Genomic DNA, 461,373 nt, shown 5'->3' with positions numbered 1-461,373 from the left:
AGAAGGCCTGCAAGTTGAAAATGCAGTCCATATGCCATCGCCGCGCCGATTCTCGAACCGTGAGCTGGCGCATGTTGAAAGGCATTTTGATGATTATCCATTGCAAAAAATCGAAACAGAAGGACATGTCCACCTGATTGAAGCAGCCAGCCGACGGGCGGAAGTTCATGCAATGGCCCGTTCAATCCGGGAACAGGTGCGAAATGGCATGCGCTATAAGGATATAGCTGTGCTATATCGCCAGCCGGAAGTTTATGATGAATTGATCAATACGATTTTCCCTCAATACGAATTGCCTTATTTCATCAGCCAGAAAAAATCCATGCTTCACCATCCGTTGATTGAGTTCTGCCGTTCCGTGCTTGAAGCGGTGCAGTCAAATTACTCTTATGAACCGGTCTTCCGCGCCATTAAAACAGATCTTTTCTTTCCGCAAGGAAGTGTGGGGAAATGGCGGGAACGCAGTGATGTTCTGGAAAACTTCGTAATAGCGAACGGAATTTACGGAGAACGCTGGTTTGATGAAAAACGCTGGTTCTATAAAAAGTATCGGGGATTGGAATTCCACACCGGAATCCAGACCGATGAAGAACTGGCGTTTCAGACAGAACTCCATGCAGTTCGTGATATGGTCCGCGAACCTTTGGCGATGCTGAAGGAGAAATTGGATGGCTGTTCAACAGGCAGGGAAATGGCAGAAGTTTTATTTCTTTTCGTCGAAGATATGGAGATCTATGATAAAATACTCGATTTGAAAGAACGTGAAGAATCGGAACACCGATTACTCGCTGCTGCGGAACATGAGCAGGCGTGGAAACAGTGGATAGAAGTATTGGATCAATTTGTGTTGATGTTCGGTGACAAGGAACTCGAATTGGCTTCGGCTGTTAAAATTCTTGATGAAGGGTTTGAAACATTGGAATTTTCACGAATTCCTCCGTCACTTGATGAAATTACTGTTTCAACAATTGATTTGGCGAGATTGATGGATATTAAATCGGTGTTTGTAATCGGCGTCAATGACGGCGTATTGCCGAAGCGGATTGAGCAGGAAGGCCTTCTCACGGATACAGACCGCGAGTGGTTTTCAAAAATCGGCTTTGAGCTTGCTCCAAGCACAAAAACAAAGCTTCTTGATGAGACTTTCATGGCATATCGCGCCTTCACTTCCGCTTCTGATTTTCTGACGGTATCATATCCGATTGCTGACGAGGAAGGGAAAGCGTTGCTGCCTTCAACGTATATTCAAAAGTTTATCGATATGCTTGGCGCCAGCCTGACGCCGGCCGTGGTGGATCCTGAGGAACTGGAGCAGGCAGACCATTTAAGTTATATTTCACACCCCCGTGCAGCACTGGCTTATCTCTCATCGCAAATCCGCAGTGGCTCGCTGACGCCGGAATGGCAAGCTGTGCTTTCTTATTATCAGGAAGATCCGTTCTGGTCATCAGTGGTTGAACGGATTATGGAGCCGGCGAAACCGAATATAGCCGATCAGCTCCGGGAAGAAATTGCTGAACCGTTATATGGATCACCTATTTCATCAAGTGTGTCTCGGGTTGAAACTTTTTACGGCTGTCCGTATGCGCATTTTGCAGCTTACGGACTGCGTCTTGAAGAGCGCAGCCAGTATAAATTGGCGCCGCCAGCTATGGGAGACCTTTTCCATGCTGCCATTAAATGGATTTCAGATGAAGTCAGCAGACTGGACGTTTCCTGGTCTTCACTCAGCAATAAAGACTGCCGGGAGCTGGCGAAACAGGCAATGGATCAATTGTCCCCTTATTTCGTTAATCACATTCTGATCAGTTCACACCGCTATCGTTATATTCAGCATAAACTCGAAGCGATCATCAGGCAGACAGCCTTTATGCTCAGCAAACACGCCAAGGTCACCGGGTTTACGCCCGTTGCTTTGGAAGTCGGCTTCGGGACAAAAGAAACGATTCCGCCGCTTGATGTTCCTTTGAGACGAGGCCGCAAGATGAATATCCGTGGCAGGATTGACCGTATCGATTCTACAGATATTAACGGCAAACCTTATATCCGTGTAGTTGATTATAAATCTTCCAGGCAAGGCCTGGACCTTGGGGAAGTTTACCACGGCATAGCGCTGCAGACATTTACGTATCTTGATGTCGCTTTAACGCATTCCGACCGTTGGTTGGGAGAACAGGCTGAACCGGCAGGAGTGCTGTATTTCCATATGCATAACCCGATGCTTAAATCGACGAAATTGATGACTGCAGAAGAAGTGGAAGAAGAAATGGCACGGTCGTTTAAAATGAACGGACTGGTCGTTGAAGATGAAGAAGTCATTAAAGCGATGGACAGTGAAATTGATGGCTATTCGAACGTCATACCTGTGCGCATGAATAAGAATGGAAGCATTTCAAAATCCCAATCCCGTACTGTCAGCAAAGAAGATATGAATATCATCCGCCGATTTGTGCGGAATAAACACCAGGATGCAGGCAACGGCATTTTAGATGGGGTTACTTCTATTACTCCTTATAAAGTAAAAGATGATACACCTTGCCAATTCTGTTCCTATCGGTCGATTTGCCAATTTGACCCGTCGGACCCGGAACAGACATACCGAAAACTGCCTTCTTTGTCATCAGATAAGGCAGTTGAACTGATTCGAAAGGAGACTGGCGAACATGATTCCGATAAAACCGAATGATGCTACGTGGACAGATGAACAGTGGCAGGCAATTTGGGCTAAAGGGCAGGATATGCTGGTCTCAGCAGCAGCCGGTTCAGGCAAGACCGCTGTTTTAATCAATCGAATGATTGAAAAGGTGCTTGATGAAAACGAGCCCATTTCTGTCGACGAACTGCTGGTAGTGACTTTTACCAATGCTTCTGCTGCTGAGATGCGCCATCGGATGTCAAAAGCTTTGGAAAAAGCAGTGGCTGAAAATCCCGAATCGAAACATTTGAGGCAGCAATTGCGTTTGATCAATAAAGCCCAGATTTCGACATTGCATTCATTTTGTCTGTCTGTAGTAAAACAATACGCTTATCTCCTTGAAATAGATCCGGGCTTCCGTATTGCTGGGGATACAGAAGCTGCACTTCTTCGGGACGATGTGCTCGAGGCGGTGCTCGAAACCGCGTACGAAGGCGAAAAAGCGGATGCGGTTTACCGTCTTGCTGACAGCTTCACTTCAGATCGCAGCGACCAGGCGATGGAAGTGCTGGTCAGCAAACTATATGATTATTCAAGAGTTCATCCAAATCCTGGATATTGGCTTCAGCAAGTGCCGGCACTTTACAATGTGCCTGACGAAGTCTCGATTGATGACTTGCCATTTATCGGAGATTTGAAAATGACGATCCGCCATGCTTTTGAAGAAGCGCTGCAGTTAACAAGGGACGGGCATGATATCGCCCTGGAGCCGGACGGTCCGGCAATATTAGCGGATACTTTTCAAATGGATGCAGAATTGATCAAAGCAGCAATAGATGCACTTGATCGATCATGGAACAGCATTTACGAATTATCACAGAACTTCGTTTGGCCAAAAGCAGGGAGCGTCAAGAAGGATTCATGTGATCCTTTACTTGCAGATGAAGCAAAAGCGCTGCGCAATGAAGCGAAGAAAATAGTGAAAGGAATTACGGATGCCTATTTTATCCGGAAGCCATCCAGATTATTGGATGAAATGCGTGAAATGGCTCCATTGATGCAGACATTGGTGGAGTTGACCAATAATTTTGCGGAACAATACAAAGCACTTAAAGTGGACCGGGCAATCGTGGACTTTTCGGATTTGGAGCATTATGCACTCGAAATTCTAAGTGAGGACGGCGAGCCTTCTGCGATTGCTAAAGAATACCGCAGCCGTTTCAAGGAAATTCTTGTTGATGAATACCAGGATACGAATATGCTGCAGGAAACGATATTGGGCCTCGTCAAATCCGGCGAAGAAACCGATGGCAATCTGTTTATGGTTGGAGATGTAAAACAGTCGATCTACAGGTTCCGTTTGGCAGAGCCAATGCTGTTTTTGGGGAAATATGGCCGTTTTACAAAAGATGCGGAAGGTACAGGCATGAGCATTGATCTCAACGCCAACTTCCGAAGCCGAAAAGAGATTCTCGACGGCACGAATTACATCTTTTCACAAATAATGGGGGAGCGGGTCGGTGAAATTGAATATGATGAAGCTGCCGCGTTGAAACATAAAGCTCCATATCCTGAAAAAGATATACCGATCGAACTGGCATTGATCCATGAACCGGAGATGGAAGAAGAACAATCGGAAGAAACGGAAGACTTGTCGAAATCCCAATGGGAAGCCAGATATATCGCTGGGAAAATTCATGAATTGATGGAACAGGAAACATATGTGCATGACCCATGGACAAACGAAAAGCGCCAACTGGAATATCGGGACATCGTTGTGCTTATGCGGTCGATGACTTGGTCAGGTGATTTTGATGACGAATTTAAAATGGCCGGTATACCGTTGTATACGGAATTGGCCGGTGGTTATTTTGATGCTCTGGAAGTGATGATCATGATGAATACACTGCGCGTCATTGATAATCCCTACCAGGATGTGCCACTCGTTTCCATGCTGCGTGCGCCGTTTATCGGATTGCGCGAAAACGAACTGGCTGAAATAAGGCTGGCTGCTCCGCAGGCGACATTTTATGATGCCGTAAAAACATTCATCCGGGGCGGCACGGGAATCGACCGGAAAGCTGCAGAGAAATTGCAGCGTTTTATGCTGCAACTGGAAGATTGGCGAAATCTTGCCCGTCGCGGTTCTCTTACAGAACTGATATGGCAGGTATACCTGGATACGAATTATTACGAGATGGTCGGCTCCATGTCAAACGGCAAACAGCGGCAGGCTAACCTTCGCGCACTGCATGACCGCGCCCTGGAGTATGAAAAAACTTCTTTCCGTGGCCTATTCCGCTTCCTGCGTTTTATCGATCGTATGAGAGAACGGGGAGATGATCTGGGAACAGCCCGTTCGCTAAGCGAGAAAGAAAATGTCGTCAGGCTGATGACGGTCCATAAATCGAAAGGACTTGAATTCCCTGTTGTCTTTTTTGCGGGAACCGGAAGATCCTTCAATGAAATGGATTTCCGAAAATCCTATATGTTCGATCAGGATTATGGCCTGGCTGTAAAAGCGGTCAATCCTGATACACGGGTCGAATACACTTCTTTGCCGTTTCTTGCAGTGAAGGAAAGAAAGCAGCTGCAGATGAAAGCGGAAGAAATGAGAGTACTCTATGTAGCGATGACCCGTGCCAAAGAGCGTTTGTTCCTGACAGCATCTGTCAAAGATCCGGAATCTCTTTTTGAACGCTGGAAGACAGCGGCACCGGATGTCCGGCTGCCTGATTTCGTCCGGTCCCGTGCCAAGGGCTATCTGGATTGGATCGGTCCTGCGATTGCACGCCATCCGGATGCAGAAGAATTGATGAATCGGTCAGGGCTTTTGCTGCCGCATCATTCCAAGTTTCAAGTGGAATTGATCGAAAGCCAATCGCTCCTGCCCGCTCCGTTGGTGTTAGAGGAGTTAGCGCCGTTGCAAGGTGAGATGCAGGATCTTGAAACTGAAATTAAAAACAGATTTGATTACCGATATCCACATCAGCAATCTGTCGAGAAACGGTCGAAACAATCGGTCTCCGAAATGAAGCGCTTGCAGATGCTGCGGCGCCTTGATGAACCGGAATCGTTCATCCAAAGTATCGGACCATCCAAGCGGACACTTCATAACCGGCCGGATTTCCTGCAGGAAAAACGTTTGGCAGCTGCTGACATCGGAACGGCAGTCCACTCGCTTATGCAGCATATTCCACTGGATAGACAGTTGTCAGCCGCAGAAATAAAAGAACAAATCGACACGTTGGTTGGTATGGAGATTCTGTCGCCGGAAGAAGGCAAAGCAATAAGAGTTCAGGAAATTGCAGCCTTCTATTCAAGTGAAACTGCGCACCGCCTGTTAAATGCCAAACAAATTAAACGGGAAGTTCCCTTTACCTATGCCAAAGAAGATGCGGAAGGCGATTATCAGATCATCCAGGGGATTGTCGATTGCCTTTTTGAAGAGGAAGATGGCTGGGTGCTGCTGGACTATAAAACCGACCGGCTGTATCAGATAGATGACATAGAAACAGAAATGTCAGCCCGCTACGAAGTCCAATTGTCGGTTTATACTGAAGCAGTAGAAGCTATTTTAAAGGTTTCAATTAAAGAAAAGCTGCTGTACTTGTTTTCAGCAGAAAAAGAGGTAACAGTCTAGGGGGATTTTTGTGAAATTACAACCGGTTGCTTTGGATGAACGGGTGGAAGCGATTGATTTGATGAGGGGATTTGCCTTGTTAGGCATCCTGCTTATCAATATGCTTGCTTTCCATTCGCCGCTTTACTATATAGACCCTTATACGTGGTTTGACGCTCCTGGTGATCCGCAAACTTTTACGTTTCTTGATATTTTTATCCAGGCAAGCTTTTATCCGTTATTTGCCATGCTTTTCGGCTATGGGTTAGGAATACAATTTTTGAGAGCGGAAGCAAGAAAAAAAGCTTTTGCTCCACTGGCTGTAAAACGCTTGGCAGTGCTATTGGTTTTCGGGATTCTGCATGCATTCCTTATCTGGTATGGGGACATCCTGATTACGTATGCGATTATGGGCTTTTTGCTCATCGGAATGATGCGACTTGAGTCAAAATGGTTATTGTGGCTGGGCATCATCATTTATGTGATTCCGCAGACTTTATTGCTTATTGTAATGTTTGCTGCTGTGGCACTGGATTCTAGTTTTTATGTCGGTATCCAGGAAGTGCAGAATTCGATTGCAGCATATGGCGGAGGGTCCTTTGCAGAGATTTTCAGACAGCGTTTTGATGACTGGATGTATGGGAATAACCCATTGAATTATATCATTCTGGTCGTCACTATCCTGCCATTTACCATGGTGGGGGCAGCTGTAGCCAAATGGCGGTTGATCGAACGCACAAAAGAATTGAAGAAAGTTTGGCTGGGTCTTGCAGCAGGAGGATTTTTAGCAGGGCTTTTGCTGAAACTTGCACCTTATATCTTTGAAACTAATATTGCGATGACTTATTTGCAGGAGATTTTCGGAGGGCCGTTGCTTGCAGTAAGTTATGCTGCTGTTATAACGCTTATTGTCCAGAATGCCAATGTGGCCAGGCTGCTTCGCCCATTGTCCAAAGTGGGCAGAATGTCATTGACTACTTACATCACACAGTCCATCATAGCAACAACAATCTTTTATTCGTATGGCTTGGGCCTATATGGACAGGTCAGCCTTTTGACCGGAACTTTGATGGCGCTCGGCATCTTCGCGGTTCAAATGATATTTGCTGAAATCTGGTTGACGAAGTTCAGCCAGGGGCCGCTGGAAATGATATGGCGAAAGATTACGTATGGATTAAATTTTGAAAAAAGCAACAAATCCAATAATTAATGTGTATAATTAATGGAACCAAAGAAAAGGAGTGTTTACTAAATGAAGCTGTTATCATTTCGCTATGAAGGAAAAGAAGCGTTTGGACCGAAAGTGAAAAAAGAAGAAGCCGTTTGGGACGTTTTAAAAATCCAGAATGAATTAGGGGTTCTTCCGTTTTTTCCGGCACAGCTGATTGAAGGATTATCACAGGGAGTAGAATTTGTTGAGCAAATCCGCAAACTGGCGGATGCTGCAGCCCATTCGGAAAATCCCGATGATTACAAACACTCTTTTTCGGATATCGAGTGGCTGGCACCAGTTCCAAGAACTCCGAAAAATGTAATTTGCATTGGAAGAAATTATTCTGAACATGCCAAAGAAATGGGCGGGGATGCGCCTGTAGATCTTGTCGTCTTTACAAAATCCCCTGCATCGATTACTGGCGATGACGCCACAGTACCGGTTCACAGCGAGCTGACAGATTCCTTTGATTATGAAGGAGAGCTTGCAGTTATAATTGGGAAAGGGGGCAGTTCCATTCCGAAACGGATGGCTTATGACCATGTTTTCGGATATACGATTGCCAACGATCTGACAGCACGCGATCTTCAGTCAAAACACCAGCAGTATTTTCTTGGTAAAAGCCTAGAGAAATCTTGTCCAATGGGCCCATACATCGTAACGAAAGATGAAATCCCTCAGGCACAGAACCTGTCGATTGTCACAAAAGTAAACGAAGAAATACGCCAAAACGGCAATACAAAAGATATGATTCGCCGAGTGGACGACCTTATCTCGGAAATTTCCAAATATACACCGCTTGAACCGGGAGATGTAATTTTAACTGGTACTCCAGCTGGTGTAGGAAAAGGATTCAACCCGCCAAAATTCCTGAAAGCCGGAGATACGGTAAAAGTATCGATCGAATCGATTGGCACTCTCGTCACACATTTGTCATAGTACCTGCCTGCTACCTGGATAGTAAGTTATGGTAGACTGGAATAGAACTATATCAAAAGAGGTGACGATTTGGAATTTTTAACTGACACTACGCATTTACACATCACGACTTGGGTCATTGCAATTCTGCTGTTTGTAATAGCGGCATTTATGGCTCCTGAAAGCAAAGGCCGCAAGATTATCCATATGGTGCTGCGCTTATTCTACATTCTGGTCATCATTACCGGATTGACGCTGTTTATCGCCCATTCTTCGTATGATGCCATGCAGTACGGACTCAAGTTCCTGTTCGGTTTACTGACCATCGGTATGATGGAGATGGTATTGGTCCGCGGCAAGAAAGGAAAATCCGTGACTTTGTTCTGGATCCTGTTTGCAGTATTCCTAGTTATAACAATGTTCTACGGCTTTAAATTGCCGATCGGCTTTAATTTCCTGGCTTAATAATGAAAAAAGTGGATGTCCTCGGGGCATCCTTTTTTTATGGCTGTTTTTGCCTTTGTATTCACAGTTTAGACGAAACTGGCAGGAGGTTAGAGGCTTTAATCCATCTTTAAATAGCAGGCAGGTCTGGAGTTTGTTAAAATAGACCGAGTGGTAAGCAATAAACCCTCATTGAAGGAGGATACAGGATTGAAAGCAAAATGGATTTCCGGCATCTTGAGTGCGATGCTGCTGCTGAGCTTGGCCGCTCCTGCATCAGCTGATGAAACAAGAGAGCTGAAAGATGAAAGTATATACGATGTTCTGGTTGACCGATATTTCAATAAGCTGGTTTCTAATGATTACGATGTAATTGCTACAGATCAGTCGGCATTCAATGGCGGTGATTTTGCAGGACTGACAAGTGAAATTTTGCATATTAAAGAGATGGGCTTTACGGTGTTATCGATAGGGCCGGTTTTTGCTTCAGCTACATATGATGGCAAGGAAGTAGTGGATTATACTCAATTTGAGCGGCATTTTGGGACAGAAGAAGAATTCACTGAATTAGTGGAAACTGTCCATGATAATGATATGAAGTTGATGATCGATATCCCGACACAGCAGATAAGCAGCCAGCATTTCTGGGTAATCGATAATCCTGAGTGGTTCACTGAAAATGAAGACGGGACTTTCGCTTTGGATACAGCAAATCCTGTTGCTCAGGACGCTTTGATCGAAGTCGTCAGCGGCTTTATCCAACAATATGAAATAGATGGATTAAGGCTCCAGGAAACAGAAAAATTGGACCCTGCCTTTATCGATCGTTTCTCACAAGAAATTAAGGAAATACGTGATATTTACCTGATCAGTGACGCAGAAATGGAACCGGTTGAGGGCCTTGATGCAGTTGTGTTGCCTGGGGTAGAGGAAACGCTGCGAAGCAGTTATAAGAACTTTGACCAGGATACATCCGGTCTGCCCGAGCTGATGGAAAATGCCGAAGGGAAATTGATTCAGGCTGATTCCCTGCGAAGTTCACGCGTCACCTCGGATATTGTCAGTGCACAAGGGTTTCCTCCGACCCGCATGCGTTTATTGTTTACGCAATTACTGACAATGCCTGGAATTCCGGTAGTCCAGTATGGCTCGGAAGTTGCCATGAATGGGGAAACCTTGCCCGAGTCCCACCAATTGCTGAATATGGCCGTTGAAAAGGAATTAATCGATCATATCAACAATTTGAATTCCCTGCGCAACTCTTCAGAAGCATTGCGCACAGGTGATTTGGAAGTTCTTCATGAAGAGGATGGCTGGCTGATTTACAAAAGGTCAAACGATGAGGAAACATGGATCGTTGCCATCAATAACTCTTCAAGCACCAGAAATTTCTCATTGTCCGTTGAAGAAATTGGAAGTGACAAGCAGCTGCAGGGATTGTTTGAAAATGACATTGTCCGACAGGAAGCGAATGGCGATTACAAAATTACGCTTGACCGCGAAATTGCCGAGACTTTCCATGTCATTGACGAACGTGGATTCAATAAAGCCTATATAGCAGCTTTGATAATTCTTTATGTTGTCTTCATGATTTTCCTTTGGGTTGTATGGAGAAAAGGGCGTCAGCGTAAAGCTGATGAAGCCGCCAAATCACAAAACGAAAATAGACAGTGATTAAAATTAGATATATTAAAAACGGCAAAGAATATATCCTATTCTTTGCCGTTTTTATGTCTTTATTTTTTATCTGCTTTATAGCCTGCCATGTTCACCGGGTCCTTTGGTGAAGAATAAGGCGGGGCATAGCACAGTTCAAGCGCCTGAAGGTCATCGACAGTAAGGCCTGCATACATCGCAGTTGCAATGACATCAATGCGCTTATCAACGCCTTTTGTACCAAGGCACTGTGCGCCAAAGATTTCTCTGGTATTTGGATCATAATGTATTTTCAGTTTCAGTTTACCGTGATCCGGATAGTAACCGGCATTCGAATTGCCGTTATGGATCAAGGAAACCGAAGGGATTTCAAGCTCACGCAATTTATTTTCATTCAAACCGGTCATTGCAGCAGTCAAGTTGAAAATCTTCACTATAGAGGTTCCAAGAAGGCCTTTTTTGGCAATCGGTTCGCCGATTATATGCTTAGCGACGATATAAGCCTGGCGGTGTGCAGGCCAGGCAAGCGGGACCCGTTTCGGTTCTCCGGTGACAAGGTCGAAATTCTCCGAAGCATCACCAATGGCATAAATATCCGGGTCATTGGTCTGCATATAGTCATTGGTGACGATACCGCCTGTTTCTCCGATTTCCAGTTCTGCATCTTTTGCCAGGCTGACATTGGGTGCCAATCCGACGCTCATGATGATGAAATCTGTTTCCAGCACACCACCGTTCGACAGCGTTTGTGAACGTCCATCGATTTCTGTGATATATGCATTGGTCTGCAAGTGGACTTCGTTCAACAATAATTCTTTTTCAATTTCCCGGGATATGTCTTCATCCAGGATCGACATGATGTAATCTGATTTGTGGACCAAATGTACATCAATGCCGAGTTCTTTTATATTTTCAGCCATTTCAAGGCCAATAAACCCGCCACCCGATATAGTGCAGCTTTGGGGATTGTGCGATTCGATATATTGCTTAATGGCCAGCATGTCGTTGTAGCTCCGCAAGCTGAAGATATCAGCCGTATCACTGCCTTTTATCGCTGGGACCACAGCAGTCCCTCCAGGAGAAAGAATCAGTTTGTCATAACTTTCGAGAAACTCTTCACCAGACATAAGGTTTTTTACCTGGATATTTTTCTTTTCGCGGTCAATGCCCATCACTTCATGTCTCAGATAGACTTCGATATTCCTTTTTTCCTTGAATTGCTCAGGGTCCGCCATTAGCAGGGTTTCTTCATCTTCAATGACTTCACCGATGGCATAAGGGGTACCGCAGGCAGCATAAGACATGACAGAATCGCGGTCAAATATCTTAATAACAGCATCTTTGTTATAAAAACGCAGCTGTCCAGCCGCTGTGGCTCCGCCGCCAACTGCTCCAACGATAAGAATCTTTTCCATTGCAAGGCACCTCTTCAGGAATTTAATTTATTTTGAAAGAATACCGCAAGGGTACCTGGTCCTGTGTGGGCCGCGATAACCGAACCTATCATATATATTTCTACGCTTTTTGGATGGAATTGCTCTTCGATCGCTTCTTTCATCAAATTGGCGAATTCTTCATCGTCTCCGTGGCTGATGGAGATGATTTGTTTTTCGAGCTGTTCACCGCGTTCTTCCATTAATTCCACAATCCGTTTAATGACTTTTTTCCGGCCGCGCAATTTTTCAATCGGCACCAGTTTCCCATTTTCCACGTGCAGCAATGGCTTGATGTTCAATAGACCGCCGACAAAAGCGCTGCCTTTTGAGATACGGCCGCCTTTTGCCATGTAATCGAGGTCTTCAACTGTGAACAGGGACTCTGTATGTTCAGCCATAAAACGGACGCGTTCAATGATTTCTTTCAAGGGATGCCCTTGTGAACGAAGTTTAACCGCTTCTTTAACAAGCATTCCGTATCCGAGGGAAGCCAGCTTTGAATCCAGCACTGTGAGCTTCAAATCCGGATACTCTTCACGAATTTGCTCAGATGCCATCATGGCGGTTCCATAAGTACCCGACAACTCGGAAGAGAAGGCGATGTAAAATCCTTCTTCACCGTCTTTAGCCAATTGCTCAAAGGCATTCAACATTTCATCCGGTGACACCTGCGACGTTTTTGGCCGAATATCATTACGGATTGCATCAAAAACTTTCAGCGAATGGATGGTCCGGATATCTTCGAACTCTTCATTGCCGATATGGACGCGGAGCGGAAATAATTCCACATTTTCTTTCTCAAAAAACTCTTTTGGCAAATCTGATGCACTGTCTGCGAATAATCTCATTCCAATCCCCCATTTCTTATTTTAAATGTAAGCGGTCAATCAATAATTCTGCTATTCCATCTTCATTATTGCTCAAAGTGATTTCGTTGGCTATATTTTTTAATGGTGCAATGGCATTTCCCATCGCTACACCGACTCCTGCAAAGTCGATCATCTCGAGATCGTTGTCTTCATCGCCGAAAGCAATGATGTTTTCTTTTGCAATGCCCAGTGATTTGGAAACCTGGTCAAGGCCCACAGCTTTGCTGAGGCCGCTTTTCACAATTTCGATAACGTGCCACGGGGCACCCCATCTCCTGTGGTCAATAACTTCAGCATGCACCTGATTCAAGTGGTCATGAATCTCACCAACTTTTTCGAAAGGCGCATGGATTAGCATCGATGTAGGGTCGACTTTCAAGTAACTACGCAAATCTCCTGTTGTGATATAAGGATTTCCGAACTTAAAGATATCCATCAGCTTCTCATCGTGATGATGGACATAGACATCATCCAATACTTCGGCGACAATATTATGGAAATTAAAATCATGCATCGACTCTACCACTTCGTGGACTATTTCCAAACCAATCGGTGTATGGAATCTTCCCCAGCTGTTATCGAGTGGGTGATGAACAAACGCGCCATTAAAATTGACGATTGGGGTTTTCAAGCCCAATTCTTTATAATACGGTTCACTGGAACGATAAGGGCGGCCGGTTGCAATCATTACTTGATGGCCCTGTTCCATCGCTTTGGCCAGCGTTTTTTTTGTTTTTTCGGAAATGACTTTTTGATCTGTCAATAAAGTTCCGTCCAAGTCGAGAACGATCAAATGCTGTTTCATGTAAAACGGCTCCTTTCTATATATATACAGTTTAGCGATAATGAGAAGGGTTAGTCAAAAAATCTTGAGTTCAAGCAATTCAATAAATTTGTAAATAGATACGTATTATATGAAAAAAAGGTCGAATATTGGTAGGATTAAACAAAAAGGAGGTAAGCGGCAAGTGAAAATTATTCAGGAAATATGGGAAGGCATTCCGTTGCTGCATGTCACTCCGGACGATGCTGCAGAGAAAGAGCTTCCAACGGTCATTTTTTTACATGGCCATATGAGTGCAAAAGAACATAATCTCCATTATGCTTACCAGCTGGCGGATAAAGGCATCCGTGTTTTATTGCCTGATGCCCATCTTCATGGCGAAAGGGAAGAAGGCCAGGATGCAATTCAGCTGAGTTTAAGGTTTTGGGAAATTGTTTTGACTTCTATAGAAGAAGTAGGGCTGATACATAAAATTGCGAAAGAAAAACAATTGGTGGAAGGAGAACCTGCTTTGGCAGGGACTTCTATGGGAGGGATTACAACTCTCGGGGCTTTGACAGTATATCCATGGATACCGGCAGCTGCTATTATGATGGGAGCAGCAAATTATGTCGAGCTGGCAAAAGCACAGATGTCCCAATTTGAATCACGCGGTTTCGCTTTGCCGATTACGGAAGAAGAGCGCGCCAATATGCTCGGGACACTTGGACAGTTCGATGGAACGAAAAAAATGGCTGCTTTCAAAGAGCGCCCGTTGTTTTTCTGGCACGGGGAACAGGATGTAATCGTTCCATTCGGGCCGACCTATGATTTTTATAAAAAATTAAAGCTGTCTTACGGTGAAGCGGAAGACAGGTTGCAATTTCTGCGTGAAAAAGAGACAGGCCATGCAGTAAGCCGTCCTGGAATGCTTGCGGCGACTGAATGGCTGGCCGAACATATAAAGGCATAAGCTTGTCGATTTCATTCTATCCTGAAATTTGTTAAGATGGGTTTAATAGAAAAAGGAGGGATTGTCATGGATCAAGAGATGAAAGACAGCATGATGGGAGCACTCGAAACTGTAATCGACCCGGAACTGGGTGTTGATATCGTAAATTTGGGCCTTGTATATGATGTTGAGTTATCAGAAGACGGATTTGCAGTGGTCACAATGACTTTAACTTCAATGGGTTGTCCAATGGGACCTCAAATTGTTCAAATGGTCAAACAAGCTTTGTATGAATTGCCGGAAGTTGAAGAAGTCGATGTAAAAATCGTCTGGCAGCCGGTATGGGGCAAAGAACATATGTCAAGATACGCGAAAATGGCGCTTGGCGTAAGATAAGCAGTACAGAAACCTTTTCGGAATAGTCTATTCCGGAGAGGTTTTTTTATGGGTGCAGAAAGTTGCATACCTGCAGGGAATTTCCTATAATATAATTAGTCAAAGAAGGTCAAATTATTTAAAGGGGGATTAATATGGTTCAATTTGCTGCTAATAATGAAGAACAAAAGTCGCCTTTGGAACAATTCGGACGCAATATGGTGGAACAGGCACAATCCGGAAAAGCGGACCCGGTCATCGGCCGGGACGGGGAAATCCGCAATGTAATCCGCATCCTGTCCCGTAAAACGAAAAATAATCCGGTCTTAATCGGAGAACCAGGTGTTGGCAAAACAGCAATTGTCGAAGGTTTGGCGCAAAGGATCGTCAGGAATGATGTTCCTGAAGGCTTAAAGGACCGTGTTATATATGAACTCGACATGAGTTCGCTGATAGCAGGAGCCAAATATCGCGGAGAATTCGAGGAACGGCTGAAAGCGGTGTTGAAGCAAGTCAAAGACAGCGACGGACAAATCATTTTATTTATTGATGAAATCCATACAATCGTGGGTGCAGGTAAAACTGAAGGTGCAATGGATGCCGGCAATATGCTGAAGCCGATGCTTGCCCGTGGAGAGTTATATTGCATAGGCGCCACAACACTTGATGAATACCGCATGAACATCGAAAAAGATCCCGCTCTCGAAAGACGCTTCCAGCAGGTGTTGGTACGTGAACCATCTGTCGAAGATACGGTTTCGATTTTGCGCGGATTAAAAGAACGGTTTGAGCTGCACCATGCCGTACGCATCCATGATCGTGCGATTGTTGCAGCGGCTGCGATGTCGGATCGTTATATCACCGAGCGTTTCCTGCCGGACAAAGCGATTGACTTGATCGATGAAGCTTGTGCGATGATACGCACAGAAATCGATTCAATGCCGCAGGAACTTGACCAGGTGACTCGCCGGCTGATGCAATTGGAAATTGAAGAACAGGCTTTGATGAAAGAAAAAGACGCCGCGAGCAAAACGCGTTTGGAAACGCTGCGCGAAGAAATCAAGGAATTAAAAGATTCATCATCCGACATGAAAAATCAGTGGACAGAAGAAAAAGAATCACTGCAAAAAATTCAGGAAAAACGGGAGCAGCTTGATCAATTGCGGCGCAAGCTGGAAGAAGCCGAAAATAATTATGATTTAAATGCTGCGGCTGTACTGCGGCACGGACAGATTCCGGAACTTGAAAAAGAGTTGGCTGTTCTTGAAGCTGATTTGGCTGCAGGAGGTGCTGAAAGACTCCTGCGTGAAGAAGTGACGGAAGAAGAGATCGCTGGCATCGTTGCCCGCTGGACAGGAATCCCGGTTACGAAACTCGTGGAAGGTGAGCGCGAAAAACTGCTGCGTCTGGATGAAACGCTTAAAGAAAGAGTCATCGGCCAGGACAAAGCGGTTGCGCTTGTGACCGAAGCGGTTTGGCGAGCACGTGCAGGGATAAAAGACGAAAGAAAACCGATTGGTTCGTTTATATTCCTCGGTCCGACCGGAGTCGGAAAAACCGAATTGGCCAAGTCTCTGGCGGCGAACCTGTTTGACTCGGAAGACCATTTCATCCGAATCGATATGTCGGAATACATGGAGAAACACAGCGTATCCCGTTTAGTCGGGGCTCCTCCGGGATATATCGGTTATGAAGAAGGCGGACAATTGACAGAAGCGGTCAGAAGAAACCCTTATTCAGTTGTACTGCTGGATGAAATCGAAAAAGCGCATCCCGATGTTGCGAATATTCTTTTGCAGATTCTGGATGATGGACGCATTACGGACAGCCAGGGGCGTCTTGTCAATTTCGCGAATACAGTAGTCATTATGACCTCGAATATTGGATCTTCCCATATTCAAGCCAACGACGAGGAACATGAAATTGAGGATATCGTCATGATGGAGCTGCGTAAACATTTCAAGCCCGAGCTTTTGAACCGAATAGATGACATTGTAATTTTCCATGCACTGGACAACAGCCATTTCTATCACATTGCCAAGAAAATGATAAACGAACTGGCTGAGCGGCTGCAGCAGCAGGAAATTGCACTCGAAGTTGATGATTCAGTCATCAATTACGTTTTGGAGGCAGGCACTGATCCGTTATTCGGAGCAAGACCGCTGAAAAGATTTATTCAGCGTGAAATTGAAACAAAAATCGCCCGTGAATTGATCAAAGGCGATATTATGCCGCATACCACACTCTTCTTGGAGATGGGCGAAGACAATGAAATGAAAATAACTAAAAAAGAAGCGTAGGCCATGTCGGCCTGCGCTTCTTTTTTTATTAGTGCTTTTCTGGAGCTGGTGATTCAGGAATGATTGAACCAATGATGAAAATTAGCACGGAAACAACAAGTGACATGTAGATTCCGGGCATAAAGTTAAAGTCTACGTTCTGAACAGCACTGACAACGTAGTTTAGTGTTGTGATCAATAAAGCCGACCAGAATAAAGTTCCGATAAATTGCATCTGTTTCACCTCTGCATAAAATGTCTAGCTTAATAATAGCATAGCTTCCGCTTTCCAGAAAGAAAGTTTCTTCATTCTTAAAAGATTTTGTCTGAATTATGTCGGTAACTTGAAAAAGCTGAAACAATGACGTATTATTAATACCAGGTACTAAACATTCAGAGCAAGTTGAAATGAGGGAATTAAAATGAATGCTGGCATATTAGGAATTGGCCGTTGTTTACCTGAAACGAAATTAACGAATTTCGAATTGGAGCAGCGTATGGATACGTCTGACGAATGGATCCGCACAATGACAGGAATTGAAGAGCGCCGTATTGCCGGAGACGAGCAGGATACATCCCATATGGCTCGGGAAGCCGCACAAAAGGCCATAGATGATGCTGGAATCGATCCAACAGAAATCGGTCTGATACTGGTGGCGACTGTTACCGGTGATCAGCCATTTCCTTCCATGTCGTGTGTAATTCAGCAGGAAATCGGGGCAGTCAATGCAGCGGCAATGGATCTATCAGCAGCATGCGCCGGATTTATGTACGGTGTAGTTACAGCTAAACAATTCATCGATTCAGATGTTTATAAATATGTACTTGTGGTTGGAGTGGAAAAACTTTCTAAAATCACAAATTGGGAAGACCGTAACACAGCCGTTCTTTTCGGAGATGGTGCCGGAGCAGTAGTCATCGGTAAAGTCTCTGAAGGCAGGGGCATCCTGTCGTTTGAGCTTGGTGCTGATGGAAGCGGCGGCAAACATTTGTATCAGGACGATTACCTCGTCATGAACGGACGGGAAGTATTCAAATTCGCTGTGCGCCAAATGGGCGAATCAGCAGTAAATGTTATCGAAAAAGCTGGTCTAGATAAAGAAGATGTCGATTTTTTAATACCACATCAGGCCAATATCCGAATCATGGAAGCCTCGAGACAGCGTTTGGAATTGCCTGTTGAAAAAATGTCTAAAACGATCCATAAATATGGTAATACCTCAGCGGCTTCCATCCCGATTTCACTTGTTGAAGATGTTGAAGAGGGAAGAATTAAAGATGATGATGTGATAGTGATGGTCGGATTTGGTGGAGGATTGACTTGGGGAGCCATTGCGATGCGATGGGGCAAATAATCAGGAATGCGAAAGGACAGATCAGAATGGCGAATCGTCGCGTAGTTATAACGGGAATTGGAGCGGTTACACCGCTTGGCAATAATATTGAAACAACGTGGGAAGCTATAAAAGAAGGCAAGTCAGGTGTCGGTCCGTTGACTCGGCTGAATCCTGACGATTACAGCGCCAAAATTGCTGCTGAAGTAAAAGATTTTTCTATAGAAGATTACATCGAGAAAAAAGAAGCCAGAAAAATGGATCGCTTTACACATTATGCGCTTGCAGCGTCCATAATGGCGATGAAGGATTCCGGTATGGAACTCGATGAAAAAACGGCATTGCGCACGGGTGTCTGGATTGGTTCAGGCATCGGCGGTATGGAAACTATTGAAAATCAGATGAACGTTTTAAATACAAGAGGCGTACGCCGGATCAGCCCATTTTTGATTCCGATGATTATTCCGGACATGGCTTCCGGACAAGTGTCGATCTATTTTGGTGCAAAAGGCATCAATTCCTGTTCGGTGACAGCCTGTGCTTCCGGAACCAACTCGATTGGAGACGCGTTCCGTGTAATACAGCGCGGTGATGCGGATGCAATGATATCAGGCGGAGCAGAAGCGCCGATCACACAATTATCAGTTGCCGGTTTCACAGCCAATACAGCATTGACGACAAATACGGATATCAATACAGCTTCACGGCCGTTTGATAAAAACCGTGATGGTTTTGTCGTTGGTGAAGGAGCCGGTATCGTGATTTTGGAAGAATACGAACAGGCGAAAGCGCGCGGAGCGAAAATCTATGCTGAAATCGTCGGTTACGGTTCGACGGGCGACGCCCACCATATAACTGCACCAGCGCCGGGCGGAGAAGGCGCGGCCCGTGCGATGGATCAAGCTTTAGCTGATGGCGGTGTCGAAAAAACGTCAATCGGTTACATTAATGCACACGGGACAAGCACACCTTATAATGATTTGTTTGAAACAATGGCGGTAAAAACGGTATTTGGCGAACATGCCTATACACTCGGCATGAGTTCGACAAAATCGATGACTGGCCATTTACTTGGTGCAGCCGGAGGAATAGAAGCCATTTTCACAGCTTTGGCGCTGAAAGAAGGCATCATGCCACCGACGATAAATTATGATACTCCAGATGAAGAATGCGATTTGGACTATGTTCCAAATGAAGCCAGAAAAGCGGACTTTACTTATGCCATGAGTAACTCATTAGGATTTGGCGGACATAACGCATCATTGGTATTTAAGAAATATGAATAGTTATATGTAGCCCTGCAATTTATTGCAGGGCATTTTTTTGTACCTTTTTACTGCTTTCCAACAAATAAATAAATTTGTCAAAGTCAGTGCTTACAAGGAAATATTCCCTTTTCTGATTTTTAATTGACAAAAAATTTTTTAAATTACAAAAAAGAGATTGCTTATGTAATGTTTTTGTAATAAACTTTATAAAAGTTGAATTAACAGAAAAAAAAGAATTTTGAGGTGTTCGCATGTCAGCTAAAAATACATCATTCACACAGACACCACTTTTGCAGGTTGAGAACCTTCAAACCGGCTTTAAGATTGATGGCGACTTCTTTAATGCTGTTGAAGGAGTATCGTTTGAAGTTAAACGCAAGCAAATAGTCGGTGTTGTGGGAGAGTCGGGTTGCGGAAAAAGCGTAATGTCACTGTCGATCATGCAACTATTGCCAACTGGAATCGGAAAAATCCGCGGTGGCGAAGTGAAATTTGAAGGAGAGAACATTTCCAAACTATCTGATAAAAAAATGAACAATATACGCGGAAAAGACATATCGATGATCTTTCAGGAACCGATGACTTCCTTGAACCCGGTTTTCACTATCGGCTATCAAATAGAAGAAGTCATCCTGAACCATGAAAAAATATCGAAAAAAGAAGCCCGCCTCCGTTCAGTGTCCTTGCTGAAAAGTGTAGGCATACCCCGTGCGGATAAAATTGTCGATGAATATCCTCACCAATTATCAGGTGGAATGAGACAGCGGGTTATGATCGCAATGGCCATTGCCTGCCAGCCGAAACTTCTGATTGCAGATGAACCGACAACCGCACTCGATGTAACGGTACAGGCCCAGATTCTTGATTTACTGAAAGGCATACAGGAAGCGAATGACATGGCAATTATTTTAATCACTCACGATTTGGGTGTCGTTGCCGAAATCTGTGATGAAGTCCTGGTCATGTATGCAGGGAAAATTGTGGAAAAAGCTACAGTTGATGAACTGTTTAATAACCCGAAACATCCTTATACGGACCTGTTGATGAAGGCCATTCCGAGAATGGATGAAGATGTTGAAGTTCTGGCAACGATTGATGGCCTGGTGCCTTCAGTAATGAACATGCCTGAAGTTGGCTGCCGCTTCGCGAACCGCTGCCCATCAGCAATGCCCGAATGTTTGACAGTGACTCCTAGACTCGGAGAAGTAGCTGCGCACCATGAAGCGGCGTGTCTGCTATATGACGAGAGCTGGCCAGAAGGCACAAAACCTTATAGAGAAGGAGCGTCCATGGCATGACAACTAGAGACTTTATACAAGACAGAATCGACAGCCTCGAGAATCGGGACGTGCTTCTCGAAGTCCAGAATCTTAAAACCTATTATCCAGTAAGAGGCGGTTTTTTTAAAAGGACCATTGGGCATGTAAAAGCAGTGGATGATGTTTCATTCACCATCCGTAAAGGCGAGACACTCGGTCTTGTTGGTGAATCCGGATGCGGCAAGTCGACAACCGGAAGAACAATTCTCCGGCTGCTGAAACCGACAGACGGCCAAATACTTTTTGAAGGAAAAGAAATCACAAAAATTTCGGGGGCGAAGCTTCAAAAGGCCCGCCGTGATTTCCAGATGGTTTTCCAGGATCCATATGCTTCTCTCAATCCGACGCAGATGGTCGGCGACATAATCGCTGAACCGATTCTCAATTATGAGAAGCGCAACAAGAAAGAGTTGGAGCAGGAAATTAAATCTTTATTATCCAAGGTTGGACTGCCGGAAGCGGCATATTATAAATACGCCCATGAATTTTCAGGCGGCCAGCGTCAACGCATCGGTATAGCCCGGGCACTCGCGTTGAATCCAAAATTGATTGTGGCAGATGAGCCGGTTTCGGCACTGGATGTTTCTGTTCAGTCGCAAGTTTTGAATCTGCTTAAGGAATTGCAGATTGAATTCGATCTCACTTACTTGTTTATCGCGCATGATCTCAGCGTCGTAAAACATATGAGCGATCGAATTGGTGTTATGTATTTGGGCAATCTCGTCGAGGTTGCTTCAAATAGAGATTTATACAAGGAGCCGCTGCATCCTTATACACAAGCCCTGATTTCTGCGATCCCCGAACCAAACACGGCGATCAAGAAAGAACGGATTGTGCTTGAAGGAGATGTTCCAAGTCCGCAAAATCCGCCAACCGGCTGCCCGTTCCATACGCGCTGCCCGATGGCAATGGAAGTCTGTTCGAAAGAAAAGCCTCCATTGAAAGAAGTGCGTCCTGGCCATCATGTTGCCTGCGTCTTGTATTGATCAAAAAAAACAGTAGGGGGAAAATCATGAAAAAGAACAAATCGTTATTATGGCTTTTCGCTTTGATTCTTGTCCTGTCTGCGTTCCTTGCAGCATGCGGCGGAGATGATAGCGGGTCGTCCTCGGATGATGCAGACAAAAAAGAAGAGACAGAAACAGAAACAGAAGCAGAAGGCACTACTGAAGGAGAGCCTCAAGCAGGCGGAACTTTGGTGTACGGTATTGACGCTCCACCAGAAGGATTATTCTCATCTGCTTTTTACGGTATCGCAACGGATTTTGAAGTAATTGATCTATACGATGAGCCATTAATTACTTATAACGAAAACCTGGAACCAATTCCTAACGTAGCTTCGTGGGAAACTGAAGACAATAAGGTCTTTACTTTCACATTCAAAGAAGGCGTTAAATGGCATAACGGCGAAGAACTAACAGTTAATGACTGGTTATTCGCACTAGAAACAATTGCAAACAAAGATTATGATGGTCCGCGTTACACGAACGTTCAAACAATTGAAGGAGCAGAAGCTTTCCGCAACGGTGAAGCTGACACTATTTCAGGGATTGAAGTTGTAAGTGATTATGAAATTAAAATCACTTTCGACCAAGCGCGTGTAAACAACTTAACAAACCTTTGGGTATATGCACTTCCTGAATCAGTAATGGGCGACGTGCCAGTTGCTGAAATGTCAGGATCTGAATGGGTTCGTTCCACTCCAATTGGAATTGGGCCATTTAAAATTGAAAATATTGTAGCTGGTGAATCTGTAGAACTTTCTAAAAATGAAGATTACTGGAACGGCGACGTCAACTTGGACAAAATTGTAGTCCGCGTTATCGACAACTCTTCTGTTGTTGGTGCATTGCAAAATGGCGATGTTGACATGCTTTCCCTTCAGCCGGTCTCTGGGCCAGAAGTAGAACCATTGGAAAATGTTGAAATCATTACTTACCCTGGACTGTCTTACTATTATGTAGGATTTAAACTTGGTAAATTTGACAACGATTCTCAAACGATCGTAGAAGAAAACCCTAAATATCAGGACAAGCAGCTTCGCCAGGCGATGATGTATGCACTGAACCGTCAAGAGTGGGTTGATGCATTCTTCTTCGGCTATGCAAACGTAGTAAACGCTCCAGTACCAAGCTCTCACTGGAATGCTGCTGATAACAGCGAATTGAATACTTATGAATACGATCCTGAAAAAGCGAAAACTTTGCTTGATGAAGCGGGTTATGTAGACCAAAACGGAGATGGTTTCCGTGAAGATCCAAATGGTGACGAGTTTATCGTTAAATTCTCACATTATGCTACTGGAAACCCTACATTCGAGTCACGCGCACAAGCAATCACTCAATATTTTGAGGAAGTAGGACTTCAATCAGAACTTGAAATGGTAGAAGTTAACTTGTACTATGACATGATCGAAAAAGATGATCCAGCAATCGAAACATTCTTTGGCGGCTGGGGAACTGGAGCAGATCCGGATCCTTCAGGTCTATGGAAAGCAGATCAGCTTTGGAACTACCCTCGTTACAACAATCCTGAAGCCGACAAATTGCTTGACGACGCTCTTGACATTGAAGTCGTTGGCACAGATCAGGCAAAACGTGCTGAACTGTATATTGAATGGCAGAAGATTGTAAACGAAGATTTGCCAATGCTTTATATCGCTGAACTTGAAGAAATTGTTGCTTTGAACAATCGTGTAGGCGGAGTTGAATATGACGTATCTGGTCAAAACAACCCTGCTGAATGGTTTGTAACAGAATAATACAGGTAAGAAACCTTCAACGATGGGCTGGCATTAGCTAGCTCATCGTTGAAAAATTATATGAAGCTCTTATGCACGGTAAGGGACGTTTGAAAGAAAATAACTCTTACCGTGCCGGAGAGCGGCAACAGAGAACTTTACAGACAAGGAGAGTATAAATGCTTAAATATACGATTAAAAGATTGCTCGGAACGATTCCTATGCTCATCCTTATTTCCATCGTAGTATTTTCATTGGCAAAATTAATGCCGGGGGATTCCCTGAGCGGAGAAATTGATCCATTGAATACAAATCCGGAATATATCGAGGAAATGAGAGAAAAACTGGGTTACAACGAACCGCTGCCAGTGCAGTATTTTAATTGGATTACTGGCTTTGTGCAGGGGGATTTCGGTAAATCGACAAAATATAAAACAGATGTCTTTGATATTATTATGGAAAAAGTTCCGAATACCTTGTTGCTGGGTGTCATATCTCTTATCATCACGTATATCCTGGCTTTTTCAATGGGGATGTATTCAGGCAGGAGGCCCTATACCATCGGGGATAATGCCATTGCGGGCATAAACTATATCATGCTTGCGATTCCGTCTTTCGTAGCTGCTGTAGTTGCCATTTATTTCTTTTCTTTCCATTTAAACTGGTTTCCATTTGGCGGATCGGTGGACATTCTAATTGAAAAAGGCAGTTTTGAATACTATTTAAGTAAATTACATCATGTTCTCTTACCGGCACTAGTTCTTGGTGCGATGGGAACAGCTTCTTATACGCAGTTTCTGCGCAACGATATTATTGAGAATTCACGGAAAGATTTCGTTCGTACAGCTCGCGCAAAAGGAACGCCAATAAGAAAAATTTATAATGTACATATTTTAAGAAATTCCATCATTCCTTTAGTGACATTTTTAGGGTTTGATTTTGCTGCATTGATCGGCGGAGCGATTATCACTGAATCAATTTTTACATATCCGGGAATCGGTATGCTGTTTCTTGATTCGGTGACCAGCAGGGATTACCCGACATTGATGGCTCTCACTATGCTTTTGTCATTCCTGACATTAGCCGGAAATTTAATAGCAGATTTATTATACGGCGTCGTGGATCCACGAATCCGCCTGGATTGAGGAGGAAGCAGAATGGCATCATCAACAACTTTAACTCAGCAAAAGAAGCCGGAACGAAGCTTGTCTCCCTGGCAGATTGCTAGAAAAAAGTTTTTAAAGAACAAATTGGCAATGATCAGTTCGGTGTTCATCATTATAGTAACTTTGCTGTCCATTGCAGCACCTTTTTTGGCTCAGTATTTATCGCCGCTGCCGGATATTGCAAAAGTGAATATCGGATCGATGAATATACCACCCAACAGTGAGCATATTCTTGGGACGGATAAAAGCGGCAGAGATGTATTGACTCGTCTGTTTTACGGCGGAAGGATCTCTCTGTTGGTCGGTTTCAGTGCAACATTGATGGTAATTGTTTTAGGAACTATTGTTGGCTCTATTGCAGGTTTCTTTGGAGGACTTGTTGACAATATCCTGATGCGGTTTACTGATTTAGTATTGACGTTCCCTTTTTTAGTATTTGTTATTGTCTTAAACACAATACTCTACGGCATAGTTGATGGGTTATGGGTTTTGATCATAGTCATCGGAATATTGAGCTGGGGAGGGGTAGCCCGCCTGGTACGGAGTAAAGTGCTCGCTGAAAAGGAAAATGAATACATTATGGCCGCTCTGTCCATTGGCTGTTCACCGTTCAAAGTAATTGTGAAACATTTATTGCCTAACGTCGCTTCGACGATTATTGTTCAGGCAACATTGATTTTTGCAAGCATGATCGTGGTTGAATCGGCATTAAGCTATCTCGGTTTCGGAGTGCCGCAAGCAACTCCAAGTTGGGGAATCATGTTATCCTCAGCTAACGAACCGGATGTGCTGCAAGGCAAGCCATGGATCTGGATGCCGCCAGCACTAATTCTGACATTGACGATTCTTTCTATAAACTTTATAGGAGAAGGATTGAAGGATGCATTGAATCCTAAATCCTTGAGATAAAAAAAGTTCCGCACAATTTAATGTGCGGAACTTTTTTGTGCTTTGATAAAATGGGAAAGTGCTTGGGAAGGGGAGCCTTCTTGTCCAGACTCCAGCGGCCCAGCTCTTCGGGTCATAAGCCACTTTGGCTATACGGCTGAAAAGACGCCGCTTCACCAAATCGTCTTATGCCTTTCAGAGCTTAACGGGCGCAGTCGCTTTTCGTGATTTTCTGCCAAGACCCATTGCGTTTTCCATTTTCTTAAGTGTTTTATTCGCAAGGTGTGCTGCTTTCTCTGCGCCTTCGTCAAGAATATGGTCCAGTTCATCTGACTCCACTAGTTGTGCGTAGCGTTCCTGGATAGGTGCCAGGTGATCAGTAACGGCTCTGGCTACAGAAGCTTTAAAGTCACCGTAACCGGCTCCGTCATACTTGGCCGTAAGTTCTTCTATTGATGCGCCGGTCAGGGCTGCTTCAATCGTAAGAAGATTTGAAACGCCAGGCTTGTTGACCGGGTCGAAACTTACGATACCCTCAGAATCCGTTACGGCACTTTTGATTTTTTTCTCGATTGTTTTCAAATCATCCAGCAATGTGATGATGGATTTCTTGTTGGTATCCGATTTACTCATTTTTTTAGTTGGATCCTGCAGTGACATGATTCGCGCGCCGTGTTTCGGAATCCGGATTTCCGGGATGGTCAGAACATCGTTGTATTTTTTATTGAAACGTTCCGCCAGATCCCGTGTCAATTCAATGTGTTGTTTCTGATCATCGCCGACTGGAACAATATTGGTTTGATACAGGAGAATATCCGCAGCCATCAGTGGAGGATAGGTAAGCAGTCCTGCAGAGACCGAAACATTCTTTAATGACTTATCTTTATACTGTGTCATCCGCTCGAGTTCACCGATCGTAGCGATGCACTGAAGCATCCAACCGGCCTGAGCGTGTGCAGGCACTTCCGATTGAATAAACAATGTAACCTTTTCTGGATCAATCCCTACAGCAAGATAAAGTGCAGCAAGAGCTTTGATATTCTTCCGCAGCTCAAGCCGGTCCTGCGGCATTGTTATTGCGTGCTGATCAACGATGCAAAAGATGCAATCATATTCGTCCTGAAGCTCTGTAAATTGTTTGAAAGCTCCGATGTAATTTCCGAGTGTTACTGTTCCGGTAGGCTGGACGCCTGAAAAAATTCTGTTCATCCCTAATTCCTCCTCAAAATAAAAAAACACAGCAAGCATCCCTGCAAAGGGACGAAGCTGTGTTTCCGTGGTACCACCCTAGTTGCCGTTTCCGGCCACTCTTCTTCATAACGTGAAGATAACGGAGCGGGCTACTGTCAATTTCACCTGCTCAGCTCGAAAGCCCATTCAATGCATTCCTACATCTGTTTTCACCAGCCACAGACTCTCTATTATAGAAGGAAACGCATTTACTCTTCTTTCTCAACGCTTAATATATTGTTCTTATTATAGTATAAGCAAGAAATGATTTGCAATATTATAATTCGTATACTAGCAAGGAAATGCTCATCATCAGAATTGTAACTATCCCGATTATAAGCAGCGGAGCAGCTGAAAAGGGAATAACTTCGGATGGGAGACGCATTTCCTCATCTTCCATTGTACTTTTTCGCCGATAAAATTTCCTCATGCTCATTGTAAAAATATCGAAGGCCCCTGTTTGGACAACAAAGATCCAAGCACCAAAGAAAACTAGAATTCCGCCATAAACAAATGATGTATTGATGTAGGACAAAAGAGATAAGTCTTCTGGACGAATAAAGATGGTCAGGAAGATTATCGCTTGAACTATTAAAATCCATATAAGTGTTTTTTTCAATTTTGCACTCTCCTCTAGATGATTGTAGTAGGAAAAGGAAAAAAAATCAAAAAGAATCTCTAGGAATTTCTGATAAGAAAACGCTTACAAACGTAATATTCAAGCGATTTTTTCTGTAATAAATGTCACACTATTATTATAATGACCGATAAAATATAAAAAAAAGCCTGTACAAGGTTAAAAGAATATGTATAATTAACAGTGTACCAATTTTTCAGAAAATTTAAGGGGGTCACCTAAGTGAAGAACAGCAAGCTATTTTGGCTACTTGGCCTAGTTCTTGTTCTCAGCATCTTCCTAGCTGCATGTGGCGGCGGAGAAGAAACTGACGGCGGAACTGAAACACCAGATTCATCAGAAACAGATACTAGCAATACTGATGATGGCGGAGATGACGCAGCATCTACAGAAGGCGGCGAGCCTGACGCAGAACAAGTATTAAACCTAGTTGAAGGTGCAGAAATTCCATCAATGGACTCAGCAATCGCTGAAGATTCTGTAGCATTCAACATTTTGAACAACGTAAACGAAGGTCTTTTCCGTTTGAATGAAGAAAACGTTGCTGAACCTGCTTTAGCAGAAGGCGAGCCTGAAGTTTCTGAAGACGGCTTGACTTACACGTTTAAATTGCGTGACGCTAACTGGTCGGACGGTACACCGATTACAGCACAAGATTTCGAATTTGCATGGAAACGCGCGCTAGACCCTGAAGTAGGATCACCTTATGGTCCATACATGATGGCTGGCACTATCAAAGGCGCTACTGAAGTATCAGAAGGCGGAGATCCATCAGAACTTGGTGTTGTTGCAGAAGACGAAAAAACTCTAGTGGTTACACTTGAGCGTCCAACTCCATACTTCATGTCTTTGATGGCTTTCGGAACTTTCTATCCACAGAACGAAGCATTCGTTACTGATAAAGGTGACGACTACGCTTCTAACTCTGATAACTTGCTTTACAACGGTCCATTCATGCTTACAAACTGGGATGGTACTGGCTTGACTTGGACTATGGAGAAAAACCCTGAGTACTGGGATGCTGAAACAGTTCAACTTGAAACTATCAACGTTGACGTTGTTAAAGAAACATCTACAGCTCTAAACCTTTACCAGTCTGGCGAGAAAGACCGTGCTGGACTATCTGGTGAATTCGCAATGCAATATGCTGACGATCCAGAAGTTGTAAAAGAACTTGAACCAACTTTGTTCTACCTTAAATTTAACCAAGAACGCAATGGTGAAGAAACACCACTTGCAAACGTAAACATCCGTAAAGCAATTTCTATGGCTTTCAACAAGCAAGATCTAGTTGACGTAGTATTGGCTAACGGTTCACTTCCAGCTAATTACCTTGTGCCTACTGAGTTTACATTCTCAGAAGATGGTGAAGATTTCCGTGAAATCAACGGTGACTTGACTGGCTTTGATGCAGCACAAGCTCAAGAATTCTGGGCTACTGGCCTTGAAGAAATCGGCGAAACAGAAGTAACTCTTGAACTACTTGGCGGCGACAGCGAATTGGCTGGTAAAATGGACGCTTACTTGAAAGAACAGCTTGAAACAAACCTTGAAGGTTTGACTGTAAACTTGAAAGCTGTACCTTTTAACGTACGTCTTGAATTAGACGAAGCTCAGGATTATGACATCCAAAACGCTGGATGGGGCCCTGACTATCAGGATCCAATGACTTTCGTAGATCTATTTGTTACTGGAGCTTCACACAACTTGATGTCTTATTCTAACGAAGAATTCGACAGCTTGGTTGAACAGGCTAAAGGCGAACTAGCTCAAGATCCTGCAGCTCGCTGGGAAGCTATGGCTGAAGCTGAAAGAATCCTGATTGAAGAAGATGCTGCTATCGCACCGATTTACCAACGTGCTACAATGGCTCTTCAAAAACCATATGTACAAAACATCATCTCTCACCCATTTGGCGGAGATTACAGCTACAAATGGGCTTACATTTCAGGCAAAGAATAATTTAATCTGAAGCCACGGTTTTAAAACCAAATAGAAGGAGAGTATATCGCTACTTAAGCTTGATATACTCTCTTTTCTAATGTAGGAAAGTTCACCGAAAATTAACCCTTTTCTGCTAAATTTGAAAAAAATAAGTTTTTGTTTCCATACATAAACAGAGCTTATATAATAGAAGTATTCTATTTCGGAGGTGCAACATGGCAAGATATATTGGTAAACGGATAATATATATGGTGATTACATTGGCATTGATTGCCACATTCACTTTTTTCTTGATGAAGATACTACCAGGTTCCCCTATCGCTTCCGCAGATAAATTATCTCCAGAACAAAGGGCAGTCGTAGAAGCAAGGTATGGTCTGAACGATCCCCTTCCAGTTCAATACTTTAATTACATGTTTGGCCTAGTACAAGGTGATCTTGGAGTTTCAATAAACCAATTTAAAGGCGCGAACGTAACTGATGTTATATTGAGCCGTATGGGTCCATCTGCACAAATTGGATTCCAGGGAATGGTTTTGGGAACAGTATTGGGCATTTTACTGGGAATGATTGCAGCATTGAGGCAAAATTCCTGGGTTGACTATTCAAGTACGGTTGTCGCAATCATCGGAATTTCAATTCCATCGTTTGTATTCGCTTCCATGCTTCAATATTTCTTGGGGTTGAAACTGGGATGGTTCCCTGTGGCCTTATGGAAAGACGGATTTATGTCCAGCGTACTTCCTTCGATTGCATTAGCTATGTTCCCACTCGCTACAGCAGCACGGTTCATCAGAACTGAAATGATTGAAGTCTTGGGATCGGATTACATTACGCTTGCTAAAGCTAAAGGCGCAAGCGGTTCTGAAATTGCATTCAAACATGCATTCCGGAATGCATTGATTCCTTTGATTACGGTCCTTGGGCCAATGGCTGTCGGTATTTTGACAGGTTCACTGGTTGTAGAACAAATTTTCGCGATTCCAGGAATCGGTGAACAATTCGTTAAGTCAATTATGGTGAATGACTTCTCAATTATCATGGGAACTACGATTTTCTTCTCGGTATTCCTGATTCTAGTAATTCTAATTGTCGATATTATGTACGGTATTATAGATCCTCGTATCCGTCTTTCAGGAGGTAAGAGTTAATGACTCAAAACTATGATAAATTGCCTCAAGGGTCTTTTGACAGAATAGAAAGAGATACCCAGCAGGCTGAACGCATCTCAAAACCAAGTGTCAGCTTTTGGCAGGACGCATGGCGCAGACTTAAAAAGAACAAAGGTGCCATTTTCAGTCTTATCCTGTTCGGATTGATTGTTTTCATGGCATTGCTTGGGCCGGTTATCAGCCCTTATTCACCAAATTCACAAACGATCACACACGCAAACCTGCCGCCTAAAATTCCGGTAATTGAAAATCTGGGTATTTTTGATGGCGTTGGTACACTTGGCGGTAAAGAAGTGGATTTATACGAAATGAAGAATGTTGAACAGAACTATTGGTTCGGTACTGATGGTCTTGGGCGCGATATGTTCTCGCGTGTTTGGAAAGGTACTCAGGTATCACTGTTCATCGCATTTGCCGCAGCGGCAATTGATATGTTGATCGGTGTAATTTATGGCGGTATCTCTGGTTACTTCGGCGGACGAGTCGATGACATCATGCAGCGTATCGTTGAGATTTTGACAGGTATTCCAAACCTTGTTGTTGTAATTCTATTCATCATGATCATGGATCCAGGTATATTGGCCATTATCATCGCACTGACCATAACCGGTTGGACCGGTATGTCGCGGGTTGTCCGTGGACAGGTGCTTAAATACAAAACACAGGAATTCGTTTTGGCTGCCCGTACATTGGGTGCCACTGACGGACGTATTATCTGGAAGCATTTAATGCCTAACGTATTAGGTGTTATCATCATCAACACAATGTTCACGATTCCTGGAGCTATTTTCTTTGAAGCTTTCTTAAGCTTCATCGGATTGGGGCTGCAGGCACCGGATGCTTCACTTGGAACACTCATTAACGACGGTTATAAATTAATCCAGTATCAGCCGCATATCTTGGCGATCCCGGCATTCGTATTGAGTTTGATCATGATCGCATTCAACTTGATCGGTGATGGATTGCGTGATGCCCTCGATCCTAAGATGAAAGATTAAGGAGGAAAGCCGAAGATGGAGAAAATTCTACAAGTTAAAGACCTCGAACTTTCCTTTAACACTTTTGGCGGGGAAGTAAAAGCTATACGGGGTGTAAATTTTGATTTATACAAAGGTGAAACTCTGGCAATCGTGGGGGAGTCGGGTTCAGGTAAATCTGTTACCACAAAATCCATCATGCGTTTATTGCCTGAGAGTTCAGCTGAGTTTAAAAATGGAGAGATTTTATTCGGTGGAAGAGACCTGACTAAACTGTCCGATAAAGAAATGCAGAAAATCCGCGGGAAAGATATTTCGATGATTTTCCAAGATCCGATGACATCGTTGAATCCAACGATGCCAATCGGCCGCCAAATTACAGAACCATTGCTGAAGCACCAAAAAATCAGCAAAACTGAAGCCCGCAAAGTGGCTATCGATTTGCTGCGCCTTGTAGGCATGCCAAAACCGGAATTGCGGATGAAGCAATATCCTCACCAATTCTCCGGTGGACAGCGCCAGCGTATTGTTATCGCGATTTCACTTGCTTGTAATCCGCAGATTCTGATTGCAGATGAGCCGACGACGGCACTTGATGTTACAATTCAGGCTCAAATTCTTGAGTTGATGAAAGACCTTCAGAAAAAAATTGATACTTCGATCATCTTCATCACACACGACCTTGGGGTTGTTGCCAATGTTGCGGATCGTGTAGCAGTAATGTATGGAGGCAAGATCGTTGAAATTGGAACTGTAGATGAAATATTCTACAACCCTCAGCATCCTTATACATGGGGACTATTAAGTTCAATGCCATCTTTAGACACTGAAGATGCAAAATTATATGCTATCCCAGGAACGCCGCCTGATCTTTTGGATCCTCCGAAAGGGGACGCATTTGCTCTGCGCAGTGAATATGCGATGAAGATTGATATGGAAATGGATCCTCCATTCTTTAAAATCTCAGATACTCATATGGCTGCGACTTGGCTGTTGCACCCGGATGCACCGCAAGTTGAGCCTCCGTTGAGTGTTATCGAAAGAATGAAAAAGTTCCCTGGTAGCCGTTATTATGAAGGGAGCGCAAATTGATGGCTGAGAAATTACTAGAAATCAGAAACTTAAAACAGCATTTCAATGTTGGTAAAGCCAATGAAGTGAAAGCAGTCGATGGCATCTCGTTCGACATTTACAAAGGTGAAACTTTAGGTCTTGTTGGAGAGTCTGGCTGCGGGAAATCCACTACCGGACGTTCTATTATCCGTTTATACGATGCAACTGATGGAGAAGTATTGTATGAAGGTGAAAATGTCCACGGCAAGAAATCAAAAAAAGATCTGAAGAAATTCAACCGCAAGATGCAGATGATTTTCCAGGATCCATATGCTTCATTGAACCAACGGATGAAAGTCATGGATATTATCGCAGAAGGCATTGATATCCATGGATTGGCCAAAAATTCAAAAGAACGCGAGCAAATGGTTTTCGACCTGCTGGAAACTGTTGGACTGAATAAAGAACACGCAAACCGTTATCCACACGAATTCTCAGGTGGACAAAGACAGCGTTTGGGAATTGCCCGTGCACTTGCGGTAGATCCTGATTTCATCATTGCCGATGAGCCGATTTCCGCATTGGACGTTTCAATCCAGGCGCAGGTCGTCAACCTGTTGAAAGATTTGCAGAAAGAAAAAGGGCTTACTTACTTGTTTATCGCCCATGACCTTTCAATGGTCAAATATATATCTGACCGCATCGCTGTTATGTACTTCGGTAAAATGGTGGAACTTGCACCAGCTGAAGATCTTTATAACAATCCAATGCACCCTTACACGCAATCATTGCTTTCAGCGATACCGCTTCCAGATCCGAACTACGAGCGCAATCGCGTGCGTAAATCCTACGATCCGGCTTCCCATAATTACACGGAAGGCGAAGATGTCCGTATGAGAGAAATCACTCCTGGACATTTTGTGGATTGTTCTGAACGTGAATTTGAAGCTTTGAAAGCTGGTTCTTTAAAAGTGTAAAAATTTTAGCAATGCCACATCGTGGTATTGCTATTTTTTTGTTTCAATTTGTCAAAATGATGATAAAATGGAATGAGAAAGACAACTGAGAGGATGTTAAGGTGAATATGAAAAAAATAAAATTAGCAGCAGCAACCGCTTTATTATTCAGTGGACTAGCTACGGCACCGGCTATGGCAGCAGATGAGAAAGCACAAGACTTCACAACACGTACATACAGTGCAATTGAAATAAATTCGGAAGTTCTGTCCAGCTCACAGTTATTCAAATACAACTCGGGTCTTACATTTGAATACCCAGACGCAGTCCGTGGAATATTCGTTACAGGACATTCCGCTGGGGGAGCGCGTTTTGACAGCCTGATTGATTTGGTCGGTTCAACTGATTTGAATGCAATGGTCATTGATGTTAAAGAAGATTTCGGTTATCTGACTTATGTACCTGAAGAAGGTTCCCAGATAGCTGAATATGAAATTGGCCAACCTTATATCAAAGATCCTCGAGCAATGCTTGAGCGTTTAGAACAAGAGGAAATCTATCCAATAGCGCGTGTGGTGGTATTTAAGGATTCAGCGCTGGCAGAAAACAAGCCAGAGTGGTCGTTCCAGGAGGGCGGTCAGGTATGGAAGAACCGCAGAGGGGAAGCTTTCGTCAATCCTTATATGAAAGAAGTATGGGATTATAATGTGGACATCGCCATTGAAGCTGCAAAATTGGGCTTCAAGGAAATCCAATTCGACTATGTCCGTTTCCCTGAAGGCTTTGAGAACCGTGCAGATACATTGCAGTATTCTAAAGGTGAGTACGGGGGCGACGAGTATGATGGAGTACAAAGCCGTGTTGCTGCAGTCACAGATTTTGTAGCCTATGCTCATGAACAATTAAAACCTTATGATGTAGAAGTTTCCGTCGACATCTTCGGTTATTCTGCGACTTTGCCTGAAGCACCAGGGATTGGCCAGAACTTCTCTAAAATCTCTGAAAACGTTGATGTTATCTCTTCTATGATTTATCCAAGTCACTGGACTTCGTATTTTGGAATTGCAAAACCGGATCTGGAACCATATAAATTAGTGGCTGAATATGCAAAAGTGGAAAACGCAAAATTGGGCGAGCTTGAGAACCCGCCGGTTTCACGTCCATGGCTGCAGGATTTCACTGCGTCTTATCTTGGGGCAGGGAATTACCTGAACTACGGAAAAGCTGAAGTTGAAGCCCAGATCAAGGCGCTGAACGATAACGGCATAGAAGAATTTCTTCTCTGGAATGCAGGCAATACGTATTCTCCGGGCGTAGATTATACCCCAAACAATTAATTGATGAAAAGAGGCTGATTTTTTTAAATCAGCTTCTTTTTTATGAAACTTTTTATTGTTTGAATCGTACTATTAAGTGTAGGATTTATTTTCAAAAAGAAACTTCTAATTGAGAATAAAAAAAATAATATTTTGGGTTTAACTGTTAAAAGAAGCGGGTAAAATTATAATGTAGCAGTTTATGATAAAGTAGAATTATAGCGATTATGTGACAAGTATTATGCATTTCCTATATTAATTTGTGATTTCTATATTCAATTTAAGTGAGTTATTGTATAATGAATGTAAAGCTTCTAAATTATATTCATTCTAATTTAGTAAGATATAAATGGAATTCCCCGAATCCGAAAGGAAGTGTTCAATTATGATGGTAACGCTATTTACTTCCCCAAGTTGCACATCTTGCCGAAAAGCAAAAGCATGGTTGGAAGAGCATGATATTCCATATACAGAACGCAACATATTTTCTGAACCTCTTACAATCAGTGAAATTAAAGAGATTTTACGAATGACAGAAGATGGAACAGATGAAATTATCTCAACACGTTCGAAAATTTTTCAGAAATTGAACGTCGATGTTGAAAGTCTTCCACTTCAGAGATTATATGAGTTAATCCAGGAACACCCTGGCCTGTTGCGCCGGCCGATCATCATGGACGAAAAAAGACTGCAAGTCGGTTATAACGAAGATGAAATCCGCCGGTTCCTCCCTCGTAAAGTGAGAGCATATCAATTGCTTGAAGCTCAACGAATGGTGAACTGAAAATAAGCTAAAAGCTGTCCGGCCTTTATGTCAATTCATAATGGATCTTTGGACAGCTTTTCTGTATTTAAATCAGTTATATATCTTGCAATTTTTGTTTAATTGGCATAAACTCTAAAATAATTATCCGCCGCCTGACTTATGGATATAGGCATTAACTTTCTCATACAGTTCAAAACGCGATATAATAAAGAAAGCAACACCGCACGGCTTATGAGGAAGATCCTCTTGGTCCAATTCGAAAGGAGAGGTGTAAAATGGAAATAGAACGCATTAATGATAACACAGTTAAATTTTACATTTCCTATCTCGACGTTGAAGAACGTGGGTTCAGCCGTGATGAAATATGGTTCAACAGAGATAAAAGTGAAGAACTTTTTTGGGAAATGATGGATGAAGTCAATGAAGAAGCCGATTTTGTTATGGAAGGTCCGCTATGGATTCAAGTCCAGGCAATGGACAAAGGACTGGAAGTTACAGTTACACGTGCCCAACTGACTAAAGACGGCCAAAAGCTCGATATGCCGGATGATATAGAAGAACGCCGCAGAATGTTTTCAAATGAGGACGGTGCATCAGCTGCTACAGAATTTGATGAATTCGAACCTGTTTTCAACGAACCGGATACCAAAAATCTTGAATACAGTTATGTAGTTACTGAAGTTGATGAATTGATTCCATTGTCACGCCGTTTGCAATATGTACCAATCGAAACGGCTTTATACCATTTTGAAGGCAAGTATTTCCTTCATGTCAGCTTTGACGAAATCCTGCATTCAGATGATGATATCAAAGACCATATCAGTGTCTTTACAGAATATCTTCAAGGTTCTCCTGTAACGATTCATCGTCTTGAAGAATACGGTAAGGAAATTTTCAAAAAAGATGCATTAGCTAACGTACTGCATTATTTCGGCTAATAAAAACTTATAAACCTATATAAAGCCCGAAAGAAAAAGCATTACTTTTTCTTTCGGGCTCTTTTATATGGTTTGTTGAAATCTGTCTGCGCTCTCTTTAATTAATTTGAATATTGTTTATATTCAGTCTTAATTCTATAATTGAGAAAAGGAGCGTGACAGACATATTAGTCGCTAAAACAGCTGAACAAAACCTGATCTATTTAACGGAGGAGCTTAACCGACAAGACTTGCTCATCTTGAGAAAGCTTCATAAGTTTTACTGTCCCGATTGTGGAAGCAGCGTGCTCCTGAAAATTGGTGATATTAAAATTCCTCACTTTGCCCATAAGTCTCTATCAGTTTGCGGTTCCAGCGAACAGGAATCTTCCTTGCACCTTCAGGGCAAGATTTTGCTTCAACAATTTTTCATCACTAAAGGCATTCCAGTGGAAATTGAATCGTATTTACCGGACATCCGGCAAAGGGCCGATGTATTTGTTGCTCGGCATACTGTGATTGAATATCAATGCAGCCCCATATCCGCAACAGACATAGTGAGACGGTCTGCTGCATACTCAAGGCATGGACTTGAATTCATCTGGATTGCAGGAAGCAAAGAAACTATGGAAAACAGAATCCAGATACTCAGAATCAGGGAATATCAGCGAGAGATGCTGTTGAATCATAATCACTCAAATTATTTAATGCTTTTAAATCCTGAAGTAAAGCAATTTCAATATTTTTCGAACCTATTCCATATCAGTGGCAGCAAATGGGCCGGAAAAGTTGTGACTTTGCCATTGGACAGGCAGACTCATCCGTTTGCGAAACCCAAACCTCTTTCTAAAAAAGATTTCGATTCCATCTGCACAATTTTTGTAAACGCACGCGCCAGTTTCGTCCAGTCCCAGTACTTCGCCAAAAGAAGATATCAGAATCCGTTCTGGCTTCTTTGCTACGAACTTCAATTGGATATGCGAAATCTCCCTGACTCGATCGGTGTGCCTATTTCAGGAGCCGATTGCATTGCAGGCCATGTGGTTATATGGCAATTGAAAATGCTCCGTGCATACCGCCAGGGAATTCCAAATGAAAAAGTAATTTCTTCCGGTATTATCAAGATTCAGGGTGCCTCAGATGCAAGGAAAGCAGAGGCGGTTCTAAACGACTATGCAGATTTTCTGAAAGAAGTGGAAGATGCAGAAGGCGATCAGTTAAAGCAAATAGATGCATTATATGATATCTATTGCAAAAGCGTACGAAAATTGAGAAAATAAGATGTAGTTCGACTCCCGAAAGAGAAGGACGAAGGAGGAAAATAAATGGCTAATAAAATATTGAAACGTGAAGAAGTACCAGTTGAATTAACCTGGAAGCTGGAAGACATATTTCCGACAGACGAAGCATGGGAAAGTGAGTTTAAAGAAGTTGCTGCACTCGCTGAAAAAGCAGGTTCATACGAAGGGAAATTGAAAGGGGGAGCAGAATCCCTGTTTGAAGTTTTGACTTATAAGGACGAATTGTCGGAACGTTTGAGAAGATTATATACATATTCTCATATGCGCTACGATCAGGATACGACCAATTCGAAATATCAGGCAATGGATAGCCGAATTAAGGCATTGTACGCAAAGATTGCGGCAGGCTTGTCATTCTTGACCCCGGAAATCCTTGAGCTCGATGAAGAAACTTTAAATGGATATGTGGAAGAACATAAAGGGCTCAAACTTTATAAGCATGCCCTGGAAGAATTGAACGCCATGCGTCCGCATGTTTTGCCGGCTGAGCAGGAATCACTGCTTGCTCAATTATCTGAAGTTGGCAGCGCATCTTCCGAAACATTTGGCATGCTGAATAACGCAGATTTGGAGTTTCCAGAGATTAAAGATGAAGACGGGGAAACGGTCCAGATTACACATGGCAACTATATCCGCTTCTTGGAAAGCAAAGACCGCCGTGTCCGTGAAGATGCCTTTAAAGCGGTTTACGCAACGTATGGCAAGTTCCTTAATACTTTTGCGTCAACATTAGCCGGAACTGTGAAACGTGATAACGTGAACGCACGAGTACGTAAATATGATTCAGCACGGCATGCAGCTTTAGCGGATGACCATATTCCGGAAAGTGTCTATGATAATCTTGTGGAAACCGTAAACAATAATTTGCATTTATTGCATCGCTATGCGGCTCTGCGCAAAGAAGTACTTGGCATCGATAAGGTCCATATGTGGGATATGCACACGCCGCTTGTTAAAGAAGTGAAGATGGAAATCCCTTATGAAAAAGCGACAGACATCATGCTGAAAGGTTTGTCTGCACTTGGGGAGGAATATACAGGGATTGTCGCTGAAGGCATACAGAACAGATGGGTAGACGTTCTGGAGAATAAAGGGAAGCGGAGCGGAGCTTATTCATCAGGCGCTTATGGAACAAATCCCTATATCCTGATGAACTGGCAGGATAATGTCGATAACCTTTTCACTTTGGCCCATGAATTCGGCCACAGCGTACACAGTCACTATACGCGCGCGTCACAGCCTTACGTCTATGGTGATTATTCTATTTTCGTCGCTGAAGTTGCTTCTACTACAAATGAGGCTTTGCTGAACGAATATATGGTGAAAGCAACGGAAGATGATCAGGAGCGTATTTACTTGCTTAACCACTGGCTTGATGGTTTCCGCGGTACCGTATTCCGCCAGACAATGTTTGCGGAATTTGAGCATACTATCCACAAAATGGATCAGGAAGGCGAAGCTTTGACAGCTGACCGCCTGACGGAAGTTTATTATGAATTGAATAAAAAATATTTTGGCGAAGATGTGGCAGTGGATGAAGAGATTGGTATGGAGTGGGCAAGAATTCCTCACTTCTACTATAATTACTATGTCTTCCAATATGCTACGGGCTTTAGTGCCGCCACAGCATTAAGCAAAGGTATTCTGGAAGAAGGGCAGCCGGCTGTCGATCGTTTCATCAATGAATTCCTGAAAGCTGGAAGCTCGGATTACCCGATTGAAGTCCTCAAAAAAGCAGGTGTCGATATGACTTCTTCATCTCCAGTAGAAGAGGCATGCAAAGTTTTTGAGGAAAAATTAATTGAACTGGAGAAGTTATTGCTTAAAAAATAATATTGTTTACGAGAGGCTCTTTCATAAGGGGTCTCTCTTTTTTTCGTTATTTTGATATAATTAAATAAATCTCATTCTACTTACTAATATGACAAATTTGTGAATTAGTTTGTGAATTATTGCATAAACAATTATTCCGTGATAAAGTTAAGTTGTGAAATAAATCACATACAAACATACACCCCTTTGTTTGAGCGTGAACATTTCTCCCATCCCCTTTGTGTAATGAAAAACGCCTGCCGGACGTGGCAGGCGTTTTTCTATAGTTACAAAAAAATAAGCACGGCGCCAATTGGCGCCGTGCTTATTTTATTTTCCATAAAGTTTCATCGGGCAGGCTGATGCGTTCAACTTTTTGCTGGAGCATCTGTTTTTTCATTTCCCGCTCTGCTGTTTCATGCGAAATGTTATATATAGAAGCGATTTCTTTTGTCGCAATCGTTGTGTATTTAGTAAAAAGTTGTTCGAGCGGCGGTGGCGCCTGTCGGTTCAATGTGTCGCTGCCAAGCATTTCCTGAAGAATAGTCAGATAAGTATCATATGAATGCAGTCCAGAAATTTTTACACCCTCATCTTCAATACATTCATTGAAAAAGACGATGCTCGGAACTTCCGTGATTTCCATCTCTCTAGTAATCTGCAGGTCGCATTGGAAAGCTTTTGCAGTATGGACGGAGTGGAAATCTTTTTTGAATTCTTCCTGATCGAGATTTGCTTCTTCAGCAATTTCCAATAGCACCTTATAGGAAGATACATCTTGCGTATTCAGGAAAAGCTGTTCCTGTAATTTATGCAGGAATTGATTGCCTGCACGTTTACCCTGCAATTCCGCTGCTTTGACTGCGACTGACGCCAGCACCGGATGGGTAAGGCTGTCGGTGGCAATCGAAGAGGTTTTTTGCTGGCTGTTTAAATTGAATAATTTCGTGCTGAGCACTACACGCATTGAAAAATAATGGCCATATTCGATCTGGAGCTTCCTCATGACGGATTGGAGTTCCCAGCATTCCGTATTGAGGGGATCTAAGAAAACATACAATTCCATAGGCTTTACAGGGTTCGGGTTGTCGTAGATCTCTTTCGCCAAGTCGAGGTTATTCAAACCATTTCCTCCTCACTGTCGGGCTCATTGACCATATGGTGAGCAGTCAAGACCAGCCGATTATAGAAGGTTTCACGGAATTTCCCGGTTAATCCGATTTCGTCCATTGCTTCGTTCATACATTCAAGCCAGGCCTGTGCCCGCTCTGGTGTAATGGGAAAAGGATTGTGCCTTGCTTTAAGTCTGGGATGTCCATGTTCTTCTGAATATATATTGGGACCGCCAAGGTATTGTGTCATAAATTGCTTTTGCTTTCTGGCGGTTTCTGTTAAGTCATCAGGAAATATGGGCTTAAGCTTTGGATGCATAGCAACGCGTGCATAAAATGCGTCCACTAATTGAGACAGTCGTTCCGCGCCGATTTCATCGTACGGAAGTATAGGTTTTCCAGTCATCATAATGTCTCCTTTGCTGTAGCTGTAAATTCATTCTAACAACGGAACAGTATTTTCTCAAATAAATCGATTAACCAATTTACATAAATTGGTATAAGAATGTTTTGATTGAATAATTTTATCTTATTATTAGTCCTTTTTTGACGCTTTCATGAAGCGGGCTATTTTTTTGTCTGTCTTACGGGAAGGGATATTGTATTCCGTCAGCAGGTCCTGAAACTTCTGTTTGCCTTCATTAAAATCTTCCACTTCATACTCCAGCTCGAAGTCTTCCATGCCATGATACTCGGAATGATCGAGCACCAACAAACCATTCCTGTAAGGAAATTCAATGCGATGGGTAGCCAGGCTGCCCAGTATATCAAGGTTTTCAGGAGGGACGCCCATTTCTTTTAAGGCATCCGCAACTTCTTCAGCAGCGAAATTACGCTTTTCAAGGATGTCTTCGGCCTGCTGTTGATCAAGGGTATCGGTAATCTCGTAATTACCATTTTCAGCCGGCACTTTCAGAGTACATTCATAGGCTTCACCTTTTTGCCGTATACGAAGCGCAGACTTTTGGCCGCGTAATTTAAAATCCGCTGTATCAAAATAATGATTGATTTGGGTATGTGCGTCAGTTGGGTTATATCCGAAGGAATCCAGCAGTTTTATGTATTCTTCCTGAGTCAATAAATTCTTGAACTCTATCTCAAGTTCTTTAGTCATCTTCAGCACCTCACTTGATTTTATTATGGGATAATTCCAGTCAAACTGCAACGAATGACAGTGCTGTGTTAAAATATCACTATACAAGGTGAAGTAAAAAGCCGATATTGCGCAAAACAGCTTCGCTTGCCGGGGACTCGCGCTGAACTAACTCGGGTCTTCGCCCGAGTGGATTTCAGCACTTCGCTTGCTCCCCAAGGCGTCTTCGCTGTTTTGCTCCATATCTAGAAGTGGACCACAGCACAGGCGCGTCGCCGGACTGGGCGAAGCAATAAGACGAGTGTACTTCTCGGCTTATTGCGGGAGCCTTGTCCAAAGCGCCGAAGCGGATTGTACAAAATAATGTGATTAAAAAAATGGAAAAGATGTGTGCACACGGAAGCGGGGGACCGGTTATGGGACAATGGGATCGATTTTTAGCGCCTTATAAACAGGCAGTCGATGAACTCAAGATAAAGTTTAAAGGCATGCGGAGACTATATGAAACGGATAATATCAACTCGCCTATCGAGTTTGTAACAGGCCGGGTTAAACCGATTGCCAGTATTTATGACAAGTCGCTCGAAAAAGGCATACCGTTTGAGCCGTCCGATGAGCTTGCGAGGGAACTGCAGGATATTGCCGGGCTGCGGATGATGTGCCAATTTGTCGGAGATATTGAAACGGTTGTCGACTTACTCAGGAACCGCAACGATCTTCGCATTGTCGAGGAAAAGGATTATATTTCACGGGAAAAGCAAAGCGGCTACCGGTCGTATCACGTGATTGTCGAGTACCCCGTTCAAACCATCAACGGGGAACAATTGATATTGGCTGAAATACAGATCAGGACTTTGGCAATGAATTTTTGGGCATCCATCGAGCATTCATTGAATTATAAATACAAGGGAGTTTTTCCGGACGAAATAAAGCTGAGGCTGCAGCGTGCAGCAGAAGCGGCGTTTCAACTTGATGAAGAAATGTCGCAAATCCGTGATGAAATCCAGGAAGCACAGGCTTATTTCACGGAATTTAAAGATTCGCCAAGAACACATTTTCCCGGGGACCAAGAAGGAGGCAGAACAAAGAGATGAAATATTTCATAATGTCGAGAAGTGATGATTTATCAAATGAATTAATGGACAAAGCACGTGCGTATTTGACTGACTTCGGAATGGAGTGGAATGAGGAGCAGCCGGATATTGTCTTGTCAATAGGCGGCGACGGCACAATGCTGCATGCCTTCCATAAATACTCGGACCAATTGTCGTCAGTAGCGTTTGTCGGAATACATACAGGGCATCTCGGCTTTTACGCTGACTGGAAACCGATTGAAATTGAAAAATTGGTGCTTTCGATTGCCAAAAAAGAATACGAAGTCATCGAATATCCGTTGCTCGAGACAAGTATCCATTACCGCAATAAAGAAGAACCTGCGGTATATCTGGCGATGAATGAATCGACTGTAAAGTCACCGGATGTAACGCTGGTTATGGATGTGCTTTTGAATGAGAGCCATTTTGAACGGTTCCGTGGAGACGGCCTATGCATGTCGACGCCTTCAGGAAGCACAGCCTATAACAAAGCACTTGGTGGTGCAATCATCCACCCATCACTTGAAGCGATGCAATTGACTGAAATGGCTTCCATCAATAACCGGGTTTTCCGGACGGTCGGTTCTCCGCTCGTGCTGCCGTCGCATCATCGTTGTGCGCTTCGTCCGGTAAAAGCGCCGGACTTTATGGTGACGGTCGACCATCTTCAATTACTTCATAAAGATGTGCGTTCGATCGAATACAAAGTGGCTGACCAAAAAGTAAGATTTGCACGATTCCGTCCGTTCCCATTCTGGAGACGGGTCCATGATTCCTTTATCGACAGCGAGGAAGCTCGATGAAACCATTTGAATTGAAATATGTTGCCGGTGAAAAAGGCCTGCTTCGTGAAGCTTTGCATAATTGGGGCATTTCGAAGCGGACGCTTGCTTCTGTAAAATATGGCGGCGGACAGATATTGGTCAACGGCAATGAAGTGACGGTCAGGCATCCCTTGGAATCTGGAGATGCGGTGACCGTTGTTTTTCCGTTGGAAGAGCTTGGAAAAGGACTGCAGGCAGAGAGTGGTGACTTGAAGATAGTCTTCGAAGACGACTCTCTTCTTATTGTAGACAAGCCGCCTTTGCAAAATACCATCCCTTCCCGCGAACATCCTTCCGGAAGCCTGGCGAATATAGTGGCCAAACATTTTGAAGACAATGAAATTCCAGCGACTTTGCATATTGCAACGAGGTTGGACCGTGACACCAGCGGACTTGTCTGTATTGCAAAAAATCGCCATATCCATCATATGCTGTCAATACAGCAGCAGGAGAAAAAAATGTCGCGTCGCTATGAGGCTTTGGCCCACGGAAAAATAGATCAAAAACGATTTACGATTACTGCACCGATAGGAAGAAAGAATTCCAGTATCATCGAAAGGGAAGTACGTGCCGATGGGCAGTTCGCAGAAACTGAAGTCAAATTGCTGAAAGCCTACCCGGAATTCAGCCATATCCAACTGAAACTGAACACCGGACGAACCCATCAAATACGTGTACACCTCGCTCACATCAATCATCCACTTGTTGGAGATGACTTATACGGCGGAACAAGGAACTTAATCAGCCGCCAGGCTCTTCATTGCCGCGAATTGGAACTGGTCCATCCGGTCACAGGCGAAGGCCTCCTGTTTGAATCGCCAAACCGAGAAGATATGGCTGCGCTCATCAGATGAAACGGTGAAAGCGTTCAGGTTGGTAAGGTTGCTTTGATGGGACGGAAACCAGTTCTTTTTCTGGAAAACGGAATGCAGTCAACGTGCCGCCGAAAACACATCCTGTGTCGATATTGGCGGTTCTGTTGATAATATATGGCTCTTCGGTAGGCGTGTGGCCATAAACGATCCACGGTTCGCCTTTATAGGATTTCGCCCAATCCCGGCGAACTGGACGGCCATCTGCATGGAACTTCCCGGTGATATCTCCATATAGGGTGAACACCCTAATGTTTTTGCTCATGGGTTCGCCGATCATGCCCTGTTTCAATCCGGCATGCGCTACGATCAAATCATCACGCAGCACCAGATATTGAGGCAATTCTTCGTAAAAGCGGATATAGCGTTTGCGGAACTTTTGCTGCTCTTTTTTGGGCAGCGCTTGCCATTCGGCAATTGTGATTTCCAGACCATGCGCCAGTTGAACGGAATTCCCTTTCATGAAACGGTAGAGTTTATTGCAATGATTGCCCGGGGCATATAGAAGGGTGCCTTTGTCCTGTCTTGTGAACAATAATTCCAATACCTTGAGCGAATAGGGGCCTCTGTCCATAGCATCCCCAACGAATGCGGGAAGCCTGCCTTCAGGATGGATATGAATTCCGTTTTCAAAGGTATAGCCCAGTTTTTCAAGCAATTCCATCAACTCATCAAAACAACCATGGATGTCGCCAATAATGTCATATTTCATAAAAACACCTCATTATTAAAAATTTCACTATACATAATTATAGTGTAACGTATAGACTACTAAAGCGGAGTGTCGCAAATTCGAAAGGAGGGAGCCATGATGCTGGAAGAACAAACAGTACGTGATGAAGAATTGAATGAAGAAATGCTGATGCAGTTGCTGGAAGAAGGGGAATTGGAGCAATTCAGGGAAGAATTCCTTTCCCACCATCCATATGACCAAGCGGGCTTTTATGAAAAGGCGGAACTTGAAACCCGCCAAAAGCTTTACGAGTATCTCTCTCCTAAGGAAATGGCGGATATTTTCGAGGCAATCGAATTGGATGATGATGAATACGAAAATCTCTTTAAAGAAATGAATTCCATGTATGCCGCAGATCTTCTGTCCTTTATGTACCGGGATGATGCGGTAGACGTTTTGAATAATCTTACCAAAGACCAGGTGGCAAGCTACCTCACCATTATGCCCAAAGATTCAGCCAGGGAAATCAAAGACCTGCTGCATTATGAAGAATATACAGCAGGTTCTATAATGACCACTGAATTTGTCGCAATACCGAAGAATTCCACCGTGCGGTCTGCGATGAATATTTTGCGGAACGCCGCACCGGATGCAGAAACCATCTATTATGTCTTTGTCATAGATGAAGCGAAACGGCTTGCAGGGATTGTTACCTTGCGCGACCTCATCATCGCTGAGGAAGACACCTTGATAGAATCGATCATGAATGACCGGGTAGTAAGTGTTTCGGTCGGTGAAGACCAGGAAGAAGTAGCACGCATGATCAAGGATTATGATTTCCTGGCGATGCCGGTTGTGGACTTTCAGAATCACCTCCTCGGCATCATTACGGTCGATGATATTATCGATGTACTGGATGAGGAAGCTTCTGATGACTATTCCAAACTGGCAGCTGTTTCCGATATGGATAATTTCGACAGAGGCCCATTCAGCGCTGCGAAAAAAAGGCTCCCTTGGCTGATCCTTTTGACTTTCCTTGGTATGCTTACCGCAAACCTGATGGGAATGTTTGAATCCACTTTGGATCAAGTGGCTCTGCTGGCCGTATTTATTCCGCTTATTGCCGGAATGGCAGGGAATAGCGGTACACAGGCACTGGCTGTTGCGGTGCGCGGGATTGCAACTGGAGATATAGAAGAAGAAAGCAAGATGAAGCTGCTGTTCCGTGAAGCAGGCACCGGTTTGATCACTGGTCTTGTCTGCGGTGTGGTGGTCGTTGGTTTGGTGTATTTCTGGAAAGGGGAATTACTGATCGGATTATTGGTCGGAACTGCTGTGGCAGGTTCCATTTTCGTCGCCACTCTCGCGGGATCTTTCATCCCTTTATTGATACACCGCTTGAAAATTGATCCAGCCGTTGCATCGGGTCCATTTATCACTACGCTGAATGACATTATTTCAATCTTAATATACTTGGGGCTGGCAACAACATTCCTGAGCAACCTTTAGAAAAGTGCAAATTGCACTTTTCTTTTTTATGATGTAATATTAGTACCAGGTAATAAACAGAAATCAGGAGGAATGACAATGTCTATATCATTAAAAGACAAAACGTATGTAATCATGGGAGTGGCCAATAAACGCAGTATCGCTTGGGGGATTGCCCGTTCGCTGGACCAGGCAGGCGCCAACTTGATCTTTACATACGCCGGGGAACGTTTTGAAAAATCCGTCCGTGACTTGGTTGCGACTCTCGAAGGCGAACATGATCTAATTCTTCCATGTGACGTTACAAGTGACGAAGATGTTGAAAAATGTTTTGGCACTATCAAGGAACAAGCCGGTAAAATCGATGGGCTGGCGCATTGCATCGCTTTCGCAAAGACAGAAGAATTATCTGGAGATTTTTCAGAAACTTCCCGGGAAGGTTATTTGCTTGCACAAAATATCAGTTCCTACTCACTTACCATCATTTCAAAATATGCTAAACCGTTAATGACTGAAGGAGGCAGCATTGTCGCCCTTACGTATATCGGCGGGGAGCGGGTACTGCCTAATTACAACGTAATGGGTGTGGCAAAAGCCGCCCTTGAAATGTCCGTCCGTTATTTGGCAGCGGATCTTGGCAAGCACAATATTCGTGTCAACGCCATCTCGTCAGGCCCTATCCGTACTTTGTCATCCAAAGGAGTCAGCGATTTCAACTCGATTTTGCATGAAATTGAAGAAAAAGCTCCGCTGCACCGCAATACGACTCCTGAAGAAGTCGGCGATACAGCTGTATTCCTGTTCAGCGAAATGTCACGCGGCATTACCGGTGAGACAATCCATGTGGACAGCGGCTATCACGTTCTGTAATTCTGCAGGATTGAAAAAAGAAATCGGTTTCTGAATGAAATAAAAAATCCAGCCCTTATTTAAAAGGGGCTGGATTTTTTTAAGTGGAGAAAAGTTTTAATTTTGTATATTTGCAATTACTCTGTAAGAGCGTATAGCTGTCCAGACTCCAGCGGCCCAGCTCTTCGGGTCATAAGCCACTTTGGCTATGCGGCTGAAAAGACGCCGCTCCGCCAAATCGTCTTATGCCTTTCAGAGCTTAACGGGCGCTTGCGCTTTTCGTTGTCCAGACTCCAGCGGCCCATCCCCTCGAGTCGCTTCGGGCTTGGCTGCAATGGCAAAGAACGCCATTACTTCCAAGCCCTCCAGCGCTTGTCGGGGCTAAACGGGCGCTGTCGCTTTTCTTTTAAGCATGCAGGTTCTTCTCCATCGTTCTGTGCGGGATTCCTGCGTCGAGGAATTCCGGAGAAGTTACGGTGTAATTCAATTTTTCATAGAATGGAATGGCGTATGACTGTGAGTTGAGTTTCAGGCTCGACATTCCAACGGAGCGTGCATGTTTTTCCATCGCATCCATCATCAGAACACCAACATGCTGTCCTCGGAATTCGGGCAATACAGAAACCCGTTCGACTTTTCCGATGCCATTTTCAATTTCACGGATACGTCCTGCAGCAATCGGCTGTTGGAGGTTATATCCAACGAAATGAGTGGCATCATCGTCATACTCGTCCATTTCAATATGCAGAGGCACTTGCTGCTCGTCTACAAAAACTTTGCGCCGGATTTCAAAGGCCTGTTCTTTTTGGAGTTCGCTTTCAGCGATTTTGACTTTCTGCAATTATTATTCAGCTCCAGTCAGACGGAATGTGTCATAGACTGTCCACGAACCATCTTCAAGTTTATATAGGAGGTGGATACGGTCGATTGTTTCTTCATGGTCGATGCCCGCCATTTTTAATTGGCCAAAGATATCCGAATGCTCGGAGTCAGACAATTTTTGGGCAATAGTAATATGCGGAACGAATGAATAATCCGGCATGCCGCCGAAGAAATCGGAATGCAGATCTTCATGCAAAGCCAACAATTCTTCATTCGGTTCTACTTTAAAGTAAAGCGTGTTTGTAACCGGTGAAAAAGAACTGACGCGAGTTGCGTGAAGCTTGAAAGGCTTTTGGCGTTTAGCGATTTTCGCCATTTCTTCCACGACTTCTTTGATTTCTGTGCCATCCGCTTCAAACGGTTCCTTCAAAGTGATGTGAGGTGTAATCAACTCATAATGAGGATCATAGCGTTTGCGGTAAGAATTGGCGAGATCCTGTAATTCTTTTGACGGAAATGCTGCAACACCATATTTCATAAATATGCCTCCTCTAAAATATATATCTTAACTTATTACAGTATAACAAAAGAAAGCTGGAAATTGCGAATTCGATTTACACGCCGAAGTTTTGCAACAATGCCCGCTTTAAATCAGGCTGCCAGTATTTCCAGGTGTGTTCACCATCCAATTCTTCATAAAATACAGGGAAAGATTTCTCTTTCATCAATTGATGGAGTTCCCGGTTCGGCTCCAGGAAATCGGCTGTTTCACCATTTGTCAATTTGACTGCTGTTTCTTCTTTTCCGATTACATGGTAGACAGTGAAAGCGTTGGCCGAATTGAAGTTGGATACTGCTTCCAATATTTCAGGCCCTACTTTTGGCGATTGGAGAATGACGCGTCCGAAAATGTTCGGATATTTCAATGCAGCCATAAGGCTGACAGTTGCAGCGAGGGAATCGCCAATCAATGTACGGCCCATGCCGACTTGATAAGTTGGATACTTCTCATCCAGGAAAGGTACGAGTTCGTGCGCCAGGAATCGCAGATAGGCAGCGTGCTGTTCACCGGCCGGTTCGTATTTTCTATTCCGGTCATCAACGTTCTTATACGGCACACCTACAAAAATGATATTTTCGATTTCGCGGTTTTCCAGTAATTCATCGACGACTCTAGGCACTCTTCCCAATTGGAAATAATCCTTTCCATCTGAAGCGATAACCAGGCTATATTTGTATAAAGGTGAATAATTATAAGGGAGATAGACTAATAATTGCATGTCTTCCTGTAGCTCTTCACTGAAAATAGTGATATCTTCTACATTTCCTCTGTTCATGATGAAGCCTCCTTGCTGGTTTTTGTATAAAAATTGTATCATATTCGGGCTGCAAGGTATAATGAGGGAGCAAGCATCAAATACAGAGAGGGGTTTTTGATATGGCAGGAATGGATGGCGGAAAATTTCGTGTACATTCAGACGAAGTGACGAAAGCGGCACATGAAGCGCTGGAAAGACGCGGGGTCTCAATTGAAGAAATTGCTAAAATTGTATTTGAAATGCAGGAACCATTTAATGAAGGGTTGCAATTATCACATTGCATAGAATCGGTGGAAAGCGTTTTACTGAAAAGGGAAATGCAGCATGCGCTTCTTGTAGGTGTGGAATTGGATGAATTGGCGGAGCAGGGAAAACTTTCAAAACCGCTGCAGCAAATCGTCGATACGGACGAAGGGCTTTTTGGCGTCGATGAAATGATTGGCCTTGGTGCAGTGCTGACGTATGGCAGTATTGCCGTAACGACTTTCGGGCACCTCGACCGCAATAAAATCGGAGTCATTCGTGAGCTCGATACAAAAGTAGGCGGACAAGTCCATACATTCCTCGATGATCTGGTATCAAGTATTGCAGCCTGTGCAAGTGCAAGAATTGCCCATCGGCAGCGCGACCTCGAGGAAAAAGGTAAAGGTTTCAAAGATATTTCACCTGAGGAAACAGCTCCTGAAACACATGTAGAAGGCGCAGACACATAATAAGAAGTTCAGTATACCTGTGAAAACGGTTGCGGAATCTGAATTTCGTTGACACTTGAACATAAAGTCATGGTATTATGAGGATAGAAACATGTAAAAATTATAACAAGGGGAGGTCAAATTATGGTAAACAAGAAATTTGGTTTATTCGCAGGAATTGCTTTGGCTGGTTCAGTATTTCTTGCTGGATGCGGCGATGACTCTGCAGACACTGATTCAGGAAGCGGCGGAGAAGGCGGCGGTTCATCAGATCCGGAATTCATCAGTATTTTGACTGGCGGAACAACGGGAACTTATTATCCGCTTGGCGGAGCAATGGCTCAAATTATTGAAGATGAAACAGGCATTGATACAACTGCTGAAGTTTCACAGGCATCTGCAGCAAACATGACGTCACTTGCTGATGGCACAGGAGAAATTGCATTCGTTCAAACGGATACAGCTTTCTATGCTTCTGAAGGTACGAATATGTTTGACGGCGAAGTAATCGATTCTGTTTCTGCAATCGGAGCTTTGTATCCTGAAACTATCCAGTTGGTAACGACTGCGAATTCAGGAATCACTTCTTTCGATGACCTTGCAGGAAAATCGATTTCTGTTGGGGCGCCTGGATCAGGTACTTACATCAACGCTGAGCAATTGCTTGAAATCCATGGCATGACAATGGATGATATCGATGCACAGAACCTTGACTTCGGTGAATCACAGGAAAGCCTTCAATCAGGCCAAATCGATGCTGCGTTCATTACAGCAGGTACACCGACTGGAGCTGTTGAAAGTTTGAGTGCAACTTCCGATGTAGTCATCGTGCCAGTTGCTGAAGACAAAGCGAACGAATTGATCGAAAAATATCCTTATTACGCACATGACACTGTACCAGAAGGCGTTTATGGTTTGACTGAAGATGTTCCGACTGTATCAGTATTGGCTATGCTCGTAGCACAAAACGACTTGTCTGAAGATACCGTTTACAACGTTACAAAAGCGATCTATGAAAACACGGATCAAATCCAGCACGCAAAGGCTGATTTCATCAAATCTGAAACTGCTCTTGAGGGTATCGGCATCGATATCCACCCTGGCGCACAAAGATACTTTGATGAAGTGAACGAATAAGATATTGTTAAATAATTGACGGTAAAGCGCAAGCTTTATCGTCGTTATTTATTTACACACACCGGAGGAGAATGAACTATGCGAATAGATTCCAAGCAGCGTTTTCTTCTGATTCTGGTTGTCCTCATCTTAATCAGCTCCGCATCCATATTCATCCCACTAAAACGAAGTATCACATTCATCAATAACGAGTCAGAAAGCCTCGCAGCTTATTCGCTATTGACTCAGCCCCGTTTTCAGATAAAATATACACATTCCATCCATTTATCCGAAGTTATAGAAAGTTTTGAGGTTCTTCCTGATAACACTTTGAAAATGACTGAACTTGAATATGAGGATTTTAATATTGGAATGCCTTCCAATGCAGGAGAAGGGGAAGTATTTGTCGAAAAAGACGGTAAGTATTTTATTAAAAATATGGATAGGCGAATACCGGAATTCAGCATACTGATCGGTGATGTCGATGCCGGTCTATCTTTGATCAAAGACGGAAAAGAATACGATTTGAAAAAGACACTCGTCAGAGGAAAGACGTATACGTTCCGTATTCAGCGGCTGTCATTTTTCCAGCAATTAAAAGGAGTGAATATTGATGACCAATAAATTACCGCCGGATGAAAGAGAAGAAAAGAAATTGCCTCCGGAAGATGATACATACATCTCAGCAGAAAAGCAGAAAGAAATACTGCAGAAATATGACCCAGAATCGAATACGCGTGATTTGTCCGGCATAATGAAGCATGTTGTGTTTTATGGCTTGCTGGCATTTGCGTTATTCCAATTATATACAGCGATTTTCGGTCAATATACAGCTTATATACAGCGTTCCATTCACTTAGGGTTCGCACTTTCCTTGATCTTTATCCTGTTTCCTGCACGCAAACGCAAAGGAATCCGCCATAAGGTTGCCTGGTATGATTACATTCTTGCGTTATTGTCTGTCGGGGTCGGTGCTTATTGGCCGATTATGTATGAAGACCTGGTTTTCCGTATCGGGCGGGTTACAGAACTCGACTTTATCGTCGGTGTCCTGGCTGTTCTGCTGGTGCTTGAAGCCACGCGAAGAGCTGTTGGTATGCCGATTACGGTCATTTCAGCATTATTCCTCACATATGCATTTTTCGGTCCATATTTCCCAGGATTCCTGCGGCACAGAGGACAGGATTTGGATTCGCTGATTCAATTAATGTTCTATACGACAGACGGGATTCTCGGAACTCCGATCGGAGTTTCGGCAACATTCATCTTTACGTTCCTGCTCTTCGGCTCCTTCCTGGTTAAAACTGGGGTAGGCCAATACTTCAATGACCTGGCTGTATCTCTCGCCGGTAATTTAACAGGGGGACCCGCGAAAGTGGCCATCTTCTCCAGTGCATTGCAGGGGACGATTTCAGGAAGCTCAGTAGCCAACGTTGTAACTTCCGGATCCTATACGATTCCGATGATGAAAAAATTGGGATATAAAAAGGAATTTGCCGGCGGGGTTGAAGCGGCAGCTTCGACAGGCGGGCAATTGATGCCGCCGATCATGGGTGCTGCAGCCTTCCTGATGGTTGAATTTATCGGAGGCGTCACTTATTGGGAGATTGCCAAAGCGGCTGCGATTCCTGCGCTTCTCTACTTCACAGGTGTTTGGATCATGACACATTTTGAAGCGAAACGGATTGGCTTGAAAGGCTTATCGAAAGAAGAGATGCCGGACCGCAAAGAAGTGTTGAAGAAAATCTATTTGCTGACACCGATATTTGCCATCATCATTTTCCTGTTGATCGGTATTCCGACAATGCAGGCTGCATTATGGGGCATTGTTTTGACAATCGTTGTCAGTTCATTTGATAAAGAAACACGTTTGAATTTTAAAGATATGATCCATGCACTGGTTGATGGTGCGCGGACAGCGCTGGCTGTTGCAGCTGCCACGGCCGCTGCAGGGATAATCGTCGGAGTTGTCGTCAAGACCGGCCTGGGCTTAAGTCTTGCCAACGGTCTGGTCTCTGCGTCTGGCGGAAACGTCCTGCTGACATTATTCTTCACCATGCTTGCAGCCATCGTTCTTGGGATGGGCTCGCCGACAACGGCAAACTATGTTATTACATCTACAATCGCAGCACCGGCAATCATTACATTGCTGATGCTTGAATATCCTGAAGGGGCAGCGACACCGTTAGTTGTAGCTCTATCTGCCCATTTATTCGTATTCTATTTCGGTATCATTGCCGATATAACGCCACCGGTTGCACTTGCTGCATTTGCTGCAGCCGGTATATCAGGCGGAGAACCGATCAAAACAGGTTTCAATGCTGCCAAACTGGCCATTGCCGCGTTTATCATTCCTTACATGTTCGTATTGTCCCCATCCTTGCTGATGATCGATACGACGTGGCCTGAACTGATATGGGTGCTGATAACCGCCATTTCCGGAATGATTGCAATCGGTGCCGGATTAATCGGTTACTGGTATCGCAAGCTGTATTGGTTTGAACGGATCATCACATTCGCGACAGGCCTTGCACTGATTTATCCGGAAGGTTTATCCGATACAATCGGCGCAGCACTCTTTATCGTATTGTTCGCTATTCAATGGTTGGCACGCGATAAAAAAGCACCGAAAACAACTGAAGCATAAAACGACCCCCGGAAATCTCTCTATAAGAGATTTCCGGGGGTTATTTTCTAGAAAAAATTACAATAAAAAAACCGGCACCCGAAGGTGACGGTTTTTTTCAAGCAGATTCTGTTCCTAAAATCTGCTGCGGGTTTGGCACCCAATGATTCCTACTGGGCTCGAACCAGCGACCTCTACCCTGTCAAGGTAGCGCTCTCCCAGCTGAGCTAAGGAATCGCAATTACAAGGACATTTTTAATTATAGCGCGCCCTTGGAAAAAGTCAATACTCCTACCAGTAAATTATATTTTAAAATAATAGATTTGTACTTTTAATTTTAATCAAGGAAGATGCTCCAGTCATTTTCCGTTTTTCCGTTGAGGATACTCCAGCATTCGATTGCGGTCACTGTGGCAGTGAAAGGCTGAAATTCCATTGAAAGGCGGGAGAAAAGTGGACCCCAGAACTGAGCAGCTGTACCATTTACGACAGTGGTGTGGGGAACCCATTGATCCGGTTCGTATAAAGCGACTGAGTCGTTAAATTCACGTGTTGCCAGCCTAATGGACTGGTGGAGATTGGTTAAAGCTTCTGTATGGGTCGGCGCAAGAAAGAAAGTGCCCTTTTGTTTGAAGAAACCTAGTGAGGAAAAATTGATCATCAGCTGGTTAGTTTTCTTTGCACAAGGCTGGATGGCCTTCTTCAAATCGACCGGATTGGTTTGTATAAAGGATTGCAAAGTAAGATGAGGCGGCAGCGATGTAACCTTTTTCAAACTGCCTGCATTAATCTGTGTCTGCAACTCTTCAATTTTTGCAGAAGATTGGTAATCAAAGCGAAGAACGATAGTCTGCATGGTTATTCTCCTTTTCTACTGGCCGGCGCTTCGAAATCCATGGTCTCGTGCTTCTTGTTCTGAACAGAACCATTCTTCCGGATTTGTTTGCTCATAGGAAGAGCTGCCAGGCATGTGATAGATTTTATCGCCTTTCCTGTTGATGTTTCCTTTGATGCCGCATTCATCTGTAGAGATTTCACCATCTGTTTTTTCATTTTCTGCAACTGCGTTGCTGTCAAAGCCTCGTTCTGTGGCATATTTTTCATATTCCCATACCCCGCGTTCCTGCTCTTTGGCTGATAGTTCAGCTTCTTCAAAATCCTCGAGATAACGCGTGTTCGGCGGGAAAACATAGGCTACACGGGCATATCCTGATTCCAGGAGTTGCTGCTGCACGCTTTCACCATCAGCATAAATATATGCCAAAAGCCGTCCGTAATCATCCAATCGATCACCAACATCGAATTCGATTGTAACATCACCAGACTCAATCAAGCGCCGATTTTCTGCTGTCGCTTCTTTTCCGAGGGGCTGTTCACCGAGACGGGGATGATTGGTTTCAGGTGTATCTACCAGCAAATACCTGACAGTCGTCTCTTTACCCTCGTAAAGTATACGTATGGTGTCGCCATCTATGACAGAAAGGACTTCCACCGGTATCTGGCTGCTGCTACCACCGGTATCATTGGAATCGGACAAGCCACATCCTGCTAAAAGGACGATAAATAGTAAAGCGGTAATTTTTTTCATTAGGATATCGCCTCTTTCGTTAACTCATAGTATTTTAGGAAAACGAGGCATGCAATAAGGTTTGATTGTCCCTATCCATTTTATATCGGTATTGACGGTGAAGTACAGAACAGCGGTAAACAGCAAAACGCCTTTCTCAATAAAATCATTGAAAAAGGCGTTTTTATGTAGGCTTCCGACGGGATACGAAGGGTCCATTCACTTACAGCTGGGACTCCATTTCCTGGTTAGGCTGTGCATAATAAAGAAATGATTCTTCCTCAAAGTCTTCAAGTTTTTCCTTATTCAATCCGATTTCCAATTCTCCGCTGAATACAGGTTCCCACCAATTTGTATTTTCTTTCATCATTAACTTCCTCCTTTAATAATAGCTGGTTTAATTGTTTGACTATTCCATACCCTTAAAGGGTACACTAATAAACAGATAGACTGAAAATAAGCCTTTTGGCCTTAGAGAGAGGGATTTCATGATTTCGATTGGAATTATCGGCGCCGGAATAGTAGGCGAGCGGATTATTAAGCAAATCCAACAGGAAGATGGAGTGGAAATCGTAGCAGTTTTCGATGAAAATTCCGAGCGGCTGCAAAAATTGAAGCAAACGTACGGTGTACCATTGGCCTCCAGCCTCGACGAAATTCTTTACTCCAAAGCGGATTGGGTTTATATTGGAACCCCGCCGGCTTCGCATGCGGCTATAGCAAAAAAAGCTGCCGACGCTGGATTGAATGTTTTGAGCGAAAAACCATTGGCCCACAATGCTCAAGCAGGTGAACAGATGGTAGAGGCAGTGACTGAAAATCGTGTCAGCTCTGCCATGCATTTTCCGTTGATGTACAGCCCGGCTGTGCATGAGATGGCCAAGCGAGCGAAAAATGGCAGTATCGGTGATGTTGTTCGAATTGAATTGCAGACCTTCTTTCCTGAATGGCCGAGGGCATGGCAACAGACGCCCTGGATTGGTTCAAGATTAGAAGGGGGCTTTATCAGGGAAGTTTTCCCGCATTATCTGCAATTGATCCAGCGGATTTTTGGTGATATTTCATTGAAGGATCACCAAATCAGCTACCCGGAACAACCGGAACTTTGTGAAACCGGCCTCCTTGCCCACGGTCTGGTGAACGGCAAAACGCCGTTATTATTAACCGGCTTGAGCGGAGTGGGCCAACAGGAATTACTGCAATTTAAAATCTATGGCACCAAAGGCGTTCTGACGCTGGAAAATTGGTCTCAGCTTTACGTGGCCGAAATACAGCAGGAACGTATTCAATTGACAGATTTTGAAAAAGTGCCAGGATTATTTGAAGAAATGAAAGCGATGTCTACAGCCCTCGTTCCTTTTGAGGAAGGCTTGGCCATCCAGCGTTATATTGATCAACTTGTGAAGAATTGATACGAGGAGGAAATTCGATGAACTTTACTGCTAATGATGTAGAACGCATGATACAGGAACAACGCAATTTTTATTACACAGGAGCGACCCGCTCCGCGGATTTCCGAAAAGCGCAATTGGAGAATTTAAAACAGGCCATTCTGGCAAATGAAGAAATTATTACACAGGCATTAGAGCATGATTTAGGAAAAGGTGAATTCGAAGCTTATGCAACGGAAATCGGATTTGTACTCGACAGCATCGGAAATATGCAGAAGAATCTCGACGAATGGATGGAACCTGAAAAAGTGAAAACGCCTCTTCATCTTCAGCCGTCGAAGAGCTTTGTCATCCGCGAGCCTTACGGTTCCGTTCTGATTATTGGGCCATTCAATTATCCGTTCCAATTGGTGATGGAGCCATTGATCGGTTCGATTATCGGAGGCAACTGCTCAATCGTTAAACCTTCAGAAACAACGCCTCACGTAGCACGCGCGATCCGCATCGTGCTCGAAGAAGCATTCCCATCTTATTATGTGCGTGTTGTGGAAGGGGAACGCGAAGAAGTGACTGCTTTAATCCATGCTTCATTTGATTATATTTTCTTCACTGGCAGTGTCAAAGTCGGAAAAGTTGTCATGAAAGCCGCTTCGGAAAGACTGACTCCGATTACTTTGGAGCTTGGCGGCAAAAGTCCGGCGATAGTTGACCAGACTGCGGATATCGATTTGGCGGCCAAGCGGATTGCCTGGGGCAAATTGATGAATACAGGCCAAACCTGTGTCGCACCGGATTATGTCTGCGTCCATGAATCCGTAAAAGATGAATTCATGAAGAAACTGACAAAAGCCATCAGCGGTTTTTACGGAAAAAATGCGCAGTCAAGCCCGGATTACGGCCGAATCGTTTCTACTTCACACTTTGACAGACTTGCTGAGCTGATCGAAGCGGAATCCGGAAATATCATATACGGCGGCAAAACAGACCGTTCCAATCGCTATATCGAGCCAACAGTGCTTGATAATATCAGCTGGGACAGCCCATCAATGGAAGATGAAATTTTTGGGCCGATTCTGCCAATCATCACTTATCAGGACCTGCCGCTGCTGTTGAGACAGATCCGCCAGCTGCCGAAGCCGCTGTCAGCATATATGTTCTCGGAAAATGAACGCGCCATCAATTTCTTCCTTGAAGAATTGCCTTTCGGCGGTGGCTGCATCAATGACACCGTGTCTCACGTAGGAAGCGCATACTTGCCATTTGGCGGTGTTGGTCCTTCAGGGATGAACTCATACCACGGGAAAACGAGTTTCGAAAACTTTACCCATGCAAAATCGATTTTGAAAAAGTCGACAAAAATTTCTACCAACGTCCTATTCCCGCCTTACAAGAATAAAGCTAAGTACATCAGAGGAGTATTGAAATAAGCGGCCTGCGGGTCGCTTTTTTCTTTTTATTACTGCTAATATAAATTCAAGAGGTGATTGGAATGGCCGATCGGATTTTAATAGTTGAAGACGAGAAAAATATTGCCAGGGTTCTGGAACTGGAACTGAAGTACGAAGGTTATGAAACCGGAGTGGCACATTCAGGATCGGAAGGGTTGATAAAATTCAGGGAGCAGGAATGGGATCTCGTGCTGCTGGATTTGATGCTGCCCGAAATTCACGGATTGGATGTATTGAAGAGAATACGATCATCGGATGAGAAGTTGCCGGTGATTTTATTGACGGCAAAAAATGATGTGAAAGATAAAGTTGCGGGGCTCGATCTTGGGGCAAATGATTATGTCACAAAACCCTTTGAAATTGAAGAGTTGCTGGCGAGGATCCGGGCCAATCTCCGCACAAACGGCAACGGCAATTCCGAAACACATCGTTTCCAGAAACTTGAAATGGATGAAATATCGAGGGCTGTCAGCAGGAATGGCCGTGAAATTGAACTTACACCTCGTGAATTCGAATTATTATTATTTCTGATGAAGCATCCGAAACAGGTGCTGACCCGTGAGCAGGTGTTGAATGCGGTCTGGGGTTACGATTATTATGGCGACACCAATGTTATTGACGTTTATATCCGTTATTTGCGTAAAAAAGTGGATGCCGGCGAGAACACGACTTATATCCAGACTGTTCGAGGTGTCGGCTACGTATTAAAGGAGCAGCCAAATGAAACTGCGAAATAGGATTCATCTTTATTCGACATTGCTGATGCTGGTGATTTTGGTTGTTCTCACCGTAGTCATCTATTATTCATTCAGTTCGCTCGCTTATTCGACCGAAGTCGATGAACTCGATTCTGTCAGTGAAGCTTTGCGTTCAACTTTCACCGCCAATGAAACCGTTAATCCATCGGATATTTTACGGGCCTATATGCCTGTATCCGGTTTGGTAAAAGTAACCGACCAAGAGGGGCAGTCGCTTGAGACAGTCCAGTCGCCGGACATAACAACTCAATTTCCTGTTGAATCCGGGGAAGATTCAGGGACGATGATGGTTGATGGCGAACGCTTCGCTTATACAACAGCTCCGCTCATATGGTCTGACGGTACTACGCAGAACTGCTGATTGCAAAATCACTCCGTGAAGTTTCAGATAATCTGGAGACATTGCGATTGGTATTAGCGGCGGCTGTGCTGCTTGCGATGATTCCAGTAATCATTTCTGGAGCGGTGCTGGCCGGTGTAGTAACCAAGCCGATTGCTGCATTAACTGAAACGATGAAAAATATTCAGCAAAGCGGAAACTTTCAAAAGCTGCCGGTCGCTGAACAATCCAATGATGAATTGAAACAGATGGGGCTTACCTTTAATGACATGATGGCTTTATTGGAAGAGAATTATTCGAAACAGGAAGAGTTTGTTTCAAATGCTTCCCACGAGTTAAAAACGCCGCTGACCATTATCGGCAGCTACGCCAGGCTATTGGAACGGCAGGGATTGGATGACGAAGCCGTAGCAAAAGAAAGTATAACCGCCATTCGCGCAGAGACTGACAGAATGAAAGAAATGATTGAACAGCTGCTGCTGATTGCCCGCAGAAATGAGACTGCGCCGGAGTTTGAAAAAGTGGAGTTGGGGACATTCATGGAAGAAACTATTGCGGCTTTTAACCAATCGTATGACCGTGAATTCATACTGAAAGTGGAAAGTGAACCGTTTATTGTTCTGACCGACGCTGTGAAATTTAAGCAATTACTCTATATCCTTCTTGATAATGCCCGTAAATACAGTTCGGACCGCATTGAAATAATTGCCAAAATGGATGAAACAGCTATGGTCCAAATAAGAGATTATGGAGACGGCATTCCGAAAGAGTCCCTTCCTTACGTGTTTGACCGTTTCTACCGAGTCGATAAGGCCCGCGCAAGAGAAACGGGAGGATTTGGCCTCGGATTGTCGCTGGCTGCCCATTTAGCTGAACTGCTGAAATTAAAACTGGAAATTGAAAGCATCGAGCAACTTGGTACAACAGTTTCCGTCATTTTCTCATCAGATTTTAATGTTCCTGAAATAAAATCGAAACAGGAGGGATCATGATGAAAAAATGGATAGCAGTGATAGCAGTTTCAGTCATTCTGGGAATAGCCATTGTTTTCTTCCTGTTTAATTCCGCAGACAGTGAAAAGCGGCTGAATGAAGCAGAAGCTTCCGCAAAAGTCATAGAACTCTATGGCGGAACAGCAAATGAGACAGCTATCGAAGGAAATGAAATTATCGTAGAGTTTCATACAGATGAAGGAATATACGAGGCTATAGTCGACCGGGAGTCCGGCCAGGTGGCTGCAATTGAGTTGATTGAAAAAACAGGTCCATCAAAAACCCTGACAGATAAACAAGCGGAAGAAATAGCGCTCAAGGAAGTCCAGGGGGAGACTGAAGAAATCAACTATGTAAAAGAACAAAATGAGTATGAAGTAAAAATAATCGGTGAAACTGAAGCATCGATTGTTTCCCTGTCAGCGGAAACCGGTGAAATCAATAAAATCTCAAAAGAGGAAATCGGACAATCGGCTCCGGATCAGTCTCAAGCCGAAACTCCAACGGAACCCGAACGCATCATAACCAGGGATGAGGCTGTAATGATAGCAAAGGAGACATTGGAAGGCGAAGTACAGGAAGTGGAATTTACCGAAACACAGGACGGCGGCTATTATCTCGTTGAAATCGAAAACGAGGCAACAGAACAGGAAGCCACTATACAGATTCACGCCATCCGCGGGGACACACTCTCTGTAGACTGGGATGACTAACTATAGATAAGTGACGGCAACCGTTCGGCTCTGACAATGAGAAAATCTTCATCGACTTCTCGTCAAATTCTCATATTACCTTAAGCATACGCTCAGAACCGGCGGATATGGTAAAGGTATAACAAATTGAGGAGGAGCAGAACATGAAAAAACTTATTTTAATCCCAGCAACTGCAGGCGTATTGGCGTTTGGAGGAATCGTCCTTGCAAATACGGATTCAGTTACCGGGCCGAACACAGCAAATAACAATTCAGAGGACACAAACAACACTTCAACAGGAGAGATGATCGGATTTGAGAAAGCTTCATCAATTGCTCTTGCCCTTTCCGACGGGCAAGTAACAGATATTGAATTGAGCGATGACGACGGCAGAAAGCAATATGAAGTGGAGATTCGGGACAAGGATCATGAATATGATTATGAGATCGATGCATTCACAGGTGATGTACTTGAGCAGGACCGTGACCGTCTCGACGATGACGACGACCGGGAAATGAACCAGGGCGGCGTCGATGGAACTCAAGCTGCACCAGAAGATTTGATTGCCGCTGAGGAGGCATTTGAAATTGCCTTGCAACAATCGAACGGCGGTACAATTGTGGAACTTGATCTGGATGATGATGACAGCGTAAAACATTATGATGTGGAAGTTGTAAACGGAGATAAGGAATTCGAACTTGAAATTAACGCAGAAGATGGAGAAGTCCTCAAATTCGAGCAGGATGAGAATGATGATGACGATTGGGTAGACAACGACGACAATGACCGGGATGAGGATTGATTATACTGGGACAAAAATAAAAAGGAGCCAGCTGGCTCCTTTTTATTTTATAGGCAATATCACTTCAGCAGTCGTACCTTTTCCAGCTTCGCTTGATATATTTAAAGCCCCTCCATGTTCCTGAATGATTTTCTGTGAGATAAGGAGACCAAGCCCTGTACCGTTTTCTTTAGTAGTGTAAAACGGTTCAAAAATTCTATTCAAGCTTTCTGATGAAATTCCATAGCCGCTGTCGGCAATCATAATGGATATCATTTTATCAGAAGAAAGAGCTACAGAAAGTTTAATGGATCCACCGGGTTCTATGGCTTCTGCAGCATTTTTGAAAAGATTGATGAACACCTGCTTCAACGAGTGCTCTTCGCCGCTAAGAATATAATCCTGATCATCATTCCATTTTTCTTTATAGATTATGCCTTTCAAATTGAATTCGGAGCTGAATAACAATGTGATATTGTCAATCAGTCTGCGTAAACTGAATTCTTTTACGGACGGGGCTTGTGGTTTCGCCAGCACCAGGAATTCACTGATGATTAAATTGATCCTTTCCAGTTCTGAGTGTATTAGCTCGGTATATTGCGGATAAGGATGCTTGGGATCCTGCTGAATCAGCTGGATAAAACCGGAAATGACAGTCATGGGGTTTCTTATTTCATGCGCAACGCCCGCTGCAATTTCACCTGCAAGCTTCAACTTTTCACTTTGTAAAATCAGTTGCTCGGATTCTTTCTGATAGGTGATATCCCGTGAGATTACGGAAGTCGCTATCACTTTTCCATGCTTGTCAAAGATAGGCGACAAAGTGATTTGGGCATGGAATTTTGTGCCGTCTTTTTTCATATCGACGGTATCCAGCAAAGTGAAACTTTTACCTTTCAGCAATTCAAGTGCCTGGAGATCTGCAATTTCCTCTTTTTCTTCCGGGTAGGGATTAATTTTCTTGCCGTAGGAATCTTCAGCCGACCAGCCGTATAATTCTTCGAATGCAGGGTTGATGGCAATCACGCGGTTGTTGGTATCAAATACGGCCATAGCATCTTTGGCTGTTTCGAAAAATAATTGCAAATAGCCTTCGCGGGAAATGAGCGCTTCCTCCATAGACTTGTTTCGATCCTGCAATTGATGCCATAAACGGCTAAAATAGAAGGTATGGAAGAAAGTCAGCAGCATGACAATGGTTAAAAAAGTAAGTATGGAAAGATGATTGTATTGATAGCTCGGTGTTCTTTCCAACAGTCCGAAAAATAATATCAGTACCAGCACTTCAAGAATTGTAGCTGCTGTGAGAACCGACATTGACTTAAGCTCATTTGATAAAGCGGCAACCATTAAGGGAATAGCAAAGTAAACGAGTGTCACAGCTGACAAGGATTCTATGTTCAAAATGAAGAGATATAAATTCATTGCGTATAGGAGCAACGATCGGAGTGTGTTTTCCGACAAGCGCTCTCTGGCAAGAAAAAGAGTAGAATAGATAAGCAGGCCGGTTAAGGGTGCATAAACGGCAGCATTGAAACTGAATAGGATATTCAATAGAATATGCAAAACACTGGCAAAGCCATAAATATGAAGGAATAATAAGTTTTTCTGGCGGCTTGCGTTTAATTGTTTCATCTTACACCTCAGGTTTCACGTGGATTCATTAATAATACTACAGTCGGGACTGTGCGAAAACGCCTGATTTTGATATGATTAATCTATTAAGGGGGCGTCATGTATGACATATCAATGGAATTCGAAAGAAACGATTGGACTTTTGGGTGAATTGACAGGTATTCCGAGTCCTTCAGGCTACACAATGGAAATAATGAAAAAGATAGAAAAAATGATGGACAGCTGGAACGTCGATTATACTACAACTCATAAAGGCGGCGTCATCGCCACAATCAAAGGCGAGAATGACGACCGCCATAGATTATTGACTGCGCATGTGGATACGCTTGGTGCGATGGTAAAGGAAATAAAACCTTCCGGCCGGTTAAAATTATCCCTGGTTGGCGGATTTAAATTCAATGCAATTGAAGGAGAAAATTGTTTGATACATATGGCTTCAGGGAAAACCGTGAGCGGCACGATCCTGCTTCATCAGACGACGGTCCATGTCTATAAAGATGCTGGGACAGCGGAACGAAATGCTGATAATATGGAAGTTAGGATTGATGAAAAAGCGTTTTCGGAAGATGCAGTTAGGGAACTTGGTATTGAGGTGGGCGATTTTGTATCTTTTGATCCAAGATTCACTGCTACAGAATCAGGATTTGTAAAGAGCCGTCATTTAGACGATAAGGCTAGTACGGCTTTACTGCTCCAAATAGTGAAGCATTTCAGTTCCGCTGCTGAAAAACTGCCATACACAACCCATTTCTACATTTCAAATAACGAGGAAATCGGTTATGGCGGCAACTCGAATATACCAGCACAAACAGAAGAATATATTGCCGTGGATATGGGAGCGATTGGAGATGGCCAATCTTCTGATGAATATACGGTTTCAATTTGCGCCAAGGATTCAAGCGGCCCATATCATTATGGTTTAACCCGTCATTTAGTGGATTTGGCCAAAAAGAATGACATAGATTATAAATTGGATATTTATCCGTATTATGGTTCAGACGCATCAGCGGCGATCAGTGCGGGTTATGATGTAAAACACGCATTATTCGGTCCCGGGATAGAAGCTTCACATTCCTATGAGCGGACCCATACAGATTCACTGAAAGCCTCGGCTGCATTGCTTTATGCTTATGTAATGTCACCGTTGGTTTCCTGATTAGGAGGATTTTCATGAATAGCAAGGAGTTACTCGAAAATATTCCTTATAAACTGATTTCAGGCGTGCTGCCTGAAAAAATAGAATATATCACAATGGATTCCAGGGATGCAGTCCCTGGGTCACTATTCGTCTGCATAGAAGGCTATACGGTAGATGGACATGACTTCGCAGAACAGGCGACAAAATGCGGTGCCACACTTATCCTTTCTGAAAAACCGGTTGAAGTTGAAGGGCCGGCTGTGCTGATAGTTGAGGACACGGTTCGTGCATTGGGGCAGTTAGCTTCGAAGTTCTACAATTATCCTTCCAAAGATATTCAGATGATTGGTGTAACCGGAACAAACGGGAAAACCAGTGTTGCCGGAATGCTCCATTCAATGCTGATGAAGTTGGGGGAGAAATCGGCTCTGACAGGAACAATCGGTTTTAATCTCAACGGGGAAATGCATCCTTCCGCTAATACAACGAGCGATGCCCTGACAACTCAAAAAATGATAGCGCAGGCAAAAGAGGCCGGTTGTTCCCATATGACGATGGAAGTTTCTTCGCATGGCCTCGTGCTGGGACGTTTGGCCGGAGTCGAGTTCAATACGGCCATTTTCACGAATCTGACACACGATCACCTGGATTTCCACGGAACGATGGAAGAATATGGCCATGCCAAAGGATTGCTGTTCGCACAACTTGGCCAAGACCTCCGTGAAAAGAAACGTGCTGTCCTGAACGCAGACGATCCTTGGTCGGAACAATTTGCAAAAATGACTTCTCATCCGATCTTCACTTACGGCTTGGAAAAAGATGCCCAATTTAAAGCGGATGAAATTTCCATGGATCAGCACGGGACAACCTTCAGGCTGAGATGCCCTGAAGGGAAATATCAGGTATCAATGAAATTATTGGGGCACTTTAACGTTTCCAACGCATTGGCAGCTATTACTGCTTTATATGCGGAAGGCTTTAAATTGAGTGCTGTTCTTGAAGCCTTGGCGGCAATCGATCCTGTAGAGGGACGGATGCAGAAAGTGGCAGTCGATGCACCTGTCACTGTTTTCATCGATTATGCCCATACACCTGATGCCATTGAAAAAGCTTTGGCTGCAGTGGCTGGTTTTAAAAAGAATAAAATCATTTTCCTCGTCGGCACCGGAGGCAACCGGGATAAATCGAAAAGGCCGAATATGGCTAAGAAAGCATCTGTTGCCGATTACGTAGTATTGACAACGGATGATCCAAGAGATGAGTCGTATGACAGCATTCTGAAAGATTTGGAAATTGGAATGGCACACCCGAACTATGCCTGCATCGGCGACCGGGAAGAAGCAGTCAAACATGCAGTTCAGCAATCGGAACCGGGGGATATCATCATCCTCGCCGGAAAAGGGCATGAAGATTATCAAATTATTGGAGCGACAAAATATCCACATAGCGACAAAGAAATTGCGAAGATGGAAGCGTTGAAAAAATATAGCTGAAAAGAGGCCGACAGCGGCTTCTTTTTTTGTGGTATAGGTTATTATTTCTTGTTTTTTCACATTTCCTTCTCTAATATGAAGAGAGTAGATTAAAGGAGCGTAAAACATGTCAGCCCAAATTAAAAATGAAATTGAAAATAGAAGAACCTTCGCCATCATTTCCCACCCGGATGCCGGGAAAACGACTTTGACCGAAAAGCTTTTGCTGTTCGGTGGAGCTATTCGTGATGCAGGTACAGTCAAAGGGAAAAAGAGCGGGAAATTTGCTACATCTGACTGGATGGAAATCGAAAAACAACGGGGAATTTCCGTTACGTCATCTGTCATGCAGTTTGACTACGATGGCAACCGCGTCAATATTCTTGATACACCGGGTCACCAGGATTTCAGTGAAGACACCTACCGCACATTAATGGCGGTGGACAGCGCTGTCATGATCATCGACGTCGCAAAAGGTATTGAAGCACAGACAGTTAAATTGTTTAAAGTTTGTAAAATGCGCGGCATTCCGATTTTTACTTTTATCAACAAAATGGACCGCCAAGGGAAAGAACCTTTGGAATTGATGGAAGAACTGGAAGAAGTATTGGGAATCCAGTCTTACGCGATGAATTGGCCAATCGGCATGGGGAAAGAATTCCATGGTATTTATGACCGGTTCAACAAACGGGTCGAACCTTTCCGCAGCGAAGGCGACAGATTTTTGCCAATCGATGAAGACGGCGAACTGGCAGTTGACCATGATATGAAAAATTCATCATATTATACGCAGGCTATGGAAGATATTCAATTACTCGATGAAGCCGGCAACGAGTTTTCATATGACCGTGTGAAAAGAGGAGAATTGACACCTGTTTTCTTCGGCAGTGCGCTTGCCAACTTCGGTGTTCAGACGTTTTTGGAGACCTATCTTCAATTCGCTCCTTCACCGCAACCGCGAATGACGCAGGAAGAAGATATTATCGATCCGGTGGAAACACCGTTTTCAGGTTTCGTCTTTAAAATCCAAGCCAATATGAACCCTGCTCATCGCGACCGCATTGCTTTTGTCCGCATTGTGTCAGGGAAATTTGAAAAAGGAATGAATGTTACCTTAGCTCGGACCGGAAAGTCATTCCGTCTTTCACAGACTACACAATTTTTGGCTGATGACCGGGAAATGGTTGCTGAAGCAGTTGCGGGAGATATTATCGGTCTGCATGATGTTGGAAATTACCAAATTGGTGATACGATTACTAGCGGTAAGAAATTTCAATTCGAAAGCCTTCCTCAGTTTACACCTGAATTATTTGTTAAAGTGACCGCAAAAAACGTCATGAAACAAAAGCATTTTCATAAAGGAATCCTTCAGCTTGTGCAGGAAGGTGCTATCCAATATTATAAAACTCTTCATATGGAAGAAGTCATTCTTGGTGCTGTAGGCCAATTGCAGTTTGAGGTTTTCGAACACCGCATGAAAAATGAGTACAATGTGGAAGTTCGGATGGAGCCGATCGGTTCCAAAATTGCCCGTTGGATCGAAAACGAAGAAGACGTTAAAGAGTCCATGTCCAGCAGTCGTTCAATGCTGGTGAAAGACCGTTTTGATAACTATGTATTCCTGTTCGAAAATGAATTTGCCACACGCTGGTTCCAGGACAAAAATCCGGGAATCCGGCTGTACAGCTTATTATAAAAAGTAACGTTACCGCAAAGAACCTATCCATCTAACCAAAAAGAAATTTCAGAACCTGCCAAAAGGCAGGTTTTTTTTGTGAATCAAATAAGAATATCCTGTTCACATTTTACTTATATCCAAATTCATTCCAAAGGTTTAAGTTTGCGGTGGCAGGCAGTTTTTCTTATGATAAAAGAACGAAGTAACAGAGAGGGTTTGACACGATGAAACTAAGTGATTTCTCGATAAGAAGACCGGTTTTGACTACTGTCACCATGCTATTGGTCATTATATTGGGTGCAGTATCATTTCTAAGAATTCCGGTGACCTTAATACCTGAATTGAATCCACCGATAGGGGTGGTTGTAACCAGCTACAGCGGAGCAAGTCCGACAGAAGTCAATGAAAAAGTGACAAAGCCGCTGGAGGCGAATCTGTCGACACTGCCTGGCATCGAATCGATTCAGTCTACTTCCCAGGAAGGTTCGAATTTCATTCTTCTGGAGTTTGACTGGTCCACCGATATTGATGATGTGCAAAGCGACATTTTGCAGCGCATCGACCAAACATTCTTGCCAGATGATGCAGGAACGCCTCAATTCCTTAAGTTCGACCCTTCGCAATTCCCGATTTTGCAATTATCATTGCGGGCAACCGAATCAGATGTTGATATCAGAATTCTTGCGGAAGAGTTGGAGACTGAATTGCTGCAGACAGAAGGTGTGGCAAACGTAAATATTTCCGGAACTTTAATAGAAGATGTATTAATTTCATTGGATCAGGAATTGCTGGAAGAGAATGGACTGCAGCAATCGGATATTGTGCAGGTCATACAGGGAAGCAATGTTTCCATGCCTGGTGAACCGATTGAAAGTGAAGACGGCCGCAATCTGACAACGCGGATTATCAGCACGCTGTCAAGCTCTGAAGAAATAGCTGATCTTGTTGTAACAGTGGATCCCCTTAACGGTGACAATCTGACAATCGGCGACGTTGCAGATGTCTCACTGGCTGAACGCGATCGCAACAGCGAAACACGGGCCAATCAGGAGCCCGCTGTTCTTCTCGCGGCTCTTCAGGAATCTGGAGCGAATACGGCGGATGTTTCGACGGCTTTCCAGGAACGCCTGGATGAACTGTTGGAAGAAGAGCGGTTTAGCGCGGTAGAAGCCGATATTCTTTTTGACCAGGGAGATTATGTAAAACTTGCCGTCGGAAATATCGGGCAGACTTTAATCTTTGGCGGTATTTTTGCGATGCTTGTACTGTTTTTCTTCTTGCGTGGAGTTAAGAGCCCGGTTATTATCGGTATCGCTATTCCATACTCCGTCATCGTTACGTTTGTTTTAATGTATTTTGCTGATTTTGCATTAAATATTATGACACTCGGCGCATTGGCGCTTGGCATCGGGATGCTAGTCGATAATGCCATTGTCGTCATAGAAAATATTGAACGGCATCTGGCAATGGGCAAGCCTTCGAAAAAGGCGGCAGCTGACGGAGCGAGGGAAGTGGCTGGAGCCATAACCGCTTCCACCTTGACTACTGTTGCCGTATTTGTACCGGTAATTTTCATTTCTGGGCTGATAGGTGAGATATTCTTTGAGTTTGCCCTAACGATTTCATTCAGTTTGTTTGCATCATTGGCGGTAGCATTGACTGTCATTCCGATGCTCGCTTCCAGAATGCTGAAAAAACCGAAAGGCAATATGGAAGCGAGGAAACGAAGATCAAAAGGGCTCAAGAATTTTGAACGTACCATCAAATGGGCATTACGCCACCGCATACTTGTATTATTGATTACTTTAATGTTTCTTGTCATTGGGGCGTTTGGCGTTTCCCAAGTAGGCACTGAATTCTTGCCGGCTACGGATGAAGGGTTCGTCAGTGTTTCAGTCGAACTTGAAAACGGCGCATCGAGAACTGCAACAGATGAAGTGGTTACAATAATCGAAGAAGAGCTGGAAGCAGAAGAAGATGTGGATGTGTATGTGAGCCTTGTAGGAACTACCCAGCAAGGGCAGGCGCAAGGTTCCTCGGAGGCCAATGTAGCCGAAATTTATATCAAGCTGGTTCCGTTGGATGATCGTGAACGCTCCGTATTTGAATTTGTTGACGACGTCCAACCTGATGTTCTTGAAAAAGTGGGTGATCGTGCCGAAGTCGGATTTAATCTTCAAACGGCGGCAGGTTCCACACCGAATACATTGTCTTTCACTGTAACGGACACAGATCCTGTCAGACTTGATGAAGCTGTGGAAAGAATCAGCGAATCACTGAGCAGTTTGTCTTCTGTTACCGAATTGACAAATGACCGTGATGAAACGATCGATGAAATTCAGATGACGATTGACCGCGAAGCTGCCACTGAATACGGCATGGCTCCTGCTCAGATTGCTCAGGCAGTGAATAATATTACCCGTGGGGTACAGGCGATCCAGTTGATAAATGAGCAGGATGAAGTTATTGCCGTGTTTGTGGAAATTGAAGAGGAAGACCGTAACAGTTATGAGAAACTGCAGGAACTGAGTCTCCGGACGCCATCCGGTACTTTTGTTGAATTGCAGGAACTTGCGGAAATCGAAATTGCACAGGGACCGGTAAGCATACAGCGTGTCGATCAGGCAGGAAGTGTGTCGTTCACATTGCAGCACCAGTCGGATGTCACCATGGGTGATATGTCTAATGACGTGGATGCAGCGCTTGAGGATCTGAATCTCGACGACGGAACCATGATTACCTTTGGCGGAGACCGGGAACTGTTCGATAACGCCATCAATGACATGATTATGGCTGTACTATTGGCAGTTGTTCTTGTCTATATGGTTATGGCGGCTCAATTTGAATCGTTCAAATATCCATTCGTTATCATGTTCACTGTGCCGCTCATGGTAATCGGTGTTGCAATTGCCTTGTTTGTGACTCAGACACCAATCAGTATTACCGCTGTCATAGGGATACTGGTACTGGTCGGAATCGTCGTAAATAACGGGATTGTGCTTGTGGACTATATTAATAAACGCAAAGAAAGTGGAATGGAGTCTTACGATGCCATTATCACATCGGTGAGGGATAGAATGCGTCCAATACTAATGACTGCATTGACTACAATTCTCGGGTTGGCGCCGCTTGCCGTCGGTATCGGAGAGGGTACGGAAATCAACCAGCCGATGGGGATAGCTGTAATTGGCGGTTTAATCAGTTCCACATTCCTTACTTTATATGTAGTGCCGATTGTCTATAGTCTTTTTGATAAAGAAACAAGATTGATGAATAAAAAGTGAGCTAAGAGTCAGCCGAATGAGGTACAGCCGACTCTTTGCGATGAAGCTAGCGCAGCGATGCAGGAGCGAATGTTCCTGCAAGCGGCTTGCTTTTTATTTTTGCGTTTTTTATTGGAATATTTAGTATAATTGGAAGTGGAGATATAAGTGGACTCCATTAACGGGAACCGAGAGCCGCTTTTAAGTTACCAATCATATCACTAGGGGGAATTGAATTGACAGAAGCAGTGTTTACAGGATTTCCGGGTTTTATAGCGAGCCAGCTTATCCGCAAATCGATTGAGCAGAATCCGGAATTAGGAATCACAGCGATCATATTGGAATCAGAGCGTGAAAAGGCGGAAAAGGAAGCTTTGCGCATTCAGGAAGAGACAGGATGCAGAGCCCTGCGCATTATGGAGGGCGATATTACAAAACAGGGGCTTGGACTTGCGGCAGAAGATCAAACCTTTCTGGAAAATAAAAAGATCATCTTTTGGCATCTTGCCGCAATTTATGATTTGGCCGTGCCGCGTGATTTGGCTTGGAAAGTGAATGTGGAAGGGACAAAGTCAGTGAATGAATTTGTTTCCAGTCTTCCAGGCCTAGAGCGATATATGTACTTCAGTACAGCTTACGTTGCAGGTAACCGTGAAGGGATCCTGCGGGAAGATGAACTGATCCGACCGGAAAAGTTTAAGAATTTTTATGAGGAAACAAAGTTTGAAGCGGAAGTGCTGGTCGAAGATATGAAAAAAGAATATCCGGTCACTATTATCCGCCCGGGAATTGTACGCGGCCATTCCAAAACTGGTGAGACTATCAAATTTGATGGACCGTATTTTTTTCTGAATATGATTGACCGGATCCGAAAAATGCCGATCATACCGTATGTCGGAAAATCGTCCTCCTATATTAATGTTGTTCCAATCGACTATATACTTGAAGCTTCTGCTTATTTGAGTGTATTGGCTGCCGCTGAGGGTGAGACGGTCCATTTGACAGATCCTAACCCGCATCCGGTAGAGGAAGTTTATCGTTCCATGGTATTTCATCTTGCTGGAAAAACTCCGAAAGGGCGGCTGCCGAAAAAAATGGCTGTTATCGGATTGAAAAATAAACCTGTGAGAAAATTGCTCGGAGTTGAAATGGAAACATTGGATTATATGGATTGGCCAGCTTCTTTTGATACATCGAGAGCAGAGAAACTCCTAAAAGGAAGCGGAATTCAATGTGCAGATTTCCTGGAAACCATGCCGGAAATGGTGGCTTTTTATAAATTACATAAAAATGACAAAAAATTTCATATTCCAATCCAGTAGGATATTTACATTCAAAAAAATGGTGCTATACTCAAATTACAACTAAATTTACTTTGACAGATGTCAAAGGGGAGTAGCTGTAGGGAAACCTATTTCACAGTCGTCAGTACATGGTTAACAGCCATCGGTTGTGATAGCGATTTTAATTGCTTAGCGAGACCTTTGCCTTTTTTCAGGTGAAGGTCTTTTTTGCTGGCAAAAAACAGGAGGAAGAAAAGATGGATAGTGCAATATTATTGGAGTATGCCTGGGTCCTGCTGGTCCTGATCGGTCTGGAAGGCTTACTTGCTGCGGATAACGCAGTGGTAATGGCGGTAATGGTAAAACATTTACCGAAAGCGCAACAAAAGAAAGCCTTGTTCTATGGTTTGGCGGGAGCATTTGTTTTCCGTTTCGCCGCATTATTCATGATTACGTTATTGGTGAATATCTGGCAAATCCAAGCATTAGGTGCCGCCTATTTATTGTTTATATCATTTAAGCATATCTACGATCAGCGAAAAGGGCAGGAACACTCCATTGAACCCGAGGCGACAAAAGGTTCAGGTTTCTGGATGACGGTTCTGAAAATCGAAATGGCTGATATTGCATTTGCAATCGATTCGATGCTTGCTGCAGTAGCACTGGCTGTAACATTGCCGCATCTGAATGTATTTGGCCTTGAAGACATCGGAGGCATAAACTCGGGACAATTCGCTGTCATGCTCGCCGGTGGTTTAATCGGTGTTATCATCATGCGTTTTGCTGCACATAAATTCGTTCAATTGCTGGAAAAATATCCTCAATTGGAAACAGCTGCATTTGTTGTAGTCGGCTGGGTCGGCGTGAAGTTGCTCGTGATGACTTTGTCACACGAAAAGCTTGGCATTTTGCCACATGACTTCCCGCATTCAACACCATGGACAATTACATTCTGGATCGTCCTGGTAGGAATTGTTGTAGTTGGCGCGCTTGTCGGTTTGAAAAAGAATAAAGAAGCTGAAAACAACTGAGATATTAAAAGAGGGCATCTTCGAGAGAAGACGCCCTCTTTTTCTTTGGAATAAATTGAGGTTTTATAGTTTAGACCCCCATAAATTGGGTACTCCTGACGAATCATTATTATAGAAGGAATTGTTCATTCTTTTCAATTTTTCCAATTCTCGTTACAATCAATAGTAATGAGAAAGTATGAAAAGAGGTGAACCGCATGCTGCTGTCAGTATTGGCTGGTTATTTTGGCCGCGGTGATAAAAATAATGCTGAAATATTGGCAGTTCAAGCCCAAAATGGAGACAAGCAGGCAATGGAAGATTTGCTGGTGTCATATTCGCCATTTATGAAAAAAACGGCAGGGCAAGTTTGCAAGAGGTTCATCAATGACCACGATGAAGAGTTCAGTATTGCACTCTCAGCTTTCCATGAAGCGGTTAACGGCTTCAATCAGGAAAAGAATGCATCTTTTTTGACGTTTGCACACATGGTCATCAGAAGAAGAGTTATTGATTTCATTCGCAAAGAAGCCGGCAGGAAAGAGTTTGTGCATGATTTTCAAGGATTATCTGAAGCAGAGGATTTTCACAGCGGCATTGATACTTCAGCTTCGATACAAGATTTTTCGGAGCATCAGCAAGCAGCTGTTCGCCGGGAAGAGATTGCTGAATATGAAAAATTGCTTTCCGGTTACGGAATGTCTTTCCAGGATCTGGTGAAAGTGTCGCCTTCCCATGAAGACGCCAGGACGACAGCGATACAGATTGCACAATTGGTTACAGAAACAGAAGAATATAAGCAGTATCTGCTTCAAAAAAAGAAATTGCCGGTTAAAGAGATAGAGCAACTGGTGCAGGTATCGCGAAAAACGATCGAGCGCAATAGAAAATACATAATTGCGGTCGCTTTATTGTTGATGAGTGATTTGCATTATTTAAAGGACTATCTAAAGGGGCGGTTGCGTTGATGAGAATGCAAAAAGGACTGTGTATCGAATTCAATGAAGAGTTTTCCGTTTTTATGGGGGAAAACGGGGAGTTTGTCCAAGGCCGGCCCGCAGGGAAAATAGCTGTGGGTGAAGAAGGTTTATTCTACCCTGTACAGCTTGCTTCAACGAATAAGCATAAAACCAGGAAACCGTTTTGGGCGCCTGTTACCGCTGCTTTGGCAGTCGCTGTTTTGTTCCTGTCTGTACTGTTGCCAAGACAGGAAGCGTTTGCTTATGTCCAGATTCAGGTCAATCCGGGAATAGAGCTGGGAATTGATAAGGAATATGAAGTTGTATCCGTCAGGGAATTAAACGATGATGGGCGTGAATTGATAGGAGAACTTGGAGAATGGGAACATCATCCGCTCGAAGAGGTGCTTGATGAAGTGATTGCCTTGTCAATGAAGTCGACTACTGATGAAATCGTTATTACAACTGTGGCAGACGACGAAGATGAAGTCGCTGATGAGGCGGTCGTAGATTCTGTTATGGCAATTTCCGCTAAAGCGATGGCCAAAAATGTTACAGTCAAGCTGAAGGAAGCTTCGAAAAAGCAATGGAGAACTTCAGTGGAAAAAAGTGTGCCAGTCGGACAATTGATCAATAACTCACAAAATCTGAAGAATGACAAAGCTGAAGACAAGCCCGCAAAAGAAAAAAACGGCCAACTCCCTAACGTAAAAGAAAATCAACCTGCTAGTGATAAACAGATAAAAAAAGAATTAAAATCAGCTGAGAAAGCTGAGAAGAAAGAAGAACAAGTTAAAGTTAAAGAAGAAAAAGAAAAAGAAAAAGAAAAAGAAAAAGAAAAAGAAAAAGAAAAAGCTGACGCCCAAGTTAAAAATAGCCCTTCTGGAAAAGAAAAAGAAGTACCACCGGGCCAGGAAAAACGCAAAGAAACACCAGCTGCTGAAAAAGGGAATCCTAATCCTCCAGGACAGGAGAAGCGCTATGAAGCTCCCGGCCAAATTAAAAAAGAAACCAATACTAAAACAGATGGAGCTCCTGTAAAAAAAGAAGTTAAAGAGGCTCCCGGCCAGCAAAAAAAGAAGGATAACAAAGGGGACGACAAAGGAAAATCTTCAAAAGCGCAGGATAATAAAGAAAAATCAAAACCGGCAGTTTCCGGACAGCAAGATTCAAAAGTGAAAACTAATTCTGCACAGCCGAATGGTACATTGAACCAGCCAAAGAATGACACTAAAAAGAAAAATAAGAAAGAGTGAAATCCTGACAGCAGAAAGTACTTTTCTGCTGTTTTTTGAATGCATAAAAGGGGAATTTCGGATTTCCCTTTCTTTTTTCAAATAGTTTACTTAGAATAGGTAGATAACCGAAGTCGAAAGGATTTCCAGCATATGAATAAATCGTTCCAAAAAATTCGTAATCTAACACCAGCACAGGCAATTGCCGCTTATTATTTTGCCGCAATCGCCATGTCTTTCCTTTTACTGAGGCTTCCAGGGGTTCATCAGGATGGAGTCAGCATTCCTTTGATCGATACACTCTTTACCGCCATAAGTGCCGTTAGTGTCACAGGCCTGACAGTAATTAATATTTCGGAGACATACACAGTCTTTGGCATTGTGCTGCTGATGATTATACTTCAGCTGGGAGGCATCGGCATCATGTCGATCGGAACTTTCTTCTGGCTATTGGTAGGAAAGCGGATCGGTCTCCGCGAGCGCCAATTGATCATGGTTGACCATAACCAATTGAGCATGGCTGGGGTGGTCAAGCTGATTCGCAACATCATCTCGATTCTGCTATTGATCGAACTGATTGGTGCAATTATCCTTACGCTTTATTTCATGCAATTTTACGATACGTTTGGAGAAGCTTTGCTGCAGGGCGTTTTTGCATCAGTCACCGCAACGACAAATGGTGGATTTGATATTACCGGTGCATCGCTTGTGCCATATTTCAATGATTATTTTGTCCAGGTGATCAATATGATGCTTATCATACTCGGAGCAATCGGTTTCCCGGTATTGATTGAGCTGAAGGAATTTTTGTCGAATAAAGATAAAAATTTCCGATTTTCCTTATTTACAAAAATCACTGTCAGCACGTTTGGTATTCTGCTGGCAGTTGGGACGTTAGGGATACTGGCTCTTGAATCCTTCAGAGCATTCAAGGATTTGTCGTGGCATGAAAGCTTGTTTGCAGCAATTTTCCACTCGGTATCCTCAAGGTCCGGTGGGCTGGTAACTTTTGATATCACCCAATTTGATGAGGCTACAAATGTATTCATGAGTGTCCTGATGTTCATCGGAGCTTCACCAAGTTCTGCCGGTGGTGGTATTCGGACAACCACCCTGGCCATCGCCATCTTGTTCCTGATTAACTTTGCGAGAGGCAAGAATACGATTCAAATCTTCAAAAGGGAAATTCAGTTGATTGATGTATTCCGTTCGTATGCAGTGATTATCCTTGCTGTATTTATGGTCATTGTTTCCACAATGATTTTGTTCATCACTGAACCGGAAGCATCGGCAATTGAAATTATTTTTGAGATAACGAGTGCATTCGGAACTTGTGGAATGTCTCTTGGTATTACAGATGATCTTTCTTCTTTCGGTAAGTTGACGATTATGGTATTGATGTTCATAGGACGAGTCGGGCTAATTTCCTTCCTGTTTACAATCGGAGGCAAAACCGATCCGACCAAATTCCATTATCCGAAGGAACGTGTCATTATTGGTTAATATTTAAGGTGAAACACTGGAGATGCCATTTTCTTGGAAAAAGGCTATAATCTAATTTATAGCGTTTAATAAGTGGAAAAGAGTGGATAGTATGAATGAAGAAATACAAAGATCTTTAAAATTATTTATTGTCATGTCACGAGCACATAAAGCAATTTCCGAACAGGCCAATCAGTTTTTTCAAGCCAATGGGGTAAATCCTACAGAATTTGCCGTTATGGAATTGCTTTACCATAAAGGAAAACAGCCTCTTCAGAAAATCGGCGGAAAAATACTGCTTGCGAGTGGTTCAATTACGTATGTAATTGATAAATTGGAAAAACGCGGGTATATTACCCGGGTTAACTGCCCGACAGATCGTCGGGTTACCTATGCCGAAATTTCCGAAGAAGGAAAAGAATTTATGGCACGCATTTTTCCGGAACATGAAAAACATCTTCATGATTTAACAGATGCGTTGTCACCGGAAGAAAAAGACACAGCTATCGAATTGATGAAGAAATTGGGGCTTTCCATTAAAGATTTGTCCTATTGATTGAAAAAACCGGCTATCCTGAAATTCCAGGATAGCCGGTTTTCTTTTGCTTATAACTAATTTGCAGCGTCTATCGAGGTAAAACAATTGCTCGTTATTCAGCAGTAATCGTTTTGCCCATATTAAGGAATTCTTCTGTAACTCCAGCGTCGGTAAGATCAAAGATTGTAAGTTTAACGATCAAACCTTCTTTTTCAAAGACTGCACCAGTAACTTTACCGTTTTCTGTAGGGATTTCATAAACAGCTGAACTTTTGAATTCAGCTTCTTCAAAAGCCGGTAACTCTGTCAGCTCGGCACCTTCGTTCGCAGCTTTCAAAGTTTGTTGGATGGAATCGTTGGCGAATGCGAAATCCGCTTCTTCGGGTTTGAAAGTCTCAACACGCATAAACAATTCGTCATTTTCAGATGAAAAGATCACGTCTTTGTTGGGCTCTTCAGCAGTCAGTTCGTAACCTGGCAATAAATAAAATTCGTATGATTGCGATTCACTGACAGTCAATGTGCCTTCAGTTGCAACAGAGTTTTCCTGTGCTGGCTCTGCGCTCTCTTCGGCAGGTTCTTCTGTGGCTTCTTCCTGATCAGCACTTTCAGCTTCAGTGCTTTCTTCCGGTGCAGTTTCTTCTGAAGTTGCGGTTTCGTTTTCATTTTGTACAGTTTCAGTGGCTGTGTCCTGAGTGGTGTTTTCAGATGTTTCGTCCGACCCGCAGGCAGCCATTAAACCACTAAGTGCCAATACAGATGCTGCAAAAAATAATTTTTTATTCATATTAAATTCACTCCCTTTATAAAGTAGACGCATGAAAATGGAAATCGTTTCATTATTATTTAAAAATAAGTAAATATTTTTTTGTTTACCAAAGCTTCGAAAGAAATATATCTCTTTCCAGTCTCCCGAGCTGAACAGGCACTTCCGCTTTTCTAACTGTCCAGACTCCAGCGCCCAGCCCCTCGAGTCGCTTCAGCATTACCGTTAATGGCAAAGAAGGCCATTACAATTTATAACTACTTATTGCTGCTCCTGCATCGCTGCGCGCTTCGTCGCAAATAGATGGCTCAAATTACCTTTGAGCCATCTATTGCTTGTCGGGGCTAAACGGGCGCTTCCGCTTTTCTAACACTGTCCAGACTCCAGCGCCTAGCTCTTCGGGTCATAAGCCACTCTGGCTGTGCGGCTGAAAACACGCCGCTTCGCCAGATCGTCTAAAACCATATTGCTCCTGTCTCTGCATCGCTATCGCTAGCTTCGAGACATGAAAATGCGTTGCATCGCTGCGCTAGCTTCGTCGCAAAGAGATGGACCAAATTCCATTTGTTCCATCTCTTGCCTGTCAGAGCTCAACAGGCACTTCCGCTTTTCTTTTCAAAAAGGAAAAACAATAAAAATTAACAGCATTAATATTAGATGGGCGATGATAAGTGCGGGCATGCTTTTTTTCTTTTCGTAGAGATAACCGAGCACTAAGCCGACCGCCGTTCCTGCGAAAATGCCCGGCCAGAAATCCGCCAGCCATAAGGTCAGGCCAAAAAGAACCGATGCGACCGGAATAGCTATAGAAGCAGGTACATATTGCTTGAGTTGCTGCTGAACAAATCCCCGCCAAAATAATTCCTCGCCCGGCACAACAATGAACATCAATAGTAACAGATGCCAGACCGAAGCCGGAGTAAAAATTGCTAGGAAATCAGCGGTGGAAGAAGCTGATCCGACACCCAGCATTTGCAGCAGATGGTAGCCTGCAAACAGTATAAGATACATGGCAATAGCTGCAGCAATGCCGTAAGCAAAGGATTTCCAGGTCCGCATTTCTTCCTGGATTTCACCAAACAGAACGGCGGCTGACATCAATATCAATAACGCAAAAGTATACATATACCAAAAAATAGAGATGTCCTTAAACGCCAGATTGTATAATCCATAAGCGATCGGGAGCATGTATAAAAGTTTGTGTTTCATTAAAAAGCGCAGCATAAAATATCCTCCTAAAATGTAAAAGACAAGTTTTGCCGTTTTATGGTAAAACAATCACTGTCTGAAAACTATGCTTGTTGTATAATAAATGGAAGAGGGCTGCCGGCTAACGGCAAACTCTTTGTCCGTTAAGTATTATAACAGACTTGAAGCGCTGGAAATATTGGAAAAGGAGAATTAAAAAATGACAGATTACAATGAATTGTTAGACCAGTTAAAATCAGGTGAAATCGAATCTTTAACTGTTGAAAAAGAGGATTTCCTCGACTTCCGTACGGTATTGATCGCCAGGGAAGATTTCAAGCATTTCCGCGGAGAAGCTTTTCACCATGGAAAAACAATCTATAAATATACGCAGGAACCAAGTAAATAAAAAACATACATAATTCAAAGGGGTGCGTTAAATGGGGAAGTTAAACGAAGTGAAAGAGCATTTGAATCATTTGGTTGTAGGCCGCGAAAAAGAAATCGACTTTATGTTGATTGCATTGATCCAACAAGGCCATGTATTGCTTGAAAGCGTTCCGGGATCAGGAAAAACATGGATGGCAAAAGCTTTTGCCGGATCCTTCAGCGGCATGTTCCGCCGGCTTCAGTTTACGCCGGATGTGTTGCCGTCAGACGTGACGGGCATCAGGTTCTTCAATCCAAAGAATCAGGAGTTCGAGCTTCGCCCCGGCGCAGTAATGGCAAATATTTTACTGGCTGACGAAATTAACCGGGCCACCCCGCGGACGCAGTCAAGCTTGCTTGAATCCATGGAAGAAAAACAGGCGACAATCGATGGCGAGACTTTACAGCTGCCACAGCCGTTCATGGTCATTGCTACACAAAATCCGGTTGAATCCCAGCAAGGGACTTTTCCATTACCGGCTGCACAATTGGACCGTTTTCTGTTCAGACTGGAAATCGGCTATCCCGATTACGATGAAGAAATGTCGATCATCCGCAACTTCCGGGATAACGTCTCCCATAAAAAGGAGATAATGAGCATTGCATCAGTTGATGATGTGGCGGCTTGGTCCAAGAGTGCAAGTGAAGTCAGTGTCCACGAAGATATCGAAAAATATATCCTGAATTTGGTGCGCGCAACCCGTGAACATCCATCAATCGAACTTGGTCTCAGTTCCCGTGCAGCGCTCGCACTGGTCCACGCTGCCCAAGGAAAAGCTTATTTGGATGGCCGCGATTTTGTAACACCTGATGACGTCAAGTACATACTTGAACCAGTAGCTGTCCATCGTCTTCTGTTAACGGTCGAAGGAATGCTGGTCCAGGATCCAGAGACATTGCTCAAAGAGATTTCCTCTTCAGTGGCATCCCCGGTTGAGGCTTATTGACATGAACTGGATCCGCCATGATTACGGAATAAAAAACACTAAAATGGCTCTCGGCTTCACTGTCGTTCTATTCATTATGTCTATGGTGTTTCTTCAATTTACAGCTGCCGCGATTACGGCATTCATCGGCTTTATTGTAGCGCTGCAATTAGCATATTTTTCAAGACTGGGAGATAAACTCGTTTTTAAGAATCCAAAAATCCGAAAAAGAGTTTTGAATGGCGGAGATTCGCATTGGGAGCTGTCCTTTGAAAATAAAGGCTTGCCTGTTTGGGGTGCTAACCTGAAAATCTGGTTTATTGACACAGTTATACCAGTTGGCCAGGAAGCGGGCAGTTATACGGAGCTTGTTGAGCTTGATGTCCCTTTTACAGTGGGATATAAAGAGACGATGGTTTTAAAAGTGCCGGTTACAGGGAATCGCCGAGGCTTATCCCGCATCAAGAAAATGGAATTATCGATTCCTCATCCGTTCGGACAGGGAAGCCTGATGCTCGAATACGGTGGAATGATTCTGCAAGAACATCTTGTTTATCCGAAACTGCGCAAATATCAATTCCGCTATGCGCCGTCAAAACAAAAACCGGGGCAATTCAACTTGCGGCATTCGCTGTTTGAAGATCCCTTCCAGCCGATCGGCACACGGGATTACGTCTCGACAGACCAATTCAATCAGATTCACTGGAAGGCAAGTGCCAGAATGCAGACTTATCAGACGAAGGTCTACAACCATGTGGCGAATGAAGCGATGTTTTTTGTACTGAATGTCGCTGACCGCTATGCGACGATATCGAATCTGGAAGAAAGAATCGAAGAATTGGCCTCGTATATTGAAAACTGCTTCAGTGAAGGTGTGCCTTATGCCATAGCAATCAACGTCCGGTCCGCCGGCAAGATTCCTTATCTCTATTTGGCTTCCGGTGAAGGGAGCAGGCAAAGACAGCACGCACTTGAACTGCTGTCGGTGATTTCGAAAAATAATTCGACAATGCCTTTTGCTTCGATGATTGCCCACTTGGACCTTCATACGGAATTGCCTTATACGACTTACCTTATGACAGACAACCTTGAAAGCGTCAAAAAATATATACCGAAGTGGAGCAGAAAAACAGAATTGAAGATTCTGCGCACAAGCGAAGGGCGGGTGATTGCATGACTGCCAGATTTTCTTCGGTCACCGCGTATATTCAGGATGCTTTCCTCCTCTCATTTGTATTTCTGTTTATCGACGCCGGAGCCAGATTTCCTTTGGTTTTAATCTGGCTGGGGTTAGTGCTGGCATCAGCATTGACAGCCGCAGCCGTCAGCTGGCGGAAGCCTTACAATCCGGCACCTGTTCTGATTGCAGCCGGCCTGGTAATGGCGTTATCTGTGTTTGCCGGGGTGACGGTCGGTACGTTCATCGTTTTAACAATTATTTCTTTATACCGCCTGCATGCCAGATTTTCTGAGATAGAAGATAAAAGCAGCGGAGAAAGTCCTTTCATAATAATGTATTTGGTGATATTCACCATTGCATTGATTTTGAGTATCTTCAACCCGCTGGGCAGTTCACAGCTTCTGTTGTTTCCAGTTGCAGCAGCAGCCATTATTTTCTACACCGTATCACGTTTGCTTTACCGGTATTTTGCCGCTAGGCAGGAAGGCGCGAAATTCTGGCAGGCACTTGCCGGTTCAGCCGGCATTATCGCCATTTCCGGCGCAGTGGCATTCGTTGTTTATTTACTGGCTGATGAAGCGCGGCAACTGGCCGGGACGATTTTCGGGGGCATACTGGCAGTGGTCTTATGGCCATTTGCAGGCGTGTTAAATTGGCTGGTGAATATTGTGAACGGACTTTCCAACGAAGAAGAGATGCAGGATAATCTGAGCAATATGGAACAACAAGCGGAACAGACGGAGGATATCCCTTATTCACAGGGTGCGATGGAATTCGATTATACAATCATTGCAGGAATAGGTATTGTCCTTGCGGTGATTATCGGGATTCTGCTGATCCGGAAGATAAAACCGGATCTAGCCAATCAAAAAGAGGAATCTATTGCTGAAGTCATCCGTTTTTCTGAAGTTGCCGATAAAACCCAAGAACCAAAACCGGCCAGAGGGTACGATCTAGTCGATATCCATGAAATCCGGAAAGCATTCAGGGAGTTTGAAACACAGGCAACCGAAGCTGAAAAGGGCCGCATGGAACATGAAACGGTCAGGGAATGGGCTCAACGTGAGGAATTGCCGTTTACGGAATTCTTTTTTAAAACTTATGATAAGGTACGATACAGCGACGGATTAATAGCCGCCAGTGAAGCGTCTCCTTTCGTTGAAGAACTGGAAAAAATAAATAAAAATTTTTTTAGGGAAAATGTTTAAAGCCATATTTATCTGGGCATACTATTAAAGAACACAGCAACATTCTCATTTCCCCCTTTTGTGGTCGGTCCTTAACTGGATCGGCTTCTTTTTTTGGATTTTTTTTTTGTCCAGACTCCCACGGCCCAATCCCTCGAGTCGCTTCGGATTTGTCCTTCATGGCAAAAAACGCCATGCAGGTCAAACCCTCCAGCGCTTGTCGGGACTTAACTGGCGCGGTCGCTTTTCTATTGTCCAGACTCCCGCGGCCCAGCTCTTCGGGTCATAAGCCAGCCCAGCTGCCATGGCTAAGGCCACTCTGCTGTTCTGTCTTATGCCTTTCAGAGCTTAACGGTCGCTGTCGCTTTTCTAGTGTCCAGACTCCTACGGCCCAGCTCTTCGGGTCATAAGCCACTTTGGCTGTGCGGCTGAAATGATGCCGCTTCGCCAAATCGTCTAAAACCATATTGCTCCTGCATCGCTACGCTAGCTTCGTCGCAAAGAGATGGACCAAATTCCATTTGTTCCATCTCTTGCCTGTCAGAGCTTAACGGGCGTAGTCGCATTTCTTTTCTAAATAGTGAATATACAGAAGATTTTTGCTAAACTGAAGATAGATTGAAAAAGGAGGATACATATGAAGATTGGATTTATCGGGACAGGAGTTATGGGAAATAGCCTGGTCAAGCATCTTCTTGAAGAGGGGCACGAAGTTTCAATCTATACGCGGACTTCTTCAAAGGCCCAGAATTTACTGGAAGCGGGAGCAAAATGGCAAGATTCCCCTAAATTGGTTGCTGCAGATTCGGAAGTTATTTTTACAATGGTGGGATATCCTTCAGACGTGGAAGAAATCTATTTTGGTGATGAAGGAATCATTAACAACGCCAAAGAAGGAACCGTGCTGGTCGATATGACCACATCCAAGCCCGAACTTGCAAGGGACATTTTCAAGGCAGCTCTGCAAAAGGGTCTAGCAGCTTTGGACGCGCCTGTTTCAGGCGGTGATATTGGGGCAAGAAATGGTTTATTGTCCATTATGGTCGGCGGAGAAAAAAGTACATTTAAACAAGTTCAGCCATTACTGGATCTATTCGGTGGAAATATTGTCTATCAGGGATCGGCGGGGTCAGGACAGCATACTAAAATGTGCAATCAGATCATCATCGCTTCAAATATGATGGGTGTGAGCGAATCATTGATTTATGCGTTGAAAGCCGGACTGGATCCTGAAACTGTATTGCTGTCGATTTCATCCGGAGCTGCAGGTTCCTGGTCGCTGTCGAATCTGGCACCGAAAATGATTTCGCGCAACTTTGAACCTGGTTTCTATATCAAACATTTCATAAAAGATATGCGAATTGCGACAGAAGAAGCGGAAGCCATGGGACTTGAACTTCCCGCGCTCCAGCTCTCACTCAGACTGTTTGAAAGTTTGTCGGAAAAAGGATACCAGGATAAGGGGACGCAGGCATTGATCGTACAGTATGAAGACAGCAATTATAAAGAGCCGAAGACAATTTAGTCCCGGCTCTCTGTGTCAGTCGAAATATGATTTTTTAGGTGAATAGAATCTGTTCATTTCCCGGGGCTGATAGGCCTTTCCCGGATTGGAAACGCTTGTTTCTTTTTTTACAGGCTGCAGGCCGGTCAATTCACTCAGGATTTCTTTGGCTGAACGAAGATTCATCCTGCTTGCCGGGTTTCGGTAAGATTCATCAAGGTGGCCGAGATGGTCGAGATTCTCAAAGTCTTCTTTTTTCGGCAGCATGTGAAAATAATAATCTCCACACTTTACGAGGACAGAAGATTGCTGTTGGCTTTTACGGGGGTTTTTACTGAAGTGCAGCCCTATTTTCTGAGCGCGGTCCTGAAGAATCATTTTATTTAATGCTTCTTTTTTTAAGGCATATAAATAATGATTGTCTGAAGCGGTCTTTGCGTGCCTGTTGACAGTGAATATTGCCTGAGCAATTTCAGTATCCATTCTGGAGTTAGACATAGGCTCATTCCTTTCATCGGGTTTTTATTCATAAAACATCTTCATTATATCAAAATTTTCTTGCAATGTGTATAACAAGTATCAGGAATATTGGTTCATTTAAGGAAATAGGCGTAATTCGGCAAAATTACATACAAAAATCAAAGAAGGACAAAAGGAGGAATTTGGGATGTTTCAAGATCAAACAATTATCGTGACGGGCGGATCAAGTGGGATGGGGTACCATATGGCGGAAAAGTTCGCTTCCGAAGGAGCGAATGTGATAATTACAGGGAGAGACATGGAAAAACTTAATGAAGCTGTTAAAAACATGGCAGACTCTAAAGGTACAGTAGAAGTTTTTCAAATGGATGTCCGTGAACCTGAGCATGCAAAAGCCATGGTTAAATTTGCCCATGAAAAATTTGGCCGAATTGACGGCCTTGTGAATAATGCTGCTGGAAACTTCATTGTACATGCTGAAAAACTATCGCCGAACGGCTGGAAGTCGGTTGTTGATATTGTATTGAATGGAACATTTTTCTGTTCACATGCCGTCGGAAATTATTGGATTGAAAACGGTACGAAAGGCAATATCCTGAACATGCTTGCTACGTATGCCTGGAATGCCGGAGCTGGAGTAGCACACTCAGCTGCCGCAAAAGCAGGGGTCATGTCATTGACCCGCACTCTTGCTGTGGAATGGGGAACACAATTCGGAATTCGCGTAAACGGCATTGCACCGGGTCCGATTGAACGAACTGGCGGAGCAGACAAGTTGTGGGAATCGGAAAAAGCGGCGAAGCGCACAATTGAATCGATTCCACTTGGCCGTTTGGGCAAGCCGGAAGAAATAGCAGAATTAGCTGCTTTTATCATGTCAGATAAAGCTTCATACATGAACGGGGAAATCGTGACCCTGGACGGTGGGCAATGGCTGAACAAATTTCCTTTTTAAGTAAATAATACTCTCTTTTAAATAGTTTCAAATTTAGTGATGTGTTATGATGTACTCGGAGTGATTAGCATCAATATATGATGCAAAAGGAGTAGAGCGCATGATTTCATTACCTAGCAAAGACTTTCTTGAAACTCAAATAGAAGACTATATTATTTCCTCAGAAAAGGTTGCACACGTCCAGTTGGGCAATAGTGCTGAACACGCATTGCTTGTTTTAACGAAAACGGGTTATTCGGCGATTCCGGTATTGGATATGAAATACCGTTTTCAAGGGTTGATCAATACACAGCGGATTACAGAATCCATCCTAGGGCTCGACCATATTGAATATGAAAAATTGCCGGAGATAAAAGTCCAGGATATTATGCAGACGGATATCACTTTGATAAAAATAACTGAACGCTTTCAAAAAGCACTTGATCTTTTAATTGACCAAAACTTCCTTTGTGTAGTCGATGATGAAGGAATGTTCATGGGCATTCTGACTAGGCGCGTCGTGTTGAAACAATTAAAAAAGCAGATTTACCAGATCCGAAATAATCACTGAATGAAAGGCCTCGTGGGAAGAGGCCTTTTTTGTTGTGTAGTTTGAAAAGAGGGCCTTATCTTATGAAGACGACAAATCGTCCACTCGTGCTGGCTTCTGTCATGCTGGCGATGTTCGTAGGTGCAGTAGAGGCGACTATTGTGGCCACTGCCATGCCAAGCATTGCAGCAGATTTAGGTGGATTTTCAAAATACAGCTGGGTCTTTTCAGCATATCTTCTGATGAATACTGTGACCGTTCTTATCTATGGAAAACTTTCCGACATCTTTGGCCGTAAACCGATTTTCGCTTTTGGCATCATATTATTCCTTGTCGGTTCATTGATGTGCGGCCTTGCCAATTCGATGGATCAATTGATCATTTACCGTCTGATACAGGGAATGGGAGCTGGAGCAGTCTTGCCGATTGCTACGACAATTGTGGGAGATATCTATTCAGCTGAAGAGCGGGCTAAAATACAGGGATACCTTTCAAGCGTCTGGGGCATTTCCGCGGTTTCCGGGCCTGCTATTGGCGGAATCCTGGTGGCTACTGTCGGTTGGGAATACGTATTTTGGGTAAATATCCCGCTTGGAATTCTGGCACTCGCCGGAGTACTTCTTTTTTTGAAGGAACCGAAGAAAAGCGGGAAACCATCCATCGATTATGCCGGTGCTGTGCTTCTGACAATCGGCTTGGTAAGCTTGTTATACTTATTGGTTGAAGGTGGGGTCGGCTTCGACTGGATTTCAGCTTCGACAGGAATTCTTATTGCAGTCGCAGTGACCGCAATTACCTTATTCGTTTATGTTGAACGAAAAGTGAAAGACCCGATCATGCCTTTTGAAATATGGAAAAATAAAACCATTCTTTATGCCAATCTTGTTTCCCTCACTACAGGCATCATTTTAATCTCTGTTTCGAGTTATCTGCCGACCTACGTCACAGGGGTCATGGAACAGCCTGCTGCAATTGCCGGTTTTACGTTGACTGCCATGTCGATCGGGTGGCCAATTGCTGCAACTTTATCCGGGAGATTGCTGATCAGATTCGGATACTTCCGGACTTCGCTTGCCGGTGGAATGTTCCTGGTGGCAGGAGCTGCCTTATTCGTTCTTATGCGTCCTGAAGCAGGACCGTGGTGGGCGGCTTTATCAAGTTTTGTCATCGGCATCGGAATGGGGTTGACAAGCACTGCTTTCATCGTTTCGATTCAAAGTGCTGTCACTTATGAAAAACGCGGCGTTGCGACCGCATCAAACATGTTTATGCGGAACCTTGGCAGCACTATTGGGGTAGCACTTCTGGGTACAGTTCTCAACACATCGCTTTTGAAGTATTTCTCAAACAGCGAAGAAGGTTACGACCTCGATTCCATCAATACGCTTCTGACTGTGGAAAGCAGGGAAGGGATGCCCGCTGAAACATTGCGTTATTTACAGGAAGGATTGTCAATGGCATTGCAGAATGTTTATGCAGTGATGGCTGTTTTTGCTGTCATCAGTTTACTGCTGATTTTTGGCCTGCCGCGGGATAAAGGAGTGAAGAAAAATGTCCAATGAAGAAATGATTATAAAAATCCTGGCTGAAGAAGGAAATATGAGAAAAGCCTCTGAACGGCTCTTTCTTTCCCAGCCCGCTTTGTCCCAAAGGCTGCAATCCATTGAAAAAGAATGGGGCCAGCAATTATTCATCCGCTCACAAAAAGGGCTGACGCCGACGCCGGCAGGAGAATTGGTCATTAATTATGCAAATGAGATGCTGCAGCGCAAAGAAGAAGTTTTCGAAGTGCTTCATACGCTGACGTCAAAAGTGCATGGCACATTGAAAATAGCCTGTGCTTCCATCATCGGCCAAAATTGGCTGCCAAAAGTGCTGAAGGATTTTGTAACTTTATATCCCCAGGCTAAAATCCAGCTGATCACGGGATGGAGTTCAGAAATTACAAGAGCTTTGTATGAAGGGGAAGCCCACATTGGAATAGTGAGGGGACATACGGATTGGAAAGGGAAGAAGATTCATTTGTTCCGGGATACCTTGTACCTGGTTGATAAAGAAATTGATTCATTGGAGCAGGTGATGGAAACTGAACGGCCTTTCATCCAATTTAAAAGCGATTCCAATTATTACGAAGAAATTCAGCAATGGTGGCAAAAACACTTTGCTTCCAATCCCAAAAGGCAAATTACAGTGGATCAAATAGAAACTTGCAAACAAATGGCAGTCAATGGCATCGGTTACGCAATTCTCCCAGCCATAACTTTAAATGGAACAGAAGATGTCCATACAGTTGCTTTGGCAAGCAACGCAGAAGAGCTCGAGTTGACCAGGGATACCTGGCTCATCGGTTATGATTCGGCATTTGAATTGCGACAAGTATCTGCTTTTGTTGAAATTGTGCAAAAACATGCCGCTTTATTAGACTAGAGTAATGAAATCTCTTCCTGTTTCCGTTATAATTACACCATCAACTATAGAAAGAGGTTTTAATTGATGAAACAAATGGATGCAAATGAAATTATTTCGTACATACAGAATGCAAAGAAATCAACACCTGTAAAAGTTTATGTAAAAGGTGAAGGCGTTGCCTCATTGAATTTCGGAGAGTCTGCAAAAGTTTTCGGCGAAGGTGCTCATGCCACCGTATTCGGCGAATGGTCAGATATTGAAAAAGCATTAAAAGAAAACGAAGCTGCAATTGAAGACCACGTAGTAGAAAATGATCGCCGCAATTCAGCGATTCCGATGCTGGATCTGAAAAACATCAACAGCCGCATCGAACCTGGCGCATTTATCCGTGAAAATGTGGAAATCGGAAATAATTGCATCATCATGATGGGCGCAGTCATCAATATCGGGTCGGTAATCGGCGACGGTACGATGATTGATATGGGCGTAATCATGGGCGGCCGTGCTACTGTCGGCAAGAATTGCCACATCGGCGCAGGCGCAGTGCTTGCAGGCGTAATTGAACCGGCTTCTGCAACTCCGGTTATTGTTGAAGACAATGTAATGATCGGCGCTAACGCTGTAGTTCTGGAAGGCGTTCGTATCGGACAAGGAGCAGTTGTTGCCGCTGGAGCGATCGTTATCGAAGATGTACCGGAAAATTCAGTAGTGGGCGGCACACCGGCTCGTGTACTGAAATTGATGGATGAAAAAACACGCTCGAAAACGGAAATCAAACAAGAACTTCGTCAATTATAAGGGGCGAGATATGAACCTTATACAAATCAGAAGAGATTTGCATAGAATACCGGAAATCGGTTTCCGCGAATTTAAAACGCAGCAATATCTGCTCGAACAGATTCGCTCGCTGCCGCAGGATAGAATGGAAATTGCAGAATGGCAAACGGGCATCGCTGTAAAAGTAAGCGGTTTGGATGCGAACAAGCTAATCGCTTGGCGCACTGACATCGATGGCTTGCCGATAGAAGAAAATACCGGACTTGCTTTCAGTTCAGAGCATACAGGTTATATGCATGCCTGCGGACACGATGTTCATATGGCCAATGCGGTCGGATTGCTCGACCGTCTTATAGAAAATCCGATAAAACAGGATGTGCTATTGCTTTTTCAACCGGCTGAAGAAGGGCCGGGAGGTGCTTTGCCGTTCAGAAACTGGCTGAAAAGCGAGCGGCCGGATTTATGGCCTGACGAAATTTATGCCATGCACGTGGCTCCGGAACTGCCTGTCGGCACGGTTTCAACAAAACCCGGCATGCTGTTTGCCAATACGTCGGAACTGTTCATTGATTTGCACGGAAAAGGTGGCCATGCTGCATTTCCCCATTTCACCGATGATATGGCAGTGGCAGGAGCTTCACTTTTAATGCAGCTTCAGACGATTGTCAGCCGCAGCATCGATCCAATGGATTCAGCGGTTTTGACGGTCGGCAAGTTTACAGCGGGCACCGTCCAGAATATTATTGCTGAAAATGCCCGCTTGGAAGGCACCATCAGGACTTTGAATAATACTTCCATGATGAAAATGAAAGAGCGCATAGAAGCAATCTGTAAAGCGGTTGAAACAGGTTATAATTGCCGTATATCGATAGATTACGGAGCTTCCTACAGGGAAGTTGATAACGACGCGCAATTGGCTGAACATTTTCTGGAGTTTGCCTCATCGGCCGATGGCATCACAGCTGTCCGCGCAGATGCCGCAATGACCGGAGAAGATTTTGGCTATTTCACTGAACAGATACCAGGATTGATGTTCTGGGCTGGTGTTAACTCGGAATTCGGACTTCATCATTCAAAAATAAATCCCGATGAAAAGATCCTGGATTTCATGCCTGGCTTTATCCATCGTTATTTCAGTGAGCTATAGAAAGCGGACAGCACTTTGCTGTCCGTTTTTATTTTTAACTAAAGGAACTATTTTACAGTTGGAGCGTACTAATTAGTAGAGAGAAAAGGGGGGACGATATGAAAAGATCAATATCATTTGCATTCATACTTTTTTCAGCCTGGCTGCTGTTTAATATTTCACCGGTACAGACTTCGGCAGAAGCTGATATCACAATTGATGCGGAAGCCGGTTTCCAAAATAAGGTGAAGTACAACAGGGGGCTGCCTTTACAAATTACCGCTTCCAATAATGGTACGGCATTTTCAGGAGACCTGGTCATCGATTATTCCGAAAGCTATAACATTGGGGCAGGACTTTCGGTGCCACTCGAACTGGCCGCAGGAGAAACCAAAACATTCAATCTGTCGCTGCCTGGGATGATGGATAACAGTTACACAGGAGGAATCACGAACCAAACAATCTATGTATATGAAGGCGGCTGGGAAAAAGGGGACGCCATCGATTTTCAGGGAAGTAAAACCCTGCGCCCGAATTATTTTGTGCCAGAGACTCCTTTTATCGCAACATTGACTGAAAACGCTGATCGTTTACGCGGTTTGGGGGGGATTTTGCCGGTGAGCGGTGCAAGTGCACAAGTTTTCCATTTTAATATGGAGGGTGAAAATTCTCTGCCTTCTGATCCGCTTGCATGGGATACACTGGATTACCTGGTGATTGATGAATTCCCCTACAGTGATCTTCCAGTTGAAACGCAGCAGGCCGCTATGGCGTGGCTTGAGCAGGGAGGGAAAGTCCTTGTAGGCGCTGACAGCAATTTGGCTGCTGCCACAGGAAATCTGTCTGACTTGCTGCCGATGCAGCTTAATTCTTCAGAAGAGATGGCCGTTTTAGAACTTGAGAACCCAATTTCAGTTTACCAGGCTGATGTCGGGGAAGACGCCCAAGTGGTACTTGAAGAACAAGGCCGGGTTTTGGCTGTGAAAAGAACGGTCGGAGCGGGTACGATTATTCAAACCGCTTTTTCACTCGGCGACGAGCCCGTTATTTCTCAGGAAGGATACGAAGAATTGCTGGTGAATTTATTTGAAGCAGATCAGATATCTTCTGCATATCAGCAGGATCAGTCGATTAAAGAGAGAATATCGTATGAAATCGGAATGGTTAATGAATTGTTTGAAAGTTTTGCTGTATCCAAAACGGCAATGTTCCTGATTATTCTTTTGTATATCATCATTGTTGTTCCAGTGCTTTATATTTTTCTTATTAAAAAAGACAAACGGGAATATGCATGGCTGGCAATTCCCTTAATAGCTGTACTTGCCTCTATCGGGATTTTTGCCGCAGGTGCCAAAGACAGGATAGCCAATCCCCAAATCCAGCAAACCGGTTTTTTTGAAGTGGATGGAGATGGCGGACTGAATGGTTATTATATGAACACCTTATTATCGAACCGCAGCGGCGATTATCGTTTTACTGCTCCTGCGAACACGACGATGACTGCTACCACCGGGGACCAGTTCTCAGCAAGCAATGCACATCAAAATGCGATACTGGAAAAAGGGGCAGCAGGCTCCACATTGACTGTAAGAGATATGCGCTATTGGTCAATGGCTTCAGTAATAGGAGAATCCTATATCAGCGGAAGTGGCCAATTTGATATTCAACTGGCAATGGAAAATGGAAACCTGACAGGCACAGTACGAAATTCATTCCCGTTTTCTGTCAAGGACGCCGCAATCTGGACCGGTACCAGGCTGATAACGTTGGGGGATTTCAATCCTGATGAAGAAAAGCAGATTGCTGAAGCTGTCCAGTCAGACTTGCTGCAGCCAATATCGCCTATTGCCCAATACCAGGTGCCTCAAACGATTGGCAGCGGCGGTGAAGAGGAATTAATTGAAGCGAGAAAACAAAGTGCATTGGCAATGTCATACGAACATCTTGGAAGAGACGCGACAACTCCTTATTTAATCGCTTATGCGGATGCGGCAATCGCACCTGTAGCGTTGGAGAAGCAGGAAGCGAATGTGTCGGCAGTCCATTTGCTTGCACAAAGTTTTGAACCGAGCATGAACTTTGATGGGGAAGTTGCCATCAGTTCTGATAATTTGAGGATTGATGTGCAACCACAAAGTGCTATGGGACATGTCGAGAAGTATCCTGATAATCCCCATTTTTATGGCTTAGAACCTGGAGAATATCGAGTTCTGTATGAATTGCCGTCTGCATTGACGGAAAAGGAGACTGAATGGTCCCGTTTTGAAACACAATCAGCTTCAACAGATGTGGAGTTTTCAATCTTACGGACAGATACTGGCGAATATGAACCTTTGGCTGCCGGGTCAAATGATTTATCCGGAAACAGTGGGAATTATATTTCCGATGGGGGAAATATTGAAATCCGAATCACTAAAAATGAAATGACCGGCTATTCGGAAATCACTATACCCAAAATCGAACTGGAAGGAGTGGTTGACCAATGATCGAAATTAAGGGATTGACGAAAAAATACGGATCCTTCTATGCGTTGAAAGATTTGAATCTGACAATAGAAGAAGGAACGGTCTTCGGTTTTGTCGGTGCCAACGGAGCAGGCAAATCCACAACCTTTTCAATATTGGCGACACTCCTCCAGCCGACTTCCGGAGAAGCCTGGATAAATGGCATCAGCATTTCACAAAGTCCGCATGAAGTGAGGAAGCAGATTGGTTATATGCCGGACTTCTTTGGTGTATATGACCAACTAAAGACAGATGAATATCTTGATTTCTACGGGGCGAGCTATGGTTTGGATGCCCAGCAAAGAGCTGTATTGATTCCTAAACTACTTGATCTGGTTAACCTTTCCAATAAACGGAACGACTATGTCGATTTGCTGTCAAGAGGGATGAAACAGCGGCTTTGTCTTGCCAGGGCTTTGATCCATGACCCGAAAGTTTTGATACTCGATGAACCTGCCTCAGGACTGGATCCTCGTGCAAGAGTCGAAATGAGGGAGATTTTGAGAGAGTTGAAAGCAATGGGCAAAACGATTTTGATTTCTTCCCATATACTGCCGGAGCTGGCTGAAATGTGTGACACACTGGGCGTAATCGACTCGGGAGAATTAATCGCGCATGGATCGGTTCAGAGCATTCAGGAAAAACTGCAGAGCGAAAAAGTTATAAGCGTGAAATTGACAGGAAGTTTTGCTGATGCGGTCCGTTTTTTCGAGAATGATCCCCTGGTTTCCCAAATTACTGAAATTCGCGAACGCGGTATTCTTCAATTCCTCTATAAAGGCACAGAAGAGGATCAGTTGGCTTTACTGAGAAAAGCGATTACCGTTGGCATGCCAGTATTGGCATTCTCTGAAGAAGAAACGGACCTTGAAGATGTCTTTATGGAAATTACGAAAGGAGCTGGCACGTTATGAAGGAGCTCCTCGCCAATCCTGTCCTGGTAAAGGAAATAAAATTGCGTTTTCGGAATATGAAAAGTTTTACAGGGCTTTTCTTTTATCTGCTGATCATGGGAATCTTCGTCTTCGGTTTTATTAACCTGACAAGTTCAATCTCCGGCAGCGGATTTTTCCGGCCGGAAGAAAGTTTTATGCTGTTCAGTATGCTGAGTTATATCCAATTGGGTTTAATCCTTTTCATCACGCCGGGACTTACCGCCGGAAGCGTCAGCAGCGAACGCGAAAAACAGACCTTGAACATCCTTCTGACAACTGCACAAAGCAGTTTCCAGATCATATTCGGAAAATTGCTGTCTTCCATCGCATTCTTGTTGCTGCTGCTTGTGTCGGGGTTGCCAATCTACAGTATGGTATTTTTATATGGAGGCGTATCCCCGAGCCAGATTGCAATCATTTTTCTGTTCTATTTCTTAACATTATTGGTCATCGGCGGTTTAGGTGTCATGTATTCAACGCTGACCCGCCGAACAATCGTATCAATGATTGTTACCTATGGCACGATGATTTTCCTGACAGCGGTTACGGGATTTTTTCTGATCTTGTCTGTTTCCCTATCATCAGCTGCCATGGGGACCGGGGTTTCCCCGCTCAGTTACTTTTGGGCAAGCATCAATCCTGCAGTGGTTCTGTTGACTTTGCTTGAACCAGGATTCAATGACGAAGTCGGTCAAATGACGGGAATACCGCTGCCGTTATGGGTGAGTTATACGATTTTCTACATGTTAATCTTTGTAGGATCGATATGGCTTTCGGTAAGTAAATTACGGGTGAATATGAATAAATACAGATAAGGAGGATGCGTTATGGACAGCCAAAAGATCAAATTGTTTATCAAAAAGGCTAATCGGCGCCTGAAGCTCCAATATATAGTAAGAATTCTTCAAATCGCTTTGTGTTTGGGTCTGGCTGCGGCATTGTTGATTATGATAATTGCCCGGCTGTCCGTAATTCCTTATTATGAATTTTATTCATATATAGCAGCTGCTCTTACCATACTTATCATGGTGCTGCTGACTATTCCGAAAATACCACGCCGTCAGCAGGCAATCAGTGAGTTGGACCAATTTACTCCGCATAACCAATTGCTTACTTTGAGCCAAATACCGGTTGGCAACCGGTTGGCGGATGATTTGGCAAACCGGACCGAAAAGGATATCCATCTCAGTTATCAATTATTCAAAAAAGAGAAAAATGAATGGTTTTCACCAAAATGGCTCCTTACAGCTGTTGGCCTAATGATTTTACTCGCACTTTCAGGATTATTTCCAGCTTCAGCCCAGCTCGAAGCGAAAGATCATGAGCAGGAGCAGGAGTTAGTGGAAGAGATGATTGAAAAGGTGGAAAAGCAAAAAGAACTGGCAGATTTACCTGACGTAAAAAAAGAACTCGAAAGCCTTGAGGAAAAGTTAAATGACAGCGAAACACCTGAACAGGCTCTGCGCGAATTGGTGAAAAAGCAGAAAGAACTGGCTTTGAAACAGCGGGAGAAAGAACGGGAAGGCACTGAGCAGGCAAGCGAAGAAGCGGAAGACCTGGGAGAAGCATCTCAACATTTGGCCCAGCAAGCAGGGGATACGCAAACTGCTCTCAGTGAAATGGGAAAACCGGTGTCGTTTGATCTGCAGCAGTCAATTGCGGCGAATGACCGTTCAGAACCGGAAGAAAGCGCTGGATCAGAAGATGGCACGAGTGGTGAATCCGGAAGCGAAGGTTCAGCGTCCAATGACAAAACGGATGGCGAACAAGCTGGCGGAGACAACGGTGAAAATACGGGAGCTTCAAGTGAAGGAGAAACTGCGGGGCAAGCTGGGAGCGGGAATGGAACCGAGGGCGATGGAGCGGCACAAGAAAGTGAAGGTTCAGAAGAATCTGCAGCAGGCGGTGACGAAGGTACTGGCGGAGGACAGAGCGGCGGTGAAGGCACCGGCGCGACTCCCAGCCAAGGAGCGGGTACAGGCCAAGGCAGCAGGGAAATGCTGAGTATACCTTCAAGAATCGGCGGCAGCGGTGAAACAACCGTCGATGACGGGGAATTATCAGAAGGAGAAGCTGGGTCCTTTGAAGAAGGAGCTGTTGACGCAGAGCGCGGGACCATCCGCCCTTATCGTGAAGTGGTGGGGTCTTACAGCGATTCCTATTTTTCCAGTGCCAATCGCATGAAATTGCCGCCGGACCTACAAAATATAGTGGAACAATATTTTTCATCAATTGACAGCAAATAATTGAAAGCAGGGATAATGATGACAGTGACAGCGGAACAATTTACGGAAATGAGCTTGAAACTTCAGCAGGTCAGAAATGAAATCGGCCGCTTTATTGTGGGCCAGGAAGAAGCTGTCGAGTTTTCGCTTTATTCCATCCTTTCCGATGGCCACGCATTGCTTGAAGGCTTGCCTGGCCTCGGCAAAACGATGCTGATCCGCACAATAGCGGAAGTGCTGGATCTGTCGTTTTCAAGAATCCAATTCACTCCTGATTTGATGCCATCTGATATTACCGGTACCAGTTTAATTGAAAGAGACGCTGCTGGTAAACAACAATTCACTTTTCGCGAAGGACCGATTTTCAGCCAGATGGTGCTGGCTGACGAAATAAACCGGGCTACACCGAAAACGCAAAGTGCCTTATTGGAAGCGATGGGGGAAAAAACCGTCACCGTCCTTGGCGACACCAAAAACATGGCACGGCCGTTTTTCGTTCTGGCAACCCAGAATCCCATTGAGATGGAAGGAACTTATCCGCTGCCCGAAGCCCAGATGGACCGTTTTTTATGCAAAATAAAAATTCCGTCCCCTTCCCGTGAAGAACTGGCTGAAATTGTGCGGCGGACAACGGGCACCGAGGAAATATTGTTAGTGAAACAAATGGGCACAAGCGATCTGCTGGCAGCTCAGCAGCTTGCCAAAGAAGTGCTGATAGCTGATGATATTCTGCTGGTTGCTGTCGATATTATCCAAAGCACTGATCCTTTGCAGACAGAAATAGAAGACATTATCCGATTTGTGCAATATGGCAGCGGACCACGCGGCCTGCAAAGTTTAATCAGGACTGCAAAAGCGCGTGCATTGACTGAAGGGCGGTATCACGTTTCAATCGGTGATTTGAAATATGTCGCAAAACCGGTGTTGCGTCATCGGCTGCTGCTGAATTATGAAGGAGAGGCCGACGGGGCGGATATCGATTTATTGATCGACCAGGTGCTGGAAGCTGCCGGACGAGGGAGAAGCAGATGAATTTCCTTCAATTGCCTGAACACTGGGTTTCCGGCCTTGGACGTTACTCGATTGGCACCAAATCGAAAATAAGAGGGCATCACAAAGGATCAAGCCGCTCACGGCGTTTTGGTTCGTCAATGGATTTTTCCGATTTCCGGGAATACCATCCAGGCGATGACGTCCGCCATATTGATTGGAATGTCTTTGCCAGAACGGAAAGAGTTTATATCAAAAGGTTTCTGGACGAACAGGAAATGCGTGTCCACATCATGGTCGATGGTTCAAAGTCGATGAAAGGCAAATGGCTATTTACAAAACAGCTGGCTTTTTCACTGGGATCCATTGTGTTATTGAATGATGATAAATTGACTCTTTCGATTGGACAAGGCACAAATCCGCCGCTGAAAAGAAAAGGAAAGTCGGCCCAGAAATTATTCAACCACTTCATCATGTCCCTTCCGGTAGCTGATGAAAAAAGATTTGCGGAAGTTGCGGACTTTCAGCCGGCGCAAGGATCAACTGTGTTGTTCGTCTTGTCGGATGCTTTGGAAACACTGGATGAGTGGCAGCGGTTTTTCAGCAGAGCAGTTAAATATTCAAAAGATGTCCGTTTTATGCATGTATCCGATCAACAGGAACGACAGCCATTGTTCGCGGGAGATCTGCGTTTGATCGATGATGAAAGTTCAGATGCCTTCAATGTTACGATGTCTTCGCAAACTGCTGAGAATTATAACCGGAAGCGGCTTGAACACATTGATGGCCTGCAGGCTTTATGCCGCAGATACGGCGTCCAGTATATGCCGGTCCATGTGGAAGATGGTATCCAGCATGTATTTCTACATCAATTGCTTAAACAAAAATGGATCAGGTGAGGTGAAAGGGAATGGGGATATCAAACTGGGGGCTGATCTGGACAATTGTTATGCCCATTGCTCTCATCATTTATTATCTGTACCGCAAAAAGTATAAGGACCAGCAAGTTTCTTCTATACTTTATTGGCAGCAAGTGATGAAAAAGATGCAGGCATCGCCCTACCTGAAAAAATTGCAGCATCATGCATTATTCTATCTGCAGCTGGCAGCCCTTTTACTGCTTGTGCTGGCACTTCTTAATCCGTATTTAAAATCAGACAGTCTCGATGGAGGGGAATTCATCTTCATCATCGATACCTCTGCTTCAATGCTGGCAGGTTCTCCAAGCCAGCTGGAACAGCAAAAAGAGCGGATGAAAGAGTTGGCCGCCCAAGCGGAAGGAAAACCGGTGACAATCATTAATGCCGGCAGTACGCCTGAAATTCTTGTCAGGAAAGAAGAGTCGGGGCGTAAGTTGCAGCAGGAAATTGATGAGATTGCTGTAAGTTATGAATCGTCCCAACTGGAAAAAACGATTCTCTTCGCTGAAACCTTGACTGACAATGACTCTACCGTTATTCATATTTTCACGGATTCTCTTGACCGCACCATTCTGGCCAATAAAACCGGGACAGCATATGAAATCCATGCGAATACAGAAAAGCCGGCCAATGTTTCGATTCGCCAATTCGGTGTGGCAGAAGGGAATGGGGAAGACCGTGCAATCGTAAAGGTTGTCAATGACAGTGAAGAGGCTATGGCAGGAACCCTTGAACTAACTGATGGAGATTATGAAGCACGCGCAGAAATTGAGCTGGCATCCGGAGAGGAGAAGCTGGTGCCTTTTGAAAATTTGCCGAACGCTGAATTATGGCAGGCAAATCTGAACGTTAATGATGATTACATATTGGATAATCGGGCATTCGCCTATATCAATCGCCCCGCTGGCACCGTCATTATTGATAATACATTGCACGGCTTGGTGTCAAGAGGCGTGGAATCACTTGGAATCCGGGTGAATGCCGCATCACCGGACCAGCTCGGAAATTTTGCAGGGTTACCGCTTATCACCAACCAAAGCAGTCTGCTTGGCGGAGAGGCGCCAATCCTTTTGATTGGCCGGAATGATGAATCTTCTTTTGAAGCAACAGGACAAATCGACACTGCTGATCACCCCTTGTTTGCTTTTGCTCCTATGGAGGATGTTTATATCGCTGAAATCTATCCCGGTTTTGAAGGTTATGAAACACTTGCGGCTATCGGCGGCGAACCGCTCATTCAACTATCGCCTGAAGGGGATATTATTGTACTGGCCGATATACAGGCCACCGACTGGCCATTGAATCCGTCCTTTCCTTTATTTCTGTGGAGCGCTATCAATGAATTATCGGGAAGCGAAAATTACCTTGGAACTTTTTCGCCGAATGAACAGCGGGCCGTCACTTTGACCTCTGCTGCTGGTGAATGGGAAATCTTCAAGGAAGAAGAATATCAGTTTTCATATATTGAAGGACAAAGCAGTTTTCGGGCGCCCGCAGAACCGGGGATCTACCGTGCGGTGAGTGATGGTGAAACGAAAAATTTCATAGTTCAATTGAACACTGAAGAAAAGATATTAACTGCTGGACAAAGTTTCACAGCAGGAAACGCGGCAGAAACAGAAGCCACAACACAGCGTTCTGTCATCCCACTGCTTCTGCTGTTGATTTTACTGCTTCTGCTGGCTGAATGGGAGGTGTACCGGCGTGGAACTTCGTATCGATGAACCCCTATGGCTGTTGCTGGTCATTCCTGCAGCAATCTATTTGTTCATGACAGGGTGGAAACAATATAACAAAGCTTCATCCCTTTTTCGCACTTCGTTCGTGCTCAGACTGCTGAGTATCTTCTTTTTAATCGTCGCCCTTGCTTCGCCGGCCATTCATCAGCCGATTGAAGAAGAACAAATCGTCTTCCTATGGGACCGTTCGGCGTCGATGGCACAAGCGGGAAATGGCATAGCGGAACAGCTGAATCAGGTATTGGCTGAAAAAGAAAATCATCAAAGGGTGGGGGTATATACATTTGCAGAGGATTTTCAGTCCCTGCTGCCCTTGTCATCCGACACGGCGGAATTGCCAGGCGACAGGCCCGCTAATGAGGAAGATCATACCGACATAGCACAGGCGCTTGAATTGGCAGCCAACAGCGGTGAACAGGAAATTGCTACACGAGTTATTCTGCTGAGCGACGGTAACGAAACCACAGCCTCCGCCTTGGAAAGTCTCGACCGTATCGATGTTGAAAGAGTGACAATCGATGTTTTTCCGATTGAGGCTCCTTCCGGAAATGAAGCTGCATTAACAGAATTTCAAACACCGGCACAGGCATTTTCTGGGGAAGAGCTGAATTTTTCGATGATCATCGAAGCAGACCAGCAAAGTGAAGGAGAGCTTATCCTGTCTGCCAACGACGCTGAAATTGAACGGATTCCAGTGAATTTGGAAGAAGGCAGGAACATCCTGTCCTACAGCTATGAAGCACAAAGTGAAGGATTGCTGAAATTTGAAGCTTCCATTGAGATAGAAGGGGACGAATTTCTGCAGAACAATCAATTGACGAGTCTGACCGAAGTCGAAGGGCCCCCGGAGTTATTGATTGTCAGCAACGAAGGCGCAAGTCCGATTACGGGTTTATTGGATAATGAAAATCTGAACCTGGAGGAAATTTCACCCTCTGGTCTGCCGCAAAATTTATCTTCAATTCTGGCTTATGATGGTATCATTTTCGATAATGTCCCGGGCACCCAAGTCGGTGAACAAACAATGGCTGTCATCGAACAGGCAGTCAAAGAATTCGGAATGGGTTTTATGATGGTCGGGGGAGACCAAAGTTTCGGGCTTGGCGGCTATTTTAAAACGCCGATAGAAAATCTGTTGCCGGTGGAAATGGAAGTCAAAGGCAAACATGAGCTGCCTTCTCTGGGGCTCGTGATTGTGATGGACCGTTCGGGCAGTATGGCCGGGCAAAAGATGGAACTGGCCAAGGAAGCAGCTGCACGGTCAGTTGAACTGCTGAGGGAAGATGATGTTGTCGGCGTCATCGCCTTTGACGACAAGCCGTGGCAAATTGTGCCGACAGAGAAGCTGGAGGATCGACAGCAGGCAATCGACGACATTCTGACGGTGGCTCCTGGAGGCGGCACGGAAATCTATTCTTCATTGGCAGAAGCATATGGCCAATTAGAGGAACTGGATCTTCAGCGTAAACATATCATTCTGCTGACGGACGGCCAGTCGGCAACGCAAAATGATTATGCGAGCCTCATAGATGGAGGAGTGGAAAATAATATCACACTATCCACAGTTGCAGTCGGACAGGATGCTGACAGGGCGTTGCTCGAATCTCTTGCAGAGACCGGCAGCGGACGGTTTTACGACGTAACGGACGCTACGACGATTCCTGCCATACTGTCGCGTGAAACCATCATGATGTCGCGCACATATATTGTGGATGAACCTTTTTATCCGATTATTTACGACAGTGCATGGAGTCCGCTGTTCGAGGATGGAATTCCACAATTGAACAGCTATATAGCGACTACCGCAAAAGATACGGCAAGGATAGTGGCAGAAAGCGAACAGAAAGATCCGGTACTGGCAGAGTGGAATTACGGGCTGGGGAAAACGGTAGCTTTCACTTCAGGAAGCGGAGCGTGGAGCGGTGATTTCCAAAGCTGGAGCAATTGGCCGTCATTTTGGAACCGCAGCGTTTCTCAGATTCTGCCATCTTTCACAGAAGCACCTTTTTCAGTCAGCCGAAAGCAACAGGGGTTATATACAATCGAAGACCCGTCACAGTCCTCTGCAATTCTGAATGTCACGGTAATTGATGAAGCGGGAGAAGAGATCCCGGTCCAGACAGAGCCGGTCGCACCCGGAGTGATTGACGTCCACATGGAGGAAGAGCCCGGACTGGTATTTTTCAGTGTTTCGAACGAATCCGGTGCAGCCTACAGAACAGGACTTACGATTCCATATGGTGAGGAATACCGCAGTGAAGCTGCGGATATGGACCTTTTGACCGCAATTGCCGAAAGAAGCGGAGGCCAGGTACTGGACACCCTGGATGATGCTTTAAGGGATATACCCTATAGCAGCTCTTCCATGCAAAACATTACAATCCCACTTATACTGCTGGCAATGCTGCTGTTTTTTGCGGATATCACAATTCGCCGATTCGGATTGAGAATGCCTGCGATTCCGAAAAAAACTGCGGCACAACCGCAAACTGAAAAAAATGAAGGCATTGAACAATTATTGAAAGCGAAACAACGGAATAAAAAATAAAACCCTGTCCGCAATTTGTCGACAGGGTTTTATCTGTTTCATACTAGAAATTTGGATTTCAACCTTTTCCTGCTGGCGCAACTGAACGTGTTTCCTGCAGCAGCTGCTGCTTTCTGGAAGACCAGCTGGAAGCGATGAAGAAGCAGATCAGCAGGATGGCAGTTCCCACAATATAAGGGAATATCATATTGATGTCGAAAAGGATGCCGGCTAATGCAGGACCAATCATATTGCCAAGGCTCATATAAGCATTGTTCATACCAGCCGCATAACCCTGCTCATCACCAGCCAGTTTGGAAATAAGCGTATTGATCGCCGGACGGAGCAGAGACGCTGCGGTAAAGAATACGGCTGAAACAAGCAAAATGGTCCAGAAAGTATCGACGAACAGGATACCGATCATGGCTGCTGCCGATACGATAAGGTTCACCAGAATCACTTTCATTTCACCATAGCGCTTGAACAGGCGGTCAATGACGAAAGTCTGGATGATCACGCCAACAAAACCACCGACCGTGATGAGAATCGAAATTTCCTTTGGCGTAAAACCGTGCTCTTTATCGACATATAAAGCAATGGTCGACTGGAAATTCGATAAACCGAAAGCAAAGATGAACATGACGATCAACATGACGAAATAGGGCATATAGACAGAGCGTCTCATTTGCTGCCAGAGATTCTCTTTTTTATTCTCCATCTGTTGGATGGTTGGAGCGACATCCGGCAGAGCGATATAAGACATGATGGCGGCTAAAGTAGCAACCAGCGCCGCAATATAGAACGGGAATTCCAGGCTGACTTCTGCAAGGAATCCACCAAAACCGGGTCCGATCATGAATCCTAGTGACATGGAAGCACCAAGCAGTCCCATCCCTTTGCCCCGTTCTTCATACGTCGTAATATCGGCAACAAAAGCCATCATCGGCGGAATCAGGAATGCAGCCCCAAGGCCACTGAAGAATCTGGCCAGGTATAAAACCCAAAGCTCGGTAGCCAAACCGAAAACAAGCTGGGACATACCAAAAACAACGAGGCCAAAAATAATTAATTTTTTTCTTCCGTATTTATCGGATAATTGGCCGGAAAGCGGGGAGAATAGGAATTGGGCGAAAGCGAAAGTGGCGATCAACGTTCCAAGCACCTGTCCAGCAACTCCGAACGTATCCAGATAAGCGGGCATGATCGGAATGATGAGGCCAATGCCGCTCATGGCTATAAACATATTGAACATGAGGATATATAATGCGAATTTATTTGATCTAACTGCCATAGGGCGTCCTTCTTTCATCTATTACTTCGTGTGACTAAATTTCGCTGCATTAACTTTGTTACTATACCCCATTTCAATAAAAAATAACAGGCAATGATACCGGCAAAAAGTATTTTTGCCGGTATCATTTGCGACGAAGCTAGCGAAGCGATGCAGGAGCAAGGGGTTAGAAGGTATCTAAAGGGTAAAGAAAAATTTTGTCCCTTTACATGAGATTAAAAAAATGAGCAGGCAAAAAGTATTTTTGCCGGTATCATTTGCGACGAAGCTAGCGAAGCGATGCAGGGACAGAGACAGGAGCAAGGGGTTAGAAGGTATCTAAAGGGTAAAGAAATTTTATATCCCTTTACATGAGATTAAAAAAATGAGCCGGGCAAAATACTTTCGCCCGGCTCATTTCCTGTTATTTTTCCATATCCATTTTAAATTCCAAAAACAATTCATTATAAACGCCAAGCATTTCAAGACCTAGATTTTCGTAGACTTCCAGCCGCTCACGCATTTCTTCTGTTGGGTAGAAGCGTTCATCACCTGTAACTTCAGGATCCATTAATTCCAGAGCTGCCTGGTTCGGAGTGGAATAGCCTACGTAATCGGCGTTTTGTGCGGCCACTTCTGCATCCAGCATAAAGTTGATGAATTCATGTGCACCATCTACATTGTCGGCAGTTTTCGGAATGATCATATTATCAAACCATAAATTTGAACCTTCTTCGGGTACGGAGTAATCGATATTTTCATTGATCCACATCATATCTGCAGCTTGCCCGGACCAAGTGAGAGCAACAGCAGCTTCTTCGCGCCGCATCATCTCGACAATTTCATCTCCGATAATCGCTTTTACATTCGGGCCCAGCGTTTTCAGTTTATCAGTTGCTTCACGCAATTCACCCATATCAGTCGAGTTCAGTGAATAGCCGAGGCTGTTCAGTCCCATGCCGATTACTTCCCGGGCAGAATCCACCAGGATCACTTCCTGTTCAAGCGTTGGATCCCAGAGGTCATCCCAAGTCTCGAATGTCTGTCCTTCGAGCAGGGAAGGGTTGAAGGCGATACCTACTGTTCCCCAGAAGTAAGGGATGGAATATTCATTGCCTGGATCGAATGGCAGATCCAGAAAATAAGGATCGATATTTTCCAGATTGGTGATTTTATTCAGATCTATCGGGTGGAGCAGATCTGATTCTTTCATCTTTTCGATTGCGTATTCAGAAGGCATGGCAACGTCATAAGTGGTGCCGTCTTGTTCAATCTTGGTCATCATCGCTTCATTTGAATCGAATGTTTCGTAAATGACCGTGATGCCGGTTTCCTCTTCAAATTGGCTTACGAGTTCAGGGTCGATGTATTCTCCCCAGTTATAAACGTTAATGGTACCGCCGCCTCCAGCAGAAGAGGTATCTTCAAGCAATGAAACAACGTACATCAAAACACCTGAAATGACAATAATCGCCAGACTTGCGCGTATAAGATCTTTCATGGTCAGTTGCCCCCTCCTGGTGGTCGGATGGTCAGCCGGGTCCGATTATTAAAGAAGTAATAGCCGAGCACAAGTCCAAGGGTCACAAGGAAGATCAAAGCGGAAAGCGCATTGATGGTCAGTGTGATGCCGGCCCGGGCCATCGAATAAATTTCAACGGATAATGTGGCAAATCCGTTGCCGGTTACAAAGAAAGTGACGGCAAAGTCATCCAATGAATAGGTCAGCGCCAAAAAGAAACCTGCAAAAATGCCGGGTTTGATATACGGCAGAATAACGCGCGTCAAAATATCCCTTTTCGAAGCGCCGAGGTCAGTCGCGGCATCTATCAGCGAGTCGCTCATTTCCATCAGCTTCGGCAGCACCATAATTACGACAATCGGAATACTGAAGGCGATATGGGAAATCAATACAGATGCGAAACCGAGTTTGATGCCAATCATTGTGAACAGAATCAGGAACGAAGCACCAATGATGACGTCAGGACTGACGATCAGAATCGTATTTAATGATAAAACGGCATTGCGCATTTTGCGGTTGCGGATAAAGACAATGCCGATTGCGCCCAGGACGCCAATCGCAGTAGAAATCAGTGCAGAAAGCAATGCAATTATGACAGTGTTCAGCACGATGATGATAAGCCGTGTGTCATTGAATACGGCTGCATAATGTTCAAGCGTGAAACCTTCGAAACTCGACATCGTGCCGCCGCTGTTGAATGAATAGAAAATCAGATAGAATATCGGTGCGTAAAGGATGATAAAGACAACGGCCAAATAAATTCGTGCTGTCTTACTTAATTTTTCCATTGATGGTACCTCCTTTTTCACCGGTGACCATCATGACGATAATCATGAACAGAATCAGGAAAACAGCTATAGTCGAGCCCATGCCCCAGTTTTGGGTCACAAGGAATTGCTGTTCAATCGCTGTACCGAGTGTTATGACTTTATTGCCAGCGATAAGCCGCGTGATAACGAACAGCGACAGGGCAGGGATAAAGACAACCTGGATACCAGCCTTAACCCCATTGATGGCCAATGGAAAGATAACACGGGTGAAAGTCGTCCAGGACGAGGCACCAAGATCACGCGAAGCATCGATCAAGGCCGGATTGATGCGATCCAGTGAATTGAATATCGGCAGCACCATGAACGGTATGAAAATATAAACCGATACAAAGATGAAACTGAAATCTGTAAACAGTATCTGCAGCCGTTCAGAGCCGATTGCAGCCAATAGATTATTGGCAGGGCCGTATAAGCCAAAGATTCCGATGAAAGCATAAGCCTTCAATAGGAGGTTGATCCACGAAGGGATAATGATCATTAACAGCCATAATTGTTTATGTTTCGTCTTGGTCAACCAATAGGCAGTCGGGTATGCCACCAAAAGGGAGATTAAAGTAATCAGGAAAGCATACCAGAAAGAACTTAAAGTCAGCCGCAGGTATACGGATGAGAAGAAGTTCCGGTAATTATCGAGTGTCAGATTACCTGCTATATCGAAAAATGAAAAATAAAGGACCAGAGCGATAGGGGCTATGACAAACAGCACAATCCATAAGTAATATGGAATAAGGTAAAAAGGATTGGTCCGATTACTTTTCATAGCCTGCTGCTCCATAAGCTTCAAGTCTGGCATCAAAAGCCTCTTCAGATTCATTCAATCTCATGACATGGATGGCTTCCGGCTCAAAATCCAAACCGATTTTAGATCCAACATCCACTTTTTTTGTGGAGTGAACAAGCCATTCGTTGCCCACTTCATCAATTGTGGCGATTTCGTAATGGACGCCGCGGAATAATTGGCTGTTCACAGTCACAGTAATTTTTCCTCTATGAAGGCGTGTGATATGCAAATCTTCGGGACGAATGACAATTTCCACTTTTTCATTCTTATCAAAGCCCTGGTCGACGCATTCAAATTCCTGGTTGGCAAAACGCACACGGTAGTCATCGATCATAACGGCATCGACGATATTCGATTCCCCGATAAAATCTGCAACAAATCGGTTGATGGGTTCATCATAAATGTCCATGGGTGTACCACTCTGTTGGATTTCACCGGCATTCATGACAAAGATCTCATCAGACATGGCAAGTGCTTCTTCCTGGTCGTGGGTGACAAACACAAAAGTTTTACCAAGGCGCTGCTGAAGTTCACGAAGTTCGTATTGCATTTCTGTCCGCAATTTCAGGTCCAGGGCAGAAAGCGGCTCATCCAGCAGAATGACTTCCGGATCGTTGACGATTGCACGGGCGATGGCTACGCGCTGGCGTTGGCCGCCTGACATTTCATCGATGTTCCGTTTCTCGTAGCCGTGAAGATTAACGAATTCAAGTGCTTCATGGACCCGTTGATCGATTTCTGCTTTTTTCAGTTTTTTGACGCGGAGGCCGAATGCCACATTTTCAAAAACATTAAGATGCGGGAAAAGGGCATAATCCTGAAACACTGTATTTACCTGGCGTTCATTGGCAGGGAAGTCATTGACGATTTCGCCTTCAATATAGATATCGCCTTTTGTGGGCTTTATAAAACCGGCGATTAAGCGCAGGATGGTCGTCTTGCCGCATCCAGATGGACCGAGAAGTGTATAGAATTTGCCGCGCTGCAACTCAAAGCTGACATTATTCAATACATTTCCTGCACCTTCATATGTTTGTGTAACGTTATCGAATCGTATAATTGAACTTCCTGACATTTTACTACCTCCTGTTTATATATATGAGTGGGTGGCACTGATGATCATTTCACATTTGCCTTTCCCGGCATTCGATAATTGATGGTGCTGTGAAGCTTCGTAATAGATGGAATCACCAGCAACGGCTATATATTCTTCATCGCCAAGAACAAGCCGGACTTTGCCTTCAAGAATATAGATGAAGGTTTCCGCTTGGGACGGTTCGAATTTTTTATATTGTCCTTCCTCGAACAAGGTCAGATAAATCGGCTCCATTTCCTTCTTATAGGAAGTAGGGATAAGCCAGTCGACTTCATAACCGGATTCCTCATCTTTATAGACACGATGGTCCTTTGAAGAATAGATCACCTGCGGAGAGGCGGCATCCTCAAAAAACTCCTTCGGTGTTGTACCCAATACTTCCAATAACGTGAAAAATGTTTCGATGGAAGGGGAGTTCATATCCCGTTCCAGCTGGGAAATGAACCCTTTGCTCAAATCCGTTCGTTCTCCTAATTCTTCCTGGGTCAATCCATTTTTCAAACGCAGACTTTTAATTTTTGAACCAATATTCATTCGGGCTCCTCCCTTATTTGGGCAGTTATGAATGTTTATGTATAGCAAACTTCGAGTTATTAAAGTTTAGTAATAATATACTTACAGTTTACTATTGTGGCTGAAAGTAATGCAAACACTTTATGTGAAATTAATGCGAAAATAAATTAAATTAATTGGTTCGAATCTATTGCAATGTTCTATGTGAATTTACTATTATAGAGAAAGTGCAAAAAGATTATTTTATTATAATGTAAACATCAGTTATAAATAGGACTATCTCGTTCGCCGAAAATAGCCTGTCCACTAATTTAGGAGTGACCAAAATGAATGACAAAATGAATTTTTTCCTGGATCCGAAACATCGGGCAGTGCAAAAATCATCAATAATGAACTATAAACAAGATCAGCAAGGACTTTACCTCGTAGCCAACAAGAAAGTCATCAATTGGATGGAAGTACATACATACTGCCACCACTGCTTGTCACCTTTGACATTCGATGACGAATTTGATGCAAGCTATTGCGCAAGCTGCAATGAATGGCGAGAAGAAGCCTGCAGTGATATTGACTGTGAATACTGTGAAAACCGGCCGAAAAGACCGTTGGACCCCCGCCGTTAAGCGGGGTTTTTTTGTGGTTTAGCGAAGCGGAAATTGTATGGTAAACTATAGCTATGGCAACTATTTGGAGGATGGATATGAAAAAGGAATTTGTAGTGATCGGGCTGGGAAGATTCGGAGGCAGCATCGTCCGGGAATTGATCGAACAGGATGCTGACGTTATGGCAATCGATAAAGATACGGAGAGAGTGGATGAATTTGCGAGCATCGCGACACAGGCGGTAGTTGCTGATACGACTGATGAGTCTGTTCTGAAATCACTTGGTATCCGTAATTTTGAACATGTTATCGTCGCCATTGGCGAGAATATTCAAGCCAGTATTTTAACAACTCTGATGCTGAAGGAAATTGGCGTCAAAAAAATAACCGTAAAAGCACAGAATGATTATCACGCGAAAGTGCTTGATAAGATAGGCGCCGATAAAGTAGTGCATCCGGAGCGGGATATGGGAATCCGTATTGCGCATAATATGCTTTCGAATAACGTTTTGGACTATCTTGAACTGTCAGATGAGCATTCGATCATGGAAGTGAAGGCCAATGAAAGATTGGCCGGCTTTACACTGATCGGACTGGATATCCGTGCAAATTACGGTATTAACATCGTGGCCATCAAACGGGGCAAGGATATCATTGTTTCGCCTCAGGCGGATATGGAGATCCAATTGCAGGATATTCTGATCATCATCGGGTCAGATGCAGATATCAACCGTTTTGAGAAGAAGATGTTGAATTAGTATTTTCATATAAACGAGAAAAAAGGAGGTCCCGTATCGGGACCTCCTTTTTAAATAACTATTAAAGGAATAGAGAAAACCGATATTGCGCAAAACAGCTTCGCTTTCCAAAACCCGTGCTCCTGCATCGCTGCGCTGCTTCGTCGCAAAGACTGGTCCTCGCAAGCATCGGCCAATGTCTTTCCTGCGGGAAACAGAGTGAGTCTGAGACCCTGCAGGGAAGGTTTGAACGAATAGCATTCGGTCGGACCTTTGCGACGAAGCGCAAAGTGCGCTGCAGGAGCATCGGTTTTCGAAGCGACTGAGGAGGCTCAGACCCGCTCCCCGCGGAAAGCATCCTTCTAGAACGAAATGATTACAGAAGTTGAAGTTTTTTTGCCAGTATAAAAAGGAGGTCCCATATCGGGACCTCCTTTTTAATGTCTTCTTAGACTTCCATTATTACAGGAAGAATCATTGGACGGCGTTTTGTTTTTTCGTACAGGTATGGTCCAAGAACATCTGAAATGTCATTCTTCAGTTCAGGCCAATCTGTATCTTTGCCGTGGATTTTCTTTTTAAGGTGGCGGTTCAGCATTTGCTGGGCTTCATAAATCATCGTTCCGGATTCTCTCATATAGACGAAACCGCGGGAGATGATGTCCGGGCCGGATACCATTTTATTATTTTTCATGTCGACGCTGACTACTACAATGACCAATCCTTCTTCGGAAAGTACACGGCGGTCGCGAAGAACGATATTGCCGATGTCGCCAATGCCGCTGCCGTCGATATAGACGTCTCCGGAAGGGATGCGTCCTGCAACCGAAGCTTCATCAGCTCCAAGAGCCAGGACATCACCATTTTCCATGATGAATGTATTTTCAGGCGGAACGTCACAATCTATAGCCAATTGTGCGTGCTGCTTCTGCATACGGTATTCACCGTGGATCGGCATGAAGTATTTCGGTTTGATCAATCGCAGCATCAACATATTCTCGGGTTGTGAACCATGTCCAGAGGTATGGACGTTATTCAATGAACCATGGATTACATTGGCGCCAGCACGGAACAATAGATTGATTGTTCGGTTGACGCTGCTCGTATTCCCCGGAATTGGAGAAGAAGAAAAGACGACTGTATCATTTGGCTGAATATGGATTTGGCGGTGTGTGCCGCTGGCAATACGTGAGAGTGCAGCCATTGGTTCGCCTTGTGAGCCTGTGCAGAGAATAAGCGCTTCATTTGCCGGCAGGCGGTTTAACGTCTGGGTATCGATGAAGGCATCTTCCGGCGCATTGATATAACCGAGTTCCCGGCCGATTGTCATGGCATTTTCCATGCTGCGTCCGAAAACCGCAATTTTACGGCCTTGTGCAACAGCTTCATCGGTAACTTGTTGAAGTCGGTAGATATTTGAGGCAAAAGTTGCGAAAATTAGACGACCTTCAACTTTGCGCATAATATCCTTGATCGTTTCGCCGACTTTACGTTCAGACATAGTGAAATCCGGGAGTTCAGCATTCGTGCTGTCGGATAATAAGCAAAGAACGCCTTCACTGCCGATTTGTGCCATTTTTAACAGGTTAGCCGGTTCCCCGACTGGTGTGAAATCAAATTTGAAATCTCCTGTATGGACGATATTGCCTGGCGGCGTTTTCACAACAACACCAAAAGCATCTGGAATACTGTGGGTTACACTGAAAAAGCTCACCGATGTTTTACGGAATTTGATAACGTCGTCTTCACCGATTTCGATTAATTTAGTTTGGCGAAGAAGGCCGTGCTCTTCCAGTTTTTTGCGCAGCAGTCCTAATGCAAGCTTGCCGCCGTATACGGGGATATTAATTTTCTTTAATAGATAAGCTACGCCGCCGATATGGTCTTCATGGCCATGCGTGATGAAAAGGCCTTTGATCTTATCAGCATTTTTTACTAAATAAGTGTAATCCGGAATAACATAATCGATTCCGAGCAAATCGTCTTCCGGGAATTTGATGCCGGCATCAATCAGGATGATTTCATCCTGGAATTGGACACCGTACGTATTTTTACCGATTTCGCCCAGTCCGCCGAGCGCGAAAACGGCTGTCTGATCATTCTTAACGAACTTCATGATCAGTCGATACTCTCAACTTCGTAGTTTTGGCTGCCTTGTTCATATTCAAGATGGCTGCCTTCGAGCAATTGAACAAGCTCGATATTATAATTGCGGTCTTTCAGGTGATTTCTCACTTCACGCTCGGATGAAGCTTCAACATAGAGGCTCTTGGTATTTTCGCGAACTGGCACCTCATTGCGGTTCTCTTGGTAATAAACTTTAAAAATCATAGTTTGCTCTCCTTTTTCCACGTTCAAAATAAATTCACTTTCTTTATATTATCATGTCATTGTTTTAAAATAAAGAATAGCCCTTCTTTTTTAAGAAGAAGGGCCATAATCGCTATGCTATTTTCTTTTTGTTCATGATACCATTAAGCCTTCTGAGTAGTTTTCTTTTCAAACGCTTCAGCATGGCTGCTCACTCCTTATGTAAATAATACTGTAAATTCTGACAAATGTAAAGAAATGAAATGACCGGCGGACACCGCCAGGCAATGGATTGGAGACTGAAATTATGGGAAAATTATTATTGCTGGATATTGATGGAACTTTATTGAATTCAAAAAAGGAATTGCCGGATTCAGCTTTTGAGGCTCTTCAAAAAGCGCGGGCAAACGGCCATGAACTGGCGATTGCCACTGGCCGCGCACCTTTTATGATTACCAGCATATTGGAGAAATTGAATATCGATACATTCATCACATTTAACGGCCAGTATATCGTCCACAGTGGTAAAGTGATACATACTGAGGCGCTGGACCCTGCAATGCTTGAAGAAGTTGTACACTTTGCCGAGGAAAGAGACCATCCGCTGGTTTTCATGAACAGCCAAAAAATGATTTCTTCCATTGATTACCATCCTGATATCGACGAAAGCCTGAAAAGTTTAAAATTTCCTCATCCAGTGACGGAACGGAATTTTCACCTGGACAATGATATCTATCAATCGCTCGTTTTTTGTACAAAAGAAGAAGAAGCCCAATATCATGAAAATTTCAAAGATTTCCAGTTTGTGCGGTGGCACCGGGTCTCTTGCGACATTCTTCCAAAAGGCGGGTCGAAGGCAAGCGGCATAAAAAAACTGATTGCCGGCACCGGACATTCCATTGAAGATACGATCGCTTTTGGTGATGGCCTTAATGATCTGCAGATGATGCAAGTGGCAGGATACAGTGTTGCGATGGATAACGGGCATCCGGAAACGAAAGGAGTCGCTTCCTACATTACAGAACATGTGGATGAAGATGGATTGGCAAAAGCATTTGCCCATCTCGGCTTAATATAATTTCACACAAAAGGCTGGCGGATAAATTCCGCCAGCCTGTTTTTTATTATTCTTCTATATCCCGAGAGATGGCTATAGCATTTTCTATTTCAGCGAATGGATTGTCCGGATTGATATGGTCAAAGAACATAACGCCGTTCAAATGATCCAATTCATGCTGGAATGCAATTGCCGGCAGCCCTTTAAGACGCATTTTATATTCTTTGCCTTCAAGATCGCTGGCTTTGACGGTTATTCTCGCATAACGCGGGACATAGCCGGGAATAAATCGGTCGACAGACAAGCAGCCTTCTCCTGAAGCCAAGTATGCTTTTTCGACGGAATGGCTCACAATTTTCGGATTGATGGCAATGATGCTCAGATTTTCACCGGAATCTTCATCAAAATGAATGGCAAAAATCCGTTTGGCCACATTTACTTGTGGTGCAGCTATTCCGACACCGGGGCGAAGGTCATATTTTTCAATCATTTCTTCGTCCTGGCTGTTAACAACATATTCCATCAATTCTTCTGCCAATTTTTTATCCTCAGCGGAAAGCGGGAACTTCACTTCTTCTGCCCGCTGGCGAAGAGTGGGATGTCCTTCACGTACGATGTCTTTCATTAAAATCACTTAACTCAATCCTTTCAATCAACTTTCATATGCCTATCAGTATAACGCACTGCTAGTATTCCGTGAAAGAAAAATTGCTTACATTAGCAGTTGTATTTTTTTGAGCATCATAATATAGTTAAGTCATGTTATAAGGAGGGTTTCGATTGAAAAGATACATATTGGCAACAGGAATATCAAGTGCGTTACTTTTAAGTGCGTGTTCAGGTCCTTCGACAGAAGAGCAGCTGGATTCAGTGCTGAAAGAAACATTTGAAGCAGAGAGTGATTATCGCGATACTCAAAGTGAAATGGAGAAACTTGAAGCTGCAGAGCAGGAGAAATTCGAGTCCATCATGGCTTTGACCCAGGAGCAGCAGGAAGATGTCAGAGCAAATGCTGAAGAAGCCCTTGCTTCTGTGGAACAGCGCCTCGAACTGCTGGAGACTGAAAAAGCATCAATGGATTCAGCTGAAGAAGCCTTCCAGGAAATTGATACTGTGATTGAAGAGACAGAAGACGAAGAACTGAAAAGCGATCTGACAGCTTTGAAAACTAAAATGCATGAACGTTTCGATGCCCATGAACAATTTGTCACAGCATATGAAGAATTAGCAGCTGAGCAAAAAGAACTTTATGAAATGCTGTCGAACGAAGAAACTGAACTGCAGGTTCTCCAAGAGAAGACTGTAACAGTAAATGACAAGAACAAAGAAGTCCAAAACGCTGTTACAGCATTCAACGAGCAAACTGAACAGTTCAATGAAATGAAAAATAACCTTATTGAAAAAATGAATGCAGACAACGAATAAAGCGGCCTTGGGGCCGCTTTTTTCTGTGCTATAAAAGATGGAACAAAAGAATCTGTTATATAGTACAGAGGGTAAGGGGCTTATGGTACAGATTTTGTGGTTATGAATATTCTGCGTATTTTAGATGCTTGCTGTATAAAGGTTCCTCATGATTGACCGTGCAAATCAAGTAACGTATACTGAATAGGAATATGCGCTTGTATTACTAAAAAATGTTAAGTATTTTAATACAGATTAAAAGGAGAGTTGCTTTTATGGCTGCGAAAAAATCACAGCAGTTCGATCCAGTGAAGACACTGGCAGAAATCGAAGAAAAGTTTGAGATGTTCCAGATTCTGAATGAAGAAGGCGAAATCGTTAATGAAGAAGCGAATCCGAATCTGTCGGATGAAGATTTGCAGGAATTGATGAGAAGAATGGTATATACCCGTATTTTAGACCAGCGATCCATTTCCCTTAACCGTCAGGGAAGACTCGGGTTTTACGCGCCGACTGCAGGGCAGGAAGCATCGCAGATCGCTTCCCACTTTGCATTGAAAAAAGAAGATTTCATTTTGCCGGGATACCGTGATGTCCCTCAATTGATCTGGCACGGATGGCCGCTTGAACAGGCATTCCTATTCTCCCGCGGACATTTCATGGGGAACCAGATGCCTGAAGGCTTGAATGTATTGCCGCCGCAAATCATTATCGGTGCCCAGTATATCCAGGCTACCGGGGTAGCGTTAGGTATGCAGAAACGCAAAAAAGATGCTGTAGCCATCACTTACACGGGTGAAGGCGGTTCTTCACAGGGTGATTTCTATGAAGGCATCAACTTCGCCGGATCTTTCCGTGCGCCGGCTATTTTCATTGTCCAAAACAATCAGTATGCAATCTCCACGCCTCGTGAAGTCCAGACTGCTGCTAAAACTGTTGCACAAAAAGCAGTAGCGGCCGGTATTCCGGGAATTTTCGTTGATGGAATGGATCCGCTTGCTGTTTATGCAGTGACTCGCGATGCCCGTGAGCGCGCGATAAAAGGGGATGGACCGACGTTGATCGAAACATTCTGCTATCGTTATGGCCCGCACACAATGGCTGGGGACGATCCTACCCGCTACCGTACTTCGGATATTGACAGCGAGTGGGAAAAGAAAGATCCTCTTGTGCGCTTCCGCAAATATCTTGAAAGCAAAAACTTGTGGAGTGAAGAGAAGGAAAACGAAGTAATGGAACAGGCTAAAGAAGAAATCAAAGCAGCGATTAAAAAAGCTGATGCAGCTCCGAAGCAGAAAGTGACTGACTTGCTCGGTATCATGTATGAAGAAATGCCTTTCAATGTAAAAGAGCAGATGGATATTTATAAAGCAAAGGAGTCGAAGTAAGCCATGGCACAGTTAACAATGATCCAAGCTATTACTGAAGCTCTGAAAACAGAGCTGAAAAATGATGAAAATGTTCTTGTTTTTGGCGAGGACGTCGGAAATAACGGTGGTGTATTCCGTGCGACTGAAGGTCTGCAAAAAGAATTCGGTGAAGATCGCGTCTTCGATACACCTTTAGCGGAATCAGGAATAGGGGGTCTGGCAATCGGTTTGGCTTTACAGGGCTACCGTCCAGTTCCCGAAATTCAGTTTTTCGGATTCGTGTTTGAAGTGATGGATTCCATCAGTGGCCAAATGGCACGCATGCGTTATCGCAGCGGCGGAAGCCAACATGCACCTGTAACAATCCGCTCGCCTTTCGGCGGCGGTGTACACACACCTGAAATGCATGCTGATTCGCTTGAAGGGCTGATGGCAGCATCACCAGGCCTGAAAGTTGTAATTCCATCAAACCCTTATGATGCGAAAGGCTTGCTCCTTTCTGCAATACGTGACAATGACCCGGTTATTTTCCTAGAGCACATGAAGTTATATCGTTCATTCCGCCAGGAAGTTCCAGAAGAAGAATACACAATTCCTCTAGGGAAAGCAGACGTAAAGCGTGAAGGAACAGATCTTTCAATCATCACTTATGGAGCAATGGTGCAGGAAAGCATCAAAGCTGCCGAAGAGCTTGAAAAAGAAAACTATTCTGTAGAAGTTATCGATTTGCGGACAATCCAGCCACTTGATATTGAAACAATTATTGCATCTGTAGAGAAAACAGGTCGTGCAATGGTTGTTCAAGAAGCTCAAAAGCAGGCCGGTATTGCTGCAAACGTTGTTGCAGAAATCACAGATCGCGCAATTTTAAGCCTTGATGCGCCTGTTCTGCGTGTAACAGCTCCAGATACTGTATTTGCATTCTCGCAGGCAGAGGAAGTTTGGCTTCCTAATGCGAAGGATATAGTAGAAACAGCGAAAAAAGTGCTTACTTTTTAAATAGATAGAGAAGAAAGGGTGAAACTGATGGCTTATGAATTTCGTTTGCCGGATATCGGAGAAGGTATCCATGAAGGTGAAATCGTAAAATGGTTCGTCAAAGCCGGCGACAAGATCGAAGAAGATGATGTACTAGTAGAAGTCCAAAACGATAAAGCAGTCGTTGAAATTCCATCACCGGTTTCCGGTACAGTTGAAGAAGTACTGGTGGAAGAAGGAACAGTGGCAGTAGTCGGTGACGTACTGGTACGCATTGATTCTCCGGATGAAGATGGCGGAGAAGCCGAAACAGAAAAACAGGAAACAGCCCCTGAAGTGGAAGAAGAAACAGAAGAGCAAGTTCAGGCAGGCACAGCTGAATCCGGCCAGGATGTTGAGAAGGAGCCTGCACAAGAGCAGAAACCTGAAGGTGACACTGGCGCCGGCAAACAGCCGCAGGCAGACGCAGAAGCGGATACTGATCCAAATGCACGGATCATCGCTATGCCGTCGGTCCGCAAATTTGCACGTGATAAAGATGTGGACATCAAGAAAGTCAATGGTTCCGGAACTAACGGCCGGATCATGAAAGAAGATGTGGAAGCATTCCTAAGCGGAGACCAAAAAGCTGCTGAACCTGCTAAAGAAGCGGCAGCAGAAAAAACTGCTCCAACTGAAGAAGCAGCGCCTAAAGCCGAAGAAGCTGCGGCAACATCTGCAGTTCCTGAAGGTGAATTCCCAGAAACCCGTGAAAAAATGTCCGGAATGCGCAAAGCTATTGCAAAAGCAATGGTTCACTCGAAACACACAGCTCCACATGTTGCTTTGATGGATGAAGTGGATGTAACGGAACTTGTTGCACACCGCAAAAAATTCAAGGACATTGCTGCTGAAAAAGAGATTAAATTGACTTATCTTCCATACGTAGTAAAAGCGCTGGTCAGCACATTGCGTGAATTCCCGGCACTTAATACATCGTTTGATGATGAAACAAGCGAAGTGATCCAGAAGCATTATTACAATATCGGAATTGCAGCTGACACCGAAAAAGGCTTGCTGGTTCCTGTTATTAAAAATGCAGACCGCAAATCGGTATTTGCGATTTCTGATGAAATCAACACCCTTGCAACCAAAGCGCGCGAAGGGAAATTGACTTCAGCAGAGATGAAAGGTGCATCATGCTCAATCACCAATATCGGCTCAGCTGGCGGCCAGTGGTTCACACCGGTCATCAACCATCCGGAGGTGGCGATTCTTGGAATCGGCCGCATCGCAGAAAAGCCTGTAGTTAAAAATGGTGAAATTGTAGCTGCTCCTGTGTTAGCATTATCATTGAGCTTCGATCACCGAATGATCGACGGAGCGACAGCGCAACATGCGTTGAACCACATCAAACGTTTGTTAAGTGAACCAGAATTACTATTAATGGAGGCGTAAAATTATGGTAGTAGGAGATTTCCCAATCGAAACAGATACGCTCGTCATCGGCTCAGGCCCTGGCGGATATGTAGCAGCAATCCGTGCAGCGCAAACTGGCCAAAAAGTTACAATCGTTGAAAAAGAATATATCGGCGGCGTTTGTCTGAATGTCGGATGTATTCCTTCTAAAGCGATGATCTCTGTAGGTCACCGTTTTGAAGAAGCAAAACACTCAGAAGATATGGGTGTAATTGCCAATGAAGTAACACTTAACTTTGAAAAAGCACAAGCTTTCAAAGATGGTGTAGTTAAGAAATTGACTGGTGGCGTTGAGTCTTTATTGAAAGGCAATAAAGTTGAGATTGTCCGTGGTGAAGCTTATTTCGTTGATGAAAACACTGTAAAAGTGATGGATGATAAATCTTCGCAAACTTATAAATTCAAAAATGCGATCATCGCTACAGGTTCTCGTCCAGTTGAAATTCCAACATTCAAATTTTCAAAACGTGTGATTAACTCCACTGGTGCTCTATCTCTTACTGAACTTCCAGGTAAGCTTGTAGTTATCGGCGGCGGTTATATCGGTACTGAGCTTGGAACTGCTTATGCAAACATGGGCTCAGAAGTAACAATTCTTGAAGGCGCACCTGATATCCTTGCTGGATTCGAAAAACAGATGACAGCCATCGTTAAAAAAGGATTGAAGAAAAAAGGCGTTGAAGTTATCACGAAAGCGTCTGCAAAAGGCGTTGAAGAAACAGATAACGGCGTAACTGTAACTTATGAGGCAGGCGGAGAAGAAAAAACCGTCGAAGCTGATTATGTATTAGTAACAGTTGGCCGTCGTCCGAACACAGATGAAATGGGTCTTGAAGAGCTTAACCTTAAAATGGGCGAGCGCGGACTGATTGAAGTCGACAAACAATGCCGTACAAGCATTTCAAACATCTACGCTATCGGTGATGTAGTGCCTGGCCTTCAATTGGCACATAAAGCTTCGTATGAAGGCAAAATTGCTGCAGAAGCGATTGCCGGTGAAAAATCAGAAGTTGATTACCTGGCTATTCCAGCTGTATGCTTTACTGATCCGGAACTTGCGAGTGTCGGTTTGTCTGAAGAACAGGCAAAAGAAGAAGGGTTCGAAGCTGCGGCTGCGAAATTCCCATTCGGTGCCAACGGCCGTGCTCTTTCCTTGAATTCGGCTGATGGTTTTGTAAAACTTGTGTCACGTAAATCTGACGGCTTGCTGTTGGGTGCTCAAATCGTGGGCGCTGGCGCATCGGATATGATTGCTGAATTAGGTTTGGCAATTGAAGCAGGTATGACTGTGGAAGATATTGCTATGACTATCCATGCTCACCCAACATTGGCTGAGATTACGATGGAAGCAGCAGAAGTTGCTCTTGGCACACCAATCCACATTATCAAATAAAATCTGCAAAAAAGTCGAACACTCCTCAAGCTGGCATTTTCTTTGTCGGATGAGGAGTGTTTTTTTATGATTTGTTTTGGTAAGACTTGTAGAAATGTGGTAATATTATGTGCGAAAGGGCTAAGGTGATACTAAAGATGATACATGCAAAATGGATGCTAATGGCAGCAGGATTGGCTCTTTTGACCGCTTGTTCAAGCGGCGAAGACAACCCGGCTGCGACTGATACAAATAATGAGACTGAAGAAACAACTTCTGAAACGACCTCGGAAACAAAAGAGGAATCCAGCAAGGACTCTGCTGAAGAAGATGCTGAAGCAGAAGTTACCGAAGAAGAGGATGCAGAAGAAACAGCGGCAGAAGAGGAACCGGCACAAGCTGAACCACTTTACCGTGTGAATCCTGCCAACTCTGCAGTCGAACCGATTGCAGGCGCAAATCCGCAGGCAGTTTTGATCACCATTGATGATGCACCTGATAAGCAAGGTGTAGCAATGGCAGAAACACTGAAGGAATTGAATGTACCAGCAATCTTTTTTGTGAACGGCCACTTCATTGATACAGAAGAAGAAGAAGAAAACCTGAAGAAAATTCATGATATGGGATTTGCCATTGGCAATCATACATATTCACATCCAAACTTGAAAACAATTCCTGAAGATCAGCAGCGCGAAGAAATAGTTTCATTGAATGATCGAATTGAGGAAATTATCGGTGAACGCCCAGAATTCTTCCGTGCGCCTCATGGCGTCAACACCGATTTCAGCAGAGCTTTGGTGGAAGAAGAAGGAATGGTTCTGATGAACTGGACTTTCGGCTATGACTGGGAGAAACAGTATATGGATGCTACGGCATTGGCTGATATTATGGTGAACACCGAATTTATGCGCGATGGCGCAAATCTTCTTATGCACGACCGCGTCTGGACGGCTGAAGCTTTGCCGGCAATCGTTCAAGGCTTGGAAGATAAAGGCTATGAATTTATCGACCCAGATACAATTGAAGGTGTAGAATAACAAAAATCCGGAAGTGCAGAGTTCTGCACTTCCGGATTTTTTTAATGGACAAGAAAGTATAACTTTTTTAGTATGAAGATTCTTAGGGAAAAGTGTTTCCGTGTCCAGACTCCGGCGACCCAGCCCCTCGAGTCGCTTCAGCCTTACCGTTAATGGCAAAGAACGCCATTATCGTCAAGGCTTCCAGCGCTTTTCGGGGCTAAACGGGCGCTTGCGCTTTTCTTTAGTCCAGACTCCGGCGACCCAGCTCTTCGAGTCATAAGCCAGCTCAAGTCTAGACTCCAACGGCCAACTCCTCGGACTTAAGCTGTTCTTCCTGTGCGGCAAAGAACGCCGCTTCGAAAGCTCATCTTAAGCCTGTCGGAGCTGAACGGCCGTTTCCGCTTTTCAAGTCTGCGTGGCCAAAGCCACTACGCTGATCCGTCTTATGCTTTTCAGAGCTAAACCGGTGCCGTCGCTTTTCGGGGCTAAACTGGCGCTTGCGCTTTTCTTTATCTGATTGCGAGCTGTTCTTTAATAACACGCAGCATTTTTAATGTATCGTCTTCAGGTCCCTGGACGGGCAGGCCTGCTTCAACGTTCATATGGATATATTCAATATTTTCCTGTGTAATGATTTCCCCCGGAATGAAAATAGGAATGCCGGGTGGATACACCATTATAAATTCTGCGGAAATGCGCCCCACGGCATCATCAATCTTCACAACTTCTGTAGTTGCGTAGAAAGCGTCGCGCGGTGTCATGGCCAGTCTAGGGATATCCGGCAACAGGACTGTCGGTTCTATGACTGCAGCTTCATTGTCATAAGCTTCGCTCATACGCTGCAGCGCGTTCACAAGCAAATTCAATTCTTTGCGGGTATCACCGATGGTGACAAGGCAAAGAATATTGTAGAGGTCGGAAAGCTCAATCTCGATGTTGGCATTCTCCCGCAGCCATTCTTCAGCCTGATGCCCGGTGATGCCGAGATTTTTCACGCTTATCAATAGTTTCGTTGGATCCATATCATACGTTGCAGAAGTCTTCAGCAATTCTTTCCCAACACAATGAAGGTGCGCAATTTTATTGATTCGCTTGCGTGCATCATTTGCCAGGCGGATAGCCTGATCAATCAGATCGGCTCCGTGAATCGCCAATTGTCTTCTGGCCGTATCCAAAGAAGCAAGTATTGGATAGGATGTGGACGTAGTTGTAAGCATCGACAAAGTCGATTGCACCCGTTTCGCTGAAACCAATCCTTCACGGACATTCAAGACAGAGCTTTGTGTCATGGAACCACCGAGTTTATGGACTGATGTCGCTGCCATATCGGCACCTGCCGCCATAGCCGAAACAGGGAGACCCTTATGGAAATGGATATGGACACCGTGTGCTTCATCAACCAACACAGGAATTTCGCGGCCATGTGCTATGTCGACGATGCGTTTCAAGTCAGCTGCCACACCAAAATAGGTTGGGTTAATGACCAGGACAGCCTTTGCATCGGGATATTCATTCAGCGCCTTTTCTACGGCTTCGGCTGATATCCCATGGGAAATGCCAAGCTCGGGATCGACTTCAGGATGGATGAATATCGGAACTGCTCCTGCAAAAACGATGGCCGACATAATTGATTTGTGGACGTTGCGGGGAACGAGAATTTTGTCATTCGGACCTACAACACTAAGAATCATGGTCATGATGGCACCGCTTGTACCTTGAACAGAGAAAAATGTATGGTCAGCCCCAAATGCCTGTGCAGCCAACTCCTGCGCTTTTTTAATCGCGCCTTTCGGTGAATGCAGGTCGTCAAGGGGTGCAATGTTGATCAGATCTATGGAAAGAATATTGTCGCCGACAAATTCGCGGAATGCGGGATCGACGCCCTGCCCTTTTTTATGGCCAGGAATATGGAATTGTATCGGATGCCGGTTACGGTGCTTCAGTAAAGCATCGAATAATGGAGTTTCTAATTGTGACAATGGATTACCACCTCGCTTATAAAAATGAAAACAAAATGAATTATAGCATGTAGATGCAAGCTATTCTATAAAAATAAAAGGATTTTGCATATCAATATCGAATACAGGATATGCAGAAAGAAAGGAGTGGCAATATGCAATTCTCTACCCGCATAACAGATTTACTAGGTATTCAGATACCGATTATACAAGGAGGCCTCGCTTATTTGGCATACGCGGATTTGGCCGCTGCCGTTTCCAACGCCGGCGGGCTTGGCCAAATAACAGCAATGAGCCTAAGTTCCCCTGACAAATTAAGAGAAGAAATTCAGAAAGTAAGAAAGCTGACTGATAAACCGTTTGGAGTCAATTTCGCCATTGGGGAGCATGGCAGGAAATTTGCCCATATGCTGGATGTAGCGATAGAAGAAAATGTGCCGGTTGTTTCCATGACAGGAGGAAATCCGACACCGATCTTCGAACAGCTGGAGGGCACTTCAATCCGGAAGCTGGTTCTTGTAGCCGCCCGTAAACAGGCTTTAAAAGCTGAAAAATTGGGAGCAGATGCAGTAATGGTAGTGGGCCACGAAGGAGGAGGTCATTTAGGCCGGGACGATATCGGCACGATGGTATTAATACCTCAAGTTGTCGATGCAGTGTCGATTCCGGTCATAGCGTCCGGCGGTATTGGCGATGGTCGTGGATTAATGGCGGCCTTAGCACTTGGAGCCGAAGGCGTAGAGATGGGAACCCGTTTTATCGCGACCAAAGAATGCGTCCATGCGTCAGAAGCCTATAAAAACTCTTTGATCAACAGTACTGAAAACGATACCGTTATTATTAAACGAAGTATCGGTGCCCCGGCCAGGACCCTTAAAAACAGCTGGACTGATAAAATTCTTGAAATTGAACACGAGACCCCGACATATGACTCGCTGAAGGATTATATCAGCGGTGAAGCGAATAAACGGTTTATTTATGATGGCCAAAATGAACGCGGATTTGGTTGGGCAGGACAGGTGACAGGTATGATACATGACGTGCCGACTGTAGAGGAATTATTTGATAGAATGATGGATGAGTCTGAAGTGATTCGCCGTAAATGGGCAGCGTTTGAGTAAAGGAGGAGAGAAGGAATGGATTATTCATATCCTTTTTCAATTGATTGGAGCACAGAAGAGATCGTGGATGTAGTAATATTTTTTGAAGGAATCGAAATGGCTTATGAAAAAGGGATCAGCCGAGAGGAAATGATGGCGAGATACCGAAAATTCAAGCAAGTGGTTCCCGCTATTTCAGAGGAAAAAACCTACTTCAAGGAATTTGAAGAGGAAAGCGGCTATGCCAGTTTTCCTGTCATCAAAGAACTGAAAGCATCGGCAATTGGTCCGATGATCAAAATGAGCAGATAATTTAAAAACCGCAGCGGACATTTTGTCGCTGCGGTTTTCTGTTTCTTCTATTATTTATTCAGCATGGTGTTGTAAACCGGCAGCAATTCGTCAAACGTCTTTTCGACAAGCTCGTCAAATTGGGATTTGCTCAAGGCATCGGCTTCTTCACGCTGCAGGTGACGGCCAATTACAAATTCCCCTTTTTTTACGTCGCGCAGGCGCTGAAGAAGCTTGTTCACTCCTTCATCTCCCAATTCCGCAATTGACGAGGCCTCCGGTTTCATATGGTCGCCGGATACAACCATATCTTCAGCCAGGTTTCCGATTACATCAGAATTCAGCAGGCGTTCCGCCATAGCGGTTTTTCCGTTTGCTTCATAGATTACAGCAAGGATGATGAATACGTGGCTTTCCCAAAGTCCGATCTGGAAATGGGGAACAGCTTTATATCCGCGTTTATTGGGAGCGAAGGCTACCCAGCTGTCATTTGGGGGATTTACAGTACGGCGCATATGCTTCGCTACATGCGGGTGAAATTCTTCGCCGGTTTTACCGGAGAAATAAGCTGAATACTGCTCGCCGAGTTCCTCGAACTTCGGACGGACTTTTTCGATAAGGGCTGACATTCTGGCTTCCAGGCCAGGAGTTTCGAATACTTTGAAATGTTTTTCGTTCCAATAAGACATACGGTGAATTTCCTCCTTAATGATGCACATAAAAAACATTTTACAGGACTTTTAGAAAAAATTATAGAAAGACGTTTTTGATTCTGTGCAATCGGGTAAAAGATTGATAACTACCTTAATTTTTCGGAATTATTGGAATCAAAAAGGGGAAGGGGTGCTAAAGATGAAACAGATGATCCAAATAATCCGTAAAGCAGACGTCGAAAAAGAATATATCCACGTATTGAAGCTTGAATTAGATTATGAGCTTGCTTCCCTATTTGATGCAATGCAGCAAGATGATAATCGTGAAATTGATAAGAGCAAAAAACGGCTTCAGGAAATTCACGTGGAACTGGAGGCACTTCATGCGCTTTAATATCATCCATTTATAAAGGCACCTGCTGAAGTATGACAGTAGGTGCCTTTTGACGTTATAATGGTGGAAACGGAGGAGGCTTTTTTATGGATTTGCACGCAATGGACCGGTACATCAAGTCACTTATCAAAGAAGCAGGGCATAAAATACGGAACTCTTTCCTGTCTGATATTTCAATTGAGTCAAAATCTGATGCAAATGATCTTGTTACTAATATCGATAAAGAAATAGAGCAATTTTTCATTTCCCGCATCAATCGCGATTTTCCGGGTCACCGGATTTTCGGAGAAGAAGGTTTTGGTGATCGTATTGAGGATCAGAACGGGGTGATCTGGTTGCTTGATCCAATTGACGGAACGATGAATTTTGTCCATCAGAAACGCAATTTCGCCATTTCGCTAGGCATTTATGAAGATGGCGTCGGCAAATTGGGCTACATATACGATGTGGTAAATGACGATCTTTACCATGGAGTGCAGGGAGGAGGAGCCTATTACAATGATGAGAGGCTCAGACCCTTGGGGATCACAACTATAGAAGAGTCGATTCTTGCTATGAACGCAACTTGGGCTGTGCCAAACCGCCACTTTGACCATAACGGAACATTAAAGTTGATCCAGGATGTCCGTGGCATCAGGTCATATGGTTCTGCAGCACTGGAGTTGGCATATTTGGCAAGTGGACGGATTGATGCCTATATCTCCATGAGGCTGTCGCCGTGGGACATTGCCGGAGGAATGGTGATTGCAAGGGAAGTTGGAGCAATCGCGACCAACTTTAGAGGGGAACCCGGAAATCTGCTGGAGCAGGACACATTTCTTGTAGCCAACCCTTCGATCCATTCCCGGATACTTAAAGATTATATTCGTCAAAAATAAAAAAAGGATGCATCTCTGCATCCTTTTAATTTTCTTCAATAATGGGATTGAAATTATTGAAGACTTAACATAAAAATGTTATTTTTTTTGTTAAGCATAATATTTATATCTGAACTACATTAAACCGGCTTCAATCATTGCACGCTTTTTCTTGAAACCCATAACCATAATTGCACCTAGTAATAGTATCGCCAGAAAAATCATCGGGAAACTGCGGAACGCTACTGCAACGCCGATTCCGACCATAGCCAACAATGCAGCAAACGAGTAGAGAACGAAGATCCATTTTACATTTTTCATTAATTTTCCTCCTGCTAGTGGATGTGGAAATAAAATCTTAGGGTTTTTTCCCTATATGTGCTATACTAGCACAGTTATAGACATGAAAAAAGAATATTGGAGTGAAATTATGACTAACTTACGTAACGACCTAAGAAACATTGCTATAATTGCCCACGTTGACCATGGTAAAACAACTTTAGTGGATCAACTTCTGCAGCAATCTGGAATTTTCCGTTCAAATGAACATATGGATGAACGAGCTATGGACTCAAATGATATCGAGAGAGAACGCGGAATTACAATTCTGGCAAAAAACACTGCGATTCAATATAAAGACGCTAAAATCAACATTTTGGATACTCCAGGCCACGCCGATTTCGGTGGAGAAGTGGAACGTATCATGAAAATGGTTGATGGTGTTTTATTAGTAGTGGACGCTTATGAAGGCTGTATGCCGCAAACACGTTTCGTGTTGAAAAAAGCACTTGAGCAAAACTTGAAACCAATCGTAGTAGTAAACAAAATCGACCGTGATTTCGCGCGCCCTGAAGAAGTAGTTGACGAAGTCATCGAATTATTCATTGAACTTGAAGCTAATGATGAACAATTGGAGTTCCCGGTTATTTTTGCATCAGCTATGAATGGTACTGCAAGTCTTTCTCCAGATCCTTCGGATCAAGAAGAGACAATGCAGGTTCTTTACGATTCAATTCTGGATAACGTCCCTGCTCCAATCGATAACAGAGATGAGCCACTTCAGTTCCAGGTAGCACTTCTTGACTACAATGACTATGTTGGACGTATCGGTATCGGCCGTGTATTCCGCGGAACAATCGAAGTCGGACAATCAGTAGCATTGATGAAACTTGACGGTTCAGTGAAGAATTTCCGTGTAACAAAAATCCATGGTTTCATGGGTCTTAAACGGATTGAAATCCAAAAAGCTGAAGCAGGCGACTTGATCGCTATTTCAGGTATGGAAGATATCAACGTTGGAGAAACCGTATGTCCTCAGGACCATCAGGAAGCTTTGCCGATTCTCCGCATTGATGAACCGACTCTTCAAATGACTTTCCTTGTTAACAACAGCCCATTTGCAGGTAAAGAAGGTAAATTCATTACATCAAGAAAAATTCAGGAACGTTTAGATGCTCAATTGGAAACAGATGTTTCTTTGCGTGTAGATCCGACAGATTCACCTGACGCTTGGGTTGTATCAGGACGCGGAGAGTTGCATTTGTCGATCCTTATCGAGAACATGCGCCGTGAAGGATTTGAAATCCAGGTTTCAAAACCGGAAGTTATCGTACGTATGATAGATGGCGTACGCTGCGAACCGGTTGAACGTGTGCAAGTGGATGTACCTGAAGAATATACAGGTGCTATCATTGAATCACTTGGTGAACGTAAAGGTGAAATGCTGGATATGGTCAATAACGGAAATGGACAGGTCCGTTTGGTATTTAACGTACCAGCACGTGGCTTGATCGGTTATACAACTGAATTCCTGACACAGACTCGCGGATACGGAATCATCAACCACACATTCGACAGCTATCAGCCAGTAGCTTCAGGCCGCGTAGGCGGACGCCGTCAAGGTGTATTGGTATCCATGGAACGCGGTAAAGTTTCGACTTACGGCCTAATGGGAATCGAAGATCGCGGAACTGCATTTGTTGAAGTTGGTGCTGAAATTTATGAAGGCATGATCGTCGGCGAACACAACCGCGACAGTGATTTGACTGTTAACATCGTTAAGATCAAAGCTGCAACAAACATCCGTTCAGCGAATAAAGATCAGACAACGACTATGAAGAAAGCACGTCTGATGAGCCTTGAAGAAGCACTTGAGTACTTGAATGACGATGAGTACTGTGAAATCACGCCACAAACAATCCGTTTGCGCAAGAAAATTCTTGATAAAAACGAACGTGAGCGTATGGCGAAGAAGAAAAAAGTGGCCATCGAAGAATAATAGAATGGAAGGATGTATAATCCGTGGACGATCAATCGTTTGTCTATGACAGTATGTATCCGGTAGCCCGAGTGCTATATCAGAATTTGCCAAACTTCGAAGTGGCTGGGTACGCATTATTTGCGGTAATCCTTCTTTTGTCGGCTTTGGTTTATAAACTGGGTTTTGCTAAAAGGCTGCCGCTCGGAAAAAACATCGTAATTGGTCTTTTCCTGGCAGCCGGCAGTCTGGGGCTAACATTTTTAGCTTTCTTTCTACCGGTTGTCGAGGGCTTGGTCATTGCCGCGCTTATCCTGATTCTTTATAAAATCCGCTTATGGCGCGAAAAACGCGAAAACGCTGCATCTCATTGAGATGCAGCGTTTTTTCTTTCAAATGTTTTATAAAGTATAGGCAGCAGCAAGGAATATGCCAGGTGGCCGAATACCCAATAAGTAATAGCTTCCCAGTCAGTGAGCCCGGGAACCTGATCGGTGATCGCCAACGATGATAATAGGAAATAGAGAACGTAAGTTGGCGAACAAAGAACCAGGCTTAGAACGGTCAATTGCCCGAATGTATAGGGACGGCGTTTGGCGAAATAGACATAGACGATGCCAATGACAACAGAAACAGCTGTATGAAATAAAAATTCAGTCATCTCAGACCATTCCACTTTGCCGATAACAGGGATAAAATCGACATTCAGCAATAATAAATATACATTAACGCCAGTTACTGCTTGTATCCATTTAAATAACAATCCCAGAATCAGTCCGCTCCAAAAGCCGATCCAAACACCTTTCAGGAACTTCATCAAAAGTCTTCCTCAATTTTTCTTGAACTGCGGTAAAAATGAAATTTCCCGGTTGCCAGCCGTTCTTTCGTCCGCTGCTCGATCCGCTGATGGCAATTGTTGCACATATGGGTATGGATTGGACGGTTTCTAAGGCGTTTTGCCTCAAGCGTGTCATCCACCAGTTCTTCGATGGTGTCACACATTACACATTTAACACGCATGCTGTTTCACTCCTATTCTACCCGGATGGCTGTAATATTTGTTATCGGATTGTCCAGATTGCTTCCATCAGGCAGAAGGACATGGACGGGTCCATCTTCACGGAGCGGTTTGCCTTCCTGGCTGAATTTCAGGACCAATTTTTTTGAATCCTCAAGTGGAAAACTGAAGTCGCCATTAGCTGTTTCAAAAACGACCGTCTTGGCAGTTTCATACGGTTCAGCATTTTCAATGAAAGGTCTAAACAGAATGCCGAATGTGCCGGTAAGCATATCCTTTTTCTCCTGCTTTTTATATTTCTTTTCAGAATTCAAAGTAGGAGGGACTGTTGCGCCTTCCATGATTTCGCGTGACCAGTGTTCACCCATTCCGCGTTTGTATTCTTCCAGTTCATCGCGTTCGATTCGTTCCTCTGTAAAATATTTCTCAAGATCCAATTTTCGATCATCAAAAATCCATACTGTCGGATCAAGAGTCAGTTTAAATTTCACTTCGCCCTTAAATTGAATAATAAATTCCATTAGTAAAACCCTCCATCTAGATAATCACTCTTCTATCAGTATACCTGTCTTTGTCAAGTTCCTAAAGTGATTGCTTCCAACGAAGAGGAGGCTTGCAATTTCGTTGTTTAAAAGATACACTTTAAACAGGTTGAACAGAAGAAATTTCAGTAAATGGGGGAGTCCTCATGGAGCATACAGAAGAACAAACTTATCAGCATAAAGCATTGGACCTCCTTAAAGCCGATGCGCTGAAAATAGAGCAATTGATTAAAGTCCAAATGGACAATCTGACTTTGCCGTCATGCCCGTTATATGAAGAAGTCCTTGATACGCAAATGTTTGGTCTTTCGCGTGAAATTGATTTCGCAGTAAAACTTGGTTTGATCGAAAAGGAAGACGGGAAAAATTTAATGGATACGCTCGAAAAGAAATTATCTATCCTTCATGAAGCGTATACGAATAAATAAAGCAAACTCAAACGATTTTTGTTTGAGTTTTTTTACTAACATAAAATATAAATGAGGTTTGAATATGAAACAGTACATAAAGCGGTACGCCGCTAATTTTGATTATCCTCTGCTTTTTACCTATCTCGCGTTAACCCTCTTCGGCTTGGTCATGATTTACAGTGCAAGCATGGCCTGGTCCGTCTATAGGTATGGCTGGGAGCCAAACCACTTCTTCAATCAGCAGGTTATAAATTTAGCGCTTGCTTTGCCGGCCTTTGTGCTCGGTGCCATTTTCCCTTATAAGCATTTCAGCAAGAAATGGGTGATGATGTCGATTCTCTTTGTCGTTTTCAGCGGCCTGATTCTGGTGCATTTCATCGGTTATGCAGGCGGTGGGGCACAAAGTTGGATTTACATCGGTTTTGCCAGCATCCAGCCTTCGGAAATTGCGAAAGTAGGGTTAATCTTTTATCTGTCTGGTGTATTTTCAAATAAATATAAAAAAGGGACCATCAATCAATTGAATGAATCAATTATTCCACCGGTTATCGTTCTGGCATTTGCATTGTTCCTTGTTTTTCGTGAACCGGACATTGGTTCGATGGGAATCATTGCATTGGTAGGGCTCAGTGTCATGGCTGCCAGCGGAATTCGGTTTGGTATGTTCCTCAAGTTGGCGGGGATTGTAGCAGCGGCTGCTGCCATTTTCATTGTTCCTTTTCTAATTTTTGCGCAGGATATGATTTTGACGGAAAAAAGGCTTGGCCGTCTTGAAGCATTTTTAAATCCCTTTGTGGATGAACTGGGTTTTGGCATGCAAATCGTCAATGGTTATCTGGCTATTGGATCTGGTGGGATCAGTGGTTTGGGGCTGGGACAGTCAATCCAGAAATTAGGGTATCTGCCGGAACCCCATACGGATTTTATCATGTCCATTGTAGCTGAAGAGCTTGGTATCCTGGGAGTGCTCTTTGTAATCGGGGGTCTTGGGTTTATTGTATTAAAAGGACTGTCGATTGCTATGACCACGAAAGATCCTTTGGCGCGTATGCTGTCAGCGGGTATAGCGAGCATGATTGGCATACAGACTTTCGTCAATCTGGGTGGATTATCTGGGCTTATTCCTTTAACAGGGGTCACCCTTCCATTTATAAGTTATGGCGGAACTTCCGTAATTTTGTTATCGTTAGGTATGGGAGTATTAATGAATGTCTCCATGTTCCACAAATATGAAAAAACAAAAAAATAAAAGGGTGTGCTGCATTGTGAAAAAGATCAATAAGATTTTGGTGGCAAACCGCGGAGAAATCGCTATTAGGGTTTTCCGCGCCTGTACAGAACTGAAAATTCCAACAGTTGCAATTTATTCACAAGAAGACAGCGGTTCATATCATCGTTATAAAGCAGACGAATCGTATTTGGTAGGAAAAGGAAAGAAACCGATTGACGCGTACCTGGATATTGAAGACATCATCCGTATCGCAAAAGACACGGATACTGATGCAATCCATCCTGGCTACGGTTTTTTATCCGAGAATGTTCATTTTGCCCGCAGATGTGAAGAGGAAGGCGTCCTGTTTATCGGACCAACTTCAGCGCATCTGGATATGTTCGGCGATAAAGTGAAAGCGCGTTCACAAGCGATTGCTGCTGGAATCCCGGTAATCCCCGGAACTGATGGACCAGTGGAATCTCTTCAGGAAGTGGAAGAATTCGCTAAGACAGCCGGCTTCCCGTTAATGATCAAAGCGTCTCTTGGAGGCGGCGGCCGCGGTATGCGGATTGTCCGTAAAGAGGAAGAACTGGCATCAGCGTATGAAAGAGCGAAGTCTGAAGCAAAAGCGGCTTTCGGTTCAGATGAAATGTATGTAGAAAAATTTGTTGAAAAACCGAAGCATATCGAAGTCCAAATTCTGGGTGACCAATACGGCAATATCGTACACCTTTATGAACGCGACTGCTCGATTCAGCGCCGCCACCAAAAAGTGGTGGAGATAGCACCTTCAAATTCAATCAGCAACGAACTGCGCAATGAAATCTGTGAAGCAGCAGTGAAGCTGATGAAAAATATTGATTACATAAATGCAGGGACAGTCGAATTCCTTGTATCAAATGATGAATTCTACTTCATAGAAGTAAACCCGCGTATTCAAGTGGAGCATACCATTACGGAAATGATTACCGGAATTGATATCGTCCATTCCCAAATCCATATCGCTAGGGGACATGACCTTCATGGAGATGTGATTTCCATTCCTTCACAGGATAAAATTCCGTTATTCGGTTTTGCAATCCAATCACGCGTTACAACGGAAGATCCGGTCAATGACTTTATGCCGGATGCGGGAAGATTGATGGTATATCGTTCGGGTGGCGGTTTCGGTGTTCGTCTGGATACCGGTAATGCCTTCCAGGGAGCAGTAATTTCCCCATATTATGACTCTCTATTGGTGAAATTATCGACTTGGGCGCTGACGTTCAAGGAAGCGGCTGGCAAGATGGACCGCAACTTACAGGAATTCCGGATCCGCGGTATAAAAACAAATATTCCATTTTTGGAGAATGTAGTTAAGCACCCGAGTTTTATCAAAGGTGATTTTGATACAAGTTTTATCGATTCAACGCCGGAGCTGTTTTTGTTCCCAGTCCGACAAGACCGTGGAACCAAGCTTTTGAGCTATATCGGCAATGTTACGGTTAATGGATTCCCGGGAATTGAAAAGAAAAAGAAACCAATCCACGCAGCGCCGAGAAAACCGGAAATTGATTTGAGCACAACTTTACCTCCAGGTACCAAGCAGATTTTTGATGAAAGAGGAGCTGACGGGCTGGCTAAGTGGATACACGAGCAGGAAGATGTCCTTCTAACGGATACGACTTTCAGGGATGCCCACCAGTCTTTATTGGCAACGCGCGTTCGTTCGTATGATATGTTTGCTGTGGCAAAAGAGACGGCACACTTGCAGAAAGATCTGTTTTCAATGGAGATGTGGGGAGGGGCGACATTTGATGTCTCTTACCGTTTCCTGAAAGAAGATCCTTGGCAGCGTTTGATCAAATTGCGTGAACAGATGCCGAATGTCTTGTTCCAGATGCTTTTCCGCGGAGCGAATGCAGTAGGTTATAAAAACTATCCGGATAATGTAATCCGTGATTTTGTTCGTAAATCCGGAGAAGCGGGAATAGATGTTTTCCGTATTTTTGACAGCCTTAACTGGATCAAAGGCATGGAAGTGGCCATCGATGAGGTAAGGCAGAGCGGCAAAATTGCAGAAGCGGCAATTTGCTACACAGGAGATATACTGGATCCGAGCCGTGATAAATACACCGTCCAATATTATAAGGATATGGCAAAAGAGCTGGAAGCTTCAGGCGCACATATTCTGGCCATTAAAGATATGGCTGGTCTACTCAAACCGGAAGCGGCTTACCGTCTGGTGTCCGAACTGAAAGATACGGTATCGATGCCGATCCACCTCCATACACATGATACGAGCGGCAACGGTATTTATATGTATTCGAAAGCCATCCAGGCAGGGGTCGATATCGTCGATACTGCACTTGGTTCCATGGCAGGGCTTACTTCACAGCCAAGCTCGAATTCCCTGTATTACGCGATGAACGGAAGCGGCCGTGAAGTCCGGATGGATATTCAGGCTCAAGAAAAACTTTCGCATTACTGGGAAGATGTCCGTAAATACTACAGTGATTTCGAAAGCGGTATGAACAGTCCACATTCAGAAATCTACGTCCACGAAATGCCAGGCGGCCAATACAGCAATCTGCAGCAGCAAGCGAAAGCGGTTGGACTTGGGATGCGCTGGGAAAATGTTAAGGAAATGTATTCCCGAGTCAACATGCTGTTCGGTGATGTTGTAAAAGTGACACCTTCATCGAAAGTCGTAGGAGATATGGCGCTGTTCATGGTACAGAATGATCTGGATGAGGAAACGGTCATCACTCGCGGTGAAACAATCGATTTCCCTGAGTCGGTCATCGAATTCTTCGAAGGTTATATCGGACAGCCGCATGGCGGATTCCCTGAAGAATTGCAAAAAGTGATTTTGAAAGAGCGCAAACCGATTACGGTTCGCCCTGGAGAGTTGCTCGAGCCGGCTGATTTTGAAGAAATCAGCAAAACGTTGTATGAAAAATTGGATCGTCCGGTTACAAGCCATGAAGTTCTGGCATATGCATTGTATCCTAAAGTTTTCGATGAATATTCATTAACCAATAAAACATTCGGCGACGTTTCGGTTCTCGACACACTGACTTTCCTCTATGGAATGAGGCTTGGGGAAGAAATTGAAGTCGAAATCCAAAAAGGGAAGACCTTGATGATCAGGTTGGTGTCAATTGGGGAACCGCAAAAAGACGGCACCCGCTCGATTTACTTCGAGTTGAATGGCCAGCCGCGTGAAGTAAGCATCACGGATATGACAGTGGAAACCGACAGTGCTGCGAAACCGAAGGCTGATCCGACGCAGGAAAGCCATATTGCAGCAACAATGCCGGGAACTGTGTTGAAAGTCGTTGCAGAGAAAGGCGCTAAAGTAAAACGCGGCGACCACATGCTTGTAACAGAAGCCATGAAAATGGAAACGACAGTGCAAGCTCCTTTTGATGGAACAATTACAGAAATCCATGTGAATGCCGCAGACGGTATTTCCACTGGAGACTTATTGATTGAAATGGAAAGAAATTAAAAAAACAGCTGGCGCAAATTTGCGCCAGCTGTTTTTTATGGTTAAAAAGTATAACTTTTTTTAATAAGAAGGTTCTTAAAAAGAGTGTTGCACTGTCCAGACTTCAGCGCCCAGATTCTCGGGTCATAAGCCACTCTTGTCTAGTCTCCAGTGCCTAGCTCTTCGGGACGTAAGCCGAAACAGCTATGCGGCAAAGATCGCCGCTCCGCTGTTTCGGCTTACGCTTGTCAGAGCTGAACAGGCCCTTTCGCTTTTCGAGGCTGTGCGGCTGAAAACACACCGCTTCGCCAGAGTGGCTTATGCCTTTCGAATCTATACAGGCGCTTGCGCTTTTCTTAAGATTTCGTATAACTTCGTGAAACAAGAAGTACCATATAACACAAAAGCCCGAATAATAAAGTGATGAAAAGGGAATGCAATAAAGCAACAGCAAGATTTAATTTTGTCAGCACAACCAGCATTCCGGTCGTAGCTTGCATCATTACAATTGTGAAAGCGATGATCCAGCCCCAGTAAATTGCCCGTTGGTCTTTATAATGCTTGATTGCGTGCCACATGATGACGCCAATCCAGATGACGATCAAACCGGCTGCGACGCGATGCCCCATTTGCACCCATTCATACATATTGGAAGGAAGTGCAAAAGAATCGTTGCGGCACAACGGCCAATCAGAACATATCAAGCTGGAGTTCGTATGCCGTACGAGCGCACCGGTGTAAATGACGATATAAGAATATAAAGTTACGCCGATTGTGTGAAACTTCATTGTTCTGCCGATCTTCAATTTTTCTGTGTCGAATTTCCGGTCCACTTCAAAAACGAGAAGCGTCAGCAATAACACAGATGCAAATGAAATGAGGGAGATGCCGAAATGCAAGGCGAGGATAAAATCACCTTGGCCCCATAGAACCTGCGCGGCTCCGATCAATGCTTGAAGAACAAGGAAGAAAACAGAAGTGATAGCCAAGAATTTCGTCTCGCGGATATGGCCGAACTTTCTCCAGGCCCATATTGCGAGAATCAGGATGAAGAAACTGACAGCTCCTGTAACCAGGCGATGGGAAAATTCAATCAGCACTTCTGCCGTTATGACATCGGGTATCAATTGGCCATTACATCCAGGCCAGTGACGGCCGCAACCCATTCCGCTTTCAGTTTTGGTGACGAGCGCACCGCCTAACAGAATAAGAAGCATTCCGACCGATGCTGCCACTGCGAACCATTTTATATATTTATTTTGCTGCAAGAATGCCACCTACTTTTTCTATATGGAAATACATTTATCCGTCCATAACCTGCATACTCGATAATAGCGAAAGTCGGCCTAAAATACAACGGAAAATCAGCAATAGCGGAAACTTTCGATATTTGGACATATAACTCTGAGCCTTCACAAACTGTTCAAAAACTATTATTTTTCATTATTAAAAATAGCACTGCAGTGATGTATGATAGGGTGAGTGCAATTTGAGGCTAACTCACTATATTCATAGCTTTTATCGGTAAATTTCAGTTATATGTAGAAAAACGGCTGGAATTTAGATATAGTTATGGTTAGCGGACTATGCTTACAACTTTGAAAGGAGGAGGTTAAATGTCAAACGGCCGGTCTTTGTCTGCGCAAGCACACGGGACACCTGAAACAACCACCTTTGTCCAGGACTTTTTGGCACTTATAAAAATCGGGATTGTCAATTCAAACCTGATTACAGTTTTCACTGGGCTGTGGCTGGCGTTTCAGTTTTCTGGCAGGCATTTTCTACAGCATTTGGACATCCTCGTCTACACCTTGGTCGGATCAGCATTGATCATAGCAGGTTCTGCTGCCATGAATAATTACATTGATACAGATATCGATCCGTTGATGGCGAGCAAAAAAGCACGGCCAACGGTAACAGGAAGATTTAAACCATCTGCTGTTTTGGCACTCGCTGTTTCTTTCATAGTTCTAGGCGAAATCTTTTTGTTTTCCGCTTCTGTTTCAGCAGGTGTTCTGGGAATAGCAGGCGTTCTTGCTTACGTGGTCCTGTATTCCATGTGGTCCAAGAGAAGGCACGTCAGCAATACGATTGTTGGCAGTATCTCGGGAGCAATCCCGCCGCTTATCGGATGGGCCGCAGTAGAACCGACATTGGGTGCCGGTGCCTGGGCATTGTTCCTGATTATGTTCATTTGGCAGCCGCCGCATTTTTACGCGCTTGCCATGAAACGGACGGAAGAGTACCGGGCTGCAAATATCCCGATGCTGCCGGTGGTGAAAGGCTTCCACCGGACAAAAAAATCTATGCTGGCATGGGTTTTGATGCTGTTTCCACTACCATTCCTTTTACCGGAATTGGGAATCGGCTTCTTCATCTTAGCAACACTTTTGAATCTCGGCTGGCTGTTCCTCGCTATCCGCGGCTTTAAAGTGGAAGATGATCTGAAATGGGCGAAGAGTATGTTCATCTATTCATTGAATTACATGACGATTTTATTCGTTGCGATGATCATATTTGCTGTTTTCGTCTGATTTCCTATACTTAAAAACTTTTAAATGAGAGAGGGGTAAGAAAAGCTATGATGAAAGGACTTACTAACTGGCGTCTTTTCGCATTGATGACAGCATTGCTCGTCTTTCTGTCGGGCTGTGGACGTGAAGAGATTTCAACTCTGATCCCTGCTGGCAAGGTTGCGCAGGACCAATTCAACCTACTGATTTTATCTACTATTGTTATGACTTTCATAATTTTAGTTGTATCAGTCATCTATGTATTGGCTATCGTTAAGTTCCGCCGTTCAAAACTTGGGGATGATATGATTCCTGAACAAGTTGAAGGTAGTGCGAAACTTGAATTTATCTGGACAGCAGTGCCGATCGTATTGCTCTTGATCCTTGCTGTTCCAACAGTCTATTCAACATTTGATTTGGCTGATGTTACTGCTATGGATTCTGTAAACGAAGAAGGCGAACAGAATAACCTCACTGTCAACGTTACAGCTAAATTGTATTGGTGGGAATTTGAATATCCTGAACAAGAAGTCGTAACTGCACAGGAATTGGTTGTTCCGACTGATGAACGTGTTTACTTCAATTTAATCTCTGCTGATATCAAACACTCCTTCTGGATTCCTTCAGTCGGCGGTAAGCTTGATGTTAACCCGGAAAACGTCAACAAATTCTATCTGGAATTCGATAAGGAATCTTCGGAACTCGAAGATGGCGTATTCTACGGCAAATGTGCCGAGCTTTGCGGCCCTTCACACGCGTTGATGGATTTTAAAGTTAAGTCTGTTGACCGCGAAGAATTTGACCAATGGATCGCGGCAATGCAGGAAGAACCTGAACCTGCAGCTGACGCACTTGCTCAAGAAGGTGAAGAAACATTCGCAAACAGCTGTATCGGATGTCACGCTGTTTCTGGCAGTGGCAGTGCAGGAGCGGTAGGGCCAAACCTTGCAACATTCGGTGACCGCAACCGCGTAGCCGGATTTATGGAACATAATGAAGAAAACTTGAAAAAATGGATTCAAGATCCACAGGAATATAAACCAGGAAACTTGATGCCTGACGGTGAAACTAACAACGGTGGAGAACCATTCTCCGAACAGGAATTGGATGCGCTTGCTGCATACCTGATGAGCCTGTCTGTTGAAGAGTAATAGCGTCAGAGTGTAAAAAGGGAGGTATACAGTGTGAGTTCTTTAGCTCAAAAAAAGGGATTCGGCGCATTTATATGGGATTATCTTACAACAGTAGACCATAAGAAAATCGCTATCCTCTATCTAATCTCAGGCGGCTTTTTCTTCCTTGTAGGTGGACTGGAAGCTATGATGATCCGGATCCAGCTGATGAAGGCAGGAAATGATTTTCTAAGTGCTGGATTATACAACGAAATTATAACAATGCACGGTACTACCATGATTTTCTTGGCAGCAATGCCGTTATTATTGGCGTTTATGAACGCCGTTATGCCTCTGCAAATCGGAGCGCGTGACGTAGCTTTCCCATTCTTGAACTCTTTGGGATTCTGGCTTTTCTTCTTTGGGGGAATCTTCCTGAACCTTTCATGGTTCATGGGCGGTGCACCTGATGCCGGCTGGACAAACTACGCATCACTCGCTTTGGCTTCAGAAGGGCACGGAATTGATTTTTACTCTCTAGGACTGACAATTTCCGGTTTCGGTACATTGATCGCGGGGATTAACTTCCTTGTAACAATTATCAATATGCGTGCGCCGGGTATGACTTATATGAGAATGCCATTGTTCACTTGGACGACTTTTGTCGCTTCAGCGTTGATCCTCTTGGCTTTCCCGCCACTTACTATCGGATTGTTCTTCATGGTATTTGACCGTTTGTTCGATGCGAATTTCTTCGTTGTTGAAATGGGCGGTAACACGATCATCTGGGAGCACTTATTCTGGATATTCGGTCACCCGGAAGTTTACATCCTCATATTGCCGGCATTCGGTATCTTCTCTGAAATCTTTGCGATTTTCTCGAGAAAACGCTTGTTCGGTTACACAGCTTTAGTATTTGCAACTATCCTTATCGGTTTCTACGGATTCATGGTTTGGGCTCACCACATGTTTACGGTCGGCCTTGGACCAACTGCCAACGCAGTTTTCGCTTTGGCGACAATGATCATCGCAGTTCCAACCGGTATCAAGATATTTAACTGGCTCCTTACAATCTGGGGAGGAAGCATTTCATTTACCGTACCTATGATTTATGCGGTGGCTTTCATTCCTTCGTTCGTTGCTGGTGGTGTTACTGGTGTTATGCAAGCCATGGCGCCGCTCGATTACCAATTGCACGATTCTTACTTTATCGTCGCTCACTTCCATTATGTAATTGTTGGTGGAGTAGTATTGGGTATTCTGGCAGGTACGCATTTGTACTGGCCAAAAATGTTCGGAACAATGTTGAGCGAAAAACTTGGGATGATCACATTCTGGTTCTTCTTCATCGGCTTCCACCTGACATTCTTCATCCAGCATTTCCTTGGATTAATGGGTATGCCACGCCGAGTTTACACATTCGGCGCTGACCAAGGCTGGGACCTGTTCAATATGATCAGCTCCGTCGGTGCTTTGTTCATGGCAATCGGTGTGCTTGTATTGCTGGTGAACGTAGTATTGACTCAAGTTAAAAATGTTCGTGTCGGCAATGACCCGTGGGGCGATGGCCGTACACTTGAATGGGCAATTCCTTCACCACCGCCATTCTACAACTTTGCTCAGACTCCATTGGTCCGCGGTTTGGATACTTACTGGATCGAAAAAATGGAAGGCAATAAAGAAGGTATGGTCTACGCGGAGCCACTTGGCGACGTTCACATGCCGAACGGTTCAATCATTCCATTAATCATGTCATTCGGGATGTTCGTTGCAGCATTTGGAGCACTTTACTTCCTTGATGATACAAAACCTTGGGCACTTGCTGTATTGATTATCGGTCTTGGAATCACTTTCGGTTCGATGCTTGTCCGTTCATTGAAAGATGATCTAGGCTTCCACATCACGAAAGAAGAATTGATCGAAGACGCTAAGAGAGGAGGCAACACCGATGGACTTAAATAAGAGATATACCGCTCAATCCTGGCCGGATCATCCAGAAACGGCGACATTGGAAGGTAAAAACAAGTTCGTCGGATTCTGGTTGCTTCTGGCTGCTGAAACTGTAACTTTCGCGTCTCTTTTCGCCACTTATCTGGCTTTGAAAGACAGAGGACCGGATGCTTCTGAATTTACAGCTGCAGGATTATTCGAACTTCCACTGGTTTTTGCGATGACAATGATTCTATTGACATCATCTTTAACAAGTGTGTACGCAATGCATCATATGAAAAACCATAACTTTAAAGCCATGCAGGCTTGGTTAGGCATAACCGTTTTGCTTGGACTTACATTCCTTGGTTTGGAAATCTATGAGTTTAATCATTATGTCCACCTTGGTTTCGGCTTTACCACCAGCGCTTTCAGTTCCGCGTTCTTCACCCTTGTGGGAACTCACGGTGCTCACGTATTGTTCGGGCTTAGCTGGTTTATCGCGTTGATGGTCCGTAACTCAAAACGCGGATTGAATATGTATAACGCACCTAAATTCTACCTTGCAGCATTATACTGGCATTTCATCGACGTAGTATGGGTATTCATCTTTACTGTAGTCTATTTGATGGGAGTGATCGGTTAATATGGCACACGATACACCTGAAAAAATCAGATCACACGCTGAGCACGAATATTTAAAGAAAAAGAGATCCACTGAAATGCGTCACCAGCTAACGTCGTTTGCAATCATGATTTTCCTTACATTGATTGCATTCACGATGGTGGCAGCTGGATTCTCGGCTTACCTGATCGTTCCGATTATCTTGTTATTGGCTGCAGTTCAAGTAGTACTTCAGCTATATCATTTCATGCACTTAAGCAATAAAGGCCACGGAACAGTTGCATTCTTCATGTTCAGTGGAATGTTTGTTGCCTTCATTACGGTCCTGGCGCTTGTCACTATCGTTTGGTGGTAAACAGCATTAGTAAATCCCCCTTCACTTTAATGTGAAGGGGGATTTTTTTGCTGAATATAAGGGACATTCCAAGTGTGAAGAAACAAATTGAGTAAACAGAGTAACTTTAAAATAGAAAGCGTACAGGAAATGTCATGATTCGTTCATTGATATACGGGGGCTTCCGCTATATAATGGGGGTACTTGAGGAAAAGGAGGTATGTTAGGCATGCCAATCAGTATTTTCGGATTTCAGGCTTTATGGAGTCCGTTTTACTTAGGGATCCTCGTCTTGATTACTCTCTTCTATTTTTTAATCACTACCAAATGGAGAGGTAAGTTTAAGGACAGTGTACCTTTAAAACAAAGAGAAGCGCTGCTGTTCGTCTCAGGAATGGCCTTGTTATATATTATTAAAGGATCGCCAGTCGATCTATTGGGACACATTACATTTACGATGCATATGGTTCAGATGGCATTCCTTTTGCTGCTGGCACCCCCTTTATTGATAATGGGGATACCAACTTGGCTTTGGAGATGGTTCATCGATCTTCCGGTTATTAGACCTTTGTTCATGTTCTTCACTAAGCCGATGCTGGCGCTGATCTTGTTCGGATTGTTTTTCTCAGTCTATCATTTGCCGCTCGTGTTCGATTTCGTTAAACAGGATATGATGCTTCATGCAGTGGTCAGCAGTCTATTATTCATTTTCGCGATGTTCTACTGGTGGCCGGTGGTCAATAATCTTGAAGGAATGCATAAATTCCATGGTTTGAAAAAACTCGGGTTTCTGTTTGGATTAAGTGTGCTGATGACGCCTGCGTGTGCACTGATTATTTTCAGCAGCTCACCGTTTTATGCGACTTATACAGATGCAGACGCCTGGCTCCAGGCGATGGCCCTTTGTGTGCCAGTCGGAACTTTATCACAGCTGAATTTGTCCGGCCCTGAATTGTTTACTTCAATGAGTTTGATTGAAGACCAGCGGACTGGCGGGATTACGATGAAAATTCTTCAGGAATTGGTTTTTACCGTTTTCATTTGGCTGGTGTTTTATGAATGGCTTCGCAATGAAAACGACAATGCAGACGAAATTACTGCAAAAGTATTGCAGGACCGAAAAGAGATGGCTTATCACCGACATAATGGGTAAAGCAAAAAAGGGGATTAAATGAGATGGATTTACCGCTATTGCCAACTATCAGTACATTCTTTATCGTTTTAAGCGCTATTTTGGTAGCGATCGGCTGGAACTTGATCCGGCAACGTAAAATCGAAGCCCATAAAAAGGTGATGATTGCAGCAGGTGCTTCAGCTCTGACATTCTTCATCATTTATGCTTCACGAACTATTTTTGTCGGTAACACCGCTTTTGGTGGACCGGAAGAATATAAAATCTTCTACACAATCTTCCTGATATTCCATATCACCCTCGCAACAACCGGTGGTGTTATGGGACTCATCACCATTTGGTGGGGATATAAGAACCGTTTGGATAAACACCGTAAAATCGGGCCTTATACAAGCGTAATCTGGTTCTTTACAGCAATCACAGGTGTGATGGTTTATCTTCTATTATATGTTATCTATAAAGGCGGACCGACTACTTCCGTCATTAAAGCAATTCTTGGTGGAGAATAAAAAAGCGAAGGCGCCCGTTAAGCCCTGTAAGGCAAGAGATGAACCAAATGGAATTTGGGACATCTCTTTGCGACGAAGCTAGCGCAGCGATGCAACGCACTTTCATGTCTCGAAGCTAGCGTCAGCGATGCAGAGACAGGAGCAATAAAGGGTTAGACAGAACAGCATAGTGGCGTTTTTTGCCACGGCAGCTGAGTTGGCTTATGACCCGAAGAGCTGGGCCGCTGGAGTCTGGACACTAGAAAAGGAGAACCTCAATGGGTTCTCCTTTTTTAGGCTTTCGAGAAACTTCAACTTCTTCAAACATTTCGCTGCCTCTTTTTTTATGTCTTGAAGCCAGCACAGCGATGCAGGAGCGCATCTTTGCCCTTCGCCGCCTGCTGCTACATGTTATATCTGTAGAAGCAGATGAATAGCTTTTTCAGAAAACCAAACTAGTTAGATTACTTCTTTATAGAAAGCGATTCTAAGATATGGAGCAAAACAGCGAGACTCCCAAGGGAGTAGAAACAGAGTTGGCTGTCCAACTCTGTTTCGAGCGAAGTGCTGAGATCCACTCGGGCGAAGGGGACCGAGACCGAGTTAGCTCAGTGCAAGCCCCAAGGAAAGCGAAGCTGTTTTGCGCAATATCGATTATTTATCTTTATCTTTTTCTCAACAAGCTGGAAAAGGAGAACCTCAATGGGTTCTCCTTTTTCTATGGAAATATTTTATTGTTATACCTTAAAGTCTATTTTAATGATGCCTGCTTCACGGGCTGATGTGAACAGAATGACGATCAGCGGTCCGATAAAGAATCCAAGGAAGCCGATCAACTGTAAACCGATAAACATGGCGATCAATGTGGCAAGTGGAGACAGGCCAATGTGGGATCCCATAACTTTCGGTTCGACGGTCCGGCGAATGATCAACAGCACGAGTGCCAGCACAGCCAATTGAGTGCCTTGGACTACATCGCCAGTAATGAATTCATAGATGAACCACGGTGTCAGAACGATAATAGAGCCAAGAATCGGGATAAAATCTATGATCCATATGATAAGGGACATGACAATCGCCACTTCAGGTGCTATAAACAGCAAAGCTACCAACGAAACAAGGAAGATTATTACACTGACTAGAAACTGGGCTTTCAGGAAGCCAAAAATGACATTGTTCAAGCGTGCAGCCATAAACTGTACTTTTTCAGCTGTTGTATCTTTCAATCTGCTGAACAGGATGCGTTTCAGGTCGTCGAGGTCCAGCATGAACAGGAACAGTGCAATCAGGAAAACAATAAAACTGACGAGGAAAGATGGAATGCCAGTTAAAAGATTGGTGACTGTGTCATAGTTGACGATGGTCAGTATCCAGTCGCGAATTCCTTCAAGAAAAAGGGCCAATTCTGTTTCAAATGAATTGACGACTTCAACTGGAAATTCTTCAGATGAGCGCAGGAAGAAGTCCTGCATTTCTTCCCAGATAGAAGACAGGCTGTTGATGTATTCCGGCATATTTTGTGAAACCTGGATCAGTTTGCCTATCAGGTATGTAACGGTCCAATAGAGAAATAAAGAGACCAGCAGCAGGAATACGATAAAGGCAGTAATTACAGCAGATTTCCTCTGCCATTTGAAGCGCTGCTGGATAAAGGCGACAAATGGTTCCAGGAAAATGGCCGTCAGTAAAGCCAAGATAAGCGGTATGGCAATTGGAATTATGTATATTGAAAATAAAATTAATAACGAAATAACAAGTACTGCGGTTAAAATCTTTTTATTCCACCATTTTGCCACGATAAACCTCCCAAAAACATTATATTGTAATTATATCAACCTCATTAAAAAATGAAAACTTTTTAAAAAAATCCGCAGTTCAATGTTGAACTGCGGTTTTTTCCAGTGTGCATCACGGCCCTTAAACAGGCGTGGCCACTTTTCTAGACTTGGATTTCAAATGCTTTTAATTCGGATTTAATGGTCGCTAAAATATCAGCGCAAGTTTTCAGAAGGTGCTCTGGAAAATGCTCATCTTCGCCGTATTCAACTCCGAATGGATAATAGTATTTGCCGATAACAGGTTTCATGACCTTAACGGTTGCATCGCCTGCATCAATATCGCCATCAACTGCATAAGCGAATACGCGCAAGTAATAGCGTCCTTCACGAACATCGAATTTACGGTCGAATGTTACACGCTCATAATCCCATTGCCCTTCTTTAGTCATACCGTGTTTGCCCATAATATGCTGGAGCAAATTGAAATCTACCAGAATGTCCTCAAGTCCTGTATTTTCAAAATACATAGGATCTCCTCCTCTATCTCAAAACTGACTCAATGCTCCTTTAATAATAGATGAAATTCGCGCTTGTTGCAATGGCTAGATTGTGTCAGTATAGAGGCGGCTGTTATAATTGATGAAAATAGCAGGAGAGGGTGGAAGACGGTTGAAGAATTTATTGCGTATCATGATATTTCTGTCAATCATCCTCATTACATTTTTTTACTTTGACTCGTCGATAAATGAGAATGACATATTGGAAGCTCCACAAAAAGCAGATCCGCTGCCCGCGCAGGAAATTATTGAAAATCCATTAGCGATAGAACGTCCAGGGGAGGGGATATCCGTTTATATCGGAGAATCTTCAGAGGAATGGGTTGATGATTACGGACAGCCGGCAAGGATTGAGCCATCAGCATTTGGCTATGAATGGTGGATTTATAACCAATCCTATTCCAACTATAAAATGGTCGGTGTCAAAGACCAGAAAGTAGTACAGGTTTACACGGCAGGAACTGCGACGGACGCAGCGCCTTACAGCATTGGACAAACAATTGAGGATTTGTACCGTTTTACAATCATTGAAGATGAAGTGACCGTAAAATACGGCACGAATATTTATACGTTCAGCCTTAGTGCCGAAGACCGTGAAACCCGGCTGCTGGTAAGTTTTGAAGATATTTACGCGCAATTGTATATTGATGAAGAAGACGGGATGCTTGAGGCGGTTCGGTTCATGGACGCAGAAACGCTTATCCGCCATCAGCCTTACGATATGATGTATGTCGGGAATTTACTGGTTCCAATCACTCCTTCATCCGCTCTTCAGGCATCCATTGATAAAGCAAACGCCAAACAGGTTGTTGACCTGACAAATGTCTACCGCCTGCATCATCAGCAAAAACCGTTGATTGTCAACGCGGCCGTCACAATGCTTGCTGAAAAGCATAGCCGCAATGTAGCCCGCCAGAATTTCTCGTCGGAGGAAATTGAGGTTGAAAGCCTGCAAGAAAGACTCGAAAATTCCAGAATCGTCTATGAACAGGCTGCAGAAAATACCGCTTCACAGTATTATGATGCTGCTGAAGCGGTCCATGGCTGGATCAACTCAGAAGATCATAGAGATACATTATATTCGAGCCAGTTCAATCAGATTGGAGTAGGCGTTTTCGGCAAGTACTATACCCAAAGCTTTTTAAAGCAGGAGCCGACAAAAGCGGAAAAACAATAGATCCCATTAAGGCTTGGGAACGATGAAGAATGAACCGGTGGATGTGGCGATATGCTTTCCGCCGGTTTCGTATATATTTCCTTCAATGACCATCGTATGGCGGCCTTGACGGATAATTTCAGCTTCCGCAGTGATGGTTTCTTCAGTGGCGACCGTCAGGTAATGGATGGCCAGATTCGTCGTTACTGCGCCGAAACCTTCCGGGCATTTGCTGTTGGCCAGGGTACCCATCGCTGTATCGAGAAGAACCGCTAAGATTCCGCCGTGGGGGATGTCAATATTATTATGGATAAATGGTGTATTCGGTATGCTGACACTCCAGCTGTCGTCTTTCTGCTGTCTTTGCATGCCAAGTGCAGCACTTAAATATGTAGTGAATTCGCCTGACTGTTTCTTTTCCAGGTTGTCGAGAAACTGGGAAAGGATCTGAATATCCTCAGGAGTACCGTTATCTACGGTTCTTTTAAATTGGTCAAGTAAATCCTTCATGCTGACAACCCTTTCTTTGTGTATTAAAATATTAGTATGTTTGATATAATTGAACCGTAGAGGAGGTAATAGATGTGATCATGACCTACGAATGGGTTCAAATTGCTGACTCTGCCGAAGAGTTAAGTAGAATGATACTACAATCTGAGCAGGCTGAGCAATATCGACAAGCTTACCATGCTGTTTACGATAATAAAGAGCTGGCGGATGAAATCACCGCTTTCGCACGTTTAAAAGAATTATATGAAGAGGTGCAGCGTTTCGGGAAATATCATCCGGATTATAAGGATGTCATGAAACGGATCCGTGTAGACAAGCGGAAATTGGATCTCAACGAGAAAGTCGCTGAATTGCGGCTGGCTGAAAATGAATTGCAGGACCTGATCGATCAGGTAAGCTTCATTATTGGCCGTTCAGTTTCCGAGGCGGTAAAAATACCATCAAGCAATCCGTTCTTTTCCTCAGACTCCTCATGCGGAGGAAGCTGTGGCACAGGCGGCGGCTGTTCCTGTTCAGCATAAGAAAAGCGCAAGCGCCCGTTAAGCTCTGAAAGGCATAAGACGATCTGGCGAAGCGGCGTCTTTCCAGCCGCACAGTCAGAGTGGCTTATGACCCGAAGAGCTGGGCCGCTGGAGTCTGGACAAAAACCCACTCCTCGAAAGCCATTGGTAACTTAAGAATTCTATCCTTTCTTAACCATAAAAACCGGCGAGAAAAAGCATTGCTTTTTCTCGCCGGTTTTTTCTTTTGTTGAGTAATATCATTCGGTTTCTTTAATGATTTCAACTGCCAAATCAGGGCGGTCAGTGATGATTCCTTTTGCTCCAGCGTCGATTAACGCGCGCATCGCTTCAGGATCGTTGATCGTCCAGTAATGGACCGGTATATTCAATTCACCCAAAAACGCGATAAATCGGGGGGATACCAGGTTGAACACAGAAGAGCGGATCGGAATCTGCAGCATGTCTGCACGAGGTTTATACAGATGGCCGAATTGGCTGTTGAATGCTGCATAGGCTTTTTTGATTTCGTTTTCTCCGGCTCCGACTGCTACGCGGTTTTGTGCGTACAGGTTGAAACGGTCAATCTGTTCATCGTAAAAACTTGTTACGCCAACGCGGTCTTCTGCCCCTGCAGATTCTATCAGGCGCCACAGTTTCGATGGCATAAGGCTGCCTTCATAAGTTTCGGGTGAATCTTTCATATCGATGTTGATATACATTTCCGGAAATTCTTCCAGCAATTCGCGTAGAGTGACAACTTTTTCGTTCGCTCCGCGATACGAATTTTCTCCTTCAAGGTCTTCGAAATGGTAGCCAAGATCAAATGTACGAAGTTTTTCGAGAGTCAAATCCGATACTTTACCGGCTCCATCCGTTGTGCGATCAACGAATTCGTCGTGGAAAACGATCAGTTCTTCATCGCTGGTAAGGCGAATATCGATTTCAAAACCGTCTACGCCGAACGATGCAGCTTTCTTGAATGCCGCCATCGTATTTTCCGGCGCTAACAGGGAACCACCGCGATGAGCAAGAATCATCGGGCGATCGTATTCAAGTGCAACTTTTTTAGGGCGTGGCTGAGCTGTAACCAAAGCTTTTGAACCTGCCCAGGCCGCTGCGCCGACTGCTACTGCAGCTATGCCTATTTTCGTCTTTTTACCCATGGCTATGTAATACCCCCTCATAATAGTGACGCTAGATTCATTATATCGAATTCTGAAAAGCAATGTCAGTTAATATGCTGCAATGGCTGAAAGTTCCAGTAATGGCGGTTGCGGCTTTTTTCTTTCCTATGGTATTCTAGAAGTTAAGAAAAGAGGGATGGCTATGCGTGATCGCCAGGGACTTATTGTCTATGTGCATCATTTGAAACAGGCAAAATCATTGCGTAAATATGGACATGTTCATTTCATTTCACGGAAATTGAAATATGTCGTTTTATATATGGACCAGGAAGTAATTGAATCCACGAAAGCAAAACTGCTGAAGTTGCCTTATGTCAAACAAGTGCTCGAATCCCAGCGGCCTTTCGTCAAAACCGAATATGAAAACGCTAAACCCGACAAAGCAAAGGAATACGATTATAAAATCGGCCTTTGATCATTGCATCGGCGGGATATAGTGATTCAGCCGCAGGACTGATATAAGATGGCTGAAGTAAAATTGGCGGTCGGCATAGACCCTGGAGTGCTTAACATCCATATGGATGGGCAGGCCACCAAGTTCTTTCACCGTTTCTTCAAATAAATCAAGGCGTTTTGAATTTTCGGGAATTCCTTCCCGGCAAATATAAATTGGCATAAAATTGCCTTGTTCTGCAGGTTTGAATGCAGCTGCTACAGACAACACGGGTTTTCCATCCATATCTTTTGTGATGAATACAAAACCGTGCATAAAACGGCTGCGGTTGGTCATCATCAACTCACGGAGTTCGTATATATCTCCGTAACCTTCTCCAAGCTCGATAAAACGCTGGATCATTTTAACACGTCCTTTCCAGTACCCATTCTACCATTTACAAGGTGGATTGCATCAATAATTTCATTAACTGGGAGGCAGAAACATGCGCGTAGTTGCAGGCAAGGCCAAAGGGCTGCCTTTAAAGGCGGTTCCAGGCAATACAACAAGACCTACTACAGATAAAGTAAAAGAATCGGTTTTTAATATGATCGGCCCATTTTTTGATGGAGGCAATGCACTGGATTTATTTGCGGGAAGCGGAGGCCTTGGCATTGAAGCGTTGAGCCGGGGAATCGAAAAGGCTGTATTTATCGATAAAGACAGCAAAGCCATAGAAACCATCCGGGCAAATCTTGAAAAAACTCGACTTATCCAGCAGGCGGAAGTTTATCGCAACGATGCAAAGCGGGCGATCAAGATATTAAAGAAAAATGATTTCCAGGCCAGGCTGCTGTTTTTGGATCCGCCGTACCATATAACGGAGTCTTACGGCCTGATGGATTTTGCAGCAGAGACTGGTATTCTCACGGAAGATTCAATCGTTGTCTGCGAGCATGAAAAAGGGGTTGAACTTGCAAACCGGACCAAGTACTTTGAGCGTTTTAAAAATGAGAATTACGGCGGCATCGCCATTTCAATTTATCGCTATATAGGGGAAGAGGGAGAAATTATTGAGTAAGGTTGCTGTAGTACCGGGAAGTTTTGATCCTATTACAATGGGGCATTTGGATATCATTAAAAGAGCATCGAAGATTTTCGATGAAGTAAAAGTCGTTGTCATGAATAATTCTTCAAAAAATCCACTCTTTAATGTAGAAGAAAGAATTGCGCTTATCGCTGAAGTGACAAGTGCCATTCCGAATGTAACGGTGGATTCCTTTGGCGGCTTATTGATCGATTATGCAGTGGAAGTCAAAGCCAATGCTATTATCCGGGGGCTCCGGGCAGTATCGGATTTCGAATACGAAATGCAGATAACATCGATGAACCGTTTTTTGAATGAAGACATCGAAACATTATTTATGGTATCGAACAATCAATACTCATTCCTCAGCTCGAGCATTGTTAAGGAAGTTGCCAAATACAGCGGCAATATTTCCGGATTGGTACCTGAAGCTGTTGAAAAAGCCTTGAAGAAAAAATTCGATTAAGTCACGGTTCTCGTGGCTTTTTTGTTATTCTTTTTTGAATAGAGAGGGTTAGCCGATGAAAAACAAACGAACGGTCTTTTATTTAATTGTAATCGCAGCAGCTGTCTTTATTTCCTTTTACCGGATGGACAGTTACATAACGCGTCCGGGAAGCGCCTATGAATTGTCGCCGCTTGTAGAAGTCGAAAACGGCGATGAAGATGACGAGGGAAGTTTCAGTTTAATGACGGTATCGATGCTGAATGCCACTCCTGCGCTCTATGTGTATGCGCAATTCCAGGAAGGCTATAAAGTGCTGCAGCCCGAGCAGGTGCGCAGTCCGCATGAATCTGAAGAGGAATATAATATCCGCCAGCTGAAATTGATGTCGGATTCACAGGTTAACGCATTGAAAGCGGCATTTGAAACTGCCGATATGCCTTATGAAGTCGAAACGGCAGGTGTTTTCGTTTTGAACGTCCTGGAAGGCGGAGCGGCTGATGATATTCTGAAACCGGGTGACCGGGTACTGTCAATAGACGGCAATAATTTTGAAAGTCAGCAGGACTTTATCGATTATCTGGCTGAAAAACAAGTCGGGGACACTGTGGAACTGGTGATTGAACGGAATGACAGGGAAGTAATCGAAACCATTACTTTGGCGCCGCTGCCGACTGATCCTGAGCGTGCTGGACTTGGAATTTCATTTGTCGAAGATAAAACGATTATCACCGATCCAAAAGTTTCTATTGATTCCGAGGAAATTGGAGGCCCTTCAGCCGGCCTGATGTTCACTCTGGAGATCATCAACCAGCTGCTTGAGGAAGATATCACCCAAGGTTATGATGTAGCCGGTACAGGAACCATGGAAAGCGAAGGAGAAGTGGGGCGCATCGGTGGAATTGACCAGAAAGTGATTGCAGCTGACAATGGAGGCATGGAAATATTCTTTGCGCCGGATGATGAGCTCGCAGCAGATGGTGAAAGCAATTATGACGTGGCTGTAGAAACTGCAGAAGAAATCGGCACAGATATGGAAATCGTGCCGGTTAAAACGCTGCAGGATGCACTTGACTATCTGGAACAGCTTCAACCGAAATAAATCGGCGGTGTTGTAAATTCTTTTTTTAGATTACTGCTGCCAAGACCCAGCAGATATAGGCTGCTGGCTTGAATATCAATTTTGCCCATTCTGTTGTCCGCCAAATCGGCGGCGCGGCTGATAATGGGCAGGCTGATATTCTTTTTTTGTGCATTCAGATACTGGCGGCCGGCCTGTGTCATGCCGAGCAATCGCAAATAAGACGGCTGCTTGAAGGATTTCAGCATCTCCCAGGTAAAGCCGGTGAAAATGTGAGTCAGCATCCGCTGAATGCGGGTTCTGGTGAAACGTTTGGATTTAATCCGGCCGATAAAAGCTTCGAAATCCTGTTCTTTTCGTGCAGCTTCATAGATAAGGTGTTCGATGCCTTCTGTCACTTCCGCAAATTGGCGGAGATTTTCGGGTTTCTCCCTTAAAATAGTGAAACGCAACATTGGGTAGAATGTTTCCCAGCTGCCAAAGCGCCCATACTCTTTTGCAAAGTTTTGAAGTGCTTCGATTGAATAAGCAGGCAGGTAAGCGGAAAGTTCCTCAAGAGAGCCGCCTTCGAAAAAGGCTTTCCGGATTCCTGTCGCACTGGCAATCGATAACCCTTCAGTAATGGGGTCGTGGTAATTTGCGCCAATTCGCTGGACAGTCAACGGCTGCATGGAAGATGATATTCGCTCTGCCGCTTCTATGTAATGGTAGCCCAGAATATTATTGGGCTTTGTAAGGTCGGCAAAGCCTTCCTGCCCGCCTGTAACTTCCTGGTAGGCCTCATTCATCGCTTTAGGGTAACTGATGCCTGACTGGACAGCTTCGTGGATCCTTTGCTGGTAAGCAAGGTTTTCTTTATTAAGCAGTTGCCGCGATTTCAGGAAAGGTTCGATGGCTCCCTGTTCGCTTCCGAAACAAAAAGCTTCACAGCCGATGGCCTCGAGCAGCGTAATGGAGCCTCTCGCAAAATCAGAAGCTTGGGCAGTTGCGTAGACATAAGGCAATTCGATGACAAGGTCGACGCCATTTGCCAGAGCCATTTCCGTACGTCTCCATTTATCCGCGAATGCCGGTTCGCCGCGCTGGAGAAATTGGCCGCTCATTACGGCAACGAGAATGTCGGCACCAGCACTTTCTTTTGCACTTCTCGCATGATGGAGATGGCCATTATGAAACGGGTTATATTCGACTACAATGCCTGCTGCTTTCATTCGATCAGCTCCTTTGGTAAACTTAAGTATAAGTATAACGATGTAAGGAATTGTGTGACAAGATTTTTTCTTGACATCTTTTTCTGCTCATTATATAATCAACTTTGTTGTCTTGAGGTGATTACTTATGAAAATAGCGATTCAACAGCTTCAAAAGCATCGCAGAGACGGGATGAAGATCGACCAGATGGTCAATCTTGATGAAGTGAAAAAACGCAATAGCGATATTCGTGATATTTCACCCATCCACGTCACAGGACATTGCACAATTGGTTCGCAACAACTCACGTGCCAGCTTCAACTCAAAGGCATGCTCATATTGCCTTGCGCACGAACTTGGGAAGATGTCGAGTTTCCTGTAGATATTGAATCGGTTGAAATCTTTGATTGGTCGGAACACGGCCTAGGGGATACAGACGATAATGTTCACGCGGTCGATACGGAAACGATTGATTTCCAGCCGGTCCTCGAAGAACTTATCCTTCTGGAAATACCGATGCAGGTCTTCAAGGAAGATGCCGATCAAGCCGTTATTAAAGGCGGCGAAGAATGGTCTTATTCGACAGACGAAGAAGTTCAGGCGGAGAAAGAAGAAGCACAACCAAAACCGGATCCAAGACTTGCTGATTTAGCAAAGTATTTCGATCAGTCAGATGAATAGAATCACTGTAAGGAGGTGTCACCAATGGCTGTACCGTTCAGAAGAACGTCCAAAACCGTTAAAAGAAAACGCCGTACGCATTTCAAATTGTCCGTGCCGGGCATGGTAACTTGCCCAAGCTGTGGCGAATCGAAATTGGCTCACCACGTCTGCAAAGCATGTGGATCATACAAAGGGAAAGAAGTTGTAGCAAGCAAATAAAACAGTATTTGCTGCTAAAAGGCTATTGAGAGGCCATGGCTCTCGATAGCCTTTTTCTCTGTACATATCTAATTATTCGAATTGGAAAAAATTTAAATATACCGCTTCGTCGCTTTGGACAAGCCTCCCGTAATAAGCCGAGAAGATCACTCGTCTTATTACTCCGGCCAGTCCTGGAGCGCGCCTTCGCTGGTAAGCTCTCTAGAGATATGGAGTAAAACAGCGGAGACGGGCATAACCTCCTGCATTAGCTCATCCTAATAATCGTGTTCTTGCATCGCTGCAAAGACTTAACCTCGAATGCTTCGGCTAATGTCTTCGGAGCTGTTTTGCGGAATATCGGTTATCTATAAGTAATTAACTCAACTTACATACTCACACTCACGAGGTGAATCAGAATGGCCTATAAAATCGAAACAGCCGAAGGTATTATGACATTTACAATCGACCGGCCGGAAATCCGCAATGCAATAAACGCGGAAGTGATGGAAGGTTTGGAAGAATTGATTGAACGGGCATCAACAGAGTTGCCGCGTCTGGTCATCATTACAGCTGCCGGTGAAAAAGCATTCTGCTCCGGAGGAGATTTGTCGGTTTTTCACGCTTTGGAGACAGAAGAACAAGCCTATCCCATGCTTAAACGGATGGGCGACGTGCTATACAAGATCAAGACATTGCCAGTGCCTGTCGCGGCTCTTGTCAACGGAACAGCAGTCGGAGGAGGTTGTGAAATAGCAACAGCCTGCGATTACCGGCTCGTCCGAGGTCATGTGAAAGCTGGCTTTATCCAAGGCACACTGGCGATCACCAGCGGCTGGGGAGGCGGAACCTATCTTTTTGAAGCGCTTCAGCATGACCGTGCTTTGAAGATGCTCAGCGAGGCCCGCCTTTATACGGCAGAAGAACTGCTGGAAAACGGCTGGGCAACTGCCATTATCCGGGAAGACGGAGATATAGAAGATTTTATCGCGTCATTCCGCAATGTACTTCCTGAAGTGCATCGCGCCTATAAGGAAATGGCGGTCAGAAACTGGCGCGCATCGAACCTTAAGGAACGTGTGGAAGCTGAAATCCGTCGCTGTGCCCAGTTATGGGCAAGCACAGCCCATCATGAAGCTGTAGCGAGATTCCTCGAAAAATCCAAAAAGTAACACTGACCGAACCTGCTGCTTACTGAGTGGCAGGTTTTTATTTGTTTAATTTTAACAATAATAAATTAAGCTGTTACTGATATATGAGGATGTTCGATGCCCGTATATTCAGAAATTTTTTCAGCCAATAGTTGAAATCGCTTACAAACTTCATATATGCTATAGAAGGGAGAAAACATAGGGGGTATTTCAAATATGAAAAAAATCCTGATTGCGAACCGGGGAGAAATTGCACGACGCATTATTCGTACATGCGAACGCCTCGGTATCGAAACGATTGCTATCCATTCTGAGGCAGATGGGGATCTGCCTTATGTAAGTGAAGCAACGGAAGCTGTGCTGATCGGTCCGAATCCGGTGGTGCAGTCATATTTACAGGCAGAAAAAATCATTGAAACGGCTAAAAAACATAATGCGGATGCAATTCATCCAGGTTATGGCCTATTATCCGAAAACGCTGGATTTGCCCGCAAAGTTCAGGAAGCTGGATTGATCTTTATCGGTCCGGACAGCGGCATCATTGATATGATGGGAGACAAAATCGAATCCCGCCGTGCGATGATCAAAGCTGGAGTTCCAGTTGTTCCTGGAACGGAAGAAGGCGTAGCTTCACTTGATGAAGCAATTGAAGAAGCAAGTAAAATCGGCTACCCGTTGATGCTGAAAGCAAGCGGAGGCGGAGGCGGCATCGGAATGGTGCGCTGTGAAAGTGAGCAAGCGCTCAGTCAGCAATTTGATTCCGTCAAAAACCGTGCAAAAGCTTATTTTGGCAACGATGTAGTGTATCTGGAGAAATTCATTTCGGATGCCCGCCATATCGAAGTCCAGATATTCGGGGATTCTCATGGCAATATCGTTCATTTATACGAACGCAATTGTTCCGTGCAGCGCCGCAACCAAAAAGTGATTGAAGAGTCACCATCGCCTCATCTTCCGCAGGATGTGCGCGAACGATTGTGTGAAGCCGCAATCCGTGCGGGTGAAGCGGTAGGTTACAGCAATGCCGGAACAGTCGAATTCATCGTCGATCAGTCTAATGAGTTTTACTTCCTTGAGATGAATACTCGTTTGCAGGTGGAGCATCCGGTTACGGAAGAAGTGACAGGACTTGACCTGGTTGAATGGCAGATTGATGTGGCAAGAGGCGGCAAGCTGCCGGCTCAGGATGAGATTACTACAAAAGGCCATGCAATCGAATACCGCATTTATGCGGAAGATCCAAAAACCTTCTTCCCATCACCGGGCAAGCTGGAGAAAATCGAGTGGGGCGAAGGTGCCCGAATTGAAACCGGCTATGAACAAGGAAATGCCGTCACACCATTTTATGACCCGATGATTTCTAAAGTGATTATCACTGGGACAGACCGGATGGATGCATTATCGAAATCACAGAAATTTTTTAATCATGCTACAATTGATGGGGTAAAAACGAATATTCCCTTATTTAAGGAATTCATCGAATCACAGGAATTCATCTCAGGGGAATACGCGACAGCTGTATTGCCACAATGGATGGAAAAATCGAAGGAGGAAAAAACAGTATGAAAGAATTAAAAGCGACAATGGCAGGTACAGTATTAAATGTTTTAGTAGGAGAAGGCGACGCAGTAACAGCTGGCCAGGCAATTTTGACAATCGAATCCATGAAAATGGAAATTCCTGTTGAAGCCGAGTTTGCAGGATCTGTTGAAAAAGTGAATGTGGAAGTGGGCGGCTTCGTCAACGAAGGCGACACATTAGTAACATTAGCGGAATAATCGTGTTCTACCAGCAAAGGGGGCAGGCAAAATGACTAAAACTACTGAAACAACGGGGTATAATGAACGTCTTGAAGAAAAGCTGGCAAAAATATTTGCTGGCGGATTGCCGAAATACCATGAAAAGATGAAAGAAAGCAATAAACTTTTCGTCCGTGATCGTTTGAAATTACTATTCGATGATGAAAATTATGCTGAAGATGGCCGTTTCGCCAATGTGGAAGCTGAAGGCCTTCCGGCTGATGGCGTTGTAACCGCAATCGGTAAAGTCAACGGTCAGACGGTTTGCGTCATGGCAAACGATTCTACGGTAAAAGCGGGGTCATGGGGTTCCCGCACAGTAGAGAAAATCATCCGCATCCAGGAAACAGCTGAAAAAATGCAGGTTCCGATGCTGTATTTGGTCGACTCTGCAGGAGCGCGCATTACCGATCAATTGGATATGTTCCCAAACCGCAGAGGAGCAGGTAAAATTTTCCACAATCAAGTAAGAATGTCCGGCATGGTGCCGCAGGTTTGCTTATTGTTCGGACCTTCGGCTGCAGGCGGAGCCTACATACCGGCCTTCTGTGACATCGTCATTATGGTCGAAGGAAACGCTTCGATGTATCTTGGTTCTCCGCGTATGGCTGAAAAAGTCATCGGTGAAAAAGTGACGCTTGAAGAAATGGGTGGAGCCCGCATGCATTGCACAGTCAGCGGTGTAGGCGACGTCCTTGTTTCTTCCGAAGAAGAAGCGATTTCAGAAGCCCGCCGTTATTTGACGAACTTCCCTGCAAATTTCGCGATTAAACCTGAAAAGATTGAAGCGAAAGCTGCAAAAGCTGGCCGTACGCTGGAAGCGATTATTCCTGAAAACCAGAATGCGCCTTTTGATATGTATGAATTGATCGATCAACTGATCGATGAAGGTTCATTCTTCGATATCAAAAAACTTTTCGCACCGGAATTGATTACAGGGCTTGCCCGCATTGACGGTCAGGTTGTCGGCATTCTGGCCAACCAGCCGAAAGTGAAGGGCGGCGTATTATTCGGTGATTCAGCGGATAAAGGAGCGAAATTCATCAACCTTTGTGATGCGTTCTCTATTCCTCTTTTATTCCTTGCTGATGTGCCCGGCTTCATGATCGGAACAAAAGTCGAACGTGCGGGGATTATCCGTCACGGCGCTAAATTTATCGCTGCAATGAGTTCGGCTACTGTGCCGAAGATTTCCGTTATCGTCCGTAAGGCTTACGGAGCAGGCTTGTATGCAATGGCTGGCCCGGCATTTGAACCGGATGTCTGTATCGCATTGCCTACAGCACAGATTGCCGTAATGGGACCTGAAGCTGCGGTCAACGCGGTTTATTCGAATAAAATCGAAGCGATTGAAGATCCGAAAGAACGCTTGAAATATGTTCAGGAAAAACATCAGGAATACAAAGAAGAGATCGACATCTACCGTTTGGCTTCCGAACTCATCGTCGATGAAATCGTAGCTCCATCCGATCTCCGCCAAGTGCTGGCGCAAAGACTGTCGATTTATGAAACAAAAGATTTACCTATGCCTTATCGAAAACACGCAATCACTCCTGTATAATGGAGTATATGAAAGTGAAGTCTGCCATATAGGCAGGCTTCTTTTTAAAAAGGACAGATTTCGCTGGTGGGGGGACAATCATGAATTTTGCTGTTATAGGGGCAGGGGCAGTGGGGATGCTCACAGCTTCGCTGTTGAAAGAGGCAGGGTGCAGTGTGCAATTGATTACGAGGAGACCTGAACAGGCAGAAAAGATCAATGCTAACGGCATCAAGAGGGATGGGGAAGTTCATTTTGTCGAGGCATCCTCGGAATGGGACCGTATACCTCCCAATGCCTTCATATTGGTAGCGGTAAAATACAGCCATTTGCCGGATATCATCAAAAAGCTTAAAAGTTGTTGTTTGGATAATCCGCTTGTCTTCATGCAAAACGGCATGATGCACATTGAACTGATCAGAAATTTGCCGCAACAGAATATTGCCGCCGGTATTGTGGAACATGGCGCATTGAAAATATCCGAAACAGAAGTCAGGCATACCGGCAAGGGCATATTCAAGTTCGCCTTATTAAGCGGAGATGAAAAACGTTTCCTTCCTTTACTCAATATAAATGGAGTAAAAGCCGAATGGCATAAAGATGCTGACCAAATGCTGTTCCGAAAAGTATTGCTGAACACGATGATTAATCCTCTTACGGCCCTTTTATCTTTAAAGAACGGGGAATTACTGAGTAATCCCCATGCCTACGAATTGCTGAAGAATGTTTATACTGAATTATATTCAGCGTTTCCGGAAATCGAAACACTGCTGCCCTTTGAGCAGGTTACAGCTTTATGTGCCTCGACAGCTGAAAATACTTCTTCAATGCTAGCCGATAAACTTGCTGGCCGCCAATTGGAAGTAGACACCATTCTGTTGTATACCATCAGGCGTTCTCCCTATGCCTTGCCAATTTTACAGACATTCTATCATTTATTGAAGGCGGCTGAAAAAGAGTGATGACTTTCCTCCATACAATTGGTGCAATTTTCATCTTTGCCCCGTTTCTTGCATTTATAATGTTTGTGTTGCTCAGCCGCAAAAAGTTGAAAAGAAGGTCGATCGGCTTTTCTGCTGATTTGACCACATTTTTGCTGTTCATCTCTGTTCCGGTTTCAGTCGAATCGTTATGGGGACTGGAAATTTCATTCGCTGTAGCTGTAACAGCAATACTTATCGCTATTTTTTTGCTGGTAATCGAGTGGAAGAAGTCAAAGGAAATTGAAGTGCTGAAGTATATCAGAAAGACCTGGCGATTGTATTTTCTCTTGCTGTCAGTAAGCTACATCCTTATATGGGCAACAGGTTTGGCATTGACGGTCATCAGTTTCGCCTGATGCAAGCGTCGATGTCTTTTATTATAATAAGAAAGTTTAACTATTATAGTATGTGGATTTCTAGGAGATGGTGTTTCTATGTCCAGACTCCAGCGGCCCAGCTCTTCGGGTCATAAGCCACTTTGGCTGTGCGGCTGATATTTCCACTGCTGGTTCACTTGAACTTATGGTGCTCCTGCATCGCTGCGCTAGCTTCGTCGCAAAGAGTCGGTCGAACTCCCTTCGCCCAACTCTTAGCTGAACGGGCGCTTGCGCTTTTCTTTTTATCAGGCTGATTTTTTTTCAAGCACTGCTGTGTCTGATATAGTAGGTGGTATGTAATGGAAAAGGGGATTCGCAAGATGAAATTAATGGAGCAATTTGTACCACCTTCAAGCAGCTTAATGAATGATTACATAAACGGTGAAGAAGATCTGAGCCGTTATTTTTCTTATAAACCGGACCTGGCTTCATTTGAAAGCAGACAACAGACGCTTCGGGAGCATCATGTTGATCGTCGCCAGCTTAGTTCTGTTATCCGCAATTATATGGAACCTTATGGAATTTCCGAAAAGGCTGAACAGAACCTGCAGGAATTCCAGGAAGGAGCATCTGTGGTTATAACCGGTCAGCAGGCGGGCTTGTTGACTGGACCGCTGTATACGATACACAAAGCAATTTCCACGATTGTACTTGCAAAGCAGGCAAAAGAACAGTTGAACACCAACGTGGTGCCGGTTTTCTGGATTGCCGGCGAAGACCATGATTTGGCTGAAGTCAGCCACTTATATCGTGAAATTAACGGCCGGGTTGAAAAGCTGAATTTTCCCCATATGGAGTATGGCAAGAAAACAGCTTCCACGGCTCTATTGAATAAAGAGAAAATCAATGATTTCCTGAAAGAATATTTCAGGAGCCTGCCAGAGACGGCGCATTCGAAAGAGTTACAGGAGTTAGTGTTTGGTTTCCTCGAAACAACGGAAACGTATACTGAATTCTTTTCTTCGTTGCTGAATTACTTCTTTAATGAAGAAGGCCTTCTGCTTATCGATGCAGCCAATCCTGCATTGAGAACATATGAATCGGAATATTTTAAACGCCTTATCAGTTTATCTCCAGCCATTGCAAAAGAAGTTTACGACACAGAGCAGGAGCTGGTAGCTGCAGGTTATACCGCCCCCTTGGAGGCTGAAGAAGATGCCGCCCATATTTTTATCACAGTCAAAGGTGAACGCATCCTGCTGAAGCGTGAAGGCGATGATTTTACCGGCAATAATGGCAAAGTCCGCTTCAGTAAAGAAGAGTTGTTAAAAATTGCAGAACAGGAGCCTGAAGTGCTCAGCAATAATGTGGTGACACGCCCATTGATGCAGGAGATGGTTTTCCCGGTTCTTGCATTCGTCGGGGGCCCAGGGGAAATCGCTTATTGGAGCTTGTTTAAAAAAGCATTTGAAATTCTTGGAATGGAAATGCCGGTCATTATGCCGCGTCTGGGAATGACACTGGTCAACCGAAAAGTGCAGATGCTCCTGGAGAAATACGGTTTGGATTTTGAAGATGTGGTAATCGAACGGAAGAGCCAGGTATTAAAAGCAGATCTGCTCGATGCTGTCAGGGAAAAAGACGCTGAGAACTTGATAGATGAGCTGGAAGCCAAGATTCAGGATGATTACAGTTTGATTAAGAAGAAAATTGCAGATGTCAGCAATGGATTGGCCCCACTCGTTGAAAAAAATCTGCAGTTTCATTTGAAGCAACTCGATTTCCTCAAGACTAAACTGGAGGATGAAGTGATTTTGCAAAATAGTGTTCAGTTCGGACATTTTGATCTGATTGAAAACGAACTGCTGCCGAACGGCTCGTTGCAGGAAAGAATTTATAATCCATTCCCTTATTTGAACGAGTATGGTTTGGACCTTGTTGGCCAACTTTTAAGCCAGAATTTCAAATATGACAAAAATCACAAGATTATATACTTTTAAAGCGAAAAAGTCTGCTGCGGCAGGCTTTTTTTCGTCTCAAGAAGCATATTTGAGATTTTAATTTGTAACATTCATGAAATATTTCAAAAACAAGTGGTGGGAAGTGGGGGATTGTGGTACATTAATTACAATAAGTGGGGTGAAGGGTATGTTCATGGGCGAATATCAACATAGCGTTGATTCAAAGGGACGTTTAATCGTGCCTGCTAAATTTCGTGAACTGCTTGGTGAGAATTTTGTCATCACCAGGGGCCTGGACCAATGCTTATTTGGTTACACAATGGATGAGTGGCAGAAGATTGAAGAGAAATTGAAAGAACTTCCTGTCACGAAAAAAGACGCACGGGCATTCACCCGGTTCTTTTTCTCGGGGGCCACAGAAGTGGAACTCGATAAACAAGGGCGCGTCAATATCCCCTCAACTTTGGTATCATACGCAAAATTGGAAAAGGAATGCATCATTCTGGGTGTCTCCAATCGATTCGAAATTTGGGCAAAAGACTCTTGGGAAGAATACTTTGCAGAATCTGAAGACTCATTTAACGACATCGCAGAAAACCTGGTGGATTTCGACTTTTAAATTAGAAACGGAGGGAATGGATTGTTCAACCACACCACGGTTTTACTCCATGAGACTGTCGATGGACTGAACATTCGTCCTGACGGCATATATGTGGATTGCACTCTTGGAGGTGCAGGACACAGCGAGTATTTGGTCCAACAGCTTTCCGATGAAGGCCATCTCTTCTGTTTCGATCAGGATGAAACAGCACTTGAGCACGCTAAGGAAAAGCTGAAAGATTATGTACATAGAATCACTTTTATACACGCAAACTTCAAGGATATCAAAATTGAACTTGAAGAGCGGGGAATCGAAAAAGTCGACGGCATCCTTTACGACCTCGGCGTTTCATCTCCGCAACTGGATACGCCCGAACGCGGATTCAGCTATCATAATGACGCTCCGCTCGACATGCGGATGGATCAAAGCGCTTCACTAAGTGCCTACGAAGTAGTAAATGACTGGTCTTTTGAAGATTTGGTCCGCATATTCTACCGGTACGGAGAAGAGAAATTCTCCAAACAAATTGCGCGTAAAATCGAAGCTGCCAGAAACAAGGCGCCAATCGAGACTACCGGCCAGCTAGTGGAATGCATAAAAGACGGTATTCCGGCGTTTGCCCGAAGAACAGGCGGCCATCCGGCCAAACGTATATTCCAGGCAATCCGTATTGCGGTCAATGACGAACTTGGAGCTGCTGAAACTTCCTTGCAGGATGCCATCACTTTATTGGCGCCAAAAGGGCGTATAAGCGTCATTACCTTCCATTCACTGGAGGATCGATTATGTAAGACGATTTTCAAGGAAGCATCATCGCTTCCTGAATTGCCGCCGAACTTCCCTGTTATACCATCAGGCCAGGAGCCTGTACTGAAGCTGATCACTCGAAAACCGATCCTCGCTTCAGAAGAGGAATTGGAACATAACAACCGGTCACGGTCAGCGAAGCTAAGAATCGCAGAAAAAATCAGAGATTAAGGACGTGTTTTTATGGCGTTGAATGCAAGAAAAGAAACCTATATCCAACAGCCGGCCGTTCCTCACATTCCGAACCAACAGCCGGTCAGAAAAAAAGGCCTGATCACAAAAGGCGAAAAAGTATTATATCTATCTTTCCTGGCTGTATTCGTTTTGTGCGCATTGCTGGTTCTTCAAAATCAAGCCACGATTCAGGCGACCACCCATGAAATTCAAACAATTGAAAATGATATTAGTGAAATCCAGAAACAAAATACGGATTTGACAGTGCAAGTAAGTGAACTTTCTACATATGAGCGCGTTTGGGCAAAAGCGAAAGAGCTTGGGCTAAAATTGGATGAGCGAAATGTAAAGGTAGTGCCTGGACAATGAAGAAGAAGTTTCGATTTCAATGGGGAGCCTTTCTGCTGTTTTTAGTTTTCGCAGGGCTCTTTTTCCTTTTATTGGCAAGAATTGTCACTATTCAGGCGACTGGTCAGGTCGAAGGTCAGGAGTTGGCTGCTAAAGCGGCAGCCAAATATAGCCAGGAAGAAGTGCTCACTGCGGAACGGGGGAAAATACTCGACCGCAGCGGGGAAATTATTGCAGAAGATACGCTGTCTTATAAACTTGTTGCTGTATTGGACGAGACGGCTACCCAAAAAGCCAGCGATCCACGCCATGTGACGGATATCGGAAAAACAGCCGATATCCTCTCGGAATATATTGAAACACCCAGAGAAAAAATTTATGAAACATTGATGCAAGGCCAGGAAGCGGGCCGGTACCAGGTTGAATTCGGGTCCGCAGGCCGTGAAATAAGCCATACCCAAATGCTCGAAATGAAAGAAGAGGGATTGCCGGGCATCCTGTTTATCCAAAACCTGAAGCGTTTATATCCCAACGGAATATTCGCTTCCCACTTAATCGGCTTTGCTATGAAAGAAGAGCTGGAAAATGGCGACATGGTAACAAAAGGGAAAATGGGCCTCGAATTGATTTATGATGATATACTGACCGGCGAAAACGGCAAGGTGGAATTCGACACTGATAAATGGGGCTTTTTGCTTCCGAATAGTGAATCAGCAGTTACGCCGGCAGTGGACGGTTCCGATATTAAACTGACTTTGGATAAGACATTGGAGAATTTTTTGGAAGATGCAATGTCATCGGTGCAGGAAGAATATGACCCTAAACGGATGATCGCTTTGATCGCCAATCCGAAAACGGGTGAAATCCTGGCGATGTCCCAACGGCCTTCATTCAATCCGAATACACGTGAAGGCCTGTCAGAGAACTGGCTCAACGAGAGTATCCAATTGACTATTGAACCTGGTTCACCGATGAAAATGTTCACATTGGCAGCAGCGGTCGAAGAGGGTAAATGGAATCCGAACGCTACTTATCAATCTGGTTCCTATCAATTCGGCAACACAACCATTGGTGACCATAATGGAAGAAAAGGTTGGGGAACCATCAGTTATTTGGAAGGTTTCCAGCGTTCGTCCAACGTTTCCATGGCTTATCTGCTTGAACGCATCGGACCGGATACTTTTATGAATTATGTCGACGCATTCGGTTTCGGCAAAAAAACAGGCATCGATCTTCCTGGCGAAGCACCTGGGAAAATCCTTGATGAACGGGAGATCAATAAACTAACATTGACTTTCGGCCAGGGATCCACCGTTACGCCAATCCAAATGATTCAGGCGACGACGGCTTTTGCCAATGACGGTGTCATGATGAAACCTTATATAATAGACGAAATAAAAAATCCGGATACGGGTGAAGTCACTCTCAAAGGTGAACCCGAGCAGGCAGGCCAGCCGATTTCAGCTGAAACAGCGAAAATTGTCCGTGATGTTATGGCTTCTACGGTAACCGCTGAAGATGGTTCCGGTAAACGGTTCGCTTTACAGGATTACACCGTCGCAGGCAAAACAGGCACCGCCCAAATCCCTGGTGATGATGGCCGCTATATGACCGGAAAAGACAATTACCTTTTCTCATTTGTGGGCATGGCGCCAGCTGAAGATCCTGAACTGGTTATGTATGTCGGTGTTCAGCAGCCAAATATGGACGTGACTGAACATGGCTCACAACCTGTCGCAGAAATATTCACATCTGTTATGGAAAACGGTTTGAAGTATTTAAATATTGAACCGGAAGATATCGAAGAAACGCCAGTCGTGGAAATCGGTGATTATTCCGGCAAGACATCTGATGAAGTTGCCGCGGAATTAGGTTCCAAAGATATTAAAATTATCACAACCGGCAGTGCTGGAGAAATCAGTGGGCAATACCCGGAAAAAGGGGAGATGCTGCTGGCTGGTGGAACGGTGATTCTGCAAACAGCAGGAGATCCCGTATTACCGGATTTCAAAGGCTGGTCCAAACGGGAATTGCTTGCTTTCCAAGCTCTCAGCGGATTATCATTGGAAATTGTGGGGCAGGGTTACGCGGTGAACCAAAGCCTTTCAGCAGGAGCAACACTTACTGCAGGGGAACCCGTTGTCGTACGTCTTCAGACACCTGAAGATTCCTATAAAGTTCAAATGACAGACGGACCGGAAGGCATACCGGCAGAAGATGCCGAAGAAATAATTACAGAAGATACATCTGAATAGGAAGATGTTTAAAGGAGAAAACTAATGGACGTTTATTTATTACTCGGATTTGGAATTGCTTTATTGCTTACTGCTGGATTGATGCCGGTTTTCATTCCGTTGCTTCAACGGATGAAATTCGGGCAAAGCATCCGCGAAGAAGGCCCGGAATCACATATGAAGAAAACGGGCACACCGACAATGGGGGGGCTGGTTTTCCTCATTGCCATCATTCTGACGGCGTTTGGCACAGCCTTCTTTACGGATTTACTGACGGTGGAGTTGATGATTCTGCTGCTGGTATTGTTCGGATATGGATTGATCGGATTCCTGGATGACTTTATCAAAGTTGTGCTTAAACGGAATCTGGGTCTTACTTCACTGCAAAAGCTCATCGCTCAGATCCTTATAGCTGTCGTATCATTCCTGCTATTGGGTATGGTTGAGTTTGACACAGGATTGGTAATCCCATTCACATCTATTTCAATTGAGTTATCGGGGCTTTATGTACTGTTTATCGTTTTTTGGCTCGTCGGTTTCTCGAATGCAGTCAATTTGACAGATGGCCTTGACGGTTTGGTGGCAGGTACAGCTTCAATCGCTTTTGCTGCTTTTGGGGTTTTGGCTATCAGACAGGACGAAGGCGCAATAGCATTGTTCACTTTTATCGTTGCAGGCGCATTGATCGGTTTCCTTATTTTCAATAAATACCCGGCTAAAGTCTTTATGGGTGATACAGGATCCCTTGCACTGGGCGGCGCACTGGCAATGGTATCAATTCTTTTGAAACAGGAATTGCTGCTTTTGCTGATCGGGTTGGTATTTGTAATTGAAACGGCTTCAGTCATACTGCAGGTCGGCAGCTTCAAATTAAGAAAAAAACGGATATTCAAAATGAGTCCGATCCATCACCATTTCGAATTGAGCGGATGGTCTGAATGGAAAGTCGTATCGGTATTTTGGCTGGTGGGATTGATTGCCGCTGTAATTGCAGTTGTTTTGGAGGTAATGTAAATGAGAGATTTAGCACAGGTGCATCAAAAAAAAGTATTGGTTCTTGGATTGGCAAAAAGCGGTTTTACAGCTGCCCGGCTTTTACATAAACTCGGTGCCTTTGTAACAGTAAATGACGCCAAGCCGTTTGAAGAGAATCCCGAAGCGCAGGAATTATTGAATCTGGGTGTAACGGTCATTTGCGGCCGACATCCTGAGGATTTGCTTGAAGAAGGATTTGAGCTTCTTGTAAAAAACCCGGGCATTCCTTATTCGAATCCTATGATTCAAGCAGCACAGGAAAAAGGCATCCCGGTTTGGACGGAAATAGAGTTGGCCTATAAAATCAGTGAAGCTCCGTTTATCGGAATCACCGGGTCGAACGGCAAAACGACAACGACAACCTTATTGTTCCATATGCTGAATCAGGATGAGAAAAAACCGCTGATTGCCGGGAATATCGGAACAGTGGCAAGCGGGGTCGCAGAACATGCCGAGTCCGATAATGTCATCGTTACTGAATTATCGTCGTTTCAGTTAAAAGGCACGGAAACATTCCGGCCGCGCATCGCTATCATAACGAACCTTTATGAAGCCCATCTTGATTACCACGGCACTATAGAGGATTACGAAGCATCCAAGATGAAATTGACCCAAAACCAGACAGTTGAAGATTATTTCATCTATAATGCCGATCAGCCGCACCTTGCAGCTTATGCACAAAAATGCAAAGCCCAGCTTATACCTTTTACCTTAAAGGGCAAGACTGAAGACAGCATCAGCGCAGATGATGAGTACATCTACTGGCAAGGAGAAAAATTGATTGACCGTTCCAAAATTATGCTGGGCGGCCAGCATAACCTTGAAAATATTTTGGCTGCAGCGGCAGCGGCACTTCTTTGGGGAGGAACGGAAGAAACTATTATCCGTGTACTTTCGTCCTTTACAGGAGTCAAACACCGTTCACAATTCGTCGTTAACTGGAAAGGCCGTAAATTTTACAATGATTCAAAAGCAACCAACGCCCTCGCTACGAAAAGTGCATTGGAAGCGTTCCCTGGAAATATCGTATTATTAGCCGGCGGACTCGAGCGCAACCATTCACTTGAAGAGCTAAGACCATATATGAACAGGGTAAAAGCCCTGGTGACATTCGGTGAAACTTCCGACAGGTTCGGGGATTTCGCAGCCGACTGTGGAGTAGGGGAAGTGGAAAAAGTATCGGATATGCTCAGCGCTGTCGAAAAAGCCGTCAGCCATTCATCAGACGGTGATACGATTCTTTTATCTCCGGCATGTGCAAGCTGGGATCAATATGAAAACTTCGAAATTCGCGGAGATGCTTTCATCGAAGCTGTGAGAAAAGTAACAGAAGCGGACGAATAAGCATAGAAAAGCGGAAACGCCCGCTCAGCTCTGGAAGACATGAGACATCCAGATAATAAAGAAAGGAGCAGCAGTTATGGAGAAAGTGATTGATATAGAAGAACGCATCCCCACGCTTCGTGAGCGTCGGCGAAAAAGAACCAATCGCAAATTCCTCGCATTGCTGTTCATTTTTCTGATTATATTGGCTGTCCTTATCTATAGCCAGACAAAGTACAGTAAAATCCAATCCATTACAGTCGATGGGGAAAATTTATATGCAGAAGCTGAGTATGTCAAAGCGAGCCAGTTGGCTATTGGCGATTCAATGTGGTCTTTCAATACTGAGGAAGTAGAGGAAGCCGTCGCGAAGCTTGACTGGGTACATGAAGCGTCTGCAGATAAAAATTGGCTGACAGGTGTGGAAATTACAGTAGATGAATACCCGGCAATCGGTTATCTGGAAAAAGAAACAGGTTACCAGAAGTTGTTGTCGAACGGCTACGCAGTGGAACTGCCGGTCGATAAAGTAGATGGCCCGGTTTTCACCAATTTCGAAAATCCTGAAACACGGGGGGAACTGTCTGCGCAATTGGAGCAGCTCGATCCGGAAGTTTCAAACATGCTTTCACAGCTCATTTTGACTGAAGGCGAAACGGCGTCCGCCAATGTTACTTTATATATGACAGATGGCAATGAAATTCGGGCGAAGTTGAATACTTTGGCAGAAAAACTGGATTACTATCCATCTTTGATAGCACAATTGGAAGATGGCCAAAAAGGCGTCTTCGATATGGAAGTAGGCATTACTTTCCGTTCCTTTGATGACCTCTACGGTCCGCCGAAGGAGGTTGGGGAAGATGAAGAAACCGAACAACCGTAAACGGGGGAAGGTCAGCAAGTCGATTGTCTTCTCCATCGTATTTCTGGTTCTGGGTTTTATTCTCGCTTATTCCTACAGCCTTTCGCAGTCAGATGACGGCAGTGATAATTTCATAGCGAATTCGCAATTCGAAAAAGAAGAAAGTTTTCGGGAAGAACTGATCGAACAGCAGGAGCGCAATAAAACCTTGCGTGAAGAAATGCTTGCCAAGCAAGAAGCGCTCCAGGAATTTGAAAGCGCATTTTCTGCTGGCCAGGAAGATTACAGTGAAATTGCCGCAGAGGCAGAAAAGCTTCGACGCTATGTCGGTTTGATGCCTGTCGAAGGCGAAGGGCTGAAAGTTGTACTTGAAGACGGGGAATATGGCTCGCAAGCGGTTAATCCGAATGAGTATATTGTCCACGAAAGCCACGTATTCCAAGTGATTCATGAAATGTACATTTCCGGTGCGGAAGCGGTCGCAATAAACGGGCAAAGGATCCATTCGAATTCGACCATTATTTGCACCGGTCCGGTCATAGAAGTGGATGGCATTCAACATCCAGCACCTTTCACGATTGAAGCAATTGGCAAACCCGATGTCCTCGCTGCTTCTCTTGAGCTGCCTGGCGGAGTTCTCGATCAGCTGGTCAATGACAATGTTGTCGTTACCGTGGCTGAGGGGTTGGAAATAACGATGCCTGCCCTGTTATCGGAATCATGATTGAGGGGGGAGTTGCATGAAAAAGAAAGTCGTTTCCCGGTTCACGATGATATTGTTTGTCATCGGCCTGATGACCGCCATCCAGTTTAATACGATTAACGAACCTGATTCACGGGATACACGGGATGTATGGGAAATCAGACAGGAACTTTCAAGGGAAAAGCAGCTTCACTCTGAGTTATTATCAGAAATCGGTACGCTGGATGAAACCTTGGCAAAATACGAAGAAGCTTCGAATGACAGTCCTGAACAGGCCTTAAAAGAAACCGTACAAGAGCTGCAGCAAGAAGCGGGGTTGACCGAAATTACAGGACCAGGCCTCCAGGTGAATATCGAACCTTCACAGGAAGCAATAGTAACGGGCCAGAACATTGAACAGATCTCACCTGCTCTGCTGATCCGATTTGTCAACGAGATAAACAGGTTCAAGGGAATCGATTTATCTATTGATGGCAAACGAATTATTAACACAACCCCCATCCGCGATATAAATGGAAGGACAACCATCAATGGCAAACCGATTGGAACTCCACCTGTTGAAGTGAAAATAGCCGCGGGTTCAATGGAAAATGCAGAAAAACTTTATAATTATTTAAAAGCATCTCCGATTCTTGATAATTTCTATATTGATAATCTTTCAGTCGATGTAATGCAGCCCCAGGAAGAAATCACTGTTGAAGCATACAGTGAAGAGCTTAAGCTTGAACATTTAGAAGCGGCGGAGGAGGAATAGCGATGTGGCTTTCAATTTTAGGGCTGATTCTCGGAGTGTCGCTTGGCCTCCTGACAGATATCCGAATTCCACCGGAATATGCCAATTACCTGTCAATCGCAGTTCTTGCCGCTTTGGATACCCTCTTCGGAGGAATAAGAGCGCATCTGCAGCAAGTTTACGATGATAAAGTATTTGTTTCAGGGTTTTTCTTCAATATCCTGCTGGCAGCCGGGCTGGCATTTCTCGGAGTCCATCTGGGAGTCGATCTATACCTTGCAGCAATCTTTGCTTTCGGGGTCAGATTATTTCAAAACATCGCAGTTATCCGGCGCATATTGATAAGTAAATGGTCAGATAAAAAGGAAGTTCGGGAATCAGTTTGAATTTTCTGATGAAAAGAAAAATTATTGCATCAAATTACTTAGACAAGGTGTATAATTTACAATAGAATAAGAATAATTGGGATAAAATAAGGAGGTGCCACGAATTGAGCCAATCAGAATTATATGTAAGTTTAGATATCGGGTCATCGTCGGTTAAAGTATTAATCGGAGAAATGGCAAATAAATCGTTGCACGTCATCGGTGTCGGCAATGTGAAATCAAATGGTATAAAAAAAGGTGCTATCGTTGATATAGATGCGACTGTGCAATCCATTAAGAAAGCAGTTGACCAAGCTGAACGGATGATCGGCAAATCTATTCATGAAGTAGTTTTAGGTATTCCGGCCAATAAGATGATGCTGCAGCCTGTTAAAGGTGTAGTCGCAGTAAACAGTGAGAACCGTGAAATAACAGATGATGATATGGATCGTGTACTCGAAGCGGCACAAGTTATGTCCATTCCACCAGAGCGGGAATTGGTAAATATAATTCCTGAGCAATATATCGTAGACCATTTGGATGAAATTAAAGATCCACGGGGTATGATTGGGATTCGTCTTGAGATGGATGGTACAATGGTGACGACATCCAAAACAATATTACATAATGTTCTTCGCTGTGTGGAAAGAGCCGGTCTGCAAATCCGGGATATCTATCCTCAACCGCTGGCGGCTGGATATTATGCACTTACAGAGGATGAGAAAAATCATGGTACAGCCTGTATTGATATAGGCGGAGGATCAACTTCGATAGCCATTTTCCAGGACGGCCATTTGACGGCGTCAACGGTCATACCTGTCGGAGGCGACCATGTAACAAAAGATTTATCCATTGTCCTTAAAACACCGACTGATCAAGCAGAAAAGATCAAACTGGAATACGGACATGCTTTCTATGATAATGCTTCTGAAGATGAATTGTTCGAAGTTCCTGTAATCGGATCGGATACGAAAGAACAATACAGCCAAAAATACATATCTGAAATAATCGGAGTTCGCCTGGAAGAACTTTTCGAATTGATTTTAGATGAGTTTTACCGCCTTGGTGTACAGGACCTTCCAGGAGGTGTCGTTTTAACAGGTGGCATGGCCAAGCTAGAAGGCCTTCCTGAATTGGCGCGCAACATCCTTCAGACGCGTGTCCGGTTATTCACTCCGGAATATATCGGGGTAAGAGAACCACAGTACACGACTTCTGTAGGCCTTATCCAATATGCTTATATGGATGATGTGTTCTATGGTCGTATTGGCAGCGGTGCGGCTCTCGGTAATCCTCAAAAAGTCGAACAGGAACCCAAACCGCAAAAACAAAGACAGCAGAAACAGCCAAAAGAAAATGGCGAAGGTGTCGTAACAAAAGCCAAAAAAATGTTTGATAGATTTTTTGAGTAGGAAAAGCGGAAGCGCCCGCTAAGCTCTGAAAGGCATAAGGCGGGTCAGCGAAGCGGCTTTGGCCGCGCAGCTGAGATGACTTATGACCCGAAGAGCTGGGCCGCTGAAGTCCGGACAATGAAAAGCGACAGGCTATTTCAGAAATTGAAGCAGCCAAACAGCTTAATTTAAAAACGCATACTTTCTTGAACGTAAAAAAACATTGCATCATGCTTAGTCACAGAGCAGAGCAATTTTAGGAGGAAAAAGAATGTTGGAATTTGATACAACAGTTGATGCTATGGCAGTAATTAAAGTTATCGGTGTCGGCGGTGGCGGGAATAACGCAGTAAACCGCATGATCGAACACGGAGTAAAAGGTGTCGAGTTTATCGCAGTTAACACGGATGCTCAGGCATTGAACCTTTCAAGAGCTGAAGTTCGCCTTCAAATCGGCGGCAAGCTGACTCGCGGACTTGGTGCAGGGGCCAACCCGGAAGTCGGCAAAAAAGCGGCGGAAGAAAGCAAGGAACAAATTGAAGAAGCATTGCGCGGAGCCGATATGGTATTCGTAACTGCAGGTATGGGTGGCGGAACCGGTACCGGTGCAGCACCGGTAATTGCAGGAATCGCCAAAGAACTTGGAGCTTTGACTGTCGGGGTCGTTACTCGTCCATTTACATTCGAAGGCCGCAAACGTTCAACGCAGGCAATCGGAGGAATTGGCCAGATGAAAGAATCGGTCGATACATTGATCGTTATTCCAAACGACCGCCTTCTTGAAATTGTTGATAAAAATACTCCTATGCTTGAAGCATTCAGAGAAGCGGATAATGTTCTTCGCCAGGGTGTTCAGGGTATTTCAGACTTGATCGCTGTCCCAGGACTTATCAACCTTGACTTTGCAGACGTTAAAACGATCATGTCGAATAAAGGTTCAGCTTTAATGGGAATCGGAGTTTCTTCAGGGGAAAACCGTGCTTCAGAAGCTGCAAAAAAAGCTGTCTCAAGTCCATTGCTTGAAGTTTCAGTTGACGGTGCTAAAGGTGTACTTATGAATATCACTGGTGGATCGAACTTGAGCCTTTATGAAGTTCAGGAAGCTGCGGATATCGTTGCTTCAGCATCTGACGAAGATGTGAACATGATTTTCGGTTCTGTAATCAATGATAATTTAAAAGATGAAATCATCGTTACGGTTATCGCAACAGGATTCAACGAAGAACAACTTCAGCCAAGAACACCAAGAGGTTCAGGTTTGAATACGAGCCGTGTCCAATCGATTCAGCAGCAGCAAGCTCCACAGCCGACGTTGCGTGAAGCGCGTCGCGAGGACCAACGGCGTGAAGAGCAGGCGCCGGTTTATCAGCAGGAGCCTGTACGCCAGGAAAAACCTCAGGATGATGCACTCGATATTCCTACATTCCTGCGCAACAGACAAAAACGACGTTAATCCAGACAGCTGCCGATTCGGCAGCTGTTTTTTTAGAGTAAGAAAGTTTAACCCTTATAGTATGGAGATTATTAGGAGGTATTGTTACCATGTCCAGACTCCAGCGCCCAGCCCCTCGAGTAGCTTCAGCCTCGCCGTCAATGGCAAAGAACGCCAAGTAATTTATTGAGCTATTGGGCTGCTCCTGCATCGCTGCGCTGCTTCGTCGCAAATAGATGGCTCAAACTACCTTTGAGCCATCTATTGCTTGTCGGGGCTAAACGGGCGCTTGCGCTTTTCTTAGCTTAGTGCAATTGATAAATAACCTCATACTTGGTACAATTAACTGAACATCCAGGAAAAGTTGTGAATATATGAAACCCATTAAACCAGTATATGAAAATATAAAAAATGAGTTGGATTCCATCAGGGAAGGAATCAATCTTATTGCTGTCACAAAACAAGTCGGTGTCGAACGGACTAAAGAAGCGGTGGAAGCCGGAATTGAACATCTGGGAGAAAACCGTCCGGAAGGCCTTTTGAAGAAGTTCGAAGCGATTCAGGATGGAGCCAAATGGCATTTCATCGGAAATCTTCAAAGCCGGAAGGTAAAAGACATTATCAACCATATCGATTATCTGCATTCCCTGGATCGGTTAAGTTTGGCAAAAGAAATCCAAAAACGTGCTGATCGTGTCATTGATTGTTTTGTTCAGGTGAATGTGTCTAAAGAAGAAAGTAAAAGCGGGATTCTTCCTGAAGAAACACTCGATTTCATCAAAACATTGGAACAATATGATAAAATTAATATAATAGGGTTAATGACTATGGCTCCTAATGTTGAAGATGAAGAAGTATTGAGAAAAGTATTCCAGGATTTGAAGGCTTTACAGCTGGATGTCGCTGAAAGAGAATGGCCGCATGCCCCGTGTACAGAAACCTCAATGGGCATGTCAAATGATTATTTGATAGCAGCGCAGGAAGGGGCGACTTTTGTTCGCATCGGGACTGCATTAATAGGTTCAGAAAGTGAGGCAGAGTGATGAGCATTAAAAATTCATTCAAGAATTTCTTTTATCTAGAGGAATATGAAGAAGATCAGCCGCAGCAGCAAACCCAGCAGGCTCCCCGGTATGAAAAGCAGTCTGCCAGTCCTGAAATCCGCAAGTCACCTAAAGAGCGCCGCCAGAAAGCTACGGAGGCAAGCGTTCCCAACCTTGTGAGCCTTCAGACGGCCGCTTCGAAATCATCCAAAGTGCATTTGGCGGAACCGCGTGTTTATGCAGAGGCGCAGGATATAGCGGAGCATTTGAAGAGCAAACGTGCTGTAGTCGTGAATCTGCAGCGCATTGAGAAAAGCCAGGGACTTCGTATCATCGATTTTCTGAGTGGCACAGTTTATGCACTTGGTGGCGATATCCAGCGGATCGGAACGGATATTTTCCTTTGTGTGCCAGATACAGTTGAGGTTGATGGGGCCATTTCCGATTTCTATTACGATGAAGAACAATAAAAGAGGTGCATAATTAACTGATGGCATATATTGAACTGTTTATTTTAACTGCTGTAAATATCTACTTTTATCTAATAATTGCCAGTGTTCTGATGAGCTGGATTCCAAGTATTAAAGAATCCCGTGTCGGACAATTCATCACAAGTTTGACTGATCCCTATCTGGATATTTTCAGAAAGTTCATCCCGCCGCTTGGCATGATTGACATTTCACCTATCATCGCCATTTACACATTGCTATTAGCGAGCAGAGGGATTTCAGTATTATTCGGAATGCTTTAACCATAACCTCACGTAAAGTGGGGTTTTTTTCTTGATAAAACATTAATCCGGAAAGGAGCAGCCATATGGACTCCATATTTCAGCATTTCAGAAAAGAAGAACAGCAATTCATCGAGCAGGTTTCCGGCTGGATGAATGAAGTCGAAGACCGCTATACACCTAAACTGACGGACTTTCTGGATCCCCGTGAAAGATTCATCGTAAAATCGGTGCTTGGGTCGAACGAGATCCAGATGGAATCTCGCGGTTTGTTTCCGGATGCAGAGCGGCAGCGGGTTTTATTGTACCCATCGTATTACGAACCAACCGAAGAAGATTTTAATATCACTGTCTTCGAATTAAAATATCCGGTGAAATTTGTCACGCTGCGTCACCCGGATATCTTGGGATCACTGATGTCTGTCGGACTCGACCGCAGCAAATTCGGTGACATCCGGATTGACGGGGAAAGAATCCAATTTGCAGTGGCGGATGAAGTGAGTTTGTATCTGAAAACCAATTTTGTCTCAGCGGCAAAAGTGAAAGTGCAATTGATCGAAGTGGACGATGTTGCCGAGATGATCACCGCTACGGAAGAATGGCATGAAGAATCCCATACAGTCAGTTCGATGCGGCTCGATACGGTGATGAGTTCCGTCTATAACATTTCGCGCCAAAAAGCTGCTGCTTTGATTCACGGCGGCAAAGTGAAAGTGAATTGGACGGTGCAGGAACAACCGTCGTTTGAATTGCATGAGTCGGATATGATTTCGTCTAGAGGCTTCGGCCGGATCAAGGTCCTGATGATTGAAGGAAGAACGAAGAAAGACAAAGTAAGGCTGCAGATCGGACGTTTGGAACAACGGAAATAGCCCGCGCATGGAATATAAAAAATTATACTGATATTTCATGCAATGGGCGGTATAATGGAAAGTAACAAACATAATTTAAGGAGAGTGCACTGAATGCCATTGTCCCCGTTGGATATACATAATAAAGAATTCAGCAAGGCGTTTCGCGGATACCAGGAAGATGAAGTGAACGAATTCCTGGATCAGATCATAAAGGATTACGAAATCCTGCTGAAAGATAAAAAAGATCTTGAAGAACGCTTGAAACAGACTGACGAACGTGTCGGCCATTTCACGACAATCGAAGGAACTTTGCAGAAATCGATTGTTATCGCACAGGAGGCAGCGGAAGAAGTTCGCCGCAATTCGCAAAAAGAAGCGAAGCTCATCGTCCGCGAAGCAGAAAAGAATGCAGACCGCATCGTCAACGAGTCATTGACAAAAGCACGACGCATCGCGATGGAAATCGAAGAGTTGAAGAAACAGTCAAAAGTTTTCCGCAACCGTTTCAAAATGATTGTGGAAGCGCAGCTTGACCTGATCGATACAGACGATTGGGAATCATTGATGGAATATGACGTCGATACGACGACACTTGATAAACTGGAAGACAACAACGAAGACTACCGTCCTTGACTAAGGAAGCAACACTCTTTATAATTACGGCATACTAGAAACAGCAATTATATGATCCAATGCGTTGACGGAGACAGTAAGCATAGTCGATTCAGGAAAGCGAACCGGGGACAGTGGAAGCCCGGTGCTGAAAACTATGAAGAAAATCACTCCTGAGCAGAACCGGGGAAATCCAGTAACCGGTTCCGTTTCACCACGATACGGTGTTCGAGTGGCAGTTTTTATAAAACTGCAACAAGGGTGGTACCGCGAGTCTGGCTTCTCGTCCCTTTCCAGGGATGAGGGGCTTTTTATTATGCTTACAGGAGGAATATTGATGGATTACAAAGACACATTATTGATGCCGAAAACAGATTTTCCGATGCGCGGCAATTTGCCGAACCGGGAACCCGAAATGCAAGCTAAGTGGGAAGAGATGGAAATTTATAGAAAAGTTCAGGAACGGACGAAAGATCTGCCGTTCTTCGTACTCCATGATGGACCGCCATACGCCAATGGCGACTTGCATATGGGCCATGCACTGAACAAAGTGCTGAAAGACATGATTGTCCGTTCACGTTCAATGATGGGCTTTAACGCACCTTACGTGCCGGGCTGGGACACACACGGTCTGCCGATCGAACAGGCTTTGACCAATAAAGGCGTTAACCGCAAAGAAATGACATTGGCGGAATTCCGCAAGTTATGTGAAGAATACGCTTATGAGCAAATCGACAGCCAGCGCAGCCAGTTCAAACGCATTGGTGTACGCGGCGACTGGGAAAATCCATATGTCACATTAAAACCTTCCTATGAAGCACGTCAAATTGAAGTATTTGGTGCAATGGCGAATAAAGGCTATATCTATAAAGGCCTGAAACCGGTTTACTGGTCTCCTTCAAGTGAATCATCACTTGCGGAAGCTGAAATCGAATATCACGATAAAAAATCTCCATCCATCTATGTTTCATTCGCGGTGACGGACGGTAAAGGCGTTCTTGCTGAAGGAACGAAATTGATCATCTGGACAACAACTCCATGGACGATTCCCGCAAACCTCGGAATCACGGTCCATGAGAAATTGGATTATGTGGAAGTGGAAGCTAAAGGATCTCTTTACGTGATTGCACGTGAATTATTGGATGAAGTAGCTTCTGAACTGGGCTGGGAAGATCATAAAGTCGTGCGCGAAATGAAAGGTGCGGAACTTGAAAATATTCTTACGAAGCATCCTTTATATGACCGTACATCGCTTGTTATGCTCGGAGACCATGTTACTGTCGATTCAGGGACAGGCTGCGTTCATACTGCACCTGGCCACGGGGAAGATGACTTTTTGGTCGGTAAAAAATATGGCCTTGATGTTCTTTGCCCGGTTGACGAAAAAGGGGTCTTTACAGAAGAAGCTCCAGGATTCGAAGGCCAGTTCTACGACAAAGCCAATAAAGCGATCACAGAAGCATTGGACGCTGCAGGAGCTTTAGAAGCTTTGACGTTCATCACGCACTCGTATCCGCATGACTGGCGCACGAAAAAGCCTGTTATCTACCGTGCAACTGCACAATGGTTCGTCTCGATTGATGCATTCCGCGATAATATCCTGAAAGCGATCAATGAAACGACGTTCACACCTGCTTGGGGCGAAACGCGCCTGTTCAATATGCTGCGCGACCGCGGTGACTGGAATATTTCACGTCAACGCGTTTGGGGAGTGCCGATTCCGGTCTTCTATGCCGAAAATGGCGACCCGATCATCACAGAAGAAACGATTGCCCATATTGCAGACCTGTTCCGCGAACATGGATCGAATGTATGGTTCGAACGCCCGGCTGCAGAACTATTGCCGTCAGGTTTCGAACATCCGAGCAGCCCGAACGGCATCTTCACAAAAGAATTGGATATCATGGACGTTTGGTTCGATTCTGGATCATCCCATCAGGCAGTGCTGGATGAGCGCGACGATCTTCAATACCCGGCAGATCTTTATCTTGAAGGCTCTGACCAATACCGCGGCTGGTTCAACTCTTCTTTGACAACAAGTGTAGCGATCAACGGAATCGCTCCTTATAAAGGCGTATTGAGCCACGGCTTTACTCTCGATGGCAACGGCCGCAAAATGAGTAAGTCTCTCGGCAACGTCATCGTTCCTGCAAAAGTGATGAACCAAATGGGTGCTGACATTCTTCGCCTATGGGTTGCGTCCGTTGACTATACGGCTGATGTTCGCGTATCCGATGAGAACTTCAAACAAGTTTCAGAAGTATACCGTAAAATCCGCAACACGCTGAAATTCCTTCACGGAAATCTTGCTGATTTCAATGAAAAAGAAAATCGCGTCGCATACGAAGACATGCGTGAGATGGATCAGTATATGGCAATGAAACTTCAGAAAATGATTGAGACAGCCCGTAAAGGTTATGAAAACTACGAGTTTGCGACAATCTACAATGCTTTGAACAATTATTGCGCGAACGATTTAAGTTCATTCTATCTGGATGTTGCAAAAGATGTCGTTTATATCGAAGCGGCAGACCATCCGCATCGCCGCGCAATGCAGACGGTCATGTTCGATTCATTGATGGCGATCCTGAAATTGGCTTCTCCAATCATTCCGCATACTGCTGATGAAATGTGGTCGTATCTTGGATTTGTAGAGGAAGACAGTGTCCAATTGACGGATTTCCCGGAAGTTGTGGAAAACAGCAGCTTCAAAGATCTTGAAGTGAAATGGGAGAAATTCATGGATGTCCGCGATGATGTCCTGAAAGCATTAGAAGAAGCGCGTGCAGCGAAGACAATCGGTAAATCGCTGGAAGCGAAAGTCACGGTTTACGGTTCAGAAGAAACGAAAAATCTTCTGGCGTCTGTCGATGACAACGTAGCGCAGCTGTTGATCGTGTCCAATTATGAATTTGGCGGGTCGCCTGACAATGCGCCGGCTGATGCTCTTGTCTTGAACAACGTAACTGTAGCAGTTGAAAAATCACAGGGTGAAAAATGTGAACGCTGCTGGACAATCTCTGACAAAATCGGTCAAAGCGAAGCTCATCCGACACTATGCCCGAGATGTGCGGATGTTGTGGAGAAACATTATAGTTAATTGGAATTAAACCGATATTCCGGAAAACAGCTTGCTTCTTAAAAGCCGTGCTCCTGCATCGCTGCGCTGCTTCGTCGCAAAGAGTTGCCCTCGCAGGCGTCGGTCAACTCTTCGCTGTTTTGCTCCATATCTCTAGAGACTTCTCTCAGCGCCGGCGCGCCTATGGAGCAGGCGAATGCCGACGGAGCAAAGACGAGTGCTCTTCTCGGCTTATTGCGGGAGCCAAGGTGAGCCATACGAAGATGGCCCTCCTTTGCGACGAGCTTGCGCAGGAGCATAATCTTTGCACTGTCCTAAGCGCCGAAGCGGTATTTCCAAAGTTATTTGTATTAACAAATATAATTAATTGTTGAGGCCTGGAGAACCGGAAAGCCGGCTCTCCAGGCCTTCACTTTTTTGTGGCGGATTGTGTTAAAATAGAATGACAGATGATTTGACGGGGGAAACATATGTTTATTTATTATGCAATTGCAGCGGTAATTATAGCAGCAGACCAATTCACGAAATGGCTGGTCCTGCAGAACATGGAAATCGGGGAAAGAATTCCCGTCATTGAGCCTTATCTCGGCTGGCTGTCGCATCGCAACAGAGGAGCGGCATGGGGGATGCTTGAAGGACAGATGTGGCTTTTTGCCATCATTACAATTGCAGTGATTGTGGGAATTCTCTATTATTTCCATAAACACGCCAAAGGGCAGCCGCTGTTTCAGCTGAGCCTGATGGTTATCCTCGGCGGAGCAATCGGAAATTTCATCGACAGAATGCTCCGTGGCGAAGTCGTCGATTTTGTGGATGTACTGATTCCAGTCATCAATTACGACTTTCCGATTTTTAATATTGCTGACGCTGCACTGACAATCGGGGTTATCCTGATGATCATATTCGTGATCTATGACGAAAAACAAGAAAAGAAAAAGGTGTCTTAATGGAAGATTTAACTATACAAGTAACAGAAGAAATGGCGGGCCAACGAATCGATAAAGCAGTTTCTGCTATGGACGAAGACTGGTCGCGTTCACAGATTGCCAATTGGGTAAAAGATGGGGCAGTCCGGGTCAATGGTGAAATAGTCAAACCGAATTATAAAGTGCGTCTTGAAGACGTCATCATCGCTACACCACCGGTTCTTGAAGAATTGGATGTTGTACCGGAAGATTTGGATCTTGAAATCGTTTATGAAGATGCCGATGTACTCGTCGTCAATAAACCGAAAGGCATGGTCGTCCATCCGGCACCAGGCCATTCACACGGCACGCTGGTCAACGGTCTTATGCACCATTGCACTGACTTGTCCGGCATCAACGGAATTGTCCGTCCAGGCATCGTCCACCGGATCGATAAAGATACATCCGGTTTGCTGATGGTCGCAAAAAATGACGCGTCGCATACTTCACTGGTCAATCAATTGGTCAGAAAAAGTGTGACCCGTAAATATATTGCGCTGGTACATGGCCATATTCCACATGACAAAGGAACAATCGAAGCACCGATTGCACGCGATCCGAAAGAACGACAAAACATGTCGGTCGTGGATAAAGGCAAGCATGCGGTTACGCATTTCCGCGTTCTGGAACGTTTCGGTGATTTTACATTGGTCGAATGCCGTCTTGAAACAGGGCGCACGCACCAGATCCGTGTCCATATGAAATATATCGGCTATCCGTTAGTCGGAGATCCGAAATACGGACCGAAGAAAACAATGGATATCGGCGGCCAGGCGCTTCACGCGGAAGTGATCGGTTTCGATCATCCGAAAACGGGAGAATACATGGAATACTCGGCAGAAATGCCTGAGGAATTTGCAGAACTTCTGGAATCTCTTCGAAAGAAGGATTGACAAAACCTGAAGTTGTTCTTTATACTTGAAAAAACCAATCGAATAACAACACCTTTAAAAACAGTCCAGAGAGGCTGAGAAGGTATTTACGCAAGCCGGAAGTCTGTCTTCCGTGCTGGAATTTTCTGCGCATATAACCTCCTGCCCTCTGGCAGGAGGTTTTTTATTTGCCCAAAAGGAGTGATAGAAATGGTAGAAAAAGCAGATATTTTGGACGAGCAGGCAATGGCAAGAGCCATCACCCGGATCGCCCATGAGATTATCGAACGCAATAAAGGAATCGACGATATCATCCTCGTCGGCATCAAAACAAGAGGCGCATTCATCGCCAAGCGGCTTGCAGAAAAAGTGGAAAAGATTGAAGGCAAGGCGATTAAAACAGGTGAGCTTGATATCACTTTGTACCGGGACGACCTGAGCGTCAAAAATACAAACAATGAACCTTTGGTCCAGCAAGTTGATATTAACCACAGCATTGAAGGGCAGAAAGTGGTGCTGATCGACGACGTGCTTTATACGGGCCGGACAGTTCGGGCCGCAATGGATGCGGTCATGGACCTCGGCAGACCGGCACAAATTCAATTGGCGGTGCTGATTGACCGGGGACACCGGGAGCTTCCGATCCGCTCGGATTATGTCGGAAAGAACATACCGACTTCAAGCAGCGAACGCATCGTAGTCGAGATGAAAGAAAGCGACGGCAAAGACCGCGTAGCAATACACGAATAGTAGAGAGAGACGGGGGAGAAAGACTTGAGCGAAGCAGTACTCGATATTCAGGATAAACCAAAAACCGGCCAGTGGATTTCACTGAGCCTGCAGCATATGTTCGCCATGTTCGGCGCAACGATTCTTGTCCCGCAGCTGGTCGGCTTGAGCCCGGCAATTGCGCTGTTAACAAGCGGCATCGCGACCATCATTTTTGTTCTGATCACCCAATTTAAAGTACCGGCTTATCTGGGTTCATCATTCGCCTTTATCGTGCCGATACAGGTTGCAACCGAATCTGGGGGCATCGGCTCAGCAATGATCGGCGCCATGTTCGTTTCCGCTGTGTACGCACTCGTATCGCTGATCATCTGGAAAACCGGTTACCTCTGGCTGATGAAAATTTTACCGCCAATCGTAGTCGGACCGGTCATCATCGTTATTGGGTTGGCTTTGGCGGGGACTGCGGTGGATATGGCAATGACCATTCCTGCAGCAAACAATACTTCGGAATACAGCCTGCTGCACTTTTCAGCAGCAATTGTCACTTTGCTGACTGCAATCATCTGTACGATTTACTTTAAGAACATTATCTCCCTGATGCCTATCCTGATCGGTCTGCTTGCAGGTTATGCCTACTCGGCAGCAATTGGCATCATTGATTTTACAAGAATCGGGGAAGCAAGCTGGTTTGCGGTGCCGGACTTTTTGATACCCGGTGTGGATTATTCTTTCCAGGTCACACCGACATTACTGTTCATTATGGTGCCGATTGCCATCGTAACGATATCGGAACACATCGGCCACCAATTGGTGCTTGGCAAAATTGTAGACCGGAATTACATAAAAGACCCGGGGCTTCACCGCTCGATACTGGGCGACGGCATCGGAACATTTATTTCTTCATTAATCGGCGGACCGCCGAAAACGACATACGGTGAAAATATCGGTGTCCTGGCCATTACCCGCGTATTCAGCGTTTACGTCATCGTTGGAGCGGCCGTCTTCGCCATCGTCTTTTCCTTCGCCGGAAAATTGATGGCGGCCATTGAAACGATTCCGACTGCTGTGCTTGGCGGAATTTCGATCCTGCTGTTCGGGATCATCGCTTCATCGGGTTTGCGGATGCTGGTGGACAACAACATCGACTTCGGCAATAAACGCAATCTGGTCATTTCATCGGTCATCCTGGTTATCGGGATTGGCGGGGCAAGACTGGAATTCAGCGAAACCTTCGTTATCGAAGGTATGGCGCTGGCGGCTATCATCGGAGTGATCCTGAACCTGGTGCTGCCGGGACTGGATAAAGAAGAACTTGACGACGGAACTGAATAAACACCTTTTAATGAATGTCCAGAGAGGCATGGAAAGGGTTGAATGATAAGGGCGAAGTATGCCCTTGTTTCCTCACACCTTCCTGCTCTCAGGAGGGTGTTTTTTTATGGAAGGAGACATTGGAATGCCGAATTTATTGACCATGAACACCTTGAGGAATGAAACCATACTGAACTTGATCGAACGGGCCGCTGCTTTTGAAAACGGTGAGCAACTGGAGCTTGGCGGGACAATCTCCAATCTGTTTTTTGAACCGAGCACCCGCACCAAAATGAGTTTTGAAATGGCGGAGCATAAATTGGGTATTAAAGCATTGCCGTTTGAAACAGGATTTTCCAGTGTCCTGAAAGGAGAAACGCTATACGATACGGTAAAAACTTTGGAAGCAATTGGTGTGGATGCGATTGTCGTCCGCCACAGCGAAGAAGAATATTATCGTCAGCTTGAAGGAATCAAGCTGGCAGTCATCAACGGCGGCGACGGCTCTGGACAGCATCCGACACAATCGCTTCTCGACTTGTATACGATTTGGCAGGAATTCGGTCGATTTGAAGGGATACACGTAACGATTTCTGGAGATATCGCACATAGCCGTGTCGCGAAATCCAATGCCGCAGCTCTTGCCCAGTTGGGTGCTAAAGTGAAATTTGTCTGTCCCCCGGAATGGAGTGGCGATTTTGAAAGCTCGGAACGGCTAGAAGATTATATAGAAACAACTGACGTTGTCATGATGCTGCGGGTTCAGCACGAACGCCACGCAGACAGTGAACTGCTGCGGGTTCAGCACAAACGCCACGCAATCAGTGAGCTGCTGACGAAAGATCAATATCATGAGAGATACGGCCTAACCGTCGAACTCGAAAAGAAAATGAAGGATGCCGCAATCATTATGCATCCGGCTCCGATCAACCGCGGCGTTGAAATTGCTGACAGCCTGGTTGAATGTGAACGCTCACGAATTTTCAAACAAATGGCAAACGGAGTATTTATCCGAATGGCAGTTCTTGAATACGCAATGAAAGGGAGAGATTGAGATATGAATTTATTCATTAAAAATGTAAACATGCTGCAGGACGGGGAATTAACTCCGGTAAACATTCGCGTCGCTGAAGGAAAGATCCAGGAAATCGGAGCGGAACTAACCGTACAGGGAGAAGAAGAAATTGACGGCAAAGGCCGGATGGTCGCACCAGGATTCGTTGATGTCCATGTTCATTTGCGTGAACCGGGCGGCGAACAGAAGGAAACGATCGAAAGCGGGACGAAATCGGCGGCAAAAGGCGGCTACACGACAATATGCGCAATGCCGAATACGCGTCCGGTGCCGGACACGAAAGAAAACCTCCAGCACGTCAACGGGCTGATCGAAAAGAATGTGCACATCCGGGTTTTGCCGTATGCCTCCATCACGATACGGGAAGCAGGAAAAGAACGGACCAATCTAAAAGAACTGAAAGAAAACGGCGCCTTCGCATTCACAGATGACGGAGTCGGGATTCAGGAAGCGGGCATGATGTTTGAAGCGATGAAAGAGGCGGCAGCCATCGACATGCCGATTGTTGCCCATTGTGAAGATAATAGCCTGATCTACGGCGGTGTTATGCATGACGGCAAGCGTAGCCGAGAACTGGACTTGAAAGGCATCCCGGCAATCGCAGAATCGGTTCACATCGCACGCGACATTCTGCTGGCGGAAGCGGCAGGCGCACATTACCATATCTGCCACGTCTCCACAAAAGAATCGGTCCGTGAGATACGAGACGCAAAACGGGCTGGTATCAAAGTGACGGCAGAAGTGACGCCGCATCACCTCTTGCTGACGGAAGACGATATTCCGGGAGATGACGCCAACTACAAGATGAATCCGCCGCTGCGCGCTAAAGAAGATTATGAAGCGTTGCACGAAGGATTGCTTGACGGCACACTCGATTTTATTGCTACGGATCATGCACCTCACACGGCGGAAGAAAAAGCGAACGGAATGGACAAGGCACCGTTTGGCATCGTCGGATTTGAAACAGCGTTTCCGCTGCTTTACACAAATTTTGTCGAGACCGGAAAATGGACGCTTGAGCAATTGATCGACTGGATGACACGGAAACCGGCGGAAGTCTTCGGCTTGCCATACGGCACGATGGAAAAAGGGCAGGCAGCTGATCTTGTGCTGATCGACCTCGAAAAAGAACAGGCAATCGATGTTGAACAATTTTTATCAAAAGGGAAGAACACACCATTTGGCGGTTGGAATTGCAAAGCTTGGCCGGCAATGACCATATTCGGCGGTAAAATCGTTTGGCAGGAGGAGGCTCATCAATGAAACGTTATTTGATCTTGGAAGATGGCACGGTATTTGAAGGTACAGCATTCGGGAGCGACGATGCATCGATCGGGGAAATCGTCTTTAACACAAGCATGACAGGTTATCAGGAAATATTATCGGATCCTTCTTACTGCGGACAGATTGTCACGATGACTTATCCGCTGATTGGCAATTACGGCATCAACAGCGACGACTTCGAATCGATCGAACCGGCAGTCAAAGGAATGGTCGTGCGCGAACTGGCGGAGTTTCCATCGAATTTCAGAAGCAAATCGACGCTTTGTGAGCTGTTCAAAATGAAAGGCATCCCAGGAATATCGGGAATCGATACACGGAAACTGACGCGTCTCATCCGCTCAAAAGGTTCTATCAAAGGCATTCTGACAGCAGCTGGAGAAGAAGTGGATGTTGAGGAAGTCGTAAGCAAGCTTAAATTGACGCCTCTCCAGACGGACCAGGTCGCTCAAGTGTCGACAGCCCGCCCTTATCCAAGCCCGGGCCGCGGCAAACGCGTTGTACTGATCGATTACGGGATGAAACACGGCATTCTGCGCGAACTCAATAACCGCGATTGTGATGTCATCGTCGTTCCTTATAATACAAGCTCACAGGAAATTTTAGCCTGGGGACCGGACGGCGTCATGCTGTCGAACGGACCGGGAGACCCGAAAGACGTCGAAGAATGCGTCCAAGTGGTGGGAGAATTGATCGGCCAAGTACCGCTTTTCGGAATCTGCCTTGGCCACCAATTATTCGCACGTGCGTGTGGAGCGGATACATTCAAACTGAAATTCGGCCACCGCGGCGGCAACCATCCGGTACGCAACCTGGAAACAGGCAAAATTGAAATCACTTCCCAGAACCACGGCTACGCAGTGGATGAAGATACACTTCAAGGCACTCGTTTGAAAGTGACACACCAAGCATTGAACGACGGCACGAATGAAGGGCTGTCCCATTTGGATCACCCGGCTTTCACCGTCCAATACCATCCGGAATCATCACCAGGACCGGAAGATTCCAATTACCTGTTTGACAGTTTTATTGAAATGATGAGTGCAAATCGAAAGGAGCAGCAATATGCCTAAAAGACAAGACATCCAAAGTATCCTCGTAATCGGGTCCGGTCCGATCGTTATCGGACAAGCTGCTGAATTTGACTATGCCGGCACACAGGCGTGTCTGGCCCTTAAAGAAGAAGGCTACCGCGTCATCCTGATCAACTCGAATCCGGCGACCATCATGACGGACACGGAAATTGCCGATAAAGTGTATATCGAACCGATCACCTTGGAATTTGTCAGCCGCATACTGCGCAAAGAACGTCCGGACGCAGTACTTGCAACGCTTGGAGGCCAAACAGGTCTTAATATGGCGATTGAACTGGATGAATCCGGAATCCTCGATGAACTCGGAATCGAAATTCTCGGTACGAAACTGGAAGCAATCCACAAAGCGGAAGACCGTGATCTGTTCCGTACGTTGATGAATGAACTGGGAGAGCCGGTACCAGATTCCGATATTATCCATAATTTAGATGAAGCGAAAGCTTTCGTCGAACGCATCGGATACCCGGTAATCGTACGTCCTGCATTCACAATGGGTGGAACAGGCGGCGGCATCTGCCACAACGACGAACAATTGAAAGAAATTGTCTCAAGCGGCTTGAAATACAGCCCGGTGACACAATGTCTACTCGAAAAATCAATCGCCGGCTTCAAGGAAATCGAATATGAAGTGATGCGCGATGCCAACGACACAGCCATTGTAGTCTGCAATATGGAAAACATTGACCCGGTCGGCATTCACACAGGAGATTCCATTGTTACAGCACCGAGCCAGACACTGTCTGACCGCGAATACCAGATGCTGCGCAATGTATCGCTGAAAATCATCCGCGCCCTTAAAATCGAAGGTGGCTGCAACGTTCAGTTGGCGCTCGATCCTGACAGCTTTAATTACTTCATCATCGAAGTGAATCCGCGTGTCAGCCGGTCATCGGCTCTCGCATCAAAAGCGACGGGCTATCCGATCGCCAAACTGGCGGCGAAGATTGCTGTCGGTCTACATTTGGATGAAATGATGAATCCGGTGACGGGCCGCACATACGCTGCATTTGAACCGGCACTCGATTATGTCGTAACTAAAATCCCGCGCTGGCCGTTTGATAAGTTCGAAGCGGCAAAACGCAACCTTGGTACGCAAATGAAAGCAACTGGAGAAGTTATGGCTATGGGACGCACTTTTGAGGAGTCAATCCTGAAAGCGGTCCGCTCACTCGAGACAGGCCAATTCCATCTCGACTTGAAAAATGCAGATGCCATGAGCGATGAATGGATTGAAAAACGGATCCGCCGGGCAGGCGATGAGCGCTTATTCTTTATCGGCGAAGCACTCCGCCGCGGTGTGACGATCGAAACACTTCACGACTGGAGCCAAATCGATTTGTTTTTCCTGATGAAGTTCCAGAACATCGTTCAGTACGAACAGGTGCTGGCAGAAAATCCATATGATTTCGATACGGCAAAAAAGGCGAAACGCATGGGCTTTGCAGATCGCACCATTGCGAAACTGTGGAACACAACAGAACAGCAGGTCTATAACTGGCGCAAGGAACAAAAATTGATGCCTGTCTACAAAATGGTCGATACATGTGCGGCGGAATTCGAATCGGAAACGCCTTATTTCTACGGCACATTCGAAGACGAAAACGAATCCATCCGCACCGACAAGGAAAGCGTCATCGTGCTGGGTTCAGGTCCCATCCGCATCGGGCAGGGAGTGGAATTCGATTACGCGACAGTGCATTCCGTCTGGGCCATCAAAGAAGCGGGCTACGAGGCGATCATCATCAATAACAACCCGGAAACGGTCAGTACGGATTTCTCAATCTCCGACAAACTGTATTTCGAACCTTTGACGATAGAAGATGTCATGCACATCGTCGACCTTGAACAGCCAAAAGGCGTCGTGGTGCAATTTGGCGGACAGACGGCCATCAACCTGGCTGAAAAGCTGGAACAGAACGGCGTCAAAATTCTCGGGACGACGCTTGAAGACACAGACCGCTCGGAAAACCGCAATAAATTCGAAGCGGCATTAAATGAAATCGGTATCCCTCAGCCATTGGGCAAAACGGCGGTATCGAAAGAAGAAGCGGTAGTCATCGCCAATAACATCGGCTACCCGGTATTGGTACGGCCATCATACGTACTCGGCGGCCGGGCGATGGAAATCGTCTACAACGAAAATGATTTGAATCATTATATGGAGCATGCCGTTGAAGCGAGCCCGGAGCATCCGGTGTTGGTCGACCGCTATCTGACGGGTATTGAAGTCGAAGTGGATGCCATTTCAGACGGTGAAAATGTGCTGATACCAGGGATCATGGAGCATATCGAACGCGCAGGCGTCCATTCGGGTGATTCGATCGCGGTTTATCCGACACAAAACATTTCACAGGAACTGCTGGATACAGTGGTGGATTACACAACAAGACTGGCAAAAGGCTTCAATATTGTCGGCTTGCTGAATATCCAATACGTTATTTCTAAAGGTGATGTGTTCGTCATCGAAGTCAATCCGCGTTCAAGCCGGACAGTGCCGTTCATGAGCAAAATTATGTCAATCCCGATGGCCAATATCGCCACCAAAGCCATTCTCGGGCAAAGCATCATCGACCAGGGTTATACACCAGGACTGGCGCCTCGCGTAAATGGTGTCTTTGTAAAAGTTCCGGTCTTTTCATTTGCGAAGCTGCGCCGGGTGGACATTACTTTAGGGCCTGAAATGAAATCGACGGGTGAAGTCATGGGCAAGGATACAACGCTGGAAAAAGCGCTGTATAAAGGATTGGCGGCAGCCGGAATGGAAGTCAAAGACCACGGCACAGTGCTGTTGACGGTCGCGGATAAAGATAAAACGGAAGCGGTCGGACTCGCCAAGCGCTTCAAATCGATCGGCTACCAGATCATGGCAACCGGCGGAACAGCGGCGGCATTCGAAGAAGCAGGAATTGCGGTTGCACCGATCGGCAAAATCGGGGCTGAAGGCAGAACCTTGCTCGACGTTATCCAGTCCGGAGACGCACAGATTGTCATCAACACGCTGACCAAAGGCAAACAGCCGGAACGCGACGGATTCCGTATTCGCCGGGAATCAGTGGAAAACGGCATTCCGTGTCTGACTTCACTTGATACAGCGGCAGCGATGCTGCGAGTTATCGAATCGATGACATTTTCTGCAGAAGAGATGGGGGCGGGCAGATGATCAAACAAGAACGGATGAAAGTGGTTGCCCAGCAATCAATTGCCCGGCATATTTTCGAACTGACGGTAGAAGGCGGTTTGGTCGATGAAATGGCTGAACCGGGGCAATTTGTCCACGTCCGTGTGGCTGACAGCTTTGAGCCATTGCTGCGCCGGCCGATTTCAGTCGCTTCCATCGATAAGGAAAACAACCGATTCACGATGATTTACCGGGCAGAAGGACGGGGCACACAAATCCTGGCTGACAAGAAAGCCGGGGACGAAATTGATGTGCTGGGCCCGCTCGGCCATGGTTTCCCAGTGGAACAGGCAGAGAAAAAAGCCTTTTTGATCGGCGGCGGCATCGGTGTGCCCCCTCTCTACGAACTGGCCAAGCAATTGAACAGCCGGGGAATCGAGACCGTTCATATTTTGGGCTTTGAAAGCAAACAGGCGATCTTCTATGAAGAACAATTCAAAGCACTGGGTGACACTCATATAGCAACAGTTGACGGTTCGCATGGCACTGAAGGATTTGTAACACATATCCTGAACGAATTGCCACATGATTTCGATACGTATTTCAGCTGTGGACCAACCGCCATGCTCGAAGCGGTGCAATGGGCATATCCGCAGAAGAAAGGATTTCTTTCCTATGAACAGCGGATGGGCTGCGGCATCGGCGCGTGTTTTGCCTGTGTCTGCCGGACAACAAAATCAGAAACGGATTATATCAAAGTCTGCTCGGACGGACCTGTATTTCCAGCGGGAGTGGTGATTTCATGATTGATATGTCAGTAAAGATTCCTGGACTCGAATTAAAGAATCCGATCATGCCGGCATCCGGCTGCTTCGGTTTCGGCAAAGAATACGCCCAGCTATATGACCTATCCCAGCTCGGCGCCATTATGATCAAAGCGACAACCGTCGAAACGCGTCTAGGAAATCCGACGCCGCGTGTAGCGGAAACTTCTTCCGGGATGCTGAATGCCATCGGGCTTCAAAACCCAGGACTGGAAGGCGTCTATCATTCCGAACTGCCTTGGCTGGAACAATTCGATGTGCCGATCATCGCCAATGTAGCGGGCACGACGACAGAGGATTACGTGGAAGTGGCGCGTGAAATTTCAAATGCTCCGAATGTCCATGCACTTGAAATCAACATTTCCTGCCCGAATGTGAAAAAAGGCGGCATCACCTTCGGTACAGATCCTGCGGTCGCGAGAGAATTGACTAGAGCCGTGAAAGAAGTTTCATCCGTTCCGGTCTACATCAAATTATCGCCGAATGTGACGGACATCGTATCGATTGCGAAAGCAGTCGAAGAAGGCGGAGCAGACGGCATCACGATGATCAACACGCTGCTCGGGATGCGCCTTGACCCGAAAACCGGGCGTCCGGTCATTGCCAATATCACCGGCGGCTTGTCAGGTCCTGCCATCAAACCGGTGGCTTTACGAATGGTCTACGAAGTCAGCAAGCAAACGAATTTACCGATCATCGGCATGGGCGGCGTCACGGACGTGGATGACGTCATCGATTTCCTGTCGGCCGGCGCAAGTGCGGTAGCAGTTGGAACAGCCAATTTCGTCAACCCGTTTGTATGCCCGGAAATCATCGGCAAATTGCCGGAGCGGCTGCATGAACTAGGATACGATTCTGTAGAGGAACTTATCGGAAGGAGCCACCGTCTATGAGAAATGAAAGACCAATCATCGCTTTGGATTTTGCAACAAAAGAACAGGTATTGGAATTTTTAAAAGGGTTTGATGGAAGTCTGTTCTTGAAAGTCGGTATGGAATTGTTCTATCAGGAAGGACCGGAGCTCGTACGTGAAATCAACCGGCTCGGACACGATATCTTCCTGGATTTAAAACTGCACGACATTCCGAATACCGTGGAATCCGCCATGCGCGGAATCGCTAAATTGAATGTTGCCATGGTCAATGTCCATGCGGCAGGAGGTCTTGAAATGATGCGGGCAGCCAAACGAGGACTCAAAGGCAGTGATACGCAATTGATCGCTGTGACGCAATTGACGTCAACCAGTGAAGAAGGGATGCAAAAAGAGCAATTGATCCCGGTGAGCCTGGAAGAATCCGTTGTTCATTATGCAAGGTTGGCAGATGATGCAGGACTGGACGGAGTAGTGTGCTCTGTACATGAAGCGGAAGCGATTGGCGACGCATGTGGTGAAGAATTCCTGCGTGTAACGCCGGGTATTCGCCCGTCACAAGTTTCTGCAGACGATCAAAAAAGAGTAGCAACGCCAGCAGAAGCTAGCAGACAAGGTTCTACACATATCGTAGTAGGACGTGCCATCACGAAAGCGTCAAATCCGAAAGACAGTTACCAGCAAATACGAGCGGAATGGAGTGGTCAATGATGAAGAGGGAAACTGCCAAACATTTATTGGACATCGGCGCAGTCGAATTGCGTCCACAAGACCCTTTCACATGGGCATCTGGCATTAAATCTCCGATTTACTGTGACAACCGCCTGACAATGTCTTATCCGAAAGTGCGTAAGGAAATTGCCAAAGGGCTGGCTGCCAAGATCAAGGAATTCTACCCGCAATGCGAAATCGTAGCAGGCACGGCAACGGCCGGCATTCCACACGCGGCATGGGTCAGTGACCTGTTGGAGCTGCCGATGGTTTATGTAAGATCCAAACCGAAAGAACACGGCCAAGGCAATATGGTCGAAGGCAAAGTGGAACCCGGCAAAAAAGTTGTTGTGGTAGAAGATCTAATTTCTAAAGGTGGCTCGGTGATTCAAGCTGCACAGGGATTGCAGCAGGCAGGTTTCGAAGTGCTCGGCATCGTCGCTATTTTTACATACGATTTACCGCAATCCGTCGAAGCAATCGAAGCGGCAGGATTCACATTCCACACGCTCACCGACTTCCCGGCACTTGTCGAACAAGCGGCAAGTACAGGAGCAATCGAGCAGGCGGATCTGCCTATGCTGCGTGAATGGCATGAAGGATTAAAGGCAGGAACATTGAAGGGCTGACCATGTGGTCGGCTTTTTCTTTTTGGCGAGAGTTTTGTGGTGAATAGCAAAGACCTGAATTTATTAGTAATTAAAAGCACATTTTTTGTTCGTAAATGTCTGTGATGTGTGGCGAACGTTCGTAAAGTGTTTTGTTATTTTTACGAACGTTATTTCAGTGCATTATCGGCTGTTTTCAAAGTGTTCGTAAATGTGTACTTTTACGAACGGTTTTATTAACAAAATTATCTAGCTATTATATTTAGTTCTAAGTATATTTAATTTAAGAATGTTAACCCTAATAAAAGAAGATAACTGAGGAGAACTTATGGAGAAAAGTAAACTTCGCGTAAGAAACGACGATAATGGACCAACAGTGTTAATCGGCAAATATAATGTACAAGAATCGGTCCAGTACATCCAAACATACCAGATCAAAAGTGTAGAAATTACTTATTACTATGTAGAATCACAAATCGATTTCTTGAGTGAATGCACTGCCATTGAATCTTTATCGCTTCAAGGTGCGAATGTAAAGAATTTGAGCGGCCTATATCACTTGAAGGCTCTTAAAACTTTGGCAATCGATGATGTTGTGCCTTCCTCGACAATCGATTTTAGCCAATTGACCACTTTGGAAGAGATTTACGGCACACTGCCGCCTAAGGCAGCAGCAATCGGCAGCCTGATCAACTTGAAGAAAGTGCAGATCTGGGACTATAAACCAAAAGCGAAAAACCTGAAAGAATTCTCAGACATGAAATCTCTTATAGACCTCGAGCTCATCAACTCCAATATCATTTCTTTGGAGGGTATTCAAGGATTGAAGAAGTTGAATCGGCTAGCACTGTTCAGAATGAGAACCCTAACGGACATTGAAGCGGTCCAGCATCTGTCGGGAAATTTGACGGATCTCGAAATAGAATCGGCGAAAAACATACAAGACTTTTCGCCAATCGGAAAAGTCGGGTCGCTCGAACATTTAGGTTTAAATAACTGTGGAACGATTCCCTCTATCGGATTCATTAAGCAACTTCCTCACTTGAGAAGTATGAGGTTTTTGGATTCCACTGTCTTAGATGGAGATGTCTCCCCTAGTATCGAGCTGGAACACGTTTATTTTACGAACAAAAAACATTATTCTCATCGCCTGAAAGATGGGCCAAGGCTCAATGATCGTCCCACTTTTATAGAAAGAACCCTATCGGAAGAAACTGAATCGGTTTTACAAAACTACAATCAGGAGGAACAGCCCTTGCCTACGCAAGAGTGGAGAATGAGGATGGAAGATGGAGATGATGAGTTTACCCTAGAGAGTATAGCAGAAACGGAAACTGTGCTCCAAGATTTTCTGGCAACACTATCCCATCTTCAAGCGCCGTCTGAAAAGAAAATCATAAAAAAAGTGAAGGAAGTGGTCCTCCGTTTAAATGTACTGAATGAAAAATATGATTTTTTCATTGAGACACTTGAGCGAGAGGAACTGCATGATTTTATCATGGAAAAAGCGCAGCAAGCGGGGTTGAAGACAGATGAAGACATCACTGAAGAATGGCGGGAATGGTAAGAAGGTTTTGCAAGATGTTTATGGGCTAAGATATAGAACAAATAAAAGGCGCTATTTTAGCGAAAGTGAATGTAAATTAAGTGCAGTTAAGTTACATTCGATAAGCGATTGATAAAGGTGGAGAAGAATGTATAAGGAAAACAAAAACTTCGCAGAGAGAGCTTTAAAACAGTTGCTTATTGGAAGTCAACTTGATGGTTTTCGGTTTGGGATTGGTCCAGGGGCAGTACGCGTCTGTTTTTCCCATTATTCTGAGCAAGACCCGGACGTGTTATGGTTGACCATCGAAGTAAGGAAAATCGCGACTATTATAAACAAAGAGCGATTAACTACCATATCTAAAGAAACCGTAGAAGAACTTGACGATGAAGAATCGTTTCAATTGTTACTGAGATACCGGAGAGAAAAAGTGAAAGATGTTTGGCTTGGAGACGAATCACCACATTTGTATATTTCGTTTGAGTCCGGAAAAGTGTTATATGTAAATGGGCATGATAAAAATTATGAATGCTGGCAACTTGGAGACATGCATGGATACGGGGATGGCGACTGGCTAATTGTAGCGGTTCCAAGTAATGAAATCGCAACATGGAGTCCAGAAGAGTTTAAATAAAATTAGCTAGAAATAGAAATAGAAATAGAAATAGAAATAGAAATAGAAAATGAATGTAACTTATTGTGAATTAAGTTACATTCAATGAAAGAAACAAGACGGTACTAGAACGAATTAGCACAGGTTAGGGGGCTAGTTATGGAAGAATATATAATTGTAAAAAGTATCATTGATGACTGGGATCCGATTGGTTTATTGGATCTTGGGTGCCCAGAGGACGAATACGACCCTGAAATCAGAGATATTGTAGCGCTCTTGCCTCATGTGAAATCCGTTGATGAACTTGCATTAAGAATCAGGCAAGTTTTTATAAAATGGTTTGAGGAATTTTTATTAATCGAAAAACGCTATCCGATAGCTTTGAAAATATGGGAGACTACTAAAAAAACATAGGTTCCTTTTTTAGTGCGTCTGAATGTAACTTATTAGCAAGTAAGTTACATTCAAAACCCATAGAAATTAGACGGCATCAACTAACGAACTTATTAATGAGGGGGAATGATCACATGAATATCAAGAAAATCATGGAGGCAGTACTAAAAACGGTGGATGATAACAATCAACGATTGTTAATTCAACATAACGGTCATCTTACTAAAGCGATTAGCACAGCCAATACTCCTGCAGAAGAAGACGATATTGCTCTATTCGAAAGGCAGCTTGGGCATCGATTGCCGAAAGACTATCGTTCCTTTCTGTTGGAATACAATGGAGCGCATATCTATTAAATGATTTTGGATTATGGAGTAAATGGGGGAGGCGGATTGCAAGTTTTTTCTGTTCAGGAACTGAAAGAGAATATGGATAACATGGATGTGTATCCTGGTTTCTTGCCAATCGGGAGCATGTATGACCACTACTTGGCCATCAGTCTGGAAACGGTAGAGAATTCCAATTATCTTTATCGACTTGATAACGATGATGGGCCTCAAGCTTTGAACATTAATTTCTACCTATTTTTTGATCGCTTTGTGGTGTCCCAAGGGGCTGCATTCTGGGAATGGCCAATTTACAATGCGGCTAGTCGCTATTGTTTGGAAGGGGACTGATTATTCATCTTTGCTTTTCCTTTTAGAAATTATTGGTTTACATATCCCCAAGTCATCAGAATCTATACAAATAGAAAGAGAACGAAGAGATAGTTGATTGAATCGGTTGGGACAATTATAAGATAGAAGCCCATTTAAGCAACTCAAAGGAGGCAGGATGCTTATGAACAACATAAACGCCCAAGAGTTATGAAGTTATCTGTTAAACAAAGTAATATTTTTGTTTTAGTGCTTTCCACTTTTGCCTTTATCTACTCTATTGCAGATATTATCTACCAAATACAGTCAGATTTTCCTCTAAATCCAACCTAATTGTTGGTGTTTTTTTACAGTCTTATAATTATTATCTTTGTAATAAAGGATTGGAATAAATACGAATAATATATAAAATGCCTTTCTGTTACTAATCGGAAGGGCATTCTAGTATTTCTTGACGATTATTGAAATTGTTTTGAACAGAAAAAAACTGACTTGTTAAGAATTATTATTTCATGTAGTACTTTACAAGGGGTGTATGTACTTACTTTAAAAGGATTGGGTTTACATATCTAAACTTATCGATAGTGAAGAGGATTTTAATGGCAAAAATAAAAAAGAAATGGATACCACGCGGCATCCATTTCCTTTTTTAACTAATGAGCACTGTTCTTTTTATTCTTCTCTTTTTTAACTAATGAGCACTGTTCTTTTTATTCTTCTCTTTTTTATAAATATCGGTTAAAGATATTCTCGCCAAAATTCATAAAGTTCCCGCAATGTTTCCTTCTTGGTTTCGTCCTTTAAAACTTCAAGGGTTAAAGTATATATCAATTGCCGAGGCTCCAATTCAAATGAAGCGTCTTTTAGTATAACAATAGGACGATTAACATGCACTAGTGATTTAGGTTTTGTTACAAATCCCCATTCTAATTCAGGGAATTCTTTTAGAAAAACTTCGCCAAAATATATCCCAATATCGTTAATTAGACTGTGGGTTGATAAAGTAAATTCATATGGATTCTCTAAATATGCTTCTTGCACCCATTCTGGCAGCTGGGCAAGTTCTTTGGCTATTTGCTCATAAGATTTCGGCTCTGCCTCTACCAGTGGAATAAACCATTCCCATAAAGCTATCAACGATTCAGGAGAACCGTCTAAAGGTAATGCATCATTTTCGCTGCTCCACGCATACAATGCTTTCAATTGACTGAGCCGATCAGGTATCTGGCTGACAAACCAATCGAAATGTTGTTGCGCTTCTTTCTTGGTCATGACTTCAAATTCGCTGATTTCAAATGGTGGTTCCATTGCATAGTAGTCCATCTTATGACTCCTTTCACATCGTTAAGCGTCGTTAGCTCCATTTATCTTATCATCTTAAACAGTTTACAAGCTTACATATCGCTACTTATAGGAAAGTAAGGAACTTATAAGCTTCTTTCTCTTTTTGTGTCTGCATAAGTGTACTTTTACGAACAGTTACCTCTTTGTGATTTCCGAGGATTTTCTGTTTTTGATGATAATACAGGTTCGTATAATTTGGGCATCGGTTGTATTAATTCTTGCCGTGCAGATGTAGTGTCATAATCGGGGTAGTGCGCTTCTATCAGTGTTAGCGTTTCAGCTAACAAATCACGAAGTTGTTCAACAGCAATTTCCGGTGTTTCCTTATACATATTTTGAAGACGAATTTCGATTTTTTCGGGTCTTAAAGATAACTCATTTAACCGTTTGTAAATCCACTTATAGGTGGGGAAGTATGACTTATTTAAAGCGAGTAGGATAATAAAAAGGCTGCATTGAATATTACTTAGCATATTATAGAAAACGGTCGGATTTTCACGTTTTGATTCTAAGAGAATGTGCCGTAGATGAAAGTGGGGTAAATATTCTTTGAAAAAGCGTTCGGTAAGCCCGGGGGGATATTTTTCTACTCGATCTTTCCAGGACTTAATAAATTCTCTGCCATGCATTGGAACGCAAAAGCGCATCGTATCTACAATATTGCTGGCATCTAAATCGGTGCTACCCTCATCTACTACGATCGCAATATTTGCTTCTTCAACAGAAGCGGTTTTATGCCACATATCAACTTGAAAACCATTAATGATCAAAGCGTTGTGATAGGCAAAATGGGTTTTAGGATATCGATGTTCAGCTTTCAAGAGGGTGGAGATATCTTGCTTAATAATATTACTTGGCTCTTTGTCCCAGTATAGAAAAAGTTCCAAGTCGGAATAGCCATCGGCATAGTTTCGTGCTGCCGAACCACCTACAACAATAGCGCGAACTTCGGGGTATAGTGCTAACTTTTTTGTAAGTATTTTGGCAATTTCTAATCGCCATCGTGTATGTGTATTCAAAACTATATTCCTCCTTAACGTTGTTTTTAATACGGGAGTTCTCAATGTTGTCCATATACAAAAGCATTAAATGGACTCTTGATAATTGCTTTTTATTCTGCTTTCACTTTTCTTATCTTTAGCCAAATATAATCTTCTCTTAGGTATGATATAGTGAAAAATAAGATATGAGTATCAGTAAGAATAGGGAGAGACTATTGATTATTGCTGTTGGAGGTGAGCTAGGTGGCACCAAACGATTTGATTGAAACAAGTCCAACTTATGTTAAAGGATTTATAATAGAACTTGATAGGGGAAATCCATTTCCTAAGATTATGAATAATAGGGAAACTGCCATGGACCTCCTATTAGTGACGGAAGGAAATGGACAATTTATAATCGGTGAAAAAAAGCATAAAGCATCTCCTGGAACACTTCTAATCAATCAGAGTGGCTTATTGGGAAAAGCGGAAATTGACTCAACGTGCAGGTTCAAAGCGCTTTATTTACGTTTTTCATCTTTAAAATTGAAAGGATTGCCTGAAAACCACTTAATAGGAGTGGGGGAAACCCCTGTTTTAAATATCGGCCAAGGATTTACAGATTATGAGCAGCTCATTCTTCAATTGATTTTTGAATGGGAAGGGAAACTTCCTGAAGCAGGGATCTTCTCAGAGGCCTATCTTTCATTACTTATTGGAAAGCTCGTGAGAAAGCTCTATCATAACCGCATAGAGACAAAAAAGAGATCTTCTTCTGCGGAGGAAGCGATTTTAGTCGTAAAACAATTAATTGAGGAAAAATACCAAGAGAGTTGGACATTGGAGTCCTTAGGGGAAAGGGTATTTCTTAGTTCTTCTCATTTATGTCGTCAGTTCAAAAGAAAAGTAGGATGGACACCGGGCCAATACCTGATCCGTTGCCGTATGGAAGCAGCCAAAAAAATTTTGACGCACTCGAATGCAACGATGGGAGAAATTGCCGATCAAGTCGGTTATAAAAGCGAAACACATTTTCATCAGGTTTTCAAAAAACACACAAAAATAACTCCTGGACATTATCGGGAAATTCAGAGAAGCCAAATCAGTAACTTATAAAAAAACAGGGAGAGAGAAGACTAAATATAATTAGTTAACATATCATGAGGTTATCAGAAGTGAATCTACAGGAAGAAAAATTAATTTCAAGAAGCGAAGAGTAAAAGGAGAAGGCTAAGAGCGAAATATATTCGCTAAATAGCCTTTCCCTTTTAGTTTCCTGTCTAATCCAGCAATCTTTAGGGATTTAAAGCAGTAATGAAAGCTGAGTAACTATAAAAAAGCTATATATTCATACAGAACTCGAATCTTCACAAATTCTTCAATTTTATAATTAATACTGGTATGTATGGAAGCAGGGGAAAAAAGAAGCTTAAAAAGCCATTTGGCTTTTTCATTCGCTCTAGCCACTCTACTGATAACAGGAACAATAGAATATCCTAACGATGGATAAGGGTAGTTTTGGTTAATATTTTTTTAAAAGAATGAATTCAAGACAAACATTTCATTGAAAAGCGAATCTATTGGAGAAGAAAACATAGATACCAACAATTGAAGTATATAATGCGGGAACATATTAAAAGGAGGTTCCAAAATGGATGAATCCAAAAGTGGAAGCCAGCAAAGAATTACTCTTGGCATTACCGGAATGACCTGTGCGGCTTGCTCTAACCGTGTGGAAAAAAACCTATCTAAAGTAAATGGCGTTAAGAGTGCAACTGTCAATCCCGCTAACGAAAAGGCTACAGTCGTATTCGATGAATCCAAAACCAGTGTTGACGAATTGATTAATCGCGTCGAAAAAACCGGTTATGGCGTCATTGAAGAACGTATCGAACTTTCGCTCAGCGGAATGACCTGTGCTGCCTGTGCCACCCGGATTGAAAAAGTACTCAGCAAAACGAATGGTGTCATTCAAGCGAATGTTAATCTGGCAAGCGAAAAAGCGACCGTTAAGTACATCAGTGGAAAAACGGATGTGGATACACTCATCGACAGAGTGAAGAAAACCGGATATGATGCAAAGCCAGCGGTGAAGGAAAATGCAGAAGCAGAAATGGCCGTTAAGGAACAGCAGTATAAAAAGCAGCGAAGCGCCTTTATTATTGGAGCGTTCATTTCGATTCCATTTCTGATTGCCATGATTGGCGAATTCACTGGAAATCATGCACTGATGATGCCGGGCTGGCTTCAGTTCCTTTTGGCTACTATAGTGCAGTTCACTATTGGTTGGCGCTTTATTCGCGGAGCTTATAACTCCTTGCGCGGCGGAAGTGCCAATATGGATGTCCTAGTGGCTTTAGGGACAATGGCGGCTTATTTATATAGCACTGCTTTGTTGTTGATTGGTGCAGAAAGCGGATTCTATTTTGAAGCTTCCGTTATCATCATTACGTTAATTATCCTTGGGAAAGTACTGGAAGCCCGTGCGAAAGGGCAAACATCAGAAGCCTTGAAAAAACTCATGGGGTTGCAAGCGAAAACAGCGCATGTAATCCGGAATGGCGAGACAGTGGATGTTCAGGTGGAAGATGTGGAGTCCGGCGACCTGTTGCTGATAAAAGCAGGAGAAAAAATACCGGTCGACGGAGAAATCGTCGAAGGCCAGACATCCGTGGATGAGTCCATGCTGACCGGTGAAAGTCTGCCTGTTGAAAAAGAGCAGGGCGATATGTTGATTGGAGCGACTATCAACAAGCATGGATCTGTCAAGATGAAAGCAACAAAAGTAGGGAAGGATACGGCACTGTCCCAAATCATCCGGATGGTGGAAGAAGCCCAAGGTTCGAAAGCGCCAATCCAAGATCTGGCTGATAAGATTTCTAGTGTTTTTGTGCCCATTGTTATCGTTATCGCTGCGCTGACATTTTTAATTACCTTCTATTTTGTCGGTTTCTCAGCGGCTCTAGTCAGTGCAGTTGCAGTACTGGTAATCGCTTGCCCTTGTGCGTTGGGGCTCGCTACTCCGACGGCAATTATGGTGGGTACTGGAAAAGGGGCCGAGCATGGCGTTCTAATTAAAGGCGCAGAGCATTTGCAGTTAATTCGAAATGTGGATGCCATCGTACTCGACAAAACCGGAACCATTACAAATGGGGAACCGGAAGTGACAGATGTGATGGCATTTGGAATAGACAACGATGAACTGCTCCGGTTGGTTGCCAGTGCAGAAACTGGCTCTGAACATCCCCTTGGACAGTCCATTATCCAGAAAGCAAAAGAAAAGAAAATTCAGCTTAGTGATGCGATGAATTTTGAGGCGGTACCAGGGCATGGCATTTATGCAAGCATTGACGGCAAAAGGTTGGCAGTAGGCAACAAGAAACTGATGGAACGTGAAAAAGTGTTGCTTGAACCATACCAAATTGAAATTGAAGCATTGGAGGAAAAAGGAAAAACGGTTATGATGGCAGCAAAAGACGGGAGTCTTCTCGGATATGTCGCAGTGGCAGATACAGTGAAGAAAACATCAAGGCAGGCAATCCGTGAATTGAAAGAGCAGGGTATCGAAGTGGTCATGATGACTGGTGATAACGAGCGGACCGCCCAAGCCATTGCAACAGAAGTCGGTGTTGATCGGGTGCTGGCAGAAATATTGCCTGAAGGCAAAGCGGAGCAAGTGGAGAAGTTAAAACGGGAAGGCAAGAAAGTAGCGATGGTAGGTGATGGTATTAATGACGCTCCAGCACTTGCGACCGCTGACGTCGGCATTGCCATTGGAACCGGAACGGATGTTGCCATCGAAGCCGCAGATATCACGCTCATGAGCGGTGACTTGCTTGCTATTGTCGAGACCATCCAGCTGTCGCAGGCGACGATGCGAAAAATCAAACAGAATTTCGCTTGGGCGTTCGGGTATAACATCCTTCTGATTCCTGTTGCAGCCTTTGGTTTATTGAATCCGATTTTGGCGGGTGCCGCCATGGCGTTCAGCTCAGTGTCCGTTGTCACAAACACGTTATTCTTGAAACAGTGGAAGCCGCGCCATTAAATGAAAGAATTTCGTTCCTGTTTTGGAAAGAGGTGAAACTTAATGGAACAGACAACGCTGAAGATTGAAGGCATGACTTGTGACCATTGCAAAAAAGCAGTGGATGAGGAATTGCGGAACTTGCAGGGCGTCCAGGAGGTAAAAGTAGACGAGGCAAAAGGGATTGCAGACGTAACTTACAACAATTCAGAAGTCACTGCTGACAGTATGAAAGAAGCAGTCGAAGTACAGTAGTATGACGTCAAGTGAAGAAGAAGGGCTATCTCTTCAGGTCGGCAGTTGTTGCTGACTGGTGGGATAGCCTTTTCTTTTTAATCATTTATTGTAGAAGTTTATTAATTCATGCTTTAAACTTTCTATCCTGCCTTAGCTTCAATGGGAGACAGTATCAGAAATTTGTATGAAGTTTAAAATAAGATTTATACTTCATACTTTCTACAAACTTTTCCCTTAAAATAAAGAAGTCAAAAATGTAAATAAGTTGGTGAGTTCCATTGTATGAATTTTTAAGTCAGATGAGCAATACCATGATGCAGCCTTTTATCACTCTTTCAAATAGTTTTATGAGTACCCCTCTTCTGTTTGCTTTTTTACTCGGAATCGTAGGAGCCATGGCACCTTGTCAGTTTACGGGAAACATTGGTGCGATTACCCTTTATGGGAATAAGTCGCTTCAAAAAGAAACAGCCTGGGTTGAAGTTTTCTTTTTTGCATTAGGAAAGATTACAGTGTTTACTGGACTGGGGCTGCTGGTATGGACGTTAGGGAATGAATTTGAGTCCAGGCTCACCATGTACTTCCCCTGGTTCAGAAAAGTGGTAGGGCCATTATTTATCGTTGTCGGCATTTTTATGCTGGGGATTTTTAAGGTGAAAGGAACTTTCATCTTCCTGGAAGTACCAAAGAAGTTTTTTAAAAAGGGGAAAATGGGATCCTTTCTACTCGGTGTCAGCTTTTCGTTAGGATTTTGTCCGACGATGTTTGTGCTGTTCTTTGTGACATTAATGCCTGTTGTTCTTTCCACATCCTACGGAGCGGTGTTGCCGAGCTTGTTCGCCATCGGGACTTCCATTCCCTTGTTCATTGCCATTTTTTTAATTTGGTATTTTGGAGCTGGTGGAGCTGTGATGAAAAATGGCAGAAAACTGGGCTGGTATATGCAAAAAGGTTCCGGAGTAATTTTAATAATGTTAGGTGTACTGGACACCATTACTTACTGGAGCATCTGAGTCTTATAAATTTTTGTTAAATCTCAGGAATAAAGTAAGTAGGATGATTTAACGGACTAGGAGGGGGCAGTATATGCATCGGATTTTAGCGACAATAGATCCCATTGCGTTTTCACTGGGACCAATCGATGTTCGCTGGTACGGCGTCATTATAGCAACAGGAATTATCATTGCTTTTTTGGTGGGTCAGCGGGAGATGCTCAAAAAAGGGTTCCATCCCGATTTTTTGACCGATCTGCTGATTTGGGCAGTGCCGCTGGCAATCATTGGAGCGCGGATTTATTATGTGGCATTCGAGTGGGAGCAGTACCGAGCCAATCCGGCAGGCATCATAGCCATTTGGAATGGCGGAATCGCCATTCATGGAGCATTGATCGCTTCTGTCATCGTCGCTTATGTCTTTACCCAAAAGCGCAACACGTCATTTCTCAAAGTGGCGGATATTCTGGCGCCGAGCATTTTAATCGGCCAGGCAATTGGCCGCTGGGGTAATTTTATCAATCAGGAGGCGCATGGCGGAGAAGTTTCACGTGTATTTCTGGAAAACTTGTTCCTTCCCGATTGGATTATTAACCAGATGTACATAGCCGGCGCATATTACCATCCGACGTTTTTGTATGAATCGCTGTGGAGCTTAGCAGGCATTATTATATTATTGCTGTTGCGCAAGATCAATCTGGTTCGCGGTGAACTATTTTTCTTCTACATGATTTGGTATTCTGCCGGAAGGTTTTTCATTGAAGCAATGAGGACTGACAGCCTGTATGTAATCGGGGAATTGCGCGCAGCACAGCTGGTTTCTGTGGTGGCAATTATACTGGCGCTCGGGTTGCTTATTTACAGACGCGTCGAGCTAAAAAAACCAGCGCATTATGAGGACATGTAGAAAGAAGTGAAAAAGATAGTGAAAATAATCGGGATATTGTTCAGCGTTCTGCTAGTGTTGTTTTTGAATCCGATAAAAAGCGTCGTAGCGCATAATGGCTTTGATGAAGCAACTGAAGCAGCCAATATAGTTTCACAATGGAACCTTTGGATGGTAGTGGCATTGATTGTCATCTTAATGGTTTATGTTTATCAATTCAAAACGGAAGAAGATTTTATCAAAAAGTTTGCTTTTTTCTTTTCGGCTTTAGTGGTGCTGTATGTGTCACTCGGAAGCCCGTTGCATGTACTGGGAGACCATTATTTGTTCAGCGCCCATATGCTGGAGCAATCGCTGATATACACGCTCTTGCCGCCCTTATTATTGCTGGGTCTTCCGAAGCGATTAATTGCACCTATAATCCGAGTCGGTTTACGGACTAAAATATTGAGTTTCTTGAAACGTCCGCTGATTCCATTGCTACTGTTTAATGTATTGTTTTCATTTTATCATCTTCCCCTCATATTTAACTTAGTTGTAGGGAATAGTATGCTGCATAATTTAATGCACCTTATTCTAACGGTGACAGCTTTCTTTATGTGGATTCCGCTTATCCCTATGGTAAAAGAATTGGATAAATTGTCTGAAATCCATAAAATCGGATACATTTTCGCGGCAGGAATGCTGCTGACACCGGCCTGCGCCCTTATCATTTTTTCAGACCAATCGTTTTATACGGTATACTCAGATGCTCCACAGCTGTTTGCTTCTCTTCCGCCGCTGGAAGATCAGAGGACCGGTGGTATTGTCATGAAAATTGTCCAGGAGATTGTATACAGTACAGTGATCGGTTATATTTTCTTTAAATGGGCACGGAAAGAAAAAGTGGATGAAATTGATGCATTGCCGAGTAATTTTACTGTTGGGGGAGTGAATCAATGAGGAAAAAAAAAGAAGCGTTAGCGAAAGAGGGAGTCAACGATTATCTGAGAGAACCTATTAAGATTAAGCGTGCTGGGGCAGAGAAGGTTCGCATGTTTCAGCGTTTGGATGAAGAACAATGAAATGGAACAGCATTGTAGTTAAATTAGGTTCCAGCATATTGCTACTCGTGTTGGTAATTTTATTGCCGCTTGGTTTTGTAGTGAACCAAATTTTCTCCGGCTTTTATTTCAGCAAGGTACAAGAAGAAGTAGAAGAAACATCGGACCGCTATGCAAATTCAATCGACTCACTGGGTGAGCAGCAGCTGGAATTGTTCGAGTTGCTTGCCTCAGTAACAGAACAAGAAATTATTATTGTTGATGAACAAGGAATAGTCGTTGCGAATTCAGGTATTCCAAGTTTGCCGGTAGGAGAAGGTATCCGTTCTGCAGACCTTGCAGTTATGGGAAATAATGCTGATATTCGAAGTGAATATTATGATGACATTACTAACAGACGTTATCTTCAAGTTGGAAAGCCTATTTACTCTGACGAGGAGCAGCTAATCGGTGGAATTTTTGTTTTGGCTTCTGTCGAAGACTTGTATCAGTCGTTGGAGTTAGTTAAAAGAGCGATAATCCTAGCCGGAATAGGGGCAGTTTTCTTGGCGTTCGGTTTTACCTACATTTTATCGCGTAAATTATCCAGTCCTCTTCTGGAAATGGAGAAAGCGACTCGGAAAATAGCTGCAGGCGATTTGAATACAAGAGTCTCGCGCAGTTCAATGGATGAAATCGGTACGCTGGCCGCAGCTATAAATGATTTGGCGATCGAACTTCATCGGTATCGTTCCAATCGACGGGAATTTTTAGCTAATATATCGCATGAGTTGCAAACGCCAATTACGTATCTGGAAGGTTATACAAACGCATTAAGGAATCACCTTTATGAAACTGAAGAAGAAAAAGAACAGTACCTGCAAATCATCCAACTGGAAGCGGGAAGGATGTCGAATCTGGTCTCGGATTTATTTGAACTATCAAAAATGGAAGATGGAAAGATAGCGTTGGTCTTCGAAGAAGTGGATTTGGTGGAAGTGATAGAAAATGCGCTTCTCAAGACGAAAATGAACGCACAAGCGAAAGGGCTTCAATTGGAGTTTAATCAACCATATGACTTCCCAAGTATAAAGGCTGATGGATTAAGAATGGAGCAAATCATCAGCAATCTAATTGAAAATGCGATCCGCTATACAGAAAGTGGCTTCATCAAAGTGAAACTCTCCAGTGACTCTGCTGAGGTGAGAGTAGTTGTTGAAGACACGGGGATTGGCATCCCTCAAGAAGACATTCCATTTTTGTTTGAACGTTTTTATCGGGTAGAAAAATCAAGGTCGAGGGAGTTCGGGGGGACAGGACTTGGATTGGCGATTGTCAAACAGCTTGTCGAACTGCAGGGAGGAGCCATTACAGTGGAAAGCCGGATTGGAAAGGGCACATGTTTTGAACTTGCTTTCCCAATCATAAGGAGGGAATCTCCATGAGAAGGATTGAGGTTTTTTTAGCCATTTTGTTGGTTGTTATTGGAATACTATGCTTAACGATGTCTGGAACATTGATGCTGGAAACTGGAATGACGGTTTTCTTAACAACATTTTTCCAAGTATGTTTATGGATGGGCATTCCCTTAATACTGACAGGGATAATTTATTGGCGTTATTCAAGAAAGAGGAGGTAACTAAATGAAGAAGTTGATATTTGTGCTCCTGATAGCACTTTTGGCAGGAAGTATCGCCGCGTGCTCGGGGGAAGAAGAAGTTATGGATAATGAGGCAATTAAAGAAGTGGCTGAAGACCATTCAGAGAAAGAGAAGCCAAACGAAGGAGGGACTACAACCGCCGAAGAAAACACACCAGAACTGAGCGATATTGAACTGATGCACATACATGGGCTTGGGTTCTCTGGAGACGGCGCCGGGTTATATGTCCCTTCCCATGATGGATTGAAAGTGTTCGAAAATGGTCTCTGGGATGAAGCGTCAGCTGAGCCGCATGATTACATGGGCTTTGTCATGGTTGATGATGGGTTTTACAGCAGTGGCCATCCAGGCCCAGGTTCTTCACTGAAAAATCCATTCGGGGTGGTAAAAACAACTGATATGGGAAAAACTTTGGAGATGTTGGATTTGTATCAGGAAGTGGATTTTCACGGAATGGCAGTCGGCTATAAATCGCATGCCATTTATGTGATTAATCCACAGGCGAATTCAAGAATGGATGACATTGGTTTATATTATTCCACCGATGATACAGAGACTTGGACGAAAAGTGAGATGACGGGCTTGCAAGGCCCGATATTTTCAATAGCCGTTCACCCGACGGATGATGCAACTGTCGCTTTGGGGACAAGCGAAGGAGTCTTTCTGTCAAACGATTTTGGAGAGACCTTTGAATCAGTATCAGACTCTCCCACTACAGCAGTCACTTTTTCTGCAGCAGGTGATTTAGTTGCAGGGAGTGTTTCTAGTGAAGTGACTTTAACAATATTCGATAGCGAAACAAACGAGCCACAACTCATTTCAATCCCTGAATTGAATGAAGAAAACTCAATCGGCTATATCGCGGTTAACCCACAGGACGATGACCAAATCACATTTACAGCAGTTGAAAAAGATATGTATATGACCAAAGATTCCGGCGACAACTGGATCCAGATAGCTGAAAAAGGGACAGGCATTAACTTAGAAACAGGTACAAAACAGTAGTTTTTCTTAGCTGCTGTGAAAAAAGAAAATTTCAAGTTTAATCGAAAGCTGCAGGAAGTGGTAACCGCAATTAGGTTGCCATTTTTTTCTGGAACTGTTCCAACGTATTAACTTTAAATTTAGGAGTGTCAGGATTTGAGTGATAAAAAACGATCCATTATAAAAACAAGTCTCTTAGTCGGGTTTGCCGCCGTTATAATCTACGTGCTTTTCACCAATCTCTCAGACATCAAAAAGAGCGGAGAAGCCCTTTCCATTGGAGACGATGCTCCCGATTTTCAACTTATTAATCTTGAAGGAGAAACTGTAAAGTTGAGCGATTACAGGGGCCAGGGAGTATTGTTGAATTTTTGGGCCACATATTGCCCCCCGTGCAAAAAGGAAATGCCATACATGCAAAATCAATATGAACTGTTTAAAGAAAAAGGGGTGACAATTTTAGCGGTAGATGTGGCAGAGCCACAACCAGTAGTCGAAAAGTTTGTAGGGGAATACGGATTGACTTTTCCTGTCTTGCTTGATCTGAACCAAGAAACGACGGATTTATACGATGTAGCGGCAATTCCCGTCAGTTTTCTGATAGACGAAAACGGAAAAGTGGTGGACCGGCTCTCTGCCAGTTTAACGGAATCCCAAATAGCTGACTATATGGAACAGATAATGCCGGAATATGAAATTGATAAAACTTTTATTAATCAATAAGTATAAAGACGTAAGGAGATGATTGTTGTGTGGTTTGTCCATAAATTTATTATTTTATTCGTTACTGTGCTCTTGATGCACGCTGCTTCTCCGCCAATCACGGGTCTTGCTCATTCCACTATGGAAGAGACCTTTCCATCGGAAGGGGAAAGACTAACTGAGGGTCCTTCAACGCTGGAATTTTGGTTTCAGGATCCTGTTGTCCTGCACGCTGAATCTATCCAGTTAAAGAGTCAAACTGGAACTGAAATTAAATTAGAGGATACACAAATTGATCCTGATGATAAGACGCATCTTATCAGTAACTTGATTGATGAATTACCGCCTGGCAGTTATGCGGCCAAGATAAGTGTCATCGCTTTGGATGGCGATGTATTGGAAGAGAACCTGAATTTCCAAGTAGTTGAAAAAGAAAAAACAAAGCACCAGCCGGATTTCAAAATTATTCGAAATTACCCTGAAGATGGAGAAATTACAGATGGTTCTCCCCAGAAATTGGATCTTTGGTTCAATCAGCCCGCTAATATAACCGCTATTGGGGTTTTTGATGACAGGCAACAATCGATCAGTATCAAAGAACCTGTTATAGATCCTAACGATCCCAATCATGTAGTTATCGAGTTCAACGAAGTACTGCCGAAAGGATCCTATCAAGTCACCTGGTATGCTCGGCCCGCGGCATCAGATGATATAAGCCTCCCAGATACCATTGATGTGTTTTATTTTGCGGTCGATGAATTTACTGCAATCCAACAGCCGAGCGAAGGTGAGCCAGTCGGGTCTGCCTGGTTTGCCAGTATGGGATTAAAACAAACGGGATACTGGTTGTTTTTCATCGGTATTATGGCTTTATTTGGCTTAGCGTTTTTTCAGAATGTCATACATAGAGAACCCATTTTGCTGAAACGGAGTACACTTTCTTTTTTCCTGCTGTTTTTTGTGTTCACTGGGGTGATTCTCGTTCTTGTCGCTCAAAAAAGCGAATTGGATAGCCTGTCATTCATTCAGTTTCTTTCGCTGAAATTTGTTTGGATTCCGCTATTGCAGCTTGGTTTATTGCTGCTTGGCATCTTCTTAACAAAAGGGAGACTGCTGTTCTTTGCAGCTGCGCTGTTGCTGATTCCCTTGATAACCGGTCATGCGGCATATCCTCGGTACGGCGGCTACCTTTCATTGTTTATGAATGCGCTGCATTTACTGGCGGCATCCATTTGGGTTGGCGGGTTACTGGCAATACTGACCTTTCCTAAGAAAGAAGAGATGAAGAAATTTTTACGAAGCACGCTGCCGGCTTTCTCGAATTGGGCATTCGGCAGTTTAACGGTCATTATTGTAACCGGGTTATATATAACAATGAAATATGTTCCTTCTTATACATTTGAGAGCTTCTGGAAAAGTGAGTGGGGGAAAGCAATCGTTTTGAAAATGGTGCTAACCTTGGCTGTTTTGCTGATTGGATTATTCCAAAGGAGATTAATCAAACAAGTAACAGAAAAAGCTTTGTCTAAAGTGGTCAACCTTGTACGGATTGAGATAATCTATGCGGCCTTGCTTTTGCTGTTTGCGTCTGTGTTGGTGGTTTCAACCCCGGGCTCAGCTGAACAAGGCGTCTATCCTTCAACAGTAGAAAAAGAAGACATCGAGTTGGATGTCAATTTCTCCCCTTTGAAGTTAGGGTTAAATGTTTTAACGATGGAGTTTGAGGGCGAAAAAGTTGAAGACGTGCAAGTAACGTTATTCATGCCGCCGAATTACCAGGTGAACTACAAAGCATTCAAAGTTGAAGAAGGTGTGTTTAAACTCACCGGCAATCTGCTTCATGGAGCTGGAACAATGGATATGACTGTGAAGGCAGAAACGTCGCAAGGTGAAGAAGTGGAATTTGCTTTTCGAGTCGTTATACCGGGAGAAATGAGGTTTAATGAATAGCGGTTTAAATGAACACAAAAAAATCCGGAAAACTAACTAAGAAAGGTGGGGCGAGAATGGGTGATGTAAATTTACTATTAGCTTTTGCGGCTGGGGTGTTATCTTTTGTATCCCCCTGCTGCCTGCCTCTGTATCCTGCGTTTTTGTCCTATATAACTGGAATGTCTGTTGATGAATTACAGAACGGCAAAGGGATACTGAGAAAACGGGCATTGCTGCATACCACTTTCTTTCTGCTTGGGTTCTCCCTTATCTTTATTGCTCTTGGTTTCTCAACTTCATTATTCGGGAACTTGTTCAGTTATTATGGTGATCTGATTCGACAGATGGGAGCCATCTTAATCGTCTTGCTGGGGCTGGTCATACTGGGAGTTTTCAAACCCCAATTCCTGATGCAGGAAAAAAGAATGACGTTTAAAGACCGGCCAAGCGGCTACTTTGGCTCAAGTGTTATTGGTATTGCCTTTGCCGCCGGATGGACACCATGTACCGGCCCTATTTTAGCAGGTGTTATTGCGTTGGGAGTTTCAAATCCGAACCAGGCGTTGGTCTACATGATTGCCTATATCCTCGGTTTCTCAATTCCTTTTTTCTTTATGTCTTTTTTTATCGGAAGGATGAAGTGGGTAAAGACATATAGCGGACTCATTATGAAGATGGGCGGAGTTACGATGATTATCATGGGGATATTCCTCTATTTTGACTGGATGACAAAGATGATTTCTTTCCTTTCTAACAATTTCTTTAATGGCTTCACCGGGTTATGAATAATTGAGCCACATAGTTTTGGCTCCCTTCATTGAAATGAAAAGAATCGGCATCGAAAAACTTCACAGTAACTACAAATATTAAAGATAAAGTTAGAATAAGCAGTCAAAAAGTGAGGGCTTAAAATGAAAAACAAAATTTTAATAGTCGATGATGAATTTAATATGAGAAATCTTGTGAAGATATATTTATCCAAAGAGCACTTCGAGGTGGATGAGGCCAGAGGGGGCCATGATGCCATACAGATGGCCAGGCAAAACTCTTACGACTTACTGATATTGGATATTATGCTGCCGGATATTGATGGATGGGAAGTTTGTTCAGCTGTGCGTCAGACAAAGCAAATGCCGATTCTGATGTTAACCGCCCGGAACGATGTGCAGGACCGGGTCCGCGGATTAAATCTTGGAGCCGATGATTATCTGGTTAAACCGTTCGCCCCAGAAGAACTGGTGGCCCGTGTCAATGCGCTGCTCCGCCGTGAAAACGTGAAAAAAAAAGAGACTCAAGGCTTTCCGTTAACTTTTGAAGACTTGCTTATCGATAGTGAAAGCAGAGAAGTAAAAGTGAAGGAAGTCGCCGTCGAGTTGACACCGAAAGAGTTCGACATTCTTTATATGGTCGCAAACCAGCCCAAAAGAGTTTTCACCCGGGACATTTTATTGGATACCATTTGGGAACAGGAAGATTTTCGCGACCTGCGAACGATTGATACTCATGTGAAAAATGTAAGGGAAAAACTTCGGAAAGCTGGATTGACTTATAACCCCATCAAAACAGTGTGGGGTGTTGGTTATAAATTTAATATACAGGATTGAACAGAAAGGAATTTATAGAAATGTTGATCGAGAATAAATTTCATAATGATTGGAGGGAGTTAAGTTGATGTCAATGATGGGTGGAGGCATGATTCTGAGCATGGTTTTTTGGATTATTGCAGTGAGTTTAATCATCTATGGAATCGTATTATTTACCATGAAGCAGGCCACAAAGAAAGATATTTCTTCAGCAGGTGAAAAGCGGGAAGATTCTTCATTGGAAATCCTCAGTGAAAGATTTGTGCGAGGAGAAATAGACGAACAGGAATTTGAAGAAAGAAAAGCATTTTTACAAAATAAACGGTAATACTTCAATATCTTCACAAATTCAACAAATTTATTGTCTATACTCTAATTGTTCAGTAATAACAAAAGGAGGGAAGAAATGCATCTTAAAAAAACGTCTTTTATCTTGTCGTTTGCTTTTTCCGCCTTGTTAGTAGCAGGGACAACCGGATTCGCCAGTGGATCTGATAGCGATAAAACCAATAGTATGATGAATGCCAATGAAAATGGAATGATGAAAATGATGGCTAATGGCAATAAGTCACATATGATGAGTGCAATGAATTCAGCTGAAGCACAGGACATGATGTATACCTGTGCAAGTTTTTTAAAAACTAACGAGGATGCAAAAGAAGCTGAATAATATCACTCTCGAATAAGGTCTCTGAATGAGACCTTATTTTAATCTCTAAAAAGGAGCTAAGACTAGATGGCCAAGAAAAAGAAAAACCGACTTTTTATGAGGACAGCCATTTTACTTATTATGATAGGGGCTGTTACTTTTACGATTTACAACGGAGTAACTAAGGAAAAAAGTGAATTGCTGCAGGTAGGAGATAAGGCACCTGATTTTGCGCTGACAGATTTGAATGGCGAACGGCAACAGCTGTCTGATTACAAGGGACAAGGGGTGTTCGTGAACTTTTGGGGAACCTGGTGCAAGCCGTGTGAAAAAGAGTTTCCTTTGATGGAAAAGCAGTATCAAGTATACAAAGAAAAAGGAGTGCAGATACTTGCTGTTAACATCGCCCAGTCAGATTATGAAGTGGAACAATATGCCGAACGGAAAAATCTAACATTCCCGATTGTTATCGACAAAAACAAAAGTGTTATGGAAGCTTACAACATTCGGCCACTGCCGACGACCATTCTCGTCAATCCAGATGGGGAAATCGAGAAAATCGTTACAGGTGAGATGTCTGAGGAGGACATTCGAAGCTACATGGAACAGATTAAGCCGGCAGAGTTTTAGATGATATTATAATGTTGATGGATAGACTATTATCACAAAATCCCTTGGAAAAAAGCCTGTTTGACACGAATTTTGCTTATAACACTATTATTGTAAAACTTAGGATTTTTTATTAACAGTAAACATTATGGAGAGCAATCGTAGTAATTATTCTGTTAGCTAAACTGATACAAAGGGAAGAGCAGTGCAAATCAGCACTGCTCTTCCTCTTTTGTCTATATAAGTGTATTTATTTTCTAACTTTAATAATCATCGTGACGGGAAACTTTTGCCGATTTTGAATTTATAGAAAGCGAACATCCACAGCTTTCTAGCGTATACCCCTAATCTCTCTGTGCTCTTTGTTATAATGGAAGAAACTTCTTGATTAGGAGTGAGCGTGTGAAGAGAATACTGGTGATTATGGCTGTAACAGGATACTTCTTGGCTGCAGGGTGTTCGCCACAGGAGTCTGCTGCACCTCCCGCTCTGCTTTCGGCTGAAGAGGGGCGGTACTCGTTCCTGTTCATTTTTGAGGAGTCCACTCCAATAGAAGAGACAAGTACCTATACAAACGAAGTTCTCGATAAGGCAATGAAGAAAGATTTGCTGTATGGCTCAACCATTACGACGCAAGCTGAGAAATTTGGACTTGAAGTGGAATCTTATCCGGTCATTGTCATCATGGATTCGAGAGAAATCGTCTTAAAAGCTTACAGCGAAAAAGAGGCCCTTGCTTTCCTGGAAGAGCAGTAAGCAAACACGGGAACTGTTACCAAAAGAAATGGGAGAAATGTCTTCAAACCGTTTAGTGTTCATTTATTCAAAGGGAGGGATGGTAGTATCAAAAAATTAAAAGTTATTTTGATTTTAATGATATTGACGCTGGTAACAGGTTGTATGGGCAACGATGATCATGAAACCCATGTAAGTAGAGGGGAAACCGATAATTGGCAGGTAACGATTCAAACCACTTTCTCCAATGATTCTGGAAAAGAAGAGGTCCATACCGAAGGCGGTTTGGAGTTCAAGCAAGATTACTCGCCTAAGGAGGTCCAGTACAAAATCACTTATCCCTCTGGTGAATCGGGTGGTTCCATGCGAAGAGGCAAGAAAATCAACATACAATCTGCAGGAGGCAGTCGTTCCAATTTCGCGGAAAGTGATATTGAAAAGTTTGCGGATGAAATGACCTTTTACGTTTCTTGGGAAAATGAGGAAGGGAATGTAATAGAGGAAACAATCCCTTTGGAATAACGTAACATATACCATTCAGCAGAATTGAAATTTCGTTAAAAACTTCCTTAGTACTGAAAGTTGCACCGTATTTTTTGAAAGTAATAGAAAGAAAGTATTGAAAAAGAAGAAGTTGAAGTTGGCTGAGCACCAGCTGATACTTCTCCTTTTTTATCTGACTAGCTCTCCTTTTATGAATGCTTTTTCTATTTTATGCGTAAGTATTCTCATTCACATATATAAGTGAGAAACAGAAAAAAGGAGTTCAAGTAAGTTCGGCGAAGTAAGTAGTAATGGATATATCTGGTTATCAAGCCAATCAAAAAGCAACCGAAGTATGCTTGCATTTAAATTTTATAATTAGGAGACATCTCTGAAAGGAGAATTCGGGAATGAAAAAAGCACTGTTGGTAATGGCATTCATTATGCTCATGGTTACCTTTATACTTTCAGTTCAAGGAGAACAAATTACTTCAACTGCCTCCATGCTGGTGGTGAATGAAAAAGGCCATACCAACAACTATGATGAGTATTGGATAAAAGCTTATGATCCTAACAATCAAACAAAAGACGAAGCATTCAAGATTATAGTCGAGGAAGAAATGATATGGGAATTGATTGAGGAAAAGAAAGAGTACTTTTCTTCCTACCAAAAAGAAGGGAATCAGCCATGGATTTTAGAACAAATCGAGCATCCGGATCCGGCTACAACGGCAAAATGAATAGCGCTATTTGTCTTTAGTTTCTAGATAAAAAATGATATTTGAAACTGTTAACTTAAAAGCATTAGTCTGCAGCTGTTCAACTATCAGGTTGGGGAAATCGGTTTTTATCAACTTCTTTCTTCTAACGCTTCAGTAGAACTTCATGCTATAGCGGACAGTCTATAAGAAACGATTTGTTGGTAGAGAAAAGACCGTGTATTTCTAGGTTTGGAGGATATTAAAAAACATGTCTTACTAGCTTAACTGAACTATTACTGAGTAAGGGAGATGAATGTTATATGGGACCCAAAAAAGAGTCTACTGAAACAAGAGAGCGTTTAAGACAAAAAGAATTGAAAAAGAACCCTGCCGGTTTTTTGCGCGATGAAATTGATAGAGGAATGGGGATGGGGAATTTAAGTGAAGTAGCTGGAGACATGGGCTGGAAAGGGACAGGTCTTTTCATTTTAGTGCTGTTTTTTGGATACGTTATATACCAGCTCGTTTTTGGTTAATAGAAGGCGTTGTCGTAAATCCAACATGTCTCATGCAACTGAATTTGAGTGAAAGTTCGCTGGTTAATACCGAATGAACAAGAGCTAGACAAGGGTTAACAATAAATAGAAAGAAAAGGGGTGGCGGAATGGAGAATTCTTTGAAATCCATTTCTGTTTTTTCCGTTCTTCTGTTGCTGATTGGAGGTTGCACCTTTGCGCCATATACGTTTCAGAATACGGTAGTTGGCACAATCGAAGAGATTGAAATAGAGGAAAAGTTTTTTATGGAGGATGAATTTTTAGTTATTGAAGAAGAAAATCGTCAGCCAGATAATAGTTTGTATACGATTCCGGTAAGCGACAGTGAGGCATATGACGTGGGACAAAAAGTAAAAGTTGATATTTATTCAAATACAGAGGCTGATGTATGGGATCTTGATCATATGAAATTCGAAATCGAAGTGATGGACGAGTAGGGAATATATAAATCTGTCACTTCCAAACAAACATTGACCGGCATTAGCCTGATGTGCTACCGAACACATACTAGCCAATTAGCTACATAGCGGAAACTCTATCTTTAAAGGGACACTACCTTCTTAATTTTTTGTGACTGTCTTGGCAAAGGAGGAAGAAATATGATGGTCGTCCTTATTTCTCTTATAGTTGGTATGACAGGTATTCTAATCGCTGCAAATTTAAAAGGAAAGCCATTAGTAGATGAAAACCGTTATGGTACTGAATTTAGTGAAACAGCCGAAGAAAAGAGAAGGAGAATAAAAGTTGGGCTAGTGTGCGGTCTTATCAGCACAATTTCATTGGGCATTGCTGTTTACTTGCTTTTCGTTTTATCAATTTAGTATGGCAATTAGGGAAGTGAGTTACAATAAATGATAGAAATGGCATTTCCATTTGTGAAACTATAATAAGGAAAAAGCTATGGAATTCAATACTAGGAGTTGAAAAACCCAGTGTATCAAAAAGTAACTGTTGAACATGTAGAAGAAATTGATAAGGATTTATGTTTTTCTCTTATTAATTTCGATACGGCATACTACTGTAATTTTGATGATAGAGTTGACGTTAGAGCATTATTAAAACAGATAAAATGCGATAATCTAGTAATTGGAATAGAAACACATAATTTTTTCCTGGAAAGTCTAAATTCAGTTATTGCTAGTTCTCATTACAGGATTAGAAAAATCAATAGCAGAGTGTCGTATATTGAGATTTACGTGAAGAAAGAGGAGGCGGTTGAAAATCAAGCATTGCTAGCTTTTTTAATGATGGTTGCGGAGACCAACGATTTTGTCTTTATTGCAATAGATCCATATATAGGGATAGATCTATATGATATGAAAAACAGAAAATTACAAGTGAATACAAAATGGGCGAACATTTTTATAGTTTATAATTACGACGCGGATAGCTTAATAATATTTAAATAAGCTTTTTTTAAAGTTTAAAATCTTGAGGTTATCGGAAGAATAAAGGAAGACTGAATGCAAGGTTATAAGCATCCAGTCTTCCTTTATTTATGGAGATAATTTTTGAAAAATATCCTGTATTTATTGAATTACACAATAAATTTCGTGAACCAGGCAATGTATCTTGCCCCGGGTAAAAAGAATAATTGAGCAAGTAAAGTACCCAGTAATCTGGAAGCAATCATCATTACAGCGATGCTTTTAAGATTCAGGTAACTGCCGCGGCGATTGAGGACATCATCGGCTAACACAGAGATTTTCGGATCGACGAAAACAATGAGGAGGATAGTGGCCAATCCATTGATTAGACCAGAAGCCATGATAGCTGTAGCAGCTCTTTCGGGAACGATGATGGCTGCATAAAGCGCAGAAAGAACGCCGATTGTATAAACGGCGGTAATGATCATATTGATAAAAAATAACTGAACGGGAATATCTTTTAAACGGAATCCCTTTAAGTAAGACAGCTTTGGCAGGTGAATATGTCCGATTCCTCTTCTTAAATAGCCTAGACTCAATCCTTTTTTGACCAGTCCAGGTATAGATCCTCTTTCGGTCGATAGGTGAATGATTGCACGCGAAAAGATAGAGATGAAAGTCGGGAGCAAAAGGATTCCTAAAATCGTTCCAATCGTAGAAGAACCGATGATAATCCGGTATTGTGCTTCGACGAATTCAAATGTATTCGTCTCTGGAGCAGAGTCAATTAAACTTCCGGTAAATGGCTGCTGCATCATATTTGCCAAACGGGAAACCATTACCATGACATTGAACAAGGAAAGAGCAGATGCCAGCAGGCGTACCCTTACTCCAGATAAGCGAACGGCATAGGCCAATGTTTCGATGGAGTGGATGATCAGAACGAATAAAGCAATCATAATTAATTTCTCTGTAAAAAGTTCCAAAAGAAAACCTACTTTTATTTTTATCCTTATATTACCATAGTCATATAGTTTAAAAATGAAAAGTGGAAATATTGATTGCTAAATTGAAATTTTAGTTGATGTTTGGTATTTCAAGGAAAGAATTTTTTTAGAAGACTGTCTTAATAACACTTGAGGGGTTATCGGAAGGAATGAATCGGAACTTTGGTTTCTTTCCTTCCTTTTGTTCGTATAAGTGTACTTCTACAAGTGGTGGTATTTAATTAACAATATTTAGAAAGAACTGGATAAATTTCGAGAGAGATGATACGCTTACTTTAGATATTCCAAAAAAACTGAATATAAAAACACTAGGGGAGTCTTTTAAGACTGAGATGGAGAAATCCGGACCCTTTGAACCTGATCTAGTTGAAACTAGCGTAGGGAAGTGGTTGCTATGTATTTTATCTATTCCTAAAATATAACCTAAACCACTCCATCGCTGGAGTGGTTTTTTTATTTGGTAAGTATTTTTTTATGCACTAGAGAAGGATTGAAGGAGAACATATATGAAAACTAAAAAGTTGCATATTATATCAACAGGAAAACAAAAGCCGGAACAATTAGCAGAGATTATCGGTGTGATTCATCCTTACATCGATTTCATACATCTTCGCGAGAAAACGAAAAGAGCAAAAGAAGTATATGAAATGGTGGAGCTATTAGCGGACAAAAAAGTTCCCCTTTCAAAAATAATGATTAATGACAGGGTGGATGTTGCCTGCGCTTCGAATGTAAAAGGAGTTCAATTAGCCTATCATTCATTGCCTGTTGAAATTGTAAAACGAGAATTTATGGATTTGACAGTTGGTTGTTCTGTCCATTCCATCGAGGAAGCACAAATTGCCGAGCAACAAGGTGCTGATTATGTGATTTTCGGCCATGTATATTCAACTCAATCAAAACCAGGACTGATTCCGAAAGGGATAGAACAGTTATGGTCCGTTTCTGAATCAGTTTCTATCCCAGTTATTGCGATTGGGGGAATAACACCGACAAATAGTAGGGAAGTTATCGAAGCGGGAGCACAAGGAGTCGCTGTAATGTCGGGCATATTGGAAGCGGAAGACCCTTTGGAGGCGGTAAAGCAATACCGTAGTTATTTATCTGAATAATATTTTGCTTGCAACGGTTAAGGGGGATTTTTAATGAATAAAACTTATGATGCCATTGTAATCGGTGGCGGAGTCAATGGCGGGGCGATAGCTTTTAATTTGGCGAAAAGAGGGATGAAGGTTTTGCTGTTGGAAAAAGACCGGCTTGCAAGTAAAGCATCTGGAGCGGCAGCTGGAATGTTGGCCGCACAAGCGGAGTTGGACGGAGAAGGGGCGTTTTTTCAATTAGCCAGAATTAGCAGGGGAATGTTTAGCAACTTAGCAGATGAACTGAAAATGAACAGTGGAATTGATATTGAACTTGTGAATAAGGGGGTGCTAAGACTTTCCTTAACTGACTGGGAACAGCAGGAGCACCGTCGGATCATTGAAGTCCACAAACAGAACGGGGAATTGGCCGAGTTACTTACAGGTGAAGAAGCAAGAGAAAGAGAGGCGGCATTGTCTTGTGAGGTGATGGGAGCCATGTACCTTGAAAAAGATGGCCAAGTAGCAGCTCCTCAGCTGACTTTAGGATTTTTAAGATCTGCATCAGCACTTGGATCCGAAATTAAAGAATATGTAGAAGTTCATTCTTTTTATTTCTCAAACGGGAAAATTACCGGTGTCTCTACGAATGAAGGCGATTTTATGAGTGCCAATGTTGTAGTAACAGGGGGAGCTTGGAGCGAAAAGCTGCTAAGAAAGACGGGGTTACAGCTTGAAACCTATCCAGTGAAAGGTGAATGTTTTTCTGTGCTTGCCGAGTCCCCTTTGTTGACCAGCACCATTTTCTCGCACAGCTGCTATCTTGTTCCTAAAAAAGGCGGAAGAATCATTGTAGGAGCAACCGTTATACCGCATACATTCAATCAGCAAGTCACTGTAGAGGGAATTTCTTTATTGATGGAAAATGCAAAAAAACTGGTGCCTTCTATAGTTCAAGCCGAGTGGGAAGGAGCTTGGACAGGGATTAGGCCTCAAACTGCCGATGGCTTGCCTTATTTAGGCGAACATCCTGAGTATAAAGGTTTATTTATAGCGACAGGTCATTATAGAAATGGTATTTTACTGTCGCCGATAACCGGAGAGGTGATGGCAGATTTGGTTGAAGGGAAAACTCCTTCAATTGATATATCCGCTTTTCGTGTCGATCGATCAATCAAAAAACTAATCCAATAATGAGGTGAAGAAAATGGAATTGACGGTTAATGGAAATCAAATACAAGTACCCAACACAGTGAAAACAGTAGCTGGACTGCTGCAGCATTTTAAATTGCACCATAAAGTAGTCATTGTTGAAAGAAATGCTGAAATATTAGAACAGGCGAAGCATACAGAAACCTTGATTTTTGATAAGGATAAAATCGAATTAGTACATTTTGTAGGAGGCGGATGAATATGTTACAAATTGGAAATAACGAATTCTCATCAAGATTGTTATTGGGTACTGGTAAATATCCGGATTTTGATATACAAAAAGAAGCGGTAGATGTGTCCGCCACAGAGATTCTGACATTCTCAGTCCGACGAATGAATATATTTGAAGCCAGCCAGCCGAATTTTCTGGAAAAATTGAATGTTTCAAAGTACACCTTACTTCCGAATACAGCCGGTGCCAAGACTGCCAAAGAAGCGGTCCGTATTGCAAAACTGGCTAAAGCATCAGGTCTTTGTGACATGGTTAAAGTGGAAGTGATCGGTTGCCAAAAAACGTTGCTGCCGGACCCGGTTGAAACGTTAAAAGCATCAGAAGAGCTCTTAAAAGAAGGGTTTACTGTCCTGCCGTATACATCAGACGATGTTCTGCTGGCGAGACGCCTCGAAGAATTAGGCTGCCACGCCATAATGCCCGGCGCATCTCCCATTGGCTCTGGCCAGGGAATCATCAATCCATTAAATCTTTCTTTTATCATTGAACAGACGAGTGTCCCTGTTATTGTCGATGCCGGAATTGGAACTCCTTCTGACGCTGCTATTGCAATGGAAATGGGAGCGGCTGGCGTCTTGTTGAATACAGCAGTATCAGGAGCGAAAGATCCCGTGAAAATGGCAAATGCTATGAGACTTGCGATTGAAGCAGGAAGGCTGGGTTTTGAAGCAGGACGAATTTCGAAAAAACGGTATGCCACTGCCAGCAGTCCGGGTGAAGGGGTGAGCATCAGTTGAATGGACGTTACTCACGGCAGGAGCTCTTTGCACCGATAGGGACAGAAGGACAAGCGAAATTGAGGAACAAGCATGTTTTAATCATCGGTGCTGGTGCATTGGGAACTGGCAGTGCCGAAATGCTGGTTCGGGCAGGTATAGGTAAAATAAGCATCGCGGACCGGGATTATGTAGAGTGGAGCAACCTTCAGCGCCAGCAGCTTTATACCGAAGAGGAAGCGGAACAGCGAACCCCAAAAGCAATAGCGGCTAAAAAACGGTTAAAGGCCATTAATTCTGAAGTAGAAATTAGCTGTCATGTCATGGATGTCTCGGTTGAAGAATTGGAACGGCTTGTGGAGAATGTCGATTTGATTCTCGATGCAAGCGATAATTTTGATATCCGGATGATCATCAATGACATTTCTCAAAAACATCGGATTCCTTGGATTTACAGTGCATGTGTTGGAAGTTATGGCATCAGTTATACGATTATTCCAGGTGAAACACCATGTCTGAATTGCCTGCTTGAGAATGTGCCAATGGGAGGTGTTACATGTGATACCGTTGGAATCATCAGCCCAGCTGTCCAAATGGTTATATCTTTTCAAATGTCAGAGGCGTTAAAGATTTTAGTCGAGGATTCACTTCATTTAAGAAATAAGCTAGTCTCATTCGATCTCTGGAAAAACCACCATTCATCTATTAACGTCGACAAGATTAAAAAAGCGGATTGCCCTTCTTGCGGAACGGACCGTTCTTATCCTTATCTTTCTTTCTCAAAACAAACAAAAACTGCTGTTTTATGCGGAAGGGATACGGTTCAGATTAGTCCTTCCCAACCGATGGAAAGAGACTTGGAAAGCTTGGATAAGGCTTTGTCCAGACAGCAAGGAAAGGTTTTACGTAATCCATACCTGCTATCTTTCTCGACTGCGGAACATCGCCTTGTCATTTTTAAGGATGGCCGTGTTTTAATTCATGGAACGAAAAGCATTTCTGAAGCAAAAACTTTATACCACCGTTATTTAGGTTAATATGCCTTTATCGTAATGTTTAAATTTGCGTATATATTTAATACTTTACTATTTAAGTTTTAGGAAGACTAAAAATTAGGAGTGGTCACTATGAAGAGAACAGTATTGGTAACAGGGAGCAGTAGAGGTTTAGGAGCCTCTATTGTAAAAACGTTGGCACAACAAGGGTTTAAAGTGGTTATAAACTATTATAAGAGCGAAAGTGCCGCTGAAGAGCTTGTTTCTGAGCTAGGTAAAGAGAATGCTATTGCAATTCGAGCTGATGTCACAAATCGTAAAGAAGTTGATGCCATGGTAAAGAAAGCAACGGAATATTTTGGTCAAATAGATGTTGTAGTTAACAACGCATTGGTAGACTTCAAATTCGATCCAAACAAACAGAAATCCTTTACAGACCTTAATTGGGAAGATTATCAAAAACAGCTAGATGGTACTTTGAAAGCAGCATTTAATATAGTTCAAAGCGTTATGCCGCAATTTATGGAACGACAAAATGGAAGTATTATCAGCATCGGAACCAATTTATACCAAAATCCGGTAGTGCCGTACCATGAATATACAACAGCTAAAGCTGGATTAATTGGTTTTACACGTAATATCGCTTCTGAACTGGGACAATACGGCATCAAAGCAAATGTAGTTTCAGGTGGCTTATTAAAAACGACGGATGCCAGTTCTGTAACAACCCCTGAAGTATTCGATTTAATTGCTCAATCAACGCCATTGAAAAAAGTAACGACTCCGGAAGATGTAGCTAATATGGTCGCTTATTTATCTTCAGAAAATGCTGACGGTATTACAGGACAGAATATTACAGTCGATGGCGGTTTGACAATGAACTAATGACTTCATTTGCAATAGATAGTTTTTATTAAAAAAGACTATTGAAACAGTCAATCATGAATTAGGGAGTGACGCAGCAAATGAAAGCAGTTCAAAGGAAGCAGCTCCACTTAGGGGTTTTGTTGTATGGATGCGGACATCATCAGGCCGCCTGGTTAATGCCTGATTCTAGCGTTGAATGCATTGGAGAAATTTCTTACTACCAATCCTTGGCACAGCTAGCTGAAACGGGTTATTTTGACGCTGTATTCTTTGCCGATAATCAATCATTTCTCGCTAATACCCCAACTGAAATGCCAGCTTTTTGGCTAGATCCATTGGTCAATTTAACCGCTATTTCGCAAGTGACAAATTATGTAGGACTAGTTTCAACTATCTCAAGCACTTTTTCAAATCCCTTCACAGCTTCACGACAACTATTAAGCCTGGACCACATTACCAAGGGCCGTGTTGGATGGAACCTCGTTACTTCGATGAAGGATGAGGAAGCATTGAATCATAGCATGAGCGAACTGCCTCCACGCGATGAACGGTATGAGAAGGCTGATGAATTTGCTGCATTAATGCATAAGCTATTTCTCTCCTGGGACAGCACCGAGGTGCTGAATAATCGGGAAGATGGACAGCTGATCAATCCTGTAAACATAAGGCCCTTTAACCATATCGGTAGCTATTTTAAAGTGAAGGGTCCTTCAACAACACCCAAAAGTCCGCAAGGAAGACCAGTCGCCATGCAAGCAGGGGCATCTAAACAAGGGATAGCTTTGGCCGCAAAATATGCAGATGCAGTCTATTCAGTGTCGTGGAATTTAAATCAAGCAATAAAGTACCGCAAAAAGTTAGATGAACAGCTTAAGCAAAACGGATCCTGTAATCGACATATTAAAGTATTTCCCGGCTTGGTCACTTATGTAGGAACTACTCATGAAGAAGCTCTTGCCAAAAAATCCGCTTTAGATGAGAAGTTGCCTATAGAAACGGCTTTAAAGCAGTTGAGTTTCTTTCTTCAACAAGATTGTACTAATTGGGAAATCAATCAGATAGTACCTTCATTGCCACCAGTAGAAGAATTTACAGGTCCAGTTGGGCGGTATGAAACAATACTGGAAATCATCAATGATACTCAACCCACAGTAAAAGAACTGTTGGGATATCTTAATGCAGGTGGGGGTCATTTTACGCTGATCGGCACTCCCGAAGAAATAGTGGACAGGATGGAGGCTTGGCTTGAAGCGGGTGTGGCTGACGGATTTAATCTTATGCCTCCTACATTACCTGGCAGTTTAGAAGATTTTGTTGAACTAATTGTGCCTGAAATGCAAAAAAGAGAGATTTTTAGAAAACGATATACAGAATCTACTTTACGCGGGCATTTAGGATTAAAATAATGAATTTGTTTAAAGTGACTGAACTAGAGAGAGAAATCGCTTAAAAAGGGCCAAGGCCAGGGCATCGGATGAAACAGCCTTTGCTGTAAAATGAAAAAAGTGGAAAAAGGTGCTTGGCAAACGGCATCTTTAAATACCATTCACTGCATTTTTTATTTGCTAAGACAATTTTTTAATGAGGAAATTGGTTTACATATCATAAGGTTGTCAGAAGAGAAGAAGCTCAAATATGAGTTTCTTTTTTTGTTTGGGCAATTGTACTTTTACGAAAGCTTTAATAGTTAATTATTGTTAACAACAAAATACGTTCTTTTATTATATCGTATGTTACGATATAATTATCACATGAGATGTAATAGAAGGGGTGCAACTGATGAGCAGTAATGTAAAAAGATTAAATGAGTATTGGACGGATATTTATTTTCACATGCATTACCCGCATAAAGAAAAGATTTCCCACCAAGTGATTCGTATTCTGCAGCTTGTCGAGAAAAAAGAAGAAGTCGGAGTAAATGAAGTGGCAACTTATCTTCAAATTTCTCATAATACAGCTTCCGAACATGTGAAACGAATGGTAGAGAAAAACCTTCTATTTAAAGAAAGGGATTTGCTGGATGAAAGAAGAGTTCTGTTGCACCTAACACAGCCGGGAAAAGAAGTGTTGCATCGAAATACAAGCCTAGACGAAGAGAAATTGGAACAAGTCATGAATCAGTTAGCGGACAAGGAAAGAGCAGTTGTAGAACAGGCTTTCAAACTATTAAGTGAGCAGGCCAAAACATGTTTGTAATAATGAAGATCATTGCTTCAGCAATTGTAATAGCTATTGTAACTGAAATTTCCAGAAGATTTCCGTCATATGGAGGAATCGTGGCAGCTCTGCCACTGGTGAGTTTGCTAAGCATCATCTGGCTTTACGTTCAAGGGGAGCAAGCTGCCACTTTAAGTAAGTTTGCTTTAGGCGTATTATGGGGATTTCCAGCAACTGCTGTCTTATTAATTATCGTTTATATCGCACTGCAAAATTCCGTTCATCTTTTTCTTTCCATTGCCTTAGGTGGATGTGGCTGGCTGCTGTTTTTAGTTCTTCAAAATTTTTTATTAGACTATGCTAGAGATATTTTCAGCTAATGGATTTAATCTGCTGCACCTTAAAGAAGTAGGGTAGTTGCTCTGCGAGTAGATAAAAACCAGACCTATGGATGAAACAATTTAGTCTGATTTGAGCGTATAGTTACATTAAATAAAGATAAGGGAGATGGAATTGATAACATCATCAGTTTCTATGGCCTTACTCCCAAGGGGGAAACGTTCCAATAAAAAGTTCATATTTGTTTTCTGATTACCAGATTGACACTTTGGCCAGCATTCCCGTGCCGCCTACCGTAAATAAATGTTTCATTTAAATCATTCCTTTGCTGAGTGAAATGAGGTTCTCTCATATAATTTTATTTTCTGATGAAACTGCTAGAAAGGATTGAATAGATGAAAACTTTATTGGAAGCGTCTAATTGTTTATTGTTATCTACCGATCAAAAGAAGTCGGAAGGTCTTTGGCGGAACGATCCCTGCTATAAATTCCTGTTTTCGCTGAAAGGCTCCATGAACTACCAGAGCAGCCGAAACGCTTTTTCGTTAACGGAAAATGAGTTTATAGTGTTCAATCCCCATGAAGAACATCGTCAGCTTGCTGTAGAAGATCATAAATTCTTGGTTGAACTGGATGTGGCTTTTCTCAACGAAGCAACTGCCGCCATTTCGAGCATTCAAGAAGATTTTTTCTTTGCACAAACGACGCAAAAAAATGCGCTTGTAGCGCAATGGGTTCATTTTGTTCAGCAATACTCGCTATTGGAAGGAGAAGCTGGGAGCCAGTCTTCTGAAGTTTTCTTGGAGCACAGCTTTGCCCAACTCAGTCTATTGTTGGCTAAGTCCGCTATTGGAACACATACTTCTGACTTGATTACGGACCCATTTCATGCGGTGCAGCCTGCCCTTGTTCAAGTGATGGCATCTTTAAAAGACGATTATCAACATGCCTGGACCTTAGAAGAAATGGCGGCCCTGCTGGGTGTCAGCAAATTTCAATTCGCTCATCTGTTTAAGGAAAAGATCGGTGTTTCCCCGTATTCCTGGCTTCAGCTCTACCGGTTGGTCCGAAGCCAGGAACTGCTTTTGCATACAGAGCGAACCATTACGGATATCGCCTATAGATGCGGCTTTTCTTCCGTTGGGGTTTACAATCAATTATTTAAACGCCTCTACGGATTTCCGCCGAGCTTTTTCCGTGAGCGTTATTCGAATTAAATAAAAGAAAGCGCAAACGACCATCATGCTGCCACAGAAGACAAAGATTGCCCTGATTTCGATAAAAGAAGCGAGCGCGCCAAACAACATGAGGGAAATGACATTGGATCCATAGAGAAGGAATGCATTAAAACTGAATGCCCTGCCCAGCTTTTGAGCTGGAACCAATGTCTGAATCAAGTAAACACGGGAAAGACTGGAGATCGGCAAGCCGGCTGCCGCAATCAGTACACCCAGAAAGTAAAAAGGCAGGTGGGTGGCGAACCCTAATACTAAGATGCCCATTCCCCATACAACAGAGCCAGCCAAATAAAGGCTGAACGTCAGTTTTTTAAAGAAGAACGGAATGATCACATTGATGAGGATGACCCCAATGCCATACCATCCCAATAAGAGAGTGTAAAATTCTTCTCCTTGGCCCGGGTAATGTTGCAGAAGAAGCAAGAGCAAACCGATTTGCCATACCCAGGTGTTGAAAAAGACCATCAGAAACGTCACCAGAAACAATCTTTTTATTGTTCCTTCATCTTTTACCCACAGAAAGAACGCCACAATGGACTGGAAAACTCCTTCTTTTTTGTTTTCTAATGCATGCTCCTCGCTCAGCGGTTCAGTCCAATGGATTTTTAAGATGAAAAGCACGCTCAGCATATACGTCAGCGCATCAATTGAATAAAAATGGATGGTTTGCCCGGCACTCAACATACTGATACTGAAAATAGGAGTAAGTACCTGAACACCTCTTGTCACCGTATCAAGGAGACTATTGACCGTCGTTCGATCATCAACGGGGGTGACGAGGGGCAAAACGGCACGGTATGCAGGGTTATAAAAGCAACCCAGACTCTGAATTACGAAACTGACAATTAGTAAATGCCAGAAAGCTAACATTTCAAATTGATAGAAGACAACCAGGGAGAGAATTATGGGAACGCGAATAAGATCGATCCATAACAGCAGCCTTTTTTTCTGCACACGGTCCGCAACCGCACCACCAATTAATCCGAACAACAAGTAAGGGGCCGCCTGTGAAATGGCAATCACCGTAGTCAGGCCAGCTGATTGCGTCAAATCATAGGAGATAAAAAGAAAGGCCAACCCTGCGAGGACATTTCCCAGCTGTGAAATGCCAGCGCCTGCCAAGTAATAGAGAACATTTTTATTTTTTAATACATTTCGATACATCGTAACCACCTCATGTACAGGTTACGCCGCATTTTTGGAAGCATCTATATGAATCTTGCTGTTATCACTAACAAGATTCAATCGGTTGGTTATCATAGATAATTTTAGCAGTTTGATTGGTTTTAAGTTTGAATTTTCATATAAGGGACTATCAGAAGTACAAGTACTCAAAAATACATAAATATAGAAAAAGGGAGAGGATACTTTGATAAGTACCTCTTCCTTTTGGTATTGGTTGTATATCTCAGAAAATGCGGGGAGTAACGCTTACTTTTAGTCTACATTCTTGATAACTTTAGAGCGCAAAAGATAAATAGCGGCGATTGCAAAAATTAGTATACCGCACAGCAACATGACATCGGAAATGGAGAACTGCATGACGAGAGCCAGCGATACAAACGCGTAAGACAGGGGAACGAGCCCATTGGAAGATGCGTTGACCAAACTCATTACGCGACCAATTTTATTGGAATCGGACTGTGCCTGGATTGTGGAAATAAGTGAGACATTGATAAAAGAAGAAAGAATGCCCATCAGTGAAAGCAAAAGAATCCCTTGCCATAGAAAACCAATTTGACCCAGGAAAGTTAAACAAATCCCCAATATACCAATCATCACCAACATGGTTAATCCGCGTTTTTTTTGTAAATTCAAAATACCTACCAGAATGGCGCCGGCCAGCATCCCTCCTTGATAAGAACTTTGCAGGAAACTTAAATCCAACACTTCTCCTTTAAGAACACTGTCCACCAGCAACGGAATTCCCATTAGCAACGGACCGAAAAAGAAGAAGTTGATGATGATTAAGATCAGAAGCATGTTCTTTAGAAAGGGCATCCCCCATACATAGGATAATCCTTCCTTTAGCTCCGATTTCGTAGAAGATTTGGTAACAGCTGCAGCTCTATTTTCCTCTTTGATGAGCGCAGAGAACAAAAATGTCAGCAATAAGAAGCCGGCAATCACTGCAAACAGTAAACTGAACGAGCCGAATGAAAGAATCCAGCCGCCCAGCATCGGACCGGAAAAAAGCGCGATTTGGTTAGAACTTTGAATAAAGGAATTCGACCGGGGAAGAACCTCTTTCGCTACGACCGATGGCAGGAGCGAGGTATTTGCCGGAGAGAAAAAAGCATCAACGATGCCGAAACACAGGGCAAAAAGTATGAGTGGCCAAAGGTCGAGCAAGCTGAGCTGCAACAGGAAGATCATGCCGAGTACCAAAAGGCAGCGAACCAAGCTGGAGATCAGCATGATGCGTGACCGCCGGAATCGGTCTGCCCAAACCCCGCCAATCGTCATAAACAGGACCCTCGGCACCATCGTCACCATCATGACGATACCCAAGGCGCTCTCTTTCTCCAATACGGTGATGACGTACCACTGTTCTGCAAACAAATACGTCGATAAGGCGAGAAAAGAAGCAGTACTGGAAAGCCAGAGAAAAATAAACGAACGGTTGTTAAACAAGCTTGGAACAGACTTTTCCTGCACAGACGCTTCTGCTACTTGGTCAATTACCATGGGAGTTCTCCTTTCACCAGCCTACTTCTCCTTCTTGAACAGCAGCTCTTCGATCTGGAAGGCAGTAGTCATCAGGTAATAATGTTGTTTAGCAGATTCATCGTCCTCTTCTTTCAGCATATCCAAGAGTTCCCTGTATTTTCGGGTGAACTCTACGAACTTTTTCTCGCTTACAGTAAATTCGGTTTGAAGCGACAGGTTCTTCCATTCTTCTACATTAGAGGTGTGGAGTTCAAATGATTCATCAGGAGCCGTGAGCACTCGTGTTTTTGCTCGATCGATGACTTCCAGGTACGATTGGCGGGTGGCTTCTTTGGACTCGACATAGGTAAGCAGATGATCTGCCGGAATAAACCCTCTGGCGACGGCCTGATAGAATTTCAGGATATTTCCCCCTCGTTCTTCTTTTCGGACCAGCTGAATAATGCCGTACTTCTCTAACTCCCTTAGATGATAGAGGACTTTGGCTCGCGAAAGATTGAGTTCCTGGGCAAGCATCTGCCCGGTATGAGGTTGTTCCACCAGGTGAATCAGCATTTTAGTGCGCAGCGGATCACTGATGACTTTCAATTGTTCGTACGTTTCGAGAATGAAGATTGATTGTTGATTCATTAGTAAAACTCCTTTCTTAACCGGTTAACTTTTATTAACCTGATTATATACATAGCTGCTTTCAAAGTGCAACTTTTCTGACAGTAGAAATTGGAACTCCAGAATATTTTATATAAAAGTATTCTTACGTGGAATCATTAGAATAGAGGAAGCTCATAAGTGAACTTCCTCTATTTGTAGCAGGGAAATGTATGTTAGGAATGACTTCTTTTATGCATTATCACAGTTAATTCTAAGTTAACTTAAACATGAGTCAGATTATGGCTTTTTTTCTGTATTTATTTGGCTTCAAAAAGACCGGCAGACTTCGTAATGGCGATAAAACCCTTATTGTCTTTCTTTTTTTGTTCAAGATGCATCTTGAATTCTTCTAATGTCTTGCCTGTAAGCTGATTTTTCAAGTCGGTATGAGTGGAAAGCAGGTAGTCGACAATCGGCTGAACCGTTGGAACTTTTAATCCATCCGAAAATAGTTTTAATTCGACCGTTGAGAAATAAGAAGCCAGTTGCTCAGCTCCATTTTCCAGGCCGAACTTTTTGGCGTGGAATGCAGCAGAAGAATAAACGAGATTCGAATCGAACTCGCTGACCAATTCGCCAAATTCTTTAAGGTGGGTTTTTCCAATAGTAGCAGCGTACAGTTTGCCGCCTGGTTTTAATACCCTTCGTATTTCTTGTAGAGCCTGGCTTCTATCCGGAACATGATAGAGCATATAATGAGCTATAACTATGTCAAAACTATCGTCTGGATAAGGGATGTTTTCGACGTTGATTTGTTTATATTGAAAGTGGGGCAAACTTTTTAATTTCTTTTCTGCGTCGGCAATCATACCGGAAGAAAAATCAGAAAGGGTGACCTGCCAATGTGGGGGGATACGGGTTTCATTTTTTGCCCAAAACGTTCCATCGCCACAACCCAACTCCAATATCGTGCTCTCTTTTTCAATTTCATACTGGTCAAAAAGCCATAAAAACCAATCGTTCTTATTTGTACTGTAGTAATCATGAATCTTGATGCGTGCGCCTAAGTTGGTAGCGTCCTGATACTGATCGATTAACTTTTCCAAAGCTTTGCCCCTTTCATTTTAAGGAAAAGACAAAAGGCTGAATTTGGAGCCCTTTGTCTTTAAAACATTCTATGCGAATGATGACAGGAGAGAAGAACTCTTTTCTGTCATCAGTTTTTTATACAGACAAAAATCATTTCGCTGCTGGAAGTTTTTAAAGGTTCTTTTTTCCATGAACTATAAGTCTTAAGTATCGAAAAACCATTTTGTGTAAGTAACCTCACCATTTCAAGAGGAAATACATAGCGAAGTGAAATACTGTCTTGCTCTATTGATCCCTTTCCAGGTCCATCGAGTATTTCTCGTGATGAAGTACAATGCAAAATTTGAGTTAGCGGATGATAAGTTTCTTTAGTTTTTTCACGAATTTTTCTGTTGCGTTGGTCTTGGTATATCCGTGTGGATTCATCCACTTCCGCGAGTTCATTTAAAATAGGGAATCTCGTGTTGAAAATAAAAACGCCATTTACTTCCAGGTGATTATGAACTGATTGTAATAATTGATTTTGTGATTCATTCGTCAGAAAGTGCTGAAATGAATTACCAGTCATATACATTAAGGAAACAAGTACATTGAGTGATAGTTTTGTACAATCTTGTAAAATCCATTCCACGGATAGAGAATCATTCATAGTTTTTCCTCTGGCGTGGTTCAGCATTCCTTCATGAAGATCCACGCCGATTAGTTTGTAGCCTTTCTGAGCTAAAGGAATAGTTGCTCTTCCAGTTCCACATCCTAAATCGACCACTGTGCCTTTTTGTTTATTAGCCCACTCAGCAAGGAATGGCACATCGTTTAAATAATTTTGATATTCTAAATCATATTGTTCGGGATCATTATATTTCTCGAAGTTACTTTTAAAAATATCTATTTTAAGTAGGTTCAATATTCTTCCGCCTTTTCTTTATTTATCTTAAATCTTACTATGTATACTTTCAAATAAGCTCAAAACATTTGGTGAGTTCTGATTTTCATTGATTTCCTCAATCAAATACGGTTTCCTTTGTCGGGTTTCGTTCAAATTCAAAAAGCAGACTAAGCTGTGAATCGATATTTCGATTCAATGATAATTCCGGCAATCCATTTTCCGGAAAGAATTCAACTGCCTTTGTCTCTATGCCGGTTTTAGCTGCACCACCTACAATTTCACATTGAATGAAAAGCTTATAATAGTGAAATGGCTGGGGCGGATGCGGGTGCTTATTCATGTCGAGCAGGGCAAGTACTTTTGTTGGAACAACAACATAGCCGGATTCTTCTTGGATTTCTTTGGCGATATTTTCACCAGGAGATAGGCCGATGTCACAAAACCCTCCGGGCAAGGATCATTTATTATCGCTATTTTCACAAACCATCAAGATTTTCCCTCTCTGGAATACCGCCCCTCGCACATCCATTTTAGGCGTCTGGTAACCTTTTTCATTTGCAAATAATTCTTTGATTTTTTGCATTTCAGCGCCTGTATGTTCTTCCATGATTTCCACACTGATTTTCCGCAATTCTTCAAAACGTTCCAGATCAAAAGCATCTTTGGAAAACGTCAGTCCGGATTGGGAAAGTGATTGAATTCGCTTGGCCCAGTCTAACCATTTAAGACTCATGTTTAACCTCTGTCTGCAATGCCACCATGAATTCGGAAACTGTTTTATACGAAATATTTGGAGCAGCTGCAAACGCTAAGGTTTGATAGTCAGGCAGCCAGTGCACACCGACTGTAAATACACCCGCTTGGATTCCGGCTTGTATATCGGCATCGCTGTCTCCGACGAACATGGCTTCCTGAGGGCTAGCCTCCAATAAAGCTAAAGCTTTAAACACACCTTCTGGATCAGGTTTCGGATGGTTGACATCACCCCCAATTATGATGGCATCGAAGAAATGCTCCATTTGAAGGACTTTTAATGAGATATCCAGGCTTCTTCTGGCTTTTCCGGTGACAATTCCCAGTTTGAGTCCTTGCTCTTTTAAGTACAGCAGCAACTCATGAATTTCGTGGTTGTGCCCGACTAATTGGGTATGTTGTTCCAGGTATTTCGCATAATACAGTTCAATGGCTTCTTCTGTATCGGCATGCAGCAGGTTCTTCCGGATGATTCCGGTTTCCGATGGGCCAAACATGGAGCGGATTTCTGTGGAAGAAAGTTCGCGCTGGTCGAATTCCCTGAAAACATGTTGGAAAGCATAGTCGCAGACCGGCAATGTTTTTTCCAATGTGCCATCAAAATCAAAAATAATCATTTTTATTGTAACCACCAACCTTCAAGTATTGATAATCAAAGATAAAGTAGAGACTTATTTCCACTATATTGAATTATCTGCTTTTATTTATACTATATGTATCCTCCTGATTTTTCCAGTGGATATTATTTCTTACAACTTTTAGAAAAATATTGAATATTGAATTGACAATTTTTGTGTATTAACCATATAATACATTATATAGTGTATGAACTACTTAATACATACACATTTACATCAAAAGATGTATAGGAGTTGTTTCGATGGATAGGAATAATAATCGTGATCCGGTATATTTACAGATCATCCGCTACTTTAAAGAGAAAATTGCAATCGGTGAATTGCAGCCGGGAGAAGAAGTACCATCCAGACGCGAGTTGGCTCACAGGATGAAAGTGAATCCAAACACAGTACAACGGGCTTATAAAGAAATGGAGCAGCAAGGGTTGATTTATACAGAACGCAATCATCCCAGCAAAATTACTACAGATATAAATGCGTTAGGCAAAGTGAGAGATGAGTTGATCGTTGAAGCTGTCGATAATTTTGTTTTATCTGTTCGTTCCATTAATGTGCCTGTTGAGGAATTGCTTGAATTAGTCAGGGCAAAGTATATAGTTCAGGACGATGAGGAGGTAAAAGCATGATTGAAGTGATTGAGGTTGAAAAGAGTTATGGGCGAAAAAAAATATTGAAAGGAATTTCTTTTACAGCGAAAAAAGGGGAAATCACTTGTTTAATTGGTATGAATGGAGTCGGAAAGACAACGGTTTTAAATGCCATTATGGCCCTAACGCCTATCAATAAAGGAAAGATTTTAATAGATGGGTCACCATTGGATAAAACGGGACTCGAAAAAATAACCTTTATTCCTGACACCATTACAATGCTTCCCAAAATGACAATAGCAGAAGCTATGGAGTTTATGAATGATTTTTATACATACTGGAACCAGGAACGTGCCAATGAGTTATTAGGTTTTTTTAGATTGAATAGGAAGGACCGAATCTCAAGTTTGTCTAAAGGAAATGCTGCAAAGGTTAATCTAATGCTTGGTTTGGCACTTGATGTGGATTATGTATTAATGGACGAACCCTTTTCAGGCATCGATATGTTCAGTAGAGAAGAGATAACAAATGTTTTCACGAGTCATTTGATTGAAAATCGCGCTGTTATCATTACAACCCACGAGGTGGGGGATATTGAACATTTAATCGACAAGGTTGTCCTGCTGGATGATGGATTGGTCACAAAGGAATTCAGCGCGGAAGAAGCTCGTGAAAACGAAGGGAAGTCTGTCATTGATGTGATGAGAGAGGTGTACCAATAATGAAAAATTATTTGAAGCTCGTTAATTTTGAATTTAACCGTATTGCAAAACTGTTTGCAGTTTTACTGGGAATAACATTCGTTATGCAGATGATCGGAGTAATTGTGAAATCCAGGCAGTATCTAAATATAGTAAACGAGAATATTTTTGAAGCAATGATGTCCAAAACCCAGTTTCTGGAACAAGTCGGTCAACTAAGTTTTATAGACATAGCTAGAAGTATATGGTTTACTGCGCCAATCGCAATCTGCGCTGCTGGAATCGGATTCTATATTTTCCTTATTTGGTACAGGGATTGGATTGGGAAAAACACTTTTGCTTATCGGCTGTTAATGCTTCCAACAAGCAGGTTGAATATCTTTTATGCCAAGATCACTACAATCTTAATGATGATAATTGGTCTGGTCGCTTTTCAACTTATCTTAATTCCAATCGAAATGTCCATTATGAAAGCAATGGTGCCAGATGAATTCCGAAACGATTTGAATGTAAAAGAATTAGTGGTCAGTTTGCCTCAACTAAACCTCATGATTGGCAGCAGCATCGGTGAATTTTTCTTGTATTATGGTTCTGGATTTTTGGTTGTTTCCATTCTGTTCACATCGATTATTTTAGAAAGATCTTTTGGGTGGAAAGGTATTGTGGCAGGCGTTTCCTATAGTGCCCTCGCAATAGCGGTATGGTTATTGCCACTGTTTTTACATGAGTTTGTTTTAAACGGCTTTTTCTATCCAATGGAGTTATTAATCCTTGAAATCATTATGGGTTTGATCGTTCTCACAGCATCAATTTGGTTCAGCAGATTCTTATTAATGAAAAAGATTACGGTATAAGGAGTGAATATAATGAAGAAATACTGGAAATCAATTGCGGTCATCATCGGTATCATTCTTAGCATCGGAACTTTCTATGTAAATTCTGCTATATCAGCAGAACACTATCCGGTGTTAACTGTTCAAACAGTAAATGGAGATGTAGAAGAAATGGAATCATTGATTATTGAGGGAGCTTATAGAAATCTTTCATCTATGAATTACTTGGGAACGGACTTAAAAATAACAGCACAAGGATCTTCATATAATAGTCCGTCTTTGTTAGATCGGGTGACAGGATATTATCCAACTGTAATTAAGGAATTAAAAGAAGCAAATCGCTCCTTCATGAGAGGGAAGAGTTTAGCGGCAAACCAATATTTTGAAGACAATCAGTTTCTTGCTTATGCAAATATTGATCAAAAAATAAGTTCGCTTGGATCGAGCAAGTTCAACTTTGAAATATCAGTGTTAAACAAAGCAGATGATGAAGTGAATTCATTCACACTGAAAGTGCCAGTGGAAGATGGGTTGGATCATGTTTTCCTTGAAGATGTGCAATTAGTAAAGGATAAAATCTATCTCATTACTCAAAATATGACGATAAAAAATGATGACTTTAATGATGAAAAGCGTGTCTATGAGATTGATAGAATTAGTCAAAAATTAACCAACCAAGAAGCTCTATTAAAGTTTACTCAGTGGAAAGAAAGTTTACATACCCATATACAGTTAGTGGAAGGCAGCCCAACAGCGGCGACTGAACATATTATTATGGTAAAAACAGAAGATACAGTGATGGAGGATACAGAATCCACTAGAGTAACAGACTCAAAGCAGGAAATCATATCTTATAATCTGGCATCAAAAGTAACTGAAACAATAAATATACCAGGACTGAATTTAGAGGAAAACCAACTTAGCTTCGTTAAAGGCTCAACGATTTATTTTACAAGAGTTGAAGAGCAAGAACTGATAGTAACTCCTTATCAGTTAGGAGCAAATCAAGTTGAACAGGATTATAGAATCCAACTTCGTTCAACAATAGATAATGAACATATCGAGTCTCCAATAATAAGCGTTGAAGAAGATAAACTTTATGTAGTCAGCCGTCAAATCGATTCGAATTTTAACGGGGACGTTGCAGTTGTAGACATAAAAACGGGAGAGCCGCTCTTTGAAGGTCAAATTACATTGGGAAATTCATCTGAAGAACACGGGGATTTCGAAATATATATGCATGAAATATCTGTAAAGCAATGATGCGTTGGATATTGTTCGGGTAGCGGCGTGCAGTGTCAGCAGAAATCCTAATCAGTAAAAAGAACATATTTGTCTAAAACGAAAAGGCAGGTGCAGCTTGAATATGAATAAGGATAATTTACAAACAAGCAGCACTCTGTCTATTGAAGAGGAGTTGCTGACGAAGGAAAAGCGGTATAAGCTCTTAAGACTGATGAGTGAATTAGGCGTATTAGACCGCGATGTTTTGGTGATGAAGTTCATTCAGGGGAATACGAATGAAGAGATAGCCATAAAAACAGGAATGGTACAAGGAACAGTTGAGGATCGAGTATATCAAGCTTTAAGGAAATTGAGTCTAACATAATAACAATAAGAAGGAGAAAAGAAGTGGGAAATTCAGCTTCTTTTCTTCCTTTTGGTTTGTAAAATATAATTTAGTAAACTCCTTAAGTTAATTAAGAGTCCATCGGAATTACTTCTTTCATTAAAATTAGTGAATGGTAAAATAAGTATATAAAAGATAGAAGGAGATTCTTATAATAGAAGAACTTATTACATATGAAAGTGGGTTACAAGTCGGCATTCGCTCATGGGGAAGCGAAAACACAACAACGCTTCTATTTTTGCACGGGCTTGGCAGTTCAGCAGCCAGTTTTGCTGAAATTGCGACTTTATTAAGTGAAAGATACAGAATCTTAGCGGTTGATTTGCCAGGTCACGGTGAATCAACATTTACACAAGGGGAAAAGTTCTTCTCGGTAGAGTCTTTAGCCATGTGGGTTTTGTCAGTATTGGCGAAATGCAATACAAAGGATATCCATGTTGTTGGCCACTCTATCGGCGGAAATATAGGGTTGGCTATCGCCAAGATGCAACCCATAAAATCATTGATACTCTTGGATGGCGGTTACATTCGATCATGCAGCATTCCGGGTAATTCACTTGAAAAAGAAGTGCAAATGGCAGAACAGCATTGTGAAAGCTATGTTTTTGATTCGTGGAAACAATTCGAAACTGAATTAATTGATGGAGGATTGTCTCAGTCGTTAGTGGAGTTAGCAAAATTGAGCATGAAAGACGAAAACAATCAAGTTAAGTTGAAAATGGCAAGCGACATTGCTGGGAATTATGTGAGACAACATTTTTATGAGCCCAGTGATGCAACTTTAACAGATGTCAATGCGCCGGTTTTGTTGCTGAGAAGTACTTTACCTAAAGAGTTTAATGCACTTCGTGAAAAGGAAGCCGCTAGATTAAGTCATTTTGTAAGTTTAACCGTTGAAAAAGTGGAAGACACCACACATGATATTTATTGGGGACGTCCGGATGTTGTGGCTAGTCAAATCATTCAGTGGATTGAAAAGTAGAGCATGCAACTTTTAATTTCAGCTACGTTGTTTTAATTTCTTAGGAAATTAGTTTTTATGCAGAATTTAACCAGATAATTAGGGAAGTGGGTAGATCATGAATTGGAATAAGCTTAATGATCAGATAGACATTGAAAATTTCATGGAACTTTTCGGCGGATTTCATGACAGTTGCCTAAAAGAACTTTATATGTGGAACGAGAATTCAGTCGACGAAAACTTCTCTATGAGTATGTCAATCCATTTGGATACCTGTGTCCGTGTCTTATTTCAGAGGCAGGCCCCTGAACATTCAGCCATTGAGTTGCTCTTTAAAGGCATTACCCAGTTTCATATAATTCCTCGTGCGGAAGGCCAAGATTCCATCATTTATGGATCGAAGCTCATGTTCAAAGAAGGACTATTCTATTGGGCAGAGGATGAAGAGTGGCAGATCGATCAACCGTTTCTTCGCCCAAGAAGCTGGATTTCCGCTAAAGAGCTTTTCTGGCGTGATGTCAGTTCGTGGATGGGGCAAGAACAACGATATGGAGTACTTGAAGAGAAAGACAGTCAGTAAATATTCATAGTCGCGTATGTAACTTATTGTTAATTAAATTACATTCAAAAGTTTGAAACTACTAAGATATTAGGGGAAAGTAATTATCTGCATTTTTCACGGAAATAAGTTACATTCTAATTGCTGTTCCCTTGCTGTTATAAGTGGATTTCTGTGGTGGATCAGTTATATATCACCAATACTCGTAAAGGTTTTAACTTTCATTCCAAAGAATAAAAATTGTCTTAAGAAATTAGTATTGCATCAATATACTTGAAATCTAAGGAGGAAATTATGGAAGCATTCATTTTTGATATGGACGGCACACTTTTTCAAACCGATAGGATTTTAAAATTAGCACTTGATGATACATTTGATCGGTTAAGAAATTTGCATCTCTGGGATACCGTTACTCCGATTGAAAAATACCGAGAAATTATGGGCATTCCGTTACCGGAAGTCTGGCAGCAGTTGCTTCCTAATCATTCACTTGAAGTACGTGATGACGCAAATGACTACTTCCACGAACGATTAATCCACAACATCGAAAGTGGAAATGGAGCATTATATCCGAATGTGGAGGAAGTATTCCTGCACCTGAAAAAGGAGGGGCATAACATCTATATTGCAAGCAATGGCTTAACGGATTATCTGTCTGCAATAGTGGCATTCTATGGGCTGGATCGATGGGTTACAGAAACCTTCAGTATTCAGCAGATTTCCACATTGGATAAAGGGGAGTTGATTGGAACGATCATTCGAAAGTATGATATCAAGAATGGAGCGGTCATCGGCGACCGGTTATCCGATATCAATGCAGCAAAAATGAATAAGCTAACGGCTGTTGGCTGTAGATTCGATTTCGCTCAGGAAGAGGAATTGTCTCAAGCAGATTTTGTGATTGAAAATTTATTTGAAATAATTCCTTTATCACCCAAATTGAGTAGTAACCAATTTAAAGGGACGATCTGAAAAAAATCACAGAATGATAGATTGCACGTCTGTTTTTAGCAGGAAGTTTAAATATTAGCTGGTTATCTTGTTATCGGTAGTGCTGGTTTCTCTTATAGCAAAACAAAAGAGGAGAAGAGAGCATTTACACCAATCTTCTTTTTTTGTTTATAAGAGTATACTTTTACGAAATCTTTATTTAGAAAAGGTGTTACTCGAAATTCTATCTTCTTATTAGTAAGTCATGGAAATGAGAACTTCACTTTTCATAAATCGATATTTACTGAATCCAAAAAAGCCTTCCGCATCATTTTTAATTTTTTCCTCTGTCATATTCGTTCATCTATACATTTGGAGGTCCACAAATTAAGTAATATCGATAACAACACCATAGTGGTCACTAGGCAGTATACGTGCTTTTGTTACTGGCGAATTTCCAAACACTTCTAGACTATTTAAGGATGGCAGATTTAAACTTTCACGTTTTTTCATTAAAACCCAATCATATCTCAACTGTGTTTTTAAATTAGTATTATCTTTCAAATGGGGATTATTATCATAATCCAATGTAGCTTGAGCTTTAATCTTATTTTTCTTCTCATTAAGAATTGCTGTATCCAACCACATACTATTTCTTAGATATCTATGTATGTTCGAGTCAGGTTTATCATTAAAATCCCCACAAAGAATTTCATATGGTCTGGCATTTTCGGCAATCCAAGTGTTTACAGAGATGACTTGCTCTTCTCTTATTTCAGGTGATTTCCAATTCAAATGGACATTAGTGATCCCATAATCATAATTGTTGTATGTAAAAGCAACTCTAATAGCACAGTAATTTGATTCCCTTGTCTCTTTGTACCAAATTGCATCTATATCAGAAACGGGAATTTTACTTAGAAAAGCCAGACCTTCATTCGGTGAATCCGGATATTCTTTAAAAATACAGAATGGGTATCCTGTGTTAGCGGCTATAAAGTGTGCAACACTTAAACTTCCTTCTTCGTCAAAAAAAGACCTTACTTCCTGTAAAGCAATAATATCAGGATTCACTTTTTTTATTTCCTCGCAGATAGCCATTAACCTATCTGTCCACCTAGTTTGCTTATTCCATATATTAAATGTTGCTATTCTCATTATTTTCCCTCACCTTATTAAAGAAAATTACTTGTACAATTTAATTTAAATAATGTAAAAATATCTCCTCCTAATTTAAAAAGTTAAAACATATTATTAATCTTCGAGATCTGAATTCATAATCCACTGTTCACCAATCGGTCCCATTTTCCTTTTTCCTGTATCTCGGAAACCGGTTTTTAAATATAGCTGTTGAGCGGCTGTATTTTTATGGTTAACAGCCAATACAACTTCATTACAGTTTGGAAATTCGTCTCGAACGAATTTACTTACTAATAACATCGCTTTTTTTGCATAACCATTTCCTTGTTCCTTTTGGTTAATTGATAACGACGTCAGCAGCATGGCTTTGGGATTGTTCGAATAGTCTTTTACTCTGTCTGTTGAATTCAAAAGAAAGAATCCTACTGGCTCCTTATCACGGAGTATCACAATCCGATGTTGTCCTTCTATTACTTCTATAAAATTGGTCGGTAAAGCAGTGAATTGTATTTGGTCTTTAGAAAGTACAAAAGTATTTAATATGTCCATATATTTATCCGAAAAATGTTCTAATTTAAGGTCGATGCTTTGCTTCATTTAGTATCCCTCCTACTCTTAAGCTACGGTAGATCTAATTGTTTGTAAACTCTGTGTAATTTTAAATTAGTTTGAATCTATATATAAACAAAGCGTCTAAACAATAATGAGTTTTGTAATTTTTTTTAATCGAACATAAATGAATTTTAAAGTAATTAAAGCCCGAATTAAAAATGGCTCTCAACAAATATATAGTATACTTGTGAATATTCAGTTTTTAAACTAAGGAAATTAAAGGATGGGTTATAAAGTGAAAGTTTTAATCGCGCAACCCAAGCGGGAAAGTACATTGGAATCATTGAAAAAGGTAATCAGTATACGGCCGAATGTGGATATTATCCTATTCCCTGAAGGGTACTTTTCATCCGATAAAATTGAAAGTGTTTCCCAATTAGCTAAGGACTTAAATGTATATATTGTTTGTGGATACAAGGACCAAGAAAGTAAGGACAGAGCAATTATTATTAATCCGTTTGGCAAAGTCATATTAGAAAGAGCAAAAACTCCGGAAGGTGAAAGTTTATACGTTCCGTCAAAGGTAGAAGATGGGGGACGGAAATTCGGATTTGTGCTATGCAGAGAAATTTTTCAAGGGATAAATGGAATGGGACAAGAACAAGTCGATATTATTTTTAATCCTATTGGAGTAGGAATGTTTAGTGAAGAGCAGTTCACTCAGTGGACTGGCGAAGCAAGAAAGTTAGCCGTCGAACAACAAACCATAGTAGTTGGTGTTAGCCATGCTGACGGTTCCTACAGAGATTGTGGATTTTCAATACCGATTGCATACTGTTTCGACAAGAATGGAAAAGACCTATTGATATTAAAAAATGACACAAGAAGCATTATCATTGATACGGAATCCCATTCTGCAGAATTCGTAAAATACGCCCCTGTTTTCTGAAATAGTCTGATGTGCAAAATCTAAGTTTGAGCCTAATAAGGCCAGAATTTTTAGCGATGAAAGTTAAGGTTTTAAGGAGTGGGAGAATTGATAACCTATGCAGGAACATTAGAAATAGAAACCGATCGTTTAATTTTGAGGAAAATGGATCATGAAGATACACAAAGTATCTTTGACCACTGGCTTTCAGATGAACGTGTTTCTGATAATAGAGTCAGTGCAGCTCATAAATCTATGTCAGAAACTGCTGAGAGAGTAGTAAGGATTATCAAAGGATATTATAAAAATGATTTCTGTTATTGGGGAATTGAATTGAAAAGCACTAAGGAATTAATAGGCGAAATCGATTTATATGACTTTGACAATTCCACAGGAAATTGTGAAGTGAGTTATTCCTTAGGGTATCGCTGGTGGAACCAAGGATACGGTACTGAGGCTTTGAGAGCGGTAGTGGATTTTGGTTTTAGCCACATGAATGTTCATAAAATTTCTGCAGCCCATAATACCGATAATCCTGCTTCAGGAAGAATCATGAGCAAAGTTGGAATGCAGCAAGAAGGCATCATTAGGGACAAAATACGGAATTCAAAGAATCAATATAAGGACTGTGCGGTTTGGGGGATTCTCCAAGAAGATTATCAAAAGAATAACTTATAATTTTAGCGATATTCAAAGTTTTGATATAGAGATTAATTTACATATCATAAGATTATGGGCAGTTTCTAATATTTTATAAAATTTTAAAACCAGCAACCTCTATACTAAGGTTACTGGTTTTACTTTAGGAAAACTTCCTCAATCCTTTTATGGATTATTGGGAATTAATGTTAATTTCTATATAGTGAGTGTTGAAGGTAATAATTCCTTCATCAGTTAGAGTCGTGTGCATTTGATGCTATTACTATATGCAAAATAATAATAACATTGGAGGATGGATATGGAATATGTGATGGGGCTTTATGAAGGACCTTTTAACTCAATTAAATCGGGAAGAAAAACGGTAGAAGTGCGGTTATATGATCAAAAGAGAAGAAATTTAAGAAATGGAGATACCGTTGAGTTTACAAAGTTGCCTGAGCAAAACGAAAAAGTTCGTGTAGAGATACAGGCATTAAAAAGGTATTCCTCGTTCAGGGAAATGTATGAAGATATTCCAGCTGAACAATTTGATGCTGTGGGTAGAGAGATTGAAGAAAGAGTGGAAACCATACATAAGATTTATTCTTCAGATTTAGAAAAAAAATGGGGTACTTTGGCGATTGTAATGAGGCTGGTCTAATTGATTTTAGATGTAACTTAAGTGCAGTTAAGTTACATTCAGCAATGACAAAATACGAGGTGAAGATGTTGTCGTTCAAAGGTATTAATCATTTTTTGTTTTCTGTTTCAGACTTAGAGAAATCTATTAAGTTTTATCAGGAAGTATTTGATGCGAAGTTGTTAGTAAAAGGAAAAAATACTGCTTATTTCGATTTAGGAGGGCTTTGGGTTGCTCTTAATTTAGAAAAAGATATTCCACGCCATGAAATCACTCTTTCCTACACACACGTAGCTTTCTCAATCGAAGAGGAAATGTTTGATGAGATACATGAGAAACTCGAGAGTTTACATGTGAACATACTTTCAGGACGGCCAAGAGATAAAAAAGATAAAAAATCCATTTATTTTACTGATCCAGATGGTCATAAATTTGAATTCCATACAGGAGAGCTGCATGACCGGTTGAATTACTATAAAAAAGATAAAAAACATATGGAATTCTTTGAGTGAGAGAAGTTTCCTTTGTAAGTAAACAACTACCGGTAGTCATTTACTTAGATTTGAATGTAAAATAATAGAATTAAGCTACATTCAGATTCAATAAAAAAAGAGAGAGATTATTTTTAGGGAGGTAGAAAAGTGGAGTTAATTTTTATTCGCCACGCGCAAGGCGAACATACATTAAATTTACCGGAAAGTCTTCATTTGACTAATCCTTCGTTGAGCATCCAAGGGAGGATACAGGCGCAAAAGTTAAGGTCTACTCTTCCATTGACTTCTGAAGACGTTTTAATTGTCAGTCCGACTTTAAGAACCCTGCAAACTGCTTCAATTTGGAGCGATACCGTGGATTGCGATAAATTGGTGCATCCTTTGGTATCTCCCCGTATTTTTCCTCCCCGACTAGCTGCTAAGACATTATCATGTGATGAATTGCTTGATCTAGAAAGACTTCAAATTGAATTCCCAACCTTTGTTCCTGAGCCAAATCTTGCTTCTTCTTTGTGGTCAACAGGCATCAATCTCTTAGCTGAAATTGATTTAACCTGCTGGCTGAAGAGTTCATTGATTTTTGCTGGAGCCTGCAACGCGATAGAATTTATATTGTCACACATGATGGAACCATAACATCTTATCGACAAAAGATTTCAGGCCAGCAGCTTACGAGAGAAGATTTTTTGCAAGAGACTGGGTGGGTTCAATTGGTGATAGAGTGATTTACATATCATGAGTTATCGGTTTCTGGCTGTTTGGGATTAAGAAGTTCTTTCAAACGTTCCAACCGCAGCCAACGCGGAAGAAATTGCCGCATTTCATCATCGTTATAGCCAACCTGAAGTTTTGTACCATCATGGATGATCGGCAAATGAAGTACTTTGGGATTGTTTATGATGATTTCATAGAGTTGTGGCAACGATAGACTATTGAGATCAATCTTTAGCTTTTTGACGATATTCGTTTTTTTAGAAATGATTTCCTCGGTTCCTTCATTTGTCAGCGACAGGATTTCTTGGATTTCTTCTATAGTGATAAGGGTGGTCGAAAGGTTTTTTTCTTCAAATGGAATTCCATAATCAGTTAACCACTGTATCGCTTTCCTGCATGAATTATTACTGCTGATGGTAAATAGCTTCGCTTTCATTTTTTCACATCCCTTTCATTCTATCTCGCCAGTACGCATTTTCTGAACCGCTTCTGGAGGAAATAACAGTCGGCAAAAAGCTTTCGCAAATTGCTGGTAATCCACTTCTTTCCCTTGGCTGATCCGATCCCTCAATTTTTCAAGCAGTGATTCCAAACACCAAATCAATGTTTCTCTGTCAAGATCAGGCCAAAGTAATTCCTTTTCATCCAAGAATGTTAAATGGGAAAGGAATTTTTCCCGGATTTTAGATTTAGCTTCGTTCATTACCTCTGCTAATTCGGCATCTTTCATTAATAATTCGGGCATTAGTTTTTGCAGATGTTCTTTATTTATTTTGTGAAAATGTAATGCTAATCGTCCTGCGAGCACTTTTTCAGGATCACCGCTTTTCCATTCCAGTTCCAAAGGCATCAAGGTATCCATTTGCTCCTCTATCAATGACATCAGCAATTGGCGTTTGTCTGAAAAATACCGATAAAATGTTCCTGTTGAAACCTGCGCATGCGCAGCAATTTCTTTTGCAGTGGTTTGTTCAAATCCCTGAAGGATGAATAACTCACGGCCACTTTGAATCAAAGCCTCTTTCTTGAGTTTTGAACGCATTTGTTTTGGAGAGCTTGGGTAGATACCCACTAAGTTATCATGGGACATTTTCTCACCTCATGATTAAAGATAGCATAAAATAATAAAAAACATGAACTATGGTTCATGTTTTTGGTTGAATTTTTTAAAGAGCAGTCACATAACTGACAAATAGTGGCAAGGTCAGATGGAATTGAATGGAAGTCTACTTTATGAAGTTTGCAGATAATTCTTTAATTTAATGGTTGAAATTAGAACTTGGGTATATTGATTAAAAGGAGGACGCTAAAATGAAAATCTCTCCTAATTCTTTTGAGAAAGTAATTTTATGAATTCTGCGGTTGTATGAACTAGTCGATTTGGGGAGATTCTTTAAATTTTTTGATTAAGGCATCGATGGCCAATCCATAAAGCAGCGCTAAAAGAAAATGGAGGATCATGAGAAAGATGACCGAGTTCATATCTTCTGGCAAGAAGGATTGAATATAGCCGAATAAAGGATCTATCACTGTAAAAACAAGCGATTTCGCCGGCTGTGCAACCAGTTCAAACAATATCAGCAAAAAACTGAAAAACGGCAGCCAAAAAGCGAATTTTGAAAATAGCTTCATGCTCTTCCTCCTCCAATAACTCATTTATGGATTAATACTTGGAAATTTTTAAAGCAGAGGACATCTGAGAAGCACTTAATTATAGCATTAGAAGATGTGGGCAAAAGAAGAATTTCCTTAAGAAAAACCATTTGTATGAGAGGAGTCATAATAGTACAAAACCAAGTAAAGATGAAGAAAGTTGTCAGAAAAAGCTATTTTCTATTGGAATTTATTGTTAATATTAAAGGAAGAATATTATAAACCTATCAAGGGGATGTTTTATTGATTTTAAAGACAGAGACATTCGATTTAACAGGAGAAACAGAGAGAGTAGTTATCAGGCTATTAAAGAAACAGGATTATGCGGAATGGTTGAACGGATATACTGGACGCTTGGAAGCTCAGCATAAGCATGATCCAGGTAATTTGGACATGGAGGAATGTACGGAGGAATGGTTTAAAGAACTAGTACGTAAACACCAGGAATTAGCAAGAAATGATATTGCTCATGTGTTCGGTGTTTTCCGAAAAGGGGATGGAAAGCATATAGGGATGGTTGATTTTTCGACATTGGCCAGAAATGAATTTCAATGGGGGAGGATTGGATACACGATCCATAATCAGTTTTGGAACAGAGGCTACGGCAAAGAAGCGGTGAAAAAAGCGTTGTATATGGCTTTTGAAGGTCTAGGGTTTCACCGTATTGAAGCGCACATCAACTTGGATAATATTCCTTCAACGAAATTGGCAGAGAGTGCTGGAATGAAATTTGAGTGCAAGAGGGAAGGGTTCCTTTTTGAAGACGGGAAGTGGACCGATCACTTGGTTTATTATGCGACAGGAACTAACTTCAGGTTTTCTGATCTTTAAATTTTATAGAGGAATATTGCCAGTAAGTTTCTAGGAGTTTTTTAGAAATCTTATAGCAGGTATTTAAAATAGGAGGCGGACTTATGAAAACGTTTGGTGAACGTGATTTTAAATTGAATTATTGGAAGAGAACCGGAGCGTATGCTGTTATACAAAATGACCAACAGCAATTTTTATGTGTCAAAGATTTGGATGGTCTTTTATTTTTAGTGGGAGGTGGGGTTGATGAAGGTGAATCTCCTGAAAGTGCCTTACTAAGAGAGAGTATAGAAGAAACAGGCCATGAAATTCAAATCGTTAAGAGCATAGGCAATGCTGAAAGACATTGGGTTTCATCAAAATATCCGAATGATTCTCAGCATAATATCGGATTTTTATATGCAGCGGAACTTTTGGAGAAGGTTGCTGAACCAGTTGAAAAAGAAATAATGTGCTGGGTTGATTACAATGAGTTGGAAAAGAATCTTTTGCATGAGCATCATTTGTACTTAATAAAGCAGCATTTGAATATTTTATAAACAGTTGCCATAAAGTTTTATACATACAAGGTTCAAAAGAAGATTGCTATAAAAAATATTCGGAAATTAATACTTAGAAAAGTTTGAGTGATTATAGAAATACAGAGGGAGTTAGGGGGATTACATGTTAATCGGTTTATTGCAAAACATCGCTATTTTCTATTATTGGACATGGTTTATATGGCCATTTGTTTTTATTTTTTCATTAGTTTATGCAATCACTTCATTAGTGAAAGATGATGCAGCATCAATGAAACCGATCCTGATTGCTTCTGTTTCATTGTTAATAATTGTGGCCGGAATCACTGGACCTGCATTGGAATAAATCTTTTAGTACATTCTGTTGCAAGAATCAGGTCCATCACATTATGAAGGAGAAGTCCGATGCTTACATACAATATGCATTTCGAGATAACAACCTATAGTGATTCAGTTAGTGGTATGCATTACGCTGAAGACTATTCGTTTTGGAATCCGCTAATCGAATATTTTCTGAGTGGAATGGATGCTTTCGAAATCCACTGCTGGGAAGACGAACAGGCTGTAGTTGATGAAATTATCAATGAACTAAGTAGCGCTGAATGCAGAAAAGAAGGAAAGGTTATAATCGTGAAAGGAGAGCTGACTGACAAAGCGAAGAACTTTCTCCTTGCCAATCCGTTAAATGATGCTGGACAATTAAAATGGTTTTCGGTCTTTCTCCACCGCAACGGGAATATTTTGTTTTCCTCTGAGCATTATGGAACCGAGTTTACGGGGAGCGGCTTAAACGTCGAACAAAAAGAATTTGTTATAAGAACACTTCCGGAAGATATCAGTGTTTTGGAATGGTAGTTGAAAAAAGGTCCATGTATATCGAAAATTTCGTTCTAGATTTTCCTTATCTATTACTTTTACTTAGGCAATTAACAAATACAAATTCAACTTATATCCTAAATCATGTAACTTCTTGTCAACAAGCCTGTCTAATGAAAGTAAAGGGGGAAGCACAATGAATAAATTTCTCAAACTAATAATTTTTGCTGTATTGATTTTAGCCATATTAATTATTGAGCCCTTTCGAATGGAACCGCCCACTCCAGAAGTAACAGTGAATGGGAAAGAGATTCCGACTACGCAAGGTTCGTATTGCTGGCATGGAATCATAATCTCTCAATGTGTCGATTTCATTCATACGACTCCTTTAGACATGGCAAAAGAACATAATCCTACTTTAGTTTCTCGACAAGAGAAAATCGGAATTGATTTTCACAAGGAACCTCTTTCTGGAACATAGGAAATAGAGCAATGGATTGATGAAAACAATATTAAAGAAATCGAACTTTTAAATGATTCCATTTCAACGCCGCAAGAAAAAGGCACCTATGTTTATCTTATAAGGGCACTTTGGAAAGAAGGGGACGGCAATTATGCTTTCTCGGTAGTTGTTGAATGATTACAGTTACTGCTATTATCAGTGCTTAGAAATTCTATGCTTTATAGAATACAATCAGCCTTATTCTGTTGGTTTTCGAATTGAAGAAGGTTACAATTATAAATAATGATTGATTATTCTGTCTAATTTCAGGAGGTGGAGGAATGCCGCATTGTCCAAACTGTAACCAGAAATGGAATTTGAAAAAAACACTTAAAGCCCATGGGGAGCATAATCTAGGGAATGCATGCCCGAACTGTAAGGAAGTTCAGTATGTCTCCAGAAAAACAAAACGGTTACAGGGTTTTATTACAATGGGGTATATAATCATTACATTTCTGGCATGGAGAGAATTTGAATTAGCTGCTGTTCCTTTCTTTACCGTCGCCATATTGACAATCGTGCTCGGAATATTCATTCTCATTTCTGCAACTGAGCTATCTCAAGAAGTGGAATCGGGTTGGTAACTAACAGAAGACAGGAAAAATTTTAGAAAACATAAATGAAGGAGGGGCAGCTGATCTTAGCTGTCCCTCCTTCAAACATAAAGACTATCCTAATTGATTCCTTTCCTTTAATCTGGCGAAATTTGGAGATTCCAAGTCAGTCGCCTGTTGAATGCTTTTAACTTCCTCATTTTTACTGACTGCAGGAACCTGCTTGTTCTCGGCCATTCCCTCGGCCATTGTGTTGAAGCAATATATCAGCAGCATGAAGACAAAAATTGGTGGGAGGATCATCCAGAATTGCTGTGTCAGAAACGCCTCTCTGGAAATAGCAATCATTCCGGATAACTCGTATATTTCCGGAATGAGTCGGGGAGAATCTACTTGAGCTTTTGCACCGCCAACGAAAATCGATAAAATACCCAAATGTATAAACATTTGAAGCACCTGCACGACATGCTGTGTCCAGTTCAGCACAAGCTTTGGCCACAGCTGTGGATTGATGTGCTTAATCAAAATCCATATCAGAGAACCTCCCATCAAGACTGAACTCTGCACATAATCTTTCTTCAGCGTTTCGTTCATTTCATTGCCGATCGAACTCATAGTAATCGGCAGCACAATTAATGCCATAATCAGTACTTGGATAGCGAGACGCTCGGTTAAAGTGGTGGTCCATTCACCATGGCCGATGAGTATCGGCACGAGCAGTACATAGACCAGCAGACTTAATGGCAGAAAATGCATTCCATCGGCAATTGACGTCACGGCTTTTCTGAATTTATTGTTCAAATAAAAGACATAGATGAAGCCGAATACATAACCTGCAACGACGCGGACCGTTGCAATAATGAGCGTAATAGCGATGGTATATTTGATGCCCACAAGCAATTGCTGAAAAATCGAATAACCATAAGGATCCGTACCGAATGGAAGTTCGGAAGAAGGAGGATGCGGTGCACCGCTTAGCATGCCGCCATCATCTGCATATAAGTACTGCGTTTGCCCAACCTGGTCATCGAAAAAGAGATAGTAGCCGACACTGATAGAAAAGAGTCCCAGAACAATTAAAAAAGGAATAGTGATTTTCAAGCGTTTACCGAAAAAAGATAGGAATCTTCGTATTGGATTCAAAACTTCTTTTCTCCTGAAAAGCCTGGAAATGAGAGAACGCAACTGAATAACATCCAATATGGATAAATTAAACTTACCGAATATAGCATTTCTTTCAGTTCCTTCTTTATTAATCAAAAGTTCAGCAAGACTATAAAATAGAAAAAACGGAGTAAAAACAGTCACGAGTATAAATGTGATTCCTATGGGTGAAAAATCGCTTCTTAGATAGTAAAGGATTCCGTTTATACCAAACAGGTGCTCAATGATGAGCAAAGAGGAGATGGTGAGCCATACAATGGACTTGGATTGAAAGAACAAGCTCTTTAAAACATTGGAGGTGCAATGTTTCAGTAATATCTCTGCGTTGCCTAGTCCCTTGGCTTTAGCCAGGTCAAAATATGGTCTTTTCCATTCAGCCTCAAACAGCAAAATAAAGAGCTTGAAAAACAATAGGGTTGGCAACACCGACAAGCAAAGGATCGGAGCCAAGTAGACCAACGCATCTCCTAAGCTGTAGAAATTTAGAACTAGTAAGCCGGTTACCGCGTAGAATTGGACAACCGCGATTTGAATCAGGAATATGTATGAAAAATCCGGGAACGACTCCAACACTTTTGTAGTTTGCAGAAGGAGTGGTTTTGCGTGTCCTTTCGACAGCATGGCCATGACGGCCAGGATAAATGACAGCAAAAGTGCAAGAAGAAGCGAAGCTATCAAAATTGGCATCGAATATAGATAAGGACCGGTAAAATAGTCGGAAAATGACACGTCAATTGTATCGAATGTGCCCGGGACGCGGTAATTGAGCTGCCAAGCTGCAGGATTCAACAATTCTTTCAGCACTTGCCAGCACGTCAGGAAAAAGAGCCGGAAGTCGAATAATTGACCAGGTGTAAAAAGAATAGGGGCACAGCTGATCAACAGGATTCCGAGTAAACCAAGCAAGTACTTTAAAGGCAGAAGCAAGAGATTTTTCAAGAAGAGCCCTCCTTTCGGTGAATGGTTTTTAAACAGCTGTGATTATCCGATGAAATATTCCCTGTAAAAAAAGAGCGTCAAAATAAGTGCAAACAGAAAGTAAGCAAGAGAACCGAAAAAGATAAATGAAGTGCGTGCTGCTTTATTCATGAATGGCATTCGAATGCCGGTTTCGCCCCGCGTTTCCATATCTGACTGCCGCATATAAGGACTGGTTCCTCCTGTGAAACTATGAGCAAAACCAACGCAGACCACGCCTAATGGAATGGAGACATCGGCAAAATTCAAGTCGAACAGGATCGAGATCAATAAATTTAAAATGCCAAGCACCTGGAAAGTTAAAGTGAAAATAATTGCTTGCTTCATCTTATTTCCTCCTAAGGTAATAAATTTTTATTTCCGAAACAAAGAGGAGGCTATAGATGATGGCTGAAATTAGAAAAGCCTTCTTAAGTGTATACGATGGAGGATACTGATAGTTTCAACTATTTGGAAAATAGAAGGGCTGCTGATATTCTCATTAAATTCAAAACATAGATTAAGATTCTAGAGTGTAGCTCCCATTCCGTGAAAGAATATTATAAAAGCTGAAGTCGATTTAAAAATAAGATCGAACTAGTATCAAAACTTTATTCAGTAAGCACATATTGAATGTGAAAATAGTGTAATATGTTTTCTTAAGGAAATAGTAAGTAATTCTATTATCCGTTACAGAGTCCAAGGTCTAAGTTATTTATTAATGAGTTGCTGCACTGATTTGAGCAGTTTAGTAAATAACAATCGGACGGGACAATAATAAAGCCGGTTTTCAATCACTGTACATAGGAGGATCAGAAAATGATTCATAAATTCACTAAGAGAGCCAATATGATGAAACCCTCGGATATGCGAATCATCTTAACAGCTGCAGAACAACCAGATTTAATTTCTTTCGCTGGCGGTCTTCCTGCTCCTGAACTTTTCCCTATTGAGGCACTGAAGAAAGCAAGTGAAGCTGTTCTTACTGAAGACGGACCAGTTTCTCTTCAATACAGCCCGACTGAGGGGTATAGCCCTCTCCGCCGTAAAACTTTGGAGCGGATGGAGGCAATCGGAATACAGGCAAATTTAAATCAAGTTATGATTACGTCAGGTTCCCAGCAGGCGATTGATCTGACCGGACGCCTGCTTCTTGATGAGGGCGATACGGTCATATGTGAAAGCCCGACTTATTTAGCGGCGCTTAACGTTTTCAACATATGCAACGCTAATATCGTAGACGTCGAAATGGATGAAAACGGTATGCTCATGGAAGCGTTGGAACAACAGCTCCAAGAGAATCCTGATGCGAAATTTATCTATACTATTCCAGATTTCCAAAACCCGACAGGCCGTACACTTAGTTTGGAAAGAAGAAAAAGGATGCTTGAGCTTGCTCAACAATATGACGTACTTATTTTGGAAGATAACCCGTATGGCGCCATCCGCTTTTCCGGTACTCAAATTCCACCGATCAAGCATTTTGATACAGAAGGCCGCGTCATTTACATGAGCTCTTTTTCTAAAATATTCGCGCCTGGACTTCGGCTTGGCTGGATTTGTGCCGATGAATTGATAATCGAAAAATATATGGCATTCAAGGAATCTGCGGATATGCATTCTGATGGTTTCGCGCAAAGGATTACTTCGAAGTATATGGAACAAAATGATATTGACGCCCATATCGAAAAAATCAACGCCACTTATCATGATAGATGTCACGTAATGTATGAATGTGTAAATCAGTACTTTCCTGAAGCGGTTTCCTGTGTGAAACCGGAAGGCGGACTATTTGTTTGGGTAGAACTTCCGGATACTATAAATGCCAGGAAAATTTCAATATCCTGCCTTGAAAAAGGTGTGGCTGTGCTTCCCGGAGATGCCTTTTTCGCAACCGACTCACAAAGTAATGCGCTCCGCTTAAACTTTTCAAACGCTTCTGAAGACCGGATCATCGAAGGCATGAAGCGCATCGGCGAAGTACTTCATCAGGAAATAAGAACTGAAGCTGCGGTGAAGTAATCCGTTTAATGCTTTTGGTTTAAAGTTGTATAATATAAAAAAATGATAAAAAGTATTTTAGATTAAATAATCAATTCTAATTGATTTGAAGTCGTTAATTTTTCAACAGGGAATATATAGGAAGAGTAGTGCAGCCTGATTACCGCTACTCTTCCTTTTTCTGTGCAAGCAAGTTCTGCTGAGGCCTATGTAAAAGTCACAGTAGATTCTACTGATTCAATTAACTAAACGAATTCCCATTCGATTTTCAGCACTGCTTTTTGTAGTGTTAAAGAGGTTTATAAGATTTATACTATAATAAAATCCAGCATAAGTTTTGCCGTGAGGTATTTATTGAGCAGTTTTAATATACATAAATTGCAACTCTTTAAGGGTAGCCTGGAACACGATATACCAAGTACCTATAACAAAAATTGTTATCACCCAAAAAGCCGCAAAGCAGCTGCATTATATAAAGAAGAAAGGAGGACGCCCATTTGAAAAATAAATTAATTTTTGTATTTCTCATCGTAACAACGACAAGTTTAATGGGGTCTTCCTTTGCAGTAGGAAAAATTGGTTTGTCTTATTTTTCCCCTTTGCTGCTTGTTGGTCTGCGTTTTACTTTGGCTGGCATTTTAATGGCAGCTTTCATCTTATTGTTTAAAAGAACACATCCAAAGAGTTTAGCGGACTGGCTTCGGATGGCCACCATAGGGGCTGTACAGACAGCGGGAGTGATGGGAGCCATCTTCCTGAGTTTGCGTACAATTACTGCAGGTGAATCTGCAATTTTGACGTTTACAAACCCTTTGCTTGTGGTCATTTTCGGCACATTGCTGATGGGTATCCATTACCGGCTGGTTCAATGGGGAGGAGTTCTGATTGGCTTTGCAGGTGTTTTTATTACGATGGGAAGCCATTTGAATCTGGAGGCAGGAACTCTTTTAGGATTTATCAGTGCGATATCGTGGGCGATCGGCACATTGCTGATTAAGAAATGGGGCGTATTATTCGATACGTGGGTATTAACGGCTTATCAGATGCTATTCGGCGGTTTGATTTTGCTGGCAGGCAGTGCATTGCTGGAAGATCCTCTGCTGGTGATTAATGCGACATCAATATCCATCCTGTTATGGCTTTCGATTCCCGCATCCATCGTTCAATTTGCCATCTGGTTCTTCCTGCTGGAAAAAGAACACCCGGGAAAAGTCAGTGCATTTTTGTTTCTTGCCCCATTTTTCGGTGTAATATCAGGCTGGCTGTTGCTGGATGAACAAGTGGGGTGGTCATTGGCAATCGGAGGGGCGCTAATTTTCTCAGGCATTTTCCTGGTGAACTGGCCCGAAAAACCAGCAAAACAAGCACTGCCAGAAAAAGTTCTGCCCTAGAGGAAAGTGGGGAAGTTAGGGTATGACAACTTAAATGCAGAGAACTTAATTGCAGTAGCCTGACCAAGTAAACCTGAATAGTATGCAAGTTATTTAAGCTAAACTATTAGATGAAGATAATTGTAAGGGAACAGGTTAGGATAGGAGGCTCTTTTATGAAAAGAATTATACTGGGGATCGCAATTTTTGTTTTTATAACCGGATTATTCATGCTGCAAAATAATCTGGAAATTGCTATGAATGTGACCGGAATAATAGGGCTCTGCGGCATCTTAATCGGCGGTTTCTTAAAAACGGGTTTCATCAGCTCCTCTGCGCCAGTGCTGGGAAATTTAGCCGTTATAAAATTAGATAACACGATTAATGCATCGAACACTATATTACTGATCGCTTTACCTAGTTTTATCGGGTCCGTCTTGTTGTATTTTATAATTTAATGATATTAATAAATGATTAACTAGTGAACCGGAAACTCAGCAATTAAGTTTCTGGTTTTTTCTGAACTTAATATTATTTATATGGGTTGTCAATTAGTGTGTGAATTTTTGAATGATGAATTTGTGACTAACCAGTAATCTTCGCTTGGCGAGTAATGCCAGGAAGGAAATCGAAGAATATTTATAGAATGTATTTCGTATTGTTTCGATTTCTTGGCTGACTCCGGTTCTTCATTTATATAAAAGGGGTGATTAAGCGTGGTCATTAAAGTTTGTTTGAACGGAGGACGGACCAAACGGGGGCATGCTGGAATCCCCGTTACGCTCGATGAGATAATAGGCGACATTCATACACTGAGAAAGCTTGGAGTGGAGCATTTTCATGTGCATTTAAGGGACAACGAGGGAATGGAGACATTCGAAAACCATCTGCTCGCACCGCAAATGCGGGTTTTGAAGCAACGCTTTCCGGATATAAAAATCGGCTTAAGTTCGAATTTGTTCAACGGGATGACTCCGGAGAGGCGGTATAAGAATATCAGGGGCTGGGAATTCCGGCCGGATTATATTTCAGTGAATCTCTCAGAGCCGGGAAGCATCGAACTTTGGAATTTGCTGAAGAATAAAGGGATAAAACCGGAAGCGGGGATATGGAGTCTCAACGACGCCGAAATTTTTGTGAAGAATAATCTGGATCAATTTTGCGAACGAGTGCTGATTGAGATGTTCTTCGAAGAAAGAGAGGAAGCAATTCGCCAAGCCAACCAGATCAGCACATTTATAGCCGAGCATAATCATTCATTGGAGCAGGTACATCACGGAGAAGGGATAAATACGTGGGCGGTAATTGATAATGCTCTGGCCAAAAATTGCGGGGTGCGAATCGGTTTGGAGGATACATTGGTTTTAAGGAGTGGGATAAGGGCATCGGGAAATGGCGAATTATACAGGGAGCTAATGATGGGGTTATCTGCATTATAAATTCTTCCAAATATTAAATTTGGATTCCCGAAACCCATTCAGAACAGAAAATGAAATCAGCAATATTTTCATGTATGATGAGGAGAGAAGCAGTCACTCAGCAGAAAGGATGATTCCAATGGCAGTTACGCAACAGCAACTCAACGATTGGCAGCAGAAGTACCCTTTATTATCCGATGTGATGGATTTTCGGCCGGTGTTATGGCTGAATCCGAATGATACAAAGAGTTCGGATCTCGGGCAACTGGCCGTAACGAAAGAGGATATGCAGGGAGCGGAGGAGCTGTGGCAGCGGTTTGCGCCTTTTTTGGCGATAGCGTTTCCTGAAACGGCAGAAGCTGGAGGAATCATCGAGTCACCATTGAAAGAAATTTCCTCTACTAAAAATATTATAGAAACCACTTACAGTACAAAAATTCCCGGCAGATTGCTTCTGAAATGTGACAATGAACTGGCGGTCGCGGGGTCGATCAAAGCACGCGGCGGCTTTTATGAAGTGCTGCATCATGCGGAACAATTGGCGATGGAGAATGGCATAATCACTAAGGGTGATGATTACAGAAAGTTTGCATCCAAGGAATTTAAGGATTTCTTCAGCCAATATTCAATCGGCGTGGGTTCTACAGGCAATTTAGGGCTCAGCATCGGAATTATCAGTGCGGAGCTCGGTTTTTCCGTTTCAGTTTATATGTCGGCTGATGCGAAAGCGTGGAAGAAGGACTTGCTGCGGTCAAAAGGCGCAATTGTCCATGAATTTGAAGGCGATTTCGGCGAAGCCATTCTGGAGGGCCGTCAACAGACAAAAGAGAACCCAATGGCATATTTTGTCGATGATGAAAACTCGAAGCATCTGTTCCTTGGCTACAGCACTGCAGCTTTCCGGCTAAAAAAACAATTGGATGATCTGGGTATAACTATTGATGCGGAACATCCTCTGGTCGTTTATTTGCCATGCGGTGTTGGCGGGTCGCCGGGTGGCATCACGTTCGGGCTCAAGCAGATTTATGGGGATGCCGTCCATTGTTTCTTTGTGGAACCAACGCATTCGCCGTCCGTCCTGATCGGTTTGATGACGGGTGAGAAGGAAAAAGTATGCGTCCAGGATTTCGGAATCGATAATTTGACCGAAGGCGACGGTCTTGCAGTTGGCAGGCCATCGAGTTTCGCTTCGTCAATCAGTGAAAAATTGATCAGCGGCATTTACACTCTTGAAGACGAGGAATTGTACCGGCTATTGGCGATTCTTGCTGACGGCGATGACATTTTTGTCGAGCCATCTGCGGCATCGTCTTTACTCGGACCGGTTAAATTGAGCCAAGAGGAATATCTGTCTGCACGCGGAGTGGACCCCGATAAGGCTGTGCACATTGCGTGGTCAACCGGAGGCGCTTTGGTGCCTGAGGAAAACATGCAGACAATGTACCAAAGAGGCAAGAATTTACGCGAATAAAAGATTTGTTTTTTTAAGCAAAAAGGAGTCGGAATGATGCAGAAATGTGCAGAATGCAACGAACCTTTCAAATGGAATCAGCTTTATAAATCATTATGGTTCGCTTTTCAGCCAGTACGGTGCCGGAATTGTGGAACAGTGCATAAAGTTGCGAGTGCTTCCCGGCTGTTGACGGTTTTATTGCTGCTGATGCCCATGATTTATATTTCGATTATTATGCAGAATCTTGGATTACTGGAGGTTATTTTGCCGATAGCAGCTGTAATTGTTCTGGTTTCATTGGGCTTGCCATTTCTCCTCAAATACGAAAAAGTCTCAACAAACATTGACACAAATTATGGAAATCGGTAAGATAATAAAAATACATTAAATTCTGGGAAGATAAGAGTAGGGATATGGAGTGTCCAAGCGAGCCGGGGATGGTGGAAGCCTGGTGGCCGAAGTATTCCGAACCGCATATCTGAGAAACCGCCTGAACTCGAGTAGGGCAGGTCGGCTGGCGCCGTTATCGCTTTAAGCAGGTCCGTTTACCGGGCAATCAGAGTGGTACCGCGGGAATCCCGTCTCTAATTTACATTAGAGACGGGATTTTTCTATTTTACCGGAAAAATGGAGGAGTATAATGATGGATTATAACAAGTTATTTGCCGAGGAAATTGTGAAAAATCTGGATGGCACCATGTCTTTGGAAAGCATAATGGGTTTAGTGGAAAAACCGAAGTTTGATGGCCAGGGCGATTTGGCATTTCCCTGTTTTTCATTGGCGAAGAGCCAAGGCAAGGCACCGCATTTAATTGCCGGCGAGCTGGCGGAGCGAATAAAGCATCCTGTCTTCGAGAAAGTAGCTGCCGCAGGACCATATGTGAATTGCTACCTTAAGAAATCTGTCGTCAGCAAAGATACCTTACAGACGATACTGGAAGAAAGGGCAGCGTATGGCGTGAGCGATTTAGGACAAGGCAGAAATATCACCATCGACTTTTCATCTCCCAATATTGCCAAACCTTTTTCGATGGGACATCTGAGATCCACAGTCATTGGGAATTCATTGGCGAAAATCGTTGAAAAGGTGGGATATATAGCAGTTGGGATCAATCATTTGGGAGATTGGGGCACGCAGTTCGGAAAGTTGATCGTCGCGTATCAGAAATGGGGCGATGAAGCGGCAGTGAAGGATAATGCTATACCGGAATTATTGGCGCTGTATGTCAAATTTCACGAGGAAGCCAAGGATGACCCCGGCCTGGAAGACGATGCCAGAAAGTGGTTTTGGCAACTGGAGAATGGCGATTTGGAAGCGGAAGAATTATGGACATGGTTTAAAGATGAATCGCTGAAGGAATTCAGCAAAATTTATGAATTGCTGGAAGTGGATTTCGACTCGTATGCCGGGGAAGCCTTCTATAACGATAAGATGGCTGCGACCATCGAATTGCTGAAGTCGAAGGAATTGCTTACGGAGTCCCAAGGCGCAGAAGTGGTTGATTTGACCGAAGAAGGGCTGCCGCCTTTTCTGATCAGGAAAAGTGACGGCGCAACGCTTTACGGTACACGGGATTTGACGGCGGCTCTATATAGAAAAGAAAATTATCATTTTGCAAAATCGCTGTACGTGGTCGGGCAGGAACAGACGCTGCATTTCAGGCAATTGAAATTGGTGCTGAAAAAGATGGGATATGACTGGTCGGATGATATGGCACACATTCCATTCGGATTCATATTGAAAGACGGGAAAAAGATGTCGACCCGTAAAGGGAAAGTGGTTTTATTGGACCAGGTGTTAAAAGACGTGATTGAATTGGCGGAAAAAAATATCGAAGAGCGGAATCCGGCACTGGCGAATAAAGCGGAAACCGCACGAATGGTGGGCGTCGGTGCAGTGATTTTTCATGATTTGAAGACGGAACGGCAGAATAATGTCGAGTTTTCACTGGAAGCAATGCTGCGTTTTGAAGGTACTACGGGTCCCTATGTGCAGTATACCCATGCCAGAGCCTGCTCGATTTTGCGGAAATCGGGTATGACGGCGGAAGAGATTACGGCTGTGGGACTGGACGACAGCTACAGTTGGGAAGTCATCAAAGACCTGATTGCATTTCCGGAGATGATTCAAAAAAGCTTTGAGCAAAGCGAACCATCGGTCATAGCCAGGTATGCGATTGAATTGGCGCAGGATTTCAATAAATACTATAGCCACGTGAAAGTATTGGAAGATGATGAACATCTGGAGGGAAGACTGGCTTTGGTTTTCTCCGTTACTGTGGTGCTGAAGGAAAGCCTCCGTTTGCTCGGAATCCATGCACCGGACGAAATGTAAAATTTCCCGGCTCTTGCAGGACACTTTCGCTTTCCCTCGAATACTATAGACAATAGAGGAAAATGAAAGGAGAAAACCATGGCGATCCAATCCAATCATATTTTTATTAATTTACCAGTAAAAGACCTGAACAGATCAATGCAGTTTTTCGGTGATATCGGATTTGAATTCAACGAACAGATGACGGACAAAAACGCTGCGTGCATGATAGTCGGCCGCAATATATATGTAATGCTGCTGGTTGAAGATTATTTCAAAAGCTTCACTGGCAAAGCGTTATCCGACTCAGCCGCCAGCACGGAGGTAATCGTCTCCATCACAGCGGACAGCCGGGCGGGCGTGGATGAAATCGTAAATAACGCGTTAGCGGCAGGCGCTTCCGCATCCAACGATAAAATGGACAACGAATTCATGTACGGCTGGAGTTTCGAAGACATCGACGGACATTTATGGGAAGTCATGTATATGCCGGAGAGTGACGAGGATAGTGATGACGATTTTTATGGGTGAGAGTTGTTGAGCGGGTTGAAGTGTGGTGATTTTATAGGTAGCGCGGATCCAATATTTAACAGAAAAGTTCTCTATTTCACGGTGGTGAAATAGAGGGTTTTTTTGTGTGGGTTTTTATTGCTGAAATTAAGGAATCGACGATAAACGCTTGATAATCGACGATAAACCTAAAAAAATCGACGATAAACTATCGGAAATCGACGATAAACTCCGGAAAATCGACGATAAATTGATAGGAGTCTTAAAAATTTTGATTCAGAAATTATTAATGGGAAATATTGAGATTTAGCCAGAACCTTTATTCACTCATAGTAGTCTATTGAAAGAGCCAAATCCAATATTTTACAGAAAAATTTTTCTGTATGACGAGGGTGATATAGAGAACTTTTTTCATTGTATTTTAATTGCTGATTTTAAAAAATCGCCGATAAACGTTGAAAAATCGCCGATAAACATAAAAAAATCGCCGATAAAGCTTCAAAAATCGCCGATAAACACGAGAAAATCGCTGATAAAATTTAAATGTCTCTTGCAGAGACCAGCACTAAAATAATTATGGAAATTATAGGTGCATAAACGCATTTTTTATTCAAATCAAAACCTACTTCAACACAACCACAGCATTTCACAAGAAAAGAATTCCACAAAAAAGAGGCTGCCGCGAATTCACGCGACCGCCTCTTTATTCTATAAATAATCCGCATAACGCTTCTCGAGGTAATTCTGCAGCACAGTCATGACCGAACAGATTGCCCAGTAGATCAATGCCACCAGTATCAGCAGCGTCAGCAAGTCGTATTCGCGAGCTCCGACTGTCCGTGCTTTCTGGAAAATTTCCGGTACGGTAATCATTGCTGCGAGCGACGACGCTTTGATCAGATCCAGGTAGACGTTGGATAACGGCGGCACGGCAATCCGCACAGATTGCGGAAGGATGATGCGCCGCATCGTCTGCCAGTAAGTGAGCCCGAGCGCAGTGGAAGATTCCCATTGGCCTTTATCGACTGAAGCGAGTGATGACCGGAATACTTCCGCGATATAAGCGGCACTGTTGATGCTGAAGCCGATCAAGGCTGCTTGTACCGCTGTAAATTCAATGCCGATGACGGGCAATGCAAAATACAGAAGGAATAAAATCACGAGTATCGGCACGCCGCGCATAAAGGAAATGTAAAGTCTCGCCGGATATTGCATGAGCTTGACCGGAGATGTCCGGGCAAGCGAGAGGAAAAATCCGATGATTAATCCGCATAGCATGCTGACGACCGAAATGAGTAATGTATACCATATGCCTTCAAGTACATAGGGGAGGGATTCGATCGCTAAAACTGGATCGAACAACAATCCCCATTCAATTTCATTCATCGAACCCCTCCGTTTGTTTCAACTTGTTTCTTAGTGTCCAGACTCCAGCGTCCTAGCTTTTTGGGTCATAAGCCGGCCTAGCTATGCGGCAAAGAACGCCGCTCCGCTATTACGCCTTATGCTTTTCAGAGCTAAGCGGCCGTTTCCAATTCTCTATTCCTCAATATCAGGCTCAACCGATACATCTGCACCGCCGAAGAATTCTTCGGAAATTTCAGTGATGGTTCCGTCTTCAAGCATTTCATCCAAAACGCGGTTGACGTTTTCAGCTAGTTCTTCGTTGTCTTTATTCATGACAAGGCCAACTTCAGATGGAGCGTATTTGATGTCCGGGTGGATTGTGATATTGAGTTCCGGGAATGCAGCTACACCGAAAGTTGAAAGGTAATAGTCGTTCAGGATGACGTCTGTGCGGCCGATTGAAACGTCGCGCAAGTAGACTTCGTTTGATGCGTTGTCATAAGTCACTTCTTCAGCACCGTAACTGCGGGCAATTTCCATGTAGATGGAAGTGGAAGCACCTGCCGCTTTTTTGCCTTCAAGATCTTCCAGTGAAGAAATTCCTGATAGATCGTCTTCACGGACAACTGCTGTGCCGTATGAATATTTCACAGGAGTCGAGAAGATGAACTCTTCAGCGCGGTCTTCTGTAATTTCAATGTCATTGGCTGCGATATCGACTTGGCCAGTCTGCACACTTGTCAGCATTTCATCAAAGCCCATTTCCTTGAATTCGATATCAAGTTCGAGGCGTTCAGCCACTTCACGCGCAACTTCCACTTCGAATCCGGTAAGTTCATCAGATTCTTCGTCGCGGAATGATGTTGCCAATAAAGTTCCGGAAGTCGCAACAGTCAATGTGCCTTCTTCCTGAATTTCATCCCATGCAGTCTTTTCTTCCGTTGCAGTATCTTCATCTCCGCCGCATGCAGCTAAAACCAGCGCTGAAGCTGCCAATAGTGCCGGGGCAAAGAACATCTTTTTCATTTTCACCATAAAATTTACCTCCTTGTATTATAGTCCTTTAAAAACATAGCATTAAGCGTGTAAGAGGGCAATAACATAGAGACTGAATTTTAAAACACAGAATATTCCTGCAATTTAAAGTAAATAATAGTCTTATGTAAACAAGAAACAGCCGTCTCCAAAATGCTGACGGCTGTTTCCAAGAATCATTTTTTCAGTTTGATGACGAGTTCTTCATCCGGTGTGACGAAAACCGTTTTTTGTTCGAAGTAGATGACGAATCCCGGTTTTGCGCCGTTCGGCTTTTTCACTTGCCGAACTTCTGTGTAGTCTACGGGTACCGATGATGATTCCCGCGCTTTGCTGAAATAGGCAGCAATCGTTGCAGCTTCAAGAATGGTTTCTTCGTCCGGTTCCGAATCGTGGATGATGACATGTGAACCTGGAATGTCCTTTGTATGCAGCCAAGTATCGGATTTGGAAGCCACTTTGAAGGTGACGTAATCGTTCTGCTTATTGTTTTTGCCTACCGATATTGGAATGCCGGTGCTTGAAACGTAAGGCTCAACGGAAGGTTTGGTCGGTTTTTTCTTCTTCTTCGATTTCTGTGCCTTCATATATCCCTGTTCGGCAAGCTCTTCGCGGATTTCTTCGATATCGGAAATTCCGGCTTGCTGCACTTGTGACATTAAAGTTTCGAAATAAGCGATATCATCTTCGGTTTTTTCGATTTGTTCCTGGGTCTTGACCAAAGCGGTTTTGGCTTTCTGATAACGCGAATAAAACTTCTGAGAGTTTTCAATAGGCGTCTTCCGCGGGTCGAGAGGAATCAAAACTTTTTCTTCATTGTAATAATTGTCCACTTCGATTTCTTTCATGCCTTTTTGGATGCGGTGGAGATTGGCCATGATCAGTTCACCGTTCAATTGGAGAAGGTCGCGTTTTTCTGCCTGATCTTGCTCTTTTTTCAATTTCTTCAATTTAAGTTTCAGTTTTGAAATTTCGTTCTGCAGCCAGCGCTCAAGATCGCCTGCCTGCTGTTTGACGCGGTCGCGCTCGGCTTTAGCATAATACATACGGTCAAGCAATTCACCGAGGTTAGGAAAGCTGAGACCCTGGGCATCCAAATGTTCCAGAGGAGTCGCCGAGAAGAAGCTTTTGCTGTCCTGCTCGACATAATAGCCGACAGGATTTTCTTGGCTGAAATCTTCAAGAAATTTTTCAGCGGCCGATTCCTTGTCGGCGGCCGTTGTCAATCGGTGATGCAATTCACGCGCAGTCAGCGGAGAAAAACCGGCATACTGCTGTACCAATTCCTTTTCATCCAGATCGATGAGTGCGTCCGAATTGGTAAACGGATGCTTTTTGTCTTGGGACGGCGGGAAGATATAAGGCTGTCCGGGCAAAATTGTACGGAATGAGTTGACGCTCGGCGGTAGATGCTTGAGGCTGTCGAGAATCATCATTCGTTCCGAGTCGACCAGGATGACATTTGAGTGCCTCCCCATCATCTCGACATGGAGTTCCCGTTCGATGTCGTCACCGATTTCATTTTTCGCCTTGATTCTCAAAATGATAAGCCGGTCCATTCCGTGCTGGGAAATTTCTGTGATGACGCCGCCTTCAATATGCTTGCGGAGAAGCATGCAGAACATCGGGGGTTCAGAAGGGTTCGTGTTCGCTTGTTTACTTAAATGAATCCGGGAATACGAAGGGTGGATCGAAATCAATAATTTATGGTTGCTTCCTTGTGAGCGGATGTGGAGCAGCAGTTCAAGCTGATTGGGCTGATGAACTTTTGAAATTCTTCCGCTGACCAGCTGTTGCAGTTCACTGGTCATCGCTTTTGTAAATAATCCATCAAATGCCATGAAAATCCCTCTTTCAAATCGTTTTGTTCCATCTTATCATTTCTGGCGTGTATTATGATATAATAAGACAGTTAGTTACAAAACGAAGAATATAGACCGGATGTAATGGCGGTGGTTAAGGTGGTTAATGAAATGAGAAAACAACGCGGACTGCTGATCGTGTTATCAGGGCCTTCCGGGGTCGGCAAAGGCACAGTCAGAAAAGAGCTGTTCTCACAGCCGGATACGAATTATGAATACTCCATATCGATGACGACGCGGTCGCCCCGTGAAGGCGAAGTGGATGAAGTCGATTACTTTTTCAAGACGCGCAATGAATTCGAGGAATTGATCGAACAGGGTCAGTTGCTTGAATATGCAGAGTTTGTCGGAAATTATTACGGCACGCCGCTCGAATATGTCAATAAGATGCGGGACGCGGGCCGTGATGTGTTCCTTGAAATCGAAGTGCAGGGAGCTGCGCAGGTGCGGGACAAAGTGCCGGATGGCCTGTTCATCTTTTTGGCCCCGCCAAGTCTTTCCGAACTTGAGGAACGGCTGGTCGGCCGGGGAACTGAATCCGATGAAGTGATTGCTTCGCGGCTCAGAGCGGCAAGACAGGAACTGGAGATGATGAATCTCTATGATTATGTGGTTGAAAACGATGAAGTGGAAAATGCCTGTGACCGCATCAACGCCATTATTATTGCTGAACACTGCAAGCGCGAACGTGTAGAAAAAAGATACTTTGATATGCTAAAGGAGAATGCATGATGTTATACCCATCCGTTGATAAATTAAAAAGCCGTATCGATTCGAAATACTCTTTGGTGGCTCTCGCTTCCAAACGGGCACGCCAATTGCACGAAAATGGCGATGATAAACTTTCAAAATACACATCCGCTAAACCGGTAGGAAAAGCGCTTGAAGAAATTGCAGAAGGTGTTTTGACGCAAGTGCGCCAGGACGAAGCTGCTATCTATGAAGACGAAATTTAACCATTAATCACAACCTACGACTCCCAGAGCAAATTTGTTCTTTGGGAGTTTGTTGTTTAGAAAGGGTGTTTGCGTTGTTGGCAAATCGAAGGATTTTATTGTGCGTGAGCGGCGGGATCGCTGTTTATAAAGCGGTTGCACTTGTCAGTAAACTATCTCAGGCTGGAGCGGACGTAAAAGTCATCATGACAGAGTCGGCGCGCCAATTTGTTCGGCCGTTGACTTTCCAGGTCATGTCCCGAAACGATGTCTTTTATGATACGTTCGATGAAAAGGATTCTTCTGTCATTGCCCATATCGATCTGGCTGATTGGGCGGACCTCGTTATTGTAGCTCCCGCGACTGCCAATGTCATCGGCAAGCTGGCGAACGGCATCGGGGATGATATGGTGACAACCACGTTGCTGGCGGCAACTGCTCCGATCTGGATTGCACCGGCGATGAATGTCCATATGTATGACCATCCGGCAGTTAAGCGGAATATCCAGCAGCTTCATGACGATGGCATCCGCTTTATCGAACCGTCGGAAGGTTTCCTTGCCTGTGGTTATGTAGGCAAAGGGCGTCTCGAAGAACCTGAAAAGATTACGGAATTGGTAAATGGTTTTTTCAGCCGTGAAATGCTTTTGAAAGGCAAGAAAGTTGTAGTGACAGCGGGACCAACCCGGGAACGCATCGATCCCGTCCGCTTTCTGACGAACTTTTCGAGCGGCAAAATGGGATATGCCATGGCGCAGGCAGCAGCTGAACTTGGAGCTGAAACGATCCTGATCAGCGGTCCGGTTTCATTGCCGGCACCGTCAGGCGTCAAACGCATTTTTGTTGAAAGTGCTGAAGACATGCTGCAGGCGGTAAAAACGGAATTTGCCGATTCAAATTTTGTCATCAAAACAGCTGCAGTCGCCGATTACCGGCCGAAAACCCTGCACGGGCAAAAGATGAAGAAGCAGGATGGTGACGCTTCGCTGGAACTCGAGCGCACAGCGGACATCCTCCATTACCTGGGTACTGAGAAAGGCAAACAGGTCTTGATCGGCTTTGCTGCTGAAACGAATGACGTAAGCCGTTATGCGAAAAGTAAGCTTGAACGCAAAAATGCCGATTATATCATTGCCAACGATGTGACCGAGTCACAGGCAGGATTTGAGTCGGATACCAATAAAGTGACGATTTATGGAAAAGGGGATTTCGAACAATCTTTCGAACTTCTTCCGAAACAGGAGTTGGCACGCCAATTGCTGAAGCTGATTGTTGAAAGGGAAATGCGAAATGATCGCTGAAATTATTGTTGATGTTGCTGCACATCCGATTGACCGGCCATTTGACTATTTGATTCCTGAAAAACTGGAAGCATTGGCAGAACCGGGCATGCGGGTGAAAGTGCCTTTTGGGAACAGAAAAGTGCTTGGGTTCATCACCAATATTAAAGAGAAATCCGATTTTGACCCAGGACGCATGAAACCCATCCATGAATTGATGGACGTCGTTCCGGTTCTGAATACAGAATTGCTGGAAATGGCCGCCTGGATGAAGGAACAGACCGTTTGTTTTGAAATTGATGCATTGCAGGTCATGGTACCTGCCGCATTGCGGGCGAAGTATGAAAAACGCTTTGTGCTGACAAGCGGATTGGAGGAGATTGATCCGCGTCTTCACCCATATTTCGGCAATAAACCTTTCATACGAAGCCAGGAAGCTGAAGATGTATTCGGGTTGATCAAAAAAGAATTGGATAAAGGCACAATCATTGCAGACACCAATATTCAACAGCAGACCGCTGTTAAAAAAGTGCGCATGATCCACGTTTCAGATTCTGTTGAAAAACTCGAATCCATAGATATCCGCGGCAATGCCAAGCAGCAGCTGAAGTTGATGGATTTCATGAAAGAGAATCCGGGACTTTCCATTGAGTCTTCCGAACTTCAAAAAATAGCTGGCGTTACGTTGCCGACGATCTACAGTCTGGCTGAAAAAGGCGCAGCAGATTTATCGAATGTGGAAACGTATCGGGATCCGAAAATGCTGACGGAAATAGAGAAAAAAGATAATTTGGTGCTTACTGAAGCGCAGCAGAAGGCTTTCGACGCCATCGATAAGTCGCTGAATACACCAAGAACGTTTCTTTTACACGGTATAACCGGAAGCGGCAAGACGGAAATTTACCTGCAGACCATTGACAAGGTGTTGAAGGAAGGGAAAGAAGCAATCATGCTGGTTCCCGAGATTTCATTGACACCGCAAATGACTTTGCGCTTTAAGGAACGATTCGGTGATATGGTCGCTGTTCTCCACAGCGGCTTGTCTGCCGGTGAAAAATACGATGAATGGCGCAAAATCCAGCGCGGCGAAGTGAAAGTGGCAGTCGGTGCGAGATCGGCGATTTTCGCGCCGTTTGAAAATCTTGGATTGATCATTCTCGATGAAGAGCATGAATCGAGCTATAAGCAGGATGACTCTCCTCGCTATCATGCACGCGATCTGGCAATTTGGCGCGGGGAGTATCATAGTTGTCCGGTCATATTAGGCAGTGCGACGCCTTCGCTGGAATCCTATGCACGCGCGCAAAAAGGGGTTTACGAATTGCTTGTGCTGGAAAAACGCGCAAGAAATCAACCCTTGCCTGCTGTTCACATCGTCGATATGCGGGAAGAGCTGAGAACCGGCAACCGGTCGATGTTCTCGATTCAATTGGCGGATGCAATCCGGGATCGATTGGCGAAGAAGGAACAAACGGTTTTATTCCTGAATAAACGGGGCTATTCTTCGTTTGTTCTGTGCCGTGATTGCGGTACCGTCATGCAATGCCCGAATTGTGATATTTCATTGACCTATCACCGGTCGAGCGAAACGATGAAATGCCATTATTGCGGATATGATGAACGGGTGCCGCACACTTGTCCGGAATGTGAAAGTGAGCATATCCGTTTCTTTGGAACAGGTACACAGAAAGTGGAAGAAGAATTGGCGAAGCTCGTACCGGAAGCAAGAGTCTTGCGGATGGATGTTGATACGACGCGCAATAAAGGCGCACATGAAAAAATCCTCAATTCCTTTGGGGAAGGGAAAGCCGACATTCTGCTGGGCACACAAATGATTGCCAAAGGCCTGGATTTCCCGAACATTACATTGGTTGGTGTGCTGTCCGCTGATACGACTTTGCATCTGCCGGATTTCCGTGCAGCCGAAAAAACGTATCAATTGCTGACGCAGGTCAGCGGGCGTGCAGGGCGTGACGTATTGCCGGGAACCGTTTTTGTACAATCCTATACGCCTGAACATTACGCAATCACCCTTGCGAAAGACCAATTATATGAACCGTTCTACGATCAGGAGATGGCGATGCGGCGTGCAAGCGGATATCCGCCTTATTATTATGTCGTGAATATCCAGTTTACCCATGAAGATTTGATGACAGTGGCGGAATATGCCGGGCAGACGGTTGAATATTTACGAAAACAATTGTCGGAAGGGACGATCATCATCGGGCCTTCCGCCTCGCTGATCGCCCGCGTCAACAATAGATATAGATATCAATGTTTGATAAAATACAAAAAAGAACCGAAACTGACCGAAGTGATGCAGCAATTGATCAAAATCTATCGTTCTGATTGGCTGAAAAAAGGTGCCACATTGGCAATCGATATGAATCCGACTTCGGTGATGTAAAAGAAAAGAGGAACTGAAAATGGCTATACGACCTATCGTAAAACACCCAAGCGATGTGCTTGAAAAATCTTGTGCTCCTGTAACGACTTTTGACAAAAATCTGGCCGTTCTATTGGATGATATGTACGAAACGATGATCGAAGCGGATGGCGTTGGAATCGCGGCTCCCCAGGTAGGGACTGCGGTGCGCGCTGCCATCGTCGATTTCCGTGAAGGACAGGATCCGATCGAAATGATCAACCCGGAACTCGTACTATATGAAGGGTCTGATACGGATATCGAAGGATGCTTGAGTTTCCCGGGTGTATTCGGTGAAGTGGAACGATATGACCATATTAAGATAAAAGCGCAGGAACGGGATGGTTCATGGTATGAACTTGAAGCGGAAGGCTATGAAGCCCGCGCAATTCTGCACGAAATGGATCATCTGGACGGCGTTTTATTCACCAGCAAAATCACGAAATATGTGACTCAGGAAGAACTGGATGAAATGATCCGTTTGCAGGAAGAAGAGGAGGAAGAGGTTTGACCAAAATCGTGTTTATGGGAACCCCGGCTTTTTCCGTTCCGATTCTCCGCATGCTGGTTGAAGAAGGATACAACGTCATTTCTGTGGTGACACAACCGGATCGCCCCGTTGGCCGCAAGAAAGTACTGACGCCGACGCCTGTTAAAGAAGAGGCGCTGCGCCTTGGGCTGCCGGTTTACCAGCCGCAAAAACTGAAAAATCCGGAAGAACTGCAAGCCGTATTGGATCTGGAAGCAGATTTAGTGGTAACCGCGGCGTTCGGGCAAATTCTGCCATCTGAAATATTGGAAACACCGAAACTCGGTGCGATTAATGTACACGCTTCTTTATTGCCTGCATATCGCGGAGGCGCACCGATCCATCAGGCGATTATCGATGGACAGAAAGAAACAGGCGTCACCATCATGTATATGGTGGACCGGCTGGATGCGGGAGATATCATTTCCCAGACAGCTGTGCCGATTGAAAAACACGATCATACCGGCAGCATGTTCGATAAACTCAGCGCAGCTGGAACGGAATTGTTGAAAGAGACTTTGCCTTCTATTATAGATGGAACGAACGAGCGCATTCCGCAGGACGAATCGCTCGTCACATTTGCACGCAATATCTCACGTGAGCAGGAGCGGATTGACTGGAACCGGTCAGCTGAAGAGATCTACAACCAGGTGCGCGGGCTTCACCCGTGGCCGGTTGCCTATACAAGTTTTAAACAGGACAATATGAAAATCTGGTGGTCCGAAATAGCTGATGAATCCAAAAAGGGGACACCGGGCAAAGTGGTCAGACTGACTGAAGACGCCATCCATGTCCAGACAGGCAAGGGAATTCTGGCCATTACGGAATTGCAGCCGGCAGGCAAAAAACGGATGTCGGCTAAAGACTATTTAACCGGACCTAAAATTCAGGCAGGAGATTTATTTGAATGAAAAATAAAAAATTGCACGGCAATGTCCGCGACGCTGCATTTTCGATTCTTTGGGCAGTTGAAAACAAGCAAGCCTACAGCAACCTTCTTTTGCATCAAACAATTGAAAGTTACGGGATTTCAGCAAAAAACCGCGGCTTGCTGACAGAAATCACTTATGGCACATTGCAGCATCAGATGACGTTGGATTATTATCTGGAACCTTATTTAAAAGGCAAAGTCGAGCCCTGGGTCAAAACCTTATTGCGGATGTCGCTGTATCAGATCGTTTACCTGGACCGCATCCCTTCGCATGCTGTCGTCCATGAAGCGGTGGAAATCGCCAAACGGCGGGGACACGGAGGAGTCGCTTCTTTAGTGAACGGAGTTCTGCGGTCCGTACAGCGTTCAGGTGTCCGGTCATTTAATGCGATTGCCGATCCGATCGAGAAAATTTCTATAGAAACGAGCCATCCGGCGTGGATGATCAAGCGCTGGTCCGAACAATTCGGGTTGGAAAAGACGCGTGAAATGGCTTTGGAAAACAATAAAATCCCATCACAGACAGTTCGGGTGAATACCGTCCGCGCAACAGTGGAGGAAGCAATTGAAATGCTTGAATCCGAAGGGCTCGAAGCGGTTCCAAGCAAAATTATTCCTGAATGCCTCGTGATAACAGGCGGCCAGCCCGCCAGAACAGCCACTTTTGAAAAAGGCTTCATCACGATTCAGGATGAAAGTTCAATGCTGCCTTCTTATGCATTGCAGCTTGAACCGGGTATGAAAGTCTTGGATATGTGTGCTGCACCGGGGGGGAAATCAACTCATATCGCTGAAAAGCTGAACAATAAAGGCAGCCTTTACTCGATGGACCTCCATCCGCATAAAGTGAAATTGATCAAGGAATCCGCCGACCGTCTGGGCCATACCGTTATAGAAACGGAAGTGGGAGATGGCAAAAAGAGTGTTGAGCGTTTTGGCAAAGAGCAATTCGACCGTGTCCTAGTGGATGCACCTTGCAGCGGACTCGGCGTCATCAAACGGAAACCCGATATTAAATATACAAAAAAAGAAGAGGATTTCAGCAGGTTGCAGGAAATCCAGATTGAATTGCTGGATCAGGCTGCGCAATTGCTGAAGCCGGACGGCATATTGGTTTACAGTACATGCACAGTTGATAATATGGAAAACCGCGGCACTGCCGAAAGATTTCTGAAGGAGCATACGGATATGGAAAAAATCCAGGTTTCATTGCCTGAAGCTCTTGGCATTAAACATAGTGGCTTTGTGCAGGTATTTCCTCAGGATTTCGGAAGCGATGGATTTTTCATCGCCGCTTTCCGGAAAACTGCTGCCGTTGAATGATCAGCAAACCGAATTGACTTGGGATGAGGTGTAGAAATTGTTGTTTCAATATGTCATGGAAAGTGATACAGGAAAAAAGCGGGAAGTGAATGAGGACCGTGTGGCGGTCCTCAAAAGGCCTGATGGGCTGATGCTTGCTCTGGTGGCAGATGGAATGGGCGGCCATAATGCCGGCGACGTCGCCAGTGAAATGACAGTGGCTGCGTTGAGTGAACTGTTCATGGATGCGGACAGCGAAGAATTTGAGTCAGCATCCAGCAAGAAAAAGTGGCTCGATGAAAAGATACGCTTCATTAACAGCGAAGTTTACAATTACGCCGGAGACCATCCTGAATGCAAGGGAATGGGAACGACGCTGATTGCTGCATTGATTGAAAACAGTTTCTGCATCATTTGCCATATAGGCGACAGCCGTGTTTATACGTTTAACGGCAAAGCCGAGCAGGTTACCCGGGACCATTCCTATGTCAATGTGCTGGTTGATAATGGTGAAATCAGTGAAGAAGAAGCCGAAGACCATCCGAAAAAGAATTGGATTGTGCGTGCGCTTGGTACAGAGGCAGGTATTGAAGGGGAGATGATCGAGCTGGAAATCAGCGATTCTTCCTATCTGCTGATCTGTTCTGACGGATTGAGCAATAAAGTCTCGAAAGAAGAAATTGCAGAAATTGTCGGTTCCCATTCAGCTTTGTCCCAAAAAGGGAAAGACCTGGTTGATCTCGCCAATGATAAGGGAGGAGAAGACAATATTTCGTTTGTTCTTCTTGCCTCGAAAGCTGGGGAGGTGTAAGTATGTTAATCGGCAGAAATATTAATGGCCGTTATAAGATAAAGGAATTGATCGGCGGAGGCGGCATGTCGAATGTCTATTTGGCCCATGATATGATTTTGGACCGGGACATCGCCATCAAAATGCTGCGCTACGATTTTTCAAATGAAGAAGAACTCCGCAGAAGGTTCCAACGGGAAGCTTTGTCTACCACAAGCCTTGCCCATCCGAACATCGTAAATATTTTTGATGTCGGAGAAGACGGGGCAATCCCTTATCTGGTTATGGAATATGTACCGGGGAAAACTTTAAAAGAATACATAATCGAACATTCACCGATTGCGCCTGAACGCGCAGTGAAGATTATGAAACAATTGGCGTCCGCTTTGGCGCATGCCCATCATAACCAAATTGTCCATCGCGATATAAAACCTCAAAACATCTTGATGGACGAAGAAGGCAATGTGAAGATTTCCGATTTCGGTATTGCGATGGCTCTTAGTGCAACGTCCTATACACAGACCAATTCAGTACTGGGCACTGTCCATTACCTTTCGCCGGAACAGGCACGGGGCGGCAACGCTACGAAAAAATCGGATATCTATTCCCTTGGGATTGTGATGTATGAATTGTTGACTGGCCGACTGCCGTTTTCAGGGGAATCAGCTGTTTCCATCGCTCTCAAGCATCTTCAGACTGAAACACCGTCTTTGCGTGAAATTGTACCGACCATTCCGCAGAGCCTTGAAAATGTCGTGTTAAAAGCCACGGCGAAAAATGCGCAGCATCGGTATCAGTCAGCTGATGAAATGGATGAGGATCTGTCTACTGTATTATTGCCGGAGCGTTTGAATGAACCGAAATTTGCTGTTCCGGTTGATGAAGACGCGACGCGGGCAATGCCGGCCATTAAAGATTCATCGCCGTATGTTAACGCGGAAGAAACGATCACAAATAGCCCTGCTAAAACAAAAGGGACAAAGGCAAGCAATAAACAAGCACCACCCAAAAAAGAGAAGAAAAAGAAATGGCCATGGATTGTCGGTCTACTGCTCTTTCTTGTCATAGCTGGCTTGTCTGTCGCTTTGGCATTTCCGGATCTTTTTGGTCCGAAGCAGGCAGCTGTACCGGATGTTTCAGGGATGGAACGTGAAGAAGCAATAGAAGAACTTGAGTCATACGGTTTTGTCATTGGAGAAGAGCGGGAACGTTATTCAGAAGATGTTGAAGAAGGATCGGTAATCCGGACCATTCCGGAAGCCGGAAAGATCAGAAGCGTGGAAGCAGAGATTCAATTGTATTTGAGCCTCGGCAAAGAATCTGCTGAAATGGCTGATTATGTCGGGCGGAATATTGATCAGACTATGGAACTTCTTGATTCTCGTGATTTCCTGTCTGTTACACCAACAGAAGAGTTTTCGGATAGACCTCCTGGAGAAATTTTGGAACAGAGTCCGGAAGCCGGAAGTGAAATCATACCAAGTGAAACAGAAATTGAATTTACAGTAAGTAAAGGAAAAGATATGCGCTCGGTTGCTGATTTGTCGGGATACGATGAGGCGGCGCTTAGTGAATATGCCCGTTCTACAGGTTTTCACATCAATATTGTGGGTGATGAGCCATCAAGCGAGGTAGCAGCTGGAACAGTGCTGTCACAGACCCCGGCAGCCGACAGTGAGTTGGAAGCAGGAGGCGCAATTGACGTGGTGCTGTCATCAGGACCGCCGGCATTGCCGCAAAAAACATATATTCATACAGTCCGTATACCGTATGAACCTGAAACGCCAGCAGAAGAAGGCGAAGAACCGGTAGAGCAGACAGTTCAGATTTATATCCAGGACGAAACCCGGACAATGGCTGAGCCTGTAGAAGAATTTACAATCACCGAAGATTCCGAGAGGCGCATCCAACTGCAGATTGCCGAAGGGAATCGGGCGGTTTACCGAATCGTACGGGATGAAAGAGTAATTACCGAAGAAACGATCGAATACAATAATGTGGAGTAAGAAGGAGGAAACGTATGCCGAAAGGTCAAATAAGAAAAGCGCTTAGCGGGTTTTATTATGTATTGGACGAGGACGGGGAGCGTTACATCCAATGCCGTGGCCGCGGAGTATTCCGCAACAGGCAAATCTCGCCGTTGGTAGGAGATTTTGTGGATTATAAAGCGGACAATGATTTGGAAGGGACTATTTTGCACGTGTATGAGCGCAAAAACGAACTTGTCCGTCCGCCGATAGCAAATATCGACCAGGCAATTCTTGTTTTTTCGGCAAAACAACCGGATTTTCATCCATTATTATTGGACCGGTTTTTAACTGCCATCGAATCTCACGATATTCAACCGGTCATTTGCCTGACCAAAATGGATTTGGTGAATGATAAAGAAAGATCGGCGATTATGGATTATGTAGCGGATTATGAGAAAATCGGCTACGAAGTCATTCCGACTTTCATCAATGATCCAGATCTTCAGCAACGGCTCATGCCGGTATTGGAAGGCAGAACAAGTGTGCTGGCCGGTCAATCTGGGGTAGGCAAATCAACCATGCTGAACACGATTCTGCCGTCGCTGGAATTAAAGACGGATGACATTTCCAAAGCATTGAACCGTGGTAAACACACGACCCGCCATGTTGAATTGATCGAAGTAAACAGCGGGTTGCTGGCGGACACACCCGGATTCAGTTCTTTCGATTTTGATACGATTGAAAAAGAAGAACTTTCAGGCTGTTTCCCTGAAATGGCAGAAAGATCGAACGCCTGTAAATTCAGGGAATGCCTGCATCTGAATGAACCCAAATGCGCCATCAAGGCAGCAGTTGATTCCGGAGAAATTCCGGAATATCGTTATAAGCATTATCTGAAATTCCTGGAAGAAATCATGACGAGAAAGCCGAGGTATTCCAATGATTAAAATTGCACCGTCGATATTGGCCGCAGACTTTTCGAAGCTGGGCGAAGAAGTATTGGAAGTTGAAAAAGCTGGAGCAGACTGGATTCACATCGATGTGATGGATGGCCATTTTGTGCCGAATATATCATTTGGCGCAGCCGTCATGGGAGCAGTGCGCCCTCTGACAAAATTGCCGTTCGACGTTCATTTGATGATTGAAAACGCAGACCGTTATATAGAAGACTTTGCTAAAGCTGGAGCGGATTATATCACTGTTCATGTTGAGGCGAGCCCGCATCTGCACAGAACCATCCAATTGATCCGCTCGTTTGGTGTGAAACCGGGTGTTGTTTTAAACCCGCATACTCCTGTGGAAGCGATCCTGCCGATTTTGGAAGATATCGATTTAGTGTTGTTCATGACAGTCAACCCTGGCTTTGGCGGACAGAAGTTTATCGATTCAGTTCTTCCGAAAGTCGAACAGCTTGCTAAAATCATTAAAGACAAAGGTCTTGATATCGACATCGAAATCGATGGCGGCATCAATGAGGAAACAATCGTTGACTGTGCCAAAGCTGGTGCAAATGTATTTGTTGCCGGATCGGCGATTTTCGGTAGTGCTGACCGTGCCAAAGCCTTGCAAAGCATCAAAAAGGCTGGTCAAGAGGCGGTCTCGTGAAGGTCATTATCATAGCAGGAGGTCCGGCAAGCGAATTGCCGGACTTTTCAATATGGCCGGAGGATACATTTATCGGAGTGGACGCAGGAACGATAGCTCTGTTGGATAAGGGCATTGTGCCGTCTGCCGCAGTTGGGGATTTTGATTCTGTATCAACAGAGCAATTCGAAAGGATCAGGAAGGTTTTTCCGGACCTTCAACCGGCTTCTTCGGATAAAGACGAAACCGATACCGAATTGGCGCTGGCGGAAGCGATGGCCTATGATCCCGAAACAGTTATTATCACAGGTGTCACTGGCGGTCGTCTGGACCATTATATGAGCGCTTTGCATGCAATATACGGTTTTCATCTGAAATATCCGGGTACCAGTTTTTTCTTGATCAACAAGCAGAACCGCATCCGCTTTCTTGAAGCCGGCAGCCATGAGATCCTGCGGAACAGCCGCTACCGCTATATTTCCTTTTATCCGTTCGCGGAGGAAATTAAAGGCTTCAGTCTGACAGGATTTAAATACGAAGTAGCGGATGAAACGATTCCTTTTGGTTCAACACGTTTCATCAGCAACGAACTTGAACAGGCGGGTGTCGTCTCTTTTATAGAAGGAAACTGCATCATGATTGAAAGTGCGGATGAATAGAAGATGAACAGAAGTAAATGTACAGGTTGAATTTAAGTATCAGGTTTATATGACGCTTCGGCGCTTTGGACAGTGCCAAGATTATGCTCCTGCGCACTGCTCGTAGCAAAGGATGCGCCATCTTCGTATGGCGAACCTTGCCTCCCGCAATAAGCCGAGAAGACCACTCGTCTTCTGCTTCGTCGGCATTCGCCTGCTCCGGCGGCGCGCCGGCGCTAGAGAATTATCTAGAGATATGGAGTAAAATAGCGAAGACTCCCAGGGGATTAGAATCGGAGTTGACATGTCAACTCCGATTCGAGCGAAGTGCTGAGATCCACTCGGGCGAAGTGGAACGAGTCCGAGTTAGCTTAGCGCGAGCCAAGCGTGGCCGAAGATCTTCCGGCCGGCGCTTTGCGACGAAGCTAGCGCAGCGATGCAGAGACAGGAGCACGGGTTTAGGAAAGCGGAGCTATTTTACGTAATATCGGCAATTCTCAATTATTAATTTAAACTATCTAAAAAAATCCCCACGAAAAAATGCCAGGCTGACGATTGTCAGACCTGGCATTATTCATGAGAACGATTAAACGCGCTCAACTTTTCCTGATTTCAATGCTCTTGCAGAAACCCAAACACGTTTCGGTTTGCCGTCAACAAGGATGCGAACTTTTTGAAGGTTTGCTCCCCATGTACGTTTTGTCGAATTCATTGCGTGTGAACGAGCATTTCCTGCGCGAGCTTTACGTCCGCTTACTGCACATACTTTAGCCATGTAAGTACCTCCTCACAAGTGAAGCTGAAAATTATTATAGAATTTCAGTTCGTTTTTCATTTCACATACTTTAATAATTTACCATAGACATTTGGCGTTTGCAACTAATTTTGACGCCCTTTAAAGAAAAAAACCTTTACACCTAAAAACGTCCGCTTTTCTTATATAGGGGTTTGTTGTAGAATGAAAAGAGTGAAATAGGACTCAAGGAGGAATTCTTAATGTCGATTGAAATAAAAAATGACTATGGTCAAATCGATATTTCCAATGATGTGATTGCTCAAATCGCTGGCGGAGCAGCAATTGAATGTTACGGCATTGTCGGAATGGCAACAAAACATCAAATACGCGACGGCCTGACTGATATTTTAAGAAAAGAGAATTTTGCCAAAGGTGTAATTGTTCGCCAGGAAGGCACGGATCTCAACATAGATATGTATGTCATCATCAGTTACGGTACAAAAATTTCGGAAGTCGCATACCAAGTGCAGTCGAAAGTGAAGTATACGATTACGAAAACGCTCGGTATGCCTGTAAAAGCTGTAAATATCTATGTTCAAGGAGTTCGTGTTACGAACCCGTAGGAGGAGGAAGAAGCGGTTATGAAGTCATTAAACGGAATTAAATTCGCCGAAATGGTACAGATGGGTTCTCATCATTTGTTCCAGAATGCGGATTATGTAGATGCATTAAACGTTTTTCCGGTGCCTGACGGCGATACGGGAACGAACATGAATTTATCCATGACATCTGGAGCAAAAGAGACAGATGCAAATGTGCAGGAGCATATCGGCAAAACGGCTTCTGCCCTGTCAAAAGGCCTTTTGATGGGAGCGCGGGGAAATTCCGGTGTTATCCTTTCCCAATTATTCAGAGGTTTCAGCAAATCGATTGCGAATGAAAGTGAGTTATCGGCTTCGAAATTGGCTGAGGCTTTTCAGCATGGGGTTGAAACTGCCTATAAAGCAGTAATGAAACCGGTTGAAGGCACAATCCTGACGGTCGCAAAAGATTCAGCAGCCAAAGGAATGGAATTGGCAAAGGATGAAACGGATATTATCGTCCTTTTTGAAGGAATCGTTACAGAAGCCAAAGCTTCACTAGAACGGACGCCAGATCTTTTGCCTGTTCTGAAAGAAGTGGGAGTGGTCGACAGTGGCGGCCAAGGTCTTGTTTATGTATATGAAGGATTTTTGGCAAGCCTGAAAGGTGAAGAATTGCCTGAGAAGCACGTCAATAATTCCATGAATGACCTGGTCAGTGCAGAGCATCATAAAAACATAGCCGGTTTCATGGACACGGCAGATATTGAATTCGGCTATTGCACAGAATTCATGGTGAAATTTGAAGACGGCAAAAAAGAATTCAACGAAGCAGAATTCCGTACGGATCTCAGTGCTTACGGCGACTCACTTCTTGTCATCGCTGACGACGAAGTGGCGAAAATCCATATTCACTCGGAAGATCCAGGAAAAGTCCTTACATATGGCCAGGATTACGGCAGCCTGATCAGTATGAAAATTGAGAACATGCGCCAGCAGCATATCGATATTGTCGGGGAAGACTTCAAAAAAGAAGGCAAAAAGCAGGAAGCGGTTCATCCATACGCAGTTGTAACGGTAGCGATGGGCGAAGGCGTTGCAGAACTATTGCGCAGCATCGGCGCATCTTATGTCATCGAAGGCGGCCAGACAATGAACCCGTCTACAGAAGATATCGTCAACGCCATCAAATCGGTTTCCGCAGAACGCGTCCTGATCTTACCGAACAATAAAAACATCATCATGGCTGCGGAACAGGCTGCAGAAATTCTTGAAATTGAAGCTGCTGTCGTGCCAACAAAAGACGTTCCTCAGGGAATGGCCGCTTTATTGGCATTCAATCCATCGGCGTCGGTCGAAGAGAACCGCGAAACCATGGCCGGTGCTTCACAGCATGTGAAATCAGGATCGGTGACATTTGCAGTCCGTGATACATCGATTGATGGAATCACCATTAAGAAAGATGATTTCATGGGTATCTCTGAAGGCAAAATCGTCGTATCCGATAAGAGCCTGGAGAGCGTAACTGAAGAATTGGCCAAGAAGCTTATTGACGCTGATTCTGAAATCGTAACAATTCTTTACGGAGAAGACGTTACTGAAGAAGACGCAGAAAAACTTGGTGAATACATCGAGTCGCTGAATGACGAGGTGGAAGTTGAAATCCATAACGGTAAACAGCCGCTTTATCCTTATATTATTTCAGTGGAATAATCAAAAGAGTTTATAATCCGGCGCGGAAAAGGTTCATCCTTTTCTGCGCCGGATTTTTATTTTTTCAAAAAGACAGGACAATGGCTTATGCACGTAGGCTGAAAGCTTTATTATCTTTGTCTAAAGCATCCATATCGTGTAAACTGAAGCTATACGCAAATTGAGAGAAAGGGGTTTGAGCCATGAAGTTCAAATCTGTTTTTGATATAATCGGCCCGGTCATGATCGGTCCGTCATCTTCACATACAGCGGGAGCTGCCCGCATCGGCAGAGTAGCGAGGGACCTCTTCGGGCGGCAGCCTGCTTGGGCAAAGATTCATCTCTATGGCTCTTTCGCCGAAACTTATAAAGGACACAGCACAGATGTCGCCATCGTTGGCGGCCTGCTGGATTACGATACAGACGATGAACGCATCAAAACTTCTTTTGAAGAAGCGGCAGAGGCCGGTATGGAGTTTGAATTTATTCCGGAAACCGGCCACACAGACCATCCGAACACAGCTCGGGTAGTGGTAGGTGACAGCCATTCTGAAATGTCGATGGTAGGAATTTCAATCGGCGGCGGCAAAATCGAAATTACTGAGCTGAACGGTTTTCCACTCCGGCTTTCAGGAAATCATCCTGCGATCCTAGTGGTCCATGATGATCGCTCGGGGTGTATTGCAAACGTTTCCAACTGTCTTTATAAATACGATATCAATATCGGCCACATGGAAGTTTCCCGCCGCCAAAAAGGCGAAATGGCATTGATGGTCATCGAAGTGGACCAGACCGTAGAGCGGTCCATAATGGACGAATTGCGGCAGCTGCCGAACATTACGCAAGTGACAAGGATCGCTGATTGAACAGGAGGAACTATTAATGGATGTTTTATTCCGTAACGTTAAAGAATTGGTTGAACGGGCAGAAAATGAAAATAAATTGATTTCAGAAATTATGATTGAACAGGAAATGCTTATTACCCAGCGTTCCCGTGAAGACATCATGGTTCAGATGGAACGCAATCTGACTGTGATGGAAGAAGCGGTCGAAAAAGGGTTGAAAGGTGTACATTCTGTTTCAGGCCTTACCGGCGGAGATGCTGTATTGCTGCAGGCATATATTGAAAAAGGCAACTCGTTGTCAGGCACTCTGATGCTTGACGCAGTCAGTAAAGCGGTTGCGACCAATGAAGTGAATGCAGCGATGGGCACAATCTGCGCTACGCCGACTGCAGGCTCTGCAGGCGTTGTACCGGGTACATTGTTTGCGGTCAAGAACCAATTGAAACCGACGCGTGAACAGATGATCCGTTATTTGTTCACTTCCGGCGCATTCGGATTTGTCGTTGCGAACAACGCTTCGATTTCCGGTGCAGCAGGCGGATGCCAGGCGGAAGTTGGTTCAGCCGCGGCAATGGCTTCAGCCGCGATTGTGGAAATGGCTGGCGGCACACCGCAGCAAAGTTCGGAAGCATTTGCCATCACGATGAAGAATATGCTCGGACTGGTTTGTGATCCTGTTGCAGGATTAGTGGAAGTTCCTTGTGTGAAACGGAATGCCATGGGCGCATCAAATGCTGTTGTGGCAGCAGATATGGCTTTGGCCGGCGTAACCAGTCGCATCCCAACTGATGAAGTTATCGGTGCGATGTTTGAAATCGGCCAGTCGATGCCGAGTGCGTTAAAGGAAACCGCGAAAGGCGGACTCGCGGCTACACCTACAGGCAAATGGCTGGAATCGAAAATTTTCGGCGGATCGGTAGTCGGCAGTGGCAGGTAAAGATTCTGTCGCTGTCCTGAAGGGCGTCGGCAAACAGGCAGCTGAAACTTTGAAGGAAATGAACATTGAAACGATCCATGATTTGATCATGACATTTCCGTACCGCCATGAAGATTTTCAGCTGAAGGATCTGGTGGATACACCGCATAATGAGCGTGTAACTGTGGAGGGAAGGGTCGAAAGCGAGCCTTCCGTCCTTTTTTTAGGAAAAAATAAATCGCGTACGACAGTCCAGGTGATGGTCGGCCGCCATTTGATCAAAGCGGTTTTCTTTAACCAGCATTACGTCAAAACAAAATTGCATATCGGAGAAATCGTTACGTTGACCGGGAAATGGGACCGTGGGCGACAAATTATCACCGTTTCAAATCATTCGCTTGGTCCCCGTACAGATGGTGCCGATTTTGAACCGGTTTACAGCCTGAAAGGTTCGATGCATCAGAAGACGTTCCGTAAATTGATGCGCCAGGCACTCGATTTGGCAAAAGACGACCTTGAGGAATGCATTCCATCGAAATTTTTGGCGGAATACAAATTGGCGCCACTTACAGAAGCACTCGAGTGGGTTCATTTTCCGCCGGACGGCGAATCGCTGAAACAGGCCCGCCGACGCTTTGTGTACGAAGAACTGTTGATGTTCCAATTAAAAATGCAGGCCTTGCGCAAAAAGAACCGTGAAGAGGAAGGCGGATCATTCATTGATTATGATGTTGATAAGGTCCGCAATTTTGTGCAGTCCCTGCCATACGAATTGACCGAGGCGCAAAAACGTGTCGTCAATGAAATATCCAAAGATATGAAAGAACCGTTCCGGATGAATCGGCTTTTGCAGGGGGATGTAGGGTCTGGCAAGACCGTGGTCGCGGCCATTTCCTTATATGCGACTGTGACTGCCGGTCTGCAGGGAGCGCTGATGGCTCCGACTGAGATATTGGCTGAGCAGCATGCCAATACGCTGGCGGAGTGGTTTGAACCGTTTCCTGTGACAATCGCCTTGTTGACCGGGTCAGTAAAGGGCAAGAAGCGGCAGCTAATTCTTGACCAATTGGCAGCAGGGCAGATCGATATCCTGATCGGCACCCACGCACTTATCCAGCCGGATGTGCAATTCAAAAAGCTCGGGCTCGTAATCACAGATGAGCAGCACCGCTTTGGTGTTGACCAGCGGCGAGTATTGAAAGACAAAGGCTATAACCCGGATGTTCTCTTTATGACCGCGACGCCGATTCCCCGTACGTTAGCCATTTCGGCTTTTGGTGAGATGGATGTCTCTGTAATCGATGAGATGCCGGTCGGCCGAAAAGAAATTCAGACATTCTGGATGAAGAAGGATATGTTCGGGAAAATCGTCGGTCGGATGGAAAAGGAACTTGCTGCCGGAAGACAGGCTTATGTCATCTGTCCGCTGATCGAAGAGTCGGATAAACTCGACTTCCAAAATGCAATCGAGCTATACAGCCAGTTATCAAGTTATTTCCACGGCAAATATACGGTCGGTTTGATGCACGGCCGCCTGCATTCTGATGAGAAAGAAGAAACGATGCGTTCCTTCACTGAAGGGGAGATTGCTGTTTTGGTCTCGACCACAGTCGTTGAAGTGGGAGTCAATGTGCCAAATGCGTCGTTCATGCTGATCTATGACGCAGAACGATTCGGCTTGTCACAATTGCATCAGCTTCGGGGACGCGTAGGACGAGGCAGCGAACAATCCTATTGTGTCTTGCTGGCAGATCCGAAAACTGAAGTCGGTAAAGAACGAATGACATCAATGACCGAAACAAATGATGGGTTTGTGCTGGCGGAGAAGGATTTGAAGCTTCGGGGACCAGGGGACTTCTTCGGCAGGAAACAAAGCGGCCTTCCGGAATTTAAAATGGCCGATCTGATCCATGATTACCGTGCACTTGAAACGGCCAGAAAAGATGCCGAAAGCCTGGTCAATAGCGACGAGTTCTGGACAAGCAGTGAAACCGAATGCTTACGGAACATGCTGGAGGAATCCGGTGCGTTATCAATGGCAAGGCTGGATTAAGAATGCAGGAGCTGTTCATTGGCTCTTGCATTCTTTTTTTGTAGACCATATACTGATATTAGTACCAAGTGCTAATAGCGGGCGGTGACAATGTGAAAAGAACAAAAAGAGAACGGCAAACAGCGTTAAAGGAATCGATAAATGAAAACCCGTTCGTGACCGATGAGGAATTGTCGGCTGAATTCGATGTCAGCGTGCAGACAATCAGGCTCGACCGGATGGAATTATCGATACCCGAACTGCGCGAAAGAATAAAGCACGTAGCGGTAAGGACTTTCGAAGACGAAGTGAAATCACTTCCAATAGATGAAGTGATCGGAGAAATCATTGATATTGAGTTGGACGAAAAAGCGATTTCAATATTCGATGTCAAACCGGAACATGTTTTCCAGCGCAATCAGATTGCCAGGGGGCATCACTTGTTTGCCCAAGCCAATTCACTGGCCGTAGCAATCATGAATGAAGATCTGGCGTTGACTGTAAAATCGGAGCTGCAATTTTTGCGGCCGGTTAAGGCAGGACAGCGTATCGTGGCAAAAGCCACCGTCATCGACAGGCAGCCGGAAAAGAATCGTGCGTTTGTAAAAGTCGTTTCAACGGTGGACCAGGTGACAGTTTTTATCGGTACATTTGAAATGTATCGAATGACGGAACAAAGTGAAGGTGAAGCAGGATGAAAATAGCAGTAGATGCGATGGGTGGAGACAACGCCCCGAAAGAAATAATTGAAGGTGCATTCAAGGCGCTGGAGGAATTCAAGGACTTGGAGATCCAGCTTTTCGGCCACCAGGAAAAAATGCAGGAGTTTTTAAAAGACCACGACAGGCTGACTGTTTTTCATTGTGAAGAGATTATTGAAGCAGAAGATGACCCAGTGCGGTCTGTCAGAAGAAAAAAAGATGCGTCAATGGTCAGAATGGCGCAAGCGGTAAAAGACGGCACAGCGGATGCTTGTGTTTCAGCCGGGAATACGGGCGGATTAATGTCGGCAGGGCTGTTTATCGTCGGCCGTATCGAAGGTGTCGACCGGCCTGCTTTGGCGCCGACACTGCCAACCATTGACGGCAAAGGTTTTGTCATGCTGGATATGGGGGCAAATGCAGAAGCGCGTCCGGAGCATCTTGTTCAATACGCCATTATGGGCAGCATCTATGCCGAAAAAGTACGAGGCATACAGAATCCAACTGTCGGCTTGCTGAATATCGGAACAGAAGAGAAAAAAGGGAATGACCTGACGAAAGCCGCTTTCCCTCTATTGAAAGAAGCGCCAATCAATTTTGTCGGCAATGTCGAATCCCGTGATTTATTGAACGGCGTGGCTGATGTAGTCGTAACGGACGGTTTCACAGGGAATATGGTGTTGAAAACGATTGAAGGCACAGCGATGAATGTTTTTGCAATGATCAAAGATGTTTTCATGTCTTCGATGAAAACGAAATTGGCGGCTGCTCTTGTAAAAGAGGATATACGGGGATTAAAAGGCATGCTGGATTACAGCGAATACGGCGGAGCGGGGTTGTTCGGCCTTAAGGCACCAGTCATAAAAGCGCATGGTTCCTCAAACAGCACCGCATTCTTCAATGCAATCCGCCAGACCCGCACGATGATAGAATTCGATGTGACTGGCACTATATACAACACGTTGAAAAAGGAGCAGTCAGAATGACGAAAATAGCATTTATCTACCCGGGACAAGGTTCCCAGACAGTCGGAATGGGCGAAACCTTTTTGAGCGACGACAGAAGCCGCGGTTTTTTTGACGAAGCGGATAGAGTTCTCGGCATGAAGTTATCCACTCTGATGCTGGAGGGGCCGGCTGAAGAGCTTACACTTACATATAATGCGCAGCCAGCGTTGCTGACGGTTAGCTGTATGATCACTGAACGATTGGCGCGCGAAGGAATTGTACCTTCATACACCGCAGGGCACAGCCTCGGGGAATACAGTGCTTTGGTTGCATCTGGCGTAATGAAGTTTGAAAATGCAGTGGAAATCGTGCATAAACGCGGCCTGTTCATGAATGACGCAGTACCAGCTGGAGAAGGCACAATGGCTGCCATTCTTGGAATGGACGCAAAAGAACTTGAAGAAGTGACGAACCACGTGATGGATACAACTGGTGTCGTCCAGCTGGCCAATTTGAACAGCCCGGGACAGATTGTTATTTCTGGAACGAAAGCCGGTGTCGAGGAAGCTTGCAGGCTGGCTAAAGAAAGCGGTGCAAAAAGAGCGATTCCACTGGAAGTGAGCGGGCCTTTCCACTCCGAGTTGATGCGTCCGGCATCCCAGGATTTATCGGAAGTTCTGAGCAAGGCTTTTCTGATGAATGCCAATGTGCCGGTTGTAGCTAACGTAACAGCGGAAACCGAAACGAATGCTGCTCAGATTCAGGACCTTCTTGTCCGCCAATTGCATTCACCTGTGTTATGGGAACAATCGGTGCGCAAAATGATCGAACTGGGCGTGACGGTATTTGTGGAAATCGGTCCCGGGAAAGTATTGAGCGGGTTAGTGAAAAAAATTGACCGTTCAGTTACTGTATTACCGGTCAACGATTTGGAATCCTGCGAAAAAGCGATAGAGGAGCTGAAAAAATGAGCGACCTTACAGGCAAAACAGCAATAATAACAGGTGCTTCAAGAGGCATCGGCGCTGAAATCGCAAAACGTTTTGCACAAGCTGGAGCGAATGTTGTAGTAAATTACAGCGGCAGCCAGCAAAAAGCGGAAGCAGTGGTTGAAGCGATCAACGAAAATGGCGGCAAAGCCATCGCAGTAAAAGCGAATGTAGCGGACGCAGATGCTGTCAAGGCGATGGTCGACGAAACAATGACCACGTTCGGCACCGTTGATATTCTTGTGAACAATGCAGGGATTACGCGTGATAACCTGATGATGCGGATGAAAGATGATGAATGGGACGATGTCATTAATACCAATTTAAAAGGTGTCTTCGTGTGCACAAAAGCCGTAACGCGCCAGATGATGAAACAGCGCTCCGGCCGCATCGTCAACATTGCATCGATCGTTGGAGTGATGGGCAATGCCGGACAGGCAAACTACGTCGCATCAAAAGCCGGTGTCATCGGATTGACGAAAACAACAGCACGTGAACTGGCAAGCCGTGGAATTACTGCGAACGCAGTGGCACCAGGTTTCATCACGACTGACATGACGGATCAATTGAATGAAGACATTCAAAAGACGATGATGTCGCAGATACCGCTTGGCCGTTTCGGCAAACCGGAAGAAGTGGCGAAAGCCGCCTTATTCCTGGCTTCGGATGAAGCTTCGTATATGACTGGACAAACGCTGCACCTTGACGGCGGGATGGTCATGTAATTTATATTTCTGTATACTGCATTGAGGGGAGGTGACGACATTGGCAACAGTACTGGAGAGAGTAACAAAAGTAATCGTGGATCGTCTAGGTGTAGAAGAGAACGAAGTGAAACTTGAAGCTTCATTCACAGGAGACCTTGGTGCGGATTCATTGGACGTAGTAGAATTGGTTATGGAACTTGAAGACGAATTCGACATGGAAATTTCTGATGAAGATGCAGAAGGCATGTCTACAGTAGGAGACGCAGTTTCTTACATTGAGAAAAAACAAGCTTAAAACTAATTACGATGAAACGAACTTGACGCATAACCGCTTGCAGCTAAAGCGGTTATGCGTCAATTCTATTTTTGCGTTAAAGCTGAAAAACAGGTAAAATTGACGGAAGAACAACATAGGAAGGCAGATAAAAATGGCAATGAAAAAAAACCTCAACCAACAAAAGCCGGGAGTGCTGAAAGAAAGTGTGAAAAATGCTTTTGACCAGCTGCAAAAAGAGCTGGATGTCAACTTCCGCAATCCTGCACTGCTTTATCAGGCTTTCACTCATTCATCTTATGTGAATGAGCATCGAAGAAAAAAATTCACGGATAACGAGCGCCTCGAGTTTTTGGGCGATGCCGTTCTGGAATTATCGGTTTCCCATTATCTTTATATGAAATATCCCGACATGAGTGAAGGCGAATTGACGAAACTTCGGGCATCCATTGTCTGTGAACCGTCACTTGTCCTATTTGCGAATGAACTGAATTTCGGCAAATATATTTTGCTCGGCAAAGGCGAAGAACTGACTGGCGGCAGAACACGCCCGGCTCTTCTTGCTGATGTTTTCGAATCATTTATCGGGGCTTTGTATTTGGATCAGGGGCTGGAACCGGTTGTTTCATTCCTGGAAGTAATTCTTTTCCCTAAAGTGGAGATCGGTGCTTTTTCGCATGTGATGGATTATAAGAGCCAGCTGCAGGAAATTGTGCAGCAGAAAAATTCCGGAGCATTGAGCTACGAAATTATCGATGAAAAAGGGCCGGCGCACAGCCGCATATTCGTAACGCGTGTCACTTTGGCTGATAAAGAATTGGGTGTCGGAAATGGACGTTCCAAAAAAGAAGCGGAACAGCAGGCAGCTCAGCTGGCAATCCGTAAATTGCAGGAAGCAATGGAGGACTAGAGAATGTTTTTGAAGAGATTGGAAGTCATGGGATTCAAGTCGTTCGCTGATCGCATCGGCATCGATTTCGTTCCCGGAGTTACAGCAGTTGTGGGCCCGAATGGCAGCGGAAAGAGTAATGTAACCGACGCGATCCGTTGGGTCCTCGGTGAACAGTCCGCTAAATCCCTGCGCGGCGGAAAGATGGAAGATGTCATTTTCGCCGGCAGTGATTCACGCAAACCCTTGAATTTCGCCGAAGTTACTTTGGTCTTGGATAATACGGATGGACGTGTCCCTCTCGATTACAGCGAAGTAAGCGTAACGAGAAGGGTTTTTCGAAGTGGGGAAAGCGCCTATCTTTTAAATAAGCAAAATTGCCGTTTAAAGGATATTACAGATCTGTTCATGGACTCGGGGCTTGGCAAAGAAGCCTTTTCAATTATTTCACAAGGCCGCGTCGATGAAATCCTCAACAGCAAAGCTGAAGAACGCCGGTCAATTTTTGAGGAAGCTGCAGGCGTGCTGAAGTACAAGCAGCGCAAGAAAAAAGCCGAAGTGAAACTGAACGAAACAGACGAAAACCTGAACCGTGTCCTAGATATTCTTCATGAATTGGATGGCAGAATGGAACCGCTTCAAATCCAGGCGTCCGCTGCAAGGGATTATTTGGATATGAGTGCAGAGCTTAAAGACGCGGATATTGCATTATTGGCATTTGATGCCAGTCGATTAAAGCTGGAGCTTGAACAACTCGGCAGTGATGCTGCTGAACAAAGCACCAAAGAACAGGATTTGGCCGAAGAAATAATAGAAAAAGAACAATCAGTGTCCACTATTCGCAAAAAAATTGCAGAGCTAGATGCTGAAATAGACAGGGAACAAAGCAGTTTGATCGAAGCCAGTTCCGAAACGGAAAAATGGGAAGGCCGCAAATTGCTGATGTCCGAGAAGAAATATAATGCGGAACGGCAGGCTAAAGGGCTGCAGGAAAGTCTTGAGGCCGAACTGGCAGAAAATCAGGTGCTGGCAACAAAACACCAGGACCAGTTAAGATTGCTGGAAGAGAGAAAAGCCGAACAGCAAAAAATCAAGGATTCCATCAGACAGCTGGAAGAACAATTGAGCAGAACGCCAGCAGATATCGAAAATGAAATCGAATCCTTTAAATCCCTCTATATCGAATTGATGAATGAACAGGCAACTGTCAGAAATGAATTGAAGAACATTGATCTGCAAGAGCAGCAGTTATCAGAATCTACAAGCAGAATAGCCCTGCAGCAAAAGGATTTCAGCAGTGAACTCCAGAAGCTCGAAGGGGAAAGAGAGGGAGCGGAGCAGAAGCACGAAACGATCAAAAGGCTTCTTGAGGAAAAACGCCGGCTATACCGTGAAACAGAAAATACCTACCAGCAAATAAAAGACCAATTTGATAAAAAGCAAAATATGCTGTTTCAGGCCTATCAGTCGCAAAAGCAGCTGGACTCAAGAATCGAGACGCTGCAGGAACTGGAAGCCGATTTTTCAGGTTTTTTCCAAGGTGTTCGGGAAGTGCTTCAGGCGCGTGAAAAGAATCAGTTGACGGGTATTGTGGGGGCTGTGGCAGAGATTGCCCAGGTTAACCAGGATTATGCCAAAGCGATCGAGACGGCACTTGGGGCTTCCAGTCAACATATAGTCGTAGACAACGAAGAAAACGCTCGTAAGGCGATTCATTTCCTTCGTGAAAAAAGAGCGGGGCGTTCCACATTCCTGCCCATGACAGTCATGAAGCCGAGAACCATTCCGGAACATACCTTATCGTCGATCCGGCAACATCCGGCGTTTATTAAAATTGCGTTTGAGCTGGTGGAGTACGATTCTGCTTACAGTATGATCATTGAGAACCTTCTTGGTAATGTCATTATTGCGGATGACCTGAAAGGGGCAACTGCAATTGCCAAACTTACCGGGAATCGCTATAGAGTCGTGACGCTTGAAGGGGATATCGTCAATGCCGGAGGTTCGATGACCGGCGGTGCCAATAAAACCCAGGCTTCATTTTTCACCAGGAAAGCGGAACTTGAGCAATTGCTTGTCCAGTCGAAAGAACTGAAACAGACGATTGCCCTTGCTGAAAAAACGGTGCAAAAAGAACAGTCGGAAGTTCACAATACAGAGCGGAAATTGAATGATCTGCGTTCAGAAGGCGAGAAATATCGTGACCTTGAATCCGAACGTGCAATGAAATTACGGGAAATCAATGCGGTGCTCAATACCACGAAAGAGCGTTATAAAGTCTTTCAGGCCGAGCAAAAGAATAAGGGGTCCGATCTGAATTCAGTCACACTCCGAAAAGAAACCGCTTCGAACCGCCTTGGTGAGATTACGGCAGAACTTTCAGGTACTTCAGAAAGAATTGAGGAATTGACGCAGTTCAAACAGCAGAACGAACATGCACGGGATGCCGTCCTGGTGAAATATGCGGACCGGAAATCTCAGCTTGCTGTTATGAAAGAACGGGTAAATCAGTTGACGGACAGTGAAGCTGAACTGCTTGTGCGCAAGGAGAAAAGCGACCGTAAGCTGTCAGAAATCCGATCAGAACTGGAATGGCTCCAATCAGAAGAAGCCGCGAAAGTCTATTCTGATGAAGAAATTATTGATGAAATTGCAAAATGGTCCAGGAAGAAACAGGACGGAACGCAGAAAATCAGCGGATTAAAAGAAAGCCGTCTACAAAACCAAAGCCAATTGATTGCACTGGAACAAGAGTTAAAAGAAATCCAGCGCCTTCATAAGGGCTTTGTGGAAGCGATTCGCATCTGTGAAGTGAAGGCTACGCGCCTGGATGTCCAGATTCAGAATCTGATCGGACAATTGGAAAATAATTATGAATTAACACTTGAACAGGCGGTGCAATTTGAACTGGCGGATGAAGAAGAAGTTGTGCGCAAGAAAGTTAAATTGCTGAAGCAGTCAATTGAAGAACTGGGGCCAGTCAATATCGGCTCCATCGAGGAATTCGAGCATGTAGAGGAACGCCACAGCTTCCTGACCGAACAGCGCAACGATCTGAACGAGGCAAAAGAGACCTTGCGTACGGTCATCCGCGAAATGGATGAAGAAATGACGACGCGTTTTGATGGAACTTTCCATGCCATCCGCACGCAATTCCAGCGTGTTTTCAAGGAATTATTCGGCGGGGGCTCTGCAGATCTTGTGCTTACCAATCCGCAGGACATGCTGGCAACCGGAGTGGAAATCATCGCACAGCCGCCCGGCAAGAAACTGCAGACCCTCAGTCTGTTATCCGGCGGCGAGCGGGCGTTGACAGCGATTGCCTTATTATTTGCCATTTTGAATATCCGTCCGGTACCGTTCTGTATTCTCGATGAAGTGGAAGCGGCACTCGACGAATCGAATGTTGTGCGCTATAGCCAATACTTGAAGAAATTCAGTGAAGATACACAATTTATCGTCATTACGCACCGCAAAGGGACAATGGAAGGCGCGGATGTCCTATACGGCATCACGATGCAGGAATCAGGCATATCGAAGCTCGTTTCCGTAAAACTGCAGGAACAATTATAAACAGAGGAGTGATCAGGTGAGTTTCTTCAAAAAGCTGAAAGATAAATTTGCTGGCAATACCGAACAGGAAGAATCGACAGAAAAATATAAAGAGGGTTTGGAGAAAACCCGTACAGGATTCACGTCAAAAATCAACGATTTAGTAGCTAAATATCGCAAAGTGGATGAGGATTTCTTCGAAGAGCTTGAAGAAGTCCTGTTGCAGGCGGATGTTGGTTTTGAAACGGTTCTCGAATTGATGGATGAATTGCGTTACGAAGTCCAGCGCAAAAACGTGCGGGACACTTCGAACGTACAATCCGTCATCTCTGAAAAGTTGGTTGAAATATACCAGGCAGGGGAACCTGAACTGAATGAAATCAATTTTGTCGATGGCTTGACCGTCATTTTGATGGTGGGGGTAAACGGCGTCGGCAAGACGACGACGATCGGTAAATTAGCTCATCGCCTGAAAAATGAAGGCAAAACCGTCATGCTTGCTGCCGGTGACACATTCCGTGCCGGAGCAATCGAACAACTGGATGTCTGGGGACAGCGTGTCGGTGTGGATGTCGTGAAGCAAGCCGCCGGTTCCGATCCGGCAGCGGTCATGTATGACGCAGTGCGTTCGGCGAAATCACGCGGTGTGGATGTTTTAATCTGCGATACTGCGGGACGTCTCCAAAACAAAGTCAATTTGATGAATGAATTGGAAAAAGTCCACCGCGTGTTAGGGCGTGAAATTCCGGGAGCTCCGCATGAAGTGCTGTTGGCACTTGATGCTACAACCGGTCAGAATGCGATGATCCAGGCACAGACTTTTAAAGAAGTAACGGAAGTTACTGGTATCGTACTGACTAAACTGGACGGCACCGCAAAAGGCGGTATCGTACTGGCAATCCGCAATAAATTGAAAATCCCCGTCAAATTTGTCGGCCTCGGTGAAAAAATGGATGATTTACAGCCATTCGATCCACAGAAATATGTATATGGCTTGTTTGCTGAAGGTTTGGATAAGGAAGAAGAATTGGAAGAGGATTCATCAGACAAGTAAAATTACTTGACGGTTGATTTCATTTTCAGTAATGTTGTGTGTAGTATGAACGGGGTGAGCAGAAATGATGGGTTTGGAAAAAACGACACGGATGAATTATCTATTCGATTTCTATCAGGAATTGCTGACGCCAAAACAGCGCAGTTATATGATGCTGTATTATTTGGATGACCATTCTTTAGGTGAAATAGCTGAAGAATACAATATTACGCGCCAGGCGGTTTACGATAACATACGCCGCACGGAAGCGATGCTTGAGGAATACGAAGCAAAGCTCCAGCTGTTCGATAAATTTCAACGTCGGCAGGAACTGGTTTCTTCATTTGAAAAAAACCCATTCACTGATGAAAATATCCATAAATTTCTCAGTGAACTGAAAGAATGGGATTAGGAGGCGGAACGAATGGCATTTGAAGGTTTATCCGAACGCCTGCAAGGCACCATGACAAAGATCAAGGGCAAAGGTAAAGTGTCTGAAGCAGACGTTAAGGAAATGATGCGTGAAGTCCGTTTCGCTTTAATCGAAGCGGATGTTAACTTAAAAGTCGTTAAGGAATTTGTTAAAAAAGTAAGCGAACGTGCTGCCGGTTCGGATGTCATGGACAGCTTGACACCTGGCCAGCAGGTCGTGAAAATCGTCAAGGACGAATTGACGGAATTGATGGGCGGCGAACAAAGTAAAATCGAATTTTCGACCAAGCAGCCAACTGTCATCATGATGGTCGGCCTGCAAGGTGCCGGTAAAACGACCACCACAGGAAAACTGGCGGGTTTACTGCGCAAAAAGCATAACCGTAAACCCCTTTTGGTAGCGGCTGACGTTTATCGTCCGGCAGCGGTCCAGCAGCTGGAAACAATCGGCAAGCAGCTGACGATTCCGGTATTTTCGAAAGGCACAGATATATCTCCTGTCGAAATTGCACGCCAGGCGATCGAACATGCGAAAGCGGAGCATCTCGATACGGTGATTATTGATACCGCCGGCCGTTTGCATGTGGATGAAGCGTTGATGCAGGAATTGAAAGATATTCGTGCATTGAAAGAACCGGACGAAATCTTCCTCGTGGTCGATGCGATGACGGGGCAGGATGCTGTCAATGTTGCACAAAGCTTTGATGAAGCAATCGGCATTTCCGGCGTTGTTCTGACGAAACTTGATGGCGACACACGAGGCGGTGCCGCACTTTCAATCCGTACTGTTACCCAAAAACCGATTAAATTCGTCGGTATGGGGGAAAAAATGGATGCACTCGATGTATTCCATCCAGAACGTATGGCGTCGCGGATTCTCGGAATGGGCGATATGCTGTCCCTGATTGAAAAAGCGCAGACCAATGTCGATGAAGAAAAAGCGAAACAGCTGGAAGAGAAATTCCGTACGTCTTCATTTACGTTCGATGATTTCCTGGAACAGCTGGATCAGGTGAAACAGATGGGGCCATTGGATGAAATCCTGAAAATGCTGCCCGGCGCCAATAAAATCAAAGGGCTGGAAAATGCAAAAGTGGATGAAAGCCAAATGGGCCGTGTCGAGGCCATTATCTATTCAATGACGACACAGGAGAAAACAACGCCTGAAATCATCAATGCGAACCGGAAAAAACGAATTGCCCGTGGATCTGGAACGTCTATTCAGGATGTCAATCGCCTGTTGAAACAATTTGAAGATATGAAGAAAATGATGAAACAAATGTCCGGCATGAACTCGAAAAAAGGCAAGAAGAAGATGTCAATGCCAGGCCTGGACTCGCTTTTCAAATAATTTTTTAAGGTGTTAAGAAAAAATACTTTACAAACTATTTAAAGCTTGCTAATATAATATCTTGTGTGAAACTATTCGGAGGTGCTTTAAGAAATGGCAGTAAAAATTAGATTAAAACGTATGGGAGCAAAAAAATCTCCTTTCTATCGTATTGTAGTAGCTGACTCACGTGCTCCACGTGACGGCCGTCAAATCCAGACAGTAGGTACTTACAACCCGCTGACAGTTCCAGCTGAAGTTAAAATCGACGAAGAATTGGCGTTGAAATGGCTTCATGATGGTGCTAAACCATCTGATACTGTTCGTAACTTGTTTTCTCAAAACGGCATTATGGAGAAATTCCATAACGACAAATTAAACAAGTAAGGGAGATTTTCTTATGAAGCAGCTGATTGAAACCATTGTGAAACCGCTGGTTGATCATCCGGAAGAAGTTCGTATTGAAATTGACGAAAATAATAGCCGTATTGTCTATAAGCTTTCCGTGCATCAAAAAGATACAGGGAAAGTGATCGGTAAGCAAGGTCGTGTGGCGAAAGCCATCCGTGCCATCGTGTATTCAGCAGCAGGCAATCATCATAAGAAAAAAACTTACCTCGATATTGTGGATTGAGTAAAAGGAAGGAGCCCCGGTTCCTTCCTTTTTTCTTGGAATAGCTGATATTAAATTTAGATAAGTGATATTCCGCAAAACAGCTTCGCTTTCCAGCGGGCTCCCGCCCAATCCTCCTCGTCCGCTGCGCTCCCTGCGGTGTATCGGTCGTGTCGCTAAGCCGCAGGAGTCTTCGTTGTTTTGCTCCATATCTAAGAAATCCTTCTCGTGCTGAAGTGGTTTTCAGAAACGAACTCGGACCATCATCCGAGTGGGTGCTCAACGCTACGCTGAGACTGTAGGAGTCATTGGTGCTTCACTTCAACTCTAGAAGTGGACCTTAGCAAAGGCGCGACTCCGGACTGGCCGGAGCAATAAGACGAGTGCTCTTCTCGGCTTATTGCGGGAGGCAAGGTTCGCCATACGGAGGTGGCTTAACCTTTGCGACGAGCAGTGCGCAGGAGCATAATCTTTGCACTGTCCATAGCGCCAAAGCGGTTATTTTATTCTATTACTGATATATTTTTTATAGAAGAAACCCGAAAACGAAAGGATGTTTGCGTGTGGAATGGTTTAATGTTGGGAAAATCGTGAATACTCACGGGATCCGTGGAGAAGTCCGAGTTTTATCCCGTACCGATTTTCCGGAGGAACGTTTTGCAGTAGGAACGAAACTTGGCCTTTTTAAAAAAGATGCCAAAAAGCCGATTATGGTCCAAGTAGCCAGCCATCGGCAGCACAAAAATTTTGAATTGCTGACATTCGAAGGCTATCCGAATATCAATATGGTGGAAGAGTTCAAGGATTCGTATCTGCGGATTGCTGAACATGACCTGACGGAATTGGAAGAAGGGGCATTCTACCATCACGAAATTCTGGGTTGCACAGTCTTCACCGAAGAAGGCCGTGAGCTGGGCAAAATCACGGAAATTCTTGAGACCGGAGCAAACGATGTGTGGGAAGTTACGCCTGCTGCCGGCAAGAAGCATTATATACCTTATATCGAAGATGTCGTAAAGGACATTGATGTGGAAGAGAAAAAAGTGACGATTGAAGTTATGGAAGGTTTGTTGAACGAATGAAGATAAATGTTCTTTCATTATTCCCGCCGATGTTCGAAGGTGTGTTCAATCAGTCGATGATGAAGAAAGCCCAGGAAAAAGGAGCAGTCTCATTTGCTGTTTCAGATTTCCGGGATTATGCCGACAATAAACGCCAGGTGGACGATTATCCGTTTGGCGGCGGGGCTGGTATGGTATTGAAGCCGGAACCGGTATTCAACGCCGTAGAAGCGCTCTCCGGCGAAGGAAAGCCACGCGTCATTCTGATGTGCCCGCAAGGTGAGCGCTTTACGCAGAAAAAAGCGGAAGAGCTCGCAAAAGAAGATGAACTGATTTTTATCTGTGGCCATTACGAAGGATACGACGAGCGGATCCGGGAGCATCTGGTGACTGATGAGATTTCGATCGGCGATTTCGTTTTAACAGGTGGAGAGCTTGCGGCGATGACGGTCATAGACAGTGTCGTCCGTCTGCTTCCAGGTGTTCTTGGCAATGCCGATTCACCGGTTAAGGATTCCTTCTCGACCGGCTTCCTCGAACATCCGCAATATACAAGGCCGGCTGACTACAGAGGATGGAAAGTGCCGGACGTTCTGACATCAGGCAATCATGGCAAAGTCGATAAATGGCGCGAAGAGCAGACCTTGAAAAGAACGCTCGAACGGCGTCCCGATCTGCTCGAAAAAATCGAGCTGACGGATGCCCAGAAGAAGATTTTGGACGACTTGAAGAATAGAAAATAATCGAAGATTAACTCTTGCATCTGAAGGCGCACAGTGATAACATGGAGTCTGTACTTTTATGTGAAGTACAGGATCACGGTGTTCCGCTGCGGCGACAGATTGACTGCAAGAGCATCTGTAGAAGGAGAGAAAACCATGCAAAACATTATTACAGATATCACAAAAGAACAGCTTCGTACGGATCATCCAGATTTCCGTCCTGGCGATACTGTCCGCGTCCACGTTAAAGTTGTCGAGGGTACACGCGAACGTATTCAGGTATACGAAGGAGTTGTCATTGGCCGTCGTGGAGGCGGGATCAGTGAATCATTCACTGTCCGCAAAATCTCTTACGGTGTTGGTGTTGAACGTACATTCCCTGTACACACACCAAAAATTGCTCAACTTGAAGTTACCCGTCGCGGTAAAGTTCGTCGTGCGAAACTGTACTACTTGCGTAACCTTCGCGGTAAAGCAGCTCGCATCAAAGAAATCAGATAAGATTGCAATGCAGAAAGAGGGCGTCCGCGCCCTCTTTCTTTTTTGCTTAAATGCACATATCCTTGTACAATTAAAGCACAAAGCTTAGGGAGGAACGCGCATGGAATCAGAAGCGAAAAAGAAAAACGAAGTGTGGGAATGGTCTAAGGCTTTATTGATCGCATTTGGTTTAGCGGCAATTATCCGGGTTTTCCTGTTTACGCCGATCGTGGTCGATGGGGAATCGATGATGCCGACGCTGGAACACGGCGACCGAATGATTGTCAATAAGATTGGCTATAACATTGGAGAACCTGACCGGTTCGACATCATCGTTTTTCATGCGCCTGAAGAAAAAGATTATATCAAGCGGATCATCGGCTTGCCGGGTGATCACATCGCTTATGAAAATGACCAATTATATATTAACGGCGAGCCGGTGGCTGAGCCGTATCTTGATGATTACAAAAAAGATGTCAGTGGTACATTGACAGAAGACTTTACATTGGAAGAAAAAATAAATTCCAGCACAGTACCGGAAGGAACGGTATTTGTAATGGGCGATAATCGACGGGCGAGCAAGGACAGCCGGATTATCGGGGTAGTTCCGATGGAAGAAGTGGTCGGCAATACGAGTTTTGTATTTTGGCCTTTTGAAGAAGCGGGACTTGTCAATTAAGGAGAGGTTTTATGACGATACAATGGTTCCCGGGTCACATGGCGAAAGCCCGGAGAGAAGTAACTGAAAAACTGAAATTAGTCGATATCATATTTGAATTGGTTGATGCGCGGCTTCCGCTATCCTCCCGTAATCCAATGATCGATCAGGTGATACAACAAAAACCGAGATTAATCATTCTGAATAAGATGGATATGGCAGATGATACAGAAACGAAAAAATGGATCCGCTATTTTGAAGAGCAGGGGACACGCGCAGTGGCCATCAATTCACTGGAAGGCAAGGGACTGCAAGCCGTCACGAAAGCTTCCAAAGAGATTTTGGCTGAAAAATGGGATCGCATGATTGCCAAAGGGATTAAACCGAGAGCAATCCGTGCTATGATTGTGGGCATTCCAAACGTCGGAAAGTCGACGCTGATCAACCGGCTTTCCAAGAAAAGCCTGGCGAAAACAGGCAACATGCCTGGCGTCACAAAAGCCCAGCAATGGATTAAAGTCGGCAAAGAAATAGAATTGCTCGATACACCGGGAATTCTATGGCCAAAGTTTGAAGATCCGGAAACCGGATTCAAATTGGCAGTAACCGGAGCCATCAAAGATTCGGTCATCCAAATGCAGGAATTGGCCATCTATGCCCTTAAATTTTTGGAGCAGCGATATCCGGAACGTTTGAAAGAACGATATGGTATCGATCATGTAGACGAAGAAATTGTCCATACCTTTGACCACATTGCGAAGAAACGCCGTTTTGTTGCACACGACGGTGAAGTGGATTATGAAATGACGGCCGAAGCGATTATCCGTGATATCCGCAATCAATATCTTGGAAGAGTCACATTTGATTATAAAGATGAAATGATTGTCGAAGAAGAGGAATAATATCGCTGCAGGCAAATGAAGGAGGCTGATCCGATTCCGGGACGGCCTCTTTTATTTTTACTCGAATGAAAATCGATAAACGGGGAGGGCAAAATGATGGAGAAAATTAAAGAAATACGCGAGAAACTTGGCAACACGGAAAAATGGGAGCCGTGGATGGATGAATTGGAGTCGGATGGCAGGAAGGCTGTGAAAAAATTATTGGTTTCATGGAAACGCAAACAGGCGCTTCAGGAAAAGTTGATCGAGAATCACGACTTCAAGCAGCAATTTGATAATTCGTTCAAAGAAAATCCGGAATGGACAGTCGCCGGCATTGATGAAGCAGGCAGAGGTCCGCTTGCCGGGCCAGTCGTGACGGCCGCCGTCGTTCTTCCAGCCCATTGTCCCACGCTCCTTGGGCTTGACGATTCAAAGAAGATACCCAAAGCAAAACGGGAATACTTTGCCGATGAGATTAAAAAAATAGCTGTCAGCTATTCTGTACATATCCAGCCGCCGGAAGAAATTGACCGTTTGAATATTTACCAGGCTACAAAACAATCAATGGCTGAAGCGGCGATGTCGCTTGACTCTTCGCCGTCGATTATTCTCGCCGACGCTATGCAGCTCGACATTGGCATTCCGTGCGTTTCCATCATCAAAGGGGATGCGAAAAGCCTGGCGATTGCAGCCGCTTCCATCTTGGCCAAGACGGGCCGGGATGCAATCATGGAGGCGTACGCCGCAGAATATCCCGAATATGGTTTCGCCCAGCACGCGGGCTACGGGACGAAAGCACATGTGGAAGCAATACAGCAGCATGGTCCAACGCCGATTCACCGCCGTACTTTTGAACCGGTAAAAGGAATTTTAGAACAAGCCCAAAAGTTGAAGTGAATTGGTGAAGAGATTGAATATTTCAAGTATTCATGAGCTTGGCTGTCTACTGTGGACATTTTGTGGCAACTTTAATACAATGGTAAAGGCAATAAAATTAAGAGACAGATGTTTGATTGGAGGATGACAGATGAATATCCATGAATATCAGGGAAAACAGGTCCTGAAACAATATGGCGTATCAGTTCCAGAAGGCCATGTTGCTTTTTCACCTGAAGAAGCAGTCAAAGCAGCGAAAGAACTTGGTTCGGATGTTGTCGTTGTAAAAGCTCAAATCCACGCAGGTGGACGAGGCAAAGCAGGCGGCGTCAAGCTGGCTAAAAACTTGGATGAAGTGCGCGAGTACGCCAAAGAACTTCTTGGTAAAGTACTGGTGACTCATCAAACAGGTCCCGAAGGCAAAGAAGTTAAACGCCTTTACATCGAAGCGGGAAGCAACATCGAGAAAGAGTACTATCTTGGATTGGTTCTTGACCGTGAAACATCCCTAGTCAACTTGATGGGATCAGAAGAAGGCGGCGTAGACATCGAAGAAGTGGCTGCTAACACACCGGAGCGTATCTTCTATGAAGCAATCGATCCAGTTGTTGGCTTGACTGGTTTCCAGGCTCGCCGTTTGGCATTCAACATGAACATCCCGGCTAAGCTTGTAAACAAAGCAGCCAAATTGATGCTTGGGCTTTACCAGGCTTACATTGAAAAAGACGCAGCAATCGTCGAAATCAACCCGTTGGTTGTGACTGGAGACGGACAAGTAGTTGCTTTGGATGCGAAGTTCAACTTCGATGCCAATGCACTAGCTCGTCACCCGGACATTATGGAAATGCGTGATTACGATGAAGAAGATGCCAAAGAAATTGAAGCTTCCAAGTATGACTTGAGCTATATTTCATTGGACGGAAACATCGGCTGTATGGTTAACGGTGCCGGCCTTGCTATGGCAACAATGGATACGATCAACTATTACGGCGGCTCACCCGCTAACTTCCTTGACGTTGGGGGCGGTGCCACTGCTGAGAAAGTAACTGAAGCATTCAAGATCATTCTTTCTGACAAGAATGTAAAAGGGATCTTCGTTAACATTTTCGGCGGTATCATGAAGTGTGACATCATTGCGGAAGGCGTAATCCAAGCTGCTAAAGAAGTAGATTTGGAAGTGCCGTTAGTTGTCCGTCTTGAAGGAACAAACGTGGAAATTGGTAAAAAACTGCTGAACGAATCAGGTCTGAACATCGTAGCTGCCGGCACTATGGCGGATGGCGCGAAACAGATCGTAGAACTTGTAGGCTAAAGAAGGGCAGGGACAAAAATGAGTGTATACATTAATAAAGACACGAAAGTGCTTGTACAGGGAATTACAGGGTCAACTGCCCTTTTCCATACAAAGCAAATGCTTGAATACGGAACGAAAATCGTTGCGGGTGTAACACCAGGCAAAGGCGGTACTGAAGTTGAAGGCGTACCTGTTTTCAACACGGTTGAAGATGCCGTAAAAGCTACAGGTGCTAATGTATCTGTAATTTATGTACCGGCTCCTTTTGCTGCTGATGCAATTCTTGAAGCAGTGGAAGCTGAATTGGACATGGCTATCTGCATCACTGAGCACATTCCTGTATTGGATATGGTAAAAGTGAAGCGTTATATGGAAGGCAAGAAAACACGTCTTGTCGGACCTAACTGCCCGGGTGTCATCACTCCGGACGAATGTAAGATCGGCATCATGCCTGGCTACATTCACAAAAAAGGACACGTTGGTGTTGTATCACGCTCTGGTACGTTGACGTACGAAGCGACTCACCAATTGTCTGAAGAAGGAATCGGCCAATCGACTGCTGTCGGTATCGGCGGAGACCCAGTAAACGGCACAAACTTTATCGATGTATTGAAAGAATTCAATGAAGATGAAGATACTTATGCTGTTGTAATGATCGGTGAAATCGGTGGTACTGCTGAAGAAGAAGCTGCGGAATGGGTTAAAGCGAACATGACTAAACCTGTTGTCGGCTTTATCGGCGGACAAACTGCTCCAGAAGGAAAACGCATGGGCCACGCTGGTGCGATCATTTCCGGAGGTAAAGGTACTGCTGCAGACAAGATCAAAGCAATGAACGAAGCTGGAATCGAAGTTGCGGACACTCCATCAGTTATCGGTGAAACTTTGATCAAAGTGATCAAAGAAAAAGGTCTTTACGACGCTTGTAAAACACATTAATAAGTTGGAACGCGGAACCGTAACTGGTTCCGCGTTTTTAATTTTAATTTTTCAAAAAACATTTACTTAAACACCTGTTTACATGTTCTGCCAGTCAGGCTACTATTAAACTTAAGTTGAACTTCATCTTTGTCAGTCATCCAAAAGAATGGAGGAACTTTATGGATTCATTGTTTGAACAAAGACTGATGGCATTGCATTACGTATACCCTCAACCACTCAACCGCATCAAACGGCTGATGATTGACGATCCGAGTCTTGAATATCTGGAAAGCAGGCCAGCCTGGGAAATCAGCCAATTGCTCGGCATAAAGCCGGAAGCGGCGATATCACTGAAGGATGCTTATAGAAAATCACTGAACAACCCCTATTCTGAAACTTATGAAAAACATAAGATACTCCCCATATCTTATAACCATCCCAATTATCCACAAAGTCTATTCCATCTGATCGACCCACCTGTAATTCTTTACGCCAAAGGAAAAATAGAGTACTTGCTGAATGAAGACAGGATAGCTGTGATAGGTGCCCGCATGGCTTCTGTATATTCGCAGAAAGCGATGGACCTTATACTTCCTGACCTTGTTGCAGCAGGCTTTATCGTAGTAAGCGGCTTGGCAAAAGGAGCAGATGCAATGGCTCACCGGACAGCAATCGATTGCGGCGGAAAAACGATTGCTGTTACCGGCAGCGGCTTTTTGCATCCGTATCCGAAAGAGAATGATGAATTGAATATTATAATAGAAGAAACTCAACTCGCACTTACAGAATATCCGCCATATATGCAGCCGAAACGCTGGAATTTCCCTATGCGGAACCGCATTATCAGCGGGTTGGCAAAAGGGGTCCTGGTGACGGAGGCGGAAGTGAAAAGCGGCACGCTCAGCACGATTGAACATGCCCTGGAACACGGCAAGGATATTTTTGCGGTGCCAGGAAGTATCAGTTCGCCTCTGTCAGCCGGGCCGCATAAATTGATTTATGAAGGCGCAAAACCGGTCTGGAACGGGCTTCATGTGCTGGAGGAATACCGGGAAATTAGGGCTTTAAATAAGTCGATAAAATGAAATGCCTTGCATTAAGGCAAAAACTGTTATACATTTTGCACAGGTATTTCTTATTTATACAAATTGTAAAAGTTTAAGAAACCTCTATGAGGAGGAGTTTTTATGTCGGATTTTTTAGTGATTGTGGAATCGCCAGCAAAGGCGAAAACAATCGAGCGTTATCTGGGAAAGAAGTATAAAGTCCGCGCGTCACTAGGACATTTACGTGATTTGCCCCGCAGCCAGATGGCTGTGGACGTTGAAAATAATTTTGAACCCCGTTATATTACTATTCGGGGAAAAGGCCCTATTCTGCAGGACTTGAAAAAAGAAGCGAAAAAAGCGAAGAAAGTCTTTCTCGCGGCTGACCCCGACAGAGAAGGGGAAGCAATTGCATGGCATTTAGCTAATGCACTTGGTGTTGATCTCGACTCGGATTGCCGGGTTGTCTTCAATGAAATTACAAAAGATGCTATAAAAGAATCTTTTAAACAACCGCGCAAAATCGATATGGATCTTGTCGATGCACAACAGGCAAGACGTGTTCTTGACCGTCTAGTGGGTTACAGCATCAGCCCTTTATTGTGGAAAAAAGTGAAAAAAGGATTATCAGCCGGCCGTGTGCAATCAGTGGCTCTTCGTCTGGTCATCGACCGCGAAAACGAAATAAAAGAATTCGAACCGGAAGAATACTGGTCCATTACCGGTGAATTCGAAAAAGCGAAAAAGAAATTCGAAGCCCAGTTTTACGGGAATGCAAATGAAAAAATGAAATTGGAAAACGAAGATGATGTCAAAGCGGTAATGGCGACTATGAAAGGCAAGAACTTCAACGTCAACCGTGTCGTAAAAAAAGAGAGAAAGAGAAATCCATCCCCTTCTTTTACAACATCCTCTCTGCAACAAGAAGCAGCAAGAAAGTTAAACTTCCGTGCCAAAAAGACTATGATGCTGGCACAGCAGCTGTATGAAGGTATTGCTGTCGGCAAAGAAGGGATTACGGGTTTGATTACGTATATGCGTACCGATTCCACCCGGATTTCCGATACGGCCAAGCAGGATACTGTCAGATTCATCGAAGAAAAGTACGGTTCGGATTATGTGACGAAAACAGCTGCAGCAAAGCAATCCTCTAAATCCCAGGATGCGCACGAAGCTGTTCGCCCCACAAGTGTCATGCGGACCCCTGAATCTTTGAAAAGCATTTTATCCCGTGATTTATACCGTCTTTACAAGCTGATCTGGGATCGCTTTGTAGCAAGCCAGATGAGCCCAGCTGTACTGGATACCGTTATGGCGGAACTGCAGAACGGCGAAGCGGTGTTCCGCGCTAACGGTTCGCAGGTGAAATTCCCTGGATTCATGAAAGTTTATGTGGAAGGCACAGACGATAAAACAGACGACAAAGACAATATCCTGCCTGAAATGGAAGAAGGAGATAAAGTCAAAGCCGTCGCCATTGAACCAAAACAGCATTTCACACAGCCGCCTCCACGATTTACGGAAGCGCGTCTCGTTAGAACGCTTGAAGAATTGGGAATAGGCCGTCCTTCAACTTATGCTCCGACACTGGATACCATTCAAAAACGGGGATACGTAACATTGGATGCAAAACGTTTTATCCCGACTGAGCTTGGAGAAATCGTCCACAGCCTGGTGTTGGAGTTCTTCCCGGATATCCTGAATATCGAATTCACGGCCAAAATGGAACACGATCTTGACAGTGTTGAAGATGGAGACGTCGAATGGAAGAGCATCATAGCCGAGTTTTTCAAAGACTTCGAAAAAGATATTGAAGTAGCTGAAAATGAAATGGAGAAAGTCCAGATCAAAGATGAACCAGCTGGTGAAGATTGCGAACATTGCGGTTCACCGATGGTCTTTAAGCTGGGCCGTTACGGCAAATTCATGGCCTGCAGCAATTTCCCTGAATGCCGCAATACGAAGGCGATTGTTAAACATACGGGAGTAACTTGCCCGACATGTAAACAAGGCGAGATTGTCGAACGCAAGAGCAAGAAAAAACGCATCTTTTACGGCTGCGAGCGTTATCCTGAATGTGAATTTGTATCATGGGATAAACCGATTGAGCGGCCGTGCCCGAAATGCAGCAGCCTTCTTGTAGAAAAGAAAGTGAAAAAAGGCGTACAAATCAATTGTGTAAATTGTGATTATCAGGAAGAAGTACAATAATTAATAGAGGTGTTCAAAATGACAAAAACCATCAATGTAATCGGAGCAGGACTCGCTGGCAGTGAAGCTGCATGGCAAATCGCCAAACGGGGAGTCAATGTCCGTTTATATGAAATGCGGCCGGTCAAACAAACTCCAGCCCACCATACAGACAAATTCGCTGAACTGGTTTGCAGTAATTCATTGCGCGCAAACTCCCTGACCAATGCAGTCGGCGTAATAAAAGAAGAAATGCGGATGATGGATTCAGTCATCATCGAATCAGCCGACAAGGCTTCCGTGCCAGCTGGCGGAGCACTCGCGGTGGACCGCCATGAATTTGCCGGAGCTGTAACGGATAAAGTCCGCAACCACCCGCTGGTTGAAGTGATCAATGAAGAAGTGACGGAAATTCCGGAAGGCATCACAATCATCGCGACCGGCCCTCTGACATCACCGGCACTTGCTGAAAAGATCCGTAAATTGACTGGGGAAGATTATCTTTATTTCTATGATGCTGCAGCACCGATTGTTGAAAAAGACAGCATCGACATGGATAAGGTATATTTGAAATCGCGCTATGATAAAGGCGAAGCTGCTTACCTTAACTGTCCGATGACTGAAGAGGAATTCAAACGATTCCATACAGCTTTGGTCGAAGCGGAAGTCGTGCCTTTAAAAGAATTTGAAAAAGAGATTTATTTTGAAGGCTGTATGCCGGTTGAAGTTATGGCTGCCAGAGGCGAAAAAACATTGACGTTCGGTCCGATGAAACCGGTCGGTCTTGAAAATCCGAAAACCGGCGAGCGTCCGTATGCAGTCGTCCAGCTTCGCCAGGATGACGCAGCAGGCACACTTTATAATATTGTCGGATTCCAGACACACTTGAAATGGGGACCTCAAAAAGAAGTTTTGAAACTCATTCCGGGATTGGAAAACGTTGAAATTGTCCGTTACGGGGTTATGCACCGCAACACGTTCATCAACTCTCCGCGCGTATTGAAACCGACTTACCAATTGAAAGCCAACCCGAACATCTTCTTTGCCGGCCAGATGACTGGTGTTGAAGGTTATGTAGAATCAGCGGGCAGCGGCTTATTGGCAGGCGTCAATGCAGCAAAACTGGCACTTGGCGAGGAGTTGGTCATTTTCCCTGCTGATACAGCACTAGGAAGCATGGCGCGTTATATCACGGAAGCGGACGGCGAAAACTTCCAGCCGATGAACATCAACTTCGGTTTGTTCCCGGACCTTGGTGAACGCATCCGTTCGAAACAGGAACGTGCAGAAAAACATGCAAACCGTGCGCTTGAATCAATTCGAAATTATATGAATACAGTAACTGTTTAATTGATAAAGGCCTCTAAATTTTGATATAATTTAGAGGCTTTTTATTATTGTGCCGATTGGTCGGAAAATTGGTGCGGCATTCTTTGATTTGGAAAGGGCGGACAATGATATGGACAAGAAAGAAATGGTCCGGTCTTTTATAAGTTATATTCAATTGGAAAAAAATTATTCCGAACACACCGTCCATCATTATGAATACGATTTGGCCGGTTTTTTTCTGTTTTTGGAAAGTGAGGGTGTTGAGGATCTGACACAGGTCGAGTATCTCCATGCCCGAAATTACGTGACAAAATTATACGAAGAAAAACTGTCGAGGCCGACCGTATCCCGTAAAATTTCCGCAATCCGGTCATTTTTCAAATACGGCAACCGCGAATTCGGCCTGAGTGAAGAGGCATTCCGTTCACTCTATCATCCGAAAAAAGAAGAACGGCTTCCTCAATTTTTCTATGAAGAAGAACTGGCGGCGCTATTTGAATCTGTAAAAGGCGATGATAAGCTTTCTATCCGGAACACTGCTCTATTGGAACTCCTTTATGCAACTGGTATGCGCGTCAGCGAATGCGTCTCCATTCGAATAAAGGATCTTGACCGCAATATGCAGATTGTAAAGGTGATGGGAAAGGGTCGCAAAGAGCGTTACATACCCTACGGCCAATTTGCGCATGATGCGCTGGAACATTATATTGACGAAGTTCGTCCTAAACTTATGAAAAACACAGAACATGAGGGCCTATTTGTAAATAACCGTGGAGAACTTCTGACAGACCGGGGGATTCGGCATATTCTGACAGAGTGCATGAAAAAGGCTTCAGCCAACTCCAATATTTATCCGCATATGATCCGCCACAGCTTTGCCACCCATCTTTTGAATAATGGAGCAGATCTTCGGACCGTGCAGGAGTTGCTGGGCCATTCCCATCTGTCTTCAACACAGGTTTATACGCATGTAACAAAAGAGCATTTGAGAAAAACTTATTTAAATTCACATCCACGAGCATAGAGAGGGGAATAATGATGGAACAATTTCATGCCACCACGATATTCGCAGTGCGCCATAACGGCGAGTGTGCAATGTCAGGTGATGGACAAGTGACATTCGGCAATGCTGTTGTCATGAAACATACAGCAAGAAAAGTACGCACTTTATACAATGGCCAGGTATTGACGGGCTTTGCAGGATCAGTAGCTGACGCTTTTACTCTTTTTGAAATGTTCGAAGGAAAACTTACCGAATATAACGGAAATCTGCAGCGGGCTGCAGTGGAACTCGCGAAGCAATGGCGGGGAGACAAAATGCTGCGCCAGCTGGAAGCGATGCTGATTGTCATGAATAAAGAGGAATTGCTGCTTGTTTCCGGAACAGGTGAAGTGATTGAACCTGATGACGGGATATTGGCTATCGGTTCTGGCGGCAATTATGCTTTGGCAGCAGGACGGGCTTTGAAAAAATATGCCGGTGACAATATGACTGCTAAAGAAATTGCGCAATCAGCACTCGAAACCGCAGCGGATATTTGTGTCTATACAAATCATCAAATCGTAGTGGAGGAGCTGTCAAAATGAAAACGCAAACGGATCTAACACCAAGACAAATTACAGAACATCTTGACCGCTATATTGTTGGGCAGAAAGATGCCAAGCGTTCCATAGCGATTGCCCTGCGCAACCGCTACAGAAGAAGCCGCCTGGATGAAGAACTGCGGGACGAAGTAATACCTAAAAACATCCTGATGATCGGTCCTACCGGTGTCGGCAAGACAGAAATTGCAAGACGCATCGCTAAACTGACGGGCGCACCGTTCATTAAAGTGGAAGCGACGAAATTCACGGAAGTTGGATACGTAGGACGCGACGTGGAATCAATGGTCCGTGATTTGGTTGAGGCTGCAGTAAGAATCGTGAAGGAAGAAAAATTTGAAGCAGTCAAAGGCAAGGCTGAAGCTGCCGCCAACGAACGGATCGTCAAATTGCTTGTTCCTTCGATGAAGAAAAAGCAGACAAGCCAAAATCCGCTGGAGATGATGTTCGGGCAAAAATTCGACCAGGATGAAGAAGAGCCGACCGCAGAAGTGGAAGTCCGTGTGAAAAGACGGGAAATCGCTGCAGATTTGAAAGCGGGGAAATTGGAGGACGAATGGCTGAATGTCGAGGTGCTGGAAAACACGCCATCAATGTTCGATGCTCTTCAAGGTTCCGGAATGGAGCAGATGGGTGCGAATATGCAGGATGCCTTGTCTTCATTGATGCCGAAGAAAAAGAAAAAACGCCGGCTGCAAGTGAAAGAGGCAAGACGCATTTTAGCTGCAGAAGAAGCTGCGAAACTGGTTGACGATGAAGAAGTGGCAAGTGAAGCGATCGACCGGGCGGAGCAGCACGGCATCATTTTCATCGATGAGATGGATAAGATCGCCAGCAAAAACAATTCATCTTCAGCGGATGTATCACGCGAAGGTGTGCAGCGGGATATTTTGCCGATTGTTGAAGGCTCGACCGTTTCAACGAAGTACGGAGCTGTGAAAACAGATTACATGCTGTTTGTTGCAGCAGGGGCTTTCCACATGTCGAAACCCTCTGATCTGATTCCGGAACTGCAGGGCCGTTTCCCGATCCGCGTAGAACTTCAGAAGCTGGAAGTTGGCGATTTCGTCAAAATATTGACAGAACCGAAACATTCTTTGCTGAATCAGTATAAAGCGCTTCTCGAAACAGAGGGAGTTGTGGTAAACTTCAATGATGCCTCAATCGTCAGACTAGCGGAAATTGCGTATGAAGTGAATCAGGATACCGATAATATCGGAGCCCGCCGATTGCATACCATTTTAGAGCGGCTGCTCGAAGATCTGTCCTTTGAAGCTTCTGAAATAAGCCCTGCGCAAATAGACATAACACCTCAATATGTGAACGATAAACTTGAGAATGTGGCAAAAAACAAAGATTTGTCACAATTTATTCTATAAATAAGTCAAATCAGTTCCCTTAAAGAGTAAAAAGCTTTAGAATATTGAATAAATACGGTACGAATTATGTAGGAGGTTCATTAAATGAATTTATTAGGAAAAACAAGACGCATTAACTCTATGCTGCAAGCAGCAGCCGGCAAGCCGGTAAACTTTAAGGACATGGCGGAAACTTTGAGCGAAGTTATCGAATGCAACGCTTTCGTTGTCAGCCGTAAAGGTAAAGTACTTGGCTATGCCATCAACCAACAGATTGAAAACGAACGGATGAAAGGCATGCTAGAAGAACGCCAATTCCCGATCGAATACACGCAAAACCTCTCAAACATCAACGAAACATCAGCTAACCTGGATGTTAACAGCGAACACACAATCTTCCCTGTGGAAGAACGTGAATTGTTCAAAAACGGCTTGACTACAATCGTGCCAATCATCGGCGGCGGCGAACGCCTTGGCACATTGTTGCTTGGACGCGTTAAGTCTGAATTCCAGGATGATGATTTGATTCTTGGTGAATACGGTGCAACAGTTGTCGGGATGGAAATCCTTCGTGAAAAAGGCGACCGCATCGAAGAAGAAGCACGCAGCAAAGCTGTTGTTCAAATGGCGATCTCTTCACTTTCATACAGTGAGCTTGAAGCAATTGAACACATTTTTGAAGAGCTTGACGGCAACGAAGGTTTGCTTGTCGCTTCAAAAATTGCTGACCGTGTAGGAATCACTCGTTCAGTAATCGTCAACGCACTTCGCAAACTTGAAAGTGCCGGCGTTATCGAATCACGTTCACTAGGGATGAAAGGAACTTACATCAAAGTTCTTAACACGAAATTCCTTGCTGAGCTTGAGCAATTGAAAATGAACTAAGTAAGAGCACGAACGAGACACCGGGTATTTATATCCGGTGTCTTTTTTCTTTTGCTTATTCAATACTCTACAACAAACGATATTGCACAAAACAGCTTTGCTTTCCAAAAACCGTGCTCCTGCATCGCTGCGCTAGCTTCGTCGCAAAGCGCAGGTCGAAGAAGATTCGACCGCGCTTGGCTCGCGCTGAGCTAACTCGGACTCGTTCCACTTCGCTCGATTGGATCTCAGCACTTCGCTTACTCACCTGAGAGTCTGCGCTGTTTTGCTTCATATCTCATTTCACTTTCAATACATGGATATCTATTTAATGGCTATCAATGAGAAAGACAAGATTTTATTTTTACACAAATTTAAATGAAGTGGCAGGGGGTGAAGTGTAAAGATGTCCTCCTTCATCACTCCGCTGCTTCGTTGCAAAGACTTGGCCTCGCCAGCGTCGGCTAATGTCTTCAGAGCTGTTTTGCTTGATATCTATAGAGAGCTATCTAGCGAAGGCGCGCCTATGGACTGAGCGGAGCAATAAGACGAGTGTTCTTCTCGGCTTATTGCGGGAGCTTTGTCCTAAGCACCGAAGCGGTATGTAAAGTGGATTGTTTCTAGACTTTCTTAATTTTTATTTCTAAGAGATTCCTGTTGCGGAATGGAACAGTCCCGTGGTATAATTTCAAATGGTGTTAAATACACACGCATTCGGATTTGTTCCGCTGGTGCCCTTACTGGGTAACGGTTCAAAGAAGAAGAATGCGGAGGGAAAAAATAACCTATCAGGAGGAAACACACATGTCAGTAATTTCTATGAAACAATTGCTTGAAGCTGGTGTACACTTTGGCCACCAGACTCGCCGTTGGAACCCGAAAATGAAAAAATATATTTTCGTTGAGCGTAACGGTATCTACATCATCGACCTTCAAAAAACAGTCCGCAAATTGGAAGAGGCTTACAGCTTCATGAAACAAGTGGGCGAAGAAGGCGGCAAGGTACTTTTCGTTGGTACGAAAAAACAAGCTCAGGACGCGATCAAAGAAGAAGCAGAACGTTCTGGCAACTACTACATCAACCAGCGTTGGTTGGGTGGAACACTTACTAACTTCGGTACAATCCAAAAACGTGTGAACCGTATGAAACAAATCGAGCGCATGTCTGAAGATGGAACTTTCGATGTTCTACCGAAAAAAGAAGTTGTTCAATTGAATAAAGAACACGATCGTCTTGTTAAATTCCTTGGCGGTATCCGTGATATGAACGGTCTTCCGGACGTAATGTTCGTAGTTGATCCGCGCAAAGAACGCATCGCAGTAGCAGAAGCTATGAAATTGAACATTCCGATCGTTGGTATCGTTGATACTAACTGTGATCCAGATGAAATCGATTATGTAATTCCTGCAAACGATGATGCTATCCGCGCAGTAAAACTTTTGACTGGTAAAATGGCTGATGCTTTGCTAGAGTCTAAACCAGAAGAAGAAGAAGAAACTCCAGCAGAAGCTGCAGAGTAATTCACGATGAAGTACAGGTGATAAGCGGCCACAAACCCTCTTATCACCTTTTTTTGAGAAAACGTATATCCTTAAGGAGGAATTTAATCATGGCAGTTACAGCTCAAATGGTAAAAGAATTGCGTGAAAAAACTGGTGCAGGTATGATGGACTGCAAAAAAGCATTAGTTGAAACAAACGGTGACATGGAAGCGGCATTGGATTTCCTGCGTGAAAAAGGCCTTTCAAGCGCTTCTAAAAAAGCGGACCGCATTGCTGCTGAAGGTATTACTTCAATCATGGTTGAAGGAAACGAAGCAGTTATCTATGAAGTTAACGCTGAAACTGATTTTGTTGCTAAAAACGAAGGTTTCCAAACGCTTGTTAAAGAGTTGGGCGAACACCTATTGGCTACAAAGCCTGCTACAATCGAAGAAGCAACTTCATCTACAATGTCTAACGGTTTGACAGTAGCGGACCACATTTCAAATGCAATTGCGAAGATCGGTGAAAAAATCACTTTGCGCCGCTTTGAAATCCGCACTAAAACTGATGCTGACGCTTTCGGTCCTTACCTTCACATGGGTGGCCGCATTTCAGTATTAGTATTGCTTGAAAACACAACTGATTCAGATGCAGCACGCGACATCGCAATGCACATCGCAGCTTTGAACCCTCAATATGTATCACGTGACGAAGTTTCTGCTGAAGAAGTAGAAAAAGAGCGTAAAGTATTGACTGAACAAGCTTTGAATGAAGGCAAGCCTGAAAAAATCGTTGAAAAAATGGTTGAAGGCCGTCTTGGCAAATATTTCGAAGACGTTTGCTTGCTTGACCAGGCTTTCGTTAAGAACTCAGATCAAAAAGTTCGTGATTTCGTAGCTTCAACTGGCGGCAGTGTAAAAGAATTCATCCGCTACGAAGTTGGAGAAGGAATCGAAAAACGCGAAGACAACTTTGCTGATGAAGTAATGAGCCAAGTCAACAAAAAATAAATCATTTTCATAGCACTACCTTGGGGAACACTGAAAGGTGTTCCCTATTTTTCAATAATTAGTTAAATGGAGGGTACCGATGAGTGTTCAGCAGTATAAACGCATTGTATTAAAACTTAGTGGAGAAGCGATGGCAGGTGGACAAGGTTTCGGGTTATCCCCTGAAATCATTAAATCTGTAGCTGCTCAAGTAAAAGACGTCGTTGAACTTGGCGTCGAAGTTGCTGTAGTTGTAGGAGGAGGCAATATCTGGAGAGGGAAGGTCGGCTCTGAAATGGGCATGGACCGCGCGACTGCCGATTATATGGGAATGCTCGCAACAGTCATGAATTCATTGGCTTTGCAGGATTCGCTCGAAAAGCAGGACGTTGAAACGCGTGTACTTTCTTCTATTGAAATGCGTCAGGTCGCTGAGCCTTATATTCGCAGACGGGCAATCCGCCATCTTGAGAAGAAACGGGTTGTAATATTCGCAGCAGGAACAGGCAATCCTTATTTTTCTACTGATACGACCGCGGCACTTCGAGCTGCTGAAATTGAGGCGGATGTAATCCTGATGGCGAAAAACAATGTGGATGGTGTTTATTCGGCCGATCCGAAAACTGATGCAACAGCTGTTAAATATGAAGAGTTGTCATACTTGGAAGTTATTCAACAAGGCCTGCAAGTTATGGATTCTACTGCTTCCACACTTTGTATGGACAATGATATCCCACTCGTAGTATTCTCAATTATGGAAAATGGTAATATAAAACGAGCTGTTCAAGGTGAAAAAATCGGAACAGTTGTGAGGAGAGAGATATAATGCCGAAATCTGTGATGAATGAAACCAAAGAAAAAATGACGAATACCATCCAGGCTTATTCCCGCGAACTTTCTTCTATCCGCGCTGGACGTGCAACCCCGTCTATCCTGGATAGAGTGACAGTCGATTATTACGGAGCACCAACGCCAATCAACCAGGTAGCTGGTGTATCGGTTCCGGAAGCTCGCATGATTATGATCCAGCCATACGATAAGTCTGTTCTGGGTGATATCGAAAAAGCGATTCTTAAATCTGATATTGGCTTGAATCCTTCGAATGATGGTTCGGTTATTCGACTTGCTGTACCTGCTCTGACTGAAGAGCGCCGTAAAGAGCTCGTTAAAGACGTGAAAAAAGAAGCGGAAGTTGCTAAAGTCAATATCCGTAATATCCGCCGTGATGCAAATGATGATTTTAAAAAGCTGCAGAAGAAAAGCGAAATCACTGAAGATGATTTGCGCAGCTATTCCGATGACGTCCAGAAATTGACTGATACGAATATTGCGAAAATCGATGAAATGGCTAAAGATAAAGAAAAAGAGATTATGGAAGTATAAATTCGAACTTCATAAGCTTTTACGCGTCCTGTATAGCAGGGCGCTTTTTCATGCCAAAAAAAACGTCATCGAGAAAGATAGGGCACGATAGCGTTTTTTTTGATATGATAAGCAATAGACATGCCGATTTGTAATAGGTGGAGGATTAATTATGATAAATAAATTATTAAAACGAAATACGGAAACCGTGATCGGCGATATGGAACGCCTATCGCTGGTCCGTGATGGGATAATCCCTTCACATATAGCCATAATAATGGATGGCAATGGCCGCTGGGCGAAGAAACGTTCACTTCCGCGTGTAGCAGGACATCACGAGGGAATGAAAACTGTGCGGAAAATAACCCGTTTGGCTAATGTTCTTGGCGTTGACGTATTGACTTTATATGCATTTTCCACTGAAAATTGGAAACGGCCGAAAATGGAAGTGGATTTCCTGATGAGGCTTCCCGAAGAATTTTTGTCTACCTTCCTTCCGGAACTGGTAGCTGAAAACGTTAAGGTGGAAATGATGGGAGATCATACGAATCTTCCTGCACATACATTAAAAGCGATATCAAAAGCGAAAGAGGCAACAAAGGACAATACAGGATTGATCCTGAATTTTGCCATGAACTATGGCAGCCGTTCAGAAATTGTTGATTCCGTAAAAGAGCTTGCTGCACAAGTAGCAGCCGGAACATTGAATCCGGAAGATATAACAGAAGATCATATCAGCTCAGGCCTGATGACCAAATCATTGCCGGAACCGGATTTACTGATACGGACCAGCGGAGAAGTACGCTTGAGCAACTTTATGCTTTGGCAACTGGCCTATACCGAATTTTGGTTCACTGATACATTGTGGCCGGATTTCAACGAAGATTCTCTTATTGAGGCGGTTGAAAATTACCAAAAAAGAAATCGCCGCTTTGGAGGATTGAAAGGGGAAGAAGCACAGTGAAACAGCGTCTAATAACCGGAGTAATCGCTTTTGCATTATTCATACCATTTGTAATTTATGGCGGTACTCCATTTACTATTCTAGTGTTGATCTTGGGAACTATTGGTTTCCAGGAATTATTGAAGATGAAAGGCCGCACACTTTGGAGTGTTCCCGGCCTTATTTCCCTTTTGGCGTTATATGCTTTTATGATGCCGGGTGACTGGACACTCCAGGTTTCTGGGTGGACCGGATATACAAAAGTGGAATTCGCTTTTATCGCGGTCATTTTACTGCTAATACATACTGTAATCGTTAAAAACAGCTTTACTTTCGATGATGCGGCCTTTGCGATCCTTGGCACTCTATACGTAGGGATGGGATTCCTCTATCTTATCGAAACTCGCGAAGCGAGCCTTGCTTATCTAATATATGCATTATTGGTCGTCTGGTTCACTGATTCCGGTGCTTATTTTACAGGCAGGAAATTTGGTAAACGCAAGTTATGGCCCGAAATTTCACCCAATAAAACCATTGAAGGCTTTGTAGGGGGCATTATTTATGCAATCGTCGCTGCATTGGTTTTCAATTATTTTGTCGATTTAAATCATCCTATTTACATTATCATCCTTGTGACAATCGTCGCATCGGTTTTCGGGCAGATGGGCGATCTGGTTGAGTCTGCTTTAAAACGGCATTTCAACGTTAAAGATTCAGGAAAAGTTCTGCCTGGGCATGGCGGTATTCTAGACCGCTTTGACAGCATTCTTTTCGTCATGCCATTGCTGCATTTTTTACATTTCATCTGAGGGGGACATCCTGAATGGTTAAAAAGATTATATTACTTGGAGCGACCGGTTCGATCGGCGTTCAGACAACAGATATTATCCGTGAGCATCCTGAAGAGTTTAAGCTGGTTGGATTTTCAGCCGGCCGCAATATGGAATTGGCGAAGAAATTCATCAAGGAATTCCATCCCGAAATCGTCTGTGTTCAAAATGAGCAAGATGCAAATGTGTTCCGCGGAGAATTTCCGCGTACAGCTTTTGTGTCGGGAAGTGCCGGTTTAATCGAGACCGCGGTTTATGAAGCTGATGTGCTCGTCAATGCCGTCATTGGTAGTGTGGGGCTGGAACCCACGCTTGAAGCGATTAAATTGGGGCGCACAATTGCTATTGCCAATAAAGAGACGCTTGTTACGGCCGGCCACCTGGTGATGGAAAGTACCAAGCGATACGGTGCGGCTATTCTTCCCGTTGACAGTGAACATTCCGCTTTATTCCAGTCATTGAATGGCGAAAAAATCGAACAGGCGACAAAATTGATTCTTACTGCATCCGGCGGCAGCTTCAGGGATTCCACACGGGATCAACTTAAGAATGTCACGGTCAAAGAAGCGCTCAACCACCCAAACTGGTCGATGGGTGCGAAAATCACCATTGATTCGGCAACCATGGTAAACAAAGGGCTCGAAGTTATCGAAGCGAATGTCCTGTTTAATTTTGATTACGATGACATCGAAGTGCTTCTGCACAGGGAAAGCATCATCCACTCGATGGTTGAATTCCGTGATACCAGTGTGATGGCGCAATTGGGAACACCGGATATGCGGGTTCCCATCCAATATGCTTTGACTTATCCTGAACGTTTGGAGCGGCCGAATGCCAAGCGCCTGAATTTGGCCGAAATTGGCAAACTGCATTTCCAGGAGATGGATTATGAACGGTTCCATGCATTGCAGTTGGCATTCGATGCCGGACGTACTGGCGGAACGATGACTACTGTCCTGAATGCAGCCAATGAACAGGCTGTGGCAATGTTCTTAAATGAAGAAATTAAATTTTTGCAGATTGAAGAAATGATTGAACGTGCAATGTATGCACATAATCCGATTCCGTCACCGGATCTGGAAACGATTTTGCATGTCGATTCTGAAACAAGAAAAACAGTCCAAAACATGCTAAAATAACGAAAGATTAAAACCGAAAAGGTTTATAAGGATGGGTTCAAATGGAAACAGTCATATCGTTTATCATAATTTTCGGCGCTTTAGTTTTTTTCCATGAATTGGGCCATTTCCTGTTTGCGAAACGGGCTGGAATCCTGGTTCGTGAATTTGCAATCGGCATGGGTCCGAAGATATTAGGCATTACAAAAGGGGAGACCTTATATACAGTCCGTCTTTTGCCCATCGGCGGTTATGTCCGGATGGCTGGAGAAGAAATGGACCGGATCGTATTGCAGGCTGGCCATCGCATTGGCGTATTGCTGAATGACGAAGGGCTTGCCAAAAAAATCATCTTAAATCAAAAAACGATGTATCCTGATATCATGTTTCTTGAAGTTGAAGATGCAGACCTTGAAAAAGAGCTTTATATCAAAGGTTATGATGAAGAGGAACGTTTTGTCCGCCTCGACGTGGCAAGAGACGCAGTAGTCGAAGAAAATGGTACTGAAACCGTATTGGCTCCTTATGACCGTCAATTCGATTCTAAGGGCATCGGCCACCGTTTCATGACAATTTTTGCAGGACCGTTGTTCAATTTTATCCTTGCCTTTTTTATTTTTACGGCAATCGGGCTACTGCAAGGGGTACCGACCAATGAACCTGTTATTTCGGAAGTGACGGATGACAGTCCGGCTCAGGAAGCAGGCATGCAGGCTGGTGACCTGATTACGGAAGTCGAGGGCACAAATATTGCCAGCTGGAACGATCTCGTGGACTCCGTTCAGGATGAAGCAGGGAATCCTTTGGACTTTGTTGTTGAGCGCGAGGGTGAAACAGTGGAATTCACGATTACACCTGAGTTGGTCGAGCAGGAACAAGGGGACGTAGGTGTTATCGGTGTGCTTTATGAAAGTCCAAGGGAACAGGATTTCTTCGGGTCATTCGTTTACGGAGCTGAAACAACCGTATTCTGGTTCAAGGAGATTTTCCGTTTGCTGGGCATGCTGGTGACGGGCCAATTTACGATCGATGCTTTATCCGGTCCGGTTGGTATTTATAAAACAACAGAACAGGTAGCACAATATGGAATTTTCACATTGATGAGCTGGGCTGGTATGCTCAGCATCAACCTGGGAATCATGAACCTGTTGCCGCTTCCGGCACTTGACGGCGGGCGTCTTATGTTCTTCGTCCTCGAAGCACTGAGAGGCAAGCCGGTGGATCGCCAGAAAGAAGGTATGGTCCATTTTGTCGGCATCATGCTGCTTATGCTGCTTATGATTGTCGTCACCTGGAATGATATACAGAAGTTTTTCTTCTAATTGAAGAAATGCGGAAACGGCCGTTTAGCTCCGACAAGCATAAGACACGCTGGCGTAGCGGCATGTTATCAGCCGCCTAGCCAGTGGGGCTTATGACTCGAGGAGCTGGCCGTTGGAGTCTGGACAAGAAGAAAAGTGAAAGTGCCCATCTAATAACATAATTAAAATTATTTTTAAAAATTTATCAGTCAGTTGAGGTGTATTTTGGAATGAAACAATCAGCAACTTTTATCCCGACATTACGTGAAACTCCTGCAGATGCAGAAGTAAGATCACATCAATTATTGCTACGTGCAGGATTTATCCGTCAGAATACGAGCGGAATCTATTCTTTCCTGCCGCTTGGCAAACGTGTTCTTGATAAAGTGGAAACAATTATCCGTGAGGAAATGGAAGCAGCGAACAGCGTGGAAGTTTTCCTTCCGGCAATGCAGCAGGCCGAGCTTTGGCAGGAAACCGGCCGCTGGTATTCTTACGGCGATGAATTGATGAGATTGAAAGACCGCAACGGGCGGGAATTTGCTCTCGGAGCAACCCACGAAGAGGTCATTACAGATCTATTGCGTGATGAAGTCAAATCATATAAAAAATTGCCTTTGAATCTATTTCAGATTCAGTCGAAGTTCCGTGACGAGAAGCGCCCGCGCTTCGGTTTGCTTCGCGGACGCGAGTTCCTGATGAAAGACGCTTATTCATTCCATGCTACAACTGAAAGCCTTGATGAGACTTATAATGTCATGATGCAGGCTTATACGAACATCTTCTCCAGACTGGGGCTTGATTTCCGTATGGTCATCGCTGATTCCGGCGCAATTGGAGGAAAAGACAACCACGAATTCATGGTATTGTCTGAAATCGGTGAAGATACGATTGCATACTCTGATTCTTCTTCATATGCAGCGAATATTGAAATGGCACAAGTGAATATTGAGTACGAACTTCCAACAGAGACACCTGAAGAAATCGAAAAAGTGGCGACACCTGATCAAAAAACAATAGCTCAGGTTGCAGAGTTCTTTAGAACAGGCACCGAGAATTGCATCAAGACGCTCGTATTTAAAGCGGATGACGAATTCGTCATCGTTTTATCCAGAGGAGACCATGATATAAATGATGTCAAAGTCAAACACGCAACCGACGCCAAAGTGGTTGAAATGGCGACGCCTGAAGAAGTGAAGCAATTGATCGGCTGCGAAATCGGCTCGATAGGACCTGTTGCGTTGCCGGACGGTATCCGTGTAATTGCTGATAATGCTGTAAAAACAATCGCAAATGGAATCGCCGGGGCCAATGAAGAAGGCCAGCACTTTAAAAATGTGACACCGGGTCAGGATTTCGATGTTGAGAAATATGCTGACTTGCGCTTTATCAAGGAAGGCGATCCTTCACCGGATGGCCAGGGGACGATCAAATTTGCCGAAGGAATTGAAGTCGGCCACATCTTCAAACTGGGAACAAGATACAGTGAAGATATGAAAGCAACGATTCTTAACGACCAGGGCCGTGCAGTGCCATACATTATGGGGTGCTACGGCATTGGTGTTTCCCGTGTGGTTGCAGCTGTAGCTGAACAATTCAATGACGAAAACGGTTTTACTTGGCCGCCTGTTGCCGCACCTTACGATATTCATGTGGTGCCGGTCAATGTCAAAGATGATGTGCAGCGTGAAACTGCCGAGGAAATCTACAAATTGCTGAAATCCAACCGCTACCAGGTGCTGATTGATGACCGTAATGAACGTGCCGGAGTTAAATTTACAGACGCCGATCTAATTGGCTTGCCGGTGCGTCTTACGGTTGGGAAAAAAGCTGCTGAAGGAATTTTGGAAGTCAAAATCCGTAGCACAGGCGAGACTTTCGAGTGGAAACAAGAAGAATTGCTTGATCAATTGCAGGACTTTTTCCAAAAAAGATCTTAAAAATCTGATATGATGAGAGGAAAGCACAAGCTGTGCTTTCCTTTCTTTTTCTTAATTTCCTGTCAGTTTTTATAATGAAATTATTGTCGCAAATAGTATAAACTCAACCGGTCAGGCCGGTTTTATTACAAGAGTGAAGGGGATAGTTATGACAAACCAGCAAGATCCTAAAATGCGTTTAAAGCTACTTCTTCAGCATCTCGATTTAACAGATGATGTACATATGCCTTTTTTCGAGGAGGCTGAATTGACACGGATGACGGTCCATAAAAAAGAGCGGGCCTGGCGTTTCACGCTTAAACTCGAAAAAGTATTGCCGTTGAAGCTGTTTCTTTTATTGAAAGAACGGCTGCATGCTACTTTTTCTCCAATCGCCAGCGTCCAGCTGACAATTGTGACAGATGATGACCAGGCAGATTCAGAATTGGTATCGGCTTACTGGCGCTATGCAGTTGACGAATTGGCAGATATGGCCCCACCGCTTCGTGAGCGATTGCTGGGCCAATCCCCGCAGTGGAATGGAAGTAAGATGGTGCTGAATTGCGGACATGAACATGAAATGATGGCACTTAAGTCCAAGTACTCTGATAAACTGGCAAATGTTTACCAGCAGTTTGGTTTTCCGCGCATCGCGATTGACTTCCAATTAACGGAAGACGACCAGCAGGCGGCCCATGAAGCATTTATGGAAGAACGCCGTGCCGAAGAAGAGGAAATGGCCAAGAAGGCATTATCTGATATGAAAAAACGGGAGACTGACCGTAAAGAGAACGGTGCTCCTGCAGGTCCATTCCAGATGGGCAGTAATATCAAACCGGATGAACCAATCGCTGAAATCCGCTCCATCATAGATGAAGAGCGGCGAATTACTGTCGAAGGTTACGTGTTTGATGCTGAAGTGCGCGAATTGCGCAGCGGCCGTTCCCTTTTGACAGTCAAAATCACAGATTATACAGATTCCCTGCTTGTGAAAATGTTCTCCCGTGACAAAGAGGATGCCGAATTGATGAAGAACATCAAAAAAGGCATGTGGCTGAAAGCACGCGGTTCAATCCAGATGGATACATTTGTCCGTGACCTGGTGATGATGGCGCAGGACATGGTGGAAGTGAAACCACAATTGCGGCAGGATACAGCTTTAGAGAAGCGAGTGGAATTGCATCTCCATACACCGATGAGCCAGATGGATGCAGTGTCATCTGTTGATGCACTCGTTGGCCAAGCCGCAAAATGGGGCCATCCCGCTATTGCCATCACTGACCATGCCGGGGTGCAATCTTTCCCGGATGCTTATGCTGCCAGCAAAAAGCATGGCATTAAAGCGATATTCGGTCTGGAAGCGAATCTTGTGGACGACGGTGTGCCGATAGCGTTTGAAGAACGGCACGCGCTTCTTGAAGAAGAAACTTTTGTGGTATTCGATTTGGAGACAACCGGCTTATCCGCAGTGTACGATACCATCATTGAGCTTGCTGCCGTTAAGATCAAAGGCGGACAGATTATCGATAAATTCGAAAGCTTCGCGAATCCTCATCACCCATTATCAGATACGACAATTGATCTAACTGGGATCACTGATGATATGGTCAAAGATGCGCCGGAAGTGGAAGAAGTAATCCGCAATTACCACGAATGGGCTGGCGACCATATAATGGTCGCCCACAACGCATCTTTCGATATGGGCTTTCTTTATGTCTCCTATAAGAAATATGGCATCGAGAAAAAACACGCCACAATCGATACGCTCGAACTTGCGCGCATGCTCCATCCGGAATTGAAGAACCACCGCCTTAACACGCTGGCGAAAAAGTTCGGCATCGAACTGACGCAGCATCACCGGGCGATTTATGATACGGAAGCCACTTCTTATTTGTTGACGCATCTTTTGAAGGAAGCACACCAAAAAGGGATTTTGTATCACGATGAACTGAACAATTATGTCGGAGCCGGCGACGCCTATAAGCGTTCGCGTCCGACTCATGTGACTTTGCTTGCACAAAATGATGCAGGGTTGAAGAATCTGTTCAAGCTGGTATCAGCTTCCCATATCAATTACTTCTACCGGGTGCCGCGAATCCCGCGTTCACTTCTGCAGAAACACCGCGAAGGGCTTCTTGTCGGTTCCGGCTGCGATAAAGGGGAAGTTTTTGAAGCGGTCATGCAGAAGTCGATGGAAGAAGTGGAGCGTACTGCCCAGTTCTACGACTACCTGGAGGTCCATCCAAAAGATGTTTATGCACCACTGATAGAACGTGAAATGATCCGAGATGAATGGAATCTGGAAGATATCATCCGGAAACTCGTGAAAGTCAGCAAAAAACTGGAGATTCCTCTGGTTGCTACAGGAAATGTCCATTACCTTGATGAAAATGACGCTATCTACCGGCAAGTATTGATTGGGTCCCAAGGCGGTGCCAATCCGCTGAACCGGACGAAGCTTCCGAAAGTCCATTTCCGTACAACCAATGAAATGCTCGATGCATTCGACTTTTTGGGAGAAGAAACAGCTAAGCAGATTGTTGTGGAGAATTCCAATAAGATTGCTGACATGATTGATACCGTCAAACCGATCAAAGACGATCTGTATACACCGAAAATCGAAGGTGCAGATGAGGAAGTCAGGGAACTTAGTTATAGTATGGCGAGAAGCATCTACGGGGAGCAGCTTCCTGAAATTGTGGAAGCCCGTATTGAAAAGGAATTAAAATCCATTATCGGCCACGGTTTCGCGGTTATTTATTTGATTTCTCATAAACTTGTTAAAAAATCCTTGGATGACGGTTATCTGGTCGGTTCTAGGGGGTCTGTTGGTTCCTCGTTAGTGGCGACACTTACTGAGATTACAGAAGTAAATCCACTGCCGCCTCATTATATATGCACCAAATGCCAGAAATCGGAGTTCTTTGACGATGGTTCTGTCGGCTCGGGATTTGACCTGGAAGACAAAAATTGTCCGGATTGCGATATTCCCTATAAAAAAGAGGGGCAGGATATTCCGTTTGAAACGTTCCTTGGCTTTAAAGGCGATAAAGTACCGGATATCGATTTGAACTTCAGTGGTGAATATCAGGCAAAAGCGCATAATTACACCAAGGAGTTATTCGGTGAAGACAATGTTTTCCGTGCAGGTACAATCGGTACCGTTGCTGATAAAACAGCTTATGGTTACGTACGCGGATATGCAAATGACCGGGATATGACTATCCGGGGAGCGGAGATTGACCGTCTCGTACAAGGCTGCACAGGTGTAAAACGAAGCACCGGACAGCATCCGGGCGGGATTATCGTAGTGCCGGATTATATGGACATCTATGATTTTTCCCCGATTCAATTTCCTGCGGATGCGCAGGATTCGGAATGGAAAACAACGCATTTTGATTTCCATTCGATCCATGATAATTTATTGAAGTTGGATATACTGGGCCACGATGACCCGACCGTTATCCGCATGCTGCAGGATTTATCGGGCATCGATCCGAAAACGATTCCGACTGATGATCCGGAAGTGATGAAAATCTTCTCCGGTACGGAATCACTGGGTGTTACAGAAGAACAGATCGGCTGTAAAACGGCGACATATGGAATTCCGGAATTCGGAACACGATTCGTGCGTCAAATGCTTGAGGAAACGAAACCTACGACATTTTCCGAGCTTGTGCAGATTTCAGGTCTTTCCCACGGAACAGACGTCTGGCTGAGCAATGCACAGGAATTAATTAAAAACGGAACTTGCCAGCTGTCCGATGTAATCGGCTGCCGTGATGATATTATGGTTTACCTGATTTATCAGGGACTCGAATCATCCATGGCGTTTAAGATAATGGAAGCAGTCCGTAAAGGTAAAGGGCTGACACCGGAGTTTGAAGCAGCGATGAAAGAAGAAGGCGTTCCAAACTGGTATATTGAATCATGTAAAAAGATCAAATACATGTTCCCGAAAGCCCACGCTGCCGCCTATGTATTAATGGCAGTAAGAATCGCTTATTTCAAAGTGCATTTCCCGATCCTTTATTACGCGGCTTACTTCACAGTCCGTGCAGAAGATTTCGATGTCAATGCGATGGCGAAAGGGTCTCATGCCATCCGTTCGGTAATTGCAGACATCAATGCAAAAGGGCTGGAAGCTTCAACGAAAGAAAAGAACTTATTGACAGTCATGGAACTCGCGCTGGAGATGACGGAACGAGGCTACAAGTTCCAGAAAGTGGATCTCTATAAATCGGAGGCCGATGAATTCATCATTGACGGCAATACGCTGATTCCCCCATTCAATGCCATACCGGGTCTTGGAACGAACGCCGCCAAATCGATTGTCGCTGCCAGACAACAAGGAACGTTCCTTTCGAAAGAAGACCTTCAGCAGCGTGGACGGGTTTCCAAAACCATCATAGAGTATATGGATGACCACGGTTGTCTCGAAGGAATGCCTGAAGCCAACCAGTTGTCGCTGTTCTAGTCAGTTGCACAGCACGGACAATCATGGTATTATTGTAGTAACATTTACTGATAGCTCTGTCGCAGAAGAGTGGGTTCTCCCGCTCTTTTCTGTTTGTAAAGACGTAAAGTGAAACTTTGATTAGCGGGAGGCATGTATGAGCAAAATTACAGAACAAATTGAAAAAATCGCACAGCCCATCATTGATGAGCTGAACCTTGAACTGGTTGATGTGGAATTTGTAAAAGAAGGACGCAGCTGGTTTTTACGTGTGTACGTTGACAATCCGGATGCACCGATCGATATCGACCAATGTGCATTGGTCAGTGAACGTCTGAGTGAAATACTGGATGACTTGGATCCGATTGAACAAAATTATTTCCTTGAAGTATCATCACCGGGTGCAGAACGCCCACTGAAAAAAGAAAAAGATTTTGAGAATGCTATCAGTAAATTCATCTATATCAAAACCTATGAACCTATTCTGGATGCCAAAGAGTTCGAAGGTTATCTGCAATCGTATAGTGACGAAGAAGTGGAAATTGAAGTCAAAATCAAAACCCGCAGAAAAACAATCGTGATTCCAAGGCAGAAAATTGCTGTAATCCGGCTAGCAATTGATTTTTCAGCAAAACCTGATCGATGAACCTAGGAGTGAATAAAAAATGAGCAGTGAGTTATTGAATGCTTTAGAGGCACTGGAGAAACAAAAAGGGATTTCACGTGATGTCTTGATCGAAGCGATTGAAGCGGCATTAGTGACTGCCTATAAACGTAATTTCAATCAGGCACAGAACGTTCGTGTGGATTTGAATCTTAATACGGGAACGATGCTTGTCTATTCAAGAAAAGATGTCGTGGAGGAAGTCGAAGACGACCGCCTGCAGATTTCGCTTGAAGATGCTCATGCCATCAATCCTGCTTATGAAATCGGAGATGTAGTGGAAGAAGAAGTGACTCCACGCAACTTTGGCCGCATCGCTGCTCAAACAGCTAAACAAGTTGTTACACAGCGTGTGCGCGAAGCGGAACGCGGTCTTGTTTTCGAAGAGTTCGTTGATCGTGCCGATGATATCGTCAATGGTATTGTTGAACGCATGGATGCCCGCAATCTTTATGTCGGCCTTGGAAAAGTTGAAGCGGTGCTGCCGCAGACAGAGCAAATGCCAAACGAGTCTTATCAGCCTCATGACCGCATAAAAGTCTACATCACTAAAGTTGAACGCACAACACGCGGACCACAAGTGTTTGTATCAAGAACACATCCTGGCTTGCTCCGCAGACTGTTTGAAACAGAAGTGCCTGAAATTTACGATGGCATTGTTGAAATCAAGTCGATTGCCCGTGAAGCCGGCGACCGTTCGAAAATTTCTGTAATGGCTCACCGTGAAGATATCGATCCAGTCGGTTCATGTGTCGGCTCTAAAGGCGCACGCGTGCAGACAATCGTCAACGAATTAAGCGGTGAAAAAATTGATATCGTTGAATGGTCGGAGGAGCCGGTGATTTTTGTTGCCAATGCACTCAGCCCGTCAAAAGTCCTTGATGTTCAAGTCAATGAGGAAGAAAAATCGACAACCGTTGTCGTACCTGATTACCAACTGTCACTGGCAATCGGCAAACGCGGACAGAATGCCCGTCTGGCAGCCAAGTTGACAGGGTGGAAAATCGATATCAAGAGTGAGACAGACGCACGTGAAATGGGTATCTACCCAAATCCTGATGCCGATATCGAATTGGTGGAATCCGGCGAAGAAGCGGATGACTTCGATTTTTACGACGAAAAAGAATAAGAAAGATAAGGTGATGTCCGTTGGCTCTGCAAAAGAAAATTCCACTTCGAAAGTGTGTAGCTACAGGCGAGATGCATCCTAAAAAAGAAATGATCCGAATCGTCCGGTCAAAAGAAGGCGAAGTAAGTGTCGATTTGACCGGCAAAAAATCAGGGCGCGGAGCTTATGTTTCCAAATCGGAGGCGGCTATTGCAGCTGCCAAAAAGAAAAAGGTGCTTGACAACCAATTGGAAGTGAAAGTGCCTGAGGAAATCTATGAAGAATTGCTCCGGGTCGTGCTAAGAGAGCAGTTGAAGTAAAATGGAAACAAAACAGAAGATTCTCCAAATCCTCGGACTTGCTACAAGAGCAAGAATGACAATTACCGGAGAGGAACTGACAGTCAATGAAGTGCGCAGAGGCAATGCGAAATTGGTATTGGTTGCGGAAGACGCTTCAGAAAACACAATGAAAAAACTGCAGGATAAATGCAGCCATTATAAAGTCGACCTTCAGATTTTCGGGACCCGTTCCGAAATCGGGCATGCAGTCGGCAAAGAAGAGCGTGTAGTTATGGCGATTACCGATGCAGGTTTCGCCAAAAAACTGAAAAGCTTGTTCGATGAAAATAACCGGGGGTGAGCAGATGACCAAAATTCGAGTACATGAATACGCAAAAAAAGTAGATAAACCAAGTAAAGAGATCATCCAGCAATTATCAAAAATGGATATTTCGGTGACAAACCATATGTCGACATTAGAGGATAATGCTGTTTCAAAATTAGACGGAGTCTATAAAAAATCTTCATCCGCTTCAACAGCACCAGCTCCAAACAGACCACAGAACCAGGGACAGAACCGTTCGCAAGGACAAGGTTCACGTCCAGCAGGGCAAGGCCAGTCTCGGCCACAAGGCGGACAAAGCGGTTCACGTCCATCCGGGCAAGGGCAAAACCGTCCAGCTCAAGGGCAGTCCCGTCCGGCTGCAGCACCAAGCCAGGGACAATCGCGTTCACAAGGCAATGGCCAGAGACCTGCTGCTCCAGCAAAATCAGGTTCAAACTTCACACCTAAAGCCGCTAAACCAACAGCAGGCCCAGGACAGCGCAATTCCAACCGCCCAGGTGGCGGCGGACCAGGCCGCGGCGGCCAGAACCGCAACAAAAAAGGTAAACAGCAGCGTCCGGTGAATCCGAATCCGATGCCGCCTATGCCTAAAAAAGAAAAAGAGCTGCCGGCTAAAATCACTTTTACAGAGTCTTTGACTGTTGGTGAATTGGCGAAAAAATTAGGGCGCGAGCCTTCAGAAATTATCAAGAAATTGTTCATGCTTGGTGTAATGGCTACCATTAACCAGGAATTGGATAAAGATGCGATTGAATTGATTTGTGCAGAGTATGAAGTAGAAGTGGAAGAGGAAATTCTGGTTGATAAAACGGACCTGGAAGTTTATTTCGAACCGGAAGATGAAACTTTGAACGAAGAACGTCCGCCGGTTGTTACAATCATGGGCCACGTTGACCATGGTAAAACAACTTTACTGGACTCTATCCGCCACACGAAAGTAACAGCTGGCGAAGCTGGTGGGATTACACAGCATATCGGTGCCTATCAGGTTGACGAAGACGGCAAAAAAATCACTTTCCTTGATACACCAGGACACGCGGCGTTTACAACGATGCGTGCCCGCGGAGCAAAAGTAACAGATTTGGCTATTATTGTAGTGGCAGCTGACGACGGTGTAATGCCGCAGACAGTTGAAGCGATCAACCATGCCAAAGCTGCTGAAGTTCCTATCATCATAGCAGTCAATAAAATGGATAAACCAAGTGCAAACCCTGATCGTGTTATGCAGGAACTGACTGAGCACGGCCTTGTTCCCGAAGCATGGGGCGGAGATACAATTTTCGTACCACTTTCAGCATTAAAAGGAGACGGCATTGATACATTGCTTGAAATGATCCTGCTTGTTTCCGAGGTTGGAGAATTGAAAGCCAATCCGGCACGCCGCGCTATCGGGACAGTTATTGAAGCTGAGCTTGATAAAGGCCGTGGTTCAGTTGCGACTCTTTTAGTCCAGGATGGTACATTGAATGTGGGTGACCCTATTGTTGTCGGTAATACGTTTGGCCGTGTCAGAGCAATGGTTTCTGATACAGGACGCCGTGTTAAAGAAGCCGGTCCATCAATGCCGGTAGAAATTACAGGTTTGAATGATGTTCCTCAGGCAGGCGATCGTTTTGTCGTATTCGAAGACGAGAAATCAGCCCGCTCTGTTGGTGAAAGCCGTGCAACTTCAGCATTGCAGGTTCAGCGTTCTGAAAAAACGCGTGTTACGCTTGATAATCTCTTTGATCAATTGAAACAAGGCGAAATGAAAGAATTGAACTTGATTGTCAAAGCTGACGTTCAAGGTGCAGTTGAAGCAATGGCAGCATCACTTCTGAAAATTGATGTTGAAGGCGTAAATGTCAACATCATCCATACAGGTGCCGGTGCCATCACAGAATCGGATATTTCCCTGGCTGCTGCGTCCAATGCTATCGTTATCGGCTTTAACGTCCGCCCGGATGTGAATGCTAAACGTGCAGCAGAAGCAGAAGGCGTGGACATCCGTTTACACCGCATCATCTATAAAGTAATAGAAGAAATCGAATTTGCAATGAAAGGCTTGCTTGATCCTGAATTTGAGGAGAAAGTTATTGGCCAAGCGGAAGTCCGCAGCACATTCAAAGTATCGAAAGTCGGAACAATTGCCGGAAGCTATGTAACAGAAGGCAAAATCACGCGTGACAGCGGAGTTCGTGTCATCCGTGAAGGAATCGTTGTTTTCGAAGGTGAAATGGATACACTGAAACGCTTTAAAGACGATGCCAAAGAAGTAGCTAAAGGCTACGAATGCGGTATTACCGTTAAGAATTTCAATGACGTCAAAGAAGGCGACATTATCGAAGCTTACGTTATGGAAGAAATCGAACGGAAATGATCCTTTATATGGAATGCGAATTTTTTATACCGTCAGCGCATTCATTGAAGGAAAAAAGGGCAGTGCTGAAAAGCATGCTGACCCGTTCAAAACAAAAGTTCAATGTTTCCGCGGCAGAGATTGATCATCAGAATGTATGGCAGCGCACGCGCCTGGCCTTTGTCATTGTTTCGTCTTCAAAAGAAATGGTTGAAAAGGAAATGGCGCAAGTGCTGTATTACCTGGAGAGCAATCCGTCGTGGGAATGTCTTGAACATCATCAAGAATATCTCTAAGAACGAGGTGAATAAGCAATGACAATGCGCTCGAATCGTGTAGGCGAACAAATGAAGAAAGAGCTCAGCGATATCATCAGCCGCAAGCTGAAAGACCCGAGAATCGGATTTGTAACGGTGACAGATGTCGAAGTAACCGGAGATCTTCAACAGGCGACAGTATATATCAGTGTATTGGGTGATGATGCTGCAAAAGAGCAGACATTGCTCGGCTTATCGAAATCCAAAGGATTTATCCGTTCAGAAATCGGCCAGCGCATCCGTTTGCGCAAGACGCCTGAATTATCTTTTGAATTCGATACTTCAGTGGCATACGGAAATCGTATCGACAGTCTGCTGCGGGATATCAAAGAACCGAAAGACGAACAATAAAACCAGGCCTGCTGTCTATTTCTTAGATTGCAGGCTTTTTTACATAATTAGCTAAACTTTGATTACCGATATTCCGCAAAACAGCTTCGCTTTCCTGGGGGCTCGCACTGAGCTAACTCGGACTCGCTAACCTTCGTCCGAGTGGATCTCAGCACTTCGCTCGAAACAGAGTTGGAAAACCAACTCTGTTTCTAATCCCCTGGGAGTCTTCGCTGTTTTGCTCCATATCTTCAGAGACTTCTCTCAGCGTCGGTGCGCCTCCGGACTGGGCGGAGCCGTAAGACGAGTGTTCTTTCTCGGCTTATGGTGTGAGCCTTGTCCAAAGCGTCGAAGCGTTAAATAGAGGATTATATAGAACTGGTTATATAGAAAGGGGTTGAAAGAAATGGCCATTAACGGAATACTTCCTTTATGGAAAGAAAAAGGCATGACTTCCCATGATTGCGTTTTTAAACTGCGTAAAATATTGAAAACAAAAAAAGTCGGCCATACCGGTACCCTCGATCCCGAAGTGGATGGCGTACTGCCAATTTGCATAGGCAACACCACAAAAGTGGCGGAATATATCACCAATCAAGGGAAAACTTATGAAGCGGAAGTGGCAATCGGTTTCTCCACTGAAACAGAAGATGCGACTGGAGAAGTAGTGGAGCGGGACCAGCGGGAAAAGAAAATCACCAGACAGGAACTGCAGACCGCTTTAGAGGGATTGACTGGAGACATCACCCAGATTCCACCCATGTATTCAGCAGTGAAGGTAAATGGCAAAAAATTATACGAATATGCCAGAGCCGGCATAGCGGTTGAACGGCCAATCAGGAAAGCCCGAATTGACTCCATCGAGTTATTGGACAGTGCGGAAGAATGGACTGGAACTGACATTCATTTTCGAATCCGTATCCAATGCGGCAAAGGCACTTATATCCGGACACTGGCTGTGCAAATAGGCGAGGCTCTTGGCTACCCGGCGCATATGTCAAAATTGACAAGAACGGAATCAGGCAAGTTTAAACAGGAAGATTGCTTAACACTTGCAGAGGTTGATGAGATTGCCCAAAATGGAACTATCGATCAATACTTAAAGCCGCTTATCTATGGGTTAAGCGCATTTCCAGCAGTGGAAGTCGATCCAAAAATGTTTTTTGCGATGAAAAATGGCCAGGTCATGGAAATGCATCCTTTATTGGAGGACAATGAACTGCTTATTTTTACCATAAACGAAAATCCTTTTGCTTTATATAAGAAGCATCCGGAGAAAAAGGGTAAGATGAAACCTGAAAAAATGTTCGGACTGCCGACAGAAGACGAGGTGTAAAATGAAAATCTTCCATTTAAATTATCCAAACCATATGAAACCGGAAGAAGAGTTGGGACCATTATCCATGGCGCTTGGTTTTTTTGACGGCGTCCATAAAGGGCATCAGAAAGTAATTGGTGAAGCTGTGGAAAAAGCGCAGCAATTAGGTGCGAAATCAGCGGTGATGACTTTTGATCCGCATCCATCACTGGTATTGGGCGGCAGAAAAGAAGAAGTGTTTTACATAACACCTTTGCAGCAGAAAATGGATATTCTTAATGAAATGAATATCGACGTATGTTTCATCGTCCGTTTTACATCCGACTTTGCACAATTGCAGCCGGAACAATTTATCAGCCATTTTATTGAGGATCTGAATGTTGTGCATGTTACAGCCGGTTTCGATTTTTCCTTTGGCTCAAAAGGACAGGGCTCTATGGAATTGATGGAAAACTATGCTGATGGCCGGTTTGGCGTCAGTGTCATCGGCAAGCTTGAAGACGGCCAGGAAAAAATCAGTTCCACGAGAATTCGCAATCACTTGAAATCCGGGGAAATTGAAGGAGTATCCCGTTTATCAGGACGTCCATTCAAAGTATCAGGAACAGTTGTGAACGGGGACAAAAGAGGCCGGACGATCGGCTTTCCGACTGCCAATGTGGAACCGGACCTTGGCACATTCGTGCCTGGCCGCGGTGTTTACGCTGTTCGTCTCCATGTACAGGACGAAGTCCACGAAGGCGTCTGCAATGTGGGCTATAAACCGACATTCAACGACCCGGATCATAAGAAGCTTGTGATCGAAGTCCATATCTTTAATTTTGATAAAGATATTTACGGGGAACGGGTCACTGTCGATTGGCATAAGAGGATCCGGGACGAAAGAAAATTTTCCGGCATAGATGAATTGAAAGCACAAATTGAAAAAGACAAACAGGAAGCCATCCGCTTTTTCGTTCAGTGAAAACAGCCGGGACGTTCAGTTGATTTTCAATTTGCCGTGTGCTATGATTTATGAGTACTGAACGTACTAACCATTGCTTGGCAAATCGAATCACCAACGTTTGCTCGGTAATTGGGGCTATCAGATATTAGGAGGTGGAAACAGTATGGCAATTACTCAAGAACGTAAAAATGAATTGATCAATGAATACAAAGTGCATGACACAGATACTGGGTCTGCAGAAATTCAAATCGCCATTCTTACAGAAGACATCAACAACTTGAATGAGCACTTACGTACTCACAAAAAAGATCATCACTCACGTCGTGGTCTATTCAAAATGGTCGGACGCCGTCGTAACTTGTTGAAATACCTTCGTGAAAACGACGTAGCTCGTTACCGCGAATTAATCGCAAGACTTGGCCTACGCCGATAATAGCAATCAGTGAAAGCGGGATTCGTCCCGCTTTTTCTTTATGGATAAAATATTCCGCATACAATCGCACAGCGTATGCTTTTTTGATACACTACTAGTAATGGATACATAAAATTGTCTATATATTGAAAGAGAGAGGAGCTCGATTATGGAGCAAACTAAAAAAGTTTACAAATTCGATTGGGCAGGCCGCGAATTACAGGTCGAAGTTGGCCAATTGGCAAAACAAGCAAACGGAGCAGCTTTGATCCGTTATGGCGATACTGCAGTATTGTCCACATCAACAGCTTCCAAAAATCCGAAGCCGTTGGATTTCTTCCCATTGACTGTCAACTATGAAGAGCGCCTTTATGCTGTCGGTAAAATACCTGGAGGCTTCATCAAGCGTGAAGGGCGTCCATCAGAAAAAGCGACTTTAACAAGCCGCCTGATTGACCGTCCGATCCGTCCGCTATTCCCGGATGGTTTCCGTAACGAAGTACAGGTAATTTCAATGGTTATGTCTGTTGATCAGGATTGCCCTTCAGAAATGGCAGCTATGTTCGGATCTTCATTGTCATTGATGATTTCGGATATTCCCTTCGACGGGCCGATTGCCGGCGTCATCGTGGGATTGATCGATGGCGAATACATTATCAACCCGACAAATGAGCAACTTGAGAAAAGCTCGATCAACCTGACAGTAGCAGGAACAAAAGATGCCATCAATATGGTTGAAGCTGGGGCGAAAGAAGTATCAGAAGACATCATCCTTGAAGCCATCATGTTCGGCCACGAAGAGATCAAGAAATTGATCGCGTTCCAGGAAGAGATTGCAGCAGAAGTCGGAAAAGAAAAATCCGAAATCAAATTATACGAGTTGGATGCTGAACTTTCTGCTACTATCAAAAACGCTGTTGAAGAGGAATTGAACGCTGCTGTTCAAGTCAATGAAAAGCAAGCGCGCAACGAAGCAATTGATGAAGTGAAAAAACGTGTCATGGCACAATACGAAGAATCTGATGATGACGTTAAAAAACAGGCAGGCCAGATCTTGGATAAAATGGTCAAAGATGAAGTGCGCCGCTTGATAACGGATGAAAAAATCCGTCCGGACGGACGCGGACCTTCAGAAATCCGTGCTTTGTCTTCAGAAGTCGGCTTGCTGGCCCGTACACACGGTTCAGGCTTATTCACACGCGGCCAAACGCAGGCGATGAGTATTTGTACACTTGGGGCACTCGGCGATGTACAGATTATCGACGGCCTTGGCATCGAAGACACAAAACGTTTTATGCACCATTACAACTTCCCGTTGTTCTCAGTTGGTGAAACTGGATTCCTTCGTGGACCAGGCCGCCGCGAAATCGGACACGGAGCTCTTGGTGAACGTGCACTTGAAGCGGTAATCCCGAACGAAAAAGAATTCCCATATACAATCCGCCTGGTAGCAGAAGTTCTGGAATCCAACGGATCAACTTCACAGGCAAGTATCTGTGCTTCAACTCTTGCAATGATGGACGCTGGTGTTCCTTTGAAAGCACCTGTAGCCGGTATTGCAATGGGATTGGTTAAAAAAGGCGATAACTATACGGTATTGTCTGATATTCAAGGGATGGAAGATCATCTTGGTGATATGGACTTTAAAGTTGCCGGAACTGCAGAAGGCATTACGGCACTTCAAATGGATATCAAAATCGATGGTTTATCGCGTGAAATTCTTGAAGAAGCTTTGACACAAGCGAAAATTGGACGTATTCACATCCTTGAATCGATGCTGGCGACAATTTCTGACCCTAGAGAGCAATTGTCTAAATTTGCACCGAAGATCATCATGGTTAAAATTAACCCTGATAAGATCCGCGATGTAATCGGACCTGGCGGTAAAGTGATCAATAAGATCATCGATGAGACAGGAGTCAAAATCGATACAGAGCAAGATGGCACCATTTTCATTTCGTCTGTTGATGAAGAAATGAACGCTAAAGCGAAAGCGATGATCGAAAACATCGTTCGCGAAGCAAAAGTTGGGGAATACTATGAAGGCAAAGTGAAACGCATCGAGAAGTTTGGTGCCTTTGTTGAATTGTTCCCAGGCAAAGATGGACTGCTTCATATTTCTGAAATCCAGGAAGAACGGACGAAGGAAGTGGAAGATGTCCTGAAAATGGATCAAGTTGTAAAAGTGAAAGTAATTGAAATCGACCGTCAAGGCCGCGTCAACCTTTCTCGCAAAATTGTCCTGAAAGAAGAAAAAGAAGAAGCTGAAAAAGCTAATCAGGAATAAATGAAAATTGCCAACGAAAGTTGGCAATTTTTTTCTTATTTCTCTAAAGAAAATAGAGAAATTATATGTTTTAAATAACTTTGGAAGAGTGGGTTTTTGTCCAGACTTCAGCGGCCCAGCTCTTCGGGTCATAAGCCAGTCCAACTGCGCGGCCAAGGCCACTTCGTTGGTCTGTCTTATGCCTTTCAGAGCTAAACGGGCGCTTACGCTTTTCTCTGTCCAGACACCAGCGGCCAAGACGGGCGCTTACGCTTTTCTAATTGGAGGGAACTAAACAGTGGCAAATACTTTTATTTGTGATAACGGTTTGCGAATCGTCTCGGAGCAGATTCCGCATTTCAGATCCGTGGCAGTCGGCATTTTTGTCAAAGTGGGATCACGCGATGAAAAACCGGAAGAAAACGGCATCACCCATTTCATCGAGCATATGCTGTTCAAGGGCACACCAACCCGCAGCGCAAAAGATATTGCCAGAGAGTTCGACCGTATAGGCGGAGATATCAATGCCTATACTTCGAAAGAATATACATGTTATTATGCGAAAGTCGTCGATGATCATGCGAATCATGCAGTCGATATACTGGCGGATATGTTCTTCAATTCCAATATGGAGCCTGTGGAAATCGAGCGCGAGCGGCAAGTCGTGCTTGAGGAAATAAGCATGACTGAAGATATGCCGGATGATGACGTCCATGAACAGCTATGGCGGGTCATGTATCCGAAACATTCAATTGGTGCGCCAATTCTAGGCGTGGAACAGACCTTGCAAACTTTTGATGCTGATAAAATCAGGGATTTCATGGACAGATTCTATACTCCTTCAAATACAGTCGTATCCGTGGCAGGCAATATAACACCAGAGCTGATCCGGCAAATTGAAGGGCTGTTTGGGGAATTTAAAAAAGTTGAACAGCAGAAACCATATGCTGAACCTGACTTTGCAGCAGGCAGTTCCATCAAATACAAAGACATCGAGCAGGGCCATCTTTGTTTAGGATTTCCAGGCATGTCTATTAATGATCCCCATCTCTACGATCTGGCCGTGATGAACAATATCCTAGGCGGCACTATGTCTTCTAGGCTATTCCAGGAAATCAGGGAAGAACGGGGCCTTGCCTATTCAATCTATTCCTATCATTCCGCTTATTCAGACCACGGAACGCTGGCGATATACGGCGGTACTTCGAATGAACAGTTGCCGGAACTGCAAGAGAAAATTCTGGAGTCGATACACCATATGCAGTCGGGCGGTTTGACGCAACTGGAAGTGACTGATTCGAAAGAACAGTTTAAAGGCAATCTTCTGCTTGGAATGGAAAGCACGAGTTCACGGATGAGCCGCAACGGCAAGCATGAATTGCTGATGGGCAGGCACATTTCATTTGAAGATGTGCTGCAGAAAATTGAAGAAGTATCTATGGAAAAAGTCCAATATACTTTGGAACTTCTTAAACACGATCCAGCGCAGTCGGTTGTCAGGTCGAAAGAAGCATCCTCGTAAATTGAGGATGCTTTTTTAATGATTCAATGCGTCAGTGCGTTGAATTATGATACAATTATCGAAATTATCATTAAAGGAGAGAGTCGATTGAAAACCTATAATGTAGCAATCATGGGAGCAACGGGCGCTGTGGGCCAACAAATGAAGGAGCAGTTGGAGAAACGCAATTTTCCTGTAAACGAAATCCGTTTCCTGTCTTCAAGCCGGTCAGCGGGCAGCAATATCGATTTTAAAGGAAAGACATATACAGTGCAGGAAGCCGTTCCGGAATCATTTGATGGAATAGACATCGCTTTATTCAGTGCCGGAGGCAGCGTGTCCGAGAAATTCGCACCCGAAGCAGTAAAGCGCGGCGCGATTGTCATCGATAACACAAGTGCGTTCCGCATGGATCCTGAAGTGCCGCTTGTCGTACCGGAAGTGAATAAAAGCGACCTTTCTTTGCATAAAGGAATCATTTCAAATCCAAACTGTTCGACCATCCAGATGGTTTGCGCATTACAGCCTTTAAAAGAGCAATTCGGCTTGACGAAAATTGTCGTGTCTACATATCAGGCGGTTTCCGGTGCAGGCATAGATGCTATCAACGAGCTGAAAAGCCAGGCAGATGCAGGATTTGATCAGGCGGGGAAGGCAGAGGCAAAAATGCTGCCTGTGAAGTCCGCAGAAAAACATTATCCAATCGCTTATAATGCCATTCCGCAGATTGATGTATTTGCAGACAACGGGTACACGCTGGAAGAAATGAAAATGATCAATGAAACAAAAAAAATCATGCATGACGACAGCCTTTCAGTAGCGGCGACCTGTGTTCGGCTGCCGGTGGTGACAGGCCATTCCGAATCTGTCTATGTCGAGTTGAATGCAGCCCCTGCGCTGGAAGATGTGAAGGCGGCTATTTCAGCAGCGCCGGGTGTAGAATTGATGGATGATCCATCTCAGCAGCTGTACCCTATGCCTCTGATGGCAGCCGGGCTCGACGAAGTATTTGTCGGTCGTGTGCGCTTGGATCTTGATAACCCGCAGGGCTTCCATTTATGGGTTGTTTCCGATAATTTAGTAAAAGGCGCAGCGTTGAACTCAGTTCAAATCGCGGAAGCGCTTATCGAAGAGAAAATCATCTGATCCCTAAAAATAAACCGGCCAATCCGCCGGTTTATTTTTTTCTTTGGACTGTTTCCTTCGATTCCCGTATAATGAATTCTATGGATGTGTACGGGCGAATTTTTTTAGGAGGAAATAAATTGAGTAAAATTAAAAATGAACTTATTAGAGTAATACCATTAGGCGGAGTCGGAGAAATCGGCAAAGCGATGTACGTAATTGAAATTGATGAAGATCTGTTTGTAGTGGACAGCGGGCTGATGTTCCCGGAAGATGAGATGCTGGGAGTGGATATCGTTATTCCGGATGTCACTTACCTGGAGGAGAACAAGGACCGCGTCAAAGGGATATTCCTTACACACGGCCATGAAGATGCAATCGGTTCGATTGCATACCTGCTGAAAAAAGTGCAGGCTCCTGTCTATGGCTCTAAATTGACGATCGGCCTTGCAAAAGAACACGTAAAAGAACAGGGTTCTTTGAAACAAGTGAAGTTTTTTGAAGTGACCAACAAGAGCCGCATGAATTTTGATACAACTCATGTGACGTTCTTCCATACAACACACAGCATACCGGATGCTCTGGGAATCGTTTTCCACACATCTGAAGGTGCGATTGTCCATACAGGCGAATTTAAATTCGACCAGTCGGCAAAAGGCAGTTACCAGCCGGACATTGCTAAAATGGCGAAATTAGGGGATGACGGCGTACTTATGCTGTTATCCGATTCAACTGAAGCAGAACGCCCTGGTCATACGACTTCTGAAATCGTGGTTGCAGACCACCTTCTTTCAGAGTTCCGCAAAGCAGAAGGAAGAATTCTTGTTTCACTTTATTCATCCAACTTTATCCGCATCCAGCAGGTTTTCGATATCGCACAGGCAACCGGCAAAAAAGTTGCTGTTGTGGGAAGAAGCCTGGAAAGCAGCTATGAAGTTGGCGTGCGCCTCGGCTATTTGAATGCCGGTGAAGATACAGTCATTTCTTTGAAGGATCTTGATAAATACCGTGATGAAGAAATCGTCATTATCGTTACAGGTAACCAGGGCGAGCCTTTGGAAGCTCTTGATAAGATGGTTCGCAAACAGCATAAAGACGTACGGATCAAAGAGACGGATACAGTACTTATCACATTCACGCCATCGCCTGGAATGGAAGTACCGATGTATCAGACAATGAACAAACTGGCTAAAGCCGGTGCCCACGTTTTGACATCAAGCAAAAAAGTCCACGTTTCCGGCCACGGAAGCCAGGAAGACCTTAAAATGATGTTAAATATGATGAAACCAAAATACTTCATCCCGATCCAGGGAGAATACAAAATGCTGATTGCCCATTCTAAATTGGCGCAGCAAGTCGGTTTGCAGAAATCCCAGATCTTTATCGCTGATAAAGGGGATATCGTTGAATATAAAGCCGGAAAAGTCCGTATGAGCGGAAGAGTTACAGCCGGAAACGTATTGATTGATGGAATTGGAATCGGAGACGTGGGTAATATCGTCCTGCGTGACCGTAAATTGCTTTCACAGGATGGCATTTTCATTGTAGTTGTAACTTTGAACCGCAAACAGAAGAAAATCGCTTCCGGTCCTGAAATGATTTCACGTGGCTTCGTATATGTGCGTGAGTCAGAAGAATTGATGGATGAATCAGCGAAACTGGTTACAAAAGTTGTTGAAAAATATGTTGCGCGCGATACTTTCGAATGGAACAATATTAAACAGGAAATTCGCGACACGTTGAATTCTTATCTGTTCCAGCAAACAAAACGCCGTCCGATGATCATCCCGATTATTATGGAATACTAAGATAGAAAAAAAGGAAAAGGATTTCCATACCGAACTATCGGGGGAAATCCTTTTTCGATTACATAGGAAATGGGGGAACTATATGCCTCGCAGTGGACAAAATAAAAAAAAGAAGAAAAATACAAAGGTGAAAGCAGCCAAGAAAAATAACCAGCCAATGCCTTCAATCTTTTTTGAAATCATAGGAATCGTAATGCTTGGCATTGCTGCATTGATGGCTTTCCAATTGGGAAAAGTCGGACGGATGCTCTATAATTCTGCAGAATACCTGACAGGCTACCTGGCGTTCCTTGTGCCGTTTGTGCTGGCGGCATTGGCAATCTTTATTATGGTTAAAAGAACGTGGCCAAAACCGCAATTTCGAAAATCAGTCGGAACGTTCTTTTTACTGACCGGCATCTTTTTGATTTGCCATCTTATATGGGCAGCCAGTTCGATATTGCCGATCACTTCTGCAAACGTGATGGGGGAAACCGTTAAATCGATACAGATCAGCGGCACCATCTGGACTGAATACACAGCAGTTGGCGGCGGAATCGTGGGTGCAATGCTGTATGCAATAATGCACGTGCTCTTTGAAACGGCAGGCACCTGGATAATCGCTCTTATTCTTTTATCTATAGGAGCTATAATCCTTACAGGTCGCGCAGCAGCTCCTTTCATCGCTGAGAAGGTTCCGAGTTTCCGACCGATTTTACAGTCCATCGGACAGCGATTCAACAGAGCAAGCAATAAGCCAAAGAAAAACAGTACAAAAACAGCACAGGCTTCCCGCAACGAGAATCTGAATGATTCACAGGAGCAGGAAACTGTTGAAGATAATTATGGTTATGATAACGACACAGTCTATATGGATACACCCGAAGAACCGATCATTTCTGCGTTTACTGAAAACGTGAAACCAAAGCAGGCTGAACCTCCAAAAGAAGCGAAGCCGAAAGCAGAAGAAGAGTCAGCCGGGGAAGTCCAGTTGTTGACAACTGCGGAGGAACTGGAAAATGAGGAGTATCAATTGCCTCCAATCGATCTACTGACATTGCCGCCGCACAGTGATCAAAGCGGGGAATATTCCGGCATTCAGAAAAATGCTAAGAAATTGGAGAAAACTTTCCAAAGTTTTGGAGTCCGCGCTAAAGTAACTCAAGTCCATCTTGGTCCGGCTGTTACAAAATACGAAGTGCTCCCTGATACGGGCGTCAAAGTCAGTAAAATTGTCAGTCTTCATGACGATTTGGCACTGGCACTTGCTGCCAGGGACATACGGATTGAAGCACCGATTCCAGGCAAGTCTGCAATCGGCATCGAAGTTCCAAACTCGGAAGTCGCAATCGTCAGCCTCCGTGAAGTTCTTGAATCCGAAGAAAACAATAAACCGGATTCAAAACTGCTGTTTGGCCTTGGTCGTGACGTCACTGGACAGGCCGTCATGACGGAATTGAATAAAATGCCGCATCTGCTCGTTGCCGGTTCTACCGGGAGCGGGAAATCGGTATGTATTAACGGCATCATCACCAGCATCATCATGCGTGCAAAACCGCACGAAGTGAAAATGATGATGATCGATCCAAAAATGGTGGAGCTCAATGTCTATAACGGCATTCCGCATTTATTGGCGCCGGTTGTCACCGATCCGAGAAAAGCAGCACAGGCTTTGAAGAAAATCGTTTCTGAAATGGAGCGGCGCTATGAACTGTTTTCTCATACCGGAACCAGAAACATTGAAGGATATAACGAATATGTGAGAGTATTTAATGAAGAAAATGAAGATAAACATCCTAAATTGCCGTTTATCGTTGTGATAGTTGATGAGCTTGCGGATCTTATGATGGTTGCTTCGAACGAAGTGGAAGATGCCATCACACGTCTTGCGCAAATGGCACGCGCAGCCGGCATCCACTTGATCATTGCGACCCAGCGTCCAAGTGTCAACGTCATTACCGGTGTCATAAAAGCGAATATTCCATCACGGATCGCATTCGCCGTGTCATCTGCAATTGATTCCCGGACAATTTTGGATATGGGCGGAGCCGAAAAATTGCTGGGCCGAGGGGACATGTTGTTCCTTGGAGCCGGCCAGTCAAAACCGGTGCGTGTGCAAGGTGCATTCCTGTCTGACAGCGAAGTGGAGAAAATCGTCGATTTTGTCATTGAGCAGCAAAAAGCCCAGTACCAGGAAGATATGATTCCTTCCGATGTCGAAGAAACAAGCATTGATGAAGAAACGGATGAAATTTATGACGAAGCCGTACAGCTTGTCACCGAAATGCAAACGGCATCCGTTTCCATGCTGCAGCGCCGGTTCAGAGTTGGTTATTCGCGAGCCGCACGCATTATCGATCAGATGGAACAGCGCGGAGTGGTAGGACCTTATGAAGGCAGCAAACCCCGCACCGTTTTAGTTCAAAAGCAGGAAGAATATTAGACAATAACGAAAATTTCGTGACATATTACGCACATGAATCAAGAGTTGTAACTGAAAAATTCGCGAAATTCGACAAAACACTATTTATTTCGGTGGAAATAAGTGTTATAGTAATTTTGATTAGTAGGAATGTTTTACATCAGATGTCTGATCTCTGTCATTGGTGGTGAATCGTATGACAATTAAATCGGATCATCGGGCATTGTATCTCCAAGTAATCGATCGGATGAAGCAGGATATTGCTGCCGGAATATACAAAGAGAAAGAAAAGTTGCCTTCCGAATTCGAATTGGCGAAAACACTTGGAGTCAGCCGCGCTACCTTGCGGGAAGCGCTCAGGCTGCTGGAAGAGGATAATATCATAGTAAGAAGGCATGGCGTCGGAACATTTGTCAATCCGAAACCGGTGTTTACATCGGGCATCGAACAATTGACAAGTGTCTCAGAGACAATCAGGCAGGCGGGAATGGAACCTGGTTCGATTTATCTGAGTACATCCGAAAGCCTTGCTTCTGAAGATGATATAAAACGCTTACATTGCAATCCTGAAGATTCAGTAATTACTATTGAACGGGTTCGGACAGCAAATGGTGAACCTGTCGTTTATTGCATCGACAAAGTTCTTTCCAGCTTTTTGCCGGAAGATTTTCTGGGCCGTGCCGAAAGCTCCATTTTCTCAGCAATAGAGGAAAGCGGAGAAACCCATATTAGTTATGCAGTGACGTATATCGATCCGGTCGGCTACCATGAAGATGCGTCTCCGATTTTGGAATGTGATCCTGAAACTGCATTGTTGGTATTAAAACAGCTCCATTATGATACAGACGATCAAGTGGTGCTTTACTCGAAGAACTATTTCAGGGCTGATAAATTCAGCTTCCATGTAGTTCGAAAACGTGTGTAAAACAAACTATTCCTGCTAATATCAAAAAAACCTTGGGGGTTATTACATTGACAAAACGTAAATTTGGTCTAGGTCTTTCTCTAATGCTGGCTGCTGGTACTATGCTGGCTGCCTGCGGCAGTGATGAAGACACTTCAACCGACACAACAACTGGTGGCGAAGGAGAAGGCACAGAAGAATCAAGCGACTTCTCAGTAGCAATGGTTACTGACGTCGGTGGTGTCGATGATAAATCTTTCAACCAGTCAGCTTGGGAAGGTCTTCAAAGATTTGGGGAAGACAACGGACTTGAAGAAGGTGACGGCGGCTATGCTTACTTGCAGTCGCAAAGTGATGCAGACTACAACACTAACTTGAACAACTTGATCCGTCGTGATTTCGATGTCGTTTTCGGTATTGGATTCCTGATGGAAGGCGCAGTAGCTGAAATCGCTGCCCAACAGCCGGATGCTCAAATCGCAATCATTGATGCTGTAGTTGAAGCTGATAACGTTGCAAGCGTATTGTTCAAAGAACAAGAAGGCGCGTTCCTTGCAGGCGTTGCAGCTGCACTTATGACTGAAACAGGCAAAGTCGGTTTTGTTGGCGGGATGGATATTCCTGTAATCGAGCGTTTTGAAGCTGGATTCCTTGCTGGAGTAGAAGCTGCTAACCCAGACGTTGAAGTTGATGTTCAATATACAGGGGCTTTTGATAAAGCGGAATTAGGTAAAACTACAGCTAACCGTATGTACCAAGGCGGAGCTGATATTATCTTCCACGCTGCTGGCGGAACTGGTAACGGTGTCTTCACTGAAGCTAAAGAACGCAAAGAAGCAGATGCGGATGCAAACGTATGGGTAATCGGAGTTGACTCTGACCAATACGACGAAGGACAAGTTGGCGATACTAACATCACTTTGACTTCAGTTCTTAAACGTGTAGACAACGCTGTTTACAACATCTCTGAACAAGCGATGAATGGAGAATTCCCAGGTGGCGAAACTGTAGTTTACGGTCTTGCTGACGATGGTATTGACCTTGCAGATTCACGTGGAGCTATTCCAGAGGATATCATGACTCAAATCGAAGAATTCAAACAACAGATCGTTGATGGCGAAATTACAGTTCCAGAAACTGTGGAATAATCTTCGATTTTCACGGTCATTCTCATAAAGACCGGTTTAACCGGTCTTTATGATTTTTTTTCGCCTAAATTTACAGAAAAATTAATAGATGAAAGGTTTTTTTATATGGAAACCTTTCCTGTATTAATTAAAAAAATAAGAATTTAACAGTTTTCGAGGGAGTGAAAACAGTGGAATATGTTGTTGAAATGCTGAACATCCGAAAAGAATTCGGAAACTTTGTCGCCAATGACAACATCACCCTGCAATTGCAAAAAGGTGAAATTCATGCCTTGTTGGGTGAAAATGGCGCTGGGAAATCGACATTGATGAACGTTCTTTTCGGACTTTATCAGCCAGAAGGCGGAGAAATCCGTGTCCGCGGGAAGAAAGTGGATATTACAAATCCGAACGTAGCCAATGATTTGGGCATTGGAATGGTACATCAGCATTTTATGCTGGTGGAGAATTTTTCCGTTACAGAGAACATCATTCTTGGATCAGAACCGACTAAGCTTGGTGTCACGAACAAGAAAGATGCTGCAGATAAAGTACAGGCTTTATCCGAGCAATACGGATTGAATGTTGATCCATATGCAATCATCGAAGATATTTCGGTTGGTATGCAGCAGCGCGTAGAAATTTTGAAAACGCTTTATCGTGGAGCTGAAATTCTTATTTTCGATGAGCCGACCGCTTCCTTGACTCCGCAGGAAATCATTGAACTGGTGCAGATTATGAAACGCCTGATCGCAGAAGGTAAATCGATCATTCTGATTACCCATAAATTGAAAGAGATTATGGATGTTTCCGATCGCGTTACTGTTATCAGAAAAGGACAAGGGATTGGGACAGTCGTTACTGCTGAAACAAATCCGAACGAACTTGCTTCTCTGATGGTTGGCCGACAGGTTGAATTCAAAACAGAGAAAGTCCCTGCCTCTCCTAAAGATGAGGTGCTTGATATCCGTGATCTGGTTGTTCTGGATTACCGCGGTGTTGCGAAAGTAAAGAACTTGAACTTAAACGTGCGCAAGGGTGAGATTGTCGGAATTGCTGGAATCGACGGCAACGGCCAGTCAGAACTTATCGAAGCCATTACTGGCCTTAGAAAAGTGAAAAGCGGTACAATCTTCATCAATGAAAAAGATGTTACGGGATTGAAACCGCGTAAAGTGACTGAAGCCGGAGTAGGGCACATTCCGCAGGATCGCCATAAGCATGGTTTGGTTTTGGATTTCCCGATTGGCCATAATATTGCGCTTCAGACCTATTACACAAAACCGATATCAAAAAACGGAGTTATCGATTATGACAAAATCAATGAAAAAGCAAAACAGATCATCGCCGATTTTGATGTCCGTACTCAAGGGCCTCATGAACTGGCACGTTCGCTTTCGGGCGGTAACCAGCAGAAGGCGATCATCGGACGTGAAGTTGACCGGGATCCAGATCTGCTGATTGCCGCTTTGCCGACACGCGGTCTTGATGTAGGGGCGATTGAATTCATACACAGCCGTCTTATCGAGCAACGTGATAACGGCAAAGCCGTATTATTGATTTCGTTTGAACTTGATGAAGTCATGAACGTATCGGATCGTATCGCCGTTATCCATGATGGTGAAATTGTTGATATCGTAACTCCGGAAACAACGACAGAGCAGCAACTTGGCTTGTTGATGGCCGGGCATAAACTCGATGACAATGAAAAAGGTAAGTTGAAGGAAGGTGAGGATCAGCATGTCGAATAGAGCGACCAATATTCTGGTCCCCCTTGTTTCCGTTATTCTGGGCTTGCTGGTCGGAGCTATTATCATGCTTGTCAGCGGATATAACCCTGTAACAGGATATACAGCTTTATGGAATGGAATCTTTGGGGACTTATATACAATAGGAGAAACTCTCCGTCAAATTACACCATATTTACTGGCGGGTCTGGCAGTAGCATTTGCATTCCGCTCAGGACTTTTCAATATCGGTGTTGAAGGGCAATTGATCGTAGGATGGTTCGCAGCAGCTTATGTAGGTGTGGCTGTGGAACTTCCAAAAATCATCCATTTGCCGCTTGCAATATTGGCAGCAGCAGCTGCCGGAGCGCTATGGGGCTTTGTACCGGGACTTTTAAAAGCGAAATTCCGCGTACACGAAGTAATCGTGACGATTATGATGAACTATATCGCGTTGCATGTAACAAATGCTTTGATTAAAACAGTATCTGACGGAGGAGACCGTACTGAAAAAATCTTTACAAGTGCATCTCTTCGTTCAGAATTCTTTCAGAATCTTACAGAATTTTCGCGCCTACATTATGGAATTCTGCTGGCGCTGATCATGGTCGGTGTAATGTGGCTGATTCTTGAAAAGACTACATTGGGCTACGAATTAAAAGCGGTCGGGTTCAACCAGAACGCTTCTGAATATGCGGGTATGAACGTCAATAAAAATATCATTCTGGCGATGGTCATTTCCGGTGCGTTTGCAGGACTGGCCGGAGCGATGGAAGCGCTTGGTACGTTCGAATATGTGTCCTCAAAAGGCGGCTTTACAGGAATCGGATTTGACGGAATTGCTGTTGCCTTGCTGGGCATGAATACACCGCTTGGGGTTGTTTTCGGTGCTACATTATTCGGTTCATTGAAGTACGGCGCATTGAATATGCCGAACGAAGCGGGAATTCCTTTGGAAATTGTTGAAATTGTCATTGCTGTTATTATTTTCTTTGTAGCTTCAGGCTACATTATCCGCCTACTGTTGCTGCGGGCAGCAAATAAGAAGAAGGAGGCGAAGTAATATGACTTTCCTGGAAGCCTTGTATTTCATCGTTCCTTCAGCGATATTCTATGCTGCACCGCTAATTCTCGTTGCAATCGGCGGAGTATTTTCTGAAAGATCCGGTGTTGTTAATATCGGACTTGAAGGTCTGATGGTAATCGGTGCCTTTACCGGTATTCTGTTCAACTTGTTCTTTGCCGATACATTCGGCAATGCGACGCCTTGGCTTGCGCTGGTAGCGGCTATGGTAGCAGCACTATTGCTGTCTTTGCTGCACGCTGTGGCTTCGATCTCATTCCGTGCGGATCAGGTAGTTTCGGGTGTTGCCATCAACTTGCTGGCAATCGCTTTGTCCCTGTATCTGGTTAAAAAAATCTTCGGTAAAGGGCAGACGGATTTCATCACCGAGCGTTTTGCACGTTATAGTGTGCCGGTATTGTCCGATATCCCGTTCATTGGGGACTTATTCTTTAAATCGATTTACAACACTTCATTCTTTGCCATCGCTGTAGCGATTGTTGCCTGGTTCGTTATCTATAAAACACCATTCGGCCTTCGTTTGAGAGCTGTCGGCGAACATCCGATGGCGGCTGACACAATGGGAATCAACGTTACAAGAATGCGTTATATCGCTGTAATGATTTCCGGTGCTCTTGCTGGAATCGGCGGTGCCATTTACGCACAAACCATCTCCAATGATTTCGGGCATGCCACGATCAACGGTCAAGGGTTTATGGCGCTTGCTGCAATGATTTTCGGGAAATGGCATCCGCTTGGAGCGATGGGAGCAGCCTTGTTCTTCGGACTGGCTCAATCCTTGAGTATCGCCGGATCGTCGATTCCTTATATTCAGGAAATACCAAATGTATTCCTTTTGATACTGCCATACGTGCTGACGATTCTTGCACTTGCCGGCTTTATCGGTAAGGCGAATGCGCCGAAAGCGAATGGTAAACCATATATCAAAGGTGAACGTTAATATTGCAGTTCAAAGAGCCGTCATTGCGACGGCTCTTTTTTGTCATTAAGCGCTCAAGGGTGATGTCGCTTTTCTTATTGTCCAGCTTCAACGGCCAACTCCTCGGTCTTAAGCTGTCCTTCCTGTGCGGCAGAAAGCGCCGCTTCGGAAGTTCATCTTAAGCCTCACGGAGCTGAACGGCCGTTTACGCTTTTCTTATTGTCCAGACTCCGGCGGCCCAGCCCCTCGAGTCGCTTCGGATTTGCCCTTCATGGCAAAGAACGCCATGGCGGCCAAATCCTCCAGCGCTTGTCGGGGCTAAACGGGCGCCATCGCTTTTCTTTATTGTCCAGACTCCGGTGGCCCAGCTCTTCGGGTCATAAGCCAGCCCAGCTGAGTGGCGGAGCGCCACTACGCTGGTCCGTCTTATGCCTTTCAGAGCTAAACGGGCACCCTCGCTTTTCTTTATTTGCATTTAAAGGAAAAGGTTCGGTATAGTTAAAGAATGAACGATGAGAGGGGATTCATTAATGTTTGAAACTATCAGGCTTGCGAAAGGCGTGAATGTCCACGTCAATGAAACAACACAATTCAAAACTGTTAATATTTCTATAAAGTTTAAAGATAAATTATCAAAAGAGAAAGCTTCTGCCCGGTCCATTCTGGCGAATGTCCTGCAGCACAGCAATGAAGTCTATCCATCACATACTGCACTTCGGATGGTGCTGGACGATCTTTATGGCACGTCCTTATATATGGATTCTTCCAAACGCGGCAATGAACATATCGTCAGCTTGAATGTTGAAACAGTTAACGATCAATATTTATCAGAAGAAGGCGTTCTCGAAAAAGTTCTCAATCTGATGTACCTTGTGCTGTTCAAGCCAAATACGGAGCATGGCCTATTCAAGGAGTCGATTTTCCTGCGCGAAAAAAATGCGGTGAAGGAAAGAATTGAATCGATTTTTGATGACAAGACCCGTTATGCCCAGCAACGGATGATGGACCTGGCTTTGCCGGAACACCCTGCTTCCATCCCTGCAAACGGTTCAATTGGAGAAGTTGAAAAGATTACGAATGAAAAACTGATGGAAGAATACCGCACGATGATTGAATCCAATGAGGTGGAAATCTATGCGGTAGGCGATGTAAAACCGGAATTGATTGCGGACTATATCCGTAATTATTTCCACTTCACTGATCGTGAAAAACCGGTGGCAGCACCTTCAATGGAACTTAAAAAACCGTCACAGCCACGGGTTGCCGAGTTCGAAGATATGAAACAGGGGAAACTGCATATGGCTTTCTTCAGCCCTGTCACATTCCGCGACGAAAAATTCCCGGTTATGCAATTGCTGAATGGCGTTTTTGGCGGCTATGCCCATTCGAAACTTTTCGTAAATATCCGTGAAAAAGAGAGTATGGCTTATTACGTCTCAAGTTCCTATTCATCCCAATTCGGTTTAATGTTCGTTCTGGCCGGAATTGATGGCAAACTCGAAGAAAAAGCAGTTAAGCTTATTCTTGAACAGCTTGAAGAAGTTAAAAAAGGAAATATAACGGATGTCGAGTTCGGACAGACAAAGGCGCTTCTAACCAACCAATTGACCGAAGCGCTTGATTCCGCGCGCGGCCAGATTGATATTTATGACCAATATATGGAGTTGACAGAGGACTTCGAACCTGATTACCTGATCAGCCGATGGAATAAAATTACTAAGGAAGACATAGCTGATGCAGCTAAACAACTGAGCCTGGAAATGACTTATTTCCTGTCAGGAAAGGAAAGTGAAATTGATGCATAAAGTGGAATTCGAACAATTGGACGAAACCTTATACCATGAAAAACTGGAAAATGGATTGGAAGTCTTCATTCTGCCGAAAAAAGGGTTTTCAAAGACATTTGCCACATTCACCACTAAATACGGTTCGATTGACAATCATTTTGTTCCGCGCGGCGAAAAAGAAGCGGTTAAAGTGCCGGATGGCATTGCCCATTTCCTGGAACATAAAATGTTTGAAAAAGAAGAAGGGGACATTTTCCAGCAGTTCAGCAAACAGGGTGCTTCTGCAAATGCCTATACCTCGTTCACACGGACAGCTTATCTGTTTTCAGCGACCGCCCAAGTAAATGAAAACATCGAAACGCTGCTGGATTTTGTACAGGAACCTTATTTCACTGAACAAACGGTGGAAAAAGAAAAAGGCATCATCGCTCAGGAAATCACGATGTACGATGACCAGCCGGATTGGCGTTTGTACTTTGGCATCATTGAAAATATGTACAAGAACCATCCTGTTAAAATCGACATTGCCGGAACAGTGGATTCGATTCAGGATATAACAGCCGAGCATTTATATACTTGCTACAATACGTTTTACCACCCGTCTAATATGGTGTTATTTGTAGTCGGAGCAGTTGACCCGGAAGGGATGATGAAGCTGGTCAAAGAAAACCAGGGTCGGAAAACGTTTGAAGATGTAGAGGAAATCGAACGGATTTTCCCTGAAGAGCCATTGGAAGTGGCGATCAAGGAACGCGTTTTAAATATGAGTGTGCAAAAGCCGAAAGTTTTTGTCGGCATCAAACCGGAGAAAATGGACCTGCAGGGCGAAGAGATGCTGAAGCATGAACTTGCAGCGGAGCTGGCATTTGAGCTGCTGTTTGGCCGGACTTCAGATTTTTATCATCATGCATATGAAAAGAACTGGATCGATGAATCCTATTCGTTCGATTATTCCCTGGAAAATGGCTTCGGCTATGCCATCATCGGGTCGGATACCGCCGAACCTGAAACGCTTGCCGCTGAAATAAAACATACAATCGCAAATGCTGTTGAAAAATGGCCATTTGGCCAGGCGGATCTTGACCGCATGCGCCGCAAGAAAATCGGCTTTTTCCTGCGTGCACTGAATTCGCCTGAGTATATCGCCAATCAGTTTACACGCTACACATTCAATGGCATGAATCTTTTTGATGTTGTGCCGACTCTTGAACAAATTGAAGTAGCTGATCTGCAAAAAGCATTTTCACTAGTCAGTGCTGAAAGCCAGCAATCCGTGTTCTCAATCCTGCCTCCTGAAAAGAAGGAAGCGCAGTGAAGAAGTTTGCCCTTGTAATGGGGGCTTCCGGAGAACTTGGTGAAAGCATTTCGCGGACGCTGGCTGCTTCGGGCTGGTCTCTTTATCTCCACTGGAATACAGCACGGCCGACTGAATTAGCTTCTCATCTTAGAGATGCCTATCCGCATCTTGAATTCATTGAAGTTCATGCTGACTTTGCCGTGCCGGGCGCAGCTGATCGATTGGCAGGCCAGATTTATGGCGTTTCCTGTGTAGTCGTGGCGAGCGGCCATGCATTGGTGAAAATGCTGACGGACACCAGTGATGATGAAATGGAAAAACTCTGGATGGTGCATGTCAAAAATCCGCTTTCAGCCATTCGGCAGTTAGCGCCGAAATTCCAACAGCATCCCAGTTCCTATATTGTTTTCATTTCTTCCATATGGGGAGAGACAGGCGCATCGATGGAAACTGCCTATTCTGCAGTTAAAGGCGCACAGCTGGCTTTTGTCAAAGCTTATGCGAAAGAAATGGCCTATTCTGGGACCCGGGTCAACGCTGTTGCACCCGGGTTTATCATGACCAAAATGAACAGCGGATTCTCTCCAGATGAACTGGAATCGCTCCGCGAAGACATTCCACTTGGCTTCGGCAAACCTCAGGATGTGGCTGACGCCGTGCAATTTCTGGTCAGCGGCAAAGCCGATTATATAACCGGTCAAACATTGCGTGTCAATGGCGGCTGGCATATGTAGCAGCCTTAATGCTTATTCTTTTGATGAACCCTTTTCTTGCAGCACTAAATCAGCTATTATAAGAGAATAGGAAATTACTAAAAAACTGACGCCGAAAGGTCGGACGCTCAATGAGAGAATGGTATTTTGAATACGAAATTCAAGTGAACCGTCCGGGTTTGCTGGGAGATATAGCTTCGCTTCTTGGGATGCTGCGCGTCAACATCGTCACCATTAATGGTGTCGATCAGGGACGGCGCGGCATGCTGCTGCGTGCTGAGCACGATGTGCAGCTTGAACGTTTCGAACAAATCGTTTCCACGATTGAAACGATTGCGGTAACAAAATTCCGCGAACCCAAACTGCGTGATATACTGGCGGTTCGACATGGCCGTTATATCCAGCGTGATGCGGATGACCGGAAGACCTTCCGTTTTGTAAGAGATGAACTTGGCCTGCTGGTCGATTTCATGGCGGAGATTTTCAAGCAGGAAGGCCATAAACTTGTCGGTTTACGCGGAATGCCGCGGGTAGGAAAAACTGAGTCCATTGTCGCGGCAAGCGTCAGTGCCAATAAAAAATGGATTTTCCTGTCATCCACAATGATTAAGCAGACTGTCAGAAATCAGCTGATGGGCGATGAATTCAATGAAAATAACATATTTATATTGGACGGCATCGTCACACGCCGCGCCCATGATGAGCGGCATATGCAGCTTGTCCGCGAAATGATGCGCATGCCGACCATAAAAGTGGTGGAACATCCAGATATGTTTATCCAGCAATCCGAGTACAGCATCGAAGATTTTGATTACATTATCGAATTGCGCCATCATCCAGATGAGGAAATCACTTATGAAGTGATGGAAAAAAACAATTTTGTGAATGATAAAAGCCAAGTGGACGACATGTTTGGCGGAGGATTTAATTTTTAGGCAGGCAGGTGATCGTGTTGAATGAAATGGGTACTCGCCTTAAAGAGGCGAGAATCGCAAAAGGTTACAGCCTGGAAGATTTGCAGGATGTAACTAAGATACAAAAACGTTATTTGGCGGGAATTGAAGAAGGTAATTACAGTATGATGCCCGGACAATTCTACGTTCGCGCTTTTATAAAACAATATGCAGACGCAGTTGGGCTGAATGCCGATGAACTGCTTGAGCAGCACAAAGCTGAAATGCCGGAAACAACAAAAGAACAAGTCAGCAAACCGATGGCTGCCCCGGTGCGGTCACGCAGGCAAGCGATGTCTAAATCCTCTTCCAGCAGAATCAACGAAAAAATGCCGATGGTGATTGTCGCTTTATTCATAGTAGTGATAGTTGCGGTAATGTGGTTCTTCTTTAACATGCTGGGAGAGGACGATCCAACGGACGAAGTGACAGAAAACGATGACGGCGTGCAATACGAAGCCCCTTCTGAAAACACCCCTCCAGCAACTGAGGAAGAACCTGCAGAAGAAGAAGAACCGGAAGAACAGCCGGAAGAAGAGGAACCTGCTGAACCGGAAACCGAAATTTCTGTTGCCGGAACAGATGGCCAGACAACTACTTATCAATCGACGGGCTCCGCTGAGCGGGAATTGCTTATTGAAGTAACCGGTCCTTCCTGGGTAGGCGCCACTGATGAAAATGGTGAAAATCTTATGGCGGCTGCAACAATGCAGGCTGGACAAAGCGAAACTCTGGATTTGTCGGAAGTTTCCCTGGTAAGGCTTCGCCTCGGTGCGGCACCGAATGTGGATCTTACATTGAACGGCGAACCGATCGAGTATGAGCAGGACCTGACAACACAGAACATTGTCATTGAATTTACAGACGCTGAATAGCCATCTAAACAGATGGCTATTTTTCTTGAAAGTATGGAAGGGGAAACATAATGAATATACCAAATAAAATTACAGTTTCACGTATTCTTTTAATACCGGTTTTCATGATTTTTATGCTGATTGATTTTGGCTGGGGGGAAATGACTTTATTCGGTGCTACTTTGCCTGTCAGCCATTTCATCGGCGGTTTAATTTTCATTTTTGCATCATTGACGGATTGGGTGGATGGTTTTTATGCCCGCAAGTATAATCTTGTAACGACTTTCGGAAAATTCCTTGATCCACTTGCTGATAAATTACTGGTTTCAGCAGCCTTGATCATCCTGGTGGAACTTGGATTTGCACCGTCCTGGATCGTTATAATCATCATCAGCCGTGAATTTGCCGTAACCGGACTGCGTCTTGTGCTGGCGAGCGAAGGGGAAGTGGTGGCAGCTGGAGGCCTTGGCAAGATCAAGACCACTGCCCAGATCCTGGCAGTATCTGCGTTGCTTCTATATGATATGATTTTCGCGCTGATCGGATTGCCATTCGGGTTGATCATGCTTTATATCGCTTTGATTTTTACAGTTTGGTCAGGTTGGGATTATTTCTACGCAAACCGGAAAGCCTTGCTTGCTTCTAAATAATTCTGAAGAATTTCTTTTTCGCATTACTAACTGAAAGGGGCTTGGCTGGATGAACGCAGAAATTATTGCAGTAGGCTCGGAACTGCTGCTCGGACAAATAACCAATACAAATGCCCGATTTGTGTCTGGCCACTTGGCTGAAATCGGCATCAACGTTTACTACCATACAGTAGTCGGCGACAATCACGACCGTCTTGAACAGGCAATCCGGATTGCAGAAAGCCGAGCGGACTTGATCATTTTCTCAGGTGGATTGGGTCCGACAAAAGATGATCTGACTAAAGAGACGATTGCAAGACATCTGGGCACCACCCTCGAAATGGACGAACTGGCAATGGAATCGATAGAAGCCTATTTCGAGCGTGCTAAACGGCCAATGACTGAAAACAATAAAAAGCAGGCTTTGGTTCTGAAAGGCAGCGAAGTGCTGGTCAATGAAAATGGCATGGCTCCCGGCATGCTTTATAAACACGAAGGCAGAGTTTACATACTTTTGCCAGGGCCGCCCCATGAAATTGAGCCGATGTTCCAGTTTGAGGCTAAGCCGAAGCTGATCCATATGCTCAATAAGGAAAATGTAATCATTTCCCATGTTCTCCGTTTTTACGGCATCGGTGAAGCGGAACTTGAAGACCGTCTTGACCATATTCTTGAAAAACAGACGAACCCGACAATCGCACCTCTGGCTTCTGCCAGCGAAGTGACATTGCGGATTACTGCGAAGACGGATACTGCAGAAGAAGCCTGGCAATTAATCAATGAGACAAAGAAAGAAATCCTTGAAGTTGTCGGCCAGTATCTTTATGGCTACGATGATGACTCGCTGACTTCCAGGGCAGTCGATTTGCTGAAAGAGCAGAATAAGACAATCTCTGCTGCAGAAAGCCTCACAGCTGGCCTGTTTCAATCAGAACTGGCTTCTGTTACGGGTGCCAGCGCCGTTCTTGCTGGTGGAGTCATTGCGTATAATGAAGAAATTAAAATCAGCCAGCTGGACATTGATGCTGAGCTTTTGAAAACCTATGGCGTTGTCAGCGAACAGACCGCTTCGGCTATGGCAGAAAATGTCCGGAAAAAGTTCGGCACTGATTACGGAATCGGACTGACAGGCGTGGCAGGACCGGATGCACACGGCGGACAGCCGGCCGGAACAGTTTGGATCGGTATTGCTTCAGAATCGGGAACTGATGCCTATAGACTTCAATTATCCGGCATGCGAAATACGAACCGGATCCGCACCGTCAAACTGGCGCTGCATTATCTGATACGAACACTTTCCCGTTAAAAAAACGCGCAAAATTTATTTTTGCGCGTTTTTCCATTCCATAAACAGGATATGGTCATTATAGAGGTTTCAAAACATTAATTTAAAACACGAACACGAATAAACGTTCGCTTTTTTCTTGTGTATTTCTCAATAACCTAGTATACTAGAAACAGGTAGAAAAATTGGTTTTTATTAAGAGGAGGATTTCTTTTGAGTGATCGTAAAGCAGCGTTAGATGTTGCGTTAAAACAAATTGAAAAACAATTTGGTAAAGGTTCAGTAATGAAATTGGGAGAAAAAAGTGACCGTAATATTTCTTCGGTTTCAAGTGGTTCATTGGCAGTTGACTCTGCACTTGGAATAGGCGGTTACCCGCGTGGCCGTGTCATCGAAATCTACGGACCTGAAAGTTCAGGTAAAACAACTGTTTCTCTTCATGCTATTGCAGAAGTGCAAGCTTCTGGCGGTACGGCTGCATTCATCGATGCAGAGCACGCGCTTGACCCGGTATATGCGCAGAATCTTGGCGTAAATATCGATGAGTTGTTATTGTCTCAGCCCGACACAGGTGAACAGGCATTGGAAATCTGTGAAGCATTGGTTCGAAGCGGCGCAGTGGACATCGTCGTAATTGACTCGGTTGCTGCACTTGTGCCGAAAGCGGAAATCGAAGGGGAAATGGGCGATTCGCACATGGGCTTGCAAGCCCGTCTGATGTCTCAGGCCCTTCGTAAACTATCGGGTATCATCAATAAGTCGAATTCGATTGTCATCTTCATCAACCAGGTCCGTGAAAAAATCGGCGTCATGTTCGGTAACCCTGAAACGACGACTGGTGGACGCGCATTGAAATTCTATTCATCAATCCGTATGGAAGTGCGCCGTGCTGAAGCGTTGAAATCCGGCAACGATATTATCGGTAACAGAACGAAGATCAAAATTGTCAAAAACAAAGTGGCACCGCCATTCCGTACTGCTGAAGTGGATATCATGTACGGTAAAGGGATTTCCCGTGAAGGTGAAATCGTTGATATCGGTGCAGAACTTGAAATCATCCAAAAGAGCGGTTCGTGGTATTCTTATAAAGAGGACCGTATCGGACAAGGCCGTGAAAACGCCAAGCAATATCTTCGCGATCATGGAGATATCAGCAATGAGATTGCAGGGAAAATCCGTGAACAATACGGTATGGCAGCTGCTTCCTATACAATTGCTGCATCAAAAGAAGAGCCGGAAGAGTTTAATCTTTTGATCGATGAGGACGACAAATAAGTTGGAATAGAAGAGCCGTTGGGACCAAAGCGTTTGCTTTGCTCCAGCGGCTTTTGTCATTTGATCGGGAATTTGCGATATATCGTTTAGTCAAAGTATTGATAGCCCATCCAAAGCACGGAAATCCGACAGAAAAACATTTGTGCCTAAATACAGAATTGACTCTGTACCAGGCGATTTTAAAGGGCTATCACCGGGTTGACACTTTAAAGGTCCATCTATACAATTAAAACTGTATAATTTTATTATTTTACAGCGTTTGAGAAGCACGAAAATTCAATTTATTTTTGAAACATTAAAACGAATAGCAAGAGGAGGTGTCCGAATGGAAAACGTGATCATCTTCGCTTTGCTTGGTATCATCGTCGGTATAGTTGTTGGTTATTTTGTAATGAAAAAATCAAATGAATCCAAAATGGCAGGTGCGAGAAACTCTGCAGAGCAAGTTATTGAAGATGCGAAGAGAGAAGCCGAAGCGCTGAAAAAAGAAGCCCTTTTGGAAGCAAAAGACGAAAATCACAAATTGCGTACTGAAACAGAATCTGAAATTCGGGAACGCCGATCAGAACTTCAAAAACAGGAGAATCGGCTGTTGCAGAGAGAAGAAAATTTAGATCGCAAGGATGATGCATTAAACAAAAGAGAAGCAGGGCTGGAACGCAAAGATGAAGCCCTTGCCGAAAAACAACAGCATATTGAACAGATGGAAAGCAAAGCTGAAGAGTTAGTTCGACAGCAGCAATCCGAAATGGAACGGATTTCATCTTTAACGCGCGAAGAAGCGAAGTCAATCATCCTGCAACAAGTTGAAAATGAACTTTCAACAGATATTGCGGTAATGGTGAAAGAGACGGAAGCACGTGCGAAAGAGGAGTCCGATAAAAAAGCGAAAAACATTTTATCATTGGCCATGCAGCGTTTTGCAGCAGACCACGTGGCAGAGACTACTGTATCAGTCGTCAACTTGCCTAATGATGAGATGAAGGGACGGATCATTGGTCGTGAAGGCCGTAACATCCGCACGCTTGAAACGTTGACGGGCATCGATTTAATAATCGATGATACGCCGGAAGCAGTCATTCTGTCAGGCTTTGACCCGATCAGACGTGAAACTGCTAGATTGGCACTTGAGAAATTGGTATCCGACGGCCGTATCCATCCGGCACGGATCGAAGAAATGGTTGAAAAGTCCAGACGCGAAGTAGATGAACAAATCCGTGAAATTGGCGAACAGACCACATTTGACGTTGGGGTACATAACCTGCATCCTGATTTGATCAAAATTCTTGGCCGTCTGCGTTATCGTACAAGTTACGGGCAGAACGTCCTTAAGCACTCAGTGGAAGTTGCATTCCTCTCCGGCTTGATGGCAGCGGAACTTGGCGAAGATGTCACCTTGGCACGGCGCGCAGGATTGCTTCATGATATCGGTAAAGCGATTGACCATGAAGTGGAAGGCAGCCATGTTGAAATCGGGGTTGAGCTTGGAACCAAATACAAAGAACATCCTGTCGTCATCAACAGTATTGCTTCCCATCACGGCGATACCGAAGCGACATCGATCATTTCGGTGATTGTTGCAGCAGCGGATGCCCTATCAGCGGCACGTCCGGGAGCAAGAAGTGAGACATTGGAAAATTATATCCGCCGTCTGGAGAAACTTGAAGAGATTTCGGAATCCTACGAAGGCGTTGAGAAATCATTTGCCATTCAAGCAGGACGCGAAATCCGCATCATGGTCAGACCGGAACAGATTGATGATATGACTGCACACCGTTTGGCTCGTGATATCCGTAAGCGGATTGAAGAAGAGCTTGATTATCCGGGACATATCAAAGTAACCGTAATCAGAGAAACAAGAGCAGTTGAATACGCAAAATAATAGGATAAAGGCTTCGATGAATGTCTATTCAAAGAAGCCTTTTTCTTATGGGAAAAGGTGATAGCATGAAAGTTTTATTTATTGGAGATATTGTCGGCTCGATTGGCCGTGATGCATTGGAGTCGTATCTGCCGAGACTTAAGAAGAAATATAAGCCGGACGCAGTGATTGCAAATGGTGAGAACGCTGCTGCAGGCAGAGGGATTACGAAAGCCATATATCAGGATCTGTTATTCATGGGCGTTGATATGGTGACTATGGGGAATCATACATGGGACCAAAAAGAAATTTTTGATTTTATAGATGAAGTGGATTATTTAATCCGCCCTGCGAATTTCTCGCCGGAAGCACCTGGACGCGGAATGGCAACCTTGACGAAAAACGGCAAAACGCTGTCAGTGATCAACTTACACGGCCGTGTATTCCTTCCGCCGCATGACGACCCTTTCCAAAAAGCGGACGAATTACTGGCAGAAGCCAAGGCTGTTTCCCCGTTGGTTTTTGTTGATTTTCATGCAGAAGCGACAAGTGAGAAAATAGCGATGGGCTGGCATCTTGACGGACGGGCATCCGTAGTGGTCGGAACACATACACATGTCCAGACCGCGGATTCACGCATCCTGCCGGGAGGCACTGCCTATATATCGGATGTCGGCATGACCGGACCATACGACGAGGTCCTTGGCATGAGTAAAGATTCAGTGCTGTACCGGTTCAAGACCAATATGCCTACCCGTTTTGAAGTGCCAAAACGCGGACGGTCGGTAGTCAGCGGCTTTTTCACCGAAATTGATGATGAAACCGGCAAAGCCATATCCTGTGAACGCATTTACATCAATGAAGATTACCCATTCCGTGGATAAGTTGCCAGTTGGTGACGATTCTCCGACAATTGCTGCAACCGGGTTGTAGAATTGTATTCGGTTTCAGTATAATAGCGGTATGATTGAAAGGGGTTTTTCCATGAATGAAGACCAGCGTTTACTTTCGACTCAAGTGACGGTATCCGATTCAGTGAAAAAATCCGAAAAGGATTACAGTCATTACTTTCAAAATGTCTATACCGCGCCTTCATTGAAAGACGCCAAAAAGCGGGGGAAAGAGCAGATATCCTACGTGGATAACTTTGCAATCGACCCGCGTTTTGAAAACATGGGCCATGGCCGTAAGTTCTATATCCGCACCTATGGCTGCCAAATGAATGAACATGATACAGAAGTGATTGCCGGCATACTTATGGAGCTTGGCTATGAAAGCACCGATTCTGTCAAAGATGCGAATATCATTTTATTGAACACTTGCGCCATCCGGGAAAACGCTGAAAATAAGGTGTTCGGCGAGCTTGGCCATTTCAAGCCATTGAAACTTGAGAATCCTGATTTGTTGATCGGTGTCTGCGGCTGCATGTCGCAGGAAGAATCCGTGGTCAATAAAATCTTGAAAACTTATGATCAGGTCGATATGATTTTCGGAACGCATAACATCCATCGCCTGCCGGAGATTCTGGATAATGCCTACAAGTCAAAAGAAATTGTCGTTGATGTATGGTCGAAAGAAGGCGACGTCATCGAGAATTTGCCGAAAGTGCGAAAAGGCAATATTAAGGCTTGGGTCAATATCATGTATGGATGCGATAAATTCTGTACGTACTGCATCGTTCCTTATACGCGCGGCAAAGAACGCTCCAGGCGGCCGGAAGATATCATCCAGGAAGTGCGCCATCTGGCAGCACAAGGGTACAAAGAAGTGACATTGCTGGGACAGAACGTCAATGCATACGGCAAAGACTTTGAAGATCTGCAATACCGGCTGGGTGACCTGATGGAAGAATTACACAAGATCGATATCCCGCGCATCCGTTTTACAACGAGCCATCCAAGGGATTTCGATGATCACCTGATTGAAGTGCTGGCGCGAGGCGGAAATCTTGTCGACCATATCCATTTACCTGTACAATCAGGTTCGACGGGTATGCTGAAAATTATGGCCCGCAAATATACGCGGGAACAATATATCGAATTGGTCCGGAAAATCCGGGCTGCGATTCCGACTGTTTCATTGACGACGGATATTATAGTCGGCTTTCCCAATGAAACCGATGAACAATTCGAAGAAACAATGTCCTTATTCCGCGAAATCGGCTACGAGATGGCGTTCACTTATATTTATTCTCCTAGGGAAGGGACTCCGGCAGCGAAAATGGAGGACAATATCCCGATGGAAGTGAAGAAAGAACGGCTTCAGCAGCTCAATGAGCTGGTCAAAGAGCAGGCTCTGGCTGCCATGCAGTCATACAAGGGCCAAGTGGTCGAAGTGCTGGTTGAAGGGGAAAGCAAGAAAAATCCGGATGTCCTGTCTGGTTACACAGCAAAAAACAAGCTGGTCAATTTTGTCGGGCCGAAGTCGATTGTCGGCCAACTCGTCAAAGTGAAAATAACTGAAACTAAAACATGGTCGCTGAACGGAGAACTGATTGAAGTTTCCGCCGGCCAAGAAGTGGGTGTCCAATAGATGACTTATTCAAAAGATGAAATCGTAGCAAAAGCACGTGAAGTGGCGGACATGATCGCCGAAACTGAAGAGGTTGATTTTTTCAAGCGTGCGGAAGCACAGATTAATGAAAACCAGCAGATCCGCGAAAAAATCGCGAGCCTGAAAAGCCTTCAGAAACAAGCGGTCAATTTCCAGCATTACGGTAAAGAACGTGCCCTCGAATTAATCGAAGGCAAAATCAAAAAAATTGAAGACGAAATTGACGCTGTGCCGATTGTCCAGGAATTCAAACAATCTCAAAGCGACGTCAATTCATTGCTTCAAATGGTATCGACTGCGATTGCCAACCAGGTGACGAACAACATCATCACTGATACAGAAGGCGATCTGCTGCGCGGTGAAACAGGATCAAAAGTGAAAGCAGATGCAAAAGGCGGCAGCAGTTGTTCATAAGCAATATAATCGAAAAGCGATAAAGGAAAAACTGAAAGAGCGGATGCTCTTTCGGTTTTTTCTTTTCTCCCTGCATTTTTGTTATAATGAAGAAACGAAGAATTGATTCCGAAAGAGGTTTTAAAATGGCAACCACACCGATGATGCAACAATATTTCCAGGTAAAAGCGGATTATCAGGACGCATTCCTTTTTTTCCGTCTGGGCGACTTTTATGAAATGTTTTTTGATGATGCCCTCCAGGCCTCGCAATTGCTAGAAATCACGTTGACCAGCAGGGGCGGCAATGGGGATGACCGGATTCCGATGTGCGGTGTCCCGCATCACGCAGCAAAAAATTACATAGACCAACTGATTGCAAAAGGCCATAAGGTAGCCATCTGTGAACAAGTGGAAGATCCGAAATTGACGAAAGGCGTTGTTAAACGTGAAGTAGTCCGGCTCATAACACCCGGCACCCACACAGAGGGCAAAAGTGTGGATTCCAAGTCCAATCATTTTATCGCTGCAGCAGAAGAGCTGACAGGGGGCTTTTCATTGTCCTACATCGATATTTCGACTGGAGAATCCACAGCAACTTATATTATGGGGCAGGGCAAAGCGCTGCTTCAGGAACTGCAGTCGCTCGGAATCCGTGAATTGGTGGTTTCCGATTCCCTGTTCCTGTTACTGAACGAAGATGCACAGGATTTGCTGTTATCCATCGAACCGATGGAGTTTATGTATGAACTGGATAAATCACTGGTCCAGCACTGCCCTGCCGATCTTACGGGCAGCAGCCATCGCTTGCTGACATACATCGCCCGTACCCAGAAACAATCGCTCGAGCATATACAACCTTTCGTATACAGTGAAGAAGGACAATTGCTCAGCATCGATTTCCATTCCAAACGCAACTTGGAATTGCTGCAGTCGATCCGCGGCGGCGAGACGAAAGGGACGCTGTTGTGGCTTTTGGATGAAACTGTAACAGCTATGGGCAGCCGCAAGCTGAAGCAATGGCTGCATCAGCCGCTGGCAAACAAGAGCCGCATTGAACTCCGCCAGCAGATGGTGGAATCGCTTATTGAGCAATACTTTACACGTGTTGAATTGCAGAATGCGCTTAAGGAAGTTTATGACCTTGAACGGCTGAGTGGCCGCGTCGCATTCGGCAGTGCGAGCGGGCGTGATTTGGCACAGCTCAGAAGTTCGCTTGAAAAAGTGCCTGCTATTATTGAGGAACTCACGGAGTCCGGCAATCTGCATTTGGCTGAATTCGCCGGCAAACTGGATCGCTGCGGCGAAGTTTGTGAATTGCTTGAAGCCATCAGCGACAACCCGCCGTTGTCAGCGAAAGAAGGCGGCGTTATCCGTGAAGGTTTCAATAAGCAATTGGATGAGTACCGGGATGCTTCGCGTAACGGCAAGGATTGGATTGCACAATTGGAACAGCAGGAGCGCCAGAAAACAGGCATCAAGTCGTTGAAAATCGGTTATAACCGCATTTTTGGCTATTACATCGAAATTTCAAAGGCCAATATGCATTTGGCCGATTTGGATCGTTATGAACGCAAGCAGACGCTTGCGAATGCGGAACGCTATATTACACCGGAATTAAAAGAAAAAGAAACGTTAATTCTGACAGCCGAAGAAGAAAGTCTGGATCTTGAATACCGTCTGTTTACAGTGATCCGGGATGAAGTAAAACAATATATCTCCCGCATCCAGCAGCTCGCTTCTTCACTTAGTGCACTTGATGTATTCCTCAGTTTTGCGGATGTAGCAGAAAAATACAGATTCACCAAGCCGGAGTTTACCGACAGCCGTGAAATCCAAATTCTCGAAGGCCGTCACCCCGTTGTGGAGAAGATGCTGAACAGGCAGCATTATGTGCCGAATGATTGTGTATTGACGGAAGACAGCAATATGCTGCTGATTACCGGGCCGAATATGTCAGGGAAAAGCACGTATATGCGCCAAGTGGCTTTAACTATAGTGCTTGCGCAAATCGGCAGTTATGTGCCAGCCGAATCTGCTAAGCTTCCTGTAGTTGACCAGATTTTCACACGCATCGGAGCGGCGGACGATCTTGTTTCAGGCCAGAGTACATTCATGGTTGAAATGCTCGAATCTCAATATGCCATCAGCCATGCCACGGAGCGGAGCCTGCTTCTGTTCGATGAAATTGGGCGGGGCACATCGACTTACGACGGCATGGCCCTGGCTCAATCAATGATCGAATACATTCACGAGAATATCGGAGCAAACACCTTATTTTCAACTCATTACCACGAATTAACGTCGCTTGACCAATCGCTCGAACGATTGAATAATGTCCATGTAGCAGCAATGGAGCAGTCAGGGAAAGTGGTATTTCTGCATAAAGTCAAGCAGGGGCCGGCCGACAAGAGCTACGGCATCCATGTAGCCGAACTGGCAAATCTTCCGCAAAAAATCCTGTCCCGTGCGCGTGAATTACTGAAAACATTTGAGGCAGAAAAGAAACAGCAAACACAGCACATTGAACAATTGTCATTTTTCGATGAGCGCGACACAGACTCTGAAGAAGTGGTACAGGCGGTTGCGGATGCAAAAATCTCGGCAATGACACCATTGGAAGCATTGCAGATGCTCAATGATCTGCAGCTGAAACTAAGCCGGAAGGAGTGATTTTATGGGGAAAATCCGTTTGATGGATGAACCTTTATCAAATAAGATAGCGGCTGGTGAAGTGGTTGAACGGCCTACATCGGTTGTCAAGGAATTGGTGGAAAATGCCATTGACGCGGGCAGCAGGGCGGTAGAAGTTTTGCTGGAAGAAGCGGGGCTGACATCAATACACATCATAGATAACGGAGCAGGAATGGACAGCGAAGATGCTTTGCTGTCTTTTTCCCGTCATGCCACAAGTAAGATTGCCAATGAACATGATTTATTCCGTATCCGGACGCTTGGATTCCGCGGAGAGGCGCTGGCAAGTATTGCATCGGTTTCCAAAGTGACACTCCAGACTTCGGATGGCGCAGACGGGACTTTTGTGCATCTCGAAGGCGGACGGCTGGTTGAAAGCCGGCCGAATGCATTGCGGCAGGGAACCGATATCAAAATCGAACAATTATTTTTCAATACACCGGCACGCCTTAAATACATGAAGACACTGCAGACGGAACTCGGACATACGATTGATCTGATGAACCGCTTCGCCCTCAGTTATCCGGCTGTAGCCTTTAAGTTGGTGCATGACGGCAAAACAATCCTGCAGACTTCGGGCAGTGGAGAAATCCGCCGGGTCCTGGCGGATATTTACGGAGTGGCCATTGCGAAGAAAATGATCTCTTTCGAAGGGGAATCACAGGATTATAAAATATCGGGCTTCACATCGCTGCCGGAAATTACACGTGCCAATAAGAATTACATCTCCTTATTCGTCAATGGCCGCTGGGTTAAACATTATGCGATAGCTACGACGGTTCACCGGGCTTATCATACATTCCTGCCACTCGAACGGCAGCCGATTACGGTGCTTAATATAGAAGGAGATCCTTATTTGACGGACGTCAATGTGCATCCAGCCAAGCAGCAGATCCGACTCAGCAAAGAAAAAGAACTGATGGAATTGATCTATCAGACAATCCGTCAGGCAGTAAGCGCAGCAGTACGGGCGCCTGTTATTGAAGAGCCGAAACCAAAAAAACAGGCTTTTTCTCCATCGCGCCAATTGGATCTTTGGAAAACATCAACGACGGTAAATGAACAGCAAGCTGTCGAAAAACCGCGTTATACGAGCTCTGTTGAAGTGACAGACCGTCCTCTGCAGGAAGAGCAGGAAGTATTTCAAGAACCGATTGCACCTGTAAAGGAATATTCCCAGGAAGTTGAGGGAATAGAAGAAAGTCCGCAATTTCCTGAACTGGAAGTTGTTGGCCAGATTCACGGCACTTATATCGTGGCGCAAAGTTCAGATGGCTTTTACCTGATTGACCAGCATGCTGCCCAGGAACGGATCAAATATGAATATTTCCGTGAGAAAGTTGGACAGGCGGATGCGATGGAACGGCAATCTATGCTGTTGCCCTTAACATTCCATTACAGCCGCGATGAAGCGCTGAGATTGCAGGAAAATCTGGAAAGCCTTGCGGAAACCGGTGTTTTCCTCGAAGTGTTCGGCGATTCCAGTTTTATTGTGCGCGAGCACCCTACCTGGTTTCCGAATGGCTTTGAACAGGAAATTGTAGAAGAACTGATTGAACAGGTACTGAACGGCAACAGGGCCGATGTCAAAAAGCTGCGGGAAGAGGCAGCTATTATGATGAGCTGCAAACGCTCGATCAAAGCGAACCATTATCTTCAGAAGCATGATATGGAGCAATTGCTGGCTGATTTGAAAACAGCAGAGCAGCCCTTTACATGCCCGCATGGCAGACCCGTCATCATTCATTTCAGAACCTACGATATCGAAAAGATGTTCAAACGAGTCATGAATTAGAGGAGGTATGCTGTTTTGGAAAGCTATATCCTATCCATCGATCAAGGCACCACAAGTTCAAGGGCCATCCTGTTCAATAAAGAAGGGGAACTGGTCCACAGTTCACAAAAAGAATTTAAGCAATACTATCCTAAACCCGGCTGGGTCGAACATAACGCCAATGAAATCTGGGGATCGGTTTTATCAGTTCTTGCAGCAGTGTTGACTGAAAGCGGAGTATTGCAGACACAGATTGCAGGTATCGGAATCACTAACCAACGTGAAACGACTGTGGTATGGAATAAAAACACCGGTCAGCCGATCTACCCGGCCATTGTCTGGCAATCGCGGCAGACGCAGCCGATAATTGACGAGTTGAAAAAAGAAGGACAAGACCAATGGTTCCAGGATAAAACCGGTCTGCTGCTTGATCCGTATTTCTCCGGCACAAAAGTGAAATGGATACTCGAACATGTGGAAGGTGCCAGAGAAGCAGCTGAACAGGGCGATTTGCTGTTTGGAACAATCGACACGTGGCTGATCTGGAAAATGACAGACGGCAAAGTGCATGTCACCGATTATTCCAACGCTTCAAGAACTTTACTCTATAATATCTACAATCTGGAATGGGACGAGGAGATATGCCGAAAACTTGGCATTCCAATGCAGATGCTGCCGGAGGTGAAGTCCTCTTCTGAAATCTATGGAGAAACGGATCCGAGTGTGTTCTTCGGCCAGAAAGTGCCGATTGCAGGGATTGCGGGAGATCAGCAAGCCGCACTTTTCGGCCAGCATTGCGTGGAAAAAGGGATGGCCAAAAATACATACGGCACCGGGTGCTTTATGCTGATGAATACGGGCGAAGAAGCTGTAAAGTCAGCCAATGGCCTGTTAACTACAATCGCTTGGGGATTGGACGGAAAAGTTGTGTATGCCCTTGAAGGCAGTGTCTTCGTCGCAGGTTCCGCCATTCAATGGCTGAGGGACGGGATGCGCATGCTGAAAAATGCTGCAGACTCCGAAGACTATGCAAAACGTGTACCATCGACCGACGGCGTTTACGTGGTTCCTGCTTTTGTCGGCATGGGAACGCCTTATTGGGATTCTGAAGCGCGCGGCGCTGTGTTCGGTTTAACCAGAGGAACTGAAAAAGAGCATTTTATCCGGGCGACATTGGAGTCGCTTGCATATCAGACAAAAGATGTCCTGGGCTGCATGGAACAGGATTCGGGTATTGACATCCAATTGCTGCGCGCGGACGGTGGCGCAGTGTCCAATGGATTTTTGATGCAGTTCCAAAGCGACATCCTGCAAAAAGATGTGGAGCTGGCCAGACTCAATGAAACCACAGCGTTGGGAGCAGCTTATCTAGCAGGCCTTGCGACGGGGTATTGGAAAGATCTTGGTGATATAAAAGAATTGGATGCAACACAGAGAGTCTATAAACCGAATATGGATGAAGCGAACAGGGATGAATTGTATAAAGGGTGGAAAAAAGCGGTTGCTGCCACCCGGGAGTTTACTGGATAAGGGGTGAGTTGAATGTTTTCAGCGAAACTAAGAAAGCAAAAGCTTGAGGAACTGAACACGTATCAATTCGATTTGGTGGTCATCGGCGGTGGCATTACGGGAGCGGGAATAGCGCTTGATGCTGTTTCCCGCGGCTTATCGGTAGCCTTAATCGAAAAAAATGATTTTGCATCAGGCACTTCCAGCCGATCAACAAAATTGATCCATGGTGGCCTCCGTTATCTTAAGCAATTCGAAGTGAAGATGGTGCGTGATGTCGGCCGGGAACGCGAAGTGGTTTACGAAAATGCCGTACACGTTACAGAACCGCAATGGATGCTGCTTCCTTTCCATAAAGGAGGCACTTTTGGACCGTTCACCACGTCTGTCGGCCTGCGGGTTTACGATTACCTGGCTGGTGTTAAAAAAGGGGAAAGGCGCCAAATGCTGTCTGCCGATGAAACTTTGGAAAAAGAGCCGCTGCTGAGTAATGAGGGGCTCCAGGGCGGTGGCTATTATGTGGAATACCGTACAGACGATGCCAGGCTGACGCTTGAAATTTTGAAAAAAGCTGCAGAACTCGGTGCTCTTTGCATCAATTATGTAAAAGCAGATGATTTCCTCTACAGCAACGGCAAGGTTTCGGGCGTGGAAGCGACCGACGCCATCACGGGACACAAATTAACGGTAGACGCTAAAAAGGTGGTTAACGCTGCAGGGCCATGGGTGGATGATATACGGGATATAGATTCAACGGCGGCCGATAAACAAATCCGTCTGACGAAAGGGGTTCATATTGTTGTCGACCGGAAAACGTTTCCGCTGCGCCAGCCAGTTTATTTCGATGCGCCCGATGGCCGGATGATTTTCGCGATTCCGCGGGATGATAAAGCGTATATCGGCACTACCGATACATTCTATGACGGTGATCCTGCAGAAGCGGCTGCAACTGAAGAGGACGTCGCATATCTGCTCAGAGCAATCAGCCATATGTTTCCTTCATCAGGTCTCACTCACTCGGATGTGGAATCCACATGGGCCGGAGTTCGGCCGCTAGTTTATGAGGAAGGAAAAGATCCTTCGGAAATTTCCCGGAAAGATGAAGTATGGGAATCCGAAAATGGACTGATTTCCATAGCCGGAGGAAAATTGACCGGTTACAGGAAAATGGCGGAAGCAATTACTGACCGGGTGACGAAATCTTTGGAAAAAGAAGGATACGGAAAATATGGGAAATCCACCACCAAAAAGCTACCTTTATCCGGCGGTGATTTTGGCGGGTCGAAAAACTTCCCCCGGTTTGTCAGTTCAATGGCTCTGCAATCTGAGCAGTTTGGATTAGCTCCGGAGGAAGGGCGTATGTTCGCTCAATTCTATGGTACCAATGCAGGAAAAGTTTTCGAACAATATTGGAAACGGTCTGCAGAACCGCATTCTGACGGTTTGCCTGATGTACTTGCAGCAGTTGTAGCATATGCCATAGAAGATGAAATGGCCGTAACGCCAAGTGATTTTTTCATAAGGCGCACAGGCGATCTTTACTTCCATATAGCAGATGTAATGCGTTACAAGGAACAGGTATTGAATTTTATGGACAAACATTTAAATTATAGTGATGAGCAAAAAGAGCAATATAGAATGGACTTGCTCAATGAAATCGAAAAAGCTACCCGCTTTGGGAGGGGAATGCCGCAGTGAAAATTACGAAAAACTTTATAAAAGCTTCGGATAAACACGAAATCTATTATGAAATTTATGAACCTGAAAATTCGGCAGCACACATCCATATTATTCACGGGATGGCCGAACATATTGCGCGTTATGAGGAATTTATCCGATTTTTAACCGACCGGGGTTTTACTGTTTCGGGCCATGACCAAAGAGGGCACGGGCGTACAGCAAAGAGGAATGGCGTGGAAGGTTTTTTTGCAGAACAGGATGGATTCAATCGCGTGGTCGACGATGTCAGCGAAGTGATTGCAGAAGTGCAGCAGCAAATCGGTGACCTTCCTCTTGTGCTGTTCGGTCACAGTATGGGTTCTTTTGTGGGGCGCCGCTTCATTCAGCTTCACAGCAGTAAAGTTGCACGTGCTGTGTTCTCCGGCACTGGAGGAAATCCGGGCGCAGCAGGAAAACTTGGAATTCTGCTTGCGTCTGTTAATGGAAAACTGAACGGCAAGGATTCAAAAAGCAAAGCAATCGGTTCACTGGTGTTCGGCCCGTTCATAAAAGATTTTAAAGACGAAGGCTCAGCTTTTGCCTGGCTAAGCCGGGATGCTACGGAAGTTGCGAAATACGAGGCCGATCCGATGAGTGGCTTCGTTTCCACCAATCAATTTTTTGCTGATCTGTTTAAAGGCATGACCCTGATCAATAAAAAAGAGGAAATCGCTAAAATCCGTCATGATTTGCCGATTCTGCTGATAAGCGGGTCAAAAGATCCTGTCGGACATAACGGCAAAGACCTATTTGCTGCTGCTGAACAATATAAAAAAGCAGGTATTCAGGAAGTGCAGGTCTATTTAGGGGAAGAAGCACGCCATGAACTTCTCCATGAAGTCGATAAAAAACGCTATTTTAATATTATGGCAGAATGGATGGCTGTCCATGATTGAAGTAATGGCAATCGTCGGTCCGACAGCATCCGGCAAAACCGCCCTCGGCATCGAGCTTGCTAAAGCTTTTGACGGGGAAATCATCAACGGGGATTCAATGCAGATATACCGGGAAATGTCGATTGGCACCGCTAAAGTGAAACAGGAAGAAATGAGAGGCGTCCACCATCACCTGCTCGATATAAAAGATCCTGAAGAGCCTTTCTCTGTAGCAGAATATCAACAACTGGTCCGCAGTAAAATAGCGGAGATCTCCAAATCCGGCAAGCTGCCAATCATCGTAGGCGGCACAGGATTATATATTCAGGCTGTTTTATTCGATTATAGATTTTCCGAATCGCAGGTTGATGAAGAGTTACGGAACAATCTCTACGATGAACTGGAAGAGTTAGGGCCAGAACATATGCACAAAAAACTGATCGCTTTGGATCCGGACACCGATATTCATCCGAACAATACACGGAGAGTGATCCGCGCTCTTGAAATAATGCTGGGCAGCGAAGAAAAGGTAGACAGGAGCCTGGCGCTGAAGCCGATGTATAACGAATTGATTGTGGGCATTGATCTGCCGCGAAATCTGTTATATGAACGAATCGATAAGAGAGTCGATTCTATGATGGCTGAAGGCCTGGTGGAGGAAGTAGAAGCACTGCACCGCAGGGGCATCAGAAATGTCCAGTCCATCCAGGCTATCGGCTATAAGGAATTTTATGCTTATTTGGACGGAAAGGTAGAACTTGGGCGCGCAGTGGAGCTGCTGAAAAAACACTCGCGCAACTATGCAAAACGCCAATTAACCTATTTCCGCAATAAATTGCCGGTTTACTGGATTGATGGCCGGGTAGATATTAAGGATAACATAAAAAAAATTCGGCTAATTATGCAGGAAAACGAGCGTGGACGTCGAATTGAATTAATTGGTGAACAAAAACCAGAACAGGGGAAATAGGGGGATTTTCATGAAACCAGTAAATATTCAGGATGTGTACTTGAATCAGCTTCGTAAAAATAATATTTTTGTTACGGTCTTCTTACTAAATGGCTTCCAATTGAAGGGAACCATTAAATCTTATGATAATTTTACGGTGCTGGTCGAAACAGATGGCAAACAGCAACTTATTTACAAACATGCAATCTCCACGTTTTCACCCGCTAAAGCGGTATCGATTGAACATCAGGAGTAATCACAGAAAAGCGACAGTGCCCGTTCAGCTCCGAAAGGCATAAGACGGGATAGCGGAGCGGCGGTTTTTGCCGCATAGCTATACCGACTTATGACCCGAGGAGTTGGGCCGCTGGAGTCTGGACAAAGAAAAGCGACAGCGCCCGTTAAGCCCCGACAAGCGCTGGAGGGCTTGAAAGTAATGGCGTACTTTGCCATTGCTGGCAAGACCGAAGCGACTCGAGGGGCTGGGCAGCTGGAGTCTGGACACCAAAAAGCGAAAGCGCCCAATCCGGGACTGTACCGGCCACCAAGGTGGCCGGTTTTTTTAATTGACAGCCGGAAATATAAACTATAGGATTTTACTTGGAAACAATCGATCGGGAGGTGTGAAATTTGAAAACGATTACGACTGATGAATTGCAGCAACGAATCGAGTCTGGTGAACAATTGAACATTATAGATGTACGTGAAGCAGAGGAAGTAGCTGCGGGCATGATTCCCGGAGCAAAGCATATTCCGCTGGGAGAAATAGAGGATAGAGCCGGCGAATTGGATAGTGGCCAGCCTTATTATATGGTGTGCCGTTCGGGAGCCCGGAGTGGCAGAGCGAGTGACTACCTGAACGAACAGGGAATCGATGCCACCAATGTTGAAGGCGGCATGCTGAGCTGGAATGGTGAAACACACGCTTAAAAATGTTATTTATTAAAAAATACCGCCCGGATTAATTTCTGGGCGGCATTTTTTATGAGACTGTAATTTTTCGTGACGGCAGGCGCCATTTATAAGTATAGGATAAAATACGCAGCACTGTAATGACGCCAAATAGGATATATAGGAAGATGTCATTTCTGACCAGGTCGACGCTGATCAATAAGCCAGCCATCGCAGCCCATACTGCATATATTTCCGCTTTCAGAACCAAAGGTTTTCTGCCGGCCAGCATGTCACGGATGATTCCCCCGCCTGATCCTGTCAGCACTGCTGCTACCACGACGGCATAGACTGGCAGATTCAGTTCCACTGCGTATAGGGCACCCTGCACTGCAAAGGCTGATAAGCCAATAGCGTCAAAAAAATGGCCCCATCTGTTCCATTGCCCGAGCAGACGGTGAGGGAATAGGAACACCAGCGTTATCGATACTAATGCCAGCTGGAACATCATTTCCTGCTCCCATAAGGCGGAAACAGGGACGCCGATCAAAAGGTTGCGGACTGCACCGCCGCCAAATGCTGTGACAACGCCAAGAAGATAGACACCAAAAATATCATATTCCTCTTCCATTGCTATAATTGCACCGGATATAGCGAAAGCGATGGTACCGATTGCACTTAAAACTTCCCAAGCCATTCCATTTCCCTCCCGCTTTGTTCAACTCTATGAATTGTAGCAGAATTTGACGCAATTTCAAGCTAATGACCATAATAGTTTATATAAGGAATAAATTACAGAACGGAGACCATTATGTTAAATTACATAAACCAAATTGAAAGCAAGATAAAGTATCAGTTAAAGCAGGCAGATGACACCGCTTTGCTTAATCAGCAGAAAGTGCTGTCCGCATTCCATAGCCAGAAAGTAAGTGACCACCATTTCAATCCTTCAACCGGCTACGGCTATGATGATGAGGGAAGAGACACATTGGAGAGAGTTTATGCAGATGTATTTAAAGCGGAAGCTGCACTCGTCCGCGCGCAAATTATATCTGGGACCCACGCCATCACCATTTCGCTTTTCGGAATTCTTCGGCCAGGGGACGAACTTCTTTATATAACAGGCAAACCTTATGATACGCTGGATTCCATCGTCAGCGGTGGAGAAAAGGATACGGGGTCGTTGCGTGACTTCGGAATCAGCTACCGCCACATCGACCTCTCCGATAATAAGCCTGACTGGGAAAAGATCGGAGAAGCGATTACTGATAAGACGAAAATAGTTGCCATTCAGCGGTCGAGAGGATACGATACACGGCCTTCATTTACGGTAGATGAAATTGAAGAAATGATAGAAAAGGTTAGAAAAATTAAGTATGACGCAATCATTTTCGTGGATAACTGCTACGGTGAATTTGTCGAGGAGCGGGAACCTATTGAAGCGGGAGCGGATTTAATTGCAGGTTCCCTCATTAAAAATCCGGGAGGCGGATTGGCGAAAATCGGGGGTTATATAGCCGGGCGCAAGGATTTAGTGGAAAAATGCGCTTACCGAATGACTTCTCCGGGTATAGGTGGAGAGGCAGGAGCATCGCTTAATACCTTGCCGGATATGTATCAGGGATTTTTCATGGCCCCGCATATCGTTTCGCAAGCGCTAAAAGGCGCCATTTTTACAGCGGCACTTCTTGAAGAATCAGGGATGATTACATCTCCGCATTACGCTGACAAACGAACAGATCTGATACAGTCCGTTTCGTTTGAGACGGCTGATCAAATGATTGCATTTTGCCGGACTATCCAGGCAAACTCGCCTGTAAACGCACAATTTCTGCCAGAAGCGGCCTATATGCCGGGCTACGAAGATGACGTCATTATGGCTGCCGGAACTTTTGTTCAAGGGTCAAGTATAGAATTGACAGCAGATGGTCCAATCCGCCCTCCGTATACAGCCTTCATCCAAGGGGGCTTAACATATGAGCATGTTAAGATTGCGGTTGTGAATGCAGTTACATACTTAAAAAAGAAACAATTACTGTAAGTGGAATATTTATGTAAGGTTTTGTTACATTTGATTGACAGATAACCTTACATCCTTTATACTTATAAATGAAGTACTAGTTAAAGGGTGAACAATATGACGAATCGCGTCCGACGGACTATGCCGATCTTGCCAATCAGCATAGTAATGCAGCTGACAGATTTAACCGCTCGTCAAATCCGTTACTACGAAGAACACGGATTGATCAGCCCAGCCCGGACAGATGGCAATAAGCGCATGTTTTCGCTGAATGATGTCGACGTCCTCTTCGAAATTAAAGATTTCCTGGATCAAGGGCTAAACATTGCAGGCATCAAGAAAATGTTTGAACTGAAAAATCAGCCGACGAACGTTATGGCTGAACCGAAAAATCTTAGTGATGATGAACTGCGGAGAATTTTCCGTGAAGAAATGATGACTGGGAAACTCCATGACAGACATGGACTCAGACAAGGTGATCTATCCCGGTTCTATCATTAGGATTGGGTTTTATAAAACTTATAGGAGAGTGAAAAGAGCATGGGCAAGTATTCAAAAGAAGACATTCAAAGGTTAGTAAAAGAAGAGGATGTAAACTTTATCCGCCTTCAATTCACCGATATTCTAGGAGTTATTAAAAACGTAGAAATTCCAACTTCCCAGCTTGAAAAAGCGCTGGACAATAAAATGATGTTCGACGGATCTTCAATTGACGGATTTGTACGAATCGAAGAATCGGATATGTATCTCTTCCCGGATCTTGATACATGGGTGGTATTCCCGTGGATTACAGGTAAAGGAAAAGTAGCGCGTCTGATCTGTGACATTTATAATGCTGACGGAACTCCTTTTGCAGGAGATCCGCGTACTAATCTTAAACGTGTCTTGAAAGAGATGGAAGAACTTGGATTCACTCATTTCAATCTTGGGCCGGAGCCGGAATTTTTCCTGTTCAAACTTGATGAAAGAGGAGAGCCTTCCCTTGAATTGAATGACCATGGCGGGTACTTTGACCTTGCTCCTATGGACCTTGGCGAAAATTGCCGTCGGGACATCGTTTTGGAGCTTGAGGAAATGGGCTTTGAAATTGAAGCTTCCCACCACGAAGTTGCACCTGGCCAGCACGAAATCGACTTTAAATACGCAGATGCCATCAAGGCATGTGATGATATCCAGACATTTAAACTGGTTGTTAAAACGATTGCAAGAAAACACGGTCTTCATGCTACATTCATGCCAAAACCGTTGTTTGGTGTCAATGGTTCAGGTATGCATATGAATGTTTCTCTATTCAACGGCAATGAAAATGCTTTCCTGGATGAAGACGGTGACATGAAGCTAAGTGAAACTGCATTCCAGTTCATGGCAGGAATTCTTGAGCACGCACAAGGTTTCACGGCTGTAACGAATCCGACAGTAAACTCTTATAAACGTTTGGTGCCTGGATATGAAGCACCTTGCTACGTAGCATGGTCGGGTCAGAACCGCAGTCCACTAATCCGTATTCCAGCTTCACGCGGCCTTTCGACTCGCGTTGAAGTAAGATCTGTCGATCCTGCTGCTAACCCTTATCTTGCAATGGCTGTTCTGCTTGGTGCTGGACTTGATGGGATCAAACGTAAATTGACTCCGCCAAAACCAGTCGACCGCAACATTTATGCGATGAACAAAAAAGAGCGCCAGGCCGTAGGTATTGAAGATTTACCAGGCACTTTGTATGCAGCATTGCAGGAACTGCAATCTGATGAAGTAATGATAAAATCTTTGGGAGAACATATCGTTAAAAACTTCGTTGAAGCGAAGGAAATTGAATGGGATATGTTCAGAACTACTGTACACCCTTGGGAACGCGAGCAATACTTGAAGATGTATTAATATATAGTAGAAACCGCTGAAGCAATTTGCTTCAGCGGTTTTTTTTGCCCTGGAGGGGTATAGCAACTTTAGGTGCGGCAGCTGTATATGTGCGAAGCAGTAACTGAGGGGTATCAATTCGCTATGATTAAAGCCTGAAGAAATCTTAATGCTATTTTTATTGGAATATTGTATCTTATCTTATAAGGAGTATCGGGGTAATTTCTGAGTCTTGCTCCTTAAAAAATTGAAATGACACCGTATAAAGGAGTAAGGACATGCTTATAAACGAAGATTTGCATCAATATCTTTGCAGCAAGACTGATGAACTGACTGAAGAATGGTACAAGACTCTTGATAAAAACAAAGAAGGGGTTTATGGTACAACGGATCCGTGGGAAGTTAAAAAGTTGAAAGAGCAGAATCACGGATTTCATAAACACTTTTGCTCCATGTTCGAAAAGGAGCAGGAGGATTTTATGATGGAATTTGATGAGTGGATTGCTGAAGTGACAAATGACAATGCGCATCTTGATACGCCGCTTCCATCAGTCATAGAAGAATTTTTCCGCACACAGATACAGTATCTTGAGTTAGTCGGCAAATTTGCTGTTAAAAATAAAGACAAAGTCAAACATGAACAGGTTGCTGTTTGGAACAAAGCAATTGTAGAAGTGATAAGTAAAATTATTCAAGAATATACTGTAAAAAGTATGGAAGCGACAAGCAAGCGGTGGAGAGAGCAAGAAGCTCTGATGGATCAGATTAGTGCGCCGGTCATTCGTCTTTCGGAAAATACAGCACTGCTTCCGTTGGTTGGGGAAATCAATTCATCACGTTCTGAGGCAATGTTTGAGAATGCGATGGCACAGGCTACAAACTATTCGATTACCAAATTATTCATTGATATCTCCGGGGTGCCCGCTATCGATACGATGGTTGCAAACCAAATTTTCCAAATGATCAGCGGCTTGAAGCTGATCGGGGTTGAAACGGCATTATCCGGCATCAGCCCGGTCATTGCGAAAACAGCTGTAGAACTGGGAATCGACTTTAAAGACATTCAGGTGTACAGTACTTTGCCGCAAGCTTTAAAATAAGGCAGCTTTTATAATGATACAGGAAATTATATTTTAGTGTACTATCGGGGGGATAACCAGGTGTTTGAAAACTGGAGAGAATTTAAAACTGCCTTCAATAAAGGCGATGATGCTGAGAATGCCTGTGCATCGTGCGGCTTGGAAGACTTTGATCTATTATGCAAAGAGAAAGATGATGAGGGTTTATTATCCGCTATTTTTATTTGCAAAAACTGCGGTATTCAAAAAAAGATGGACTACCGTGAGATTGAAATGAACTGATGCTTTTAAAGTGTGTGAAAAGGCCATACAAAAAGCCTGGCATCATTGTGCCAGGCTTATATTCTATTAATTTTGCGTGGCAGGGGAATTTGTTTTTATATGGATCCACTCTGAAGCAGCTTCTACGGAATCAAACAATATTATTTCTTCGTTTGCCGAGCACTGCACCTCGTATTGGAGGTTGTCATGTATATAATGTACTGTGTAGGAATCTGTTCCTCCGTTGCTGAATGTTTCTGAAATGGACGCTTTCTCAAAATAGCGCATGGTTTCAAGTGATTTTTGAATATAGTCAATTGACAAATTATATGCCCCTTTCCTTATATGGAAAGTGACTAAGAAAAGTCGCTAGGAATCCATAAACTAAATTTGTTGATATCAACATTGTACCATAATTTGGATAAAAATGCTATCTTAAGCCCCTTTGACACGTAAAAGGAGAAATGAAGAAAGATTATTTTTAAAATCAGGTTAGATAATTATGGAGCGTGGGTATAATGATATATGCCAACAAAATTTAATAACTCGTACTGAATCTTCTTTACGAATAAGGAGGATTTTGTGGGAGGTGATTAAATGGGCAAAATTCAAGGAATAGAAAATCTGCTTGTTTATTTGAACTCAGTGGGATACCCATTGTCGGAACAGCAGATAAATGAATTTTTATTGGCTAGAAAAATCCCTCATAGTAAGCCTTATGGCAGCATGATTGTATTTGACCGCGCCCATATTGAGTGGTGGGTGGAAATGCAAAGGAAAACCGATTCACTTCTTTAATACGTAATTTGCAGGAACCCCGAAGCTGTCTGAAACAGACGACAGCCCAGGGGTTTCTTCCATAAAAGGGACAATTATTAACGGAATTCGGTTCATCGGGATTCTTGTGCTAAACTATAGTAGAGTAATGGAATCAGCAGACGGGGAGGCAGTATCATGAAAAATTTTCAAATCGACTTCTATTTTGATCAAGGCAACACATTAACCCATTATGTTAAAGCAACCAGCAAGGATTCTGCGTTAAGCAGTATACCGACAAACGGCACTTACGAATTTAGAGATGCAGAGGATAATAATGTCTACCGGATTACAATCAATCTGGTTAAATATATCATCGTCTCGGAGATGTAGTTGACTGCTCGAAAAACGCCGCACTTGCGGCGTTTTTTTACGGCTTTAATATTTTGAAAGAACAAAATTTTCATCACTCAAAAAAAGTTATCCATATAATATCATTTGGGAGTGGAAAAAGGATGGAATTTAAAGGTTCGCTTGCATACGATGAACAGGATTTTCTACAAAGTTATCTGAAAAGGCGATCAAGGCCCGACAGTCCGAACAATGCTATCGAAGGACCAATGATCAACGATTTGCTTGGCGAAATGGATTCGGCTCATATACTGGATCTGGGATGCGGTGATGGCAGGTATGGACAAGAGCTTCTGGCCAAAGGTGTAAAAAGATATACAGGCGTGGAAGGCTCGGCAGCAATGTTCAGCCTTGCCAGCAAAGCCCTTGCAGAACCAGGAGCGGCCATTATCCATTCCGCTATGGAAGACTTTGACTATCCGAGGGATACATACGATACAGTCATTTCAAGGATGGCTCTGCATTATATAGAAAACTTGGATGAAATCTTCCGATTAGTCCACAAATCCATGAAAACAGATGCGAAATTTATCTTCAGTGTGCAACATCCTTTAACGACAGCTGCATTCAAAAGTAAAAATGAGGGAGAAAGAAAAGGGGATTGGCTTGTTGATGATTATTTCAATCAGGGTGTGCGTAAGGAACCCTGGATAGGAAAAACGGTCGTCAAGTACCACCGTACGATTGAGCATTACTTCACAGCATTAACAGCGGCAGGTTTCCATATTGAAGCATTAAAAGAAGGGGAACCAGTAAAAGCCAACTTTGCTGAAGAAGAGGAATTTGAACGACGCAAACGGATTCCTATTATTCTCGTCTTTTCTTGTACAAAAACTGCTGATCAGAAGTAAAGCTGAAAATGCAGCGCAATAAATACGAAAAGAGCCAAGGCATATGCCTTGGCTCTTTTTTGATGATTAATAAATATTAAACACTTTAAAATTTGAGTAAGTTTTAAAGGGGGGTCTTTGTCCAGACTTCAGCGGCCCAGCTCTTCGGGTCATAAGCCAGCCCAGCTCTGCGGTCAAGACCACGCCGCTGTTCTGCCGTATGCTTTTCAGAGCTTAGCGGGCGCGTACGCTTTTCTTTTATCTATTGTATTTGACGGTATACTCCTACGACTTTGCCCAGGATGGATACAGCGTCAACGATGATAGGGTCCATTGAAGAATTTTCAGGCTGAAGCCGGAAATAATTATCTTCCCGGAAGAAACGTTTGACAGTTGCTTCATCTTCCTCGGTCATCGCAACTACGATATCTCCATTATTGGCAGTCTGCTGCTGCTTGACAATTACATAATCGCCATTCAGGATACCAGCCTCGATCATACTTTCACCCATGATTTCAAGCATGAAGATATGATCGTCATCTGTGCCGTAGGATTGTGGCAATGGGAAATACTCCTCAACATTCTCGATAGCAGTGATGGGCTGGCCGGCTGTAACTTTACCGATCAAGGGCACATGCAGTACAGGACTTTTGTCGATAAGGGCCTCATCAGTGGATATGACTTCAATTGCTCTGGGCTTTGTTGGGTCACGCCGGATCAATCCTTTGCTTTCCAGCCGGGCCAGGTGGCCATGGACTGTAGAACTGGAAGCCAGACCAACTGCCTCGCCGATTTCACGGACGGAGGGTGGATACCCCTTCTCACGCACTTCATCTTTGATGAATGTCAAGATATCTTCTTGGCGTTTCGATACTTTCTTCAACAGTTTCACCTCTTTTATTTGAACTTCTTATTTTCTAATTTTATTATATCAACTTGGGCAATGAAATGCAAACATAGGTTCGAATTTCGCCTTGACAAAAACACGTGTTCGCATTAATATAAGAACATACATTCCGAACATACATTCCAGGAGGCGATTTTTTTATGGCTTATATCCGCAGAAATTCTTTTGTTTTCCTATTCTTCACATTAGTACTTATCCTTTCATTTTATTCCGCTCTCTCCCATAATAGTGAAGAGGCACATATGGTCCAACTGAAAATCGAACAGGGGGATACATTATGGACTCTTGCCGATGAATACAGCGGCAATATTCCACATCATGAATGGATTGATGAGATTATGAAAGAAAACAAATTGGCTGCACCGGTCATTACGGCAGGGCAAACTTTGAAAATTCCTGACGAGCAGCTTAATTTTTTCCCTGATGATAATTTGAAGCTGGCGAGTGATTCCGAATGAAGAAAAAAGCTTTCATTTATTGCCGTGTAAGCACAGAAAAGGAAACGCAGGAAACTTCCCTGGAACGCCAGGAAGAAGAACTGCTGAAGTTTGCTTATGAGCAGGGCTATTTGGTCGAGCAGGTTTTTCGCGATCAGCACAGTGGTTATGAAATGGATCGGGATGGACTGCTTGAAATGCTCAATAGCATCAAGTCAGAAAAAATGGATGCTGTCTTTGTGCAGGACGAAACCCGTCTGGGCAGAGGGCATGCCAGAATTGCCCTATTGCATGTCATGAAGAAATACGGGGTCGAAGTCTATACCTTATCGGACAAAGGACAGATTGCGCTGAACGATATGGATGATATGGTGCTCGAGATACTGGCCATCGTCGAAGAATACCAGCGGAAGATACATAATGCCAAGATAAAACGCGGTATGAGGCGTGCTGTTGAAAATGGCTATAAACCAGAGAAGAACCTGAAAGGGAAAGGCAATCCTCAAGGGCGGGAAAGACTTGAACTCCCCCTCGATCAGATTGTAAGCCTGAAAAATAACGGACTGACGTTCCACGAAATTGCAGTCACTCTTGAAGGATTCGGCTATAAGGCCAGCAAAGCGACAGTCCACAGACGATACAGGGAGTTTCAGAAATTATCCCAAACCTAATTTCTTGCACTTGCCTTTCAATTTTTATACCATTATGAAAGAAGAAAGGCGGATGTATATGTTAGTACCAGACAAGATGAAACGCATTAACGAACTTGCGAAAAAGTCCAAAACCGATGGCTTATCCATCGAAGAAGCCAAGGAACAAAGTGCATTAAGACAGGAATATTTACAGGTATTCCGCAAGACGATGCGAGGCACAATTGAAAATGTTACAGTAATTGATCCAAACGGAGACGACGTGACTCCTGAAAAGATCAAAAATAACCGGGAGAATAAGTATCTTAATTAATACTTATTCTCTTTTTCGTTGTATTCTTTTCTATTCTTGACTAAACTAGAAAGGGAATAAATTTTTGTATCAGAGAGGATGTTACGATGTCGAACCATACAGATCAACTAGCAGTAACTACTATTCGCACACTATCCATAGATGCGATTGAAAAAGCGAACTCAGGCCATCCAGGCTTGCCGATGGGTGCAGCCCCAATGGCATATACATTGTGGACAAAACACATGAACCACAATCCTAAAAACCCCGATTGGTTCAACCGTGACCGCTTTGTTTTATCAGCAGGGCACGGCTCTATGCTTTTATACAGCTTGCTTCATTTAAGTGGTTATGGTCTTGAAATGGAAGAAATCAAGAATTTCCGCCAATGGGACTCTAAAACACCGGGACATCCGGAATATCACCATACTGTGGGAGTAGAAGCGACAACAGGTCCGCTAGGCCAGGGAATCGGCATGGCTGTAGGTATGGCTATGGCTGAAAAACATTTGGCTGCTACTTACAATAAAGGCGAGATGAATGTTGTCGATCATCATACATTCGCTTTATGCGGAGACGGAGATTTGATGGAAGGCGTTGCGGGTGAAGCGATTTCACTTGCGGGCCACTTGAAGCTCAATAAATTAGTCGTTCTTTACGACAGCAACGACATTTCACTCGATGGCGATCTCAGCATGAGTTTTTCTGAAGATATCCGCAAGCGTTTTGAATCATACGGCTGGAATTATCTTCGTGTAGATGACGGCAATGAACTGGATGATTTGTCTGCTAAAATTGCAGATGCAAAACAATCTTCCGACAAACCGACTTTAATCGAAGTCAAAACTGTCATCGGATACGGCGCACCTAACAAATCCGGTAAAGCGGACGTACACGGCGCACCGCTTGGTGAAGACGAAATGAAACTTGTAAAGGAATATTACGAGTGGACATTTGACCAGGATTTCCATGTGCCGGATGAAGTTTATGAAACATTCGAAAAAGCTACAGATGAACTTGGCGGCAAAGCGGAAGCAGAATGGAATAAACTGTTCGAGCAGTATGAAAGGGAACACCCAGAATTGGCAGATCAATTGAAAGCTGCAATCAGAGGAGACCTTCCAGAAAACTTCGATGCAGAATTCCCTGAGTATGAAGTCGGCAAGAAACAGGCTACACGTGCTTCATCAGGTGATATGGTCAACGCGATTGCCAAAACAGTTCCTTCTTTCTTTGGAGGAAGCGCAGATTTGGCAGGATCGAATAAAACTAACATCAAAGGCGGCGGCGACTTTGATGCGGAAAACCCATTAGGCCGAAATATCTGGTTTGGCGTCCGTGAATTTGCAATGGGTACAGCATTGAATGGTATGGCGCTTCATGGTGGATTGCATGTCTTTGGCGGTACATTCTTCGTATTCAGTGATTACGTGCGACCTGCAATCCGTTTAGCTGCATTGATGGGCTTGCCGGTAACATACGTATTCACTCATGATAGCGTTGCGGTAGGTGAAGATGGTCCAACTCACGAACCTGTTGAACAACTTGCATCACTTCGCGCAATGCCTAACTTGAACGTAATTCGTCCTGCAGATGCCAATGAAACAAAGCAAGCTTGGAAATTGGCTCTTGAAGCCAAATCCCATCCTACTTTGCTGGTTCTTTCACGCCAGGATCTGCCAGTGCTCGAGCAAACGGCTGAATTATCGGAATCCGGCGTTGAAAAAGGGGCTTATGTCGTTTCAGCTGCTGACAACCCACAGGCACTATTGCTTGCTACAGGTTCTGAAGTAAGCCTTGCTGTGGAAGCGCAAAAACAATTGGCTGAAGAAGGAATTTCAGTTTCGGTTGTTTCCATGCCTTCTTGGGACCGTTTCGAAAAACAGGATAAGGAATACAAACAATCTGTTATTCCTTCGACTGTCAAGAAACGCCTTGCCATTGAAATGGGCTCATCTTTCGGATGGGACCGTTACACTGGAGACGAAGGAGATGTTCTTGCGATTGATCGTTTTGGAGCAAGCGCACCGGGGCAACGCATAATGGAAGAGTTTGGATTCACTCCTGAAAATGTAGTGGCTAAAGTTAAAAAATTGATTAATGAATAATCTGTTGCGGGAGCGAATTTGCTCCCGCTTTTCTTTTTTTCTTGTTATGGTCAGTCAGCTTGTTTTATAGTATAATTTTTTGGGTGCACTATTATATTTAAGCAACACGAGGGAGGTAATAAATTTGGATACATGGATCTGGATCGTAATCGTGATTTTCGCTTTGCTCGCAGGTGTTGCGCTTGGGTTCTTCATCGCACGCCGTTACATGATGAAGTATTTGCAAGACAATCCACCGATTAACGAAGAAATGCTCCGCATCATGATGATGCAAATGGGACAAAAACCATCTCAGAAGAAAATCAATCAAATGATGGCTCAAATGAATAAAGCGTCTACTAAGCCTGGGAAACCGGCTAAAAAATAAAAAGCACTCAGCTGAGTGCTTTTTTTATTATATAAAAATGACGGATAATTATATTATGTCTACTTAAGCTTGTGTAAATAAACTGCAATGTATTTAGAAACAATCATTTTTTACCCGGCTAGCAATCAGAAGTGGCAGGAACAGCGTTTTCCGGTGCTTGTCCAGCAGGGAAAATGCCTTGTTCCATCAAAAACGTGGAAACAGCTTCTTTGTATTCCAATGGGTTTTCATTGAACGATTGCGCATGTCCGCCTTTTTCGAATAGCTTCAGTGCTTTCGGGCCTTCTTTTAGGCTGTGCATCTCGATGCTCATTTCGGGAAGCACAAAATCATCCGGCAAACTATGGATGAAAAGTACAGGTTTTTCGATCTGTTTCACAGCTTCGCGAGGTGTGACGGTACTGATGTGATAACCGTCGCGCAACTTCATGAAGAAAGCGGCAAGTTTCAATGTTATCGGCGTTTTTAGAGGTGTTGTGGTTTGCATTACGTGCAGAATCTGTTCAGATATGTCGGAATAGCCGCAATCCGAAATGTAAAAGGCGGCATCGTCCCGCATTCCCGCATATAGAAGCGTTGTGGCTGCCCCCATGGATTCCCCGTGGATGCCAAAGACCAAATCGGGTCCGGCATGTTCTTTCAGCATGTCAACTACCGCTTTCAGATCAAATTTCTCGTAATGTCCGAAACTGGTCGTTTTGCCCCCAGAACCCCCATGGCGCCGGTGGTCGTAAACAACTGAGTTAAAACCCAGCTCTTCAAACATGCGGGCATATTTGAATGAATTGACCTTTGTTTCAGTGACGCCGTGGCAGATGACGACATATTTATCCGTGTCATGAGGCTCCAGGAATATTGCATGCACATTATAGCCGTTTTCTGATTCTATTTGACGTTCTTCTTTTTTTACATTGGCATACCAAACTTCGTCGTAGCGTTTGGCAGAGGTTTCACGTTCCAGAATCAGCTCCTCATCTTTTTTCTTTACATACATAAGCCGATTGCTGGCCAGAATGCCGGCAACAGTCGCCAGTATTGTACATGTGCTTGAAATTGCAGCTGATACCTGGAAAATACGTTTTCTCATAGCCCATGCTCCTTTAGGATCGGTTTTTGTATAGAGTGTATATTCCCGTATTTATAGGATTTGACACATGGGATTCAATTTTTTCAATAGCTTTAGCCAATAGGTCCAAGTCTATTCCGGTTTTTATATCCATCCGGTGCAGCATATTGACGACATCTTCTGTGGCAACATTGCCGGTTGCACCTGGTGCAAAAGGACAGCCTCCGAGGCCGCCTGCAGATGTATCAAAGCGGTCGACGCCTGCCTGCAAAGCGGCAAAAATATTTGCCAAAGCCATTTTTCTGGTGTCATGGAAATGGGCAGTAATCAATGTATCAGGAAATGCTTCTTTCAATTGTTGGAACAATCCATAGCTTTCGGCAGGATTTGCCATGCCGATCGTGTCAGCGACACTCAATTCAGCGACACCCCAATCGACGAATTGACGGCATAGGCGGATGGTATCTTCCGGTTTGACTGCGCCCTCAAATGGACAATAAAATGCTGTTGAAATACAGGCCCGGACGAAGACACCGTCTTCTTTTAATTTCTGGATCAGCGGTTTTAAAGTTTCCATGCTTTCTGCTGTAGATTTATTGATATTTTTTTTATTGAAAGAATCGGATACGCCGACGAAAACCGCAAGTGCATCGGCTCCGGCTTCACGGGCCGAGTTGATCCCGCGTTCATTGGGTGTCAGTACGAACTGACGGCCGACCTTCTTGGTGCCAGCCACGATTTCTTTTGAATCCGCCATTTGCGGTACCCATTTCGGTGACACAAAAGAAGTCAATTCCATTTCTTCCACTCCGGCTTGCTGAAGCCCTTCAATAAATTGTAATTTATCTTCAGTTGCAACTAACTGCTTTTCATTTTGCAGGCCATCACGCGGTCCGACCTCGATTATCGTTACTTTTTTTGGTAAACTTAACATAGTATCCCCCCTGATTCCATTGTATCTATGCGGGGGATAAAAGAGCAACCAGTTTCAATCAAACAAGGGGGAAAAGGAAAATGTCACAGGAAATCGTTATCGTAAGTGCAGTCCGCACAGCAGTTGGGTCATTCCAAGGAAGTTTAAAGGATGTACCAGCCACTGAGTTGGGTGCAATTGTCATAAAGGAAGCTGTAAAGCGCGCAGGAATTGAGCCTGCTCAAGTATCAGAAGTGATCATGGGCAATGTGCTGCAAGCGGGGCTGGGCCAAAATCCCGCACGCCAGGCAGCAATGGGTGCCGGATTGCCTGAAACTGTTCCGTCGATGACTATTAATAAGGTTTGTGGTTCAGGTCTAAAATCGATTCATTTGGCGTATCAGGCAATTTTTGCTGGAGACGCGGAAATTGTTGTGGCCGGCGGGATGGAAAATATGAGCCGTGCACCATATCTTCTGGAAAATGCACGCGGCGGCTTCCGTATGGGCGACCAGAAAGTAGTCGACAGTATGGTATCAGATGGGTTGACGTGTGCTTTCAATGATTACCATATGGGCAACACGGCTGAAAACCTCTGTGACAGGTATGGAATTTCGAGGGAAGAACAGGATAAATTCGCTGCACGTTCACAGGCGAGAGCTGCAGCAGCAGTGGAAGCAGGAAAATTCCATGAAGAAATTGTTCCGGTGGAAATCCCACAGCGCAAAGGGGATCCAATCATTTTCGCTGAAGATGAATACATCAAAGCTTCTTCAACAGAAGAAAAATTGGGCAAGTTACGTCCAGCCTTTAAAAAGGATGGCAGTGTAACTGCAGGCAATGCGTCCGGCATCAATGATGGAGCAGCTGCAGTTGTCGTTATGACAAAAGCGAAGGCTGAGGAACTGGGATTGACGGTCCTTGCAACAATTGCTGCAAATGGAAACGCAGGAGTGGATCCGGCAGTAATGGGGATTGGTCCGGTTCAGGCTGTAAAAAATGCTCTGGCAAAAGCGGCTATGTCACTTGAAGATATCGAATTGATCGAAGCAAATGAAGCTTTTGCTGCACAATCCATCGCAGTTGACCGTGAACTGAAATTCAATCATGATATTTTGAATGTCAACGGTGGTGCTATTGCTATCGGCCACCCGATTGGAGCAAGTGGAACGCGTATTTTCGTCACGTTATTGCATGAAATGCAGAAGCGCGATGCAAAAACAGGTCTTGCAACATTATGCATAGGAGGCGGCCAGGGGGTCGCAACTATCGTCAAACGCCCGTAAGGAGTTGATTCGAATGGCTAAGAAAGATGATCAGGCGAATGGTCTGTTCAATGAAGAAGTGCTGGCAAAATTGAAAGATACAAAAAAAGCCCTGCAGGCCCAAGAACAGCAACGCAGGGAAGAAGAAGAAGCGAAACGTCTTTTTGAACGCAAGCAGCGGGAAAAAAATATGTCATTTGCTGAACTTCTTGAAAAACACGGAGACCATGGCAGTAAGTTCTAATAATCTTAAAATCCCGGTATGCGAATGCATATCCGGGATTTTATATTTTAAGGGAAATTTCCGCCTATGAACACTTGCATTCTATGTTCAAATAACGTACGATTACTACTGGATTTAAATTAAACGTTCGTGTATAGGAGTGTTAACGATGGAAAATGTATTCGATTACGAAGATATTCAGTTAGTTCCTGCAAAAGCAATAGTGGAAAGCCGTTCAGAATGTGATACCTCGGTGCAATTTGGGGGACGCAGCTTTAAGTTGCCGGTCGTACCTGCCAACATGCAGACTATTATAGATGAAAAAATAGCGGTATATCTTGCCGAAAATGATTATTTTTATATACTGCACAGATTTAAACCGGAACAACGGCTTGATTTCGTCAAAGATATGCAGAACCGCGGGCTATATGCGTCCGTAAGCGTCGGGGTGAAGAAAGAAGAGTATGATTTCATCAACCTTCTGGCGGAAGAGGGGCTTGTCCCGGAATATATTACAATTGATGTGGCTCATGGCCATTCCGACTCAGTCATTAAAATGATTAAGCATATTAAGGAATTGCTTCCGGCAAGCTTCCTGATTGCCGGAAATGTTGGAACGCCTGAAGCTGTAAGAGAACTTGAAAATGCCGGAGCAGACGCCACGAAAGTTGGCATCGGACCGGGTAAGGTCTGTATTACAAAAATTAAAACCGGCTTCGGAACGGGCGGCTGGCAGCTGGCGGCATTAAGATTATGTTCAAAAGCAGCCAGTAAACCGATTATTGCCGATGGTGGAATCCGTACGCACGGGGACATCGCTAAATCTGTCCGATTTGGAGCTTCAATGGTCATGATTGGTTCGTTATTTGCAGGACATGAAGAATCACCTGGAGAAACCGTGGAAAAAGACGGTGTGTTATTTAAAGAATATTTTGGATCTGCTTCTGAATTCCAAAAAGGCGAGAAGAAAAATGTAGAAGGCAAACGGATGTATGTAGAATACAGAGGAGCGCTGCAGGATACATTGACTGAAATGCAGCAGGATCTGCAGTCATCGATTTCATATGCTGGCGGCGATAAACTGGAAGCCATCCGCTATGTGGATTATGTAATCGTGAAAAATTCCATATTTAATGGCGACAAAGTTTATTAATCGCTGTGAATAAGAGCCTATAACAAGAAAACCGTTGCCGGAAGAGTTTTTACTCTTTCGGCAACGGTTTTTACAATTTATAGTCGGTCAATCAGCTTTTGGAGGTTTGACCATAAAATTTACCGTTTCTTTATCAGATTCGGTCGGAATCTCAAATTGATGGCTGTATTTTTCATGGCCCTTGCCGGTTATGACAACCCAGTCGCCTTCTGAACTGCTGTCTATCGCATCTTTGATAGCCTTTGTGCGGTCCATCTGAATAAACCCTTTTTCATTGCCGTACCGGTCATTCAGTTCTGAATAAAGTGAACGCATTTCTTCAACTGGGACTGAATTCAAATCGTCGGTTGTGATGATGTAACGGTCACTGATTTTTGAAGTGATTTCTATCATTTCCCGCCGTTTGCTTGAATCACGGTCACCCCGGAAACCGAAGATGTGGGTTATCCGATTGGCACCCGCTTCTTTAGCTGTAGTGAGGCAATGATAAACTGCATCGGGGGTATGGGCATAATCTACGATTACTACCGCACCACTTTGAGTTTTTGAAGTTTCAAATCTGCCCTCGACACCCGGGAAATTTGTAATTGTTGAAAGGATGGCCTTTTTTTCGATGCCGACGGATAGGGCAGTGGCATAGGCCATCAGCGAGTTGTACAGATTGTGGATGCCTGCCATGGGTGACTGAATCAATGTTTCTTCTGCATCATCGAGGCGAAGGGTCGAATGTTCCATATCAAACGACTGGATGCGCAGCCTGCTGTTTTTGAGCTGGCCGATACTGCAGACATTTTTGCCTTTTTCAAGCAGATCCCGGTCCAATTTTTCTCCCCATTCATCGTCAATATTAACAATAGCTGTCCCATCAGGTTTCAAATGATCGAACAGAACCGCCTTTGCCTCGAAATAACTGTCCATCGAGCCATGATAATCAAGGTGTTCATGGTGAAGGTTGGTGAACAGGCATACATCGAATTCGATTCCTTCTATCCGGTGCTGCGTCAGGCCGTGTGATGATACTTCCATAACTACAGCATCGTCATTGCTTAACGCAAGCAATTTTTGGAGAATCAGCGAGCTGGGAGTGGTGTTGGCACTCTTGATGGAAGAACCGTTGACGATATTTTGTATGGTGCCCATTACTGAACAGGAAATGCCGTTTTGTTCAAGCAGATGTTTCACCAGATAACTGGTCGTCGTCTTGCCGTTGGTGCCGGTTATGCCAATCATCAATTTTCGACTTGCAGGGTTTCCATAAAAATTCTTTGCAAGAATGCCCAGTGCAATCCTTGCATTGTCGACTTGCAGGTAGGGGACGGGCAAATCTTCAATATGCTGTTCACCGACAACCAAATTTGCCCCTTTTTCAATGGCATGGCTGATGTGGTTGTGCCCATCATCCTTGAAGCCTTTTATGGCAATGAAAACAAACCCCTCTTCGACCTCCTGGGAGCTGTCAGCTAAGCCTTGAATAACCAGGTCATATAAATCTTCTTCTATGCTGTTTTGGAGTTTAAGTCCATTAATAAGTTGAGTTAGTTTCATTATATGCTGACCTTTCTGTCGATATTTTTTTACACTCAGCTTATCTTAGATGGGCTGAAAAAAATCTGGCTGTTATGTAAAAGTATTAGATCTTATTTATACAGTTAGAGGGCCTAATAACATTACAACACGCATAAGGCATGAAACCAAGTAACTTTCGAACTAATACTTTTTAATTAAGCGAATAATTCTTACTATTCAGTCTATTACAAAAGGTGGGTAAATACAATTGAAAGTGTATTTGCCCTGTCGGTATTCTAAGTTCAAAAAATATAGTGAACAATGATGTTTTATTCTATTCCCGGTGTTCTTTATATTTAGCCTTCGTGGTATATTTCTTAGCCATATTAATTTGGTCCGCTGAAATGGAGGTTTCATAAGCAGCGATTGTATCACGGATTTGGGCAGGTGAGCTCGCTCCTGCAACGATTGAAGCAACTGTGCCGTGCTGCAGAGCGGCATGCAATGCCAGTGCATTTAAGTTTGGTTCGATGGAAAGCAATTCATTAAGGACTTTTTCGAGTTCCTCTTGGCTATAATCCATATAACCATTTTTATCTTTAGCACGATCCAAAGCTTCAGATGTCAATAATCCTTTGGCTAAAGTGCCTCGGGTCACCACCGATATTCCAGAAGCACCGATTTCGTCGAGGAACTCCTCCGGGCGGCGGTCAAGAAGGCTGTATTGCATCATGATCGAAACAATTGCGCTTTGTTCCATAAAGCGTTTGATGACGTTGGGACGGATTGAAGATATTCCATACTCACGGATCAACCCTTCTTTTTTAAGAGTTTCGAAAGCTTCAATCGTTTCTTCTGACGGATCTGTAATCATGCCGCCATGCAGCTGGTACAGATCGATATAATCCGTCTTCAATCTCCGCAGGCTCTCATGCACTTGGGATTTGATATAGTCAGGGGAAGGATTCCATGTTACCTGGTCTGAATGTCGATTCCATTGGTTGCCGACTTTGGTAGCCAAAATGATTTCCTGGCGGCGGCTGCCTAGGGCTTGTCCCACGACCTCTTCATTTTGGCCTTTGCCGTAGAGGTCGGCAGTGTCAAAATAAGTGATCCCAACATTCAGTGCTTCGTCTATGATGCTTTGAGCTTCATTTAAATTGTTCGGCAATGACATGCAGCCGAGAGCAATTTCACTTACTTTTAGATTGCTGGTTCCCAAATTTTTCATTTTCAACTTATATCACCTCATTTAGAATATTCTCCTACCTATGGTATACTTTGCGGTAGAAAAATCACAAATGAAACGGGGCGCAGCATGAAAAAATTTGAAGAAAAAACAATCAGTTCAGAGCGTATATATGAAGGGAAAATTATAAACCTTAAAGTTGATGAAGTTAGCTTGCCAAATGGCCGTACTTCTAAAAGGGAATTAATCGAACACCCCGGTGCTGTGGCGATCCTCGCAATCACTCCGGAAAATAAAATCATTATGGTGGAGCAGTACAGAAAAGCATTGGAACGGTCGATCATCGAGGTACCGGCCGGCAAACTTGAAAAAGGGGAGACTCCTGAGACGACAGCAATGCGGGAATTGGAAGAAGAAACTGGATATACCGCCGAATCGCTCGAACTCATCCAATCATTTTCAACATCTCCTGGCTTTGCCGATGAAGTGATCCACTTGTTTCTTGCAGAAGGCTTGCATAAAGCAGAGCCGGGTGCTGTACTCGATGAAGACGAGTTCGTTGAGTTGATGGAAGTATCAATAGAAGAAGCTGAGAAAATGATGCAGGACAACCGCATTTATGATGCGAAAACAGCTTTTGCCGTACTCTGGGCCAAACAACGATTATCAATTGAGAATTAGTACGATTTTCACATTATAATCATTATAAATAAATGGCGGCATGTATCCTTGTAATTGAGAACTGACATTTGATATAATGGAGTCAGTTTGAGGGAGGGCGTCGCATGGAAACCAGGATTGATCGGATCAAGAAGCAATTACACGCTGCGAGCTATAAATTGACGCCACAGCGCGAAGCGACAGTTCGAGTATTGCTAGACCATGAAGAGGACCATCTAAGTGCAGAAGACGTCTATCTGTTAGTGAAGGATATCGCACCGGAAATCGGGCTGGCTACTGTTTATCGGACGTTGGAGCTATTAACTGAATTAAAAATTGTCGACAAAATAAATTTTGGTGATGGCGTATCGCGCTATGATTTGCGCCAGGAAGGTGCTGCACATTTCCATCACCATCTGGTTTGCCTGGAATGTGGGGCAGTTGATGAAATACAGGAAGATTTGCTGGAAGATGTAGAAAGTGTAGTAGAAAAACGCTGGAACTTTCAAATTAAAGACCACCGTCTTACTTTCCATGGCATCTGTTGGCGCTGCCATGACCGCAGCTCACAGGATTCATCAGAAAATCGAGGCGAAAGAGAGTAACGGCCAGTAATGGCCGTTTTTTTGTTTTTATTTGGTTGCAATTATTGTTTCTGTATCATTGTGTACAAACATTGCGATAAAAGAAGGAGGCACAGAAAATGAAATACGCAAAAGATGCATTGGATGACTATCTGCAGTTTCTGAGAGTTGAAAGGCAGCTCGCTGCCAATACATTAACATCCTATGAGCGCGACTTAAAAAGTTACCTTCAATACTTGAAAGAAGTGGAACAGCTGGATTCACTGCGCAATGTCGAAAGAGTACATATTTTGAATCACCTCAGCCACTTGAAAGAAACCACCATGTCGTCAAGAACCGTAGCCCGGCATATTTCGTCTATCCGTTCTTTTCATCAATTCCTCATCAGGGAACGGATTGTGGATAAAGATCCTACTGTGCACCTCGAGATGCCGCAAATGGACAAGAAATTGCCTAATATCTTATCAATAGAAGAAGTGGATGCACTGATAGAAGCACCGGACACTTCCAAAGCGAACGGCAAAAGAGATCAGGCAATGCTAGAACTGTTGTATGCCAGCGGGATGCGCGTCAGTGAATGCATCAACCTCGATATGGAAGATGTCAATTTGACGATGGGCTTTGTCCGCTGCTTTGGGAAAGGCGGCAAGGAGCGTATTATTCCGCTGGGCAAATCAGCTCTAGCGTCCTGCAAGGACTATTTATCAGGACCCCGCAGCGAACTGGCGAAAACAGGTGTGACGACTGACGCATTATTCATCAACCAACGGGGTAAAAGACTTACTAGGCAGGGTTTTTGGAAATTGCTGAAGCAGCATGCACAAAAAGCCGGGATTCAGAAAGAATTGACACCGCATACATTAAGACACTCATTTGCCACGCATTTAATAGAAAACGGAGCAGATCTTCGGGCAGTCCAGGAAATGCTTGGCCACGCTGATATTTCGACTACTCAAATCTATACGCATGTGAGCAAAACACGACTAAAAGATGTCTATTCACAATTCCATCCGAGAGCTTAAAATAGGTCAGACATCTGACAATCGAAAATTTTATGTTAGAATGTAAATGTAAATAAGGAGGATGTTAAATGACAAATAAAGTTTTTAACCGCATTCATTTAGTTGTTTTGGATTCAGTGGGTATCGGTGAAGCTCCTGACGCGGCAGCGTTCGGGGATACCGGTTCGGATACACTTGGCCATATAGCAGAATCCATCGGTGGTCTCAATATGCCGAATATGGAAAAATTGGGTCTTGGAAATATTAAAACTGTTCAAGGGATTTCACCGGTTTCTTCTCCTGAAGCTTTTTACGGCAGACTGCAGGAAGCATCTGTCGGTAAAGACACGATGACAGGACACTGGGAAATCATGGGCTTGAACATCGACACCCCTTTTAAAGTGTACCCTGAAGGATTTCCGCCAGAATTGATCACACAACTGGAAGAGAAAACCGGCCGCAAAGTGATTGGCAACAAGCCAGCCAGTGGTACCGAGATTCTTGATGAACTTGGGGCCGAGCATATGGAAACAGGGGCAATCATCGTGTATACGTCTGCTGACCCGGTGCTTCAGATTGCTGCTCACGAAGAGATTGTTCCGCTTGAGGAATTATATAAAATTTGTGAAATTGCACGGGAATTGACTCTATCTCCTGAGTTTCTCGTCGGCCGAGTCATCGCCCGTCCTTTCATCGGCAAAGAAGGTGCTTTCAAACGGACTTCAAACCGCCATGATTATGCTTTGACTCCGTTCAACCGCACTGTCATGAACGAATTGAAGGATAATGGAAAAGATGTTATAGCCATTGGGAAGATCGACGATATCTACAATGGAGCGGGTGTGACAAAAGCGCTTCGCACAAAAGATAATGGAGATGGAATGGACAAATTGGCTGTTGTAGCGGGTGAAGATTTCAATGGTTTGAGTTTCCTTAACCTGGTGGATTTTGATGCATTGTTCGGCCATCGCCGCGACCCTAAAGGATACGGTGAAGCACTGGAAGAATTTGATCGCCGTTTGCCTGAGGTTCTTGAAAAGATGGACAGTGACGATTTATTGATTATCACTGCAGACCATGGCAATGACCCGACTTTCCCTGGGACTGACCATACACGTGAATTTGTTCCATTATTGGCTTATTCACCAAGATTTGAAACAGGTAAAGAACTGGGCCTAGGTTCCACATTTGCAGATATCGGCGCAACAATTGCAGAGAATTTCTCTGTGCCGATGCCGGAATTCGGTACAAGCTTTCTATCCAAATTAAAATAAAAAAGGCGGATGACATTCATGAGAATGGTAGATTTGATTGAGAAAAAAAGAGACGGATTTGAACTTTCGACTGAAGAAATTCAATTTATAGTAACGGGCTATACAGCAGGCGACATCGATGATTACCAAATGAGCGCATTTCTGATGGCCACTTACTTCCAGAACATGACCGACCGTGAACGTGCGGATCTTACAATGGCCATGGCGGCTTCAGGCGATCAGATCGACTTGTCGGCCATCGACGGCATTAAGGTAGATAAACATTCAACTGGCGGTGTCGGTGATACAACGACATTGGTGCTCGGGCCATTGGTTGCTGCATGCGGCGTGCCGGTAGCGAAAATGAGTGGACGCGGACTGGGCCACACAGGCGGGACGATAGATAAACTTGAAGCGATTGAAGGATTCCACGTGGAATTATCGACCGAAGATTTCATCAAGCAAGTCAACGATATTAAAGTTGCTGTCATCGGTCAGAGCGGCAATTTGACGCCTGCAGATAAAAAACTTTACGCACTTCGTGATGTAACGGCGACTGTAAACAGCATTCCGTTGATTGCAAGCTCAATCATGAGCAAGAAGATTGCTGCCGGAGCGGACGCCATCGTACTTGATGTAAAAACTGGCGAAGGCGCATTTATGAAAACAGCTGAAGATGCTGAAGAATTGGCGCATGCAATGGTCGGCATCGGCAATGCAACCGGACGCAAAACAATGGCAATCATTTCAGATATGAGCCAGCCGCTTGGTTTTGCAATCGGTAACGCACTGGAAGTTAAAGAAGCCATTGAAACATTGCAGGGCAAAGGACCAGAAGATCTTACCGAACTTTGCCTAGTTCTCGGCAGCCAGATGGTTGTAGTCGGCGGAAAAGCTGACAGCCTGGAAGAGGCACGCAACATGCTGGAAGAAGTTATCGCTAACGGTAAAGCGTTGGATATCTTCCGCCAGTTCATCAAAGCACAAGGCGGAAATCCTGCAGTAGTGGATGACGTCAGCTTATTGCCGCAGGCAAAATTCGTAAAAGAAGTGCCTTCACAAAAAGAAGGTTATATCTCCTTCATGGAAGCTGATGAAATCGGTACAGCGGCAATGGTCCTCGGAGCAGGAAGAGCGACGAAAGAATCGGAAATCGACCTTGCAGTCGGCATCGTTCTCCATAAGAAAGTCGGCGACTTCGTCAAAAAAGGCGAAGCAATTGCAACTGTCTATTCAAATACAGAGGATATCGCGAAATGCACAGAGATGTTATATAATAGTATAGAATTCAAAGATGAAGCGGTTGAGAAAATCCAACTGATTTCAAAATTGATTACTGACTAAAAGAATCTTGCCGGGTTTTCCCGGCAAGATTTTTTCGAATACACATTCCAGGAGGTTGACTATGCATTTATACGGTACACAAGCCATTGACGGGCAAGGCCATTTAACTATCGGAGGGGTTAATTCGATTGAATTAGCTAAAGAATACGGAACGCCACTTTTTGTTTATGATATTGAATTATTCCGGAAACGGGCTCGTGCATTCCAGGAAACATTTGAATCCGCCGGCATCGGTTATCAGGTGGCCTATGCCAGCAAAGCATTTTCCAGTATCGCCATCTATCAGGTCGCGGCTCAGGAAGGCTTATCCCTCGATGTCGTTTCGGGAGGGGAATTGTTTACAGCGGTCAAAGCCGGCTTCCCTAAGGAAAAAATCCATTTTCATGGGAACAATAAAAGCCTAGGCGAATTGCAGATGGCATTTGAAGAAGGAATCGGCTGTATCGTAGTTGATAACTTCCATGAAATCGGACAGCTGAAGCTTCTTTCGGAAGAGTTGAAGCAGCCGATGAATATTCTGCTGCGGGTCACACCGGGCATAGAAGCACATACGCATGACTATATTACAACCGGCCAGGAAGATTCGAAATTTGGTTTCGATCTTAATAATGGCCAAGCCGACCAAGCATTCGAACAGACGCACCGGCATGATTATTTGAATGTACTGGGCCTTCATTGCCACATCGGCTCCCAGATATTCGATACAGCCGCGTTCCGTTTGGCAGCCGGCAAGCTGGTATCCAAAATGTCGGAATGGCAAAAAGAATTTGATTATCAGTGTAAAGTACTGAATCTGGGCGGCGGCTTCGGTATCCGTTATACAGAAGAAGACCAGCCACTTGAACCATCACAATATGTGAAGGAAATGATCGATACGGTCAAGCAGATTACGGAAGATTCCGGTTTTCCTGTTCCCGAAATCTGGATTGAGCCAGGGCGCTCACTCGTAGGGGACGCCGGCACAACTCTATATACAATCGGTTCAATGAAAGAAGTGCCGGAAATACGGAAATATATTGCCGTGGACGGCGGCATGTCGGATAATATCAGACCTGCTCTATATGGTGCTGCCTATAGTTCGATGATTGCCAATAAAGGGCACCAGGCATTGTCAGAAACTTATACGGTCGCAGGAAAATGCTGCGAATCCGGGGATAAATTGATTGAACAGGCCACTTTGCCGGAAGCGGAAGCAGGGGATATTCTGGCTGTTTTCTGTACTGGCGCATACGGCTATTCAATGGCCAGCAATTATAACCGGATTGCCCGTCCTGCAGTAGTGTTCGCTGAAAACGGGAAGCATCAGCTTGCTGTCAGACGTGAAACACATGAAGACATTGTCAGTTTGGATCTTGAATACGGTGTAAAGGCGGAACTGTAATGAAAAAGAGCAATATCATACTGCTTATACTGTTATTGCTGATGGCTGTCGGCTGGGGTGTAGTGTATTGGATTTTCTTTGCAGATCAGGTGCCGGGTGTGTGATTTTTAGAAGCGTGGAGTGACTTCGGAGCATCGGCCAATTTAATGCTCCTGTCTCTGCATCGCTTCGCTAGCTTCGAGACATGAAAGGGCGTTGCATCGCTACGCTCTTTGCTGTCGTTTTTCTTAGTGTCCAGACTCCAACGGCCAGCTCCTCGAGTCGTAAGCCACTGCAGTGCTCCTGCATCGCTTCGCTGCTTCGTCGCAAAGAGCGGGGCCTATAGTGGCCCGCTCTTCACTGTCGCTTTTCTGCAAAACTTGAGTTATTGACTAGAATATAGTAGGATAAGTTAAGTTGTTTCAAGAAGAAAACGAGGGATTACTATGTTATTCAGATACAAAAAATCATTCGAAAAAATAGCGATGGGTTTGCTGTCGTTCATGCCTAAAGAGCGTGAGCTTAAAAAGCTGCAGCAGACTATGCATATATACGAAGAAAATCCTGATTGGCAGTTATACCTCTGGAAAAAAGGCGAGGATTTTGTCGGGTTGCTTGGCGTTGAAGTTGCCGAAGACCGATTCATAATTCATCACATTTCCGTTAACCCATCCCACCGTGGAGAAGGCATAGGACATGCGATGATCGAGAAGATCCAACAGATCATGCAGGACCGCGAGATGATTGCAACAAAAGAAACTGAAGCTTTCCTTACAAAATGTCCACAAAAAAAAGGCGAACTTTAATTTTAAAGTTTCCGCCTTTTTTTTTGTTCCCGTAAATTTATGATGGATGTTCGGTCCCGCAATCTGTGTTTATGCATCAGATAATAGGGTTCAAGGGTTTCCGATGGATTTTCTATCATATAACGGCTGACTTCAGCTGTTAGTTCATCAGAAATAATTGGAAGTTTATAAGCAGAGAATTCACGGCGTGTTGTTACTCCGTCAATGGCATCGGCCAATTGTTCGGCAAGCACAGTGCCGTCGAATCCTTCCGTCCAGATCCCTGCATCTGAAAGTTTGTCTTTTGCGCGGATAAACGAGCGCAAAGCACCTGGATAATTGCTTCTGCGCCAATGATACATGCCGACCGCCATCTGGATCCAGCCTGCCAGAGGATGCATCTTATCTTTTGGGGCGACACTTTTCCAGTATTCTTCCCCTACTTCATGGCATTCGAAATAATCTTCATGAAAATTAAAGTGTATAATGTATTGGATAAAGAGCGGGTGATGGAGTGGGTGCATTTTGATCCCCTTTCTACTATAATATATTGAGTATCTTTAACAGTCAGGTGGTTGGCAGGATGTCCTATGAAGTAAAGATTGAGGCTTTTGAAGGGCCTCTGGATTTATTATTGCATTTAATACACCGTTTGGAAATTGATATATACGATATTCCGGTTTCACAAATCACTACTCAGTATATGGAGCATATTCGCGCAATGCAAGTCCTTGAGTTAAATGAAGCAAGTGAGTACCTTGTTTTTGCGGCAACTTTGCTGGCGATTAAAAGTAAAACCCTGCTGCCGGTGCACCAGGGTGACCTTGAAGATCCTGATTATGAGTTTGAAGAGCAGGATCCAAGAGATGAGCTTGTCTCACGCCTTATCGAGTACAGGAAATTCAAAGAAGCGTCTGGGCAGCTAAAGGAACTGGAAGCTAATCGGGCAGCGATTTTCACTAAACCGCCGATGGACTTGTCGGAGTATCAGACTTTGGCTCCATTCGAAAACATCGACCTTGAAGTGAATCCATACGATATGCTGGCAGCATTCCAAAAACTGATGAGGAGAAAGAAACTGAAAGCTCCGCTGTCAGCAAGGATTGCCCGTCAGGAAATTTCCATTAAAGACCAGATGGTCTCCATTGTCGATACTTTAAAAGCTGCGAAAGGCAGGACGGCGTTCACTGAACTATTTCCTTCCGATGATAAGACTGTGATGGTGGTATCATTCCTGTCGCTGCTGGAGCTTATGAAACGGCAAGTTGTGGCGGTCGATCAGGAAAAAAATTTCACCGATCTGATGGTCGAGCTTAGAAAGGAAACGTGGGATTATGATGACGCATCTTTCGAGTAAAATAGAAGCATTGCTGTTTGTTGCAGGGGACGACGGATTATCGATGAAACAGCTGGAATTTTTAACAGAAGCCGAAGAAAAAGATATCAAAGATGAAATTGCTGTTATGGCCAAAAGATATGAAGAAACCGAGACCTCAGGCATTACGATAAAAGAATTGGCTGGAGTTTATCAATTGGTAACGAAAAAAGAAGTTGCTGACACGATTCAGCGGCTTGTTGAAAACCCTACTGTTCAATCGCTGTCGCAAGCATCATTGGAAGTTCTAGCCATCATTGCGTATAAACAACCAATCACAAGAGTTGAAATTGAAGATCTTAGAGGCGTAAAAAGCGAAAAAGCGCTTCACACACTGGCCGGCAAAGCGCTTATCCAGGAAGTGGGAAGAGCTGAGGGAACAGGCAGAGCTATCCTGTACGGCACGACCAGTGAGTTTTTAAACTATTTCGGACTGAAAAATCTGGATGAATTGCCTGCGCTTCCGGAAGAAGCGGAAGGCGACCAGGACGGCGACACAGATCTTTTCATGACCAAGTTTCAGGAAGCTTTCAAAGAAGAAGCAAAAGTATAAAAGAGAAGATTAAATTAGACGGGGTGAGTTTATGGAACGATTGCAGAAAATGCTGGCACATGCCGGCGTCGCTTCAAGACGTAAAGCGGAACAGATGATTTTGGATGGCAAAGTACGTGTGAACGGTAAAGTGGTAAAGGAATTGGGTACTAAAGTTTCTTCATCCGATACTATTGAAGTTGAAGGCGTTCAACTGGAAAAAGAACAGAAAGTATATTATTTATTATACAAACCCCGCGGTGTTATCTCTGCGGTGACTGATGACAAAAACCGGAAAGTGGTAACTGACTTTTTCGATGATGTCGATAAGCGCATCTATCCGGTCGGAAGATTGGATTATGATACTTCAGGATTGCTGATCATGACGAACGACGGTGAATTCGCGAATATCCTCACACATCCGAAATATGAAATCGACAAAACTTATGTAGCACGGTTAAAAGGAATTCCGGCCAAGGAGGACCTTCAGAAACTTGAACGCGGGATTAAGCTTGAAGATGGTATGACAGCACCGGCGAAAGTCAAACTTCTGTCCGGTGATAAGAAACAAGGTAAGGGAATCGTTCAGATAACAATCCACGAAGGACGGAACCGGCAGGTCAGAAGGATGTTCGAAGCAATCGGCTACCCAGTCCAAAAACTGAGCCGCGAACAGTTCGGCTTCCTTACTTTGCACGGTTTGAATGCCGGTGAATCACGCCAGTTAACCGCCCATGAAGTGAAATTGCTGCGGGTGATGGCTGAAACCGGAAAGAGGCATTAACGTTCACAAACCCTTCAAAACTCCAGGTTTTTTGCCTATGAAACTTTGCTATAATTGGTTCATCAATGACCTCGGAGGAGGAAAAAAGCATGGCAGAAGACAAAAAAGCAAAAAAAACGAATCGAAAAAGAAATCGCGCTTTTATGCGTTTAGCTATATTATCTATGCTTGTGCTGGCAATCGGATACACCATCTATAACAGCGTAACAGCTGATGATGTGGAAGTGCTTAAAGTAGGCGATAAGGCGCCTGACTTTGCTTTGGAAGACATGGAGGGCAACCGCCATAAACTTTCCGATTACAAAGGCGAAGGAGTATTTCTGAACTTCTGGGGCACTTGGTGTGAACCTTGTGTCAAGGAAATGCCGGCTATGGACAGACAATATAAAGAGTATGAAGAACAAGGCGTCCATATACTTGCAGTAAATATCGCCCAATCTGATTTCGAAGTGCAGTCATTCGCTGACCGTTTTGATTTATCCTTTCCAATAGCGATAGACAGATCAAAGTCGGTTATGACGGCTTACAATATCCGTCCGTTGCCGACAACCGTGTTGGTCAATCCGGAAGGCGACATCCAGAGGATAGTCACCGGTGAAATGTCGGAACAGGATATAAAAGGCTTCATGGAAGAAATCAAACCTCAATAAGGAGTTTTTGGGATGGGAAAAATGCAATGTAAATGTGGCCATGTCAATCCGCCGGGGACAATATTATGCGAATCCTGCGGACGTTCTTTGACAGAAGAAGAACAAAATAAGAAATTGGCGGACATGCGTTATGAAGGAACTGCCCGTCGATCTCAAACTTATAATAAATCAATTATAGACAAAATCTGGAATTTCTTTTCGAGTGTTAAAGTCGGAGTCTCTATTATCGTAATCCTGCTGATTGCAGCAGCAATCGGTACGATACTTCCGCAAGCTCAATATGTTAATGTTCCAGTCAGAAATGATGCCACTATTAAAGCGTATTATGCAGACGTTTACGGTGAAATCGGTAAAATTTATCATTTCCTCGGTTTCCATGATTTGTACAGTTCTGCCTGGTTCATCCTTTTAGTAGGCATGCTGGCCATTTCTCTTATTGTGGCCAGTCTGGACCGATTTGTGCCTTTATACCGTTCATTAAAAAACCAACGGGTTTTGCGCCACCCCAGCTTTATGAACAAACAGCGCATTTATGCTGAAGGTCCTGCACCTGAGGATTCGATGCAAAAAGCGGAAGAAAAGCTGAAGGATTTGAAATATAAGGTTACACTGGATAAGAATGGCCTTCTCGCTGAAAAAGGCCGTTTCTCACGATGGGGCCCTTACGTCAATCACATAGGCCTCATCATTTTCCTGTTTGGTGTTATGCTGCGCATGATGCCTGGATTCTATGTGGACGAAACACTTTGGATACGTGAAGGTGAAACGCGGGCGATTCCTGATGCACCGGGGTACTTCCTTGAAAACAAAAACTTCACAATGGAAACCTACACAGGTGAAGGTGAAGATGCGAAATTTGAAGAAGCAATCGATCGAGTAGGAACCGTAGCCAAAAATTATCAGACCGACATCGTCCTCTACCAGACACCGGAAGAAAGTCTGCCAGGAGCTACTGACGAGTTGGAAGAAGTCGAAGAGCATGCGATTCGGGTCAATCAGCCTTTAAAATTTGATGGCTACGCAGTTTACCAGATGGACTTCCGCCAAAACGAACTAAGAGCGATGACATTTGATCTGACGAATAAAGAAACTGAGGAATCACTTGGTTCGCTCACAATCGACCTTGTCAGCCCTGAGAAATCCTATGATTTGGGCAATGACACACGTGTAGATCTGCTCGGCTATTATCCTGACTTTTCAGGATTTGAAAATGGTGAACCTCAAACAGAAACACCGATTCCGAATAACCCCGGTTTCCTTGTGCGAATGTTTACACCTGAAACTCCCGACGGGGAAGTCAGCTTCATCGTCATTCAAAATACGATTGAACCTCTGGGAGAAAACCAGTATAAGTTAACATTCCAGAATGCGGAAACCCGCGATGTATCGGGCTTGACGATCCGTAAAGACAGTACATTGCCGATTCTTGGTCTTGGCGGCCTGATCTTTATGATAGGCGTTGCACAAGGTATGTACTTCAACCATCGCCGTTTCTGGATTCAAAAACAAGAGGACGGCGGACTTGTATTAGCAGGCCACACCAATAAAAACTGGTATGGTTTAAAGAAAGATCTGGATCAGGTTTCCGAATTCGCATCACTTCCGCCTTATATTGACCAACAGGAAGAAATTGAGAAGCAGGAAAAGCTGGAGAAAGAGCAGAAACTGGAAGGTGATGAATTATCATGACAATGGCGGAATTAAGTTCAAATTTATTGTACGTTGCTTTTGTAGCGTACTTGATTGCCACATTTGTTTTTGGTGGAGCAGTCAGAGGCAATAAGGAAGGATCATTTAAATCCGAAGGCCGCTGGGGGAAAGTTGCTTTCATCGTCACCTTAATCGGTTTCCTCTCGCATCTTGGTTATTTTATAACCCGGTGGGCAGCAACCGGACATGCACCACTCAGCAATATGTTTGAATTCACGACAGCTTTCGGAATGACATTAGTGGGTGGATTCATCGTCCTTTACCTGCTTTATAAGACGCCGGTTCTGGGTATGATCGTACTTCCGGTTGCATTATTGATCATTGCATTCGCCAGTATGTTCCCAAGCGAAGTCAGTCCTCTGATTCCTGCTTTGCAGACAAACTGGCTGGCAATTCACGTCAGTACCGTCGTAATTGCAGAAGGAATTCTTGCGATCAGTGCAGGAGCAGGACTGGTCTATCTTTTGAAGGTCGTTGATATGAACAAAAAGTCGAAACAGCGTTTCTGGCTTGAAGCAATTATGTATTCACTTGTTGTGGTGATGGGCTTTGTAATCGCCAGCAGCTATTTCTCACTGACGGGTTACCAGGCTGATTTCACTTACGTCAATAAGGATGGCAATGAGTCTTCCATTACGTATAACATGCCGCCGTTAGTCGGGATGAATGAATACACTTCATTGACTGAAGGTGCTATGGAGCCGTTTTTTGAAACCCCCGCAATCATTAATGCCAGCAAAATCACGACAGTACTATGGTCGTTCTTCGTCGGAACAATTCTGTATTGGCTGATCCGACTGGTTGCACGCAGACGCATTGCGGCAATCTTCAAGCCGTTCGTCAAAAACGTCAGCCTGCAGTTGATGGATGAAATCAATTACCGTGCTGTAATCATCGGTTTCCCATTGTTTACGCTAGGTGCATTGATCTTTGCCATGATCTGGGCGCAGATTGCTTGGTCACGTTTCTGGGGTTGGGATCCAAAAGAAGTATGGGCGCTCATCACTTGGCTGTTCTATGCTGCTTATCTGCACCTTCGTTTGGGTAAAGGCTGGCATGGAGAAAAATCCGCTTGGCTTGGTGTAGTCGGATTTGCGATTATCATGTTCAACCTTGTGGCGGTCAACCTGATTATTGCCGGTCTGCACTCTTACGCATAACAGGTCTGGAACAATATAAAATTTTTAAGGAATCAAATCAAAGCGGGCGGAGAAAAAGCATTATTTTCTCCGTCCGCTTTTTCAATAAGATTTGGCTGATTATATGGAAACCCATTTTTATTTATTTTTGGAAATGTTATCGGTACAATGTAAGAATAGAAGAAAGTTGGAGGGATTACGATGTCTGAGGAAATTACAATTTTGGTTGTCGATGATGAAGAAAGGATCCGCAGATTATTGAAAATGTACCTTGAGCGTGAAGGATATCTTGTCGAAGAAGCGGAAAACGGTGTCCAGGCCCTCGAGATGGCAAACGAAAAAGATTACCATTGCATTCTGCTGGACCTGATGATGCCGGAAAAAGACGGTATCGAAGTTGCAACCGAGTTGCGTGAAACGAAAATGACGCCGATTATCATGCTGACCGCCAAAGGCGAAGAGGCGAACCGCGTCGAAGGCTTTGAATCCGGAGCAGATGATTACATCGTCAAACCGTTCAGTCCGCGGGAAGTTGTATTGCGTGTAAAAGCGATTCTTCGGCGTTCATCAGCTTATTCTCCGTCAGCCAATTCGACCGTATCGAAAGATCTTGTCGTTTTCCCGCATTTGACGATTGACCATGATGCACACCGTGTCACAGCTGATGGTACAGAAGTGAACCTGACTCCGAAAGAGTATGAATTGCTTTATTTCCTTGCAAAAGCACCGGATAAGGTTTTCGACCGCGAACATCTGCTAAAAGAAGTCTGGCATTATGATTTCTTCGGCGATTTGCGTACAGTCGATACCCATGTAAAACGATTGCGTGAAAAATTGAACCGGGTTTCTGAATCTGCTGCCAAAATGATTGTTACTGTTTGGGGAGTAGGTTATAAATTCGAGGTAGGCAATGAATAGAATATGGAATAGTGTAGTCGGGAAGCTGTGGATCACCATACTGCTTCTCGTTTCCTTTGTCCTTTTTATTGTTACTGTTCTCCTATTGGAGTTCCTCGGCAACTATCATAGCGAAACAGTCGAAGAAACCCTCAATAAGGAAGCGGCGACAATTGCACGTATTTTCAATGAACATGGCAATCTGGAAATATCCCTGAATATCATCGATGATATATTGGGGCCTGAAACAAATGCAGTGATTGCCGAAGTTCCCTATGAAAGCACTTATTATTTGCATGATGGCATGAACGGCGAAGAAATTCGGGAACGCATCTTGAACGAACCAGCATTCCAAAAGGTTTTTGAAAGCGATGAAACAGTGATGAAAGAAATGCTGATGCCTGCTTTAACTGATGAAGACAGAATGGAATCTTATATTGTTCTGGCCAGTCCGTTACAGACAGGCGAAGAAATGCACGGAACTGTCTTCATCTATCAGTCTTTGGAAGTTATGGACCGGACTGCAGAAAGAACAACGAATATCGTTTTTCTGTCAGCTTTTATCGCTCTGCTGCTTACAACTTTTTTTGCATTTTTCCTTTCTTCCCGCATTACATCTCCGCTCCGCAAAATGCGTGAAGGCGCGTTTGAGCTGGCAAAAGGGAATTTTGACACGAGGGTCAGATCAACATCGAAAGATGAAATCGGCCAGTTGGCAACCGCATTTAATCAGATGGGAAGCCAATTGAAACATCATCTGGAAGTGATCAGCCAGGAAAAAGAGCAGTTATCCAGTATCCTCACGTCCATGGCAGATGCGGTCATCACGTTTAATCAGGACAAGACCGTTCTGCTCAGCAATCCTCCAGCCGAAAAATTAATTGAGTACTGGGGATTGAAAAAGACGATACCGGAAGGTAAGCCATTGCCGGTCGAGTTGTTGCATATGCTCGACCATGTCCTGCATTTTGAAGAGGAAATTGAAGAAGAGCTTGAAATTGAAGGGGCGTATTATGCGATTTCCTTTAGTCCTTTATATAGTGGAGAATCGATCCGGGGTGCTGTAGCAGTGCTTCATAATATGACCGAACAGCATAAACTTGAAAAATTGCGTGAAGATTTTATTGCCAATGTATCCCATGAACTTCGCACGCCAATCGCTATGCTGCAAGGATACAGTGAAGCATTAATGGATGATGTGGGGGCAAGTGAAGATGAACGCCGTGAAATGACCAAAATTATCTACGAAGAATCCCAGCGCATGGGACGCCTTGTAACAGATTTGCTGAATTTGGCAAGGTTGGAATCCGGTCAGATGAGGCTTTATAAAGATGTCGTCCAACTTAATAGTGTGATTGAGCGCATGACGCTGAAATTCACCCAGGCTGCCAAGGAAGCTGGTGTCGATTTGTCATTTGAAACGGAAATGGACGATTGGACAGCTGCTGAACTTGATGAAGACAGAATCGAACAGGTGATGACCAATCTGATAGATAACGCATTGCGTCATACGCCGGGAGGCGGCAAAGTCATCGTCAGAGCCCAGCAACAGAACAATTTCGCCAAAATATCCGTAAATGATACGGGATCGGGCATTTCTGATGAAGATAAAGCCTTTGTTTTCGAACGTTTCTATAAAGCGGACAAAGCACGGACGCTCGGCAAAGGCGGTACAGGACTCGGACTGGCGATTGCCAGCAATATTGTCAAGGCTCATGACGGCGTAATCGACGTTGAGAGTGAATTTGGAAAAGGAACTTCTTTCTATTTCCTGCTGCCATTAAAAAAGATGTAACCTTATTCGACATAAAACGACTAATTCTAAGAACGGGGGGAGTACATGAATGACTCCGTTTTCCACAGGCTTTATGACCAGTATCACCAGGACGTTTTTCAGTTCCTGATTTACTTGGTCAAGAATCGCCATATCGCGGAAGACCTGATGCATGAAGTGTATATTCGGGTATTCCGGGCCTACGACCGGTTTGAAGGAAAAAGCACCGAAAAGACATGGCTTTTTTCCATTGCTAAAAATGTAGCCATTGACCATTTCCGTAAAGCTTCGGTCAGACAGAAGCATTCGATGGAGCATTTCGATTGGGAAACGCAGCAATTGACCTCTTCTGAGCGCTTGCCGGAAGAAATATCTTTATTGAATGAAGACAAGCTCTCATTATATAAAGCGTTGGATACTTGCACAGGCGACCAGAAGATGGTCGTCATCATGCGCTTCTTCCAGGATTTGTCCATTGCTGAAACTGCTGAAATCCTCGGATGGTCAGAAGGAAAAGTCAAAACGACCCAGCACCGGGCCATCAAATCCCTGCGCCAAAAATTAACCGCAAAGGAAGGGGGATTACAAAATGCCGAATAACAAATGGGATGATGAAAACATCGAAAGTTTGTTAAAGGATTTCCCCACTATTAAAGATGAACGACCGAAAGAAGAAGTATATAAACGGCTTCAAAAAACACAAAAACCGCAGAAGAAGTCGAAACATTGGATCCCTTATCTGGTTGCGGCTTTGGCATTTATCACATTTGGCGTTCTGCTGGCTTCCATGCTCGGCCAAAGCAGCAACGAGAGTGCTTATGATATGAGCGGATCAGAAGGCGAAGGCGCGGAAGAAAGCACAACAGAAAGCGGAGATGCGGGTTCAGCTGCTGTAGAAGATAACGGCGGCGGTGAATCTGAATCCGAATCGGCAGCAACGGAATCATCTGAAGCCGAGGATGCCGGAGAAGGCTCAGATGCTTTCAGTGCCACGGAAAATAACGTTGAAATGGCCGAGAATTCATTATATGAAGATCAACTTGATGGCATGTCCCTTTTTACAGTAGGGCTTACCGAGAACGCGATTGTAGTCCCGGTATCTTTCGTTGTTTGGCATGACCGGCTGCTGGAAGACTTCGGAACCCTCGAAGTGGATGCTGTCGATCTCTACAATCGCTATGCGCCTGAAATTGATGAGGAAGCATTAGGGTTTGATGAATACCATCCTTATGCAGGCACCATCGAAAAGACAGCAGAAGGATTAGTGCATAGATTGCCGGAAAACCACAATTACGATCTGGCGTCTGCTTCGATGACGGTCTATTTCAATTCACTCGCAGCAACGTTCAAGGATGCGGAAGGAATTGCGGTTGTCGATGAGGCAGGGAAAGCTGCCGACTTTGATCAAGTGGGACCAGTAGAACCTTTGGAACCAGGCAACCTGAATCTTGCTTATTATACCTACGACAATGCAAACGGCTCCAGCTATCTTGTACCGGGTTTCAATATGCCGCATGAAAGTGCTGCAGAGGCATTAGAGGCGATGAAGTCAACACCAAACGACCTTTACTCAACTGTCATCCCAGCCGGTGTTGAATATTCCGTTTCAGAAACGGATCAAATGGTTACCGTGGAGTTTAACGAGCCGGCCGATTTTGATTCCTATGGTTATCAGGAAGCTATTAATATGATAGAAGGAATGGTTCTTGCCGCTGATTCGTTTGGCAAAGAGCTGATGCTTGAAAATACGGCTGACGAAAATTGGGGCAACTTCGATTTCACCGCTCCGTTGCCAGTCCCGGCAGGAATTAATATAAAAGAATATGGAAATTAACAGGAGAGGCGCATTGTAAGCAAAGCTATTTACAATGCGTCTTTTTTCGATTATCATTAATTTGTAATCCAATAAAATATCGATTCATCTTCGGGGCAGGGTGCAATTCCCTACCGGCGGTAATTGAACAATTGTTCATAAGCCCGCGAGCCGTAAAACGCAGGATTTGGTGAGATTCCAAAGCCGACAGTATAGTCTGGATGGGAGAAGGTGAAGGTGCGGACGTGTGTCGTTTACTGTAAACGGAACGCTATTTTAAGTGTGCCTTTTCTCCCTTAAGCATTGTTTGCTTAAGGGATTTATTATGTGACAACACTATCCAAGCCTTTCTTCTGGTGAATCACGACAAGGAGAGAGGAATATGAAGAACAAAAAATTACAGTCGATGATTGTAATCGGGATGCTGAGCAGTATTTCATTTATTTTGATGCTGTTGAACTTCCCACTGCCAGCGTTGCCGGCATTTTTGAAAGTGGATTTCAGTGACGTGCCAGCATTGATTGCGGCAATCACGATGGGGCCTGTGGCCGGAATCCTTGTGGCTTTTTTCAAAAATGTGCTTGATTGGATGTTTCAGGGAAGTCCGACTGGAGTGCCAGTTGGCCACTTGGCGAACTTTGTAACAAGCATATTATTTTTCATGCCGGTCTATTACATCTACAACAAAATTTCCACTAAAAAAGGGATGGTTTTCGGATTGGCTGCGGGAACTATATCCATGGCAATCGGCATGAGCATACTCAATTATTTGGTATTCCTGCCAATGTACACATACTTCCTGAACATGCCTGCTGAAACAGGCAGTGCGCTTTTCGGAACAATTGTATTAGGTATATTGCCATTCAACTTGATTAAAGGCCTATTGCTGACGCTTGTGGTTCTGCTGATGTTCAGCAGCATGCACAGATGGATCGAAAAGCAGCGTCTGTTCTATCAAACCTGAATTAAATTATAGCCATTTTTGAAACAGAGCCATTAAAGTGCAGACAATAAGAAATCCCCCGAGAAAATTTTCTCGGGGGATTTCTTATTGCATCAAGTATCAGTCTTCATATTTTAATGGGTCGCCTTCAAATGGTGCGTCCGCCACTTTAATGGAATCTGTTGGACAGCCTTCGAATGCATCTTCCATATCTTCTTCCAATTCGTCTGGAACTTGGGTGTTCCCCATGTTATCATCTAGGATAACAAAAGCGATTCCTTCATCGTCATAGTCGTAAATGTCGGGTGCTGCAGCTCCACAGGCGCCACAAGCGATACAAGTATCTTTATCGACAATGGTATACTTAGCCATAATCTTATTCCTCTCCTTTATCTCCGAACAAGTTCAGTTATACTATCGTTTTCATTCTAAAGGTGTTTGTTTAGTTTTTCAACCAAAAACCGCTAGGGGGCGCAGTCTTGTTATTTGAAGATATTCTTATCATTATTTTAAAAGCAGTGGATGGCGAGCGGACTGTTTCATCTCCCTATCACCTGTTAAAAGGCAAAAAGTCCGGCCAGACAATACAGGATATCGGCTATTATAAACTCCATCCTTATTTCGGCATCCTGCCGAAACTGGAAAAAAAGGTATACGATAAAGCTATACAAAAGCTTTTTGATAAGGGTTTTATTATAACAGATGGTCAAGTTGTCCGCATGTCGGAAGAGTCATTAGCTTATCAACCGGCCGCGCCATCAGTGAATGGCTGGAAATACCGGGGGAACGAACAGTTGTTTATGGCCCGTTTATCACTGATTGTCCAGACCTTGTCGCATATCCATCAAAATCATAGAGTATTTGATCCGGTGGTCATCGCTGATGATGTACAACAATGGGTAAAGTCATATTTACATAGGATAGATTATCGCAATGAGGTAAGCTGCAGAAATTTAAAAGCAGAAATTGCCGGCAGCCTCTCCAAGGCGGAGGTAGACGACGCGGCTAAAAAAATTGTCTTACAAAGGCTTTCCGGTTATAAAGTCGGCGGATTGACGTGGGAACAAATCGCCGCAATGGAAAGCAAGGAAGTCATCGATATTCGCTTGCAGGCAATAGAAGCGCTGCATACCTGGATGGAGATAATAGAAACGGAGGATTATCCGCTGCTTAAAGTCCTATTGGATGGTGTCATCCAAAAATCTTCGCTTACCGAGACTGCACGAAGAACCGAAAGCTATTTCAAGAATGGACGCAGCCTTGAAGAGATTGCTGCATTAAGAGGTTTGAAAACCAGCACAATTGAAGATCATTTTGTGGAATTAGCCATGAATGATCCGGGGTTCGATATCCTTGCTTTTATGGGAGGGGCCCTCTACAGCAAAATCATTGCAGCCAGCCAGTCGCAAAATACCAAAAGGCTTCGGGATATCAAAGAAATCGTGCCTGAAGCCAGTTATTTTCAAATTCGCCTGGCACTGGCGACAAAGGGGGAGATCAAGTGAATCTGGAGAAAACATTATTCGATGCCTATGGCTTTACCTCATTTCGTCCCGGCCAAAAAGAAGTAATTGAAAAAATCCTGGCAGGCCAGGATGTCATAGCCTTATTGCCGACAGGGATGGGGAAATCGATGTGTTATCAACTTCCCGCTCACTTGCTGGAAGGAAGCGTGCTGATTGTATCTCCCTTACTGTCATTGATGCAGGACCAGGTAGCTCAGCTTAAGAAAATGGGGGAAAAGTCAGTGACAGCCCTCAATTCCTTTCTTGACCCTGCTGAGCGGTCAAACGTTTTGAACAACTTGAGCAATTACCGTTTTATTTTTATTTCTCCTGAAATGCTGGTACAACCTTATATCAAAAATAGATTGCGTGATATCCGCATCTCGTTGCTGGTAGCGGATGAAGCCCATTGTATATCCCAATGGGGCTTTGATTTTCGGCCGGATTACCTGCGGATTGCTGAAATTTTGCCGGTACTGGGCCATCCGAGAGTTTTGGCGCTTACTGCCACCGCCACGGCAAAGGTGACAGAAGAGATCAAAAACTATTTGGACCTTTCTGATCCATATGTCTACACTCATCCGATGGACCGCAAAAATATTGCATACGATATCAGGAAGTTCACTAGCGGAAATGAAAAACTGGAATGGCTGAAATTATTTGTTTCAGCGAATAGGGGACCGGGAATCATTTATGCCGGCACCAGAAAAAAATCACAGGAATTATCGGGGTTATTGAATCTTGCCGGAATCCGGACCGCTTTCTACCATGGAGGCATGGAGCACCAGGACCGTATTTTTGTGCAGCAGCAGTTTCAAAACGGCGAACTGGAATGGGTATGTTCAACAAACGCATTCGGCATGGGCGTCCACATTCCTGACATCAGCCACGTCATCCATTATCAAGTTCCTACTTCCATAGAAGGATATGTGCAGGAAGTGGGCAGAGCGGGAAGAGACGGCAGTCCGGCCCTTGCAACCTTATTGTATGCAGCAGGTGACGAAGAACTCCTTGAAAGCCTGGTACTTGACGATTTACCGACTGAAAATGAAATCCGTGAAATATATCGAAATGCTGATGAGGGGACTCAATTGGTCGAACAGGGTATTGTCAGGGAAACATCAATGAGAGTGATTTCCTATTGGAAGAATCACTTGACTGAACAAGAGACGATTTACCAGATAGAACAACAAAAAATTGAAAAAATGAAACAGTCTGCTAAAATAAGGAAATTAATATTTTTGGAAAGCTGCATCAGGGAATATCTTATGGAATGTTTTGATCAGCAACTCCAAAATAAGCCGGCGAACTGCTGCGTCAATGATGGACTTGATTACAATAAATTCTTGAAGCAGCGGGAAAGCAGGGCTGTTGATTTATCAGATACATGGGAAAACCGGTTAAATGCGATTTTACAATGTTAATTATGTATTATTATGGCATTTACAAATGGGACTTTTTTCGTCATAATAAAGTCATCAGATAAGAATGGGGTAATTATTAAATGGATAAAAAAAATTATCGGGAATCCCTGGAAAAAGATCGCCAGGAAATCACTGCGGATAGTAATTCAACCCTGTCACGGAGAGCACATCGCCAGTCGGGCAATCAGTCGCCTAAAAAACGAAAAAACCTTTTACTGCCCTCACTATTCTTTATTTTCATCCTTATTCCGGTAACGATTTTAATTTATGTGGCTTTTATTTATGAGCCGAATGATACACTGATCGGGGCGAAAAATGAAAATGAAGTGAGCTTTGAAAATGCTTCGCCGGCCAATGAAAGTTCGGTTATCGTCCCTGAAGAAACAGAAGAGGACGTAGCTGATGAAACAGCAGAAACTGATGCTGACAAAGCAAAAGAAACAGATGCGAAAGAGGAAGAAAAAGCTGAAGAGGCTGTAAAAGATGAAACACCTGAAGAGACAGAAAAGCAGGAACAAAGTGAAAAACCTGCTGAACAGGAAGCGCCAACACAAGAAACACCAAGCACTCCTGTGCCGGAAGAGCCTGCAGCCAGTGAAAATGACGGTGCCAAAACGGTAGTCGTCAAAGACAACGAGACATTATACAGAATTGCCGTCAATAATTACGGAGCTTCTGGAGCTGGAGCAGCTGTTGAAAAGATAAAACAGGCAAATGGATTAAGTTCCAATGAAATTTACGTCGGACAAAAGTTAATCCTTCCTTAAAAGAGGGTACTTTTATAATGAGCAAGATATTTTAATACCATCAAAGACAGGAGTGGGCAAATGTTCGTAAAAAGCGCGATGATCAAAAAAGAAAAATGCTACACAGTAAAACCGGGGGATTCAGTTCAAGTAGGACTGGATTTATTGGAAAAACATTCAGTGGATGCCCTGCCGGTAGTGGAAGGCACTGCATTCAAGGGGATTTTCACTTGGTACCATGCATATAAAGCATTTTTTAACGCAGGACAAAGCAAGGAAGAATACATAAGTTCAACTAAAATAAAAGATGTTTTGGTGAATGAAGATGTTTTCCTTAGCCTTGATGATGTATATGAAAAAGCATTGGTGGAATTAAGCGATTTTCCGATTATCGCTGTTGTGGAAGATGGGGAATTCCTGGGCATAGTTACTCGTTTTGACCTGGTGAATCAGCTTCAAAGTGCTTTTGGGATGAAGAAATCCGGTTACCGGATCACCTTTACATCCGTTGAATCGGAAGGCCGGATCGGCCGGCTTGGTGAACTGATCGAGAAATACAAGGAATCGGTCATTTCCCTGGTGACTTTTGATGAAACCGATAAAGTCGTTCGAAGAATCGTCCTGAAAATCCGTAAAAAAGACAATGTGAATAAATTTGTCAAAGAACTTGAAAAATCCGGATTCCGCGTACTGGATATTTCAGAAGATTAATAGGAAAATAAAGAGGCATAAGCAGAACTTGCTTATGCCTCTTTATTGATTGGGGGAGCGGTGCATATGAAATTTTTATATAACACAGGGTTTGCAGCAGCAGCGCTGCTCTTATTTATGTTCAGGAATGCAAACAGCGCGAAGGAAAAAAGACAAGTCATCCCTTTGGAAACTGGAAAGGGATTTAGGCCTTTTCGCATGATTTTCATAGCTGATATACATCGGAAAAAACTGCCGGAAGATTTTATTACTTTACCGGTTGATGTGATAATTATTGGAGGGGATCTTACTGAACGTGGCGTGCCGATGAAAAGAACGGCAGATAATTTGCGTATTCTGACTGAAGCGGCACCTGTCTATTTCATATGGGGGAATAATGACGAAGAAGTCGGGGAACGGAATTTCCGTAAATTGCTGAATCATTTTCAAGTGAAAATATTGGATAATGAGTCTGTGGAGTTATTCGGAAATCCCCATCTTAAATTGGTCGGTGTTGATTTTTTCAATGACAGGGAGGAAAAGCTGGAAAAAGCTTTTTCAAAAGTGGAAGAGGATGATGCGGTTCTCTTTGTGTCGCATACACCAGCTGTTTTCAAATATTTGAGAGCTGCCAAAGGCCCAGGCATTATGATGGCAGGACATACCCATGGCGGACAAATCAGATTTGGCAGAATCGGCCTTTATAAAAAAGGGGCTCTGAAAAAAACCGCTTCCGGATATGAACTTGTCACCAACGGTTACGGCACCACTTCTTTGCCGCTGCGGCTGGGCGCTGAAGCCCAATACCACATTTTAGAAATAGTGCCCGCTGAAAGGCGGAATCGGAGTTAAGTGGCAATGTACAACAAAATCTTCTATGCTTAAATGGAAGAGAAATGTAACAGGCAGGAGTTGGCTTTTATGGAACAAACAGATGTAATAATCATAGGCGGCGGTCCTTGTGGCTTATCTGCCGCTATTGAAATACAAAATACAGGGTTGAAGGTTATCGTCATTGAAAAAGGGAACGTCGTCAATGCCATCTATAAATATCCGACACATCAAACTTTTTTCAGCTCGAGCGAACGTTTATCGATTGGCGGCATCCCGTTTATAACAGAAGAAAGAAAGCCAAGAAGAAATCAGGCACTTGTTTATTACCGAAATGTGGTAACGATGGCAGGATTGGACGTAAGACCTTATGAAACGGCTTTATCTGTTGAAAAGGATGAAGAATTTATCGTCCACACGACAAAAGGTGTTTACCGCTCTAAATACCTGGTGGCTGCTACAGGTTATTACGACCAACCTAATGTGCTGGATGTCGAAGGAGCGGGTCTCCCAAAAGTCATGCATTATTTTAAAGAAGGGCATCCTTATTTCAATCAGGATGTACTGGTGATCGGCGGCAAAAACTCTGCGGTCGATGCTGCTTTGGAGTTGCATAAAGCTGGCAGCAGGGTCACCGTTTCCTATCACGGAACCAGTTATTCAAAAAGCATCAAACCGTGGATACTGCCGGAATTTGACGGATTGGTCCGAAAAGGTGAAATCCGCATGCTGTTTGACTCCATGGTTGACCGGATTACAGGAAGTACAGTTGAACTTACAGTGGACGACAGAAAAGAATATATAGAAAATGATTTTGTGTTTGCTATGATCGGCTATCATCCAAACCATGAATTTCTGGAAGGGATGGGAATTGTAATAGACCCTGCAACCGGCAGGCCGGAATTTGATGAAATCACAATGGAAACCGGAGTGGAGGGCCTGTTCATAGCAGGTGTCATAGCTGCCGGCAACAACGCCAATGAAATCTTCATTGAAAATGGCCGTTTCCACGGTGAGCAGATTGCAGCAGTAATTCAAGCGCGGGGAGCTAAAAAACAATAACGAAATTCATTTATGAAGATTATATAGAAGAATGCAACAAGAGCATCGGAAGGGGTTTTAGTATATGAAAAAGAAAGTATCTTTGATCACAACAGGAGGAACTATTGCTTCACGTGAAATATCAAAGGGTTTATTGAAGTCAGGGGTAATTTCGGGTCAGGAACTGGCAGAATTATGCCAGCTTCCGATTGACATTGAAGTCAACGTAATTGATATATTCCAATTGCCGAGCATGCATATCGGCTTTGAACAAATGCTTGAAATCCAAAAAGCTGTAGAAAAAGAATTTCAGGACGAAGCAGTTAATGGCGTTGTAGTAACCCATGGAACGGATACACTGGAAGAAACCGCTTTTTTCCTTGATTTGACGATTAACGACAGCCGTCCAGTGGTGATTACTGGTTCGCAACGTGCTCCGGAAGAAGTCGGCACGGATGTTTATTCGAATCTGCGCAATTCAATAAATGCTGCCGTGGACAAAACTTTGCATGATGTGGGTGCTGTGGTTGTTTTCAACGAACGGATCTATTCAGCTAAATATGTGAAAAAAGTGCATTCGAGCAATCTGCAGGGATTTGATTCTTTTGGACATGGTTATTTGGGCATTATCGACAACGACAAAGTACGGGTATATCAGAAGCCGATCTATCGTGAGGTACATAATGTTATCGACAGCATACCAAGAGTGGATATAGTGAAATGCCATTCGGGGCAAGATGGTTACATAATCGACATGCTGGTCAAAGGAGGATCAAAAGGGATTGTCCTCGAGGCGGCTGGACGCGGGCAAGTTTCTCCTTATATGGTTGATTCCATCGGAAAAGCAGTGGAGCAGGGGGTTTATGTAGTGCTTACTACAAGCGCTGAAGAGGGCAATGTTTATCCTTCCTACGGTTACCCGGGGAGTGCACATGATCTCCTTGCAAATGGTGTGTTTCTGGGCAGTGATTATGACAGTAAAAAAGCGCGGATCAAACTCGCAGTGGTATTGTCTTCTGCAGGAAACATCGATAAACAGACGTTTGCTATTTAAAACTGCTTCGATTTCAAAAACTGGCTAAAAATTCCCAATATATCGTGATATACTGAAATTACTATGAGCAAAGGAGCATCACGATGATTATTTTATTAACTGTAGCGATAGCTCCTAGCCTGGCATTATTCAGTTATTTTTATTTGCGGGACCAGTTTTCACAGGAGCCTTCCAAATTGCTGTTTCAAAGTTTCGTATACGGAGCTGTACTGACATTCCCAATCTTGTTTTTGCAATATGTCTTTAAAGAAGAACAGGTGTTTAACAATCTGCTGGCGACCAATATCCTGTTTCCCAGTTTAATAGAAGAATTTTTTAAATGGCTGGTTTTGCTGATTGCCATTTTCAGGCACGTGGATTTTGAAGATCCGTATGACGGGATTTTATATGGGGCGAGTGTTTCGCTGGGATTCGCAACAGTGGAAAATATTTTGTATCTTCTTGAATTCGGTACAGATATTGCCTTTATCAGGGCATTGCTACCGGTATCCAGCCATGCTTTGTTTGGTGTAGTCATGGGTTATTATTTTGGAAAAGCCAAGTTCTCTCAAGATGGAGTCGAGCACAAATGGCTTTTCCTGGCGCTATTCACGCCATTCATGCTGCATTTCCTTTACAATGCGAGTCTCAGCTTCAACAATAATCTTTTGGCGGGAGCCGCGCCGTTTATGCTGTTTTTATGGTGGTTCGGTCTACGAAAAGTAAAGCAGGCCCATTTAATGTCATTAAGCCACTATCATCAGCGGAATTCCAAAATGCCTTGAATCCCCGGATTAACTTTAAGCCTGGAGGTTCCAGGCTTTTTCTGTGCAGTGAAAACGTCTTTGTCAGCGGGCACTTCGGGTTTGACCTTCATGGCAAAAACCGCCATGCCGATCAAACCCTCCAGCGCTTGTCGGAACTGAACGGGCACTGTCGCTTTTCTATTGTCCAGACTCCAGCGGCCCAGCTCTTCGGGTCATAAGCCAGCCCAGCTGCGTGACTAATCGCCACTTCGCTGTTCTGTCTTATGCCTTTCAGAGCTAAGCGGGCGCTGTCGCTTTTCTTGTGTTAAAATAACTTGAATACATACGATGAGGTGACTTTTTTGACGAAATCCATTCAAATAGCGCTCGATGGTCCTGCTGCTGCAGGCAAGAGCACAATTGCGAAAATAGTAGCAGAAAAATTAGGTTATGTTTATATCGATACAGGTGCAATGTATCGGGCAATTACTTTAAAAGCTATCAGAGAAGGCATTAATTTAAAAGATGGAGAAGAGGCAGGCCGCTTGCTGACTGATACTCGGATTGACCTGCAACCTTCCGAAGATGGGCAGTTGGTCTTTTTGGACGGTAAAGATGTTACTGAAGATATCCGGTCACAGAATGTAACGAATTCCGTCTCCCAAATGGCATCCCATGAATCCGTGCGGAAACAAATGGTGAAGTTACAGCAAATTCTGGCTTCCGGCAGAGGTGTAGTAATGGATGGGCGAGACATCGGCACACAGGTATTGCCGAATGCCGAACTTAAAGTTTTCATGTCTGCAACCGTTGAAGAACGCGCCAGCCGCCGATATGAGGAAAATAAAAAAAGAGGGATCGATACACCTCTTGATGATCTTCAAAAGGAAATTGCGGCACGGGACAAGATGGACAGTGAACGGGAAGTTTCCCCGCTTCGCCAGGCTCAGGATGCGTTATATCTTGATACAACGAAATTAACAATTGATGAAGCTGCATCCGAGATTTTAAAATTAGCGGAAGAAAGGTTGAATTGATGTGAATTTATATACATTCGGCAAAGCATTGGTCAAAACCGCTTTAACCCCACTTTATCGTTTTGAAGTGACGGGCACAGAGAAATTTCCGGATCAAGGAGGCATTTTACTGTGCGCTAACCATATTCATGCCCTGGATCCGCCAGTTGTCGGAATGACATCCCCCCGCACTGTCCATTTCATGGCGAAGGAAGAGTTATTTAAAGTGCCGGTTCTCGGGCGTATCCTTCCTCAGGTCAATGCATTTCCAGTGAAACGCGGGATGAGCGACAGGGAAGCTTTGCGCAGTGCGTTAAAACTATTGAAAAATGGCGAAGTAGTCGGATTGTTTCCTGAAGGGACACGATCTACCGATGGAGTCTTGAAAAAAGGATTGAGCGGTGCAGGGTTTTTCGCTCTAAGGGGCAATGCAGACGTGATGCCTTGCGCGATAATCGGACCATATAAACCTTTTCGCAAAGTGAAAGTGGTCTATGGTGAGCCTGTTCTTATGGAGCCATACCGTGAACGCAAAGCCTCTGTAGAAGAAGTGACAGCAGTGATCATGGCGAGCATCCAGAAGCTTCTTGACGAAAACTCGGAAAAATAAGGGATAATTTTTGTTTTTATTAGAGAATTCGAATAAAATAGAAGTTGGATAGTTTGTGAAGGAGGGCTACTTATGTCTGAGGAAATGAACATGATGGAAAACAGTGAGTTACAAATTGGAGATCACGTAAAAGGTACAGTTGCTAAAATCGAAGAGAAAGCAGTAACAGTTACAATCGAAGGTGCTCCATTTGATGGGGTTATTCCAATCAGTGAGTTATCAAGCCTCCATATTGAAAAAGCATCAGATTCAGTTCAAGTTGGGGATATACTTGATCTGGTGATTACCAAGGTGGAAGACGAGAACTTTGTTTTATCCAAACGAAAAGTGGATGCCGAACAAGCATGGGATAAATTAGAAGAAAAATTCAATTCCGGTGAAATTATCGAAGCGGAAGTAAAAGATGTGGTGAAAGGCGGCCTTGTGGTTGACCTTGGAGTCCGCGGATTTGTTCCGGCTTCGCTGGTGGAAGATTATTTTGTGGAATCATTCGAAGATTATAAAGGCAGAGTAATGACTTTTAAAATAGTTGAAATGGAAAAAGAAAATAATCGTCTGATTCTCTCTCACCGTGCAGTGGTTGAGAAAGAAAAAGAATCACACAAAGTGGAAGTGATGGAAAATATCCATCCTGGCGATGTCATTGAAGGAAAAGTACAGCGAATAGCCTCTTTCGGTGCGTTTGTTGATATCGGTGGAGTGGACGGCCTTGTCCATATTTCCCAGCTTTCCCATGAGCATATCGATCAAGTGTCGGATGCAGTGACAGAAGGGCAGGAAGTAAAAGTCAAAGTCCTTTCAGTAGACCGTGACGCTGAACGCATTTCACTTTCCATCAAAGATACTTTGCCTGGGCCTTGGGATTCTATTGAAGAAAAAGCACCTAAAGGATCTGTTCATACCGGAAAAGTGAAACGCCTTGTAAGTTATGGTGCGTTTGTTGAAGTGCTGCCAGGGGTAGAAGGTCTTGTGCACATTTCACAGATTGCCCATAAACACATTGCGACACCTAATGAAGTGATCAGTGAAGGTGACGAAGTTCAAGTGAAAGTTCTTGATGTGAATAAAGAAGATAAACGCCTGTCATTGAGCATCAAAGAACTTCAGGAAAAAGAAAGCGAACAGGATTTTTCTGATTACGATATGCCGGAAGAATCCAGCGGCTTCTCCATCAGTGATGTCATCGGCGATAAATTGAAAGGATTCAAATCCGAGTAAATGTCGAGAGCACAGCGTAAGATGGATCATATCAATTATGCTTTGACTACCGGCCAGGGAGCCGGAACAATGTTTGAGGACATTCGTTTTGTGCATCAGGCATTGCCTGGTCTTGGAGTAGGGGATATCGATTTGCGTCCTAAAACAGGTGATTTGAACTTAAAATCACCTGTTTTTATTAATGCTATGACAGGCGGCGGCGGAGATCAGACAGAAAAACTGAATGGAATGCTTGCCCGTGCGGCAAAAGAAACCGGAATGGCCATGGCAGTGGGATCACAGATGTCAGCCATTAAGGATCCTTCTGAAAGAGCGTCATTCAAAGTGGTTCGAAAAGAGAACCCGGACGGCATCATATTCTCGAATCTCGGAAGCGAAGCAAGCCTTGAACAGGCTAAGGAAGCCGTGGAGATTATTGAAGCAGATGCCCTGCAAATTCATTTGAACGTGGTACAGGAGCTGACGATGCCGGAAGGTGACCGTGACTTTAAAGGGGCTTTGGAAAGAATTCAGCATATATCCGAATCTCTCCATGTACCTGTGATTGTTAAGGAAACGGGATTCGGCATCTCATATGAAACAGCCATGAAATTGGCTGGCACAAAGGTAGCAGCTATAGATGTGAGCGGCTACGGCGGCACAAATTTCGCTAAAATTGAAAATGAGCGCCGTGCGAAAAAGCTGGATTATTTCCAGGACTGGGGCATTCCGACCGCCGCTGCCATTATTGAAGTCAAAAAAGCGTTCGATGGGACCGTTTTGGCTTCAGGCGGCATCAAAAATGCCCAGGATATAATCAAGTCATTTTTGCTTGGAGCAGATGCAGCCGGTCTTGCAGGATCGTTTTTGAAACTGGCAGTTGATGAAGGCGAATCGAAGCTGATTGAAAGCGTCTTTGAATTGCATGAGGATCTTGCAATGATGATGACGGCACTTGGGGCGAGTACAATTAGGGGTATTCAGGATTGCCCGGCTATCATTACGGGGAATTTAGCAAATTACCTTCTTGCCCGGGGCTTTGATCCGGCTGCTTTTGCCCATCCTGTGAAAAACTGAATATTGCACCTTCAGAGAGGATGGACATTTACAGGATGCCATCCTCTTTTTCGTGTATAATAGGTATATTAGAAGTGGAAGGATGAAATTATTATGTCAAAACCGGTAGTAGCAATAGTCGGCCGGCCGAACGTAGGTAAGTCTACGATTTTTAATCGTATAGTGGGAGAACGTGTTTCAATCGTGGAAGATATTCCAGGAGTGACGCGTGATCGTATTTACAGTTCTGCAGATTGGCTGACACATGAATTCAATATAATCGATACAGGCGGAATCGACCTGAGGGACGAACCGTTTCTGGAACAAATTCGACAGCAGGCAGAGATTGCCATGGACGAAGCTGACGTCATCATTTTCCTTGTCAACGGCAGGGACGGAGTAACTGTTCAGGACGAGCAAGTTGCAAAAATTCTTTTCCGGGCGAAAAAACCTGTCATTTTGGCAGTTAATAAAATCGATAACCCTGATATGAAAACGATGATATATGATTTCTATACATTGGGTATGGGAGAGCCTTACGCAATTTCAGGCTCTCACGGTCTTGGTCTTGGAGATTTATTGGATGAAGTCGCCAAGCATTTCCCGAAAGAAGATGAAGGAGATTATCCTGATGACGTTATTAAGTTTTCATTAATCGGACGTCCGAATGTCGGTAAATCATCTCTGGTCAATTCTTTCCTTGGGGAAGAGCGTGTAATTGTCAGTGAAGTGGCAGGTACAACGAGAGATGCTGTGGATACTCAATATGAATATGAAGACCAACCCTATGTAATCATTGATACAGCAGGTATGCGCAAAAAAGGCAAGGTATATGAGACTACTGAAAAATACAGTGTACTCCGTGCTTTGCGTGCCATTGAACGATCAGATGTTGTTCTGGTGGTTCTGAATGCTGAAGAAGGTATTCAGGAACAGGATAAAAAGATTGCAGGGTATGCCCACGAAGCAGGGAAAGCTGTAATCATAGTTGTGAACAAATGGGATGCCATTGAAAAAGACGAAAAAACGATGAATGTCATGACACGGAAAATCCGGGAACATTTCCTTTTCCTTGATTATGCGCCAATTATGTTTGTATCAGCTATAAGCGGCAAGCGTGTGCACAGCATTCTCGAAACCATCAATAAAGTGAATGAAAACCATTCACGCCGCATTCAATCAAGCATTCTGAACGAAGTTATTGCTGATGCAGTGGCGATGAATCCGGCGCCATCAGATAAAGGGCAAAGATTGCGTTTGTATTACGTGACACAAGTGGCAGTCCAGCCGCCTACTTTTGTCGTTTTTGTCAATGAGCCGGAGTTGATGCATTTCAGTTATATTAGATTTCTTCAGAACAGGATACGGGAAAGTTTCGATTTCGAAGGTACACCCCTCCGTCTTATTACCCGTGCCCGCACTTAATAGGATAAAGGTGGTTAGTTAGATATGGAGAAAATTACCGTATACGGAGCTGGGAGCTGGGGAACTGCTCTCGGTTATGTTCTTGCACAAAACGGCCATGATATTTTGCTATGGTCACACCGCGCAGAACAGGCAGAAGAAATTAACCGGCATTCAAATGAACGTTATTTGAAAGGCATAAAGCTGCCTGAAAGCCTGAAAGCGACAAGCAGTATGGAAGAAGCTGTCCGGCATGCTGATGTTCACGTGCTGGCGGTTCCGACAAAAGCAATGCGCGATGTTTCAGCAGAAATTGCAGCTTTACTCGACAAGCCTTCACTGTTTGTCCATGTTTCAAAAGGCATAGAACCGGATAGCCAAAAACGGGTCAGTGAACTTATCCGTGAAGAAATACCAGAAAAATGGATCAAGGATCTGGTTGTCTTGTCCGGTCCAAGCCATGCCGAAGAAGTGGTTCTGGAGCATCCAACAACTGTGACAGCGGCTTGTGAAAATACACATTCCGCTGAACGGGTACAGGATATGTTCATGAACCATTATTTCCGTGTTTATACGAATACGGATGTCATCGGAGTGGAAATTGGTGGAGCATTGAAAAACATCATCGCCCTGGCCGTCGGCATCACCGACGGGCTTGGTCTTGGTGATAATGCCAAAGCAGCCATTATGACTCGGGGACTGGCAGAAATAGCTCGTCTTGGAGTGAAAATGGGAGCAACGCCGTTAACGTTCTCCGGATTGACTGGAGTCGGAGATCTGATTGTAACTTGTACAAGCCAGCATTCAAGGAATTGGCGGGCAGGAAATATGCTCGGCAAAGGAAAATCCCTGGAGGAAGTCCTGGCAGAAATGGGAATGGTAGTCGAAGGAATTCGCACAACAAAAGCTGCACATCAAATGGCGAAAAGATATGAAGTGCCAATGCCGATTACCGAAGCTCTTTACAGTGTGCTGTTCGAAAATGTTCCAACCGATGAAGCGGCAGGGCATTTAATGGGCAGAATGAAGAAAAATGAAATGGAAGATTTAATTGATTTGCTTTAAAATCCGGATAAAAGAAGTGGCGCAAATGCGTCACTTCTTTTTTTGCCCACAAAGCGGCAAAATGTCTTGTGACCGTCAAATTCTCTACGGGCAACAAGGCCTGTCTTATGCTATACTATGGACTGAAACTGAACGAGAGGCGGCTGTTTATGAGTTCATTGGACAAAATGTGGGTATCATTTGCCGGTATTGCTTTTTTGATTATCTCAATGGGATTGATTTACTTAAGCAGATACAAATTAAAAAATGGCATCATTAAATTTATTTTTGCCCTAGTTGCATATATACTGCTGATACTTGGATTCTTCATCATGGTTTTCACGGTATTCAGCGGACCAACCGGCGGCGCATGAGGTGAAAAATATGAAAAAAACATTTCTTTTTACACTGCTTCTTTCCGTTGCATTCCTATTGAGTGCATGTATGTTTCCGGAAAGTGAGCTTGCAGAAAATCAGATTCCTTACGAAGACCAATTGATTTCTGTGCAGAATGCAGTAAACCAGTACCGGGACGCGAGCGGTGGATTACTGCCGATTAAAACCCGTGATATGGATGTGGACCAATTCATCAAATATCCGATCGATTTTTCAAAAATCGTTCCTGATTATATGGCAGAAGTTCCTACTAATGCCTTTGAAACAGGAGGAATCTTTCAATATGTCCTGACGGATGTTGAAGAAAACCCGACTGTAAAATTAGTGGATCTGCGCATTGCGGAAGCGATCCGTTCTGTTAATATCCGGAAAAGCGCAAATGGCGGACAAGCTCCAATCTCGGAAACCATTGCAGATAATGTCTATAAATTCAATTACGAAGCGATGGGATTCGATGAAGAACCGACTGTCACGAGTCCATACAGCGGAAGAAACCTTCCGCTGGTAGTTACTGGCCGTGGAGAAGTATATGTCGATTATTCCATGGATTTGTATTCTGCACTGCAGGAATATGATGGTGAATTGGAAGAAGGACAGGATATACGTTTTCTACTGTATGAAGATAACCCTGTTGTGCCTGCATATTCTCTTCCATACACTATTGATGAGAACCGGGAACCTATTTTTTTGAATGAATAAAGAATGTTGTTTTAACGGGGTTTTTGATAGAAAACCCTTCTTTTTAGAATATTTTGCCAGTATTTGGCCTGAAACTGCTGAAACCGCGGCATTAGTGGTTGCTATGCGTTTTTCGTTGTGATACTCTTTTTACAGGATTGATGGTAAACATCCCCTTTGAGAGGAGGTGAATAGCATGAACAAGACAGAATTAGTGAACTCTGTTGCTGAATCAGCTGAGCTTTCTCGTAAAGATGCAGCTAAAGCAGTAGACGCAGCTTTTGAAGCAATTCAAGGTGCATTAACTAAAGGTGATAAAGTACAGTTGATCGGTTTCGGTAACTTTGAGGTACGCGAACGCGCAGCCCGTAAAGGACGCAACCCACAAACTGGTGCTGAAATCGAAATCGCTGCTAGCAAAGTCCCTGCATTTAAGCCAGGTAAAGCGCTTAAAGACGCAGTGAAATAAGCTACAGTGCTGTACATAGAATGGCTCCGGCGGAATGCAGATTCCGCAGGGGCCATTCTTTTTTCATCCTTCGCTTGTCGGAGCTGAGCGGCCGTTTCCGCTTTTCTTGGTGTCCAGACTCCTGTGGCCCAGCTCTTCGGATCATAAGCCAGCCTAGCTCTGCGGCAAAGAACGCCGCTCCGTTATTCTGTCTTATGCCTTTCAGAGCTAAACGGGCACAGTCGCATTTCCTATTGTCCAGACTCCAACGGCCAACTCCTCGAGTCGTAAGCCACTTTGGCTGTGCGGCTAGAAAGATGCCGCTTCGCCAAATCGTGAAAAACTTACTGCTCCTGCATCGCTGCGCTAGCTTCGTCGCAAAGAGATGTCCCAAATTACATTTGTTCCATCTCTTGCTTGTCGGAGCTGAGCGGCCGTTTCCGCTTTTCTTACTGTCCAGACTCCTGTGGCCCAGCTCTTCGGATCATAAGCCAGCCTAGCTGCGCGGCCGAGGCCACTACGCTATTCTGTCTTATGTCTTTCAGAGCTAAACGGGCACAGTCGCATTTCTTAGTGTCCAGACTCCAGCGGCCCAGCTCTTCGGGTCATAAGTCAATCTAGCTATGCGGCAAAGACCGCCGCTTCGCTAGCTCGCCTTATGCCTTTCAGAGCTTAACGGGCGCTGTCGCTTTTCTTTCAATCACCAGTTTTGCGAAACACCCGCTATTATGCTAAGATTCTTATGCTAAGATGGTTGCAGGGTTAACTTTCGCAGTTCCTTCACCATTTTCTGGTAATTGAAATCCAGGAATTAGATATGATATTTAAATGTCCAAAAAGTTAATCTAGATGAATAGGAATTACATACAACATAGAATGTATATGAATTCGTCTTTTACAGGAGGAACCATTGTGACCGATACGGAATTACAAAACGTTGATCTTGAAAAAATTGAAAAGGCTGTCTCGATGATTTTGGAAGCGGTGGGTGAAGACATTTCACGTGAAGGCTTGCTTGATACACCAAAGCGTGTAGCAAAAATGTATGCAGAAGTATTTTCAGGCCTAAAAGAAGATCCCAAGGAATATTTCAAGACCGTATTCCACGAAGGCCATGAAGAATTGGTTCTGGTAAAGGATATTCCGTTTTATTCAATGTGCGAGCATCATTTGGTGCCGTTCTTTGGAAAAGCGCATATTGCATACATCCCGCGGGATGGAGTCGTTACAGGGTTAAGCAAGTTGGCTCGGGCAGTGGAAACTGTAGCAAAGCGTCCGCAGCTTCAGGAGCGCATTACATCCACTATCGCTGATTCAATGATGGAAACCCTTAATCCCCATGGTGTATTTGTAATGGTTGAAGCTGAACATATGTGTATGACGATGCGCGGTGTCAAGAAACCTGGTGCTACAACTGTAACTGCAGTAGCCCGAGGAATACTTGAGACAGATGCCATCAAACGTTCGGAAGTCATTACTTATATCAATAAAAATTAAAAATATGGAAAGCAGGCGGAATTATGGCACAAACTGAATATATTGTGATTAGGGCTCAGGAAGATGGCGTAAATGTCATTGGATTGACTCGGGGCAATGATACTAAATTCCACCATACTGAAAAGTTGGATAAAGGCGAAGTGATGATCGCCCAGTTTACTGAGCATACATCTGCAATGAAAATACGCGGCAAAGCGGAAATACATTCAGCCCACGGCGTGGTCGAAAGTGAACCCAAGAAATAGGTCCAAATGGATGAAGCCTTAAGCTATGCTGTGTTATACTTATTGTAGAACTTATGTAGAATTGCTAAATCACGAATGGAGCACGCAGTATGAATGACCTTCAAATACATTCAAAAATCACCTCAATGGAAATCGATGTCCTGCAGGCTTTGCATCAGCGGACACTTGAGAAATATACAGCCGGCCCATCAATTGACCGGGCGCGTTTGTTCTTTTTGCTATTGCCTTTTTTTGATGGAAAACAATGGTCGGACGACATGGAAGATTCTGCGAAAACAGTGGCCATCGTCTACGCTGCACTACATGCCCATGATCAGGTCGAAGAAGATTCCCCAATCAGCAAAAGCCAGCAGTTGACGGTTTTGGCAGGGGACTTCTACAGTGGAATCTATTATCAGATGCTAAGCAATTCGAACAATATAAAATTGATTCAGTTATTGGCCAGCGGCATAATAGGGGTCAGTGAGAAGAAGGCATCTCTCTATGAAAAAACAATTATGCCTGTCGCTGGAATTGAATCGGCTGCCGAAGTTATTGAAACGGAATTATTGAAAGTGTTCTACGATTATTATGGTTGCTCTCAATATTCAGCTATTGCAAAACCGGCTTTGGAATATGTTTATTTCTCGAATCAATTGGATTCTTTCCGCAACGGCGTAGAAACCAAGATTCTGCGCAAATTAAATCTTGCGCTGCCGCTGCCCCTATACTCGGAGCGCTGGCTTCTTGATAAATTGGATTCACTGCACAGCGAATTGACAAAAGTATTGGATGTCCATCCTATGGATTTCAATCTGAAAAATTTTATGCTCCATCAAATCACTCCGCATCAGCATTTAGCTGAACAGCTTACCCGAGAAGGATGACTGAGATGCCAAAAACGAAAGAACAGCGTGTACATGAAGTATTTGAAAAAATATCCGAGAATTATGATCAGATGAATTCGGTCATCAGTTTTCAGCAACACAATAAATGGCGTAAAGATACAATGCACAAAATGCAGGTGTCCCCAGGTTCATCAGCGATTGATGTGTGCTGTGGAACTGCAGACTGGACAATCGCCCTGGCTGAAGCAGCCGGAAAAAATGGGCGTGTTGTTGGCCTCGACTTCAGTCAGAATATGCTGAATGTAGGTATTGAAAAAACAAATCATTTGCCGCAGGTTGAGCTCGTGCAGGGCAATGCGATGTCTTTGCCGTATCCGGATAACACATTCGACTTTGCAACTATAGGTTTTGGTTTGCGGAATGTGCCTGACTATGAACAGGTGTTGTCTGAAATGCATAGAGTACTTAAACCCGGCGGCATGATTGCCTGTCTTGAAACTTCACAGCCGGAAAGCCTTTTTTTTAAACCGTTTTTCCGCTTTTATTTCCGCTTTATCATGCCTGTATTCGGCAAGCTTTTCGCTAAAAGCTATAAAGAATATTCATGGCTTCAGGAATCAGCAAAAGGTTTTCCTGGTATGAAGCAATTGGCAAAGCTGTTTGTTCAAGTAGGTTTCGAAAAGGTGAAATACAAGCCTTATACCGGTGGCGCAGCAGCCCTGCATATGGGCATCAAAAAAGTAAAATAGCGGGAGAAGGTTTTTAAGTGGAAAAGGTGAAGTTGAAATTGCTCTATTCCGAACTTAGACCGGAATTGGACAAGATCGAAAAAGAATTAGAAGTTGCTGTGGGTTCCAATTCACTCCTCCTAAATGAAGCTTCCTTACACTTATTGCAGGCCGGAGGAAAGAGAATCCGACCTGTTTTTGTTTTGCTTGCAGGCAAATTCGGCGATTATAATGTCGATGTGATGAAGCAGGTGGCAGTGCCGCTTGAGTTAATCCATATGGCTTCGCTCGTCCATGATGACGTCATTGACGATTCGGAAATGAGACGGGGACAGACCACTGTCAAAGCACAGTGGAACAATAGTGTAGCGATGTATACAGGAGATTTCATATTGGCTCGCGCACTTGAATATATAACTGTGATAGAAGATCCTAAAATACACGATATTCTTTCCAAGACAATGATTGAAGTTTGCCGGGGAGAAATTATTCAAATCGAGGATAAATATAAATTGGATCAAACGGTACGGGATTATCTGCGCCGCATTAAACGTAAAACCGCATTATTGATATCCTCAAGCTGTGAACTTGGAGCGACTGTTTCCGGGACAGATGCAGAAACTGCCGCACGGTTGCGCAGATTCGGCTATTTCATCGGTATGTCTTTCCAAATCACTGATGATATCCTTGATTTTACATCGTCGGATGAAGAATTGGGAAAACCTGCAGGAAGCGATTTTATCCAAGGAAATATAACACTTCCTGTTCTTTTTGCACGGAAGGACCCCTTAATCTACGGTAGATTAAAAGAAGCTGTCGGCAAAGACATGACAGACAGTGAACGCAAGGAAATCGTGGAATTGATACGCACCAGCCCGGCATTGGAGGAAGCTAAATCCCTTAGCGACCAGTATCTTAACAAAGCACTGAAAGAACTTATGCTGCTCCCGAAAGGCAACGCCAATAAAACAATGAGAAATATTGCGTTGTTTATTGGAAAAAGAAAGTTTTAGACTGGGAGTTGACAATCCGCTTCATAATGATAGTATTTTTTAAGGTGGGCAACTTATGTCCGAGCTTTTAATAGAGGAGTGTTAATTATGGAAAAAACGTTTTTAATGGTAAAACCTGATGGTGTGCAACGCAATGTAATCGGCGAGATCGTAGCTCGTTTCGAGAAAAAAGGCTATAACTTGGCGGGTGCTAAATTGATGCAGATTCCAACTGAATTGGCTGAAGAGCATTACGGCGAACACAAAGAACGCCCTTTCTTCGGTGAATTGGTTGAATTCATCACTTCAGGCCCTGTATTCGCAATGGTTTGGGAAGGCGAAAACGTTATTTTGACTGCACGTCAAATGATGGGCGCTACAAACCCTAAAGATGCAGCTCCAGGAACAATCCGCGGCGACTTCGCAGTTACTGTCGGAAAAAACATGATCCACGGATCGGATTCTGCTGAAAGTGCAGAGCGTGAAATCGGTTTGTTCTTCAAAGAAGAAGAATTGGTATCATACGAAAAAACAATGAGCAGCTGGGTAAACTAATCCGGATGACTGAGACAGCCAAGAGTTGGCCGAAGGAAGTTCGGCCGACTCTTTGCGACGAAGCTAGCGCAGCGATGCAGGAGCATGGCCTTTGACCGCCATGGCAATGAACAGTTGCCGCGGCGGCATAACCAACATCCTGTGGGCCCCAAATCAGAGCGGCTATGCAGAATAATTGCTGCTTTAACTTATTAGTTCAACTTATATAATTATTTTAAAAGAGGCGGCCATTGCTGTCTCTTTTTCATTTCCGATAATTTCCAGTGTGACATAAAGTGTTGCTATAGTTCACTTTCTTGGCAATTTCATATAGAATTGATGAAATATTATGTGTTATAGTGATACATAAATACTTTAGTGCGTTGAAGGGGGAAAGCGTTTATGCGTTATTTGACAGCAGGAGAATCACATGGACCGCAATTGACTGCAATAATTGAAGGGTTGCCGGCTCAACTGCCGCTGACGGCAGAAATGATCAATAAAGAACTTAAAAGAAGACAGGGCGGACACGGTCGCGGCAGAAGAATGCAGATAGAGACTGATACAGTAGAGATTGTTTCAGGAGTTCGGCATGGGAAAACGCTTGGTTCTCCGGTTGCCCTGGTGGTTAAAAATGATGACTGGAAGCATTGGACGAATGTGATGGGCATTGAACCCATTGAGGAAACGGATGAAGTCAAACGGCAGATTTCCCGTCCGAGACCTGGACATGCTGATTTAAACGGGGGTATGAAATATGGCCATCGTGATTTGCGGAACGTGCTGGAACGCTCTTCTGCAAGAGAAACGACTGTACGAGTTGCAGTAGGTGCCGTGGCAAAACAATTGTTAGCTCAGTTGGGCATTGAAATGGTGTCACATGTAACTGAAATCGGGGGCATCAAAGTAAGTCCTGAAAGCTATACCGGCAAATCAGTGGCTGAAATCAGGGAAGCTGTTGAAAAAGATGCGGTTTATTGTGCAGACCCATCAGTGACTCAACAGATGACCGATTTAATAGATGAAACGAAAAAAAATGGTGATTCCATCGGCGGAACAGTTGAAGTGATTGTGGAAGGCATGCCAGCCGGTATTGGAAGCTATGTCCATTACGATCGTAAGCTGGATGCTAAAATTGCAGCTTCTGTCATGAGTATCAATGCATTCAAGGGAGTCGAATTCGGTTTGGGATTTGAAATGGCGCGTAAACCGGGAAGCCAGGTCCACGATGAAATATTATGGAATGAAGCTGAAGGCTATACACGCAAAACAAATAACCTGGGTGGTTTTGAAGGTGGTATGACGACCGGGATGCCGATAGTCGTCCGCGGGGTAATGAAACCGATCCCTACATTATACAAGCCGCTTCAAAGCGTCGATATTGAAACGAAGGAACCTTTCCAGGCCAGTATTGAGCGTTCTGACAGTTGCGCTGTCCCTGCAGCTTCCATAGTGGCGGAACATGTGGTGGCCTGGGAAGTGGCAAACGCATTGCTTGAACAATTCGATGCCGACCAATTGCCGAGGCTGCAGGCAAATATCGCCGATTATCTGACATATACAAAGGAGTACTGATTCTATGACTATGCTGACTGTAGAAGCAGCTAATCCTTATAAAGTCCATATAGGCCATGGTGCTTTAAATGCATTTGATGAAAGCTACCGGGAACTGTTTGCCGGTGCAGACAAAATTGCAATCATCGCAGATGCACAAGTGGCCGCGCTTCACCTCGACCACCTAAAAGCAAGTCTGGATTTTGCAGATAAATTGGCCGTCAAAGAAATACCGGCAGGGGAACAATCAAAATCCATGGAAACTTTTATGGAATGCCAAAGTTTTTTATTGGAAAATGATTTTTCCAGAAAGTCGCTGGTGCTGGCTTTTGGTGGAGGGGCCACAGGAGACGTCGTTGGTTTCGTCGCCTCTACTTTTATGAGAGGGATATCTTACATCCAAATTCCGACTACCATTTTGGCGCATGACAGCGCTGTAGGTGGAAAAACGGCAATCAATCATGCTTTAGGCAAAAATATGATCGGTACATTTCATCAGCCTGCCGCTGTAATCTATGACACATATTTTCTGGAAACATTGCCTGACAAGGAAATTCGGTCAGGAATGGCGGAAGTCATAAAACACGCTTTTATTTCAAATGAAAACTGGCTGCTGGAGTTGCTGGCAGTTAAAAACCTCCCGGAGATGAGCAAAGAGCAACTGGCTGTGAATTTGGAGCGGGGGATTGCTGTCAAAGCGGCCATTGTCGAAGAAGATGAATTTGAAAGCGGTGTAAGAAAATTTCTGAATTTCGGACATACGCTGGCGCATGCAATCGAAGCATTGTCGGGTTATGGGAAAATCACTCATGGCGAGGCAGTCGCAATCGGCATGGCATATGCACTGGAATTGTCAGGGCATAAAAAATTGCCTGAATTTCTTGAGTGGTGCCTTTTCAACGGTTACCCACTTGAAATAATCGAAAATTTTAGTTTTGAGAAGTTGGCTGGAATCATGAAAAAAGATAAGAAGTCATCCGGAGGTTTATTGAACTTCGTGCTGCTGAAAGAAACGGGCCGCCCTTTTATGGCGACAATCGATGAAAAAGAGGCAGAAAAAGCCTACGACGCATTACGTTCAAAGATAGGAGAGATGCATATATGATGATGCGAGGCATCCGGGGGGCAATTACTGTTTCTGCCGACCGTCCGGAAGAAATCCTGACTGAAACAAGAAAACTTGTGCTTGAAATGGCTGAACAGAACCGCGTTGATCCGGAACACGTGGCTTCAGTGGTGATATCTACCACTACCGATATCTCTTCTGCATTTCCAGCAAAAGCTGTTCGGACAATTGAAAACTGGACATACGTCCCTGTCATGTGTACCCATGAAATGGACGTTCCAGGCAGTATGCCATTGTGCATACGTGTCATGATGCACGTCAATACAGCAGTGGGCCAAAAAGATATTCACCATATTTACATGAATGATGCAGTGAAATTGCGGCCGGATCTGTTAAAAGACAGCAAGGTGGAAGAACGGTGAAAAAGAACATTCTTGTTATCGGACTGGGTTTGATCGGCGGTTCATTGGCAAAAGCCTTGATGAGACATGGCGATGCGGTAATATTCGGATATGATGCGGATGCATTAACTGTCCGTAAGGCATATAAAATGGGGATTATCCATCATGCAGCATTATCTCTTGAGGAAGCTGCGGCCGAAGCGGATTTCATCATTTTGGCGACTCCCGTCGGCGCTGCAAAAAAATTACTTCAACAAAGCCAGTACTGGAAGTTAAAGGATGACGTGATTATCAGTGACACCGGAAGCACCAAAATGGAAATAATGGAAGCTGCGGCTAATTTAAAGTACATTTTTATCGGTGGGCACCCCATGGCCGGTTCACATAAAAGTGGAGTGGAAGCAGCAAAAGAAGTTCTTTTTGAGAATGCTTTTTATATTTTGACTCCAGGGCGATTGGCTGGTGATGCGCATATCGAGAAGATGAAAGAGCTTCTTTCTGTAACAAAAGCGAAAATTCAGGTGCTGACAGCAAAAGAGCATGACCATATGACGTCGATTGTCAGCCATTTTCCACATCTTATTGCTGCCTCGCTCGTCCATCAGCTCGACAGGGAACAGGAATATCCCTTTACAAAGCAACTTGCAGCAGGAGGTTTCCGCGATATAACCCGTATCGCCTCTTCGGATCCGACCATGTGGAGGGACATCACTACACAAAATAATGGAATGATCACAGCCCAATTGAAGTTATGGATAGAGGAAATGACAAAATTAAAAAATCTTCTGGAAGTAAACGAAGAAGAACCGATTCGCCAGTATTTCGAAAAAGCTAAATCTGTACGGGATCAATTGCCGATAGCCGGGCATGGGGCCATGTATTCCATATTCGATCTTTATGTCGATATTCCGGATGTTCCGGGAATCATTTCCGAGTTGACCGGATATCTTGCAGAAGCGCAGATCAGCATCGTTAACCTGCGAATATTGGAAACCCGGGAAGACGTGTTCGGGATACTGGTAATCAGTTTTCAGACAGCTGAGGATCGGGAAAAGGCGAAGCAATGCATTACAGAGCGAACTGTATACGATGTTTATATTTCCTGAGGGGAGGAACGTATGTTGCCGACGAAATTAAATTATGAAAAACCTTCTTTGAACGGCACTATTCAGGTGCCTGGTGATAAATCGATTTCCCACCGTTCCATCATGTTCGGTGCTATAGCTTCAGGAAAGACAACAGTGGAAGGCTTTTTACTTGGTGCTGATTGCCTGAGCACTATCAGCTGTTTCCGGAAGCTTGGAGTAGAAATCGAATTGGATGGCAATCAGGTGACGATAAACAGCAAAGGAATCGATGGATGGACAGAACCGGATGCGGTTTTGGATACCGGAAATTCTGGAACCACCACGCGCCTGATGCTCGGGCTGTTGGCGGGTACCTCTTTCCATTCAGTTGCAGCTGGCGATGATTCCATTGCCAAGCGTCCGATGAAAAGGATTGTCGATCCGCTTCGATTGATGGGAGCGGATATTCGAGGGCGTACGGGTGGCCAGTTCACACCTTTGGCCATTCAAGGAACCCGTTTGGCCGGGATTAATTATACGCTGCCGGTTGCCAGTGCCCAGGTGAAATCGGCCATTTTACTGGCAGCTTTAAATGCAGACGGCAAAACGGTTATCGAAGAACCGGTTGCGACAAGAGACCACACGGAAATTATGCTGCGCCATTTTGGTGTGGATATCAAAAGGAATGATAACATTATCGAAATGGCAGGGGGACAAACCCTGTCAGCTCGCCACGTTAAAGTTCCAGGAGATATTTCTTCCGCTGCATTCTTCATAGCTGCAGCGCTTGTTACAGAAAGAAGTGAGATTCGTCTGGAGAACGTCGGGACAAATCCTACAAGAACAGGCATTCTTGATGTGATTGCCCAAATGGGAGCAGATTATGAAATCCAAGAAAATGAAACAGCGGGAGAACGATCCGCTGATTTACTGATCCGTTCTTCGCGGTTAAAGGGAATTGAAATCGGCGGCTCATTGATTCCAAGGCTGATAGATGAAATTCCGATTATCGCTTTGATTGCCACTCAATGCCAAGGCACCACGGTTATAAAAGATGCTGAAGAGCTGCGTGTTAAAGAAACTGACAGAATTACTGCCGTGGTCGATGAGTTATCCAAAATGGGAGCTGACATCACAGCTACTGAGGATGGCATGGTTATTAATGGCCCAACTCCGCTAAGTGGCGCAGATATGAAAACATACGGCGACCATAGGCTGGGAATGATGGCAGCCATTGCTTCGCTGGCAGCCGACGGATCGGTATCAATTGATGATCCCGATTGTATAGCAGTGTCTTATCCAGGCTTTTTTGAACATCTGAATAATCTGATTGTCTGACTCTCCTTCGGGGGAGTTTTTATTATGCTAAAAACAGTGTATCGTGTAGGATGGAAGTAGGAAATTGAAAGAATAGGTGATTGTATGGCGACTGTAGAAGAGATTCAAAAAGCTGTAGAGCTGGGGGATATGGGCAAGGTTAATTCATTGCTGGATTCCTATTTACTGGATGGCGATCCTGACGAACAGTATGGATTGTCTGAATGGCTTGGAGAAATAGGGTTTGTGGAAGAAGCCATTAAAGTACTGGAGCATCTTGAATATATCTTTCCGGAAGAAAGCCAGTTGAAAATTGACAGGGCGAATCTGCTGATTGAGGCAGATCGGGAAGATGAAGCTTTAAACCTTTTGATGGAAATTCTGAAGGATGATGAATATTATACTCAAGCACTCGTGACGCTTGCAGATTTGTTTCAGTTGCAGGGTTTGATGGAAGCGGCTGAAAATCGGCTGAACGAAGCCATTGGCTTATTGCCTGATGAACCGCTTCTTATGCAGGCGAAAGCGGAATTGCTGCTGGATTCCGGAAGATATCTGGAATCTGCTAAAATATACCAGGACTTGAAATCTGCGGGTGTTGTAATTGAAGGCGTTCATATATCGGAGCGTCTGGCAGAAGTTTATAGTGCAGGTGCCGCATATGAAGAGGCGCTCCCATATTACGAAGAGGCGCTTGAGGAACAAGTGCAGCCGGATGTCCTTTTTGGAGCTGCTGTTGCTGCATTTCAGACACAGCAATATGACAGAGCTGTGCAGCGGCTGGATGAATTAATCGTTCTGGATCCTGATTATTTTTCAGCTTACTTATTGAAGGCGCAGAGCCTCAATATGGCTGAGGACTATAAAGCAGCCTATGCTGCAATAAAAGAAGGCTTGAAAAGAGACGAATTTGACAAGGAACTATATCTCTTTGCCGGCAAACTGGCGATGAAGCTGGGGAATACAGAAGAAGGCGTCGAGAATCTCAGGCAGGCGGTTGCACTTGACCCCGAATATATGGAAGCGATATTTGCTCTTGTGTCTTATTTCAACTCGATAGAAATGGATGAAGAAGTACTGGAACTGGTGGAGGCGGCTGTGGCAAGCGGAGACGACTGGGCAGGGCTGTATCCGATGGTAGCGGAAGCTTATGAACGCACCGAACAGTTTGAAAAGGCTGCGGTATATTTCGACATGGCTTATCCGGCATTTCGTGAAGATCCAGATTTTCTTGGGAAATATGTTCGCTTCCTTGTTGAAGAAGGAAAAAGAGACCGGGCTCTTGAAATATTGAAAGAGCTTCAGGTTCTGGAACCTGACAACCAAGAATGGCTGGATATGCAGCAATCTTTTGAATGAAAGGGGAGTTATCATGACGGCTTCAATCTCGGTTGGAGATAAAAAGCAGTTTGTGCGATGGTTTCTTCAATCATATAAGATGAAACGCAGGGAATGCATTTGGATTTTAAATTACATGCTCAGCAATGATGAATTGCTTGAAAAGACACATTTTGTGGAAGACGCGCATTATTGTCCTCGTGCAATGGTCATGTCATCGACAGAATCGAAAGAATTGCCGTTTCGTTTCTATAAAGGCAATTTAATGACTGCTGATGCCGAAAAGTCTTTTCATGATTTGCGGCTGAATCCTGAACAGGATCTATATTTGCAATTAAACTTTCCGAACCGCCCACCGACGCCGCTCTATTTATCGGTGCTGGAAGAAAATCCTTATATTCCTCTGGATGAAACGATCAATGCACAGGACCGCGAGCTGGCAGAAGAAATACTAGCGGACAGCTTGTCATCCTTCCAGGAGGAATCGATTCTTAAACAGATTGACGAAGCACTTGATGCCAATGACAAAGAGAAATTCTTTGAACTGTCATCCTTGCTGCATAATATAAAAGCGATCAAGAAAATGAAAGGTGAGTAGATTTCATGCATTTTATCGGCAAAGATATGGACCAGTATTTAAGCCAGAAAGATTATGTGGATACTGCTGTAGTGCCGTTGCTCCAATTGGATTTGAGCGAGGCTGGATTAAAATCGAGCGCAGGTGCATCAGAATATCTTCAATCACTCACTGCACTTCTGGAAAAGCAATTCAAGGGTCGCATTCTTTTGTTCCCGCCATTGGCTTATACAAAAAGCGCCGACAGGTCGAGGCTCTCGAAAGAGATTTCCGATGAAATGGAAAAAGCCGGCTTCAAACATGTTTTCTATATGACCACGGATGCTGAGTGGCGTTCGGTCGAAGAGATGAAGAATGTGCTGTGGCTGCCCGCTATTCCAACTGAACATATGGATAAGAATTTCAAGCAATCGGTTATGGAAGACCAGCTGCGGCAAGTGCTTCCACTGTTTTTGAAAGAATGGTCATAAGCTTCATGAAATGTTCACAAACTGTGATTTAGCTTCACAGCATTATTGACCTGCACTTTCGATTGATATATCATTAGGTTGTCCTAGTAATTATATTTGAATGAGTATGTCCATTGGACTGACCTTGAATGTTAGAGGGGGGAAAAGGATGAGTAACAATCGTGTATCACGACGTCAATTTTTAGGCTACACATTAACAGGTGTCGGCGGATTCATGGCAGCAGGAATGCTAATGCCGATGGTGCGATTTGCGGTTGACCCGGTTCTTCAGCAGAAGGATGGAGGCGACTTCGTATTGACAGACCAACGAGCGGAAGATATCACTGAAGAACCAGTGCGTGTCGACTTTTCATTTGAACAAACGGATGCATGGTATGTATCGGAAGTAACGAATTCCGCTTGGGTATACAAAGAAGGCGATAAATTAATCGCACTTTCACCAGTCTGCAAACATTTGGGATGTACAGTCAACTGGGCCGGCGATCCGGAACAGCCAACACAATTTTTCTGCCCGTGCCACGCTGGACGTTATGAAAAAAACGGACAGAATATCGCAGGTACACCACCGCTTGGACCGCTCGATGAGTATGAAGTTCAAGAACAAGATGGCTATGTAGCCATCGGAGCAGTAAGACTAAACACATTAGTTTAATAGTTAGGGGGTACGACACCAGTGCTAAACAAGTTATATGATTGGGTTGATGAGCGTCTGGACATTACGCCGATCTGGCGTGATATCGCGGACCATGAAGTACCGGAACACGTAAACCCCGCACACCACTTTTCAGCATTCGTTTATTGTTTTGGGGGATTGACGTTCTTCATCACGGTAATTCAGATTTTATCCGGTATGTTCTTAACTATGTACTACGTACCAGATATCGAGAATGCCTGGCAGTCGGTTTATTATCTCCAGAATGAAGTAGCATTCGGAGAAATCGTGCGCGGTATGCACCACTGGGGAGCTTCTCTAGTAGTAGTAATGATTTTCCTTCATACGCTTCGCGTATTCTTCACAGGTTCATATAAAAAACCACGTGAATTGAACTGGGTTGTCGGCGTTTTGCTTTTCGGTGTTATTCTTGGATTGAGTTTCACAGGATATCTTCTTCCATGGGATATGAAAGCATTGTTTGCAACTAAAGTTGGTATCGAAATCGCTGCGTCTGTTCCATTGGTCGGCGGTATGATCAAAACATTGCTTGCCGGGGATGCAACGATTCTTGGTGCACAAACCTTGACCCGATTCTTCGCTATTCATGTATTCTTCTTGCCTGCTGCTTTGCTTGGGTTGCTTGCGGCGCATTTCATCATGATTCGGAGACAGGGTATTTCAGGCCCGCTGTAAGCAGTGCGGCTTAATGGATTTTTAAAGGAGGGGACACTATGCATCGCGGAAAAGGGATGAAATTTGTAGGGGATTCGCGCGTACCAGGTATGGAACATCGCAAACCGAATATCCCTAAGGATTATTCCGAATACCCTGGCAAGACAGAAGCTTTCTGGCCAAACTTCCTTTTGAAAGAATGGATGATTGGGGCAGTCTTCTTGATTGGTTATCTGCTTTTGACTATCGCTCACCCGTCACCTCTCGAAGGTCAGGCGGATCCGACTGATACGGCATATATTCCATTGCCAGACTGGTATTTCTTATTCTTATATCAATTACTTAAATACGAATTTGCTTCAGGCCCATTCAATATTGTAGGTGCCATCATTATTCCTGGTCTTGCTTTCGGGGCTTTGGCTTTGGCTCCATTCTTGGATCGCGGTCCGGAAAGACGCCCTTCAAAACGGCCACTTCCAACAGGATTCATGCTTCTTGCAATCGCTTCAATCATCTTCCTGACTTGGGAATCAGTAGCTAACCATGACTGGGAAGCAGCTGAGGCTCAAGGACAAATTACGGAAGAAGTTGAAATCGATACAACTGATCCTGGATATGAAATCTATGCCGGTTCCGCTTGTATCAGTTGTCATGGCGATAATCTGGAAGGAGCTGTCGGACCTACATTAGTAGGTACTGGCCTTACTCCGGAGGAGATTGCTGAGATTGCTGTCAACGGTATCGAAGAAGGCGGAGCTATGATAATGCCGCCATCTTGGGATGGTACAGAAGAAGACCTGCAAGTTATGGCTGAGTTTATCTCGGGCTTGGAAGCAGAATAACATACTAGAAAAAGAGCCGGGAAACCGGCTCTTTTTTGCTATCTTGAAAGGAAGAAGTTAAATGCTTTCCTTTGTAAACAAAATTTCTGCCTGGCTGATGTTCAAGCCATTTCTTCTCTTATTGTTTATTATAAATCTTGCCGGAACCATTTACGGCTACATATGGTATGGCTGGCAATTGGCCATAACAGAACCCAAATATCTCATATTCGTACCGGACAGCCCTACTGCAAGCCTTTTTTTCACGATTGTATTAGGTCTTTGGCTGATTGGAAAACGAAGCAGTCTGATCGAAGCGCTCGCTTTCATTACCTTGATCAAATACGGTTTATGGGCTGTGGTGATGAATCTTCTTACTTTATGGCAGACCGGAGACATCGGCTGGCTCGGGTGGATGCTGGTGTTTTCCCATTTTGCAATGGCGTTGCAGGCAGTTCTTTATATCGACCATTACCGCTTCGGCTGGTTCGCAGCAGCACTGGCAGCGGTCTGGACGCTGCATAATGATGTTATCGATTACGTCTTTGGCCAGATGCCGATTTATAGCAGTTTAGCAGAGTATAGCGACCAGATTGGGTACTTTACTTTCTGGCTGTCAATTGCCTGCATATCATTTGCTTTATTCGTTGCATGGCTTAATAAACCCGCGGCGTTTCAGTTGACCAACACTGACCAAACCAAGTAAAATAAGGGTAACAGATAGTAAAGAAAGGGTGTTAATTCATCATGGGCTTAGGTTCATATCTCATCTATTTTGCAGTCCTGTTAATCCTGCCTTTATGGGCTCAATTTAAATTGAAGAAAACGTATGGCAAATATTCAAAAGTGCGTTCGACCTCCGGACATACCGGAGAACAAGTTGCCCGAATGATATTGGATCAAAATGGCCTTTACGATGTTAAAGTGATTGAAAGCCGGGGTATGTTAAGTGACCACTACAACCCGATGAAAAAAACTGTCGCGCTTTCAAGTCATAATTTCCATGAAGCTTCTGTAGCGGGTACAGCAGTAGCGGCTCACGAAGTAGGGCATGCAATACAGGATGCGGAAGATTATTCTTTCCTGCGTCTGCGCCATCGCTTGGTTCCGCTAGTAAATATTTCATCCAATATGTCATGGGTGTTCATTATGATCGGTTTCTTTGCACAACTCAGTGGAGCTTTGCTGATTGGTATTGTCCTTCTGGCAATGGGTGTTATTTTCCAGATCATCACATTACCGGTGGAATTCAATGCTTCCAACCGGGCAATGGACCAATTGCTGTCAGCTAATATTATCCGCAACGAAGAAGAGCCACATGCGAAAAAAGTATTGAACGCTGCAGCGATGACTTATGTAGCTGCTACAGCGGTTGCTGTGTTGGAACTTGCTCGCCTGTTGCTGATCTATACAAGCATGAATCGTTCATAAGATATTAAAAACCGTCCCGATGATATTATCGGGACGGTTTTTGTGTATTCAGGAGTAATTGAAGACTTTATTTTATTAACTCAATGGCATTTTTTGCTCATCCAGGGTAAATCCTTCACCCATAACATCATGGACTTCGATTAAGGAAACAAAGGCATGCGGGTCCACCTCATTGATGATGTTTTTCAGACGGACGATTTCATTTCTTGCGACTACACAATACAGTACTTCACGCTCTTCTTTTGAAAAATGGCCATAACCGCGGAGAATCGTGATTCCCCGGTCCATTTCAATTGCGATACGGCTTGCGATTTCTTCCTGTGAATTGGAGATGATCAAAGCGCCACGGCCCGAGTAGGCACCTTCCTGCATGAAATCAATAACGCGTGCCCCAACGAAGACAGCGACAAGGGTGTACATCATTGAGCGGTTATCAAGAAAAGCAATCCAAGATAGAAGAATGACAGTAGCATCGAATAGAAACATGGTTTTCCCCATACTCCAGCCTACATATTTCTGCACAAGCCGTGCGATAATGTCCACGCCCCCAGTAGTTCCTCCGTAGCGGAAAATGATTCCGAGCCCAGCTCCAACGAAAATACCAGCAAACAGCGAAGCGAGGAATAAATCATTTTGCAGGTCGATCTGGATTTCATAAACCAGGAAGATCTTGAGGAAAACTGATACAGCCACTGTGCCGATAATAGTATATAGGAGTACTTTTTTCCCCAGCAGCTTCCAGCCGACAAAGAACACGGGAATATTCAGCAAAAGGTTCATCAATGCAGGGTCCCAGTTAAGAAGGAAATATAAGATCAGCGTTATCCCTGCAAACCCGCCTTCCCCCAGTTCATTTTGAATATTGAAATGGACAAAACCAAAGCTGTAAATGGCTGCCCCTAACAAAATGAAGAAAATGTTTTTAACTTGAAGATTTTTCATATAAACTCACTCCGTTCTTTAAGCTCAACTCTTGTATTATGGGTTATAGACAGGATTTTGACAACATCATCCCTTTTCTTTACGATTAAACCAGGAGTGTGAAACTATGGCACAGGAAAAAACTATGAAAGAACTGCAGCAGGACGTTGATGACTATATTTCTCAGTTCAAAGAAGGTTATTTTACTCCCCTTGAAATGATAGCTCGGTTAACCGAAGAACTAGGTGAATTGGCAAGAGAAGTAAATCATGTATATGGGCCAAAGAAAAAGAAATCCAGCGAAGCGGAAGCAAGCATATCCGAAGAAATGGGTGATTTGCTTTTTGTACTGATCACTATGGCGAATTCATTGGATATTAATCTTGCTGAAGCCCACGATAAAGTTTTGGAAAAGTTCAACACCAGGGATAAAAATCGGTGGACAAGGAAGGATGAAAGTTAATGACGATTAAAGTTGCAATTGCTGGAGCTCGCGGAAGAATGGGGCAGGAGGCAGTACATACAATAATGAAGGATCAGAATATGGAACTGGTATCTGTTCTGGATTATAAGGAAATCGGGGAAACGCTGGCAGACACAAAGTTATTTCCACAAACTTTTACAGTTCCAATATTTATGGACTTAACCGAACTGTCCAGTAAAACCAAACCGGATGTTCTCGTGGATTTAACTTCTCCAGAATCGGTCTACCAGCACACCCGTGAAGCTTTGGAGCTTGGAATCCGGCCGGTTGTCGGTACTACTGGATTTTCGGATGAAGAACTAAAAGAGCTGTCGGCTTATTCAGCAGAACATGGAATCGGCTGCATCATTGCACCGAATTTTGCCATAGGGGCTGTCCTGATGATGAAATTTGCAGAACAGGCAGCAAAATATTTGCCTGATATCGAAATTATTGAGATGCATCATGATCAAAAACTGGATGCGCCTTCCGGAACCGCCATGAAAACGGCAAGTTTGATAGCGGACCATCGGAAAACCCATAACCAGGGGCATCCCAAAGAAAAAGAAACAATAGCTGGAGCAAGAGGAGCAAACTACGATGGCATGCGAATCCATAGTGTCAGATTGCCAGGGCTGGTGGCACATCAGCAAGTGCTATTGGGCGGAGATGGACAACTTTTGACTATCAGACATGATTCTTTCAATCGCGGTTCGTTTATGTCGGGTGTTGCTTTGTCCATCAACAAAGTGATGGAACTCGAGAATCTGGTTTATGGATTGGAAAATATAATCGACTAAAGGGGAAGATGGCATGAAAATCGCATTAATTGCGCATGACCGAAAGAAAGACGATCTGATTCAGTTTGTAATTGCCTATCTGCCGATACTAACGGAGAATTCGCTTTATGCAACAGGTACAACCGGACAACGGATTATTGATGAAACGGGGCTTTCGGTACATAAATTCCGCTCAGGACCTCTTGGAGGCGACCAGCAGATCGGCTCAATGATTGCCCAGGATGAAATGGATATGGTTATCTTTTTCCGTGATCCGCTGACTGCTCAGCCGCATGAACCTGATGTGACCGCGTTGATCCGTCTATGCGATGTTTATAATATACCGCTCGCAACTAATATGGGAACGGCGGAAGTCCTGTTAAAAGGATTGAAGGAAGGCTTTGTTGATTGGCGCCTGATCAGGGAGCGCAGAGGATAGGAGTGTCAGAAATGCGAAAAATGAAAATAGGCATCACGTGTTATCCGACTGTAGGCGGCTCGGGCGTTGTTGCGACGGAACTGGGCAAGCTGCTTGCAGAAAAAGGGCACGAAGTTCATTTTATTACATCAAGCACGCCGTTCAGGCTGAACCGGATGTATTCAAATGTATTCAGCCATCAGGTGGACGTCAATTCCTATTCGGTGTTCCAATATGCCCCTTACGATATCGCATTGGCGACCAAGATAGCGGAAGTCATCAAAAATGAAAACCTGGATCTGTTGCATGTCCATTACGCAATCCCGCATGCAGTGTGTGCAATTCTTGGCCGCCATATGGCGGGATCAGACATAGGGATTGTCACTACTTTACACGGCACGGATATTACTGTTCTTGGTTCGGATTCTTCATTAAAAGAAGCGATCCGCTACGGAATTGAAAAATCAGATGTGGTGACGGCCGTGTCCAATTCATTGCGCGACCAGACTTATGATTTGATCGATCCTGATCAAACGATTGAAACTGTCTATAATTTTGTAGATGAACGGGATTATCACGTAAAAGATGCAGGCTCTTTAAAGAACGAACTCGGCATTCAGGAAAATGAAAAAGTGGTCATCCATGTTTCCAATTTCCGGAAAGTTAAAAGGGTTGGGGATGTTATCGAAACATTCTATCGGATTCGGCAAAAAGTGAAGAGCAAATTGCTTTTGGTTGGCGATGGACCTGAAATGAGCAGGATCCAGGAGCAAGTTAGAGAGTTGAAAATGGAAGGATATGTATTATTCCTTGGTAAAAGGGATAATTTATCCGAATTGTATAATATTAGCGATTTGAAGCTCTTGCTTTCAGAAAAAGAAGCTTTTGGCCTTGTTATGCTGGAAGCAATGGCATGCGGCGTACCGGGAATCGGAACGAATATAGGCGGGATTCCGGAGATTATAGAATCCGGTAAAAATGGCTATCTGGTAGAGCTCGGGGATACAGAACAAGCTGCAATGCATGGTGTGGAATTATTGAGTGATAATGAAATCGGGTCACGATTAAAAGCGGGAGCAATCGAAACTGTAGCGTCTAAATTCCATTCCAGCAGAATTTTGAAGGAATACGAGAATATCTACGAACGGTTATTGAACAAAGGTGATCAATGATGAAGACGGCGATTGAAGTTATCAAGAAGCTGAAATCCTCCGGTTATGAAGCCTATCTGGTAGGCGGTGCGGTTCGGGATTTTCTTCTCGGAAAAGACCCGAAGGATTTTGACGTCGCCACATCTGCAGAACCAGTGCAAGTCAAAGAGATTTTCGATCGAACAGTAGATACCGGCATTCAGCATGGAACAGTTCTGGTATTAATCGGCGGTACAGGAGTTGAGGTCACGACGTTCAGGACGGAAAGTGATTACACCGATAACAGGAGGCCTGATAGGGTTGAATTTGTAAACTCGCTGGCAGAAGATTTAAAACGCCGGGATTTTACCATCAATGCCATGGCCATGACTGAAGAGCTGGAACTTGTGGATATATTTGGCGGCCGACAGGATTTGGAAGAAAAACTGATACGGGCTGTTGGGGAACCGGAAGAACGGTTTCAGGAGGACGCTCTTCGGATGCTGCGGGCAGTGAGGTTTTCAGGGCAGTTGGATTTTTCTATCGATGAACAGACGCTCGCAGCAATTAAAAGAAATGCTTCGCTGATTCGGTCCGTCGCTGTTGAACGCATAAAAATAGAACTGGACAAAATAATGGCCAATCAACATGCAGCTCGCAGCATCGACTATCTGCTTTATTCCGGCTTGGCCGATCAGCTGCCATCAGGTGATTTATTTCGCATAGACTGGCAGGACTTCAAACCGAGCGGTGACCCGTTAAGCGGCTGGCTGTATGCGTTATGGCACAGCAAAAAAGATGCTTCAGCTTTAGCTTCATATAAGTTATCCAATGAGGAAAAAACGGCGGTCGCTAAAGCGCTGGAAGCTGCAGGATTGGAACATTGGAACCAGTGGACCTATTACAGTTATACGCTTCGACAGCTGGAACTTGCAGCTGGCTTGATGCAAAAACAGCAAAATCCGGCTGTTCAAAAAAGCAGGCTTCCGGTCCAATCGAAATCAGATCTTGCGGTAAACGGCCGCGACCTGATGGAATGGAGCGGGCAGAAGGCAGGGCCGTGGCTGAAAGATGCTCTTGGTGATATCGAGCGGCGGGTTGTCTGTGGTGAATTGGAAAATGAGAAAGACAAGATAAAGGAATGGTTCTTCGATGAATATAACCGTGACAAATAAACTGGCGCAACGTTTAATGGAAGCTTCCGGGGAACCTGTATCCGGCCAGCAACTGGCTGATGAGTTCGGCATATCAAGAACTTCTGTGTGGAAACATATTAAAGATCTTCAGGAAAAAGGATACGAAATAACTTCGGTCAAGAAGAAAGGTTATGTACTGTCAGATATTCCTGATTCACTGGAAGCATCTACGATACAGCCGCTTCTTAAAACGCAGCTGCTGGGGAAAACAATTGAATATATAGCTTCAACTGAGTCCACTCAAATCATTGCCCATCAGCTGGCTCAGACTGGCGTATCACATGGAACGGCTGTATTAGCCGAAGAACAGACAGCCGGGCGGGGTAGAATGGCGAGAAAGTGGGATTCCGCATACGGCAAGGGCATATGGATGAGCATTATCCTGCGGCCGGATATTCCGGTACAGCGCGCACCTCAATTTACATTGATTGCAGCAGTAGCTGTCGTAAGGGCAATTGAAGAAGTGACGGGTCTAAGACCTGATATCAAATGGCCAAATGATATTTTGGTGAACGGCAAAAAATGCACCGGCATTTTGACCGAACTTCAATCAGATGCAGATGGTATCCAGGCTCTGATAATCGGAATCGGTTTGAATGCCAATCAAGAAGCTGATGACTTCAGTGAAGAAGTAAGGAACATCGCTACTTCCTTGAAAATGGAGACCGGCAAACATGTCAGCCGCCAGGAACTGGTCCGTTCAATTCTGTTTTATCTGGAACAGTATACAGAAATTTATATCAAAGAAGGCTTTGGCGTTTTGAAATTGATGTGGGAAAGCTATTCCACAACAATTGGTAAGAAGGTTCGCGCACGCATGGCGAGAGAAACGCTGGAAGGCATTGCAGAAGGCATTACGGATGATGGAGTTCTCCAGCTCAGAACGGCTGACGGCAAGCTGCACGGCATATACTCGGCAGATATCGAGATGGAGAAATGATAATTGTTTTTATACATCATCTTCTGCTATAGTGTTTTTAACGGGCAGTATCTTCTAAAGAATTGCACCGGCAAAACAATCATTAACTTAAAAACCTATGAATCTGCCTTGATCTATTGCATGACAGGGACGGAAGAAATGAAGTCAAACATTTTCTGTCCTTCTGCCCATTTCTGGCGGAGGGGCTTTTTATATGCGGCTTTCTTCCGGGAAGGAGAGAGAAGTATTGCGTACCATCGAAACAATTGAAGAACTCAAAAACTGGGTTCAGGGAAAAAAGGATGCCGGTTTAAGCATCGGCCTGGTGCCTACCATGGGTTTTTTGCATGAAGGGCATATCAAGCTTGTCGAAACAGCAAAAAAGGAAAATGATGAGGTGCTAATGAGCATTTTTGTGAATCCCGCACAATTCGGGCCGGGTGAAGACTTTGAACGCTATCCGAGAAATATGGAGCGGGATAAGCAATTGGCTGAAACAGCGGGAACTGATGTGATTTTTGCTCCTTCAGCTGATGAAGTGTATCCAAGGGAATCTGCCATTGCGATATCAGCCGGCAGACTGGCGGATCAATTATGCGGGAAGTCACGCCCCGGCCATTTTGACGGTGTACTGAAAGTGGTTACTAAACTTTTTCATCTGGCTCAGGCTGACCGTGCTTATTTCGGCCAGAAAGATGCACAGCAATTAGCTATTATCGAGTCACTTGTCGAGGACTTTAATTTTCCGCTGGAAATTCGGCGGGTCGAAACAGTCAGGGAACCGGACGGTCTTGCAAAAAGCTCGCGCAATGTCTACTTGAGTGAAAAGGAGCGGTCCGAGGCTCCCCATTTGAAAAAAGCGCTCGAAATCGGCAAGGAAGCTGCGATGGATGGAAGGAATCCCATTCCGCTCATGGAACAGCATCTGAACGCCAATACTTCAGGTCAAATTGATTATATCCAATTGCTGTCGTATCCGGATCTCACGGAAAAAGTGGAGGGCGAAGCTATTTTGGCTTTAGCTGTACAATTTGAAAAAGCACGCTTGATCGACAATCTACTATTTAACATAAAGGGGAACTGACAATGCTTCGTATGATGCTCAATTCGAAAATCCACCGCGCTACTGTAACGGAAGCTGATTTGAACTATGTCGGCAGCATCACGATCGACCAGGATCTGCTTGATGCCGTCGGCATGCTGCCGAACGAAAAAGTCCATATCGTCAATAACAATAACGGTGCACGCTTTGAAACCTATATCATTTCAGGTGAACGCGGCAGCGGTGTCATCTGTGTCAACGGAGCGGCGGCGCGCCTCGTCCAAAAAGGCGATATTGTCATCATCCTGTCTTATGCCTATATTATGGATGACAGTGCACGTGACCATAAACCGACCGTGGCAATTATGGATGGATCCAATAAAATAAAGGAAATCATCAGCTACGAACCTGAAGCGACGATTATGTAAAGCAGAGCCTTCCAAAAGAAGGCTTTTTCTTAGCTTATTAAGAAAAATAAATGAGAACCGATTTCCGCAAAACAGCTTCGCTTTCCTGGGGGCTTGCGCTGAGCTAACTCGGACTCGTTACACTTCGCCCGAGTGGATCTCAGCACTTCGCTCGTAACGGAGTTGGAAAGCCAACTCCGTTACTGTTCCCCTGGGAGTCTTCGCTGTTTTGCTCCATATCTTCGATCACTTTCCAATAAGGATATTGATTTAAGCTTGATTCAAGCACAGAAGTTAACCTTGTATTTGTAGACAGAACCAGAATGAAGTGATAGACGGCGAAGGGTAAAGATGTGCTCCTGTCTCTGCATCGCTGACGCTAGCTTCGAGACATGAAAGGGCGTTGCATCGCTGCGCTGCTTCGTCTCAAAGACTTGTCCTGCAGGAACCAGATACAAAGCCTTCCAAAAGAAGGCTTTTTCTTATGGGCATGGACATTATTTGGAATTCGGTCAAGATTTAGCCTTGTTTACAGCCGAACAAAAAAGCGCAAAAGGACGGGATATGTTACAATTTTTCCATAGGATAAGAAAGTAAGGTTTTTTACATTTGAAAGGAGTTTGGAAAGGGCGCTGTCGCTTTTCTATTGTCCAGACTCCGGCGGCCAAGTCTTGACCGAGGCCAGCGAGGTCAAGTCTTTGCGACGAAGCTAGCGCAGCGATGCAGGAGCACGGGGCTTAACGGGCGCTGTCGCTTTTCATGGTGTCTAGACTCCAACGGCCAACTCCTCGAGTCGTAAGTCTCTCTGGCTAGTCTCCAGTGCCTAGCTCTTCGGGATATAAGTCAACCCAGCTGCATGGCAAAGGTCGCCATTTCGCTGAGTTTCCTTATACCTGCCAGAGCTGAACAGGCACTTCCGCTTTTCGGGACTAGGCGGCTGAAAAAACGCCGCTACGCCAGAGCGCCTTACGCTTGTCGGAGCTGGACGGCCGTTTCCGCTTTTCTATTGTCCAGACTCCGGCGACCCAGCTCTTCGGGTCATAAGCCAAATCAGCTGCACGGCCAAGGCCGCTTCGCTGATTCGTCTTATGCCTTTCAGAGCTTAACGGGTGCCGTCGCTTTTCTATAATAGAATCACCTGAGAAAGAGGGATTGTGATGAACACAGATAAATATGTAGTCGTCGATATTGAGACGACCGGCCATTCCCCTGCTAAAGGTGATCGTATTATCCAATTGGCAATTGTAACGATTGAAAATGGCATGATTACAGATACATACACAAAATTTATAAATCCAGAACGCAAGATTCCTATGTTTATCCAGGACTTAACCGGCATATCCGATGCGGATGTCGTGGATGCACAGCCCTTTGAAGCATACGCGGAGATTATTTTTGAAAGGATGCAGAATGCGATTTTTGTCGCTCATAATACAAATTTTGACCTTCCTTTTTTACAGAAGGAGCTGCAGCGCAGCGGCCTTCCAAAATGGCATGGCTTGACGATGGATACGGTGGAATTATCCCGCTTGCTCTATCCGACTGCCATCAGCTATAAATTGCAGGATATTACAGCTGATCTTGGGATCTCTCTTGGCAATGCTCACCGGGCAGACGATGATGCGTATGCAACTGCTGAGCTTTTTTTGCGGTCGAAAAAAGAGCTCGAGCTGCTCCCTTACGAAACCTTGGCTTTGCTGCATAAGCGCTCTTTTCAGCTGAAATCTGACTTGTCCCGCTTGCTTTATGAAGAAACAGCAAAAAAAAGAGAGTCACATATTAATGGGATGGACCATTTCAACGGTATACCGTTAAAGCCCAGAAAACTGCCGGCCAACTCGGTGCGAGGTCAGTTTGTAGCGAAAACGGATTGGAATGAAAGACTCGATGAGGTTTTCCCGAAATTTGAACGTCGGGAAAGCCAGTTCCAGATGATGTCGGCGATTCAGGAAACTCTGGATAATGCTGACGAAATGGTGATTGAAGCTTCTACAGGCATGGGGAAAACCATCGCTTATCTATTGCCGGCGGCGAATCATGCGCTTGCAACAGGAAAACAGGTGATGGTCAGTACGTATACAACCCATCTCCAGGATCAACTGGTATGGAATGAAGCCGGTATTGTAGAAAAGTTCATAGGTGAGCCGGTCAAAATATCGTTAATTAAAGGATTGAGCCATTATATAGACCTCACCAGATTCGCAGAAATTTTATACGGCGATGACGAATCTTATGATGAGACGTTTACAATCATGCAAATTTTAATCTGGCTGACAAAAACTACAACCGGAGATTTAAATGAATTAAATGTTTCCAGCGGCGGCCAATTATTGCTGGATAAAATCAGGCGATCACACACCAGACGTCCCGGCAGAGAAGAAAAGTCCTATGATTTTTATGAATATGCGCTTGAGCAGGCAAGAAGAGCTGATATTATTGTCACCAACCATGCCTACCTGCTGAATCAACCTCATTCTTCGGAGTCACTTCTGGATAATGTGGGTGCAGTTATACTGGACGAAGCTCATCAGACTGTACAAGCAGCCGTATCCCAATATGAAAAAACCTTTGTATATACCCAATGGAAGTATATATTTGGCCAAATTGGCACTGCCGAAGAGAAACAATTATATTCGAAACTGAAAACAGCCGCTGATAAATCCGGTTTTGCAACTCCGACTGAAATGGTCAAGCTTGATGCATTGTTTATCGGTTTCACTATTGCTTTTGACCGTATAAGCACCATGCTTTCACTGGAATTCACGGAGAAATTCAAAGCACGCAAACATAAAAAGAATTCCATGCTGCTCAGTGAAATTCCTTATAACAGCAATGACTTTTCAGAACTGCTGCGCTTGTTGAATGAATGGATCGACCTTTCCCAGACCATTCTTCAAAAAGCGGAAAAAATTGCTGAAAAGTCTATCGAAGAAAAGTTGATAATTGCGGAATGGCGATACTGGACTCAGGAATTGATGCTGAAGGCAGTGGAATTCAGTGAAATCTTTGTTTTCCCGATTAACGATGAAGTCAGCTGGATTGAGGGAGATTTGCGAAGTTTGCCAAATAGCCTATCTTTATATAAACGGCCATTTGAGGTAAAGTCGATTATTGAACGGGTTACGGCTCCTCTGCGCGGCAAAAAGGCGATTATCTGGCTGTCCGGCACAATGACCGTTCCTTCCAATGAACGTTTTATCGTCAGCCAATTGGGAGTGCCGGATTCTGTACCCATAACAAAATATGAACCGCCGAAAGATTTTTATCAAGGCGCCCGAGTCTTTGTTATCGAAGATATGCCGGATATACAGCAAGTGTCTCAGAATGATTACATTGAAGCGGTAGCGGATGCAGTCATACGGACGGTGCTGGTGACGGAGGGCCGCTGTTTTGTATTATTCACATCCCAGGATATGCTCCGTAAAACAGTCGATTTGATACAGGACACACAGCTTCTGGACGATTACATGCTATTTGCGCAAGGGATATCTTCCGGCAGCCGCATGCGTCTGTTAAAATCATTCCAGCGTTTCCAGAAATCCGTCCTGTTTGGCACGAACAGTTTCTGGGAAGGGGTCGATGTGCCAGGCGACGCGCTTCGTGCAGTCGTAGTGGTCCGCCTGCCATTCACTTCGCCTGACGAGCCGGTTTTCAAAGCGAAATCCGAAATGATTTCAAAAGAAGGCATCAATCCGTTTCTTCACTATGCATTGCCCGAAGCGGTGCTGCGGCTTAGACAAGGCTTTGGCCGCCTGATCCGTTCCAAAGAAGATCAGGGGTTATTCATTGTTTTGGACCGCCGGATTGAAACAAAGTCCTATGGCCAGGAATTTCTGGATGCCCTCCCGGACGTAGGCGTATCAAAAGTGTCTTTGGAAAAGATGGTAACGGATATTGAACATTGGTATAATAAGCAGTGAAAAATGAAAGGAAGGTCATTCAGATGGAGTCGAAAATTGAAATACTTTCCACTGTAAATGTCGCTTACCAGCCGGATTTATATAAAGTGGTCGATGCACTCAACCGTACATTAAAACACGATAATTTGATGTTCGGCCTTGCGCTTGATAAAGAAGATCCGGAGAAAGCGGTCTTCACGATTTATAAAACTTAAGTTCAGGTGATGAAATGAAACAATGGATCATATTTATAGCAGGATTTTTATCGTTTCTGGCAATTGTGCTGACAATCTTAATCCTGATACTAGGCAATAAACCTTTTTCAGATGTTGAAAAAACCGCGATTGCCCAGGTAAAGGACGAAAATCTGCTGACTGAGGTCAGCCGTTCTTATGTCTACTCTAGTGACCAGAAATCCGTAACCGTCATCGGAACTGACAGCGAAGGCAAACTAAAAGCAGTATTTGTGCCGATAAGTGGCCAGGAACTCTCTGAAACAGATCTTGATGGCAAGATAACGGCACAGGAAGCACGCGGTATCGCTCTTCAGGATATGGAAGTGAAAGAAGTGCTTCATACGAAACTGGGCAGGGAAGAAAACAAGACAATCTGGGAAGTTGTATTTCTTACAGAAAATGACAAACTAAATTATGTTTATATTTCCGCAGAAGATGGTTCCATCTGGAAAAGGATTTTAAATTTGTGAAGGGATTGAGGACTTTTGATTAAATTAGCGAATCGTGTTCAAACATTGACGCCTTCGACAACATTGGCAATTACAGCGAAGGCCAATGAACTGAAAGCGCAGGGAGTCGATATTATCGGACTAGGAGCAGGAGAGCCCGATTACAATACCCCCGAGAATATCCTTCAGGCAGCATATAAATCCATGATGGAAGGCAAGACGAAATATACGCCTGCGGGTGGTTTGCCTGCTTTGAAAGAAGCGATCATCGAAAAATTGAAGCGTGACCAGCAACTGACTTATGCACCCACAGAAGTAATGGTGGGGGTGGGAGCAAAACACGTTCTGTATACCCTATTCCAGGTATTACTGGATAAAGGTGATGAAGTAATCATTCCGATTCCTTACTGGGTAAGTTATCCGGAACAAGTGAAATTGGCTGAAGGAGTGCCTGTATACATAGAAGCTACAGCCAGCCAGAACTATAAAATTTCACCCCAGCAATTGAGTGAAGCGATTACCGACCGTACAAAAGCGGTCATGATCAATACACCGAGCAATCCGACCGGCATGATCTATTCAAAAGAGGAACTGCAGGAATTGGCGGAAGTCTGCCGCGAGAAAGATATTTTGATCATTTCCGATGAGATTTATGAAAAGCTGATTTACGATGGGGCAGAACACGTTTCAATTGCAACTTTATCTGAAGATGCAAAAAACCGCACCATCATCGTAAACGGAGTTTCCAAATCCCATTCTATGACAGGGTGGCGGATAGGTTATGCGGCGGGTGACTCCAAATTAATCAAAGCTATGACGAATCTTGCCAGCCATTCGACATCTAACCCGACAACGACTTCCCAATATGCTGCAATAGAAGCATACAACGGGCCGCAGGAAGCTGTAGAAGAAATGCGTCAGGCATTTGAAAGCAGGCTTGAAGAGATTTTTCCGAAGCTGGAAGCAATTCCAGGTTTTAACGTAATTCGTCCTCAAGGGGCATTTTATCTATTGCCTGACGTTTCGGAAGCAGCAGAGAAAACCGGTTTTGCTTCAGTTGATGAATTCGTTGAAGCATTGCTGACGGAAGCCAATGTTGCGGTCATTCCGGGTTCAGGCTTTGGTGCACCATCCACCATCCGTTTATCTTATGCAACTTCATTGGAAGCATTGAATGAAGCGGTGGAGCGAATCGGTAAATTCGTATCAGAAAGATGGCAGAAATAAGTTGAAAACATATTCTTGGAGGCTAGTATGAAAAAAATTACAATTGCCGAAATGGCTAAATATAATGGTCAAACGATTAAACTGGGCGCTTGGGTCGCCAATAAAAGATCAAGCGGTAAAATTGCGTTTCTTCAATTGCGTGACGGCTCAGGGTTTGTGCAGGGCGTAGTGGTAAAAGCTGAAGTGGGAGAAGAAGTCTTCGCAGCAGCAAAAGCTTTAACACAGGAGACATCCCTTTATGTAACTGGAGAAGTAAAAGAGGATGAGCGTTCTGCATTCGGTTATGAATTAGCGGTCACAGGCATCGAAGTGATCCATGAAGCGAAGGATTTCCCGATTACACCAAAAGAACACGGCACAGAATTCTTAATGGACAACCGTCATCTGTGGCTGCGTTCACGGAAACAGCATGCCATCATGAAAATCCGTAATGAAATCATCCGTTCCACTTATGAATTCTTCAATGACAATGGCTTTGTCAAAGTGGATCCTCCGATTTTAACCGGTTCTGCACCTGAAGGAACATCTGAACTTTTCGCCACGAAATATTTTGAGGAAGATGCATTTTTATCTCAATCCGGCCAGCTTTATATGGAAGCAGCCGCAATGGCATTAGGGAAAGTATTCTCGTTCGGACCAACTTTCCGCGCTGAAAAATCAAAAACTCGCCGTCACTTGATCGAGTTCTGGATGATTGAGCCGGAAATGGCTTTCATGGAACACGCAGAAAGTCTTGAAGTACAGGAGCAATTTGTATCCCATATTGTCCAATCTGTTTTGAAAAATTGTAAGCTTGAGCTGGATCGCCTCGACAGAGATACATCGAAACTTGAAAAAATAAAAGCACCATTCCCGCGCATCACTTATGATGAAGCGATCAAATGGTTGAATGATAACGGCTTTGATGATATTGAATGGGGCGACGATTTTGGTGCACCGCACGAAACAGCCATCGCTGAAAGTTATGACATGCCGGTATTCATCATCAATTATCCGATCGGCATCAAGCCATTCTATATGCAGCCGCATCCGGAACGTGATGACGTCGTTCTTTGCGCCGATTTGATCGCACCGGAAGGTTATGGTGAAATCATTGGCGGATCTGAACGTATCTACGATTACGAGCTGATGAAGCAGCGCATCAAGGAACATAATCTTGACGAATCTGCTTATGCTTGGTATTTGGACCTCAGCAAATACGGCGCAGTACCGCATTCAGGCTTCGGACTTGGATTGGAGCGCACAGTAGCATGGATTTCAGGAGCAGAACACGTTCGCGAATCCATTCCATTCCCACGTTTATTGAACCGTTTGTATCCGTAATTCATAAGTAAAAATAATTTTAGAAACCGATATTCCGCAAAACAGCTTTGCTTGCCTGGGGGCTCGCGCTGAGCTAACTCGGTCTCGTTACACTTCGACCAAGTGGATCTCAGCACTTCGCTTGGTCCCCTGGGCGTCTGCGCTGTTTTGCTCCATATCTCAGTAATCAATTACAACGTACGTATTTTCAGCCATGTGTTGATTGAAGTATACTAAATCGGACCTTCGTCCGAGTGGGTGATCAAATGTGCGGTAAGAGTTAAAGGAGTCTCGAGTGCTTCACTCTCTATATAGAAAGTGGACCTCAGCAAAGGCGCGCCTATGGACTGAGCGAAGCAATAAGACGATTGCTCTTCTCGGCTTATTGCGGGAGGCTTGTCCAAAGCGCCGAAGCGTATATCTAGACTACTTATTAAGTTAAAATAATATAGAAATAACGAATAGAAAGGTGGTTGGGATATGAAACAGCCAGATCGACTTCAGACATGGATCGAGAAGGGGAATGTTCACATTTCCCAGCTTTTTTTTCAATTTTATAAGGAATTGAAGATTTCGGATGAGGAAGCCATGCTGTTGATGCATGTGCATGCTTTTCAGCAGTCGGGAAACCAATTCCCGACTCCCGATGAAATCGGAGCACGCATGATGTGCTCTCAAAAAAGCGTAACGACCATGTTGCAGAAATTAATGCAGCAAGGGTTCATTGCCATTGAACAGGAAACGGCAAATGAAATCCTGACAGAGAATATCTCATTACAGCCTTTATGGAACCAATTGCTTGATTGTGTCGACAAGGAAGCACACCAGGAGAAGATTCATTCGCAGAAAGAAATGGAAGGCCAGGTATTCCAATTGTTTGAACAGGAATTCGGCCGTTTTCTATCGCCAATGGAAATTGAAACGATTTCAATGTGGATGGACCAGGACGGGCATACACCGGCGGTCATCAGGATGGCGCTGAAAGAAGCGGTTATCTCGCAAAAAATGAGTTTACGCTATGTTGACCGCATCCTTTTCGAATGGAAGAAAAAGAATATCAAGACTTCATCGGAAGTTACGAAACATGCAGCAACTTTCAGAGAAAAAAATATCCAGATTCAGCCTTCAACAGACAACACTGCAAAAAAAGTGAAATTCTATAATTGGCTGGAAGACCGGAATTAGCAGGTGATTGAAATGATGTCAAAAAAAGAATGGCAATTATGTCTTGAGGAAATGGATCATATGTTTCCTGATGCGCATTGTGAGCTGATTCACCGCAATCCGTTTGATTTATTGATTGCGACTTTGCTGTCCGCACAGTGCACGGATAAATTGGTCAATAAAGTGACGGCAGACCTTTTCAAGAAATACCATACTCCGGAAGACTATGTCTCTGTGCCGCTTGAAGAGTTACAGGGTGATATCCGTTCAATCGGGTTGTTCCGGAATAAGGCCAAGAACATCCAGGCATTGAGCCATATTCTGATTGATAAGTTCAACAGTGAAGTTCCAGCGGATCGTGATTTGCTGACGACATTGCCAGGAGTGGGAAGAAAGACCGCAAACGTTGTGGTGTCGGTTGCTTTTGGAATACCTGCACTGGCAGTTGATACGCATGTTGAACGGGTGGCGAAGCGACTTGGGCTTAATCGCTGGAAAGATTCGCCGCTGCAAGTGGAAGAGACCATCATGAAAAAGACGCCGGCTGAAGATTGGTCCAAAACTCATCACCAGATCATTTTCTTTGGACGCTACCATTGTAAATCGCAAAATCCCGGCTGCCATATCTGTCCCTTATTTGACAGATGCAGAGAAGGGCAGAAACGCGAGAAAAAAGGGCTGGTTAAGCGTGAAAACATTACAGAGGTCAATTGAAAAAGAGAGAATTTCGCCATTTTTTGAAGCCTGGGCTAAGTTAGATGAAGACATCAGGGTCCTGCATGTAAATAAGAACAGCAGTCCGGCGGCATTAATGAATGAAGGAATTATTGTATATAAATCTTTATTGGAACAATGCAGTTCGGACGAAGAAAAGATTGAACCGCTGAATAATAACGAAAGACTGGTTTTTGTAGAATCAAATTGCAGCACATTTGCCGCGTATCGACAGCTCCAGGAATTATTCAATGAAATGTATAAGAAAGTCGCCTCAAAACGAGCGATTCTCAATAGATTAAAATAGAACACAAAAAAACCTTAAGCATTTTCTGCTTAAGGTTTTTTGTGTGTAATTATTCTTCGTTATTGCCATTGCCATTGCCTTCATTGTTGCCATTTCCATCATTACCGTTATTTCCATTACCGTTATTGCCATTTCCATTAGCGGGAGGGACAGAAGCGCCGTTGGCTTCACCATTGGAATTTTCTCCATCGCCGCTGCCGTCTTCTGGCGGAGTTTCACCGTCACCATCACCATCTCCACCGTCTTCCGGTGGAGCTTCACCATCACCATTTCCTTCTCCGTTACCTTCATTTCCACCATTTCCGTTGCCTTCTCCATTACCTTCACCTTCAGGAGGGGCTTCGTCTTCTGGTGGAGCTTCATTTTCAGGAGGGGCTTCTTCATCTGCCGATGGAGTTTCTTCCGGCTCCTCCGGTTCTTCAGGTGGCGTCACTTCAACAATAACGGAAGCAGGATCGCTTCGTTGTTCATCTTTCACCG

General features: G+C 44.1%; 459 protein-coding genes, 1 tRNA gene, 3 pseudogenes, 2 riboswitches and 3 other annotated features (2 of these 468 only partly in view). Of the genes and pseudogenes, 387 read left to right on the top strand and 76 right to left on the bottom strand.

Annotated elements, in window-relative coordinates:
* From addB to DP120_RS07810, 6 genes are all read left to right on the top strand, one after another.
* A protein-coding gene (gene addB, locus DP120_RS07835) for a helicase-exonuclease AddAB subunit AddB (RefSeq protein ID WP_112223081.1) crosses the window boundary here: on the top strand, positions 1 to 2,686 show its 3' portion. It extends 791 nt beyond the left edge of the window; 2,686 of the gene's 3,477 nt are visible here — the last part of the coding sequence; its start codon lies off the left edge, out of view; its stop codon occupies positions 2,684 to 2,686.
* Positions 2,664 to 6,278, top strand: coding sequence for a helicase-exonuclease AddAB subunit AddA (gene addA, locus DP120_RS07830; RefSeq protein WP_112223080.1), 3,615 nt, complete (start codon positions 2,664 to 2,666; stop codon positions 6,276 to 6,278). Before addB ends, addA begins: the two co-directional genes overlap by 23 nt.
* Positions 6,279 to 6,288: 10 nt before the next feature.
* Complete coding sequence (locus DP120_RS07825) at positions 6,289 to 7,467, top strand: DUF418 domain-containing protein (RefSeq protein WP_112223079.1); 1,179 nt, start codon at positions 6,289 to 6,291, stop codon at positions 7,465 to 7,467.
* Between the two features lie 42 nt (positions 7,468 to 7,509).
* On the top strand, positions 7,510 to 8,409 hold the full coding sequence (locus DP120_RS07820) for a fumarylacetoacetate hydrolase family protein (protein WP_112223078.1): 900 nt from the start codon (positions 7,510 to 7,512) through the stop codon (positions 8,407 to 8,409).
* A gap of 69 nt (positions 8,410 to 8,478) precedes the next feature.
* Complete coding sequence (locus tag DP120_RS07815; protein ID WP_112223077.1) at positions 8,479 to 8,853, top strand: YisL family protein; 375 nt, start codon at positions 8,479 to 8,481, stop codon at positions 8,851 to 8,853.
* 189 nt (positions 8,854 to 9,042) lie between these two features.
* A complete protein-coding gene (locus tag DP120_RS07810) occupies positions 9,043 to 10,506 on the top strand; it encodes an alpha-amylase family glycosyl hydrolase (RefSeq protein ID WP_112223076.1) in 1,464 nt (487 codons plus the stop codon).
* A 62-nt stretch (positions 10,507 to 10,568) separates the two neighbouring features.
* Here the strand turns inward: DP120_RS07810 and DP120_RS07805 are convergent, their stop codons facing one another.
* From DP120_RS07805 to DP120_RS07795, 3 genes are read right to left on the bottom strand one after another with little or no spacing between them, the layout of a single operon-like run.
* Positions 10,569 to 11,903: a CoA-disulfide reductase gene (locus DP120_RS07805; protein WP_112223075.1), complete on the bottom strand. Its 1,335-nt coding sequence runs from the start codon at positions 11,901 to 11,903 to the stop codon at positions 10,569 to 10,571.
* Between the two features lie 14 nt (positions 11,904 to 11,917).
* A complete protein-coding gene (locus DP120_RS07800; RefSeq protein WP_112223074.1) occupies positions 11,918 to 12,772 on the bottom strand; it encodes a DegV family protein in 855 nt (284 codons plus the stop codon).
* A 16-nt stretch (positions 12,773 to 12,788) separates the two neighbouring features.
* On the bottom strand, positions 12,789 to 13,598 hold the full coding sequence (locus DP120_RS07795) for a Cof-type HAD-IIB family hydrolase (RefSeq protein WP_112223073.1): 810 nt from the start codon (positions 13,596 to 13,598) through the stop codon (positions 12,789 to 12,791).
* A gap of 163 nt (positions 13,599 to 13,761) precedes the next feature.
* On the opposite strand from DP120_RS07795, the gene DP120_RS07790 reads away from it, so the two are divergent.
* From DP120_RS07790 to DP120_RS07780, 3 genes are all read left to right on the top strand, one after another.
* The gene (locus tag DP120_RS07790) at positions 13,762 to 14,529 is read left to right on the top strand and encodes a serine aminopeptidase domain-containing protein (protein ID WP_112223072.1); all 768 of its coding nucleotides are present in this window, start codon (positions 13,762 to 13,764) and stop codon (positions 14,527 to 14,529) included.
* Positions 14,530 to 14,595: 66 nt separating this feature from the next.
* Positions 14,596 to 14,904, top strand: a complete 309-nt coding sequence (locus tag DP120_RS07785) for a metal-sulfur cluster assembly factor (protein WP_033540921.1) — start codon at positions 14,596 to 14,598, stop codon at positions 14,902 to 14,904.
* Positions 14,905 to 15,038: 134 nt separating this feature from the next.
* On the top strand, positions 15,039 to 17,183 hold the full coding sequence (locus DP120_RS07780) for an ATP-dependent Clp protease ATP-binding subunit (RefSeq protein ID WP_112223071.1): 2,145 nt from the start codon (positions 15,039 to 15,041) through the stop codon (positions 17,181 to 17,183).
* 28 nt (positions 17,184 to 17,211) lie between these two features.
* On the opposite strand, the gene DP120_RS07775 is transcribed toward DP120_RS07780, so the two are convergent.
* Positions 17,212 to 17,397 (bottom strand): YjzD family protein, encoded by a 186-nt coding sequence (locus DP120_RS07775; protein ID WP_112223070.1) that lies wholly within the window; start codon positions 17,395 to 17,397, stop codon positions 17,212 to 17,214.
* Between the two features lie 187 nt (positions 17,398 to 17,584).
* On the opposite strand from DP120_RS07775, the gene DP120_RS07770 reads away from it, so the two are divergent.
* The 7 genes from DP120_RS07770 to opp4C all read left to right on the top strand — a co-directional run bounded on the left by DP120_RS07770 (position 17,585) and on the right by opp4C (position 25,898).
* A complete protein-coding gene (locus tag DP120_RS07770) occupies positions 17,585 to 18,517 on the top strand; it encodes a beta-ketoacyl-ACP synthase III (protein WP_112223069.1) in 933 nt (310 codons plus the stop codon).
* A gap of 26 nt (positions 18,518 to 18,543) precedes the next feature.
* Positions 18,544 to 19,782, top strand: coding sequence for a beta-ketoacyl-ACP synthase II (fabF, locus tag DP120_RS07765; protein ID WP_112223278.1), 1,239 nt, complete (start codon positions 18,544 to 18,546; stop codon positions 19,780 to 19,782).
* Between the two features lie 233 nt (positions 19,783 to 20,015).
* Positions 20,016 to 21,062 carry an ABC transporter ATP-binding protein gene (locus DP120_RS07760; protein ID WP_112223068.1) on the top strand — a complete coding sequence of 349 codons (1,047 nt, stop codon included), beginning with the start codon at positions 20,016 to 20,018 and terminating at the stop codon, positions 21,060 to 21,062.
* Positions 21,059 to 22,069: an ABC transporter ATP-binding protein gene (locus tag DP120_RS07755; protein WP_112223067.1), complete on the top strand. Its 1,011-nt coding sequence runs from the start codon at positions 21,059 to 21,061 to the stop codon at positions 22,067 to 22,069. Before DP120_RS07760 ends, DP120_RS07755 begins: the two co-directional genes overlap by 4 nt.
* Before the next feature lie 26 nt (positions 22,070 to 22,095).
* Entirely contained in the window at positions 22,096 to 23,844 is a 1,749-nt protein-coding gene (opp4A, locus tag DP120_RS07750) for an oligopeptide ABC transporter substrate-binding protein (RefSeq protein WP_112223066.1), read from the top strand.
* A gap of 158 nt (positions 23,845 to 24,002) precedes the next feature.
* A complete protein-coding gene (opp4B, locus tag DP120_RS07745) occupies positions 24,003 to 24,968 on the top strand; it encodes an oligopeptide ABC transporter permease (protein WP_112223065.1) in 966 nt (321 codons plus the stop codon).
* A gap of 12 nt (positions 24,969 to 24,980) precedes the next feature.
* Positions 24,981 to 25,898, top strand: coding sequence for an oligopeptide ABC transporter permease (gene opp4C / locus DP120_RS07740; RefSeq protein WP_112223064.1), 918 nt, complete (start codon positions 24,981 to 24,983; stop codon positions 25,896 to 25,898).
* Between the two features lie 174 nt (positions 25,899 to 26,072).
* Here the strand turns inward: opp4C and trpS are convergent, their stop codons facing one another.
* Together trpS and DP120_RS07730 are read right to left on the bottom strand one after the other, a co-directional pair.
* Positions 26,073 to 27,086, bottom strand: a complete 1,014-nt coding sequence (gene trpS, locus DP120_RS07735; RefSeq protein ID WP_112223063.1) for a tryptophan--tRNA ligase — start codon at positions 27,084 to 27,086, stop codon at positions 26,073 to 26,075.
* Between the two features lie 44 nt (positions 27,087 to 27,130).
* Positions 27,131 to 27,342, bottom strand: a binding site (T-box leader).
* Positions 27,343 to 27,384: 42 nt separating this feature from the next.
* Positions 27,385 to 27,726: a DUF3899 domain-containing protein gene (locus DP120_RS07730; protein ID WP_112223062.1), complete on the bottom strand. Its 342-nt coding sequence runs from the start codon at positions 27,724 to 27,726 to the stop codon at positions 27,385 to 27,387.
* A gap of 240 nt (positions 27,727 to 27,966) precedes the next feature.
* Between DP120_RS07730 and DP120_RS07725 the strand changes: the two genes are divergently transcribed.
* The 10 genes from DP120_RS07725 to pepF all read left to right on the top strand — a co-directional run bounded on the left by DP120_RS07725 (position 27,967) and on the right by pepF (position 39,979).
* On the top strand, positions 27,967 to 29,706 hold the full coding sequence (locus DP120_RS07725; protein ID WP_112223061.1) for a peptide ABC transporter substrate-binding protein: 1,740 nt from the start codon (positions 27,967 to 27,969) through the stop codon (positions 29,704 to 29,706).
* Positions 29,707 to 29,903: 197 nt separating this feature from the next.
* A complete protein-coding gene (opp3b, locus tag DP120_RS07720; RefSeq protein ID WP_112223060.1) occupies positions 29,904 to 30,839 on the top strand; it encodes an oligopeptide ABC transporter permease in 936 nt (311 codons plus the stop codon).
* On the top strand, positions 30,839 to 31,858 hold the full coding sequence (opp3C, locus tag DP120_RS07715; RefSeq protein ID WP_112223059.1) for an oligopeptide ABC transporter permease: 1,020 nt from the start codon (positions 30,839 to 30,841) through the stop codon (positions 31,856 to 31,858). The genes opp3b and opp3C overlap by 1 nt, the downstream gene beginning before the upstream one ends.
* A gap of 15 nt (positions 31,859 to 31,873) precedes the next feature.
* Entirely contained in the window at positions 31,874 to 32,929 is a 1,056-nt protein-coding gene (locus tag DP120_RS07710; RefSeq protein WP_112223058.1) for an ABC transporter ATP-binding protein, read from the top strand.
* Positions 32,929 to 33,867, top strand: a complete 939-nt coding sequence (locus tag DP120_RS07705) for an ABC transporter ATP-binding protein (RefSeq protein ID WP_112223057.1) — start codon at positions 32,929 to 32,931, stop codon at positions 33,865 to 33,867. Before DP120_RS07710 ends, DP120_RS07705 begins: the two co-directional genes overlap by 1 nt.
* A gap of 107 nt (positions 33,868 to 33,974) precedes the next feature.
* The gene (locus tag DP120_RS07700) at positions 33,975 to 35,183 is read left to right on the top strand and encodes a putative glycoside hydrolase (RefSeq protein WP_112223056.1); all 1,209 of its coding nucleotides are present in this window, start codon (positions 33,975 to 33,977) and stop codon (positions 35,181 to 35,183) included.
* A gap of 367 nt (positions 35,184 to 35,550) precedes the next feature.
* The gene (spxA, locus tag DP120_RS07695; RefSeq protein WP_008429739.1) at positions 35,551 to 35,946 is read left to right on the top strand and encodes a transcriptional regulator SpxA; all 396 of its coding nucleotides are present in this window, start codon (positions 35,551 to 35,553) and stop codon (positions 35,944 to 35,946) included.
* A gap of 257 nt (positions 35,947 to 36,203) precedes the next feature.
* Complete coding sequence (gene mecA, locus DP120_RS07690; protein WP_112223055.1) at positions 36,204 to 36,866, top strand: adaptor protein MecA; 663 nt, start codon at positions 36,204 to 36,206, stop codon at positions 36,864 to 36,866.
* 155 nt (positions 36,867 to 37,021) lie between these two features.
* A complete protein-coding gene (locus tag DP120_RS07685; protein ID WP_165843738.1) occupies positions 37,022 to 38,125 on the top strand; it encodes a competence protein CoiA in 1,104 nt (367 codons plus the stop codon).
* A 45-nt stretch (positions 38,126 to 38,170) separates the two neighbouring features.
* The gene (gene pepF / locus DP120_RS07680; protein ID WP_112223053.1) at positions 38,171 to 39,979 is read left to right on the top strand and encodes an oligoendopeptidase F; all 1,809 of its coding nucleotides are present in this window, start codon (positions 38,171 to 38,173) and stop codon (positions 39,977 to 39,979) included.
* A gap of 304 nt (positions 39,980 to 40,283) precedes the next feature.
* Here pepF and DP120_RS07675 read toward each other — a convergent pair whose 3' ends face one another.
* The 3 genes from DP120_RS07675 to DP120_RS07665 all read right to left on the bottom strand — a co-directional run bounded on the left by DP120_RS07675 (position 40,284) and on the right by DP120_RS07665 (position 42,184).
* Entirely contained in the window at positions 40,284 to 41,081 is a 798-nt protein-coding gene (locus DP120_RS07675) for a ClpXP adapter SpxH family protein (RefSeq protein ID WP_112223052.1), read from the bottom strand.
* Positions 41,078 to 41,476 carry a globin domain-containing protein gene (locus tag DP120_RS07670; RefSeq protein ID WP_112223051.1) on the bottom strand — a complete coding sequence of 133 codons (399 nt, stop codon included), beginning with the start codon at positions 41,474 to 41,476 and terminating at the stop codon, positions 41,078 to 41,080. The genes DP120_RS07675 and DP120_RS07670 overlap by 4 nt, the downstream gene beginning before the upstream one ends.
* Positions 41,477 to 41,605: 129 nt before the next feature.
* Positions 41,606 to 42,184 (bottom strand): CYTH domain-containing protein, encoded by a 579-nt coding sequence (locus DP120_RS07665; RefSeq protein WP_112223050.1) that lies wholly within the window; start codon positions 42,182 to 42,184, stop codon positions 41,606 to 41,608.
* 395 nt (positions 42,185 to 42,579) lie between these two features.
* On the opposite strand from DP120_RS07665, the gene yjbM reads away from it, so the two are divergent.
* From yjbM to DP120_RS07650, 3 genes are read left to right on the top strand one after another with little or no spacing between them, the layout of a single operon-like run.
* Positions 42,580 to 43,257: a GTP diphosphokinase gene (yjbM, locus tag DP120_RS07660; RefSeq protein WP_112223049.1), complete on the top strand. Its 678-nt coding sequence runs from the start codon at positions 42,580 to 42,582 to the stop codon at positions 43,255 to 43,257.
* Entirely contained in the window at positions 43,254 to 44,060 is an 807-nt protein-coding gene (locus DP120_RS07655; protein WP_112223048.1) for an NAD kinase, read from the top strand. Before yjbM ends, DP120_RS07655 begins: the two co-directional genes overlap by 4 nt.
* Positions 44,057 to 44,935 carry an RluA family pseudouridine synthase gene (locus DP120_RS07650; protein ID WP_112223047.1) on the top strand — a complete coding sequence of 293 codons (879 nt, stop codon included), beginning with the start codon at positions 44,057 to 44,059 and terminating at the stop codon, positions 44,933 to 44,935. Before DP120_RS07655 ends, DP120_RS07650 begins: the two co-directional genes overlap by 4 nt.
* On the opposite strand, the gene prpE is transcribed toward DP120_RS07650, so the two are convergent.
* Entirely contained in the window at positions 44,928 to 45,665 is a 738-nt protein-coding gene (prpE, locus tag DP120_RS07645; RefSeq protein ID WP_112223046.1) for a bis(5'-nucleosyl)-tetraphosphatase PrpE, read from the bottom strand. The two genes, DP120_RS07650 and prpE, sit on opposite strands and share 8 nt — an antisense overlap.
* 144 nt (positions 45,666 to 45,809) lie before the next feature.
* Here prpE and mgtE point away from each other — a divergent pair, with 144 nt between their 5' ends.
* Together mgtE and fabI are read left to right on the top strand one after the other, a co-directional pair.
* Positions 45,810 to 47,135 carry a magnesium transporter gene (mgtE, locus tag DP120_RS07640; RefSeq protein ID WP_420812431.1) on the top strand — a complete coding sequence of 442 codons (1,326 nt, stop codon included), beginning with the start codon at positions 45,810 to 45,812 and terminating at the stop codon, positions 47,133 to 47,135.
* Between the two features lie 78 nt (positions 47,136 to 47,213).
* Positions 47,214 to 47,984: an enoyl-ACP reductase FabI gene (gene fabI, locus DP120_RS07635; RefSeq protein ID WP_112223044.1), complete on the top strand. Its 771-nt coding sequence runs from the start codon at positions 47,214 to 47,216 to the stop codon at positions 47,982 to 47,984.
* 385 nt (positions 47,985 to 48,369) lie between these two features.
* On the opposite strand, the gene DP120_RS07630 is transcribed toward fabI, so the two are convergent.
* The 3 genes from DP120_RS07630 to DP120_RS07620 all read right to left on the bottom strand — a co-directional run bounded on the left by DP120_RS07630 (position 48,370) and on the right by DP120_RS07620 (position 50,122).
* A complete protein-coding gene (locus tag DP120_RS07630; protein WP_112223043.1) occupies positions 48,370 to 48,804 on the bottom strand; it encodes a GNAT family N-acetyltransferase in 435 nt (144 codons plus the stop codon).
* A gap of 3 nt (positions 48,805 to 48,807) precedes the next feature.
* Positions 48,808 to 49,323, bottom strand: coding sequence for a YjcG family protein (locus DP120_RS07625; RefSeq protein WP_112223042.1), 516 nt, complete (start codon positions 49,321 to 49,323; stop codon positions 48,808 to 48,810).
* Between the two features lie 76 nt (positions 49,324 to 49,399).
* A complete protein-coding gene (locus DP120_RS07620) occupies positions 49,400 to 50,122 on the bottom strand; it encodes an alpha/beta hydrolase (RefSeq protein ID WP_112223041.1) in 723 nt (240 codons plus the stop codon).
* Positions 50,123 to 50,232: 110 nt separating this feature from the next.
* Here DP120_RS07620 and DP120_RS07615 point away from each other — a divergent pair, with 110 nt between their 5' ends.
* The 4 genes from DP120_RS07615 to DP120_RS07600 all read left to right on the top strand — a co-directional run bounded on the left by DP120_RS07615 (position 50,233) and on the right by DP120_RS07600 (position 54,559).
* A complete protein-coding gene (locus DP120_RS07615; protein ID WP_112223277.1) occupies positions 50,233 to 50,817 on the top strand; it encodes a phosphatidylglycerophosphatase A family protein in 585 nt (194 codons plus the stop codon).
* A 123-nt stretch (positions 50,818 to 50,940) separates the two neighbouring features.
* Positions 50,941 to 51,933: a TAXI family TRAP transporter solute-binding subunit gene (locus DP120_RS07610; protein WP_112223040.1), complete on the top strand. Its 993-nt coding sequence runs from the start codon at positions 50,941 to 50,943 to the stop codon at positions 51,931 to 51,933.
* A gap of 78 nt (positions 51,934 to 52,011) precedes the next feature.
* The gene (locus tag DP120_RS07605) at positions 52,012 to 52,536 is read left to right on the top strand and encodes a DUF1850 domain-containing protein (protein ID WP_112223039.1); all 525 of its coding nucleotides are present in this window, start codon (positions 52,012 to 52,014) and stop codon (positions 52,534 to 52,536) included.
* On the top strand, positions 52,526 to 54,559 hold the full coding sequence (locus DP120_RS07600; RefSeq protein ID WP_112223038.1) for a TRAP transporter permease: 2,034 nt from the start codon (positions 52,526 to 52,528) through the stop codon (positions 54,557 to 54,559). Before DP120_RS07605 ends, DP120_RS07600 begins: the two co-directional genes overlap by 11 nt.
* Before the next feature lie 143 nt (positions 54,560 to 54,702).
* Here the strand turns inward: DP120_RS07600 and DP120_RS07595 are convergent.
* The 4 genes from DP120_RS07595 to DP120_RS18390 form a co-directional block, all read right to left on the bottom strand.
* A tRNA-Val gene (locus DP120_RS07595) sits at positions 54,703 to 54,775 on the bottom strand.
* A gap of 100 nt (positions 54,776 to 54,875) precedes the next feature.
* A complete protein-coding gene (locus tag DP120_RS07590) occupies positions 54,876 to 55,394 on the bottom strand; it encodes a 2'-5' RNA ligase family protein (protein WP_112223037.1) in 519 nt (172 codons plus the stop codon).
* A 15-nt stretch (positions 55,395 to 55,409) separates the two neighbouring features.
* A complete protein-coding gene (locus DP120_RS07585) occupies positions 55,410 to 56,126 on the bottom strand; it encodes a thermonuclease family protein (RefSeq protein ID WP_112223036.1) in 717 nt (238 codons plus the stop codon).
* 202 nt (positions 56,127 to 56,328) lie between these two features.
* Positions 56,329 to 56,472: a hypothetical protein gene (locus DP120_RS18390; RefSeq protein ID WP_165843737.1), complete on the bottom strand. Its 144-nt coding sequence runs from the start codon at positions 56,470 to 56,472 to the stop codon at positions 56,329 to 56,331.
* A 121-nt stretch (positions 56,473 to 56,593) separates the two neighbouring features.
* Here DP120_RS18390 and DP120_RS07580 point away from each other — a divergent pair, with 121 nt between their 5' ends.
* The 7 genes from DP120_RS07580 (at position 56,594) to DP120_RS07550 (ending at position 62,529) form a co-directional block, all read left to right on the top strand.
* Entirely contained in the window at positions 56,594 to 57,517 is a 924-nt protein-coding gene (locus DP120_RS07580; RefSeq protein ID WP_112223035.1) for a Gfo/Idh/MocA family protein, read from the top strand.
* 17 nt (positions 57,518 to 57,534) lie between these two features.
* The gene (locus tag DP120_RS07575; RefSeq protein WP_112223034.1) at positions 57,535 to 58,923 is read left to right on the top strand and encodes an aldehyde dehydrogenase; all 1,389 of its coding nucleotides are present in this window, start codon (positions 57,535 to 57,537) and stop codon (positions 58,921 to 58,923) included.
* A gap of 62 nt (positions 58,924 to 58,985) precedes the next feature.
* The gene (locus tag DP120_RS07570; protein ID WP_112223033.1) at positions 58,986 to 59,681 is read left to right on the top strand and encodes a response regulator transcription factor; all 696 of its coding nucleotides are present in this window, start codon (positions 58,986 to 58,988) and stop codon (positions 59,679 to 59,681) included.
* Positions 59,665 to 60,063 carry a hypothetical protein gene (locus tag DP120_RS07565; RefSeq protein ID WP_112223032.1) on the top strand — a complete coding sequence of 133 codons (399 nt, stop codon included), beginning with the start codon at positions 59,665 to 59,667 and terminating at the stop codon, positions 60,061 to 60,063. The genes DP120_RS07570 and DP120_RS07565 overlap by 17 nt, the downstream gene beginning before the upstream one ends.
* A gap of 47 nt (positions 60,064 to 60,110) precedes the next feature.
* Complete coding sequence (locus tag DP120_RS07560) at positions 60,111 to 61,034, top strand: HAMP domain-containing sensor histidine kinase (RefSeq protein ID WP_112223031.1); 924 nt, start codon at positions 60,111 to 60,113, stop codon at positions 61,032 to 61,034.
* Entirely contained in the window at positions 61,034 to 61,747 is a 714-nt protein-coding gene (locus tag DP120_RS07555; protein WP_165843736.1) for a PepSY domain-containing protein, read from the top strand. Before DP120_RS07560 ends, DP120_RS07555 begins: the two co-directional genes overlap by 1 nt.
* Before the next feature lie 143 nt (positions 61,748 to 61,890).
* Positions 61,891 to 62,529 carry a PepSY domain-containing protein gene (locus DP120_RS07550; protein ID WP_112223029.1) on the top strand — a complete coding sequence of 213 codons (639 nt, stop codon included), beginning with the start codon at positions 61,891 to 61,893 and terminating at the stop codon, positions 62,527 to 62,529.
* Between the two features lie 42 nt (positions 62,530 to 62,571).
* On the opposite strand, the gene DP120_RS07545 is transcribed toward DP120_RS07550, so the two are convergent.
* Positions 62,572 to 64,143, bottom strand: coding sequence for an ATP-binding protein (locus DP120_RS07545; protein WP_112223028.1), 1,572 nt, complete (start codon positions 64,141 to 64,143; stop codon positions 62,572 to 62,574).
* A 103-nt stretch (positions 64,144 to 64,246) separates the two neighbouring features.
* On the opposite strand from DP120_RS07545, the gene DP120_RS07540 reads away from it, so the two are divergent.
* From DP120_RS07540 to DP120_RS07495, 10 genes are all read left to right on the top strand, one after another.
* Entirely contained in the window at positions 64,247 to 65,299 is a 1,053-nt protein-coding gene (locus DP120_RS07540) for a M42 family metallopeptidase (RefSeq protein ID WP_112223027.1), read from the top strand.
* 14 nt (positions 65,300 to 65,313) lie between these two features.
* The gene (locus tag DP120_RS07535) at positions 65,314 to 66,774 is read left to right on the top strand and encodes a UDP-N-acetylmuramoyl-L-alanyl-D-glutamate--2,6-diaminopimelate ligase (protein WP_112223026.1); all 1,461 of its coding nucleotides are present in this window, start codon (positions 65,314 to 65,316) and stop codon (positions 66,772 to 66,774) included.
* A gap of 106 nt (positions 66,775 to 66,880) precedes the next feature.
* Entirely contained in the window at positions 66,881 to 68,449 is a 1,569-nt protein-coding gene (locus tag DP120_RS07530; protein WP_112223025.1) for a peptide chain release factor 3, read from the top strand.
* Between the two features lie 206 nt (positions 68,450 to 68,655).
* Positions 68,656 to 71,715, top strand: a complete 3,060-nt coding sequence (locus DP120_RS07525; protein ID WP_112223024.1) for an efflux RND transporter permease subunit — start codon at positions 68,656 to 68,658, stop codon at positions 71,713 to 71,715.
* Between the two features lie 215 nt (positions 71,716 to 71,930).
* A complete protein-coding gene (locus DP120_RS07520; protein ID WP_112223023.1) occupies positions 71,931 to 73,016 on the top strand; it encodes an SDR family oxidoreductase in 1,086 nt (361 codons plus the stop codon).
* Positions 73,017 to 73,234: 218 nt separating this feature from the next.
* A complete protein-coding gene (locus tag DP120_RS07515; RefSeq protein WP_112223022.1) occupies positions 73,235 to 74,008 on the top strand; it encodes a TerC family protein in 774 nt (257 codons plus the stop codon).
* Between the two features lie 197 nt (positions 74,009 to 74,205).
* On the top strand, positions 74,206 to 74,955 hold the full coding sequence (gene sigI, locus DP120_RS07510) for an RNA polymerase sigma-I factor (RefSeq protein ID WP_112223021.1): 750 nt from the start codon (positions 74,206 to 74,208) through the stop codon (positions 74,953 to 74,955).
* On the top strand, positions 74,955 to 76,202 hold the full coding sequence (locus DP120_RS18385; protein ID WP_112223020.1) for an anti-sigma-I factor RsgI family protein: 1,248 nt from the start codon (positions 74,955 to 74,957) through the stop codon (positions 76,200 to 76,202). Before sigI ends, DP120_RS18385 begins: the two co-directional genes overlap by 1 nt.
* Before the next feature lie 132 nt (positions 76,203 to 76,334).
* Positions 76,335 to 77,684: a TrkH family potassium uptake protein gene (locus DP120_RS07500; protein ID WP_112223019.1), complete on the top strand. Its 1,350-nt coding sequence runs from the start codon at positions 76,335 to 76,337 to the stop codon at positions 77,682 to 77,684.
* 91 nt (positions 77,685 to 77,775) lie between these two features.
* On the top strand, positions 77,776 to 78,219 hold the full coding sequence (locus DP120_RS07495; protein WP_112223018.1) for a MarR family winged helix-turn-helix transcriptional regulator: 444 nt from the start codon (positions 77,776 to 77,778) through the stop codon (positions 78,217 to 78,219).
* A 94-nt stretch (positions 78,220 to 78,313) separates the two neighbouring features.
* On the opposite strand, the gene DP120_RS07490 is transcribed toward DP120_RS07495, so the two are convergent.
* On the bottom strand, positions 78,314 to 78,988 hold the full coding sequence (locus DP120_RS07490) for a hypothetical protein (protein WP_112223017.1): 675 nt from the start codon (positions 78,986 to 78,988) through the stop codon (positions 78,314 to 78,316).
* A gap of 594 nt (positions 78,989 to 79,582) precedes the next feature.
* The gene (locus tag DP120_RS07485; RefSeq protein WP_112223016.1) at positions 79,583 to 80,191 is read right to left on the bottom strand and encodes a CPBP family intramembrane glutamic endopeptidase; all 609 of its coding nucleotides are present in this window, start codon (positions 80,189 to 80,191) and stop codon (positions 79,583 to 79,585) included.
* A gap of 184 nt (positions 80,192 to 80,375) precedes the next feature.
* Between DP120_RS07485 and DP120_RS07480 the strand changes: the two genes are divergently transcribed.
* The 4 genes from DP120_RS07480 to DP120_RS07465 are packed head-to-tail and all read left to right on the top strand — an operon-like array spanning position 80,376 to position 83,898.
* Positions 80,376 to 80,564, top strand: a complete 189-nt coding sequence (locus DP120_RS07480; RefSeq protein ID WP_112223015.1) for a type 2 periplasmic-binding domain-containing protein — start codon at positions 80,376 to 80,378, stop codon at positions 80,562 to 80,564.
* Positions 80,565 to 80,595: 31 nt separating this feature from the next.
* Positions 80,596 to 81,531 carry an AAA family ATPase gene (locus tag DP120_RS07475; RefSeq protein ID WP_112223014.1) on the top strand — a complete coding sequence of 312 codons (936 nt, stop codon included), beginning with the start codon at positions 80,596 to 80,598 and terminating at the stop codon, positions 81,529 to 81,531.
* Position 81,532: 1 nt separating this feature from the next.
* Positions 81,533 to 82,687, top strand: a complete 1,155-nt coding sequence (locus DP120_RS07470; protein ID WP_112223013.1) for a DUF58 domain-containing protein — start codon at positions 81,533 to 81,535, stop codon at positions 82,685 to 82,687.
* Positions 82,684 to 83,898 carry a US12 family protein gene (locus tag DP120_RS07465; RefSeq protein WP_112223012.1) on the top strand — a complete coding sequence of 405 codons (1,215 nt, stop codon included), beginning with the start codon at positions 82,684 to 82,686 and terminating at the stop codon, positions 83,896 to 83,898. Before DP120_RS07470 ends, DP120_RS07465 begins: the two co-directional genes overlap by 4 nt.
* A gap of 383 nt (positions 83,899 to 84,281) precedes the next feature.
* Here DP120_RS07465 and DP120_RS18775 read toward each other — a convergent pair whose 3' ends face one another.
* A complete protein-coding gene (locus DP120_RS18775; RefSeq protein WP_276310398.1) occupies positions 84,282 to 84,407 on the bottom strand; it encodes a hypothetical protein in 126 nt (41 codons plus the stop codon).
* Positions 84,408 to 84,514: 107 nt separating this feature from the next.
* On the opposite strand from DP120_RS18775, the gene DP120_RS07455 reads away from it, so the two are divergent.
* Positions 84,515 to 85,402: an NAD(P)-dependent oxidoreductase gene (locus tag DP120_RS07455; RefSeq protein WP_112223010.1), complete on the top strand. Its 888-nt coding sequence runs from the start codon at positions 84,515 to 84,517 to the stop codon at positions 85,400 to 85,402.
* Positions 85,403 to 85,417: 15 nt separating this feature from the next.
* Here the strand turns inward: DP120_RS07455 and DP120_RS07450 are convergent, their stop codons facing one another.
* Positions 85,418 to 85,864: a YkyB family protein gene (locus tag DP120_RS07450; protein ID WP_420812427.1), complete on the bottom strand. Its 447-nt coding sequence runs from the start codon at positions 85,862 to 85,864 to the stop codon at positions 85,418 to 85,420.
* 184 nt (positions 85,865 to 86,048) lie between these two features.
* On the opposite strand from DP120_RS07450, the gene fadH reads away from it, so the two are divergent.
* The 14 genes from fadH to DP120_RS07380 all read left to right on the top strand — a co-directional run bounded on the left by fadH (position 86,049) and on the right by DP120_RS07380 (position 103,518).
* A complete protein-coding gene (gene fadH / locus DP120_RS07445; RefSeq protein ID WP_112223008.1) occupies positions 86,049 to 86,816 on the top strand; it encodes a 2,4-dienoyl-CoA reductase in 768 nt (255 codons plus the stop codon).
* A gap of 100 nt (positions 86,817 to 86,916) precedes the next feature.
* Positions 86,917 to 87,366: a cyclic-di-AMP-binding protein CbpB gene (gene cbpB / locus DP120_RS07440; RefSeq protein ID WP_112223007.1), complete on the top strand. Its 450-nt coding sequence runs from the start codon at positions 86,917 to 86,919 to the stop codon at positions 87,364 to 87,366.
* Positions 87,367 to 87,428: 62 nt separating this feature from the next.
* The gene (locus DP120_RS07435; RefSeq protein ID WP_112223006.1) at positions 87,429 to 88,907 is read left to right on the top strand and encodes an MDR family MFS transporter; all 1,479 of its coding nucleotides are present in this window, start codon (positions 87,429 to 87,431) and stop codon (positions 88,905 to 88,907) included.
* Positions 88,897 to 89,772: a LysR family transcriptional regulator gene (locus DP120_RS07430; RefSeq protein WP_112223005.1), complete on the top strand. Its 876-nt coding sequence runs from the start codon at positions 88,897 to 88,899 to the stop codon at positions 89,770 to 89,772. Before DP120_RS07435 ends, DP120_RS07430 begins: the two co-directional genes overlap by 11 nt.
* Positions 89,773 to 89,838: 66 nt before the next feature.
* A complete protein-coding gene (gene dapD / locus DP120_RS07425; RefSeq protein ID WP_112223004.1) occupies positions 89,839 to 90,552 on the top strand; it encodes a 2,3,4,5-tetrahydropyridine-2,6-dicarboxylate N-acetyltransferase in 714 nt (237 codons plus the stop codon).
* Between the two features lie 10 nt (positions 90,553 to 90,562).
* A complete protein-coding gene (locus DP120_RS07420) occupies positions 90,563 to 91,678 on the top strand; it encodes an N-acetyldiaminopimelate deacetylase (protein ID WP_112223003.1) in 1,116 nt (371 codons plus the stop codon).
* 98 nt (positions 91,679 to 91,776) lie between these two features.
* Positions 91,777 to 94,143, top strand: coding sequence for a hypothetical protein (locus DP120_RS07415; RefSeq protein WP_112223002.1), 2,367 nt, complete (start codon positions 91,777 to 91,779; stop codon positions 94,141 to 94,143).
* Positions 94,140 to 95,075 carry an ABC transporter ATP-binding protein gene (locus tag DP120_RS07410; RefSeq protein ID WP_112223001.1) on the top strand — a complete coding sequence of 312 codons (936 nt, stop codon included), beginning with the start codon at positions 94,140 to 94,142 and terminating at the stop codon, positions 95,073 to 95,075. Before DP120_RS07415 ends, DP120_RS07410 begins: the two co-directional genes overlap by 4 nt.
* Entirely contained in the window at positions 95,072 to 95,911 is an 840-nt protein-coding gene (locus DP120_RS07405; protein WP_112223000.1) for an ABC transporter permease, read from the top strand. The genes DP120_RS07410 and DP120_RS07405 overlap by 4 nt, the downstream gene beginning before the upstream one ends.
* A 12-nt stretch (positions 95,912 to 95,923) precedes the next feature.
* A complete protein-coding gene (locus tag DP120_RS07400) occupies positions 95,924 to 97,342 on the top strand; it encodes a putative sodium/potassium/calcium exchanger (protein ID WP_112222999.1) in 1,419 nt (472 codons plus the stop codon).
* An 18-nt stretch (positions 97,343 to 97,360) separates the two neighbouring features.
* A complete protein-coding gene (locus DP120_RS07395; RefSeq protein WP_112222998.1) occupies positions 97,361 to 98,353 on the top strand; it encodes an AAA family ATPase in 993 nt (330 codons plus the stop codon).
* Positions 98,350 to 99,210, top strand: a complete 861-nt coding sequence (locus DP120_RS07390) for a DUF58 domain-containing protein (RefSeq protein ID WP_112222997.1) — start codon at positions 98,350 to 98,352, stop codon at positions 99,208 to 99,210. Before DP120_RS07395 ends, DP120_RS07390 begins: the two co-directional genes overlap by 4 nt.
* 11 nt (positions 99,211 to 99,221) lie before the next feature.
* Positions 99,222 to 100,955, top strand: a complete 1,734-nt coding sequence (locus tag DP120_RS07385; RefSeq protein ID WP_112222996.1) for a vWA domain-containing protein — start codon at positions 99,222 to 99,224, stop codon at positions 100,953 to 100,955.
* Complete coding sequence (locus DP120_RS07380) at positions 100,936 to 103,518, top strand: VWA domain-containing protein (RefSeq protein ID WP_112222995.1); 2,583 nt, start codon at positions 100,936 to 100,938, stop codon at positions 103,516 to 103,518. Before DP120_RS07385 ends, DP120_RS07380 begins: the two co-directional genes overlap by 20 nt.
* Positions 103,519 to 103,576: 58 nt before the next feature.
* On the opposite strand, the gene DP120_RS07375 is transcribed toward DP120_RS07380, so the two are convergent.
* The 6 genes from DP120_RS07375 to DP120_RS07350 all read right to left on the bottom strand — a co-directional run bounded on the left by DP120_RS07375 (position 103,577) and on the right by DP120_RS07350 (position 109,530).
* On the bottom strand, positions 103,577 to 104,788 hold the full coding sequence (locus DP120_RS07375) for an MFS transporter (RefSeq protein WP_112222994.1): 1,212 nt from the start codon (positions 104,786 to 104,788) through the stop codon (positions 103,577 to 103,579).
* 403 nt (positions 104,789 to 105,191) lie between these two features.
* Positions 105,192 to 106,268 (bottom strand): ABC transporter substrate-binding protein, encoded by a 1,077-nt coding sequence (locus DP120_RS07370; RefSeq protein ID WP_112222993.1) that lies wholly within the window; start codon positions 106,266 to 106,268, stop codon positions 105,192 to 105,194.
* A 2-nt stretch (positions 106,269 to 106,270) separates the two neighbouring features.
* Complete coding sequence (locus DP120_RS07365) at positions 106,271 to 107,077, bottom strand: ABC transporter permease (RefSeq protein WP_112222992.1); 807 nt, start codon at positions 107,075 to 107,077, stop codon at positions 106,271 to 106,273.
* On the bottom strand, positions 107,061 to 107,879 hold the full coding sequence (locus DP120_RS07360) for an ABC transporter permease (RefSeq protein WP_112223276.1): 819 nt from the start codon (positions 107,877 to 107,879) through the stop codon (positions 107,061 to 107,063). The genes DP120_RS07365 and DP120_RS07360 overlap by 17 nt, the downstream gene beginning before the upstream one ends.
* Positions 107,869 to 108,975, bottom strand: coding sequence for an ABC transporter ATP-binding protein (locus DP120_RS07355; RefSeq protein ID WP_112222991.1), 1,107 nt, complete (start codon positions 108,973 to 108,975; stop codon positions 107,869 to 107,871). Before DP120_RS07355 ends, DP120_RS07360 begins: the two co-directional genes overlap by 11 nt.
* Positions 108,976 to 108,990: 15 nt before the next feature.
* Positions 108,991 to 109,530, bottom strand: coding sequence for a helix-turn-helix domain-containing protein (locus tag DP120_RS07350; protein WP_112222990.1), 540 nt, complete (start codon positions 109,528 to 109,530; stop codon positions 108,991 to 108,993).
* 305 nt (positions 109,531 to 109,835) lie between these two features.
* On the opposite strand from DP120_RS07350, the gene DP120_RS07345 reads away from it, so the two are divergent.
* Positions 109,836 to 110,132, top strand: a complete 297-nt coding sequence (locus DP120_RS07345) for a hypothetical protein (RefSeq protein WP_101802009.1) — start codon at positions 109,836 to 109,838, stop codon at positions 110,130 to 110,132.
* 77 nt (positions 110,133 to 110,209) lie between these two features.
* Positions 110,210 to 110,869: a potassium channel family protein gene (locus DP120_RS07340; RefSeq protein WP_084244875.1), complete on the top strand. Its 660-nt coding sequence runs from the start codon at positions 110,210 to 110,212 to the stop codon at positions 110,867 to 110,869.
* A 427-nt stretch (positions 110,870 to 111,296) separates the two neighbouring features.
* Here DP120_RS07340 and rnjA read toward each other — a convergent pair whose 3' ends face one another.
* Both rnjA and DP120_RS07330 read right to left on the bottom strand, forming a co-directional pair.
* Positions 111,297 to 112,964 carry a ribonuclease J1 gene (rnjA, locus tag DP120_RS07335; RefSeq protein WP_112222989.1) on the bottom strand — a complete coding sequence of 556 codons (1,668 nt, stop codon included), beginning with the start codon at positions 112,962 to 112,964 and terminating at the stop codon, positions 111,297 to 111,299.
* Positions 112,965 to 112,966: 2 nt separating this feature from the next.
* Positions 112,967 to 113,179, bottom strand: coding sequence for a DNA-dependent RNA polymerase subunit epsilon (locus DP120_RS07330; protein WP_112222988.1), 213 nt, complete (start codon positions 113,177 to 113,179; stop codon positions 112,967 to 112,969).
* 286 nt (positions 113,180 to 113,465) lie between these two features.
* Here DP120_RS07330 and DP120_RS07325 point away from each other — a divergent pair, with 286 nt between their 5' ends.
* Positions 113,466 to 114,236, top strand: coding sequence for a Cof-type HAD-IIB family hydrolase (locus DP120_RS07325; RefSeq protein ID WP_112222987.1), 771 nt, complete (start codon positions 113,466 to 113,468; stop codon positions 114,234 to 114,236).
* 46 nt (positions 114,237 to 114,282) lie between these two features.
* Here DP120_RS07325 and def (DP120_RS07320) read toward each other — a convergent pair whose 3' ends face one another.
* Positions 114,283 to 114,849, bottom strand: a complete 567-nt coding sequence (gene def / locus DP120_RS07320; protein ID WP_112222986.1) for a peptide deformylase — start codon at positions 114,847 to 114,849, stop codon at positions 114,283 to 114,285.
* Between the two features lie 146 nt (positions 114,850 to 114,995).
* On the opposite strand from def (DP120_RS07320), the gene DP120_RS07315 reads away from it, so the two are divergent.
* The 6 genes from DP120_RS07315 (at position 114,996) to DP120_RS07290 (ending at position 121,834) form a co-directional block, all read left to right on the top strand.
* Positions 114,996 to 115,640 carry a YkyA family protein gene (locus DP120_RS07315; protein ID WP_112222985.1) on the top strand — a complete coding sequence of 215 codons (645 nt, stop codon included), beginning with the start codon at positions 114,996 to 114,998 and terminating at the stop codon, positions 115,638 to 115,640.
* Positions 115,641 to 115,894: 254 nt separating this feature from the next.
* Positions 115,895 to 117,007, top strand: coding sequence for a pyruvate dehydrogenase (acetyl-transferring) E1 component subunit alpha (pdhA, locus tag DP120_RS07310; protein ID WP_112222984.1), 1,113 nt, complete (start codon positions 115,895 to 115,897; stop codon positions 117,005 to 117,007).
* A 3-nt stretch (positions 117,008 to 117,010) separates the two neighbouring features.
* Positions 117,011 to 117,988 carry an alpha-ketoacid dehydrogenase subunit beta gene (locus tag DP120_RS07305; protein ID WP_112222983.1) on the top strand — a complete coding sequence of 326 codons (978 nt, stop codon included), beginning with the start codon at positions 117,011 to 117,013 and terminating at the stop codon, positions 117,986 to 117,988.
* Between the two features lie 27 nt (positions 117,989 to 118,015).
* Complete coding sequence (locus DP120_RS07300) at positions 118,016 to 119,404, top strand: dihydrolipoamide acetyltransferase family protein (protein WP_112222982.1); 1,389 nt, start codon at positions 118,016 to 118,018, stop codon at positions 119,402 to 119,404.
* Between the two features lie 4 nt (positions 119,405 to 119,408).
* The gene (lpdA, locus tag DP120_RS07295; RefSeq protein ID WP_112222981.1) at positions 119,409 to 120,818 is read left to right on the top strand and encodes a dihydrolipoyl dehydrogenase; all 1,410 of its coding nucleotides are present in this window, start codon (positions 119,409 to 119,411) and stop codon (positions 120,816 to 120,818) included.
* 137 nt (positions 120,819 to 120,955) lie between these two features.
* Positions 120,956 to 121,834, top strand: a complete 879-nt coding sequence (locus DP120_RS07290) for a polysaccharide deacetylase family protein (protein WP_112222980.1) — start codon at positions 120,956 to 120,958, stop codon at positions 121,832 to 121,834.
* A gap of 491 nt (positions 121,835 to 122,325) precedes the next feature.
* On the opposite strand, the gene DP120_RS07285 is transcribed toward DP120_RS07290, so the two are convergent.
* Positions 122,326 to 123,795, bottom strand: coding sequence for an aminotransferase class I/II-fold pyridoxal phosphate-dependent enzyme (locus tag DP120_RS07285; RefSeq protein ID WP_112222979.1), 1,470 nt, complete (start codon positions 123,793 to 123,795; stop codon positions 122,326 to 122,328).
* Between the two features lie 134 nt (positions 123,796 to 123,929).
* Between DP120_RS07285 and DP120_RS07280 the strand changes: the two genes are divergently transcribed.
* The gene (locus DP120_RS07280) at positions 123,930 to 124,895 is read left to right on the top strand and encodes an NAD(P)H-dependent flavin oxidoreductase (protein ID WP_112222978.1); all 966 of its coding nucleotides are present in this window, start codon (positions 123,930 to 123,932) and stop codon (positions 124,893 to 124,895) included.
* A gap of 15 nt (positions 124,896 to 124,910) precedes the next feature.
* Positions 124,911 to 125,186 carry a UPF0223 family protein gene (locus tag DP120_RS07275; protein WP_112222977.1) on the top strand — a complete coding sequence of 92 codons (276 nt, stop codon included), beginning with the start codon at positions 124,911 to 124,913 and terminating at the stop codon, positions 125,184 to 125,186.
* A gap of 50 nt (positions 125,187 to 125,236) precedes the next feature.
* Here DP120_RS07275 and DP120_RS07270 read toward each other — a convergent pair whose 3' ends face one another.
* Positions 125,237 to 125,854 (bottom strand): YktB family protein, encoded by a 618-nt coding sequence (locus DP120_RS07270; protein WP_112222976.1) that lies wholly within the window; start codon positions 125,852 to 125,854, stop codon positions 125,237 to 125,239.
* Between the two features lie 163 nt (positions 125,855 to 126,017).
* Here DP120_RS07270 and DP120_RS07265 point away from each other — a divergent pair, with 163 nt between their 5' ends.
* Positions 126,018 to 126,212: a hypothetical protein gene (locus DP120_RS07265; protein WP_112222975.1), complete on the top strand. Its 195-nt coding sequence runs from the start codon at positions 126,018 to 126,020 to the stop codon at positions 126,210 to 126,212.
* 86 nt (positions 126,213 to 126,298) lie between these two features.
* The gene (locus DP120_RS07260) at positions 126,299 to 127,090 is read left to right on the top strand and encodes an inositol monophosphatase family protein (protein WP_112222974.1); all 792 of its coding nucleotides are present in this window, start codon (positions 126,299 to 126,301) and stop codon (positions 127,088 to 127,090) included.
* 114 nt (positions 127,091 to 127,204) lie between these two features.
* Here the strand turns inward: DP120_RS07260 and DP120_RS07255 are convergent, their stop codons facing one another.
* Complete coding sequence (locus DP120_RS07255; protein ID WP_112222973.1) at positions 127,205 to 127,390, bottom strand: YlaF family protein; 186 nt, start codon at positions 127,388 to 127,390, stop codon at positions 127,205 to 127,207.
* Positions 127,391 to 127,499: 109 nt separating this feature from the next.
* Between DP120_RS07255 and typA the strand changes: the two genes are divergently transcribed.
* A complete protein-coding gene (typA, locus tag DP120_RS07250; RefSeq protein ID WP_112222972.1) occupies positions 127,500 to 129,347 on the top strand; it encodes a translational GTPase TypA in 1,848 nt (615 codons plus the stop codon).
* Positions 129,348 to 129,370: 23 nt separating this feature from the next.
* Complete coding sequence (locus DP120_RS07245) at positions 129,371 to 129,700, top strand: YlaH-like family protein (protein ID WP_112222971.1); 330 nt, start codon at positions 129,371 to 129,373, stop codon at positions 129,698 to 129,700.
* Here the strand turns inward: DP120_RS07245 and DP120_RS07240 are convergent.
* Genes DP120_RS07240 through DP120_RS07230 form a run of 3 tightly spaced genes read right to left on the bottom strand, consistent with a single transcriptional unit; the run spans position 129,694 to position 130,865 of the window.
* Positions 129,694 to 130,143 (bottom strand): hypothetical protein, encoded by a 450-nt coding sequence (locus tag DP120_RS07240; protein ID WP_112222970.1) that lies wholly within the window; start codon positions 130,141 to 130,143, stop codon positions 129,694 to 129,696. The two genes, DP120_RS07245 and DP120_RS07240, sit on opposite strands and share 7 nt — an antisense overlap.
* Positions 130,143 to 130,346: a YlaI family protein gene (locus tag DP120_RS07235; RefSeq protein WP_112222969.1), complete on the bottom strand. Its 204-nt coding sequence runs from the start codon at positions 130,344 to 130,346 to the stop codon at positions 130,143 to 130,145. Before DP120_RS07235 ends, DP120_RS07240 begins: the two co-directional genes overlap by 1 nt.
* Positions 130,347 to 130,358: 12 nt before the next feature.
* A complete protein-coding gene (locus tag DP120_RS07230) occupies positions 130,359 to 130,865 on the bottom strand; it encodes a peptidyl-prolyl cis-trans isomerase (RefSeq protein WP_112222968.1) in 507 nt (168 codons plus the stop codon).
* 167 nt (positions 130,866 to 131,032) lie between these two features.
* Here DP120_RS07230 and DP120_RS07225 point away from each other — a divergent pair, with 167 nt between their 5' ends.
* From DP120_RS07225 to pyc, 3 genes are all read left to right on the top strand, one after another.
* The gene (locus DP120_RS07225) at positions 131,033 to 131,314 is read left to right on the top strand and encodes an Fpa/YlaN family protein (protein ID WP_084244919.1); all 282 of its coding nucleotides are present in this window, start codon (positions 131,033 to 131,035) and stop codon (positions 131,312 to 131,314) included.
* Positions 131,315 to 131,378: 64 nt separating this feature from the next.
* The gene (locus tag DP120_RS07220; protein ID WP_112222967.1) at positions 131,379 to 132,545 is read left to right on the top strand and encodes an FtsW/RodA/SpoVE family cell cycle protein; all 1,167 of its coding nucleotides are present in this window, start codon (positions 131,379 to 131,381) and stop codon (positions 132,543 to 132,545) included.
* 16 nt (positions 132,546 to 132,561) lie between these two features.
* Positions 132,562 to 136,002 (top strand): pyruvate carboxylase, encoded by a 3,441-nt coding sequence (gene pyc / locus DP120_RS07215; RefSeq protein WP_112223275.1) that lies wholly within the window; start codon positions 132,562 to 132,564, stop codon positions 136,000 to 136,002.
* Between the two features lie 335 nt (positions 136,003 to 136,337).
* Here the strand turns inward: pyc and DP120_RS07210 are convergent, their stop codons facing one another.
* Complete coding sequence (locus DP120_RS07210) at positions 136,338 to 137,249, bottom strand: COX15/CtaA family protein (RefSeq protein WP_112222966.1); 912 nt, start codon at positions 137,247 to 137,249, stop codon at positions 136,338 to 136,340.
* A gap of 348 nt (positions 137,250 to 137,597) precedes the next feature.
* Here DP120_RS07210 and cyoE point away from each other — a divergent pair, with 348 nt between their 5' ends.
* From cyoE to DP120_RS07175, 7 genes are all read left to right on the top strand, one after another.
* A complete protein-coding gene (cyoE, locus tag DP120_RS07205) occupies positions 137,598 to 138,515 on the top strand; it encodes a heme o synthase (protein ID WP_112222965.1) in 918 nt (305 codons plus the stop codon).
* Between the two features lie 47 nt (positions 138,516 to 138,562).
* Positions 138,563 to 139,645 (top strand): cytochrome c oxidase subunit II, encoded by a 1,083-nt coding sequence (coxB, locus tag DP120_RS07200; RefSeq protein WP_112222964.1) that lies wholly within the window; start codon positions 138,563 to 138,565, stop codon positions 139,643 to 139,645.
* A gap of 33 nt (positions 139,646 to 139,678) precedes the next feature.
* Positions 139,679 to 141,568, top strand: coding sequence for a cytochrome c oxidase subunit I (locus DP120_RS07195; protein WP_112222963.1), 1,890 nt, complete (start codon positions 139,679 to 139,681; stop codon positions 141,566 to 141,568).
* Entirely contained in the window at positions 141,555 to 142,181 is a 627-nt protein-coding gene (locus tag DP120_RS07190; RefSeq protein ID WP_112222962.1) for a cytochrome (ubi)quinol oxidase subunit III, read from the top strand. The genes DP120_RS07195 and DP120_RS07190 overlap by 14 nt, the downstream gene beginning before the upstream one ends.
* Before the next feature lies 1 nt (position 142,182).
* Entirely contained in the window at positions 142,183 to 142,515 is a 333-nt protein-coding gene (gene ctaF, locus DP120_RS07185; protein ID WP_112222961.1) for a cytochrome c oxidase subunit IVB, read from the top strand.
* Positions 142,516 to 142,723: 208 nt separating this feature from the next.
* Positions 142,724 to 143,647 carry a cytochrome c oxidase assembly factor CtaG gene (gene ctaG / locus DP120_RS07180; protein WP_112222960.1) on the top strand — a complete coding sequence of 308 codons (924 nt, stop codon included), beginning with the start codon at positions 142,724 to 142,726 and terminating at the stop codon, positions 143,645 to 143,647.
* A 23-nt stretch (positions 143,648 to 143,670) separates the two neighbouring features.
* A complete protein-coding gene (locus DP120_RS07175; protein ID WP_112222959.1) occupies positions 143,671 to 144,135 on the top strand; it encodes a DUF420 domain-containing protein in 465 nt (154 codons plus the stop codon).
* A 716-nt stretch (positions 144,136 to 144,851) separates the two neighbouring features.
* On the opposite strand, the gene ytvI is transcribed toward DP120_RS07175, so the two are convergent.
* Both ytvI and DP120_RS07165 read right to left on the bottom strand, forming a co-directional pair.
* Positions 144,852 to 145,910, bottom strand: coding sequence for a sporulation integral membrane protein YtvI (ytvI, locus tag DP120_RS07170; RefSeq protein WP_112222958.1), 1,059 nt, complete (start codon positions 145,908 to 145,910; stop codon positions 144,852 to 144,854).
* A gap of 143 nt (positions 145,911 to 146,053) precedes the next feature.
* Positions 146,054 to 146,419, bottom strand: a complete 366-nt coding sequence (locus DP120_RS07165) for a YugN family protein (protein ID WP_084244941.1) — start codon at positions 146,417 to 146,419, stop codon at positions 146,054 to 146,056.
* Positions 146,420 to 146,561: 142 nt separating this feature from the next.
* Between DP120_RS07165 and DP120_RS07160 the strand changes: the two genes are divergently transcribed.
* Positions 146,562 to 147,626 (top strand): CAP domain-containing protein, encoded by a 1,065-nt coding sequence (locus DP120_RS07160; protein WP_112223274.1) that lies wholly within the window; start codon positions 146,562 to 146,564, stop codon positions 147,624 to 147,626.
* A gap of 6 nt (positions 147,627 to 147,632) precedes the next feature.
* Here DP120_RS07160 and DP120_RS07155 read toward each other — a convergent pair whose 3' ends face one another.
* On the bottom strand, positions 147,633 to 148,115 hold the full coding sequence (locus tag DP120_RS07155; RefSeq protein WP_112222957.1) for a PaaI family thioesterase: 483 nt from the start codon (positions 148,113 to 148,115) through the stop codon (positions 147,633 to 147,635).
* Positions 148,116 to 148,189: 74 nt separating this feature from the next.
* Here DP120_RS07155 and DP120_RS07150 point away from each other — a divergent pair, with 74 nt between their 5' ends.
* Positions 148,190 to 148,636, top strand: a complete 447-nt coding sequence (locus DP120_RS07150) for a YlbF/YmcA family competence regulator (protein ID WP_112222956.1) — start codon at positions 148,190 to 148,192, stop codon at positions 148,634 to 148,636.
* Positions 148,637 to 148,875: 239 nt separating this feature from the next.
* Here DP120_RS07150 and DP120_RS07145 read toward each other — a convergent pair whose 3' ends face one another.
* A complete protein-coding gene (locus tag DP120_RS07145; RefSeq protein ID WP_112222955.1) occupies positions 148,876 to 149,781 on the bottom strand; it encodes a glycerophosphodiester phosphodiesterase family protein in 906 nt (301 codons plus the stop codon).
* A 163-nt stretch (positions 149,782 to 149,944) separates the two neighbouring features.
* Here DP120_RS07145 and DP120_RS07140 point away from each other — a divergent pair, with 163 nt between their 5' ends.
* A complete protein-coding gene (locus DP120_RS07140; protein WP_112222954.1) occupies positions 149,945 to 150,217 on the top strand; it encodes a YlbG family protein in 273 nt (90 codons plus the stop codon).
* On the opposite strand, the gene DP120_RS07135 is transcribed toward DP120_RS07140, so the two are convergent.
* Positions 150,218 to 150,598, bottom strand: a complete 381-nt coding sequence (locus tag DP120_RS07135) for a DUF7147 family protein (protein ID WP_112222953.1) — start codon at positions 150,596 to 150,598, stop codon at positions 150,218 to 150,220.
* Positions 150,599 to 150,680: 82 nt separating this feature from the next.
* Here DP120_RS07135 and rsmD point away from each other — a divergent pair, with 82 nt between their 5' ends.
* Genes rsmD through DP120_RS07120 form a run of 3 tightly spaced genes read left to right on the top strand, consistent with a single transcriptional unit; the run spans position 150,681 to position 152,809 of the window.
* Entirely contained in the window at positions 150,681 to 151,256 is a 576-nt protein-coding gene (gene rsmD / locus DP120_RS07130) for a 16S rRNA (guanine(966)-N(2))-methyltransferase RsmD (RefSeq protein WP_112222952.1), read from the top strand.
* Positions 151,249 to 151,728 (top strand): pantetheine-phosphate adenylyltransferase, encoded by a 480-nt coding sequence (gene coaD, locus DP120_RS07125; RefSeq protein WP_112222951.1) that lies wholly within the window; start codon positions 151,249 to 151,251, stop codon positions 151,726 to 151,728. The genes rsmD and coaD overlap by 8 nt, the downstream gene beginning before the upstream one ends.
* A 55-nt stretch (positions 151,729 to 151,783) precedes the next feature.
* Positions 151,784 to 152,809 carry a SepM family pheromone-processing serine protease gene (locus DP120_RS07120; protein ID WP_112222950.1) on the top strand — a complete coding sequence of 342 codons (1,026 nt, stop codon included), beginning with the start codon at positions 151,784 to 151,786 and terminating at the stop codon, positions 152,807 to 152,809.
* On the opposite strand, the gene DP120_RS07115 is transcribed toward DP120_RS07120, so the two are convergent.
* A complete protein-coding gene (locus tag DP120_RS07115) occupies positions 152,797 to 153,999 on the bottom strand; it encodes a nucleotidyltransferase (protein ID WP_112222949.1) in 1,203 nt (400 codons plus the stop codon). The two genes, DP120_RS07120 and DP120_RS07115, sit on opposite strands and share 13 nt — an antisense overlap.
* 127 nt (positions 154,000 to 154,126) lie before the next feature.
* Here DP120_RS07115 and DP120_RS07110 point away from each other — a divergent pair, with 127 nt between their 5' ends.
* The 44 genes from DP120_RS07110 (at position 154,127) to DP120_RS06890 (ending at position 197,608) form a co-directional block, all read left to right on the top strand.
* Positions 154,127 to 154,660: a YceD family protein gene (locus tag DP120_RS07110; protein WP_112222948.1), complete on the top strand. Its 534-nt coding sequence runs from the start codon at positions 154,127 to 154,129 to the stop codon at positions 154,658 to 154,660.
* A 24-nt stretch (positions 154,661 to 154,684) separates the two neighbouring features.
* Complete coding sequence (rpmF, locus tag DP120_RS07105) at positions 154,685 to 154,861, top strand: 50S ribosomal protein L32 (protein ID WP_033541041.1); 177 nt, start codon at positions 154,685 to 154,687, stop codon at positions 154,859 to 154,861.
* A 398-nt stretch (positions 154,862 to 155,259) separates the two neighbouring features.
* Positions 155,260 to 156,012: an enoyl-CoA hydratase/isomerase family protein gene (locus DP120_RS07100; protein ID WP_112222947.1), complete on the top strand. Its 753-nt coding sequence runs from the start codon at positions 155,260 to 155,262 to the stop codon at positions 156,010 to 156,012.
* A 195-nt stretch (positions 156,013 to 156,207) separates the two neighbouring features.
* Positions 156,208 to 157,557, top strand: a complete 1,350-nt coding sequence (locus DP120_RS07095; protein ID WP_112222946.1) for an acetyl-CoA carboxylase biotin carboxylase subunit — start codon at positions 156,208 to 156,210, stop codon at positions 157,555 to 157,557.
* Positions 157,554 to 157,769, top strand: coding sequence for an acyl-CoA carboxylase biotin carboxyl carrier protein subunit (locus tag DP120_RS07090; protein WP_112222945.1), 216 nt, complete (start codon positions 157,554 to 157,556; stop codon positions 157,767 to 157,769). The genes DP120_RS07095 and DP120_RS07090 overlap by 4 nt, the downstream gene beginning before the upstream one ends.
* Before the next feature lie 31 nt (positions 157,770 to 157,800).
* Positions 157,801 to 159,351 carry an acyl-CoA carboxylase subunit beta gene (locus DP120_RS07085; RefSeq protein WP_112222944.1) on the top strand — a complete coding sequence of 517 codons (1,551 nt, stop codon included), beginning with the start codon at positions 157,801 to 157,803 and terminating at the stop codon, positions 159,349 to 159,351.
* A gap of 80 nt (positions 159,352 to 159,431) precedes the next feature.
* Positions 159,432 to 160,292 carry a ketopantoate reductase family protein gene (locus DP120_RS07080; protein ID WP_112222943.1) on the top strand — a complete coding sequence of 287 codons (861 nt, stop codon included), beginning with the start codon at positions 159,432 to 159,434 and terminating at the stop codon, positions 160,290 to 160,292.
* Complete coding sequence (locus DP120_RS07075) at positions 160,292 to 160,669, top strand: DUF3397 family protein (protein WP_112222942.1); 378 nt, start codon at positions 160,292 to 160,294, stop codon at positions 160,667 to 160,669. The genes DP120_RS07080 and DP120_RS07075 overlap by 1 nt, the downstream gene beginning before the upstream one ends.
* A gap of 320 nt (positions 160,670 to 160,989) precedes the next feature.
* On the top strand, positions 160,990 to 162,630 hold the full coding sequence (gene bshC / locus DP120_RS07070; protein ID WP_233785852.1) for a bacillithiol biosynthesis cysteine-adding enzyme BshC: 1,641 nt from the start codon (positions 160,990 to 160,992) through the stop codon (positions 162,628 to 162,630).
* Between the two features lie 148 nt (positions 162,631 to 162,778).
* Positions 162,779 to 163,210: a division/cell wall cluster transcriptional repressor MraZ gene (mraZ, locus tag DP120_RS07065; protein WP_084244979.1), complete on the top strand. Its 432-nt coding sequence runs from the start codon at positions 162,779 to 162,781 to the stop codon at positions 163,208 to 163,210.
* A 21-nt stretch (positions 163,211 to 163,231) separates the two neighbouring features.
* Positions 163,232 to 164,170: a 16S rRNA (cytosine(1402)-N(4))-methyltransferase RsmH gene (rsmH, locus tag DP120_RS07060; RefSeq protein WP_112222941.1), complete on the top strand. Its 939-nt coding sequence runs from the start codon at positions 163,232 to 163,234 to the stop codon at positions 164,168 to 164,170.
* A 12-nt stretch (positions 164,171 to 164,182) separates the two neighbouring features.
* Positions 164,183 to 164,542 (top strand): cell division protein FtsL, encoded by a 360-nt coding sequence (gene ftsL / locus DP120_RS07055; RefSeq protein WP_112222940.1) that lies wholly within the window; start codon positions 164,183 to 164,185, stop codon positions 164,540 to 164,542.
* Entirely contained in the window at positions 164,539 to 166,776 is a 2,238-nt protein-coding gene (locus tag DP120_RS07050) for a penicillin-binding protein (protein ID WP_112222939.1), read from the top strand. The genes ftsL and DP120_RS07050 overlap by 4 nt, the downstream gene beginning before the upstream one ends.
* Positions 166,777 to 166,800: 24 nt before the next feature.
* On the top strand, positions 166,801 to 167,769 hold the full coding sequence (gene mraY, locus DP120_RS07045; RefSeq protein WP_112222938.1) for a phospho-N-acetylmuramoyl-pentapeptide-transferase: 969 nt from the start codon (positions 166,801 to 166,803) through the stop codon (positions 167,767 to 167,769).
* Complete coding sequence (gene murD / locus DP120_RS07040) at positions 167,770 to 169,134, top strand: UDP-N-acetylmuramoyl-L-alanine--D-glutamate ligase (protein ID WP_112222937.1); 1,365 nt, start codon at positions 167,770 to 167,772, stop codon at positions 169,132 to 169,134.
* A gap of 76 nt (positions 169,135 to 169,210) precedes the next feature.
* Positions 169,211 to 169,996, top strand: a complete 786-nt coding sequence (locus DP120_RS07035) for a cell division protein FtsQ/DivIB (RefSeq protein ID WP_112222936.1) — start codon at positions 169,211 to 169,213, stop codon at positions 169,994 to 169,996.
* A complete protein-coding gene (locus DP120_RS07030; RefSeq protein WP_112222935.1) occupies positions 169,974 to 170,699 on the top strand; it encodes a DUF881 domain-containing protein in 726 nt (241 codons plus the stop codon). The genes DP120_RS07035 and DP120_RS07030 overlap by 23 nt, the downstream gene beginning before the upstream one ends.
* 16 nt (positions 170,700 to 170,715) lie before the next feature.
* Positions 170,716 to 171,432, top strand: coding sequence for a DUF881 domain-containing protein (locus DP120_RS07025; RefSeq protein WP_112222934.1), 717 nt, complete (start codon positions 170,716 to 170,718; stop codon positions 171,430 to 171,432).
* 2 nt (positions 171,433 to 171,434) lie between these two features.
* Positions 171,435 to 171,797: a small basic family protein gene (locus DP120_RS07020; RefSeq protein ID WP_112222933.1), complete on the top strand. Its 363-nt coding sequence runs from the start codon at positions 171,435 to 171,437 to the stop codon at positions 171,795 to 171,797.
* Positions 171,798 to 171,901: 104 nt separating this feature from the next.
* Complete coding sequence (ftsA, locus tag DP120_RS07015; protein ID WP_112222932.1) at positions 171,902 to 173,188, top strand: cell division protein FtsA; 1,287 nt, start codon at positions 171,902 to 171,904, stop codon at positions 173,186 to 173,188.
* Positions 173,189 to 173,438: 250 nt separating this feature from the next.
* Positions 173,439 to 174,620, top strand: a complete 1,182-nt coding sequence (gene ftsZ, locus DP120_RS07010; RefSeq protein WP_112222931.1) for a cell division protein FtsZ — start codon at positions 173,439 to 173,441, stop codon at positions 174,618 to 174,620.
* Between the two features lie 353 nt (positions 174,621 to 174,973).
* Positions 174,974 to 175,642, top strand: coding sequence for a YggS family pyridoxal phosphate-dependent enzyme (locus tag DP120_RS07005; RefSeq protein ID WP_112222930.1), 669 nt, complete (start codon positions 174,974 to 174,976; stop codon positions 175,640 to 175,642).
* Positions 175,642 to 176,112 (top strand): cell division protein SepF, encoded by a 471-nt coding sequence (locus DP120_RS07000; protein WP_112222929.1) that lies wholly within the window; start codon positions 175,642 to 175,644, stop codon positions 176,110 to 176,112. The genes DP120_RS07005 and DP120_RS07000 overlap by 1 nt, the downstream gene beginning before the upstream one ends.
* Before the next feature lie 20 nt (positions 176,113 to 176,132).
* Positions 176,133 to 176,393 carry a YggT family protein gene (locus DP120_RS06995; RefSeq protein ID WP_112222928.1) on the top strand — a complete coding sequence of 87 codons (261 nt, stop codon included), beginning with the start codon at positions 176,133 to 176,135 and terminating at the stop codon, positions 176,391 to 176,393.
* Positions 176,394 to 176,458: 65 nt separating this feature from the next.
* The gene (locus DP120_RS06990; protein ID WP_112222927.1) at positions 176,459 to 177,244 is read left to right on the top strand and encodes a YlmH family RNA-binding protein; all 786 of its coding nucleotides are present in this window, start codon (positions 176,459 to 176,461) and stop codon (positions 177,242 to 177,244) included.
* A gap of 93 nt (positions 177,245 to 177,337) precedes the next feature.
* Positions 177,338 to 177,859 carry a DivIVA domain-containing protein gene (locus DP120_RS06985; protein WP_112222926.1) on the top strand — a complete coding sequence of 174 codons (522 nt, stop codon included), beginning with the start codon at positions 177,338 to 177,340 and terminating at the stop codon, positions 177,857 to 177,859.
* 55 nt (positions 177,860 to 177,914) lie between these two features.
* Positions 177,915 to 178,132: a binding site (T-box leader), on the top strand.
* A gap of 43 nt (positions 178,133 to 178,175) precedes the next feature.
* The gene (gene ileS / locus DP120_RS06980; protein ID WP_112222925.1) at positions 178,176 to 180,938 is read left to right on the top strand and encodes an isoleucine--tRNA ligase; all 2,763 of its coding nucleotides are present in this window, start codon (positions 178,176 to 178,178) and stop codon (positions 180,936 to 180,938) included.
* Positions 180,939 to 181,387: 449 nt separating this feature from the next.
* A complete protein-coding gene (gene lspA, locus DP120_RS06970) occupies positions 181,388 to 181,864 on the top strand; it encodes a signal peptidase II (RefSeq protein WP_112222923.1) in 477 nt (158 codons plus the stop codon).
* Positions 181,864 to 182,775: an RluA family pseudouridine synthase gene (locus DP120_RS06965; protein ID WP_112222922.1), complete on the top strand. Its 912-nt coding sequence runs from the start codon at positions 181,864 to 181,866 to the stop codon at positions 182,773 to 182,775. The genes lspA and DP120_RS06965 overlap by 1 nt, the downstream gene beginning before the upstream one ends.
* A gap of 189 nt (positions 182,776 to 182,964) precedes the next feature.
* Complete coding sequence (gene pyrR, locus DP120_RS06960; RefSeq protein WP_112222921.1) at positions 182,965 to 183,504, top strand: bifunctional pyr operon transcriptional regulator/uracil phosphoribosyltransferase PyrR; 540 nt, start codon at positions 182,965 to 182,967, stop codon at positions 183,502 to 183,504.
* Positions 183,505 to 183,528: 24 nt separating this feature from the next.
* On the top strand, positions 183,529 to 184,818 hold the full coding sequence (locus DP120_RS06955; RefSeq protein ID WP_112222920.1) for a solute carrier family 23 protein: 1,290 nt from the start codon (positions 183,529 to 183,531) through the stop codon (positions 184,816 to 184,818).
* Between the two features lie 124 nt (positions 184,819 to 184,942).
* Positions 184,943 to 185,851 (top strand): aspartate carbamoyltransferase catalytic subunit, encoded by a 909-nt coding sequence (locus DP120_RS06950; RefSeq protein WP_112223272.1) that lies wholly within the window; start codon positions 184,943 to 184,945, stop codon positions 185,849 to 185,851.
* 3 nt (positions 185,852 to 185,854) lie between these two features.
* Positions 185,855 to 187,135: a dihydroorotase gene (locus DP120_RS06945; RefSeq protein ID WP_112222919.1), complete on the top strand. Its 1,281-nt coding sequence runs from the start codon at positions 185,855 to 185,857 to the stop codon at positions 187,133 to 187,135.
* On the top strand, positions 187,132 to 188,226 hold the full coding sequence (locus tag DP120_RS06940; RefSeq protein WP_112222918.1) for a carbamoyl phosphate synthase small subunit: 1,095 nt from the start codon (positions 187,132 to 187,134) through the stop codon (positions 188,224 to 188,226). Before DP120_RS06945 ends, DP120_RS06940 begins: the two co-directional genes overlap by 4 nt.
* Complete coding sequence (gene carB, locus DP120_RS06935; RefSeq protein ID WP_112222917.1) at positions 188,219 to 191,407, top strand: carbamoyl-phosphate synthase large subunit; 3,189 nt, start codon at positions 188,219 to 188,221, stop codon at positions 191,405 to 191,407. Before DP120_RS06940 ends, carB begins: the two co-directional genes overlap by 8 nt.
* Positions 191,404 to 192,171, top strand: coding sequence for a dihydroorotate dehydrogenase electron transfer subunit (locus tag DP120_RS06930; protein ID WP_112222916.1), 768 nt, complete (start codon positions 191,404 to 191,406; stop codon positions 192,169 to 192,171). The genes carB and DP120_RS06930 overlap by 4 nt, the downstream gene beginning before the upstream one ends.
* The gene (locus tag DP120_RS06925; RefSeq protein ID WP_112222915.1) at positions 192,168 to 193,082 is read left to right on the top strand and encodes a dihydroorotate dehydrogenase; all 915 of its coding nucleotides are present in this window, start codon (positions 192,168 to 192,170) and stop codon (positions 193,080 to 193,082) included. Before DP120_RS06930 ends, DP120_RS06925 begins: the two co-directional genes overlap by 4 nt.
* On the top strand, positions 193,079 to 193,771 hold the full coding sequence (gene pyrF, locus DP120_RS06920) for an orotidine-5'-phosphate decarboxylase (RefSeq protein WP_112222914.1): 693 nt from the start codon (positions 193,079 to 193,081) through the stop codon (positions 193,769 to 193,771). The genes DP120_RS06925 and pyrF overlap by 4 nt, the downstream gene beginning before the upstream one ends.
* A complete protein-coding gene (pyrE, locus tag DP120_RS06915) occupies positions 193,771 to 194,400 on the top strand; it encodes an orotate phosphoribosyltransferase (RefSeq protein WP_112222913.1) in 630 nt (209 codons plus the stop codon). The genes pyrF and pyrE overlap by 1 nt, the downstream gene beginning before the upstream one ends.
* Before the next feature lie 307 nt (positions 194,401 to 194,707).
* A complete protein-coding gene (locus DP120_RS18820; RefSeq protein WP_233785855.1) occupies positions 194,708 to 195,946 on the top strand; it encodes a leucine-rich repeat domain-containing protein in 1,239 nt (412 codons plus the stop codon).
* Between the two features lie 127 nt (positions 195,947 to 196,073).
* Positions 196,074 to 196,559, top strand: coding sequence for a hypothetical protein (locus DP120_RS06905; RefSeq protein ID WP_112222912.1), 486 nt, complete (start codon positions 196,074 to 196,076; stop codon positions 196,557 to 196,559).
* Between the two features lie 138 nt (positions 196,560 to 196,697).
* Positions 196,698 to 196,952: a DUF1871 family protein gene (locus DP120_RS06900; protein WP_112222911.1), complete on the top strand. Its 255-nt coding sequence runs from the start codon at positions 196,698 to 196,700 to the stop codon at positions 196,950 to 196,952.
* 113 nt (positions 196,953 to 197,065) lie between these two features.
* The gene (locus tag DP120_RS06895; RefSeq protein ID WP_165843735.1) at positions 197,066 to 197,287 is read left to right on the top strand and encodes an SMI1/KNR4 family protein; all 222 of its coding nucleotides are present in this window, start codon (positions 197,066 to 197,068) and stop codon (positions 197,285 to 197,287) included.
* Positions 197,288 to 197,608, top strand: coding sequence for a hypothetical protein (locus DP120_RS06890; RefSeq protein ID WP_112222909.1), 321 nt, complete (start codon positions 197,288 to 197,290; stop codon positions 197,606 to 197,608).
* A 717-nt stretch (positions 197,609 to 198,325) separates the two neighbouring features.
* Here DP120_RS06890 and DP120_RS06885 read toward each other — a convergent pair.
* Both DP120_RS06885 and DP120_RS06880 read right to left on the bottom strand, forming a co-directional pair.
* Positions 198,326 to 198,910, bottom strand: coding sequence for a hypothetical protein (locus DP120_RS06885; protein WP_112222908.1), 585 nt, complete (start codon positions 198,908 to 198,910; stop codon positions 198,326 to 198,328).
* Between the two features lie 146 nt (positions 198,911 to 199,056).
* Positions 199,057 to 199,950, bottom strand: a complete 894-nt coding sequence (locus tag DP120_RS06880) for a nucleotidyltransferase domain-containing protein (protein WP_112222907.1) — start codon at positions 199,948 to 199,950, stop codon at positions 199,057 to 199,059.
* A 225-nt stretch (positions 199,951 to 200,175) separates the two neighbouring features.
* Between DP120_RS06880 and DP120_RS06875 the strand changes: the two genes are divergently transcribed.
* The 24 genes from DP120_RS06875 (at position 200,176) to DP120_RS06765 (ending at position 219,080) form a co-directional block, all read left to right on the top strand.
* Complete coding sequence (locus DP120_RS06875; protein ID WP_112222906.1) at positions 200,176 to 201,027, top strand: helix-turn-helix transcriptional regulator; 852 nt, start codon at positions 200,176 to 200,178, stop codon at positions 201,025 to 201,027.
* 535 nt (positions 201,028 to 201,562) lie between these two features.
* Complete coding sequence (locus DP120_RS06870) at positions 201,563 to 203,959, top strand: heavy metal translocating P-type ATPase (RefSeq protein ID WP_112222905.1); 2,397 nt, start codon at positions 201,563 to 201,565, stop codon at positions 203,957 to 203,959.
* Positions 203,960 to 204,001: 42 nt separating this feature from the next.
* Positions 204,002 to 204,193, top strand: coding sequence for a cation transporter (locus DP120_RS06865; protein WP_112222904.1), 192 nt, complete (start codon positions 204,002 to 204,004; stop codon positions 204,191 to 204,193).
* 260 nt (positions 204,194 to 204,453) lie between these two features.
* The gene (locus DP120_RS06860) at positions 204,454 to 205,188 is read left to right on the top strand and encodes an urease accessory protein UreH domain-containing protein (protein WP_112222903.1); all 735 of its coding nucleotides are present in this window, start codon (positions 204,454 to 204,456) and stop codon (positions 205,186 to 205,188) included.
* 73 nt (positions 205,189 to 205,261) lie between these two features.
* Positions 205,262 to 206,074, top strand: coding sequence for a prolipoprotein diacylglyceryl transferase (gene lgt, locus DP120_RS06855; RefSeq protein ID WP_112222902.1), 813 nt, complete (start codon positions 205,262 to 205,264; stop codon positions 206,072 to 206,074).
* A 6-nt stretch (positions 206,075 to 206,080) separates the two neighbouring features.
* Positions 206,081 to 206,995 carry a cytochrome c oxidase assembly protein gene (locus DP120_RS06850; RefSeq protein WP_135815465.1) on the top strand — a complete coding sequence of 305 codons (915 nt, stop codon included), beginning with the start codon at positions 206,081 to 206,083 and terminating at the stop codon, positions 206,993 to 206,995.
* Positions 206,992 to 207,117 carry a hypothetical protein gene (locus DP120_RS18770; protein WP_267905020.1) on the top strand — a complete coding sequence of 42 codons (126 nt, stop codon included), beginning with the start codon at positions 206,992 to 206,994 and terminating at the stop codon, positions 207,115 to 207,117. The genes DP120_RS06850 and DP120_RS18770 overlap by 4 nt, the downstream gene beginning before the upstream one ends.
* On the top strand, positions 207,114 to 208,520 hold the full coding sequence (locus tag DP120_RS06845) for a sensor histidine kinase (RefSeq protein WP_112222900.1): 1,407 nt from the start codon (positions 207,114 to 207,116) through the stop codon (positions 208,518 to 208,520). Before DP120_RS18770 ends, DP120_RS06845 begins: the two co-directional genes overlap by 4 nt.
* Entirely contained in the window at positions 208,517 to 208,714 is a 198-nt protein-coding gene (locus tag DP120_RS06840) for a hypothetical protein (protein ID WP_112222899.1), read from the top strand. The genes DP120_RS06845 and DP120_RS06840 overlap by 4 nt, the downstream gene beginning before the upstream one ends.
* Before the next feature lie 4 nt (positions 208,715 to 208,718).
* Positions 208,719 to 209,741 carry a F510_1955 family glycosylhydrolase gene (locus DP120_RS06835; RefSeq protein ID WP_112222898.1) on the top strand — a complete coding sequence of 341 codons (1,023 nt, stop codon included), beginning with the start codon at positions 208,719 to 208,721 and terminating at the stop codon, positions 209,739 to 209,741.
* A 135-nt stretch (positions 209,742 to 209,876) separates the two neighbouring features.
* Positions 209,877 to 210,443: a thiol-disulfide oxidoreductase ResA gene (gene resA, locus DP120_RS06830; protein ID WP_112222897.1), complete on the top strand. Its 567-nt coding sequence runs from the start codon at positions 209,877 to 209,879 to the stop codon at positions 210,441 to 210,443.
* 18 nt (positions 210,444 to 210,461) lie between these two features.
* Positions 210,462 to 212,372, top strand: a complete 1,911-nt coding sequence (locus tag DP120_RS06825; protein ID WP_112222896.1) for a copper resistance protein CopC — start codon at positions 210,462 to 210,464, stop codon at positions 212,370 to 212,372.
* A gap of 56 nt (positions 212,373 to 212,428) precedes the next feature.
* Positions 212,429 to 213,139, top strand: coding sequence for a cytochrome c biogenesis CcdA family protein (locus DP120_RS06820; RefSeq protein WP_112222895.1), 711 nt, complete (start codon positions 212,429 to 212,431; stop codon positions 213,137 to 213,139).
* A gap of 126 nt (positions 213,140 to 213,265) precedes the next feature.
* On the top strand, positions 213,266 to 213,958 hold the full coding sequence (locus tag DP120_RS06815) for a response regulator transcription factor (protein WP_112222894.1): 693 nt from the start codon (positions 213,266 to 213,268) through the stop codon (positions 213,956 to 213,958).
* 67 nt (positions 213,959 to 214,025) lie between these two features.
* Positions 214,026 to 214,265, top strand: coding sequence for an SHOCT domain-containing protein (locus DP120_RS06810; RefSeq protein WP_112222893.1), 240 nt, complete (start codon positions 214,026 to 214,028; stop codon positions 214,263 to 214,265).
* Positions 214,266 to 214,343: 78 nt separating this feature from the next.
* Complete coding sequence (locus DP120_RS06805; protein WP_112222892.1) at positions 214,344 to 214,607, top strand: hypothetical protein; 264 nt, start codon at positions 214,344 to 214,346, stop codon at positions 214,605 to 214,607.
* A gap of 66 nt (positions 214,608 to 214,673) precedes the next feature.
* Positions 214,674 to 215,216, top strand: coding sequence for a thiol-disulfide oxidoreductase ResA (gene resA, locus DP120_RS06800; RefSeq protein WP_112222891.1), 543 nt, complete (start codon positions 214,674 to 214,676; stop codon positions 215,214 to 215,216).
* Between the two features lie 381 nt (positions 215,217 to 215,597).
* Entirely contained in the window at positions 215,598 to 215,951 is a 354-nt protein-coding gene (locus DP120_RS06795) for a hypothetical protein (RefSeq protein ID WP_112222890.1), read from the top strand.
* Between the two features lie 108 nt (positions 215,952 to 216,059).
* Complete coding sequence (locus DP120_RS06790; RefSeq protein WP_112222889.1) at positions 216,060 to 216,452, top strand: hypothetical protein; 393 nt, start codon at positions 216,060 to 216,062, stop codon at positions 216,450 to 216,452.
* 371 nt (positions 216,453 to 216,823) lie between these two features.
* Complete coding sequence (locus DP120_RS06785; RefSeq protein WP_112222888.1) at positions 216,824 to 217,153, top strand: hypothetical protein; 330 nt, start codon at positions 216,824 to 216,826, stop codon at positions 217,151 to 217,153.
* A gap of 281 nt (positions 217,154 to 217,434) precedes the next feature.
* On the top strand, positions 217,435 to 217,650 hold the full coding sequence (locus tag DP120_RS06780; RefSeq protein ID WP_112222887.1) for a DUF6366 family protein: 216 nt from the start codon (positions 217,435 to 217,437) through the stop codon (positions 217,648 to 217,650).
* Positions 217,651 to 217,778: 128 nt separating this feature from the next.
* On the top strand, positions 217,779 to 218,108 hold the full coding sequence (locus tag DP120_RS06775; protein WP_112222886.1) for a hypothetical protein: 330 nt from the start codon (positions 217,779 to 217,781) through the stop codon (positions 218,106 to 218,108).
* Between the two features lie 162 nt (positions 218,109 to 218,270).
* Positions 218,271 to 218,492, top strand: a complete 222-nt coding sequence (locus DP120_RS06770) for a hypothetical protein (RefSeq protein ID WP_112222885.1) — start codon at positions 218,271 to 218,273, stop codon at positions 218,490 to 218,492.
* Positions 218,493 to 218,591: 99 nt separating this feature from the next.
* A complete protein-coding gene (locus tag DP120_RS06765) occupies positions 218,592 to 219,080 on the top strand; it encodes a hypothetical protein (protein ID WP_133257373.1) in 489 nt (162 codons plus the stop codon).
* Positions 219,081 to 219,208: 128 nt separating this feature from the next.
* Here the strand turns inward: DP120_RS06765 and DP120_RS06760 are convergent, their stop codons facing one another.
* A complete protein-coding gene (locus DP120_RS06760) occupies positions 219,209 to 219,997 on the bottom strand; it encodes a lipid II flippase Amj family protein (protein WP_112223270.1) in 789 nt (262 codons plus the stop codon).
* A 348-nt stretch (positions 219,998 to 220,345) separates the two neighbouring features.
* A riboswitch (TPP riboswitch) is annotated at positions 220,346 to 220,446 on the top strand.
* A gap of 105 nt (positions 220,447 to 220,551) precedes the next feature.
* Here DP120_RS06760 and tenI point away from each other — a divergent pair.
* The 10 genes from tenI to DP120_RS18675 all read left to right on the top strand — a co-directional run bounded on the left by tenI (position 220,552) and on the right by DP120_RS18675 (position 228,859).
* On the top strand, positions 220,552 to 221,157 hold the full coding sequence (tenI, locus tag DP120_RS06755) for a thiazole tautomerase TenI (RefSeq protein WP_112222883.1): 606 nt from the start codon (positions 220,552 to 220,554) through the stop codon (positions 221,155 to 221,157).
* A 33-nt stretch (positions 221,158 to 221,190) separates the two neighbouring features.
* The gene (gene thiO / locus DP120_RS06750) at positions 221,191 to 222,318 is read left to right on the top strand and encodes a glycine oxidase ThiO (protein ID WP_112222882.1); all 1,128 of its coding nucleotides are present in this window, start codon (positions 221,191 to 221,193) and stop codon (positions 222,316 to 222,318) included.
* Between the two features lie 13 nt (positions 222,319 to 222,331).
* A complete protein-coding gene (gene thiS / locus DP120_RS06745) occupies positions 222,332 to 222,535 on the top strand; it encodes a sulfur carrier protein ThiS (protein ID WP_112222881.1) in 204 nt (67 codons plus the stop codon).
* A gap of 2 nt (positions 222,536 to 222,537) precedes the next feature.
* Positions 222,538 to 223,305 (top strand): thiazole synthase, encoded by a 768-nt coding sequence (locus tag DP120_RS06740; protein ID WP_112222880.1) that lies wholly within the window; start codon positions 222,538 to 222,540, stop codon positions 223,303 to 223,305.
* Positions 223,302 to 224,321 carry a thiazole biosynthesis adenylyltransferase ThiF gene (locus DP120_RS06735; RefSeq protein ID WP_112222879.1) on the top strand — a complete coding sequence of 340 codons (1,020 nt, stop codon included), beginning with the start codon at positions 223,302 to 223,304 and terminating at the stop codon, positions 224,319 to 224,321. Before DP120_RS06740 ends, DP120_RS06735 begins: the two co-directional genes overlap by 4 nt.
* A 90-nt stretch (positions 224,322 to 224,411) precedes the next feature.
* Positions 224,412 to 225,164 carry a 3-oxoacyl-ACP reductase gene (locus DP120_RS06730; RefSeq protein WP_112222878.1) on the top strand — a complete coding sequence of 251 codons (753 nt, stop codon included), beginning with the start codon at positions 224,412 to 224,414 and terminating at the stop codon, positions 225,162 to 225,164.
* Positions 225,165 to 225,244: 80 nt separating this feature from the next.
* The gene (locus DP120_RS06725; RefSeq protein WP_112222877.1) at positions 225,245 to 226,552 is read left to right on the top strand and encodes an NtaA/DmoA family FMN-dependent monooxygenase; all 1,308 of its coding nucleotides are present in this window, start codon (positions 225,245 to 225,247) and stop codon (positions 226,550 to 226,552) included.
* A gap of 373 nt (positions 226,553 to 226,925) precedes the next feature.
* Complete coding sequence (locus DP120_RS06720; protein WP_112222876.1) at positions 226,926 to 227,342, top strand: MarR family winged helix-turn-helix transcriptional regulator; 417 nt, start codon at positions 226,926 to 226,928, stop codon at positions 227,340 to 227,342.
* Positions 227,333 to 227,683 (top strand): DUF3147 family protein, encoded by a 351-nt coding sequence (locus DP120_RS06715; protein ID WP_112222875.1) that lies wholly within the window; start codon positions 227,333 to 227,335, stop codon positions 227,681 to 227,683. Before DP120_RS06720 ends, DP120_RS06715 begins: the two co-directional genes overlap by 10 nt.
* 354 nt (positions 227,684 to 228,037) lie before the next feature.
* Complete coding sequence (locus DP120_RS18675; protein ID WP_240611983.1) at positions 228,038 to 228,859, top strand: helix-turn-helix transcriptional regulator; 822 nt, start codon at positions 228,038 to 228,040, stop codon at positions 228,857 to 228,859.
* Here DP120_RS18675 and DP120_RS06705 read toward each other — a convergent pair.
* The 7 genes and pseudogenes from DP120_RS06705 to DP120_RS06675 all read right to left on the bottom strand — a co-directional run bounded on the left by DP120_RS06705 (position 228,800) and on the right by DP120_RS06675 (position 235,486).
* On the bottom strand, positions 228,800 to 230,002 hold the full coding sequence (locus DP120_RS06705; RefSeq protein ID WP_240611982.1) for an MFS transporter: 1,203 nt from the start codon (positions 230,000 to 230,002) through the stop codon (positions 228,800 to 228,802). The two genes, DP120_RS18675 and DP120_RS06705, sit on opposite strands and share 60 nt — an antisense overlap.
* Before the next feature lie 315 nt (positions 230,003 to 230,317).
* On the bottom strand, positions 230,318 to 231,568 hold the full coding sequence (locus DP120_RS06700; protein ID WP_112222873.1) for an MFS transporter: 1,251 nt from the start codon (positions 231,566 to 231,568) through the stop codon (positions 230,318 to 230,320).
* Between the two features lie 21 nt (positions 231,569 to 231,589).
* Positions 231,590 to 232,180 (bottom strand): ArsR/SmtB family transcription factor, encoded by a 591-nt coding sequence (locus DP120_RS06695; protein ID WP_112222872.1) that lies wholly within the window; start codon positions 232,178 to 232,180, stop codon positions 231,590 to 231,592.
* 278 nt (positions 232,181 to 232,458) lie between these two features.
* A complete protein-coding gene (locus DP120_RS06690; protein WP_112222871.1) occupies positions 232,459 to 233,247 on the bottom strand; it encodes a class I SAM-dependent methyltransferase in 789 nt (262 codons plus the stop codon).
* A 110-nt stretch (positions 233,248 to 233,357) separates the two neighbouring features.
* Positions 233,358 to 234,134 carry a class I SAM-dependent DNA methyltransferase gene (locus DP120_RS06685; RefSeq protein ID WP_240611981.1) on the bottom strand — a complete coding sequence of 259 codons (777 nt, stop codon included), beginning with the start codon at positions 234,132 to 234,134 and terminating at the stop codon, positions 233,358 to 233,360.
* A 97-nt stretch (positions 234,135 to 234,231) separates the two neighbouring features.
* Positions 234,232 to 234,849 (bottom strand): annotated as a pseudogene (locus DP120_RS06680) (NUDIX hydrolase).
* Entirely contained in the window at positions 234,839 to 235,486 is a 648-nt protein-coding gene (locus DP120_RS06675; RefSeq protein WP_338066465.1) for an HAD family hydrolase, read from the bottom strand. The pseudogene DP120_RS06680 and the gene DP120_RS06675 overlap by 11 nt, the downstream one beginning before the upstream one ends.
* Before the next feature lie 263 nt (positions 235,487 to 235,749).
* Here DP120_RS06675 and DP120_RS06670 point away from each other — a divergent pair, with 263 nt between their 5' ends.
* The 8 genes and pseudogenes from DP120_RS06670 to DP120_RS06635 form a co-directional block, all read left to right on the top strand.
* The gene (locus tag DP120_RS06670; protein WP_112222870.1) at positions 235,750 to 236,133 is read left to right on the top strand and encodes a GntR family transcriptional regulator; all 384 of its coding nucleotides are present in this window, start codon (positions 235,750 to 235,752) and stop codon (positions 236,131 to 236,133) included.
* Complete coding sequence (locus tag DP120_RS06665; RefSeq protein WP_112222869.1) at positions 236,130 to 236,816, top strand: ATP-binding cassette domain-containing protein; 687 nt, start codon at positions 236,130 to 236,132, stop codon at positions 236,814 to 236,816. Before DP120_RS06670 ends, DP120_RS06665 begins: the two co-directional genes overlap by 4 nt.
* Complete coding sequence (locus DP120_RS06660; RefSeq protein WP_112222868.1) at positions 236,816 to 237,649, top strand: hypothetical protein; 834 nt, start codon at positions 236,816 to 236,818, stop codon at positions 237,647 to 237,649. The genes DP120_RS06665 and DP120_RS06660 overlap by 1 nt, the downstream gene beginning before the upstream one ends.
* 12 nt (positions 237,650 to 237,661) lie before the next feature.
* Positions 237,662 to 238,891 (top strand): hypothetical protein, encoded by a 1,230-nt coding sequence (locus DP120_RS06655; RefSeq protein ID WP_112222867.1) that lies wholly within the window; start codon positions 237,662 to 237,664, stop codon positions 238,889 to 238,891.
* 103 nt (positions 238,892 to 238,994) lie between these two features.
* On the top strand, positions 238,995 to 239,237 hold the full coding sequence (locus DP120_RS06650; RefSeq protein ID WP_112222866.1) for a sigma-70 family RNA polymerase sigma factor: 243 nt from the start codon (positions 238,995 to 238,997) through the stop codon (positions 239,235 to 239,237).
* 166 nt (positions 239,238 to 239,403) lie between these two features.
* A complete protein-coding gene (locus DP120_RS06645) occupies positions 239,404 to 240,240 on the top strand; it encodes an alpha/beta hydrolase (protein WP_112222865.1) in 837 nt (278 codons plus the stop codon).
* A gap of 97 nt (positions 240,241 to 240,337) precedes the next feature.
* Positions 240,338 to 240,799: a hypothetical protein gene (locus DP120_RS06640; protein ID WP_112222864.1), complete on the top strand. Its 462-nt coding sequence runs from the start codon at positions 240,338 to 240,340 to the stop codon at positions 240,797 to 240,799.
* 276 nt (positions 240,800 to 241,075) lie between these two features.
* Positions 241,076 to 241,750, top strand: a pseudogene (locus tag DP120_RS06635) (HAD family hydrolase); the annotation flags it as partial.
* Positions 241,751 to 242,095: 345 nt separating this feature from the next.
* Here DP120_RS06635 and DP120_RS06630 read toward each other — a convergent pair.
* Positions 242,096 to 242,866 (bottom strand): endonuclease/exonuclease/phosphatase family protein, encoded by a 771-nt coding sequence (locus tag DP120_RS06630; RefSeq protein ID WP_112222863.1) that lies wholly within the window; start codon positions 242,864 to 242,866, stop codon positions 242,096 to 242,098.
* A 96-nt stretch (positions 242,867 to 242,962) separates the two neighbouring features.
* On the bottom strand, positions 242,963 to 243,445 hold the full coding sequence (locus DP120_RS06625; RefSeq protein ID WP_112222862.1) for a GNAT family N-acetyltransferase: 483 nt from the start codon (positions 243,443 to 243,445) through the stop codon (positions 242,963 to 242,965).
* A gap of 238 nt (positions 243,446 to 243,683) precedes the next feature.
* Here DP120_RS06625 and DP120_RS06620 point away from each other — a divergent pair, with 238 nt between their 5' ends.
* From DP120_RS06620 to DP120_RS06600, 5 genes and pseudogenes are all read left to right on the top strand, one after another.
* Positions 243,684 to 244,349, top strand: coding sequence for a carbon-nitrogen hydrolase family protein (locus DP120_RS06620; protein WP_240611980.1), 666 nt, complete (start codon positions 243,684 to 243,686; stop codon positions 244,347 to 244,349).
* 78 nt (positions 244,350 to 244,427) lie between these two features.
* Positions 244,428 to 245,006, top strand: a complete 579-nt coding sequence (locus DP120_RS06615; RefSeq protein WP_420812426.1) for a GNAT family N-acetyltransferase — start codon at positions 244,428 to 244,430, stop codon at positions 245,004 to 245,006.
* Between the two features lie 280 nt (positions 245,007 to 245,286).
* A complete protein-coding gene (locus DP120_RS06610; protein WP_165843733.1) occupies positions 245,287 to 245,628 on the top strand; it encodes an ASCH domain-containing protein in 342 nt (113 codons plus the stop codon).
* 65 nt (positions 245,629 to 245,693) lie between these two features.
* A complete protein-coding gene (gene fosM, locus DP120_RS06605; RefSeq protein ID WP_205854513.1) occupies positions 245,694 to 246,119 on the top strand; it encodes a FosM family fosfomycin resistance protein in 426 nt (141 codons plus the stop codon).
* A 129-nt stretch (positions 246,120 to 246,248) separates the two neighbouring features.
* Positions 246,249 to 246,826: pseudogene (locus DP120_RS06600) on the top strand (histidine phosphatase family protein).
* Positions 246,827 to 246,834: 8 nt separating this feature from the next.
* Here DP120_RS06600 and DP120_RS06595 read toward each other — a convergent pair.
* From DP120_RS06595 to DP120_RS06585, 3 genes are all read right to left on the bottom strand, one after another.
* Positions 246,835 to 247,251 (bottom strand): Spx/MgsR family RNA polymerase-binding regulatory protein, encoded by a 417-nt coding sequence (locus DP120_RS06595; protein ID WP_112222859.1) that lies wholly within the window; start codon positions 247,249 to 247,251, stop codon positions 246,835 to 246,837.
* A 15-nt stretch (positions 247,252 to 247,266) separates the two neighbouring features.
* Positions 247,267 to 247,905 (bottom strand): TetR/AcrR family transcriptional regulator, encoded by a 639-nt coding sequence (locus tag DP120_RS06590; protein WP_112222858.1) that lies wholly within the window; start codon positions 247,903 to 247,905, stop codon positions 247,267 to 247,269.
* A gap of 281 nt (positions 247,906 to 248,186) precedes the next feature.
* Positions 248,187 to 248,447, bottom strand: a complete 261-nt coding sequence (locus DP120_RS06585; RefSeq protein WP_112222857.1) for a hypothetical protein — start codon at positions 248,445 to 248,447, stop codon at positions 248,187 to 248,189.
* 264 nt (positions 248,448 to 248,711) lie between these two features.
* Here DP120_RS06585 and DP120_RS06580 point away from each other — a divergent pair, with 264 nt between their 5' ends.
* The 6 genes from DP120_RS06580 (at position 248,712) to DP120_RS06555 (ending at position 251,698) form a co-directional block, all read left to right on the top strand.
* On the top strand, positions 248,712 to 249,299 hold the full coding sequence (locus tag DP120_RS06580) for a GNAT family N-acetyltransferase (RefSeq protein ID WP_112222856.1): 588 nt from the start codon (positions 248,712 to 248,714) through the stop codon (positions 249,297 to 249,299).
* Between the two features lie 83 nt (positions 249,300 to 249,382).
* Complete coding sequence (locus DP120_RS06575) at positions 249,383 to 249,817, top strand: NUDIX hydrolase (RefSeq protein WP_112222855.1); 435 nt, start codon at positions 249,383 to 249,385, stop codon at positions 249,815 to 249,817.
* 124 nt (positions 249,818 to 249,941) lie between these two features.
* Entirely contained in the window at positions 249,942 to 250,142 is a 201-nt protein-coding gene (locus tag DP120_RS06570) for a hypothetical protein (RefSeq protein ID WP_112222854.1), read from the top strand.
* A gap of 59 nt (positions 250,143 to 250,201) precedes the next feature.
* Positions 250,202 to 250,651: a hypothetical protein gene (locus tag DP120_RS06565; protein WP_112222853.1), complete on the top strand. Its 450-nt coding sequence runs from the start codon at positions 250,202 to 250,204 to the stop codon at positions 250,649 to 250,651.
* Between the two features lie 157 nt (positions 250,652 to 250,808).
* Complete coding sequence (locus DP120_RS06560) at positions 250,809 to 251,093, top strand: hypothetical protein (protein WP_112222852.1); 285 nt, start codon at positions 250,809 to 250,811, stop codon at positions 251,091 to 251,093.
* A 302-nt stretch (positions 251,094 to 251,395) separates the two neighbouring features.
* Positions 251,396 to 251,698: a TIGR04104 family putative zinc finger protein gene (locus DP120_RS06555; RefSeq protein ID WP_112222851.1), complete on the top strand. Its 303-nt coding sequence runs from the start codon at positions 251,396 to 251,398 to the stop codon at positions 251,696 to 251,698.
* Between the two features lie 84 nt (positions 251,699 to 251,782).
* On the opposite strand, the gene DP120_RS06550 is transcribed toward DP120_RS06555, so the two are convergent.
* Complete coding sequence (locus tag DP120_RS06550; protein WP_205854512.1) at positions 251,783 to 253,771, bottom strand: hypothetical protein; 1,989 nt, start codon at positions 253,769 to 253,771, stop codon at positions 251,783 to 251,785.
* Between the two features lie 42 nt (positions 253,772 to 253,813).
* Positions 253,814 to 254,137, bottom strand: a complete 324-nt coding sequence (locus DP120_RS06545; RefSeq protein ID WP_112222850.1) for a hypothetical protein — start codon at positions 254,135 to 254,137, stop codon at positions 253,814 to 253,816.
* A gap of 471 nt (positions 254,138 to 254,608) precedes the next feature.
* On the opposite strand from DP120_RS06545, the gene DP120_RS06540 reads away from it, so the two are divergent.
* The 8 genes from DP120_RS06540 to DP120_RS06505 all read left to right on the top strand — a co-directional run bounded on the left by DP120_RS06540 (position 254,609) and on the right by DP120_RS06505 (position 262,876).
* A complete protein-coding gene (locus DP120_RS06540; RefSeq protein ID WP_112222849.1) occupies positions 254,609 to 255,811 on the top strand; it encodes an aminotransferase-like domain-containing protein in 1,203 nt (400 codons plus the stop codon).
* 476 nt (positions 255,812 to 256,287) lie between these two features.
* Positions 256,288 to 257,181 carry a DMT family transporter gene (locus DP120_RS06535; RefSeq protein ID WP_112222848.1) on the top strand — a complete coding sequence of 298 codons (894 nt, stop codon included), beginning with the start codon at positions 256,288 to 256,290 and terminating at the stop codon, positions 257,179 to 257,181.
* A gap of 155 nt (positions 257,182 to 257,336) precedes the next feature.
* Positions 257,337 to 257,618 carry a hypothetical protein gene (locus DP120_RS06530; protein ID WP_112222847.1) on the top strand — a complete coding sequence of 94 codons (282 nt, stop codon included), beginning with the start codon at positions 257,337 to 257,339 and terminating at the stop codon, positions 257,616 to 257,618.
* Between the two features lie 258 nt (positions 257,619 to 257,876).
* Complete coding sequence (locus DP120_RS06525; protein ID WP_112222846.1) at positions 257,877 to 258,599, top strand: 3-keto-5-aminohexanoate cleavage protein; 723 nt, start codon at positions 257,877 to 257,879, stop codon at positions 258,597 to 258,599.
* Positions 258,600 to 258,717: 118 nt separating this feature from the next.
* Positions 258,718 to 260,049 (top strand): D-serine ammonia-lyase, encoded by a 1,332-nt coding sequence (locus DP120_RS06520; RefSeq protein WP_112222845.1) that lies wholly within the window; start codon positions 258,718 to 258,720, stop codon positions 260,047 to 260,049.
* A gap of 36 nt (positions 260,050 to 260,085) precedes the next feature.
* The gene (locus DP120_RS06515; protein WP_165843731.1) at positions 260,086 to 260,400 is read left to right on the top strand and encodes a TIGR04104 family putative zinc finger protein; all 315 of its coding nucleotides are present in this window, start codon (positions 260,086 to 260,088) and stop codon (positions 260,398 to 260,400) included.
* Between the two features lie 15 nt (positions 260,401 to 260,415).
* Positions 260,416 to 260,620: a binding site (T-box leader), on the top strand.
* 54 nt (positions 260,621 to 260,674) lie between these two features.
* The gene (gene argS, locus DP120_RS06510) at positions 260,675 to 262,366 is read left to right on the top strand and encodes an arginine--tRNA ligase (RefSeq protein ID WP_112223263.1); all 1,692 of its coding nucleotides are present in this window, start codon (positions 260,675 to 260,677) and stop codon (positions 262,364 to 262,366) included.
* A 78-nt stretch (positions 262,367 to 262,444) separates the two neighbouring features.
* Positions 262,445 to 262,876: a VOC family protein gene (locus DP120_RS06505; protein ID WP_112222843.1), complete on the top strand. Its 432-nt coding sequence runs from the start codon at positions 262,445 to 262,447 to the stop codon at positions 262,874 to 262,876.
* 687 nt (positions 262,877 to 263,563) lie between these two features.
* Here DP120_RS06505 and DP120_RS06500 read toward each other — a convergent pair.
* From DP120_RS06500 to DP120_RS06490, 3 genes are all read right to left on the bottom strand, one after another.
* A complete protein-coding gene (locus DP120_RS06500) occupies positions 263,564 to 264,241 on the bottom strand; it encodes an amino acid ABC transporter permease (RefSeq protein WP_112222842.1) in 678 nt (225 codons plus the stop codon).
* 153 nt (positions 264,242 to 264,394) lie between these two features.
* Positions 264,395 to 265,228 carry a transporter substrate-binding domain-containing protein gene (locus DP120_RS06495; RefSeq protein WP_112223262.1) on the bottom strand — a complete coding sequence of 278 codons (834 nt, stop codon included), beginning with the start codon at positions 265,226 to 265,228 and terminating at the stop codon, positions 264,395 to 264,397.
* A gap of 185 nt (positions 265,229 to 265,413) precedes the next feature.
* Positions 265,414 to 267,078, bottom strand: coding sequence for an Rqc2 family fibronectin-binding protein (locus DP120_RS06490; protein WP_112222841.1), 1,665 nt, complete (start codon positions 267,076 to 267,078; stop codon positions 265,414 to 265,416).
* Positions 267,079 to 267,210: 132 nt separating this feature from the next.
* Here DP120_RS06490 and gmk point away from each other — a divergent pair, with 132 nt between their 5' ends.
* The 12 genes from gmk to DP120_RS06430 all read left to right on the top strand — a co-directional run bounded on the left by gmk (position 267,211) and on the right by DP120_RS06430 (position 279,504).
* Positions 267,211 to 267,831, top strand: coding sequence for a guanylate kinase (gmk, locus tag DP120_RS06485; protein WP_112222840.1), 621 nt, complete (start codon positions 267,211 to 267,213; stop codon positions 267,829 to 267,831).
* Positions 267,831 to 268,055, top strand: coding sequence for a DNA-directed RNA polymerase subunit omega (rpoZ, locus tag DP120_RS06480; protein WP_112222839.1), 225 nt, complete (start codon positions 267,831 to 267,833; stop codon positions 268,053 to 268,055). Before gmk ends, rpoZ begins: the two co-directional genes overlap by 1 nt.
* A 74-nt stretch (positions 268,056 to 268,129) precedes the next feature.
* Positions 268,130 to 269,335: a bifunctional phosphopantothenoylcysteine decarboxylase/phosphopantothenate--cysteine ligase CoaBC gene (gene coaBC / locus DP120_RS06475; RefSeq protein WP_112222838.1), complete on the top strand. Its 1,206-nt coding sequence runs from the start codon at positions 268,130 to 268,132 to the stop codon at positions 269,333 to 269,335.
* On the top strand, positions 269,325 to 271,721 hold the full coding sequence (gene priA / locus DP120_RS06470; RefSeq protein ID WP_112222837.1) for a primosomal protein N': 2,397 nt from the start codon (positions 269,325 to 269,327) through the stop codon (positions 271,719 to 271,721). Before coaBC ends, priA begins: the two co-directional genes overlap by 11 nt.
* A 19-nt stretch (positions 271,722 to 271,740) precedes the next feature.
* Positions 271,741 to 272,250 carry a peptide deformylase gene (def, locus tag DP120_RS06465; RefSeq protein ID WP_112222836.1) on the top strand — a complete coding sequence of 170 codons (510 nt, stop codon included), beginning with the start codon at positions 271,741 to 271,743 and terminating at the stop codon, positions 272,248 to 272,250.
* A complete protein-coding gene (fmt, locus tag DP120_RS06460) occupies positions 272,247 to 273,179 on the top strand; it encodes a methionyl-tRNA formyltransferase (protein ID WP_112222835.1) in 933 nt (310 codons plus the stop codon). The genes def (DP120_RS06465) and fmt overlap by 4 nt, the downstream gene beginning before the upstream one ends.
* Positions 273,176 to 274,522 carry a 16S rRNA (cytosine(967)-C(5))-methyltransferase RsmB gene (rsmB, locus tag DP120_RS06455; protein ID WP_112222834.1) on the top strand — a complete coding sequence of 449 codons (1,347 nt, stop codon included), beginning with the start codon at positions 273,176 to 273,178 and terminating at the stop codon, positions 274,520 to 274,522. The genes fmt and rsmB overlap by 4 nt, the downstream gene beginning before the upstream one ends.
* 40 nt (positions 274,523 to 274,562) lie before the next feature.
* On the top strand, positions 274,563 to 275,312 hold the full coding sequence (locus DP120_RS06450; protein ID WP_240611998.1) for a Stp1/IreP family PP2C-type Ser/Thr phosphatase: 750 nt from the start codon (positions 274,563 to 274,565) through the stop codon (positions 275,310 to 275,312).
* 2 nt (positions 275,313 to 275,314) lie between these two features.
* A complete protein-coding gene (pknB, locus tag DP120_RS06445) occupies positions 275,315 to 277,297 on the top strand; it encodes a Stk1 family PASTA domain-containing Ser/Thr kinase (RefSeq protein WP_112222833.1) in 1,983 nt (660 codons plus the stop codon).
* 14 nt (positions 277,298 to 277,311) lie between these two features.
* Entirely contained in the window at positions 277,312 to 278,208 is an 897-nt protein-coding gene (gene rsgA / locus DP120_RS06440) for a ribosome small subunit-dependent GTPase A (RefSeq protein WP_112222832.1), read from the top strand.
* Entirely contained in the window at positions 278,201 to 278,866 is a 666-nt protein-coding gene (gene rpe / locus DP120_RS06435; protein ID WP_112222831.1) for a ribulose-phosphate 3-epimerase, read from the top strand. The genes rsgA and rpe overlap by 8 nt, the downstream gene beginning before the upstream one ends.
* Entirely contained in the window at positions 278,863 to 279,504 is a 642-nt protein-coding gene (locus DP120_RS06430) for a thiamine diphosphokinase (RefSeq protein ID WP_112222830.1), read from the top strand. Before rpe ends, DP120_RS06430 begins: the two co-directional genes overlap by 4 nt.
* A 565-nt stretch (positions 279,505 to 280,069) precedes the next feature.
* On the opposite strand, the gene rpmB is transcribed toward DP120_RS06430, so the two are convergent.
* The gene (gene rpmB, locus DP120_RS06425; RefSeq protein WP_084245112.1) at positions 280,070 to 280,258 is read right to left on the bottom strand and encodes a 50S ribosomal protein L28; all 189 of its coding nucleotides are present in this window, start codon (positions 280,256 to 280,258) and stop codon (positions 280,070 to 280,072) included.
* A gap of 221 nt (positions 280,259 to 280,479) precedes the next feature.
* On the opposite strand from rpmB, the gene DP120_RS06420 reads away from it, so the two are divergent.
* The 82 genes from DP120_RS06420 (at position 280,480) to DP120_RS06010 (ending at position 374,411) form a co-directional block, all read left to right on the top strand.
* A complete protein-coding gene (locus tag DP120_RS06420) occupies positions 280,480 to 280,842 on the top strand; it encodes an Asp23/Gls24 family envelope stress response protein (RefSeq protein WP_112222829.1) in 363 nt (120 codons plus the stop codon).
* Positions 280,843 to 280,860: 18 nt separating this feature from the next.
* Positions 280,861 to 282,513 carry a DAK2 domain-containing protein gene (locus DP120_RS06415; protein WP_112222828.1) on the top strand — a complete coding sequence of 551 codons (1,653 nt, stop codon included), beginning with the start codon at positions 280,861 to 280,863 and terminating at the stop codon, positions 282,511 to 282,513.
* Positions 282,514 to 282,695: 182 nt separating this feature from the next.
* Positions 282,696 to 283,358, top strand: a complete 663-nt coding sequence (gene sdaAB / locus DP120_RS06410) for an L-serine ammonia-lyase, iron-sulfur-dependent subunit beta (protein ID WP_112222827.1) — start codon at positions 282,696 to 282,698, stop codon at positions 283,356 to 283,358.
* A 16-nt stretch (positions 283,359 to 283,374) separates the two neighbouring features.
* The gene (gene sdaAA, locus DP120_RS06405) at positions 283,375 to 284,274 is read left to right on the top strand and encodes an L-serine ammonia-lyase, iron-sulfur-dependent, subunit alpha (RefSeq protein ID WP_112222826.1); all 900 of its coding nucleotides are present in this window, start codon (positions 283,375 to 283,377) and stop codon (positions 284,272 to 284,274) included.
* Positions 284,264 to 286,306 carry an ATP-dependent DNA helicase RecG gene (recG, locus tag DP120_RS06400; RefSeq protein ID WP_112222825.1) on the top strand — a complete coding sequence of 681 codons (2,043 nt, stop codon included), beginning with the start codon at positions 284,264 to 284,266 and terminating at the stop codon, positions 286,304 to 286,306. The genes sdaAA and recG overlap by 11 nt, the downstream gene beginning before the upstream one ends.
* Positions 286,307 to 286,398: 92 nt before the next feature.
* The gene (gene fapR / locus DP120_RS06395) at positions 286,399 to 286,983 is read left to right on the top strand and encodes a transcription factor FapR (RefSeq protein ID WP_112222824.1); all 585 of its coding nucleotides are present in this window, start codon (positions 286,399 to 286,401) and stop codon (positions 286,981 to 286,983) included.
* Positions 286,980 to 287,972 (top strand): phosphate acyltransferase PlsX, encoded by a 993-nt coding sequence (gene plsX / locus DP120_RS06390; RefSeq protein WP_112222823.1) that lies wholly within the window; start codon positions 286,980 to 286,982, stop codon positions 287,970 to 287,972. Before fapR ends, plsX begins: the two co-directional genes overlap by 4 nt.
* The gene (fabD, locus tag DP120_RS06385) at positions 287,969 to 288,904 is read left to right on the top strand and encodes an ACP S-malonyltransferase (protein WP_112222822.1); all 936 of its coding nucleotides are present in this window, start codon (positions 287,969 to 287,971) and stop codon (positions 288,902 to 288,904) included. Before plsX ends, fabD begins: the two co-directional genes overlap by 4 nt.
* Positions 288,901 to 289,647: a 3-oxoacyl-[acyl-carrier-protein] reductase gene (fabG, locus tag DP120_RS06380; protein ID WP_112222821.1), complete on the top strand. Its 747-nt coding sequence runs from the start codon at positions 288,901 to 288,903 to the stop codon at positions 289,645 to 289,647. Before fabD ends, fabG begins: the two co-directional genes overlap by 4 nt.
* Positions 289,648 to 289,687: 40 nt before the next feature.
* Positions 289,688 to 289,924, top strand: a complete 237-nt coding sequence (locus tag DP120_RS06375) for an acyl carrier protein (protein WP_033543709.1) — start codon at positions 289,688 to 289,690, stop codon at positions 289,922 to 289,924.
* A 133-nt stretch (positions 289,925 to 290,057) separates the two neighbouring features.
* The gene (rnc, locus tag DP120_RS06370; RefSeq protein ID WP_112222820.1) at positions 290,058 to 290,813 is read left to right on the top strand and encodes a ribonuclease III; all 756 of its coding nucleotides are present in this window, start codon (positions 290,058 to 290,060) and stop codon (positions 290,811 to 290,813) included.
* Between the two features lie 3 nt (positions 290,814 to 290,816).
* Positions 290,817 to 294,365 (top strand): chromosome segregation protein SMC, encoded by a 3,549-nt coding sequence (smc, locus tag DP120_RS06365; RefSeq protein WP_112222819.1) that lies wholly within the window; start codon positions 290,817 to 290,819, stop codon positions 294,363 to 294,365.
* Between the two features lie 16 nt (positions 294,366 to 294,381).
* On the top strand, positions 294,382 to 295,398 hold the full coding sequence (ftsY, locus tag DP120_RS06360) for a signal recognition particle-docking protein FtsY (RefSeq protein WP_112222818.1): 1,017 nt from the start codon (positions 294,382 to 294,384) through the stop codon (positions 295,396 to 295,398).
* A 67-nt stretch (positions 295,399 to 295,465) separates the two neighbouring features.
* On the top strand, positions 295,466 to 295,789 hold the full coding sequence (locus DP120_RS06355) for a putative DNA-binding protein (RefSeq protein ID WP_112223260.1): 324 nt from the start codon (positions 295,466 to 295,468) through the stop codon (positions 295,787 to 295,789).
* A gap of 12 nt (positions 295,790 to 295,801) precedes the next feature.
* Positions 295,802 to 297,160, top strand: coding sequence for a signal recognition particle protein (gene ffh / locus DP120_RS06350; RefSeq protein ID WP_112222817.1), 1,359 nt, complete (start codon positions 295,802 to 295,804; stop codon positions 297,158 to 297,160).
* A 93-nt stretch (positions 297,161 to 297,253) separates the two neighbouring features.
* Positions 297,254 to 297,526 carry a 30S ribosomal protein S16 gene (gene rpsP, locus DP120_RS06345; protein WP_033543714.1) on the top strand — a complete coding sequence of 91 codons (273 nt, stop codon included), beginning with the start codon at positions 297,254 to 297,256 and terminating at the stop codon, positions 297,524 to 297,526.
* Between the two features lie 13 nt (positions 297,527 to 297,539).
* Positions 297,540 to 297,773 carry a KH domain-containing protein gene (locus tag DP120_RS06340; RefSeq protein ID WP_112222816.1) on the top strand — a complete coding sequence of 78 codons (234 nt, stop codon included), beginning with the start codon at positions 297,540 to 297,542 and terminating at the stop codon, positions 297,771 to 297,773.
* A 542-nt stretch (positions 297,774 to 298,315) separates the two neighbouring features.
* Positions 298,316 to 298,834, top strand: a complete 519-nt coding sequence (rimM, locus tag DP120_RS06335) for a ribosome maturation factor RimM (protein WP_112222815.1) — start codon at positions 298,316 to 298,318, stop codon at positions 298,832 to 298,834.
* Positions 298,831 to 299,556 (top strand): tRNA (guanosine(37)-N1)-methyltransferase TrmD, encoded by a 726-nt coding sequence (gene trmD / locus DP120_RS06330; RefSeq protein WP_112222814.1) that lies wholly within the window; start codon positions 298,831 to 298,833, stop codon positions 299,554 to 299,556. The genes rimM and trmD overlap by 4 nt, the downstream gene beginning before the upstream one ends.
* A gap of 135 nt (positions 299,557 to 299,691) precedes the next feature.
* The gene (gene rplS / locus DP120_RS06325) at positions 299,692 to 300,036 is read left to right on the top strand and encodes a 50S ribosomal protein L19 (protein ID WP_112222813.1); all 345 of its coding nucleotides are present in this window, start codon (positions 299,692 to 299,694) and stop codon (positions 300,034 to 300,036) included.
* Positions 300,037 to 300,136: 100 nt separating this feature from the next.
* Positions 300,137 to 300,694 (top strand): signal peptidase I, encoded by a 558-nt coding sequence (lepB, locus tag DP120_RS06320; RefSeq protein ID WP_112222812.1) that lies wholly within the window; start codon positions 300,137 to 300,139, stop codon positions 300,692 to 300,694.
* Positions 300,695 to 300,705: 11 nt separating this feature from the next.
* Entirely contained in the window at positions 300,706 to 301,575 is an 870-nt protein-coding gene (ylqF, locus tag DP120_RS06315; RefSeq protein WP_112222811.1) for a ribosome biogenesis GTPase YlqF, read from the top strand.
* Positions 301,576 to 301,671: 96 nt separating this feature from the next.
* Positions 301,672 to 302,454, top strand: coding sequence for a ribonuclease HII (locus tag DP120_RS06310; RefSeq protein ID WP_112222810.1), 783 nt, complete (start codon positions 301,672 to 301,674; stop codon positions 302,452 to 302,454).
* A 130-nt stretch (positions 302,455 to 302,584) separates the two neighbouring features.
* Complete coding sequence (sucC, locus tag DP120_RS06305) at positions 302,585 to 303,745, top strand: ADP-forming succinate--CoA ligase subunit beta (RefSeq protein WP_112222809.1); 1,161 nt, start codon at positions 302,585 to 302,587, stop codon at positions 303,743 to 303,745.
* A gap of 18 nt (positions 303,746 to 303,763) precedes the next feature.
* Complete coding sequence (sucD, locus tag DP120_RS06300) at positions 303,764 to 304,666, top strand: succinate--CoA ligase subunit alpha (protein ID WP_112222808.1); 903 nt, start codon at positions 303,764 to 303,766, stop codon at positions 304,664 to 304,666.
* Between the two features lie 161 nt (positions 304,667 to 304,827).
* The gene (gene dprA / locus DP120_RS06295) at positions 304,828 to 305,733 is read left to right on the top strand and encodes a DNA-processing protein DprA (RefSeq protein WP_112222807.1); all 906 of its coding nucleotides are present in this window, start codon (positions 304,828 to 304,830) and stop codon (positions 305,731 to 305,733) included.
* Positions 305,734 to 305,835: 102 nt separating this feature from the next.
* Entirely contained in the window at positions 305,836 to 307,905 is a 2,070-nt protein-coding gene (gene topA, locus DP120_RS06290) for a type I DNA topoisomerase (protein WP_112222806.1), read from the top strand.
* Between the two features lie 18 nt (positions 307,906 to 307,923).
* Entirely contained in the window at positions 307,924 to 309,234 is a 1,311-nt protein-coding gene (gene trmFO, locus DP120_RS06285) for an FADH(2)-oxidizing methylenetetrahydrofolate--tRNA-(uracil(54)-C(5))-methyltransferase TrmFO (protein WP_101802835.1), read from the top strand.
* 109 nt (positions 309,235 to 309,343) lie between these two features.
* Complete coding sequence (gene xerC / locus DP120_RS06280) at positions 309,344 to 310,237, top strand: tyrosine recombinase XerC (RefSeq protein ID WP_112223259.1); 894 nt, start codon at positions 309,344 to 309,346, stop codon at positions 310,235 to 310,237.
* A 14-nt stretch (positions 310,238 to 310,251) separates the two neighbouring features.
* Positions 310,252 to 310,800 carry an ATP-dependent protease subunit HslV gene (hslV, locus tag DP120_RS06275; protein ID WP_112222805.1) on the top strand — a complete coding sequence of 183 codons (549 nt, stop codon included), beginning with the start codon at positions 310,252 to 310,254 and terminating at the stop codon, positions 310,798 to 310,800.
* Positions 310,797 to 312,194 (top strand): HslU--HslV peptidase ATPase subunit, encoded by a 1,398-nt coding sequence (gene hslU / locus DP120_RS06270; RefSeq protein WP_112222804.1) that lies wholly within the window; start codon positions 310,797 to 310,799, stop codon positions 312,192 to 312,194. The genes hslV and hslU overlap by 4 nt, the downstream gene beginning before the upstream one ends.
* Positions 312,195 to 312,278: 84 nt before the next feature.
* On the top strand, positions 312,279 to 313,058 hold the full coding sequence (codY, locus tag DP120_RS06265) for a GTP-sensing pleiotropic transcriptional regulator CodY (RefSeq protein ID WP_112222803.1): 780 nt from the start codon (positions 312,279 to 312,281) through the stop codon (positions 313,056 to 313,058).
* 783 nt (positions 313,059 to 313,841) lie between these two features.
* Positions 313,842 to 314,558 (top strand): 30S ribosomal protein S2, encoded by a 717-nt coding sequence (gene rpsB, locus DP120_RS06260; RefSeq protein ID WP_112222802.1) that lies wholly within the window; start codon positions 313,842 to 313,844, stop codon positions 314,556 to 314,558.
* Between the two features lie 89 nt (positions 314,559 to 314,647).
* On the top strand, positions 314,648 to 315,532 hold the full coding sequence (gene tsf / locus DP120_RS06255) for a translation elongation factor Ts (protein ID WP_112222801.1): 885 nt from the start codon (positions 314,648 to 314,650) through the stop codon (positions 315,530 to 315,532).
* Positions 315,533 to 315,611: 79 nt separating this feature from the next.
* A complete protein-coding gene (pyrH, locus tag DP120_RS06250) occupies positions 315,612 to 316,337 on the top strand; it encodes a UMP kinase (protein ID WP_112222800.1) in 726 nt (241 codons plus the stop codon).
* Positions 316,337 to 316,894, top strand: a complete 558-nt coding sequence (gene frr / locus DP120_RS06245) for a ribosome recycling factor (protein ID WP_112222799.1) — start codon at positions 316,337 to 316,339, stop codon at positions 316,892 to 316,894. Before pyrH ends, frr begins: the two co-directional genes overlap by 1 nt.
* 151 nt (positions 316,895 to 317,045) lie before the next feature.
* Positions 317,046 to 317,837 (top strand): isoprenyl transferase, encoded by a 792-nt coding sequence (locus tag DP120_RS06240; RefSeq protein WP_112222798.1) that lies wholly within the window; start codon positions 317,046 to 317,048, stop codon positions 317,835 to 317,837.
* A complete protein-coding gene (locus DP120_RS06235) occupies positions 317,834 to 318,625 on the top strand; it encodes a phosphatidate cytidylyltransferase (protein WP_112222797.1) in 792 nt (263 codons plus the stop codon). Before DP120_RS06240 ends, DP120_RS06235 begins: the two co-directional genes overlap by 4 nt.
* Positions 318,626 to 318,639: 14 nt before the next feature.
* Positions 318,640 to 319,785 (top strand): 1-deoxy-D-xylulose-5-phosphate reductoisomerase, encoded by a 1,146-nt coding sequence (gene dxr, locus DP120_RS06230; protein WP_112222796.1) that lies wholly within the window; start codon positions 318,640 to 318,642, stop codon positions 319,783 to 319,785.
* 41 nt (positions 319,786 to 319,826) lie between these two features.
* A complete protein-coding gene (gene rseP / locus DP120_RS06225) occupies positions 319,827 to 321,086 on the top strand; it encodes an RIP metalloprotease RseP (protein ID WP_112222795.1) in 1,260 nt (419 codons plus the stop codon).
* Between the two features lie 209 nt (positions 321,087 to 321,295).
* Positions 321,296 to 323,005: a proline--tRNA ligase gene (locus tag DP120_RS06220; protein WP_112222794.1), complete on the top strand. Its 1,710-nt coding sequence runs from the start codon at positions 321,296 to 321,298 to the stop codon at positions 323,003 to 323,005.
* A gap of 148 nt (positions 323,006 to 323,153) precedes the next feature.
* Positions 323,154 to 327,461: a PolC-type DNA polymerase III gene (locus DP120_RS06215; RefSeq protein ID WP_112222793.1), complete on the top strand. Its 4,308-nt coding sequence runs from the start codon at positions 323,154 to 323,156 to the stop codon at positions 327,459 to 327,461.
* Between the two features lie 136 nt (positions 327,462 to 327,597).
* The gene (rimP, locus tag DP120_RS06210; protein ID WP_112222792.1) at positions 327,598 to 328,086 is read left to right on the top strand and encodes a ribosome maturation factor RimP; all 489 of its coding nucleotides are present in this window, start codon (positions 327,598 to 327,600) and stop codon (positions 328,084 to 328,086) included.
* Between the two features lie 19 nt (positions 328,087 to 328,105).
* Positions 328,106 to 329,233, top strand: a complete 1,128-nt coding sequence (gene nusA / locus DP120_RS06205) for a transcription termination factor NusA (protein ID WP_112222791.1) — start codon at positions 328,106 to 328,108, stop codon at positions 329,231 to 329,233.
* Positions 329,234 to 329,253: 20 nt separating this feature from the next.
* Complete coding sequence (gene rnpM, locus DP120_RS06200) at positions 329,254 to 329,532, top strand: RNase P modulator RnpM (protein ID WP_112222790.1); 279 nt, start codon at positions 329,254 to 329,256, stop codon at positions 329,530 to 329,532.
* Position 329,533: 1 nt separating this feature from the next.
* On the top strand, positions 329,534 to 329,854 hold the full coding sequence (locus DP120_RS06195) for a YlxQ family RNA-binding protein (RefSeq protein ID WP_112222789.1): 321 nt from the start codon (positions 329,534 to 329,536) through the stop codon (positions 329,852 to 329,854).
* A gap of 4 nt (positions 329,855 to 329,858) precedes the next feature.
* Positions 329,859 to 332,198 (top strand): translation initiation factor IF-2, encoded by a 2,340-nt coding sequence (infB, locus tag DP120_RS06190; RefSeq protein ID WP_112222788.1) that lies wholly within the window; start codon positions 329,859 to 329,861, stop codon positions 332,196 to 332,198.
* The gene (locus tag DP120_RS06185) at positions 332,195 to 332,473 is read left to right on the top strand and encodes a DUF503 domain-containing protein (protein WP_112222787.1); all 279 of its coding nucleotides are present in this window, start codon (positions 332,195 to 332,197) and stop codon (positions 332,471 to 332,473) included. Before infB ends, DP120_RS06185 begins: the two co-directional genes overlap by 4 nt.
* Positions 332,474 to 332,491: 18 nt before the next feature.
* Complete coding sequence (gene rbfA, locus DP120_RS06180) at positions 332,492 to 332,845, top strand: 30S ribosome-binding factor RbfA (protein ID WP_084245320.1); 354 nt, start codon at positions 332,492 to 332,494, stop codon at positions 332,843 to 332,845.
* Between the two features lie 385 nt (positions 332,846 to 333,230).
* Positions 333,231 to 334,160, top strand: coding sequence for a tRNA pseudouridine(55) synthase TruB (gene truB / locus DP120_RS06175; RefSeq protein ID WP_112222786.1), 930 nt, complete (start codon positions 333,231 to 333,233; stop codon positions 334,158 to 334,160).
* A gap of 1 nt (position 334,161) precedes the next feature.
* The gene (gene ribF / locus DP120_RS06170; RefSeq protein WP_112222785.1) at positions 334,162 to 335,106 is read left to right on the top strand and encodes a riboflavin biosynthesis protein RibF; all 945 of its coding nucleotides are present in this window, start codon (positions 334,162 to 334,164) and stop codon (positions 335,104 to 335,106) included.
* A gap of 145 nt (positions 335,107 to 335,251) precedes the next feature.
* Positions 335,252 to 335,521: a 30S ribosomal protein S15 gene (rpsO, locus tag DP120_RS06165; RefSeq protein ID WP_084245326.1), complete on the top strand. Its 270-nt coding sequence runs from the start codon at positions 335,252 to 335,254 to the stop codon at positions 335,519 to 335,521.
* 148 nt (positions 335,522 to 335,669) lie between these two features.
* On the top strand, positions 335,670 to 337,787 hold the full coding sequence (gene pnp / locus DP120_RS06160; protein WP_112222784.1) for a polyribonucleotide nucleotidyltransferase: 2,118 nt from the start codon (positions 335,670 to 335,672) through the stop codon (positions 337,785 to 337,787).
* Positions 337,788 to 338,064: 277 nt separating this feature from the next.
* A complete protein-coding gene (locus DP120_RS06150; protein ID WP_112222782.1) occupies positions 338,065 to 339,288 on the top strand; it encodes a M16 family metallopeptidase in 1,224 nt (407 codons plus the stop codon).
* Between the two features lie 111 nt (positions 339,289 to 339,399).
* The gene (locus DP120_RS06145) at positions 339,400 to 340,413 is read left to right on the top strand and encodes an aspartate-semialdehyde dehydrogenase (RefSeq protein WP_240611997.1); all 1,014 of its coding nucleotides are present in this window, start codon (positions 339,400 to 339,402) and stop codon (positions 340,411 to 340,413) included.
* A gap of 119 nt (positions 340,414 to 340,532) precedes the next feature.
* Complete coding sequence (locus DP120_RS06140) at positions 340,533 to 342,200, top strand: ribonuclease J (protein WP_112222780.1); 1,668 nt, start codon at positions 340,533 to 340,535, stop codon at positions 342,198 to 342,200.
* Positions 342,201 to 342,357: 157 nt separating this feature from the next.
* Complete coding sequence (locus tag DP120_RS06135) at positions 342,358 to 344,622, top strand: FtsK/SpoIIIE family DNA translocase (RefSeq protein ID WP_276310397.1); 2,265 nt, start codon at positions 342,358 to 342,360, stop codon at positions 344,620 to 344,622.
* Positions 344,623 to 344,797: 175 nt separating this feature from the next.
* Complete coding sequence (locus DP120_RS06130) at positions 344,798 to 345,526, top strand: GntR family transcriptional regulator (protein ID WP_112222778.1); 729 nt, start codon at positions 344,798 to 344,800, stop codon at positions 345,524 to 345,526.
* 47 nt (positions 345,527 to 345,573) lie between these two features.
* Positions 345,574 to 346,653 (top strand): BMP family lipoprotein, encoded by a 1,080-nt coding sequence (locus DP120_RS06125; protein WP_112222777.1) that lies wholly within the window; start codon positions 345,574 to 345,576, stop codon positions 346,651 to 346,653.
* A gap of 170 nt (positions 346,654 to 346,823) precedes the next feature.
* The gene (locus DP120_RS06120) at positions 346,824 to 348,383 is read left to right on the top strand and encodes an ABC transporter ATP-binding protein (RefSeq protein ID WP_112222776.1); all 1,560 of its coding nucleotides are present in this window, start codon (positions 346,824 to 346,826) and stop codon (positions 348,381 to 348,383) included.
* On the top strand, positions 348,373 to 349,422 hold the full coding sequence (locus tag DP120_RS06115) for an ABC transporter permease (RefSeq protein ID WP_112222775.1): 1,050 nt from the start codon (positions 348,373 to 348,375) through the stop codon (positions 349,420 to 349,422). Before DP120_RS06120 ends, DP120_RS06115 begins: the two co-directional genes overlap by 11 nt.
* 1 nt (position 349,423) lies before the next feature.
* Complete coding sequence (locus DP120_RS06110; protein WP_112222774.1) at positions 349,424 to 350,383, top strand: ABC transporter permease; 960 nt, start codon at positions 349,424 to 349,426, stop codon at positions 350,381 to 350,383.
* A 509-nt stretch (positions 350,384 to 350,892) separates the two neighbouring features.
* Entirely contained in the window at positions 350,893 to 352,167 is a 1,275-nt protein-coding gene (yfmF, locus tag DP120_RS06105; protein ID WP_112222773.1) for an EF-P 5-aminopentanol modification-associated protein YfmF, read from the top strand.
* Positions 352,160 to 353,464, top strand: a complete 1,305-nt coding sequence (gene yfmH / locus DP120_RS06100) for an EF-P 5-aminopentanol modification-associated protein YfmH (RefSeq protein ID WP_112222772.1) — start codon at positions 352,160 to 352,162, stop codon at positions 353,462 to 353,464. The genes yfmF and yfmH overlap by 8 nt, the downstream gene beginning before the upstream one ends.
* Positions 353,461 to 354,180, top strand: a complete 720-nt coding sequence (ymfI, locus tag DP120_RS06095) for an elongation factor P 5-aminopentanone reductase (protein WP_112222771.1) — start codon at positions 353,461 to 353,463, stop codon at positions 354,178 to 354,180. Before yfmH ends, ymfI begins: the two co-directional genes overlap by 4 nt.
* Positions 354,181 to 354,290: 110 nt before the next feature.
* Positions 354,291 to 355,094, top strand: coding sequence for a YmfK family protein (locus DP120_RS06090; protein ID WP_112222770.1), 804 nt, complete (start codon positions 354,291 to 354,293; stop codon positions 355,092 to 355,094).
* 14 nt (positions 355,095 to 355,108) lie between these two features.
* Entirely contained in the window at positions 355,109 to 355,987 is an 879-nt protein-coding gene (locus tag DP120_RS06085; RefSeq protein WP_338046809.1) for a helix-turn-helix domain-containing protein, read from the top strand.
* Positions 355,988 to 356,037: 50 nt separating this feature from the next.
* A complete protein-coding gene (gene pgsA, locus DP120_RS06080) occupies positions 356,038 to 356,616 on the top strand; it encodes a CDP-diacylglycerol--glycerol-3-phosphate 3-phosphatidyltransferase (RefSeq protein ID WP_112222769.1) in 579 nt (192 codons plus the stop codon).
* Between the two features lie 49 nt (positions 356,617 to 356,665).
* Positions 356,666 to 357,901: a competence/damage-inducible protein A gene (locus DP120_RS06075; protein ID WP_112222768.1), complete on the top strand. Its 1,236-nt coding sequence runs from the start codon at positions 356,666 to 356,668 to the stop codon at positions 357,899 to 357,901.
* Between the two features lie 192 nt (positions 357,902 to 358,093).
* On the top strand, positions 358,094 to 359,155 hold the full coding sequence (recA, locus tag DP120_RS06070) for a recombinase RecA (protein WP_112222767.1): 1,062 nt from the start codon (positions 358,094 to 358,096) through the stop codon (positions 359,153 to 359,155).
* Positions 359,156 to 359,480: 325 nt separating this feature from the next.
* Entirely contained in the window at positions 359,481 to 361,037 is a 1,557-nt protein-coding gene (gene rny, locus DP120_RS06065) for a ribonuclease Y (protein ID WP_112222766.1), read from the top strand.
* Between the two features lie 65 nt (positions 361,038 to 361,102).
* Complete coding sequence (locus DP120_RS06060) at positions 361,103 to 361,900, top strand: TIGR00282 family metallophosphoesterase (RefSeq protein WP_112223257.1); 798 nt, start codon at positions 361,103 to 361,105, stop codon at positions 361,898 to 361,900.
* A 100-nt stretch (positions 361,901 to 362,000) separates the two neighbouring features.
* The gene (gene miaB, locus DP120_RS06055) at positions 362,001 to 363,548 is read left to right on the top strand and encodes a tRNA (N6-isopentenyl adenosine(37)-C2)-methylthiotransferase MiaB (RefSeq protein ID WP_112222765.1); all 1,548 of its coding nucleotides are present in this window, start codon (positions 362,001 to 362,003) and stop codon (positions 363,546 to 363,548) included.
* A complete protein-coding gene (locus DP120_RS06050) occupies positions 363,549 to 363,983 on the top strand; it encodes a YlbF/YmcA family competence regulator (protein ID WP_112222764.1) in 435 nt (144 codons plus the stop codon). It begins immediately after the preceding gene.
* A gap of 125 nt (positions 363,984 to 364,108) precedes the next feature.
* Positions 364,109 to 366,634, top strand: a complete 2,526-nt coding sequence (gene mutS / locus DP120_RS06045) for a DNA mismatch repair protein MutS (protein ID WP_112222763.1) — start codon at positions 364,109 to 364,111, stop codon at positions 366,632 to 366,634.
* Between the two features lie 4 nt (positions 366,635 to 366,638).
* Positions 366,639 to 368,450: a DNA mismatch repair endonuclease MutL gene (gene mutL / locus DP120_RS06040; RefSeq protein ID WP_112222762.1), complete on the top strand. Its 1,812-nt coding sequence runs from the start codon at positions 366,639 to 366,641 to the stop codon at positions 368,448 to 368,450.
* A gap of 15 nt (positions 368,451 to 368,465) precedes the next feature.
* Positions 368,466 to 369,959 (top strand): glycerol kinase GlpK, encoded by a 1,494-nt coding sequence (gene glpK, locus DP120_RS06035; RefSeq protein WP_112222761.1) that lies wholly within the window; start codon positions 368,466 to 368,468, stop codon positions 369,957 to 369,959.
* Positions 369,960 to 369,971: 12 nt separating this feature from the next.
* Complete coding sequence (locus DP120_RS06030; RefSeq protein ID WP_112222760.1) at positions 369,972 to 371,636, top strand: glycerol-3-phosphate dehydrogenase/oxidase; 1,665 nt, start codon at positions 369,972 to 369,974, stop codon at positions 371,634 to 371,636.
* Positions 371,633 to 372,553 (top strand): alpha/beta fold hydrolase, encoded by a 921-nt coding sequence (locus DP120_RS06025; protein WP_112222759.1) that lies wholly within the window; start codon positions 371,633 to 371,635, stop codon positions 372,551 to 372,553. The genes DP120_RS06030 and DP120_RS06025 overlap by 4 nt, the downstream gene beginning before the upstream one ends.
* Entirely contained in the window at positions 372,546 to 373,502 is a 957-nt protein-coding gene (gene miaA / locus DP120_RS06020) for a tRNA (adenosine(37)-N6)-dimethylallyltransferase MiaA (RefSeq protein ID WP_112222758.1), read from the top strand. Before DP120_RS06025 ends, miaA begins: the two co-directional genes overlap by 8 nt.
* 10 nt (positions 373,503 to 373,512) lie before the next feature.
* Positions 373,513 to 373,737, top strand: coding sequence for an RNA chaperone Hfq (gene hfq / locus DP120_RS06015; RefSeq protein ID WP_033544068.1), 225 nt, complete (start codon positions 373,513 to 373,515; stop codon positions 373,735 to 373,737).
* A 374-nt stretch (positions 373,738 to 374,111) separates the two neighbouring features.
* On the top strand, positions 374,112 to 374,411 hold the full coding sequence (locus DP120_RS06010) for a rhodanese-like domain-containing protein (protein ID WP_112222757.1): 300 nt from the start codon (positions 374,112 to 374,114) through the stop codon (positions 374,409 to 374,411).
* Between the two features lie 52 nt (positions 374,412 to 374,463).
* Here the strand turns inward: DP120_RS06010 and DP120_RS06005 are convergent, their stop codons facing one another.
* Complete coding sequence (locus DP120_RS06005; RefSeq protein ID WP_112222756.1) at positions 374,464 to 375,069, bottom strand: trimeric intracellular cation channel family protein; 606 nt, start codon at positions 375,067 to 375,069, stop codon at positions 374,464 to 374,466.
* A gap of 114 nt (positions 375,070 to 375,183) precedes the next feature.
* Between DP120_RS06005 and DP120_RS06000 the strand changes: the two genes are divergently transcribed.
* The 5 genes from DP120_RS06000 (at position 375,184) to DP120_RS05980 (ending at position 379,607) form a co-directional block, all read left to right on the top strand.
* A complete protein-coding gene (locus DP120_RS06000) occupies positions 375,184 to 376,413 on the top strand; it encodes a methionine gamma-lyase family protein (RefSeq protein WP_112222755.1) in 1,230 nt (409 codons plus the stop codon).
* Positions 376,414 to 376,509: 96 nt separating this feature from the next.
* Positions 376,510 to 376,893 (top strand): MerR family transcriptional regulator, encoded by a 384-nt coding sequence (locus DP120_RS05995; protein ID WP_112222754.1) that lies wholly within the window; start codon positions 376,510 to 376,512, stop codon positions 376,891 to 376,893.
* Positions 376,894 to 376,932: 39 nt separating this feature from the next.
* Positions 376,933 to 378,267 (top strand): type I glutamate--ammonia ligase, encoded by a 1,335-nt coding sequence (glnA, locus tag DP120_RS05990; protein ID WP_112222753.1) that lies wholly within the window; start codon positions 376,933 to 376,935, stop codon positions 378,265 to 378,267.
* A gap of 257 nt (positions 378,268 to 378,524) precedes the next feature.
* On the top strand, positions 378,525 to 379,346 hold the full coding sequence (locus DP120_RS05985; protein ID WP_112222752.1) for an STAS domain-containing protein: 822 nt from the start codon (positions 378,525 to 378,527) through the stop codon (positions 379,344 to 379,346).
* Between the two features lie 60 nt (positions 379,347 to 379,406).
* Positions 379,407 to 379,607 (top strand): hypothetical protein, encoded by a 201-nt coding sequence (locus tag DP120_RS05980; protein WP_112222751.1) that lies wholly within the window; start codon positions 379,407 to 379,409, stop codon positions 379,605 to 379,607.
* Between the two features lie 66 nt (positions 379,608 to 379,673).
* Here the strand turns inward: DP120_RS05980 and DP120_RS05975 are convergent, their stop codons facing one another.
* A complete protein-coding gene (locus DP120_RS05975) occupies positions 379,674 to 379,910 on the bottom strand; it encodes a hypothetical protein (RefSeq protein ID WP_112222750.1) in 237 nt (78 codons plus the stop codon).
* Between the two features lie 273 nt (positions 379,911 to 380,183).
* Between DP120_RS05975 and DP120_RS05970 the strand changes: the two genes are divergently transcribed.
* The 3 genes from DP120_RS05970 to DP120_RS05960 all read left to right on the top strand — a co-directional run bounded on the left by DP120_RS05970 (position 380,184) and on the right by DP120_RS05960 (position 381,604).
* Positions 380,184 to 380,384, top strand: a complete 201-nt coding sequence (locus tag DP120_RS05970; protein ID WP_112222749.1) for a hypothetical protein — start codon at positions 380,184 to 380,186, stop codon at positions 380,382 to 380,384.
* 156 nt (positions 380,385 to 380,540) lie between these two features.
* Complete coding sequence (locus DP120_RS05965) at positions 380,541 to 380,735, top strand: hypothetical protein (RefSeq protein WP_112222748.1); 195 nt, start codon at positions 380,541 to 380,543, stop codon at positions 380,733 to 380,735.
* Positions 380,736 to 380,857: 122 nt separating this feature from the next.
* Entirely contained in the window at positions 380,858 to 381,604 is a 747-nt protein-coding gene (locus DP120_RS05960; protein ID WP_112222747.1) for a class I SAM-dependent DNA methyltransferase, read from the top strand.
* A gap of 241 nt (positions 381,605 to 381,845) precedes the next feature.
* Here DP120_RS05960 and lexA read toward each other — a convergent pair whose 3' ends face one another.
* Entirely contained in the window at positions 381,846 to 382,466 is a 621-nt protein-coding gene (gene lexA, locus DP120_RS05955; protein WP_112222746.1) for a transcriptional repressor LexA, read from the bottom strand.
* 164 nt (positions 382,467 to 382,630) lie between these two features.
* Between lexA and yneA the strand changes: the two genes are divergently transcribed.
* From yneA to DP120_RS05930, 5 genes are all read left to right on the top strand, one after another.
* Positions 382,631 to 382,948, top strand: a complete 318-nt coding sequence (gene yneA, locus DP120_RS05950) for a cell division suppressor protein YneA (RefSeq protein ID WP_112222745.1) — start codon at positions 382,631 to 382,633, stop codon at positions 382,946 to 382,948.
* Positions 382,945 to 383,598 (top strand): YneB family resolvase-like protein, encoded by a 654-nt coding sequence (locus DP120_RS05945; RefSeq protein WP_112222744.1) that lies wholly within the window; start codon positions 382,945 to 382,947, stop codon positions 383,596 to 383,598. The genes yneA and DP120_RS05945 overlap by 4 nt, the downstream gene beginning before the upstream one ends.
* Before the next feature lie 58 nt (positions 383,599 to 383,656).
* Entirely contained in the window at positions 383,657 to 383,890 is a 234-nt protein-coding gene (locus DP120_RS05940; RefSeq protein WP_112222743.1) for a DUF896 domain-containing protein, read from the top strand.
* An 86-nt stretch (positions 383,891 to 383,976) separates the two neighbouring features.
* Positions 383,977 to 385,977 (top strand): transketolase, encoded by a 2,001-nt coding sequence (tkt, locus tag DP120_RS05935; protein ID WP_112222742.1) that lies wholly within the window; start codon positions 383,977 to 383,979, stop codon positions 385,975 to 385,977.
* A gap of 124 nt (positions 385,978 to 386,101) precedes the next feature.
* Positions 386,102 to 386,344 carry a YneF family protein gene (locus DP120_RS05930; RefSeq protein WP_112222741.1) on the top strand — a complete coding sequence of 81 codons (243 nt, stop codon included), beginning with the start codon at positions 386,102 to 386,104 and terminating at the stop codon, positions 386,342 to 386,344.
* Positions 386,345 to 386,462: 118 nt separating this feature from the next.
* Here the strand turns inward: DP120_RS05930 and DP120_RS05925 are convergent, their stop codons facing one another.
* Both DP120_RS05925 and DP120_RS05920 read right to left on the bottom strand, forming a co-directional pair.
* The gene (locus tag DP120_RS05925) at positions 386,463 to 387,431 is read right to left on the bottom strand and encodes an alpha/beta hydrolase (RefSeq protein WP_112222740.1); all 969 of its coding nucleotides are present in this window, start codon (positions 387,429 to 387,431) and stop codon (positions 386,463 to 386,465) included.
* A gap of 13 nt (positions 387,432 to 387,444) precedes the next feature.
* Entirely contained in the window at positions 387,445 to 388,344 is a 900-nt protein-coding gene (locus DP120_RS05920; RefSeq protein ID WP_112222739.1) for a hydroxymethylglutaryl-CoA lyase, read from the bottom strand.
* 80 nt (positions 388,345 to 388,424) lie between these two features.
* On the opposite strand from DP120_RS05920, the gene DP120_RS05915 reads away from it, so the two are divergent.
* The 3 genes from DP120_RS05915 to guaC all read left to right on the top strand — a co-directional run bounded on the left by DP120_RS05915 (position 388,425) and on the right by guaC (position 390,964).
* Complete coding sequence (locus tag DP120_RS05915; protein WP_112222738.1) at positions 388,425 to 389,609, top strand: acetyl-CoA C-acetyltransferase; 1,185 nt, start codon at positions 388,425 to 388,427, stop codon at positions 389,607 to 389,609.
* Between the two features lie 13 nt (positions 389,610 to 389,622).
* Entirely contained in the window at positions 389,623 to 389,832 is a 210-nt protein-coding gene (locus DP120_RS05910) for a DUF3886 domain-containing protein (protein ID WP_112222737.1), read from the top strand.
* 148 nt (positions 389,833 to 389,980) lie between these two features.
* Positions 389,981 to 390,964, top strand: a complete 984-nt coding sequence (guaC, locus tag DP120_RS05905) for a GMP reductase (protein WP_112222736.1) — start codon at positions 389,981 to 389,983, stop codon at positions 390,962 to 390,964.
* 87 nt (positions 390,965 to 391,051) lie between these two features.
* Here guaC and DP120_RS05900 read toward each other — a convergent pair whose 3' ends face one another.
* Both DP120_RS05900 and DP120_RS05895 read right to left on the bottom strand, forming a co-directional pair.
* The gene (locus DP120_RS05900) at positions 391,052 to 392,509 is read right to left on the bottom strand and encodes a UDP-N-acetylmuramoyl-L-alanyl-D-glutamate--2,6-diaminopimelate ligase (RefSeq protein ID WP_112222735.1); all 1,458 of its coding nucleotides are present in this window, start codon (positions 392,507 to 392,509) and stop codon (positions 391,052 to 391,054) included.
* Between the two features lie 295 nt (positions 392,510 to 392,804).
* Positions 392,805 to 393,707 carry an aldo/keto reductase gene (locus tag DP120_RS05895; RefSeq protein WP_112222734.1) on the bottom strand — a complete coding sequence of 301 codons (903 nt, stop codon included), beginning with the start codon at positions 393,705 to 393,707 and terminating at the stop codon, positions 392,805 to 392,807.
* 81 nt (positions 393,708 to 393,788) lie between these two features.
* Between DP120_RS05895 and DP120_RS05890 the strand changes: the two genes are divergently transcribed.
* The 7 genes from DP120_RS05890 to DP120_RS05860 all read left to right on the top strand — a co-directional run bounded on the left by DP120_RS05890 (position 393,789) and on the right by DP120_RS05860 (position 400,667).
* Positions 393,789 to 394,340 carry an NUDIX hydrolase gene (locus tag DP120_RS05890; RefSeq protein ID WP_112222733.1) on the top strand — a complete coding sequence of 184 codons (552 nt, stop codon included), beginning with the start codon at positions 393,789 to 393,791 and terminating at the stop codon, positions 394,338 to 394,340.
* 104 nt (positions 394,341 to 394,444) lie between these two features.
* A complete protein-coding gene (fur, locus tag DP120_RS05885) occupies positions 394,445 to 394,924 on the top strand; it encodes a ferric iron uptake transcriptional regulator (RefSeq protein ID WP_112222732.1) in 480 nt (159 codons plus the stop codon).
* Between the two features lie 98 nt (positions 394,925 to 395,022).
* Entirely contained in the window at positions 395,023 to 395,925 is a 903-nt protein-coding gene (gene xerD, locus DP120_RS05880; protein ID WP_112222731.1) for a site-specific tyrosine recombinase XerD, read from the top strand.
* A 68-nt stretch (positions 395,926 to 395,993) separates the two neighbouring features.
* On the top strand, positions 395,994 to 397,178 hold the full coding sequence (gene deoB / locus DP120_RS05875) for a phosphopentomutase (protein ID WP_112222730.1): 1,185 nt from the start codon (positions 395,994 to 395,996) through the stop codon (positions 397,176 to 397,178).
* Between the two features lie 18 nt (positions 397,179 to 397,196).
* On the top strand, positions 397,197 to 398,501 hold the full coding sequence (locus tag DP120_RS05870) for a pyrimidine-nucleoside phosphorylase (protein ID WP_112222729.1): 1,305 nt from the start codon (positions 397,197 to 397,199) through the stop codon (positions 398,499 to 398,501).
* Between the two features lie 61 nt (positions 398,502 to 398,562).
* Entirely contained in the window at positions 398,563 to 399,882 is a 1,320-nt protein-coding gene (gene lysA / locus DP120_RS05865) for a diaminopimelate decarboxylase (protein WP_112222728.1), read from the top strand.
* Positions 399,883 to 400,307: 425 nt separating this feature from the next.
* On the top strand, positions 400,308 to 400,667 hold the full coding sequence (locus DP120_RS05860) for a GNAT family N-acetyltransferase (protein WP_112222727.1): 360 nt from the start codon (positions 400,308 to 400,310) through the stop codon (positions 400,665 to 400,667).
* A gap of 2 nt (positions 400,668 to 400,669) precedes the next feature.
* On the opposite strand, the gene DP120_RS05855 is transcribed toward DP120_RS05860, so the two are convergent.
* Positions 400,670 to 401,170 (bottom strand): DUF309 domain-containing protein, encoded by a 501-nt coding sequence (locus DP120_RS05855; protein WP_112222726.1) that lies wholly within the window; start codon positions 401,168 to 401,170, stop codon positions 400,670 to 400,672.
* Positions 401,171 to 401,229: 59 nt separating this feature from the next.
* On the opposite strand from DP120_RS05855, the gene DP120_RS05850 reads away from it, so the two are divergent.
* The 11 genes from DP120_RS05850 (at position 401,230) to DP120_RS05800 (ending at position 412,284) form a co-directional block, all read left to right on the top strand.
* The gene (locus DP120_RS05850; protein WP_112222725.1) at positions 401,230 to 402,003 is read left to right on the top strand and encodes a segregation/condensation protein A; all 774 of its coding nucleotides are present in this window, start codon (positions 401,230 to 401,232) and stop codon (positions 402,001 to 402,003) included.
* Positions 401,981 to 402,574 carry an SMC-Scp complex subunit ScpB gene (gene scpB, locus DP120_RS05845; protein WP_112222724.1) on the top strand — a complete coding sequence of 198 codons (594 nt, stop codon included), beginning with the start codon at positions 401,981 to 401,983 and terminating at the stop codon, positions 402,572 to 402,574. The genes DP120_RS05850 and scpB overlap by 23 nt, the downstream gene beginning before the upstream one ends.
* A gap of 31 nt (positions 402,575 to 402,605) precedes the next feature.
* Positions 402,606 to 403,337, top strand: a complete 732-nt coding sequence (locus tag DP120_RS05840; RefSeq protein WP_112222723.1) for a pseudouridine synthase — start codon at positions 402,606 to 402,608, stop codon at positions 403,335 to 403,337.
* 89 nt (positions 403,338 to 403,426) lie between these two features.
* A complete protein-coding gene (gene resA / locus DP120_RS05835) occupies positions 403,427 to 403,987 on the top strand; it encodes a thiol-disulfide oxidoreductase ResA (protein ID WP_112222722.1) in 561 nt (186 codons plus the stop codon).
* A gap of 12 nt (positions 403,988 to 403,999) precedes the next feature.
* Positions 404,000 to 405,676, top strand: a complete 1,677-nt coding sequence (locus DP120_RS05830) for a cytochrome c biogenesis ResB family protein (protein ID WP_112222721.1) — start codon at positions 404,000 to 404,002, stop codon at positions 405,674 to 405,676.
* A complete protein-coding gene (gene ccsB, locus DP120_RS05825; protein ID WP_112222720.1) occupies positions 405,673 to 406,857 on the top strand; it encodes a c-type cytochrome biogenesis protein CcsB in 1,185 nt (394 codons plus the stop codon). Before DP120_RS05830 ends, ccsB begins: the two co-directional genes overlap by 4 nt.
* A gap of 180 nt (positions 406,858 to 407,037) precedes the next feature.
* The gene (locus tag DP120_RS05820) at positions 407,038 to 407,754 is read left to right on the top strand and encodes a response regulator transcription factor (protein ID WP_112222719.1); all 717 of its coding nucleotides are present in this window, start codon (positions 407,038 to 407,040) and stop codon (positions 407,752 to 407,754) included.
* A complete protein-coding gene (locus DP120_RS05815) occupies positions 407,747 to 409,528 on the top strand; it encodes an ATP-binding protein (protein ID WP_112222718.1) in 1,782 nt (593 codons plus the stop codon). Before DP120_RS05820 ends, DP120_RS05815 begins: the two co-directional genes overlap by 8 nt.
* A gap of 45 nt (positions 409,529 to 409,573) precedes the next feature.
* Positions 409,574 to 410,107, top strand: a complete 534-nt coding sequence (gene sigX / locus DP120_RS05810) for an RNA polymerase sigma factor SigX (RefSeq protein ID WP_112222717.1) — start codon at positions 409,574 to 409,576, stop codon at positions 410,105 to 410,107.
* Positions 410,097 to 411,341 (top strand): hypothetical protein, encoded by a 1,245-nt coding sequence (locus tag DP120_RS05805; RefSeq protein ID WP_112222716.1) that lies wholly within the window; start codon positions 410,097 to 410,099, stop codon positions 411,339 to 411,341. The genes sigX and DP120_RS05805 overlap by 11 nt, the downstream gene beginning before the upstream one ends.
* A gap of 82 nt (positions 411,342 to 411,423) precedes the next feature.
* Positions 411,424 to 411,557: riboswitch (FMN riboswitch) on the top strand.
* A gap of 145 nt (positions 411,558 to 411,702) precedes the next feature.
* The gene (locus DP120_RS05800) at positions 411,703 to 412,284 is read left to right on the top strand and encodes an ECF transporter S component (RefSeq protein ID WP_112222715.1); all 582 of its coding nucleotides are present in this window, start codon (positions 411,703 to 411,705) and stop codon (positions 412,282 to 412,284) included.
* Positions 412,285 to 412,383: 99 nt separating this feature from the next.
* Here DP120_RS05800 and DP120_RS05795 read toward each other — a convergent pair whose 3' ends face one another.
* On the bottom strand, positions 412,384 to 412,635 hold the full coding sequence (locus DP120_RS05795; protein WP_033541495.1) for a ferredoxin: 252 nt from the start codon (positions 412,633 to 412,635) through the stop codon (positions 412,384 to 412,386).
* A 107-nt stretch (positions 412,636 to 412,742) separates the two neighbouring features.
* Here DP120_RS05795 and DP120_RS05790 point away from each other — a divergent pair, with 107 nt between their 5' ends.
* The 36 genes from DP120_RS05790 (at position 412,743) to DP120_RS05610 (ending at position 444,320) form a co-directional block, all read left to right on the top strand.
* Positions 412,743 to 413,768 carry a YpbB family protein gene (locus DP120_RS05790; RefSeq protein ID WP_112222714.1) on the top strand — a complete coding sequence of 342 codons (1,026 nt, stop codon included), beginning with the start codon at positions 412,743 to 412,745 and terminating at the stop codon, positions 413,766 to 413,768.
* Positions 413,765 to 415,192, top strand: coding sequence for a RecQ family ATP-dependent DNA helicase (locus DP120_RS05785; protein ID WP_112222713.1), 1,428 nt, complete (start codon positions 413,765 to 413,767; stop codon positions 415,190 to 415,192). Before DP120_RS05790 ends, DP120_RS05785 begins: the two co-directional genes overlap by 4 nt.
* Before the next feature lie 80 nt (positions 415,193 to 415,272).
* Positions 415,273 to 415,959 (top strand): LysM peptidoglycan-binding domain-containing protein, encoded by a 687-nt coding sequence (locus DP120_RS05780; RefSeq protein WP_112222712.1) that lies wholly within the window; start codon positions 415,273 to 415,275, stop codon positions 415,957 to 415,959.
* A gap of 60 nt (positions 415,960 to 416,019) precedes the next feature.
* On the top strand, positions 416,020 to 416,649 hold the full coding sequence (locus DP120_RS05775) for a CBS domain-containing protein (RefSeq protein WP_112222711.1): 630 nt from the start codon (positions 416,020 to 416,022) through the stop codon (positions 416,647 to 416,649).
* A 198-nt stretch (positions 416,650 to 416,847) separates the two neighbouring features.
* Positions 416,848 to 417,480 carry a metallophosphoesterase gene (locus DP120_RS05770; RefSeq protein ID WP_240611979.1) on the top strand — a complete coding sequence of 211 codons (633 nt, stop codon included), beginning with the start codon at positions 416,848 to 416,850 and terminating at the stop codon, positions 417,478 to 417,480.
* A gap of 69 nt (positions 417,481 to 417,549) precedes the next feature.
* Entirely contained in the window at positions 417,550 to 418,521 is a 972-nt protein-coding gene (locus DP120_RS05765) for a YpdA family putative bacillithiol disulfide reductase (RefSeq protein ID WP_112222709.1), read from the top strand.
* A 64-nt stretch (positions 418,522 to 418,585) separates the two neighbouring features.
* A complete protein-coding gene (locus DP120_RS05760; protein ID WP_112222708.1) occupies positions 418,586 to 419,554 on the top strand; it encodes an asparaginase in 969 nt (322 codons plus the stop codon).
* 83 nt (positions 419,555 to 419,637) lie between these two features.
* A complete protein-coding gene (gene prsW / locus DP120_RS05755) occupies positions 419,638 to 420,318 on the top strand; it encodes a glutamic-type intramembrane protease PrsW (protein ID WP_112222707.1) in 681 nt (226 codons plus the stop codon).
* 323 nt (positions 420,319 to 420,641) lie between these two features.
* Entirely contained in the window at positions 420,642 to 421,316 is a 675-nt protein-coding gene (gene cmk, locus DP120_RS05750) for a (d)CMP kinase (protein WP_112222706.1), read from the top strand.
* Position 421,317: 1 nt separating this feature from the next.
* On the top strand, positions 421,318 to 421,905 hold the full coding sequence (locus DP120_RS05745; RefSeq protein ID WP_112222705.1) for a lysophospholipid acyltransferase family protein: 588 nt from the start codon (positions 421,318 to 421,320) through the stop codon (positions 421,903 to 421,905).
* A 72-nt stretch (positions 421,906 to 421,977) separates the two neighbouring features.
* Positions 421,978 to 423,123, top strand: a complete 1,146-nt coding sequence (gene rpsA, locus DP120_RS05740; RefSeq protein ID WP_112222704.1) for a 30S ribosomal protein S1 — start codon at positions 421,978 to 421,980, stop codon at positions 423,121 to 423,123.
* Positions 423,124 to 424,179, top strand: coding sequence for a type 2 isopentenyl-diphosphate Delta-isomerase (gene fni / locus DP120_RS05735; protein ID WP_112222703.1), 1,056 nt, complete (start codon positions 423,124 to 423,126; stop codon positions 424,177 to 424,179).
* Positions 424,180 to 424,272: 93 nt separating this feature from the next.
* Positions 424,273 to 425,583, top strand: a complete 1,311-nt coding sequence (gene der / locus DP120_RS05730; RefSeq protein WP_112222702.1) for a ribosome biogenesis GTPase Der — start codon at positions 424,273 to 424,275, stop codon at positions 425,581 to 425,583.
* A 24-nt stretch (positions 425,584 to 425,607) separates the two neighbouring features.
* The gene (locus tag DP120_RS05725) at positions 425,608 to 426,627 is read left to right on the top strand and encodes an NAD(P)H-dependent glycerol-3-phosphate dehydrogenase (RefSeq protein ID WP_112222701.1); all 1,020 of its coding nucleotides are present in this window, start codon (positions 425,608 to 425,610) and stop codon (positions 426,625 to 426,627) included.
* Between the two features lie 149 nt (positions 426,628 to 426,776).
* Positions 426,777 to 426,980 carry a DUF2768 domain-containing protein gene (locus tag DP120_RS05720; RefSeq protein ID WP_112222700.1) on the top strand — a complete coding sequence of 68 codons (204 nt, stop codon included), beginning with the start codon at positions 426,777 to 426,779 and terminating at the stop codon, positions 426,978 to 426,980.
* Between the two features lie 10 nt (positions 426,981 to 426,990).
* Positions 426,991 to 427,701: a hypothetical protein gene (locus DP120_RS05715; RefSeq protein WP_112222699.1), complete on the top strand. Its 711-nt coding sequence runs from the start codon at positions 426,991 to 426,993 to the stop codon at positions 427,699 to 427,701.
* 175 nt (positions 427,702 to 427,876) lie between these two features.
* A complete protein-coding gene (locus DP120_RS05710; protein WP_084245500.1) occupies positions 427,877 to 428,149 on the top strand; it encodes an HU family DNA-binding protein in 273 nt (90 codons plus the stop codon).
* A gap of 891 nt (positions 428,150 to 429,040) precedes the next feature.
* Positions 429,041 to 429,625, top strand: a complete 585-nt coding sequence (gene folE / locus DP120_RS05700; protein ID WP_276310396.1) for a GTP cyclohydrolase I FolE — start codon at positions 429,041 to 429,043, stop codon at positions 429,623 to 429,625.
* A gap of 23 nt (positions 429,626 to 429,648) precedes the next feature.
* On the top strand, positions 429,649 to 429,870 hold the full coding sequence (gene mtrB / locus DP120_RS05695) for a trp RNA-binding attenuation protein MtrB (RefSeq protein ID WP_112222697.1): 222 nt from the start codon (positions 429,649 to 429,651) through the stop codon (positions 429,868 to 429,870).
* Between the two features lie 89 nt (positions 429,871 to 429,959).
* Positions 429,960 to 430,736 carry a heptaprenyl diphosphate synthase component 1 gene (locus DP120_RS05690; protein WP_112222696.1) on the top strand — a complete coding sequence of 259 codons (777 nt, stop codon included), beginning with the start codon at positions 429,960 to 429,962 and terminating at the stop codon, positions 430,734 to 430,736.
* Positions 430,737 to 430,741: 5 nt separating this feature from the next.
* Positions 430,742 to 431,446, top strand: a complete 705-nt coding sequence (locus DP120_RS05685) for a demethylmenaquinone methyltransferase (RefSeq protein WP_112222695.1) — start codon at positions 430,742 to 430,744, stop codon at positions 431,444 to 431,446.
* Positions 431,447 to 431,463: 17 nt separating this feature from the next.
* The gene (hepT, locus tag DP120_RS05680; RefSeq protein WP_112222694.1) at positions 431,464 to 432,438 is read left to right on the top strand and encodes a heptaprenyl diphosphate synthase component II; all 975 of its coding nucleotides are present in this window, start codon (positions 431,464 to 431,466) and stop codon (positions 432,436 to 432,438) included.
* Between the two features lie 87 nt (positions 432,439 to 432,525).
* Positions 432,526 to 432,972: a nucleoside-diphosphate kinase gene (gene ndk / locus DP120_RS05675; RefSeq protein ID WP_084245512.1), complete on the top strand. Its 447-nt coding sequence runs from the start codon at positions 432,526 to 432,528 to the stop codon at positions 432,970 to 432,972.
* A gap of 381 nt (positions 432,973 to 433,353) precedes the next feature.
* Positions 433,354 to 434,526 carry a chorismate synthase gene (gene aroC, locus DP120_RS05670; protein ID WP_112222693.1) on the top strand — a complete coding sequence of 391 codons (1,173 nt, stop codon included), beginning with the start codon at positions 433,354 to 433,356 and terminating at the stop codon, positions 434,524 to 434,526.
* A gap of 4 nt (positions 434,527 to 434,530) precedes the next feature.
* Positions 434,531 to 435,610 carry a 3-dehydroquinate synthase gene (aroB, locus tag DP120_RS05665; RefSeq protein WP_112222692.1) on the top strand — a complete coding sequence of 360 codons (1,080 nt, stop codon included), beginning with the start codon at positions 434,531 to 434,533 and terminating at the stop codon, positions 435,608 to 435,610.
* Positions 435,610 to 435,993: a chorismate mutase gene (aroH, locus tag DP120_RS05660; protein ID WP_112223255.1), complete on the top strand. Its 384-nt coding sequence runs from the start codon at positions 435,610 to 435,612 to the stop codon at positions 435,991 to 435,993. The genes aroB and aroH overlap by 1 nt, the downstream gene beginning before the upstream one ends.
* Positions 435,990 to 437,078: a prephenate dehydrogenase gene (locus DP120_RS05655; RefSeq protein ID WP_233785872.1), complete on the top strand. Its 1,089-nt coding sequence runs from the start codon at positions 435,990 to 435,992 to the stop codon at positions 437,076 to 437,078. Before aroH ends, DP120_RS05655 begins: the two co-directional genes overlap by 4 nt.
* Before the next feature lie 12 nt (positions 437,079 to 437,090).
* The gene (gene aroA / locus DP120_RS05650) at positions 437,091 to 438,377 is read left to right on the top strand and encodes a 3-phosphoshikimate 1-carboxyvinyltransferase (RefSeq protein ID WP_112222690.1); all 1,287 of its coding nucleotides are present in this window, start codon (positions 437,091 to 437,093) and stop codon (positions 438,375 to 438,377) included.
* Positions 438,378 to 438,461: 84 nt separating this feature from the next.
* On the top strand, positions 438,462 to 439,715 hold the full coding sequence (locus DP120_RS05645) for a tetratricopeptide repeat protein (protein WP_112222689.1): 1,254 nt from the start codon (positions 438,462 to 438,464) through the stop codon (positions 439,713 to 439,715).
* 13 nt (positions 439,716 to 439,728) lie between these two features.
* A complete protein-coding gene (locus DP120_RS05640; protein ID WP_112222688.1) occupies positions 439,729 to 440,292 on the top strand; it encodes a ReoY family proteolytic degradation factor in 564 nt (187 codons plus the stop codon).
* Between the two features lie 5 nt (positions 440,293 to 440,297).
* Positions 440,298 to 440,741: a YpiF family protein gene (locus DP120_RS05635; RefSeq protein ID WP_112222687.1), complete on the top strand. Its 444-nt coding sequence runs from the start codon at positions 440,298 to 440,300 to the stop codon at positions 440,739 to 440,741.
* 148 nt (positions 440,742 to 440,889) lie between these two features.
* The gene (locus DP120_RS05630; protein ID WP_112222686.1) at positions 440,890 to 441,393 is read left to right on the top strand and encodes a Rieske (2Fe-2S) protein; all 504 of its coding nucleotides are present in this window, start codon (positions 440,890 to 440,892) and stop codon (positions 441,391 to 441,393) included.
* Between the two features lie 21 nt (positions 441,394 to 441,414).
* On the top strand, positions 441,415 to 442,089 hold the full coding sequence (gene qcrB / locus DP120_RS05625) for a menaquinol-cytochrome c reductase cytochrome b subunit (protein WP_112222685.1): 675 nt from the start codon (positions 441,415 to 441,417) through the stop codon (positions 442,087 to 442,089).
* A gap of 38 nt (positions 442,090 to 442,127) precedes the next feature.
* Positions 442,128 to 442,910: a menaquinol-cytochrome c reductase cytochrome b/c subunit gene (locus DP120_RS05620; RefSeq protein WP_112222684.1), complete on the top strand. Its 783-nt coding sequence runs from the start codon at positions 442,128 to 442,130 to the stop codon at positions 442,908 to 442,910.
* Positions 442,911 to 442,971: 61 nt separating this feature from the next.
* On the top strand, positions 442,972 to 443,595 hold the full coding sequence (gene lhaT, locus DP120_RS05615) for a lipoprotein heptaprenylglyceryl N-acetyltransferase LhaT (RefSeq protein ID WP_112222683.1): 624 nt from the start codon (positions 442,972 to 442,974) through the stop codon (positions 443,593 to 443,595).
* 41 nt (positions 443,596 to 443,636) lie between these two features.
* Positions 443,637 to 444,320 (top strand): zinc metallopeptidase, encoded by a 684-nt coding sequence (locus tag DP120_RS05610; RefSeq protein WP_112222681.1) that lies wholly within the window; start codon positions 443,637 to 443,639, stop codon positions 444,318 to 444,320.
* A 75-nt stretch (positions 444,321 to 444,395) separates the two neighbouring features.
* Here the strand turns inward: DP120_RS05610 and DP120_RS05605 are convergent, their stop codons facing one another.
* A complete protein-coding gene (locus tag DP120_RS05605; RefSeq protein ID WP_112222679.1) occupies positions 444,396 to 445,262 on the bottom strand; it encodes a YitT family protein in 867 nt (288 codons plus the stop codon).
* A 106-nt stretch (positions 445,263 to 445,368) separates the two neighbouring features.
* Here DP120_RS05605 and DP120_RS05600 point away from each other — a divergent pair, with 106 nt between their 5' ends.
* The 16 genes from DP120_RS05600 (at position 445,369) to DP120_RS05525 (ending at position 460,893) form a co-directional block, all read left to right on the top strand.
* Entirely contained in the window at positions 445,369 to 445,704 is a 336-nt protein-coding gene (locus tag DP120_RS05600; RefSeq protein WP_112222678.1) for a nucleotide pyrophosphohydrolase, read from the top strand.
* Positions 445,704 to 446,504 (top strand): 4-hydroxy-tetrahydrodipicolinate reductase, encoded by an 801-nt coding sequence (gene dapB, locus DP120_RS05595; protein WP_112222677.1) that lies wholly within the window; start codon positions 445,704 to 445,706, stop codon positions 446,502 to 446,504. Before DP120_RS05600 ends, dapB begins: the two co-directional genes overlap by 1 nt.
* Positions 446,505 to 446,517: 13 nt before the next feature.
* Positions 446,518 to 446,922: a methylglyoxal synthase gene (gene mgsA / locus DP120_RS05590; protein ID WP_112222675.1), complete on the top strand. Its 405-nt coding sequence runs from the start codon at positions 446,518 to 446,520 to the stop codon at positions 446,920 to 446,922.
* Positions 446,923 to 446,933: 11 nt separating this feature from the next.
* The gene (gene bshA / locus DP120_RS05585; protein WP_112222673.1) at positions 446,934 to 448,073 is read left to right on the top strand and encodes an N-acetyl-alpha-D-glucosaminyl L-malate synthase BshA; all 1,140 of its coding nucleotides are present in this window, start codon (positions 446,934 to 446,936) and stop codon (positions 448,071 to 448,073) included.
* Positions 448,073 to 449,206, top strand: a complete 1,134-nt coding sequence (locus DP120_RS05580; RefSeq protein ID WP_112222672.1) for a CCA tRNA nucleotidyltransferase — start codon at positions 448,073 to 448,075, stop codon at positions 449,204 to 449,206. The genes bshA and DP120_RS05580 overlap by 1 nt, the downstream gene beginning before the upstream one ends.
* On the top strand, positions 449,184 to 450,167 hold the full coding sequence (locus tag DP120_RS05575) for a biotin--[acetyl-CoA-carboxylase] ligase (RefSeq protein ID WP_112222670.1): 984 nt from the start codon (positions 449,184 to 449,186) through the stop codon (positions 450,165 to 450,167). The genes DP120_RS05580 and DP120_RS05575 overlap by 23 nt, the downstream gene beginning before the upstream one ends.
* A 226-nt stretch (positions 450,168 to 450,393) precedes the next feature.
* Positions 450,394 to 451,230, top strand: a complete 837-nt coding sequence (gene panC / locus DP120_RS05570) for a pantoate--beta-alanine ligase (RefSeq protein WP_165843730.1) — start codon at positions 450,394 to 450,396, stop codon at positions 451,228 to 451,230.
* A 2-nt stretch (positions 451,231 to 451,232) separates the two neighbouring features.
* On the top strand, positions 451,233 to 451,616 hold the full coding sequence (gene panD / locus DP120_RS05565; protein WP_112222667.1) for an aspartate 1-decarboxylase: 384 nt from the start codon (positions 451,233 to 451,235) through the stop codon (positions 451,614 to 451,616).
* A gap of 1,136 nt (positions 451,617 to 452,752) precedes the next feature.
* On the top strand, positions 452,753 to 455,515 hold the full coding sequence (gene dinG, locus DP120_RS05560; protein ID WP_112222665.1) for an ATP-dependent DNA helicase DinG: 2,763 nt from the start codon (positions 452,753 to 452,755) through the stop codon (positions 455,513 to 455,515).
* Positions 455,516 to 455,538: 23 nt separating this feature from the next.
* Positions 455,539 to 455,709: a YpmA family protein gene (locus tag DP120_RS05555; protein WP_112222664.1), complete on the top strand. Its 171-nt coding sequence runs from the start codon at positions 455,539 to 455,541 to the stop codon at positions 455,707 to 455,709.
* Between the two features lie 14 nt (positions 455,710 to 455,723).
* Positions 455,724 to 456,200 (top strand): cell wall elongation regulator TseB-like domain-containing protein, encoded by a 477-nt coding sequence (locus DP120_RS05550; protein WP_112222662.1) that lies wholly within the window; start codon positions 455,724 to 455,726, stop codon positions 456,198 to 456,200.
* A 15-nt stretch (positions 456,201 to 456,215) separates the two neighbouring features.
* Positions 456,216 to 457,406, top strand: a complete 1,191-nt coding sequence (locus DP120_RS05545; protein WP_112222660.1) for a pyridoxal phosphate-dependent aminotransferase — start codon at positions 456,216 to 456,218, stop codon at positions 457,404 to 457,406.
* A gap of 27 nt (positions 457,407 to 457,433) precedes the next feature.
* Complete coding sequence (asnS, locus tag DP120_RS05540; RefSeq protein ID WP_112222658.1) at positions 457,434 to 458,729, top strand: asparagine--tRNA ligase; 1,296 nt, start codon at positions 457,434 to 457,436, stop codon at positions 458,727 to 458,729.
* A 459-nt stretch (positions 458,730 to 459,188) separates the two neighbouring features.
* On the top strand, positions 459,189 to 459,893 hold the full coding sequence (locus tag DP120_RS05535) for a DnaD domain-containing protein (RefSeq protein ID WP_112222656.1): 705 nt from the start codon (positions 459,189 to 459,191) through the stop codon (positions 459,891 to 459,893).
* Between the two features lie 12 nt (positions 459,894 to 459,905).
* Entirely contained in the window at positions 459,906 to 460,586 is a 681-nt protein-coding gene (nth, locus tag DP120_RS05530; RefSeq protein WP_112222654.1) for an endonuclease III, read from the top strand.
* Positions 460,561 to 460,893 (top strand): YpoC family protein, encoded by a 333-nt coding sequence (locus tag DP120_RS05525; protein ID WP_112222652.1) that lies wholly within the window; start codon positions 460,561 to 460,563, stop codon positions 460,891 to 460,893. The genes nth and DP120_RS05525 overlap by 26 nt, the downstream gene beginning before the upstream one ends.
* Positions 460,894 to 460,942: 49 nt before the next feature.
* On the opposite strand, the gene DP120_RS05520 is transcribed toward DP120_RS05525, so the two are convergent.
* Positions 460,943 to 461,373: the 3' portion of a penicillin-binding protein 1A gene (locus tag DP120_RS05520; RefSeq protein WP_112222650.1), read on the bottom strand. It continues 2,308 nt past the right edge of the window; only the last 431 of its 2,739 coding nucleotides appear in the window; its start codon lies off the right edge, out of view; it ends in the stop codon at positions 460,943 to 460,945.

The organism is Planococcus halotolerans, from assembly GCF_003289955.1.
GTDB lineage: Bacteria > Bacillota > Bacilli > Bacillales_A > Planococcaceae > Planococcus > Planococcus halotolerans.
This window is presented reverse-complemented; position numbering and strand designations above follow the sequence as displayed.

What these genes read in the sequence shown, in the direction of transcription:
- resA (WP_112222722.1), top strand. Translation starts at nt 403,427, where the DNA reads ATGGCAGAAGACAAAAAAGCAAAAAAAACGAATCGAAAAAGAAATCGC.
- infB (WP_112222788.1), top strand. Translation starts at nt 329,859, where the DNA reads ATGACCAAAATTCGAGTACATGAATACGCAAAAAAAGTAGATAAACCA.
- DP120_RS05965 (WP_112222748.1), top strand. Translation starts at nt 380,541, where the DNA reads ATGAAAAATTTTCAAATCGACTTCTATTTTGATCAAGGCAACACATTA.
- DP120_RS06695 (WP_112222872.1), bottom strand. Translation starts at nt 232,180, where the DNA reads ATGAATCAACAATCAATCTTCATTCTCGAAACGTACGAACAATTGAAA.
- DP120_RS06715 (WP_112222875.1), top strand. Translation starts at nt 227,333, where the DNA reads ATGTTTGTAATAATGAAGATCATTGCTTCAGCAATTGTAATAGCTATT.
- DP120_RS07590 (WP_112223037.1), bottom strand. Translation starts at nt 55,394, where the DNA reads ATGCAGACTATCGTTCTTCGCTTTGATTACCAATCTTCTGCAAAAATT.
- codY (WP_112222803.1), top strand. Translation starts at nt 312,279, where the DNA reads ATGAATTTATTAGGAAAAACAAGACGCATTAACTCTATGCTGCAAGCA.
- mutL (WP_112222762.1), top strand. Translation starts at nt 366,639, where the DNA reads ATGGGGAAAATCCGTTTGATGGATGAACCTTTATCAAATAAGATAGCG.
- DP120_RS07240 (WP_112222970.1), bottom strand. Translation starts at nt 130,143, where the DNA reads ATGAAGTTCCTGAAAGGTGTTTGGATCGGCTTTTGGAGCGGACTGATT.
- DP120_RS06585 (WP_112222857.1), bottom strand. Translation starts at nt 248,447, where the DNA reads ATGAAGCTATTTTCAAAATTCGCTTTTTGGCTGCCGTTTTTCAGTTTT.
- DP120_RS06590 (WP_112222858.1), bottom strand. Translation starts at nt 247,905, where the DNA reads ATGTCCCATGATAACTTAGTGGGTATCTACCCAAGCTCTCCAAAACAA.
- DP120_RS07550 (WP_112223029.1), top strand. Translation starts at nt 61,891, where the DNA reads ATGAAAAAACTTATTTTAATCCCAGCAACTGCAGGCGTATTGGCGTTT.
- DP120_RS07665 (WP_112223050.1), bottom strand. Translation starts at nt 42,184, where the DNA reads ATGACTAAAGAACTTGAGATAGAGTTCAAGAATTTATTGACTCAGGAA.
- DP120_RS06560 (WP_112222852.1), top strand. Translation starts at nt 250,809, where the DNA reads ATGAATAAATTTCTCAAACTAATAATTTTTGCTGTATTGATTTTAGCC.
- DP120_RS07605 (WP_112223039.1), top strand. Translation starts at nt 52,012, where the DNA reads ATGCGAATAGATTCCAAGCAGCGTTTTCTTCTGATTCTGGTTGTCCTC.
- mecA (WP_112223055.1), top strand. Translation starts at nt 36,204, where the DNA reads ATGGAAATAGAACGCATTAATGATAACACAGTTAAATTTTACATTTCC.
- addA (WP_112223080.1), top strand. Translation starts at nt 2,664, where the DNA reads ATGATTCCGATAAAACCGAATGATGCTACGTGGACAGATGAACAGTGG.
- DP120_RS05720 (WP_112222700.1), top strand. Translation starts at nt 426,777, where the DNA reads ATGAGTTCATTGGACAAAATGTGGGTATCATTTGCCGGTATTGCTTTT.
- ndk (WP_084245512.1), top strand. Translation starts at nt 432,526, where the DNA reads ATGGAAAAAACGTTTTTAATGGTAAAACCTGATGGTGTGCAACGCAAT.
- ribF (WP_112222785.1), top strand. Translation starts at nt 334,162, where the DNA reads ATGAAAATCTTCCATTTAAATTATCCAAACCATATGAAACCGGAAGAA.
- DP120_RS07280 (WP_112222978.1), top strand. Translation starts at nt 123,930, where the DNA reads ATGCAATTCTCTACCCGCATAACAGATTTACTAGGTATTCAGATACCG.
- DP120_RS07760 (WP_112223068.1), top strand. Translation starts at nt 20,016, where the DNA reads ATGTCAGCTAAAAATACATCATTCACACAGACACCACTTTTGCAGGTT.
- deoB (WP_112222730.1), top strand. Translation starts at nt 395,994, where the DNA reads ATGACAAATAAAGTTTTTAACCGCATTCATTTAGTTGTTTTGGATTCA.
- lhaT (WP_112222683.1), top strand. Translation starts at nt 442,972, where the DNA reads ATGCTTTCCTTTGTAAACAAAATTTCTGCCTGGCTGATGTTCAAGCCA.
- DP120_RS07455 (WP_112223010.1), top strand. Translation starts at nt 84,515, where the DNA reads ATGAAGATTGGATTTATCGGGACAGGAGTTATGGGAAATAGCCTGGTC.
- ylqF (WP_112222811.1), top strand. Translation starts at nt 300,706, where the DNA reads ATGACGATACAATGGTTCCCGGGTCACATGGCGAAAGCCCGGAGAGAA.
- rpsP (WP_033543714.1), top strand. Translation starts at nt 297,254, where the DNA reads ATGGCAGTAAAAATTAGATTAAAACGTATGGGAGCAAAAAAATCTCCT.
- opp4B (WP_112223065.1), top strand. Translation starts at nt 24,003, where the DNA reads ATGCTTAAATATACGATTAAAAGATTGCTCGGAACGATTCCTATGCTC.
- rpsO (WP_084245326.1), top strand. Translation starts at nt 335,252, where the DNA reads ATGGCAATTACTCAAGAACGTAAAAATGAATTGATCAATGAATACAAA.
- DP120_RS06495 (WP_112223262.1), bottom strand. Translation starts at nt 265,228, where the DNA reads ATGAAAAAGATGTTCTTTGCCCCGGCACTATTGGCAGCTTCAGCGCTG.
- DP120_RS07525 (WP_112223024.1), top strand. Translation starts at nt 68,656, where the DNA reads ATGAAACTAAGTGATTTCTCGATAAGAAGACCGGTTTTGACTACTGTC.
- panD (WP_112222667.1), top strand. Translation starts at nt 451,233, where the DNA reads ATGCTTCGTATGATGCTCAATTCGAAAATCCACCGCGCTACTGTAACG.
- DP120_RS05850 (WP_112222725.1), top strand. Translation starts at nt 401,230, where the DNA reads ATGTCCTATGAAGTAAAGATTGAGGCTTTTGAAGGGCCTCTGGATTTA.
- DP120_RS06965 (WP_112222922.1), top strand. Translation starts at nt 181,864, where the DNA reads ATGGAAGATTTAACTATACAAGTAACAGAAGAAATGGCGGGCCAACGA.
- DP120_RS06540 (WP_112222849.1), top strand. Translation starts at nt 254,609, where the DNA reads ATGATTCATAAATTCACTAAGAGAGCCAATATGATGAAACCCTCGGAT.
- mgsA (WP_112222675.1), top strand. Translation starts at nt 446,518, where the DNA reads ATGAAAATCGCATTAATTGCGCATGACCGAAAGAAAGACGATCTGATT.
- DP120_RS06930 (WP_112222916.1), top strand. Translation starts at nt 191,404, where the DNA reads ATGATCAAACAAGAACGGATGAAAGTGGTTGCCCAGCAATCAATTGCC.
- DP120_RS05575 (WP_112222670.1), top strand. Translation starts at nt 449,184, where the DNA reads ATGAATATAACCGTGACAAATAAACTGGCGCAACGTTTAATGGAAGCT.
- DP120_RS07120 (WP_112222950.1), top strand. Translation starts at nt 151,784, where the DNA reads ATGAAAAACAAACGAACGGTCTTTTATTTAATTGTAATCGCAGCAGCT.
- DP120_RS06050 (WP_112222764.1), top strand. Translation starts at nt 363,549, where the DNA reads ATGACTTATTCAAAAGATGAAATCGTAGCAAAAGCACGTGAAGTGGCG.
- DP120_RS06895 (WP_165843735.1), top strand. Translation starts at nt 197,066, where the DNA reads ATGAATATCAAGAAAATCATGGAGGCAGTACTAAAAACGGTGGATGAT.
- DP120_RS07655 (WP_112223048.1), top strand. Translation starts at nt 43,254, where the DNA reads ATGAAATATTTCATAATGTCGAGAAGTGATGATTTATCAAATGAATTA.
- DP120_RS07350 (WP_112222990.1), bottom strand. Translation starts at nt 109,530, where the DNA reads ATGAATATTGGTTCAAAAATTAAAAGTCTGCGTTTGAAAAATGGATTG.
- sucD (WP_112222808.1), top strand. Translation starts at nt 303,764, where the DNA reads ATGAGTGTATACATTAATAAAGACACGAAAGTGCTTGTACAGGGAATT.
- DP120_RS07090 (WP_112222945.1), top strand. Translation starts at nt 157,554, where the DNA reads ATGAAAGAATTAAAAGCGACAATGGCAGGTACAGTATTAAATGTTTTA.
- DP120_RS06675 (WP_338066465.1), bottom strand. Translation starts at nt 235,486, where the DNA reads ATGATTATTTTTGATTTTGATGGCACATTGGAAAAAACATTGCCGGTC.
- murD (WP_112222937.1), top strand. Translation starts at nt 167,770, where the DNA reads ATGAGAGATTTAGCACAGGTGCATCAAAAAAAAGTATTGGTTCTTGGA.
- xerD (WP_112222731.1), top strand. Translation starts at nt 395,023, where the DNA reads ATGAAATACGCAAAAGATGCATTGGATGACTATCTGCAGTTTCTGAGA.
- DP120_RS06195 (WP_112222789.1), top strand. Translation starts at nt 329,534, where the DNA reads ATGGAAACAAAACAGAAGATTCTCCAAATCCTCGGACTTGCTACAAGA.
- DP120_RS05970 (WP_112222749.1), top strand. Translation starts at nt 380,184, where the DNA reads ATGGGCAAAATTCAAGGAATAGAAAATCTGCTTGTTTATTTGAACTCA.
- DP120_RS07390 (WP_112222997.1), top strand. Translation starts at nt 98,350, where the DNA reads ATGAATTTCCTTCAATTGCCTGAACACTGGGTTTCCGGCCTTGGACGT.
- prsW (WP_112222707.1), top strand. Translation starts at nt 419,638, where the DNA reads ATGATTATTTTATTAACTGTAGCGATAGCTCCTAGCCTGGCATTATTC.
- DP120_RS07775 (WP_112223070.1), bottom strand. Translation starts at nt 17,397, where the DNA reads ATGCAATTTATCGGAACTTTATTCTGGTCGGCTTTATTGATCACAACA.
- DP120_RS07020 (WP_112222933.1), top strand. Translation starts at nt 171,435, where the DNA reads ATGTGGCTTTCAATTTTAGGGCTGATTCTCGGAGTGTCGCTTGGCCTC.
- DP120_RS05870 (WP_112222729.1), top strand. Translation starts at nt 397,197, where the DNA reads ATGAGAATGGTAGATTTGATTGAGAAAAAAAGAGACGGATTTGAACTT.
- mutS (WP_112222763.1), top strand. Translation starts at nt 364,109, where the DNA reads ATGGCAACCACACCGATGATGCAACAATATTTCCAGGTAAAAGCGGAT.
- DP120_RS07260 (WP_112222974.1), top strand. Translation starts at nt 126,299, where the DNA reads ATGGATTTGCACGCAATGGACCGGTACATCAAGTCACTTATCAAAGAA.
- plsX (WP_112222823.1), top strand. Translation starts at nt 286,980, where the DNA reads ATGAAAATAGCAGTAGATGCGATGGGTGGAGACAACGCCCCGAAAGAA.
- DP120_RS07340 (WP_084244875.1), top strand. Translation starts at nt 110,210, where the DNA reads ATGAAAAAGGAATTTGTAGTGATCGGGCTGGGAAGATTCGGAGGCAGC.
- priA (WP_112222837.1), top strand. Translation starts at nt 269,325, where the DNA reads ATGATCGCTGAAATTATTGTTGATGTTGCTGCACATCCGATTGACCGG.
- DP120_RS07620 (WP_112223041.1), bottom strand. Translation starts at nt 50,122, where the DNA reads ATGAACAGAGGAAATGTAGAAGATATCACTATTTTCAGTGAAGAGCTA.
- nth (WP_112222654.1), top strand. Translation starts at nt 459,906, where the DNA reads ATGATGTCAAAAAAAGAATGGCAATTATGTCTTGAGGAAATGGATCAT.
- DP120_RS07515 (WP_112223022.1), top strand. Translation starts at nt 73,235, where the DNA reads ATGGATAGTGCAATATTATTGGAGTATGCCTGGGTCCTGCTGGTCCTG.
- DP120_RS05960 (WP_112222747.1), top strand. Translation starts at nt 380,858, where the DNA reads ATGGAATTTAAAGGTTCGCTTGCATACGATGAACAGGATTTTCTACAA.
- DP120_RS05795 (WP_033541495.1), bottom strand. Translation starts at nt 412,635, where the DNA reads ATGGCTAAGTATACCATTGTCGATAAAGATACTTGTATCGCTTGTGGC.
- DP120_RS06630 (WP_112222863.1), bottom strand. Translation starts at nt 242,866, where the DNA reads ATGAGAATAGCAACATTTAATATATGGAATAAGCAAACTAGGTGGACA.
- rnc (WP_112222820.1), top strand. Translation starts at nt 290,058, where the DNA reads ATGGCAATGAAAAAAAACCTCAACCAACAAAAGCCGGGAGTGCTGAAA.
- DP120_RS06575 (WP_112222855.1), top strand. Translation starts at nt 249,383, where the DNA reads ATGAAAACGTTTGGTGAACGTGATTTTAAATTGAATTATTGGAAGAGA.
- lepB (WP_112222812.1), top strand. Translation starts at nt 300,137, where the DNA reads ATGGAATCAGAAGCGAAAAAGAAAAACGAAGTGTGGGAATGGTCTAAG.
- bshC (WP_233785852.1), top strand. Translation starts at nt 160,990, where the DNA reads ATGGAAAAGGGGATTCGCAAGATGAAATTAATGGAGCAATTTGTACCA.
- DP120_RS07500 (WP_112223019.1), top strand. Translation starts at nt 76,335, where the DNA reads ATGAATAAATCGTTCCAAAAAATTCGTAATCTAACACCAGCACAGGCA.
- DP120_RS07495 (WP_112223018.1), top strand. Translation starts at nt 77,776, where the DNA reads ATGAATGAAGAAATACAAAGATCTTTAAAATTATTTATTGTCATGTCA.
- ctaF (WP_112222961.1), top strand. Translation starts at nt 142,183, where the DNA reads ATGGCACACGATACACCTGAAAAAATCAGATCACACGCTGAGCACGAA.
- miaB (WP_112222765.1), top strand. Translation starts at nt 362,001, where the DNA reads ATGAATGAAGACCAGCGTTTACTTTCGACTCAAGTGACGGTATCCGAT.
- DP120_RS06985 (WP_112222926.1), top strand. Translation starts at nt 177,338, where the DNA reads ATGCCATTGTCCCCGTTGGATATACATAATAAAGAATTCAGCAAGGCG.
- DP120_RS07430 (WP_112223005.1), top strand. Translation starts at nt 88,897, where the DNA reads ATGTCCAATGAAGAAATGATTATAAAAATCCTGGCTGAAGAAGGAAAT.
- DP120_RS07135 (WP_112222953.1), bottom strand. Translation starts at nt 150,598, where the DNA reads ATGATCCAGCGTTTTATCGAGCTTGGAGAAGGTTACGGAGATATATAC.
- scpB (WP_112222724.1), top strand. Translation starts at nt 401,981, where the DNA reads ATGATGACGCATCTTTCGAGTAAAATAGAAGCATTGCTGTTTGTTGCA.
- lpdA (WP_112222981.1), top strand. Translation starts at nt 119,409, where the DNA reads ATGGTAGTAGGAGATTTCCCAATCGAAACAGATACGCTCGTCATCGGC.
- DP120_RS07670 (WP_112223051.1), bottom strand. Translation starts at nt 41,476, where the DNA reads ATGACTGGAAAACCTATACTTCCGTACGATGAAATCGGCGCGGAACGA.
- DP120_RS05535 (WP_112222656.1), top strand. Translation starts at nt 459,189, where the DNA reads ATGAAACAGCCAGATCGACTTCAGACATGGATCGAGAAGGGGAATGTT.
- hslV (WP_112222805.1), top strand. Translation starts at nt 310,252, where the DNA reads ATGGAACAATTTCATGCCACCACGATATTCGCAGTGCGCCATAACGGC.
- hslU (WP_112222804.1), top strand. Translation starts at nt 310,797, where the DNA reads ATGAAAACGCAAACGGATCTAACACCAAGACAAATTACAGAACATCTT.
- DP120_RS06870 (WP_112222905.1), top strand. Translation starts at nt 201,563, where the DNA reads ATGGATGAATCCAAAAGTGGAAGCCAGCAAAGAATTACTCTTGGCATT.
- ctaG (WP_112222960.1), top strand. Translation starts at nt 142,724, where the DNA reads ATGCCAATCAGTATTTTCGGATTTCAGGCTTTATGGAGTCCGTTTTAC.
- rbfA (WP_084245320.1), top strand. Translation starts at nt 332,492, where the DNA reads ATGACAATGCGCTCGAATCGTGTAGGCGAACAAATGAAGAAAGAGCTC.
- der (WP_112222702.1), top strand. Translation starts at nt 424,273, where the DNA reads ATGTCAAAACCGGTAGTAGCAATAGTCGGCCGGCCGAACGTAGGTAAG.
- spxA (WP_008429739.1), top strand. Translation starts at nt 35,551, where the DNA reads ATGGTAACGCTATTTACTTCCCCAAGTTGCACATCTTGCCGAAAAGCA.
- DP120_RS06885 (WP_112222908.1), bottom strand. Translation starts at nt 198,910, where the DNA reads ATGGACTACTATGCAATGGAACCACCATTTGAAATCAGCGAATTTGAA.
- DP120_RS05995 (WP_112222754.1), top strand. Translation starts at nt 376,510, where the DNA reads ATGACGAATCGCGTCCGACGGACTATGCCGATCTTGCCAATCAGCATA.
- DP120_RS06760 (WP_112223270.1), bottom strand. Translation starts at nt 219,997, where the DNA reads ATGATTGCTTTATTCGTTCTGATCATCCACTCCATCGAAACATTGGCC.
- DP120_RS06030 (WP_112222760.1), top strand. Translation starts at nt 369,972, where the DNA reads ATGTTTTCAGCGAAACTAAGAAAGCAAAAGCTTGAGGAACTGAACACG.
- cbpB (WP_112223007.1), top strand. Translation starts at nt 86,917, where the DNA reads ATGATTTCATTACCTAGCAAAGACTTTCTTGAAACTCAAATAGAAGAC.
- DP120_RS06775 (WP_112222886.1), top strand. Translation starts at nt 217,779, where the DNA reads ATGGAGAATTCTTTGAAATCCATTTCTGTTTTTTCCGTTCTTCTGTTG.
- DP120_RS07220 (WP_112222967.1), top strand. Translation starts at nt 131,379, where the DNA reads ATGAAACAGTACATAAAGCGGTACGCCGCTAATTTTGATTATCCTCTG.
- asnS (WP_112222658.1), top strand. Translation starts at nt 457,434, where the DNA reads ATGAAAAAAATTACAATTGCCGAAATGGCTAAATATAATGGTCAAACG.
- DP120_RS18675 (WP_240611983.1), top strand. Translation starts at nt 228,038, where the DNA reads ATGAAAACTTTATTGGAAGCGTCTAATTGTTTATTGTTATCTACCGAT.
- pyrH (WP_112222800.1), top strand. Translation starts at nt 315,612, where the DNA reads ATGAGTGTTCAGCAGTATAAACGCATTGTATTAAAACTTAGTGGAGAA.
- DP120_RS05635 (WP_112222687.1), top strand. Translation starts at nt 440,298, where the DNA reads ATGCATTTTATCGGCAAAGATATGGACCAGTATTTAAGCCAGAAAGAT.
- DP120_RS06565 (WP_112222853.1), top strand. Translation starts at nt 250,202, where the DNA reads ATGCTTACATACAATATGCATTTCGAGATAACAACCTATAGTGATTCA.
- DP120_RS06530 (WP_112222847.1), top strand. Translation starts at nt 257,337, where the DNA reads ATGAAAAGAATTATACTGGGGATCGCAATTTTTGTTTTTATAACCGGA.
- rnjA (WP_112222989.1), bottom strand. Translation starts at nt 112,964, where the DNA reads ATGAAGTTCGTTAAGAATGATCAGACAGCCGTTTTCGCGCTCGGCGGA.
- DP120_RS06130 (WP_112222778.1), top strand. Translation starts at nt 344,798, where the DNA reads ATGACAATTAAATCGGATCATCGGGCATTGTATCTCCAAGTAATCGAT.
- DP120_RS05910 (WP_112222737.1), top strand. Translation starts at nt 389,623, where the DNA reads ATGGCTAAGAAAGATGATCAGGCGAATGGTCTGTTCAATGAAGAAGTG.
- DP120_RS07145 (WP_112222955.1), bottom strand. Translation starts at nt 149,781, where the DNA reads ATGGGTAAAAAGACGAAAATAGGCATAGCTGCAGTAGCAGTCGGCGCA.
- dprA (WP_112222807.1), top strand. Translation starts at nt 304,828, where the DNA reads ATGGATTCATTGTTTGAACAAAGACTGATGGCATTGCATTACGTATAC.
- lspA (WP_112222923.1), top strand. Translation starts at nt 181,388, where the DNA reads ATGTTTATTTATTATGCAATTGCAGCGGTAATTATAGCAGCAGACCAA.
- DP120_RS07565 (WP_112223032.1), top strand. Translation starts at nt 59,665, where the DNA reads ATGAAACTGCGAAATAGGATTCATCTTTATTCGACATTGCTGATGCTG.
- DP120_RS06890 (WP_112222909.1), top strand. Translation starts at nt 197,288, where the DNA reads ATGATTTTGGATTATGGAGTAAATGGGGGAGGCGGATTGCAAGTTTTT.
- DP120_RS06825 (WP_112222896.1), top strand. Translation starts at nt 210,462, where the DNA reads ATGATTGTTGTGTGGTTTGTCCATAAATTTATTATTTTATTCGTTACT.
- DP120_RS07325 (WP_112222987.1), top strand. Translation starts at nt 113,466, where the DNA reads ATGGGAAAATTATTATTGCTGGATATTGATGGAACTTTATTGAATTCA.
- DP120_RS05985 (WP_112222752.1), top strand. Translation starts at nt 378,525, where the DNA reads ATGCTTATAAACGAAGATTTGCATCAATATCTTTGCAGCAAGACTGAT.
- DP120_RS07410 (WP_112223001.1), top strand. Translation starts at nt 94,140, where the DNA reads ATGATCGAAATTAAGGGATTGACGAAAAAATACGGATCCTTCTATGCG.
- DP120_RS06310 (WP_112222810.1), top strand. Translation starts at nt 301,672, where the DNA reads ATGGAGAAAATTAAAGAAATACGCGAGAAACTTGGCAACACGGAAAAA.
- DP120_RS07255 (WP_112222973.1), bottom strand. Translation starts at nt 127,390, where the DNA reads ATGAAAAATGTAAAATGGATCTTCGTTCTCTACTCGTTTGCTGCATTG.
- DP120_RS07710 (WP_112223058.1), top strand. Translation starts at nt 31,874, where the DNA reads ATGGAGAAAATTCTACAAGTTAAAGACCTCGAACTTTCCTTTAACACT.
- DP120_RS07415 (WP_112223002.1), top strand. Translation starts at nt 91,777, where the DNA reads ATGAAAAGATCAATATCATTTGCATTCATACTTTTTTCAGCCTGGCTG.
- DP120_RS05925 (WP_112222740.1), bottom strand. Translation starts at nt 387,431, where the DNA reads ATGAGAAAACGTATTTTCCAGGTATCAGCTGCAATTTCAAGCACATGT.
- DP120_RS07030 (WP_112222935.1), top strand. Translation starts at nt 169,974, where the DNA reads ATGAAGAAACCGAACAACCGTAAACGGGGGAAGGTCAGCAAGTCGATT.
- rpsB (WP_112222802.1), top strand. Translation starts at nt 313,842, where the DNA reads ATGTCAGTAATTTCTATGAAACAATTGCTTGAAGCTGGTGTACACTTT.
- DP120_RS07290 (WP_112222980.1), top strand. Translation starts at nt 120,956, where the DNA reads ATGATACATGCAAAATGGATGCTAATGGCAGCAGGATTGGCTCTTTTG.
- DP120_RS06505 (WP_112222843.1), top strand. Translation starts at nt 262,445, where the DNA reads ATGGCGATCCAATCCAATCATATTTTTATTAATTTACCAGTAAAAGAC.
- dxr (WP_112222796.1), top strand. Translation starts at nt 318,640, where the DNA reads ATGGTTAAAAAGATTATATTACTTGGAGCGACCGGTTCGATCGGCGTT.
- DP120_RS06670 (WP_112222870.1), top strand. Translation starts at nt 235,750, where the DNA reads ATGGATAGGAATAATAATCGTGATCCGGTATATTTACAGATCATCCGC.
- aroC (WP_112222693.1), top strand. Translation starts at nt 433,354, where the DNA reads ATGCGTTATTTGACAGCAGGAGAATCACATGGACCGCAATTGACTGCA.
- trmFO (WP_101802835.1), top strand. Translation starts at nt 307,924, where the DNA reads ATGACAAAAACCATCAATGTAATCGGAGCAGGACTCGCTGGCAGTGAA.
- resA (WP_112222891.1), top strand. Translation starts at nt 214,674, where the DNA reads ATGGCCAAGAAAAAGAAAAACCGACTTTTTATGAGGACAGCCATTTTA.
- DP120_RS06490 (WP_112222841.1), bottom strand. Translation starts at nt 267,078, where the DNA reads ATGGCATTTGATGGATTATTTACAAAAGCGATGACCAGTGAACTGCAA.
- DP120_RS07530 (WP_112223025.1), top strand. Translation starts at nt 66,881, where the DNA reads ATGTCAGCCCAAATTAAAAATGAAATTGAAAATAGAAGAACCTTCGCC.
- DP120_RS05605 (WP_112222679.1), bottom strand. Translation starts at nt 445,262, where the DNA reads ATGAAAAATCTTCAAGTTAAAAACATTTTCTTCATTTTGTTAGGGGCA.
- DP120_RS07385 (WP_112222996.1), top strand. Translation starts at nt 99,222, where the DNA reads ATGGGGATATCAAACTGGGGGCTGATCTGGACAATTGTTATGCCCATT.
- DP120_RS06135 (WP_276310397.1), top strand. Translation starts at nt 342,358, where the DNA reads ATGCCTTCAATCTTTTTTGAAATCATAGGAATCGTAATGCTTGGCATT.
- DP120_RS07570 (WP_112223033.1), top strand. Translation starts at nt 58,986, where the DNA reads ATGGCCGATCGGATTTTAATAGTTGAAGACGAGAAAAATATTGCCAGG.
- DP120_RS07370 (WP_112222993.1), bottom strand. Translation starts at nt 106,268, where the DNA reads ATGAAAGATCTTATACGCGCAAGTCTGGCGATTATTGTCATTTCAGGT.
- DP120_RS06115 (WP_112222775.1), top strand. Translation starts at nt 348,373, where the DNA reads ATGTCGAATAGAGCGACCAATATTCTGGTCCCCCTTGTTTCCGTTATT.
- dapD (WP_112223004.1), top strand. Translation starts at nt 89,839, where the DNA reads ATGAAACAAATGGATGCAAATGAAATTATTTCGTACATACAGAATGCA.
- dinG (WP_112222665.1), top strand. Translation starts at nt 452,753, where the DNA reads ATGAACACAGATAAATATGTAGTCGTCGATATTGAGACGACCGGCCAT.
- fadH (WP_112223008.1), top strand. Translation starts at nt 86,049, where the DNA reads ATGTTTCAAGATCAAACAATTATCGTGACGGGCGGATCAAGTGGGATG.
- DP120_RS07755 (WP_112223067.1), top strand. Translation starts at nt 21,059, where the DNA reads ATGACAACTAGAGACTTTATACAAGACAGAATCGACAGCCTCGAGAAT.
- rpmB (WP_084245112.1), bottom strand. Translation starts at nt 280,258, where the DNA reads ATGGCTAAAGTATGTGCAGTAAGCGGACGTAAAGCTCGCGCAGGAAAT.
- DP120_RS06995 (WP_112222928.1), top strand. Translation starts at nt 176,133, where the DNA reads ATGGCATATATTGAACTGTTTATTTTAACTGCTGTAAATATCTACTTT.
- coxB (WP_112222964.1), top strand. Translation starts at nt 138,563, where the DNA reads ATGATGAAAGGACTTACTAACTGGCGTCTTTTCGCATTGATGACAGCA.
- DP120_RS07375 (WP_112222994.1), bottom strand. Translation starts at nt 104,788, where the DNA reads ATGGCAGTTAGATCAAATAAATTCGCATTATATATCCTCATGTTCAAT.
- truB (WP_112222786.1), top strand. Translation starts at nt 333,231, where the DNA reads ATGGCCATTAACGGAATACTTCCTTTATGGAAAGAAAAAGGCATGACT.
- DP120_RS07330 (WP_112222988.1), bottom strand. Translation starts at nt 113,179, where the DNA reads ATGATTTTTAAAGTTTATTACCAAGAGAACCGCAATGAGGTGCCAGTT.
- DP120_RS06060 (WP_112223257.1), top strand. Translation starts at nt 361,103, where the DNA reads ATGAAAGTTTTATTTATTGGAGATATTGTCGGCTCGATTGGCCGTGAT.
- guaC (WP_112222736.1), top strand. Translation starts at nt 389,981, where the DNA reads ATGGAAAATGTATTCGATTACGAAGATATTCAGTTAGTTCCTGCAAAA.
- DP120_RS07475 (WP_112223014.1), top strand. Translation starts at nt 80,596, where the DNA reads ATGGGGAAGTTAAACGAAGTGAAAGAGCATTTGAATCATTTGGTTGTA.
- DP120_RS18820 (WP_233785855.1), top strand. Translation starts at nt 194,708, where the DNA reads ATGGAGAAAAGTAAACTTCGCGTAAGAAACGACGATAATGGACCAACA.
- DP120_RS05780 (WP_112222712.1), top strand. Translation starts at nt 415,273, where the DNA reads ATGGATAAAAAAAATTATCGGGAATCCCTGGAAAAAGATCGCCAGGAA.
- aroH (WP_112223255.1), top strand. Translation starts at nt 435,610, where the DNA reads ATGATGCGAGGCATCCGGGGGGCAATTACTGTTTCTGCCGACCGTCCG.
- DP120_RS07115 (WP_112222949.1), bottom strand. Translation starts at nt 153,999, where the DNA reads ATGAAAGCAGCAGGCATTGTAGTCGAATATAACCCGTTTCATAATGGC.
- argS (WP_112223263.1), top strand. Translation starts at nt 260,675, where the DNA reads ATGGATTATAACAAGTTATTTGCCGAGGAAATTGTGAAAAATCTGGAT.
- ileS (WP_112222925.1), top strand. Translation starts at nt 178,176, where the DNA reads ATGGATTACAAAGACACATTATTGATGCCGAAAACAGATTTTCCGATG.
- DP120_RS07490 (WP_112223017.1), bottom strand. Translation starts at nt 78,988, where the DNA reads ATGAATAAAAAATTATTTTTTGCAGCATCTGTATTGGCACTTAGTGGT.
- DP120_RS07085 (WP_112222944.1), top strand. Translation starts at nt 157,801, where the DNA reads ATGACTAAAACTACTGAAACAACGGGGTATAATGAACGTCTTGAAGAA.
- DP120_RS05940 (WP_112222743.1), top strand. Translation starts at nt 383,657, where the DNA reads ATGTTAGTACCAGACAAGATGAAACGCATTAACGAACTTGCGAAAAAG.
- DP120_RS06555 (WP_112222851.1), top strand. Translation starts at nt 251,396, where the DNA reads ATGCCGCATTGTCCAAACTGTAACCAGAAATGGAATTTGAAAAAAACA.
- typA (WP_112222972.1), top strand. Translation starts at nt 127,500, where the DNA reads ATGACTAACTTACGTAACGACCTAAGAAACATTGCTATAATTGCCCAC.
- DP120_RS05765 (WP_112222709.1), top strand. Translation starts at nt 417,550, where the DNA reads ATGGAACAAACAGATGTAATAATCATAGGCGGCGGTCCTTGTGGCTTA.
- DP120_RS06730 (WP_112222878.1), top strand. Translation starts at nt 224,412, where the DNA reads ATGAAGAGAACAGTATTGGTAACAGGGAGCAGTAGAGGTTTAGGAGCC.
- DP120_RS06640 (WP_112222864.1), top strand. Translation starts at nt 240,338, where the DNA reads ATGAATTGGAATAAGCTTAATGATCAGATAGACATTGAAAATTTCATG.
- DP120_RS05725 (WP_112222701.1), top strand. Translation starts at nt 425,608, where the DNA reads ATGGAGAAAATTACCGTATACGGAGCTGGGAGCTGGGGAACTGCTCTC.
- DP120_RS07575 (WP_112223034.1), top strand. Translation starts at nt 57,535, where the DNA reads ATGAACTTTACTGCTAATGATGTAGAACGCATGATACAGGAACAACGC.
- rpsA (WP_112222704.1), top strand. Translation starts at nt 421,978, where the DNA reads ATGTCTGAGGAAATGAACATGATGGAAAACAGTGAGTTACAAATTGGA.
- DP120_RS06000 (WP_112222755.1), top strand. Translation starts at nt 375,184, where the DNA reads ATGTTAAATTACATAAACCAAATTGAAAGCAAGATAAAGTATCAGTTA.
- DP120_RS06220 (WP_112222794.1), top strand. Translation starts at nt 321,296, where the DNA reads ATGAAACAATCAGCAACTTTTATCCCGACATTACGTGAAACTCCTGCA.
- DP120_RS06940 (WP_112222918.1), top strand. Translation starts at nt 187,132, where the DNA reads ATGAAACGTTATTTGATCTTGGAAGATGGCACGGTATTTGAAGGTACA.
- DP120_RS07140 (WP_112222954.1), top strand. Translation starts at nt 149,945, where the DNA reads ATGCGTGATCGCCAGGGACTTATTGTCTATGTGCATCATTTGAAACAG.
- DP120_RS07705 (WP_112223057.1), top strand. Translation starts at nt 32,929, where the DNA reads ATGGCTGAGAAATTACTAGAAATCAGAAACTTAAAACAGCATTTCAAT.
- prpE (WP_112223046.1), bottom strand. Translation starts at nt 45,665, where the DNA reads ATGAAATATGACATTATTGGCGACATCCATGGTTGTTTTGATGAGTTG.
- DP120_RS06810 (WP_112222893.1), top strand. Translation starts at nt 214,026, where the DNA reads ATGTCAATGATGGGTGGAGGCATGATTCTGAGCATGGTTTTTTGGATT.
- DP120_RS06090 (WP_112222770.1), top strand. Translation starts at nt 354,291, where the DNA reads ATGAGAGAATGGTATTTTGAATACGAAATTCAAGTGAACCGTCCGGGT.
- ffh (WP_112222817.1), top strand. Translation starts at nt 295,802, where the DNA reads ATGGCATTTGAAGGTTTATCCGAACGCCTGCAAGGCACCATGACAAAG.
- fabD (WP_112222822.1), top strand. Translation starts at nt 287,969, where the DNA reads ATGACGAAAATAGCATTTATCTACCCGGGACAAGGTTCCCAGACAGTC.
- DP120_RS07610 (WP_112223040.1), top strand. Translation starts at nt 50,941, where the DNA reads ATGGTAAACAAGAAATTTGGTTTATTCGCAGGAATTGCTTTGGCTGGT.
- DP120_RS07485 (WP_112223016.1), bottom strand. Translation starts at nt 80,191, where the DNA reads ATGCTGCGCTTTTTAATGAAACACAAACTTTTATACATGCTCCCGATC.
- DP120_RS05820 (WP_112222719.1), top strand. Translation starts at nt 407,038, where the DNA reads ATGTCTGAGGAAATTACAATTTTGGTTGTCGATGATGAAGAAAGGATC.
- DP120_RS06595 (WP_112222859.1), bottom strand. Translation starts at nt 247,251, where the DNA reads ATGAAAGCGAAGCTATTTACCATCAGCAGTAATAATTCATGCAGGAAA.
- tsf (WP_112222801.1), top strand. Translation starts at nt 314,648, where the DNA reads ATGGCAGTTACAGCTCAAATGGTAAAAGAATTGCGTGAAAAAACTGGT.
- cyoE (WP_112222965.1), top strand. Translation starts at nt 137,598, where the DNA reads ATGTCAAACGGCCGGTCTTTGTCTGCGCAAGCACACGGGACACCTGAA.
- tkt (WP_112222742.1), top strand. Translation starts at nt 383,977, where the DNA reads ATGTCGAACCATACAGATCAACTAGCAGTAACTACTATTCGCACACTA.
- fabG (WP_112222821.1), top strand. Translation starts at nt 288,901, where the DNA reads ATGAGCGACCTTACAGGCAAAACAGCAATAATAACAGGTGCTTCAAGA.
- lysA (WP_112222728.1), top strand. Translation starts at nt 398,563, where the DNA reads ATGCATTTATACGGTACACAAGCCATTGACGGGCAAGGCCATTTAACT.
- DP120_RS07080 (WP_112222943.1), top strand. Translation starts at nt 159,432, where the DNA reads ATGAATTTTGCTGTTATAGGGGCAGGGGCAGTGGGGATGCTCACAGCT.
- thiO (WP_112222882.1), top strand. Translation starts at nt 221,191, where the DNA reads ATGAATAAAACTTATGATGCCATTGTAATCGGTGGCGGAGTCAATGGC.
- DP120_RS05900 (WP_112222735.1), bottom strand. Translation starts at nt 392,509, where the DNA reads ATGAAACTAACTCAACTTATTAATGGACTTAAACTCCAAAACAGCATA.
- DP120_RS05640 (WP_112222688.1), top strand. Translation starts at nt 439,729, where the DNA reads ATGACGGCTTCAATCTCGGTTGGAGATAAAAAGCAGTTTGTGCGATGG.
- def (WP_112222836.1), top strand. Translation starts at nt 271,741, where the DNA reads ATGGCTATACGACCTATCGTAAAACACCCAAGCGATGTGCTTGAAAAA.
- sigI (WP_112223021.1), top strand. Translation starts at nt 74,206, where the DNA reads ATGCTGCTGTCAGTATTGGCTGGTTATTTTGGCCGCGGTGATAAAAAT.
- DP120_RS07345 (WP_101802009.1), top strand. Translation starts at nt 109,836, where the DNA reads ATGAATGACAAAATGAATTTTTTCCTGGATCCGAAACATCGGGCAGTG.
- yfmH (WP_112222772.1), top strand. Translation starts at nt 352,160, where the DNA reads ATGCATAAAGTGGAATTCGAACAATTGGACGAAACCTTATACCATGAA.
- DP120_RS06925 (WP_112222915.1), top strand. Translation starts at nt 192,168, where the DNA reads ATGATTGATATGTCAGTAAAGATTCCTGGACTCGAATTAAAGAATCCG.
- DP120_RS05685 (WP_112222695.1), top strand. Translation starts at nt 430,742, where the DNA reads ATGCCAAAAACGAAAGAACAGCGTGTACATGAAGTATTTGAAAAAATA.
- DP120_RS07025 (WP_112222934.1), top strand. Translation starts at nt 170,716, where the DNA reads ATGAAAAAGAAAGTCGTTTCCCGGTTCACGATGATATTGTTTGTCATC.
- DP120_RS07000 (WP_112222929.1), top strand. Translation starts at nt 175,642, where the DNA reads ATGAGCATTAAAAATTCATTCAAGAATTTCTTTTATCTAGAGGAATAT.
- DP120_RS06185 (WP_112222787.1), top strand. Translation starts at nt 332,195, where the DNA reads ATGATCCTTTATATGGAATGCGAATTTTTTATACCGTCAGCGCATTCA.
- DP120_RS07435 (WP_112223006.1), top strand. Translation starts at nt 87,429, where the DNA reads ATGAAGACGACAAATCGTCCACTCGTGCTGGCTTCTGTCATGCTGGCG.
- DP120_RS07175 (WP_112222959.1), top strand. Translation starts at nt 143,671, where the DNA reads ATGGATTTACCGCTATTGCCAACTATCAGTACATTCTTTATCGTTTTA.
- DP120_RS07820 (WP_112223078.1), top strand. Translation starts at nt 7,510, where the DNA reads ATGAAGCTGTTATCATTTCGCTATGAAGGAAAAGAAGCGTTTGGACCG.
- fabI (WP_112223044.1), top strand. Translation starts at nt 47,214, where the DNA reads ATGTCTATATCATTAAAAGACAAAACGTATGTAATCATGGGAGTGGCC.
- DP120_RS05915 (WP_112222738.1), top strand. Translation starts at nt 388,425, where the DNA reads ATGTCACAGGAAATCGTTATCGTAAGTGCAGTCCGCACAGCAGTTGGG.
- trmD (WP_112222814.1), top strand. Translation starts at nt 298,831, where the DNA reads ATGAAGATAAATGTTCTTTCATTATTCCCGCCGATGTTCGAAGGTGTG.
- topA (WP_112222806.1), top strand. Translation starts at nt 305,836, where the DNA reads ATGTCGGATTTTTTAGTGATTGTGGAATCGCCAGCAAAGGCGAAAACA.
- DP120_RS05555 (WP_112222664.1), top strand. Translation starts at nt 455,539, where the DNA reads ATGGAGTCGAAAATTGAAATACTTTCCACTGTAAATGTCGCTTACCAG.
- opp3C (WP_112223059.1), top strand. Translation starts at nt 30,839, where the DNA reads ATGACTCAAAACTATGATAAATTGCCTCAAGGGTCTTTTGACAGAATA.
- DP120_RS06725 (WP_112222877.1), top strand. Translation starts at nt 225,245, where the DNA reads ATGAAAGCAGTTCAAAGGAAGCAGCTCCACTTAGGGGTTTTGTTGTAT.
- DP120_RS06145 (WP_240611997.1), top strand. Translation starts at nt 339,400, where the DNA reads ATGGGAGCAACGGGCGCTGTGGGCCAACAAATGAAGGAGCAGTTGGAG.
- DP120_RS07225 (WP_084244919.1), top strand. Translation starts at nt 131,033, where the DNA reads ATGGAGCATACAGAAGAACAAACTTATCAGCATAAAGCATTGGACCTC.
- DP120_RS07100 (WP_112222947.1), top strand. Translation starts at nt 155,260, where the DNA reads ATGGCCTATAAAATCGAAACAGCCGAAGGTATTATGACATTTACAATC.
- DP120_RS07165 (WP_084244941.1), bottom strand. Translation starts at nt 146,419, where the DNA reads ATGTATTTTGAAAATACAGGACTTGAGGACATTCTGGTAGATTTCAAT.
- DP120_RS07785 (WP_033540921.1), top strand. Translation starts at nt 14,596, where the DNA reads ATGGATCAAGAGATGAAAGACAGCATGATGGGAGCACTCGAAACTGTA.
- DP120_RS07615 (WP_112223277.1), top strand. Translation starts at nt 50,233, where the DNA reads ATGGATGGCGGAAAATTTCGTGTACATTCAGACGAAGTGACGAAAGCG.
- opp4C (WP_112223064.1), top strand. Translation starts at nt 24,981, where the DNA reads ATGGCATCATCAACAACTTTAACTCAGCAAAAGAAGCCGGAACGAAGC.
- DP120_RS05800 (WP_112222715.1), top strand. Translation starts at nt 411,703, where the DNA reads ATGAAGAACAAAAAATTACAGTCGATGATTGTAATCGGGATGCTGAGC.
- opp3b (WP_112223060.1), top strand. Translation starts at nt 29,904, where the DNA reads ATGGCAAGATATATTGGTAAACGGATAATATATATGGTGATTACATTG.
- DP120_RS05620 (WP_112222684.1), top strand. Translation starts at nt 442,128, where the DNA reads ATGCATCGCGGAAAAGGGATGAAATTTGTAGGGGATTCGCGCGTACCA.
- DP120_RS06520 (WP_112222845.1), top strand. Translation starts at nt 258,718, where the DNA reads ATGGCAGTTACGCAACAGCAACTCAACGATTGGCAGCAGAAGTACCCT.
- DP120_RS07110 (WP_112222948.1), top strand. Translation starts at nt 154,127, where the DNA reads ATGAAAATAGCGATTCAACAGCTTCAAAAGCATCGCAGAGACGGGATG.
- hfq (WP_033544068.1), top strand. Translation starts at nt 373,513, where the DNA reads ATGAAACCAGTAAATATTCAGGATGTGTACTTGAATCAGCTTCGTAAA.
- yjbM (WP_112223049.1), top strand. Translation starts at nt 42,580, where the DNA reads ATGGGACAATGGGATCGATTTTTAGCGCCTTATAAACAGGCAGTCGAT.
- DP120_RS06655 (WP_112222867.1), top strand. Translation starts at nt 237,662, where the DNA reads ATGAAGAAATACTGGAAATCAATTGCGGTCATCATCGGTATCATTCTT.
- sdaAB (WP_112222827.1), top strand. Translation starts at nt 282,696, where the DNA reads ATGAAGTTCAAATCTGTTTTTGATATAATCGGCCCGGTCATGATCGGT.
- DP120_RS07095 (WP_112222946.1), top strand. Translation starts at nt 156,208, where the DNA reads ATGAAAAAAATCCTGATTGCGAACCGGGGAGAAATTGCACGACGCATT.
- rny (WP_112222766.1), top strand. Translation starts at nt 359,481, where the DNA reads ATGGAAAACGTGATCATCTTCGCTTTGCTTGGTATCATCGTCGGTATA.
- DP120_RS07075 (WP_112222942.1), top strand. Translation starts at nt 160,292, where the DNA reads ATGACTTTCCTCCATACAATTGGTGCAATTTTCATCTTTGCCCCGTTT.
- DP120_RS07300 (WP_112222982.1), top strand. Translation starts at nt 118,016, where the DNA reads ATGGCTTATGAATTTCGTTTGCCGGATATCGGAGAAGGTATCCATGAA.
- DP120_RS07365 (WP_112222992.1), bottom strand. Translation starts at nt 107,077, where the DNA reads ATGGAAAAATTAAGTAAGACAGCACGAATTTATTTGGCCGTTGTCTTT.
- DP120_RS05920 (WP_112222739.1), bottom strand. Translation starts at nt 388,344, where the DNA reads ATGTTAAGTTTACCAAAAAAAGTAACGATAATCGAGGTCGGACCGCGT.
- ccsB (WP_112222720.1), top strand. Translation starts at nt 405,673, where the DNA reads ATGACAATGGCGGAATTAAGTTCAAATTTATTGTACGTTGCTTTTGTA.
- aroB (WP_112222692.1), top strand. Translation starts at nt 434,531, where the DNA reads ATGACTATGCTGACTGTAGAAGCAGCTAATCCTTATAAAGTCCATATA.
- miaA (WP_112222758.1), top strand. Translation starts at nt 372,546, where the DNA reads ATGATTGAAGTAATGGCAATCGTCGGTCCGACAGCATCCGGCAAAACC.
- DP120_RS05715 (WP_112222699.1), top strand. Translation starts at nt 426,991, where the DNA reads ATGAAAAAAACATTTCTTTTTACACTGCTTCTTTCCGTTGCATTCCTA.
- pgsA (WP_112222769.1), top strand. Translation starts at nt 356,038, where the DNA reads ATGAATATACCAAATAAAATTACAGTTTCACGTATTCTTTTAATACCG.
- DP120_RS06570 (WP_112222854.1), top strand. Translation starts at nt 249,942, where the DNA reads ATGTTAATCGGTTTATTGCAAAACATCGCTATTTTCTATTATTGGACA.
- fni (WP_112222703.1), top strand. Translation starts at nt 423,124, where the DNA reads ATGTCGAGAGCACAGCGTAAGATGGATCATATCAATTATGCTTTGACT.
- tenI (WP_112222883.1), top strand. Translation starts at nt 220,552, where the DNA reads ATGAAAACTAAAAAGTTGCATATTATATCAACAGGAAAACAAAAGCCG.
- DP120_RS18775 (WP_276310398.1), bottom strand. Translation starts at nt 84,407, where the DNA reads ATGGAACAAATGGAATTTGGTCCATCTCTTTGCGACGAAGCTAGCGTA.
- DP120_RS05860 (WP_112222727.1), top strand. Translation starts at nt 400,308, where the DNA reads ATGTTATTCAGATACAAAAAATCATTCGAAAAAATAGCGATGGGTTTG.
- DP120_RS07770 (WP_112223069.1), top strand. Translation starts at nt 17,585, where the DNA reads ATGAATGCTGGCATATTAGGAATTGGCCGTTGTTTACCTGAAACGAAA.
- DP120_RS06620 (WP_240611980.1), top strand. Translation starts at nt 243,684, where the DNA reads ATGGGTTATAAAGTGAAAGTTTTAATCGCGCAACCCAAGCGGGAAAGT.
- ftsL (WP_112222940.1), top strand. Translation starts at nt 164,183, where the DNA reads ATGGCGTTGAATGCAAGAAAAGAAACCTATATCCAACAGCCGGCCGTT.
- DP120_RS06650 (WP_112222866.1), top strand. Translation starts at nt 238,995, where the DNA reads ATGAATAAGGATAATTTACAAACAAGCAGCACTCTGTCTATTGAAGAG.
- DP120_RS07540 (WP_112223027.1), top strand. Translation starts at nt 64,247, where the DNA reads ATGACATATCAATGGAATTCGAAAGAAACGATTGGACTTTTGGGTGAA.
- DP120_RS06610 (WP_165843733.1), top strand. Translation starts at nt 245,287, where the DNA reads ATGGAATATGTGATGGGGCTTTATGAAGGACCTTTTAACTCAATTAAA.
- rpe (WP_112222831.1), top strand. Translation starts at nt 278,201, where the DNA reads ATGATTAAAATTGCACCGTCGATATTGGCCGCAGACTTTTCGAAGCTG.
- DP120_RS06785 (WP_112222888.1), top strand. Translation starts at nt 216,824, where the DNA reads ATGAAAAAAGCACTGTTGGTAATGGCATTCATTATGCTCATGGTTACC.
- rsmD (WP_112222952.1), top strand. Translation starts at nt 150,681, where the DNA reads ATGCGCGTAGTTGCAGGCAAGGCCAAAGGGCTGCCTTTAAAGGCGGTT.
- DP120_RS06900 (WP_112222911.1), top strand. Translation starts at nt 196,698, where the DNA reads ATGGAAGAATATATAATTGTAAAAAGTATCATTGATGACTGGGATCCG.
- DP120_RS07795 (WP_112223073.1), bottom strand. Translation starts at nt 13,598, where the DNA reads ATGAAACAGCATTTGATCGTTCTCGACTTGGACGGAACTTTATTGACA.
- rsgA (WP_112222832.1), top strand. Translation starts at nt 277,312, where the DNA reads ATGCCGAAAGGTCAAATAAGAAAAGCGCTTAGCGGGTTTTATTATGTA.
- DP120_RS07235 (WP_112222969.1), bottom strand. Translation starts at nt 130,346, where the DNA reads ATGCGTGTTAAATGTGTAATGTGTGACACCATCGAAGAACTGGTGGAT.
- DP120_RS07050 (WP_112222939.1), top strand. Translation starts at nt 164,539, where the DNA reads ATGAAGAAGAAGTTTCGATTTCAATGGGGAGCCTTTCTGCTGTTTTTA.
- rpmF (WP_033541041.1), top strand. Translation starts at nt 154,685, where the DNA reads ATGGCTGTACCGTTCAGAAGAACGTCCAAAACCGTTAAAAGAAAACGC.
- DP120_RS06835 (WP_112222898.1), top strand. Translation starts at nt 208,719, where the DNA reads ATGAAGAAGTTGATATTTGTGCTCCTGATAGCACTTTTGGCAGGAAGT.
- DP120_RS05805 (WP_112222716.1), top strand. Translation starts at nt 410,097, where the DNA reads ATGCCGAATAACAAATGGGATGATGAAAACATCGAAAGTTTGTTAAAG.
- DP120_RS07155 (WP_112222957.1), bottom strand. Translation starts at nt 148,115, where the DNA reads ATGAAGGATTTACTTGACCAATTTAAAAGAACCGTAGATAACGGTACT.
- rsmB (WP_112222834.1), top strand. Translation starts at nt 273,176, where the DNA reads ATGAAAAATAAAAAATTGCACGGCAATGTCCGCGACGCTGCATTTTCG.
- sdaAA (WP_112222826.1), top strand. Translation starts at nt 283,375, where the DNA reads ATGGATGTTTTATTCCGTAACGTTAAAGAATTGGTTGAACGGGCAGAA.
- DP120_RS06340 (WP_112222816.1), top strand. Translation starts at nt 297,540, where the DNA reads ATGAAGCAGCTGATTGAAACCATTGTGAAACCGCTGGTTGATCATCCG.
- yneA (WP_112222745.1), top strand. Translation starts at nt 382,631, where the DNA reads ATGGCTTATATCCGCAGAAATTCTTTTGTTTTCCTATTCTTCACATTA.
- DP120_RS07420 (WP_112223003.1), top strand. Translation starts at nt 90,563, where the DNA reads ATGAACCTTATACAAATCAGAAGAGATTTGCATAGAATACCGGAAATC.
- DP120_RS07465 (WP_112223012.1), top strand. Translation starts at nt 82,684, where the DNA reads ATGACTGCCAGATTTTCTTCGGTCACCGCGTATATTCAGGATGCTTTC.
- fabF (WP_112223278.1), top strand. Translation starts at nt 18,544, where the DNA reads ATGGCGAATCGTCGCGTAGTTATAACGGGAATTGGAGCGGTTACACCG.
- smc (WP_112222819.1), top strand. Translation starts at nt 290,817, where the DNA reads ATGTTTTTGAAGAGATTGGAAGTCATGGGATTCAAGTCGTTCGCTGAT.
- DP120_RS07360 (WP_112223276.1), bottom strand. Translation starts at nt 107,879, where the DNA reads ATGAAAAGTAATCGGACCAATCCTTTTTACCTTATTCCATATTACTTA.
- xerC (WP_112223259.1), top strand. Translation starts at nt 309,344, where the DNA reads ATGGACAAGAAAGAAATGGTCCGGTCTTTTATAAGTTATATTCAATTG.
- DP120_RS06075 (WP_112222768.1), top strand. Translation starts at nt 356,666, where the DNA reads ATGAACGCAGAAATTATTGCAGTAGGCTCGGAACTGCTGCTCGGACAA.
- DP120_RS06515 (WP_165843731.1), top strand. Translation starts at nt 260,086, where the DNA reads ATGCAGAAATGTGCAGAATGCAACGAACCTTTCAAATGGAATCAGCTT.
- DP120_RS06990 (WP_112222927.1), top strand. Translation starts at nt 176,459, where the DNA reads ATGGACTCCATATTTCAGCATTTCAGAAAAGAAGAACAGCAATTCATC.
- DP120_RS06820 (WP_112222895.1), top strand. Translation starts at nt 212,429, where the DNA reads ATGGGTGATGTAAATTTACTATTAGCTTTTGCGGCTGGGGTGTTATCT.
- fosM (WP_205854513.1), top strand. Translation starts at nt 245,694, where the DNA reads ATGTTGTCGTTCAAAGGTATTAATCATTTTTTGTTTTCTGTTTCAGAC.
- yfmF (WP_112222773.1), top strand. Translation starts at nt 350,893, where the DNA reads ATGTTTGAAACTATCAGGCTTGCGAAAGGCGTGAATGTCCACGTCAAT.
- DP120_RS06500 (WP_112222842.1), bottom strand. Translation starts at nt 264,241, where the DNA reads ATGAATGAAATTGAATGGGGATTGTTGTTCGATCCAGTTTTAGCGATC.
- DP120_RS05890 (WP_112222733.1), top strand. Translation starts at nt 393,789, where the DNA reads ATGAAAAAATTTGAAGAAAAAACAATCAGTTCAGAGCGTATATATGAA.
- DP120_RS05630 (WP_112222686.1), top strand. Translation starts at nt 440,890, where the DNA reads ATGAGTAACAATCGTGTATCACGACGTCAATTTTTAGGCTACACATTA.
- DP120_RS07480 (WP_112223015.1), top strand. Translation starts at nt 80,376, where the DNA reads ATGACAGATTACAATGAATTGTTAGACCAGTTAAAATCAGGTGAAATC.
- DP120_RS05690 (WP_112222696.1), top strand. Translation starts at nt 429,960, where the DNA reads ATGAATGACCTTCAAATACATTCAAAAATCACCTCAATGGAAATCGAT.
- DP120_RS05830 (WP_112222721.1), top strand. Translation starts at nt 404,000, where the DNA reads ATGGGAAAAATGCAATGTAAATGTGGCCATGTCAATCCGCCGGGGACA.
- DP120_RS06945 (WP_112222919.1), top strand. Translation starts at nt 185,855, where the DNA reads ATGAATTTATTCATTAAAAATGTAAACATGCTGCAGGACGGGGAATTA.
- DP120_RS05610 (WP_112222681.1), top strand. Translation starts at nt 443,637, where the DNA reads ATGGGCTTAGGTTCATATCTCATCTATTTTGCAGTCCTGTTAATCCTG.
- DP120_RS07580 (WP_112223035.1), top strand. Translation starts at nt 56,594, where the DNA reads ATGATTTCGATTGGAATTATCGGCGCCGGAATAGTAGGCGAGCGGATT.
- DP120_RS06215 (WP_112222793.1), top strand. Translation starts at nt 323,154, where the DNA reads ATGACAAACCAGCAAGATCCTAAAATGCGTTTAAAGCTACTTCTTCAG.
- DP120_RS07400 (WP_112222999.1), top strand. Translation starts at nt 95,924, where the DNA reads ATGGACAGCCAAAAGATCAAATTGTTTATCAAAAAGGCTAATCGGCGC.
- DP120_RS07190 (WP_112222962.1), top strand. Translation starts at nt 141,555, where the DNA reads ATGGACTTAAATAAGAGATATACCGCTCAATCCTGGCCGGATCATCCA.
- DP120_RS05760 (WP_112222708.1), top strand. Translation starts at nt 418,586, where the DNA reads ATGAAAAAGAAAGTATCTTTGATCACAACAGGAGGAACTATTGCTTCA.
- DP120_RS07805 (WP_112223075.1), bottom strand. Translation starts at nt 11,903, where the DNA reads ATGGAAAAGATTCTTATCGTTGGAGCAGTTGGCGGCGGAGCCACAGCG.
- DP120_RS06665 (WP_112222869.1), top strand. Translation starts at nt 236,130, where the DNA reads ATGATTGAAGTGATTGAGGTTGAAAAGAGTTATGGGCGAAAAAAAATA.
- DP120_RS07600 (WP_112223038.1), top strand. Translation starts at nt 52,526, where the DNA reads ATGACCAATAAATTACCGCCGGATGAAAGAGAAGAAAAGAAATTGCCT.
- ftsZ (WP_112222931.1), top strand. Translation starts at nt 173,439, where the DNA reads ATGTTGGAATTTGATACAACAGTTGATGCTATGGCAGTAATTAAAGTT.
- DP120_RS07700 (WP_112223056.1), top strand. Translation starts at nt 33,975, where the DNA reads ATGAAAAAAATAAAATTAGCAGCAGCAACCGCTTTATTATTCAGTGGA.
- DP120_RS05815 (WP_112222718.1), top strand. Translation starts at nt 407,747, where the DNA reads ATGAATAGAATATGGAATAGTGTAGTCGGGAAGCTGTGGATCACCATA.
- fur (WP_112222732.1), top strand. Translation starts at nt 394,445, where the DNA reads ATGGAAACCAGGATTGATCGGATCAAGAAGCAATTACACGCTGCGAGC.
- glnA (WP_112222753.1), top strand. Translation starts at nt 376,933, where the DNA reads ATGGGCAAGTATTCAAAAGAAGACATTCAAAGGTTAGTAAAAGAAGAG.
- DP120_RS06415 (WP_112222828.1), top strand. Translation starts at nt 280,861, where the DNA reads ATGAAGTCATTAAACGGAATTAAATTCGCCGAAATGGTACAGATGGGT.
- pdhA (WP_112222984.1), top strand. Translation starts at nt 115,895, where the DNA reads ATGGCTGCGAAAAAATCACAGCAGTTCGATCCAGTGAAGACACTGGCA.
- DP120_RS05945 (WP_112222744.1), top strand. Translation starts at nt 382,945, where the DNA reads ATGAAGAAAAAAGCTTTCATTTATTGCCGTGTAAGCACAGAAAAGGAA.
- DP120_RS18770 (WP_267905020.1), top strand. Translation starts at nt 206,992, where the DNA reads ATGAGGAAAAAAAAAGAAGCGTTAGCGAAAGAGGGAGTCAACGATTAT.
- rpoZ (WP_112222839.1), top strand. Translation starts at nt 267,831, where the DNA reads ATGTTATACCCATCCGTTGATAAATTAAAAAGCCGTATCGATTCGAAA.
- DP120_RS07005 (WP_112222930.1), top strand. Translation starts at nt 174,974, where the DNA reads ATGAAACCCATTAAACCAGTATATGAAAATATAAAAAATGAGTTGGAT.
- DP120_RS05840 (WP_112222723.1), top strand. Translation starts at nt 402,606, where the DNA reads ATGGAACGATTGCAGAAAATGCTGGCACATGCCGGCGTCGCTTCAAGA.
- lgt (WP_112222902.1), top strand. Translation starts at nt 205,262, where the DNA reads ATGCATCGGATTTTAGCGACAATAGATCCCATTGCGTTTTCACTGGGA.
- DP120_RS07405 (WP_112223000.1), top strand. Translation starts at nt 95,072, where the DNA reads ATGAAGGAGCTCCTCGCCAATCCTGTCCTGGTAAAGGAAATAAAATTG.
- dapB (WP_112222677.1), top strand. Translation starts at nt 445,704, where the DNA reads ATGACGATTAAAGTTGCAATTGCTGGAGCTCGCGGAAGAATGGGGCAG.
- aroA (WP_112222690.1), top strand. Translation starts at nt 437,091, where the DNA reads ATGTTGCCGACGAAATTAAATTATGAAAAACCTTCTTTGAACGGCACT.
- DP120_RS07355 (WP_112222991.1), bottom strand. Translation starts at nt 108,975, where the DNA reads ATGTCAGGAAGTTCAATTATACGATTCGATAACGTTACACAAACATAT.
- DP120_RS05580 (WP_112222672.1), top strand. Translation starts at nt 448,073, where the DNA reads ATGAAGACGGCGATTGAAGTTATCAAGAAGCTGAAATCCTCCGGTTAT.
- sigX (WP_112222717.1), top strand. Translation starts at nt 409,574, where the DNA reads ATGAATGACTCCGTTTTCCACAGGCTTTATGACCAGTATCACCAGGAC.
- DP120_RS07265 (WP_112222975.1), top strand. Translation starts at nt 126,018, where the DNA reads ATGAAACAGATGATCCAAATAATCCGTAAAGCAGACGTCGAAAAAGAA.
- DP120_RS05550 (WP_112222662.1), top strand. Translation starts at nt 455,724, where the DNA reads ATGAAACAATGGATCATATTTATAGCAGGATTTTTATCGTTTCTGGCA.
- DP120_RS07395 (WP_112222998.1), top strand. Translation starts at nt 97,361, where the DNA reads ATGACAGTGACAGCGGAACAATTTACGGAAATGAGCTTGAAACTTCAG.
- pnp (WP_112222784.1), top strand. Translation starts at nt 335,670, where the DNA reads ATGGAGCAAACTAAAAAAGTTTACAAATTCGATTGGGCAGGCCGCGAA.
- DP120_RS06420 (WP_112222829.1), top strand. Translation starts at nt 280,480, where the DNA reads ATGTCGATTGAAATAAAAAATGACTATGGTCAAATCGATATTTCCAAT.
- pyrE (WP_112222913.1), top strand. Translation starts at nt 193,771, where the DNA reads ATGAAGAGGGAAACTGCCAAACATTTATTGGACATCGGCGCAGTCGAA.
- DP120_RS07780 (WP_112223071.1), top strand. Translation starts at nt 15,039, where the DNA reads ATGGTTCAATTTGCTGCTAATAATGAAGAACAAAAGTCGCCTTTGGAA.
- rplS (WP_112222813.1), top strand. Translation starts at nt 299,692, where the DNA reads ATGCAAAACATTATTACAGATATCACAAAAGAACAGCTTCGTACGGAT.
- DP120_RS07545 (WP_112223028.1), bottom strand. Translation starts at nt 64,143, where the DNA reads ATGAAACAATTAAACGCAAGCCGCCAGAAAAACTTATTATTCCTTCAT.
- carB (WP_112222917.1), top strand. Translation starts at nt 188,219, where the DNA reads ATGCCTAAAAGACAAGACATCCAAAGTATCCTCGTAATCGGGTCCGGT.
- sucC (WP_112222809.1), top strand. Translation starts at nt 302,585, where the DNA reads ATGAATATCCATGAATATCAGGGAAAACAGGTCCTGAAACAATATGGC.
- DP120_RS06110 (WP_112222774.1), top strand. Translation starts at nt 349,424, where the DNA reads ATGACTTTCCTGGAAGCCTTGTATTTCATCGTTCCTTCAGCGATATTC.
- mraY (WP_112222938.1), top strand. Translation starts at nt 166,801, where the DNA reads ATGGACGTTTATTTATTACTCGGATTTGGAATTGCTTTATTGCTTACT.
- DP120_RS06700 (WP_112222873.1), bottom strand. Translation starts at nt 231,568, where the DNA reads ATGGTAATTGACCAAGTAGCAGAAGCGTCTGTGCAGGAAAAGTCTGTT.
- DP120_RS07470 (WP_112223013.1), top strand. Translation starts at nt 81,533, where the DNA reads ATGAACTGGATCCGCCATGATTACGGAATAAAAAACACTAAAATGGCT.
- DP120_RS06770 (WP_112222885.1), top strand. Translation starts at nt 218,271, where the DNA reads ATGATGGTCGTCCTTATTTCTCTTATAGTTGGTATGACAGGTATTCTA.
- DP120_RS06740 (WP_112222880.1), top strand. Translation starts at nt 222,538, where the DNA reads ATGTTACAAATTGGAAATAACGAATTCTCATCAAGATTGTTATTGGGT.
- DP120_RS07535 (WP_112223026.1), top strand. Translation starts at nt 65,314, where the DNA reads ATGAATAGCAAGGAGTTACTCGAAAATATTCCTTATAAACTGATTTCA.
- nusA (WP_112222791.1), top strand. Translation starts at nt 328,106, where the DNA reads ATGAGCAGTGAGTTATTGAATGCTTTAGAGGCACTGGAGAAACAAAAA.
- thiS (WP_112222881.1), top strand. Translation starts at nt 222,332, where the DNA reads ATGGAATTGACGGTTAATGGAAATCAAATACAAGTACCCAACACAGTG.
- DP120_RS06865 (WP_112222904.1), top strand. Translation starts at nt 204,002, where the DNA reads ATGGAACAGACAACGCTGAAGATTGAAGGCATGACTTGTGACCATTGC.
- DP120_RS05855 (WP_112222726.1), bottom strand. Translation starts at nt 401,170, where the DNA reads ATGCACCCACTCCATCACCCGCTCTTTATCCAATACATTATACACTTT.
- bshA (WP_112222673.1), top strand. Translation starts at nt 446,934, where the DNA reads ATGCGAAAAATGAAAATAGGCATCACGTGTTATCCGACTGTAGGCGGC.
- mgtE (WP_420812431.1), top strand. Translation starts at nt 45,810, where the DNA reads ATGCTGATGCAGTTGCTGGAAGAAGGGGAATTGGAGCAATTCAGGGAA.
- DP120_RS06355 (WP_112223260.1), top strand. Translation starts at nt 295,466, where the DNA reads ATGGGTTTGGAAAAAACGACACGGATGAATTATCTATTCGATTTCTAT.
- mraZ (WP_084244979.1), top strand. Translation starts at nt 162,779, where the DNA reads ATGTTCATGGGCGAATATCAACATAGCGTTGATTCAAAGGGACGTTTA.
- rimP (WP_112222792.1), top strand. Translation starts at nt 327,598, where the DNA reads ATGAGCAAAATTACAGAACAAATTGAAAAAATCGCACAGCCCATCATT.
- pyrR (WP_112222921.1), top strand. Translation starts at nt 182,965, where the DNA reads ATGGTAGAAAAAGCAGATATTTTGGACGAGCAGGCAATGGCAAGAGCC.
- DP120_RS06805 (WP_112222892.1), top strand. Translation starts at nt 214,344, where the DNA reads ATGCATCTTAAAAAAACGTCTTTTATCTTGTCGTTTGCTTTTTCCGCC.
- DP120_RS06545 (WP_112222850.1), bottom strand. Translation starts at nt 254,137, where the DNA reads ATGAAGCAAGCAATTATTTTCACTTTAACTTTCCAGGTGCTTGGCATT.
- DP120_RS06815 (WP_112222894.1), top strand. Translation starts at nt 213,266, where the DNA reads ATGAAAAACAAAATTTTAATAGTCGATGATGAATTTAATATGAGAAAT.
- DP120_RS18390 (WP_165843737.1), bottom strand. Translation starts at nt 56,472, where the DNA reads ATGAAAGAAAATACAAATTGGTGGGAACCTGTATTCAGCGGAGAATTG.
- DP120_RS07585 (WP_112223036.1), bottom strand. Translation starts at nt 56,126, where the DNA reads ATGAAAAAAATTACCGCTTTACTATTTATCGTCCTTTTAGCAGGATGT.
- DP120_RS07625 (WP_112223042.1), bottom strand. Translation starts at nt 49,323, where the DNA reads ATGAAATATGGTGTTGCAGCATTTCCGTCAAAAGAATTACAGGATCTC.
- frr (WP_112222799.1), top strand. Translation starts at nt 316,337, where the DNA reads ATGCCGAAATCTGTGATGAATGAAACCAAAGAAAAAATGACGAATACC.
- DP120_RS07270 (WP_112222976.1), bottom strand. Translation starts at nt 125,854, where the DNA reads ATGTCTTATTGGAACGAAAAACATTTCAAAGTATTCGAAACTCCTGGC.
- DP120_RS05710 (WP_084245500.1), top strand. Translation starts at nt 427,877, where the DNA reads ATGAACAAGACAGAATTAGTGAACTCTGTTGCTGAATCAGCTGAGCTT.
- DP120_RS05775 (WP_112222711.1), top strand. Translation starts at nt 416,020, where the DNA reads ATGTTCGTAAAAAGCGCGATGATCAAAAAAGAAAAATGCTACACAGTA.
- DP120_RS06625 (WP_112222862.1), bottom strand. Translation starts at nt 243,445, where the DNA reads ATGAAGCAAAGCATCGACCTTAAATTAGAACATTTTTCGGATAAATAT.
- DP120_RS05645 (WP_112222689.1), top strand. Translation starts at nt 438,462, where the DNA reads ATGGCGACTGTAGAAGAGATTCAAAAAGCTGTAGAGCTGGGGGATATG.
- DP120_RS07230 (WP_112222968.1), bottom strand. Translation starts at nt 130,865, where the DNA reads ATGGAATTTATTATTCAATTTAAGGGCGAAGTGAAATTTAAACTGACT.
- pyrF (WP_112222914.1), top strand. Translation starts at nt 193,079, where the DNA reads ATGAGAAATGAAAGACCAATCATCGCTTTGGATTTTGCAACAAAAGAA.
- pepF (WP_112223053.1), top strand. Translation starts at nt 38,171, where the DNA reads ATGGCTAATAAAATATTGAAACGTGAAGAAGTACCAGTTGAATTAACC.
- DP120_RS07275 (WP_112222977.1), top strand. Translation starts at nt 124,911, where the DNA reads ATGGATTATTCATATCCTTTTTCAATTGATTGGAGCACAGAAGAGATC.
- DP120_RS18385 (WP_112223020.1), top strand. Translation starts at nt 74,955, where the DNA reads ATGAGAATGCAAAAAGGACTGTGTATCGAATTCAATGAAGAGTTTTCC.
- pknB (WP_112222833.1), top strand. Translation starts at nt 275,315, where the DNA reads ATGTTAATCGGCAGAAATATTAATGGCCGTTATAAGATAAAGGAATTG.
- opp4A (WP_112223066.1), top strand. Translation starts at nt 22,096, where the DNA reads ATGAAAAAGAACAAATCGTTATTATGGCTTTTCGCTTTGATTCTTGTC.
- trpS (WP_112223063.1), bottom strand. Translation starts at nt 27,086, where the DNA reads ATGAACAGAATTTTTTCAGGCGTCCAGCCTACCGGAACAGTAACACTC.
- DP120_RS06720 (WP_112222876.1), top strand. Translation starts at nt 226,926, where the DNA reads ATGAGCAGTAATGTAAAAAGATTAAATGAGTATTGGACGGATATTTAT.
- DP120_RS06780 (WP_112222887.1), top strand. Translation starts at nt 217,435, where the DNA reads ATGGGACCCAAAAAAGAGTCTACTGAAACAAGAGAGCGTTTAAGACAA.
- DP120_RS06005 (WP_112222756.1), bottom strand. Translation starts at nt 375,069, where the DNA reads ATGGCTTGGGAAGTTTTAAGTGCAATCGGTACCATCGCTTTCGCTATA.
- DP120_RS05770 (WP_240611979.1), top strand. Translation starts at nt 416,848, where the DNA reads ATGATTTTCATAGCTGATATACATCGGAAAAAACTGCCGGAAGATTTT.
- DP120_RS06845 (WP_112222900.1), top strand. Translation starts at nt 207,114, where the DNA reads ATGAAATGGAACAGCATTGTAGTTAAATTAGGTTCCAGCATATTGCTA.
- DP120_RS07450 (WP_420812427.1), bottom strand. Translation starts at nt 85,864, where the DNA reads ATGGATACTGAAATTGCTCAGGCAATATTCACTGTCAACAGGCACGCA.
- rseP (WP_112222795.1), top strand. Translation starts at nt 319,827, where the DNA reads ATGGAAACAGTCATATCGTTTATCATAATTTTCGGCGCTTTAGTTTTT.
- DP120_RS06950 (WP_112223272.1), top strand. Translation starts at nt 184,943, where the DNA reads ATGCCGAATTTATTGACCATGAACACCTTGAGGAATGAAACCATACTG.
- DP120_RS07555 (WP_165843736.1), top strand. Translation starts at nt 61,034, where the DNA reads ATGAAAAAATGGATAGCAGTGATAGCAGTTTCAGTCATTCTGGGAATA.
- mtrB (WP_112222697.1), top strand. Translation starts at nt 429,649, where the DNA reads ATGGCACAAACTGAATATATTGTGATTAGGGCTCAGGAAGATGGCGTA.
- gmk (WP_112222840.1), top strand. Translation starts at nt 267,211, where the DNA reads ATGAGAAAACAACGCGGACTGCTGATCGTGTTATCAGGGCCTTCCGGG.
- DP120_RS07305 (WP_112222983.1), top strand. Translation starts at nt 117,011, where the DNA reads ATGGCACAGTTAACAATGATCCAAGCTATTACTGAAGCTCTGAAAACA.
- DP120_RS06240 (WP_112222798.1), top strand. Translation starts at nt 317,046, where the DNA reads ATGATAAATAAATTATTAAAACGAAATACGGAAACCGTGATCGGCGAT.
- DP120_RS07035 (WP_112222936.1), top strand. Translation starts at nt 169,211, where the DNA reads ATGGAGAAAGTGATTGATATAGAAGAACGCATCCCCACGCTTCGTGAG.
- DP120_RS06840 (WP_112222899.1), top strand. Translation starts at nt 208,517, where the DNA reads ATGAGAAGGATTGAGGTTTTTTTAGCCATTTTGTTGGTTGTTATTGGA.
- DP120_RS06905 (WP_112222912.1), top strand. Translation starts at nt 196,074, where the DNA reads ATGTATAAGGAAAACAAAAACTTCGCAGAGAGAGCTTTAAAACAGTTG.
- DP120_RS05600 (WP_112222678.1), top strand. Translation starts at nt 445,369, where the DNA reads ATGGCACAGGAAAAAACTATGAAAGAACTGCAGCAGGACGTTGATGAC.
- DP120_RS07650 (WP_112223047.1), top strand. Translation starts at nt 44,057, where the DNA reads ATGAAACCATTTGAATTGAAATATGTTGCCGGTGAAAAAGGCCTGCTT.
- DP120_RS06660 (WP_112222868.1), top strand. Translation starts at nt 236,816, where the DNA reads ATGAAAAATTATTTGAAGCTCGTTAATTTTGAATTTAACCGTATTGCA.
- DP120_RS07800 (WP_112223074.1), bottom strand. Translation starts at nt 12,772, where the DNA reads ATGAGATTATTCGCAGACAGTGCATCAGATTTGCCAAAAGAGTTTTTT.